The organism is Achromobacter sp. NPDC008082 (assembly GCF_042957345.1).
Taxonomy (GTDB): Bacteria; Pseudomonadota; Gammaproteobacteria; order Burkholderiales; family Burkholderiaceae_B; genus Achromobacter; species Achromobacter kerstersii_A.
The window spans coordinates 112,741-574,113 of record NZ_JBIBIB010000004.1 but is presented as its reverse complement, the minus strand read 5'-3'; the positions used below and the strand labels follow the sequence as shown (position 1 = coordinate 574,113).

The 461,373-nt window shown below is 64.7% G+C and carries 394 protein-coding genes, 4 tRNA genes and 1 riboswitch (2 of these 399 cut by a window edge); of the genes, 191 read left to right on the top strand and 207 right to left on the bottom strand.

Annotated elements, in window-relative coordinates; translation table 11 throughout:
* The 4 genes from ACFZAI_RS18725 to serA all read left to right on the top strand — a co-directional run.
* Positions 1–1,039, top strand: partial view of a copper resistance system multicopper oxidase gene (locus tag ACFZAI_RS18725; protein ID WP_391568364.1) — the 3' portion only. The gene continues 761 nt to the left of window position 1, outside the view; 1,039 of the gene's 1,800 nt are visible here — the last part of the coding sequence; its start codon lies beyond the left edge, outside the window; it ends in the stop codon at positions 1,037–1,039.
* Between the two features lie 3 nt (positions 1,040–1,042).
* Entirely contained in the window at positions 1,043–1,918 is an 876-nt protein-coding gene (locus ACFZAI_RS18720) for a copper resistance protein B (RefSeq protein WP_391568363.1), read from the top strand.
* 37 nt (positions 1,919–1,955) lie between these two features.
* The gene (locus ACFZAI_RS18715; RefSeq protein ID WP_391568362.1) at positions 1,956–2,426 is read left to right on the top strand and encodes a DUF411 domain-containing protein; all 471 of its coding nucleotides are present in this window, start codon (positions 1,956–1,958) and stop codon (positions 2,424–2,426) included.
* Between the two features lie 125 nt (positions 2,427–2,551).
* Entirely contained in the window at positions 2,552–3,748 is a 1,197-nt protein-coding gene (gene serA, locus ACFZAI_RS18710) for a phosphoglycerate dehydrogenase (RefSeq protein WP_391568361.1), read from the top strand.
* A gap of 68 nt (positions 3,749–3,816) precedes the next feature.
* On the opposite strand, the gene ACFZAI_RS18705 is transcribed toward serA, so the two are convergent.
* Complete coding sequence (locus ACFZAI_RS18705) at positions 3,817–4,689, bottom strand: LysR substrate-binding domain-containing protein (protein ID WP_391568360.1); 873 nt, start codon at positions 4,687–4,689, stop codon at positions 3,817–3,819.
* Between the two features lie 146 nt (positions 4,690–4,835).
* Here ACFZAI_RS18705 and ACFZAI_RS18700 point away from each other — a divergent pair, with 146 nt between their 5' ends.
* The 4 genes from ACFZAI_RS18700 to ACFZAI_RS18685 are packed head-to-tail and all read left to right on the top strand — an operon-like array spanning position 4,836 to position 7,800.
* Positions 4,836–5,267, top strand: a complete 432-nt coding sequence (locus ACFZAI_RS18700) for a VOC family protein (protein ID WP_054421277.1) — start codon at positions 4,836–4,838, stop codon at positions 5,265–5,267.
* Positions 5,268–5,291: 24 nt separating this feature from the next.
* Entirely contained in the window at positions 5,292–6,026 is a 735-nt protein-coding gene (gene pxpB, locus ACFZAI_RS18695; protein WP_391568359.1) for a 5-oxoprolinase subunit PxpB, read from the top strand.
* Positions 6,023–7,021 (top strand): biotin-dependent carboxyltransferase family protein, encoded by a 999-nt coding sequence (locus ACFZAI_RS18690; protein WP_391568358.1) that lies wholly within the window; start codon positions 6,023–6,025, stop codon positions 7,019–7,021. The genes pxpB and ACFZAI_RS18690 overlap by 4 nt, the downstream gene beginning before the upstream one ends.
* Positions 7,022–7,032: 11 nt before the next feature.
* Complete coding sequence (locus ACFZAI_RS18685) at positions 7,033–7,800, top strand: LamB/YcsF family protein (RefSeq protein WP_391568357.1); 768 nt, start codon at positions 7,033–7,035, stop codon at positions 7,798–7,800.
* A 70-nt stretch (positions 7,801–7,870) separates the two neighbouring features.
* Here the strand turns inward: ACFZAI_RS18685 and ACFZAI_RS18680 are convergent, their stop codons facing one another.
* Both ACFZAI_RS18680 and ACFZAI_RS18675 read right to left on the bottom strand, forming a co-directional pair.
* Positions 7,871–8,572: a GntR family transcriptional regulator gene (locus ACFZAI_RS18680; protein ID WP_054421273.1), complete on the bottom strand. Its 702-nt coding sequence runs from the start codon at positions 8,570–8,572 to the stop codon at positions 7,871–7,873.
* A gap of 165 nt (positions 8,573–8,737) precedes the next feature.
* Entirely contained in the window at positions 8,738–9,376 is a 639-nt protein-coding gene (locus tag ACFZAI_RS18675) for a trimeric intracellular cation channel family protein (RefSeq protein WP_054421272.1), read from the bottom strand.
* A gap of 253 nt (positions 9,377–9,629) precedes the next feature.
* Here ACFZAI_RS18675 and ACFZAI_RS18670 point away from each other — a divergent pair, with 253 nt between their 5' ends.
* The gene (locus tag ACFZAI_RS18670; protein ID WP_391568355.1) at positions 9,630–10,499 is read left to right on the top strand and encodes a universal stress protein; all 870 of its coding nucleotides are present in this window, start codon (positions 9,630–9,632) and stop codon (positions 10,497–10,499) included.
* A gap of 86 nt (positions 10,500–10,585) precedes the next feature.
* On the opposite strand, the gene ACFZAI_RS18665 is transcribed toward ACFZAI_RS18670, so the two are convergent.
* The 3 genes from ACFZAI_RS18665 to ACFZAI_RS18655 form a co-directional block, all read right to left on the bottom strand.
* Complete coding sequence (locus tag ACFZAI_RS18665; protein ID WP_391568354.1) at positions 10,586–11,869, bottom strand: muropeptide transporter; 1,284 nt, start codon at positions 11,867–11,869, stop codon at positions 10,586–10,588.
* Between the two features lie 76 nt (positions 11,870–11,945).
* A complete protein-coding gene (gene metW, locus ACFZAI_RS18660; RefSeq protein ID WP_054421270.1) occupies positions 11,946–12,560 on the bottom strand; it encodes a methionine biosynthesis protein MetW in 615 nt (204 codons plus the stop codon).
* Positions 12,557–13,819 carry a homoserine O-acetyltransferase gene (locus tag ACFZAI_RS18655; protein WP_391568353.1) on the bottom strand — a complete coding sequence of 421 codons (1,263 nt, stop codon included), beginning with the start codon at positions 13,817–13,819 and terminating at the stop codon, positions 12,557–12,559. The genes metW and ACFZAI_RS18655 overlap by 4 nt, the downstream gene beginning before the upstream one ends.
* Positions 13,809–13,890, bottom strand: a riboswitch (SAM riboswitch). Its footprint overlaps the gene before it by 11 nt.
* Before the next feature lie 149 nt (positions 13,891–14,039).
* Here ACFZAI_RS18655 and ACFZAI_RS18650 point away from each other — a divergent pair.
* Complete coding sequence (locus tag ACFZAI_RS18650; protein ID WP_391568352.1) at positions 14,040–15,047, top strand: Ldh family oxidoreductase; 1,008 nt, start codon at positions 14,040–14,042, stop codon at positions 15,045–15,047.
* Positions 15,048–15,051: 4 nt separating this feature from the next.
* On the opposite strand, the gene ACFZAI_RS18645 is transcribed toward ACFZAI_RS18650, so the two are convergent.
* On the bottom strand, positions 15,052–15,948 hold the full coding sequence (locus ACFZAI_RS18645) for an AEC family transporter (protein WP_391568351.1): 897 nt from the start codon (positions 15,946–15,948) through the stop codon (positions 15,052–15,054).
* A gap of 238 nt (positions 15,949–16,186) precedes the next feature.
* Here ACFZAI_RS18645 and ACFZAI_RS18640 point away from each other — a divergent pair, with 238 nt between their 5' ends.
* Positions 16,187–16,429, top strand: coding sequence for a LuxR C-terminal-related transcriptional regulator (locus ACFZAI_RS18640; protein ID WP_391568535.1), 243 nt, complete (start codon positions 16,187–16,189; stop codon positions 16,427–16,429).
* On the opposite strand, the gene ACFZAI_RS18635 is transcribed toward ACFZAI_RS18640, so the two are convergent.
* Complete coding sequence (locus ACFZAI_RS18635) at positions 16,419–16,976, bottom strand: hypothetical protein (protein WP_391568350.1); 558 nt, start codon at positions 16,974–16,976, stop codon at positions 16,419–16,421. The two genes, ACFZAI_RS18640 and ACFZAI_RS18635, sit on opposite strands and share 11 nt — an antisense overlap.
* Before the next feature lie 59 nt (positions 16,977–17,035).
* On the opposite strand from ACFZAI_RS18635, the gene ACFZAI_RS18630 reads away from it, so the two are divergent.
* From ACFZAI_RS18630 to ACFZAI_RS18620, 3 genes are all read left to right on the top strand, one after another.
* The gene (locus ACFZAI_RS18630; RefSeq protein WP_391568349.1) at positions 17,036–17,929 is read left to right on the top strand and encodes an alpha/beta hydrolase; all 894 of its coding nucleotides are present in this window, start codon (positions 17,036–17,038) and stop codon (positions 17,927–17,929) included.
* 32 nt (positions 17,930–17,961) lie between these two features.
* Positions 17,962–19,533 (top strand): glutamate--cysteine ligase, encoded by a 1,572-nt coding sequence (gene gshA, locus ACFZAI_RS18625; RefSeq protein WP_391568348.1) that lies wholly within the window; start codon positions 17,962–17,964, stop codon positions 19,531–19,533.
* Between the two features lie 80 nt (positions 19,534–19,613).
* Entirely contained in the window at positions 19,614–20,135 is a 522-nt protein-coding gene (locus ACFZAI_RS18620) for a lipocalin family protein (protein WP_391568347.1), read from the top strand.
* 65 nt (positions 20,136–20,200) lie between these two features.
* Here ACFZAI_RS18620 and ACFZAI_RS18615 read toward each other — a convergent pair whose 3' ends face one another.
* The 12 genes from ACFZAI_RS18615 to ACFZAI_RS18560 all read right to left on the bottom strand — a co-directional run bounded on the left by ACFZAI_RS18615 (position 20,201) and on the right by ACFZAI_RS18560 (position 31,763).
* On the bottom strand, positions 20,201–21,145 hold the full coding sequence (locus ACFZAI_RS18615; RefSeq protein ID WP_391568346.1) for a succinylglutamate desuccinylase/aspartoacylase family protein: 945 nt from the start codon (positions 21,143–21,145) through the stop codon (positions 20,201–20,203).
* 85 nt (positions 21,146–21,230) lie between these two features.
* The gene (locus tag ACFZAI_RS18610) at positions 21,231–22,223 is read right to left on the bottom strand and encodes a tripartite tricarboxylate transporter substrate binding protein (RefSeq protein WP_175170548.1); all 993 of its coding nucleotides are present in this window, start codon (positions 22,221–22,223) and stop codon (positions 21,231–21,233) included.
* Between the two features lie 182 nt (positions 22,224–22,405).
* Positions 22,406–23,320, bottom strand: a complete 915-nt coding sequence (locus ACFZAI_RS18605) for a LysR family transcriptional regulator (RefSeq protein ID WP_391568345.1) — start codon at positions 23,318–23,320, stop codon at positions 22,406–22,408.
* A gap of 43 nt (positions 23,321–23,363) precedes the next feature.
* Positions 23,364–24,248, bottom strand: a complete 885-nt coding sequence (locus tag ACFZAI_RS18600; protein ID WP_391568344.1) for an alpha/beta hydrolase — start codon at positions 24,246–24,248, stop codon at positions 23,364–23,366.
* Positions 24,241–25,002 carry a GntR family transcriptional regulator gene (locus tag ACFZAI_RS18595; protein WP_391568534.1) on the bottom strand — a complete coding sequence of 254 codons (762 nt, stop codon included), beginning with the start codon at positions 25,000–25,002 and terminating at the stop codon, positions 24,241–24,243. Before ACFZAI_RS18595 ends, ACFZAI_RS18600 begins: the two co-directional genes overlap by 8 nt.
* 75 nt (positions 25,003–25,077) lie before the next feature.
* Entirely contained in the window at positions 25,078–25,770 is a 693-nt protein-coding gene (locus tag ACFZAI_RS18590) for an ABC transporter ATP-binding protein (RefSeq protein ID WP_391568343.1), read from the bottom strand.
* Positions 25,757–26,527, bottom strand: a complete 771-nt coding sequence (locus tag ACFZAI_RS18585; RefSeq protein ID WP_391568342.1) for an ABC transporter ATP-binding protein — start codon at positions 26,525–26,527, stop codon at positions 25,757–25,759. Before ACFZAI_RS18585 ends, ACFZAI_RS18590 begins: the two co-directional genes overlap by 14 nt.
* Positions 26,517–27,503, bottom strand: coding sequence for a branched-chain amino acid ABC transporter permease (locus ACFZAI_RS18580; protein ID WP_391568341.1), 987 nt, complete (start codon positions 27,501–27,503; stop codon positions 26,517–26,519). The genes ACFZAI_RS18585 and ACFZAI_RS18580 overlap by 11 nt, the downstream gene beginning before the upstream one ends.
* Positions 27,500–28,414: a branched-chain amino acid ABC transporter permease gene (locus ACFZAI_RS18575; RefSeq protein ID WP_054421256.1), complete on the bottom strand. Its 915-nt coding sequence runs from the start codon at positions 28,412–28,414 to the stop codon at positions 27,500–27,502. Before ACFZAI_RS18575 ends, ACFZAI_RS18580 begins: the two co-directional genes overlap by 4 nt.
* Positions 28,411–29,592 (bottom strand): ABC transporter substrate-binding protein, encoded by a 1,182-nt coding sequence (locus ACFZAI_RS18570; protein ID WP_391568340.1) that lies wholly within the window; start codon positions 29,590–29,592, stop codon positions 28,411–28,413. Before ACFZAI_RS18570 ends, ACFZAI_RS18575 begins: the two co-directional genes overlap by 4 nt.
* Before the next feature lie 47 nt (positions 29,593–29,639).
* A complete protein-coding gene (locus ACFZAI_RS18565; RefSeq protein WP_391568339.1) occupies positions 29,640–30,551 on the bottom strand; it encodes a fumarylacetoacetate hydrolase family protein in 912 nt (303 codons plus the stop codon).
* Between the two features lie 87 nt (positions 30,552–30,638).
* Entirely contained in the window at positions 30,639–31,763 is a 1,125-nt protein-coding gene (locus ACFZAI_RS18560) for a cupin domain-containing protein (RefSeq protein WP_391568338.1), read from the bottom strand.
* 199 nt (positions 31,764–31,962) lie between these two features.
* Between ACFZAI_RS18560 and ACFZAI_RS18555 the strand changes: the two genes are divergently transcribed.
* A complete protein-coding gene (locus ACFZAI_RS18555) occupies positions 31,963–32,208 on the top strand; it encodes a hypothetical protein (protein WP_006217094.1) in 246 nt (81 codons plus the stop codon).
* 42 nt (positions 32,209–32,250) lie between these two features.
* Positions 32,251–32,439, top strand: coding sequence for a hypothetical protein (locus ACFZAI_RS18550; protein ID WP_391568337.1), 189 nt, complete (start codon positions 32,251–32,253; stop codon positions 32,437–32,439).
* A gap of 98 nt (positions 32,440–32,537) precedes the next feature.
* Here ACFZAI_RS18550 and ACFZAI_RS18545 read toward each other — a convergent pair.
* Positions 32,538–32,612: transfer RNA gene (locus tag ACFZAI_RS18545), tRNA-Arg, on the bottom strand.
* A 231-nt stretch (positions 32,613–32,843) separates the two neighbouring features.
* Here ACFZAI_RS18545 and ACFZAI_RS18540 point away from each other — a divergent pair.
* Complete coding sequence (locus tag ACFZAI_RS18540; RefSeq protein ID WP_391568336.1) at positions 32,844–33,788, top strand: c-type cytochrome; 945 nt, start codon at positions 32,844–32,846, stop codon at positions 33,786–33,788.
* A gap of 70 nt (positions 33,789–33,858) precedes the next feature.
* Here ACFZAI_RS18540 and ACFZAI_RS18535 read toward each other — a convergent pair whose 3' ends face one another.
* From ACFZAI_RS18535 to ACFZAI_RS18520, 4 genes are all read right to left on the bottom strand, one after another.
* On the bottom strand, positions 33,859–35,382 hold the full coding sequence (locus ACFZAI_RS18535) for a 3-hydroxyacyl-CoA dehydrogenase (protein WP_391568335.1): 1,524 nt from the start codon (positions 35,380–35,382) through the stop codon (positions 33,859–33,861).
* Between the two features lie 90 nt (positions 35,383–35,472).
* Positions 35,473–36,702, bottom strand: coding sequence for a CaiB/BaiF CoA transferase family protein (locus ACFZAI_RS18530; RefSeq protein WP_391568334.1), 1,230 nt, complete (start codon positions 36,700–36,702; stop codon positions 35,473–35,475).
* A gap of 135 nt (positions 36,703–36,837) precedes the next feature.
* Positions 36,838–37,986 (bottom strand): acyl-CoA dehydrogenase family protein, encoded by a 1,149-nt coding sequence (locus tag ACFZAI_RS18525; RefSeq protein WP_391568333.1) that lies wholly within the window; start codon positions 37,984–37,986, stop codon positions 36,838–36,840.
* Between the two features lie 44 nt (positions 37,987–38,030).
* Positions 38,031–38,654 carry a TetR/AcrR family transcriptional regulator gene (locus ACFZAI_RS18520; RefSeq protein WP_391568332.1) on the bottom strand — a complete coding sequence of 208 codons (624 nt, stop codon included), beginning with the start codon at positions 38,652–38,654 and terminating at the stop codon, positions 38,031–38,033.
* A gap of 205 nt (positions 38,655–38,859) precedes the next feature.
* Between ACFZAI_RS18520 and ACFZAI_RS18515 the strand changes: the two genes are divergently transcribed.
* Both ACFZAI_RS18515 and ACFZAI_RS18510 read left to right on the top strand, forming a co-directional pair.
* Entirely contained in the window at positions 38,860–39,831 is a 972-nt protein-coding gene (locus ACFZAI_RS18515; protein ID WP_391568331.1) for an NAD(P)H-dependent flavin oxidoreductase, read from the top strand.
* Entirely contained in the window at positions 39,828–40,565 is a 738-nt protein-coding gene (locus ACFZAI_RS18510; RefSeq protein WP_391568330.1) for an enoyl-CoA hydratase-related protein, read from the top strand. Before ACFZAI_RS18515 ends, ACFZAI_RS18510 begins: the two co-directional genes overlap by 4 nt.
* 119 nt (positions 40,566–40,684) lie before the next feature.
* Here the strand turns inward: ACFZAI_RS18510 and ACFZAI_RS18505 are convergent, their stop codons facing one another.
* Positions 40,685–41,518, bottom strand: a complete 834-nt coding sequence (locus ACFZAI_RS18505; RefSeq protein WP_391568329.1) for an enoyl-CoA hydratase/isomerase family protein — start codon at positions 41,516–41,518, stop codon at positions 40,685–40,687.
* A 116-nt stretch (positions 41,519–41,634) separates the two neighbouring features.
* Here ACFZAI_RS18505 and ACFZAI_RS18500 point away from each other — a divergent pair, with 116 nt between their 5' ends.
* From ACFZAI_RS18500 to ACFZAI_RS18490, 3 genes are all read left to right on the top strand, one after another.
* On the top strand, positions 41,635–42,480 hold the full coding sequence (locus tag ACFZAI_RS18500; protein ID WP_391568328.1) for an NAD(P)H-hydrate dehydratase: 846 nt from the start codon (positions 41,635–41,637) through the stop codon (positions 42,478–42,480).
* Between the two features lie 120 nt (positions 42,481–42,600).
* Positions 42,601–42,834, top strand: coding sequence for a hypothetical protein (locus ACFZAI_RS18495; protein ID WP_054421242.1), 234 nt, complete (start codon positions 42,601–42,603; stop codon positions 42,832–42,834).
* A 407-nt stretch (positions 42,835–43,241) separates the two neighbouring features.
* Positions 43,242–44,855: an ABC transporter substrate-binding protein gene (locus tag ACFZAI_RS18490; RefSeq protein WP_391568327.1), complete on the top strand. Its 1,614-nt coding sequence runs from the start codon at positions 43,242–43,244 to the stop codon at positions 44,853–44,855.
* 48 nt (positions 44,856–44,903) lie between these two features.
* Here the strand turns inward: ACFZAI_RS18490 and ACFZAI_RS18485 are convergent, their stop codons facing one another.
* Positions 44,904–45,827, bottom strand: a complete 924-nt coding sequence (locus ACFZAI_RS18485) for a LysR family transcriptional regulator (protein WP_054421408.1) — start codon at positions 45,825–45,827, stop codon at positions 44,904–44,906.
* Between the two features lie 194 nt (positions 45,828–46,021).
* On the opposite strand from ACFZAI_RS18485, the gene ACFZAI_RS18480 reads away from it, so the two are divergent.
* From ACFZAI_RS18480 to dapD, 9 genes are all read left to right on the top strand, one after another.
* Positions 46,022–46,993 (top strand): succinylglutamate desuccinylase/aspartoacylase family protein, encoded by a 972-nt coding sequence (locus ACFZAI_RS18480; protein WP_391568326.1) that lies wholly within the window; start codon positions 46,022–46,024, stop codon positions 46,991–46,993.
* Positions 46,994–47,061: 68 nt separating this feature from the next.
* Positions 47,062–48,693, top strand: coding sequence for an ABC transporter substrate-binding protein (locus ACFZAI_RS18475; protein WP_391568325.1), 1,632 nt, complete (start codon positions 47,062–47,064; stop codon positions 48,691–48,693).
* 45 nt (positions 48,694–48,738) lie between these two features.
* A complete protein-coding gene (locus ACFZAI_RS18470; protein WP_391568324.1) occupies positions 48,739–49,716 on the top strand; it encodes an ABC transporter permease in 978 nt (325 codons plus the stop codon).
* Positions 49,717–49,722: 6 nt separating this feature from the next.
* Positions 49,723–50,643 (top strand): ABC transporter permease, encoded by a 921-nt coding sequence (locus ACFZAI_RS18465; protein WP_391568323.1) that lies wholly within the window; start codon positions 49,723–49,725, stop codon positions 50,641–50,643.
* Positions 50,640–51,623: an ABC transporter ATP-binding protein gene (locus tag ACFZAI_RS18460; RefSeq protein WP_391568322.1), complete on the top strand. Its 984-nt coding sequence runs from the start codon at positions 50,640–50,642 to the stop codon at positions 51,621–51,623. Before ACFZAI_RS18465 ends, ACFZAI_RS18460 begins: the two co-directional genes overlap by 4 nt.
* Positions 51,620–52,630, top strand: a complete 1,011-nt coding sequence (locus ACFZAI_RS18455) for an ABC transporter ATP-binding protein (protein WP_391568321.1) — start codon at positions 51,620–51,622, stop codon at positions 52,628–52,630. Before ACFZAI_RS18460 ends, ACFZAI_RS18455 begins: the two co-directional genes overlap by 4 nt.
* Entirely contained in the window at positions 52,630–53,535 is a 906-nt protein-coding gene (locus tag ACFZAI_RS18450; RefSeq protein ID WP_127183265.1) for an alpha/beta hydrolase, read from the top strand. Before ACFZAI_RS18455 ends, ACFZAI_RS18450 begins: the two co-directional genes overlap by 1 nt.
* A 39-nt stretch (positions 53,536–53,574) precedes the next feature.
* Complete coding sequence (locus tag ACFZAI_RS18445; RefSeq protein ID WP_054421233.1) at positions 53,575–54,705, top strand: M20 family metallopeptidase; 1,131 nt, start codon at positions 53,575–53,577, stop codon at positions 54,703–54,705.
* Positions 54,706–55,674: 969 nt separating this feature from the next.
* On the top strand, positions 55,675–56,652 hold the full coding sequence (dapD, locus tag ACFZAI_RS18440) for a 2,3,4,5-tetrahydropyridine-2,6-dicarboxylate N-succinyltransferase (protein WP_391568320.1): 978 nt from the start codon (positions 55,675–55,677) through the stop codon (positions 56,650–56,652).
* Positions 56,653–56,752: 100 nt separating this feature from the next.
* Here the strand turns inward: dapD and ACFZAI_RS18435 are convergent, their stop codons facing one another.
* Both ACFZAI_RS18435 and ACFZAI_RS18430 read right to left on the bottom strand, forming a co-directional pair.
* Positions 56,753–57,373, bottom strand: a complete 621-nt coding sequence (locus tag ACFZAI_RS18435; RefSeq protein WP_391568319.1) for a hypothetical protein — start codon at positions 57,371–57,373, stop codon at positions 56,753–56,755.
* Between the two features lie 186 nt (positions 57,374–57,559).
* Positions 57,560–58,414, bottom strand: a complete 855-nt coding sequence (locus ACFZAI_RS18430) for a class II glutamine amidotransferase (RefSeq protein ID WP_391568318.1) — start codon at positions 58,412–58,414, stop codon at positions 57,560–57,562.
* Between the two features lie 116 nt (positions 58,415–58,530).
* On the opposite strand from ACFZAI_RS18430, the gene ACFZAI_RS18425 reads away from it, so the two are divergent.
* The gene (locus ACFZAI_RS18425) at positions 58,531–59,592 is read left to right on the top strand and encodes a threonine aldolase family protein (protein ID WP_391568317.1); all 1,062 of its coding nucleotides are present in this window, start codon (positions 58,531–58,533) and stop codon (positions 59,590–59,592) included.
* A gap of 51 nt (positions 59,593–59,643) precedes the next feature.
* Here ACFZAI_RS18425 and ACFZAI_RS18420 read toward each other — a convergent pair whose 3' ends face one another.
* The 16 genes from ACFZAI_RS18420 to ACFZAI_RS18345 form a co-directional block, all read right to left on the bottom strand.
* Positions 59,644–60,486: a helix-turn-helix domain-containing protein gene (locus ACFZAI_RS18420; protein WP_391568316.1), complete on the bottom strand. Its 843-nt coding sequence runs from the start codon at positions 60,484–60,486 to the stop codon at positions 59,644–59,646.
* A 9-nt stretch (positions 60,487–60,495) separates the two neighbouring features.
* Positions 60,496–62,559 carry a UvrD-helicase domain-containing protein gene (locus ACFZAI_RS18415; protein WP_391568315.1) on the bottom strand — a complete coding sequence of 688 codons (2,064 nt, stop codon included), beginning with the start codon at positions 62,557–62,559 and terminating at the stop codon, positions 60,496–60,498.
* 152 nt (positions 62,560–62,711) lie between these two features.
* Positions 62,712–64,784: a primosomal protein N' gene (locus tag ACFZAI_RS18410; protein WP_391568314.1), complete on the bottom strand. Its 2,073-nt coding sequence runs from the start codon at positions 64,782–64,784 to the stop codon at positions 62,712–62,714.
* Positions 64,785–65,153: 369 nt separating this feature from the next.
* On the bottom strand, positions 65,154–66,227 hold the full coding sequence (gene hemE, locus ACFZAI_RS18405) for a uroporphyrinogen decarboxylase (protein ID WP_054421225.1): 1,074 nt from the start codon (positions 66,225–66,227) through the stop codon (positions 65,154–65,156).
* 150 nt (positions 66,228–66,377) lie between these two features.
* A complete protein-coding gene (locus ACFZAI_RS18400) occupies positions 66,378–67,319 on the bottom strand; it encodes a hypothetical protein (RefSeq protein WP_391568313.1) in 942 nt (313 codons plus the stop codon).
* A gap of 205 nt (positions 67,320–67,524) precedes the next feature.
* Complete coding sequence (locus ACFZAI_RS18395) at positions 67,525–67,950, bottom strand: F0F1 ATP synthase subunit epsilon (protein ID WP_006217064.1); 426 nt, start codon at positions 67,948–67,950, stop codon at positions 67,525–67,527.
* Positions 67,951–67,959: 9 nt separating this feature from the next.
* Positions 67,960–69,363, bottom strand: a complete 1,404-nt coding sequence (gene atpD, locus ACFZAI_RS18390; protein ID WP_391568312.1) for a F0F1 ATP synthase subunit beta — start codon at positions 69,361–69,363, stop codon at positions 67,960–67,962.
* A gap of 42 nt (positions 69,364–69,405) precedes the next feature.
* Positions 69,406–70,311 carry a F0F1 ATP synthase subunit gamma gene (atpG, locus tag ACFZAI_RS18385; RefSeq protein WP_391568311.1) on the bottom strand — a complete coding sequence of 302 codons (906 nt, stop codon included), beginning with the start codon at positions 70,309–70,311 and terminating at the stop codon, positions 69,406–69,408.
* A 98-nt stretch (positions 70,312–70,409) separates the two neighbouring features.
* Entirely contained in the window at positions 70,410–71,951 is a 1,542-nt protein-coding gene (gene atpA / locus ACFZAI_RS18380; RefSeq protein ID WP_006217061.1) for a F0F1 ATP synthase subunit alpha, read from the bottom strand.
* A gap of 28 nt (positions 71,952–71,979) precedes the next feature.
* On the bottom strand, positions 71,980–72,519 hold the full coding sequence (locus ACFZAI_RS18375; RefSeq protein ID WP_391568310.1) for a F0F1 ATP synthase subunit delta: 540 nt from the start codon (positions 72,517–72,519) through the stop codon (positions 71,980–71,982).
* Positions 72,520–72,531: 12 nt separating this feature from the next.
* Entirely contained in the window at positions 72,532–73,002 is a 471-nt protein-coding gene (locus ACFZAI_RS18370) for a F0F1 ATP synthase subunit B (RefSeq protein WP_006227275.1), read from the bottom strand.
* Positions 73,003–73,146: 144 nt separating this feature from the next.
* The gene (gene atpE / locus ACFZAI_RS18365) at positions 73,147–73,389 is read right to left on the bottom strand and encodes a F0F1 ATP synthase subunit C (RefSeq protein WP_003815363.1); all 243 of its coding nucleotides are present in this window, start codon (positions 73,387–73,389) and stop codon (positions 73,147–73,149) included.
* Positions 73,390–73,507: 118 nt separating this feature from the next.
* Positions 73,508–74,389 carry a F0F1 ATP synthase subunit A gene (gene atpB, locus ACFZAI_RS18360; protein WP_006227276.1) on the bottom strand — a complete coding sequence of 294 codons (882 nt, stop codon included), beginning with the start codon at positions 74,387–74,389 and terminating at the stop codon, positions 73,508–73,510.
* Between the two features lie 86 nt (positions 74,390–74,475).
* Positions 74,476–74,940 carry an ATP synthase subunit I gene (locus ACFZAI_RS18355; RefSeq protein WP_391568309.1) on the bottom strand — a complete coding sequence of 155 codons (465 nt, stop codon included), beginning with the start codon at positions 74,938–74,940 and terminating at the stop codon, positions 74,476–74,478.
* A gap of 392 nt (positions 74,941–75,332) precedes the next feature.
* Positions 75,333–76,877: a DUF1254 domain-containing protein gene (locus ACFZAI_RS18350; protein WP_391568308.1), complete on the bottom strand. Its 1,545-nt coding sequence runs from the start codon at positions 76,875–76,877 to the stop codon at positions 75,333–75,335.
* A 254-nt stretch (positions 76,878–77,131) separates the two neighbouring features.
* Positions 77,132–77,908, bottom strand: coding sequence for an enoyl-CoA hydratase (locus ACFZAI_RS18345; protein ID WP_391568307.1), 777 nt, complete (start codon positions 77,906–77,908; stop codon positions 77,132–77,134).
* Between the two features lie 28 nt (positions 77,909–77,936).
* Between ACFZAI_RS18345 and ACFZAI_RS18340 the strand changes: the two genes are divergently transcribed.
* Entirely contained in the window at positions 77,937–79,712 is a 1,776-nt protein-coding gene (locus tag ACFZAI_RS18340) for a M61 family metallopeptidase (protein ID WP_391568306.1), read from the top strand.
* 79 nt (positions 79,713–79,791) lie between these two features.
* On the opposite strand, the gene ACFZAI_RS18335 is transcribed toward ACFZAI_RS18340, so the two are convergent.
* The 9 genes from ACFZAI_RS18335 to ACFZAI_RS18295 form a co-directional block, all read right to left on the bottom strand.
* Positions 79,792–80,799, bottom strand: coding sequence for a fimbrial protein (locus ACFZAI_RS18335; RefSeq protein ID WP_391568305.1), 1,008 nt, complete (start codon positions 80,797–80,799; stop codon positions 79,792–79,794).
* Entirely contained in the window at positions 80,742–83,393 is a 2,652-nt protein-coding gene (locus ACFZAI_RS18330) for a fimbria/pilus outer membrane usher protein (RefSeq protein WP_391568304.1), read from the bottom strand. Before ACFZAI_RS18330 ends, ACFZAI_RS18335 begins: the two co-directional genes overlap by 58 nt.
* A 55-nt stretch (positions 83,394–83,448) precedes the next feature.
* Entirely contained in the window at positions 83,449–84,186 is a 738-nt protein-coding gene (locus ACFZAI_RS18325) for a fimbria/pilus periplasmic chaperone (protein WP_391568303.1), read from the bottom strand.
* 56 nt (positions 84,187–84,242) lie between these two features.
* Positions 84,243–84,782, bottom strand: coding sequence for a fimbrial protein (locus ACFZAI_RS18320; protein ID WP_391568302.1), 540 nt, complete (start codon positions 84,780–84,782; stop codon positions 84,243–84,245).
* A 217-nt stretch (positions 84,783–84,999) separates the two neighbouring features.
* Positions 85,000–85,962, bottom strand: a complete 963-nt coding sequence (locus tag ACFZAI_RS18315) for a Bug family tripartite tricarboxylate transporter substrate binding protein (protein WP_391568301.1) — start codon at positions 85,960–85,962, stop codon at positions 85,000–85,002.
* Between the two features lie 86 nt (positions 85,963–86,048).
* Positions 86,049–86,756 (bottom strand): 3-oxoacid CoA-transferase subunit B, encoded by a 708-nt coding sequence (locus ACFZAI_RS18310; protein WP_391568300.1) that lies wholly within the window; start codon positions 86,754–86,756, stop codon positions 86,049–86,051.
* Position 86,757: 1 nt separating this feature from the next.
* Complete coding sequence (locus tag ACFZAI_RS18305; RefSeq protein WP_391568299.1) at positions 86,758–87,423, bottom strand: 3-oxoacid CoA-transferase subunit A; 666 nt, start codon at positions 87,421–87,423, stop codon at positions 86,758–86,760.
* On the bottom strand, positions 87,424–88,392 hold the full coding sequence (locus ACFZAI_RS18300; protein WP_391568298.1) for a Bug family tripartite tricarboxylate transporter substrate binding protein: 969 nt from the start codon (positions 88,390–88,392) through the stop codon (positions 87,424–87,426).
* Positions 88,393–88,545: 153 nt separating this feature from the next.
* Entirely contained in the window at positions 88,546–89,445 is a 900-nt protein-coding gene (locus ACFZAI_RS18295) for an NAD(P)/FAD-dependent oxidoreductase (RefSeq protein ID WP_391568297.1), read from the bottom strand.
* A 122-nt stretch (positions 89,446–89,567) separates the two neighbouring features.
* On the opposite strand from ACFZAI_RS18295, the gene folB reads away from it, so the two are divergent.
* Both folB and ttcA read left to right on the top strand, forming a co-directional pair.
* Positions 89,568–89,927, top strand: a complete 360-nt coding sequence (gene folB / locus ACFZAI_RS18290; protein WP_006217044.1) for a dihydroneopterin aldolase — start codon at positions 89,568–89,570, stop codon at positions 89,925–89,927.
* A 2-nt stretch (positions 89,928–89,929) separates the two neighbouring features.
* On the top strand, positions 89,930–90,898 hold the full coding sequence (gene ttcA, locus ACFZAI_RS18285) for a tRNA 2-thiocytidine(32) synthetase TtcA (protein WP_391568296.1): 969 nt from the start codon (positions 89,930–89,932) through the stop codon (positions 90,896–90,898).
* Positions 90,899–90,948: 50 nt separating this feature from the next.
* On the opposite strand, the gene ACFZAI_RS18280 is transcribed toward ttcA, so the two are convergent.
* Positions 90,949–91,746, bottom strand: a complete 798-nt coding sequence (locus tag ACFZAI_RS18280; protein ID WP_391568295.1) for an alpha/beta fold hydrolase — start codon at positions 91,744–91,746, stop codon at positions 90,949–90,951.
* 99 nt (positions 91,747–91,845) lie between these two features.
* Between ACFZAI_RS18280 and ACFZAI_RS18275 the strand changes: the two genes are divergently transcribed.
* Positions 91,846–92,760, top strand: a complete 915-nt coding sequence (locus ACFZAI_RS18275; protein WP_391568294.1) for a LysR family transcriptional regulator — start codon at positions 91,846–91,848, stop codon at positions 92,758–92,760.
* 109 nt (positions 92,761–92,869) lie between these two features.
* On the opposite strand, the gene ACFZAI_RS18270 is transcribed toward ACFZAI_RS18275, so the two are convergent.
* From ACFZAI_RS18270 to apaG, 5 genes are all read right to left on the bottom strand, one after another.
* Positions 92,870–93,826, bottom strand: coding sequence for a D-2-hydroxyacid dehydrogenase family protein (locus ACFZAI_RS18270; protein WP_391568293.1), 957 nt, complete (start codon positions 93,824–93,826; stop codon positions 92,870–92,872).
* 64 nt (positions 93,827–93,890) lie between these two features.
* The gene (locus ACFZAI_RS18265) at positions 93,891–94,691 is read right to left on the bottom strand and encodes a DsbC family protein (protein WP_391568292.1); all 801 of its coding nucleotides are present in this window, start codon (positions 94,689–94,691) and stop codon (positions 93,891–93,893) included.
* 165 nt (positions 94,692–94,856) lie between these two features.
* Positions 94,857–96,026 carry a UbiH/UbiF family hydroxylase gene (locus ACFZAI_RS18260; RefSeq protein ID WP_391568291.1) on the bottom strand — a complete coding sequence of 390 codons (1,170 nt, stop codon included), beginning with the start codon at positions 96,024–96,026 and terminating at the stop codon, positions 94,857–94,859.
* On the bottom strand, positions 96,023–97,324 hold the full coding sequence (locus ACFZAI_RS18255) for a murein transglycosylase A (protein WP_391568290.1): 1,302 nt from the start codon (positions 97,322–97,324) through the stop codon (positions 96,023–96,025). The genes ACFZAI_RS18260 and ACFZAI_RS18255 overlap by 4 nt, the downstream gene beginning before the upstream one ends.
* A gap of 35 nt (positions 97,325–97,359) precedes the next feature.
* Positions 97,360–97,734, bottom strand: coding sequence for a Co2+/Mg2+ efflux protein ApaG (gene apaG, locus ACFZAI_RS18250; protein ID WP_046805616.1), 375 nt, complete (start codon positions 97,732–97,734; stop codon positions 97,360–97,362).
* Between the two features lie 132 nt (positions 97,735–97,866).
* Here apaG and rpe point away from each other — a divergent pair, with 132 nt between their 5' ends.
* From rpe to trpC, 6 genes are all read left to right on the top strand, one after another.
* Positions 97,867–98,595: a ribulose-phosphate 3-epimerase gene (rpe, locus tag ACFZAI_RS18245; protein ID WP_391568289.1), complete on the top strand. Its 729-nt coding sequence runs from the start codon at positions 97,867–97,869 to the stop codon at positions 98,593–98,595.
* 12 nt (positions 98,596–98,607) lie between these two features.
* Positions 98,608–99,315, top strand: a complete 708-nt coding sequence (locus ACFZAI_RS18240; protein WP_391568288.1) for a phosphoglycolate phosphatase — start codon at positions 98,608–98,610, stop codon at positions 99,313–99,315.
* A gap of 264 nt (positions 99,316–99,579) precedes the next feature.
* Positions 99,580–101,100: an anthranilate synthase component I gene (trpE, locus tag ACFZAI_RS18235; RefSeq protein ID WP_391568287.1), complete on the top strand. Its 1,521-nt coding sequence runs from the start codon at positions 99,580–99,582 to the stop codon at positions 101,098–101,100.
* Between the two features lie 44 nt (positions 101,101–101,144).
* Positions 101,145–101,711 carry an aminodeoxychorismate/anthranilate synthase component II gene (locus tag ACFZAI_RS18230; protein WP_391568286.1) on the top strand — a complete coding sequence of 189 codons (567 nt, stop codon included), beginning with the start codon at positions 101,145–101,147 and terminating at the stop codon, positions 101,709–101,711.
* 17 nt (positions 101,712–101,728) lie between these two features.
* On the top strand, positions 101,729–102,760 hold the full coding sequence (gene trpD / locus ACFZAI_RS18225; RefSeq protein WP_391568284.1) for an anthranilate phosphoribosyltransferase: 1,032 nt from the start codon (positions 101,729–101,731) through the stop codon (positions 102,758–102,760).
* Positions 102,757–103,545: an indole-3-glycerol phosphate synthase TrpC gene (trpC, locus tag ACFZAI_RS18220; RefSeq protein WP_054421196.1), complete on the top strand. Its 789-nt coding sequence runs from the start codon at positions 102,757–102,759 to the stop codon at positions 103,543–103,545. Before trpD ends, trpC begins: the two co-directional genes overlap by 4 nt.
* Positions 103,546–103,560: 15 nt before the next feature.
* Here the strand turns inward: trpC and ACFZAI_RS18215 are convergent, their stop codons facing one another.
* Positions 103,561–105,447, bottom strand: coding sequence for a sigma-54-dependent Fis family transcriptional regulator (locus ACFZAI_RS18215; protein WP_391568282.1), 1,887 nt, complete (start codon positions 105,445–105,447; stop codon positions 103,561–103,563).
* 207 nt (positions 105,448–105,654) lie between these two features.
* On the opposite strand from ACFZAI_RS18215, the gene adh reads away from it, so the two are divergent.
* Together adh and ACFZAI_RS18205 are read left to right on the top strand one after the other, a co-directional pair.
* Positions 105,655–107,184, top strand: coding sequence for an aldehyde dehydrogenase (adh, locus tag ACFZAI_RS18210; RefSeq protein ID WP_391568280.1), 1,530 nt, complete (start codon positions 105,655–105,657; stop codon positions 107,182–107,184).
* A gap of 120 nt (positions 107,185–107,304) precedes the next feature.
* Positions 107,305–107,682 carry a DUF779 domain-containing protein gene (locus ACFZAI_RS18205; RefSeq protein ID WP_391568278.1) on the top strand — a complete coding sequence of 126 codons (378 nt, stop codon included), beginning with the start codon at positions 107,305–107,307 and terminating at the stop codon, positions 107,680–107,682.
* Between the two features lies 1 nt (position 107,683).
* Here ACFZAI_RS18205 and ACFZAI_RS18200 read toward each other — a convergent pair whose 3' ends face one another.
* Both ACFZAI_RS18200 and ACFZAI_RS18195 read right to left on the bottom strand, forming a co-directional pair.
* Entirely contained in the window at positions 107,684–107,869 is a 186-nt protein-coding gene (locus ACFZAI_RS18200) for a hypothetical protein (protein WP_391568276.1), read from the bottom strand.
* The gene (locus tag ACFZAI_RS18195; RefSeq protein ID WP_391568274.1) at positions 107,866–108,477 is read right to left on the bottom strand and encodes a 2-hydroxychromene-2-carboxylate isomerase; all 612 of its coding nucleotides are present in this window, start codon (positions 108,475–108,477) and stop codon (positions 107,866–107,868) included. The genes ACFZAI_RS18200 and ACFZAI_RS18195 overlap by 4 nt, the downstream gene beginning before the upstream one ends.
* Before the next feature lie 139 nt (positions 108,478–108,616).
* On the opposite strand from ACFZAI_RS18195, the gene ACFZAI_RS18190 reads away from it, so the two are divergent.
* Both ACFZAI_RS18190 and ACFZAI_RS18185 read left to right on the top strand, forming a co-directional pair.
* Positions 108,617–109,591, top strand: a complete 975-nt coding sequence (locus tag ACFZAI_RS18190; RefSeq protein WP_391568272.1) for a LysR substrate-binding domain-containing protein — start codon at positions 108,617–108,619, stop codon at positions 109,589–109,591.
* A gap of 302 nt (positions 109,592–109,893) precedes the next feature.
* Complete coding sequence (locus tag ACFZAI_RS18185; protein ID WP_391568270.1) at positions 109,894–111,945, top strand: LTA synthase family protein; 2,052 nt, start codon at positions 109,894–109,896, stop codon at positions 111,943–111,945.
* Positions 111,946–111,964: 19 nt separating this feature from the next.
* On the opposite strand, the gene selD is transcribed toward ACFZAI_RS18185, so the two are convergent.
* Complete coding sequence (selD, locus tag ACFZAI_RS18180; protein WP_391568268.1) at positions 111,965–113,026, bottom strand: selenide, water dikinase SelD; 1,062 nt, start codon at positions 113,024–113,026, stop codon at positions 111,965–111,967.
* Positions 113,027–113,178: 152 nt separating this feature from the next.
* On the opposite strand from selD, the gene ACFZAI_RS18175 reads away from it, so the two are divergent.
* Together ACFZAI_RS18175 and ACFZAI_RS18170 are read left to right on the top strand one after the other, a co-directional pair.
* A complete protein-coding gene (locus ACFZAI_RS18175; protein WP_391568267.1) occupies positions 113,179–114,279 on the top strand; it encodes a transglutaminase-like domain-containing protein in 1,101 nt (366 codons plus the stop codon).
* 20 nt (positions 114,280–114,299) lie between these two features.
* Positions 114,300–114,839 carry a TlpA disulfide reductase family protein gene (locus ACFZAI_RS18170; protein ID WP_391568265.1) on the top strand — a complete coding sequence of 180 codons (540 nt, stop codon included), beginning with the start codon at positions 114,300–114,302 and terminating at the stop codon, positions 114,837–114,839.
* A gap of 99 nt (positions 114,840–114,938) precedes the next feature.
* On the opposite strand, the gene ACFZAI_RS18165 is transcribed toward ACFZAI_RS18170, so the two are convergent.
* The 7 genes from ACFZAI_RS18165 to fdnG all read right to left on the bottom strand — a co-directional run bounded on the left by ACFZAI_RS18165 (position 114,939) and on the right by fdnG (position 124,108).
* Positions 114,939–115,034, bottom strand: a tRNA-Sec gene (locus ACFZAI_RS18165).
* 96 nt (positions 115,035–115,130) lie between these two features.
* On the bottom strand, positions 115,131–117,065 hold the full coding sequence (selB, locus tag ACFZAI_RS18160) for a selenocysteine-specific translation elongation factor (protein WP_391568263.1): 1,935 nt from the start codon (positions 117,063–117,065) through the stop codon (positions 115,131–115,133).
* Positions 117,062–118,492, bottom strand: a complete 1,431-nt coding sequence (gene selA, locus ACFZAI_RS18155; RefSeq protein ID WP_391568261.1) for an L-seryl-tRNA(Sec) selenium transferase — start codon at positions 118,490–118,492, stop codon at positions 117,062–117,064. Before selA ends, selB begins: the two co-directional genes overlap by 4 nt.
* A 1-nt stretch (position 118,493) precedes the next feature.
* Positions 118,494–119,426, bottom strand: a complete 933-nt coding sequence (fdhE, locus tag ACFZAI_RS18150; protein WP_391568259.1) for a formate dehydrogenase accessory protein FdhE — start codon at positions 119,424–119,426, stop codon at positions 118,494–118,496.
* 78 nt (positions 119,427–119,504) lie between these two features.
* The gene (locus tag ACFZAI_RS18145; RefSeq protein ID WP_391568257.1) at positions 119,505–120,137 is read right to left on the bottom strand and encodes a formate dehydrogenase subunit gamma; all 633 of its coding nucleotides are present in this window, start codon (positions 120,135–120,137) and stop codon (positions 119,505–119,507) included.
* Positions 120,130–121,029, bottom strand: coding sequence for a formate dehydrogenase subunit beta (gene fdxH / locus ACFZAI_RS18140; protein WP_006227317.1), 900 nt, complete (start codon positions 121,027–121,029; stop codon positions 120,130–120,132). Before fdxH ends, ACFZAI_RS18145 begins: the two co-directional genes overlap by 8 nt.
* Positions 121,030–121,039: 10 nt before the next feature.
* The gene (gene fdnG, locus ACFZAI_RS18135) at positions 121,040–124,108 is read right to left on the bottom strand and encodes a formate dehydrogenase-N subunit alpha (protein WP_391568255.1); all 3,069 of its coding nucleotides are present in this window, start codon (positions 124,106–124,108) and stop codon (positions 121,040–121,042) included.
* Positions 124,109–124,559: 451 nt separating this feature from the next.
* On the opposite strand from fdnG, the gene ACFZAI_RS18130 reads away from it, so the two are divergent.
* Together ACFZAI_RS18130 and ACFZAI_RS18125 are read left to right on the top strand one after the other, a co-directional pair.
* Positions 124,560–126,095, top strand: a complete 1,536-nt coding sequence (locus ACFZAI_RS18130) for a DUF1254 domain-containing protein (protein ID WP_391568253.1) — start codon at positions 124,560–124,562, stop codon at positions 126,093–126,095.
* Between the two features lie 79 nt (positions 126,096–126,174).
* Complete coding sequence (locus tag ACFZAI_RS18125; RefSeq protein WP_391568252.1) at positions 126,175–126,681, top strand: acyl-CoA thioesterase; 507 nt, start codon at positions 126,175–126,177, stop codon at positions 126,679–126,681.
* 63 nt (positions 126,682–126,744) lie between these two features.
* Here ACFZAI_RS18125 and ACFZAI_RS18120 read toward each other — a convergent pair whose 3' ends face one another.
* From ACFZAI_RS18120 to ACFZAI_RS18035, 18 genes are all read right to left on the bottom strand, one after another.
* On the bottom strand, positions 126,745–127,752 hold the full coding sequence (locus ACFZAI_RS18120) for a sterol desaturase family protein (protein WP_391568251.1): 1,008 nt from the start codon (positions 127,750–127,752) through the stop codon (positions 126,745–126,747).
* Positions 127,753–127,754: 2 nt separating this feature from the next.
* Positions 127,755–128,495, bottom strand: a complete 741-nt coding sequence (locus tag ACFZAI_RS18115; protein WP_391568249.1) for a polysaccharide deacetylase family protein — start codon at positions 128,493–128,495, stop codon at positions 127,755–127,757.
* 118 nt (positions 128,496–128,613) lie between these two features.
* Positions 128,614–129,594, bottom strand: a complete 981-nt coding sequence (locus ACFZAI_RS18110) for a YncE family protein (RefSeq protein WP_391568248.1) — start codon at positions 129,592–129,594, stop codon at positions 128,614–128,616.
* Positions 129,595–129,769: 175 nt separating this feature from the next.
* Positions 129,770–130,642, bottom strand: coding sequence for a DUF2950 family protein (locus tag ACFZAI_RS18105; RefSeq protein ID WP_391568246.1), 873 nt, complete (start codon positions 130,640–130,642; stop codon positions 129,770–129,772).
* A 5-nt stretch (positions 130,643–130,647) separates the two neighbouring features.
* Positions 130,648–132,141 carry a DUF3300 domain-containing protein gene (locus ACFZAI_RS18100; protein WP_391568245.1) on the bottom strand — a complete coding sequence of 498 codons (1,494 nt, stop codon included), beginning with the start codon at positions 132,139–132,141 and terminating at the stop codon, positions 130,648–130,650.
* Between the two features lie 120 nt (positions 132,142–132,261).
* Positions 132,262–132,477, bottom strand: coding sequence for a molybdopterin-binding protein (locus ACFZAI_RS18095; protein WP_006227327.1), 216 nt, complete (start codon positions 132,475–132,477; stop codon positions 132,262–132,264).
* A gap of 66 nt (positions 132,478–132,543) precedes the next feature.
* Positions 132,544–133,449 carry an ATP-binding cassette domain-containing protein gene (locus ACFZAI_RS18090; protein WP_391568244.1) on the bottom strand — a complete coding sequence of 302 codons (906 nt, stop codon included), beginning with the start codon at positions 133,447–133,449 and terminating at the stop codon, positions 132,544–132,546.
* 19 nt (positions 133,450–133,468) lie between these two features.
* On the bottom strand, positions 133,469–134,293 hold the full coding sequence (locus ACFZAI_RS18085) for a MetQ/NlpA family ABC transporter substrate-binding protein (RefSeq protein ID WP_391568243.1): 825 nt from the start codon (positions 134,291–134,293) through the stop codon (positions 133,469–133,471).
* Between the two features lie 16 nt (positions 134,294–134,309).
* Positions 134,310–134,972: a methionine ABC transporter permease gene (locus ACFZAI_RS18080; RefSeq protein WP_391568240.1), complete on the bottom strand. Its 663-nt coding sequence runs from the start codon at positions 134,970–134,972 to the stop codon at positions 134,310–134,312.
* Positions 134,972–135,772 (bottom strand): methionine ABC transporter ATP-binding protein, encoded by an 801-nt coding sequence (locus ACFZAI_RS18075; RefSeq protein WP_391568239.1) that lies wholly within the window; start codon positions 135,770–135,772, stop codon positions 134,972–134,974. The genes ACFZAI_RS18080 and ACFZAI_RS18075 overlap by 1 nt, the downstream gene beginning before the upstream one ends.
* Before the next feature lie 10 nt (positions 135,773–135,782).
* Positions 135,783–137,018 (bottom strand): acyl-CoA dehydrogenase family protein, encoded by a 1,236-nt coding sequence (locus ACFZAI_RS18070; RefSeq protein ID WP_391568237.1) that lies wholly within the window; start codon positions 137,016–137,018, stop codon positions 135,783–135,785.
* A gap of 10 nt (positions 137,019–137,028) precedes the next feature.
* Positions 137,029–137,721, bottom strand: a complete 693-nt coding sequence (locus ACFZAI_RS18065) for an ABC transporter permease subunit (RefSeq protein ID WP_391568236.1) — start codon at positions 137,719–137,721, stop codon at positions 137,029–137,031.
* Positions 137,721–138,893, bottom strand: coding sequence for an FMNH2-dependent alkanesulfonate monooxygenase (gene ssuD, locus ACFZAI_RS18060; RefSeq protein WP_391568235.1), 1,173 nt, complete (start codon positions 138,891–138,893; stop codon positions 137,721–137,723). Before ssuD ends, ACFZAI_RS18065 begins: the two co-directional genes overlap by 1 nt.
* A gap of 13 nt (positions 138,894–138,906) precedes the next feature.
* Positions 138,907–139,500, bottom strand: a complete 594-nt coding sequence (gene ssuE / locus ACFZAI_RS18055; RefSeq protein ID WP_391568233.1) for an NADPH-dependent FMN reductase — start codon at positions 139,498–139,500, stop codon at positions 138,907–138,909.
* A gap of 21 nt (positions 139,501–139,521) precedes the next feature.
* The gene (locus ACFZAI_RS18050) at positions 139,522–140,322 is read right to left on the bottom strand and encodes a MetQ/NlpA family ABC transporter substrate-binding protein (protein ID WP_391568232.1); all 801 of its coding nucleotides are present in this window, start codon (positions 140,320–140,322) and stop codon (positions 139,522–139,524) included.
* A 622-nt stretch (positions 140,323–140,944) separates the two neighbouring features.
* A complete protein-coding gene (locus ACFZAI_RS18045) occupies positions 140,945–142,312 on the bottom strand; it encodes an LLM class flavin-dependent oxidoreductase (protein WP_391568230.1) in 1,368 nt (455 codons plus the stop codon).
* A gap of 20 nt (positions 142,313–142,332) precedes the next feature.
* Complete coding sequence (locus tag ACFZAI_RS18040; protein ID WP_391568228.1) at positions 142,333–143,550, bottom strand: SfnB family sulfur acquisition oxidoreductase; 1,218 nt, start codon at positions 143,548–143,550, stop codon at positions 142,333–142,335.
* A 4-nt stretch (positions 143,551–143,554) separates the two neighbouring features.
* Complete coding sequence (locus ACFZAI_RS18035; RefSeq protein WP_391568227.1) at positions 143,555–144,811, bottom strand: SfnB family sulfur acquisition oxidoreductase; 1,257 nt, start codon at positions 144,809–144,811, stop codon at positions 143,555–143,557.
* A gap of 222 nt (positions 144,812–145,033) precedes the next feature.
* On the opposite strand from ACFZAI_RS18035, the gene ACFZAI_RS18030 reads away from it, so the two are divergent.
* The 6 genes from ACFZAI_RS18030 to ACFZAI_RS18005 all read left to right on the top strand — a co-directional run bounded on the left by ACFZAI_RS18030 (position 145,034) and on the right by ACFZAI_RS18005 (position 151,743).
* Positions 145,034–145,870 (top strand): hypothetical protein, encoded by an 837-nt coding sequence (locus ACFZAI_RS18030; protein WP_391568225.1) that lies wholly within the window; start codon positions 145,034–145,036, stop codon positions 145,868–145,870.
* Positions 145,871–145,906: 36 nt separating this feature from the next.
* A complete protein-coding gene (locus tag ACFZAI_RS18025) occupies positions 145,907–147,595 on the top strand; it encodes an ABC transporter substrate-binding protein (protein ID WP_391568224.1) in 1,689 nt (562 codons plus the stop codon).
* Positions 147,596–147,614: 19 nt separating this feature from the next.
* Positions 147,615–148,595: an ABC transporter permease gene (locus ACFZAI_RS18020; protein WP_391568223.1), complete on the top strand. Its 981-nt coding sequence runs from the start codon at positions 147,615–147,617 to the stop codon at positions 148,593–148,595.
* Positions 148,592–149,461 (top strand): ABC transporter permease, encoded by an 870-nt coding sequence (locus tag ACFZAI_RS18015; RefSeq protein ID WP_391568222.1) that lies wholly within the window; start codon positions 148,592–148,594, stop codon positions 149,459–149,461. Before ACFZAI_RS18020 ends, ACFZAI_RS18015 begins: the two co-directional genes overlap by 4 nt.
* Before the next feature lie 18 nt (positions 149,462–149,479).
* Positions 149,480–151,186: an ABC transporter ATP-binding protein gene (locus ACFZAI_RS18010; protein WP_391568220.1), complete on the top strand. Its 1,707-nt coding sequence runs from the start codon at positions 149,480–149,482 to the stop codon at positions 151,184–151,186.
* A 119-nt stretch (positions 151,187–151,305) separates the two neighbouring features.
* On the top strand, positions 151,306–151,743 hold the full coding sequence (locus ACFZAI_RS18005; protein ID WP_391568219.1) for a universal stress protein: 438 nt from the start codon (positions 151,306–151,308) through the stop codon (positions 151,741–151,743).
* Between the two features lie 18 nt (positions 151,744–151,761).
* On the opposite strand, the gene ACFZAI_RS18000 is transcribed toward ACFZAI_RS18005, so the two are convergent.
* The 4 genes from ACFZAI_RS18000 to ACFZAI_RS17985 form a co-directional block, all read right to left on the bottom strand.
* Positions 151,762–152,772, bottom strand: coding sequence for a 2Fe-2S iron-sulfur cluster-binding protein (locus tag ACFZAI_RS18000; protein ID WP_391568218.1), 1,011 nt, complete (start codon positions 152,770–152,772; stop codon positions 151,762–151,764).
* Between the two features lie 22 nt (positions 152,773–152,794).
* Complete coding sequence (locus ACFZAI_RS17995) at positions 152,795–153,274, bottom strand: heme-binding protein (protein ID WP_391568217.1); 480 nt, start codon at positions 153,272–153,274, stop codon at positions 152,795–152,797.
* Positions 153,275–153,300: 26 nt separating this feature from the next.
* A complete protein-coding gene (locus ACFZAI_RS17990; RefSeq protein WP_391568533.1) occupies positions 153,301–154,734 on the bottom strand; it encodes an aldehyde dehydrogenase family protein in 1,434 nt (477 codons plus the stop codon).
* A 220-nt stretch (positions 154,735–154,954) separates the two neighbouring features.
* On the bottom strand, positions 154,955–156,487 hold the full coding sequence (locus ACFZAI_RS17985) for a hypothetical protein (protein ID WP_391568216.1): 1,533 nt from the start codon (positions 156,485–156,487) through the stop codon (positions 154,955–154,957).
* A gap of 228 nt (positions 156,488–156,715) precedes the next feature.
* On the opposite strand from ACFZAI_RS17985, the gene ACFZAI_RS17980 reads away from it, so the two are divergent.
* Both ACFZAI_RS17980 and ACFZAI_RS17975 read left to right on the top strand, forming a co-directional pair.
* Positions 156,716–157,459: a sulfite exporter TauE/SafE family protein gene (locus tag ACFZAI_RS17980; RefSeq protein ID WP_391568215.1), complete on the top strand. Its 744-nt coding sequence runs from the start codon at positions 156,716–156,718 to the stop codon at positions 157,457–157,459.
* A gap of 81 nt (positions 157,460–157,540) precedes the next feature.
* On the top strand, positions 157,541–158,254 hold the full coding sequence (locus tag ACFZAI_RS17975; RefSeq protein WP_175170602.1) for a GntR family transcriptional regulator: 714 nt from the start codon (positions 157,541–157,543) through the stop codon (positions 158,252–158,254).
* An 87-nt stretch (positions 158,255–158,341) separates the two neighbouring features.
* Here the strand turns inward: ACFZAI_RS17975 and ACFZAI_RS17970 are convergent, their stop codons facing one another.
* From ACFZAI_RS17970 to ACFZAI_RS17955, 4 genes are all read right to left on the bottom strand, one after another.
* A complete protein-coding gene (locus ACFZAI_RS17970) occupies positions 158,342–158,692 on the bottom strand; it encodes a 2Fe-2S iron-sulfur cluster-binding protein (protein ID WP_391568213.1) in 351 nt (116 codons plus the stop codon).
* On the bottom strand, positions 158,689–159,015 hold the full coding sequence (locus tag ACFZAI_RS17965; RefSeq protein ID WP_391568212.1) for a ferredoxin: 327 nt from the start codon (positions 159,013–159,015) through the stop codon (positions 158,689–158,691). Before ACFZAI_RS17965 ends, ACFZAI_RS17970 begins: the two co-directional genes overlap by 4 nt.
* A 5-nt stretch (positions 159,016–159,020) precedes the next feature.
* The gene (locus tag ACFZAI_RS17960) at positions 159,021–159,320 is read right to left on the bottom strand and encodes a 2Fe-2S iron-sulfur cluster-binding protein (protein ID WP_054421154.1); all 300 of its coding nucleotides are present in this window, start codon (positions 159,318–159,320) and stop codon (positions 159,021–159,023) included.
* A gap of 77 nt (positions 159,321–159,397) precedes the next feature.
* Positions 159,398–160,129 (bottom strand): TenA family transcriptional regulator, encoded by a 732-nt coding sequence (locus ACFZAI_RS17955; protein WP_391568211.1) that lies wholly within the window; start codon positions 160,127–160,129, stop codon positions 159,398–159,400.
* 237 nt (positions 160,130–160,366) lie between these two features.
* Here ACFZAI_RS17955 and ACFZAI_RS17950 point away from each other — a divergent pair, with 237 nt between their 5' ends.
* Positions 160,367–160,579: a hypothetical protein gene (locus ACFZAI_RS17950; protein WP_391568209.1), complete on the top strand. Its 213-nt coding sequence runs from the start codon at positions 160,367–160,369 to the stop codon at positions 160,577–160,579.
* Between the two features lie 49 nt (positions 160,580–160,628).
* Here the strand turns inward: ACFZAI_RS17950 and ACFZAI_RS17945 are convergent, their stop codons facing one another.
* Positions 160,629–161,060, bottom strand: a complete 432-nt coding sequence (locus ACFZAI_RS17945) for a DUF2809 domain-containing protein (protein ID WP_391568532.1) — start codon at positions 161,058–161,060, stop codon at positions 160,629–160,631.
* Positions 161,061–161,738: 678 nt separating this feature from the next.
* Here ACFZAI_RS17945 and ACFZAI_RS17940 point away from each other — a divergent pair.
* Both ACFZAI_RS17940 and ACFZAI_RS17935 read left to right on the top strand, forming a co-directional pair.
* On the top strand, positions 161,739–163,430 hold the full coding sequence (locus ACFZAI_RS17940; RefSeq protein WP_391568207.1) for an MFS transporter: 1,692 nt from the start codon (positions 161,739–161,741) through the stop codon (positions 163,428–163,430).
* Between the two features lie 16 nt (positions 163,431–163,446).
* Positions 163,447–165,552 (top strand): site-specific recombinase, encoded by a 2,106-nt coding sequence (locus tag ACFZAI_RS17935; protein ID WP_391568205.1) that lies wholly within the window; start codon positions 163,447–163,449, stop codon positions 165,550–165,552.
* Positions 165,553–165,564: 12 nt separating this feature from the next.
* On the opposite strand, the gene ACFZAI_RS17930 is transcribed toward ACFZAI_RS17935, so the two are convergent.
* From ACFZAI_RS17930 to ACFZAI_RS17915, 4 genes are read right to left on the bottom strand one after another with little or no spacing between them, the layout of a single operon-like run.
* Positions 165,565–166,557 carry a spore coat protein U domain-containing protein gene (locus tag ACFZAI_RS17930; protein ID WP_391568204.1) on the bottom strand — a complete coding sequence of 331 codons (993 nt, stop codon included), beginning with the start codon at positions 166,555–166,557 and terminating at the stop codon, positions 165,565–165,567.
* Positions 166,554–168,902, bottom strand: a complete 2,349-nt coding sequence (locus ACFZAI_RS17925) for a fimbria/pilus outer membrane usher protein (protein WP_391568202.1) — start codon at positions 168,900–168,902, stop codon at positions 166,554–166,556. The genes ACFZAI_RS17930 and ACFZAI_RS17925 overlap by 4 nt, the downstream gene beginning before the upstream one ends.
* Positions 168,903–168,943: 41 nt before the next feature.
* On the bottom strand, positions 168,944–169,657 hold the full coding sequence (locus ACFZAI_RS17920; protein ID WP_391568201.1) for a molecular chaperone: 714 nt from the start codon (positions 169,655–169,657) through the stop codon (positions 168,944–168,946).
* 11 nt (positions 169,658–169,668) lie between these two features.
* Positions 169,669–170,175: a spore coat U domain-containing protein gene (locus ACFZAI_RS17915; RefSeq protein WP_391568199.1), complete on the bottom strand. Its 507-nt coding sequence runs from the start codon at positions 170,173–170,175 to the stop codon at positions 169,669–169,671.
* A 461-nt stretch (positions 170,176–170,636) separates the two neighbouring features.
* Here ACFZAI_RS17915 and ACFZAI_RS17910 point away from each other — a divergent pair, with 461 nt between their 5' ends.
* Together ACFZAI_RS17910 and ACFZAI_RS17905 are read left to right on the top strand one after the other, a co-directional pair.
* On the top strand, positions 170,637–172,046 hold the full coding sequence (locus ACFZAI_RS17910; RefSeq protein WP_391568198.1) for an MFS transporter: 1,410 nt from the start codon (positions 170,637–170,639) through the stop codon (positions 172,044–172,046).
* A gap of 178 nt (positions 172,047–172,224) precedes the next feature.
* Positions 172,225–173,823 carry a methyl-accepting chemotaxis protein gene (locus ACFZAI_RS17905; protein WP_391568196.1) on the top strand — a complete coding sequence of 533 codons (1,599 nt, stop codon included), beginning with the start codon at positions 172,225–172,227 and terminating at the stop codon, positions 173,821–173,823.
* 13 nt (positions 173,824–173,836) lie between these two features.
* Here the strand turns inward: ACFZAI_RS17905 and ACFZAI_RS17900 are convergent, their stop codons facing one another.
* The 8 genes from ACFZAI_RS17900 to hutC all read right to left on the bottom strand — a co-directional run bounded on the left by ACFZAI_RS17900 (position 173,837) and on the right by hutC (position 183,886).
* Positions 173,837–174,616: a carbon-nitrogen hydrolase family protein gene (locus ACFZAI_RS17900; RefSeq protein WP_391568195.1), complete on the bottom strand. Its 780-nt coding sequence runs from the start codon at positions 174,614–174,616 to the stop codon at positions 173,837–173,839.
* A 256-nt stretch (positions 174,617–174,872) separates the two neighbouring features.
* Positions 174,873–176,090 carry an imidazolonepropionase gene (gene hutI / locus ACFZAI_RS17895; protein WP_391568194.1) on the bottom strand — a complete coding sequence of 406 codons (1,218 nt, stop codon included), beginning with the start codon at positions 176,088–176,090 and terminating at the stop codon, positions 174,873–174,875.
* A 24-nt stretch (positions 176,091–176,114) separates the two neighbouring features.
* The gene (locus tag ACFZAI_RS17890) at positions 176,115–177,524 is read right to left on the bottom strand and encodes an amino acid permease (RefSeq protein WP_391568193.1); all 1,410 of its coding nucleotides are present in this window, start codon (positions 177,522–177,524) and stop codon (positions 176,115–176,117) included.
* 119 nt (positions 177,525–177,643) lie between these two features.
* Positions 177,644–179,173 carry a histidine ammonia-lyase gene (gene hutH, locus ACFZAI_RS17885; RefSeq protein ID WP_391568191.1) on the bottom strand — a complete coding sequence of 510 codons (1,530 nt, stop codon included), beginning with the start codon at positions 179,171–179,173 and terminating at the stop codon, positions 177,644–177,646.
* Positions 179,174–179,218: 45 nt separating this feature from the next.
* Positions 179,219–180,652 carry a purine-cytosine permease family protein gene (locus tag ACFZAI_RS17880; protein WP_391568190.1) on the bottom strand — a complete coding sequence of 478 codons (1,434 nt, stop codon included), beginning with the start codon at positions 180,650–180,652 and terminating at the stop codon, positions 179,219–179,221.
* Positions 180,636–182,333 (bottom strand): urocanate hydratase, encoded by a 1,698-nt coding sequence (hutU, locus tag ACFZAI_RS17875; RefSeq protein ID WP_391568189.1) that lies wholly within the window; start codon positions 182,331–182,333, stop codon positions 180,636–180,638. The genes ACFZAI_RS17880 and hutU overlap by 17 nt, the downstream gene beginning before the upstream one ends.
* Before the next feature lie 198 nt (positions 182,334–182,531).
* Complete coding sequence (locus ACFZAI_RS17870) at positions 182,532–183,146, bottom strand: HutD family protein (protein WP_391568188.1); 615 nt, start codon at positions 183,144–183,146, stop codon at positions 182,532–182,534.
* A complete protein-coding gene (gene hutC, locus ACFZAI_RS17865) occupies positions 183,143–183,886 on the bottom strand; it encodes a histidine utilization repressor (protein ID WP_391568187.1) in 744 nt (247 codons plus the stop codon). The genes ACFZAI_RS17870 and hutC overlap by 4 nt, the downstream gene beginning before the upstream one ends.
* Positions 183,887–184,005: 119 nt before the next feature.
* Between hutC and ACFZAI_RS17860 the strand changes: the two genes are divergently transcribed.
* The 3 genes from ACFZAI_RS17860 to ACFZAI_RS17850 all read left to right on the top strand — a co-directional run bounded on the left by ACFZAI_RS17860 (position 184,006) and on the right by ACFZAI_RS17850 (position 187,535).
* A complete protein-coding gene (locus ACFZAI_RS17860; RefSeq protein ID WP_054421139.1) occupies positions 184,006–184,296 on the top strand; it encodes a metal/formaldehyde-sensitive transcriptional repressor in 291 nt (96 codons plus the stop codon).
* Positions 184,297–184,325: 29 nt separating this feature from the next.
* A complete protein-coding gene (locus tag ACFZAI_RS17855; RefSeq protein ID WP_391568186.1) occupies positions 184,326–185,435 on the top strand; it encodes an S-(hydroxymethyl)glutathione dehydrogenase/class III alcohol dehydrogenase in 1,110 nt (369 codons plus the stop codon).
* 168 nt (positions 185,436–185,603) lie between these two features.
* Positions 185,604–187,535 carry a bifunctional metallophosphatase/5'-nucleotidase gene (locus ACFZAI_RS17850; RefSeq protein ID WP_391568185.1) on the top strand — a complete coding sequence of 644 codons (1,932 nt, stop codon included), beginning with the start codon at positions 185,604–185,606 and terminating at the stop codon, positions 187,533–187,535.
* 25 nt (positions 187,536–187,560) lie between these two features.
* Here the strand turns inward: ACFZAI_RS17850 and ACFZAI_RS17845 are convergent, their stop codons facing one another.
* From ACFZAI_RS17845 to ACFZAI_RS17830, 4 genes are all read right to left on the bottom strand, one after another.
* Positions 187,561–188,703, bottom strand: coding sequence for a glycosyltransferase (locus ACFZAI_RS17845; RefSeq protein WP_391568184.1), 1,143 nt, complete (start codon positions 188,701–188,703; stop codon positions 187,561–187,563).
* A complete protein-coding gene (locus ACFZAI_RS17840; protein ID WP_391568182.1) occupies positions 188,700–189,713 on the bottom strand; it encodes a hypothetical protein in 1,014 nt (337 codons plus the stop codon). Before ACFZAI_RS17840 ends, ACFZAI_RS17845 begins: the two co-directional genes overlap by 4 nt.
* A gap of 381 nt (positions 189,714–190,094) precedes the next feature.
* Positions 190,095–191,141: an agmatinase gene (gene speB, locus ACFZAI_RS17835; RefSeq protein ID WP_391568181.1), complete on the bottom strand. Its 1,047-nt coding sequence runs from the start codon at positions 191,139–191,141 to the stop codon at positions 190,095–190,097.
* 47 nt (positions 191,142–191,188) lie between these two features.
* Positions 191,189–192,625 (bottom strand): sodium:solute symporter, encoded by a 1,437-nt coding sequence (locus ACFZAI_RS17830; protein WP_391568180.1) that lies wholly within the window; start codon positions 192,623–192,625, stop codon positions 191,189–191,191.
* A 229-nt stretch (positions 192,626–192,854) separates the two neighbouring features.
* Here ACFZAI_RS17830 and ACFZAI_RS17825 point away from each other — a divergent pair, with 229 nt between their 5' ends.
* The 4 genes from ACFZAI_RS17825 to ACFZAI_RS17810 all read left to right on the top strand — a co-directional run bounded on the left by ACFZAI_RS17825 (position 192,855) and on the right by ACFZAI_RS17810 (position 197,714).
* The gene (locus ACFZAI_RS17825) at positions 192,855–193,760 is read left to right on the top strand and encodes a LysR family transcriptional regulator (RefSeq protein WP_391568179.1); all 906 of its coding nucleotides are present in this window, start codon (positions 192,855–192,857) and stop codon (positions 193,758–193,760) included.
* Positions 193,761–193,838: 78 nt separating this feature from the next.
* Positions 193,839–194,945, top strand: a complete 1,107-nt coding sequence (locus ACFZAI_RS17820; RefSeq protein WP_391568178.1) for a YcjF family protein — start codon at positions 193,839–193,841, stop codon at positions 194,943–194,945.
* 197 nt (positions 194,946–195,142) lie between these two features.
* Positions 195,143–197,311, top strand: a complete 2,169-nt coding sequence (locus tag ACFZAI_RS17815; protein ID WP_391568177.1) for a putative bifunctional diguanylate cyclase/phosphodiesterase — start codon at positions 195,143–195,145, stop codon at positions 197,309–197,311.
* 190 nt (positions 197,312–197,501) lie between these two features.
* A complete protein-coding gene (locus ACFZAI_RS17810) occupies positions 197,502–197,714 on the top strand; it encodes a DUF1059 domain-containing protein (protein ID WP_391568176.1) in 213 nt (70 codons plus the stop codon).
* A gap of 69 nt (positions 197,715–197,783) precedes the next feature.
* Here the strand turns inward: ACFZAI_RS17810 and ACFZAI_RS17805 are convergent, their stop codons facing one another.
* The 4 genes from ACFZAI_RS17805 to ACFZAI_RS17790 all read right to left on the bottom strand — a co-directional run bounded on the left by ACFZAI_RS17805 (position 197,784) and on the right by ACFZAI_RS17790 (position 204,162).
* Positions 197,784–199,796, bottom strand: a complete 2,013-nt coding sequence (locus ACFZAI_RS17805) for a hypothetical protein (protein WP_391568175.1) — start codon at positions 199,794–199,796, stop codon at positions 197,784–197,786.
* Position 199,797: 1 nt separating this feature from the next.
* Positions 199,798–201,348: a hypothetical protein gene (locus tag ACFZAI_RS17800; protein ID WP_391568174.1), complete on the bottom strand. Its 1,551-nt coding sequence runs from the start codon at positions 201,346–201,348 to the stop codon at positions 199,798–199,800.
* Between the two features lie 91 nt (positions 201,349–201,439).
* A complete protein-coding gene (locus tag ACFZAI_RS17795) occupies positions 201,440–202,930 on the bottom strand; it encodes an EAL domain-containing protein (protein WP_391568172.1) in 1,491 nt (496 codons plus the stop codon).
* 179 nt (positions 202,931–203,109) lie between these two features.
* Positions 203,110–204,162 carry an ornithine cyclodeaminase gene (locus ACFZAI_RS17790; protein ID WP_391568171.1) on the bottom strand — a complete coding sequence of 351 codons (1,053 nt, stop codon included), beginning with the start codon at positions 204,160–204,162 and terminating at the stop codon, positions 203,110–203,112.
* A gap of 124 nt (positions 204,163–204,286) precedes the next feature.
* Between ACFZAI_RS17790 and ACFZAI_RS17785 the strand changes: the two genes are divergently transcribed.
* A complete protein-coding gene (locus ACFZAI_RS17785; RefSeq protein ID WP_054421128.1) occupies positions 204,287–204,712 on the top strand; it encodes an Lrp/AsnC family transcriptional regulator in 426 nt (141 codons plus the stop codon).
* A gap of 51 nt (positions 204,713–204,763) precedes the next feature.
* On the opposite strand, the gene ACFZAI_RS17780 is transcribed toward ACFZAI_RS17785, so the two are convergent.
* The 8 genes from ACFZAI_RS17780 to ACFZAI_RS17745 form a co-directional block, all read right to left on the bottom strand.
* Positions 204,764–230,146: an Ig-like domain-containing protein gene (locus ACFZAI_RS17780; RefSeq protein ID WP_391568170.1), complete on the bottom strand. Its 25,383-nt coding sequence runs from the start codon at positions 230,144–230,146 to the stop codon at positions 204,764–204,766.
* Positions 230,147–230,291: 145 nt separating this feature from the next.
* Positions 230,292–232,460 (bottom strand): HlyD family efflux transporter periplasmic adaptor subunit, encoded by a 2,169-nt coding sequence (locus tag ACFZAI_RS17775; protein WP_391568169.1) that lies wholly within the window; start codon positions 232,458–232,460, stop codon positions 230,292–230,294.
* Positions 232,461–232,464: 4 nt separating this feature from the next.
* A complete protein-coding gene (locus tag ACFZAI_RS17770; RefSeq protein WP_391568168.1) occupies positions 232,465–233,919 on the bottom strand; it encodes an efflux RND transporter periplasmic adaptor subunit in 1,455 nt (484 codons plus the stop codon).
* Positions 233,920–233,931: 12 nt separating this feature from the next.
* Positions 233,932–234,924: an efflux RND transporter periplasmic adaptor subunit gene (locus ACFZAI_RS17765; RefSeq protein WP_391568166.1), complete on the bottom strand. Its 993-nt coding sequence runs from the start codon at positions 234,922–234,924 to the stop codon at positions 233,932–233,934.
* Positions 234,925–234,943: 19 nt separating this feature from the next.
* Positions 234,944–236,542 (bottom strand): TolC family protein, encoded by a 1,599-nt coding sequence (locus ACFZAI_RS17760; protein ID WP_391568165.1) that lies wholly within the window; start codon positions 236,540–236,542, stop codon positions 234,944–234,946.
* Positions 236,543–236,951: 409 nt separating this feature from the next.
* A complete protein-coding gene (locus ACFZAI_RS17755; RefSeq protein WP_391568164.1) occupies positions 236,952–238,466 on the bottom strand; it encodes a hypothetical protein in 1,515 nt (504 codons plus the stop codon).
* A gap of 257 nt (positions 238,467–238,723) precedes the next feature.
* Positions 238,724–239,356 (bottom strand): DUF1109 domain-containing protein, encoded by a 633-nt coding sequence (locus ACFZAI_RS17750; RefSeq protein WP_391568163.1) that lies wholly within the window; start codon positions 239,354–239,356, stop codon positions 238,724–238,726.
* Positions 239,353–239,937: a sigma-70 family RNA polymerase sigma factor gene (locus ACFZAI_RS17745; RefSeq protein WP_391568162.1), complete on the bottom strand. Its 585-nt coding sequence runs from the start codon at positions 239,935–239,937 to the stop codon at positions 239,353–239,355. Before ACFZAI_RS17745 ends, ACFZAI_RS17750 begins: the two co-directional genes overlap by 4 nt.
* Before the next feature lie 293 nt (positions 239,938–240,230).
* Between ACFZAI_RS17745 and ACFZAI_RS17740 the strand changes: the two genes are divergently transcribed.
* The gene (locus ACFZAI_RS17740; protein ID WP_391568160.1) at positions 240,231–241,283 is read left to right on the top strand and encodes an EAL domain-containing protein; all 1,053 of its coding nucleotides are present in this window, start codon (positions 240,231–240,233) and stop codon (positions 241,281–241,283) included.
* 321 nt (positions 241,284–241,604) lie between these two features.
* Positions 241,605–242,537: an N-carbamoyl-D-amino-acid hydrolase gene (locus tag ACFZAI_RS17735; RefSeq protein WP_391568531.1), complete on the top strand. Its 933-nt coding sequence runs from the start codon at positions 241,605–241,607 to the stop codon at positions 242,535–242,537.
* On the opposite strand, the gene ACFZAI_RS17730 is transcribed toward ACFZAI_RS17735, so the two are convergent.
* Positions 242,534–243,490: a LysR family transcriptional regulator gene (locus tag ACFZAI_RS17730; RefSeq protein WP_391568159.1), complete on the bottom strand. Its 957-nt coding sequence runs from the start codon at positions 243,488–243,490 to the stop codon at positions 242,534–242,536. The two genes, ACFZAI_RS17735 and ACFZAI_RS17730, sit on opposite strands and share 4 nt — an antisense overlap.
* A gap of 160 nt (positions 243,491–243,650) precedes the next feature.
* Here ACFZAI_RS17730 and ACFZAI_RS17725 point away from each other — a divergent pair, with 160 nt between their 5' ends.
* The gene (locus tag ACFZAI_RS17725; protein WP_391568158.1) at positions 243,651–244,592 is read left to right on the top strand and encodes an ornithine cyclodeaminase family protein; all 942 of its coding nucleotides are present in this window, start codon (positions 243,651–243,653) and stop codon (positions 244,590–244,592) included.
* Positions 244,593–244,662: 70 nt separating this feature from the next.
* Here ACFZAI_RS17725 and ACFZAI_RS17720 read toward each other — a convergent pair whose 3' ends face one another.
* A complete protein-coding gene (locus ACFZAI_RS17720; protein WP_391568157.1) occupies positions 244,663–245,613 on the bottom strand; it encodes a LysR family transcriptional regulator in 951 nt (316 codons plus the stop codon).
* Between the two features lie 98 nt (positions 245,614–245,711).
* Here ACFZAI_RS17720 and ACFZAI_RS17715 point away from each other — a divergent pair, with 98 nt between their 5' ends.
* Entirely contained in the window at positions 245,712–246,941 is a 1,230-nt protein-coding gene (locus tag ACFZAI_RS17715) for an MFS transporter (protein ID WP_391568156.1), read from the top strand.
* Here the strand turns inward: ACFZAI_RS17715 and ACFZAI_RS17710 are convergent.
* Both ACFZAI_RS17710 and ACFZAI_RS17705 read right to left on the bottom strand, forming a co-directional pair.
* A complete protein-coding gene (locus ACFZAI_RS17710) occupies positions 246,925–247,818 on the bottom strand; it encodes a DUF4261 domain-containing protein (RefSeq protein WP_391568155.1) in 894 nt (297 codons plus the stop codon). The genes ACFZAI_RS17715 and ACFZAI_RS17710 overlap by 17 nt on opposite strands.
* A gap of 102 nt (positions 247,819–247,920) precedes the next feature.
* Positions 247,921–248,823, bottom strand: a complete 903-nt coding sequence (locus ACFZAI_RS17705; RefSeq protein WP_391568154.1) for a LysR substrate-binding domain-containing protein — start codon at positions 248,821–248,823, stop codon at positions 247,921–247,923.
* 124 nt (positions 248,824–248,947) lie between these two features.
* Between ACFZAI_RS17705 and dkgB the strand changes: the two genes are divergently transcribed.
* Positions 248,948–249,751: a 2,5-didehydrogluconate reductase DkgB gene (gene dkgB / locus ACFZAI_RS17700; RefSeq protein ID WP_391568153.1), complete on the top strand. Its 804-nt coding sequence runs from the start codon at positions 248,948–248,950 to the stop codon at positions 249,749–249,751.
* A 55-nt stretch (positions 249,752–249,806) separates the two neighbouring features.
* Here dkgB and ACFZAI_RS17695 read toward each other — a convergent pair whose 3' ends face one another.
* The 10 genes from ACFZAI_RS17695 to ACFZAI_RS17650 form a co-directional block, all read right to left on the bottom strand.
* Positions 249,807–250,457 (bottom strand): DUF799 domain-containing protein, encoded by a 651-nt coding sequence (locus ACFZAI_RS17695; RefSeq protein ID WP_391568152.1) that lies wholly within the window; start codon positions 250,455–250,457, stop codon positions 249,807–249,809.
* Complete coding sequence (locus tag ACFZAI_RS17690; protein ID WP_391568151.1) at positions 250,457–250,921, bottom strand: DUF4810 domain-containing protein; 465 nt, start codon at positions 250,919–250,921, stop codon at positions 250,457–250,459. Before ACFZAI_RS17690 ends, ACFZAI_RS17695 begins: the two co-directional genes overlap by 1 nt.
* Before the next feature lie 27 nt (positions 250,922–250,948).
* On the bottom strand, positions 250,949–251,626 hold the full coding sequence (locus ACFZAI_RS17685; protein ID WP_391568149.1) for a CsgG/HfaB family protein: 678 nt from the start codon (positions 251,624–251,626) through the stop codon (positions 250,949–250,951).
* 377 nt (positions 251,627–252,003) lie between these two features.
* Entirely contained in the window at positions 252,004–253,419 is a 1,416-nt protein-coding gene (locus tag ACFZAI_RS17680; RefSeq protein ID WP_391568147.1) for an amidase, read from the bottom strand.
* A complete protein-coding gene (locus ACFZAI_RS17675; RefSeq protein ID WP_391568146.1) occupies positions 253,404–254,411 on the bottom strand; it encodes an ABC transporter ATP-binding protein in 1,008 nt (335 codons plus the stop codon). The genes ACFZAI_RS17680 and ACFZAI_RS17675 overlap by 16 nt, the downstream gene beginning before the upstream one ends.
* The gene (locus ACFZAI_RS17670) at positions 254,408–255,481 is read right to left on the bottom strand and encodes an ABC transporter ATP-binding protein (protein ID WP_391568145.1); all 1,074 of its coding nucleotides are present in this window, start codon (positions 255,479–255,481) and stop codon (positions 254,408–254,410) included. The genes ACFZAI_RS17675 and ACFZAI_RS17670 overlap by 4 nt, the downstream gene beginning before the upstream one ends.
* 9 nt (positions 255,482–255,490) lie before the next feature.
* Positions 255,491–256,402 (bottom strand): ABC transporter permease, encoded by a 912-nt coding sequence (locus ACFZAI_RS17665; RefSeq protein ID WP_391568144.1) that lies wholly within the window; start codon positions 256,400–256,402, stop codon positions 255,491–255,493.
* Between the two features lie 19 nt (positions 256,403–256,421).
* A complete protein-coding gene (locus tag ACFZAI_RS17660; protein WP_391568143.1) occupies positions 256,422–257,357 on the bottom strand; it encodes an ABC transporter permease in 936 nt (311 codons plus the stop codon).
* 36 nt (positions 257,358–257,393) lie between these two features.
* On the bottom strand, positions 257,394–258,986 hold the full coding sequence (locus tag ACFZAI_RS17655) for an ABC transporter substrate-binding protein (protein WP_391568142.1): 1,593 nt from the start codon (positions 258,984–258,986) through the stop codon (positions 257,394–257,396).
* Between the two features lie 57 nt (positions 258,987–259,043).
* A complete protein-coding gene (locus ACFZAI_RS17650; RefSeq protein WP_391568141.1) occupies positions 259,044–260,483 on the bottom strand; it encodes a M81 family metallopeptidase in 1,440 nt (479 codons plus the stop codon).
* A 337-nt stretch (positions 260,484–260,820) separates the two neighbouring features.
* On the opposite strand from ACFZAI_RS17650, the gene ACFZAI_RS17645 reads away from it, so the two are divergent.
* From ACFZAI_RS17645 to ACFZAI_RS17630, 4 genes are all read left to right on the top strand, one after another.
* A complete protein-coding gene (locus ACFZAI_RS17645) occupies positions 260,821–262,128 on the top strand; it encodes a D-amino acid dehydrogenase (RefSeq protein ID WP_391568530.1) in 1,308 nt (435 codons plus the stop codon).
* 31 nt (positions 262,129–262,159) lie between these two features.
* Positions 262,160–263,602, top strand: coding sequence for a M81 family metallopeptidase (locus ACFZAI_RS17640; RefSeq protein WP_391568140.1), 1,443 nt, complete (start codon positions 262,160–262,162; stop codon positions 263,600–263,602).
* Between the two features lie 161 nt (positions 263,603–263,763).
* Positions 263,764–265,074, top strand: a complete 1,311-nt coding sequence (locus tag ACFZAI_RS17635; RefSeq protein ID WP_391568139.1) for a chloride channel protein — start codon at positions 263,764–263,766, stop codon at positions 265,072–265,074.
* A 93-nt stretch (positions 265,075–265,167) separates the two neighbouring features.
* Positions 265,168–267,435 carry an FdhF/YdeP family oxidoreductase gene (locus ACFZAI_RS17630; RefSeq protein ID WP_391568138.1) on the top strand — a complete coding sequence of 756 codons (2,268 nt, stop codon included), beginning with the start codon at positions 265,168–265,170 and terminating at the stop codon, positions 267,433–267,435.
* Here the strand turns inward: ACFZAI_RS17630 and ACFZAI_RS17625 are convergent.
* Positions 267,428–268,204, bottom strand: coding sequence for a fused MFS/spermidine synthase (locus ACFZAI_RS17625; protein ID WP_391568137.1), 777 nt, complete (start codon positions 268,202–268,204; stop codon positions 267,428–267,430). The two genes, ACFZAI_RS17630 and ACFZAI_RS17625, sit on opposite strands and share 8 nt — an antisense overlap.
* Before the next feature lie 194 nt (positions 268,205–268,398).
* A complete protein-coding gene (locus ACFZAI_RS17620) occupies positions 268,399–268,827 on the bottom strand; it encodes a DUF2501 domain-containing protein (protein ID WP_391568135.1) in 429 nt (142 codons plus the stop codon).
* Positions 268,828–269,084: 257 nt separating this feature from the next.
* Between ACFZAI_RS17620 and ACFZAI_RS17615 the strand changes: the two genes are divergently transcribed.
* Positions 269,085–270,062 (top strand): hypothetical protein, encoded by a 978-nt coding sequence (locus tag ACFZAI_RS17615; RefSeq protein WP_391568133.1) that lies wholly within the window; start codon positions 269,085–269,087, stop codon positions 270,060–270,062.
* Between the two features lie 128 nt (positions 270,063–270,190).
* Entirely contained in the window at positions 270,191–276,376 is a 6,186-nt protein-coding gene (locus ACFZAI_RS17610) for an autotransporter outer membrane beta-barrel domain-containing protein (protein ID WP_391568132.1), read from the top strand.
* 23 nt (positions 276,377–276,399) lie between these two features.
* On the opposite strand, the gene ACFZAI_RS17605 is transcribed toward ACFZAI_RS17610, so the two are convergent.
* From ACFZAI_RS17605 to glmS, 14 genes are all read right to left on the bottom strand, one after another.
* A complete protein-coding gene (locus tag ACFZAI_RS17605) occupies positions 276,400–277,977 on the bottom strand; it encodes a serine hydrolase (protein ID WP_391568130.1) in 1,578 nt (525 codons plus the stop codon).
* Between the two features lie 7 nt (positions 277,978–277,984).
* Positions 277,985–279,187 (bottom strand): hypothetical protein, encoded by a 1,203-nt coding sequence (locus ACFZAI_RS17600; protein WP_391568128.1) that lies wholly within the window; start codon positions 279,185–279,187, stop codon positions 277,985–277,987.
* A gap of 35 nt (positions 279,188–279,222) precedes the next feature.
* Positions 279,223–280,368 (bottom strand): D-alanyl-D-alanine-carboxypeptidase/endopeptidase AmpH, encoded by a 1,146-nt coding sequence (ampH, locus tag ACFZAI_RS17595; protein WP_391568127.1) that lies wholly within the window; start codon positions 280,366–280,368, stop codon positions 279,223–279,225.
* A 162-nt stretch (positions 280,369–280,530) separates the two neighbouring features.
* On the bottom strand, positions 280,531–281,472 hold the full coding sequence (locus ACFZAI_RS17590) for a GAF domain-containing DNA-binding protein (RefSeq protein ID WP_391568126.1): 942 nt from the start codon (positions 281,470–281,472) through the stop codon (positions 280,531–280,533).
* Between the two features lie 126 nt (positions 281,473–281,598).
* Positions 281,599–282,819, bottom strand: coding sequence for a polysaccharide lyase family 1 protein (locus ACFZAI_RS17585; RefSeq protein ID WP_391568125.1), 1,221 nt, complete (start codon positions 282,817–282,819; stop codon positions 281,599–281,601).
* 25 nt (positions 282,820–282,844) lie between these two features.
* Positions 282,845–284,749 (bottom strand): Vi polysaccharide transport protein VexE, encoded by a 1,905-nt coding sequence (locus ACFZAI_RS17580; protein WP_391568124.1) that lies wholly within the window; start codon positions 284,747–284,749, stop codon positions 282,845–282,847.
* Positions 284,742–285,941 (bottom strand): sugar ABC transporter, encoded by a 1,200-nt coding sequence (locus ACFZAI_RS17575; RefSeq protein WP_391568123.1) that lies wholly within the window; start codon positions 285,939–285,941, stop codon positions 284,742–284,744. The genes ACFZAI_RS17580 and ACFZAI_RS17575 overlap by 8 nt, the downstream gene beginning before the upstream one ends.
* Positions 285,895–286,611 carry an ATPase gene (locus ACFZAI_RS17570; RefSeq protein ID WP_391568122.1) on the bottom strand — a complete coding sequence of 239 codons (717 nt, stop codon included), beginning with the start codon at positions 286,609–286,611 and terminating at the stop codon, positions 285,895–285,897. Before ACFZAI_RS17570 ends, ACFZAI_RS17575 begins: the two co-directional genes overlap by 47 nt.
* 9 nt (positions 286,612–286,620) lie before the next feature.
* Positions 286,621–287,961, bottom strand: coding sequence for an ABC transporter permease (locus tag ACFZAI_RS17565; protein ID WP_391568120.1), 1,341 nt, complete (start codon positions 287,959–287,961; stop codon positions 286,621–286,623).
* 7 nt (positions 287,962–287,968) lie between these two features.
* Entirely contained in the window at positions 287,969–289,123 is a 1,155-nt protein-coding gene (locus ACFZAI_RS17560; protein WP_391568119.1) for a polysaccharide biosynthesis/export family protein, read from the bottom strand.
* Positions 289,124–289,165: 42 nt separating this feature from the next.
* The gene (locus tag ACFZAI_RS17555) at positions 289,166–291,256 is read right to left on the bottom strand and encodes a glycosyltransferase (RefSeq protein WP_391568117.1); all 2,091 of its coding nucleotides are present in this window, start codon (positions 291,254–291,256) and stop codon (positions 289,166–289,168) included.
* Positions 291,253–293,733, bottom strand: coding sequence for a hypothetical protein (locus tag ACFZAI_RS17550; RefSeq protein ID WP_391568116.1), 2,481 nt, complete (start codon positions 293,731–293,733; stop codon positions 291,253–291,255). The genes ACFZAI_RS17555 and ACFZAI_RS17550 overlap by 4 nt, the downstream gene beginning before the upstream one ends.
* 39 nt (positions 293,734–293,772) lie before the next feature.
* Complete coding sequence (locus ACFZAI_RS17545; RefSeq protein ID WP_391568114.1) at positions 293,773–295,032, bottom strand: nucleotide sugar dehydrogenase; 1,260 nt, start codon at positions 295,030–295,032, stop codon at positions 293,773–293,775.
* 557 nt (positions 295,033–295,589) lie between these two features.
* Positions 295,590–297,422 carry a glutamine--fructose-6-phosphate transaminase (isomerizing) gene (gene glmS, locus ACFZAI_RS17540; protein WP_391568113.1) on the bottom strand — a complete coding sequence of 611 codons (1,833 nt, stop codon included), beginning with the start codon at positions 297,420–297,422 and terminating at the stop codon, positions 295,590–295,592.
* 150 nt (positions 297,423–297,572) lie between these two features.
* Between glmS and ACFZAI_RS17535 the strand changes: the two genes are divergently transcribed.
* The 3 genes from ACFZAI_RS17535 to ACFZAI_RS17525 all read left to right on the top strand — a co-directional run bounded on the left by ACFZAI_RS17535 (position 297,573) and on the right by ACFZAI_RS17525 (position 299,216).
* Positions 297,573–298,061: an Lrp/AsnC family transcriptional regulator gene (locus tag ACFZAI_RS17535; RefSeq protein ID WP_391568112.1), complete on the top strand. Its 489-nt coding sequence runs from the start codon at positions 297,573–297,575 to the stop codon at positions 298,059–298,061.
* A gap of 112 nt (positions 298,062–298,173) precedes the next feature.
* Positions 298,174–298,488 (top strand): hypothetical protein, encoded by a 315-nt coding sequence (locus tag ACFZAI_RS17530; protein WP_391568110.1) that lies wholly within the window; start codon positions 298,174–298,176, stop codon positions 298,486–298,488.
* Complete coding sequence (locus tag ACFZAI_RS17525) at positions 298,488–299,216, top strand: nucleotidyl transferase AbiEii/AbiGii toxin family protein (RefSeq protein ID WP_391568108.1); 729 nt, start codon at positions 298,488–298,490, stop codon at positions 299,214–299,216. Before ACFZAI_RS17530 ends, ACFZAI_RS17525 begins: the two co-directional genes overlap by 1 nt.
* Before the next feature lie 20 nt (positions 299,217–299,236).
* Here ACFZAI_RS17525 and ACFZAI_RS17520 read toward each other — a convergent pair whose 3' ends face one another.
* From ACFZAI_RS17520 to ACFZAI_RS17495, 6 genes are all read right to left on the bottom strand, one after another.
* Positions 299,237–300,295: a glycosyltransferase family 4 protein gene (locus tag ACFZAI_RS17520; RefSeq protein WP_391568107.1), complete on the bottom strand. Its 1,059-nt coding sequence runs from the start codon at positions 300,293–300,295 to the stop codon at positions 299,237–299,239.
* Complete coding sequence (locus ACFZAI_RS17515; RefSeq protein WP_175170662.1) at positions 300,292–301,614, bottom strand: UDP-glucose/GDP-mannose dehydrogenase family protein; 1,323 nt, start codon at positions 301,612–301,614, stop codon at positions 300,292–300,294. Before ACFZAI_RS17515 ends, ACFZAI_RS17520 begins: the two co-directional genes overlap by 4 nt.
* 102 nt (positions 301,615–301,716) lie before the next feature.
* Positions 301,717–303,114, bottom strand: coding sequence for an MFS transporter (locus tag ACFZAI_RS17510; protein ID WP_391568106.1), 1,398 nt, complete (start codon positions 303,112–303,114; stop codon positions 301,717–301,719).
* On the bottom strand, positions 303,114–304,487 hold the full coding sequence (gene glmU / locus ACFZAI_RS17505) for a bifunctional UDP-N-acetylglucosamine diphosphorylase/glucosamine-1-phosphate N-acetyltransferase GlmU (RefSeq protein ID WP_391568104.1): 1,374 nt from the start codon (positions 304,485–304,487) through the stop codon (positions 303,114–303,116). Before glmU ends, ACFZAI_RS17510 begins: the two co-directional genes overlap by 1 nt.
* Positions 304,488–304,556: 69 nt before the next feature.
* Positions 304,557–305,408 (bottom strand): PhaM family polyhydroxyalkanoate granule multifunctional regulatory protein, encoded by an 852-nt coding sequence (locus ACFZAI_RS17500; protein WP_391568103.1) that lies wholly within the window; start codon positions 305,406–305,408, stop codon positions 304,557–304,559.
* Between the two features lie 42 nt (positions 305,409–305,450).
* On the bottom strand, positions 305,451–306,119 hold the full coding sequence (locus ACFZAI_RS17495; RefSeq protein ID WP_391568101.1) for a glycine zipper 2TM domain-containing protein: 669 nt from the start codon (positions 306,117–306,119) through the stop codon (positions 305,451–305,453).
* A gap of 145 nt (positions 306,120–306,264) precedes the next feature.
* Here ACFZAI_RS17495 and ACFZAI_RS17490 point away from each other — a divergent pair, with 145 nt between their 5' ends.
* Complete coding sequence (locus ACFZAI_RS17490; RefSeq protein ID WP_391568100.1) at positions 306,265–306,492, top strand: DUF3717 domain-containing protein; 228 nt, start codon at positions 306,265–306,267, stop codon at positions 306,490–306,492.
* A 75-nt stretch (positions 306,493–306,567) separates the two neighbouring features.
* Here the strand turns inward: ACFZAI_RS17490 and ACFZAI_RS17485 are convergent, their stop codons facing one another.
* From ACFZAI_RS17485 to ACFZAI_RS17465, 5 genes are all read right to left on the bottom strand, one after another.
* Positions 306,568–307,176 carry an SCO family protein gene (locus ACFZAI_RS17485; RefSeq protein ID WP_391568099.1) on the bottom strand — a complete coding sequence of 203 codons (609 nt, stop codon included), beginning with the start codon at positions 307,174–307,176 and terminating at the stop codon, positions 306,568–306,570.
* A 17-nt stretch (positions 307,177–307,193) separates the two neighbouring features.
* A complete protein-coding gene (gene cyoE / locus ACFZAI_RS17480; RefSeq protein WP_391568098.1) occupies positions 307,194–308,087 on the bottom strand; it encodes a heme o synthase in 894 nt (297 codons plus the stop codon).
* Positions 308,088–308,100: 13 nt separating this feature from the next.
* Positions 308,101–309,135, bottom strand: a complete 1,035-nt coding sequence (locus tag ACFZAI_RS17475) for a heme A synthase (RefSeq protein WP_391568097.1) — start codon at positions 309,133–309,135, stop codon at positions 308,101–308,103.
* 51 nt (positions 309,136–309,186) lie between these two features.
* Entirely contained in the window at positions 309,187–309,768 is a 582-nt protein-coding gene (locus ACFZAI_RS17470; RefSeq protein WP_391568529.1) for an SCO family protein, read from the bottom strand.
* 85 nt (positions 309,769–309,853) lie between these two features.
* Positions 309,854–310,648: an SURF1 family protein gene (locus tag ACFZAI_RS17465; RefSeq protein ID WP_391568095.1), complete on the bottom strand. Its 795-nt coding sequence runs from the start codon at positions 310,646–310,648 to the stop codon at positions 309,854–309,856.
* Positions 310,649–310,687: 39 nt separating this feature from the next.
* On the opposite strand from ACFZAI_RS17465, the gene ACFZAI_RS17460 reads away from it, so the two are divergent.
* Positions 310,688–310,888 (top strand): twin transmembrane helix small protein, encoded by a 201-nt coding sequence (locus tag ACFZAI_RS17460; protein WP_006216871.1) that lies wholly within the window; start codon positions 310,688–310,690, stop codon positions 310,886–310,888.
* A gap of 105 nt (positions 310,889–310,993) precedes the next feature.
* Here the strand turns inward: ACFZAI_RS17460 and ACFZAI_RS17455 are convergent, their stop codons facing one another.
* The 5 genes from ACFZAI_RS17455 to coxB all read right to left on the bottom strand — a co-directional run bounded on the left by ACFZAI_RS17455 (position 310,994) and on the right by coxB (position 315,167).
* Positions 310,994–311,869 (bottom strand): cytochrome c oxidase subunit 3, encoded by an 876-nt coding sequence (locus ACFZAI_RS17455; RefSeq protein WP_219991545.1) that lies wholly within the window; start codon positions 311,867–311,869, stop codon positions 310,994–310,996.
* A gap of 37 nt (positions 311,870–311,906) precedes the next feature.
* The gene (locus tag ACFZAI_RS17450) at positions 311,907–312,131 is read right to left on the bottom strand and encodes a DUF2970 domain-containing protein (RefSeq protein WP_054421069.1); all 225 of its coding nucleotides are present in this window, start codon (positions 312,129–312,131) and stop codon (positions 311,907–311,909) included.
* A 9-nt stretch (positions 312,132–312,140) separates the two neighbouring features.
* The gene (locus tag ACFZAI_RS17445) at positions 312,141–312,266 is read right to left on the bottom strand and encodes a cytochrome oxidase small assembly protein (protein WP_217483375.1); all 126 of its coding nucleotides are present in this window, start codon (positions 312,264–312,266) and stop codon (positions 312,141–312,143) included.
* Positions 312,267–312,297: 31 nt separating this feature from the next.
* The gene (gene ctaD / locus ACFZAI_RS17440; protein WP_054421068.1) at positions 312,298–313,905 is read right to left on the bottom strand and encodes a cytochrome c oxidase subunit I; all 1,608 of its coding nucleotides are present in this window, start codon (positions 313,903–313,905) and stop codon (positions 312,298–312,300) included.
* Between the two features lie 104 nt (positions 313,906–314,009).
* The gene (coxB, locus tag ACFZAI_RS17435) at positions 314,010–315,167 is read right to left on the bottom strand and encodes a cytochrome c oxidase subunit II (RefSeq protein WP_315844821.1); all 1,158 of its coding nucleotides are present in this window, start codon (positions 315,165–315,167) and stop codon (positions 314,010–314,012) included.
* Between the two features lie 301 nt (positions 315,168–315,468).
* Between coxB and ACFZAI_RS17430 the strand changes: the two genes are divergently transcribed.
* Entirely contained in the window at positions 315,469–316,281 is an 813-nt protein-coding gene (locus tag ACFZAI_RS17430; RefSeq protein WP_391568094.1) for an NUDIX domain-containing protein, read from the top strand.
* Here the strand turns inward: ACFZAI_RS17430 and ACFZAI_RS17425 are convergent.
* Complete coding sequence (locus ACFZAI_RS17425) at positions 316,278–319,103, bottom strand: cation:proton antiporter (protein ID WP_391568093.1); 2,826 nt, start codon at positions 319,101–319,103, stop codon at positions 316,278–316,280. The two genes, ACFZAI_RS17430 and ACFZAI_RS17425, sit on opposite strands and share 4 nt — an antisense overlap.
* 187 nt (positions 319,104–319,290) lie before the next feature.
* Here ACFZAI_RS17425 and cpdA point away from each other — a divergent pair, with 187 nt between their 5' ends.
* Positions 319,291–320,127: a 3',5'-cyclic-AMP phosphodiesterase gene (gene cpdA, locus ACFZAI_RS17420; RefSeq protein ID WP_391568091.1), complete on the top strand. Its 837-nt coding sequence runs from the start codon at positions 319,291–319,293 to the stop codon at positions 320,125–320,127.
* Between the two features lie 328 nt (positions 320,128–320,455).
* Here the strand turns inward: cpdA and rpoH are convergent, their stop codons facing one another.
* The 3 genes from rpoH to fghA all read right to left on the bottom strand — a co-directional run bounded on the left by rpoH (position 320,456) and on the right by fghA (position 323,123).
* Positions 320,456–321,340 carry an RNA polymerase sigma factor RpoH gene (gene rpoH / locus ACFZAI_RS17415; RefSeq protein ID WP_054421064.1) on the bottom strand — a complete coding sequence of 295 codons (885 nt, stop codon included), beginning with the start codon at positions 321,338–321,340 and terminating at the stop codon, positions 320,456–320,458.
* A 128-nt stretch (positions 321,341–321,468) separates the two neighbouring features.
* Positions 321,469–322,158: a hypothetical protein gene (locus ACFZAI_RS17410; protein WP_391568090.1), complete on the bottom strand. Its 690-nt coding sequence runs from the start codon at positions 322,156–322,158 to the stop codon at positions 321,469–321,471.
* Between the two features lie 98 nt (positions 322,159–322,256).
* Positions 322,257–323,123, bottom strand: a complete 867-nt coding sequence (fghA, locus tag ACFZAI_RS17405) for an S-formylglutathione hydrolase (RefSeq protein WP_391568088.1) — start codon at positions 323,121–323,123, stop codon at positions 322,257–322,259.
* 231 nt (positions 323,124–323,354) lie between these two features.
* Between fghA and ACFZAI_RS17400 the strand changes: the two genes are divergently transcribed.
* The 6 genes from ACFZAI_RS17400 to ACFZAI_RS17375 all read left to right on the top strand — a co-directional run bounded on the left by ACFZAI_RS17400 (position 323,355) and on the right by ACFZAI_RS17375 (position 332,979).
* On the top strand, positions 323,355–324,119 hold the full coding sequence (locus tag ACFZAI_RS17400; RefSeq protein ID WP_391568087.1) for a hypothetical protein: 765 nt from the start codon (positions 323,355–323,357) through the stop codon (positions 324,117–324,119).
* A gap of 557 nt (positions 324,120–324,676) precedes the next feature.
* Entirely contained in the window at positions 324,677–329,416 is a 4,740-nt protein-coding gene (locus tag ACFZAI_RS17395; RefSeq protein ID WP_391568086.1) for a glutamate synthase-related protein, read from the top strand.
* An 8-nt stretch (positions 329,417–329,424) separates the two neighbouring features.
* Positions 329,425–330,891, top strand: a complete 1,467-nt coding sequence (locus tag ACFZAI_RS17390; RefSeq protein WP_391568085.1) for a glutamate synthase subunit beta — start codon at positions 329,425–329,427, stop codon at positions 330,889–330,891.
* A 217-nt stretch (positions 330,892–331,108) separates the two neighbouring features.
* Positions 331,109–331,681: a chromate transporter gene (locus tag ACFZAI_RS17385; RefSeq protein ID WP_391568083.1), complete on the top strand. Its 573-nt coding sequence runs from the start codon at positions 331,109–331,111 to the stop codon at positions 331,679–331,681.
* The gene (locus tag ACFZAI_RS17380; RefSeq protein ID WP_391568081.1) at positions 331,678–332,205 is read left to right on the top strand and encodes a chromate transporter; all 528 of its coding nucleotides are present in this window, start codon (positions 331,678–331,680) and stop codon (positions 332,203–332,205) included. The genes ACFZAI_RS17385 and ACFZAI_RS17380 overlap by 4 nt, the downstream gene beginning before the upstream one ends.
* A 135-nt stretch (positions 332,206–332,340) precedes the next feature.
* Positions 332,341–332,979 (top strand): OmpW family protein, encoded by a 639-nt coding sequence (locus tag ACFZAI_RS17375; RefSeq protein ID WP_391568080.1) that lies wholly within the window; start codon positions 332,341–332,343, stop codon positions 332,977–332,979.
* Between the two features lie 61 nt (positions 332,980–333,040).
* Here ACFZAI_RS17375 and ACFZAI_RS17370 read toward each other — a convergent pair whose 3' ends face one another.
* On the bottom strand, positions 333,041–333,910 hold the full coding sequence (locus ACFZAI_RS17370) for a LysR family transcriptional regulator (protein WP_391568079.1): 870 nt from the start codon (positions 333,908–333,910) through the stop codon (positions 333,041–333,043).
* A 64-nt stretch (positions 333,911–333,974) separates the two neighbouring features.
* On the opposite strand from ACFZAI_RS17370, the gene ACFZAI_RS17365 reads away from it, so the two are divergent.
* From ACFZAI_RS17365 to ACFZAI_RS17240, 26 genes are all read left to right on the top strand, one after another.
* Positions 333,975–335,315, top strand: coding sequence for a YbfB/YjiJ family MFS transporter (locus ACFZAI_RS17365; protein ID WP_391568078.1), 1,341 nt, complete (start codon positions 333,975–333,977; stop codon positions 335,313–335,315).
* Positions 335,316–335,338: 23 nt separating this feature from the next.
* The gene (locus ACFZAI_RS17360; protein ID WP_391568077.1) at positions 335,339–336,316 is read left to right on the top strand and encodes a Bug family tripartite tricarboxylate transporter substrate binding protein; all 978 of its coding nucleotides are present in this window, start codon (positions 335,339–335,341) and stop codon (positions 336,314–336,316) included.
* A gap of 17 nt (positions 336,317–336,333) precedes the next feature.
* Positions 336,334–337,395 carry an NAD(P)H-dependent flavin oxidoreductase gene (locus ACFZAI_RS17355; protein ID WP_391568075.1) on the top strand — a complete coding sequence of 354 codons (1,062 nt, stop codon included), beginning with the start codon at positions 336,334–336,336 and terminating at the stop codon, positions 337,393–337,395.
* A gap of 330 nt (positions 337,396–337,725) precedes the next feature.
* Positions 337,726–338,562, top strand: coding sequence for an ABC transporter ATP-binding protein (locus ACFZAI_RS17350; RefSeq protein ID WP_391568074.1), 837 nt, complete (start codon positions 337,726–337,728; stop codon positions 338,560–338,562).
* On the top strand, positions 338,559–339,347 hold the full coding sequence (mlaE, locus tag ACFZAI_RS17345) for a lipid asymmetry maintenance ABC transporter permease subunit MlaE (RefSeq protein ID WP_391568073.1): 789 nt from the start codon (positions 338,559–338,561) through the stop codon (positions 339,345–339,347). The genes ACFZAI_RS17350 and mlaE overlap by 4 nt, the downstream gene beginning before the upstream one ends.
* A 12-nt stretch (positions 339,348–339,359) precedes the next feature.
* Complete coding sequence (gene mlaD, locus ACFZAI_RS17340; protein WP_391568072.1) at positions 339,360–339,851, top strand: outer membrane lipid asymmetry maintenance protein MlaD; 492 nt, start codon at positions 339,360–339,362, stop codon at positions 339,849–339,851.
* Between the two features lie 80 nt (positions 339,852–339,931).
* Positions 339,932–340,732, top strand: a complete 801-nt coding sequence (locus ACFZAI_RS17335) for a VacJ family lipoprotein (RefSeq protein ID WP_391568071.1) — start codon at positions 339,932–339,934, stop codon at positions 340,730–340,732.
* A 38-nt stretch (positions 340,733–340,770) separates the two neighbouring features.
* Positions 340,771–341,400, top strand: coding sequence for a phospholipid-binding protein MlaC (locus ACFZAI_RS17330; RefSeq protein ID WP_391568070.1), 630 nt, complete (start codon positions 340,771–340,773; stop codon positions 341,398–341,400).
* Between the two features lie 188 nt (positions 341,401–341,588).
* The gene (locus ACFZAI_RS17325; protein WP_391568069.1) at positions 341,589–342,401 is read left to right on the top strand and encodes an ABC transporter ATP-binding protein; all 813 of its coding nucleotides are present in this window, start codon (positions 341,589–341,591) and stop codon (positions 342,399–342,401) included.
* A complete protein-coding gene (locus ACFZAI_RS17320) occupies positions 342,398–343,210 on the top strand; it encodes an ABC transporter permease (protein WP_391568068.1) in 813 nt (270 codons plus the stop codon). The genes ACFZAI_RS17325 and ACFZAI_RS17320 overlap by 4 nt, the downstream gene beginning before the upstream one ends.
* Before the next feature lie 5 nt (positions 343,211–343,215).
* The gene (locus ACFZAI_RS17315; RefSeq protein ID WP_006216842.1) at positions 343,216–343,461 is read left to right on the top strand and encodes a BolA family protein; all 246 of its coding nucleotides are present in this window, start codon (positions 343,216–343,218) and stop codon (positions 343,459–343,461) included.
* The gene (gene murA, locus ACFZAI_RS17310; protein ID WP_391568067.1) at positions 343,461–344,729 is read left to right on the top strand and encodes a UDP-N-acetylglucosamine 1-carboxyvinyltransferase; all 1,269 of its coding nucleotides are present in this window, start codon (positions 343,461–343,463) and stop codon (positions 344,727–344,729) included. Before ACFZAI_RS17315 ends, murA begins: the two co-directional genes overlap by 1 nt.
* Before the next feature lie 76 nt (positions 344,730–344,805).
* Positions 344,806–345,480, top strand: a complete 675-nt coding sequence (gene hisG / locus ACFZAI_RS17305) for an ATP phosphoribosyltransferase (RefSeq protein WP_006224539.1) — start codon at positions 344,806–344,808, stop codon at positions 345,478–345,480.
* Between the two features lie 54 nt (positions 345,481–345,534).
* Positions 345,535–346,839, top strand: a complete 1,305-nt coding sequence (hisD, locus tag ACFZAI_RS17300; protein WP_391568066.1) for a histidinol dehydrogenase — start codon at positions 345,535–345,537, stop codon at positions 346,837–346,839.
* Entirely contained in the window at positions 346,836–347,942 is a 1,107-nt protein-coding gene (hisC, locus tag ACFZAI_RS17295) for a histidinol-phosphate transaminase (RefSeq protein ID WP_391568065.1), read from the top strand. The genes hisD and hisC overlap by 4 nt, the downstream gene beginning before the upstream one ends.
* Before the next feature lies 1 nt (position 347,943).
* Complete coding sequence (gene hisB / locus ACFZAI_RS17290) at positions 347,944–348,531, top strand: imidazoleglycerol-phosphate dehydratase HisB (RefSeq protein WP_006216836.1); 588 nt, start codon at positions 347,944–347,946, stop codon at positions 348,529–348,531.
* Positions 348,532–348,579: 48 nt separating this feature from the next.
* Positions 348,580–349,278, top strand: a complete 699-nt coding sequence (gene hisH / locus ACFZAI_RS17285; protein WP_391568064.1) for an imidazole glycerol phosphate synthase subunit HisH — start codon at positions 348,580–348,582, stop codon at positions 349,276–349,278.
* Positions 349,279–349,335: 57 nt separating this feature from the next.
* Entirely contained in the window at positions 349,336–350,076 is a 741-nt protein-coding gene (hisA, locus tag ACFZAI_RS17280) for a 1-(5-phosphoribosyl)-5-[(5-phosphoribosylamino)methylideneamino]imidazole-4-carboxamide isomerase (RefSeq protein WP_006224535.1), read from the top strand.
* Entirely contained in the window at positions 350,073–350,897 is an 825-nt protein-coding gene (gene hisF / locus ACFZAI_RS17275; protein ID WP_391568063.1) for an imidazole glycerol phosphate synthase subunit HisF, read from the top strand. The genes hisA and hisF overlap by 4 nt, the downstream gene beginning before the upstream one ends.
* A gap of 2 nt (positions 350,898–350,899) precedes the next feature.
* Positions 350,900–351,304: a phosphoribosyl-AMP cyclohydrolase gene (gene hisI / locus ACFZAI_RS17270; RefSeq protein WP_391568062.1), complete on the top strand. Its 405-nt coding sequence runs from the start codon at positions 350,900–350,902 to the stop codon at positions 351,302–351,304.
* Positions 351,301–351,651: a phosphoribosyl-ATP diphosphatase gene (locus ACFZAI_RS17265; RefSeq protein ID WP_391568061.1), complete on the top strand. Its 351-nt coding sequence runs from the start codon at positions 351,301–351,303 to the stop codon at positions 351,649–351,651. The genes hisI and ACFZAI_RS17265 overlap by 4 nt, the downstream gene beginning before the upstream one ends.
* A 17-nt stretch (positions 351,652–351,668) precedes the next feature.
* Positions 351,669–352,037: a histidine triad nucleotide-binding protein gene (locus ACFZAI_RS17260; protein WP_006224531.1), complete on the top strand. Its 369-nt coding sequence runs from the start codon at positions 351,669–351,671 to the stop codon at positions 352,035–352,037.
* Positions 352,038–352,051: 14 nt separating this feature from the next.
* A complete protein-coding gene (tatA, locus tag ACFZAI_RS17255) occupies positions 352,052–352,279 on the top strand; it encodes a Sec-independent protein translocase subunit TatA (RefSeq protein ID WP_006216828.1) in 228 nt (75 codons plus the stop codon).
* 72 nt (positions 352,280–352,351) lie between these two features.
* Positions 352,352–353,035: a Sec-independent protein translocase protein TatB gene (tatB, locus tag ACFZAI_RS17250; RefSeq protein ID WP_391568060.1), complete on the top strand. Its 684-nt coding sequence runs from the start codon at positions 352,352–352,354 to the stop codon at positions 353,033–353,035.
* Positions 353,032–353,823: a twin-arginine translocase subunit TatC gene (gene tatC, locus ACFZAI_RS17245; RefSeq protein WP_391568058.1), complete on the top strand. Its 792-nt coding sequence runs from the start codon at positions 353,032–353,034 to the stop codon at positions 353,821–353,823. The genes tatB and tatC overlap by 4 nt, the downstream gene beginning before the upstream one ends.
* Positions 353,824–353,924: 101 nt before the next feature.
* Positions 353,925–354,473: a helix-turn-helix domain-containing protein gene (locus tag ACFZAI_RS17240; RefSeq protein ID WP_391568057.1), complete on the top strand. Its 549-nt coding sequence runs from the start codon at positions 353,925–353,927 to the stop codon at positions 354,471–354,473.
* On the opposite strand, the gene ACFZAI_RS17235 is transcribed toward ACFZAI_RS17240, so the two are convergent.
* Positions 354,470–355,630, bottom strand: a complete 1,161-nt coding sequence (locus tag ACFZAI_RS17235) for a trypsin-like peptidase domain-containing protein (RefSeq protein ID WP_391568056.1) — start codon at positions 355,628–355,630, stop codon at positions 354,470–354,472. The two genes, ACFZAI_RS17240 and ACFZAI_RS17235, sit on opposite strands and share 4 nt — an antisense overlap.
* Before the next feature lie 19 nt (positions 355,631–355,649).
* Between ACFZAI_RS17235 and ACFZAI_RS17230 the strand changes: the two genes are divergently transcribed.
* Positions 355,650–356,426 carry a Nif3-like dinuclear metal center hexameric protein gene (locus ACFZAI_RS17230; protein WP_054421034.1) on the top strand — a complete coding sequence of 259 codons (777 nt, stop codon included), beginning with the start codon at positions 355,650–355,652 and terminating at the stop codon, positions 356,424–356,426.
* Between the two features lie 28 nt (positions 356,427–356,454).
* Here the strand turns inward: ACFZAI_RS17230 and mscL are convergent, their stop codons facing one another.
* Entirely contained in the window at positions 356,455–356,904 is a 450-nt protein-coding gene (gene mscL, locus ACFZAI_RS17225) for a large conductance mechanosensitive channel protein MscL (protein ID WP_006224521.1), read from the bottom strand.
* A gap of 140 nt (positions 356,905–357,044) precedes the next feature.
* On the opposite strand from mscL, the gene petA reads away from it, so the two are divergent.
* From petA to ACFZAI_RS17195, 6 genes are all read left to right on the top strand, one after another.
* The gene (gene petA / locus ACFZAI_RS17220; protein ID WP_054421033.1) at positions 357,045–357,686 is read left to right on the top strand and encodes a ubiquinol-cytochrome c reductase iron-sulfur subunit; all 642 of its coding nucleotides are present in this window, start codon (positions 357,045–357,047) and stop codon (positions 357,684–357,686) included.
* A 75-nt stretch (positions 357,687–357,761) separates the two neighbouring features.
* Positions 357,762–359,150 (top strand): cytochrome bc complex cytochrome b subunit, encoded by a 1,389-nt coding sequence (locus tag ACFZAI_RS17215; RefSeq protein ID WP_006224519.1) that lies wholly within the window; start codon positions 357,762–357,764, stop codon positions 359,148–359,150.
* A 24-nt stretch (positions 359,151–359,174) separates the two neighbouring features.
* The gene (locus ACFZAI_RS17210; protein WP_391568054.1) at positions 359,175–360,038 is read left to right on the top strand and encodes a cytochrome c1; all 864 of its coding nucleotides are present in this window, start codon (positions 359,175–359,177) and stop codon (positions 360,036–360,038) included.
* A 153-nt stretch (positions 360,039–360,191) separates the two neighbouring features.
* Entirely contained in the window at positions 360,192–360,803 is a 612-nt protein-coding gene (locus tag ACFZAI_RS17205) for a glutathione S-transferase N-terminal domain-containing protein (RefSeq protein ID WP_006216817.1), read from the top strand.
* Between the two features lie 12 nt (positions 360,804–360,815).
* Positions 360,816–361,268 carry a ClpXP protease specificity-enhancing factor gene (locus ACFZAI_RS17200; protein ID WP_054421031.1) on the top strand — a complete coding sequence of 151 codons (453 nt, stop codon included), beginning with the start codon at positions 360,816–360,818 and terminating at the stop codon, positions 361,266–361,268.
* Between the two features lie 246 nt (positions 361,269–361,514).
* Positions 361,515–361,590: transfer RNA gene (locus ACFZAI_RS17195), tRNA-Thr, on the top strand.
* Between the two features lie 57 nt (positions 361,591–361,647).
* Here the strand turns inward: ACFZAI_RS17195 and ACFZAI_RS17190 are convergent.
* Entirely contained in the window at positions 361,648–362,541 is an 894-nt protein-coding gene (locus ACFZAI_RS17190) for a LysR substrate-binding domain-containing protein (RefSeq protein WP_391568053.1), read from the bottom strand.
* 166 nt (positions 362,542–362,707) lie between these two features.
* Here ACFZAI_RS17190 and ACFZAI_RS17185 point away from each other — a divergent pair, with 166 nt between their 5' ends.
* Positions 362,708–363,235, top strand: a complete 528-nt coding sequence (locus ACFZAI_RS17185; protein WP_391568052.1) for a sugar ABC transporter — start codon at positions 362,708–362,710, stop codon at positions 363,233–363,235.
* 36 nt (positions 363,236–363,271) lie between these two features.
* Positions 363,272–364,111, top strand: coding sequence for an MBL fold metallo-hydrolase (locus ACFZAI_RS17180; RefSeq protein WP_391568051.1), 840 nt, complete (start codon positions 363,272–363,274; stop codon positions 364,109–364,111).
* Between the two features lie 95 nt (positions 364,112–364,206).
* On the opposite strand, the gene ACFZAI_RS17175 is transcribed toward ACFZAI_RS17180, so the two are convergent.
* From ACFZAI_RS17175 to ACFZAI_RS17165, 3 genes are all read right to left on the bottom strand, one after another.
* Positions 364,207–365,595: a GntP family permease gene (locus ACFZAI_RS17175; RefSeq protein WP_391568049.1), complete on the bottom strand. Its 1,389-nt coding sequence runs from the start codon at positions 365,593–365,595 to the stop codon at positions 364,207–364,209.
* 135 nt (positions 365,596–365,730) lie between these two features.
* A complete protein-coding gene (locus tag ACFZAI_RS17170; RefSeq protein WP_391568048.1) occupies positions 365,731–366,696 on the bottom strand; it encodes a Bug family tripartite tricarboxylate transporter substrate binding protein in 966 nt (321 codons plus the stop codon).
* A gap of 30 nt (positions 366,697–366,726) precedes the next feature.
* The gene (locus ACFZAI_RS17165) at positions 366,727–368,148 is read right to left on the bottom strand and encodes an amidase (RefSeq protein ID WP_391568047.1); all 1,422 of its coding nucleotides are present in this window, start codon (positions 368,146–368,148) and stop codon (positions 366,727–366,729) included.
* A 159-nt stretch (positions 368,149–368,307) separates the two neighbouring features.
* Here ACFZAI_RS17165 and ACFZAI_RS17160 point away from each other — a divergent pair, with 159 nt between their 5' ends.
* The 5 genes from ACFZAI_RS17160 (at position 368,308) to ACFZAI_RS17140 (ending at position 372,165) form a co-directional block, all read left to right on the top strand.
* On the top strand, positions 368,308–369,108 hold the full coding sequence (locus ACFZAI_RS17160; RefSeq protein WP_391568046.1) for an IclR family transcriptional regulator: 801 nt from the start codon (positions 368,308–368,310) through the stop codon (positions 369,106–369,108).
* A gap of 66 nt (positions 369,109–369,174) precedes the next feature.
* A tRNA-Asn gene (locus tag ACFZAI_RS17155) sits at positions 369,175–369,250 on the top strand.
* A 171-nt stretch (positions 369,251–369,421) separates the two neighbouring features.
* Positions 369,422–370,342 (top strand): transcriptional regulator GcvA, encoded by a 921-nt coding sequence (gene gcvA, locus ACFZAI_RS17150; protein ID WP_391568045.1) that lies wholly within the window; start codon positions 369,422–369,424, stop codon positions 370,340–370,342.
* Positions 370,343–370,436: 94 nt separating this feature from the next.
* Positions 370,437–370,910: a RidA family protein gene (locus tag ACFZAI_RS17145; protein WP_391568044.1), complete on the top strand. Its 474-nt coding sequence runs from the start codon at positions 370,437–370,439 to the stop codon at positions 370,908–370,910.
* A gap of 58 nt (positions 370,911–370,968) precedes the next feature.
* Complete coding sequence (locus tag ACFZAI_RS17140; protein ID WP_391568043.1) at positions 370,969–372,165, top strand: aminotransferase class V-fold PLP-dependent enzyme; 1,197 nt, start codon at positions 370,969–370,971, stop codon at positions 372,163–372,165.
* A gap of 8 nt (positions 372,166–372,173) precedes the next feature.
* Here the strand turns inward: ACFZAI_RS17140 and ACFZAI_RS17135 are convergent, their stop codons facing one another.
* A complete protein-coding gene (locus ACFZAI_RS17135; protein ID WP_391568041.1) occupies positions 372,174–373,073 on the bottom strand; it encodes a DMT family transporter in 900 nt (299 codons plus the stop codon).
* Between the two features lie 162 nt (positions 373,074–373,235).
* Between ACFZAI_RS17135 and ACFZAI_RS17130 the strand changes: the two genes are divergently transcribed.
* The 8 genes from ACFZAI_RS17130 to ACFZAI_RS17095 all read left to right on the top strand — a co-directional run bounded on the left by ACFZAI_RS17130 (position 373,236) and on the right by ACFZAI_RS17095 (position 384,002).
* Positions 373,236–374,126, top strand: coding sequence for a helix-turn-helix domain-containing protein (locus ACFZAI_RS17130; protein WP_391568040.1), 891 nt, complete (start codon positions 373,236–373,238; stop codon positions 374,124–374,126).
* 79 nt (positions 374,127–374,205) lie between these two features.
* Complete coding sequence (locus tag ACFZAI_RS17125; protein ID WP_391568038.1) at positions 374,206–375,645, top strand: DUF2868 domain-containing protein; 1,440 nt, start codon at positions 374,206–374,208, stop codon at positions 375,643–375,645.
* Positions 375,638–377,026 carry a GTPase/DUF3482 domain-containing protein gene (locus ACFZAI_RS17120; protein ID WP_391568037.1) on the top strand — a complete coding sequence of 463 codons (1,389 nt, stop codon included), beginning with the start codon at positions 375,638–375,640 and terminating at the stop codon, positions 377,024–377,026. Before ACFZAI_RS17125 ends, ACFZAI_RS17120 begins: the two co-directional genes overlap by 8 nt.
* A 356-nt stretch (positions 377,027–377,382) precedes the next feature.
* The gene (locus ACFZAI_RS17115) at positions 377,383–378,990 is read left to right on the top strand and encodes an ABC transporter substrate-binding protein (RefSeq protein ID WP_391568036.1); all 1,608 of its coding nucleotides are present in this window, start codon (positions 377,383–377,385) and stop codon (positions 378,988–378,990) included.
* A 131-nt stretch (positions 378,991–379,121) separates the two neighbouring features.
* Complete coding sequence (locus tag ACFZAI_RS17110; protein WP_391568035.1) at positions 379,122–380,093, top strand: ABC transporter permease; 972 nt, start codon at positions 379,122–379,124, stop codon at positions 380,091–380,093.
* A gap of 10 nt (positions 380,094–380,103) precedes the next feature.
* Positions 380,104–381,030 (top strand): ABC transporter permease, encoded by a 927-nt coding sequence (locus tag ACFZAI_RS17105; protein WP_054421016.1) that lies wholly within the window; start codon positions 380,104–380,106, stop codon positions 381,028–381,030.
* A 7-nt stretch (positions 381,031–381,037) separates the two neighbouring features.
* Positions 381,038–382,768: an ABC transporter ATP-binding protein gene (locus ACFZAI_RS17100; RefSeq protein WP_391568034.1), complete on the top strand. Its 1,731-nt coding sequence runs from the start codon at positions 381,038–381,040 to the stop codon at positions 382,766–382,768.
* Between the two features lie 25 nt (positions 382,769–382,793).
* Positions 382,794–384,002: an amidohydrolase family protein gene (locus ACFZAI_RS17095; protein WP_391568033.1), complete on the top strand. Its 1,209-nt coding sequence runs from the start codon at positions 382,794–382,796 to the stop codon at positions 384,000–384,002.
* A 92-nt stretch (positions 384,003–384,094) separates the two neighbouring features.
* On the opposite strand, the gene ACFZAI_RS17090 is transcribed toward ACFZAI_RS17095, so the two are convergent.
* Positions 384,095–385,567, bottom strand: coding sequence for a YdgA family protein (locus ACFZAI_RS17090; RefSeq protein ID WP_391568032.1), 1,473 nt, complete (start codon positions 385,565–385,567; stop codon positions 384,095–384,097).
* Between the two features lie 303 nt (positions 385,568–385,870).
* Between ACFZAI_RS17090 and ACFZAI_RS17085 the strand changes: the two genes are divergently transcribed.
* From ACFZAI_RS17085 to ACFZAI_RS17070, 4 genes are all read left to right on the top strand, one after another.
* On the top strand, positions 385,871–387,415 hold the full coding sequence (locus ACFZAI_RS17085; protein WP_391568031.1) for a DEAD/DEAH box helicase: 1,545 nt from the start codon (positions 385,871–385,873) through the stop codon (positions 387,413–387,415).
* 56 nt (positions 387,416–387,471) lie between these two features.
* Positions 387,472–388,101, top strand: coding sequence for a LysE family translocator (locus ACFZAI_RS17080; protein ID WP_391568030.1), 630 nt, complete (start codon positions 387,472–387,474; stop codon positions 388,099–388,101).
* A gap of 110 nt (positions 388,102–388,211) precedes the next feature.
* The gene (locus tag ACFZAI_RS17075) at positions 388,212–389,819 is read left to right on the top strand and encodes a peptide chain release factor 3 (protein WP_391568029.1); all 1,608 of its coding nucleotides are present in this window, start codon (positions 388,212–388,214) and stop codon (positions 389,817–389,819) included.
* 24 nt (positions 389,820–389,843) lie between these two features.
* Complete coding sequence (locus ACFZAI_RS17070; protein ID WP_391568028.1) at positions 389,844–390,530, top strand: hypothetical protein; 687 nt, start codon at positions 389,844–389,846, stop codon at positions 390,528–390,530.
* Between the two features lie 84 nt (positions 390,531–390,614).
* Here ACFZAI_RS17070 and bfr read toward each other — a convergent pair whose 3' ends face one another.
* The 4 genes from bfr to rpoN all read right to left on the bottom strand — a co-directional run bounded on the left by bfr (position 390,615) and on the right by rpoN (position 394,458).
* Positions 390,615–391,091, bottom strand: coding sequence for a bacterioferritin (bfr, locus tag ACFZAI_RS17065; protein WP_006216785.1), 477 nt, complete (start codon positions 391,089–391,091; stop codon positions 390,615–390,617).
* Positions 391,092–391,478: 387 nt separating this feature from the next.
* On the bottom strand, positions 391,479–392,390 hold the full coding sequence (locus ACFZAI_RS17060; RefSeq protein ID WP_391568027.1) for a DMT family transporter: 912 nt from the start codon (positions 392,388–392,390) through the stop codon (positions 391,479–391,481).
* Between the two features lie 217 nt (positions 392,391–392,607).
* On the bottom strand, positions 392,608–392,889 hold the full coding sequence (locus tag ACFZAI_RS17055; protein ID WP_050448875.1) for a bacterioferritin-associated ferredoxin: 282 nt from the start codon (positions 392,887–392,889) through the stop codon (positions 392,608–392,610).
* Positions 392,890–393,012: 123 nt separating this feature from the next.
* The gene (gene rpoN / locus ACFZAI_RS17050) at positions 393,013–394,458 is read right to left on the bottom strand and encodes an RNA polymerase factor sigma-54 (protein ID WP_391568025.1); all 1,446 of its coding nucleotides are present in this window, start codon (positions 394,456–394,458) and stop codon (positions 393,013–393,015) included.
* On the opposite strand from rpoN, the gene ACFZAI_RS17045 reads away from it, so the two are divergent.
* The 3 genes from ACFZAI_RS17045 to leuA all read left to right on the top strand — a co-directional run bounded on the left by ACFZAI_RS17045 (position 394,457) and on the right by leuA (position 398,404).
* The gene (locus tag ACFZAI_RS17045; protein ID WP_391568024.1) at positions 394,457–395,125 is read left to right on the top strand and encodes a hypothetical protein; all 669 of its coding nucleotides are present in this window, start codon (positions 394,457–394,459) and stop codon (positions 395,123–395,125) included. The genes rpoN and ACFZAI_RS17045 overlap by 2 nt on opposite strands.
* 191 nt (positions 395,126–395,316) lie before the next feature.
* Positions 395,317–396,294 (top strand): tripartite tricarboxylate transporter substrate binding protein, encoded by a 978-nt coding sequence (locus ACFZAI_RS17040; RefSeq protein ID WP_391568022.1) that lies wholly within the window; start codon positions 395,317–395,319, stop codon positions 396,292–396,294.
* A gap of 397 nt (positions 396,295–396,691) precedes the next feature.
* Positions 396,692–398,404, top strand: a complete 1,713-nt coding sequence (leuA, locus tag ACFZAI_RS17035) for a 2-isopropylmalate synthase (RefSeq protein ID WP_391568021.1) — start codon at positions 396,692–396,694, stop codon at positions 398,402–398,404.
* A 146-nt stretch (positions 398,405–398,550) separates the two neighbouring features.
* Here the strand turns inward: leuA and ACFZAI_RS17030 are convergent, their stop codons facing one another.
* The gene (locus ACFZAI_RS17030; protein ID WP_391568020.1) at positions 398,551–399,879 is read right to left on the bottom strand and encodes an amidase; all 1,329 of its coding nucleotides are present in this window, start codon (positions 399,877–399,879) and stop codon (positions 398,551–398,553) included.
* Positions 399,880–400,198: 319 nt separating this feature from the next.
* On the opposite strand from ACFZAI_RS17030, the gene ACFZAI_RS17025 reads away from it, so the two are divergent.
* The 6 genes from ACFZAI_RS17025 to ACFZAI_RS17000 all read left to right on the top strand — a co-directional run bounded on the left by ACFZAI_RS17025 (position 400,199) and on the right by ACFZAI_RS17000 (position 406,297).
* Positions 400,199–401,212 carry a substrate-binding domain-containing protein gene (locus ACFZAI_RS17025; protein WP_054421003.1) on the top strand — a complete coding sequence of 338 codons (1,014 nt, stop codon included), beginning with the start codon at positions 400,199–400,201 and terminating at the stop codon, positions 401,210–401,212.
* A gap of 79 nt (positions 401,213–401,291) precedes the next feature.
* Positions 401,292–402,089: a phosphodiesterase gene (locus ACFZAI_RS17020; protein ID WP_391568018.1), complete on the top strand. Its 798-nt coding sequence runs from the start codon at positions 401,292–401,294 to the stop codon at positions 402,087–402,089.
* Positions 402,090–402,225: 136 nt separating this feature from the next.
* Positions 402,226–403,281: an ABC transporter ATP-binding protein gene (locus ACFZAI_RS17015; protein WP_391568017.1), complete on the top strand. Its 1,056-nt coding sequence runs from the start codon at positions 402,226–402,228 to the stop codon at positions 403,279–403,281.
* Between the two features lie 34 nt (positions 403,282–403,315).
* Positions 403,316–404,611, top strand: a complete 1,296-nt coding sequence (locus ACFZAI_RS17010) for an ABC transporter substrate-binding protein (protein ID WP_391568016.1) — start codon at positions 403,316–403,318, stop codon at positions 404,609–404,611.
* A gap of 13 nt (positions 404,612–404,624) precedes the next feature.
* Entirely contained in the window at positions 404,625–405,500 is an 876-nt protein-coding gene (locus ACFZAI_RS17005; RefSeq protein ID WP_054420999.1) for a carbohydrate ABC transporter permease, read from the top strand.
* On the top strand, positions 405,497–406,297 hold the full coding sequence (locus ACFZAI_RS17000) for a carbohydrate ABC transporter permease (RefSeq protein WP_006216766.1): 801 nt from the start codon (positions 405,497–405,499) through the stop codon (positions 406,295–406,297). Before ACFZAI_RS17005 ends, ACFZAI_RS17000 begins: the two co-directional genes overlap by 4 nt.
* A 13-nt stretch (positions 406,298–406,310) precedes the next feature.
* Here the strand turns inward: ACFZAI_RS17000 and ACFZAI_RS16995 are convergent, their stop codons facing one another.
* The gene (locus ACFZAI_RS16995; RefSeq protein ID WP_391568015.1) at positions 406,311–406,628 is read right to left on the bottom strand and encodes a hypothetical protein; all 318 of its coding nucleotides are present in this window, start codon (positions 406,626–406,628) and stop codon (positions 406,311–406,313) included.
* Between the two features lie 78 nt (positions 406,629–406,706).
* The gene (locus ACFZAI_RS16990; protein ID WP_391568014.1) at positions 406,707–407,045 is read right to left on the bottom strand and encodes a DUF1840 domain-containing protein; all 339 of its coding nucleotides are present in this window, start codon (positions 407,043–407,045) and stop codon (positions 406,707–406,709) included.
* Positions 407,046–407,349: 304 nt separating this feature from the next.
* Between ACFZAI_RS16990 and argS the strand changes: the two genes are divergently transcribed.
* The 5 genes from argS (at position 407,350) to ACFZAI_RS16965 (ending at position 412,847) form a co-directional block, all read left to right on the top strand.
* Complete coding sequence (gene argS, locus ACFZAI_RS16985; RefSeq protein ID WP_391568012.1) at positions 407,350–409,035, top strand: arginine--tRNA ligase; 1,686 nt, start codon at positions 407,350–407,352, stop codon at positions 409,033–409,035.
* Between the two features lie 9 nt (positions 409,036–409,044).
* The gene (locus ACFZAI_RS16980) at positions 409,045–409,782 is read left to right on the top strand and encodes an SPOR domain-containing protein (protein WP_391568011.1); all 738 of its coding nucleotides are present in this window, start codon (positions 409,045–409,047) and stop codon (positions 409,780–409,782) included.
* A gap of 81 nt (positions 409,783–409,863) precedes the next feature.
* Positions 409,864–410,496, top strand: coding sequence for a thiol:disulfide interchange protein DsbA/DsbL (locus tag ACFZAI_RS16975; protein ID WP_391568010.1), 633 nt, complete (start codon positions 409,864–409,866; stop codon positions 410,494–410,496).
* Positions 410,497–410,655: 159 nt separating this feature from the next.
* Complete coding sequence (locus ACFZAI_RS16970) at positions 410,656–411,879, top strand: ABC transporter substrate-binding protein (protein WP_391568009.1); 1,224 nt, start codon at positions 410,656–410,658, stop codon at positions 411,877–411,879.
* Positions 411,858–412,847: a hypothetical protein gene (locus ACFZAI_RS16965; RefSeq protein ID WP_391568008.1), complete on the top strand. Its 990-nt coding sequence runs from the start codon at positions 411,858–411,860 to the stop codon at positions 412,845–412,847. The genes ACFZAI_RS16970 and ACFZAI_RS16965 overlap by 22 nt, the downstream gene beginning before the upstream one ends.
* 74 nt (positions 412,848–412,921) lie before the next feature.
* Here ACFZAI_RS16965 and metC read toward each other — a convergent pair whose 3' ends face one another.
* Positions 412,922–414,115: a cystathionine beta-lyase gene (gene metC / locus ACFZAI_RS16960; RefSeq protein WP_391568007.1), complete on the bottom strand. Its 1,194-nt coding sequence runs from the start codon at positions 414,113–414,115 to the stop codon at positions 412,922–412,924.
* A gap of 120 nt (positions 414,116–414,235) precedes the next feature.
* The gene (locus ACFZAI_RS16955; protein ID WP_391568006.1) at positions 414,236–414,994 is read right to left on the bottom strand and encodes a nitroreductase; all 759 of its coding nucleotides are present in this window, start codon (positions 414,992–414,994) and stop codon (positions 414,236–414,238) included.
* A 113-nt stretch (positions 414,995–415,107) separates the two neighbouring features.
* Here ACFZAI_RS16955 and ACFZAI_RS16950 point away from each other — a divergent pair, with 113 nt between their 5' ends.
* Positions 415,108–415,734, top strand: a complete 627-nt coding sequence (locus ACFZAI_RS16950) for a LysE family translocator (protein WP_054420989.1) — start codon at positions 415,108–415,110, stop codon at positions 415,732–415,734.
* 27 nt (positions 415,735–415,761) lie between these two features.
* Here ACFZAI_RS16950 and ACFZAI_RS16945 read toward each other — a convergent pair whose 3' ends face one another.
* Positions 415,762–416,829, bottom strand: a complete 1,068-nt coding sequence (locus ACFZAI_RS16945; RefSeq protein ID WP_391568005.1) for an MBL fold metallo-hydrolase — start codon at positions 416,827–416,829, stop codon at positions 415,762–415,764.
* 73 nt (positions 416,830–416,902) lie between these two features.
* On the opposite strand from ACFZAI_RS16945, the gene ACFZAI_RS16940 reads away from it, so the two are divergent.
* The 3 genes from ACFZAI_RS16940 (at position 416,903) to ACFZAI_RS16930 (ending at position 418,879) form a co-directional block, all read left to right on the top strand.
* Positions 416,903–417,283: a MerR family DNA-binding transcriptional regulator gene (locus tag ACFZAI_RS16940; RefSeq protein WP_006216751.1), complete on the top strand. Its 381-nt coding sequence runs from the start codon at positions 416,903–416,905 to the stop codon at positions 417,281–417,283.
* Positions 417,284–417,293: 10 nt separating this feature from the next.
* Positions 417,294–417,626, top strand: a complete 333-nt coding sequence (locus ACFZAI_RS16935) for a YnfA family protein (protein WP_391568004.1) — start codon at positions 417,294–417,296, stop codon at positions 417,624–417,626.
* A gap of 161 nt (positions 417,627–417,787) precedes the next feature.
* Entirely contained in the window at positions 417,788–418,879 is a 1,092-nt protein-coding gene (locus ACFZAI_RS16930; RefSeq protein ID WP_391568003.1) for a hypothetical protein, read from the top strand.
* Between the two features lie 45 nt (positions 418,880–418,924).
* On the opposite strand, the gene ACFZAI_RS16925 is transcribed toward ACFZAI_RS16930, so the two are convergent.
* Positions 418,925–419,899 carry a Bug family tripartite tricarboxylate transporter substrate binding protein gene (locus ACFZAI_RS16925; protein ID WP_391568002.1) on the bottom strand — a complete coding sequence of 325 codons (975 nt, stop codon included), beginning with the start codon at positions 419,897–419,899 and terminating at the stop codon, positions 418,925–418,927.
* Between the two features lie 122 nt (positions 419,900–420,021).
* Complete coding sequence (locus tag ACFZAI_RS16920; RefSeq protein ID WP_391568000.1) at positions 420,022–421,200, bottom strand: M20 aminoacylase family protein; 1,179 nt, start codon at positions 421,198–421,200, stop codon at positions 420,022–420,024.
* 247 nt (positions 421,201–421,447) lie between these two features.
* Here ACFZAI_RS16920 and ACFZAI_RS16915 point away from each other — a divergent pair, with 247 nt between their 5' ends.
* The 7 genes from ACFZAI_RS16915 (at position 421,448) to ACFZAI_RS16885 (ending at position 431,511) form a co-directional block, all read left to right on the top strand.
* Complete coding sequence (locus tag ACFZAI_RS16915) at positions 421,448–422,626, top strand: isovaleryl-CoA dehydrogenase (protein WP_046803954.1); 1,179 nt, start codon at positions 421,448–421,450, stop codon at positions 422,624–422,626.
* A gap of 22 nt (positions 422,627–422,648) precedes the next feature.
* Complete coding sequence (gene aceK / locus ACFZAI_RS16910; protein WP_391567999.1) at positions 422,649–424,568, top strand: bifunctional isocitrate dehydrogenase kinase/phosphatase; 1,920 nt, start codon at positions 422,649–422,651, stop codon at positions 424,566–424,568.
* A gap of 2 nt (positions 424,569–424,570) precedes the next feature.
* A complete protein-coding gene (locus ACFZAI_RS16905; protein ID WP_391567998.1) occupies positions 424,571–425,752 on the top strand; it encodes an acetyl-CoA C-acetyltransferase in 1,182 nt (393 codons plus the stop codon).
* Positions 425,753–425,970: 218 nt separating this feature from the next.
* The gene (locus ACFZAI_RS16900) at positions 425,971–427,578 is read left to right on the top strand and encodes a carboxyl transferase domain-containing protein (protein ID WP_391567997.1); all 1,608 of its coding nucleotides are present in this window, start codon (positions 425,971–425,973) and stop codon (positions 427,576–427,578) included.
* 57 nt (positions 427,579–427,635) lie between these two features.
* On the top strand, positions 427,636–429,663 hold the full coding sequence (locus ACFZAI_RS16895) for an acetyl/propionyl/methylcrotonyl-CoA carboxylase subunit alpha (RefSeq protein WP_391567996.1): 2,028 nt from the start codon (positions 427,636–427,638) through the stop codon (positions 429,661–429,663).
* A gap of 152 nt (positions 429,664–429,815) precedes the next feature.
* Positions 429,816–431,057 carry an MFS transporter gene (locus tag ACFZAI_RS16890; RefSeq protein WP_391567994.1) on the top strand — a complete coding sequence of 414 codons (1,242 nt, stop codon included), beginning with the start codon at positions 429,816–429,818 and terminating at the stop codon, positions 431,055–431,057.
* A gap of 79 nt (positions 431,058–431,136) precedes the next feature.
* On the top strand, positions 431,137–431,511 hold the full coding sequence (locus tag ACFZAI_RS16885; protein ID WP_391567993.1) for a glutaredoxin family protein: 375 nt from the start codon (positions 431,137–431,139) through the stop codon (positions 431,509–431,511).
* A 41-nt stretch (positions 431,512–431,552) separates the two neighbouring features.
* Here ACFZAI_RS16885 and ACFZAI_RS16880 read toward each other — a convergent pair whose 3' ends face one another.
* Positions 431,553–432,623, bottom strand: a complete 1,071-nt coding sequence (locus ACFZAI_RS16880) for a hypothetical protein (RefSeq protein WP_391567992.1) — start codon at positions 432,621–432,623, stop codon at positions 431,553–431,555.
* Between the two features lie 216 nt (positions 432,624–432,839).
* Here ACFZAI_RS16880 and ACFZAI_RS16875 point away from each other — a divergent pair, with 216 nt between their 5' ends.
* Entirely contained in the window at positions 432,840–433,337 is a 498-nt protein-coding gene (locus ACFZAI_RS16875) for a hypothetical protein (protein ID WP_391567991.1), read from the top strand.
* Here ACFZAI_RS16875 and ACFZAI_RS16870 read toward each other — a convergent pair.
* Entirely contained in the window at positions 433,315–433,929 is a 615-nt protein-coding gene (locus ACFZAI_RS16870; protein ID WP_391567990.1) for an ATP-binding cassette domain-containing protein, read from the bottom strand. The two genes, ACFZAI_RS16875 and ACFZAI_RS16870, sit on opposite strands and share 23 nt — an antisense overlap.
* A gap of 76 nt (positions 433,930–434,005) precedes the next feature.
* On the opposite strand from ACFZAI_RS16870, the gene ACFZAI_RS16865 reads away from it, so the two are divergent.
* Positions 434,006–434,809, top strand: coding sequence for a hypothetical protein (locus tag ACFZAI_RS16865; RefSeq protein ID WP_391567989.1), 804 nt, complete (start codon positions 434,006–434,008; stop codon positions 434,807–434,809).
* Positions 434,810–434,871: 62 nt separating this feature from the next.
* Here ACFZAI_RS16865 and ACFZAI_RS16860 read toward each other — a convergent pair whose 3' ends face one another.
* Entirely contained in the window at positions 434,872–435,153 is a 282-nt protein-coding gene (locus ACFZAI_RS16860) for a BrnA antitoxin family protein (protein ID WP_391567987.1), read from the bottom strand.
* On the bottom strand, positions 435,146–435,457 hold the full coding sequence (locus tag ACFZAI_RS16855; protein ID WP_391567986.1) for a transcriptional regulator: 312 nt from the start codon (positions 435,455–435,457) through the stop codon (positions 435,146–435,148). Before ACFZAI_RS16855 ends, ACFZAI_RS16860 begins: the two co-directional genes overlap by 8 nt.
* A 410-nt stretch (positions 435,458–435,867) precedes the next feature.
* Between ACFZAI_RS16855 and ACFZAI_RS16850 the strand changes: the two genes are divergently transcribed.
* Together ACFZAI_RS16850 and ACFZAI_RS16845 are read left to right on the top strand one after the other, a co-directional pair.
* Complete coding sequence (locus ACFZAI_RS16850) at positions 435,868–436,686, top strand: glucose 1-dehydrogenase (protein WP_391567985.1); 819 nt, start codon at positions 435,868–435,870, stop codon at positions 436,684–436,686.
* Between the two features lie 6 nt (positions 436,687–436,692).
* Positions 436,693–438,612, top strand: coding sequence for a glycoside hydrolase family 15 protein (locus ACFZAI_RS16845; protein ID WP_391567983.1), 1,920 nt, complete (start codon positions 436,693–436,695; stop codon positions 438,610–438,612).
* Here ACFZAI_RS16845 and ACFZAI_RS16840 read toward each other — a convergent pair.
* Both ACFZAI_RS16840 and ACFZAI_RS16835 read right to left on the bottom strand, forming a co-directional pair.
* The gene (locus ACFZAI_RS16840; protein WP_391567982.1) at positions 438,609–439,223 is read right to left on the bottom strand and encodes a class I SAM-dependent DNA methyltransferase; all 615 of its coding nucleotides are present in this window, start codon (positions 439,221–439,223) and stop codon (positions 438,609–438,611) included. The genes ACFZAI_RS16845 and ACFZAI_RS16840 overlap by 4 nt on opposite strands.
* A 22-nt stretch (positions 439,224–439,245) precedes the next feature.
* The gene (locus tag ACFZAI_RS16835; protein WP_391567981.1) at positions 439,246–439,749 is read right to left on the bottom strand and encodes a hypothetical protein; all 504 of its coding nucleotides are present in this window, start codon (positions 439,747–439,749) and stop codon (positions 439,246–439,248) included.
* 249 nt (positions 439,750–439,998) lie between these two features.
* Between ACFZAI_RS16835 and ACFZAI_RS16830 the strand changes: the two genes are divergently transcribed.
* Positions 439,999–440,520 (top strand): GNAT family N-acetyltransferase, encoded by a 522-nt coding sequence (locus ACFZAI_RS16830; protein WP_391567980.1) that lies wholly within the window; start codon positions 439,999–440,001, stop codon positions 440,518–440,520.
* A gap of 40 nt (positions 440,521–440,560) precedes the next feature.
* Positions 440,561–441,154 (top strand): HD family hydrolase, encoded by a 594-nt coding sequence (locus ACFZAI_RS16825; RefSeq protein WP_391567979.1) that lies wholly within the window; start codon positions 440,561–440,563, stop codon positions 441,152–441,154.
* Between the two features lie 110 nt (positions 441,155–441,264).
* On the opposite strand, the gene ACFZAI_RS16820 is transcribed toward ACFZAI_RS16825, so the two are convergent.
* Positions 441,265–441,585, bottom strand: coding sequence for a hypothetical protein (locus ACFZAI_RS16820; protein WP_391567978.1), 321 nt, complete (start codon positions 441,583–441,585; stop codon positions 441,265–441,267).
* Between the two features lie 194 nt (positions 441,586–441,779).
* Positions 441,780–442,973, bottom strand: coding sequence for an acetylornithine transaminase (locus tag ACFZAI_RS16815; RefSeq protein ID WP_391567977.1), 1,194 nt, complete (start codon positions 442,971–442,973; stop codon positions 441,780–441,782).
* A 215-nt stretch (positions 442,974–443,188) separates the two neighbouring features.
* Between ACFZAI_RS16815 and ACFZAI_RS16810 the strand changes: the two genes are divergently transcribed.
* From ACFZAI_RS16810 to ACFZAI_RS16780, 7 genes are all read left to right on the top strand, one after another.
* Positions 443,189–444,154: a tripartite tricarboxylate transporter substrate binding protein gene (locus ACFZAI_RS16810; protein WP_054420963.1), complete on the top strand. Its 966-nt coding sequence runs from the start codon at positions 443,189–443,191 to the stop codon at positions 444,152–444,154.
* A 184-nt stretch (positions 444,155–444,338) separates the two neighbouring features.
* Complete coding sequence (locus ACFZAI_RS16805; protein WP_391567975.1) at positions 444,339–445,112, top strand: SDR family oxidoreductase; 774 nt, start codon at positions 444,339–444,341, stop codon at positions 445,110–445,112.
* Between the two features lie 18 nt (positions 445,113–445,130).
* On the top strand, positions 445,131–446,039 hold the full coding sequence (locus tag ACFZAI_RS16800) for a LysR substrate-binding domain-containing protein (RefSeq protein ID WP_391567974.1): 909 nt from the start codon (positions 445,131–445,133) through the stop codon (positions 446,037–446,039).
* 230 nt (positions 446,040–446,269) lie between these two features.
* Positions 446,270–447,052, top strand: a complete 783-nt coding sequence (locus ACFZAI_RS16795; protein WP_054420960.1) for a transporter substrate-binding domain-containing protein — start codon at positions 446,270–446,272, stop codon at positions 447,050–447,052.
* An 18-nt stretch (positions 447,053–447,070) separates the two neighbouring features.
* A complete protein-coding gene (locus tag ACFZAI_RS16790; RefSeq protein ID WP_054420959.1) occupies positions 447,071–447,739 on the top strand; it encodes an amino acid ABC transporter permease in 669 nt (222 codons plus the stop codon).
* Positions 447,736–448,392, top strand: a complete 657-nt coding sequence (locus ACFZAI_RS16785; protein ID WP_391567973.1) for an amino acid ABC transporter permease — start codon at positions 447,736–447,738, stop codon at positions 448,390–448,392. The genes ACFZAI_RS16790 and ACFZAI_RS16785 overlap by 4 nt, the downstream gene beginning before the upstream one ends.
* The gene (locus tag ACFZAI_RS16780; protein ID WP_175170478.1) at positions 448,373–449,110 is read left to right on the top strand and encodes an amino acid ABC transporter ATP-binding protein; all 738 of its coding nucleotides are present in this window, start codon (positions 448,373–448,375) and stop codon (positions 449,108–449,110) included. Before ACFZAI_RS16785 ends, ACFZAI_RS16780 begins: the two co-directional genes overlap by 20 nt.
* Positions 449,111–449,183: 73 nt before the next feature.
* Here ACFZAI_RS16780 and ACFZAI_RS16775 read toward each other — a convergent pair whose 3' ends face one another.
* Positions 449,184–450,323 carry a DSD1 family PLP-dependent enzyme gene (locus ACFZAI_RS16775; RefSeq protein ID WP_391567972.1) on the bottom strand — a complete coding sequence of 380 codons (1,140 nt, stop codon included), beginning with the start codon at positions 450,321–450,323 and terminating at the stop codon, positions 449,184–449,186.
* A 284-nt stretch (positions 450,324–450,607) separates the two neighbouring features.
* On the opposite strand from ACFZAI_RS16775, the gene ACFZAI_RS16770 reads away from it, so the two are divergent.
* The 4 genes from ACFZAI_RS16770 to gluQRS all read left to right on the top strand — a co-directional run bounded on the left by ACFZAI_RS16770 (position 450,608) and on the right by gluQRS (position 455,404).
* Complete coding sequence (locus ACFZAI_RS16770; protein ID WP_391567971.1) at positions 450,608–451,567, top strand: TAXI family TRAP transporter solute-binding subunit; 960 nt, start codon at positions 450,608–450,610, stop codon at positions 451,565–451,567.
* A 104-nt stretch (positions 451,568–451,671) separates the two neighbouring features.
* On the top strand, positions 451,672–453,705 hold the full coding sequence (locus ACFZAI_RS16765) for a TRAP transporter permease (RefSeq protein WP_391567970.1): 2,034 nt from the start codon (positions 451,672–451,674) through the stop codon (positions 453,703–453,705).
* Between the two features lie 303 nt (positions 453,706–454,008).
* Positions 454,009–454,467 (top strand): DUF494 family protein, encoded by a 459-nt coding sequence (locus ACFZAI_RS16760; protein WP_050447430.1) that lies wholly within the window; start codon positions 454,009–454,011, stop codon positions 454,465–454,467.
* Between the two features lie 49 nt (positions 454,468–454,516).
* Entirely contained in the window at positions 454,517–455,404 is an 888-nt protein-coding gene (gluQRS, locus tag ACFZAI_RS16755; RefSeq protein WP_391567969.1) for a tRNA glutamyl-Q(34) synthetase GluQRS, read from the top strand.
* Between the two features lie 8 nt (positions 455,405–455,412).
* Here gluQRS and ACFZAI_RS16750 read toward each other — a convergent pair whose 3' ends face one another.
* Positions 455,413–458,040: a GDYXXLXY domain-containing protein gene (locus ACFZAI_RS16750; RefSeq protein ID WP_391567968.1), complete on the bottom strand. Its 2,628-nt coding sequence runs from the start codon at positions 458,038–458,040 to the stop codon at positions 455,413–455,415.
* 62 nt (positions 458,041–458,102) lie between these two features.
* On the opposite strand from ACFZAI_RS16750, the gene ACFZAI_RS16745 reads away from it, so the two are divergent.
* Both ACFZAI_RS16745 and ACFZAI_RS16740 read left to right on the top strand, forming a co-directional pair.
* Positions 458,103–460,751, top strand: a complete 2,649-nt coding sequence (locus ACFZAI_RS16745; RefSeq protein ID WP_391567967.1) for a DNA topoisomerase III — start codon at positions 458,103–458,105, stop codon at positions 460,749–460,751.
* 171 nt (positions 460,752–460,922) lie between these two features.
* A protein-coding gene (locus ACFZAI_RS16740) for an ABC transporter substrate-binding protein (RefSeq protein WP_391567966.1) crosses the window boundary here: on the top strand, positions 460,923–461,373 show its 5' portion. It continues 608 nt past the right edge of the window; 451 of the gene's 1,059 nt are visible here — the first part of the coding sequence; the start codon lies at positions 460,923–460,925; its stop codon lies off the right edge, out of view.

Genomic DNA, 461,373 nt, shown 5'->3' with positions numbered 1-461,373 from the left:
GACGCCCGCGGGCAATTGGACCGGGCTGTTCACGCCGGGCGAACGCATCCGGCTGCGCTTCATCAACGGCTCGGCGATGACTTACTTCGACGTGCGTATTCCAGGATTGAAGATGACGGTGGTGGCGGCGGACGGGCAGGACGTGCGCCCGGTGGACGTGGAAGAGTTCCGCATCGGCGTGGCGGAAACGTATGACGTGATCGTCGAACCGCAAGACGACCGCGCCTACACGATCTTCTCGCAGGCCATGGACCGTTCCGGCTACGCCCGCGCCACGCTGGCCCCGCGCGCCGGCATGCAGGCGGAGGTGCCGGCTCTCGACCGCGTACAGTTGCTGGGCATGATGGACATGGGCATGGCGCACGACATGGGCGGTGGAGACCATGCCGGTGCAGGGACGGGCGCGGGCGCCAATGCAGGGGCAGGAGCAGGGGCAGCCGCGATGGACCACAGCGCCATGCCCGGCATGGATCATGGCATGCAGCACGGTTCCGGCGCAGGCCAGGGCGGCATGGTCGAAGTGACGCATCCCTACCCCGCCGAGCGCGGCGTGGGCAACTCGATGCTGCCCGATGTGGTGTCAACGCGTCTGGACGATCCGGGCGTGGGCTTACGCGACAACGGCCGCCGCGTGCTGACCTACGCCGACCTGCATTCCATTCGCGAACCCGCCGACAACCGCGCGCCCTCGCGCGAGATCGAGCTGCATCTGACGGGCAACATGGAACGCTACATGTGGTCGTTCAACGGCGTGAAGTTCTCGGACGCGAAACCCATCGTGCTGCGCTACGGCGAGCGCGTGCGCTTCGTGCTGGTCAACGACACGATGATGACGCACCCCATCCATCTGCATGGCCTGTGGAGCGACCTGGAATCGCCCGACGGCGCGTTCCAGGTGCGCAAGCACACCATCACGCTCAACCCGGCGCAGCGCCTGAGTTACCGCGTCAGCGCCGACGCGCGCGGGCATTGGGCCTACCACTGCCACCTGCTGTATCACATGGAGGCCGGCATGTTCAGAGCGGTCGTGGTGGAGTAAGCGATGACGTCCAAGACAAAACGATTAGGCGCCTGCGCCTTGGCGATGACGCTGCTTGCCGCGGGCGCGCACGCGCAATCCGCAGCAACCGACCACGGCGCGATGGACCATGCCAGCATGGGTCACGGCGCCCCCGCAGCGCCCGATGCGGCGCCCGATGCGCCCCCCATCGGCAGCCTGCCATCCAGCGATGGCGCGGGCGAGCGTGGCTACGGCAGCTACGGCATCCATCCGCACATGATGGACAACGACCCCACGTGGCAAGTGCTGTTCGACAAGTTCGGCATGTCGCGCAACCGCGATGGGCAGAATGCGCTGAATTGGGACGGCCGCTTCTGGTTCGGCACGGCCACCGACCGGCTCGTCGTCAAGAGCGAAGGCGAACGCGAAAACGGTGGCGGCTCGGACGCAAAGGTTGAAGCGTTCTGGAGCCACGCGGTCTCGCCCTTCTGGGACCTGCAACTGGGTGCGCGCCGCGACATCGGCACGGGCGCGAAGCGCAACTGGGCCGCCATTGGCATTGAAGGCGTCCTGCCGTACAACATCGAACTGGAGACGACCGGCTATGTGGGTTCATCGGGCCGCACGGCGCTGGCGCTGAAGGCCGAGTACGACCTGCTGCTGACGCAACGGCTGATCTTCACGCCGGAACTCGAAGCCAGCCTGTACGGCAAATCCGACCCTGAACGCGGGATCGGGTCGGGGCTGTCGACGGGCTCACTGTCGTTGCGGCTGCGTTATGAAGTCACGCGGGAATTCGCGCCGTATATCGGCGTATCCTTTGAGCGAAAGTTTGGCCAGACGGCAAGCTATGCCTCGGACGCGGGGGCCAGCCGCTCGCAGACGGCCGTGATGGCCGGCGTGCGGTTCTGGTTTTGACACCCGCGCCTTTTCGACATTACCCCTACGGAGCATCATGAACGCATCCCGCATTACGCGCCGCCTGGTTATTGCCGCGGCGCTGTTCACCCCGCTATTCGCGCCCGCGATCACAGCCGCGCAAACGCCCGTCAAGGTGGAAGTCTGGAAGACGCCCACCTGCGGCTGTTGCGAAGACTGGGTCAAGCACATGCGTGATAACGGCTTCACCGTGACCACGCACGATGTGCAAGACACTGGCCCAATCCGCCGCAACGCCGGCATGGCGGACTACGGTTCCTGCCACACCGCCATGGTTGACGGCTACGCGGTCGAAGGCCATGTGCCGGCCAGCGATGTGCGCCGTCTGCTGCTTGAAAAACCCGACGCAGCGGGCCTGGCCGCCCCCGGCATGCCGCTGGGTTCGCCCGGCATGGACGGCCCGGAATACGGGGGCCGCAAGACGCCGCACGATGTGGTGCTGGTCGACAAGCAGGGCGGCGCCAAGGTGTTCCAGGCCTATCGGTAAGGCGCGGGGGGTGGGAAGGCCGTTGAAACAATTCATCCACACCGTCTCAATGGCTACTCCTTGCACTGCAGCAAAAATGCGCCACAATAAATAACACGCATTCCTCACCCACCCCTGGCAGTCTCATGGCAAAAATCGTCCTGTTCGAGAACATCCACCCGAGCGCCCGCGCGGTCTTCGAAGCCGCTGGCTACACCGATATCGTCACGCACGCCGCGGCCCTGCCGCCGGCGCAAATGCACGACGCCCTGCGTGGCGTGCACGTGGCGGGGATTCGTTCTCGCACGCACCTGGATGCCGCTTTGCTTTCCAGCCCCGACCTGCGCGTCGTGGGCTGCTTCTGCATCGGCACCAACCAGGTCGACCTGGATTCGGCCATGCAGCGCGGCATTCCCGTGTTCAACGCGCCCTTCTCCAACACCCGTTCCGTGGCTGAACTGGTGCTGGGCGAAGCCATCCTGCTGCTGCGCCGCATCCCGGAAAAGAATGCCCGCGTGCATCTGGGCCACTGGGACAAGAGCGCGTCCGGCGCGTTTGAAACGCGCGGCAAGACGCTGGGCATCGTGGGCTACGGCAACATCGGCTCGCAGATCAGCACGCTGGCCGAAGGCCTGGGCATGCGCGTCATCTATCACGACGTGGAAGCCAAGCTGCCGCTGGGCAACGCGCGTCCGGCCGCAACGCTGAACGACCTGCTTGAGCAGGCCGATGTGGTGACGCTGCACGTGCCGGGCGGCAAGTCCACCGAAAACATCATGAACGCGGAGACCATCGCGCGCATGCGGCGCGGGGCCATCCTGATCAACGCGTCGCGCGGCACGGTGGTCGACATCGACGCGCTGCACGCCGCGCTGAAGTCCGGCCACCTGGCGGGCGCGGCACTGGACGTGTTCCCCACTGAACCCAAGGGCGCGGACGAACCGCTGGCAAGCCCGCTGATCGGCCTGCCCAACGTCATCCTGACCCCGCACATCGGCGGCAGCACGCAGGAATCGCAAGAGAACATCGGCCGCGAAGTGGCCGAGAAGCTGGTGCGCTTCATGCAGGCCGGCACCACCAAGGGCGCGGTCAACTTCCCCGAACTGCCGTATCTGGAACCGGCCGGCGCCACCCGTATCCTGCACGTGCACCGCAACGCGCCGGGCGCGCTTGGCACGCTGGACAACCTGATGGCGCAACACGGTTTGAACATCGTCAGCCAGACGCTGCAAACCAAGGGCCAGATCGGTTATGTGATTACGGACGTGGAAGGCCAGGTGGATGACGTGGTGATGTCCACGCTGCGCAGCCACCCGATCACGGTACGTTGCGACCGGCTGTAAACCGGACGCGGTTGATCGCTTGATTGCGGATGGCGTCATGGCTGAATTTGCTATGACGCCATTCTTGTTTATGGCACGCCTGCACTAGCTGCCGCCACCAGGCATTCCGCCATCTTTTCCCGCACGCTGCCCGCATCAAAAGGCAGCCGCCCGATGATGCCGATGTCGCGGTGAAACGCCTGGTCGCCCAACGGCACCAGCCGCAAACCCGTCATGTCCAGCCCGCGCAGGCGCGGCAACAGCGCCACCCCCAGCCCGTGACGCACCAGGTTGGCGATGGCTTCGATTTCATCGAGCTCCACCGCCTCATGCACATTCAAGCGGTGCTTCTTCAAGAAAATATCCACCACCCGCCCGCCGAATGACGCCCGGTCATAACGAATGAAGGGCTGCGTGGCGAGCACGTCGCGCCAGGGCGCGGCGGGCAGTGATTCCGGCATGGCCAGCACCACGGGTTCGCTTAACAGCGGCTGCCAGCCCAGCTCCGGCGGCAGCGTGAACGGCGGGCGGATCAGCACGGCCATGTCCACTTCGCCCGCATCCACCTGACCCAGCAGCGACAACGACACCCCCGGCACAATCCGCACCCGCACATCGGGATACACCGCGCGAAACCGGCCCAGCGCATCCACCAGTAAGCCTTGCTGCACCGAGGCGATCGCGCCTATGCGCAACGAGCCGCTGACATGGCCCGCCCCGGCCGTGGTGACCATGCGTTCGGCCATAGCCACCAATTCTTCGGCCTGCGGCAGCATCTCTCGGCCGTGCGCGTTCAACACCGCGGCGCGCGCGCTGCGGTCGAACAATTCCACGCCCAGGTATTCCTCCAGGCGCTTGATTTGCGCGCTGACCGCCGACTGCGTCAGCCCTAGATGCGTGCCCGCCCCGGTAAAGGTGCCGTCACGCGCCACGGCGATGAAGGTTTTGAACTCTTTGATCACGATCAATATTTTTGATGCTAAGACACAAAAAATATCGTTTTTCAATCAAAAAAACAATACCTAAACTGGAGCCTGGTGCTAGCGCTATTTGCACTCGCGGCAGCCCGCATGCCGATCACCCTCTTTTGAATGACCCGGAAATTCTCATGACCGCTCAAACCAACCTGCCGCCGTTCCACCTGGCCTTCCCGGTTCGCGACCTGGCCGAAGCCCGCGCCTTCTACGGCGAAAAGCTGGGCTGTCCGGAAGGCCGTAGCTCGTCCGAATGGATCGACTTCAACTTCTACGGCCACCAGATCGTCGCCCACCTGGCGCCCAGCGAATGCGGCCACAAGGCCACCAGCGCCGTGGACTCGCACAACGTGCCCGTGCGCCATTTCGGCGCCGTTCTTTCCATGGAACAATGGGAAGCCATGTCCAAGCGCCTGATCGACGCCGGCACCGAATTCGTCATCGAACCCTACATCCGCTTCAAGGGCGAAGTCGGCGAACAGGCCACGATGTTCTTCCTGGACCCGTCGGGCAACGCGCTGGAATTCAAAGCCTTCAAGAACATGGATTCCTTGTTCGCCAAGTAATCCGCCGCCAGAGGTTTCGCGCCGTTGAACGCTTCTTCCGAACCCCCTTCTCCGGCCGAAACCTTGTGGCGCATCCAGCCCCAGGGTGATCGCTGCCTGATCATCACCTTTGGCGACCGGATCGACGCGTCGGTCGGCCGAACCTGTCTGGCCGCGGCGCGCAAACTGCGCGACGCGCAATTGGCCGGCGTAACCGACGTGGTGCCGTCATTCGTCGCCGTGGCCGTGCATTACCGGCCCGATGGCGTCGGCGGCGGCCCCACCTGTTCCACGCTGACCGCCCGCGTCAACGCGCTGCTAGCTGACGGCATCCCTGTCGACGCCTCGGCCGAACGTGACATTGATATCCCGGTTTGTTACGGCGGCGAACATGGCCCCGACCTGGCCGACGTCGCGCGCGCCGCTGGCGTAACGCCCGACGAGGTCATCGCCTTGCACAGCGGACCGCGCAGCATGGTGTTCATGCTGGGGTTTGCGCCGGGCCACCCCTACCTGGGCCTGCACGACGAAAAACTCAACATCCCGCGCCGGCCGTCGCCGCGCACCGTGGTGCCCATCGGCTCCGTTGCCGTCGCCAACCGGCAGACGGTGATCTACCCGAACCGGCTGCCCGGCGGCTGGAACATCATCGGCGCCACGCCGCTGACGCTGTTCGACCCGGCCCGCGAACCGGCCTCGCTGCTGCAACCGGGCGATTCGGTGCGCTTCGTGCCCATCAGCGCCGACGAGTTCAACCGCATCAGGAAGGCACAGCCATGAGCCTGGCCGTCATCAAGCCCGGCATGCTGTCCAGCTTCCAGGACGCCGGCCGCAACGGGTACCAGCATCAAGGCATACCCGCGGCGGGCGCCATGGACGAACGCGCGCACCGGCTGGCCAATGCGCTGGCGGGCAACGCCGGCGACCCCGCCACGTTGGAAATAACGCTGACCGGGCCGACCTTGCGCTTCGATGCGCCGGCCTGCTTTGCGCTGGCCGGCGCGGATCTTGGCGCCACCTTGAACGGACAAGACATTGCCCCGCACCGCCCGTTAGTGGCCTGTGCGGGCGACACGCTGGCCTTCGGCGCGCGCCCGGCCAACGGCGTGCGCGCCTATCTGGCGGTGCATGGCGGCTTTGCCTTGCCCGCGGTGATGGGCAGCGAATCCACGTATTTGCGCAGCGGCTTTGGCGGCTTCCAAGGACGCGCGCTGGCCAAGGGTGACCACATTGCACTGCGGACCCCGCTTGCCGCACACCAGGACCTGAAGGCGCTGCGCGACGCATTGTGGACCCTGCGCATCTATCTGCCCGGCACGCTGGGCAACCCGCGCCGCGCCGCCATCCGCTTTCTGCCCGGCCTGCACTGGCACGAATTCTCGGAGGCCACGCGCGACGCGTTCACCCGCTCGGAATTCCGCGTCAGCCCGCAGTCCGATCGCATGGGCTATCGGTTGACAGGCCCGGCGCTGGCGCTGGAACAGCCGCGCCAGATGCTGTCGGAAGCCGCCTGTTTCGGCACCGTGCAGGTGCCGTCGGGCGGCGAGGCCATCATCCTCATGGCCGACCGCCAAACCACGGGCGGCTACCCCAAGATTGCGCAGATCGCCACGGTGGACCTGCCCGCGCTGGCGCAGACCGCCCCGGGCGACACGCTGCGTTTCGCCCTGATCAGCCTGGACGACGCGCAGCGGCTGGATGGCGAACGCGAACGCGCGTTCACGCAATTGCACGACGCGCTGGCGCCGCTGCGCGCCTTGCTGACCCCCGCATAAAGGAACCTGCAATGACGACCCGCATCGATTTGAACTGCGACATGGGCGAAAGCTATGGCGCGTGGACCATGGGCAACGACGCGGCGGTGCTGCAATACGTCAGCTCCGCCAACATCGCCTGCGGATTTCATGGCGGCGACCCGGCCACCATGCGCAAGACGGTGGCGGCCGCGCTCAAGCAGGGCGTGGCGCTGGGCGCCCACCCCAGCTTGCAGGACCTGGCGGGCTTTGGCCGCCGCAGCATCCCGACCACGCCCGATGAAGCCTATGACATCGTGGTCTATCAGATCGGCGCGCTGGCCGGCGTAGCCGCCTCGCAAGGGGCGCGGCTGCACCACGTGAAGGCGCATGGCGCGTTGTACAACATGGCCGCAAAAGACGAAGGCCTGTCGCGCGCCATCTGCCAGGCGGTCAAGGATGTGGACGCGTCGCTGATTCTGTATGGGCTGGCCGGCAGCAAGCTGATCGACGCGGCGCGCGACATTGGGCTTGCGGCCGCCAGCGAAGTATTCGCCGACCGCTCTTACCAGGACGACGGCTCGCTCACGCCGCGCACCCGCGCGGGCGCCATGATCGAAGACCTGGACCAGGCGGTGGCGCAAGTCATCCGCATGGTGCGCGAAGGCAAGGTGCGTTCGGTTGATGGCCGCGATGTGCCGGTGCAAGCCGACACGCTCTGTATCCATGGCGACCAGCCCAACGCCCTGTTGTTCGCCAACGGCATCCGGCAGGCGCTGGACCAGGCGGGCATTGAAGTGCGTACGCCAGCGCGCGGCTGAACGCGCGGCGACTGAACGCGCGGTGGCTGAACGCGCGGTGACTGAACATGCGGCGGCTGAACGCCAGCGCTCAGGCCCGGCCGTAGCGCGGAGCCGCCTCTTGCCTTACGGGTTCAATGGCGTCGCGATACACCTGCACAATGCTCGGCAGCACTTCCAGCACGTAGGTGCGCGTCAACCCTGCTGCGCGCTCAAAGTCGCGCACGGCCACGGCCTGCGTGATGCCGTGCGTGTAGGTCTGGATGGTGTTGGTTTCAATCGATCGCCGGGCCAGCAGGAAGCGCAGCGGCTCCACCTGTTCGTAGAGCTTGCTCAGCATGCTGGTCAGCGGCGTATTGCCGGTGTAGCGGGCGCTGGCCAGATAGAACTCGCGGCACGCCGCGATGCTGGCGCGCACGTCCCGCTTGGCCATCGACGACGCAATCGCTTCGTCGTAGCTGCGCAACTCGGCCACCAGAGGCGACAAATCCGTCACGTCGGCCAGCTGGCGCAGGCAATACGCCTCCAGCTCCGCGCGCAACATGTACAGGTGGCGGATTTGCGTTTCGGTATAGAGGGTGACCCGAAAGCCTTTGCGTTGGATATGCGTGACCAGGCCGCTCAACTCCAGCAGACGCAGTGCTTCCCGGATCGGGCTGCGGCTGGTGCCGAAACGCTGCTCTAGTTCTTGCTCCCGCAAGGGCTGCCCGGGCCGGATAGTGCCATCCACTATCAACTCACGAATCTGTTCCTGAAGAAAATACGGAATCGTGGCGGGCGCTTTGACGTCCAATCGGCTCCCCTTTTACTGCGCGAGGCATGGTATGAGACACCGAGAAGATACTAGAAATCTCTTGAAACACAAATAAGAAAATTGTTGCAGAGGACAAAGCGGGTTTGTCTCAGTCCCCGTCTATCGATACCAGTGTTTCGATCCCCGCCTTTCAGTCCCAGTCTTTCAGTCCCAGTCATCCCGATAGACGAACTTTGGCATCTGCCAGTTAAAGCGCAGCGCCAAGAGACGCATGGCCAGCCCCACCGCCAACGCCAGCGGCACGGCGGCATTGGCCGACAAGCCCAGCGACTGGCCGCCCAGGTACAAGGCCCCGGTCAACACCGACACGCTGGCGTACAGCTCTTTGCGAAACAGCAGCGGCACTTCGTTGCAGAGCACATCGCGCAGCACCCCGCCTGCGCAACCGGTGATCATGCCGCTGATCAAGACCACGGTGACCGGCAGCTGCATCATCTGCGCCACCTGGCAGCCGATGACGGTGAAGGCGACCAGGCCCAGCGCGTCAGCCAGCAGGAACACGCTGCGCAAGCGCCGCATCACGGGCGCGATCAAGGCCGTGAGAATGGCGGCCCCGCCCGTCATCCACAGGTACTCGGGGTGAATGACCCAGGTCAGCGGGTAATGGCCCAGCAGCACATCGCGCAGCGAACCGCCGCCCAGCGCGGTGACGCAGGCGATGATGCAGACGCCCATCCAGTCCATGTCGCGCCGGCCGGCCGACAGCGCCGCGGTCATGGCTTCGGCCACGATGGCGACTAAGTACAGCGTGTGCAGCAAGGCGGGGGAAATGTCGGAGAACATGGATGTCACGGCTAAAGGAAAAAAGGGGCCAGGGAAACCGGCGCGGCCAACCCCACATTGTATTGACGCTGATATTGCGCAAGCCGCCATTGCCTGGTTGCCGCGCGTCCCTTACGCTGGACCGTGCGTTGACATCGATCAATCCCCCGTCCGCATCGCGGCGAGACAATGGGATAACGCCCTGACAGGGCGAGACAAGCCAGGCTGCGCGGACGCGGGAGTCGCCACTCTGGCTACAACCGGGAGATAACGTATGACACAGCAAACAGGCCCCATCCTTCTGGCGACCGACCTGAGCGCGCGCGGCGATCGCGCCCTGGACCGCGCGCTACAGCTCACGAAGGAACTCAATACCAAGCTGATCGTCCTGCATGTCATGGAAAGCCATGCCACGACTGCGCGCCTGACCACGCCGGTCTGGCGGCGCCTGTCGTCCGACCACAAGTCGCTGGCCGAACGCGAGCTGGCGGAAGACCTGTCCGCGGCTGACGTGCCTTCCGAAGTGGTGGTGGTGTCGGGCGATCCGCTCACGCACATCATGGAAACGGCCGATAGCTACGGTTGCTCGCTGATCGTCACCGGCACCGCCCGCGACGAAACACTGGGCCGGCTGCTGCTGGGCACCACCGTTGAGAAGCTGGCCCGGCAAGCGCGCCAGCCGGTGCTGGTCGTCAAGAACCGCCCGCGCAAACCGTATCGCGACGTGCTGGTCGCCACCGACTTCTCGCCGGGCTCGCGCCAGGCCCTGCGCGCCGCGCTGCAACTGGTGCCCAACGCCAACCTGACGCTGTTCCATGCGTACGACGTGCCGTTCCAAGGCAAGTCCGTGCCAGACGACGCCATCACGCGCAGCTTCTACAAAGGCGCGGAACAAAGCGCGCGGGAATTCACGGCGCAAACGCCGGAACTGGCCGGGCTGACCCCGCCCAAGGTGGTGCTGGAACCCGGCCAGCCCGAAACCGTGCTGTCGGAATATTCGTTCCACCATCGCTCCGACCTGGTCGTGACCGGCACGCACGGCCGCACCGGCATCCTGCGCACCGCCATCGGCAGCGTGGCTGAGCGCCTGTTGGAATCGCTGCCAAGCGACGTGCTGATCGTCCGGCTGATCGACGACGAATAGGGAGGCCCGCAGGCTCGGCCCGGCCCCATGAAAAAGCGGCGCTTCTGGCGCCGCTTTTTGCTGTGCAGTGGTCTGCCCCGAAACCGCTAGGCCTCGTCGCCCTGCTTTTCCATGGTTTCAATCGTGCCGCGCAGCATTTTCAGCAGCACCAGCCCCGGCACGGCAATCACCACCGTCAGCAGGAAAAACCCCGGCCAGTCCAGATACGCCACCAGCGGCGGCGTCAGCGGCCCCGCCAGATACGTGCGCCCCACGGCCGACAGCGCCGACAGCAGCGCAAACTGCGTGGCCGAAAACCGCTGGCGGCACAACGCCATCAACAGGCCCACGAACGAGGCCGTGCCCAAGCCGCCGCATAGGTTTTCGATTCCCACGCCCGTGGCCATCAGCCAGATATTTTTCGGGCTGACCGCAATCAGCCAGTACGCCAGGTTCGACACCGCTTGCAGCAGCCCGAACGCCATCAGCGACCGGTACAAGCCCCAACGCGACATCAGCGTGCCGCCGGCCAGCGCGCCCACAATGGTGGCGGCCAGCCCCAGCACCTTGTTCACGGTGCCGACTTCGGTGGGCGTGAAGCCCGCGCCGCGAATGAGAAAAGTGGTGGACAAGGCGCCCGCAAACGCATCGCCCAGCTTGTACATCACGATCAGCATCAAAATCGCGATGGCGCCCGGCCGCGTAAAGAACTCCACCAAGGGCTCGCCCACCGCCTGGCCCAGATTGCGCGGGGCGCGGGCGACGTGTTCCGGCTCGGGCGCCCACAGCGTGGCCAGCACGCATAGCAGCATCAGCCCGCCCATCAGCACATAGGTGTTGCCCCAGCCAATCCACTGGTCCGCCAGGATCAGCGCCAATCCGCCTGACGCAATCATGGCCAGCCGGTACCCCATCACCTTCATGGCAACGCCGGCGCCGCGTTCCTCCTTGCGCAACACGTCCGTGCAATACGCGTCGAACGCGATGTCCTGGGTGGCGGACAGAAACGCCACCCCCACGGCCAGCAGCGCCAGCGGCATCAGCGCGGTGGACGGCGACATCAGCCCCATCAGCATGATGGCCAGGCCCAGCAGCACTTGCGTGACCAGCATCCAGCCGCGGCGGCGGCCAAGCAGCGGCGGCACGTAGCGGTCGATGAGCGGGGCCCACAGGAATTTGATAGTGTAGGCCGTGCCTACGAGCGTCAGGAAACCGATTTCCTGAAGCGGAACGCCTTCCACGGTGGCCCAGGCTTGCAAGGTGCCGCCAGTCAAGGCCAACGGCAATCCGCTGGCAAAGCCCAGGACCAGCAAGGGGGCCACGCGGGGGCTGGTGTAGACGTTGGATACAGCGGTAATGACGGTCTCCTGAAACGCGCCCGCACGGCGCAACAGGCGTTGCGCCGCGAGGCTTGCGGCATTTTAGGGCCTGTTCGGCCGCGCCGTCAGGGCGATCGGTGTCGGAATGTCAGGGCGTCGCGAAGCGATACACCGCCAGCGTGCTGCGCCAGCTGGGGAACAGCTTGACCTCGTGGCCTTCGTTGAACGTGGCGCGTTCAAGAATGCGCAGCTTCAGCTCGCCAGCCAGCTGTTCGAAGTCGCGCAGCGTGCACAGGTGAATGTTCGGCGTGTTGTACCACTGGTACGGCATCTGGCCCGTCACCGGCATGCGGCCGCGCAAGATGGCCCAGCCGTGCGGCCAGTAACCGAAGTTGGGAAACGACACGATGCCGTGGCGCGCCACCCGCGCCATTTCGCGCAGGATGTGTTCGGTGCGGTGCATGGACTGAAGCGTCTGCGACAGCACCACCGTGTCGAACTGCTTGTCGTCAAACAGCGCCAGGCCGTCTTCCAGGTTTTGCTGGATGACTTCCACCCCGCGCCGCACGCAGGCGATCACGCAGGTGTCGTCCAGCTCGACGCCCGCGCCGCGCACCTGGCGGTTGTCGCGCAAGTGCGCCAGCAGCGCGCCATCGCCACAGCCCAAGTCCAGCACGCGGCTGCCGGGTTCGATCCAGCCCGCGATGCGGGCCAGGTCGGGCCGCAACGCATTGTGGGCATAGCGGGGGGTGACAGGGGTCATGCGGAAGGTCCTTCGGTCAGAACGGCGCCGCCCGCCAGCCCAAGCTCGCGCGCGATGCGTTCGTAGTAGCCACGAACCACGGCATGGTAGCGCGCGTCTTCCAGCAGGAAGGCGTCGTGCCCGTGCGGCGCGTCGATTTCGGCATAGGTGACGGGGCTGGCGTTCTTCAGCAGCGCGCGCACGATTTCGCGCGAGCGCTCGGGCGGGAAGCGCCAATCGGTTGAAAACGACACCAGCAGGAAGTCTGCCTTGGCGGGCGCCAGCGCGCGCGCCAGGTCGCCGCCCGTGGTGCGGGCCGGATCAAAGTAATCCAGCGCGCGCGTGATCAGCAGATAAGTGTTGGCGTCGAAATAGCGGGTGAACTTTTCGCCCTGATAGCGCAGGTACGACTCCACTTCGAACTCGACGTCGTAGCCGTAGTGGTAGGCGCCATTTTCGGCGGGCGCGCGTTGCGCACGCCCGAATTTTTCGGCCATGTCGTCATCGGACAAGTACGTGATGTGGCCGATCATGCGCGCCACCGACAGGCCGCGGCGCGGCACGGTGTCTTGCGCGTAGTAGTCGCCGCCGTGGAAATCCGGGTCGGTGATGATGGCGCGGCGCGCCACTTCGTTAAAGCCGATGTTCTGCGCTGACAGGCGCGGCGTGCTGGCAATCACCACGCAATTGGCCACGCGGTCGGGCAAGGTGATGGCCCAGCTGAGCGCTTGCATGCCGCCCAGCGATCCGCCCATCACCGCCGCAAAGCGATCGATGCCAAAGTGATCGGCCACGCGAGCCTGCGCGCGCACCCAGTCTTCCACGGTCAGCACCGGGAACGCAGCGCCCCAGGGCTTGCCGGTTTCAGGGTTGATGCTGGCCGGGCCCGTCGAACCGAAGCAAGAGCCCAGGTTGTTCACGCCGATCACAAAGAAAATGTTGGTGTCCACCGGCTTGCCGGGGCCGACCATGTTGTCCCACCAGCCGACATCGCTGGGGTTGTCTGCCGCCTGGCCCGCCACGTGGTGGGACGCGTTGAGCGCATGGCAGATCAAGACCGCGTTGGTGCGCTCGGCGTTGAGCGTGCCGTAGGTTTCCACGGCAAGTTCGTACGCAGCCAGCGACTGGCCGCTAAGCAAGGGCAGCGGCTCATCGAAGCGGATGAAGGTGGGTGCGACAAGACCGACGGAACCGGGATCAGCGGAGTCGGACGTCGTGACGGTAGCGGGGACGAACCCGCTGGCCGAATCACCGGCCAAATGTTGGGCAGGAGTGGTCATACGGACCTCTTTAGCTGGATTTATTGGAAGGCGCCCGCAAGCGGATCAGGCAAATCGGCGCCGAAATATGGGTACTGCACTCAGGTACAGCGGAAAGAATTCTAGCACTGCTTGGCGGGGCTGCTGAAGCGGGCCGCCGGTGTGACAATAGCGCTTACCGGCAGCGCGCTTCGCCAGCCCCCACCCATTTCGCGCGGCGCGCCCCCCTGACAGGAAGGATATGGCTCACATCTATCTGGACGAACTTCAACTGCTGGCGGCCGCCGCCCTGGCCGCCGCCGGCGCCAATCCGGCCATGGCCGACAGCACCGCCCGCGCGCTGGTCTTTGCCGAAAGCCAGGGCATCAGTTCCCACGGCCTGTCGCGCGTGCCGTTCTACGCCGGCCATCTGCGCGCCGGCCGCGCCATCGGCTCCGCCGTACCGCGCATCGTGCACGAGCGCGGCGGCGCAGCGCTGATCGACGCCGGTTCCGGCCTGGCGTATCCCGCCTGCGCCATGGCGGTCGAGCAAGCCGCCCTGCGCGCCCGCGAACACGGCATCGCATTCATCGGCGTGGCCAACAGCCACCATTTCGGCGAAGCCGCCTACCACCTGGAAGCGCTGGCCGATGCCGGGCTGGTGGCGCTGGCGCTGAGCAACTCGCCGGCCGCCATGCCCGCCTGGGGCGGCAAGCGTCCGCTGTTTGGCACCAACCCCATCGCCGCCGTCTTTCCGCGCCGCAATGGCGCGCGGCTGGTGATTGATTTGTCTCTGTCGCAAGTGGCGCGCGGCAAGCTGATGATCGCCGCGCGCGACCACCAGCCCATTCCGCTGGGCTGGGCATTGGACGCCGACGGCCAGCCCACCACCGACCCCAAGGCCGGGCTCGCTGGCAGCATGCTGCCCGCAGGCGGCGTCAAGGGCGCGATGCTGGCGCTGATTGTCGAACTGCTGGTCTGCGCACTGACCGGCGCGCACTTCGGTTTCGAAACGGAATCGTTCTTCGTCGACGCTGGCGGCCCCGCGCAACTGGGCCAGGCCTTCATGGCGATCGACCCGGGCGCGCTGGCGGGCAACAACACGTACCTGGAACGCGTCGAAACCCTGGTTGACGCCATGCTGGAAGACGACGGCGTGCGCCTGCCCGGCGACCGCCGCCGCAAGCTGCGCGACGAAGCCGTGAAGCACGGGGTCGACATCCCCGACCCGCTCATGGCGCAACTGCGCGAGATGGCGGGCGTGGCCTAGCGTGCTAGGCGCCCTGGGTGAACCACAGCATCAAGGGCGCCAGCAGCAGGAACACCACGGTCGACACCAGCACCGCGCCTGCGGCGGTGTCGCCCAGCGTCGTATAACGCTTGGCGTACATGTAGCTGACCACGGCGCAAGGCATGGCCATTTGCAGGCTCAGCGCGCCGGCCAGCACGGGTTCCAGGTCCAGCGCCCACACCACGGCCAGGCCTGCCGCCAGGCCCACCACCAGCCGGATCGCCGCGACTTTCGCGCCATCGCGCAGGCCGTTGGACGGAATCAGCGCCAGCGCGTGACCCAGGCTCAGCAGCATCAGCGGCACCGTCACCGCGCCCAGCATGCGGGCCGTTTCAATCATCCATTCCGGGACGGGGATATGCAGCATGCGCAACGCCACCGCCACCACCGACGCCAGCAGAATGGGGCTTTTCCAGCTGCCCTTGGTGTTCACGCCCGGCAGCAGCCGCACGGCGATCGTGTGCATGACAAAGGAATTCACCGCAAAAAATGCCACGGCTACCGACAGGCCCGCGTCCCCAAACGCCAGTTGCGAAATGGGCAGGCCCAGGTTGCCGGCGTTGGGCAGGAAGGCCGTGGGCAGCAGCGTGCGCACCGGCAACTTCCACAGTTTCAGCAGCAGCGCGCCAACCCCTGCGCACAGTAGCAGCGCCAGCAACGTGGCCGCCGCCACATCGGCCAACGCACGGTCGTCCAGGTGGGTCGTGACAAAGGTGTGGAACACCAGGGCCGGCGTGGTCACGGAGGTGACGAGCGTGGTGATGAACGCCCCGCCAAAGGGAATATCGCGCTTGCCCCACAACACCCCGATGCCGACGCACGACAACAAAGGCAGCATCAGCACAATGGCTGACAGGTAAAAATGGGCAATGGCAAACATACAGCTATTCCGTCAGAGATAAAGAGATTGATGCGCCAAGGCATCAATGCTTGCCCAGGGGCGATGTGGGCCGCAGCATGAGGCACCTTGTCAATTACAGGGCGCACCGCCCATTGCCGCCATGTCAGTCAATCGTCCGCTGTCCGTCAATCGTCCGCTGTCCGCATATTGCCCCGACCTGTTGCCCAGCAATCCGCCCTTGTCCCGCTTGCACCCGCCTATTTCGCCGCTGACTTCACTGTCGGCGCCGTTGGCCAGGGCCAAGTCAGCCGCGCATCCGCTGTCAGATCGCCAGGCCATCTGCCTGTTCTGGTCCGCCGCCGGTAAAACCAGCTGGGAAACCGCCCGCATCCTGGACGTCAGCGAAAGCACCGTGAATTTCCACTTGCGCAACGCCTGCGCAAAGCTGGGCGTGCGGGGCCGGCGCGCCGCCGTGGTGGCGGCAATACGCCAGGGGCTGCTGGACGCCGTCATGGTTTGACGGGTCTGGCCGGGTTCACCACCACCGACCTCAGAAATTCCCGTGCGCGTTCGGCGGGCAGGCTTTCCGTTGTGCCGGCCGCCACCGCTTCGATCAGCATGGTGTCGGTCACCCAGACTTTCGCCTGCAACCATCCCGGCTTGCCCATGGCTTTGCCGTGCACCTCGATTTCCTGGCCATAGGGCGGCAACGCCGTGGGCGGGGGAGCCTGCATATTGGTGTACAGCGAATGCATCAACGCCACGCCCAACGCCTGCTTGGCCACCGGGTCCGCCGCAATGTCGGGCGGCAGCGGCGCGCTGCCCACGGCAAACACGGCTTCACCCACCGTGGCCGTGGCCAGGGTAAAACGCAAGGTATGGGTATCCAGGCGCAAGTCGCGGGTTTCCGTCGACACGCGGTCGGGGAACGCGGCGCGTACATGCCCGTCGGCCACGTCCACTTCACGCCAGTTGTAACGGGGCGAGCAGGCGGCTACCAGCAGCGCCAACCCCACAATCACGCCGGCTTTCTTGAACATGAAACGAAACAGCGATGAAATCGTCATTACCCGAGGCCCGTGACGCCTAATCATTTCGAGGAATCTGGAAATTGTCGCCGATTTCGATGACCCCTGCGCCTGACGGCACGCCATTGGCCAATTATGTTTGGCCCGCCGCCCCCAATGTGCCTCCGCCCGTTACCGGTGCAGGGGCCCCCAGCATCTACCTGCTGCACGGGCTGAGCGAACACGCCGGGCGCTATGACCGTCTGGCCCGCTGGCTGACCGCACGCGGCTGGACCGTGGGCGCGCACGACCACCGCGGCCATGGCCGCTCGGGCGGCCCGCCCGCCACGCTCGCCCACCAGGAAGACCTGGTCACCGACGCCGTCGAACGGCTGACCGCCTGGACGCAGGCCCAGGGCCGGCCGCCCATCGTGCTGGCCCACAGCCTGGGCGCGCTGGTGGCGGTGCGCATTGCGCTGCGCCGCCTGGCCGACCTGGATGCGCTGGTGCTTAGCTCACCGCCCTTTGTGGTCAACGTCCCGCTCTGGGTGCGCCGCACGCTGACCTGGATGTCCCTGCATGCGCCCGACCTGCGCGTGCCTCACGGGCTGGCGCCCGCCCGTATCTCGCATGACCGGGCGGTCGTCAAAGCCTACCGGTCCGACCCGCTGGTGCGGCGCCGCATGACGGGCCGGCTTGCGCGCTTCGTGGACGAAGGCGGCCAGGACGCCCTGCGCGAGGCCGGGCAACTGCCCTGTCGCACCCTGCTGATGGTGGCCGGCGACGACTCCATCGTCGCCGCCGAAGGCAGCCGCCAATTCGCACAGCGGGCGCCCGCCGAATTGCTGACTTTGCGCTGGTACGACACTGCCTGGCACGAGATTTTCAATGAAACGGCCCCTATTTCCGATCCGGTTTATGCTGACCTGGACGAGTGGCTGGCGCGTACGGCTCAGGCATTGTCCCTGCGCCCAGTATTGGCTCCCTCGGCACAGGAAGCCGGCACCCCGTAAAATCCGGCGACAGACCCATACGAGAAGAATCCGTGACTGATACCGCCGCCAACCGCCTCTCCCGCCTAGAGGCCAACCGCTCGCTGCTGACCCAGACGCTGCGAGGCATTGAAAAAGAAGGCCTGCGCGTGGACGAACAGGGCATCCTGTCGCGCACCCCGCACCCCGCTGGCCTGGGTTCGGCACTGACCAACGAACACGTCACCACCGATTATTCCGAGTCGCTGCTCGAACTGATCACGGGCACCCACACGGATGTGGACGCGCTGCTGGCCGAGCTCACCAACACCCACCGCCACGTCTACAGCGTGCTGGACCACGAGCTGATCTGGAATCAGTCGATGCCGGCCACGCTGCCCGCGGAAGCCGACATCCCCATCGCCTGGTACGGCAAGTCAAACACCGGCATGCTCAAGCATGTGTACCGCCGGGGTCTGGCCGAACGCTATGGCAAGACGATGCAATGCATCGCCGGTGTGCATTACAACTTCTCGCTGGCCGAAGACTTGTGGTCGGTGCTGGATACGCAGCCCGGCTCCGTGCAAGACCGCCGTTCGCGCGGCTACATCGGGCTGATCCGAAACTTCACGCGCTATTCCTGGCTGCTGATGTATCTGTTCGGCGCGGCGCCCGCGCTGGCCAGCGATTTCCTGCGCGGCCGCGAGCATCCCTTGAACCGCCTGGGCGACCACACGCTGTACCTGCCGCACGCCACCAGCCTGCGCATGAGCGACCTGGGTTACCAGAACAAAGCGCAGTCGCAGTTGAAGCTTTGCTACAACGACCTGGACACGTTCCTGGGCCGCTTGTACGACGCCGTGACGCAGCCCTGGCCCGACTACCAAAAGCTGGGCACGCATCGCAACGGCGAATGGATTCAGCTGAACACCAACGTGCTCCAGATCGAAAACGAGTACTACTCCAGCATCCGCCCCAAGCGCGCCACCGGCCGCTGCGAACGCCCCATCACGGCCTTGGCGGAACGCGGCGTGCAGTACGTGGAAGTGCGCTGCCTGGATATCGACCCCAGCTCGCCCGTGGGCATCGACGCCAGCACCAGCCGCTTCGTTGACGCCTTCCTGCTGTTCTGCACGACGTCCGACAGCCCGTTCTTCCCCGCCAGCGGCTACTGCCAGCGCAGCGCCGACAACTTCTCGACCGTCGTCAAGGAAGGCCGCAAGCCCGGCCTGATGCTCGACCGCGAAGGCCAGGCCGTGTCGCTCACGCAATGGGGCCACGAACTGCTGGACCAGATCGCGCCTTACGCCGCGTTGTTCGATTCCGCGCTGGGCGGCAACGCCTATGCCGAAGCCTTGTCCGCGCAGCGCGCCAAGCTTGATCACCCCGACACCACGCCGTCGGCGCGCTTGCTGGAAGCGCTGACGCAAAGCGGCTTGTCGTTCCATGATTATTCGCTTGAGCAAAGCCGCCAACACGCCGACACGCTGCGCGCGCAAGCGCTGCCGTCGGATCTGGCGGCCGCGTATGAGCAAGCCGCCGCGCAGTCCACGGTGGAGCAACAACGCCTGGAGCAATCCGACACGGTGGATTTCGATACCTATGTCGCCCGCTACCACCAGGCGCTGAAAGCGCCGCGCAAATAAGGCGTATCGTTAGGGTTTGGTTTTGCGGCGCTCGTCCCTGGGCGCCGCGAATCCCATCAGTCACTGAGGAGGTTTTTTCCATGCGCCGCACTGCAACACTCTTGCTGGCCTTGGCAGCCAGCATGGCGGGAATCGCCCATGCCGCGCCGCCGCCCATGCAGACCGTGGAATCGGTAGACCTGAAACGCTACGCAGGCATGTGGTACGAGATCGCGAATTTTCCGATGTTCTTCCAGCGCAACTGCGTCGGCGACACCACCGCGGAATACACCGCGCATCCCGATGGCACGATCGGCGTGAACAATCGCTGCCGCACCAAGGATGGCGACATCGATTCCGCGTCCGGCACCGCCACCGTCGTGGAAGGCAGCAACAACGCCAAGCTTGAAGTCACGTTCGTGAAGCCCTTCAAGGGCGATTACTGGGTCATCGGCCTGGACCCGGAATACCGCTGGGCCGTGGTGGGCACGCCCGACCGCAAGTACCTGTGGATTCTGTCGCGTTCGCCGCAACTGCCCAAGGAAGAATTAGACAAAGCCCTGGCCGCGGCCACGGCTCAGGGCTATCAATTGGATGAACTGCGCTACACGCCGCAGAAGTGATGCAGTAGCCGCTCAGCAATGACACAACCGGCGCATGACTGCGCCGGTCATCATTTGGCCGCGTATCAGCCCGCGTAGTCCCGCGCCAGCCGCACCACCGTCACGCCAGGCTTCAACTGCCGCAGCGACGGCATGATCAGCGTGCAGTTATCGTATGGCGTCACAATCGGCTGGCCATCTGCCCAGCCGATCACCGAACCTGCTTTCTCCAGCGTTTCCAGCCCCGTCCAGCCCTGCGCAAACTGCACGTTCATTGACGGCGCAACGACGGCGTTCGTCACTTCCAGCACACGTTGCTGGGAAGGATCGGGCATCAGCCAGCCCGCCGGCAGGTCCGCCGCATCCAGCACGCCCGACTCCACCAGCATGCGCGCCACCATGTCGCGCGCCACATCGCGCGCGGCCAGCTCGCCGTGGAAACCGCATTCGATCAACAAGGCGCAGGCGTCTTCGCGCGCCGGGTCGCCGAACTGCGCAAAGTCACGCATGCGCACGCCATCCTTGTGGCCCGCATCCACGATCACGTGTTGCGGCGCCTTCAAGCGGCGCGCCAACGCGATGTTGCGCGGCAGAACGCCCGTCAACAACAAGGGCGCGCCCGGCTCATGCATGGAATGCAAATCCAGCAGCCAGTCCGCGCGTTCCACAAACGGGCGCAGCGCCGCGCCGCGCTGGCGGTCGGGCGTAGTCGGGTTGTCCAGGCGCTCGGCGCTCCAGACGCGGTTCATGTCTTCGGCCACAAAGCGCGAGGCATCGTGGTTGGCATGGTCGAAGCGGTCGAACGCGTCCAGGTTGCAAAACGCCAGTGTCAGGCTGCCGCGGCGCGGCTTCACGCCGGCGGCCAGCAAGTCCTTCAACGCCCACGCGCCGCACAGCTCGTTGCCGTGCACCAGCGCGGACACCATGAGCGTGCGTCCCGGCACGCCCGAATCAAAATGCCACACGCCCGGCGTGCCAGTGTTGCCGGCGCGCTCGGCGCTCAGGTCGGGAACGGGAAGCTTGAATTCCATGGTGTGATCCGCTGTGTTGCCTGGTAATGCGATGGGGTTGATGACTGCGCTTTTCGTACACGCCTACTGCACGTGCACTGCGCTTTTATTGCGCTTCGATCTTGGCGGCCTTGACCAGCGCGCCGTACTTCTTCGTCTCTTCGGCCTGATAGGCCACCATGTCGACGCCCGGCTTGGCCACTTCGCCGCCTGCGTCCTGCATCTTGTTGCGGAACGGTTCGGACTTCAGCGTTTCGTCCAGCACGGTGCGCAGCTTGGTGACCACCGGCTCCGGCAAGCCGGCCGGGCCATAGAGCGCGAACCACAAGTTGATGTCGACGGATTCAAAGCCCGGGGTGGCCGCCAGCGGCGCGATCTCAGGCGCGGCCGGCGAACGCTTGTTCTCGGTCAAGCCCAGCGCGACGATGTTGCCGCTGCGCACTTGCGGCAGGCCCGAAGACAGCACCAGCATGCCGTAGTCCAGCTGGCCGCTCATCAGGTCCGTCACCAGCGGCGACACGCCGCGGTACGGCACGTGTTCGGCGCGCGTGCCGGTGGCCTGGTTGATCATTTCGCCCGCCAGATGCAGCGTGGTGCCCACGCCCGACGAGCCGTAGTTGAACGTTCCTGCGTCAGCGCCGCGCAGCTTCTTCAGATAGTCAGCGGCGGTTTTCACGCCGGAATTCTTGCTGGCGGCCAGCAGCATCGGCTGCGAGGCCACGAGGCCCAGCGCCGTGAAATCCTTGGCGCTGTCGTACTTGACCGCCGTGTTGATCATGCGGGCAATCACCATTTCATTGGTCGAGCCCAGAAAGATCGTGTAGCCGTCGGGAGCCGCACGCGCCACGCGTTGCGCGCCGATCGTGCCACCGGCGCCGCCCACGTTTTCGACCACCACGGTCTGGCCCAGGCGCTTGCCCAGCTCTTCGCCCAACAGGCGCGCGGTCAGGTCCAGGCTGCCGCCGGCGGGGTAGCCGACGATCAGCGAAATGGTGCGGGCGGGGTAATCCGCGGCAGACGCGGCCGGCGCGGCAGCCAGGGCCGAGGCGGCACACAACGCAACAAGCGCTGCACGCAGCGGATGCAGAATGGACTTCATGGTTTTCTTCCTTGGGGTGCTGGGGGGTGGACGGCGTGGCCGTCTCATTTGAGGTTTAGGCTCACATTTTCGCGGGACGCGCGCATGCTATCCGTGCCAAAACAGCACATCTTCGTGCTTATCTTGTTTTGAACGTGTTTTGAACGTGTTTTGAACGATGGCGGGCCGCTACGCAACGGCGGTCAGGCTTTGCGATTGGCGGTGGCTTCCCAGGCGGCTTCCGCCAAATCCGTCAAGCGCGCGCGCGGCCGGTACAAGCGCACTTCGAAGGCGATTTCCTCGCTGCGGCCCCCCAACGCGGCCAACACGCCCCGCCGGCAATCCGCCGCCACCATCGACCACGGCAGCCACGCCACCCCTACCCCCTTGGCGACCGCACCGTGCGCGGCGTCCAGCGAATCGCTGCGCACGAACGGCGTCAGCGCATAAGGCGTGGTTTCCAGGCGGTCGCCGACGATGCGTTCCATCGCCAGCCCGCCCGTGTAGGTAATCAGCGGCACCGGCGGCCCGCCATCTTGCAGCGTGTAGCGGGCGCGGCCACGCGTATCCACCTGGCTGACCGGCACCAGCTTGTCGGTAGCCAGCGTCATGTAGCGATAGCGCGCCGGGCTCAGCGGCACGGACAGCGCCGGATGCTCGTAGCAGCACAGCAAATCCACCTTGCCCTGCTCCAGCCGCACCACCAGATCCTGCGCCTTGCCGGTGGACAGCTCCACTTGCGTGCCTTCGGTCAGCACCTTGGGCGTGCGATGCCGCAGCCGGGCAATCCAGTCCGCGACCAGCGTGCGCGCCAAGCTGCGGCCGGTGGCAATGCGCAACACCGCTTCGCCGCCCGCCCCTGAACTGCGGATGCGATGGCGCACCAGCCCCATCTGCTCAACCACCTGCGTGGCCGTCTTCAGCAGCGCTTCGCCTTCGGGCGTGAGCGTGACAGGCAAGTGCTGGCGTTCGACCAGCGGGGCGCCGGCCCAGGCTTCCAGCGCGCGTATGCGCCGCCCGAACGCGGGATGCGTGACGTGGCGCAGCTCGGCCGCACGCACAAAGCTGCCGGTGCGCGCCAGCGCAATCAGGTCTTCAAGGAGTTTCAGGTCGGCCATAAGGCGAAAGCTTAAGCGATTGACCGGCCCATGACGCAACCCTTCAGCGCGCAGCCAGCCCCATCATCGCCAAGGTCGCGCGTGTGAGCTCGCTGTCCGCGTCTTCAAGCTCGTTGACCAGATCGAAGTGATTGCAATGCGGCGTGGGAATGCGCGTGGACGCCAGCCCCGCGGCGTTCCAGGCCGCTTCGAACGCGGAAGTCTGATTCTTGAACCCTTGCGTTTCCAGGCCGCCCACCGCCAACAGCATCGGGCCTGCGTGTTCGGGCAGATTGAAGATCGGGCTTTGATGCGCGGCTTGCTCAGGCGTCAAGCGCAGCCACGTGTTCGGCAGGATGTCGCACAGCGGACGCAAGTCGAACAGCCCGCTTAGCGCCAGCGTGCCTTTGATGACATCGTCCGGCACGCCATAGCGCGCGGGCCAGCCGGGCGCGACCAGCATGCCCGCCAAGTGGCCGCCAGCCGAGCTGCCGCCCACATAGATGCGGTCAGGGTCCACGCCGTAGGCCGCCACGTTCTGGTACAGCCACGCCACGGCGGAACGCACTTCGCGCACCACTTCGCCCAGCGTGGCTTCCGGCACCAGCGTGTATTCCAGCGTGGCCACGGCGGCGCCCGCGGCGTTAAACGCTTCGGCCATGACGGGCGCGTCTTCCTTGCGCTGCGCACGCCAGTAACCGCCGTGGATAAACACGAACAGCGGCGCGGGCGCGCGCGATGCGGCAGGCAGGAACAAGTCCAGCCGTTCGTCCTGGCCCATGCCGTAGCGCAAATCCAGCACGCCGGGGCGGCGCGTGCGCACCCGCGCGGACGATTCCGCGTAGCGCCGCACGCAGGCGTCAAAATCCGCCACCGATTCACGGGCGTTGTATTGCACTTCGCGCTCGGCGATGGTGGGAAAGAAAAGGTCGATGTCGGCGTTATGCATGTCGTGCCTGCGAGTCGGGCTGTGAAATGATCCGTTCGATGAATTGCGCGGTCTTGCGGTAGTGCGCGGCCAGCATGGCGACGGAACGATCCGCGTCGCGCGAGATCGCCGCGTCAAGCAATTGGCGATGCTCGTCATCCACGTTGCGTTCCGGCCCATAGGCCGTGGCGCCCGCGCGCGCAGGGCGGCGGTAACGCTCGGTTTGCGCATACAGCTGCGTGGACAGGTCCAGCAGCCAATGCGACCGGCACGCGCCAATCAGCGCATGGTGAAAATCCAGATGGCGCGCTTCAAGCAATTCTTCCAGTTCTTCCGACGGCGGCGAGGCCTCGCCTGCGCGCTGCGCCGCCAGCGTCAGCGCGTGATACGCGCCCACCAGCCGCGTTTCCCAGGCATCGTCGGCGTTCGCCAGCGACCGGCGCAGGGCGTCGCAATCAATCAGGATGCGCGTTTCACAGGCGTCCCACATTTCCTCGACCGACAAGGGCGCAATGCTGAAGCCGCGTGAGGTGGTGTTCACCACCATACGTTCGCTGCGCAAGCGGTTGAGCGCCTCACGGATCGGCGAAAAACTGCTGCCGTAGCGCTGCTTCAATAATTCCAGCCGCAGCGACTGGCCCGGCGCGAAGGCACCGCTCATGATGTCGCGCCGAAGCAGGCGATACACCTGCTCCGACAGCGTAATTTCTTCCACGTCAGCATTCCCGTCCGATCCGGGATCGTCCTGGCGGGAAGCTTTGATTCTTGGCTTCAACATGCTCTCCAGATGTCAGCGGCTTGTCCGCCGATCCGCGCACAGGCGGCCCATTCTACCCGTGCGGCCTCGCCGTCAGATGCCCAGATACCGATGCGCCAGCTCAGGCTGCGCAGACAGCTCGGCAGGCCTGCCCGACCAGGCCACGCGCCCCTTGTCGACGATGTAATGGCGGTCGACCAGCGTCGCCATCTCGGGCAGGTTCTTGTCGATGACCAGAATGGTCTGCCCCTCGGCCTTCAGCGCGCGCAGGCAGCGCCAGATTTCCTGACGGATCAGCGGCGCCAGCCCTTCGGTGGCCTCGTCCAGAATCAGCAGCTTGGGGTTGGTCATCAGCGCGCGGCCCACCACCAGCATCTGCTGCTCGCCGCCCGACAAGGTGCGCGACGACTGCCCACGGCGTTCCTTCAAACGCGGGAACAAGGTGTAGACCCGTTCCAGGTCCCACCCGCCCGGCGCCACGCGCGCCGTCGCCACCAGATTTTCCTGCACCGTCAGCGACCCGAACACGCGCCGCCCTTCCGGCACCAGCCCCACGCCCAGGCGCGCGACCGTGCTGGGCGCAGAGCGGCCCAATGTCTGGCCCCGAAACTGCACCGCGCCACCCGTTGCCGGCAACATGCCCATCACGGTTTTCACCGTGGTGGTCTTGCCCATGCCGTTGCGGCCGATCAGCGAAATCACCTCGCCTTCGCTGGCCTCGAACGACATGCCGAACAGCACCTTGCTTGACCCGTAGCCGCCCGTCAGCCCGTCAACCTTCAACATGCTCTTCTCCCAGGTAGGCCGCGCGCACGTCCGGATGGCGGCGCACCTCGTCGGGCGGCCCGCTGAACACCACGCGCCCGTACACCAGCACGCTGATGCGGTCGGCCAGCGCAAACACGGCGTCCATGTCGTGCTCGACCAGCAAGATGCCGTACTCGCCCTTCATGCCTTGCAGCAGCCGCGTCATGCGCGCCGATTCTTCTGGGCCCATGCCGGCCATGGGTTCGTCCAGCAGCAACAGCCGCGGCGAACGCGCCAGCGCCACCGCCAGTTCCAGCTGCCGCTTTTCGCCATGCGCCAAGTCTGCCGACCGCACGTGGCGGCGGTCAGCCAGCCCGACATGCGTCAGCCATTGCATGGCTTCAGCCTTCAGGCCGGCATCGCGGCGCGGATCAGACCACGCGCCAAACGCGCGGCCGCCTTTCAACATGCGCGACAAGATCACGTTTTCCAGCGCGGTGTATTCGTGGCAGAGCTCGGTGATCTGAAACGAGCGGCCCAGGCCCAGCCGCGCGCGTTCAAAGGCGCGCAGCGCCGTCACGTCGCGCCCGTCCAGATGAATCGTGCCCGAGTCCGGCCGGATCTCGCCGCAAATCTGCGCAATCAACGTCGACTTGCCCGCGCCGTTAGGGCCGATGATGGCGTGGATTTCGCCCGCTTGTACGTCCAGGTCGACGCCGTTGGTGGCCACCACCGCGTCAAACGCCTTGCGCAGCTGCGTCAGTTGCAACAGGCTTGTGGAGGTGTCAGTCGGCATGGCGCGTCTCCAGCAGTTTTCCGAACAGGCCCTTCTGCCCCCACAACACCACCAGCACCAGAATCGGCCCCATGTACAGCAGCCAATGCTCGGTCAGTGACGACAACATCTGCTCCAGCCCCAGGAACACCGCCGCGCCCGCAATCGGCCCCAGCAAGGTGCCCACGCCGCCCAGAATCACGATAGCCATGAGCTCGCCCGACTTGGTCCACGCGGCCATGTCCGGCGTGACAAGCCCGGCGTAGTTGGCCCACAGCACGCCCGCCAGGCCTGTGCCCACCGCCGACAGCACAAACGCGCTAAGCCGGTACGGCGTTGGCGCTACGCCCAGGTTCAGCGCGCGCCGCTCGCTCTGGCGCAATGCTTGCAGCACCATGCCAAAGCGCGAGTTGGTCACGCGGATGCACAGCAGCGTCCACGCCGTCAGCAACGCCAGACACACGTAGTAGAAAACCATCGGGCTTTCCAGGTTGACGCCCGGCAGCACGTTGCGTTGCGGAATCATCAAGCCGTCGTCACCGCCGTAAAACTGCAACGACACCAGAATGAAATACACCATTTGCCCGAACGCCAACGTGATCATGATGAACTGCACGCCGCGCGTACGCAGGGCCAGATAACCGAAGACCCAGCCAGCCAGCGCGCACACCGCCAGCGCAATCGGCCACACCACCAGCGCCGCGTTGCTGCCCGCCCAGCCGAAGATCGGGCCGGCCTCGGCCGTATGAAACGCGATGATGCCCACGGCGTAACCACCCAGCCCGAAGAACATGGCGTGGCCGAAGCTGACCATGGCGCCGTAGCCAATGACAAGATCCAGGCTGACCGCGGCCAGCCCGTAGATCAGAAAGCGCGTCACCACGCCGATCAGAAACGGCGAGCCCGACGCCACGGCGGCCGCGGGCAGCAGAACCAATACCGCCAGGCCGCCCAAGCCCCAGCGGGCGCGATTTGAAAGAGTGTTTGCCATCATCATCCTCGCGCCGGAAACAAGCCGCCGGGCTTGGCGATCAGCACGATCGCCATCAACACATAGATACTGGCCGAGGCCATGCCGGCCGCCAGCGGGTCCGCCGTGGCGGGCGAGAACATTGTGGACAGCAGTTGCGGCAGGAAGGCCCGCCCCAGGCTGTCGACCATACCCACCAGCAAGGCGCCCGCCAGCGCGCCGCGCACCGAACCCACCCCGCCAATCACGATGACCACGAAGGTAGTGATCAGGATGCGTTCGCCCATGCCGATTTCAACGGCCAACAGCGGCGCGGCCATCACGCCCGCCAGCCCGCATAGCAATGCGCCCAGCCCGAACACCAGCGTGTAGAGCTTGCGGATGTCGACGCCCAGCGCGTCCACCATCTCGCGATCATCAGCGCCTGCGCGGATCAACATGCCGATACGCGTGCGGTTGACGAGCCACCACAAGCCCACCGCCACCAACGCGCCAATGGCGATGAACGACAGGCGGATCAGCGGATACTGAAAGCCCGGCGCCAGCGTCACCGCGCCTTCCAGGAAAGACGGAATGCCCACCAGCGGCGGACGGCGGCCAAAGATCAGGCTGACGGCTTCGTTCGAAAACAACAGCAGCCCGAAAGTCGCCAGCACCTGGTACAGGTGATCACGCTTGTACAGCTTGCGTATCACCAGCACTTCGACCGAGATGCCGTACAGGCCCGCGCCCAGCAGCGCGGCCAGCACGCCCGCCAGAAATGAACCGGTGGTGCCGATGGCGTAGGCCGCGCAGTACGCGCCCACCATGTAGAAGGAACCGTGCGTCAGGTTCACGACGCCCATGATCCCGAAGATCAGCGTCAGCCCGGCCGCCAGCATGAAAAGCATGGCGCCGAACTGCAAGCCGTTGAGCAGCTGTTCAAACAGAAGCGTCATGATGGCATCTTGCAAAATTGGGCATAGGCGTCCTTGTCGTCAGACACCAGCTTGCGCACCAGATGCGGCGACAAGCCGCCCGCGCTGTCTTTTTCGATACGCATCAGGTACAGGTCCTGAATGGGATGCTGATTGGTGTTCATGCTGAACTTGCCGCGCAGCGACGTGAACTCGGGCTTGCGCAACGCCGCGCGAAACTCCGCCGCCTTGGACAAGTCGCCGCCCGTCGCTTTCAGGCCCACGCCGATCAGTTGCGCGGTGTCGTAGGCTTGCATCGCGTAGTCGGTGGGCACGCGTCCGTAAGCCTCCTTGAACGCCTTCACGAAGGCTTGCGATTGCGGGTTGTTGAAGTCTTGCGACCAGATGCCGGTGGTGTAAGACCCGGCCGAGGCGTCGCCCGTTGCCTGGATCATCCGCGCATCCATCGAGAAGCTGGGCATCAGCATCGGGATGGTTTTGTTCAGCCCCGCCGCCGCGTATTGCTTGACGAAGTTGATGCCGGTGCCGCCCGGATGGAACTGGTAGATGGCTTCCGGCGCCAGCGAGCGCAGGCGCGCAAGCTCCACGGAAAAATCAGACTGGTCGAGCTTGGTGTAGATCTCGGCCACGACCTCGCCCTTATAGGTGCGTTTGAACCCTTCGATGGCGTCGCGCCCGGCCTGATAGTTCGGGGCCAGCAGCACAACGCGCTTGTAGCCCAGCTCATTGGCGGCTACGCCGCCCGCCGTGTGGAAGGCATCGTTCTGATACGACGCCACAAAATAGTTCGGGTCGCACTTTTCGCCCGCGAAGTTCGACGGGCCTGGGTTCAAGCTTACGTAGAACGCGCCCGACTTCACGACGCTGGGCACCACTGCCGCCAGCACGTTGGAAAAGTTCACGCCGGTAAAGAGCTTCACGCCTGATTGCAGCAGGCGGTCGGCAGCCTGCTTGGCGTTGGCGGGCTTCAAGCCGTCGTCTTCAATCACCAGCTGCACCGGCACGCCGCCCAGCTTGCCGTCGCCCTGCTTGATGGCCAGGTTGAACGCATCGCGCTCGTCTTCGCCGATGTAGCCTGCCGGCGTGGACAAGGTGGCGATGAAGCCGATCTTGACGGGTTCGGCGGCAACCGCCGCGCCCATGGCGACGGCGGCGGACAACACAGCGGCCAGGCCGCCCAGTTTTTGTTTCTTGATCATGTTTTCCCCTTGAAGACTGCGTTGCCCGCCTTGCGGCCGGGCGTTGCCTACACCGCCACCACCGGATGACGCAGCGTGCCGATGCCTTCTACGCACGCCACCACCACATCGCCCGGCCACAACCATTCCTGCGGCTTGCGGCCCGCGCCCACGCCTTCGGGCGTGCCGGTGGCGATGATGTCGCCCGGCTCCAGCGTGATGCCGGCGCTGATGTCCGAAATCAGGAACGGCACCTTGAACAGCATGTGGCGCGTGTTGGAGCCCTGCTTCTTCTCACCGTTGACGGTGAGCCACAAGTCCAGCACCTGCGGGTCCGGGATTTCGTCGGCGGTGACAATGCACGGGCCGAACGGCGCGTACGTGTCCTGGCCCTTGGAATAGATCCACTGGCCCGCGCGGCGGCAATCGCGCGCGCTCATGTCCAGCATGACGCTGTAGCCGAACACATAGGACAAGGCGTCGGCCTCGGCCACGCGCGTGGCGCGCCGGCCCATGATCACGGCCAGTTCCACTTCCCAGTCCAGCTGTTGGGTGATCTTGGCGTTGTGTTCGATGGCGTCGCCCGGGCCGATGACGGTGGTGGGCGGCTTGGAAAAAATCACCGGCTGCTTGGGCAAGTCGGCGGACGTGTCCAGCGTGCGGCTGGATTCCGCGACGTGCTCCACATAGTTCAGGCCGATGCCGAAGATGCTCTTGCGCGGGCGCGGAATGGGCGCAAGCAGCTTCACGTTTTCCTGCGGCAGCGCCGTGCCAACAGGCCATTCGCCGCGATAGGCGTCCATCAGGCGCGTGGCTTGCGCAACGGCAACGGGGCCCAGGTCAATGAACGCCAGCATGTCGGCGGGCAGGTCCACGCCGCCCGCTTGCCCCAGCAACGCCAGGTCAATTACATAGCCTTCGGCCAGCGCGCCAAGCCTTGCGGCGGCCGTGGGATGAGCGCGAAAAGTCACCAAGCGCATAGGAACTCCATTGATTCAGAACGAGTTGAGCCAACGCGCGAGCCCAGCCCGCGCGGCGAATAAAAATGAAAGAGGGATCAGGCGGCGCTAGATCAGCACTTGATGGCCGTCGTTTTCCTTGACCGCTTCTTCGCGGTACAGCGCCAGCGAACGCATCACGGGCAGGTCGTTAAAGCAGAACAGGCAGGCGTCGTCGTTGGACGACAGGTTGACGTGTTCGTGGATGGCCCACGACGGCACGCAGAAAATGTCGCGTTCGGTCCAGTCGTAGCGCTTGCCATCGATGATGGAAAATCCGCTGCCCTTGGCCACTTGATAGAGGAAGCTGCCGGTGTGCCGATGCGCCTTGGTGTGTTCGCCGGGGCGCAACAGTTGCATGCTGGCGCCGATAGTCGGCATGACCGAACCGCCTGTCGCCGGGTTCACGTATTCCAGCAGGATGCCGTCAAAGGGGCTGCCCGCGGTGGTGCGCGCATAACGGCGCAACGCTTCGTAGGTGGGCTCCCATTCGTACTTGAATAGCGGCGAGTACGGCTTCGTCCAGCCCGACACCTGCGGACGCAATGCCGCGTTGCCCCACGCCGCGCTAGTGTCGTCCACGGGATAGGTCACCGGCTGGTTCAGGTCGGGATGCACGGCGTAGAAACCCGCTTCCAGCGCGTTGACCAGCGGAATGTCCAGCCCGTCTTGCCAGATGCAGGTGGTGCCATCTTCGGCCACGCCGTGCTCGTGCCAGGTGCCGTTGGGCGTCAGCACGAAGTCGTTCGCGCCCAGCGTCATCTTGTGGCCGTCGACCACGGTGTACGCGCCCTGGCCTTCCATGATGAAGCGCAGCGCCGAATGCGAATGCTTGTGGGCGGACGCCAGCTCGCCGGGCTGCATCACCTGCAAACCTGAATACAGCCAGCCCACGGCGGCGGCCACATCACGCCGGCCGGGGTTATTCAGATAGATGACGCGCCGGCCGGCCTCTTCGGGCGACACCAGCTCGGCCGACCGCAGCACATGGCCCCGCAACTCCTGATAGCGCCACACCACCGGCACCGACGCCGAACGCGGCGCCCAAGGCTCGATCTTGTTCGCCACCGTCCACAACGCGCCCGTTTCCAGGCGCGCAAGCTCTTCGTAATAGGCGATGCGCTCGGGCGAGTCGGCCACATTGGCGCGGCCTGCGGTGTCCTCGCGATAGGCGTCGTACCGGTTCGCTTCCATCCCTTGCCTCGTTTTTTATAAAACTTCGTGGATTTTCGAAAATATTAGAGGCGAGGCGGATTTTGATCAATGATTGCCCGCTAGGGGTTTTCCCGTGCGAAGAATATTGTTGGCGCCAGGCGAATAAATACTGTACAAAAACACAGTGCGACGTGATACATTTCGCTCGCCCGAAAAACTGTCGTCCAGGGAGAATCCTGTGTCCGAAGCCGCTCATCTTGTTCAGTACATCGTCGTTCCCTATCGCGCCGCCGCCAACGGCGTGGCGCCCGGGGAAATCCGTCCGGCCAGCAGCGAATTCGGAGCCATCCGAATCGCCAACTCCATGGCCTCCAAATTCGCAGGCGTCGCCGCTTACGAAGTCTGGATCGACAAAGAAACCGGCGACATGGAGTCGCCGCGCATCCTCACGCAAATCGGCACGGTGCCGTCGCTGGATGATTGAAGTGGGGTTGCGCTGATGGCCAGTTTTGCGTTGACCGCGTGATTGGCAATCTTTGCGCTGATGGTGTTGGTTGCGATGTTGCTTGCGCTGTTTGCGTTGCTTGCACTGTTTGCGCTGTTGCTTGGATTACGCCCGCTGCCGTTCAAACCGGAAGCGGGCGTTGTCATTTTCGCGCACGGTCACGCGCGGCTACTGCACGGCGGAAAGCGCAGGGCGGAAAACGCACGGTGAAAAATGCAGCGCGTGATTTTTTCTTTTTGAATATCGGGGAATATTGCCAAGAGGCTGGCTGGCCGTTGCGCGTAAAACCATCAGAGCGTGGTTTCAAGTGGCGCGCCCGACAGGAATCGAACCTGTATCAAGAGCTTCGGAAACTCTCATTCTATCCATTGAACTACGGGCGCAGCGCAAGGAGGCGACATTGTACCTAGTTTTCGCTAGCGTGCATGAAGTGGATCAAAACCTCCTGCAATCTCATCGAAAACCCCGGCAGAGGCATTGGACGCTCGTCCCTGACACCGTTATATAATCCAGCGTTTGCTTGCAGGCGGATGCGTCAATAGTCCGCCGATTTGTGCAGTTACTGATTTTCTGTTGCCGCCGCCAGGCGCCCCACCCGTTAGCAGGATTTGGTCATGAGCAACGAGCAGGAACACATAGAAGAGCACTCCTCCCCCATCAAGACCCCCAAGCAACTGGTCGTCACGATCGTTCTATCTTTCGTGATCCCAATCGCCATCATCATCCTCCTGGTGAACATGGTGGTCTCCGGCAACAAGGTCGGCGCCGGCTCTGACACGCTGACGCAAGAAGCCATCACCAAACGTATTGCACCCGTCGCGGGTTTTGAACTGGTTGACGCCAACGCGCCCAAGGTCTTCAAGACGGGCGAGCAGGTGTTTGCCGCCGTCTGTACGGCCTGTCACACCGCCGGTGTGGCCGGCGCACCCAAGATGGGCGACAACGCGGCCTGGGCGCCCTTCATCAAGTCCGGGTACGACACGATGTTGAACGTGGCGTTGCACGGCAAGGGCGGCATGCCGGCCAAGGGCGGCAACCCCACGCTGTCCGACTACGAAGTCGCGCGCGCCGTGGTCTATATGGCCAACAAGTCCGGCGCCTCGCTGCCTGAACCCGCCGCCCCCGCGGAAGAAGGCGCGAAGAAGGAAGCGGATGCCGCGCCTGCTGCTGCTCCTGCTGCTACTCCCGCCGCTGGTGCTGCGGCTGCCGCAGCACCGGCTGCCGCAGCATCGGCTGCCGCAGCTCCCACGGCTGCTGCTCCTGCCGCTGCCGCTCCTGCTGCTCCCGCCGCCGCCCCGCAACAGGCCGCCGCCGTGAACCCGGCAGGTGAGAAGCTCTACAAGAGCGTCTGCTTCGCCTGTCACGCCACAGGGGTCGCCAACGCGCCCAAGTTCGGCGACAAGGCCGCGTGGGACCCGTACATCAAGACCGGCATGGACGCGATGGTGAAGGTCGCCATGCAAGGCAAGCCGCCGATGCCCCCGAAGGGCGGCGCCGCCAACGCCTCGGAAGACGACATCCGCGCCGCCGTGCAATACATGGTGGACGCCGCGAAATAAATCCGGCGCGCAAACAAAAAGCCCCTTGATTGCTCAAGGGGCTTTTTTTATCGCCGTGCAATGTCAGCGCTTATTCCGCCGACGACTTCAGCAGCGACATGCCCAGCTGCACGCGGCGTTGCAGCCACAGGCTGGGGCGATAACGGGGGTCGCCCGTCACGCGCTGCATGCTCTTCAAGATTTCCAGGATGCGCTCGGCGCCCAGCTTGTCGCCTAAGGCCAGCGGGCCTACCGGATAGCCCAGGCCCAGCGTCACGGCCTGGTCGATGTCTTCCGGGGTAGCAATCTGCTGCTGCGCGATGTCGCTGGCGATGTTGACGATCATGGCCACGATGCGCTGTGCGATGAAGCCCGGCGAATCCTCGATCACCGTCACCGGCACGCCGTCGGCGGCCAGCAGCGCGTGGGCGGCGTCGCGCCACTTGGCGTCGGTAGCGGGCGACACCATGACAGTGCGGCGCTTGGCGCTATCGAATGCGTACAGCGTGTCCAGGCCCACCGTGCGGCTCGCGTTCAAGCCTTGTGCGGACACCGACGTCGACACGTCATCGCCAAACGGCGTCACGATGATCAGCGCATCGGCATCAGGCGAAGAACCGGTGACAAGCGTCGCGCCCAGCTTTTCGACCAGCGCCGACGCACGCGCATAGCCTTCCGCGTGCTTGGGGCTGACCCAGACCTTCAAGCCTCCCGGCAGCGCCGGCACGGGCGGTTCGGCCGGCACCTGCTTCTGGCCATCGGCGTAAACGTAGAAACCTTCACCCGCCTTGCGGCCGATCAGGCCGCCCGCCAAACGCACGGTGGTGATGGGCGATGGACGGAAACGCGGCTCGTCGAAAAACTGGCGGTAGATGGATTCCATCACCGGGTGCGACACGTCAAGCGCCGTCAGGTCCAGCAGCTCGAACGGGCCCATGCGAAAGCCGGCCTGCTCGCGCATGACGGCATCCACTTGCGCAAAGGTCGCGACCGATTCCTGCGCCACGCGCAAGCCTTCGGTATTCATGCCACGGCCTGCGTGGTTGACGATGAAGCCCGGCATGTCTTTTGCGCGCACAGGCGTGTGGCCCATGCGGCGGGCCAGCGCGGCCAACGCGTCGCCGACTTCGGGCGCGCTGCGCAGGCCGTCGATCACCTCAACCACCTTCATCAACGCCACGGGGTTGAAGAAGTGATAGCCCGCCACGCGGCGCGGATGCTTGCAGGCAGCGGCAATGGCGGTGATGGACAGCGACGACGTATTCGACGCCAGGATGCAGTCTTCCGACACCACGCCTTCCAGCGCGGCGAACAAGTCACGCTTGACGTCCAGGCGTTCGACAATGGCTTCCACCACCAGCTGGCACGCCGACATGTCGGTCAGCGCCGTGGCGGTTTCCACGCGCTCCAGCGCGGCTTGCGCGTCGGCGGCGGTCAGCTTGCCCTTTTGAGCCAGCTTGTCCCAGGTCTGGCGCAACGACTCGCGCGCGGCGGCAACCGCATCGGCGCTGGTGTCGTACAAGCGCACGCGCAGGCCGGCTTGCGCCGCGATCTGCGCAATGCCGCGCCCCATGGCCCCGGCGCCTACGACGCCGATGGTTTGAATCTCCGTCATCAACTCTCTCCTGCCTGTATTGGAATGGATCGTGCGCGCCGTGGCGGGGCGCAAGGAAAACGGGGCGGCGCTTGGCCGCCCCGTTTCCGGTCAGGACTGGGTCTGCGCCAGCGCCTGGATTTCTTCGGCCGACAGGCCCAGCTTTTCGGCCAAGACCTGTGCGGTGTGCTCGCCCAGCATGGGCGGCGGACGGCGGTATTCGACCGGACTGTCCGAGAACTTCAGCGGGCTAGACGCCATCGGCACGCGGCCGGCGGCCGGATGCGGCAGCTCGCGCTTCATGCCGCGCGCCAGCACGTGCGGGTCTTCATAGACCTGGTCCAGCGTATTGATGGGGCCGGCCGGCACGCCGACGCCTTCCAGCGCAGCCAGCCAGTGGTCGCGCGCGCCTGTGGCCATGCGCTCGGCCAACAGCGGCACGAGCTCGGCGCGGTTCTTCACGCGTTGCGGGTTGGTGGAAAAGCGCGGGTCCGCCGACAACTCGGGCAGGCCGATCGCACCGCAGTAATTGCGGAATTGGCTGTCGTTGCCGACCGCCACAATCAGGTGGCCATCGGCCGCCGCAAACACCTGATACGGCACCAGGTTCTGATGCGCGTTGCCCGCGCGCTTGGGCGCGACGCCCGAGGTCATGAAGTTCAGATTCTGGTTGGCCAGCATGGTGACCTGGCAGTCCAGCAAAGCCATGTCGATGTGTTGACCCTGGCCGCTGTTGGCGCGCTCAAGCAGCGCAGCCAGAATGCCCACGGTGGAATACATGCCGGTCATCAGATCGGCCACGGCAACGCCCGCCTTTTGCGGACCGCCGCCCGGCAGATCATCGCGTTCGCCGGTGATGCTCATCAGCCCGCCCATGCCCTGGATCATGAAGTCATAGCCGGGGCGGCTGGCGTAGGGGCCGGTCTGGCCAAAGCCGGTGATCGAGCAGTAGATCAGGCGCGGGTTGATGGCCTTCAGGCTTTCGTAGTCCAGGCCGTATTTTTTCAGGCCGCCGACTTTGAAGTTCTCAACGAGGATGTCGCTTTGCAGCGCCAGTTCGCGCACCAGCTCGGCGCCGCGCGGCGATGCGATGTCCAGCGCCACCGACATCTTGTTGCGGTTGGCCGACAGGTAGTACGCCGCTTCGGTGGTGTCGTTGCCCGCTTCGTCCTTCAGGTACGGAGGACCCCAGGCGCGCGTGTCGTCACCCGAGCCGGGGCGTTCGATCTTGATCACCTCGGCGCCAAGATCGGCCAGGTTCTGAGTGCACCAGGGGCCCGCCAGCACGCGGGTCAGGTCCAGCACGCGTATGCCGGTAAGGGGAGCGGGACGTTGCGACATCTGTGTTCTTTTCGCTAGATGAGAAATGAAAACGGCGGACCGCTAGGGTCGCGCCCGGAGCACCAATTCGTCAATCCGGATATTAGCCGGTTGGACACTTTGGACACCAAACCCGGGTTTGCGCGCGCTGCGGCCTCAGGAATGCGCTTTGATCGTCTCGCGGGCGATCACCAGCTGCTGAATTTGCGAGGTGCCTTCAAAGATGCGGAACAGGCGCACATCACGGTAGAAGCGTTCAACAGCGTACTCGGACATATAGCCCGCGCCGCCGTGGATCTGCACGGCGCGGTCGGCCACACGGCCCACCATTTCGGTCGAGAACAGCTTGCAGCATGCGGCCTGCATCGTGGTGTTCTCGCCGCGGTCGCGCATGCGGGCGGCGTCCAGCACCATGCAACGTGCGGCATAGAGTTCGGCCTGGCTGTCAGCGATCATCGCCTGGATCAGCTGGAATTCGGCAATGGGCTGCCCAAATTGCTTGCGGTCCATGGCGTATTTGACGGCGTCCGACAGCAGGCGGTCGGCAATGCCCACGCACAGCGCCGAGATATGCAGACGGCCCTTGTCCAGCACGCGCATCGACGTCTTGAAGCCGTTGCCTTCTTCGCCCCCCAACAAGGCGCTGGCGGGCACGCGGCAGTTGTCGAACACCACGTCACTGGTCAAGGCGCCCGCCTGGCCCATCTTCTTGTCGGGTTTGCCGATGATGAGGCCGGGCATGCCGGCTTCGACCAGGAAGCACGAAATCGAATTGGCGCGGCGCTCGGGCGCGGTGCGCGCCATGACCGAGAACAGGCCGGCGATGGGCGCGTTGGTGATGTAGCGTTTGGTGCCGTTCAGCACGTAGCTGTCGCCGTCGCGTTCAGCGGACAGGCGCAGCGCCATCGCGTCGGAACCGGCGTCCGGCTCGGTCAGCGCAAACGAGCCAATCAGTTCACCGCTGGCCAGCTTGGGCAGGTAGCGCGCGCGTTGCTCGTCGGTGCCCGCCAGCACGATGGCTTGCGAGCCGATGCCGATGTTGGTGCCCGCCAGCGAACGGAACGCGGGCGAGGTCTGGCCCAGTTCGAACACCACGCGCACTTCCTCTTCCATCGTCAGGCCCAGGCCGCCGAAGTCAGGCGAGATCGACAGGCCGAACAACCCCAATTCGCGCATTTCGTTGACGATGGCCGGCGGCACCTGGCCGCTCTCGGCCAGCTCGTCTTCGGCGGGGATCAGGCGTTCGTGCACAAAGCGGCGCACGGCGTCCAGCAACAGGTTCAGGGTTTCGGTGTCGAGGGCCATGATGGAAGTCTCAGAAAGGGATGCGAAACGTGGGCGGCGGCGCGTCAGGCGCGCATGCCGCCAACCAATAAATCGAAATATCCAGCGGCGATGGTTTCAGCGCTGTCGCCCTGGCCGGGCTTGTACCAGCGCACCATCCAATTCAGCATGGACAGCACGGCGCGGCCCGTGGCGGCCACATCCAGCGGGCGGAATACGCCGTCGGCCACACCTTGCGCGATCAGTTCACGCAGGCGCTTTTCGTAGCCGTCACGCAGCCGCGCCGCGTCTTCGCGTTCGGGCAGGGCCATGCCGGAATAACCAATCAGCATCGTGACGAATTCAGCATGGTGCTGTTCGAAGTAGCGGGCGTGGCCCACCATGAAGGCGCGCAGGCGGGCGGCGGCGCCGTCGGCGTCGGCCACATCCTGGCCCACGTTCTGCGTCAGCCCGCTCAGTACGCCCAGGATGATGGCGTCGTAAATGTCCTGCTTGGTGGTGTAGTAGTGATAGATGGCGGCCTTGGACACCCCGATGGCGGCGGCCAGGTCCGACACGGAACTGCCGTCGTAACCGCTTTGGGCGAACAGCTTGGCGGCTTCTTCCAGAATGCGTTCGCGCGGCGCGGCCAGCGTGGGGGGCCGGCCGGCGCGGGCGCGCTTCTGGGCGGGAGGGGCGGAGGTCGCCATGACAGCCTTTGCAGGGGCTGCGCGGGGCGGCGCCAACGGGGCCACGCGGGCCTCCATTGACAGCGGTTCAGCGCATGCCGTTAAATAAAGATTAATTAATTACCGGACGGTCGGTAGGTAATTATAGGCACATCCGCCTTGGGTGCTCAAGCCTGAATGCAGGCCCGCCTTTTCTGGACTGACCTGGACACAACGCGACGACGCTATGCCCCACTCTCTTGTGACAGATTTGTATGGCCAGATGTCCCTGCCGGTCATCAGCGCCCCCATGTTCATCGTCTCCAACCCGAAGCTGGTCATCGCCCAGTGCACGAGCGGCATCGTCGGGTCATTTCCCGCGCTGAACGCGCGTCCGCAAAGCCTGCTGACCGATTGGCTGGATGAAGTCCAGGCTGGCCTGGCCTCGCACCGCGAAGCCAACCCCGGCGCCGTTGTGGCGCCTTTTGCCGTCAACCAGATCATTCACCAGTCCAACGACCGCCTGGAGCAAGACCTGGCCGTGTGCGCCAGCCACCGCGTGCCGCTGATCATCACCAGCCTGCGCGCACCCGGCGACCTGGTCAAAGGCGTGCACGATTGGGGCGGCAAGGTCTTCCACGACGTCACCACCCTGCGCCACGCCGAAAAGGCGCTGGAAGCAGGCGTCGACGGATTGATTCTGGTGTGCGCGGGCGCCGGCGGCCACGCAGGCACGCTGAGCCCGTTCGCGCTGGTGTCCGAAGTGCGCCGCTTCTACGACGGCCCACTGATTCTGTCGGGCGCCATCACCACCGGCGAGCACGTGCTGGCCGCGCTGGCCATGGGCGCGGACTTCGCCTATATGGGCACGCGCTTCATCGCCAGCGAGGAAGCCAACGCCAGCGAAGGCTATAAGTCAGCCATCGTCGAGGCCAGCGCGTCAGACATTCTGTACACGCCCTTCTTCACCGGCATCCCGGGCAACTACCTGAAGGCCAGCATCACGGCGTCGGGGCTGGACCCGGCCAACTTGCCGCAGCCGGACAGCGGCGCGTCCAACTTCGGCTCGTCCCGGGTCAAACCGTGGAAAGACATCTGGGGCGCGGGCCAGGGCGTGGGCGGCATCGCCAGCGTGGAACCCACCCGCAAGATCGTCGACACGCTGCGCCGTGAGTACGACGACGCAAAGGCCCGGCTGGCCAGCCGGACGTACGCATGAGCGCGGGCCTGAAAGTTGCCCGCGACGGGGCCGTCCTGACTCTCACCATCGACCGCCAGGACCGCCGTAACGCACTGGACACGGCGACCTACGCCGCGCTGACGGAACAGATCGTGCAGGCATCGGCGGATCAGTCCGTATCCGCCGTGATCCTGACGGGCGCGGGCGAACACTTCACGGCCGGCAACGACCTGCGCGACTTCCAGGCGGAGCGCGGCGCGGGCGACAGCGCCGGCCTGACGTTCCTGCGCGCGCTGACCACGGCCGAGGTGCCGGTCATCGCCGCAGTCGAGGGCTACGCCATCGGCATCGGCGTGACCTTATTGCAGCACTGCGATTTTGTTCACGTGGGCGACGGCGCCACCTTGCGCATGCCGTTCGTGGCGCTGGGGTTGTGCCCGGAGGGCGCATCCAGCCTGCTGATGCCGCGCCTGGTGGGCCGCCGCGCCGCCGAATGGCTGTTGCAGGGCAAGGCGTTTACCGCGCAAGACGCGTACGAGGCCGGGCTGGCTACGTCGGTGACGGAAAAAGGCCAGGCGCTGGCCGCGGCTCAGGCCACTGCTGCCGACCTGGCCCGCCAACCGCCCGCCGCGCTGCGCCTGACCAAGGCCATGATGAAACGGGCGGATCGTCAGGCCGTTCAGGAAACGCTGGACTACGAAGCCCAGCAGTTCCGCGCCCGCTTGCAAACAGACGAAGCGCAAGCGGCGTTTGCGAAGTTCTTTAAGAAGTGATGATGGGTTGCGCGCGCGGTCTAACGCGCGCAACCCATCGCCTTAAAACGGCGAATCCTTAAAGGGGCGATCCGTAAAACGGTGAATCCTTAAAGCGGCGATCCTTAAAACGGCCATCCTTAAAACGGCGAATCCGGCCGGAAATTCGGCGCCCGCCGTTCGCGCAAGGACTTCACGCCTTCCTTCACGTCCGGTCCGCCAAAGCCCATGAATTCCAGCGCCAACGACGTATCAAACGTCGGCCCGGCCATGCGCAACCAGTTATTCAGCGAATACTTCGTCCAGCGGATCGCGGTCTGCGAACCCGCGGCCAGCTTGTTCGCCACCTCGAACGCGCGGGAGATAAGTTCGGCCTCGTCCACGCACAAGGACACCAGGCCGATGCGCTCGGCCTCTTCGCCCGTGACGGTTTCGCACAGCATCAGGTAGTACTTGGCTTTGGCCATGCCGCACAGCAGCGGCCAGACGATGGCGGCGTGGTCGCCTGCCGTGACGCCCAGGCGGGTGTGGCCGTCGATGATGCGGGCGTCGCGTGCGGCAATTGAAATGTCGGCCAGCAACCCTGCCACCAAGCCGGCTCCCACGGCCGCGCCATGCATGGCGGACACGATGGGCTTGTTGCAGTTGATGATGTTGTAGACCAGGTCGCGGGCTTCTCGCCAAACGCGGGTGCGCACGTCGAAGTCGTCGGCCATCTGCTGAACCAAGTCCAGGTCGCCGCCGCCCGAGAAGCCCTTGCCTTCGCCGCGGATCACCACCACGCGGGTGTCCGGGTCGGTATCGATGTCGCGCCAGATGTCGGCCAGTTCGCGGTGCATGCGGTCATCGGCCGTAGACAATTTGCCCGGCTGGCCGCCCTTGGCGCCCATGATCAGCTCCAGAACACCCCCGGGATGCCGGCGCAACTTCAGGGATTCATAGGCCGAATAGTGTTGCAGCGTGATATCTGTCATTGTCTTCTCCGCATTGTCTTTCGCAGTGGGGCGGGCCTGAAGGCCGGCGTGTTTTTGCGCACTATAGTGGATAGATCGGCCCCCACCTTGCCGTTGTCCCTTCGGAGCCTCAGCCAATGAACACCCCCGCCCCCATCGACCGCGCCGCGCTTTCCGCCCTGTTCTCCCCCCGGGATGCGGACACGCATAAGGGCAGTTTTGGCACGGTAGGCGTGGTGGGCGGCGGGCCGGGCATGACGGGCGCGCCGCTGCTGGCGGCACGCGCCGCTTTGAAGATCGGCGCGGGCAAGGTGCTCGTCGGCTTTGCGCAAGAAACGTCCCCGCTGCCCTGCGACCCGCAACAGCCCGAACTGATGCTGCGCGATGCCCGCGCATTGCTGGATGAAGACCTGGGCGTGACCGCTTGGGTCGCCGGCTGCGGCATCGGCACGGGCGCGCTGGCGGCCAACACGCTGTCCGAACTGTTCGTGCTGCGCCGGGAAGCGCCGCTGGTGCTGGACGCCGACGGGCTAAACCTGCTGGCCTGGGGGGATGTCCAGCCCAACTGGGGCGATGGCCCGGTCGTGCTCACCCCGCACCCTGCCGAAGCCGGCCGTCTATTAGGTATCAGCACCGCTGACGTCCAGGCCGACCGGCCGGGCGCGGCGTGGAAGCTGGCTCAGCGCTATCAGTGCTGGGTGGTGCTGAAGGGCGCGGGCACGATCGTCTGCGCGCCGGATGGCTCCTCGCGCATCAATACCAGCGGCAACCCGGGCTTGGCTACCGCCGGAACCGGGGACGTATTGGCCGGCATGCTGGGTTCGTTGATTGCGCAAAAGCTCCCGTGGGACCAGGCGGTGGCCGGCGCCGTCTGGCTGCATGGCGCCGCCGCCGACGCCCTGGTCGCACAAGGCATCGGCCCCATCGGCTTGACCGCCGGCGAGCTCGCCGATGCCGCTCGCGCCCTGCGGAACTCGCGCTAAGTCCCTGCCAAATAAACATTTTTACAACATACTAGGGTTTTCCCTGAAATGGTCGTTGCTTTCTATTTAGGGTTATCCCTATAATGGATTACCCCAAGACGAAACGGACTGGAGAAGACCATGAGCGAACTGACCTTGAACCACACTGCCCGCCTGACCGACGCCCTCGAGCGTGACCTGCTTCGCGGCGCCCTCGAAAACCAACCGAATTCCCACCCGCTGACCAACCTGAAGAAGGCTGGCCAAGCCGTGATCGCCGCTGTTGCTGGCGTCTTTGCTTTCATCGACGAAGTGAACGAATCGATGAACAAAGCCCGCGCCGCCAGCTCGCGCTTCTCCGGCTCTCAGTGGTAAGCACAGCTGCGCTGGGCTGAATCGCGAACGATCTCCCGCGATTTCGCCCGGCGCGCTGCCGTTGCAACGCCCGCTTGCTGGCCCAAGCGCCCCTTGCAACGGACCTTCGGCGCCCGACCCTCACCGGGCGCCTTCGCGCCGCGCCGGCCTCGCTTTGAAGCATTGCGAGGCCCCCGCGGCGCCCTCACTTCCCCCGCCATCCCCGCATTCTCTCGGCGTTTTCCCTAGCGCCCGGATTGCCATTCTTCATTGACAGCGCGCGAAGCCCCTACCGATAATCGGCCCCTTGCCGTCGTGCCTGGCGCCAACACACCCTGAGCCCTTTGGCCGACACCTGCTGTGTCCGCCCGGCCGCGGTGGTTTCCCGCAAGCACGATCCGGTTCGTTATCCATCCGGAGTTGTCACCATGAAGTTGCGCACCACCCTGGCCCTTGTGGCCGCCGCCATCCCCTTGGCTGCCGCCCAAGCCCAGACGCTGAAGATCGGCCTGTCGGCCGAACCCACTTCGGCAGACCCCCACTATCACAAGATGACGCAGAACGACGCGTTCTCCGCGCACGTCTACAGTTCTCTGGTGGGCCGTAGCGCCGACATGAAACTGACGCCCCAACTGGCCAAGTCCTGGAAGAACCTGGACGACCTGACCTGGGAATTCAAGCTGCGTGATGACGTCAAATTCTCGAACGGCAAGCCGTTCACGTCCGAAGACGTGCTGTTCACGATCTGCCGCACGCTGAACAACGAAACCAACGTGTCGCAGTCCTATATGGACATGACCAAGCGCATCACCGACGTGCAAACGCCGGACGCGCACACCGTCATCATCAAGACCGGCGAACCCTTCCCGCTGATGCCCGCCGAGCTGGCCCGCTCGCTGCCCATCGTGTGGAACGGCATCGTCGAACACGGCAAGCTGACGTTCGACCCGAAGAAGGGTTGCGGCGTGACGGGCGCCTGGCCCACCGTGGCTGACTTCAACAACGGCAAGGATGCCATCGGCACCGGCCCGTACACCCTGAAGTCCTACGTGAAGGGCACCGGCATCGAGCTGGTCCGCAATGAACAATACTGGGGCGAGAAGCCGTACTGGAAGGAAGTGAAGTTCGTGCCGGTGCCGTCCGCCGGCCCGCGCCTGACCGGCCTTTTGTCGGGTGACTTCGACATGATCGAAAACCCGGCCGCCCGCGACCTGCCGCGCCTGAAGGACAACCCGAAGTTCGGTTTCGTGGCCACGCCGTCCACCCGCCTGGTGTTCTTCCAGCCGGACGTGGGCCGCAACCCGAGCCCCTTCGTCAAGAGCGCCGACGGCAAGAACCCGCTGCAGGACCTGCGTGTGCGCAAGGCCATTTCGATGGCCATCGACCGCAAGACCATCACCGCCCGCATCATGGACGGCATGGCCACCCCGGCCTACCAGTTCATGCCCGACGGCATGTTCGGCGCGCTGCCCAAGGCTCCGGAAATCAAGTACGACCCCGAAGGCGCCAAGAAGCTGCTGGCCGAAGCCGGCTACCCGAATGGCTTTGAACTGACGCTGTCGTCCACCAACGACCGCTATGTCAACGACGGCCAAGTCGCCCAAGCCGTGGCCCAGTACCTGGCCCGCGTCGGCATCAAGACCAACGTGGACGCCATGACGGCTTCCATCTATTTCCCCAAGCGCGCCAAGCGCGAGTTCAGCTTCTCGATGGGCGGCTGGCCGGCGGAAACGGGTGAAGCGTCGGCGCTGTTCCAGCTGTGGGTCGCGTCGCTCGACTCGCCCGCCAGCCTGGGCACCAGCAACTACGGCGGCTTCTCCAACGCCGATTTCGACAAGGTCTACAAGGAAGCCATCGTGACCGTGGACGCGCCCAAGCGCGAGAAGCTGTTGCAGCAATCCACGCAGATCGCCCTGGACAACGTGCCGCTGATCCCGCTGCACTTCGAAAGCAGCATCTGGGCTTTCCGCAAGGGCATCACGTACGAAGGCCGCCGCGACCAGTACACGCTGGCCACCTCGGTGACGCCTGAAAAGAAGTGATCAGGTCCGCCTGAACGACAAAACGGCTGCCTTCGGGCAGCCGTTTTTTTACGCCTTCGCCGCCACCGGGCCGGCCGCCAGGGCCTGGTCCAGCTCACGCGACAGCAGATCAATAAACGCCTCCGCCTTCGGGGGCAGCACGCGGCCCGGCATGACCTGGATCTGCAAGGTGCGGGATTGCAATTCCGCATTGGAAATGGGCACCGCCACGAGCTCGTCGCGCCGCAAGCTCCACGCCACCGAGATATAGCCGCTCAACATGATGGCGTCCGATCCGAACACGAAGCCGTGCAAAGGCGAGGAATCGTTGCACGTCAGCACGGGCTCCATCTGTACGGATTCCAGCGCGCAGCCCATGTCGAACAGCTGCCGCGTGGTGGTGCCTGGCCCGGTCAGCGCCAACGGAAACTGGCTGAGATCTTGCAGGCTGACGCTGCGCCGGCCTGCAAGCGGGTGGTCGGCCGCCATCACCGCGTGCACCGGCGCGCGGCGCGAATAGCGGACGCTGACCCCTTCCGTGCGTTCGGCGATGAAGGTCATGCCCAGCTCGACACTGCCTTCGGCCACCTTGCGGCTGACCTCGGCGGGCGACCCCACGAACAGGTCGAAGCGGATGTTGGGCCGCTCCTGGCGAAAACGCGCCATCACCGATGGCACAAAAATGCGCGCCACGCCTTCAACCGCCGCCACCCGGATCTCGTTGCGGGCCACGCCCTTGGTCGCGGCGATTTCCTGCAACACCGTCTCGGCCTCAAGCATCGTGCGCCGCGCATGCACCAGCAGCAGCTGGCCGGCTTCGCTTAACACCATTCCCCGCGCGGCGCGCTCGAACAGCGGCGCGCCGGCCTCTTCCTCAAGCTTGGCGATCTGCCGGCTGATGGCCGACACCGCCACATGCAGGCGTTCAGACGCCCCGCTCAGGCTGCCCGCCTGGGCCACCTCCAGAAAATACTTCAAGGCAATGCCGTGCACGTTCCGTCCTCGGTTGCGACGCGGGCCATCCAACGCTCAAGCTTTGCCTTTTATGCAAAGCCGCCGATAAATATTCTAATTGTAGAGAAAGCTCCCAAGCTCCTAGAATTCGCCGGGACCGCGTCTTACTGGCGCGCGATTGAAGCCCTAGACGTCTATCCCCTATACAATCCCCTCGCTTCATCGGAGTTCCCATGCCCACGTCGACACCCGCGGCTCATCCGCGCCCTTTTCTTCTTGCCTGTCCGGATCTGTCGGCAGAACGCTTGGGCAATACGGATACCCCCGGTGTCTGGCATTTCGACTCCGGCGTGCCGGGCAAGCGCGTCATGTTGAGCGCGCTGATCCACGGCAATGAACTGTGCGGCGCCTGGGCGCTGAAAGAAGCGCTGGCCGCCGGGCTGCGTCCGCGCCGCGGTTCGCTGACCCTGGCGTTCTGCAACCTGGCGGCGTTCGACCGCTTTGACGCCACCAATTACGCCCCCGCGCGCTTCGTCGACGAAGACATGAACCGCGTCTGGAGCGACGACAAGCTCAGCCTGCCGATCAGCCAGGAACGCCGCCGCGCCGCCGACATTCGCCCCTGGGTGGAACAGGCCGACTGGCTGCTGGACTTTCATTCGATGAGCAATTCCGATGTGCCGCTGCAACTGACGGGCATGGAACAACGCAACATCGACCTGGCCCTGGCGCTGGGTAACCCCGCCACCATCATTGCTGACGCCGGCCACGCCGCGGGCGTGCGCATGCGCGACTACGGCCGCTTTGGCGAAGCCGGCGACAACGGCACACGTTCGCTGCTGATCGAATGCGGATTCCACGGCGCGCCCGAAGCGCGCGGCGTGGCGGTCGACCAGATGGCGCGCTTTCTGGTGCAAGCCGGCACGGTGGACCAGGCAGACATTCCCGCCAGCTGGTTCGCGCCTGCCGCATCGGCCCAGCGCGCCCTGCGCGTCACGCATGCCATCGCCGCCAAAAGCGCCGACTTCCGTTTCGCCGAGCCCTGGAAGGGCCTGGAAACGCTGGCCACCGCCGGCACCGTCATCGGCTGGTCCGAAGGCGAGCCCGTCGTCACGCCCTATGACAACTGCGTCCTCATCATGCCGTCCACCGCGAACCTGCGGCCCGGCGTGACCGTCGTCCGGCTGGCGCAGCCCATCGTCTGATTCAAGCAAACGAGCGGCGCCCACCAACGAGGCGCCGCCGGAAATATCCATAACAACAAGGGAAGAGCATGTCCGCCAAGGTTTACCTACGCAGCGCATTACTGGCCTGTACGCTGGCCGCCTCCGCCGCCCAGGCGCAGGCGCCCGCCGCCGGCTCCACGCTAAAGATCGGCTTGTCGTCCGAGCCGACCTCGATGGACCCGCACTATCACCAGGCGACGCCCAACGATGCGATGACCTCGCATATGTTCGAAACGCTGGTGGGCCAGAACGCCAAGATGGACCTGATTCCGCGCCTGGCGACCGCCTGGAAAGCCGTGGACGACACCACGTGGGAATTCACGCTGCGCGACGGCGCCAAATTCTCCAATGGCCAGCCCTTCACCGCCCAGGACGTGATCTTCACGTTCTGCCGCGTGATGAACAACGAGCAATCGATTGGCGGCTCGTACCCGGCCATCGTGCAGAAATTTGCCAATGTTGAGGCGCGCGACGGCAACAAGCTCGTCATCAAGACGCTCAAGCCCTACCCGCTGCTGCCCAACGACCTGACCCGCACGGGCATACTGTGGAGCGGCATTGTCGAGCACGGCCCCATCACCTTCGACCTGAAAAACAAGTGCGGCGTGACGGGCCCCTGGCCCACGGTGGCCGACTTCAACAATGGCCGCGACGTCATCGGCACCGGCCCCTACACACTGAAGTCCTACGTGAAAGGCACCGGCATCGAGCTCACGCGCAACGACGCTTATTGGGGCGACAAGCCGGCCTGGCAGGCCGTCAAGCTGATCCCGGTGCCGGCCGCTGGCCCGCGCCTGACGGGTCTGCTGGCCGGTGATTTCGACCTGATCGAAAACCCCGCCGCGCGCGACGTGAAGCGTATTTCGGAAACGCCGGGCTTCGGCCATGTGATCACGCCGTCGGTGCGCGTGGTGTATTTCCAGTTTGATGTGGCCCGCAGCCCCAGCCCCACGGTCAAGGCCGCCGACGGCAAAAACCCCTTGCAGGACGTGCGCGTACGCCGCGCCATTTCCATGGCGATCGACCGCAAGACCATCGCCGCCCGCATCATGGACGGCGCGGCCACTCCCGCCAACCAGTTCCTGCCCGACGGCATGTTCGGCACGCTGCCGCACCCGCCAGAGCTGAAGTACGACCCTGAAGGCGCAAAGCAGCTGCTGGCGGAGGCCGGCTACCCCAACGGCTTTGAACTGGCCATCTCGTCTACCAACGACCGCTACATCAACGACGCACAGATTTCGCAAGCCGTGGCGCAGTACCTGTCGCGCGTAGGCATCAAGACCACCGTCGACGCCATGACGCGCTCGGTGTATTTCCCCAAGCGCGCCAAGCGCGAATTCAGCTTCGCGATGGGCGGCTGGTCGTCTGAAACCGGCGAGGCCTCGTCTTTCCTACAATACTGGGTTTCCCGGTTCGACAAAGAGCATGGCCTGGGCACGAGCAACTACGGCGGTTACGACAACCCCGAGTTCGATGCCGTGTTCAAGCGCGCCCTGGTCACCGTGGACCCCGCCGAACGGGAAAAGCTGCTGCAACAGTCGCTGACGCTTGCACTGGCTGACCTGCCCAGCATTCCCCTGCATTTCGAAAGCAGCATCTGGGCGTTCAAGAAGGGGCTGGTCTACGAAGGCCGGGCCGATCAGTACACCCTGGCCATGTCGGCCAAACCCGCCAAGTAAGCACTCGGCGCCAAGCAACCCTGAGCCCACCAAGGAAATCATCACGTGGCCTTGTTCATCCTACGCAGACTGATCCAGAGTCTGTTCGTACTGCTGGCCGTTTCGGTCGTGGTCTTCTTCGCGGTGTATGCCGTGGGCGACCCGATTGAACTGCTGGTCAGCCCCGAAGCCAGTCAGGCCGCGCGCGAGGCGATGATCGCCCGTCTGGGCCTGGATCTGCCCGTGTGGCAGCAATACACCGGGTTCCTGTGGCGCGCGCTGCACGGTGACCTGGGCACGTCTTTCGTGCACGGCATTCCCGCCGTTGAACTGATCGTGCAACGCATTCCCGCCACGTTCGAGCTCGTGTTCGTGGCCATCATGCTGACCTGTTTGATCGGGATTCCGCTGGGCCTGGTCGCCGGCCTGTACCGCGATGATTACCTGGGCCGCGGCATCATGTCGACGTCGGTGCTGGGCTTTTCGCTGCCGAACTTCTGGCAGGGCATGATGCTGATCCTGCTGTTCGCCGTCTGGCTGGGCTGGCTGCCCGCCACGGGCCGCGGCGACACCGTCACCGTGCTGGGCGTGCGCCTGTCCATCCTGACCGCCAACGGCTGGTCGCACCTGATCATGCCCGCCATCAACCTGGCGCTGGCGAACATTGCGCTGGTGCTGCGGCTGACGGCCTCGGGCGTGGTCGAAGCGCGCAGCCAGGACTACGTGAAATTCGCGCGCGCCAAGGGCGTGAAGCCCGGACGCATCGTGCGCCGCCACATCCTGCGCAACATCCTGATCCCGGTCGTCACCGTGATCGGCATGGAATTCGGCAGCCTGATCGCCTACTCCACCATCACCGAAACCGTGTTCGCATGGCCCGGCATGGGCAAGCTGCTGATCGATAGCGTCTACCAGCTGGACCGCCCCGTAGTGGTCGCGTACGTGATGCTGGTCACCCTGATCTTCGTGGTCATCAACCTGGTTGTGGACATTCTGTATGCCGCGCTCGACCCGCGCGTGCAGCTCGTGACCCCCGCTCAATAATCCGCCATGGCTAACTCTCCCAATCCCGGCCGCACCCGCACCGTCCAGCCCCTGGCTGAGACGCCGCAGCGCGCCTCTATTCTGAAAAAACTGCGTGCGCGCCCCACGGTGCGCGGCTCCGCCATCGCGCTGGCCATTCTGGTGGTGCTGGTGGTGTTCGCACCCTTTTTCGCGCCGCAAAATCCGTATGACCTGGCCAACCTGTCGCTGATGGACGGCCGCCTGGCGCCGCGCCAGGCGCTGATGGACGGCAGCATCGCCTGGCTCGGCACGGACGACCAGGGCCGCGACATGCTCAGCGCCATTCTGTATGGCCTGCGCATCAGCCTGATGGTGGGTCTGTCCGCCGTCGTGCTGGCCACCGCCATCGGCGGCGCAATCGGCCTGATCGCCGCCTATGTCGGCGGCCTGGTCGACACCGTGCTGATGCGCATCGTCGACTTCATCCTGGGTTTCCCGACCATTCTTGTGGCGCTGGTGCTGCTGGTGGTGTTGGGGCGGGGCGTGGACAAGGTGATTCTGGCGCTGGTGCTGGTGCAATGGGGCCACTACGCTCGCATCATGCGCAGCCGCGCGCTGCAAGAGCGCCGCAAGGAATACGTGGAAGCCGCCGCCAACCTGGGCTTTCCGGCCTGGCGCATCATGGTCTTTCACCTGTTGCCCAACTGTCTGGGCCCCGTCATGGTGTTCGCCACCATTCAGATCGCCACCGCCATCGCGCTGGAAGCCACGCTGTCGTTCCTGGGCGTCGGCGTGCCGATCACCGAGCCGTCGCTGGGCCTGCTGATCTCGAACGGTTTCCAATACCTGCTGTCGGGCGACTACTGGATCAGCCTGTTCCCGGGCATTGCCCTGCTGCTGCTGATCCTTTCCATCAACATCGTGGGCGACCGCCTGCGTGAAAGCCTGGACCCGCGACGAGCATGAGCGACATTCTTCTTGATGTGCGCGGCCTGCGCACTGCATTCCATACCGAAGCCGGCGCGTGGCTGGCGGTCGACGGTGTCGACCTTACTGTGCGCCGCGGCGAAATCGTGGGCCTGGTCGGCGAATCGGGTTCCGGCAAATCCGTCACGGGCTTCTCGCTGCTGGGTCTGATCGACCCGCCCGGGGAAGTCGTGGACGGCGAAGTGAAGTTCAAGGGCACCGACCTGCGCAAGCTCACGGAAGAGCAGATGCGCCAGTTGCGCGGCAACCGCATCGCCATGATCTTCCAAGACCCGCTGATGACGCTGAACCCGGTGCTGCGCATCGGCGAGCAGATGATGGAAGCCATCCTCACGCACGAAAACGTGTCGCGCGCCCAGGCCGAGGAACGCTGCCGCGAAGCGCTGGCGATGGTGGGTATTCCGTCGCCCGAAAAGCGTTTGAAAAGCTACCCCCACGAGTTCTCGGGCGGCATGCGTCAGCGCGTGGCAATCGCCATCGCAATGCTGAACAAGCCCGATCTCATCATCTGCGATGAACCCACGACCGCGCTGGACGTCACCATCCAAGGCCAGATTCTCTACCGCATGCAAGAGATCTGCCGGGAACACAACACCGCACTGATCTGGATTACGCACGATCTGGGCGTGGTGGCCGAACTGGCCGACCGCGTGGCCGTGATGTATGCCGGCCGCATTGTTGAAAGCGGCCCGGTTGAACAGGTGCTGGCATCGCCGCGCCACCCCTATACCAAGGGCCTGCTGGATTCGATGCCCGGCGCCACGCAACCCGGCGCGCGCCTGCATCAGATCAACGGCATGGCGCCCAGCCTGGCGGGCCGCCCGTCGGGCTGTGCGTTCCGTCCGCGCTGCACCCGGGTGATCCCGCGGTGCACCGAACAAGCCCCCTCCGTTACCACCGAAGGTCCGCGCAGCTACCGCTGTTACGTGCCGATAGCCCGCGAGGCACAGCAAGCATGAGCCAAGCCGATACTCCCGTCATCGAGCTCAAGAACGTCCACAAGCGCTTCGAGCAGCGACCCGACCTGGCCCAACGCATCCTGGCCCTGACCGGCCGCCCCATCGATCGCCGCACGGTGTATGCCGTCAATGGCGTGGACTTGTCCATCAAGCGCGGCGAAGTGGTTGGCCTGGTGGGTGAATCCGGCTGCGGCAAATCCACGCTGGGCCGCGTGGTGGCGGGCCTGCACCGCCAGACCGAAGGCGAATTGCTGTATCAAGGCCAGGACGCCGTGCGCCTGCGCGGCGCTGAAAAGCTGGCGTATACGCTGGGCGTGCAGATGATTTTCCAGGACCCGCAGGCATCCTTGAATCCGCGTCAGCGCCTGCGCCAGATCCTGGGCGAATCGCTGAAGGTCCACAAGCTGGCGCCGCCTGCCGAGATCCCCGCGCGCATTGACCAGGCGCTAAAGGAAGTGGGCCTGGACGCCGAATACCGCGACCGTTTCCCGCACCAGATTTCCGGCGGCCAACGCCAGCGCATTGGCATCGCCCGCGCGCTGATGGTGGCGCCGAAATTCCTGGTGTGCGATGAGCCCGTTGCCGCGCTGGACGTGTCCATTCAGGCGCAGGTGATCAACCTGTTCATGGACTTGCGCGAACAGCACGGCTTTACGTACCTGTTCATCAGCCATGACCTGGGCGTGGTCAAACACATCTCGGACCGCGTCGCGATCATGTACCTGGGCAAGATCGTGGAGATTTCCACGTCGGCCGAAATCTTCGCACGCGCCAATCACCCCTACACGCAGGCCTTGATGGCCGAAGTGCCGGACGTGGCCCGCCGCGGCCGCAAGTTCACGCCGATCAAGGGAGAAATCCCGTCGCCGCTGAACCCGCCCCCGGGCTGCACGTTCAACCCCCGTTGCCCCCACGCCATGCCGCGCTGCCGCGAGCAGGCGCCGGTCCTGAAAGAAATCTCGGCGGGCCACTGGTCGGCCTGTCACCTGAACGAAGCGAGCGCCTGATGAAACCCTCCGACATGTCCAATGTGGACCGCATCGCCATCGAAATGGGCCATGCGGGCCGCAACACCATTCAGTACATCGACGAAGACCGCAATTCGGATCGTCCCTTCAAACTGCAAACGTACCGCCCGTACGGCTACACGCCGGACCGCCCGGTCGTCATCGTGCAGCACGGCGTGCTGCGCAATGGCGATGAATACCGCGACTTCTGGGTCGAAGCCGCCGACAAGCACAAGCTGCTGATCGTGGCGCTGACGTTCTCCAACGAAATCTGGCCCGGCGTTGAAAGCTACAACAACGGCCGCGTGTTCTCGGCGGGCGGCAATCCGCGCCACATCGATGGCTGGACGTATGCGCTGGTGGGCAACGTCATCAAAGACATGATCGACGGTGAAATCACCGACGGGCAGAACGTCTACCTGTTCGGCCATTCGGCTGGCGGCCAGTTCGTGCACCGCTTGATGAGCAGCCAGTCGCACGCGCCGTTCAAGGCCGTCACGGCCGGCAACCCCGGCTGGTACACGTTGCCCACGTTCGACTATCCGTTCCCCGAAGGCATGGACGGCGTCGGCCTGACCGAAGAGCATCTGGTGAAGCTGCTGGCTTATCCGATGACGATTCTGGCGGGCGACCAGGACATCGCTACCGACGACCCCAACCTGCCGTCCGAACCCGCCGCCATGCGCCAAGGCCCGCACCGCTTCGCGCGCGCCAAGAACTACTACGAGTTCGGCAAGCAGGAAGCCGAGCGCCGCGGCGTGCCGTTTGGCTGGACGCTGCAAGTGGTGCCCGGCATCGGCCACGACGGCCGCGCCATGTCGGCCGTGTGCGCCAGCCTGTGGTTCGACGGCAAGATGCCCGACGACGCCGAACTGGCCCGCCTGGCCGGCCAGCAGGTCGCCTGATCGCCCTTTCTTTTTTCATTGCTGAAACCCGATACCGCCATGTCCAACACTCAGAGCACTGAACAGATCGTCGCTGGCATTCAAAGCTGGCTGCAATGCGAGTCGCCGTCGAACTTCCCCGACGGCATCGCCGCGATGGCGCGCATCATCGCCGACTACGCAGCCGCCGCCGGCCTGACCGTGGAGTTGTCGTCGCTGGGCCCCACCACGGGCCCGCTGCTGTACGCAACGAACCGCGCGCCTGGCGACACCCGCCCCGGCATCCTGATCCTGGCGCACATGGACACGGTGCATCCGGTGGGCACGCTGCTTGAGAACCCCGTGCGCATCGACGGCGACCGCCTCTACGGCCCGGGCAGCTACGACATGAAGGCCGGCATCTACCTGGCGCTGACGGCGCTGGCCGGCGTGGCGCGCCCCGGCGCGACGCAACTGCCGGTGGACTTCCTGGTGGTGCCCGACGAAGAAACCGGCAGCCACGCTTCGCGCGTACACATCGAACGCTTTGCCGCCAACGCCAAGTACGCGCTGGTCTGCGAACCGGCCCGCCCGAACGGCGGCAAGTGCGTGACGGCGCGCAAGGGCACCGGGATGCTGAACCTGAACGTGAAGGGCCGCCCGGCGCACGCCGGCATGCAGCACGAGAAGGGCCGCAGCGCGATCCGCGAAATGGCGCACCAGGTGCTGGCGCTGGAAGCGATGACCGACTACGACCGCGGCATCACGGTCAGCGTGGGCACGATCGCAGGCGGCACCGTGACCAACACCGTGCCGGCCCTGTGCCGCTGCGTGGTGGACTTCCGCGTGCCGGACATGGGGGCCGCGGAAGACGTGCTGCGCCGCATGCGTGAGTTGTGCGCAGTGGGTCCGGACGTTGAACTGGACATCAACGTGGAACTGAATCGTCCGCCGATGGTGAAGACGGAAGCGGCTTCGGCACTGTTGGCGCTGGTGCAGGGTTATGCGGATCGGGCCGGTTTCCTGCTGGAAGACGCGCCGATGACGGGGGGTGGCAGCGATGCCAACTTTACGTCGGCAATGGGGATTCCGACGCTGGATGGATTGGGCGCTGATGGCGACGGGGCGCATACGTTGAATGAGTATGTGCTGGTGTCTACGTTGGAGCAGCGGTTGAAGTTCTGGGAATTGTTGTTGAAGGAACTGGCTTAAGTTTTTTTGTTTTGGCGGGTGTTGGTTCTTTAGACGCCTGTGAGGCCGGTGCCCTGGGATGCGCGGGGCAACGATTGCGGTCCGGAGCCTTCGCTCCGGACGCTCCCTTCGTCATCTTCGTCACCCGCCGTTGGCGGGTTCCTTCAGATTCCCTCGGGCTTATCGACGCCCCGCGCATCCCAGGGCACCGGCCTCACAGGCTCTGGAAGTTGCAATCTGACGTCAGCTGGGGCGAATGGTTTGCTTAGGGTTCTCACCACGGGATTTGGGTGGTGGAAGATTTTGCGGGGCCCGCCCCCGGCCGGCCGCGCGGGCGGCCTTTGGGGGCTTACGCGTGGTGAGACGTCGTCGCGGTGTTCGCTTCGCGTATGGCTGCACTTTGGGTTTTCTTGATGGCTTGCCGCGCTTCATCCATGCATGCGCCATCCCCCGAGGCACGGCCACCCATTGAACTCCGGTGCGGTGGCGCGCGACGGGTCTACACGCGCAAGTCAGTGGCGTACGCGCGCCACCCCTCTACCCCCCAAAAAAAGTGCGGGGGACCATTAGCAAACAACTCGCTCACATTCGCGAAAGCGACCACCGCGCAAACGCCCACAGATGCGTAAGCCGAGTAAGGCCGCCCGCGCGGCCGCCACTCGGCGGGCCCCGCAGCACTCGTGGCTTAGGCACACCCTAGCAGCGCATCGAACCAAGACGGCAGCAGTCCGTCGTCGGGGTGGGCGTGACGGCGCGCAACCTCGATGCGCCCGAGGGAATCCGAAGGGAGCCGAGGGCGGACGAGGATGACGAAGGGGCAGTCCGGAGCGAAGGCTCCGGACCGCAATCGTGGGCGCGCGCCGTCACGCCCACCCCGACGACGGGCGGCCTACGAAGACCTACCGCCATCCCCAAGAAAACCAAATGCAGTCTGACACCAGGAATTCACATCGCCTAGAATTCCCCATCCGTCTCTTATCTCGAAAAATCATGTCCGCCGCCCCCCTCAGCGCCATCGCCTACGGCCTTGCCACGTTAGCCTCCGATGGCTCCGTTCTTGATACCTGGTATCCGCGCCCGTCGCTGGCCGATCACACGCCCGCTGCCGGCACGCGCCATCTCACGCCTGAAGAAGCGCGTGCTGCGCTTGGCGAGCATGTGCCGACGGCGCTCATTCGTGACACCCGCCGCAAAGTCGATATCGTTGGTGTCCGCACCGCCATCGCCTCGCTGGATGAACCGCCCGCCGACGCACATGACGCCTACCTCCGGCTGCATCTGCTCAGCCATCGCCTGATCCGCCCGCACGACGCCAACCTTGATGGCTTGTTCAGCGTGTTGTCCAACGTCGCATGGACGTCTGTTGGCCCTTGCGCCGTTGATCAAGTGGATGCGCTGCGCTGGCAATTGCGCGCCACCGGGCAGACGCTGGAAATCCGCGGCGTGGACAAGATTCCCCGCATGACGGACTACGTCGTGCCTGCCGGCGTGCGTATTGCCGACACCGCGCGCGTGCGGCTGGGTGCGCACTTGTCGCCCGGCACCACCGTGCTGCATGAAGGGTTCTGCAACTTCAATGCAGGCACGCTGGGCGCCTCCATGGTTGAAGGCCGCATCAGCGCAGGCGTCATCGTCGATGACGGCAGCGATATTGGCGGCGGCGCGTCCATCATGGGCACCATGTCGGGCGGCGGCAAACAAGTCGTATCCATCGGCAAGCGCTGCCTGTTGGGCGCGAATTCCGGCATTGGCATTTCGCTGGGTGACGATTGCGTCGTCGAAGCCGGCTGCTACATCACCGCCGGCACGCGCGTGCTAACGCCCGAAGGCGCCGTCGTGAAGGCCGCCGCACTCGCCGGCCAGCATGGCCTGCTGTTTCGCCGCAACTCGCAAACGGGCGCGGTCGAAGCGCTGGTGCGCACGGCGGCGTGGGGCACGTTGAACCCGGCGCTGCATTCCGGGCATTGAAGGCAACGTCCAAATGGAAAAGGGCCGCGACGTTCAGCGGCCCTTTCTTATTTCCCGAACATCAAGCGCGCCCGTTACGCCGCTTGTGGGGAGGTACCGCTCAGGCGTATTCCGCCGTCTGTCCCAACTGGTCATACACCAGGTTCACCAGCAGATCGGAGCTGAGAATCCGCGTGCCCAGGCACGAAAACACGGTCTTGCCGTTGTCGTCTTGCAGCGTGATCGTCTCGGTCCAATCGTTCAGGTCAATGCGTTGCAGCGACTCGAAGGACCAGGTCATGCCATCCATGTGCAGGCCTTCGGCCGACAGGGCCAATTCCTGCGTTTGCAGGCTGGGAAACTCACCGGCCTCGATATAACGGAACGTCACGCGCTCGCCTTCCGCGATTGCAGCTTCCAGCACCGGCAGGCGTTGCGCGACGTAGCGCGAGCGGAACGCATCCAGGAACTGGGCAAACTCGCTGACGTCGCCAGACACAATGGTCCAGTCCTGCGCCGCGTGCGTGCGGTAGGCAAATTGGTTGATGGGACCTGCCGTGGCGTTCGGCCCGGAGGCGAACAGGCAAAGATCCAGAACATCCGCGAACGCGGTGTATTGACGTGCGTCGCCTTGCTGGCGAACCACACCTTTGTCATGCAATTCAAAGCGAACCGGGGCGCTCCCCGTGTGCGTAAACACCGCCAATGCGTCTGAGACCTGCGGGGTTTTGCTATCAGTCATGCAACTTCCTTATTGAGTTGGGGTGCTTTCGCGGCCCAGGACGTCGCAAAGTCATGCGACACGCATTCTCCCCTATATGGGCGAGGCGTGCTTGATGACCCCAATATATCGCTCGCTTTCGGCCGTTTTTGACCCAATTACCTTGCCCAACGGGCAAATGCGTCAACAAACGCGCGGGCAAATGCGTCATTCACCCGGCGGAATCGGCGTGAACGGATAGTGCGTCACATCGCCCTTGCCCGCGATGATCGCGGTGGCCTCTGGCACTTCTTCCCATACACCGGGCATCTCGCTCAGCGGTTCAGACAGCAGCAGGAAAGCGTTGTCGTCCAGCGTCGCGAGTTGTGCATTATCGGGATAGAGCTCGCGCAGATGCCGCACGCAGGTGTTGTGAAACAGCGTGCGCGAATCGCCTTCGCTGGAATAGCGCACCGCAATCAGCCGCTCGCCGTCCAGCGCGCACACGGTCATGTTGATGGGATGCGCCACGCCGTGTCTGCGGCCCGTCTCTTCCACCGCGCCAACCATGCGGGCCAGCGCAGGGATGGGGTCTTCCTCCAGGCCAAAGGTCAGCGCCAGCAGGAACATCACTTCAGAATCGGTGGACCCCTCCAGCGACCCGAAGTACGCCGGCGCAATCATCAGCATCAGGTCACGGCGCAGCAGCGGATAGTCGCGGATCAGGCCGTTATGCACGAACAGCCACTGGCCATGCCGGAACGGATGGCAGTTGGTTTCTTGCGCGGGCGTGTCGGTGGCCGCGCGGATGTGCGCCACAAACAAGGATGCGTGAATCGCCCGCGCGGCTTCGCGCAGATTGCGATCGTTCCATGCGGGGTGCACGCTGCGGTAGCGAAAGGGCGCATCCGGCGGCACATCCGCCTGCGGCCGCCCATACCAGCCCAGCCCGAAGCCGTCCCCATTCGTTGTGGTGGCGCCCAGCCGAGAATGCAGGCTCTGGTCGATCAGCGAGTGCTTGGCCTTGAACAGCACACTCTCCATCTGCAAGGGACTACCGGTGTAAGCCAGCCAACGACACATGATGCGCTCCTTCAGGACAGACTGCCCAGTGTAGGAGCCACCTGCAATTTTCTACAAGCTTGCGTGACCAGGCCCCGGCATAGTGTCCCCTTTCCCGATCACTGTGGAACCGCAACTTGAACACGCCCTCATCCGTCCCCGCCCTGCAACAGGGCTTTTCCAGCGACAACATCGCGGGCGCAAGCCCTGAAGTCATGGAGGCATTGCTGCGCGCCAATGCCGGTCAGGCTCCGGCCTACGGCGCCGATGACGGCTCGCTGCGCGTGCAACGCAAGCTGGCCGAGATCTTCGAACATGACGTCGAGGTGCTGCTGGTGCCCACCGGCACCGCCGCCAACTCGCTCAGCCTGGCCGCCATGACGCCGCCGTGGGGCGCGGTGCTGTGCCACACGCAAAGCCATATCGCCAACGATGAATGCGGCGCGCCGGAATTCTTTACCAATGGCGCGCGGCTGATGCTGCTGGGCGGCGAGGCCGCGAAGATCGACCCGGTGCAGTTGGCGGCGGAAGCCCGCCGCAAAGTGGGCGACGTGCATTCCGTGCAACCGTCGTGCGTCAGCATTACTCAGGCGACCGAAACCGGCAGCGTCTATACGCTGGACGAGATCCAGGCCATTGGCGGCATCTGCCGCGACGCGGGCCTGCCGCTGCATATGGACGGCGCGCGCTTTGCCAATGCGCTGGTCAGCCTGGGCTGCACGCCGGCCGAGATGACGTGGAAGGCGGGCGTGGAAGCGTTGTCGTTTGGCGCAACGAAAAATGGCGTGCTGGGCGCCGAGGCCATCGTGCTGTTCAACCCGGCGCGCGCACGCGAACTGGCGTTTCGCCGCAAGCGCGGCGGCCATCTGTTCTCGAAGATGCGTCTGCTGTCCGCGCAGATGGAAGCGTATCTGAACGACGATTTGTGGCTGAAGAATGCGCGACAGGCCAACGCCATGGCCACGCGGCTTGCCGCGGGCATGCAAGGGCTGCCGGGCGTCACGCTGCAAGGCCCGGCCGATGCCAACATCCTGTTCTGCCAATTGCCCGCCCGCGCTATCGAGGGCCTGCTGGAACAAGGCTTCCGTTTCTATCACGACCGTTGGGGCCCGGGCGTGGTGCGTCTGGTCACGTCGTTCGCCACGCAGGAACAAGAGGTGGATTACTTCCTGTCGGCGTTGCGCGCGCAGGTGGCCTGAGCCACTACGCGGCCAAACTGCGCGCTGCGGTGCAGTGCGCTGCGCCGCTCGCTACACCGCAGGCGAAGGTGCGGAAGGCTGATACGCCGACGGCGGTGCGCCATAGGCCATTCGAAAGGCGCGGTTGAAATGGCTCTGGTCATAAAAGCCCACGTCCGCCGCCACCTGGGCCACCGACACGCGCGCGGTGGCCAGCGCCGCGCAGGCGTGCTCCAGCCGCAGCCGCACCAGCCATGCGTGCGGCGTCAGGCCTACGGCCTGCGTGAAGCGCCGAAGAAACTGAAAGCGGCTCAAGCCGCACAGCGACGCCAGGTCGTCCAAGCCGATCTTCTCGCACAGATGCGCGTGGCAATAGTCGCGCACCGCGCGCCGATGCACGGGCGCCAAGCCGCCCTTGACCTCTTGTGGCCGGACTTCGCCGGTGCGCGCGAACAAGGCCCCCATCAGCGCCAGCGATTGCGACTGCTGCGCCAAGGGTTCGTCCTGCGCGCCTGACATCCATGCGCTGTGCAAAGCCATGAAGCGGTACGCCAGCGCGGCGTCTTCGATCAGCGTGCCAAGAAAGCGCTCATCAGCGGCCGCCCCCGACACATCTTCGATGAAGCCTCGCATCAGTGCTGGCGACAAGCGAAAGGTCTTCAAGGTATAGGCCGCGCCATAGTCGCTGACGCCTGCGCCGTCGTGGATTTCACCGGGCGGCATCAAGGCAAGGCTGCCTGGCCCCAACAAGATGCTCTTACCGCGCACGTGCTGCCGTTGCACGCCCTGAGTCACCAGGCCGATGTGATAGTCCTCGTGATAGTGGCGGTCGAATTGGAATTCGCTAAGCCGGGCCTGGCCCAACACCAGACCAGGGGTGCCGGGCACGGGGCGGTAGCGGACGTCGTCTTTCATGACGCGGGGCTACTTCTTCAACAAGGCCTTCAGCATGGCCATGCGTTCTTTGGGATTCATGGCGGCTGTGGCCTCGTCTTCCTGGATGCGCACGTCGCCCAGGCCCATTTCTTCGATGAAGCGCGACGGTTCGCGCACCAGGTCTTCGCGCGCACGGCGGCGGCGTTTGCACCAGCTCAGGTTCAGGCTGCGCTGCGCGCGGGTGATGCCCACGTACATCAGCCGGCGCTCTTCCTGAATGCGCGACGCCAGATTCTCGGCCGCGCGCGCCGGGTCGCCCACTTCGTCGTCTTTGCCCAGGTGGGGCAGCAGCCCCTCTTCGACGCCGGCCAAATACACGTGCGGATACTCCAGCCCTTTGGACGCATGCAAGGTCGACATCTTGACGGCGTCGGGCTCGTCTTCTTCGCCGCGTTCCAGCATCGTCACCAGCGCCACGTGCTGGACCAGATCGAAGAGCGACATGTTGTCTTCTTCGGCCTTGCGCTTGAGCCAGCCGGTGAGCTCCAGCACGTTCTGCCAGCGCGTCTGCGCGGGGCGTTCTTCGAACAGCTCGAACAGATGGCGCTCGTACTGGATGGCTTCAAGCAAGTCGTCCAGGATGACACCCGCCGGTTCCGCCGGCGCGGCGTCCTTGCCCGATGCCGCGCCACGGCCGGCGCGCCACTGCATGCGCCGGATGAATTCCGCGAACGTGCGTAGCGGTTCCAGCTGGCGCGGGGCCAGCAGGCTTTCAATACCGGTTTCGGCCACGGCCGACAACAAGGACTGCTCGCGCGTGGCCGCGTATTGGCCCAGCACCTGCAAGGTTGCCTGACCGATGCCGCGCTTGGGCGTGGTGGCCGCACGGATGAAGGCGGGGTCGTCGTCGTCGTTGGCCAAGAGCCGCAGGTACGCCAGCACATCGCGCACTTCGGCCTTGTCGAAAAAGCTCTGCCCGCCCGAGATCGTGTACGGAATCTTCAGGTTGCGCAGCGCCTGCTCCAGAATGCGCGACTGATGATTACTGCGATACAGAATGGCGAAATCTTTCCACTGCGCCTGACGCTCGAAACGCGCGGCCGAGACCTTCATGGCGATGGATTCCGCTTCCTGCTCTTCGCCGTCCATGGCCGACACCAGAATCGGTTCGCCCACGCCCAGCTCGGACCACAGCTTCTTTTCGAACAGCTTGGGATTCTTTTCAATGACCTGGTTAGCGGCCGCCAGAATGCGTTGCACCGAACGGTAATTCTGCTCAAGCTTGATGAGCTTGATGTTGGGGTAATCGGTGGTGAGTTTCGCCAGGTTTTCAATCGTGGCGCCGCGCCAGGCATAAATGGCCTGGTCGTCGTCGCCCACCGCCGTGAACATGGCGCGTGAACCCGTCAGCAATTGCACCAGCCGGTATTGGCACACGTTGGTGTCTTGATATTCATCTACCAGCAGGTAACGCACGCGGTTCTGCCAGCGCGTGCGCACTTCTTCGTTGCTGGCCAGCAGCAAGGCGGGAATGCGGATCAGGTCATCGAAATCCACCGCCTGATACGCCGCCAGCGTGGCGGCATAGCTGCGGTAGACATTGGCGGCTTCGACATCGCCGGGCGTCACGGCTTCGCGCGCGGCGTCGTCCGGTTCCAGCAACGCGTTTTTCCACAACGAGATAATGCCCTGCACGTGGCGCAGGCGCGCCTTGTCGGTGGTGGCCAGCAGTTCCTGGATGATGGACATGGCGTCATCGGCATCCAGGATGGAAAACGTGGGCTTAAGCCCTGCGTTGCGCGCTTCTTCACGCAGCATCTTTACGCCCAGCGAGTGGAACGTGCTGATGATCAGGCCCTTGGACAGCTTGCGGTCGACCAGCGTCTTCACGCGTTCGTCCATCTCGCGCGCGGCCTTGTTGGTGAAGGTCAGCGCCACCACGTTGCGGCCCATGTAGCCGCATTCGCGCAGCAGATAGGCGATCTTCTGCGTGATGACGCGCGTCTTGCCGCTGCCCGCGCCAGCCAGCACCAGACAGGGGCCGTCAAGGTACAACACCGCCTCTTTCTGGGCGGGGTTCATACCTTGCGCAATGGTTTCGCTAGCGGACATTTTTGAGTGGAAGGGTGATGCGAGGCGGGCCGCCAGCTTGCGCTGACGCCCGCGTGAGCGGGGTCGTCATGCGGCGGCGGCCACGCCCGCGCGATAGAGGATAAAGATCATAGATCAATCAGTTGGAGCACGCATCGGTACAGACCGAGGCGTCAGATCTCCAGCGGATCGACCTCCAGTTGCCAACGCACGCGCGCCTCGTTGGCGATGTACGGCAGGTGGTGCGACCACGACGCCAGGAAGGCCTGCAAGGCCGGCCGGCTGCTGCTTTCCACCAGCAACTGCGCGCGCTCGATGTTCGCCACGCGCACCACGCGTAGCGGCACGGGGTCATACAGCATGATGGCGTCCAGGCCCGGAAAGTCCGCCGACCATTCGCCCTCTGGCAACACGCGGGCGCGCTCCAGGAATGCCTGCGCCACCTTCAGCTCGCGCGCTTCGGCCGTCAGCAGCGCCTGATACACAAAGGGGGGCAGGCCCGTGCTTTCGCGTTCATGCAGCGCATGGCGTGCAAAGCCCGCGTAGTCGTGACGCAGCAGCGCCTGGTAGACGGGCTGCTCGGGGTAGCCCGTCTGGATCAGCACCTCGCCGTTGCCTTGATGGCGGCCGGCACGGCCCGCCACTTGCATCAGCTGCGCGAACAGGCGTTCGGGCGCACGGAAGTCGTGTGCGAACAGCATCGAATCGGAATTCAACACGCCCACCAAGCCCAGCCGCGCGAAGTCATGGCCCTTGGCCACCATTTGCGTGCCAACCAGGATATCCACATCGCCCGCATGCACCGACGCGAAGAGCGCCTCGGCGCTGCCCTTCTTGCGCGTGCTGTCGGCGTCGATACGCAGAATGCGCGCTTCGGGGAACAGCTCGGCCAGATGCTCTTCGATGCGCTGCGTGCCACGGCCCATCGGGGCCAGATCCTGGTCACCGCATTCGGGGCAGGCGCGCGGCACCGGCGCCTGGTAACCACAGTGGTGGCATTGCAGGCGATGGCCGCGGCCGTCCGTGCGGTGCAACACGGTAAACGCGGTGCAGCGCGGGCAATTGCTGACCCACGCGCACGACTGGCAATGCAGCACGGGCGAATAGCCGCGCCGGTTCAGAAAGATCAGCGACTGCTCTTTGCGCTCCAGGCGCAGCCCGATGGCTTCCAGCAGTTGCGGCGACATCCCGTGCTTCATCTGTAGCCGGCGCGTGTCCACCAGCCGCATGGACGGCAGCGTGCTGGACCGGGCACGGCCCGGCAGCGTCAGGCGCAGGTACCGGCCGCGTTCCGCGTGCTGCCAGGTTTCCAAAGACGGCGTAGCCGAACCCAGCACCACGGGTATGTTCAGATCATGTGCGCGCCACACAGCCAGGTCGCGCGCCGAATAGCGCAATCCGTCTTGCTGCTTGTAAGACGCGTCGTGCTCTTCGTCCACCACGATCAAGCCCAGCTTGCCAAGCGGCGCGAAGATCGACATGCGCGTGCCCAGCAGCATGCGGGCGTCGCCGCGCTGGGCGCGGGCCCAGGCTTGCAGGCGTTCGCCGTCCGACAGCCCGCTATGCATGACGGCTAGTCCATCCGGCCCCACCAACGCTTCCAGACGCGCCCGCAACGCGCCTTCCAGCTGTGGGGTCAAATTGATTTCCGGCACCATCAGCAGCACCTGCCGCCCTTGGGCCAGCACTTTTTCGGCCGCCCGCAGATAGACCTCGGTCTTGCCGCTGCCCGTCACGCCATGCAGCAACACGGGTTTGAACCCCGTCAGCGCGCCGATGGTATCCACGGCCGTGCGTTGCGCGTCGTTCAATTCCGGCGGCTGATCGGCTTTGGCGGGCGCGCGTGCCGCCTTGCGCTTGCGGTTGTCCAGGCGCGCCACCGGGCCGCCTGCCGACCGCTTGCCCTGATACGCCGTCGGCTTGCGCAACGGCGGCGGCAGCGTCGGCAACATCACTTCGCCCAGGGGCCGCTGGTAGTACTCGGCCGCAAAGCGCGCCAGTCGCAGCCAGTCTTCGTCAAAGGGCGGCAAGTCGTCCAGCACCTGCTCGATGGGCCGGATCTGTTTCGGGTCGAACGACGGTTCGGCCGGGTTCTCCACCACCACCCCGACCATCTTGCGCCGCCCGAACGGGACGATGACCCGCAAGCCCACCGGGACCGGCGCATCGCTGCGGTAGTCGAAGGGGCCGGGCAACGGCACGTCCAGCGCCACGCGCACCCAGCAAACAGCGGCGGGAGTCGGCATAGACGGCAATTCAGACATGGATGCTCGGAAGGATCATGGGGCGGGCGTGGCCTGCAAGACGGAAAAGGACGGGAGAATGGCGCGGCCGGGCAATTGTCGCCCGGCGGACGCAGCTTGCTCCAGCCCCGCCTGTGGATAACTTTGGGGAAAAGGCTGGAGCAACATCAAATTTTGGAATAAGCCTAGATTGCGCAGCACGATGCAATCCGGTGGAAAACTCAACTTTTAGCTTTAAAAACAACAGCTTAAAGCGGCTTCCAAGATTGTAAACCAGGTTATAAAGGGTTTTCCCCGAGCGAAATCTTGCTGTGCACAAGTGCTCGCCGGGGCCCTCAAACTTCGGCCCTTCGGACCGAAGCGTCCACTCACTTACCCCCGCAGCGAGCGGCTGTGTTGGTGGACTTCGTCGACCAATTCGGCTACCGCTTCTGGCGGCGTGAAACGCGAAATGCCGTGTCCCAGGTTGAACACGTGGCCGCCCTTGCCCACCGGGCCGAAGGCATCCAGCACGCGGCGGGCTTCCGTGCGAATAGCTGGGCCGCCGCCAAACAGCGCCATGGGGTCCAGGTTGCCCTGGAAGGCCACGGAGTCGCCCGTGCGGCGGCGCGCAGCCGCCAGGTCAACGGTCCAGTCCAGGCCCACGGCGTCGCAACCGCAAGCGGCGATCTGCTCAAGCCATTGGCCGCCGCCCTTGGTGAATACGATGACCGGCACGCGGCGGCCTTCGTGTTCGCGGGTAAGGCCGGCCACGACCTTCTTCGTGTAGGCCAGCGAGAATTGCTGGAACAGGCCATCCGCCAGCACGCCGCCCCAACTGTCGAACAGCATGACGGCCTGCGCGCCCGCGGCGATCTGAGCGTTCAGATATTGCAGGGTGGCTTCGGCGTTGATTTCCAGGATGCGATGCAGCAGGTCAGGACGCGAATACAGCATCGTCTTGATCAGGCGGTAGTCGTCGCTGCCCTTGCCTTCGACCATGTAGCACGCAATGGTGAACGGGCTGCCGGCAAAGCCGATCAGCGGCACCTTGCCGTCCAGCTCGCGCCGGATGACGCTGACGGCGTCAAACACATAGCGCAGCTTGTCCATGTCAGGCACGGCCAGACGGGCCACGTCTTCTTCGGTGCGCACCGGGTGCGCGAACCGCGGGCCTTCGCCTTCCGCAAAGTCCAGGCCCAGCCCCATCGCGTGCGGCACGGTCAGGATGTCCGAGAACAGGATGGCGGCGTCCAGGTCAAAGCGCGCCAGCGGCTGCAATGTGACCTCCATGGCGTAGTCCGGATTTTGAGCCAGGCCCATGAAGGAACCTGCGCGCGCGCGCGTGGCGCGGTACTCGGGCAGGTAGCGACCCGCCTGGCGCATCAGCCAGATCGGGGTGTAGGGCACGGGCTCGCGCAAGAGCGAGCGCAAGAACACATCGTTCTTCAAGCTGGAAGCAGACACGACTATCCTCGATGATCGGAAGCCGTGATTTTACTTCCCCTAGCTGACAAGGCGCGGCAAGCCGGAAAGCACGGTTTGCCGCGCCTCAAGACCGGTGCGCAAGTCGCGGTTCACCGCGCAATGTTCACCAAGCAATGTGAGCCGCAGCACTCATCCCAAGATCCGCCGCACGTGCGCGGCATGCCGGTACGGCGCGGCTTCGATGCCGTGCTTTTGCATCAGCGCCCAGAATGCGCGCCGATGCTTGGCGCAAGCCCGGGCCGCCTGCGCCACGTTGCCGCCATGCCGGGACAACGCGCGGCAAATGTAATCGCGCTCGAACCCGTCCACCACACGCGCCTTGGCCAGACGAAACGATTCCTGGGCGGGGAGTTGGCGGGGGTCTCGCCGCAGATCGCCATACGGGTCTGGCGGCGGGCCCCATTGTGGGTCCAGACGCAAATTTCGCCGGTGATCGAGACGGGGGGCTTGCCGCGGGCTGCGTCTGGAATAGCCATCCCACTCCCGCACTCCCGCCAAGGCATCTTCCAACACATCCGCAGAGACTCGCGGCCTTGCGGCGTCCCTCAGGGCTGCAATGCCGCTGCCCGCGGCGTGATAATCGGCCGACGGTTCTTGCACGCCCGCCCGCAACGCCTGCCGCCAGAGCAGTGGCCGGCCCAGGCGCCCCAGACGCACACGCATGCTTTCCAAACACGCGGGCTGCGCAATGAAGTCCGCCGCGCCCAAGCCAAGCAGGTCTTCGATGGCGGGCGCTTTCATGCCGTTCATCAACAGCAGAATGGGGGTGGTCAGCAACGCCCCGGCTTGCGACAGCGCCATGCGCGCCCAGGCTACCGAAGACGGCGCAACGGGAAGGATGCAGCTGTCGTATCGCCGCAGCGAGACCGCGAGCCGCGCCAAGGCCTGCACGTCTGGCGAGGTGTCTGCCGCAGCCGGGGGAGTATCTGGCGCAGCCGCCGCCACGCAGGCCAACGGCACCACGTGCAGCCGGATGCGTGGCAGCTCACCCCGATGCAGGGCCACCCACTCGCGCATGTCATCTTCGTGGCCGGGCGCCAGCAGCACGCCGCAATCCAGGACTTTTCGCACGCTTTCCCCTTTGGCTCAATTGGCAAAGTTGAAGGCTACTGGTGCGGAACCGGGCCAGCTATTCGTATCGAACGCATTGCGGTCGCCCCGCCGGGCGATGCAGATAAAAACGTCATGGGCGTGCTGCAAATGCGCGCGCATGAAAAAAGCGGCCCATGGCCGCTTTTTCCAAACCGGGGCGAACCCCGGCGTACTGCTTTGCCGCTTAGTGCGAGCGACCGCCTTGGCGCAGCTTACGCGCCGCGATGGCTTGCGCAGCCAGCATGGCGAGTTCGGCTTCGACAACCGCGATGTCAGCCTTGTCCTTGGCGTTCGCAAGGGCCTCTTCGGCCTTCTTGCGCGCTTCCACGGCGCGGGCTTCGTCCAGGTCGGAAGCACGGATAGCGGTGTCGGCCAAAACCGTCACGCTGCCCGGCTGCACTTCCAGAATGCCCCCGGCGACGAAGATGTTTTCCTCGCCTTGGTCGGCACGAACGATCTTGACCGTCCCGGGGCGTATGCGCGAAATCAGCGGGGTGTGGCCGGGCAGAATGCCCAGTTCACCCGCTTCGCCAGGCAGCACCACGAACTTCGCCTCACCGGAGAAGATCGCTTCCTCTGCGCTGACGACATCCACATGCAGGGTAGCCATATCGGTTCCTTATTGCAGTTTCTTGGCCTTCTCGAAGGCCTCGTCGATCGAACCGACCATGTAGAAGGCCTGTTCCGGCAGGGAATCGCACTCGCCGTTCACGATCATCTTGAAACCACGGATGGTTTCAGCCAGCGGAACGTACTTGCCCGGCGAGCCGGTGAACACTTCAGCAACGTGGAACGGCTGCGACAGGAAGCGCTGGATCTTACGCGCGCGGGCCACGGCCTGCTTGTCTTCCGGCGACAGTTCGTCCATACCCAGAATCGCGATAATGTCGCGCAGTTCCTTGTAGCGTTGCAGCGTTTGCTGCACGCCACGAGCAACCGAGTAGTGCTCTTCGCCAACGACTTGCGGGTCGAGCTGGCGGCTGGACGAATCCAGCGGGTCCACGGCCGGGTAGATACCCAGCGAAGCGATGTCACGCGACAGCACGACGGTGGAGTCCAAATGCTGGAAGGTCGTGGCAGGCGACGGATCGGTCAAGTCATCCGCAGGGACGTACACGGCCTGGATGGACGTGATCGAGCCCGTCTTGGTCGACGTGATGCGCTCTTGCAGCTTGCCCATTTCTTCAGCCAGCGTGGGCTGGTAGCCCACGGCCGACGGCATACGGCCCAGCAGTGCGGACACTTCGGTACCGGCCAGGGTGTAGCGGTAGATGTTGTCCACGAAGAACAGGATGTCACGGCCTTCGTCACGGAACTTCTCGGCCATCGTCAGCCCGGTCAGCGCCACGCGCAGACGGTTGCCCGGGGGTTCGTTCATCTGACCGAACACCATCGCGACCTTGTCCAGAACGTTCGACTCTTCCATTTCGTGGTAGAAGTCGTTGCCTTCACGGGTACGCTCACCCACGCCGGCAAACACCGACAAACCGCTGTGCTGCTTGGCGATGTTGTTGATGAGTTCCATCATGTTCACGGTCTTGCCCACGCCGGCGCCGCCGAACAGGCCGACCTTGCCGCCCTTTGCGAACGGGCAGACCAAGTCAATAACCTTGATGCCGGTTTCCAGCAGTTCCACCGACGGCGACAGTTCGTCGAAACGGGGAGCCGATTGGTGAATGCCACGCTTTTCTTCGTGTTGGATCGGGCCGGCTTCGTCGATGGGACGACCCAGCACGTCCATGATGCGGCCCAGCGTGCCGGTGCCGACCGGCACCGAGATCGGGGCGCCCGTGCCGGTGACCTTCATGCCGCGGCGCAGGCCGTCGCTGGAGCCCAGCGCAATGGTACGCACCACGCCGTCGCCCAACTGTTGCTGCACTTCCAGCGTCAGACCCTTTTCGGCGAACGACGAAGACTCGTCCTCAGCCAGAGTAAGCGCTTCATAGATTTTGGGCATGTGATCGCGGGGGAACTGAATATCCACCACGGCGCCGATGCACTGAACGATGGTTCCGTTGCTCATGTCGATTCCTTGCTTGATAGCTTTAGACGGGAGCTGCCTGCCTTAAACGGCGGCAGCGCCCCCTACGATTTCCGAAATTTCTTTGGTGATCGCGGCCTGACGGGTCTTGTTGTAGACCAGTTGCAGCTCTCCGATGACCTTCTTGGCGTTGTCCGACGCCGCCTTCATGGCGACCATCCGGGCCGACTGCTCCGAAGCCATGTTCTCGGCCACGGCTTGATACAGCAGGCCTTCAACGTAACGCTGCAGCAGGTCGTCGATCACGCTACGGGCGTCGGGTTCGTAGATGTAATCCCAGCTGTAGTCCGACTTCACTTCCGACGTCTTGGCCAGGCTCTCGGCACCCGTTTGGTACGGATCTTCCAAACCACTGGCCAACGGCAGCAGGCGCAAGAACAACGGCTCCTGCTTCATCGTGTTGACGAAGCGGGTCGAGGCCACGTACAGCGCGTCGATACGGCCATCCAGGTAGGCGTCCAGCTGCACCTTGATCGCGCCCAAGAGGCGGTCCAGTTGCGGCTTGTCGCCCAGTTGCACTTCCTGGGAAACCAGTTTGGCGCCGATACGGGTCAGCACACCCACGCCCTTGTTGCCGAAAGCGGTCGCTTGCACGGCAACGCCGTTTTTCTCGAACTCTTTCAGCTTGCCCAGCGTCACGCGAGTGATGTTGGTGTTCAAGCCGCCGCACAAACCCTTGTCCGTCGTCACCATGACCACGCCGACCGCTTTGATTTCGCGTTCGACCAGGTACGGGTGGCTGTACTCGGGGTTGGCCTGCATCAGGTGCGCAGCAATCTCGCGCACCTTGGTGGCGTACGGACGACCAGCACGCATCCGTTCCTGCGCCTTGCGCATTTTGGATGCGGCGACCATTTCCATCGCCTTGGTGATCTTGCGCGTGTTTTGCACGCTCTTGATCTTGGTTCGGATTTCCTTAATTCCGGGCATTGCGCTTTCCTGTGAAGACTGGCCGATGGGTTCCGCTCACGCCTCAACCATCCGGTAAGGACGGGTGAGGCGTTGCAGACGCCTAACCCATCACTTTCTTAAAAAGCACCGTGCTTCTTGAATTCCTGAACGGCGGTAGCCAATTCGGCTTCGTCGTCCTTGGACAGTTCCTTGGTGTCTTCGATGCGCTGGATCATGGCCGCATGCTTGGCCTTCAGTTGATCCTTCAGCGACTTCTCGAACGACAGCACTTGGGCCACGTCCACGTCATCCAGGTAGCCGTTGTTGACCGTGTACAGCGTGACGGCCAGTTCCCACACTTGCAGCGGCTGGTATTGCGGCTGCTTGAGCAGTTCGACCACGCGCTTGCCGCGTTCCAGCTGGCGACGGGTGGCGTCGTCCAGGTCGGAAGCGAATTGCGCGAAGGCGGCCAATTCACGGTACTGCGCCAAGTCGGTACGGATACCGCCCGACAGCTTCTTCACGACCTTGGTCTGAGCAGCGCCACCCACACGCGACACCGAGATACCGGCGTTGATTGCGGGGCGGACACCGGCGTTGAACAGGTCGGTTTCCAGGAAGATCTGGCCGTCGGTGATCGAGATCACGTTGGTCGGAACGAAGGCGGACACGTCACCGGCTTGCGTTTCGATGATCGGCAGTGCGGTCAACGAACCGGTCTTGCCCTTGACGGCGCCATTGGTGAACTTTTCGACGTAGTCTTCGTTCACGCGGGCAGCACGTTCCAGCAGACGCGAGTGCAGGTAGAACACGTCGCCCGGGTAGGCTTCGCGGCCCGGCGGACGGCGCAGCAGCAGCGACACTTGGCGATAGGCCCAGGCTTGCTTGGTCAGATCGTCATAAACGATCAGGGCGTCTTCGCCACGATCGCGGAAGTATTCGCCCATCGTGCAACCGGCGTAAGCGGCCAGGTATTGCATGGCGGCGGAGTCGGAAGCCGAAGCGGCCACGACGATGGTGTATTCCATCGCGCCGTGCTCTTCCAGCTTGCGGACCACGTTGTTGATCGTGGAAGCCTTCTGGCCGATAGCGACGTACACGCAGGTGACGCCCTTGCCCTTCTGGCTGATGATCGTGTCGACAGCGACAGCGGTCTTGCCGGTCTGGCGGTCGCCAATGATCAGTTCGCGTTGACCGCGGCCGATCGGCACCATCGAGTCAATAGCCTTGACGCCGGTTTGCAGCGGCTGCGACACCGAGCGGCGGGCGATAACGCCAGGCGCCACTTTTTCGATGATGTCGGTTTCTTTGGCATTGACCGGGCCCTTGCCGTCGATCGGCTCGCCCAGCGTGTTGACCACGCGGCCTTTCAGCTCGGGGCCAACCGGAACTTCCAGAATGCGGCCGGTCGTCTTGACCTGGTCGCCTTCGGAGATGCCGGTGTAGTCACCGAGAATAACGGCGCCCACGGAATCGCGCTCGAGGTTGAGCGCCAGACCGAAAACGTTGTTGGGAAATTCGAGCATTTCGCCCTGCATCACGTCGGACAAGCCGTGGATGCGGGTAATACCGTCGGTCACGGACACGACGGTGCCCTGAGTACGGACATCAGCCGAAGCGCCCAGGCCCTCGATGCGGCTCTTGAGCAGTTCGCTGATCTCGGAGGGATTGAGTTGCATATTGACTCCTGGAATCCTGTTAGTTGCCTTAAGCGGCGAGCTGATCGCGCATGCGGACCAATTGGGCTTGTACGGAAGTATCGAGCACTTGGTCACCGACAGCCACGCGCACGCCGCCGATCAACGACTGGTCGACGGTGACGCTGGGCTTGAGCTTGAGGCCGAATTTGTGTTCGAGAGCGGTGACCAGTTCTTTGATCTGGTCGTCGCTCAGTTCGAACGCGCTGGTGATTTCCGCCTGCGCCGTGCCCTCGTGACGATTCCGCAGCACCACGAATTGCGTGGCGATATCGGGCAGCAGCAGCAGCCGGTCATTTTCGACCAGCAGCTCGATGAAATTACGGGCGGCCTGGGGCAGTTCGGCCTTGATCAGGCCAGAAAACAGCTCGACGCGCTGCTTGTCACCCAGACGCGGGTCGGCCATGGCCTCGCGCACGTCGGGGTTGGAGGCGACCTGCGACATTTCGCTGACCAGGTCGGCCCAAGCCGGCAAGCCGGCCTTGTCGTCGCGCGCTGCGCTGAAGAGCGCTTCAGCGTAGGGCCGGGCAACAGTGGAAAGTTCAGCCATGACGGTCCCGGATTAAAGCTGCGCGCGAAGCTGGTTGAGCAGCTCGGCGTGGGCGCGGGCGTCAACCTCGCGCTTGAGGATCTGTTCAGCACCCTTGACAGCCAACGCGGCAACATCGTCGCGCAGCGAGTCACGAGCGCGCTGGACTTCCTGCGCGGCATCTTGAGCTGCCTGAGCCACGATACGGGCGCGTTCAGCTTCCGCTTCACGGCGGGCTTGCTCGATCAGGGAGGCGGCTTGCTTCTCGGCCTCGATGATGCGGGCGTGGTTTTCGGACTTGGCAGAAGCCTCGATCAGACTGACGCGCGCCTGGGCTTGAGCCAAGTCGGCTTTGCCCTTCTCGGCGGCGGCAAGGCCGTCGGCGATTTTTTGGCGGCGCTCGTCCATCGCCTTCGTCAGAGGAGGCCACACGAATTTCATCGTGAACCAGCCCAGAACGAAGAACACGAGCATCTGGAAAATGATCGTCGCGTTCAGATTCACGGTCGTTCCTTTAACACCTTGCGGCTCCGACCGCACCCGGAAAGGGGCGTCACGGAGCACTCGATACTTTGCTGGCCGGCGACGGGGCTTGTGCCCACATCGCCGCCAACGTCATGACCCGCCTATTCGCCGGCGGGCGCTGCCTTAGCCGACGAACGGGTTGGCGAAGGCGAACAGCATGGCAATACCCACGCCGATCAGGAATGCCGCGTCGATCAGGCCAGCCAGCAGGAACATCTTCGTTTGCAGAGCGTTCATCAGCTCAGGCTGACGAGCCGAAGCTTCCAGATACTTGCCGCCCATCAGTGCGATGCCGATGCAAGCGCCGATAGCACCCAAACCGATGATGAGACCGCAAGCGAGGGCAACGAAAGCGACGTTGGTCATGACAACTCCTTGGTTAGAAATCTGAAGTCAAAAATTGAAAAATAAGGGGTACAGCTCAATGCAAGATAATCTTGCTATCCCACGCTGGCCGGGTGGCCAGCGCGAGAAATTCGGGGGATCAGTGGCCTTCGTGTGCCTGGCCGAGGTACACCAGCGTCAGCATCATGAAGATGAAGGCCTGCAGAAGAACGATCAGGATGTGGAAGATCGCCCAGATGGAGCCGGCCAGGATGTGGCCGATTCCCAAGCCGATGCTGGCGCCGTTAAAGCCGGTCCAGGCGCCGCCCAAGAGGGCGATCAGCATAAAAATCAGTTCGCCGGCGAACATGTTGCCGAACAACCGCATGCCCAGCGACACGGACTTGGCGGCGTATTCGATCAGGTTCAGCAGCAGGTTGAACGGGGCCAGTACAACGGCGCCCAGGCCATGCGCATGGAACGGCGCGGTGAACAGTTCTTTGACGAAGCCGCCCGGGTGCTTGATCTTGATGCCGTAATAGAACATCAACAGCAGCACGCCCAGCGACATGCCCATCGGCACGTTCAGGTCGGCCGTCGGCAGAATGCGGTGGTAGTACAGGGGATCGCCGTGCTCGGCACCCAGGCCGGTCAGGCGCCAGATGGAGGGCAACAGGTCAACCGGCAGCAAGTCGAGCGCGTTCATCAGGATGATCCAGAGGAACACGGTCAGCGCCAGCGGGGCGATGAAAAGACGGCTTTTGGCGTTGTGGACGATGCCCTTGGCCTGGTCGTCGACCATGTCGACGATCATTTCCACGAATGCCTGGAAGCGGGTCGGCACGCCACTGGTGGCGCGGCGAGCTGCGCGCCACAGGAAGAAAATGACGATCAGGCCCATCAGGCCGGACCAGAACAACGAGTCGTAATTGATGATGTCGAACTGAGCAATTGCGCTCTGTTTCTCACCGGTATTGTTCAGGTGCACCAAGTGATGCTGAATATACGCGGACTGAGGCGACACGTCGCTGGCAGCAGCCATTTGAATCCTACCCTATTTGCTGTATGCCCGGCCCTTGCGAGCCGGACGATTCCACGATCACGTTTGCCGCTACTTACTGCTCGGCGCTAAGACAACTTGCGGAACATCAAGAGCAGGAGGTAGCCCTTCAATGTGAGTATCAAACCGATCAATGCAGCAGGCCAAACCAGACTGTCCTGCGCCACACGCGAAAGCAGCCACAACAGCAACGCCGTTGCGAACAACTTGATCAACTCACCAGAGAGAAAGGTAAAGGGATTGGCTCGACCAGCCCGAACGCTGACAACCAGGCGCAATGCAAACAATGCATTGGGTATGAAATACGCTCCCGCCCCCGCCAGCGCCGACCAACCTGCCGCCGCCCCTCCGACAACCCCCGCAATTACTGCTGCTGCGAGCCCCATGGCGCCTTGCGCCGCCAATGCCAACAGGAGCCCGCGGCTTGCTTGAGCATTCAGCGCTGCGCGATCCGCATCGCTAAGAACCAGAACTTTGATCTCATCATCCTGGTCCAACAAACCCTGCTGCACATTTTGCATCGAGTTCTGCATCAAACATCCCCGCTTTACTTCTTGCTCCCATCAGAACCGGCGTGCCCGCACTTGAAACCGGATGCTTTGGCCCTACATAGAGCAAAGACACCGTACTTCAGTGCGCGCTAGTGTCTCGGTTCGGCTTGCCTGCGCTGTGCTTTCGCACCAGCTTTCGCTGCATTCGCGCGCAATCCGTTCCCATTCACCGCTTACCAGCCGCCACGTGTTCTTATCCCGCAAGCGTCAAACCCGCAGAGTATAGCTTGATTCTTTTTCACCAAGCAAATGAACTTTCGGGGGTTTGTAAGGTGCAAACAACGGGCGAATCGTACCAAAAATAGGGACGAAAAAGCGGCCCCCGCGCAGGGGGCCGCTTTGTTCTGCCTGGCGGTGCTATCAGGCGTGCAGCATCAATCTTCCTTGACCGGCGGCGGCGCCCACAGGCCGTCCAGCGCCGTGTCTTGCGGCCAGTACAAGCGCATGCTCAACAGGAACGGGCCATCGGCCGCAGGCGTGCTCAGCCAGTTCGAACGCTTCTTCTCGCCCGGGTCGCGGCGCTGAATATAGATGTCCAGCGAGCCATCCGAGTTGTACTTCAGCTGGTCGGTGCTGCGCAGCGCATAGCGGTTGGCGGGGTTATCCGCAAAGCCGTGCTTGTCGTTGTAGACCTGCAACGACCAGAACGCGTTTGCCGGCGGCAGCTGGCCCTTGTCGAAATGCAGCACGTAGTCTTCATTGGAATTCAGGGCGCGGCCCTTGGAATCCGACACGGTGACCGGGTAGAGCACATCTTCCGGCGTTGGCGCGCCCAGCCCCGCATACGCGATGGACGCACGGCGCACATAGTCGGTGCCATAAGTGCCAATACCCGACAACACCGTGTTCCAGCCATTGATCGGCGTACCCAGACGCGACACGCCATCGGCAATGCGGCGGCCGGCCAGCGGCTGCGCGTCGGCCAGCGCCTGCTGCACGGCCGGGCTCAGGCGCCCATACGAGAACGGTTGACGGCTGTCCAGGCCGATGCGGCGCATGCGGTCGATAATCGGCGTGTCATTGGCGTGCGGCGGGTTGTTGCGCAGCACGTCGAAGAACACCGTGAAGAACGACGCCGCGTCCATGCTGGCCGCTTGTTCAGCCGGCGTGCCCTCGGGCAGATTCACCGGCGTGGGCATCGGCAAGCCGCTGCCAATGGGCGCCGAGCCCACGCCCGAACCCGTCTGCGGATAAGCATCGGCCGGGGCGCGGCCACGCAGCGGCGGCGTGGCGGCCGTTTGCGTGATCAGCGGAGACGCCGTCATGCCCGCCTGAATCTGATTGACCGCGGCATAGTCTTGCGGGCTGCCCGTCTGCGTCCAGCCGATCAGCCAGCCGGTGGAGGTCGGGCTGCGGATGACGTCCATGCCGGAAGGCACGGTGCCCTGCCAGTTCGGGCCGACGATGACGAAGGATTGCGCGCCCGGGCCATTGGTGCGGGTGCCGCGCGAGGCGAACACATCGCTCCACATGTCCAGCGCCGACAGCACGAAGTAGCGGTTGCCCGTGTCGGGCAGGTTCACGACCAGCGGCGCGCGCGTGACGTCAAACCACAGGCTGGAATACAGGGCATCGGCGCTGGGCCACGGCGTATCCGCCGCGCGCGGGTCAGGGAAAGCGGCCTTGTGGCCAAACTGGTTCACCGGCGCGCGGCCCTCCAGCGGGCTTTGCACGGCGGTAGCCTTGCGGCGCGCCAGTTCCATCAACACCATGGGGTACGCGTAGACGTAGGCGTCGATGGCGGTGTCGCGCAGTTCCTGCTCGCTCATCTGCGGCGCGGGCGCCGAGTAAGGCGTTTCGGACACCAGGCGCAGCGTAGGCTGCGGCGATTGAGCCTGAGTGGCGGTCATGAAGCAGGCGCTCAACGCGCCGGCGAGTACCGCGGTCGACCACCGGCGGTTAGCGATAAAAGTACGCATGCAAGGCTCCTTCTTGATTTTGTTTGCGAGCGAGCCGCCGCGCGGAACTTGCCAGGTGGGGCAAGCCGCTCTGGCGCGGCACCTCTAGATGACGCTCATTCAGGATAGGGAAGAAGCCTGCAACAAGGTGCTGCCTAGACGTTTCAAAGCGCAACGCCGAAATCCGGCCTGCCGCACAAGAAAAAGCGCGCCCACGTGGGGCGCGCCATCACTCTTCTATCGGGTCCGGACCAAAATCACGGACGTAACAAGGCTTAACGGTGTTTAAAGTCCGGTTTACGCTTTTCCGTGAACGCGGCCATGCCTTCCTTCTGGTCTTCGGTGGCGAACAGCGAATGGAACACGCGGCGTTCGAACAGCAGGCCTTCGTTCAGCGAACCTTCAAAGGCGCGGTTCACGCATTCCTTGGCCATCATGACGGACGGCAAGGACATCGATGCGATGACGGTGGCGGCGTCCAGCGCTTCTTCCATCAGCTTGTCGGCGGCGACCACACGCGACACCAGACCCGCGCGTTCGGCTTCTTCGGCGCCCATCATGCGGGCGGTCAGCGCCAGGTCCATGGCCTTGGCCTTGCCCACCGCGCGCGGCAGACGCTGCGTGCCGCCTGCGCCCGGAATCACGCCCAGCTTGATTTCCGGCTGGCCGAACTTGGCGGTGTCAGCGGCGATGATGATGTCGCACATCATCGCGAGTTCGCAGCCGCCGCCCAGAGCGTAGCCGGCGACGGCCGCAATCACGGGCTTCTTGATGCGCTTGAGGGTTTCCCAGTTGCGGGTGATGTATTCGCTGCCGTACACATCCATGTACGACCAGTCTTTCATGGCGCCGATGTCGGCGCCGGCGGCAAACGCCTTTTCGCTGCCGGTGATGACCACGCAGCCGATGTCGGCATTGGCTTCGAACGCCAGCAGCGCCGCCCCGAGCTCATCCATCAGTTGATCGTTCAGCGCGTTGAGCGCCTTGGGGCGGTTCAGCGTCAACAGCCCAACGCGGCCCCGGGTTTCGACCAGTACAAACGACTCGCTCATTGAATGTCTCCAGTAATAAGATAGAAGCATGAAAAAATCAGATGCCGCTTTTCCGATACTTTACCGCCTTGAGCCTCATGATCCCGCCGGACACCGCTACCGGATAACCCTAACGATCGACACGCCCTCGCCCGACGGCCAGCGCCTGTCGTTGCCGGCCTGGATTCCGGGCAGCTACCTGATCCGCGACTTTTCCCGCCAGATTGAATCCGTCTCGGCCCGTGCCGGATCAAAGCGCGTGAATGTCGACAAAATCGACAACCACACCTGGCAGGCCGCGCCATGCGACGGCCCGCTGCAAGTCGATTACGTCGTCTACGCCTGGGACTTGTCCGTGCGCGGCGCGCATCTGGATGACAGCCACGGCTTCTTCAACGGCACCAGCGTGTTTCTTCGTGTGCATGGCCAGGACCATCTGCCCTGCCTGGTTGACCTGGCGCCCCCGCGTGGCCTGGACGGCTGGAAGGTCTACACCAGCTTGCCGGAAGCGCGCGGCCATCAGGGCGCGGCGCGCCGCCACGGCTTCGGTCTGTACCTGGCGCCAGACTACGACGCGCTGATCGACCACCCCGTCGAAATGGGCACGCCGCAAGTCGCCCGCTTCACCGCCCATGGCGCCGAGCATGAACTGGTGTTCACCGGGGTCGCCGCAAATCTGGATCTGGCTCGCATCACGGCAGACGTGAAAAACATCTGCGAAACCCAGATTGCATTCTTCGAACCGCGCACCAAACGCGCGCCGTTCCTGGACAGCGCTGATCGCTACGTGTTCATGACGATGGTTACCGGCGACGGCTATGGCGGCCTGGAGCATCGCGCCAGCACCGCGCTGATGACCTCGCGCAAGGACTTGCCCGTGCTGGGCCAGCAAGGCCAGGGCGAAGGCTATCGCGGCTTTCTGGGCTTGGTCAGCCACGAATACTTCCACACCTGGAACGTCAAGCGGATCAAGCCGCAGGCGTTTGCGCCCTACCATCTTGAACAGCCCGACCTGACGCGCCTGTTGTGGGTGTTTGAAGGGTTCACGTCTTATTACGACGACCTGCTGCTGTTGCGCTCGGGCGTCATCACCCAGTCCGATTACCTGCGTCTCTTGGCCAAGACCATCACCAGCGTGCATCGCACTCCGGGCCGGGCCAAGCAATCGGTGGCGGAAAGTTCATTCGACGCATGGACGCGCTATTACAAGCAGGACGAAAACTCGCCCAACGCGCTGGTCAGCTATTACACCAAGGGCGCGCTGGTTGCGCTGGGCCTGGACTTGCTGATTCGCCGCGACAGCGCGGGCGCCTGCTCGCTTGATGACGTGATGCGCCTGCTATGGGACCGTTATGGCCGCGACTTCTATCAGGGCAAGCCGCAAGGCCTGCCGGAAGACGGCCTGCCTGCGCTGATCCAGGAAGCCACGGGCGTTGATACCCGCCGCTTCATCGCGCGCCACGCCTATGGCACGGCGGATGTCCCGCTGGCGGAACTGCTGGCGCCCCACGGCATTTCGGTGCATTGGAAAGCGACAACCAACATTCCGTCGATGGATGTGCGCACGCGCAAGCAGGGCGACACGCTGACGCTGGCGACGGTGCTGGAAGGCGGCGCGGGCCATCAAGCGGGCTTGTCGGCGGGCGACGTGCTGGTCGCGGTGGGTGGCTTGCGGGTCGATGCGCCGGCCGGTTTGGATCTGCTGCTGGCGCAGTACCGGCCCGGCGACCGCGTGACCGTGCATGTGTTCCGCCGCGATGAGCTGCGTGCGTACCGCGTAAGGCTGCGCGCGCCGGAAGCGCTGGACTGTGTGCTGAGCCAGTAGGGGCCGGCAAGAACGGGCCTACAGGAACGGGCTTATAAGGACGGGCCGGCAAGAACGGGCCGGCGCATGCCCGCCCGCCTTAGTAGTAGAGCAGCGTCACCGTGGCCGTGGCGCTGACCTTGCCCGCTTCCAGCGCATCGTCCGTCTGGTAATAACGGGCCGCAAGCGGGATGGAAATTCGTTCAGCGTCCACCGTGGTGGCCGACTGCGTAAAGCCGACTGGAATTCCCAGCGGCTGCACGCGGTTGCTGCCGGCATCGCCTTGCACTAGTTGCACCCCCACGCCTCGCGCCATGCCCTCGCCCGTGGCGTTCTTGATGATGTGATCCGGCGTGGCATCGGCATCAATCTGATACCCCACCCTGACGCCTTTATCGCATTCAAGATCAATAGTGAAACCCTTCGCACCCGCCGTGGCGCCACGATGACCCAGGTGGCGGTTGTTGATCAAGAGCAGGGGAATCTGCGCATTTTTCTCGCTGATGACCTTGCAACCTATGCTGTTCGCCTCGTAGGCCACGTTGCTGAATTCGATCAGGTTGGTGAGCAGCTTTCCGTACCAGACTTCGACGCGATGCACCGAGGTGACGCCAGACTGGATCGGGCCAATCTTGATCAGTTCAAATAAGAATCTCTGCGGCGGCGAGTACTGCCAGTTTCTGATCTGCCGCCTGGGCCCCGGCGACTTCATGAACACCCCGCCTTCGTTCGTCCAGTACACGCGCATGCCGATGCCCGGAATGCCCGTCTCAAACACATTTGGATAACCTGGCACCGGTTTCTCACCGGCAAGAAAGCCGTACACGAACCACTCTCCGTTCGTGCTGCAAGACACTCTTGCGGCGCCTTCGTCAATGAATTTGACAAGGATCGGGCTGCCCAGCGTCGCATCACGCGGCGGCTTCATGTTCTTCAAGTCCTGCGCGGTAATGATCGTGGCGATCGACGTGCCGGTGCAGGCCGACCACGCCGGACGCGACAATGCCATCAGTAATGCGACCGCGATGGCCGCAAGATGCAACGTTATTTTCATAAGGCAGCTTCCGGTGGTGCAGGGAGTGGCGCCCCATGTGAGGCGGGCTTGCACGGCAATTCCAGCTGCGGGTAGTAGTGCAGAGCTTCCGAGGCCGCCGGTTCATCAACGTGATAAGCCGCCTGGCATTGCTGATCGGCCGCGTCGCCCCATTTGACGGTCAACTGGCCTTGGCCCTGCAAGCCGCGTACGAAGGCGCGCCCACCCTGGCCCACCAGCGTGACGGCGTCCATGCCCACGATGATGACTTCCGCGCCCATGGGAATGGTTGCGCCGTTGTCGCGCACGAGTTTCAAGAGGGTAGGCCGGCCCGCCACAGTGGGATAGCGCAACAGCACAATCGCGCCCGCGCGCGGTGAGACTTGCTGCGACGTCATTGCCAATTCGACATCCGGCGACGTGCCTTTGGGATCAAGCGCAACTTCGTTGCGGCGGTAGGGCATCAGCCCCGCCATCACGCCATATCCGTTACTGGCGATGCGGCCGCGCGAACTCGAGACGATGCCGGCGCCATAGGCGTCGGGCGCTTCCAGCACCGCCATGGTTTCGCCCTGGGCCTGCGTGGCGTTGATGCCGCCTGCATGGGCGATCAGGGTGCCGCGCATGCCTGCGCCGAATTGGCGGTAACTGCTACCACCGCCGCCGCCCGTGCCGCCGCTGCCAGACAGCGTGTAGTTGGCGTGCGCGGTGTCGTAGCGCAGGCTGCCGCCCTGGTTGCCGCTGCTCTTGCCGTCGGTGCGGTCATAGGCGCCGTAAACGCTGTAGCCCAACTGCCCCATATCGCCTGCGGACCCGCTGATGGACGCGTTGGCGCTGCGCTTGCCGTTGCCTTCAAGGTTCATCGATGTACTGAGATACGCGGCATTTGCGCCGCGCCCCAAGGGCAGGCTCAGGCTTAGCAAATACTGATTACCGAATCGGCCGCGTTCGTCACGCGTGCGCGACAGGCTGATATTGACACTGCCCCATGCGTAGCCGTTGGAGTAGCTGGCGTAAAAGCTGGTATCGCGGCGGGTGTGGTTCCAATAGTTCTGCGCAATGCCTGACAGCGTCACGTACCCCCAGCCATCGCTTAAAGGCTGGCTGATGTTGAACTGAAACCGGCTGCGCTCCTTGCCGCCGTAAGCCCAAACGCCGCGCGATTCCCGCGCGCGTGCGAATTCCCCAAAACCCAGATAGCCCTCGCTTGAAAACCGATAGGCCATCACGCTGAAGTTGGTGGAAGTGGGTTCAAGAAGCTTGCTATAAGTTAGCCGCACGCTGCGCCCGCTCGAAGAACTGCCGGCAAGCTTGCCTGCCGGGAGGGGTGCCGCGTCACTTTCCGCGCCATTTTCCACGTCATGTTCCGCGCCATTTTCCGAGTCAAGCGACAGGTCATTCGACTTCCCCCACCGCCCGCCCAGACCCGACGCATGCGACTGCGTCAGGTCCGCCGCCAACGCCCCCAGCGGCGTACTGACCGCCACGCCGGCCTGTATTGCCCGATACTGCTGCGCCGCGATGACGCCGCCATAGCCGGTCACGGTATCGGACAGGCCGCGCTGATACGTGCCCTGCACAAACGCGGGTGGCGTACTGAGGGAATCGTCGCGATACCGACCGCCCGTCACGCTGAAGCGCGAACTGCCGGGGCGCAGCAACTGCGCCACCGACGCATAAGGCACCACGAAGTGCTTGGTGCGCCCATCCGCTTCGGTGATCGTGACATCAAGGTCCCCCGCATAGCCGGTGTTGTACAGATCGTCGAGGGCAAATGGCCCGGGCGACACCGTCGTTTCATATAGCAGGTTTGTGCCCTGGCGCACGCTGACTTTGGCCGTGGTGTCGGCTACGCCGCGCACCACCGGCGCAAAGCCACGCATGGAGTCCGGCAGCATGCGCTCGTCGCTGCTGAGTTGGACGCCGGTGTACGGCACGCTGTCAAAGAGATTGCCCGGCGTGTAGAACTGGCCCAGCGTCAATTGCGCACTGGCCGCCGTCACATCGCGCTGCGCGTAGGTGCTCAAAGCCTGATAGCGGCTGCGCTCGGAAGCGCCGGGGTCGTCGGTATAACTGAACGAACCGTTGTGCCGAAAGCGCCACTCGCCCAAATTGAGGCCCGCATTCGCGCTGCTGTAAAAGCGGCGTTGCGTGAGATTGCCTACGCGGTTGGACGACACGTTGAGCCCGTATCCCAGAAAGGCGGCATTCACGCCCGAGTCCCATTCTTCCGGCGGCACGTAACCACGCGCCGCCGACTTCAGGTAGAGCTGAGCAATGGAGAGATCGGCGCGCAGCTCGCCCATATCGACATCAAATTGGCTCGCGGGCGGCAGGCCGTCGACGCCCAGGCAGTCGGTCTCTTCCACCGCGCCCGAGGGGGTGCCCAACATTGCCAGGTTGACACCCAGCCGCTCATACGCCTTGGCCGGCAGGCAGGGCTGCACCACCAACTGGCCCGAGGACGTGGACAACGGCATGGCCTCGACATAGATCTGCTCGCGGCCCACCCGGCTTCCGTTCAGGTACAAATCCAGTTGATACGTACCCGGCTCCAGGGTATTGCCGCGTTGGAAGCGCGACAGGTCGACCGTCTGGCCTTGGCGGTTGCCAAAGAATGCAGGATTGAATTCAACAGGTTCGCTGGCGTGGACCACAGCGCTGGCCAAACCGGACCCAAGCAGAAGCCAATGGCTAATCCTAAGACGCCGGAACATGGCGCCACTATGGGTCAAGACGACTTTCACGCCGGACCGTGGCGCCATAGTCGTTGACCCATTCGAACACCACACCGCCCTTGACGCCCGCCGCGTTCGACAGTTTTCCGTCGCCCAGTTCCGTCACGGACCTTGGGGCCAACATGCGGCTTGGCACCGACAGGGCGCGCCCGTTTTGCAGCGTCAATTCGACGGTGGTCAATGACACATGGAAAGCGCTGTCGTTGTGCACTTGCAGCGTGGGGCCGTTGCTTGCTTGCACGACACGCCAGCGCAACTGCGCAGCCGCCTCTCCCACGGAGCCAGGCAAGCCCGCCGGGCGGAAGAACAGTTTGATGCGGCTGCGAAAGGCCAGCTGCATGTGGTTCGCAACCTGTGCCGACGGTAGCGGCGGGACGTCGAGCACATTCATCCAGAACACGGATTCGCGGTCGGACGGAACACCAGAGGACGGCGCATACGCAATACGCAGCGTCTGCCCCTTGCCCGGATTGATGCGCGCAAGCGGCGGCATGATCATGAACGGCACGTTCACTTCATCCGGGGTGGAGTTCATATCGCCGTCGTCGATCCAGGCTTGCACCAACGCCGGCTGGCCGCCGTCATTGGTCAGGCGCAGCGTGACTTCGCGTTCTTGGGCGGGGTAGATGATGCGCGTGCCGCCGATCACCACGTTGGACTGGGCGGAAGGGGGCAGCAGGGCCGCACAAGCCAGACTTAGCGCCGCGCAGAGATGGCGGAGCATGGCCCGGCTGGCGGAGTCTGAAAGCCCCCTGAGCGTGCGCTCAAGGGGAGCCGGCTTCATTCGTAGATCAAGTCCAGCAGCACTTCAGTTTGGACCAAACCGGGCGTGGTGCCAGCGGTTGCGGCCAGGTACTGGGCATAGAACTCAAGCTTTGCCGTACCCCCATCAATGCTGACCGTTTCAGCGCCATCACCGGTGAACAGGTTGATGGGCTGATATTTGCTGTTCAGCAACTGGACTTGTGCGCTGGATGCGTCCTGGCCGCCTTGCGCGGGCGCCTGGTTGATCAGGGCGCCTGTGGACGGATCAACGTTCGAATCGCGGTTAAAGCGCGTGTGCACTTTGCCGCCCGTGCAGCCCGTCAGATTCAGCGCGACGAGCTTGCGGCCTGCCACGTCATTCTGATTGGCCAGCGCGCCGACGCTGACGGGGGTGAGATCCACCTGCATGACGCCATCTGTACCCAGATCGGCGATTTTGCACGTGGACGGAGACACCTCGCCCTTGAACACCAACTTCACATCAGCAGCCAACGCGCTGCCGCACAGTACCAATGACGACAACGCCAGGCCTGCCGCAACAATCTTCTTATTCACCGCACTCTCCGACTGACTTATCCCCAAGGCGGGCGACCTGCCGCGTCTTGGTCCGCCGCACCGAGTCAGGCCTGAGCCGTCACTGCATCAATGCAGGGGACAAGCAACATTGTTTCTAATCCGTCGGTCGTGAAATACGAGAAATTTCTCAAAGAAAATTGGCGGCCTTGCGGTGACGCCCGTGCACAACATATCCACGCAGAGCATTACAGCAATGTCAGTTCAGCTTGGCTCCCGAGACGTCCACAGCCTCTTTCCATGCCCCTAATTCATGGTCGATATGGCGCGCAAATTCAGCGGGCGTGGAGCCGACCGTTTCATATCCGTAGCCTGCCAATTGCTGCTTCAAGGCAGGCAGCGCCACCGCGTCCGCGATACCCCGGCTCAGGGCGTTGACGACGTCAGCTGGCGTACCCGCGGGCGCCAGCACGCCGTACCAGCCGTTGACCACAAAGCCCGGCACGCTTTCGGCCACCGTCGGCACATCGGGCAGCATTGGAGAGCGCCGCTCGCCCGTTACGGCAATGGCCTTCAACTTGCCGGCCTGCACCTGGGGCAGCGATGTGGAAATGCTGTCGAACATCAACGACACTTCGCCGCCCAGCAAGGCGACAACCGCCGGGCCGCTGCCTTTGTACGGCACATGCATCATGTCGGTGCCCGTCTGGTGCTTGAACATTTCGGCAGCCAGATGGCTCGTATTGCCGTTGCCTGCCGACGCGAAACTGAGCTTGCCAGGATGGCTCTTGGCGTAGGCGATCAGTTCGGGAACCGTGTTGGCGGGCGTGTTCAATGGCGCGGCCACCAGCATCGGCAAGGTCGCCACCAGCGAGACCGGCGCAAAATCCTTGCGCGTGTCGTAGGGCAAAGACGGATACAGGCTGGGGTTGATGGCGTGCGCCGCCAGCACCATCAGCAAGGTGTAGCCATCGGGCTTGGCGCGCGCCAGCTGAGCTGACGCAATCGCCCCGCCCGCGCCCGGCTTGTATTCCAGCACCACTGGCTGGCCCCACTTCTTTTGCAGCTCCGCCCCCAAGGGACGCGCCAGCATGTCGGCGCTGCCGCCGGGCGGATATGGAATCAACAAGGTGATGGGCTTGTCGGGGTAGACCGGGGCGGCCTGCGCGGCGCCGAAGGACAACACGCACAGTGACGCTGCGGCCAGCAGGGAACGGATCATCAGCAGTCTCCTTGGCCCGAGGGCCGGGATCGAAGGGGCGGGATCGAAAGGGTGGGATCAGAGCGCAGGCGCCTGCCTACCCGCGGTCAGGCGTAACGCGGCGCGCCGGCGGCATCCAGCACGATCACGCGCGGGGTATCGGGGAAGTTCAGCGGCGCATCCGTTACCGAACGCAGATATGCCGCGCTGACGCCCGCCGTCATGGCGTGAACCTTCAGCCCCTCTGGCGTCACATCGAACACGGCCAGATCGGTATAGATGCGCGTGACCACGCCCTTGCCCGTCAGCGGATACGTGCATTGGCGCAGCACCTTGGGCGTGCCGTCGCGGCCGCGATGCTCCATCGTGACCAGCACCTGCTTGGCGCCCACCGCCAGGTCCATGGCGCCGCCCACGGCGGGAATGGCGTCGGCGGCGTCGGTTTTCCAGTTGGCCAGGTCGCCCGTTTCCGACACCTGGAACGCGCCCAGCACGGCGTAATCCAGATGACCGCCGCGCATCATCGCGAACGAGATGGTGTGCTCGGTGATGGATGCGCCGTCCAGCAAGGTGATGGGCTGGCGGCTGGCGTTGATGAGATCCGGGTCCACGCGCTCGCCGCTGGCGGCGGGGCCCATGCCCAGGATGCCGTTTTCGCTGTGCAGCAGGATGTCTTTGTCGGGCGGAAGGTAGTCGCCCACCAGCGTGGGCATGCCGATACCCAGATTGACGATGGCGCCGTCGGGAATATCACTGGCGAGCAGTTGCGCGATCTGTTGCCGGGTCAGGCCCGTGATGGATGTCGTGTCTTGCATGTCAGGCCTCCACCCGCACCACGGATTTCACGAAGATGCCTTGCGTCATGACCTGCTCAGGCACGAAGGTGCCCAACGGCACCACTTCGTCCACCTGCGCGATCGCGTGGCCTGCGGCCATGCACATCACCGGATTGAAGTTGCGCGCGGCGTGCCGGTACATCAGGTTGCCCCAGCGGTCGCCCAAGTGCGCACGGATCAGCGCGTAGTCGGCGCGCAGGGGCTGTTCCAGTACGTAGCCCACACCGTCGATCACTTCCTGGCGGCGGCCTTCGGCCAGCTCGGTGCCGTAGCCCGTGGGCGTGTAGAACGGGCCCAGGCCCGCGCCGGCCGCGCGCAGGCGTTCAGCCAGGGTGCCTTGCGGCACGCATTCCAGTTCGACTTCGCCCGCGCGGTAGGCGCGCGCAAACGCGTCGGAATTGGGCGGACGCGGATGCGAGCAGATGATCTTTCTGACCTGCTTGCGGATCAGCAGCGCGGCGATGCCACGTTCGAAGGTGCCCGCATTGTTCGAGATGATGGTGAGATCGCGCCGGCCCGAATCCGCCAGGCAATGCAGCAGCTCATAAGGCACGCCCGCTTCGCCAAACCCGCCCACCAGCACGGACGCGTCATCGGGGATGACGGCGATGGCGTCGGCCATGGATGCTTGAATCTTGTCGATCACTTATTGCTCCTGCGCCAATCCGGCCGCGTCCACGATCTGTTTCCAGCGAGTGCGTTCCTGGTTGATAAAGGCCGTGAACTCGGCCGGCGTGTTGCCGCCCGCCTGCCCGCCCATGGCTTTGAAGCGGTCAGAGATATCGGGGCTGCGCACCACATCGCGCGTGGCGGCGTAAAGCTTGGCGACCACGTCTTCCGGCGTGCCGGCCGGCGCAATGAGCCCGAACCAGGCGGTGACCACCATGTCTTTCACGCCGGCTTCAGCCATGGTCGGCACGTCGGGCAATTCCGCCAGCCGCCGCTCGCTGGTGACGGCCAGCGCACGCAACTTGCCCGACTGGATGTACGGCATCGAGCTGGGCAGGTTGTCGATCATGAAGGTGAACTGCTGGCCCAGCAGCGCGGCCACGGCGGGGCCGGCGCCCTTGTACGGGATATGCGTGCCGGCCACTCCCGCGCGTTGCTTGAAGAGTTCGCCCGACAGATGCGGCGATTGGCCGGCGCCGGAGCTTCCGAACGACACCTTGGACGGGTCCTGCCTGGACTGCGCCTGAAGGTCAGCCACCGAGCGCACGGGCGACGCTTCGTTGACGACCAGCACGTTAGGCACCGAGATCACCAGCGTGACGGGTGCGAAATCCGCGGGCTTGTAGGGCAACGTCTTGTACAGCGCGTAGTTGATGGCGTTGGGGCCGATGTTGCCCATCAGCAGCGTGTAGCCGTCGGGCTTGGCGCGGGCAAGCGTTTGCGCGCCGATGATGCCGGCGGCCCCCGCGCGGTTTTCCACGATGACTTGCTGGCCAAGCCTGGCGCCCAGCTTGTCGGCAATCAGCCGCGCAGCGATGTCGGTGGTGCCGCCCGGCGCGGCGGGAATGATGAGGGTGATGGGCCGTTCAGGCCAGGCCGCGTGCGCAGGGCCCGCCAAGGCGAAGGCCATCGCGCCGGCAGCCAGCCAGCGATGCGAGTGCAACATGCTTGTCTCCCGACGTGATCATTGATTGATCAACTTGTGGGAGCAGTGTGTGCGCCGCGCTGGCAAATGCCTATTCTGCAATGTGGAGGTCAGGCTTCGCCTGCGCTTAACGCGCGTCGCCCCGCCCTTGCAACCGCCGCCTTTGCCGTCGCCCTACTCTGCGGGCCGTTCCCACCGGCGCTGGATGGCCTTGGCCGCCACCACGCCATCCGCCATCGACGTCACCACGCAAGGATGCATGCGGTGCGCCACTTCGCCCACGGCATAGATGTCGGGCACGCTGGTTTCGGCGGTGGCGAAGTCGGTGCGAATGTAGCCGCGTTCGTCGCGCGCCAGTTGCAGGCTGTCGGCAAAGGCGGCTTGCGGTTCCCAGCCGTAGAAGACCAGGATCAGGTCGTACTGGCGGCCGTCCACGCTGCGGGTTGCGGGGTCGACGGTGTAGGGGCCGATGCGCACGCCTTCGCGGCCGGCGCGCGTCACCCATTGCTGCTGGGCTCGGACGCTGCGGGCATACAGGTGCACGGCGCGCGCGCCGCGGTTGCGCACGTAGACGAAATTCTCAAACGCGTTGTCGCCGCCGCCCAGCACGGCCACCGACAAACCGGAATAGTCCTGCGCCACGATGGGCGAACCCGGGCCGATCAGCACGCCGGGCCAGTTGGCGCCCGGCGGGTGATCCGGCAGGCCCTTGGCGCGCACACCCGAAGCGATCACCAAGGTGCGGCCGCGCACAGACGTTTCGCCATCCGGGCCAGTCAGCGTGGCCTGGATGCCGCCCTTGCAGGGCAACACGCGGGTCACGCGGGTTTCCAGCCGCAGCGGCACGTTGGCCGCGCGCACACTGGTGTCGATATTGGCCGCCACCTGCTGGCCGGTCACGCCGGGCAGCACGGCAATCCAGTCATCCGCAAAGGGGTTGTCACGGCTTAAACCGCCCAGGCGGGCGCTGGCTTCCACCAATAATGGGGACAAACCAAGTCTGGCCAGCCAGAGCGCGCAGGAAGCGCCCGCCGGCCCGCCGCCTACAATGACCGCATCGTGCATTTGTTGCATTTCAACCCTAATTGACTGCGCCGGCGTCTCTCGGGCGCCCGGACTTGGCTGAATTGTAGCCAGCGCGCCGCCCCTGATCCGCTGTCCCTTTACAATTCCGGCTGTCCCACCAGGTTTCCATCATGCCCACACGCCGCATCATCCTTTCCGGGCTTGCGCTCGACGCCCGCATTGGCATCCTCGAGCACGAGCGCCGCGCCACCCAGCCCCTGCATGTCGACGCCGAATTCGACGTGGACATCCAGCGCTCGGTCGACGACCACGATATCCACAGCGTGCTGGACTACCGCCGTCTGCGCGAAGCCATTGTTGAAGAATGCACGCAGGCGCATGTGAACCTGATCGAAACCCTGTCCGAACAAGTTGCCGCGCGCCTGCTGGCCGACTTCCAGGAAATCCGCTCGCTGCGCCTGCGCATCAGCAAGCCCATGGCCTTTTCCGACTGTGCGGCGGTGGGCGTGGAAATTCAGATCACGCGTTGACCATGAACGATATCGCTCCCCCTGGCATCCGCTTCCGCACGGAAGCGGAAGAGAAAGCCCGCCACGAAGGCAACAAGCTGACCAAGCGTCTGGCGCGCGAAACCACGCGCGCCCTGTCCGACTACAACATGATCGAAGAAGGCGACCGCGTCATGGTCTGCCTGTCGGGCGGCAAGGATTCCTATGCGATGCTGGACATTCTGCTTCAGCTGCAAAAGCGCGCGCCGTTCAAGTTTGAGCTGATCGCGGTCAACCTTGACCAGAAGCAGCCCGGCTTTCCCGACCACATCCTGCCCCAGTACCTGAAAGACCTGGGCGTGCCCTTCCACATCGAAACGCAGGACACGTATTCCATCGTGACCCGTGTGCTGGAAGAGGGCAAGACGATGTGCTCGCTCTGTTCGCGCCTGCGCCGCGGCATTCTGTACCGCGTCGCGTCTGAACTGGGCGCCACCAAGATTGCGCTGGGCCACCACCGCGACGACATCCTGGCCACCTTCTTCCTGAACCTGTTCTACGGCGGCAAGGCCAAGGGCATGCCGCCCAAGCTCGTGTCCGACGACGGCCGCCACACGGTGATCCGCCCGCTGGCTTATGTGGCCGAAACGGACTTGATTGCCTACGCCGAGCTGAAGCAATTCCCGATCATTCCGTGCAACCTCTGCGGCTCTCAGGAAAACCTGAAGCGCAAGGAAGTGGGCCGGATGATCAAGGATTGGGACAAGCAGCATCCGGGCCGTTCGTGGAACGTGTTCAATGCCTTGTCGCGCGTGGTGCCGTCGCACTTGATGGACCGCGACCTGTTCGACTTCGTGGGATTGAAGCCCACCGGCGTGCCGGACGCCAATGGCGACACGGCGTTTGACGCCGTGGACCCGGATGACAGTGCGGACGACGCCTGCGGCGACACACCCGAAGCGTTGGAGCCGGGTGCGATTGTTGAAAAGAAAGTGATGTTCACGCGTCAGTAAAACAAGGGCCGCCTACCGCGGCCCTTCTCTTTTTCGTGGCCTGAATTGATTCAACGCCGCGGCAAGAACGACAGCACCGCATCCACGAATTCTGCGGGCCGTTCAATATTCGATAAATGCACGGTGGGCATTTCCACGAGTGTTGCGCCCGGCACCGTGGCCGCGATCAATGCGCCATGGCTGGCGGCGGTGACGGTATCGTCGCGGCCGGCAATCACCAGCGTCGGACGATGGATCAGCGCGATTGTGCGCCGAAAGTCGGCATCCCTGACCGCGGCGAATGCGCCCGCCAGGCCTTGGGGGTGCGTGGCCAGCAGCATGGCGCGGAACTGATCAATGACCGGGCCGCCAGCCTGCAACAGGCTGGCCGGAAACCAGTTGCCGAGAAACATCGCGGCGGTTTCCGTCATGTCTGGCGCTTGCAGGGTGGCGGCGATGCGCGCGTCCCATTGCGGGGCCGGCCCCAGATACGACGACGTATTGGCCAGAATCAGATGGCCGATGCGTTCGGGTGCATGCACGCCCAGCCATTGGCCGATGAAGCCGCCCAGCGACAGCCCCAGAAAATGCGCACGGGCAACGCCCAGCGCGTCCAGCAGTTCGATCACGTCGCGGCCCAGGCGGTCCATCGAGTACGCGCCCGCCGGCACGCCGGACTCGCCATGCCCGCGCGTGTCGTAACGCAGCACCCGGAAATGTCGGGACAGCGCCTGGATCTGGCCGTCCCACATGTGGAGCGTGGTGCCGATGGAATTCGACAGCACCAGCACAGGCAGCGGGCCGTCGCCGTCAAACCGGTAGGCGATCCGGACGCCATCGCCCGTCGTGAAAGTGGAGAGTGCTTGCATGCTGAATCCGCCGAGAAGAATGAGGTGAGGCTCAGCGTAGTTGCGGCGGCTTGAAGAAAAAATTACAAAGTTTGCACAGTCTTTGTCGGAAAAACAGACATGAGCGACTTCACGCTGCATGACCTCCAGTGCTTTGACGCCGTGGTGCGCCTGGGCGGGTTCCAGGCGGCGGCCACGGCGCTGCACCGCTCGCATCCCGCCGTGTTCGCCGCGGTAGCCAAACTGGAACGCCAGCTGGACCTGACGCTGCTTGATCGCGGCGGCTACCGCGTGCGGCCCACGCCGGCAGGCGAGTCTTTTCACCGGCACGCGCAGGGCTTGCTGCGCGAACTGGACGCCCTGCGCACGCACGCCGCGCAATTGGCGATGGGTGAAGAAAGCGAGCTGCATGTGGTGATTGGCGATCTGTGCCCCCGGCCACAGATGCTGGGCTTGCTGAGCCGCTTCTTTGCGCAATGTCCCGCCACGCGCCTGCACCTGCACTTCGAGGCGGTAGGCGGGCCGGTGGAACGCTTGCTGGACGGGGATGCCGACCTGATCCTGCATCGGGTGGATCGCGGCGAGCCCCGCATCGAAAGCCTGGATTTGCTGCACGTGCCGTTCATTCCCGTGGTGGCGCCGGGCTTTTTGCCAGCGTCGGCCCGCCAGCCCATCACGCCGCGATTGCTGCGCGACTACACGCAGTGCGTCATGCGAGACACCGCGCGCCACACGCCCGCGCGCAACTATTTCATGATCGAAGGCGCGCATCAGTGCACGGTGGCGGATCAGCAGATGAAGAAAGAAGTCATCCTGCAAGGCATGGGCTGGGGCCACCTGCCGCGCTTTTTGATCGAAGAGGAATTGCGCGATGGGCGGCTGCTGGATATCACCAGCCGCCATCTGCCGGGCAGCATCGAAGCGCTGGTGGCGGCGCGGCGCAGCGACCGGCCGCAGGGGCCGGTGCTGAATCGCCTATGGAAATTTCTGGAGGACGCCGTCGCCAGCGGTGGCGGATTTGGTGCGAGGGAATGATGGGCCGGGTAATGCCCGAGGATAAGGCTCGCGGGGATGCGGATGCGGCTGCGGTGCGGCTGCGGTGCGGCGGGGGGTCCGGGATTCCACCCGGTCCCTCGCGCTCCCGCTACGCGTTCAGCACCCGAATCGGTTTCCCCGCCTGAAACGCCTTCACGGCGTCCAGCGCGTTCTGGTAGAACGCTTCGAAATTCTCGCGGCTCACATAGCCCAGGTGCGGCGTCAGGATCACGTTGTCCAGATCGCGCACGCTGTCCGTGGGCGATAGCGGCTCTTCGGGATACACGTCCAGGCCGGCGCCCGCGATGCGGAATTTGACCAGCGCGTCCATCAGCGCTTCGTTGTCCACCAGGCCGGCGCGCGATGTGTTCACCAGATAGGCCGTCGGCTTCATCGCGGCCAGCGCCGCGGCGTCCACCACATGGCGGCTGCGGTCGGACAGAATCAGGTGCAGGCTGACCACGTCGGACGTGGCGAAGAGTTCATGCTTGTCCACCCGCTTCACGCCCGCCGCTTCCGCGCGTTCGTCGGTCAGGTTGGGGCTCCAGGCCACCACATCCATGCCAAACGCCTGCCCCACCTTGGCGACGGCGGCGCCCAGCTTGCCCAAGCCCAACACACCCAGCCGCTTGCCGGCCAGCGGCTCGGGCATGGCGGTTTGCCACATGCCGCGGCGCATCGCCGCGTCTTCGGTGGTCAGATGCTTGAACAGGCCCAGGATGTGCGCCCACGCCAGTTCGGCGGTGGCGGTGTTGGCGTCGGCGCTGCCGGGTGCGCCGCACACGACGATGCCCTGCTCGGTGCAGGCGGCCATGTCGATGGCGTTGTTGCGCATGCCAGTCGTGATCAACAGGCGCAGCTTGGGCAGCGCGCGGATGCGTTCGGCGGGGAACGGCGTGCGTTCACGCATCGCCACAATCACGTCGAAAGATTCGAGCGTGACATCGACCTGCTCGTCCGGAATGAAGTTGTTGAAGATCTGCACCTCGGCGTCACCGCCCAGCGAGGTCCAATCCGCATAGCGCCGGGCTACGTCGTGGTAATCGTCGAGTATTGCGATTTTCAAGTCATGTCTCCGGGTGGCGAGGCGCCTGCCGCGCCAGCCACCCGGCCGGCGCGCGGGGCGCCGGTCAGTTCAAACGGGCTTTGAGTTGGTCCAGCGGAATGGCGCCGCTGACGCGCGAACCATCGGCAAAGAACAGGGTGGGCGTGCCGCGCACCATCAGTTGCTGGCCCAGGGCCAGCAGCTTGTCTTCAGGCACGTCGCAGCTGGCGGTGGCCGGCTTCTTGCCGCGCACCATCCAGTCGTCCCAGGCCTGGCCCTGGTCCTTGGCGCACCAGACGTCACGCACCTTCGTCTTGGAATCCGGCGACAGAATCGGGTACATGAAGGTGTACACGGTGACGTTGTCCAGCTCTTCCATCGTGTGGCGCAATTGCTTGCAGTAGCCGCAGTTCGGGTCTTCGAAGATCGCAACCTTCTTCTCGCCATTGCCCTTGACCTGCTTGATGGCAAGTTCCAGCGGCAACTGGTCGAACGTGACGGCGCTGAGTTTTTCTTGCGATTCACGGGTGACGTCGCGGCGGGTCATCGCGTCGATCAACGGACCTTCCATGACCCAAGTGACCTTTTCATCCGTGTAGATCAGGTCCATGCCCAACTGGACTTCGAACAAGCCATAGGGCGTGCGGCGCACGGTGGTGACATCCATGCCGGTGAAGCGTTGCTGGAAACGTTCCTTCACGGCCTCCGCCACCGGGTCGATCTGCGTGGTGGACACGCTTTTTTCGCCCTTGCCCGGCTGTCCGACGGACTGCGTGGAGACGGCCTTATCGCCCTTGGCGGGCGCTTGCGCGTGGGCGGTGGCGGTCAGTCCCAGGCCGCCGGCCAGGAAACATGCCGCCAGCGTGGCGGAGATGCGGAAGTTCATTTGTACTCCTGTACTTATCGTGTTCTTTGGTGGGAAGCGTAACGCATCCGGGCGGGAGGGCCGAGCCGGGATGGTTTTGAGAGAGAGGGGTGCAGTGTCTGTCAGACGCCGGCTCGCCCTCAAGGTTCCAAAAGGATTTCTCAAACCATCCGGCATCCGTCCCCGTCAGTTGGCCGACGCCCCCGCGATCAGGCGGCGCTTGATCAGCGGCGCCTTTTCCACCCAGTGCATGCCAGCGTTACGCAGCCACACCAGCGGGGTCGCGTGCGAGGCGAACAGCTTGTGCAGGCCGTCGGTGGCCAGGCGCATGGCCAGCACCGGTTCAGCGCGCGCGCGCTGGTAACGATGCAGCACGCGCAAGTCGCCCGCCGTGCGGTAGGGCTCGCGGCCCGCCACCGTGCGGGCCAGCGCTTCGACGTCGCCCAGCCCCAGGTTCAAGCCCTGGCCGGCCAGCGGATGAAGCCGGTGCGCGGCGTCGCCCGCCAGCGCGATGCCGGGCGCCACCATCTGGGCGCGCTCAAGCGTCAAGGGAAAGCCATGCAACTTGCTGCGCACCTTCAGGCGGCCCAACCTGCCCTCGGCGGCTTGGGCCAACAAGGTTTCCAGCCGGGCGGCCTGTTCTTCCGGCGGCAACGCCAGCAGCGCTTGGGCGGGTTCATTGCGCATGGACCACACCATCGACACCTGCGGGCCGTCTGCCGTGTCGGGCAGCGGCAGCAAGGCCAGCACCCCGTCGTCGCGGAACCATTGAATGGCCGTGCCATGGTGGGCGCGCTCGGCGTCCAGATGCACCACCAAGCCCGTGTCTTCATAGGACACGGCGTCATGTTTCATGCCGGCCGCCATGCGCAGCGGCGAGGCCGCGCCATCCGCGCCCACGAACAATTCGGCCTGGATGCGCGCACCGCTTTCGGTATCGATTGCGCCATCCCGATAGCCCGTGCAGCGGTCTTCCAGCCAGGGAATGCCGAACATCCGCACCGCCTGAATCAGCACGCGCTCGATCTCGCCGGACTCCACAATCCAGGCCAGTTGCGGCAGCGCCGCCTGCCAGGCGTTCAGGTTGACCTGCCCGTCGGCGTCGCCATGGATTTCCATGGCCTCGACCGGCATCAGCCGGCCCGAGGGCATGGCGTCCCAGACGCCCAGGTCAGCCAGAAAACGCTGGCTGGCGGGCGAAATGGCGTAGACGCGCGGGTGATAGCGGTTGGGGTCGGCGGCGGGCACCGTCGTGCGCGGCGCCAGGACGGCCACGCGCTGGCCGCGCCGGGCCAGCGCCAGGGCGGTAGACAGGCCGACGATGCCGGCACCGCAAACAACAATTTGATGGCTCATCTTGCCGAGGGCTCCCCAGCTTGCTTGGGCCACAGCACCCACATCTGGCCCCGCTGTTTCATGCGGCCCGCCTGCTGGCCGGCCTCTTCGCCGTAACCCCAGTAGAAGTCGGCGCGCGCCGCGCCCCGGATGGCGGTACCCGTGTCCTGCGCGAACACCAGGCGTTGCAGCGGCCGGTCAGACGCCGGGAACGTGGTGGCCAGATACACCGGCGTGCCCAGCGGCACGAAGGTTGCGTCGACCGCAATCGATCGCTTGGGCGCCAGCGGAATCGCATACGCGCCCTTGGGGCCTTGTTCGGGGTCAATCACCGGCTCTTCGCGGAAAAACACAACCGCCGGGTTGGCGTTCAGCATTTCCGGCACGCGCTTGGGATTGCGCTGCGCCCAGGCGCGGATGTTCTGCATGGATGCCTGGTCGGCGGTCAGTTCGCCGCGGTCGATCAGCCAGCGGCCGATCGACACATAAGGCTGGCCGTTGTGGTCGGCGTAGGCCACGCGGATGGTCTTACCGGTGTCGGGGCCGTCGGTCAGCTGGACGCGGCCCGACCCCTGCACTTGCAGGAAGAAGTTATCCACCGGGTCGTCCACCCACACCACCACGGGCGGACGGCGGCCAGACGATTCGATGGCCGCGCGGGTGTCGTAAGGCACCACGCGCTTGCCTTCCAGCTTGCCGCGCACGCGCTTGCCAGCCAGGTCGGGGTACACCGACCCCAGGTCGATCGTGAGCAGATCCGCCGGCACCGCATACAAAGGCCATTGATAGTTGCCGCCCTGGCGGCGCGATCCGCGCACCAGCGGCTCGTAGTAACCGGTGACCGTGTTGGTGGCGGGTTTGCCGTCGGCGGCGTTCAGGCGCCACGGTTGCAGATAGGTTTGCAGGAAGCGGCGCACGCCTTCGGCATCGCCTGCCGCCGGCGCCCGGGACGGGTCGATGGCGGCGGCGCACACCGGCTGCCACGCCCGCGGGGTGGCGCGGGCGGGTGCGGCCAGGTTGCCGCTGGTCGGCCGCATCAGCCCACGGCAATTGCGCAGGAACAGCGGCCAGAACTGGGTCAGGTCGTCGGTGCTCCAGCCGGGCATTTCAGACCAGGTGCCGGCCTTGAACTTGCCGGCCAACGCGCGCGGCGGGGTATCGGGCAAGGCCGACAGCGACGGCACCACCAAGGGGCCGTCAGCCGCCGGGGTACGCACGCCGGGGGTGCCGGGCGCGCCAGATTCAGGGGGAACTTCCGAGGGCGTGGAACATGCCGCCAGCAGAATCGGCAGCAGGGACAGGCTAAGAATGCGCTTCATGAGCAATTGGAAAAACGGGCGACGGGCCGGGCCATTCAATGCAGGGTGCGAGGCATGGCCAGGACGAATTCGGAGATCGGCACTTCGAACGGAATGCCGTTCTCGCCGACGCAGTGGTACGTGCCGCGCATCGTGCCCACCGGGGTGGGCAAGGGACAGCCGCTGGTGTATTCGAAGGTCTCGCCGGGCGCCAGCAGCGGTTGCTGGCCCACAATGCCCAGCCCGCGCACTTCCTGCACGCGCTGGTTGCCGTCGGTGATGACCCAGTGGCGGCTGATCACCTGGGCGGGGTGTTCCCCCGTATTGGTGATGCGCACGGTATAGGCAAACACGAATTGCTGTTCGCCGGGATCGGACTGTTCAGGCACGAAGCGCGGAGAGACAGAGACGCTAAGGTCGTAAGGTTTCACAGTCCTTCCCTGTGTGGCTGCTGGACGCGGGAGCCGAAGCGCGGCGCCTGAGCGTTTTGAAGACGCAGTTTTCGGACCCGCTGAACCGGGTCTTTCCCGAACCCGCGCCCCAAACTGCAATAATGGCACATTATGCCCTCCCCGATCCCGAACATCATGTCATCCTCCACGGCCTCCACTCGCATCACCCCCAGCATCCTGTCGGCTGACTTCGCCCGCCTGGGCGAGGAAGTCCGCAACGTCGTCGCCGCAGGCGCCGACTGGATTCACGTGGACGTGATGGACAACCACTATGTCCCCAATCTGACCATCGGCCCGATGGTGTGCGCGGCGATCCGCCCCCACGTCGAAGTGCCGATCGACGTGCACCTGATGGTCGAACCGGTGGACGACCTGGTCCCGATGTTCGCCAAGGCCGGCGCCGACTACATCAGCTTCCACCCGGACGCCAGCCGCCACGTGGACCGCACGCTGTCGCTCATCCGCGAAAACGGCTGTAAGGCCGGCCTGGTCTTCAACCCCGCCACGCCGCTGTCCTACCTGGACTACGTCATGGACAAGATCGACCTGATCCTGATCATGTCGGTGAACCCGGGCTTTGGCGGCCAGAGCTTCATCCCCGGCGCGTTGACCAAGCTGCGCGAAGCGCGCGCCCGCATCGACGCCTGGACGCAGGCCGGCGGCCAGGACATCGTGCTGCAAGTGGATGGCGGCGTCAAAATCGACAACATCGCTGAAATCCGCCGCGCGGGCGCCGACACCTTCGTGGCCGGCTCCGCCATTTTCGGCAAGCCCGACTACGCCGGCATCATCAAATCGATGCGCGAACAGATCGCCATTGGCGAAACCACCGCCGTTTAATCAGGAATCGACATGACCGCATTTCGCGCCGCGCTGCTGGACCTGGACGGCACCCTGCTCGACTCCATTCCCGACCTGGCGTTTGCCGCCAACGCCATGCGCGTGGAACTCGGCATGACCGCGCTGCGCGAAGACGTGGTGGCCACCTTCGTGGGCAAGGGCGTGGACAACCTGGTGCGCCGCAGTCTGGCGGGCAGCCTGGACGCCGCCGACCCGTCGGCGGAAGACTTCGCCCGCGCCCGCGAGTCCTTCTACCGCCACTACCACCTGGTCAACGGCGAACGCGCACAGGTCTACCCCGGCGTGCTTGAAGGCTTGAAGCACATGCGCGACCAGGGTCTGAAGCTGGCCGTCGTTACCAACAAGCCCACCGAATTCACGCTGCCGCTGCTGCAACGCACCGGCCTGGCGGGCTTTTTCGACGCGGTCGTCTGCGGCGACACCTGCGCGCGCCGCAAGCCTGACCCCGACCAGGTGCTGCACGCCTGCGAGCTGCTGGGCGTGGCCGTGACCGAAGCCGTCACCATTGGCGACTCGATCAACGACGCCCAGGCCGGACGCACGGCCGGCACACAGGTGCTGGTGGTGCCTTACGGCTACAACGAAGGCCGTGACGTGCGCGAGCTGGATGTCGATGGTATAGTGGACACGCTTGTGAACGCCGCTCAGTGGGTAGCGCTCTGGAACCAAAACCAGAACGCCGCGAAAATCGCCTCCTGATGTGGTGTCGGCAACCCGAACACCTGAATACACACACCCCGGATCAATGAACGCTTACCCCCAGAACCAAATGCTCGGCGCCTCGTGGCGCTGGTGGCGTTTGTCTTCCGGGTGGCGATGATCCCTCCCGGCCCTGGACGCGTATGCCGCCTAGTGCCGTAGCTGTGTAAACACAGAGCCAAGCCCGGAACCAGTTACCTGGACCGGGCTTTTTTGTTGTGCGCCCGGTCTGAAGCAAATCAAAAATCGCTTACGAGACCCGCCATGACCGAAATCGAATTCAAAGCCCTCGCCGCCCAAGGCTATAACCGCATCCCGCTGGTGGCCGAAACCTATGCCGACCTGGACACGCCGCTGGGCATCTACCTGAAGCTGGCGCATGCAGGCCCCTTGGCCGGCCGCATGACCTGCCTGATGGAATCGGTGGTGGGCGGCGAACGCTTCGGCCGCTACTCCTTCATCGGCCTGCCCGCCCGCACGGTCATCCGCGCCAGCGGCACGCTGACGGAAGTGCTGCACGACGGCCAGGTCGTGGAAACGCATGAAGGCGACCCGCTGGCCTTCATCGAGCAGTACCAAAGCCGCTTCAAGGTGGCGCTGCGCCCCGGCATGCCGCGCTTTTGCGGCGGGCTGGCCGGCTACTTCGGCTACGACACCGTGCGCCACATCGAGCCCTGCCTGGGTCCGGCCATCAAGCCCTTCCCGGCCGGCATGGACGGCGGCACGCCCGACCTGATGCTGATGCACGTGGACGAGCTGGTCATCGTCGACAACCTGGCCGGCCGCATCTACCTGATGGTCTATGCCGACCCCAGCCAGCCCGAGTCCTACAGCCGCTCGCAGCAGCGCCTGCATGATCTGCGCGCCCGCCTGCGACGCCCCGTGGAAATTCCGTACAGCCACGCCAGCATGCAGACCGAAGAGCGGCGCGATTTCAAGAAAGAGGACTATCTGGCGGCGGTGCTCCGCGCCAAGGAACACATCGCCGCCGGCGACCTGATGCAAGTCCAGATCGGCCAGGTCATCGCCAAGCCCTTCCGCGATTCCCCGCTGTCCCTCTACCGCGCCCTGCGGTCGCTGAACCCCTCCCCCTATATGTACTTCTGGAACTTCGGTGACTTCCAGGTAGTGGGCGCGTCGCCCGAGATCCTGGTGCGCCAGGAACGCGTGGTGGACAACGGCGTGCCGAAGTCGCAGATCACCATCCGCCCGCTGGCCGGCACCCGCAAGCGTGGCGCCACGCCCGAGGAAGATGCGGCGCTTGCCGCCGAACTGAAGGCCGACCCCAAGGAAGTGGCCGAACACGTGATGCTGATCGACCTGGCGCGCAACGACGTGGGCCGGGTAGCCGAAGTGGGCTCGGTGAAGGTCAGCGACACCATGGTCATCGAACGCTATTCGCACGTGATGCACCTGGTGTCCAACGTAACCGGCAACCTGAACCCGGGCATGAGCAGCATGGACGTGCTGCGCGCGTCGTTCCCGGCGGGCACGCTGACGGGCGCGCCCAAGGTTGAAGCCATGAAGATCATCGACGAACTCGAACCCGTGCGCCGCGGCATCTACGGCGGTGCGGCCGGCTACCTGAGCTACGGCGGCGAAATGGACGTGGCTATCGCCATCCGCACCGGCGTCATCAAGGACGGCACGCTGTATGTGCAAGCCGCCGCCGGCATCGTGGCCGATTCGAACCCCGAAGCCGAATACGCCGAAACCGAAGCCAAGGCCCGCGCCGTGCTGCGCGCCGCCGAGCAGGTCCAGCACGGCCTGGACGAACCCATCTGATTCCGGCCACGGCCAAAACGAACCCCGCCCGCACGGAGAAAAAAATGCTGTTGATGATCGATAACTACGACTCTTTTACCTACAACCTGGTCCAGTACTTTGGCGAACTGGGCGAAGACGTGCGCGTGGCGCGCAACGACCAGATCACGCTGGAAGAGATTGCCGCCCTGAACCCGGACCGCATTTGCGTGTCGCCCGGCCCGTGCTCACCGGCCGAGGCCGGCATCTCGGTGGCCGCCATCCAGGCCTTTGCCGGCAAGAAGCCCATTCTGGGCGTGTGCCTGGGCCATCAGGCCATCGGCGCGGCCTACGGCGGCGACATCGTGCGCGCCCAGCAGATCATGCACGGCAAGACCGTGCGCATCTCGCACACCGGCACCGATATCTTCACGGGCCTGCCCACGCCGTACACGGTGATCCGTTACAACTCGCTGACCATCGACCCCGCCACGCTGCCCGACTGCCTGGCCGTGACGGCCACGGCGCCCGACGGCGACATCATGGGCGTGCGTCACAAGACGCTGCCCTTGTACGGAGTACAGTTTCATCCGGAGTCGGTGCTCAGCGAGCACGGCCACGCCCTGCTGCGCAATTTTCTGAACCTCGCCTAAGACAAGAAGGACGCATCGTGACCATTTCCCCCACCGAAGCCCTGACGCGCTGCATTGAACACCGCGAAATTTTCCACGACGAAATGCTGCATCTGATGCGCATGCTGATGCGCGGCGAGATGTCGCCGCAGATCGCCAGCGCGCTGCTGATGGGCCTGCGCGTCAAGAAGGAAACCATCGGCGAAATCACCGCGGCCGCGCAGGTCATGCGCGAATTCGCCACGCCGGTCATCACCCCCAACCCCGAAAACCTGCTGGACATGTGCGGCACGGGCGGCGACGGCAGCCACACGTTCAACATTTCCACCACCGCCATGTTCGTGGCGGCGGCGGCCGGCGTGCCGATCGCCAAGCACGGCAACCGCAGCGCGTCATCCTCCAGCGGCAGCGCCGACGTGCTGGAAGCGCTGGGTGCCAACCTGGTGCTGACACCGGAAGAAGTGGCCGAATGCATTCAGACCACCGGCATCGGCTTCATGTTCGCCCCCGCCCACCACGGCGCGATGAAGAACGTCGCCGCCGTGCGCAAGGAACTGGCCGTGCGCACCATCTTCAACATCCTGGGGCCGCTCACCAACCCGGCCGGCGCCGGCAACCAGCTGATGGGCGTGTTCCACCCCGACCTCGTCGGCATCCAGGTGCGCGTGCTGGAACGGCTGGGTTCGCGCCACGTGCTGGTCGTGCACGGCAAGGACGGCATGGACGAAGCGTCGCTGGGCGGGGCCACGCTGGTCGGTGAATTGAAAGATGGTCAAATACGGGAATATGAAATCCACCCCGAGGACTACGGGCTATCCATGATGTCCAACCGGTCCATCAAGGTGTCCAATCGCGAGCAGTCACGCGAACTTGTCATCGAGGCGCTGGAAAATGTCGAGGGTACCGCCCGCGACATCGTCGCCCTGAACGCAGGTCTCGCCATCTACGCCGGCAATAAAGCCGATTCCATTCCCGAAGCCTTAGCGCTAGCATTTGAAATGATTGCCACCGGAGCGGCGCGAGCCAAACTGGAAGAATTCTGCGCAACCACCCGGAAATTCCTGAAATGAACGATATTCTCGCGAAGATCCTCGCCGTCAAGGTTGAGGAAGTCGCCGCCGCTCGCCAGATGCGCAGCGAAGCCGAAGTCTTGCGCGAAGCGCAGGCGCGGCAAGACGTGCGTGGCTTCGCTCAAGCCATCGAAGACAAGATCTCGCAGGGCAAAGCCGGCGTCATCGCCGAAATCAAGAAAGCATCGCCGTCCAAAGGCGTGCTGCGCGAGACCTTCGCCCCCGCCGACATCGCATCCACGTACGCGGTGCACGGCGCGGCCTGCCTGTCGGTACTGACCGACGTGCAATTCTTCCAGGGTTCACACGACCACCTGCGCCAGGCGCGCGCCGCCTGCTCGTTGCCGGTGCTGCGCAAGGACTTCGTCATTGATCAATACCAGATCATCGCCGCCCGCGCGATGGGCGCCGACTGCGTGCTGCTGATCGTGGCCGCCCTTACGCCCGCACAACTGCGCGACTACGAAACGCTGGCGATGGAACTGGGCATGGACGTGCTGGTGGAAGTTCACGACGCCCGCGAACTCGACGTGGCGCTGACCATGAAGACGCCGCTGTTGGGCATCAACAACCGCAACCTGCGCACCTTCGAGACCAGCCTGAAGAACACGCTGGACCTCTTGCCCAACATCCCGGCAGGCAAGCGTGTCGTGACGGAAAGCGGCATTCTCAAGCCGGAAGACGTCAAGCTCATGCGCGACCACAAGGTCAACGCATTCCTGGTAGGCGAAGCGTTCATGCGCGCCAAAGACCCGGGCGCCGAACTCGCACGCCTGGTCGGCTAAAGCCGCCTACCCCGGCTATCGCGCGCGCGGCAAACCCAACGCCGCCGCGCGCCGGTACACGGTGCTGCGGTGCACACCCAGCGCCCGCGCCGCTTTGCTGACATTGCCGCCATGCGCGGCCAGTGCGCCGCGAACGGCGGCATCCGTCATCGATTGCAGATCTGCCGTACCGCCTTCGGGCGGCGCGGCGGCGGCCTCATGCGCGTTATCCGCCACGGGCCGCAGTTCGGCGGGCAGCATGTCTGCATCGACCACACCTGACGGCCCCGCCAACACATGCAAGGTGCGCAGCACGGCCACCAGCTGCCGGTAATTGCCCGGCCACGGGTAAGCCGCCAGCAGCGCTTCGATGGACGGGGGCAACACCGGCCCCGCGCCTTGCGCCGCCCAGAGCGCCCGCAGCAATTCAAGCCGGTCGACGCGCGTGCGCAACGGCTCCAGCGTGACGGTGTATTCGGCGATACGGAAATACAGATCGGGGCGCACCGGCGCATCGGCGCCTTCGTGGGCCAGCGGACGGTGCGTGGCGCACACCAGCGCAAAATCCACCGGCACCGGCCGCGCCGCGCCCAGGGGCGATACCTCGCGCGTCTGCAACACGCGTAGCAGCCGCGATTGCAGCATCAGCGGCATGTCGCCGATTTCATCCAGGAACAGCACGCCGCCATGCGCCTGCCGCAGCAAACCCTTGCTGCCTTGACGCCGCGCCCCCGTGAACGCGCCCTCTTCATAGCCGAACAATTCGGATTCGATCAGGCTTTCGGGCAAGGCGGCGCAGTTCACCGCCACGAACGGGCCGGACGCCCGCTTGCCGCGCGCATGCAGTTGGCGCGCGAAGACCTCTTTGCCCACGCCCGTTTCGCCTTGCAGCAAAATGGACACGCCCGCATCTGACAAGTGCACGGCGCGCGCCAGTGCGCCGAGTGTGGCGGCGTCGAAACTGGGTGCGGCCGGGCGCGTGGCGTTGGCGCTAGGCAAGGCCGGCGCCACCGGCTGCGGCGGACGCGAACGTGGCAAGCGCAGCCGCGCGTGATAGCTCGCTCCCGTGCGCGTATGCACGCGGCCCGCAGCATCGGGGCAACGTTCCAGCACACCATCGAAAACATCGCTATAGCGGTACACCCCCAGCGCCGTTGCAGCCAGCCCCAACGCCTGCAAGGCGCGGCGGTTGGCGCCGATCAGCACATCGCCCTGAAACGCCAGCAGGCCTTCGCCCGGTGCGCCCAGGCCGGAATGGTGGTCGTGCAGCCGCAGCACGGCATGGTGTTCATAGGCTTGTTCGAACAAGCGATGTTCGATCAGATCAACCGCGGCGCGCACCAGCGCCAGGACGTCGGGACGAATGTCGCGCGCCTGGCTGGATAAATCCAGCACGCCGAGCGTGCGGCCTTCGTTATCGGTAATAGGCACCGCGGCGCAGGTCAGGATGCGATTGGGTTCGAAGTAGTGTTCCGCGCCATGCACGGTGATGGGCCGGCCTTCGACCAGCGCGGTGCCGATGGCGTTGGTGCCGGCGGCGGCTTCGTCCCACGGCGCGCCGGGCATCAGCGCCACGCGCGACGCGCGGCTGGCGAACCCCGCATCGCCGTCGCTATCCAGCACCAGCCCTTGGGCGTCAGACAGAATCACCAGATTGCCGCTGCCGCCCGCCTCGCGGCGCAGATACGACATGGCGGGTTCGGACAGCCGGCGCAGCGCTTCGTTGCGCTGCTGGGCTTCGCGCAGTTCGCCTTGCGTCATGAGTTCGGCGCGGCGCACGCCACGCATATCGAAGCCCAGGTCCGCGCAGCGGCGCCAGGATCGCAATATCGGTTCGGCAACGATGCCGCCCGGCACCGCTCCCTGCTGGTTGAACAGCAGGCGCGCTTGCGTCAGCGCGTGCTGACGGGAATGAGTGGCCATGCGTGTCTCCTAGGACAGGCGTTCTGCGACACCTGTTCCGCGACAATGTCGCAAAAAACGGCAGCTGCCCGGGGTTGCGCGGGCTGATCAACTTTCGCACGCGAGAGCGCGCGCTGTCCAGCGGGGAAGCCCGCAGGTTGGCATGTTCCTTGCTTGATACCGGGTAGGCAGCCGACTGCCGCTATCCCAACAATATCGGAGACAAGTATGGACATCGCGACCCGCATCACCCCGGACTCGTATGGCACCCGTCTGGACCTGAAAACGCAGTACGACAATTTCATTGATGGAAAGTGGCAGAAGCCGGCAGACGGTGAGTACTTCGATAACGTCACCCCGGTCACGGGCCAGGTGCTGAGCCGCAACGCGCGCTCGAAGGAACGCGACATCGACCTGGCGCTGGACGCCGCGCATCGCGCCGCGCCGAAATGGGGTGCGACCCCGGCCGCCGAACGCGCGCGCATGCTGATGCAGATTGCCGACGTGATGGAAGCCAACCTGGAACGCCTGGCCACCGCCGAAACCTGGGACAACGGCAAACCCATCCGCGAAGCCCGCGCCGCCGACATCCCGCTGGCCATCGACCACTTCCGCTATTTCGCCTCGTGCATCCGCAGCCAGGAAGGCGGCCTGTCGGAAATCGACAGCGACACCGTGGCCTATCACTTCAACGAACCGCTGGGCGTGGTCGGCCAGATCATTCCGTGGAACTTCCCCATCCTGATGGCCGCGTGGAAGCTCGCGCCGGCATTGGCCGCGGGCAATTGCGTGGTGCTCAAACCCGCCGAGCAAACCCCGCTAGGCATCCTGCTGCTGATGGAGCTGATTGGCGACATCCTGCCCCCGGGCGTCGTGAACGTGGTGACGGGCTTTGGCCTGGAAGCCGGCAAGCCGCTGGCCTCAAGCAAGCGCATCGCCAAGATCGCGTTTACCGGTGAAACCACCACGGGCCGGCTGATCATGCAGTACGCCTCGCAGAACATCATCCCCGTCACGCTGGAGCTGGGCGGCAAGTCGCCCAACATCTTCTTCGCCGACGTGGCCGCGCAAGACGACGACTTCCTGGACAAGGCCGTTGAAGGTTTCGTGATGTTCGCGCTGAACCAGGGCGAGGTGTGCACATGCCCCAGCCGCGCACTGATCCAGGAATCGCTCTACGACAAGTTCATGGAACGCGCGCTCAAGCGTGTGGCTGAAATCAAGCAGGGCAACCCGCTGGACGGCGACACCATGCTGGGCGCGCAGGCGTCGACCGAGCAGCTGGAGAAAATTCTGTCGTACCTGGACATCGGCAAGCAGGAAGGCGCCGACGTGCTGGCCGGCGGCTCGCGCGCGCAGATGCAAGGCGCGCTGGAAGGCGGCTATTACGTGCAGCCCACCGTCTTCAAAGGCCACAACAAGATGCGCGTGTTCCAGGAGGAAATCTTCGGGCCGGTGGTGGCGGTGACGACGTTCAAGGACGCCGATGACGCGCTGGCGCTGGCCAACGACACGCTCTATGGACTGGGCGCCGGCGTATGGTCGCGCGACGCCAACACGTGCTACCGGATGGGTCGCGCCATCAAGGCCGGACGCGTGTGGACCAACTGCTATCACGCCTACCCCGCGCATGCGGCGTTTGGCGGCTACAAGCAATCGGGCATCGGACGCGAGAATCACAAGATGATGCTCAACCACTATCAGCAGACGAAGAACCTGCTGGTGAGCTATTCGCCGAAGAAGCTGGGTTTCTTCTGATCGCGGCTCGCGGATCGCGCATCCTGCACCTGCCGCCATCCGCGCGCCGGGCCTTCGGGCCTGGCGCGCGGGGCACGGCGGCCACGCGCATCGGAACACACACCAGACAGGAGCCACGCCATGGCAGAACCCACGCCACGCGTCGTCGCCACCGACGACGCGCGCCAACTGATCGACACGCTGCGTACGAAGCACGGCCCGCTGATGTTTCACCAATCGGGCGGATGCTGCGACGGCAGTTCGCCCATGTGCTATGCGCTGGGCGAATTCATGGTGGGCGGATCGGACGTGCTGCTGGGCGAATTGGAGGGCTGCCCGTTCTACATGGGCGAAGACCAGTTCGCGTATTGGGAGCACACCCAGCTCATCATCGACGCCGTGCCGGGACGCGGCGGCGCATTCTCATTGGATAGCGCGGAGGGCAAGCGCTTCCTGCTGCGGTCGCGGCTGTATTCGGACGAGGAATGGGCGCAGGTGGCGCCCGTCACGAAGGGGTGAATCAACCGCCTTTGCCGCGATTAGCGGCGGCGCGCCCCTCCGGCTGCGGCATCGTGGGATGCGGATCGGCCTGGCCTGTCTGCGTCCACTGAAACGCCACGCGCCGGATGCGGGCGGCGCGAAACTGCGTGAACGACCGGCCACCCGGCATGGGTGCGCCGCGATAGGCATTGCTTGCGTTTTTCATTTCCGAGCACACTCCAACGCGTCTTCCAGACGGTCATTACCCCAAAACATTTCATCGCCCACAAAGAACGTGGGCGCGCCGAACAAACCCAGGTTGCGCGCCCGGTCCACCTGGCGCCGCAGCGCTTCCTTGGCCGCTTCGGTCTTGGCGCGCGCGATCAGCGCATCGGCGTCCAGCGACAAGTCCTTCAGCACCTGATGCACGACATCTTCGGCCTGGATGTCCAGGTCGTGCTGAAAATTGGCGCGAAACACCGCCACGCAAAAGTCGCGGCCCCACGGTTCGTCCTGGCCCAGCAGCGCAATGCGGGCGGGCAGCACGCTCATGCGCGGGAATAGGCGCGGCCGGTTGTACGTCACGCCGTACTTGTCGGCCAGCCGGGCGATGTCGCGCATCATGTACGCGCCCTTGCCCGGGAACAGGCGAAACGGCGAATCATTCCACCCCTGCGCCTGGAAGATCGGGCCTAGAAGAAAGGGGCGCAGATCGACGACGACGCCCGCGGCTTGCGCCAAGGTATCCACACGCTCAATGGCCAGATAGCTGTAAGGGCTGGCGAAATCGAACCACATCTGCATGCGGGGCGAGTCAGGCAAAGGCGCGGTCATCGGGAAGGCTCCGGCGGGAATGGGGCGCAAGCGACAGGGCAAGCGGCAAGGGCAAGCGCCCGTCGCAGCCTTCTATTGAACGCCGTCGGCGTACTATTGCTCAAGCGACATTTCCGCCCGATACGCATGAGTTTTACGAATGTCATATCCGCTGGCCAAACTCCCGCCCCTTGATCTGGTCCGAGGCTTCGTGGCCGTGGGCCGCCGCATGAGCATCACGCTTGCCGCGCAAGATCTGCATGTGACGCAGTCTGCCGTCAGCCGCCAGATCCGGGCGCTGGAAGCGCATCTGGGCGTGCCGCTGCTGGTGCGCGGGTTCCGCAGCGTGTCGTTTACGTCCGAAGGCGCGCAGCTGTTCCGCATGGCGGACGTCTGGCTAAGCCAGCTGGGCGACCTCACCGAACAACTGCGCGCGCCCGAACGCCGCACGCCCGTTACCGTCACCACAACCATCGGCGTGGCCTCGCTGTGGCTGCTGCCCCGGCTGGGCGCGTTTCAGGCGGCGCATCCGCATATCGATGTGCGCGTGGCGGCCGACAACCGACTGATCGATATCGACCGCGAAAGCGTGGATATCGCCATCCGTTACAGCCTGCGTGACCAGGTGCCGGATACCGCGGCCTGGATGTTCGGGGAATCGGTGGTGCCGGTGGCGCATCCGTCGCTGAACGCCCGCGAGCTGGACGCGCGCGAATTGCAACGCCATGTCTTGCTGGAATTCGACGACCCGACGCGGCCCTGGCTGCAATGGTCGGAATGGCTGAACACGCGCGGGCTGAACCGGGCGCGCGCCAAAGGCACGCTACGCTTTAACCAATACGACCAGATCGTGCTGGCCGCGTTGGCCGGCCACGGCATCGCCCTGGGCCGGGTTGCGCTGATTGCGCCCATGCTGGCCGATGGCCGCTTGCAAGCCGTGGGCGGGCAGGCGGCCCGGGCCACCGAACACGCGTACTGGCTGGTGCGCAATGCGCGGCGCAGCACGCCCGACGCCGATGTGGTGGCGCAGTGGCTGATGGAGCAGGCCGCGGCCACCGCGCGGGATTTGCCCGGTGAATCGTCATCGGATAACGGGGCCTCGGACGCAGCCGCCCCGGCGCCTTTGGGCTTCTGATTCTGCCGTTCCCCTGAATCAGGCCTACCGGTACACGGCACTCACAAAGCTATACAAACCTTTGTACATTTCGGGTGCGCCTCAAGTACAGTTCGCGCTGCATGGCGAACAGCGGCCATAACCCGAACCACGAAAGCCGCTGATTGCTCCAGCCATTCCGGCGCCTCTTCCCGGTGCTGTCCCTGATATCAGGGCCGGAGTTTCTTGCATGCATTCCCTTCCCTTGATGGCCCCTGACACCCGGGCCCAGGGCGTTGTGTCGCCGCGATCGGCGTTTTGCTTAGCCCACCCCATTGATGCAGATGAAGCGTTTACGTCTCACCGACGCGTGGCAAGACTGGTTTCTGAATGTTCAGCGCGCCTTCCTGCTGATCCTGGCGCCCTGGCTGGTCAGCGTGCTGGCGCAGTTCATCGGCCGCAGCTATCTGCTGGTGAAGTACGCCCCTTCGGCCACCTATGCGGCGCTGCCGCAAGACGTGGGCCGCACGCTGGGAATCGGGCTGCTGTTTGACATCAAAGTGGCCAGCATCGTGTTCTCGGCCTTGCTGGCGATGGCGATGCTGGCGGCGGGCAGCCGCCCGCTCTATGCGCGCTGGCTGCGGCTGGCCCCGGGGGTTGGCGCGGGCCTGGCCGCCCTGTTTGCGGCATCCACCGTGGTAAGCGTGTGCTACTTCGCCACGTTCTCGCGGTCCATCGACATCTTCGTCTTCGGCATGATCGACGACGACACCCGCGCCATTCTGATGACGCTGTGGCACGGTTACCCCGTGGTGCAGGCGGGCCTGCTGCTATCAGCGCTGCTGGCTTGCACCTGGTGGCTGGGGTCGCGCTGGCGGCGCAACGTGATGCGCATGCCCTTGCGCCGCCGGGCGCTGCTTCCGACGGCGCTGCGGCTGCTGCTTATTCTGGCCATCACCGTGCTGGCCTGCCGCGGCTCGCTGGGGCGGTTTCCGCTGAACCGCGATGACACCAGCATTTCAAACATGCGCTTGTTGAACGCCATTGCGCCCAACGGCATCTCCGCGTTCTTCTGGGCGCTGGGCGAACGCGGCAACGACAAGCGCTTCCTGCCGGTCACGGCGGCCGAAGGCCAAGCGCTGTATTCGCGCTTTCTTGGCACGCCGGCCACCCCCGACCTGCAACCCTTCCTGGCGGTGACGGGCGCCCATCCGGCCGCCCAGGCAAGGCCCCCGCATGTCGTGCTGCAAGTCATGGAAAGCATGGGCCATCATCTGAACACCTACGATCAGCCGGGGCGTGATCTGCTGGGCGCGCTGCGCCCGCACTGGGAACAGGATTGGCGCTTTGACCGGTTCCTGTCGGAAGGCAATGGCACGATCGATTCGGTGGCCCGGCTGCTGGTGCGCAGCCCGGTGCCGGCCATCGGCCAATCGTCAGCCGCCGACGACACCTTCGCCAGCAACGCCTTCACGCCGTATCTGGCGCGCGGCTACCGCGTGCTGTTCGTGACGTCGGGCGCCGCCACCTGGCGCAACCTGGGCACGTTCGCCACGCATCTGGGCGCACACGAATTCATTGATCAACAGGGCTTGCGCGCCCGCTATCCCGAGGCCGAAGCCGGCACCTGGGGCGTGCCTGACGAATACATGTTCCGCTACATCGAAAGCCGCCTGGCCGACGCCGACCGGGACGGGACGCCGCTGTTCATCATCGCGCTTTCCACCACCCACCATCCGCCGTTTATCGCGCCCGCGGGTGCGCAGCGCGGCGGCCTGGCGCTAAACGAGGTCAAGCGCGAACCGTACTTCAAAGCCTGGAGTTCGCTGGAAAACGCCTTCGACACGCTGCGTTACGCCAACGATCAACTGGGCCGCTTCCTGACTCGCGTGAAGGCGTCGGCCAGCGGCGCGCGCACCATCGTCGCCGTCACGGGCGACCACAACCTGCTGGGCCTCGCTTACCACGACGAGCGCGACGCAGCACTCGCACGCGCCGTGCCGTTCTACCTGTATGTGCCGCCCGCGTACCGGAGCCGCGCCGTGTTTGACCCGGCCCGCGTGGGCAGCCACAAAGACATCATGCCGACGCTGTATCAGCTGAGCCTGCCCGGCACGCCCTACTTTCGCAGCGGGTGCGATTTGCTGGCGGTGCAGCCGGACCCGGTCTGGTGTTTCGGCATCAATGACCCGAACGTGACAATCACGCAAGACGGCGCGTATCGGCGCAACCAGCCGGGCAAGATTCTGCCTTGGGCTGACGCAACCGGCTTGGCGCTACGCCGCGAACAAGCCGCCACGCCGGCGCAGCGCGAAGAACAGGCGCGGCTGGCCGCTTACCCCAAGCTGATGCTCTGGCAGATCAACCACCAGGTGCAATCGCAAGCGCAGCACTGACACGGCCCCCTGACGCGGGTCAGCCGACTTGCACCTGCCCGTCGCCCGCGACCATCTCGCCCACCACCGCGGCCTGATCAAACCCCTGGCTGCGGAACAGCGCCAGCACTGCCTCCGCGGCCTCGGGCGCGCATGACACCAGCAAACCGCCCGACGTTTGCGGATCAGTCAGCAAGGCGCGCTGCGTGTCGGTGACGCTGGCGCCCAAGCGCACGGCGTCGCCATACGACGCCCAGTTGCGGCCGGATGCGCCCGTGATGATGCCTTCGGCCGCAAAGGCTTCAACGCCCGGCAACCAGGGCAAGGCGTCCAGATGCAGCCGCGCCGTCAGTTTTGCGCCGCGCGCCATTTCCAGCGCGTGGCCCAGCAAACCGAACCCCGTCACGTCGGTCACCGCGTGCACGCCATCCAGCGTGGCCAGCGCCGCGCCGGGGCGGTTCAAGCGGGTGGTGGTGTCGATCATGACGCGGTAGCCGGCCTCGTCCAGCCGATTCTTTTTCAGCGCGGCGGACAAGATGCCCACCCCAAGCGCCTTGCCCAGAATCAACACGTCGCCCGCGCGCGCATCCGCATTGCGCTTGACGCGATCCGGGTGCACCAGCCCCATCACCGCCAGGCCGTAAATGGGTTCGACGGAATCAATGCTGTGGCCGCCCGCCACCGGAATGCCGGCTTGCGCACACACCGATTCGCCGCCACGCAGGATGTCGGCGATGACACTGTGCGGCAGCACGTTGATCGGCATGCCGACAATCGCCAGCGCCATGATGGGCGTGCCGCCCATGGCGTACACATCCGACAGCGCGTTGGTGGCCGCGATGCGGCCGAAGTCGTGCGGGTCGTCAACGATGGGCATGAAGAAATCTGTGGTGGCGATCAGCGCCTGCTCGTCGTTCAGCCGATACACCGCCGCGTCGTCGGCGGTCTCGGTGCCCACCATCAAGTTCGGATAGCTGGCGGCCGGCCCGAAACGCTTGAGCAATTCCGACAGCACGCCGGGCGCAATCTTGCAGCCGCAGCCGCCTCCGTGCGAAAGCGAAGTCAAACGCGGCGTGGCCGCGGACGCGACGTCCTGGGTCATTTCAGTCTCCGTGGATCAATCGAAAAAGGATAGCATCGGCCCCGCTGTTGGCCCTATGATGTTTTGGCAGATCGCATCGCATTCAGCAGCAACGGACGGCCGCCCGGCTCCGGGCGCACCGACAGCCAATCTTCACCGTGCGTGGGGGCTTCATGGATCGCCGACACTTTCTCCGTTTCTCAGGCGCGTTGTGCGCCGCCACAACCGCCTTGCCGCAAGCGCTGCGCGCGCAGCAGGCGCCCGTCAGCGCCGGTTGGCGCAGCTTCGAACTCACCACCGATATTCGAGTCACCGACCCCGGCGCGCACACGCGCATCTGGATTCCGGTGCCTTACGCCACCGACACCGCTTACCAGCGCGGCGCGCAAACGACGTGGCAAGTCAGTGGCGGCGGCACCGCACAGTTGATGCGCGCGCCGGGCTACGACGTGCAGATGCTGGCCGTGCAATGGCCCGATGCGCAGGCCCCGCGCGCGGTCACCATGACCAGCCGCTTCCAGACGCGCAACCGCCGCGTGGACCTGACCGCGCCGCCTTCGGCCGACGCCGCATTGGAAACGCCCGCCGCGCTGCGCGAATACTTGAAGCCCACCGCACTGCTGCCCACCGACGGCATCGTCAAAACCACCGCCGACCAGATCACGCGCGGCCATCAGGGCGATGTGGCGCGTGCGCGCGCCATCTACGAATGGGTCGTTGAAAACACTTGCCGCACGGCATCCACGCGCGGCTGTGGCGTGGGCGACGTGCGCTACATGCTCACGGCCAATGATCTGAACGGCAAGTGCGCCGACATCAATGCGCTGTTCGTAGCCCTGGCGCGCGCGGCCGGCATTCCCGCACGCGACGCCTACGGTCTGCGCGTGGCGAATTCCGAGCTGGGCTACAAGAGCCTGGGCAAAGCGGGCGACGTCACCAAGGCGCAGCACTGCCGCGCCGAGTTTTATGCGTCGGGCTATGGCTGGGTGCCGGTTGACCCGGCGGATGTGCGCAAGGTCATGCTGGAAGAGCCGCCCGGCGAATTGCCCTTGACCGACGCCAAGGTGCGCGCCGCGCGCGTCATGTTGTTTGGCGCCTGGGAAATGAACTGGGTCGCCTATAACCACGGCCACGATGTCGTCCTGCCCGGTTCCGCGCATGACCCCGTGCCGTTCCTGATGTACCCCAACGGCGAGACGGCCGCCGGGCGTCTGGACAGCCTGGACCCCGACAGCTTCCGCTACACGCTCACGGCAAAACCCGTATCCATCTGACCCCTGCGGAGGAAGCCGCCTTGATCAGCCGTCGCCGTCTGCTTCAATCCGGCCTGTCGTTGGCGGCCGTGCCTGCCTGGTTGCGGGCCGCCACCGACTCCGCGCTGAAAACCGCCACCGGCCCCGACTGGGCGCCCTGGACCGCGCCCACACCACCGCTCGTCCTGCCTGACCTGTCCGGCCGTGAACAGAAGCTGTCGGCGTGGCGCGGCAACGTCGTCATCGTCAGCTTTTGGGCGACGTGGTGCGACCCCTGCCGCGATGAAATTCCGTTGATGTCCGCCATGGCCAAACGCCATCGCGAAGAAGGCCTGCGGCTGGTTGCGGTGAACGTGGGCGAAGCGCTGGGCAAGGTGTCGACCTTTCTGGCGAAATGGCCCGTGGCCGGCACCGTTTTGCATGACCGCAACAGCGCGGCGTCGAAGAAGTGGGAAGCGATTGGGCTACCCGCCAACTACTTGGTGGACCGCGGCGGATCAATCCGTTATTGGCACTTGGGGGAATTGGATTGGACGTCGGCGCGCGTGACAAGCGTGGTGACGCGGATGTTGCGCAGCTGAAAGTGCGCGGATGACTTGCGTGGTTGACGTTGGCCGCTGACGTGGGCCGCTGACGTGGGCCGCTGACGTGGGCCGCTGACGTGCGCGCCTGAAACAACGTGGCGGAAGGCAGCAGGAGTCGAACCTACCTGGGAGCGTCTGACGCCCCCAACTGGGTTTGAAGCCCAGCCGTGCCGCCGGGCACGAATGCCTTCCGCAGCGGACCGCCTATGATACCGGCTGCTATATTTTTTGCAGCCCCTCTGGCTGCCGCTCTGGCTGCCCCTCTTACTGCCCTTCTTACTGCCCTTCTTACTGCCCTTCTTGCCCAAGGGCATACGCGCTTTCGGCGCGCAGCACATGCGTGTCGCGCACCCGCCGCGTATAGCCCACGCGGTCAAAGAACTCCAGAATCTGAATCGCGCGCTTGCGGCCCAGCCCCGTGGCGTCACGGAACACGGCTGCGTTCAAACCGCCCGGCTGCGCCGCCAGCTCCGCCGCCAAGTCCGCCAGCACCCGCACCTGATCGCGGTGATAGAACAGGTCTTTGACCACCTGCGCCACCTCGCCGCGCCGCAGCAGCTTGCGCAGCAATTGCCGCACGCGCTCTTCGGATTCTTCCTGCGTGCGCGCCAGATCCCGCACCCAGGGGGGATCAAACGCGCCCGCCTCCAGCAGCGGCAGCAGCCGCGCCGCCAGGGCGATTTCGGTATCCGCCAACGTGGACGTATGCGCCGGCAGATGCAGCCACGGCCCGTTGCGCACGATGCGGCCATCGCGTTGCAGCGCATCCAGCACCGCCGTCCACAACGCGTCGGGACCCACCGGCATCGCCATCCGGCGCAGGCGCGCGCCATCCGGGCCGGGCTCATCCGGCGCGCTTTGGTGAAAGGCCGCCAGGGCTTGTTCCACGCGCGCGCGCAGCGCATCCCAATGGGCGGACAAGATCAACGTGCGCGGGGCTTGCGCATTGCGCGTCTCGACCCACAAGGCGCCGTGCGGCGCTTCGATGTCGCGTACCGGCTTGCCGGTCAGGCGTTGCAAGGTGGCTTCATCCAGGCCCAACGGCGCATGCGCCAGCACCGGCGCCAGGCCGCCGCCATCCAGCATGTCGGACAGCGCCAGCAAGCCTTGCAGGCGCGAGGCGGCGCGGCGCTTGCGGTCAGGCGCGTTCGGGTCCAGCACCCGGCCGCCCCCGACGGTGCGCGTGGCCTGCGCATTGCGCACGATGTAGCGGTCGCCCGGCATCGCGCAGACGGGTTCATCGAACACCAGCTGCACCCAGCCTGACTGCCCGGGCGCCAAGGTTTCGGCGCTAAGCGGCACCACGTGCGCCACATGGCGCGCCGCGCCGATGTGCACATGCAGCGGCGCCCACGCGCGCACGGACGCATCGGCGGACGGCAGCAGGGTCAACGCCACATCGACATGGCGTGACGGCAAAAAGCAGCGCGCATCCGCAACCCAGTCGCCGCGGGCGATGGCCTGCTTGTCGATGCCGGCCAGATTCAAGGCGCAGCGCTGGCCTGCCACGCCGGTTTCGCTAGGCTGATTCTGCGCATGGATGCTGCGCACCCGCACGCGTGTGCCAGCGGGCATCAGGCGCAGATCGGCAGCGTCGTCGCCCGCGCGCACCTGCCCCGCGTGCGCCGTGCCGGTCACCACCGTGCCGTGGCCGGCCAGCGTGAACACGCGGTCCACCGCCAGCCGGAACAGGCCCGCCGCATCGCGTTGACGCAACGCTTCGGCTTGCGCGTGCAAATAGGTGTTGAGTTCGGCCGTGGCGGCGTCGCCGGGTTGTGACGCGCACACGGCGAACACCGGTGCGCCATCCAGAAACGTGTCCGCCGTCAGCTCGGCAATCTGCGCGTGCACGGCCGCTTGTTGCGCGGCGTCGGCGCGGTCGGCTTTAGTCAGTGCGACGGCGCCTTGCGCCACGCCCAGCAACGACAGAATGGCCAGATGCTCACGCGTTTGCGGCATCACGCCGTCGTCCGCCGCCACCACCAGCAAGCCGAAGTCGATGCCGCTGGCGCCCGCCGCCATCGTATGCACCAGCTTTTCATGGCCAGGCACGTCGATGAAGCCCAGCACATCGCCGTTGGCCAGCGGCGTGTAGGCGTAGCCGAGTTCAATGGAAATGCCGCGCGCCTTCTCTTCCTTCAGGCGGTCGGTGTCCACGCCCGTCAGCGCGCGTACCAGCGTGGTCTTGCCGTGGTCGATATGCCCCGCGGTGCCGATGATCATGCCAGCGGCTCCGCCAGTTGCGCGGCAAACGCGGCTTCGTCACGCGCTTCCAGGCAGCGCAAATCCAGCCATAGCGCGTCGTCGGCAATGCGGCCGATAACGGGCGTGGGCAAGCGGCGCAGTTGCGCTTCCAGCTTGTCCAGATGGCGTCCCGGACGGCCGCTGCCCGTGTAGCGCACGGCCAGGCCGTAGCTGGGCAACTGGTCCACCGGTAACGCGCCGCTGCCGATCTGGCTGAACATCGGCACCGCTTGAACCGCGTAGTTCGGCCCCACGGCATGCGCCAGCGTGGCGCGCAGGGCTTCGGCCTGCGGCTGAATCTGGCGTTGCGGACGCGTCAGCAGGCGCAGCGTGGTCAGGCGTTGCGCCAGGAATTCCGGCGCGCGGTACAGGCCCAGCACGGGTTCCAGCGCGGCGAGTGTCAGCTTGCTGACGCGTAGCGCGCGCTTGAGCGGGTTCTTCTTGATCTTGCGGATCAGGTCGGCGCGGCCAACCAGCAGGCCCGCCTGCGGGCCGCCCAGCAGCTTGTCGCCGCTGAAGGTAACGAGGTCGGCGCCGGCCGCAATGGTCTCTCGCACGGTGTCTTCCTTGGGCAGGCCGAATTGCGTCAGGTCCACCAGCGTGCCGCTGCCCAAGTCCACCGTGGCCGGCAGCCCCTTGGCGTGCGCCAGCGCCGCTACCTCGGCCACGCTGACGCTTTTGGTAAAGCCGGTGACCGCGTAGTTGCTGCAATGCACCTTCATCAGCATCGCCGTGCGCGGGCCGATGGCGGTGTCGTAGTCGGTGGCGTGCGTGCGGTTGGTGGTGCCCACTTCAACCAGCTTGGCGCCCGCGCGCTTCATGATGTCGGGGATACGAAACGCGCCGCCGATTTCGACAAGCTCGCCGCGTGACACAACCACTTCGCGTTTGTCGGCCAGCGCGTTCAGCATCAGCAGCACGGCGGCCGCGTTGTTGTTGACGACGGTGGCCGCTTCCGCGCCCGTCAGTTCGCACAGCAGCTCGTCGATGAGATCATCGCGGTCGCCCCGGCCGCCGGTGTCCAGGTCGAACTCCAGGTTGGCGGGCGTGGTCAGCGCGCGCAGCACGGACGCCACGGCTTCATCGGGCAGCAGCGCGCGGCCCAGGTTGGTGTGCAGCACCGTGCCGGTCAGGTTGTACACGGCGCGCAAGCGCGGCTGGGCCGCTTTATCCAGCGCCGCCGACACCCGGGTGGCCACGACGGGCGCGTCAAGCTCCTGGCGCATCAAGCCGCCCGCCAGCGCCCGCTGGCGCAGGGCGTCCAGATCGCGCCGCAACGCCGCCACCACCTGGGTGCGGCCATGCTTATCCAGCGCGGCGCGCAAGGCGTCGGCGTTCAGCAAACGGTCTAGCGGGGGAATGTCGGAAACGGCGGCCACACTGCCTTCTGCCGGGTGCTGGGCCATGCTATTCCTCGTTGCCGTGCCATAAGAGGGGGTTGCCGCTTGCGCGTGAATAGCCCGCCTCGCCCACCAGCACGTCCAGCATCAGGCTGGCCAGGTCGTCGGCAACGGGCTCCACGTAAAGATCTTTGTCTTGGTAGAAGATCTTGCGATAGGTATGGCAGTGGTCGCAGGTTTCCGCCTTGATGGCGGGCGAGCGGCCGTCGATGGCTTGATACGCAACCGATTCCACGTCTTCGCAATGCGAGCATTTCACGCGCACCATGTGCCATTGCGTGGCGCACAGGCTGCAACACAGGTAGCGGTAGCCTTCGTACTGGCCGCCGACGCGCACCACGCTGGCCACCGGCAGGCTGGCGCACACGGGGCAGACGCCAAACGGGCTGACCACGGGCAATTGCTTGTCGTCAAAGCGGCTGGCCAGGTCCGTCCAGTAGACCTGCAAGGCCGCCATCACGAACGGGGCGGCCGCGCCATCCACGCCCTGGTCCTGTTCGGCCAGCAAGGCTTCGGCCAGGTCTTCGAGCGATTCGGGGTCTTCGTCCACGGCGCGGCGCAGCGCGCGGCAGACCTCAACGGCTTCGGCGGGCACGTTCTGCCCACGCGCAACGTCGTCCACCAATTGCGCCAGAATGCCGCGCCACATCGGGTCGCGCGGCCAGCCCACGGCTTGCAACGGCGGCATGCCATGCGCCTGCGCCAGCGCAAGCCGGTCTTCTGATGCGCCCGGCGCCGCGCAGTCTTTCAGCGCGCGCTGCTGGGCGTCGACCAGTTGCGCCATCAGCAAAAGATAGTCAGCCACGGGGCTGTCGGCCGCCAATTGCCGCAAGCGCGCGGCACGCGTCGCAAACACCGACGCGCGGTCGGGCAGGCTGACGCGGGGGATGACATTATGGTCTAGCGCTTCGATCTCGCCGCGCGGAAGAATTCGCTGCAATTGCGTCTCCAAGAAAACAAACACGGCTGCCAGCCTTCGAAGAAGGATAGCAGCCGTGCGGTCAGGATAAAACTGGCGCTACTTTCGGATCTGTTCGCGGAACCACGCGCGGTGGTGTTTCCACGCCCAGCCGGCGGTGACGTAACCGCGCAGCATCGCGGTGAGCGATCCCTTGACCCAGATGGCCGCGTAGATGTGCACGATGATCGAGCAGATCAGCACCAGCGCCGTCACGGCATGCACGACGGACGCCACCCGCACCACCCAGATGGGGAAGTAGAACGCGAAGAACTCGCGCCAGATCACGATGCCGCTGGCAAACAGCCCCAGCATGCACAGCACCAGCACGTAGAACAGCAGCTTCTGGCCGGCGTTGTACTTGCCGACTTCGGGCAGCTTTTCTTCGCGGTTCTCGACCACATCGTTCAGTTGCTTCAGCCACTGGCGGTCGGCTTTCGTCATCACGTTGTGCCGCCACATGTGGCCGGCAAACACGACGAAGCAGGCGAACATCACCACCCCGATGAAGGGGTGCAGGATGCGCGTCCAGGGGCCGCCGCCAAACAGGTTGGACAACCAGAACATCGACGGGTGGAACAGCGCCAGCCCGGACAACGCCAACAGGATGAACGTCAGGGCAATGATCCAGTGGTTGGTGCGCTCGCCCGGCGTATAGCGCTTGATGCGGCGGTGACGGTGGTCTTCACTCATGGCGCACCTCCTCTTCGGCACGGCGTTCGTCTTCTTCCGAGACCTCGTTGCGGCCCACGCGGGCGTAGTGGAAGAAGCCCGCCAAGGCGGTCAGGGCCATCATGGCCACGCCCAGCGGTTTGGCCAGCCCCTTCCACAACGACACCATGGGGCTGATATGCGGGTCTTTGGGCAGCCCGTGATACAGCCCGGGCTGGTCGGCGTGATGCAGCACATACATGACGTGGGTGCCGCCCACGCCTTGCGGGTCATACAGGCCGGCCTGATCGAAACCGCGGGACTTCAAGTCCACGATCCGTTCTTCGGCATGCTGCTTCATGTCTTCCTTGGTGCCGAACACAATGGCGCCGGTAGGACAGGCCTTGACGCACGCCGGCTCCTGGCCAACGGCCACGCGGTCGGAACACAAGGTGCACTTGTAAGCCTTGTGGTCTTTCTTGGAAATGCGCGGCACGTTGAACGGGCAGCCGGTGATGCAGTAGCCGCAGCCAATACAGTTTTCTTCGTGGAAATCCACGATGCCGTTGGTGTATTGGATGATGGCGCCCGGCGAGGGGCAGGCTTTCAGACAGCCCGGGTCCTCGCAGTGCATGCAGCCGTCTTTGCGGATCAGCCATTCCAGGTCGCCAGCGGGGTTCTCGTATTCCGAGAAGCGCATGACGGTCCAGGAATGCTCGGTCAGGTCGGCCGGGTTGTCGTAGACGCCCACGTTGGTGCCGATCTCGTCGCGCAGATCGTTCCATTCCATACAGGCGCTTTGGCAAGCCTTGCACCCGATGCACTTGGAAACGTCGATCAGCTTGGCGACCGAACCCGTAATGGGTTCACGGATGCCCGGCGGCGGGGTCGTGGTGGCGGAGCGCCGCTTGATGTCTAGGGATTGCATGGACATGTCGGTTCTCCTAAGCCTTCTCGACCTTGACCAGGAACGACTTGAATTCCGGTGTTTGGGAATTGCCGTCGCCCACGACCGGCGTCAACGTGTTGGTCAGGAAGCCGGGTTTGGCCAGGCCCACGAAACCCCAGTGGATGGGAATGCCCACGTGGTGCACGGTCTTGCCCTCGATGGTCAGCGCGCGCAGGCGCTTGGTGACCAGCGCCACCGCCTTGATGTAGCCGCGGTTGGACGAGACCTTCACGCGCGACCCGTTGGCGATGCCCAGTTCCTTGGCCAGCGCGTCGCCGATCTCAACGAATTGCTCCGGCTGGAGAATCGCGTTGATGCGGACGTTCTTGGTCCAGTAGTGGAAGTGCTCCGTCAGGCGGTACGTAGTGGCCACATAGGGGAACTTGTCCACCGTGCCCATCGCGGCCAGGTCGTCCTTGAAGACGCGCGCGGCCGGATTGCTGGTGACCCCCTTGGCCTTCGGATACAGCGGGTTGTAGCCCAGCGGCGTCTCGAAGGGTTCGTAGTGCTCGGGGAACGGCCCTTCGGCCATGCCCGCCTTCGCGAAGAAGCGCGCCACCCCTTCCGGGTTCATGATGAACGGGCCCATGCCGCCGTCGGGGTTCTCATCGCCCTTGAAGTCGGGGATGTCAGCGCCCGCCCAGATCTTGCCGTTCCACGAGATCAGGCTGCGGCGCGGGTTGAAGGGCTTGCCCGACACGTCGCACGATGCGCGGTTGTACAGGATGCGGCGGTTGGCCGGCCACGCCCAGGCCCAGTTCAGGGTCTGGCCGATGCCGGTCGGGTCGCTGTTGTCGCGGCGCGCCATCAGGTTGCCGCCGGGGCCCCAGGCGCCGGCGAAGATCCAACAGCCGCTGGCCGTTGAGCCGTCGTCGCGCAATTCCGCAAAGCCCGCCAATTGCTCGCCGCCCTTGCGGGTGACCTTGGTGGCGTCTTTGGGGTCGACCAGATCCACCAGCGCCTTGCCCGAATATTCCTTGGCCAGCTCTTCCGCGGTGGGGCTTTGCGGGTTGGAGTATGGCCAGGACAGGTTGACGATGGGGTCGGGATACTTGCCGCCTTCCTCCTGGTACATCTTGCGCAGGCGCGTGAAGATGAGCGACATGATTTCGATGTCGCTCTTGGCTTCGCCCGGAGGCTCGGCGCCCTTCCAGTGCCATTGCAGCCAGCGCCCGGAGTTCACCAGCGCGCCGTCTTCTTCGGCGAAACAGGTGGTGGGCAAACGGAAGACTTCGGTCTGGATCTTGGACGAATCCACATCGTTGTGTTCGCCCGCGTTGCGCCAGAACTCCGAGGTCTCGGTGACCAGTGGGTCCATGATGACCAGGTACTTCAGCTTGGCGAAGCCGTCGTTCAGCTTGCTCTTGTTCGGCGCCGCCGCCAGCGGGTTGAAACCCTGCGCGATGTAGCCGTTCATCTTGCCCTGAACCATGAGCTCGTAGACCTGCAGCATGTCGTACATCTTGTCGAGCTTGGGCAGGTAGTCGAACGCCCAATTGTTCTCGGCAGTGGCCGCCTTGCCCCACCAGGCCTTCATCAGGCTCACGTGGAACTTACTGTAGTTCTGCCAGTAGCTCAGCTGATTCGGCCGCAACGGCTTTAACGCCCGCGTCTCGATGTACTTGGCGTAATCCTGCTCGGGCTCGTTGGGCAGCGTCATGTAGCCGGGCAGCAGGTTCGACATCAGGCCCAGGTCAGTCAGGCCTTGAATGTTCGAGTGCCCGCGCAGCGCGTTCATGCCGCCGCCGGCGATACCGATATTGCCCAGCAGCAGCTGCACCATTGCGCCGGTGCGGATGATCTGCGACCCGATGGAATGCTGCGTCCAGCCCAGCGCGTACAGGATGGTGGCGGCGCGGTCCGTGGTGGCCGTGGAGGCCAGCATGTCGCACACCTTCAGGAACTTGTCGCGGGGCGTGCCGCACACGCGCTCGACCATGTCTTCGGTGTAGCGCGAGTAGTGCTTCTTCATCAGCTGGTAGACGGTGCGCGGATGCGTCAGCGTCGGGTCCGTCTTGACGAAGCCGTCATCGCCGCGCTCGTAGTCCCAGCTTGCCTTGTCATACGTGCGCTTCTCGGCGTTGTAGCCCGAGTACAGGCCCGCGTCGAACGTGAAGTCCTCGCGCACGATGTAGGAAAAGTCGGTGTAGTTGCGCACGTACTCGTGCTGGATCTTGTCGTGATCCAACAGGTACTTGATGACGCCACCCAGGAAGATGATGTCGGTGCCGGTGCGTATGGGCGCGTAGAAGTCCGCCACGGAAGCCGAGCGCGTAAAGCGCGGGTCCACGACGATCAGCTTCGCCTTGTTATGGGCTTTGGCTTCCGTGACCCATTTGAACCCGCACGGGTGGGCCTCGGCGGCGTTGCCACCCATGATCAGTACTACGTCCGCGTTCTTGATGTCGACCCAATGGTTCGTCATCGCTCCACGGCCAAACGTCGGGGCAAGACCTGCCACCGTCGGGCCATGTCAGACACGGGCTTGGTTATCGAATGCCAACATCCCCATGCTGCGCACGGTTTTGTGCGTGATGTAGCCCACCTCGTTGCTACTTGCCGAGGCGGCCAGCATGCCGGTGGTCAGCCACCGGTTAACGGTTTTGCCATCCGCGGTCTTCTCGACGAAGTTCGCATCGCGGTCGGCTTTCATGAGTTTGGTGATGCGCGTCAGGGCGTCGTCCCACGACATCCGCACCCATTTGTCCGACCCGGGCGCCCGGTATTCCGGGAACTTGAGACGGTTGGGGCTGTGGATGAAGTCGATCAGGGCTGCGCCCTTCGGACAGAGCGTGCCGCGGTTGACGGGGTGATCGGGGTCGCCCTCGATGTGCATGATGCTGGCGCGCGCGTTCTTGGCGCCGTCGCCCAGACCGTACATCAGCAAACCGCAGGCGACCGAACAGTAGGGACAGGTGTTGCGCGTTTCAGTCATGCGCGCAAGTTTGTACTGGCGAACTTCGGCCATGGCTGTGCCGGGAGCAACCCCGAGCAATGCCAGGCTGGAGCCTGCCAGGGTTGCACCTGTCACCTTGAAGAACTGGCGGCGATTCATGTTGACCATGAAGCACTCCTCTCCTGGTGAATGAAGAAAGCCGGAGGCCTGCCCGAAGGAAGAAGCCCTACAACTTCCAAGGATATTTCAATGAGTATATTCCGAAGCCGACCCAGCATGCCATGGGTCTATCCCCCTTTTCTGCGCGGATTTACAGGCGAAATGGGAGTTGTTCGCAGATTTTGGACGGTCAGACGGCTGCTACCATTGCCGGCTGTCATAACGTAAAGCGGCGAGGTCTTGCTTGCCCCGCGCTTGCACCCCTGATTGCCTTGGCTTGACCCTGCTTGTCCCTGCTTGTCCCTGCTTGTCCCTGCTTGTCCCTGCTTGTCCCTGCTTGTCCCTTGCTTGCCCTGCTTGTCCCTTGCTTGCCCTGCTTGCCCTGCTTGTCCCGTGCTCGTCCCTGTCTGTCCCTGCTTGTTCCCTGTTGCCCTCTTATTGCCTGATCGCTGGAGCGCCGATGCGCCGCTTTGCCCCGTTGGCCCTGACCCTTGCCGCCCTGGCATGGACCCACGCCCCCGCCGCCCTGGCCGCCCCCGCCCGGCCCGCACTGAGCCCCGCCGCAGCCGCCACCGAAGCCGCGCACCAGGCGGCGATGGCGGGCTATCTGTACTTCTACCCGCTGGTCACCATGGACCTGACGCGGCGCCAGTTCACGCACCCGTCGCAAGGGGCTCAGGGCGCACCCGCCAACACCTTTCTGCATGGCCGCACCCTGCCCCAGCCCGGCACGGCGGCGCCTTGGGCCAACCCGGACATGCTGCGCAGCACGGGCTGGCTGGATCTGACCGCCGGCCCCGTGGTGCTGTCGGCGCCCGATACGCAAGGCCGCCTGTACACGCTAAGCCTGCTGGACATGTGGACGGACGTCTTCGCCACGCTGGGCAAGCGCACGACCGGCACGGCCAAAGGCAACACCGTGATCGTGCCGCCCGGCTGGACGGGCACCCTGCCCTCGGGCATGGCGCGCCTTGACGCCCCCACGGCGCACGTGTTGGCAAAGATCCTGATTCAGGCTGACGGGCCGGCGGACCTTTCTGCCGTCAACGCCTTGCAAGACGGCTTCACGCTGACGCCGCTGTCGCAATGGAACCTGCCCGCGCAATCGCAGCGTGTGAAGTCGGACCCGAACCTGGACTTGAAGATTGCCGTGCGCGAACAGGTGGAGTCCATGCCGACGGACGCCTTCTTCACGTACGCCGCCGAGCTCATGCGCAAACACCCCCCGCATGGCACCGACCAGCCCGTGCTGGCGCAGTTGCGCCGGGTGGGCCTGATCCCCGGCCGAACCTTCGATTTCGACAAGCTTGAGCACCCCGCCAAGCAGGGCATGCGCCGCGGCATGCGCGCGGCGCGCGAACGCATGGAAGCCGCCGCCGGCCAATCGTTGCGCAGCCTGAACGGCTGGCAGCAGGAAACGGGCAGCGTCGGCGTCTACGGCAATGGTTACTTGCGCCGCGCGCTGGCGGCCCAGGCGCAGCCCGGCGCAGGCTTGCCCGAAGACCTGAGCGTGCTGCTGCTGGCGGCCGACAGCCACGGTGCGCCGATCGACGGCGCGCACCGCTACACACTGCATTTTGAAAGCGGCCAGTTGCCGCCCGCGGGCGCGCTGTGGTCGATGGCCGTCTACGACGGCCAGGGCATGCCGGTGGCCAATATGTTGAACCGCTATGCGCTGGGAGACCGCGCGCCCTTGGCCTATAACGCCGACGGATCGCTGGACGTGACCGTCAGCGCATCCCCGCCCGCGCCCGAGCGCCAGGCCAATTGGTTGCCCGTGCCGCCTGCGGGACCCGTGACCCTACTGTTGCGCGTCTACGAGCCAGGTCCCACCCTGCTGGACGGCTTGTGGATGCCGCCCGCGCTGGTTCGCGATGAACCGGAGCCCGCCCCCGTTCCGGTAGCAGAAGCGCCGCCTACTCCCGTGGCCGAGCCTGCGGAAACCGCAGCCGCAGCCCCCGCCAAACCCGTGGCGGCCGCGCCAAAGAAACCTTAAAAGCCATACGAATGACGGCGCGATGACAGGCGCCTGCCGCTACCATAGGCGTTTTATTCACGAATGATGAGCGCCCGCCATGGACGACGCCTTTAGCCACCAATTGTCGATGACCATCCTGATGACGCCAGACATGGCGAATTTTTCAGGAAACGTACACGGCGGAACCATCCTCAAGTATCTGGACCAGGTCGCTTACGCCTGTGCGAGCCGGTACGCCGGCCAATACGTGGTGACGCTGTCCGTGGATCAGGTCGTGTTCCGCGAACCCATCCATGTGGGCGAACTGGTCACCTTCCTGGCGGCGGTGAACTACACCGGCCGCACGTCGATGGAGATCGGCATCAAGGTCGTCACCGAAGACATCCGCAAGAAGCTCGTGCGCCACACCAACAGCTGCTACTTCACGATGGTGGCGGTAGACGACAAGGGCGCGCCCACCGCCGTGCCGCCGCTTGCGCCCCGCAACCTGGAAGAAAAGCAACGCTTCGAAGCCGCCGGCCTGCGCCGCGAACTGCGCCAGGAAATGGAGCGCCGCCACAATCAGATCAAGCGCGAAACCACGCACGACACGCCGCCGGCCTGATTCCGCACCGCGGACACCATAAAAAAACCGAGCCACGCAGGCTCGGTTTTTTCATGGGCGCAATCACGCGCGTTCCGCCGCTCCCGGAGGCGCGGGCGGCGCGGCTGCGGGTTCGCGGTCACGGCCCACCATGCGCTTCAACCCCAGCCATTGCTGCGACCAGAAGCTGCGGCCGTAGTCGCGCCCGCCCAGCTCCGCCTGCTGGTCGTGGATGCCCGTGGGGCCGTAGCCCACGCCGAAGCGGGCGGTGCGGAACAGCACGTCCCAGATCGGGAACAGCGCGGCGAAGTTGTAGCCGCCCACCGGGCCGGGCGACGACGCGTCGTAGGCGATGGAATGGTGATGGCGGTGAAAGCGCGGGCTGACCAGCAAACGCTCGCCAATTGCGCCGAAGTGCATGCGCAGGTTGGCGTGCGAAAAGCTCTGCGCCAGCTGGGTAATGGCCACCACCATCACGAACTGCGCGGGCGGCACGCCCACCAGCTGCGACACGAACACGACCAGCACGTCGCGCAGCATGTCGTCCAGCAAGTGGTTGCGGTCGTCGCTCCAGATGGTCATCTGGCGTTGGCTGTGATGCACGGCGTGCAGCGCCCAGAGCCAGCCGAAACGATGCTGCGCGCGATGGTAGAAATAATCGACCGCGTCAAACAGCAGCAGGTAGATGATCAGGCTGACCCAGGCCTTGTCGGTAACGCCGGGCCAGTACTGGTCCAGCTGAAATGGCGCGAAGCCCCAGACGTGCAACTGGCCAAACACGCTGTCCCAGAAGGGATCGATCGTGAAAAACAGCGCCAGACGGAACAGGCCCAGGCGGTGGATCAGCGTGTAGAGCACGTCGATGCCGATCTGGCGGCGGTCAGTCACCGCTTCAACGGGGCGCAGGCGTTGCAACGGGCCGAACACCAGCACCAGGACGGCAATCTGCACCAGGCCGACCAGCAGCCACATGGTGGCGTCGTAGCCGTCTTCGATGAAGTTGCTCAGCCCCAAGTGAAACAGAGCGGGCTGGATCAGCGTCTCGAAGAGCCATTGCTGGCAAGCTCCGAAGAATTGACTAAGCGTATCCATGATCAGTGATGCGTAGCGATCCAGTCGCGATAAGCGGGATGCGTGTTCAAGGTAGCGAAACAATAGCCCTTCTGCTGCAAGCCCACAATCAAGGGCTCCAGCACGGCGGGCGCCCAGGGGTCCTGGCGCGACCAGATGCCCAGGTGCGCCAGCAGGATGTCGCCGGGCTTGATGGTGCGCAGCGCCTGGTCCAGCAGTTTGGCATTGGGGAATTTGTCGCTGGGCAACTCATCGCCCAGGAAGCCGGCAGGCGCCCAGCCCACGTGTTCGTAACCGCAAGCCTTGGCCGCCGCCAGCAAGGCGGGCGAGGTCTTGCCGCCCGGCGCGCGATAGATCGGCAGCATGTTCTGGCCCGTCATCTGGTGAAAACGGGTGGCGGAACGCTTGATCTCGGCGCAGTACTGCTCGGCTGTCCACTGCGCCGTCTTGCCCGTGTCGGGGCCGGCGCTGGGCTTCACGCGGAACTTGCCGCCGGGCAGGTCGCCCTGCCAGTAGACGTGGTCATAGGTGTGCGAGCCAAAGGCATGGCCTTCGGCCGCGCGCGCCTTCCACCACGGCGCCCACACGTCGTCCAGGCTCGATCCGTCGGTCTTCGTGCGTTCGTTGGCCAGGAAGAACGTGACCTTCACATGATGGCGGTTGAGCACGTCGGCGATCAGCGGCGCAACACCCATGTGGCCGGTGTCGAACGTCAGGTAGACGGGTTTGTCGCAGGTGGCCTGCGCCGGGGCGGCGTTCGCCATCGGGACGGCAATAGCCAGACAGACGGCCAGAACGCTTTTCGCGGCCGGGCCGCCCCAAGGCGAAACAGCTCCCTTGGGGGGCAGCAAGCTCGCGATAGCGCGCGCGGCGTGGGGGCCTTTAACGCGTAGCCGCATGGTTCAGCGTCCAGACGCCGTGGGGCGACTTGCCCACCGTCACCTGGTTCACAACCTTCTTCTGCTCCAGGTCCACCACCGTCAGCTTGCGCGCCCAGCGCGACGTCACCAGCAGCGTCTTGCCGTCGGCCAGCACGTCCATGCAGTCCGGGCCGCCCGGCACGGGGAACGTGTCGGCAACGGTCAGCGTCTGCATGTCGATGCGGCTGATGGAGTTGGCGGTGCGGTTGCTGACGAACAGGTGGCGCTTGTCGCCCTGCGCGCGGAACGCGTGTGCGCCGGCCGCGGTCGGGATGCGTTTGACCAGCTTGGCCGGGCCGTTGCTGACGTCATAGGCTTCGACGAAGGAATCGCCCGTCAGCGCCACCAGCAGCGTCTTCTGGTCGGGCGTCAGGAACACGTCGGCCGGCGTCTTGCCTACCGACACCGTCCACTTGGGCGTCTGCGTGGCCAGATCGATGGCGATCAGCTGGTCGCTGTCTTGCAGCGTCACGTAGGCCGTGGTGCTTTTCTTGTCGATCATGATGTGGCTGGGCGTCTTGCCCGCCGGCACGCGCTTGACGAGCTTCAGCTCGGCGCCCTTTTCCTGCGGCTGCCAGGCGTAGATGTCGATGTGATCCAGGCGGTTGGCCGCCGTGACGAACCACTTCATGTCCGGCGAGAACTGCAATTGGTAGGGGTCGACGATACCGGTCAGCGTGCGCTGCACTTCACCCGTCTTGGGGTCCATCATCGTGATGGTGTTGCCGGTGGCGTTGGCCACCATCAGCGACTTCTCATCCGGCGTCAGATACAAGTGATGCGGCTCTTTGCCGGTAGGCACGCGCCGCACTTCCTTGTAGGTGACCGGGTCGATGATGCTGACGTTGGCGTCCAGGGAATTCAGGACGAAGATCGGGGCCGATGCCGCCGCTGCGCTAAGCGCCATCCCCACGCCTGCCAGGGCGTAGCGGACAAAATGCATGAGATTCAATTTCAAGGTCCGGCAAGTAAGGATCGGGCACCGATCCCAATGGTCGCCATTTTAGGCACAGCGGCCTTTCAAAAGGGCAACAAGCAGGGGTTTGGCGACAAACGCATGCGCCTGTTGCCGTCCAGCAACAACCCCTGCCCGAGGCGTCCCCCGAATCGCCAAAAAATCATTTGCTTCCAACGGGTTGCGCGTCGGCGTCGACCCACGCGCCCCCGGTGATATCGCGTTCGCGCAAGGCCGCTGCGCGCGACGCGGATGACGGCCCCAGGTCCGCCTCCAGCACCCCGCCTTGCGGGCCGATGACGAAGGTGCCGATGCCGGTGCGTCCGTACTGCGCGGGCCACGCGACGATGCGGTAAGCCGTGTCCTGGCTGCCCGGCAACACCTTGAAGCGATAACCGGAATAGGCATCCGCCACCGGCGTTTCCGGCCCCATGACGAGCGCGTCCGGTCCGAACGCCTGCTCGGGCGCGCCGGGCACTTCGGGCCAGTACAGGCCGTCCATGCTGCCGGGCCGGCTGACAAGGCGGTTCGCGTAGCGGCCCTGGCCCACGCCCTGCATGTACCGGGTCTGCGCCGCCTGCAATTGCTTCAAGGCTTCGATCGCGCTCAGTTCATTACGGCCGATTGCGCGGCGCTGGATTTCCGCTTTGCCCGCCGCCGGGTCGAACCGCCAGCCCTTGCCCGATTGCACGAGCGGCACGGGCATGGTCCAGCCGGAATCTCCCACCGCCAGCCAGGAACGGCCGCCGTCGGCGATGATCTCGTGCTTCTTTGCCCAGGCCGACAGGAATCGGTAGATGTCGTCCTGCGCCACGCCGCCCGGCACGATCTGTTTATGGTTCGGCCCCAGCACCTTGGCCATGGCGGCGGAATCGCTGGTGGCCAGTGCGTCGGCAAAAGCGTCGGCCGCGGCCTGCGAGGTCGGATACACGCTTTGCGCCGCCAGCGGCGCGGCCAAGCCCAGCGCCAACAGTGTCGCGGCGCTCAGCGTACGGGCACGAACCCAGGCATTCGTCATGAAAGCTCCCTTGTTCATGGTGCTTACCTCCGGCCGCCGAAATGACCGCCGCCGCCACCGCCCGCACGTCCGCCACCGCCGCCCCGCTGGACGCCACCGCCGCCGCCCCGATTCATCTCGCTGCGTTGGCTCTGCTGGCGCATCCGGTCGCCGTTGCCGGCGTCGTGCAGCGCGCTGCTGCTGTTGGAGGCCCGGGCCCGATCGCGCGCGGCGGATTCGTCCGCGCGCTGGCGTTGGGCCGCTGCCTGGCGGTCCTGCGTGGAAATGCTTGAAGAAGAACGCGGGGCCTGTGCGCCGCCGCTTTGGGCCCGGTCGCGAGCCCCTTGGCCCGCGCCTGCGTTGCCGCCTTGCGCCCGGCCCGCAGCGCCTTCGCCGCCCCGGCTCGCAGCGCCTTGGCCACCGCGGCCTGCCGCGCCCTCACCGCCCCGGCCTGCCGCGCCCTCGCCACCCCGGCCCGCCGCGCCTTGCCCGCGGCCGGCGCCGCCTTCGTTATGGCCGGCAATGGGCTGGCCCGTGCGTCCCTGGAAGGATTGGGCCGCGCGGTCACGTGCGGCGTCGCGGGAATTCGCCGCGGGTGGGGCGCCCGCGGCCCGGCCGCCTTGGCCTTGTCCCAGCCCCTGGCCCTGCCCTGCCTGACGGTTCTGCAAACCCGCCTGGCGTTGGCTGTCGAAACGCTGGCGGTTGCCCGCATCCGCATAGGGCGTACTGCCGCGGTTGGCCGGGTTGTGCTGCCATGACACGTTGTTGTTTTTCGCGTTGTCGATCCGGTTATTGACGTTGATGTTGTTGTAGCGATTCACGTCGATATCAACGTCGTTGTGTCCCCAGTTGACCCCGCCCCACATCGAATTCACGGCGGCCACCCCCAAGCCAAAACCAATGCCGGATACGAGCGCGGTTGCAAATACCGAGCCCGGAGGCGGGGGATAGTAGTAAGGCGGGTACGACGGATACGCCCAGGCCCCGTACACCACCGTCGGGTTGTAGCTGGGCACGTAGACGACTTGCGGATCGGCCGGCTCAATCACCACCACCGTCTTGTTGGTGTCGGTGGTCGTGGACTTCACCGTCTGCTGCGGCGTGCTCTTTAGATTGCCGGCCTTTTGCGCTTGCGTGCGCAGCCGCTGAACCGAATCCATCACCCCATCCGGCTGCGCCAGGAAGGCGTCGCCCACGGATTTCACCCAGTCGGGCTGACGGCCCATCATGTCCATGACAGACGGAAACGCCACCAGGGATTTGACGCTGGGGTCCCAGCTTTCCCCTTCCACCGCCTTGACCGCCGCATCGCCCGACTCGGACGTATGCGCCGCCGACCATTTGGCCGCCGCGGCGACGTCGTCGGGGTACGTGGAACCCATCAGAATTTGTGACAGCAGCGAATCCGGATACAGCGCCACGGGCGCCATCAGCTGATCCAACTGCCCATTGTCCAGCTTGGTCTGCGCCACGGCGGGCAGGCAGACTGCAAGCCCCAGGCACAACCAGCCGATGAACCACCTTTGCAGTCGACGCATGAACCGTTCTCCGTGTAGCAACGCATGAAGCTGAACACCAGGAAGAAACCGCCGGATAACGCGCTGACAATATATGCCTAACGCCGGCACAGGGGAAGCGCCGGCCCTGGATATCGCCTATTACAGTTTGGCGACGGACACCTCGGTGGCTTTGACGAAGGCCAGCACCTCGGTGCCAACCTGCAAGTCCAGCTCCTTCACGGAACGCGTGGTGATCACGGACGTGACGATGCCCGCGGGCGTGTCCACGTCCACCTCGGACACCACGGGTCCCAGGATGATTTCCTTGATCTTGCCGCGAAACTGGTTACGGGCGTTGATGGATTGAATGCTCATGTCTTGCTCCTGATGAAGGGGACGGCGCCATCGGGGCGCCAGGTAAAAGGGAAATGGCTGACGGCGCTACACCGCCAGCCGCAAATGCCGAATCTGAATCACGGGCGCAAGCGGCCGCTCGGCCAACGGTGGCTCGGCTTCTTTCAAGATGGCGCGCAAAACCCGCGCGGCCAGCGCGGCGAAAGCGGCGGAACCGCGTGCGCGCGGGCGCGCCAATTCCACGCGCTCGTTAAAAATCACCGCACCCTCGTCGATCACCACAATGCGATCGGCCAGCGCCACGGCCTCGTGCACGTCACGCGTGGCCAGCACCGACGTAAAGCCGCCGCGCCGCCACGCCTGTTCGATCAGCGCCTGCGCGTCGATGCGCGACAGCGCGTCCAGCCCGCTTAACGGGTCATCCAGCAACAACAGGCCAGGCTGACGCAACAGCGCGCGCGCCAACGCCACGCGCTGGCGTTGCGCGCGGTTCAACTGCGCCGGCCAGTCGCCGCCGTGTTCCGCCAGGCCCACCTGCCGCAGCGCATCAAGCGCCCGCGCCCGCGCATCGCCCGGCACACCCAGCGCCACGTTCTGCCACACGCGCTTCCACGGCAGCAGCCGGTCTTCCGGAAACACCAGCCGCACCCGCTCATCCGACGCCCATTGCGGAAAGTTGTCGAACAGCACGGGCGAACGCGCAGGAGGCCCTCCCTGCGCGCCGCTCGCCCGCTCAAGCCCCGCCAGAATGCGCAGCAACGTGCTTTTGCCCGCACCGCCGCGCCCGATGATCACCACGAACTCGCCCGCGGCAATTTCCAGATCCAGCCCATTGAGCACGACGCGCGCGCCATCTCGCTTGGCCAGCTTGCGCACGCTGACGCGCAGCGGCCGGCCGGGCTCGTCCACGGGTGCGGCCTCGTCATCGCGCCGCGCGCGGTCTGGCACCTCCAGATGCTGCAACAGCTCGAACTCCTGCGGCGGGATGAACATCAGCGCACCGGCCGCTACCCTAGCGGGCCGCCTCCAGCTTTTGCTGATAATCGGTCTTCACGAAACCCGCGAATGACTTATCGGTCACCGCCAGGAACTCGCGCGATGCATAAGCCGCCGCGATGTCCTTCACATACGGCTTGCCGATATCAGCGGTGCGCACGGCGACCAGATTCTGGTAGGTGGGCGTAGTCTTCTCCAGCGCCAGCGCCGAGGTCAGCTTCAGGCCCGAGGCCAACGCAAAGTTGCCATTCACAAACGAGTAATCGGTGTCGTCCAGCGAACGCGGCAACTGCGCGGCCTCAAGCGGAATCAGCTTGATCTTCTTCACGTTCACAGCTACGTCCTTTTCCGACGCCTGCAAGGGGTCGTAGCCATCACGCAGCTTCACCCAGCCCAGCTCCTGCAACACCACCAGCGCGCGCGCCTGATTGGTGGGGTCGTTCGGCACGGCAACGGTGACGCCGTCAGGCGCCGCGTCCACGCTCTTGTATTTCTTGCTGTAGATGGCGATGGGCGCGGTGGGCACCTTCACAAGCTCGGACAGTTCCAGCTTGTTCTTGGCCGCGAAGTTCTTCAGATATACCTCGTGCTGAAACGCGTTGGCGTCCAACGCGCCCTGCGCCAGCGCGAAGTTGGGCTGGATGTAGTCGTTGAATTCCACGATCCTGACCGTGTAGCCCTGCTTTTCCAGAATGGGCTTGATGCCAAGTTTGATCTGGTCGCTGTACGGCCCCGCCGTGGCGCCGAACACGATTTCTTTCTTCGCGGGGTCGGCAGCATGCGCCGCACCGAGGGTCAGCGCAGCCAGCGCTGCGAACAGGGCAAGTCGGGGGAATGACATGGAAGTCCTTATGGGTTCAACGCTTGTCGATATGGCGCGCGACGGTATTGCCGGCAACCTGGATGATTTGCACCAGCACGACGAGCAGCGCCACGGTCAGCACCATCACGTCGGTCTGGAAGCGGTAGTAGCCATAGCGGATGGCCAGGTCGCCAATGCCGCCGCCGCCCACCACGCCGGCCACCGCCGAATAAGACAGAAAGCTCACCGCCAGCACCGTCAGCGCCAGCACGAGGCCCGAGCGCGCCTCAACGAGCAGCACGCGCCGCACAATCTGAAGCTCCGATGCGCCGGCCGCATGGGCGGCCTCGATCACGCCGCGCGGCACTTCCCGCAGACATTGCTCAACCAGGCGTGCAAAGTAAGGAATGGCCGCGAAAGACAGCGGCACGGCGGCGGCCACCGGGCCGATCGACGTGCCTGCAATCACACGCGTAAACGGCACCAGCGCCACCAGCAGGATGATGAACGGAAACGAACGCACGGTATTCACCGTCCAGCTCAGCAGCCGATGCAGCACCGGGCGGTCCAGCGACTGGCCAGGCCCCGTCAGAAACACCAGCACGCCCAGCGGCCCGCCAAACAAAATGGACGCGGCCAACGCAATGGCCAGCATCAGAAACGTCTGGCCGACCGCCACGCCCAGTTCAGGCAGCAACTGCACAAAGGTATCGAGCATTACGCAACCTCTTCATACGGGTGGGTGGCCTCGCGGATGAGCTCGCGGCCCAGCGCGGACGACAGGTGCACATTGGCGCCCGAGATTTCTGCCTGCTCCAGCACGCGGCCGTCTTCCATCACCGCCACATGGCGGCATAGCGCGCGCACAACGGCGAGTTCGTGTGTGACGATCACAATCGTCACACCCAGCCGTTTGTTGATGTCGCGCAGCACGGCGAGCACGGAACGCGTGGTTTCAGGGTCCAGCGCGGAAGTGGGTTCATCGCACAACAGCACCGCGGGTTCGCTGGCCAAGGCGCGTGCAATCGCCACGCGCTGCTTTTGGCCGCCCGACAATTGCGCGGGATAGCTGGCGATCTTGTCGGTCAGGCCCACGATGTCCAGGCAGTCGCGCACGCGCGCCGCAATCTGTTCGCGGCTGCGTCCGCCATGCACGCGCAGCGCAAAGGCCACGTTCTCGAACACGGTCTCGTTTTGCAGCAGATTGAACTGCTGGAAGATCATGCCGATGTTCTGGCGGGCGCCACGCAATGCGCGCTTGGACAGCGCCGTCAATTCCGTGCCGGCCACATGCACCGCGCCTTCGTCTGGCCGTTCCAGCAGATTGATCAGGCGCAGCAGCGTGGACTTGCCCGCGCCGCTTTTGCCGATGATGCCGAAGGTGTCGCCCGCGCGAATCGACAAAGACACCTCGCGCACGGCATCGAAGCGGCCCGCGCGCGTGGCGTAGGCCTTGCTGACGGCGTCCAGCCGGATCACCGCCTGCGGCGCACTGGGAAGAGAAGCAATCTGGGTCATCGGGCGGGTATCAGGAATAAGCAGTCGGTTCAGGAATCTGGTCCAGCAGCGCGTAGCGGCCCAGGTCGCGAATCTTGTAGGCCACCGGGTCATGCAGCGTGTGTACGCGTGCATTGCGCCAGAAGCGGTCATAGCCAAAACGCGCGGCGGTGGAACTGGCGCCGGTGACGTCGAACAATTCCGACCCCACTTCCAACGCGGCGCGATGCGCCAGCACCTTGGCTTGCGCGCCCGCCACCGCCACCCGGCCACGTTCGTCGGCCGTGACGGATGGGCCGCGTTCCAAGGCGGCGTCCAGCGCCAGACCCGCTTGGTTCGCCAGCGCTTCGGCGGCTTGCAGGCGCAACCAGAACTCGCCGAAGCGTTCTTGCACATACGGGTCGTCGGCATGGCGCTGCACGCCTGCGGCAAACCACGGCCGCGCATCCTCGCGCACATAGCGGCGCGCTTCCTGGAATGCGCCGCGCGCAAGCCCAAGATAGAGGTTGGTCATGATCAGTTGGGCGACTTGCGAACGCAGCGTGGCGCGTGGCGTGGCCGTCACGCCCGGCGCTTGCAGCACCTGAATGGCTTCAAGGCGAACGTGGTCAAAGCGCACCGTGCCGCTATCGGTCTGGCGTTGTCCGAAGGCATCCCAATCCGGGTTGACGGTGATGCCCTCGGCGCGCGTCGGCACCGCCGCAATCAAGGCGGTGTCAGAAGCCTTGTGCCACGCGGAGAACGTCAGCACATCCGAACCCACCGAGCCCGAGCTGAAACTTTTCACGCCGTCGATGCGGTAGCCGTCCAGTTCGGCGCGCGCAACCACGCGGCGGTCCAGCGGGTTCAGCGCATTGCCCCAGAACAGATTGCGTTCAACGGTGGGCTTTAAGAAATACGCGTGCTGGGCGGGCGTGCCATACAGCAGGACGCCGGCGATTTGCAAATGATGAAAACCAAAGACGTGCGCCAAGGCGCTGTCGGCTTCGGCCAGGCGGCGCACCGCCGCCAACACCGTGGACCAGCTTGCGCCCGCACCGCCAAACTCCGTTGGCACGGACAGCCGCAGCAAGCCGCTCGCGCGGATCAGTTCACGTTCGTGCGCGGCGTGTCCGCCCTGCCGGTCGCGCTCGACAGCGGTCGCGGCCAACTGCGACGCCAGCGTTTCCAGCGCGTGCGCCGGGTCTGCCGGAAACGCCGCAGTGACATCATCGGCTTCAGCGGCCTGCGCCACGGGTGTTGTTCGTATGGCTTGAATCTTGGCCATGGTTGAAATCCTAATAAGCGCCCGCGGCGGGCCGCGCGCGGTTCCAGCGCGACACATGACGCGACCAGGCAGACAGCAAGCCATCGGCCGCCTTGGCCAGCACGGCGTAAATCAAAAAGGTCAGCACGATGCGGTCAACGGCCGCGCTGCCATCGGGATGGGCCGCCAGGGTGCGAATGGCTTCGACGCCTAGCAGCAAGCCCCATAGCAGCACCAGCGCCCCGCGCAGCCCGGACAGTAACAACGGCAAGGCGCCTGGCAAGATCACGTCGCGCAACAACGGCCAACGGGCAAGCCCGGCCGCGCGGCCCAGCTCGATCAGCGTTGCGTCCACCCCGCGCACCCCTTGAAACACGGCGGCGTACACCGGAAAGAACACACCCGCCGCCAACAGGCCCAGCGTTGCGCCTTCTTTTGTTTCCCCGATTGCGCCCGCGCTCAGCAGCAGCAAGGGAATGCACGCCAACACCGCCACGCCGCGCAACAGACGCACCGCTGCATCCAACACGTTGCCGGCCGTGCGCGACAACCCGTTCAGCGCACCCAATGCCACACCCACGGCGCCGCCCAACAGCAGCGCCACCGACACACGCCACACGCTGACGCGCAGCAGCGCCCATGCGTCGCCCGACCCCCAAGCCTCTGCGGCAGCCGAGACCAGCGAAGACGGCGTGGACAGCATCGGCAACCAGTGCGCAGACATCAGCTTGCCGATTCCTTTGGCACCAGCTCGGTCGCCATGACTTCGCCAAACGGCCCCGTCAGCACCGTGTTGCCCGCGTGGCGCTGGCCCTTGCCGGGCAGCAGCGGAAACACCAGCTCCGCAAAGCGATACGACTCTTCCAGATGCGGATAGCCCGAGAAGATGAAGGTGTCGATGCCCAGATCGGCATATTCCTGGATGCGGGCGGCAACCGTCTGCGGATCGCCCACCAGCGCCGTTCCAGCCCCGCCACGCACCAGCCCCACACCCGCCCACAGGTTTGGAGAAATTTCCAGATGCGAACGGCCGCCCTGCCCGTCGCTCAACTTGCCCCCATGCAAGGCGGCCATGCGCCGCTGCCCTTCTGAATCCATCTTGGCAAACGCCGCTTGCGCCGCGCTCACCGCGTCTTCGCTCAAGTGGCTGATGAGCTCGTCGGCAGCCGCCCATGCCGCTTCTTCCGTTTCGCGCACGATGACGTGCAAGCGGATACCGAAGCGCAAGGTGCGCCCATGCTTCGCCGCCCGTGCACGGATGTCCGCGATTTTCTTGGCCACGGCATCGGGCGGCTCGCCCCACGTCAGGTAAACGTCCAGCTGCTCGGCGGCCAGCGCATGCGCGGCCTCGGACGAGCCGCCGAAGTACAACGGCGGGTACGGCTTTTGCACGGGCGGATAAATCACCTTGCCACCCTTGGCCACCAGCTGTTCGCCTTGGAAGCTGTAGCCTTCGGCCTGGTGGCTGTTTTCCAGAATGCCGCGCCAGATGTGCAGATAATCGGCCGTGATGGCGTAGCGCTCGTCATGGCTGACAAAAACGCCGTCGCCTTCGAGTTCGCCCGGGTCGCCGCCCGTCACCACGTTGACCAGCAAACGCCCTTCGGACAGGCGGTCAAAGGTGGCGGCCATGCGCGCCGACACCTGCGGGGAGCTGACGCCAGGGCGTATCGCCACCAGAAACTTCAACCGGCGCGTGGCGCCGATGAGGCTGGACGCCACCACCCATGCGTCCTCGCAAGACCGGCCCGTGGGCAGCAGCACGCCGTCATAACCCAGCGTGTCGGCCGCTACCGCGACCTGACGAAAGTAGTCATAGCTCGCCGCGCGCGCGCCCCGGCTGGTGCCTAGGTAGCGCGAGTCGCCATGCGTGGGAATGAACCAGAAAACATCCATATGCAGCTCCGGATCAGACGCTGAACCCGCCCGCAAGCGCGAGGCGGCCCAGGTCATAGGCTTCGTTGACAACGATGCTGCGCGGCAACACCTGCTCGCTCAAACGGTCAACGGCGTCGTCCAGGCGCGCGCGCACGTCATCGTCGATATGTATGGCGCCGTCATCATCGACGCGCACCTGCTTGTCGGTGGCGTACACGCCTGCCAGGATGTGGCGGGCGCCCAGCGCCGACAACACCGGCTTCAGCCCGTATTCCAGCGCCAGCAAATGCGCAGGGCTTCCGCCCGTGGCGATGGGCAGCACCACCTTGCCCGCCAACGCCTTCTCATCCAATAGATCCAGCACGGCCTTCAACCCGCCGGCGAACGAGGCCTTGTAGACCGGCGTCGAAATCAACACCGCATCAGCCGCGCCAACCCGCGCCCGCAACGCGCCGGCGGCCGCGCCCGAGTAATGGCCTTCAATCAATTCTTCGGCCGGAATATCGCGCAAGCCCAGTTCACTGACACCCAGCCCCAATGCGCGCAACCGTTGCGCGGCATGACGAAGCAAAGCAGAAGACCGGGAACGCTGAGACGGGCTGCCCGTCAAGGTAAGAATGCTCATTGGGGGTTCGCCAAAGTCGCGTCAAAACGCAGGAATGAGGGAACCCTTGAATTCCTTCTCGATGTAGGCGCGCACTTCGGGAGACTGGTAGGCAGACACCAGCTTCTTCACCCAAGGCGCATCGCGGTCTTTGGTGCGCACGGCAATCAAGTTCGCATAGGGGCCGTCAGCCGCCTCACGCCCAATGGCGTCACGCGCGGGCACCAGCCCGGCTTGTTCGGCGTAGTCATTGTTGATGGACGCCGCCGTCAGGTCATCCAGCGAACGCGGCAATTGCGCAGCATCCAACGCCACCAGCTTGATCTTGCGCGGGTTGGATACGACATCCAGCGGCGTGGCGGTGTTCTTCTGTTCGGCGTCCGGCTTTAGCGTGATGAGCTTGTAGGCAGCCAGCAAGCGAAGCGCGCGGTTGCCATTGGACGGGTCATTCTGAATTCCCACAGAAGCGCCTTCAGGCAGGTCATTCAGCGATTTGATTTTGCGTGAATAAAACCCCAGCGGCGCCGTGATCGTCAGCCCAACCGGAACAATATCGAAGCCGCGCGCTTTGATCTGGTTATCAAGAAACGGCTTGTGTTGAAAGGCGTTGGCGTCGAGGTCACCGGCGTTGAGGGCCGCGTTAGGAAGCTGATAGTCGTTGAATTTGACGAGCTTGATAGTGAGGCCATCCCGGGCGGCGACTTTCTGCACCACGTCGAAGATTTTTTCCGCGGTGCCGACAGAGATGCCAACGGTGATGGTGGATTTATCGGCGGCGTTTGCAGCGGTGATAAGCGGAATCGCGAGAAGGGATGCGGCTAACAGGTGACGAAGCGAGGGCATGATTCTTGGCTCGGAACGAGGAATGATTTGACGATTCTGGCACCGGGACGAGACGGAGAAAAATACTTAGTCGGTATGAGGTTATGTTTTTGTTGAGCGTGTTTGGTGCGTGTGCGCGTTGCCGTTCAGTGATTCTTTTGCAGGGTCTTCCGCTTCGTAGGTCGGCCATCGCGGCGATTGCTCTGCTGCGCGCGCGATAGCCAGTCCAGTTCAATCGCACAGCTTGCCGCGCGTAACCATTAGCAAACCGCCCTCCACATTCGCGCAAGCGCACACCGCGCAAACGACCACCAACGCGTATGCCGATCGTGGCCGCCCGCGCGGCCGCGATTCGGCGGGCCCCGCAGCACTCGTGGTTAAGGCACACCCTAGCAGCGCATCAGGCCAAGACGGCAGCAGCCCGTCGTCGGGGTGGGCCTGACTGCGTGCAACCTCGATGCGCCCGAGGGAATCCGAAGGGAGCCGAAGGCGTACGAGGATGACAAGGGGGCAGTCCGGAGCGAAGGCTCCGGACCGCAATCGTGGGCGCACGCAGCCAGGCCCACCCCGACGACGGGCGGCCTACGAACACGAAGCGCCATCCACGAACACAACCCTCACCGCAACAACACCCCCCGGCAGTTCAATAAACCCGCACCCCCCGCTTACCCACATGCTCCAACGGCAGTTCCCCCCTCCCCGCCCCAAACAACTTCTCCCTTAACCCGCCTTCCGAGTAAGCCGTCTTATAAGCCCCCCGCTCCTGCAACTCCGGAATCACCAGATTCACAAAATCCTCATAGCACTCCGGCGTCACCGTCCGAGCCACATTGAACCCATCGATATCCGTCTCAGCCACCCAAGACTCCAGCTCATCCGCCACTTGCGACGCGCTACCTACCAGCGCCGGATACCTGCCCCCCAACGCCATATCGGCCAGCAAATCCGTCACCGTCCGATCCGTTCTCGACACCGTCAGATTCTTCACCGCCGACTCGATTGCATTGTTCTTCACATACCGGATCGGCTCGTCCGCCGCATAACGCGAAAAATCAATGCCCGTAGAGCTTGCGTAATGAGCCAGCCCCGCTTCCGGGTTCGCATACCGCACATACTCCGCATGCTTCTCGCGGGCCTCGGCTTCCGTCTTACCCACCACCGCCGTCACGCCCATGAAGAACTTGATATCACGCGGATCACGCCCCTCGCGCGCCACCGACTCGCGCACGCTTGCCACCAGCTTGCGCAAGCCCTCCTTCGTCTGGCTCGACACAAACACGCACTCCGCATGACGTGCCGCAAACGCCTGGCCCCGGCCCGAAGAACCTGCCTGATACAGCACCGGCGTGCGTTGCCGCGACGGTTCCGACAAGTGATAGCCCTGCACCTTGTAGTACTTGCCCTCGTGATCAATGCGCCGCACCGCATCGGGGTCCGCATACACCCGCGCGCGCTTGTCGGCCTTCACCGCATCGCGGTCCCAGCTCTCTTCCCACAGCTTGTAGGCCACCTCCAGAAACTCGTCCGCACGGTCATAACGTTCATCGTGCGCAATCTGTTCCGACAGGCCCATCGCACGCGCGGCGCTTTCCAGATAGCCCGTCACAATGTTCCAGCCGATGCGGCCATTGCTCAGGTGGTCCAGCGTGGAGAACCGGCGCGCCAGCAGGTATGGCGCTTCGTAAGTCAGATTCACCGTCACGCCAAAACCCAGGTGCTGCGTCACCGCGGCCATCGCCGACACCGTCAGCAGCGGGTCATTCACCGGCAGCTGAATCGACTCGCGCAACGTCAGGTCCGCCGAGTCCTGGTACACGTCGTACACGCCCACGATGTCAGCCAGGAACAGCCCGTCGAACAGACCGCGTTCCAGCAACTTCGCAAGGCTCGTCCAGTATTCCAGCGTCTTGTACTGCGTGGACGTGTCTCGCGGATGCGTCCACAAACCGTGGTTGATATGGCCGACGCAATTCATGTTGAACGCGTTGAGCAGGATTTTCTTTTTCGCCATGAGAGTTGGCTCCGTCAGAATCAGGTGGTGCCCACGCGGCCGGGCGCAATGTCGTTCAGGTAGTAATTGCCAACGGCGTGCCGCTTCCAGCGCACCGGGTCGTGCAACGTGTGCGTGCGGGCATTGCGCCAGTGGCGGTCAAGATTCAGGTGGTCCAGTGTGGATTGCGTACCTGCCAGCTCGAACAGCTTGGTGCCTGCCGCCAGCGACGCTTCTGTGGTCAACACGCGGGCCTCGGCCACGGCGATCGCGGCGGCGGCCACGTTGGCGGCGGTGCCGTCGGCCGTGGCCAAGTCCAGAATGCGGCCGGAGCGGGCGACCAGCGCGCGCGCCGCCTCCAGCCGGATGGACAGGCGGCCAAACTCGCTGATCGTCAGCGGATCATCGGCGGCGCGCTCGACGTTGGCGTCGATCCACGGACGCGAACGTTCACGCACAAAGCTCAGCGCGTCTTGCAGCGCGGCCTGGCCGATGCCCAGGTCGATGGCGGCGTGGATGATCTGCGCCAACGGCTTGATGGTGTTCGGCGGCGCTGCGGGATCAGCCAGCAGCAACACATCTTCGGCAGGCACCGCCACGTCGGTGAAATGCACCGTGCCGCTGCCCGTAACGCGCTGGCCAAAGCCTGACCAGTCGTCGATGACTTCCACCCCCGGGCTATCGCGGCGCACGATGGCCAGGCGCTGAATGCCGTCGGCGTCCACCGTTGCCGTCGGTATCCATTGCGCGTACAGCGCGCCAGTGCAATAGAACTTGCTGCCATTGATGCGCCATCCGCCTGCGCCATCGGGGTCCAGACGGGTGCGGCGTTCAGCGGCGGTGCGCGTGCCGGTTTCGGCCAGCGCGTTACCGAAGCGTTCGCCCGCCAACGCGCGTGCGTAGAAGCGGCGCTGCTGGTCGGCGCTGCCGTTCACGCGCAGCACTTCCAGCGCGTAGTAATGATTCTGCGGAATCTGCCCCAACGACCCATCGGCCGCCGAGATGAGGGCGGTGACTTCGGCCAGCGTCACGCGTGACACCCCCGCCCCGCCATGCTCGCGCGGCACGGTGATGCCCCATAGGCCCGACAACGAATACCGCTCCAGCTCCGCCAGCGGCAGACGCCGTTCGCGGTCACGTTGCGAGGCATCCCGGGCAAATTCATCCGCCAGCGCCCGCGCCACCGCCAACGCTTGCGCGTCGGACTCGATGACCGCGGCGCGGCGCGGGGTCAATGTGGATATTTTCTCGTGCGTCATTGCGTCAGATCCAGGCATGGCGGTTGGGGCGCTGGCCGTTCAACACATAGTGGCCCACCGCGTGATACTTCCACCGCACGGGGTCGTGCAGCGTGTGCGTGCGCGCGTTGCGCCAATGGCGGTCCAGGTTGAACTCGGCCAGAGACGCGCGCGCGCCGCTCAGCTCGAACAACTTCTCACTGGCCGCCAGCGCGATCTCGGTCGACAACGCCTTGGCGCGCGCCACCGAGATCGACGCGGCGGCAACGTCGTCTCCGTTCAGCGCGCGCCCACGGGCATCGTCCAAGTGCTGCGCAGCTTCCGTCAGCAAGGCCTGGGCGGCATGCAGTTCGATGTACAACTGGCCCACATCCGCAATCACATACGGGTCTTGCGTGGCGCGTTCCACGTTGGCCTCTACCCACGGGCGCGAGCGCTCGCGCAGAAACGCCACGGCGTCTTGCAACGCGCCTTCGGCGATGCCCACGTCGATGGCGGCCTGCATCAATTGCGCGAACGGCCCTTGCAGCACGGAGGCCTGCTGCGCTTGCCATGCAGGCAGGATGGCGTCGGCCTCGACCCGCACGTTATCCAGCAGCACCGTGCCGCTGGCCGTGGTGCGCTGGCCGAAGCTGGACCAATCGTCAACGACGGACAAGCCCGGCGCGCCGCGCTCCAGAATCACCGTCACCAGCCGGCCCTCGGTGTCCAACACCTTGGCGGGTATCCAGTGCGCAAACAACGCGCCCGTTGAATAAAACTTGCGTCCGCTGACGCGGTAGCCGTCACCATCGGGCGTGAGCCGCGCTTCGATATCGCGGGTGTGTTTCGTATGCCGCTCGGGGCCGGCATTGCCCAGCCGGTAGCCATCCAGCACGCCGCCGTAGTAGTGGCGCTGCTGCGCGGGCGTGCCGGTCAGGCGCAGCAGATTCAGGAAGCCAAAATGGTTTTGCGGAATCTGGCCCAACGACGGGTCCGCGGCGCTGATGATGCGAAACACATCGGCCAGCGTCACATGCGACACCTCGGCGCCGCCATACTCGCGCGGCACGGTAATGCCGCCCAATCCGCTTGCCGTATAGCGTTCGATCTCGCGCCACGGCAGCCCGCGGTTGCGGTCGCGTTCGGCCGCGCCTAACGCGAAGTCGGCGGCCAGCTCGTGCGCGACGGCAATGGCCTGAGCATCGTCATGGATGCGCGCCGGGCGTATCCGCCGAGGCTGCTGATCCGGTTCATGGTGGGGGGAAAGGCTTGAAGCCGTATTGCTGGACCCGTGCGGCATGGTGCGCCCCGGCATTGAGGAAACATGCAGCCTATCGGCGCGTCATCGCACGCGGAAGGACGGATTTCTCATGCGGTTATTTGAAATCGGTATATGCGCGCAACGCGCCCCTTGCCTACTGTTAGCAGCGCGCAAAGGCACATATCGACATGACCAAAGAATGTTTGCGAGCGGCATGAGCGCTTGCTTAGAGTCGAGACTTTTCCGCGTCCGACACCTGCCATGCCTGAACTGGACCTGCCCCGCTTGCCTCTGACGTTGGACTATGACGGCGCCTTGGAGGCCCGTTTGTTCGACGATATCCGGCCGGTTGTCGCGCCCAACATTCCTGCTGTGCGTCTGGAGCCTCCGCGTGATCTGGCGACAGCCGAAGAGCGCCACGCGGCCGCGGAATACGCCATCTGGAACACGGTGCACGACCTGTTCATCACGCAAGTCGCAGCCCACGCCATCGCGGGCTTGTTCAAGGACGACACCAATTTTCAATTCGCCCTGGCGCGCCAGCTGGGCGACGACGCGGCGCATGCCGAATTTTCGCTGGGCCGCGCGACGGTGCTGCTAGGCGCCTCGCCGCTGGCTGCGGTTGAGCAAGGCGTGCAGGAAGCCTGGGATCTGGTTGGCGGCTTCGCGCTGCGCAATTGGCAGAACTTCCTGGCCTGGCAATTCCACTACGAGCACTACATCCTGGCGCGGCTGTTCGTGAACCGGCGCACCGCGCGCGTGCTGGACGCGGGCCATCGGGAATTCGGCGAGAACCGCATCCTGCCCGATGAGGAAGCGCACCGCATCCGCATCACTCAATGGTGGCTGGAAAAACTGGCGCGCGCCCACCCCGCACAGCGCGAAGACTGGGTCGCAGGATTGATCCAGGCTGACGAGGACGTGCAGCGCCTGCTAGGCCCCTATTTGCGCGATTCCTGGCAGTTGAACCAGCGCGCCACCGGCCTGGACACCCGCAACCATGTTGCGCTGTATGACGCCTGGCGCCGCGAGCTGCTGGCCACGCTGCTGCGCCTGGACCCCGACGAACTTCCCGCCTTGACCAGCCTGGCCGCCTGACACCGCCGGCACTCTTTTCCAAAGAAGGAAACCTTCATGACGCAGCAACTGCCTCCGGGCGGCCATCTCGACCCGCAAGACGAACCGTCCAACCCGCTACGCCGCTGGCTGCTGAGCGCCGGCGCGCTGATGGGCGCGGGCGCGTTGTTTCCCAACGTGATCTTCGCGCCCGCTTATGCCGATACCCAAAGCCTGCCCAACACCGTGGACGGCGCGGCGCGCGGCGGCGTACTCAACGCCGTGGTCCACCCCGAGCCGCCGACGCTGGCCTTCTACCTGAATTCGTCCACGCCCACGGGTGCGGTCGTGAGCAAGATCTTCGACGGGCTGGTGGAGTACGGCCCGGACTTGAAGCCGCGCCCGCAGCTGGCGGAAAGCTGGAGCGTGTCGGACGACGGCAAGACCATCACGTTCAAGCTGCGCCAGGGCGTCTTGTGGCATGACGGCAAGCCGTTCACGGCGGCCGATGTGAAGTGGTCGGCGGAAGCGGTGTGGTTAAAGCATGCGCCCAGCGCGCGCCGCGTGTTCCAGTACTTGCAGAAGGTGGATACGCCCGACGACCACACCGTGGTGCTGCACCTGTCGCAACCCACGCCTGTGGCGTTGAACGCGATCGACTCGTTGGGCGCGCCGATTCTGCCGCGCCACCTGTTCGAAGGCACCGACATCCAGAACAACCCCTACAACAACAAGCCGATTGGCACCGGCCCCTTTGTGTTCAAGGAATGGAACCGGGGCAACTACATCGTGCTGGAAAAGAACGACAAGTACTGGCAACCGGAACGCCCGTACCTGGACCGCATTGTGTGGAAGATCATTCCCGATGTGTCGGGCCGCGCCACGGCGCTGGAGACGGGCGGCGTGGCTTACGGCGAACGCAACCCTGTCGCCTTCACCGATGCCACGCGCCTGTCCAAATTGCCCAAGCTGGCAGTGGATACGTCCGGCTACAACGGCTTTGCCGCCTGGTTGTGGCTGGAAGCGAATCTGCGCGACCCGATTCTGTCGCAGCTGAAAGTGCGCCAGGCCATCGCGCACGCGGTCAACAAGCAGGTGCTGGTGAAAACCGTATGGAACGGCTATGCCGAACCCTTTGTGAGCCCGGTGCCGTCGCTGGTGAAGCCCTATCACAACCCCAACGTGCAGCAGTATCCGTATGACCCGGCGCTGGCGGAAAAGCTGCTGGATGAAGCGGGCTTTCCGCGCAAAGCCGACGGCTGGCGCTTTGCGTTGACGCATGACTACATCCCCTTTGGCGATGACTACCGCCGCACGGGCGAATTCGTGCGCCAGGCGCTGCGCAAGATCGGCATCGACGTCACCTTGCGCGGGCTGGATCTGGCGACGTGGACGCGCAATGTTTTCACCGACTACAACTTCCAGCTGATCAGTTCGTGGGGCACGGTGCTGATCGATCCGCAGCTGGGCGTGGAAACACGGTACTGGAGCAAGGCGGAAGCCAAAGGCACGCCCTGGTACAACGTGTCGGGCTACAACAACCCCGACATGGACCGCGCGATTGAAGCGGCCCAGGTCGAGACCGATCCGAAAAAACGCATCGAGCAATACAACGAGGTGCAGCGCCTGGCGCAACGCGATCTGCCGCTGATCGGCCTGTTCGAATTCCGCTGGTTTGGCGTGTGGGACAAGCAGGTGCGCAACGTGACGGACGCGTCCTCGCATTCGCGCAACAACTTTGCCAACGTCTGGCTGGGCAAGGCCTGACGGCAGCGGGACCTTCACCATGCGCCTGCCCCGCCCTTTGCGTCCGTTGCGCTACCTGCTTCAGATTCTTTTTGTCGTCGGCGCCACCGCCGTCGCCAACTTCTTCCTGCTTAAGCTGGTGCCGGGGGATCTGGTGGACGTCATCGCCTCTGAAAACAGCGGCATCACGCCGGAACACGTGGCGCAGTTGCGCGCGGCCTATGGGCTGGACCAAAGCGTGTTGGCGCAGCTGGGCTATTACCTGAAGAGCCTGGCGTCACTGGACCTGGGCTATTCGTTTCGCTATGGCGAGCCGGTGGCCGATCTGATCGCCGGCCGCCTGCCCGCGACGCTGGCGCTGATTGGCGTGGGCCTGGCGCTGTCGGTCGTCCTGGGCGTGCTGTTGGGGGTGCTGGCCGCCAGACGCCCGCACGGCGCGCTGGACACGTTGCTGTCGGCCCTGGCCACGGCCGGCTATTCCGCACCCATGTTCTGGACCGCGCTGATGCTCATCGTGGGCTTTGGCGTGCACCTGAATTGGCTGCCCGTGGGCGGCATCCGCGATGTGGGCGCGGCCTACACCGGCTGGGCGAAGTGGCTGGACTACGCGCGCCATCTGGCGCTGCCGGTGACGACAGTGGCGATCTACTACGTGGCCATCTATGCCCGGCTGTCGCGCGCATCGATGATTGAAACGCTGCAAGAGGACTACATCCGCACCGCCCGCGCACGCGGCAACGGCGAAGCGCGGGTGATCTGGCGGCATGCGTTGAAGAACGCCATCCTGCCCGTCATCACCATGCTGGGCTTGCAAAGCAGCGCATTGCTGGGCGGCAGCATCGTGGTCGAAACCGTGTTCGCGTGGCCGGGGCTGGGCCAGCTGTCGTTCGAAGCCATCGCCAGCCGCGACGTCAATCTGCTGCTGGGCATCCTGCTGATGAGCGCGGCGTTGGTGGCCTTGATGAACATTGCCGTGGATGCCACTTACGGCCTGCTGGACCCTCGGGTAAGAAAGTCATGAAGCAGAATCTGCTGGCCGTGCTGCGGCTTTTGCGCGCCCCTTCCGCCGCCGTGGGCGCGGGCATCTTGTTGATCGTGCTGGGGGCCGCCGCGACGGCGTCGTGGCTGTTCCCGGGTGATCCGCTGGAAATGGTGGGCGCCCCCTTTACCTGGCCGGGCGACGACGCGGAGTTTCCGGCAGGCACCGACCTGATGGGCCGCGACATCCTGGCCGGCCTGTTTCACGGCGCGCGCGTGTCGTTGCTGGTGGGCGGCGCGTCGGCCGCCATCGCGCTGGCCATCGGGCTGCTGGTGGGCGCGTTTGCCGGCTATGCGGGGCCGCGCAGCGATGCGGTGCTGATGCGCATCACCGAACTGTTCCAGACGGTGCCGTCCTTCCTGCTGGCGATTGTGCTGGTGGCGATTCTGGGGCCGTCGTTATCCACCATCATCTTCGCGCTGGGCGTGACGTCGTGGACGGGCATCGCGCGCCTGACGCGCGGCGAATTCATCGCGCTGCGTGAACGCGAATTCGTGCGGGCGGCGCAGACCTTGGGCGCGGGCCATGCGCGCATCATCTTTATTGAAATTCTGCCCAACGCATTGCCGCCCATCATCGTGACCACCGCCGTGCTGGTGGCGCACGCCATTTTGTCGGAGGCCGGCCTGGCGTTCCTGGGCCTGGGCGACCCCAACGTGGTCAGCTGGGGCAGCATGGTGGGCGCCGGACGCGAGGCCTTGCGCACCGCCTGGTACATGACGGCGCTGCCGGGCCTGACCATCATGGCCACCGTGCTGGCGCTGAACCTGTTGAGCGATGCGGTGAACGACGCGCTCAATCCCAAACTGCGCCGCCATCGGGCCGTTGCGCCCGCCGCCGCGCGCTAGCCCGCATTGCGAGCCATCATGACCACGCTGATCGACATCCAAGGCTTGAACGTGTCCTTTCCCGGGCACGAGGCCGTACGCGGGCTGGACCTGCGCATTCACGCCGGCGAGACGCTGGCGCTTGTGGGCGAATCGGGCTGCGGCAAATCCACCACCGCGCTTGCGTTGCTGGGCTTGCTGCCGCGCCATGCGCGCGTGGCTGGCCGCATCGCGTTCAACGGCCAAGACCTGTTGACGCTGACCGAACGCCAGCGCTGCGCGTTGCGCGGCGACCGCATCGCCATGATTTTCCAGGAGCCCATGACGAGCCTGAACCCGGTGCTGACGCTGGGTGAGCAGATCGGTGAGGCGCTGCGCCTGCACCGGGGCGCGAGCGCACGCGCGGCCCGCGCCCGCGCCATTGAACTGCTGGACCTGGTGCGCGTGCCGGAACCGCAGCGCCGCGTGGACGACTATCCGCATCGGCTGTCAGGCGGGCAACGCCAGCGCGCCATGATCGCCGCCGCCATCGCCTGCCAGCCTGCCCTGCTGGTGGCCGATGAACCCACCACGGCGCTGGACGTCACGGTGCAGGCGCAGATTCTGCAATTGCTGGACGACCTGCGCGCCGAGCTCGGCATGGGGCTGCTGCTGATCACCCACGATCTGGCCGTGGTTGGCGAATGGGCGGACCGCGTCGCCGTGATGGTGGGCGGCGAGAAGGTCGAAGAAGGTCCGGCGGCCACGCTGCTGAGCCAGCCGCGCCATCCCTACACGCAAGGCTTGCTGGGCGCATCGTTGCAGCTGGACGACGCCACCCACTACCGCATGCGCCGCCTGCCGGAAATCCGCACCCGGCTGGACCCGGCGTCCGGGCGCCCGGTGTTTGGCCTGGTCACGCCGCCGCGCGTGCCTGCGGCGGCCAATGACCCCGCCCCGCCCGGCACGCCGCCCCTGCTGCAAGTCGAAGACCTGCGCGTGCAATACGCCACGCGCGAAGGCGCGGCGACGGCGGTGGACGGCGTGTCTTTTCAGCTGGCGCCCGGGGAAACCCTGGGGCTGGTCGGCGAATCCGGTTGCGGCAAATCGACCTTGTCGCGCACGCTGGTGCGGCTGCTGACGCCCGCGTCCGGCCGCATTCTGCTGCGCGGCGAAGACACCGCGCATCTGGACCGCCGCCGCCTGGCCGCGTACCGGCAGAGCGTGCAGATGATTTTCCAGGACCCGTATGCGTCGCTGAACCCCCGGCATACGGTGAACGACATTCTGGAAGCCGGGCTGCGCATCCACCGCGTGTCGGACCGGCACGAGCGGCGGCGGCGCATTGACCACATCCTGGATGCGGTGGGTTTGCCCCGGGCGGCGCTGGCGCGCTATCCCAGCGAGTTCTCGGGCGGACAACGGCAACGCATCGGCATCGCCCGGGCGCTGGTGCTGCGCCCGGCGGTGGTCATCTGCGACGAGCCGGTCTCCGCGCTGGACGTGTCCGTGCAGGCGCAGATTCTGAATCTGCTGGTGGACCTGAAAGCCGAGTTCCGCTTGTCGTACCTGTTCATTTCGCACGACCTGTCAGTGGTGCACTATCTGGCGGACCGGGTGCTGGTGATGAATGCGGGCCGGATCGTGGAAGAAGGCCCGAACGCCACGCTATGGCGGCACCCCCGCCACCCCTACACGCGCAGCCTGATCGACGCGCTCCCCCGGGGCCTGGCGACCCGCGATGAGGCGCTGCGCCGCCGCGCATGAAAGCAAGCGCTGCCTCGTCCTTATGCGGGACTGGATTGCCGATAACGGCGAGCCTATACTGATTTCGCCGTTGCTCGACCTTCGTTGCTCGACATTCCTTTTTCTAAAGGAGAAGCGACATGTATCGGCACTTGCTCATCGCCGTGGATGGCTCCCTGCTGTCCGAATCGGCTTTCAAGCGCGCGCTCGTTTTCGCCAAGGAAATGGGCGCGACCATCACCGTTATCCGCGCCATACCGGAGGACCATCTGCTGGTCTACCAGGCCGAGATGCTGGGCACGACCCAAGCGCACCATACTGACCAGGCGCGGAAAAACGCGCAGAGCTATCTGGAAGGCCTGGAGATGGAAGCCCGTCATGCGTTGGTGCCTTGCAGCACCGTTGTCATGGTCAACGATCACCCGCACGAGGCCATCGTCGAGACGGCGAAAAGCGAAGGCTGCGACCTGATCGTCATGGGCTCGCACGGGCGGCACGGCATGACCGGCTTTCTGTTGGGCAGCGAAACGCAGCGCGTGCTGAACAAGACGCGGCTGCCCGTGCTGGTGTTCCGGTAGCGCAGAGCGAGCCGCGCGTCAGGCGACAGGCGCCAGCGCGTGCTGGAAGGTGAAGCTGTCGGCGTACAGATGGTCCAGGCTGGCTCCGCGCGCGGCCAGCTGGTGTTTGGCGTCCTGGATCATCGCGGGCGCGCCGCACAGGTAGAAGGCGTGTTCGGACAGGTCGGCGTGGTCTTGCAGGACCGCGTCCTGCACGTGGCCGCGCCGGCCTTGCCAGCCTTCGCTTGCGCGCGACAGCACCGGCACGTAGTTGAACTCGTACAAGCGCCCTGCCCAGCTTGCGATTTCGTCTTGCAGATACAAATCGGCTTCGGTGCGCATGCCCCAATACAGGCTGACCGGCGGGCAGTCTTCCTTGTCCAGCAACGATTCCAGAATGGCCTTGATCGGCGCAATGCCGGTGCCAGTGGCCATCATGATGATCGGCCGCCAGTCTTCCTCGTGATAGCTGAACACGCCCAGCGGCGCTTCGATATTCAATGCCGCGCCAGCCTGCGCCTGACCCAGCCAGTGGTCGGTATATCGGCCGCCGGGAATGCGGCGCACATGGAAATCCAGCAAGCCGCTGGCAGGCGCCGACGCCATCGAAAAGCTGCGCGTCTCGCCATCCGGCAGCAGCACATTCATGTACTGGCCCGGCACGTAATCCAGCGCGTCATCAGGCAGCGCCAACGTCAGATGCATGATGTCGTCGGTGTACGCCTCAATGCGGTGCACGGTGGCCGGCAGTTGGCGCGGTTCGGGAAACTGCTGCCGGCTGCTGGCCACGCTGATGCACAGATCACTTTCCGGGCGAGCCTGGCACGCCAGCGCGTAGCCTTCGGCGGCTTCCTCGGGCGTGAGCGCCATGGGGAATTCGTCGTAACGCACCGCACCCGATTCCAGCTTGATGCGGCACGTGCCGCAACCGCCGAACGTGCATTCGTGCGGCAGCTTCACCGCCGCGCGCACGGCGGCGTCCAGCACGGATTCGTCCGGCTGCACAACGAACGCTTCGTCCGTTTCCAGGATATGCACGCGGTATGCCATCGCGGCCTCGCTCGTTGTGTCGTTATTTTTTGATGTCGGCCTGCACCAGCACTTTCATGCCGCGCGGGTCCAGCAGTTCGGCCAATGCCGCCAAGGCGGCCAGGCCGGCTTGCGTGTCCTGTTCGCCGTTGCCGCCGCTCAAGCCCACGCCGCCGATCACCTCGTCATTCACCACAATCGGAAAGCCGCCGACGAACACCGCGAACTTGCCGTCGAAACTCCATTGAATGCCGAAGGCTTCGTTGCCGGGCAGCGCGGGGCCGTTGGGCGGCGTGTTGAACAGATGAGTCGAACGCTTGTGGCCGGCGGCGGTGAACGCCTTGTTCCACGCGATCTGCGGGCCGGTGATGCGCGCGCCGTCCATGCGTTCCAGCGCGATGGGATAGCCGCCGTCATCCACGATGCAAATGGATTCCAGCACGCCGATAGCTTCAGACTTGGCGATGGCCGCGCGCACCATCAGGCGCGCTTCTTCCAGTTCCAGGCGATAGATCTGCTTCATTTCGTAGCCTCTTTGTTTGCGCGGGTTTAGCCGGCGCGGTAAATGGTTTTGATCTGCGTGTAGAACTCCAGGCCCACGCGTCCCGATTCGCGGAACGTGGAGGTGCTGGAATGCTTCAGTCCGCCAAACGGCGCGTTGATCAGGTTGCCGGTGGTGGTGCGGTTGATCTTCACCGTGCCCGCCTGAATGTCGCGGGCGAAACGGTGCGCGTAGCGCGCGTCGGTGGTGGCGATGGCGGCCGACAAGCCGTATTCGGTGTCATTGGCTTTCGTGATGGCGTCGTCATAGCCGTCAACTTCGATCAGGGCGATCACCGGGCCGAAGATTTCTTCGCGCGCGATGCGCATCTGCTGCGTCACGTCGGTGAACAGCGCGGGCGTCACGTAATAGCCGCGTTCAAAACCGGGGCCGGTGAGCACGTCGCCGCCGCACAGGTGCGTGGCTTCCTGCTTGCCGATGGCGATGTAGCTCAGCACGTTGTCCAGCTGCTTGCGCGTGGCCAACGGACCCAGGTCGAAGTTGCCGTCCAGCCCGTTGCCGATGGTCAGCGTCTTGACGCGCGCGACAAGCTTGTCGGTGAACGCCTGCCGCACCTTGGCGTCGACCAGCACGCGGCTGGTGCCGGTGCAGGCCTGCCCGCTCAACGAGAATCCGCCCTTGACCGCCAGGTCCACGGCACGATCTAGATCGGCGTCGGCCAGCACGATCAGCGGGTTCTTGCCGCCCAGCTCCATCTGCGTGCGGGTAGTCAGGCCCGCGCTGCGGTGAATCTGTTCGCCTGCGGCGGTCGAGCCGGTAAACGAAATGGCGCGCACGGCGCGCGCGCTGGTGATGGCGGGGCCAACGGCCGACGCCGGGCCGATCACCAGGTTCAGCACGCCCGCGGGCAGGCCCGCCTGCACGAAGGCCTCGGTCAGCCGGTAGCCGGACAACGGCGCATCCGACGACGGCTTGAACACCACGGTGTTGCCGGCGATGAGCGCGGGCGCGATCTTGCGGGCGGGAATCGAGATGGGGAAGTTCCACGGCGAGATCACGGTGACCACGCCCAGCGGCTCGCGCTGGCTGTAGACCACCATGTCGGGGTCGTCGTTGACAAAGGTTTCACCGGTGAAAGACTGCCCTTCCACCGCGTAGAACCGAATCGTCTGCGCCGAGCGCATCACTTCGTCCTTGGCCAGATTCAGGCTTTTGCCTTCTTCGCGGGTCAGCTCGCGGGCGAAGGCGTCGGCGTGGTCTTCCAGATATTGGGCCGCGCGAAACAGGATGGCGGCGCGCTTGGAGATGGGCAGGTCGCGCCACGCCGCGAACGCGGCATCGGCGGCGGCGACTGCGCGGCCGGCGTCTTCGGCGTCTGACACAGGGAACAGGCCCACGACGTCGGACGTGTCCGCGGGGTTGATATTGGGGGCCGTGCGGCCGGTGGCGCTGGGCACCCAGGCCCCGCCGATGTGATTCATGAAGGCCTGCTGCGAAAGATCGTCCACGGGTGCGCTTCCTTTATTGATACGGAGTGGCCGGATTGGTCGTCTGAGATAGCTTATGAACATTGTATACTTTAATCAGTTGTCGACGATCCGTGGAAACCCTGGCTGGATCGGCCAGCGGCTACCGCCCCATCGGTAAGAAAAGAGATAAGCAAAAGGGCCCCGCAGGGCCCTTTCCACGTTCCGGCCGGGGTCAACTCCAGATCAGCACCGCGCAGATCGTCGAGACGAACAGCGCCAGCAACACCGGCAGCAGTAACGCCCGCACCAGCGACAGCACGTTCACCCGCGCAAACCCCGCCACTGCTATCAACGACGACCAGGCGATCAGCGTGCCGCCGCCCGTCCACACCGCGCCCATCTGCCCCACCGCCGCCAGCGTGGCCGGGTCCACGCCGACCACCGGACCCAGCGCGCCAGACAGCGTGCCGGTCAGCGGCAGGCCGGCGAAACCCGAGCCGTCGATGCCGGTGATCATGCCTACCAGCAACACGCCAAAAGCGACCAGGAAGTGGTTCTCGGGGATCATGTGCTGGCCGGCCGAGATCACTTCGAACAGCAGGCCCGGGGCTTGCGCCTGCGGCACGCCCAGGATCTGCGCGGCGGTTTCATTGGCGCCCACGAAGAAGAAGCCCGCAATCGGCAGCACCGAGCCCATCGCCTTGAACGCGAAGACGAAGCCGTCCGTGACATGTTCGGGGCAGACGTCCAGCATCTTGCGCGGGCCTTCGGCGGCCAGCGTCACGAACATCATCACCACGAAGGCCACGCCGCCCACCAGCGCCGCCGCGTCGCCGCCACGCAGGGCGGGCAGCGACGGAAACATGCGCGGCAACACCATCACCGCGATCACCGCCAGGAACGCCAAGGGCGTCACCACGGCGAAGGTCTTCGACCAGCGCACCCGGCGGCGTTCTTCGTCGCTCAGTACGGGGCCTTGGGGCAACGCCGGGTCGGCGCCCATGGTGCCGCGCGCGAGCTCGGCCTTGTCGAACGACCCCGATTGCTCGATGCGCGCCAGGCTGCCGTCTTGCGCGCGGGCCTGCCAGGCGTCCAGCAGCGCGGCGTTGGCGGGCACGATGTGCTTGCGGATCAGCAGGTAGGCCGTCACCAGCGCCACCGCGCCGGTGATCAGCGACAGCACCAGCGCGCGGTCGGCCACCACGGCCGCGCTGACCGCCGCGCCCGCCGCCTTGGCGCTGATGCTGGGCGCCACCCCGATCACATAGTCGGACGACAGCGCCATGCCCTGGCCGGCAATGGCAATTGCCATGGCGCCGGCCAACGGCGGCAGCCCCGCGGCGATGGCGGCGGGCAGCAAAATCGCCGACACCAGCGGCACGGCGGGCGTGGGCCAGAAGAACAGCGAAATCACATAGGTACAGAGGGCGATGATCACGAACGACGAGTGGCCGCCGCGCATCACTTTCCTGAACGGCTGCACCATGCGCACGTCCGCCTGCAAGGTCTTCAAGGCGTTGAGCAGGGCGGTCATGAAGGTGATGACCAGGAAGATATTGAAAAGCTCTTTGGCGGCCACGAAGCTGGCCGAGAAGATGCCGATCAGCGCGCTGATCGGGTTACCGGTGATGGCGAGCACCACCAGAAACGTGCCAATTACCGATGGCACGACCACATTGGCCCGCAAAATCATCGTCAGGATGATGGCGGCCACGCTGATCAGGTACATCCAATGAGCAGCGTTGAGCACGACGTCCGCTTGCATGCGCGATTCCCCTTGTGACGTGGCTGTTAGGTCGCCACAATCGGTATACTATATTTCGTTATGAGCCATACCAACTGAAATATGCACCGCCTAGGGAAACCGATAATTCTGAAAAACCCATGAATAAGCGTCAAAAATCAAGGGATTACCCTAGGATTTATGACGCATTCGGGTATCGGGCGCCTACGCCTCTTTGACTATCGTATACATAAAGGAACATAGCCCTAGATGCTATCCACCCTGACGTTCCCCGATGCCTGGCACTACGCCGCCATGGCGGTAGTGGTGTTCGGCGCCGCCGTGGCGCAAGGCGTGGGCGGCATTGGCTTTGCGATGTTTGCCGCGCCCGTGGCGGCGATGTTCTTTCCGCAGTTGGCGCCCGGCCCGCTGCTGACGCTTGGCGGCTTTATCTCGTTATTGACCGCGCTGCGCGAACGCGCCTTCATCGACTGGTCCGCCGTGTCGTATGCACTGGCGGGCCGCGCCGTTGGCACGCTGATCGCCATCTACGCCATGGCGCGCTTCGCCCCGCAAACGCTGGGCGTATTGTTCGCCTGCATGATCCTGGCCGCAGTGGGATTAAGCGTGGCGGGCTTGCGCTTTACGGCCACGCCAGGCCGCGTGTCGGGCGCGGGAGTGGCCTCGGGCATCATGGGCACGATGACCTCTGTCGGCGCGCCGCCCATCGCCATCGTGCTGCAACACACCGCGCCCCCGAAGCTGCGCGCCACCTTGGGCGTGGTGCTGTTCCTGGGGTCGATTTTCTCGCTGGCCATGCTGGCGCTGGCCAATCGCTATACCGGTTACCACGCGGGGCTGGCGCTGAGTCTTGCACCCTTTCTGCTGGCCGGTTTTGCGGTCTCTAACCGGCTGCGCAACCTGTTGCCGCCGCATGCCGTGCGCAGCGTGTTGCTCGCCGCTTGCGCGCTGGGCGCGGTGGGCGTTCTGGTCAAATCCTTCTGGGGCGCCTGATTTGCGTCGCTTCCGAACCTGCATTCGGCTACACCCGGTAATACAATGGAGAATGTATCCATTAATCCAACCATGCTCGCCATGACCACTTCGCCTGTCAGCACCCAAGCCGTAGAGACGCAGTCTTCCGCACCGCTGAAGATCGGCGAGCAGCACCCGCAGTTGTTCGCCGTCATTCGCGACAAGCTGCGCGAACGCATTCTTAGCGGGGAATTCACCCCCGGTGACCGCCTGGTGGAAGGCCGCTTATCCGAAGAAATGGGCGTGTCGCGCATTCCCGTGCGCGAGGCGCTGCGCGCGCTGGCCGCTGAAGGGCTCGTCACCATCGAACCGCGGCGCGGCGCATCGGTGTCGGTGCTGTCCGATGCCATTGCCTACGACATGGTCGAAGTGCGCGCCACGCTGGAAGGCCTGAACGCGAAACTCGCGGCGCAGCGGCGCGACGCCAAAACCGTTGAACGCCTGCAAGCGTTCCTGCGCGAAGGCACCGAAGCCGCCCGCAGCGAACAGCTGGACAAGTTCCTGGCGCTGAATTCGCAGTTTCACGAAATGCTGGCGACCATTGGCGGCAACGTGGTGCTGACCGACCTGATGCGTTCGCTGCGTGACCGCACGGCGCTGCTGTTTGCCCCCAGCAACATGCATCGCGCCAAGGCGAACTGGGACGAGCACTCGCAGATTCTGAACGCCGTTATCGCCGGCAACGGCGACCTGGCCGCGCTGCTGGCCAGCCAGCATGTGCACAACGCCGCCAAGGCGTATACCGACGCGCAGCAACACGGCTCGGCGGACTAGCCGCAGCGCAAAGAGAAGCGGGGGCCGAGCGGCCCCCGTATTTTCCTGTACGTGTCATCCTCTGGCGTTTGATGACGCCGCGTCGTATCAGCTCGCCGCTTCCACCGGGTCGGACGATGCGCCCACCACCACGCCCTTGCCGTTCTGCACGACCCACGACACTTTCACGTCGCCGTTCACGAACGTCTGACACGCCATGCGGTAGCCTGCTTCGAAGTCTTCCGGCCGCAAATGCTTGCGCTCTTTCGGCTTGATGGCGTCGGTGTGCTCCAGCCCTTCTTCGATGCGGCATTTGCACGTGCCGCACAGGCCGCCCCCGCATTTGAACGGGATGCCGCCCTTCTCTTTCAGCGACACGCGCAGCAGATTGCTGTTCTCGGGCGCCGTCGCAACTTTGCCGCCATTCGAAATAAAAGTGATCTGAACCATGATGCTCAATGCTCCGCGACGGCGGCGGCGGGCCGCCGCGTCAAGGTCGATTCCATACTGCCAAAGCGCGTCAGATGCGCGAGCTCCTTGCGGGCCGCCTCCACCGACGAGAACTTCTCCAGGAACTTGGACGGCACGCGGTTCACCACATAAGGCGGCGTCTCTTCGGTGACGATCAGCCGGGTATCGCCATGCAGCCGCGCAATGCGAAAGACCGCCAGCGCGCGCCCGTAGAACACGTAGTCATAGGTTTCGATAATGTCCACGTCGTCGCCGACTTCAGTGCGGAACACGCCGGGCTTGGTCGTCAGGATCACGTATGCGGAATCCATGCGCGTCATGCCTCCACGTCCTGAAGCAATTCCACATCGCTGCTCAGCCACAGCTGGCACGCCAGCCGATAACCCTGATCAATACGATCACCCAGCTGCTTCTTTTCTTTCCAGTTCACCGGCGGCAAATGCTCCGCCCCCGCCAGCACGCGGCACGCGCACTTGGCGCACTTGCCCATGCCGCATTCGTAGCGCAGATGCGGATACGGAAACTGCTTGATGCCGGCCCGCACCACCAGGTTGGTGTTGTCCTTCACCTCGTCGGTGTAGGTCTGGCCGCCTTTATGAAATACAACGGTAGGCATGAGTCTGTCATCCAGGAACTGCGGGCCGGTTGCCCGGCATACACCGTGCAACCGGCGGGTATCAGCCAGCCAGGCAATCAGGCGGCCAGGCCCAGCTCGGGCAGCTTGATCTCGCTCTGCACGTAATCCGTGTAAAGCGCGGTCGTGTACAGCAGCCGCATCTGCGCGCCGATTTCGCAGATCTTCAGGCAGCGCTGCTGAAGCTCCACCGTATTGGCATGCTCCAGCACGATCTGATAGCCGCGTTCGCCGTGGATCTCGTCCGACACGATGTGCAGATCAAAGAACTCCACCTCTTCGTCCGTGAAGCCGTACTTCTCGCGCAGCGTCGGCGTCTGCTTGCGGTAGATCGACGGCACCTGCGATTCCAGGCCCACAACCAAACCCGCCACCGCCACGATGGGGTCCTCGCGCATGGCCACGGCGTAACACCAGCTTTGCAGGGCGCGCGTGGTGGGCGACATGTTGTCCGGGTTCGTCACCCGTTCGCGGGTGGTGCCGCAGGCTTCGGCAAAACGGATCAAGAGATCGGTATGGCGGTCGCCGCCGATTTCCTCTTCATACATATTGGCCAGCAGGAAGTCCTTGGCCTCGGTATAGGTGTCGGGCGTGCGGGCGTAGAGGTAGCCCAGGTAGTCCGCGAACGGGCCGACGTAGTGATAGTGGTTTTCCGCCCAGCGCGACAAATGCTCGCGGCTCAGCTTGCCTTCCGCCCAGGCGATGGAAAAGGGCGACGCGTTCGCGCTCTTGCCCTTGATCGCGTTTTCCAACGCGGTGCGGAATTCATCTCGGTTCATCAGTTCTGCCATGACACGCTCCAGTCCAGTGGGAGAGATTCCAGGCTGGCTCAGCCCGGCCGTGAAGAACATTGTATACCGTCTACCGTTTGATACTGCTAGGGCAATCCCGGAGACGCACGGCGTAAACAGGGCCAGATCGTTGCATATCAATGACTTGAGTCCGCACCGGCACGCAAAAACTCAGGGTTTACGAGTAGGGTAGGGATGAGTACAATGAATACATTATCAATGCAATACGGAAATACCATGACCACCCGCCATCCCCTTGGAGACGATCCGATCGGCCAGCAACTGTTGAGCCACTACGCCCGCCGCGACGCGGTGCGCCACGCCACGCCCCTGTTCCCGTCGTCCTGGGCCGAACTCTTCGCCCCGTTCCGCACCGCCCGCCTGCAACCGCTGCGCGCAGCCGCCCCCGCAGTGCGCCGCAACGACGACGAACCGATCTGCCAAGCGTGATCAATCAGAACAAGCCGGGGCGAGCGCCCCGGCCGCATCGCCCCGCCGCCTAACGGCGGGCGCGCAAGCTGGCCCGCATCCGGGCATTCAGCAAATCCGCCTTCTGCTGGCGCCGCTCTTTACCCAGCGACAGCATCAACACCACCACAAACCCCACCGTGTAAGCCAGCACGTCCCACCAGTCGGGCACGCTGCCCAACACCACGCGCAACACCGGCTGCTCAAGCTGCCACCCGTACACGCGCGCCAGATACTGGCCAAACTCCACCGCATACCCTGTCAGCAACGCCGCCACCGCCAGCGTCATCACACGCGCACGGATAAAGGTGCGATACACCAGATACGCCCACCCCACGGCAATCACATCCCCCAGAAACCCGCGCACGAATGGGTAGGGCGCGCCATACAGGGCAATCAGCGCCAGCAGCGCGGTTACGGCAAGCAGGGCGGCAAATGCGCGCCCATTGAACGTCAGGGTCATGGCAAACAGTGCATCCAAACAGAGTCCAGCCCGGCAAGCGCCGGGCCACCGCGCAGCGTACTAGAAATCAAGGGAAAACCCGGCTCCCGCCGCCACCAATTGCGTCACCAAAAGTTATCCCACCTTATCCACTGCCTATCCACCGGCTATCCACCCAAAATCCACCGTCTTACCCACACCTTTATCCACAGCCCGCGCCAACCAACCTCCCGACACGCGCAGCACCCCCCCAAGCGCCAGGCAACCCTCATATGCCAAAAAAGGCCGCCTGCGCGGCCGACTTTGGCGTCCCTGCAAACGCTTCCCACCCCAGCGAGTGCTGCTCAAAAACGCCAAGCACACCACTCGCCCCAGATCCCGCAAAGTTTCCAGCAACGCAGCCTGGGGCGTGGGGGGCAGGGGGTGCGCGGGGAGTCGATGCGCCCGAGGGAATCTGAAGGAAGCGCCGCAGGCGCTGACGAAGATGACGACGGGGCAGTCCGGAGCGAAGGCTCCGGACCGCAATCGTTGACCCGCGCGCCCCCTGCCCCCCACGCCCCAGGCGGATCAAGAACCAGCACCCGCCCCCGAAAGCGCCATCCCAGCCCCAATTCAGGCGTACCATACCCATTCGCCAATCGCAAAACCCGCTCCAAAACACCCCCCACAAAGACGCCAAAGACGCGCCCCAGAGCCCCCATGCTCCAACCCGTCTCTCCCTCCGCGGACCTTCCCGCCGCCCCTCCTGCCGCCCCGGCAGAACCCCTGACCGTCAGCACCCTCTCCCCCTTATCCTTCCCCGCGTTCCGCATCATCTGGATCGCCAACCTGTTCGCCAATCTAGGCACCTGGGCGCAATCCGTCGCTGCCGCCTGGATCATCACCACCGAACAGAGCAGCCCCCTGATGGTCGCCATGATCCAGGTCGCCGCGGCCTTTCCGCTGGTCGCGCTATCCATCCTGACCGGCGTGCTCGCCGACAACTACGACCGCCGCAAAGTCATGCTGACCGGCATGCTGCTGGAACTGTCCGGCGGCGTCTTCATCACCATCCTGGCGTTCGCCGGCCTGCTGCACCCCATCACCCTCATCGCCTCCGTCTTCTGCATCGCCATTGGCAGCGCCATCGTCACCCCCGCCTGGCAAGCCGCCGTTGGCGAACAGGTGCCGCGCGCCCATGTCGGCAGCGCCGTCCTGCTCAACAGCGTCAACTACAACGTCGCGCGCGCCGTCGGCCCCGCCATTGGCGGCCTGCTGCTGGGCGCCATGGGCGCGCCCTGGGTCTTCCTGCTGAACTGCTTCTGCTACGGCGGCTTGATCTGGGCCATCTGGCGCTGGAAGCGAGACCTGCCTGAACGCCGCCTGCCGCCCGAAGGCCTGTTCGAAGGCGTCGTCGCCGCTCTGCGCTACACCCAGCACTCCACCGTCACCCGCGTTGTCATGCTGCGCTCGTTCGCCTTCGGCCTGTCTGCCAGCGCCCTGTGGGCGCTGCTGCCCCTACTGGCGCACGACCAGGAAGACGGCAGCGCCTTGCTCTACGGCTACATGCTGGGCGCGCTGGGCCTGGGCGCGATCCTGGGCAGCGCCTTCGTGCGCCGCGTCCAAGCCGCGTGGGGCGCGGGCGGACTCGTCAGCGTCGCCGCCGGGCTGCTGGCCGCCTGCTTGCTGGCGCTGGGCCTGACCGGCAGCTTGTGGATCGCCTTTCCCGCGCTGCTGGTGTCGGGCAGTTGCTGGATCGGCGTGCTGGCCACCTACAACACCACCGTCCAGATGCTCGTGCCTGACTGGGTCAAGGCCCGCGCGCTGGCGCTTTACCAGACGGCCATCTTCGGCGGCCTGGCCGCGGGCTCATTCATGTGGGGCCACTTTGCGGGCACCATGGGCGTATCCGGCGCGCTGGTCACCGCCGGCATCATGCTGGGCATTACCGTAGCCCTGCTGTACCGCTCCCGCCTGCCCGAACACGTGGACACCCAATCGCTCGCCCGGGTCGACAGCACCGAACCGGCGCTGGCAGCCGCCGGCTTCAACACGCAGCATGGCTCCGTGCTGGTCGCCGTGGAATACCTGATCGAACGCGACAAACTGCCGGCGCTGCTTAGCGCCGCGCATCCGCTGCGGCTACTGCGCCTGCGCAACGGCGCGCAGCAATGGCAGCTGTTCCGCGACCTGGAACGCGAGGGCGTCTGGCGCGAAGTCTTCCTGGTGGAAAGCTGGATGCAATACCTGCGCATGCTCGACCGGCTGACGCTGGCCGACAAGATGGTGCTGGACGAAGTCCGCGCGCTGCACAGCGGCGACAAGCCGCCCGTGGTATCGCGCAATGTCAGTTATCTGGCCATGAACGAAGCGCAAGGCTTCTCCCTGCGCCGAGACCCCGAATCCCTATGACCCGCGAGGCCCGTCGATGCTTACCTCTCTTTGGCGCACATGGCGGGCCGCGCGGCACGGCGGACCTCAGCTGGACGTCATCCTGGCCAACGCCAACCCCGACGCCCCCTTAGCCGAACGCAACCTGTGGATGGTGGACCTGTGCCGCTGGCTCGACCGCCCGGGGCGTGCGTCCAACGCTGAAGCCACCGCTGTCGCCGCGCCGGGCGCGTCCCCCGGCGCCCCCGTCCGCCACCCCCAGCACGCGCGCCTGCGCTACGTGCTGCAAGTGCTGGAAAACAATCCCGAGCGCGCCGCGCCCGTGGCCGCCACGCTGCGCTCGCTGGTGGCCGACAACGATCCCACCTCGTTGCTCTGTGACACCGGCGTGGCTTCGCACCCCGGTTTCTGGGGCGAATTCTGGGAACGCGCGCAGGCGCGCCTGTTGCCGCCGCCGCCCAACCGCAGCGACATGTTCGGCCTGTTCTCGCTGATCTTCCGCCGCGCCGGCGACGCGCAATGGATCGAGACGCTGGACGACGACACGCTCGCCCGCATGCGCGCGCTGATTCGTATCAGCGATGGCGTGGCGCGGCCTGACCCCATCGCGCCCGAACCGCCCACCCCACGCCTCACGCAAGCGCTGACCAGCAGCATCCAGGTGCTGGTCAGCCAGGTGCGCGCAACGGGGCTAAGTCAGGACATCCGCTCGCGCCTGCCCGGCCGCGTGCAGGATACGCCCTTCTTCGCGCTGGCCGCTGCCGCCGCCGAATTGTGCGACAGCGCACCCGACACGCCCCGCGACGTGTTCGGCCGACGCCTGAACATGTTCCGCGCCTTGCTCGATGGCTGCCGCGCCGCGTCGCAAGGTGTCTACGACGAGCTGGAAAAAAACGGCGTATCCGTCGAAGTCGTGTTCCAGATCGAACGCATGAAACTGCGCCTGGACCGCATCGAACTGCTGCTAAGCGTGTGGGTGGACCCCACGCAACGCCACAAGTACGTACACCTGACCGCCGAGCTGATCCGCTCAACCCAAGCGCGCAGCAGCATCCGCCATCTGGCCGCATCCTCGTTTGCGCAGCTGGCGCGACGCGTCATGGAGCGCACCGCCCAAACCGGCGAACACTACATCGCGCGCGACGCCGCCGAATACCTGACGATGCTCAAAGCGTCGCTGGGCGGCGGCTTCATCATGGTGTTCACCGTCTACCTGAAGTTCTTCATCGTCTCGCTGCACCTGGACAAGTTCATCGAAGGGCTGCTTGCGTCCCTGAACTACGCGGGCGGCTTTTTGGTGATCCACTTCGCCCACTACACGCTGGCCACCAAGCAGCCCGCCATGACCGGGCCCGCACTGGCTCACCGGCTGGACGACGCCTATACGCCGGAAGGGCGCGACGCCTTTCTGGACGACACCCTCGCCATGATCCGGTCCAACGCAGCCGCCATCCTGGGCAACCTGGCCGTGGTGTTTCCGCTGGCGTGGGCCGTGCAGTGGGTGGCCGTGAACGCGCTGGACCATCCCTTGATCAGCGCAGACAAAGCGCAGGAAACGCTGGCCTCGCTTTCCATCTGGGGCGCAACCCCGATCTACGCCGCCGCCACCGGCGTGCTGCTATGGCTGTCCAGCCTGATCGCGGGATGGGCCGACAACTGGTTCGCGCTGCATCGCGTGCACGACGTGATGGCCTATGACCGCCGCGTGCGGCATCTGTTTGGCGAACGCGGCGCGGCGCGCTGGGCGGGGTTCTGGCAACGCAACGTGTCGGGCATCGCGGGCAATGTGTCGCTGGGGCTGATGCTGGGCCTGGGGCCAGCCATCGTGAGCTTCTTCGGCCCGCACGTGGAAGTGCGCCATGTGACGCTTAGCGCCGGGCAGATCGGCACCGCCATCGGCACCTTGGGCTGGGACGTTGTGCGCACCCAAGCATTCTGGATGGCCGTGGCGGGCACCGCCATGACGGGGCTGTTGAACGTGGGCGTCAGTTTCGCACTCGCGTTCAACGTGGCGCTGCGCTCGCGCAACCTGCGCCGGGGCGATCGCGACTCGCTGTCGGCCGGCGTGCGCCAGCGCATCTGGCAGCGGCCCGCCACGCTGTTCTGGCCCGTCAAGCCCCGGCCCGCGCCCGCGCGGTCTTGACGGTGGCGCGGCTTAGAACGTGATGGTGGCGGTGACGACGTCCTTGTAGTCACCTGGCCGGGGCGTCGCTTGCACCGGCACGCGGCCATACACCGTGTACGTTTGATTGGACCCCGTGCCGGTTCCCGCCAGCGGCGCGCCGCCGCTGGCGTTGCCCCAGATCGTGGCGTAAGCCGCGTCCTGGTAGAGCTGATAGCTGACCGTGTCCGCTTGCGTCGCGTGCTTCATTTTGCGCGCCAGCACGTTGTTGGCGACGGAGCCGCCGTCCAACGCCACCGAGTACGCGTTGTTGTTGGTGCACTTCACGGTGATCTGGCTGGTGGCGGTGGCGGGCGAGCTCAGCACCCCCTTGGGCGGAAACGCCATGTTGGTGGCGTTGATGGTGCAGTTCTTCTGCACCAGCGCGGTCACGGTCAGCGGAATGGAGATGCGCGTGGGCGAGGTCAGCGGGCAATTCGTCAGGCCGCTCAACAGGCCGATCGACACATCCACCGTGGCGGTGGTCGAGTACGTTTCGGAATATCGCGTGTCGGCATTGTTCACGGTCTTGACCAGCGGCTGGTTGCCCGGCACCTTGCCGTAGAACCTGAAGGTGGTGGACGCCGTGCCGCCCAGCACCGGGCCGATCAGCGTTACCGATGTGGGGGCCGACGTCAGCGCGGCGCCCCACACCTGGCTCGTCGCCGCGTCGGTGTACAGGTTGTAGTTCATGCGGTTCACGCCCGCGCCCAAGGTGCGCGGGTTGTTCGTCGTACTGGTGTTGCCCAGGCCCAGGTTGAAGCAGATACGCGCCGCCAACGACAAGGCGGTGAAGTCGCAGGTGACCACGACTTGCCCGCCGGAATTCACCGTGTCCGCGGGCAGCAAGGGGTTGATCGTGCCGAAATCCATTGTGCTGGTCGTGCCAGCGCCCAATGTGCAGGAGCTCGCCTCTGCGGTTGCGGCAGATCCCATGCACAGCGCCGCCAGCAGCCACGGCGCGTATCGGCCCCACGCCGCCGTCATTGCCGCCCCCGCGCCAATGGTTCGCACACAAATGGCCCCAAGGTGGGCAGCGGCCGTTTCGGATCATATTCGTAGTCGAACGCCACGGTGCACGACACGCCCGCGCCTTTGACGCGCAGGTGGTTGCGCGCCACCAGGTCTTCAACAAAGGTCAGGCCTTCGTACCCCAGCACCGAATGCTTGCCGCTTTCCACGTGCGCCACTTCGGCGCCCACCGGCACGAACGCGCCATCCGGCAATGTCAGAATGACCGACGCCGCCGCGTACTTCTCGATCTGGAATTTCGCCAGCACACCGGAACCGCCTTGCGGCACAACGACCGTCTTGGTGGTGTCTAGCTTCACGTCCACCGGCAAGTCTTCAGGGTCGATGGCGATGCGGTTGGTCTGATAGGAATTCAAGTCAGGCACCAGCAGGTAGCCGCTGCGGTTGGTTCTGCCCAGCTTGCGGTTTTCATGCAGCACGGCGACATCCGGCTCGCCGTCGGTCGACACCAGCGCAAAGCTGTCGTTGATGCGGCGCGTGGGCAGCACCGTGCCGTCCATCAACACCAATGAGCCCGACGCCTGCAACGCGCCCTGCGTGCGGCCGCCGTAGTCCTGCACGATGCCGGCCACCTGGCCGTAGCGCCCCAGGTATTGCGCCTGGCCCTGGTTGTAGCCCATGCCGCCCACGCGGCCGTTCTGCACGCCCCAGCCCCAGCCGCCCTCGTAAGGCACGCTGCTCTGCGCCCCCACGCTGTAGGTCGATTCGCCGCCTTGCCGGCCGACCGACGCGTTGAGCTGTGAGCGGTCGCCCAGCATCATCGTCAACCCCAGGTACACGCCGCGCGTGTTGGACTGCGTGAAGTCGTTATAGGCGCTCAGGGTCATGACGACGCGGCTGTGCAGATTGACCATGTATGACGCCGAGCCCAGCTTGGCGGCGGGCAGTTGCGGCATGCGGTAGCCGATGTAGCTTACGGCCACGCTTTGCGACGTGGTCAGGGGCAGCGACACCGTCACCCGTTCCGTCTGGGTAGGCACCGGCGCATCTTCGCGCGAGCCCAGGTCGCCGTAGTCGCCCACCACCCGCGTCACTTGGGAATCGATACTGAATTCCGGGCGGATGTACTGATACCCCAGGCTGATCTGGCCGCCGTCGTACTGGCCCGCGCTGCCCGACAGCGAGCCGCTCAGCACGCCCGCCTGGCCCAGCTTGACCATCGCGCCCGCGCCCACGTTGTACAGGCCCGCGCTGGCTTCGCCGTGCGCTTCCAGCGTCAGGTCATCGCTGTAGCCATAGCGCCCGGACGCCGTCGCCACCGGCTGGTTGTCGTAATCGAATGAACGAATGCTGAACTGGCGCCGCACGAACCCAGCTTCAAGCGAATAGCTGGACAGGCCGCCTGCCAGCATGCGGGTATCGATATACAGCGGCACCGACGTGCTGACCGTGCGGCCCAGCGCATCGCGGGTAATCAGCGTGGCCTGGCCCGCGCCCGTGATGCCGGGGATCTGGTTCACCACGAATGGCCCGGGCGGCACATTGCCCGAATACTGCTGCACGCCGTTGATGTAAAGCGCCACCGATGATGGCACCACGGACGAAGCGCTTAACGATGACACGGGGAAGGTAACCAAGTCAGGGCGCAGCGCAAAATTCCGGCCCCACTGCAGGCCCGCCATCCGCACCGAGCGCGACCAATTCAACGACGATGAAATCGTGTCGCCCAGCCGCAGCGTGCGCAGCGTTTCCTGATCAGAGCGCGTCCAGTAAGTGTCATAGCGCACGTAGCGGTCGCCTCTGTCCCCCTCGCCGCCGAAGTAGGCGGTGCCGGTGTTGCTGAACACGCCATGGGCGTCGAAGTAGCGCTGCTCGGTAAACAGCGACAGCTTGTACATGGCGTCCGTTTGCGTATACGCGTCGTAGTTCAGCACCAGCCCGCGGCCCGCCGTGGCAAGCGGGGTTGCCGCCAGATTGCGCCCCACCTGATAGGGCGTGCGCAGGTCGTCGGGCAGCACGATGTCCACCGTCTGCGCGGCCGCGTTGTAGGAATAGCGCAGGCCGGCCACCCGGTCCAGCGCAACTTCCCGCGTGTCGGGCAGGCCCAGCTTGGACACGTCCACGCCCACCGAACGCAACGCGTCGCCGCTGGCCGACAAGCGGCCTTGCGCATCGCGAAAGCGCAGCAGTTGCGAAGTGTTCACGCCGTTGATGCTGACCTCCAGAAACACGTCCCGCTCGGCGATATTGCCGAACGACAATAGATCGGGCGATTCCGCCGCCAGCGCCGGCGCCCCCAGCAAACAGAGGGCAAGGCACCAGGCGCGTCGCCCGCAGACACGGGGAGCGCGTACTGCCATGTGCTGCCTTCCTCGTTGGTGCCGGGCGTGCCGGCGCGCGATCAATCAACGCGGGGCGTTACGGTGACGACGTCACCGTTGATCAAGGCTTTGATCCGCACCGGTCCCGATGCGTTTTGTTTTGCGGGGATGCGCCATTTGCGCTCGCGCTGCGCCAGGGCGTATCCCACCAATCCTTCAATACCCGCCACCGGCTTGCCGGCGCTGTTGAGCACCTGCAACGCCGCCACCTGCGCATACCGCGTGCCGGTGTTGGCCAGCCGCAGCACCCAGTCGCCGCCCGCGCGCGTGGCTTGCCAGGCCAGCTCGGGCTCAGGCCGAGGGGTGGCGCCCGCCACGAACACGGGCACGGAATACCGCAGGCGCAACACCACGCCATTGATGCCGGGCGTAGCCGGGTCGGGAATTTCGTCGATGACCAGCCGGTAGCCGCGTTCCAGCGGGGCAAGTTCTTTGGACGCGCGCACGAGCCGCACCAATTGCTCGCCGCCCGGCGGCACCTGAATGATGGGGGGGCTGGCCTGGACTTCTTCGGTGGGCGTCAGAACGTCGTCACCATCAGCCTGCTCCCAGCGGTAGATCCGAACCTGTCCATAGACAGGCGTCGTGCCGGGGTTGCGCAGCATGATGCCGCTTGCCGCCTGCTGCGGCGCGATATCCACCAACACCGGCGATATCTGCAACGCCGCTGCGCAGGCAAGCCCCGCCCAGCCCGCCATGCACAACGCCAATACCGCCCGCCACAGCCTCTGCATGGGCGCGCCCACTAGAAATAGACCGTGGCGGTGACCGTGGACGAATAGTTATCAGGGGCGGGCGTGGTCTGCGCTGGCACGATGCCATTGACCACCAGCGGCTGCGCCGTACCGTTGCCCACGCCACTGACGCGGTCGGCAACTTGGGCGTCGCCCCACACCACGGTCTGGCTGCCCGGCTTGTACAGCTGATAGGAAACGGTGGCGTTGTTGCCGCCGGTGGCGCTCATGAAGCGCGTGGTCGCCGTGGAGCCGGTGCCGGTGCCTGCGCTCAAGCCCACCGCGTAGGGGGTGGTGTTGCTGCACGTGACGTTCAGCGTGGTGGTGCCGGGAACGGCGGCATTCAAGACGCCGTGTGCGCCAAACGCCAGATCATTCGCGGCAATCGCGCAGTTGGCGTTAATGGTCAGGGTGACGTTGAAGGTGGCGGTGGCGGTCGACTGCGCCCAAACCATACCGGGCGCGGCGCCAGCGCCGATTAAAGACAACGTTGCTGCATACCAGGACAAGCGTTTCATAAGGAAACCCTCCACCAAATAGTTGCACCATCCGACGTACGAAAAAATAATCGTACGTCGAATAAATCAATCCGGCACCAGTTCGTTTCAATTTACCCGCGTCATTATTACTTTTTTTAACTAAATCATGGCACTGCGGTTAATCGCAAGGCGTGCTGCTGTCTATGAAAATCCGCTAAAAATGATGACGTACATTTAGTTGTATTTATGCACTGAAAGCCGTGTTTCTTCGTCACAATCTTCAAAAGAAACCGCCAAGTGTTCGTAAATATCTGATTCATTAATGCCATTAATCCATGTGACCATGTGGTCGCATTATTAATGCCTGACCGCGCTAACCAAACTCAATGCGTACCGCCACGGCCATTGGCTGACGAAGCGTTGAATCCCGATGCCGCATTAGAATCAGTGCTCTTGATTCCGGACGCCCCGCCCGGAACCGCTCGCATTTGCCCCCGCCCATGCTCTCGTTCTCCCGCAACACCGTTTATCCGGCTGGCGCCGGCCTGCCCGCATCGGAGCGCCTGGGCGCGCTGTTGGCTGTCATGCTGGCGGTTTGCATGGCCAGCCTGGACACGGCCATCGCCAACACCGCACTGCCCACCATCGCGCGCGACCTGCAAGCCAGCGACGCGGGTTCCATCTGGGTCATCAGCGGTTATCAGCTGGCGATGGTGGCGGGGCTGCTGCCTGCCGCGGCGCTGGGTGAAATCCTGGGCCATCGGCGCGTGTACATCGTGGGGCTGGTGGTGTTCACGCTGTCGTCGCTGGCTTGCGGGCTGGCGCCGTCGCTGCCCACGCTGGTGGTGGCGCGCATCTTGCAGGGCTTGGGCGCGGCCGGCGTAATGAGCGTGAACGGCGCGCTGCTGCGCTTTATCTACCCGTCGCACATGCTGGGCCGCGGGCTGGGGCTGAACGCGATGGTGGTGGGCTTGTCGTTCGCCGCCGGCCCTACGGCCGCATCGGCCATTCTGCTGCTGGGGTCGTGGCACTGGCTGTTCCTGATCAATGTGCCGATCGGCATTCTGGCTGCGGTGCTGGGCCTGCGCGGCCTGCCCGAAACCGCCCGCGCGCCGCACGGGTTTGATGGCGTCGCCGCCCTGTTGTGCGCGCTGACGCTGGGCCTGTTCGTGCTGGGTTCCAACGAACTGGCGCATGCCGCGCCGTGGCCGCGCGTGGTGCTGGAGTGGGGCGGCGCCATCGCCAGCCTGTGGCTGCTGATGCGCCGGCAAGCGGGGCATCCCGCACCGATCCTGGCCGTAGACCTGCTGCGCCGGCCCTTGTTCGCCTTGTCCGCCGCCACTGCGGTGTGCGCCTTCGCCGCGCAAGCGCTGGCGTTCGTCTCGCTGCCGTTTTTGTTCCAGACGGTGCTGGGCTACAGCCAGGTGCATACCGGCTTTCTGATTACCCCGTGGCCGGTCGTCGTGGCCATCATGGCGCCGATTGCCGGCCGCCTGTCTGATAAGTATCCCGCCGGCATCTTGGGCGGCGTGGGACTCGCGCTGTTAGCGCTGGGCATGGTGCTGCTGGCGCTGATGCCCGCCACGCCGTCGGTGTGGGACATCTCTTGGCGCATGGCGATCTGCGGCGCGGGCTTTGGTTTTTTCCAGTCGCCCAACCTGCGCGCCATCATGACCTCGGCCCCGGCGTCGCGGGCGGGTGGCGCAAGCGGCATGATCGGCACCGTGCGCTTGTTGGGTCAAGCGACGGGCGCGGCGCTGGTGGCCGCCTGCTTCCATGTGTCCACCACGCACGGTGCGATTGCCGCCTTGTGGCTGGGCGGCTTGTGCGCGGCGCTGGCCTGCATCGCCAGCTTTTCGCGGCTGCGTTTTGACGCGTCGGAACCCACGCAGGCGTCCGCGGCGCGTTGAGGCGATTCGCGCCGCGATAGCGCGCCGACACCGCCAACGCGCAACAATGTTGCGCTATCTTTCAATATATTCTGGTAACACGCCGATATATACGTAAGTAATGAAACAGCTGCTAAATTTCCCGGCGGCAAGGTCGTAGTTGTCGTTGCAGCACTCGCTGTATCTGGGAACGACACGCATGACACAGTTTTTGAAAGACATCACGATCCGCCGCATGATTCTGTGCACCTTGCTCATGATCAGCGTCCTGCTCACCGGCCTGTCGGCCATCAGCGTCAACGGATTGCACAGCGCCGGCCAGGCGCTCTCCGCCAGCAACGAACTCCTGCACGAAGTTTCAGCCCTGTCCCGGGTCAATGATCAGATCATGCGGGCGCGGCTGCGCCTGTCGCGCCAGCTGGAATACGCCAGCGACGGCCAGGCGGCGCAGGCCGCCGAAGAAGGGCGCAGCATCGACGCCGCGCTGAACGAAGCGCGCAAGCAGCAAGCGGTCTTTATCGAACTGGCCAAACAGGACGCGCCCGCCGCCATCCTGGAGCCCATGCAGGCGGGCTTTGACGCGCTGGTCAATGGCGGCATCGCCGTGCAGCGCCAGCATCTGGACGCCGGCGACATCGCACGCGCCCGGGCGCACGCGGCAAACGCCGTCGTCGCCGCGAGCCGCGCGTTTGGCAAGAGCATCGAGAACTACGAGGCCTACGCCAAGGAACGCGAAACCCAGTTGTGGGCCGATGCGGCCGACAAGCGCCAGCACGCGTACATCGGCATGGGCATCGTGCTGGGCATCTGCCTGTTGCTGCTGGTGCTGGGCGACCGCTACGTGGTGGTGTTTGTGCGGCAGCCTCTGGAATCCATCAAAGGCCATTTCCGGCGCATCGCCAGCGGCGACCTTACCGCGCCCATTCCGCTTTATGGCGGCAACTGCGTGGGCCAGATGATTCCGTATCTGCAAGAGATGCAGGCGAGCCTGGTGCGCACCGTGCACGCCGTGCGCGAAGGCGTCATCGAGATCAACACGGGGTCCAGCGAGATCGCGGCCGGCAACCAGGATTTGTCCAGCCGCACCGAACAGCAGGCGGCCTCGCTTGAGGAAACCGCGGCCAGCATGGAGCAGCTGCTGTCCACCGTGACCAGCAACGCCGAAAACGCGCGCCAGGCCAACCAGATGGCGGCCACCGCCAGCGAAGTGGTTCAGCGCGGCGGCCAGGCGGTAAAGCAAGCCGTCAGCACCATGCGCGAAATTGCGCAGGACTCGGGCCGCATCGAAGACATCGTCAGCGTGATCGACGGCATCGCTTTCCAGACGAATATCCTGGCCTTGAACGCCGCCGTGGAAGCGGCGCGTGCGGGCGAGGAGGGCAAGGGCTTTGCGGTGGTGGCGGCCGAAGTGCGGTCGCTGGCCCAACGCAGCGCGGGCGCCGCGAAAGAAATCAAGCAACTGCTCAACACGTCCGGCGCCACGGTGCAGGCGGGCTCGATGCAGGTGGAAGCGGCAGGACGCACGATGGAAGAGATTCTGTCGACCATCGAACGCCTGACCTTGCTGGTCAACGACATCGCATCCGCGTCGCAAGAACAGGTGACAGGTATCGACCAGGTGAACACCGCGGTGAACCAGATGGATCAGGTCACGCAGCAAAACGCGGCGCTGGTCGAAGAAGCGGCCGCCGCCGCGTCGTCGCTTGAAACGCAGGCGCAGCGCTTGCAGAGCGCGGTCAGCGCGTTCCGTTTGCCGCCGTTGATCCAGGACCACCGCGCTATCGCCATCGCGGCATGAGGGTGGGGGCCGGCTAGGCGCCCCCCAACTCTTCCTTCACGTAGCAGGGGTACTGCGACTGCTGTGCGCGTGAACGAGCCGGGTCCACGTCGACCACCACGATGGACTCCGTGTCGGTGGACTGCGCCAACGGTTCGCCGTTGGGTTGAAAGGCGAACGCGCGGCCGCCGAACACCTGGCCGTCGGCGGTGCGTCCAGCCCGGTTGGAACTGATCACGTAGCAACCGGACGTGAGCGCCGCCATCGCGCCCGCGGTCAGCCAGCGCCCGATGGATGCGCCGCTTGCGCGCGGCGCGACGATCAGCTCTGCCCCGTCGCGTCCGTAACGGCGCGACCGTTCGTTGAACATCAGCTCGGTGCACAGCTGCACGCCCAGACGAATGCCGCCCACATCGACGACTTCAAACCCCTCCATCGCCGGACGAAACCACGTCGCTTCAAAGAACCCCGGCTCTTCCGGGAAGTACTGCTTGTGGTGCAAGCGCGTGTAGCGCCCGCCCTCCAAGGCGAAGGCTTCATTGGCCAGCCGGTCGCCTGCGGGGATGGGGCGGGACGAGACGATGGCAGGCACCGGCAATGCGGCCAGCGCCGTCAGGCCCACTTCGTGAATGCGCACGGACTCCGCTGCACGCGCCGGATCGTAAACGGGCGAGGCCGCCAGCCACTGGCCAAACGGCATCTCGTTCGTGACGAGCAGATCGGGTTCCAATTCGGCAATGCGCTCGGCCATGCCTGCCCACGTGGGGCTATCGGGAGCCAGATCCACCGGCCCTTCCATCATGCAGATCCGCATACGTTCTCCTGGATGCGCGGCGCGCCCGGCATCGGGCGCGGTCAGGCCACATCGTAGAACGCCGCGTGCAGGGATGGGGCGGTGGCGGCGCACGTGGTCCGTATCGGGCACGTAGTGGTCCGTTTTCCGCCACGGCAGCACTGGGGCTTAGGGCGTTCACGTATGACGTCCAGGGATGGCATCCACGCATGACGTCCAGAGATGCCGTCCCCTGGACGTCCCCTCCCATGCGATGCCGCAGTTTTCCCGCTGACCCTCAGGCCAACGCCGTCATGTCGAGCAACGCGCCGTGGCGGATCACGCGCTTGGGCAGGTCGCCGCCAATCCAGTACGCCAACTCCGACGGATGCGCGATGTCCCACGCGACAAAGTCCGCCAGCTTGTCGGCCTGCAACGTGCCGTGCGTCGCCTGCAAACCCAACGCGCGCGCCGCATGCACGGTAGCGCCCGCCAGCGCTTCTTCCGGCGTCATCTTGAACAAGGTACACGCCATGCTCATCATCAGCCGCAGCGACAACACGGGCGACGTCCCCGGGTTCAGGTCGGTGGAAATCGCAATGGGCACGCCGTGGCGGCGCAGCAGTTCCAGCGGCGGCAGCTGCGTTTCACGCAAGGCGTAGAACGCGCCGGGCAACAACACCGCCACGGTGCCAGCCTGGGCCATGACCAGCACATCGCTTTCGGTCAGATATTCAAGATGGTCCGCCGACAAGGCGCCATACCGTGCCGCCAAACTTGCGCCATGCAGCGACGACAATTGTTCGGCATGCAGCTTCACGGGCAAATCCAAATGCTTCGCGGCCTGGAACACGCGTTCGACCTGTTCAGGCGAAAACGCCAGGTGCTCACAGAACGCATCCACCGCATCGACCAGCCCTTCGGCGGCCAGCACCGGCAACATGCGGCGCGCCACTTCATCGATGTAATCGTCGGGCCGCCCGCGAAATTCAGGCGGCAGCGCATGCGCGGCCAGGCAGGTCGCCTGCACCGTCAGCGGCAGCGTCTGGCCCAGGCGGCGAGCCACGCGCAGCATCTTGCGCTCGTTGGGCAAATCCAGCCCGTAGCCCGACTTGACCTCAAGCGTGGTGACACCGTCGCCAAGCAGATGCAGCGCACGCTTGCGCGCGCTGACATAGAGCTCGTCTTCCGACGCTTCGCGGGTGGCGCGCACGGTGCTGGCAATGCCGCCGCCTTGCGCGGCGATCGTTGCGTAGTCCACGCCTTGCAGGCGTTGTTCGAACTCGGTGCTGCGGTTGCCGCCAAACACCAGATGGGTATGACAGTCAATCAGGCCGGGCGTGACCCACGCCCCGCCCAGATCGTGCACATGCGCCGCATCCACGCCTGGCAACTCGGCCTCTGGCCCGATCCATTCGATACGATCGGCCCGCGTCACAATGGCCGCGCGCTCAATCACCGCATAGGCGCCACCCGCCATCGTGGCGGCGTGGCAGTGTCGCCAGATCTGTCTCATGCACCTCTCCTGAAAGCCACTACATCAGTCCGAACCTTGCGCCAGCGGCACAGCGATGCCGCCGTCACCCGGACGATTGGGATATACCCAGAAACGGTACGCCACGCAAAGCAGCGCAATCCACACCACGCCCACCACCAGCGCCGCCTGCGTGCGCGGGAAGTAACCCAGCACGGCAATCACGAATACCATGAACGCAATGGCCAGCAGCGGGCCCACCGGCCAGAACGGCACCGGGAATTTCAATTCCGCGACCTCTGCCGCGCTCATCTTGCGCCGCATCGCCACTTGCGACAACAGGATCATCAGCCAGACCCACACCGTGGCAAAGGTCGCGATAGAGGCGATCAGCAGGAACACGCCCTCGGGGATCAGGTAGTTCAGCAGCACGCCCAGCAGCAGCGCAACCGACATCACCACCACGGTCATCCACGGCACGCCGTTCTGGGACACGGCAGCGAACCCGCGCGGCGCCTGGCCCTGCTGCGCCATGCCGTACAGCATGCGGCCTGCGCCAAAGATGTCGCTGTTGATGGCCGACACCGCCGCCGAGATCACCACAATATTGAGAATGGTGGCCGCCGACCCGATGCCCAGGCTATCGAAGATCTGCACGAACGGGCTGCCCTTGCTGCCGATCTGGGTCCACGGAAAGATCGACATCAGCACGAACAGCGTCAGCACATAGAACAGCAGAATGCGCATCGGCACCGCGTTGATGGCGCGCGGAATGGTGCGGCCCGGGTCCTTGGCTTCGCCCGCCGTGATGCCGATGATTTCGATGCCGCCGAACGCAAACACCACCACCGCCAGCGACGCAATCAGCCCGCCCACGCCATTAGGCATGAAGCCGCCGTGTTCCCACAGGTTATGCACACCGGTTGCCGCGGTATCGGCGCTCAGGCCGAAACCAAACAGCATGATGCCCAGGCCGCCCGCGATCATCGCAATAATGGCGCCCACCTTCAGCAGCGACAGCCAGAATTCCAGTTCGCCAAACACCTTCACCGACAGCAGGTTGATGGCGCCAATGAAGAACACGATCGACAGCACCCAGATCCAGCGCGGCACATCGGGGTACCAGAAGCCCATGTAAAGCCCGAACGCGGTGATATCGGCCAGGCAGACGATGATCATCTCAAACGCATAGGTCCAGCCCGTGAGAAAGCCCGCAATCGGGCCGAGATAGCTGGTGGCGTAATGCCCGAACGAACCCGACACCGGATTGCGCACCGCCATTTCTCCCAACGCGCGCATCACCATGTACACGGCGGCGCCCGCCACGATGTAGGCCAGCAGCACCGACGGGCCAGCCTCTTGAATGGCCTTGGCCGATCCGTAGAACAGCCCCGTGCCAATGGCCGAACCCAATGCCATGAACCGGATATGTCTGGCGTTGAGTCCCCGTTTGAGATCCTGCGGTTGTGCTTGCATGTCTGTCTCCGTACTTGTTTTATAGGCGTACAGCATCAAACGCCGCGCGAGCGCCTTCTATGGGCGCGTGCGCACGGCGCAGCAATGGCGGCCGTCAAACGACGGCCGCAACATCGAAATCAAAGGCTGGGCAGCAGGCCGGCGGGCATCAGGCCATTCATGACATGCGCGCTGAGCAGGCCGCTGGCCGCGGCGATGTCAGGCGCGAAGAAGCGGTCTTCTTCGTAATGCGGCACCTGCTCGCGCAGCGCGCGGCGCGCTTGCTCAAGCTTGGGCGACGTCTTCAAGCCTTCGCGGAAGTCCAGGCCCTGGCAGGCGCCCAGCCATTCGATGGCCAGGATGTCGCGCACGTTCTCGGCCATGGCCCACAGGCGCTTGCCTGCGTTGGGCGCCATGGAAACGTGGTCTTCCTGGTTGGCGGAGGTGGGCATGCTGTCGATGCTGGCGGGGTGCGCCAGCGCCTTGTTGTCGCTGGCCAGCGCGGCGGCCGTGACCTGGGCGATCATGAAGCCCGAGTTGACGCCGCCCTTGGCCACCAGGAACGGCGGCAGCTGCGACATATGCTTGTCCATCATCAGCGCGATGCGCCGTTCAGACAGTGCGCCGATTTCCGCCAACGCCAGCGCCAGGTTGTCGGCCACCAGCGCCACCGGCTCCGCATGGAAGTTGCCGCCAGAAATCACGTCGCCCTGGGCGGTGAACACCAGCGGGTTGTCGGACACGGCGTTCGCTTCAATTTGCAGCACCTGCGCCGCATGGCGGATCTGCGTCAGGCAGGCGCCCATCACTTGCGGCTGGCAGCGCAGGGAGTAGGGGTCTTGCACCTTTTCGCAGTCGGCATGCGAATGGCCGACTTCACTGTCCTCGCCCAACAGTTCGCGGTACACGGCCGCCACGGCGATCTGGCCGGGCTGGCCGCGTGCGGCATGGATGCGGGCGTCAAACGGCACGCGCGAGCCCAGCATGGCTTCCACGCTCAGGCTGCCGCAAACCAGAGCCGCCGCCATCATGTCTTCGGCTTCGAACAGGCCGCGCAACGCGTAGGCCGTGGATACCTGCGTGCCGTTCAGCAACGCCAGCCCTTCCTTGGCGGCAAGGGTCAACGGCACAAGTCCCGCGCGCGCCAGCGCCTCTTGCGCAGGCAGCCATTCGCCTTGGAAGCGCGCGCGGCTTTCGCCGAGCAGCACCAGCGACATGTGCGCAAGCGGGGCCAAGTCACCCGATGCGCCAACCGAGCCTTTCAGCGGGATGTGCGGGTAGACGCCCGCGTTCACCAGCGCAATCAGGCTGTCGATGACGTGGCGGCGAATACCGGAATAACCGCGCGCCAGGCTGTTGATCTTCAACACCATGATCAGGCGGACCATCGCGTCATCCAGCGCCTCGCCCACGCCCGCCGCGTGCGAGCGCACCAGCGACGTCTGCAAGGCTTGCAGGTCTTCGCGCGCGATCTTGGTAGAGGCCAGCAAGCCAAACCCGGTGTTGATGCCGTACACGGTACGGCCTTCCGCGATGATGCGTTCCACCGTCGCCACGCTGGCGTCGATGGGGTCCGCCGCACTGGCGTCCAGCGTCAGGCGCACGGGCTCGTGATACACGCGGCGCAGCTCCGACAAGGTCAGGTGGCCGGGCTTGATATGCAAATCCATTCTTGATCTCCTACGCCGGTCAGCCGGCTTCATGCAATGTCGTGATTACGCGGGTTCTTGCGTGCGCCGCCGCGCCGATGCGTCAGGCGTATCGGCCTTGTGCTGCGGCCCGCGCCGCGCGAATAGGTAATACAGGATGCTGGGCACGATCAGCCCGATGATCCACGAGATATCCACACCGCCCAGCCGCTCAACCATCGGGCCGGTGTAAAGCTTGGTCGAGATAAAGGGCATCTGCACCAGCACGCCAAACGCGTAGACCAGAATGCCGGGCAGGTTCCAACGCCCGTAACGCCCATTCGGGTCGGACAGCGCCGGCACGTCGTAGCGCTCGCGGTTGACGAAGTAGTAGTCCACCAGATTCACCGCGCTCCACGGCACGAAAAACGCCAGCAGGAACAGAATGAAGGACTTGAACGCGTTCAGGAAAGAATGCTGGCCGATCAGCGCCACCGCCGTTGCCGCGCCCACGATCAGCACCACCGCCACCGCACGCTGGCGCCGCGTGACCTCGACGTGGCCGCGAAAGCCGCTGACGATGGTCGCAATGCACATGAAGCTGCCGTACGAGTTCAGCGTGGAAATCGTGACCTTGCCAAACGCGATGCTGAAGTACAGCAGCGCCGCCATCGTGCCGGTTCCGCCCAGCCCGACGATGTACGCCACTTCGCGCCCCGCGAACTGGCCCGCCGCCATGGCGGCGGCCAGCACACCCAGCACCATCGCAATCTGCGCGCCCAAGACCGACCCCAGCCCCACCGCCAGAAACGTCTTTACCGGAGACGTGCGGCTGGGCAGGTAACGCGAATAGTCCGCGACATAAGGGCCATACGCGATCTGCCACGACGCCGCGAGCGACACCGCCAGCAGGAACTTGTCCCAACTGAAATGCCGGATCTGCAGCAGCTGGCCCACGTCGCCCACCGCGATGACGCGGCTGAACAGATACACGAAAGCGATCAGCCCGAACACGGTGGCGATGCGGCCAATGATGTGGATCACGCGGTAGCCGAACAGCGTGGCCGCGATGATCACGGTGGCGAAGATCAGGATGCCGGTGGTGTCGCTGACGCCGAACAACTGGCCCAGCGCCTGCCCCGACAACACCGTACCCGTGGCGGTGAAGCCCAGGTACATCAGACAGACCAGCACGATCGGTATCGCCGCCCCGTACACGCCGAATTGCACGCGGCTGGAGATCATCTGCGGCAGGCCCAGCTTCGGGCCTTGCGCCGCATGCAGCGCCATCACGCCGCCGCCCAGCACCTGCCCGATGAACAGGCCGATCAGCGACCAGAAGACGTCGCCGCCCAACACCACGGCAAGCGCCCCGGTGACGATCGCGGTGATTTGCAGGTTGGCGCCCATCCACAGCGTGAACTGGCTGTAGAGCTTGCCGTGCCGCTCGGACTCCGGGATGTAGTCAATGGAGCGCCGCTCGATCAGCGGCGCGGCGCCGGGCTCACCGTGCTGCGCCATCGCGTTGCCCCGAGGTCACCATGGGCAGGTTCAAGCCCTGTTCCTTCGCGCATTCAATCGCGATGTCGTAGCCGGCATCCGCGTGGCGCATCACGCCCGTGGCCGGGTCATTGGTGAGTACGCGGGCGATGCGTTCGGCGGCGGCGTCGGTGCCGTCGCACACGATGACCATGCCCGAATGCTGCGAGAAGCCCATGCCCACGCCGCCGCCATGATGCAGCGACACCCACGTCGCGCCGCTGGCGGTGTTCAGCAAGGCGTTCAGCAGCGGCCAGTCAGACACGGCGTCCGAGCCGTCGCGCATGGCTTCGGTTTCGCGGTTGGGGCTGGCGACCGAACCGGAGTCCAGGTGGTCGCGGCCGATGACGATGGGCGCCGACAATTCGCCCGACCGCACCATTTCGTTAAACGCCAGACCCAGCTTGGCGCGTGCGCCCAGGCCCACCCAGCAGATGCGCGCCGGCAAGCCCTGGAAGCTGATGCGTTCGCGCGCCATGCTCAGCCAGTGGTGCAGATGCGCGTCGTCGGGTATCAGTTCCTTGACCTTGGCGTCCGTCTTGTAGATGTCTTGCGGGTCACCTGACAGCGCGGCCCAGCGGAACGGGCCCACGCCACGGCAGAACAGCGGCCGGATGTAGGCGGGCACAAAGCCGGGAAAGTCGAACGCATCGGCCACGCCTTCTTCCTTGGCCATCTGCCGGATGTTGTTGCCGTAGTCGAACGTGGGAATGCCCTGGTGTTTGAACGCCAGCATGGCTTGCACGTGCACCGCCATGGATTGCTTGGCGGCTTTGATGACGGCGGCGGGTTCGCGCTTGGCGCGTTCGCGGTAATCGTCCCACGTCCAGCCGGCAGGCAGATAGCCGTTCAAGGGATCGTGCGCGCTGGTCTGGTCGGTGACCAAGTCAGGTTTGACGCCACGGCGCACCAGCTCGGGCAACACCTCAGCGGCGTTGCCGCACAGTGCGATGGACACCGCGCGGCCTTCCTGGGTGTAGCGGGCGATGCGCGCCAGCGCGTCATCCAGATCGGTGGCTTGTTCATCGACATAGCGTGTGCGCAGACGGAAGTCGATGCGGCTTTGCTGGCATTCGATGTTCAGCGAGCACGCGCCGGCAAGGGTCGCCGCCAGCGGCTGCGCGCCGCCCATGCCGCCCAGGCCCGCCGTCAGCACCCAGCGGCCCGTCAGGCTGCCGCCATAGTGCTGGCGGCCGGCTTCGACAAAGGTTTCGTACGTGCCTTGGACGATGCCCTGGCTGCCGATGTAGATCCAGCTGCCGGCCGTCATCTGGCCGTACATCGCCAGACCCTTGGCGTCGAGCTCGTTGAAGTGTTCCCACGTAGCCCAATGCGGCACCAGATTCGAATTGGCGATCAGCACGCGCGGCGCGTTGGCATGCGTCTTGAACACGCCGACGGGCTTGCCAGATTGCACCAGCAGCGTCTCGTCGTCGTTCAGGTCTTTAAGCGATTCAACGATCTTGTCGTAGCAGTCCCAATCGCGCGCGGCGCGGCCAATGCCGCCATACACCACCAGTTCCTTGGGGTTCTCGGCCACGTCGGGGTCGAGGTTGTTCATCAGCATGCGCAAGGGCGCTTCGGTAAGCCAGCTCTTGGCGGTCAGTTGATTGCCGCGCGGGGCGCGGATGACGACGTCGCGGTATCGGGTCGGTTGGTCCAAGAGGCTCTCCTTGATCGGTTCGGCCGCGCGAACGACGCGGCGCGGCGGTTGCCCGAATCATAGGATGCCTATGCTTGTATATACAAGATGAGAAGACCATTATTTGGCTCAGGGATTTCCCCAATGAAAATGCCGGACCTTGATCGGGTCCGGCACGTTCGATAACCAATCGGATCACCCCAGCACGGGGTCAGGCGTTCAGCAAGCGCGGGGCTGCAATTCAATGACGCAGGCATCCACCGCGCCCGCGGCCTCCAGCTGGTAGTGCGCCAGCCCGCTCTGGCCTTCCCGATGCAGGCAGTCATAGCGCGACGGCAACGCGTGCGCCGCGCCGTTGATGCGCACCGTCAGCTCCTGACCCGCGTTCAGCACCAGCACGCTGTGCGCGTCGCTATGAAAGGTGCAGGCGGCCGACACCCATTGCAGCCGCGCGTGATAGCGCGCCGGCGCATAGAACAGATTGAAATCGCGGATCGCGCCGTCAAGCAGCCGGCAATCCACCTTGGCGTCGCCCGAGAACGCGTAGGCCTCGCGTGGCACAAGTGGCGCAGGTGGGGCAAGGGGCGCTTGTTCGTGGCCATCCACCGTCAGCTGGATGCCCTGGCCTTCCAGCACCGAGATGATGCGTTGATACCCCGTGAACGCCGAGAAACCGCCGTCCTGCGCCACATCGGCAATGGACAGCCGCCAGTCGAACGCCGCCGTGCTGCCGCCCGGGTTGCACGCCACCTCTTGCGTCGTGCCGCCGCCATTGCGCCAGGGCATGCGCGGATACTCGGCCGCGCGGTACAGATGAATAGCAGGGGAATTCATGTCGTGAACTTGCCTTCCAGGCGGTGGCGTGAGCCGGGGTGGATCAGGCGCGCCAGGGTGACGGCGCGGTCGCCCGACCACGTGCGGCGGCTGATCAGCAGGCAGGGTTCATCGCGTTCAATCTGTAGCAACTGGCATTCGCGCGGCTTGGCCAGAATGGCTTCGACCACGTGTTCGCCTTCGCTCAACGGCGCAACCCGCGTCAGGTATTCGTACGGGGTGCTCTGCGTGAAATCCTGCTTCAGATAATCCGGCGCAAGCCGCACATTGACGTAACGGTCTTCCAGCTGAATCGGCACGTCGTCTTCATAATGGACGATGACGGAATGGAACACCGGCTGGCCCGCACGGATCTCCAGCGCCTGCGCCTGCTCCGCACCGGCGGCTTCTTCGGCCAAACGCACCACGCGGCTGTGATGCCGGTGATTGCGCGCCGCAATCTCGTCGGCAATGTTGTTGACGGCAAACAACGCCGACCGCGCCTTGGGCTGCGCGACGAACGTGCCCACCCCCTGCATGCGCACCAGCAGACCCTCGGACGTCAGCTCGCGCAGCGCGCGGTTGATCGTCATACGGCTGAAACCCAATTCATCCACCAGTTCGCTTTCGGACGGCACGCGGTAGTGCGCGGGCCAGGCGCCGCTGCGTATCTGCTGCGCAATCATCTGCTTGACCTGGGCGTAAAGCGGGGCGGGCAGGGCGTTGGTCTGGGCGGGCAATCGAGGGGGGGAAGAAGCCACGGGGGGAGTCCTGGTGTGCAACGGAAAAAATCGGGTCTAGTATAGACAGGTACACATGTCTTGCGAACGGGAACCGAATTTCCGTATACTCCCCCCCTGTATCTTTTTCGGAGCCTGCCGTGCCGCATTCGCCGGAAGAAAAAAAGCGTGTCGTCACCCGCCTGCGCCGTATTCAGGGGCAGGCGTTAGCATTGGAACGCGCGGTCAATGAAGGCACGGAGTGCGGCGCGCTGTTGCAGCAACTGGCCGCCTTGCGCGGCGCCGCCACCGGCCTGATGGCCGAAGTGCTGGAAAGCCATCTCCGGGAAACCTTCCTGCAATCCGCCCAGGGCGGGCCGCCAGACGCGAAGATCGACCCCGCCGCCGAGGTCGATCAACTGATGCGCATCGTCCGTTCCTATTTGAAGTAAGCCCACCCGACATTCGTGGAGTAACCGCTATGAAATCACGCGCAGCAGTCGCATTCGGACCCGGCAAGCCGCTGGAAATTGTTGAAATCGACGTCGCACCGCCGCAACGCGGCGAGGTGCTGGTGCAGATCACCCACACCGGCGTCTGCCACACCGACGCCTTCACCCTCAGCGGCGACGACCCTGAAGGCCTGTTCCCCGCCGTGCTGGGCCACGAAGGCGCGGGCATCGTCGTGGAAGTGGGCGAAGGCGTCACGTCGCTGAAACCCGGCGACCACGTCATTCCGCTCTACACGGCCGAATGCCGCGAGTGCAAGTTCTGCCTGTCCGGCAAGACCAACCTGTGCCAGAAGGTGCGCGCCACCCAGGGCAAGGGCTTGATGCCCGATGGCACCACGCGCTTTAGCTACGAAGGCAAGCCAATCTACCACTATATGGGCTGCTCGACGTTCAGCGAATACTCGGTCGTCAACGAGATCTCGCTGGCGAAGATCAACCCCGCCGCCCCGCATGAAAAAGTCTGCCTGCTGGGCTGCGGCGTCACCACCGGCATTGGCGCCGTGCACAACACCGCGAAGGTCAAGGAAGGCGACACCGTCGCCGTGTTCGGCCTGGGCGGCATTGGCCTGGCCGTGATCCAGGGCGCGGTGCAAGCCAAGGCCGGCCGCATCATCGCGGTGGATACCAACCCGAACAAGTTCGTGCTGGCCAGCGCCATGGGCGCCACCGATTGCATCAACCCCAAGGACTACGACAAGCCCATCCAGGACGTCATCGTCGAACTGACCGACGGCGGCGTGGACTTCTCGTTCGAGTGCATCGGCAACGTGCACGTGATGCGCGCGGCGCTGGAATGCTGCCACAAGGGCTGGGGCGAAAGCATCATCATCGGCGTGGCCGGCGCGGGCCAGGAAATCAGCACGCGTCCGTTCCAGCTGGTGACGGGCCGCGTGTGGCGCGGTTCCGCCTTCGGTGGCGTGAAGGGCCGCACGCAGCTGCCGGGCATGGTCGAAGACGCCATGAGCGGCAAGATCGACCTGGACCCGTTCGTGACGCACACCTTGCCGCTGGAACGCATCAACGAAGCCTTCGACCTGATGCATGAAGGCAAGTCGATCCGCACCGTGATTCACTTCTAAGCGTCGCGTTCGCGGCAGCTTGCAGCAGGCCCGGCGCACCATGCGCCGGGCCTGTTTTTTATGACGCGCACAAGACAGCGCCGCGCACGTTCATGACACCGCTGTCATTCATCTTCACGTCATCTTCGGCCGCAACCATTCGCCCTTCATTAACGAGGGATCACACGAATGATTACGTGGAAGAGGAATGCGGGCGCGGCCATGCTGAGCGCCCTGCTGCTGGCGGGCTGCGGCGGCAATGACGATGATGACGACACGTCCGCCAGCCCGGCGCCAGAACAGCCCGCGCCCGAGCAACCCGCCGCCAGCCGGCCGATGGAACTGACGATCCTGCACATCAACGATCATCACTCCAATCTGGACAGCAAGAAAAAAGACCTGAAGCTGAAGAACGCGGCGGGCGCCGCGGTCACCGCCAATGTGGATGTGGGCGGCTTCCCGCGCGTCACGGGCGCCATCAACGCGCTGTCGGCGCAGTCGGCCAACGTGCTGAAGCTGCACGCGGGCGACGCCAACACTGGCACGCTGTACTTCAACCGCGCGGGCGAAGCCGGCGAGGCGGATGCCGCCATGATGAACACGGTGTGCTTTGACGCGATGACGCTCGGCAACCACGAGTTCGATAAGGGCGACAGCGGCTTAAAGCGCTTTATCGACCTGCTGCACGCCGGCACGTGCCAGACGCCGGTGCTCAGCGCCAACGTCACGTTCGCCGACGCCTCCGCGCTGAATCCGTCGCGCGCGCCCGGCATGGTCAAGCCGTCGATCGTGTTGCAGCGTGACGGCCAGGCGATCGGCCTGGTCGGGCTGACCATCGCCAACAAGACGCAGCAATCGTCCAGCCCCGACGCGGGCACCTTGTTCTCGGATGAAGCCGCCGCCGCGCAAACGCAGATCGACGCGTTGCGCGCGCAAGGCGTGAACAAGATCGTGGTGATGAGCCATATCGGCTACGACTACGACAAGCAGATCATCCCCAAGCTGAGCGGCGTGGACGTCGTGGTGGGCGGGGATTCGCACACGCTGCTGGGCCCGGATTCGATGGTGGCCTACGGCGTAGGCACACCGTCGGGCGCTTACCCGACCGTGCTGCAAAACAAAGACGGCAAGCGCGTCTGCCTGGTGCAGGCCTGGGAATATTCGCAAGTGGTGGGCGAACTGAAAGTCAGCTTCGACGCCAACGGCGACGTCACCGAATGCGCCGGCACGCCGCACGTGCTGATGGGCGACACGCTGACGGTGGGTGGGGCCGCCCCGGCCGCCGCCGACAACACCGCGATGCTTGCCGATGTGGCGGCCAGCGGCTTCCTGCGCATCCAGCAGCCGGACGCTCAGGCCGCGGCCGTGTTGCAACCGTTCAAGGCAAAGGTGGATACCTTCAGCGCGAGCCTCGTGGCCTCGGTTCCGCAAGAGCTGTGCTCGCGCCGCGTGCCGGGCTTAACGCGTGACCGCAGCCGTTCAAGCGCCGACTGCAACACGCTGGGCAGCGTGGACCTGCGCGGCGGCGACATGCAGCAGCTGGTGGCGCAAGCCTATCTGGAGGTGGCCAACGCCAACTACGGCGGCGCGGACATCACGCTGCAAAGCGGCGGCGGTGTACGCACGGCGCTCAAGGGCAACGTGACGGCGGCCAACGTGATCGAGGTGGTGCCGTTTGGCAACATGCTGTGGCGTCTGGATGTGACGGGCGCCGAGGTCAAAGGCATGTTGGAAGATGGCATGCAGGCGGTGTTCGGTGCGGGCGGCTCTACAGGGCCGTACCCGTACACGGGCGGCTTGCGCTGGGATGTGAACGGCGCGCAAGCGCAGGGCAGCCGCGTCACCAACATCGAAGTGCTCGATGCGGCCACCAGCACGTGGCAGCCGCTGAACGCCGCACGCACCTACAAGCTGTTTGTGTTGAGCTTTAACGCCACCGGCGGCGACGGCTACAAGACGCTGGCGAACGTGCCCGCTGAACGCCGGCAAGACATTGGCGTGCTGGACGCCGACGTGCTGCAAAGCTATATCGACAAGCAGGCCAAGGACCCCGTGTCCGGCCTGCCCGTGCTGAACCTGCTGCCGGTCAGCCTGTACAGCACCAAGTCGTATAGCGAATAAAAAAGAAGGCCGCAGCGGAAACGGTTCAGGAGGTCAGGCCGAATTGCCGGCCTGGCGTCCTGCCTTCCAGGTACACCTTTTCGGTCTGGCCGACAAAGCGCGCCAGCGAAAATTCCCGCAGCGCCGTGTTGCGGGCTTCTTGCCCCATCTTCACGGCGATGCTGCGGTCATTCAGAATCGACGATACCGTCGTCAGCACGCTGCTGACCGAACCCGGCGGCACCACCCAGCCGTTGCGGCCGTCGGTCACGTTCTCGGTCAATCCGCCCACCTTGCTGACGATGACGGGCTTACCGGCCGCCATCATTTCGCGGCACGCAAATGAAATCGTCTCAAGCCGCGACGACAACACGAAGCCCACATCCAGGGCCGCCAGGAACGGGCGCACGTCTTCCAGCAGGCCCGTGAACACCACCTGGTGCGTCATGGCCAGATCCGCCACGCGCTGGCGCTGCTCATCATCGGGTTCCTTGCCCGCGATCAGAATCACAACCTGATCCCGCTGATGGTCGGGCAAGAGCGACACGGCGGTCACCATGTCCAGCCAGTTCTTGTAGATGGCGGTGCCGGCATTGCTGCCGATCACCAGCCGGCGCTGCATGCCCGCAGGCAGCAGGGCGGCACGCGCCGCCGCGGCTTGTTCGGCGCTGGCCGGTTGATATTGCTGCGTGCAAACGCCGTTGTGCACCACGCGCAGGTCTTCGTCACGGAACACCGAATCCTTCATGCGGCGAAAGGTATGGCCGCACACGCAGATGACGCGGTTCGTGCCCCACTTGGCGCGCATGCGCACGCCCAGGCTGTTGGACGCGCGATCGGTGTGTTGCGTGTAGACGATGAACGGACGCTTGGCGCCCATGCCCACGGTCGCCAGCATGCACAGGCGATGGTCGGCCGACCCATTCACATGGATGACGTCGAATTGCTCTTTGCGCAACAAGGCGCGCAAGCGGCGCAACGCGCTTAGCTGCTGAAACGGGCGCCCCTTGAACGCCAGGTCGATGGAATGCACGCCGGGCAAGGCGTCGGCCTCGGCCAGCAGGCGGCTGCCGCGCGGCGCGGCAACGGTAATGTGCGCGCGCTGGCGCAGCATGCGCGCCAGCGACATCACATACGTGGTGTGTCCGCCGCCATCGCCCTGATGGAAGTTGGTGTAGAGAATCTTCATGATGTGAGGCCCGAGAGCAGTTGCAGGGAAGGCGGAGACTCCCCTTGATTGAGCAAACAGCTCCAATGCCGCTTTTCAAATACGTCATCGCCCAGGCGGCTGCCCGGCGACAAGTTGTAGACCTTGACGCCACGCGCGGCGAGCAAACGGCTGGCCGCGCGGAAAGCGGGTTCGATGTGGCCGGTGAATTGGCGGTCGAGCGCGGTGGCCAGTTGCGCGCCGGGTTGCTCGTAAAAACGCGGCCCGGCGGCCGAGCTCAGGTCCAGGCCATGCAGGTACAGGGTGCGCGCGCCCATCCAGGCCAGTAGCTGCAACGCCGTATACGCCACGGTGCCGCCGCCAAAGAGGCCGCGCGCGGGGTTCAGGCTGAAGCCGTGCGCGTGCTCGGGGTTGTGCGCGTCGAACAGCACCAGCTCGGGGTCGCCGGCCAGTTGCGCGTCGAGCTCGTCAGGTTGGGCCCGCGGTTGCAGCGCGCGCTGATGCACTTCTTCGAACAGCGCGATGCGGCAACGGATGGTGTCGGCATCAAACAGAAAGGCAATCCAGCGATAGACCTCGGGCGTGACGAACAGCAGCAGGTCTTGCGACAACACCTCGGCCACCAGATCGCGACGGCGCTTGACGAAACCGGCGTCCAGCATCGCGTAATAATCAAAGCGCAACGCAGGATGCTGGCGGCAAAGTGCGATGGACCCATTCACGCCCATGACGGAACGTAGCGCGCATTGCGCGTAGTCGATCTGCGCAACCGACGGGCCGCTAAGAATCAGGTGTGCGTCGCCGTGAATGGCGCGCGGCACTTGCGCCATCGGCAGCGTGGCCGGCCCGCGCACGCCCAGCAGATCGCACGCCACCAGTTGCTCGCTGCCTTCGCGCCGCACCTTCACCAATGGCCAAAGCGTCTCATTGTGCCGATAGGCTCCGCCACGCGTGTAGCGGTAAAAATAACGAAAGCCTTTGGTCAACGGACGCGAGCGAAGCAGGCGAGGGACAAGCGCAAAACGGGTCATGAATGGGTGCCACTGAAAGCGCGGCGAAACCTTACGAGTGGCGGATTCTACGCAGGCGCGCGCCCGCCCGACGGGTTCGAAACATTTGAGATGTAACAGCGTTGGAGCGTGTGATTTGCCCCTTAATTTGCGCGCTTCGTGCAGCTGATACGCGCCTTCCCACATAGCGGAACAGGGGCAGTCGAATACATCGAAACCGCACCAGAACCGTGCAGGCGTACTGCGTTTTCAGCACTAGTCCGCCGAAATCCGGCTGACAACGCCGGCGTACTTTCCATTACCTTTTGCGCCAAAACGAAAGGCGGCTGCAAGGAAATTCCTGACTGCCGCCGACGCGGGAATTTATCTCCGGCGTTTATCCCCGCGGTTCGTCCCTTCCGTTCATCTCCCGTGGCGCACGCTCATCAGGCTCAGGATCTCGAACATGATCTGCGCGCCGGCATGCGCGGTGTTCGCCGTGGCGTCATAGGCCGGCGCCACTTCAACCAGATCCCCGCCCACGATGTTGATGCCCGCCAGCCCGCGCAGCATGGCCTGCGCTTCGCGCACCGTCACGCCGCCCACCTCTGGCGTGCCGGTGCCGGGCGCGAACGCGGGGTCCAGGCAATCGATATCGAACGAGACGTACACGGGCGTGTCGCCCACCACCTCGCGGGCGCGGGCGATGATGGCCGGAACGCCCATCGTGGCGATGTCTTCGGCGTGAATCACCGTCATGCCGGACGCGTACGAGAATTCCCACAAGTATTCCGCCGCGCCGCGGATGCCGATCTGAATGGTGCGGGTGGGGTCCAGCACACCGTCCAGCACGGCCTGGCGGAACGGGCCGCCGTGATGGAAGCGGCTGCCATCGAACGGGCCTCCGGTGTCACAGTGCGCATCGAAGTGGATCAGCGCCAACGGCTGTTCGCGCCCCAGCGCCCGCAGGATCGGCAGCGTGACGGAATGGTCGCCGCCTGCGGACAGCGGCATGACGCCCGCCGCGTGAATCCTGGCGTACGCGTCTTCGATGTCCTGGTGCGACTGGTCCAGGCTGAAGCGGCTGCGCATGGGCACGTCGCCAATGTCGGCCACGCGCAAGTCGCGCGTGGGCGTACAGCGCAGCACGTGGTGGTACGGGCCGACGCGTTCAATGGCGCGCAGCGCGCGCGGCCCGAAACGGCAGCCGCTGCGGTTGCTGGCGCCCAGATCCATCGGCACGCCGGTCAGCGCCACTTGCAGGTCGCCGAAGTCGGGCGCGCTCCAATCGATCTGGCGTGCGGGCGCGTCCATCAGCGTGGGCATGCCCGCATAAGGCGCGCTGCGCGTGCCGCTTGCATCGATGATGTTGGCGGCCACGGCGCTGAAATGCGGATCGTGAATCTGCGCTTCGTTGTCGCCGCCAAAGCGGGCGCGCAAGGCCGCGAGCTTGTCGGGGGAAAAGGTCATGCAGGGCTCCTGTCAGGAATGGATGGGGGATGGCGATGCCAGATGATTCATTGCCCGCGGGCCTCGCGAGCGGGCGCTTCCGGGCGCCGCTGCGGGGTGTGCGCGTCGCGGTATCCCAGCGCGGCGGGTGCGCGGCCCAGCAGGCTGATCGCCATGAAACTGATGGCGCTGGCGGCCAGCGCGGCATACACCGGCGTGTTGGCGGCCAGCCCGTCTTTCACCATGAAGCCAATCGCAGTGAAGCAGCCCAGCAGCATGCTGGCGATGGCGCCCGCAGTGGTGGCGCGGCGCCAGTAGATAGCGCCCAGCAACGGCACCAGCATGCCGCCCACCAGCAGGTTGTAGGCGCAGGTGAGCGCGCTGAGCACGTCGTCCACCACCAGCGCAATGCCCAGCGCCGACACGCCCGCCAGCAACGTGATCAGCCGGTTCAGGCGCACATCCGTGAACGCGCGGCCGCCGCGCAGCGCGGGCAGCAGGTCTTCGGTCAGGACGGTGGACGTCGCCAGCATCGCCGCGCTGGCGGTGGACATCATGGCCGCCAGCGCCGCCGCAATCACCAGCCCGCGGATGCCGTCCGGCAAGCTGGCCTGCACGATGGCGGCAAACGCGTTGTTCACGTTGTCCAGATCGGGCAGCAGCACTTTGGCGGTCATGCCGATCAGCGCGCCCACCAGGCCGTAGACGATGCAGTACAGCCCGGCCACGGTGCCTGCCACCTGCGCCACGCGGGTCGTGCGGGCGGTGAAGACGCGCTGCCAGATTTCCTGCCCGATCAGGATGCCCAGGAAGTAGATGACGAAGTACGTGATGATCGTGCTCCAGCCGATGGCCGCCATGTCGAAGCTGGCGGCGGGCAAGCGCGCCACAAGCTCGTCCCAGCCGCCCACCCGCATCAAACAGATGGGCAGCAGAATGAACATCAGCCCCACCGTCTTGATCACGAACTGCACGATGTCGGTCAGTGTCAGCGACCACATGCCGCCCACGGCGGAATACAGCGCGACGACGCCGCCGCCCACCACCACCGACACCCAGAACGGCAGGCCGAACAGCACCTGCATGACGGTGCCGATGGCGATGACGGAAGTGGCCGCCAGCATCAACGCATACGCCATCATCACCAGCGCGCTGACACGCTTGGTGTTGGCGGTAAAGCGCCGCTCAAGCACCTGCGTCACTGTGTAGATGCGCAGCTTCAGCAAGGGCTTGGCCAGCGCCAGGTTCAGCACCATGATGCCCAGCCCCAGCGCCGCGCATAGCCAGAAGCCCGAGATGCCGTACACATAGCCGAGCCGCACCGTGCCGACGGTGCTGGCGCCGCCCAGCACGGTGGCGGCCATGGTGCCCATGTACAGGCCCGGCCCCAGATTGCGCCCGGCCACCAGAAAGTCTTCCTGCGTCTTCGCGCGCCGCATGCCGTACCAGCCCAGCAGCAGCATGCCCGCCAGATAAATCAAGACGACGCCTATGTCCAGAATCATGTCCCACCTCTCCCCTCACGCCTATCGCCGGAATAACACCGAGCCGGATAGAAGTTATTAATCGCCGTTTCACCGTATTGCAGCGCTCGGCCGTTTTGATGTGCGGTCGGCCGCCTTCTTCGGCCGGCCCGACAGCCTTGTGGATAATAGGAATGACGCCCGCGCTGATCCATATCTTGTTCGACTTACAAGCATCGATAACCATCGATGTTTTATAGGTGCTAACCCTATGCTTTCCCAAGTTTCCGATCTTGATCTCCGCTTGATCCGGGTGTTTATCGCCATCGTGGATGCGGGCGGCGTGTCGGCCGCCCAAGACGTGCTGGGCGTAGGGCAGTCCACCATCAGCAGCCAGCTGGCCACGCTGGAGACCCGGCTGGATTTCAAGCTGTGCGAACGCGGACGTGGCGGCTTCAGGCTGACGGCGAAAGGCCAGCGATTTGAAAAACTGGCGCGCGGCGCGCTGGCGTCGTTGAACACCTTCAGCGCCGAAGCGCGCAACATGCACCGGCAGTTGGTGGGCGACCTGACGCTGGGCCTGATCGGCAACGCCACGATGGCGCACAACGTGCGTATCGGCCACGCCATTGAACGCTTTCGCCAACGCGACGAAGCCGTGCGCTTGTCGGTACTGATTCGCGGGCCGCGCGAATTGGAAGAGCTGCTGCTGAAAGACGAGGTGCAAGTGGCCGTGGGCTACTTCCTGCACCGCGTGCCGATGCTGGACTACACGCCGCTGTTCCAGGAGCGCCAGGTGGCGTACTGCGGCGCCACGCATCCGCTGGCGCCGCGTGCCGGCCGCGTCACCGTGGAAGATGTGGCCAACGCCGACTGGACCTGGCGCACGTATCCGCTGCCAGAAGCCTCGTTCACCGGCCGGCCCCGCCGCATTACGTCTCAGGCCGACAACATGGAGGCCGCCGCCATGCTGATCCTATCGGGCGCGCATCTGGGCTATCTGCCTGAACACTACGCCGCGCCTTATGTGGCGGCGGGCCTCTTGCACGCGCTGGACGCCAACACGTTCCGCTATGACGTCGACATCAGCATGGTGGCCAAGAAGCGCCCGTATTTGAACGACATCACGGTGGCGTTCCTGGAGGACATCCGGGCGGCGCTGGGGGTGGCGGCCTGAGCCGCGCCGTTCGCCGCACGAAACGCAGCGGCATCTGATATCGTTCCCGAACGCCCTTTCGCCTTTTACCCACGCCCGATGCCGCTACGCCCCGACTCCCCCGCCTTGCAAGACGCCATCGCCGACGCCATCAGCACGGCCACGCGCGGCGCAGGCCGCGTGAACATCCTGATCGCCGGCAAAACAGGCGTGGGCAAAAGCACCTTGATCAACGCCGTCTTTCGCGGCGACCTGGCCAAGACCGGCGCGGGCAAACCCGTCACGCAAAGCACGCAGGAATACACCAAGCCCGGCCACCCGCTCACCATCATCGACACGCGCGGCCTGGAAGTGGGCGACTACGCGCGCTCGCGCCAACAGCTGACGGACCTGATTCAGGAACGTTCCGCCTCGGATGACCACGACAAGCATCTGCACGTGGCCTGGCTGTGCATCCAGGACAGCAGCCACCGCGTGGAAGACGCCGAGATCGAACTGTGCGACATGCTGGCCAACGCCGGCATTCCCGTTGTGGCCGTGCTGACGAAAGCACGCAAGAACAGCCCCTTTCTGGACGAAGCGCGCAAGCTCCTGCCGCGCGCAAAGCAGGTGGTGGCGGTGCGCGCGCTGCCGGAATGGATCGACGAGCTGGACGCCGAGCTACCGCCGATGGGCCTGGACAACCTGATCGAAGCCACGGCGCAGTACATCCCCGAAGCGCAGCAGCGCGCCTACGCCAACGCGCTGTCCACCCGCAACAAGAAGGCCCTGGAAGTAAAAAAAAAGCGGGCTGAGATAGAGGTGAACGTGGCCGCAGGGCTGGCCGCATCGGCCGCCGCCGCGCCCATTCCGTTCTCGGACGCCTTTGCGCTGGTGCCCATTCAAGTGGGCATGATCGCCAAGATTGGCATCACCTTCGGCATGGAGCTGGACACCACCGCCATCACCACGCTCGTCACGTCCACGCTGGGCGCGTCGGCCGCCACGCTGATCGGGCGTTCGGTGGTGTCGGGCATGCTGAAGTTCATACCCGGCGCGGGCAGCGCCATCGGCGGCACCATCGCCGCCACCACGGCGGGCGCCATCACCAAGCTGCTGGGCAACGCCTACGTGGCGGTGCTGTACGACTTCTGCCAGAAGAACCCCGGCAAGGACATCGATATCAGCATGATTGCGCAGGCGTTGAAGCAGCGCGTGAAGCTGTAGCCACCGCGGGCCGCCGATGCAATCAAATGTGTTTCGGCGACACGATTCGCAAGATTCGCGTTTTTCTTTCTGACGCGTTAAATATTGCGCTTCCCACGACGTAAAGCCGTATATCCCTCAGTTTTTTTTGCGGGACAGCCCACGTGTGCGCCGACTAGGCGCGCAAGACGCGGCCGCTCCAACCCGCCCCCCATCCAATGATCATCGACAACTCCGACGTCATGTACCGGCACCTTGTGCAGGGCGTGGTCGACTACGCCATTTACATGCTGCATCCGGACGGCACCGTCGCCAACTGGAACGCCGGCGCCCAGCGCGCCAAGGGCTACACCCAAGAAGAAATCGTCGGCAAGAATTTCGCCTGCTTCTATAGCGCTGAAGACCAGGCAGCCGGACTGCCGCAATTCGGCCTGGCGACCGCGCGCGAACAAGGCCGCTTCGAGGCCGAGGGATGGCGCGTGCGCAAGGACGGCACGCTGTTCTGGGCCAACGTCGTCATCGACGCGATCTACGACGAGCAGGGCGCGCTGATGGGCTTTGCAAAGATCACGCGCGACGCCACCGAACGGCGCGAACGCGAGCAACAGCTCTTGAAAGCCAAGGAACTGGCCGAACACTTCAATAGCGAACTGACGTCGCTATCGAGCTTCCTGGAAGCCGTGGTGTCGCACATTCCGTCGTGCGTGCTGGTGCTGGATGCGGTGTCGCGCAACATCCTGCTGGCCAACCGCCAGGCGGAGACGACCTTCGGCGCCTCGCGCCGCGACATGATGGGCAAGCCGGCGCAGCGCAGCCTGCCGCCCGCCGCGTGCGCCCTGTTCGACCGGCTGACCAACGAGGCGTTGCGCTCGGATGGCGGCTTGCGTGAAGCCGAAGAAGAACTCACCACCGCGAGCGGCGTGCGCACCTTGCGCACGAAGACGCTGGTTTTCCACAGCAACGACCCGCGCTCGCGCTACGTGCTGCTGATTTCCGATGACGTCACCGACGAGAACGCCGCGCATGCGCAAGTGCGCTACATGGCGCACCACGACACGCTGACCGGCATGCCGAACCGGCGTCTGTTCCGCGAACAATTGCTCAAGGCTTTGAGCAGCCGCACGGGCGGCCGCAGCACGGCGGTGCTGTGCCTGGACCTGGACAACTTTAAGAGCGTGAACGACACGCTGGGCCACCCCTGCGGTGACGAGCTCTTGCGGCTGCTGGCCAAGCGCCTGCCCAAGAGCTTGCGCGAGCACGACACGCTGGCCCGCCTGGGTGGCGACGAGTTCGCCGTGGTGCTGCCCAACATCGGCGAAAAGGACGACGTGCGCAAGATGGCCGAACGGCTCATCGACGTGGTGCGTCAACCGTTTGAAGTGGACGGCCACACCGTGCCCATCAGCGTCAGCATCGGCATCGCGCTGGCTGAAACGGCCGACTGCACCGCTGACCATCTGCTGCGCTACGCCGACATGGCGCTGTACGAAGCCAAGCGCAACGGCCGCAACTGCCTGGCCTTCTTCAAACCCGAGATGGAGACGGCGGCGCTCAAGCGGCATGAAGTCGAAATGGATTTGCGCCAGGCCATCATGTGGCAGCAGCTGCAACTGCATTACCAGCCCATCATGGACGTGAGCCATGTGCGCATCGTGGGCCGCGAGGCGCTGATGCGCTGGCAGCATCCGGTCAAGGGCCTGATCATGCCCAGTGACTTCATCCCCATCGCCGAAGAGACCGGGCTGATCCACGAGCTGGGGGCCTTTACCTTGCACGAGGCCTGCGCCGAAGCGATGCGCTGGGACGACCATGAAACCGTGGCCGTGAACCTGTCGGCCAGCCAGTTCACCAACAGCGCGCTGGTGTCGCTGGTGGAGTCGGCGCTGTCGAAGTCGGGGCTGCCGGCGCGCCGGCTGGAGCTGGAGATTACCGAATCCGTGCTGCTGGCCAATTCGGCCGCCAACCTGAACACGCTGAACCGCTTGAAGGAACTGGGCGTGAAGGTGGCGCTGGACGACTTCGGCACGGGCTATTCGTCGCTGGGCTATCTGCGTTCGTTCGAGTTCGACAAGATCAAGATCGACAAGTCGTTCACGCAGGACGTGGAATCGAGCAAAGAAGCGCTGGCCATCATCCGCGCCATCAACGGCATCGGGCGCAGCCTGGATATTCCCACCACGGCGGAAGGCGTGGAAACCGCCGAACAGCTGGACCGGCTGACGCAGGAAGGCTGCTCGCACTTCCAGGGGTATCTGCTGGGCCGTCCGGTGTCGCACGACGCCACGCCCGGCAACACACCCGGCGCCGCACCCAACGCCCAATCCGGGGCGCAACCCGGAGCCCAACCCGGAGCACAACCCGGAACCCCACCCGGCGGCGCGGACTAGTGCGGCCGGACGGCCCCCGCAAACAGGGGCCGTCCCCCCAATTCGCAGCCCCGGGCGCACCCGGCCAGACCTATACTTTTCGAATCATCGGGTGCGCTGCGACGCGCCAACCTGCCCGATGCCTGCCGCGCTGCGCGTCGGAAGTGCCATCACGCAAGCCGCCCCCGGGCCGCTGCGCAAGGAGAATTCCATGACCCGCAAATACATCGACTGCCGCGAATACCCCAGCGACATCAATTGCTCTGTGGCCTTGGCCGCGGATTCCGATGAAGAACTGCTGGAAGCCGCCGTGCAGCACGCGACCACCGTCCACAAGCATGCCGACTCGCCCGAACTGCGCACGCAGCTCAAAGGCATGTTCCATGACGGCACGCCGCCTGCGAATGCGCCGCAACACGCCTGATCGCGATTCGGTCTTTGCTAGCCCGCGTTATCGAACCCGCTTCACCGAACCCGCATGGCGGGACCACGCTTACCAGGCCAGCGCCTGCGCAAACTGCGCGGCGCTGGTCTGGATACCCGCAGCCGGCAGGGGCGCGCGCAGAATGCTGCGCGTGTTGCCCCGGTCCACCACCCAGAACACCATCTGCGCAGGCGGCGCACCCGGCGAGCCGCCCAGGTTGATCGTGCGGCCATCGTCGGGCCTGGCTTCCACCTGGAACGTATATTGGCGGCCGTGTAGCGCCCCCTTCATGCCTTCCTGCGCGCGCGGCGCGAAGGCCTCGGTTTTCAGATCCCGAATGTGCAGGCCCAGGTTGTCTGCGATGAAAGACCGCATGGACGCTTCCAGCTTGTCGTCTGGCACCGCGGCGTTCTGGTTCAGCGCCAGGCCCAACTGTTCGCCCGTCTTCAGATTGCGATAGTAAAAACGGTTCGCGTCGATGGGCTCCAGCCGGAATTCGCCGATGCGCAGCGGCAGCGACATGCCCGTTTCGTCGTACATCACCACGGGGCTTGCTTCCGCCAGCGACCAGCCGTCACCCAGGCTGCCCACCCACTGGATGAACTGACGATTCAACGCCACTGCGTCCTGCGTGCGGCCTTGCCGGTACGCGACGTCAGCCGCGATATCCAGCGCGGTCTGATAGAGCGATTCGTCGTGATAGGCCTTACCCGCATGCGCCCACGCCGGCACCGCCAGCGCCAGGCTGCGGCGGGCTTCGGGCAGATCGTCGCGGTCATAGGCGGCGCGGCCGATCACGGTATTCAAGCGCGCAATCTCCAGCGGAAACACCGCATCGGGCAGGGCGGCTTCGGCCAGTTCGGCGGCCTTGTCCCAGTCGTGCGCCATCAACCAATACGAATCGATGTCGCGGGCCTGCTCCTGCATGGTCTTGTCGCGGAAGAGGCGCACATCTCCCGTCCACGTCATGGCGTCAAACAGCTCACGCAGTTGGGCGATGGCGGCGTCCTGCTTGCCTTGCGGGAACGAGGCGCGCGCCTCGACATACCACTCGCCGCGCGCCGCGATCCATTGCGCTTCAATGCCTTTGCCGCCGGGGTAATCGGCCTGCAACGCGCGCTTGGCGGCCACGGCGTCCTTGAATGGCAGGCCGGGCAACGCCGATTCCGTGTCCGGCGCAGGTGTCTGGTCGCCTTCAGGTTCGCCCATCCGCCGGGCCAATGCCTGGCGCCGCGCTTGCGCGTCTTTGGCGCGCAGGTCTTCGCGATACGAAACCCAGATGCGGGCCGACAGCGCGCTGCCGTCGTCCAGGGTTTGCATGTAGTCCAACTGCGCGCGATCCGTGCGGCTGTCGGCCGGCTTGAAGCTGACCAAGGCCCAGCGGCCCGTGGCAAGCGGCAGGCTCATGCCGGCCAGCGTGTAGTTCAAGCGGCGAGCGGCGGCATCACGCGTCCAGAGCCCCGGGTAGGCGTTGCCCTGCGCGTAGATGCGCGCCTGCAAGCGCGCCACATCGGCGGCTTCGTTGGCGGCGGCGGCTTCGCGCACGGCCATCACCAGCAGTTGTTCGATGGCGTCTTCGCTGGCGTTGCGCTTGTCGAAAATCGCCACCTGCGCTTCGGCCTCGCGGCGCCCGTCACTGTAGCGCTGTTGCTTGTGCAGCAGGCGGACAAGCATGGCGACGGCGTCGAATTCTTCGTAGCTGTTTTCGCCCTGGCGCGCGGCTTGCACCGCCTTGCGCGCCGCATCGGTGGCGCCAGGCCAATCCTTTTCAGCGATCAGGCGATGGACCTCCTGCATGTGCTGCTCGAAGGGGGAACGCGGCGGCGCGATGGTGGCGGCGGCGGTCGCAGCGCTGGTGGCGGCGTCCTGATCTGCTACCGATGCCGAAGCGCTTGTAGCGGCGTCCTGATCTGCCGCCGATGCCGAAACGCTCGTGGAGGCGTCTTGATCTGCCGCCCATGCCGCAGCGGGCCAGAGGCTTGCGCTGGCGGACAAGAGCGCGGCGGCAAGCAGCGTGCGAGCCATAGGGCTGGGGGTGGGCGCGGGCGCGGGCGTGGGGGTGAGCATGAGCACTGGCGTCATCTTAAAACTCCCGCACTTCATCCATCGCCTCTGCCACCCGCGTGCGGTCCAGCGCGTCGATGCCATCGCCAGCCACCTCGCGCCGCTTGGCCTCCACCGCGTCGATGATGCCCATCAGCGCCATGTAGATCTGCTCGCGCTCCACCGTTTCAATGAAGCTGGAACGGCGGTCCATCGCGTTGAAGCCTTCGGTGTACGCCAGCACAACGGGCCGCAACGCGTCAGCCAGCGAACCGGGTTCCGTAGCCATGTCGGCCGCCAGCTTCAGCGCTTCGGTGCGCGCCTTGCGGTACAGCGTGGCGGCCTTCTTGGCTTGCGCCGGTGTCACGAATTCGCTGCCATCCCATTCACGAAACGGGTTGTCCAGATTCGCGGCCAGCCACTCGGGCTTGCGCGGCTGGCGCACGCTTAGGTTCAGGCCGCGCGCCGTCTCGGCCTTGTAGGCTTTCTTGGCGGCAGCCGCCAGATCAGCCGGCACGCTGGTCAGCCACAGCATCGCCAGCTCTGGCCATGCCGATGGGCCGGGCAAGGCGGCGCCCGCAGGCGGGAACAGGTCGTTAAGCATCAACGTGGATAACGACTTCAACGCCGCCAAGCCCTCCAGGCCCTGCAAGATTCCCGGGGCGCCCCAGATGCGCAGGTCCTGCAAACGCGGGAAGGCCTGCACGATGTCGTTGGCGTCCAACGACTTCACGCCATGCAGGTTCAGCGAAGCCACCTCAGGCAAGCCCGACCACACGGGCGCCACGGCTTTCAGGTTCACGGTCAGCCACCGGCCGTTGTCTTCGCCATGCACCACGAGATCGGCGCTGGCCGTGCCGTTCAGCGTCAACGTATCCAGGCCGTCGTTCAGATGGATTTCGCGCACGCCCGTCATGTCGATGGCCGCACGCGTCAGGTTCGTGCCGCGCAGATCAATGACGGGCGTGTCCTGGCCCGACAGAATCAATTCGTTGATGGTGGGGCGCGTGCGCAGCCATGGCATCAGCCCGGGGATCGGCGCATCGGCTTCCACCGTGGTCAGCAAGGGCAGGGCATCCAGTTCCGCCAGCGAGGCCAGCGCGCTCAGCACCTTGCCGTTCACGCGGCCCGCGGACCGCGTCAAGGTCAGGCCGCCCGCCTCCAGCACCACGGTCTTGTCGTGGCGATATTCCCGGGCCGCCGTCTTGAAACGCGCGCGCACGTCGGCATCGATGGCGTCCCAGCGGCGTTGCATGAAGTGCGTATCGCCGTCCGGCCAGCCGCCGCCAAAGCTCTGGGTATCCGCCGTAACCAGCGGCTCGCGCCGGCCCATATACTGAAAGCGCGAGGGCACAGGCGCTTGCAGCCACAGGTGTTGGCGGTGCGCGTTCCAGAACATGAAGTCGAAGCTGCCCGGCCGCATGGCGTCCAGCGCCGCGTCATCAGGCAGACCCTTGCCCAGCCAATCCAGCGTCAACACCGCCAATAGCCCCGCGCGATTTTCGCCCCCCACATGGGTCACTTGCACGGCCGTATAGGCATCGAGTCGGCTGTTGTGAACGACGTAGATATCTCCGGGCGCAGGCGTCATCGTGGCGGGTCCTTTTGGCGATTTAAAGGGGGCCAGTATAAAGGGGCAAGGTGTCACGGCTGACAGGGGTCACCCCCTGCCAGCCGCCACGCTACTCCTGCGGAATATCCTCCGCCCGCACCGCCCGCCCCAGCAGCCAGCCCTGGCCAATGGTGGCCGGTTGGCGCGACGACAGGTATTGCGCCTGCTCTTCGGTTTCGATGCCTTCGACGATCAGCCCCAGGCCCAGCTCGCGCGAGATATCGATGACATGGTCAATGATCAGCGTGCCCGCCTGCTCCGCGCCGATGGCCTGCGTGAAGCGGCGGTCCAGCTTGATGGCGTCGGCCTGAATCTCGGCCAGGTAATTGAGATTGGAATTGCCGGTGCCAAAGTCGTCGATCAGTATCCGAAAACCCTGGCGGCGCAAGGTGCGGATGGTGCCCAGCACATGGCTGTCAGCCAGCGGCGTGCCTTCGGTGATTTCCAGCGCCACGCGTTGCGGCGCAATGCCGTGTTCGTTCACCCGGCGCAGCAGGAAGTCGGGATACGCGTCGTTCTGCAAATCTTCCGCCGACACATTGATGCTGACGTAGAACGCCGGGTCAGTGCGCAGCCGGCCCGCCAGCTCGTGCAGCGCGCGCTCCGTCACCAGCCGCGACAGCTCACGCCCCAGGCCGATCTCTTCCGCCAGCGGCACAAACAACGCAGGCGGCACGGCCGAGCCATCGCGCGCGCGCCAACGCGCCAGGGCCTCCACGCCCACGAGCCGGCGCGTCGCCAGTTCACGCAGAGGCTGATAGCGGACCTGCACATCGCCGCGCCGGATCGCTTTGCGTAAGGTTGCGCGATCGCTCTTGGATTGCTGGCGCCACAACACGCACAAGCCGGCCAGCAGCCCGCCCACCAGCGCGCCGGTGCAGGCCAGGATCAACGCGGGCAACGGGAACCACGACGGCACATAAGCGCGCGACACGGCGCAGATATCCACATTGCCGGGCGCCGCGCATTCTGAGATCACGCGTTCGGCCCGCCAGCTGGTTTCCGAAGCGGTGTCGCCTTGGTTGAGCGCCAGCCCGTCGGTGCGGCCAAAGCGGCGGAACACATGGGCGCCATCGCGCGTCTCGACCTTGGCGTCGATGCCGGAGCCCGGTTCGGGAAATCCGTCAAAGGCGCCCGGCGCGGTAAACACCACCACGTTGTTGCGCGCGGCCATGTCGCCGATGATGCGGCGGTCGATGATATTGGCGGCGCCCACCCATAGCGTCACGCCGTTGCGTGTATGGAAGGCTGCGGGCGGCAGCGGCTGCGGTTCCGGCAACAAGCCCCAGGCCGCGGAACACACCAGCCGGCCGTCACGCAGGCGGCCGATGTCGCGCAGAAAGGTGGCGTTGAACAACAGCACACGCAGCGTTGCGATATCAGACGCCGAGCAAAGCTGCGTCGCGTGCGTCGCGGCGTCGATCAAGCGATGGCTTTCCTGCGCAACACGCAGGGCGTGGGCAAGCAGGCGGGAATTATGGCCCGCCAGCCGGTCATCGACCTGGTGCAATTCAATCAGCCGTCCGCCCAACAAGCCCGCCAGGAAACCCAGCGTCGACATCAACAGGACTACGGCCGTAATTCGGATACGTGACATCGGGAGTAGGGGGACACTGGCGGCGCTTCTCAAGGGGAGCACCTGCGCGTAAGGCAATGTAACCGCAAGCGTCCCGTCCCCCAAAAAGAAAAACGCCCATCTCGTGAATGGGCGTCCTTTTTTTGGCAAAACCTGCTGCCCGCTTATCCCCGCACCAGGGCGGACTGGCCGTTGCGGGCCGTGCGCACCACGTTGAACAGGTTCTTGGGGTCTTGCAATTGCGGCGCCACTTCAATCTGGGCGCCAATGCCATGCCGGGCGGCGCTATCGCGCAGCCAGCGCAAGGCCGAGAAGTCTTCCAGCGCGAAACCCACGGAATCAAAGATGGTCACGGCATCGGCGCTTGCGCGGCCGCCATGCTGGCCGGTCAGCACGCGCCACAATTCCGTCACGGCAAAGTCGGCCGGCATCTGTTGCAGGTCGCCTTCGATGCGTGTTTGCGGTTCGTATTCCACGAACACCGGACCCATGCGCAGCACGTCCGCGTGCAGCTCGGTCTTGCCCGGGCAATCGCCGCCCAGCGCGTTGATGTGCATGCCGGGTTCGACCATCTCGGCGGTCAGGATGGTGGCGTAGGCCTTGTCGGCCGTGACGGTGGTAACGATGTCCACGCCTTTGACGGCCTGGGCGGTGCTGTCGAACCGCACGATGCGCAACGACGGCGCAACGGTGGCCAGATTGCTTTCCAGCTTGCGGGTGGCCTCGGGGTCCACGTCATACACATGCAGCGTGTCGATACCCAGCACGTAGTGGAACGCCAGCGCCTGGAATTCGGCTTGCGCGCCGTTGCCAATCAGGGCCATCGAACGCGAATCGGGGCGGGCCAGCGCGCGCGCGGCCAGGGCCGACGTCACGGCGGTGCGCAAGGCGGTGGTCAATGTCAGTTCGCTGATCAGCAGCGGTTCACCCGTGCTGACGTGCGCCAGCGCGCCAAAGGCCATCACGGTGGACAGGCCGGCTTGCGGGTTGTCGGGGTGGCCGTTCACGAACTTGAAGCTGTAGAGCTCGTGGTCGGCAGTGGGCATCAGTTCGATGACGCCGGTGGCGGAATGGCTGGCTACGCGTGCGCATTTATCGAATTCCTGCCATCGCAGAAAGTCGGCCAACACATAGTCCAGCAAGTCGGTGAAAACCTTGCGCGGGCCTTGCAAGGCCACGATGTTGGCAACGTCGGAAGTCGTCAGCAGTGTCGTCATATTTTTCTCCCCAAGTTATGGAACAGAAATTCTGGCTGACGGCCAAATCAATTCATAGTGACAACATTCCACACGAAACGCTAAGATTCTGGCAATTCGACAGCCACAATTAGCACTTTTCACAATGGATACGCTGGATCAAAGCCTGCTGGGCCTGTTGCGCGCCAATGCCCGCCTGTCGGTGGCGACGCTGGCAAAGAAGCTGGACGTGTCGCGCGGCACCATCGACAACCGCATCCGCAAACTCGAAGAGCGCGGCATCATCGTGGGCTATACCGTGCGGCTGCGCCCGGAAGCGGAAACCGACGACATCGTGGCCTGGATGAGCATCGCCGTCGAAGGCCATGAGACCCGCAAGATCGTGAACCTGCTGATGGGCGAACCCAGCGTGGCGGGCCTGCACGACACCAATGGCCGCTGGGACTTGCTGGCGGAATTGCGCGTGCCCACCATCGACCAGCTATCCGAAGTGCTGGACCGCCTGCGCACGCTCAAGGGCATCTCGGCCACCGAGACCAGCATTCATCTGAAGACGTTCAAGGCGTTCTGAAACAACAAAGCGGGCAGGGGTTGCCCCCCGCCCGCCTTGCTGTCACGCCCGTCAGTTCAGCAGATCCATCAAGGCGACGTCCTCCCCATCATGCTGGTGCGCGGCCTGCGCCAGCTGCGCCGCGAACGGCGCCCCCGCCAGGCGGCCCGCTGCGGCGGCCCCGGACTTGGCTTCGGGCGTGGTTTCGGGCCGTAGCGCGGCGCCTGCCGGGGCGCGTTGCTCACGCATCGTGCCAGACAGGAAGTCGATCGTGATCACCCGGCCAACGCCTGCATCCGGCCCCGACCTTGGGGTCAGCCGCAGGCTCAGCGCTTCCATGCCGGCCGGGCGATTGATCACCAGCACACCGCGTCCATCCGCCTGCACCCACGCCGGCAATGCCGCACCGTTGGCAAGCGTGATGCGCATGCCCGCGGTGGCGTCGCCCGCGTTGATGATGACGAACAACTGATCGCCATGCCCCACCAGATCCAGGTGCAAGCCCCCGCCCAGCGGCAAGGTCGACAACACCGAGTGACCGTCTCCCTGCCAGCCTCCCAGCGCCGACCCCAGCAGTTGATGCAAGCCGCCCCGCGCACCCATATCGTTGTGGCCATTGAGCGGCGCGATTTCGTTGACGCCTTGCAGCACCGCGCCAAGCCCGCCGACCGTACCCACGGCATCCAGGCTGTTGACGCCGTTGACCGCCCGCAACACGGCCCCCCCGCCGGCAGCCAGCAAGTCCGGCGTGCCGTTCAGTGAACCCAGGCCGTTCACGGCTTGGATCAGCACCGATTGCGCCTCGCCGCCTGCCAGCCCTGCGTTGCCCCCCGATCCGAAAGCGTTGGACCCCGGCGCCGGAACGAAGCGGAACGCGTCCGGCTCCAAGAACAACGGCGTCGTGTTGTGCAGCCGGATCGTCGCTTCCGTCACGCCGCCGTTGCCATCGCCCACCGTGTAATGCACCACGAGATCGCCGATGAAGCCGCCAGACGGGGTGAAGACATAGCTGCCGTCGGCGTTCACCAACAACGTGCCACGGCCCGGAATCACGATCGGCGTACCGGCGGGCGTGCTTCCCGGCACCCCATCCACGCTGATCGCAATCACCCGCAAGGGGTCGCCCTCGGCGTCCGACGCGCCGGCCAGCAAACCCCGGTCAGCCGGCACATCCACCGCGCCAGCGCCCAGCGGCAAGTCCACCGAGCCTCCCGGCACCACCGGACTATCGTTCACCGCCGTCACGTTCACCGTCACCGTCGCCGTCTCGCTGACGCCGCCAGACGATACGGTGTAGGTGAAGCTCGTCGTGCCGTTGTAGTTGGCCGCCGGCGCGAAGTCCAAGCTGCCATCCGCCCGCAACGTCACCAAGCCGTTCGCAACCGCCACGGGCGTTCCCACCGACACGGACGATCCGTCTATGGCCGTGATGACATGCCCGCCGTTTTCGAACGAGTCGTTGGCGGCCACCGCGATAGTGACGGCCGTGTCCTCGGCGGTCGTCACCGTGTCGTTGGCGATATCCGCCACCGCCGTCACGGTCACGTTCACCACCGCCTGCACCGAGCCTCCGCTGCCATCGGCAATCGTCACCACAAAACGGTCACTGCCGTGATAGTCGCCCGTGGGCGTGTAGACGTAGGCCCCCGTCGCGGCATTCATCGTCACCACGCCGTGCGCGGGCAAGGTGCTTACCGCGTACTGCAACGGCTCGCCGTCGGTATCCAGCGCCCCCGTTCTGCCCGAGACCGGCGTGTCTTCCGATGTCACGACGTTGAACTCGCCCGTCGCCGGGTCAAAGACCTGCCCCCCGACACGGTTGTCCAGCAAGACAGGAATGTCGTTGACTGCCGTGACGTTGATCGTCGCCGTCGCTGTCTCGGTCACGCCGCCCGAGGTCACGGTGTAGGTAAAGCTTGTGGTTCCGTTGAAGTTTGAGGACGGCGTGAAGTCCAGGGTGCCGTTGGCCTGCAAGATTACCGAGCCGTTGGCAACCGCAACCGGCGTGCCCACCGTCAGGGCGTTGCCGTTGATGGCCGTGACGGTATGGCCGGCGTTCTCGAAGGTGTCATTGCCGTTGACGGCAATAGTGACCGTCGTGTCCTCCAGCGTGGTGACGCTGTCGTTGGCGATGTCGGCCACCGCCGCCACCGTCACGCTCACCGTCGACATGGTCACGCTGCCCGTGCCATCGCTGATGCTGATGACGAAGCTGTCGGCGCCGTTGTAGTCGGCCGTGGGCGTGTAGGTGTATGCCCCCGTCGAAGCGTTGACCGTCAACGTGCCATGCGCCGGCGCGGTGCTGACGCTGTACGCCAGCGGATCGCCGTCGCCATCCACGGCCAGCACCCGGCCATTGAAGGCCGTGTCTTCGTTCGTGCTGACCGTGTAGTTGCCCGTCGCCGGATCGAAGGTTTGCCCTGACACTGCCGGGTCCACCGTCATCGGCGCATCGGGCGTCCCCGTCACCGTGACCGAGACGGTGGCGGTTTCGGTCGCCCCGCCCGACGTCACGGTATACGTGAACGACGCCGTGCCGTTGTAGTTGGCGGCGGGCGCGAAGTCCAGGGTGCCGTCGGCCTTCAGCGTGACCGAACCATTCGTCACCGCGACCGGCGTGCCGACAACGATGGCATTGCCGTCGATGGCGGTAATAACGTGACCGCCGCTCTCGAAGGAGTCGTTGGCATTGACTGCGATGTTGACCGGGGTGTCCTCATTGGTCGTGATCGCGTCGTTGGCAATATCCGCCACCGCCGCGACGGTGACATTCACGGTCGACAAGCTCACATTGCCCGTGCCGTCGCTGATGCTGACGACGAAACTGTCGCTGCCGTAGTAGTCGCCAACCGGCGTGTAGGTGTACGCGCCGGTTGCCGCGTTGACCGACACCGTGCCATGCGACGGCGTCGACGCTACGCTGTAGGCCAGCGGGTCGCCGTCGCCGTCCATTGCCAAGACCTGGCCGGTGACTGCCGTGTCTTCGTTGGTGCTGACGGCGTAGTTACCGGTGGCCGGGTCGAACGTTTGACCGGGGATGGCCGGGTCCACCGTCATCGGCGTATCCGCTACCGCCGTGACCGTCACCGTGACGGTGGCCGTCTCATCCACGCCGCCCGAGCTCACCGTGTACGTGAAGCTGGCCGTGCCGTTGTAATTGGCGGCGGGCGCGAAGTCCAGGGTGCCGTCGGCCTTCAACGTGACCGAACCGTTCGTCACCGCGACCGGCGTGCCGACAACGATGGCGTTGCCGTCGATGGCGGTGATGACATGGCCGGCGTTCTCGAACGTGTCGTTGCCGTTGACCGCGATGTTGACCGTCGTATCCTCATTGGTCGTGATCGTGTCGTTGGCGATATCCACCACCGCCGCCACCGTGACGCTCACCGTCGACAGGCTCACATTGCCCGTGCCATCGCTGATGCTGATGACGAAGCTGTCGGCGCCGTAGTAGTCCGCGGTTGGCGTGTAGGTGTACGCGCCGGTTGCGGCGTTGACCGTGACCGTGCCGTGAGCCGGGGCCGTTGACACGCTGTAAGCCAGCGGGTCGCCATCGCCATCCACCGCCGAGACTTGGCCGGTAACAGCCGTGTCTTCGTTGGTGCTGACCGCGTAGTTGCCCGTGGCCGGGTCGAAGGTTTGACCCGGAACTGCGGGGTCCACGGTCATCGGCGTATCCGCTACCGCCGTGACCGTCACCGTGACGGTGGCTGTCTCATCCACGCCGCCCGAGGTCACCGTGTACGTGAAGCTGGCCGTGCCGTTGTAGTTTGCAGCCGGGGCAAAGTCCAACGTGCCATCGGCCTTCAACGTGACCGAACCGTTCGTCACGGCAACCGGCGTCCCCACCACAATCGCGTTGCCGTCGATGGCCGTGATGACGTGGCCGGCATTCTCGAAGGTGTCGTTGCCGTTGACGGCGATATTGACCGTTGTGTCTTCATTGGTCGTGATCGTGTCGTTGGCAATATCCGCCACCGCCGCCACCGTGACGTTCACCGTCGACATGGTCACACTGCCCGTTCCATCGCTGATGCTGATGACGAAGCTGTCGGCGCCGTAGTAGTCGGCCGTCGGCGTGTAGGTGTAAGCGCCGGTTGTGGCGTTGACCGTGACTTTGCCGTGAGCCGGCGTCGTCGATACGCTGTAGGCCAGCGGGTCGCCGTCACCATCCACCGCCGAGACCTGGCCCGTAACGGCCGTGTCTTCATTGGTGCTCACCGCGTAGTTACCGGTGGCGGGGTCAAACGTCTGACCCGGGACCGCGGGGTCCACCGTCATCGGCGCATCCGCCACCGCGGTGACGGTGACCGTAACGGTTGCCGTCTCGCTTGCCCCGCCTGACGTCACCGTGTACGTGAAGCTGGCCGTGCCGTTGAAGTTAGCCGTGGGAGCAAAGTCCAAGGTGCCATCGGCCTTCAGCGTGACGGAGCCGTTCGTCACCGCAACGGGAGTTCCGACAACAATCGCGTTGCCGTCGATGGCCGTAATGGTGTGGCCCGGGTTTTCGAAGGTGTCGTTGCCGTTGACCGCGATATTGACCGTCGTGTCCTCATTGGTCGTGATCGTGTCGTTGGCGATATCCACCACCGCCGCCACCGTGACATTCACCGTCGACAGACTCACATTGCCCGTGCCATCGCTGATGCTGATGACGAAGCTGTCGGCGCCATAGTAGTCGGCGGTTGGCGTGTAGGTGTAAGCGCCGGTTGTGGCGTTGACGGTGACCGTGCCGTGAGCCGGGGCCGTTGACACGCTGTAAGCCAGCGGGTCGCCATCGCCATCCACTGCGGAGACTTGGCCAGTAACAGCCGTGTCTTCGTTGGTGCTGACCGCGTAGTTACCGGTGGCCGGGTCGAAGGTTTGACCCGGGACCGCGGGGTCGACCGTCATCGGCGTATCCGCTACCGCCGTGACCGTCACCGTGACGGTGGCTGTCTCATCCACGCCGCCCGAGGTCACCGTGTAAGTGAAGCTGGCCGTGCCGTTGTAGTTGGCGGCCGGGGCAAAGTCCAACGTGCCGTCGGCCTTCAACGTGACCGAACCGTTCGTTACGGCAACGGGCGTACCCACCACAATCGCGTTGCCGTCGATGGCCGTGATGACATGTCCCGCGTTCTCGAAGGTGTCGTTGCCGTTCACCGCAATATTGACCGTCGTGTCTTCATTGGTCGTGATCGCGTCGTTGGCAATATCCACCACCGCCGCCACCGTCACGCTCACCGTCGACAAGCTCACGTTGCCCGTGCCATCGCTGATGCTGACGACGAAGCTGTCCGCACCGTAGTAGTCCGCGGTTGGCGTGTACGTGTACGCGCCCGTTGCAGCGTTGACGGTGACTGTGCCATGAGCCGGCGTCGTTGACACGCTGTAGGCCAGCGGGTCGCCATCGCCATCCACCGCCAGAACCCGGCCGGTGAAAGCCGTGTCTTCGTTCGTGCTGACGGCGTAATTGCCCGTTGCCGGATCGAAGGTTTGACCGGGGATTGCCGGGTCCGCCGTCATCGGCGCATCGGCTACCGCCGTCACGGTGATGGTGACGGTTGCCGTCTCGGTTGCCCCGCCCGACGTCACCGTGTACGTGAAGCTGGCCGTGCCGTTGTAGTTGGCGGCTGGCGCGAAGTCCAGCGTGCCGTCTGCCTTCAGCGTGACCGAACCGTTGGTCACCGCAACCGGCGTGCCCACCACAATCGCATTGCCGTCGATGGCCGTAATGGTGTGGCCCGCGCTCTCGAAGGTGTCGTTGGCGTTGACGGCGATATTGACTGGCGTGTCTTCATTGGTCGTGATCGTGTCGTTGGCGATATCTACCACTGCCGCGACTGTCACGCTCACCGTCGACAAGCTCACATTGCCCGTGCCATCCGAGATCGCAATAACGAAGGTGTCGGCGCCGTAGTAATCCGCCACCGGCGTGTACGTGTACGCGCCCGTCGTGGCGTTGACCGACACGGTGCCATGTGACGGCGTCGACGACACGCTGTAGGCCAGCGGATCGCCATCGCCATCCACCGCCGAGACCTGGCCAGCAACTGCCGTGTCTTCGTTGGTGCTGACGGCGTAGTTGCCGGTGGCCGGGTCGAAGGTTTGACCGGGGATGGCCGGGTCTACCGTCATCGGCGCATCCGGCACCGCTGTCACCGTCACCGTGACGGTGGCAGTCTCCGTAACGCCGCCAGAGCTCACCGTGTAGGTGAAGCTCGCCGTGCCGTTGTAGTTGGCGGCCGGCGTGAAGTCCAACGAGCCGTCGGCTTTCAACGTGACCGAACCATTCGTCACCGCAACCGGTGTACCCACCACGATGGCGTTGCCGTCAATCGCGGTGATGGTCTGGCCGGCATTCTCGAAGGTGTCGTTGCCGTTGACGAAGATATTGACCGTTGTGTCTTCATTCGTCGTGATCGAGTCGTTGGCAATATCCGCCACCGCCGCCACCGTCACGCTCACCGTTGACACGCTCACATTGCCCGTGCCGTCGCTGATGCTGATGGCGAAGCTGTCGGCGCCGTGGTAGTCAGCGGCCGGCGTGTACGTGTACGCACCTGTCGCGGCGTTGACCGTCACCGTGCCGTGCGCGGGTGTTGTCGACACGCTGTAGGCCAGCGGGTCGCCATCACCGTCAAGCGCCGAGACCTGGCCATTGAAGGCCGCGTCCTCATTGGTGTTCACCGCGTAGTTGCCCGTGGCCGGATCGAAGGTTTGACCGGGGATGGCCGGGTCCACCGTCATCGGCGCATCCGGCACCGGCGTCACTGTCACCGTGACGGTGGCCGTTTCCTGCGCGCCGCCAGAGGTCACCGTGTACGTGAAGCTCGCGATGCCGTTGAAGTTGGCGGCCGGGGCAAAGTCCAACGTGCCATCGGCCTTCAAGGTGACAGACCCATTCGTCACCGCAACCGGCGTCCCGACAACGATGGCATTGCCGTCGACGGCGGTAATGGTGTGGCCGGCGCTTTCGAAGGTGTCGTTGGCGTTGACGGCGATGTTGACCGTCGTGTCCTCATTGGTCGTAATCGTGTCGTTGGCGATATCCACCACCGCCGCCACCGTCACGTTCACCGTCGACAAGGTCACGTTGCCCGTACCGTCGCTGATGCGAATGACAAAGCTGTCCGCGCCGTAGTAATCACCAATCGGCGTGTACGTGTAGGCCCCCGTGGCGGCATTGACGCTCAACGTGCCATGCGAAGGCATTGCCGATACGCTGTACGCCAGCGGGTCGCCGTCGCCATCCACCGCCAAGACCTGGCCACTGAACGCCGTGTCTTCATTGGTGCTGACCGCGTAGTTGCCTGTCGCCGGGTCGAAGGTTTGACCCGGAACGGCGGGGTCCACCGTCATGGGCGCATCCGGCACGGCGGTGACCGTCACCGTGACGGTTGCCGTCTCGGTTGCTCCGCCCGAGGTCACCGTGTACGTGAAGCTGGTGGTGCCGTTGTAGTTGGCGTTCGGCGCGAAGTCCAGCGTGCCGTCTGCCTTCAGCGTGACGGAACCATTCATCACTGCAACCGGTGTCCCCACCACGATGGCGTTGCCGTCGATGGCCGTGATGGTGTGTCCTGCGTTTTCGAACGTGTCGTTGGCGTTGACGGCGATGTTGACCGTCGTGTCTTCATTGGTCGTAATCGTGTCGTTGGCGATGTCGACGACTGCCGCCACCGTCACGTTCACCGTCGACAGGGTCACGTTGCCCGTGCCGTCGTTAATGCTGATAACGAAACTGTCTGTGCCGTAGTAGTCGGCCGTCGGCGTGTAGGTATATGCGCCGGTCGTGGCGTTGACCGTGACCGTGCCGTGAGCTGGGGTGGTCGACACGCTGTACGCCAGCGGGTCCCCATCGCCATCCACTGCCGAGACCTGGCCATTGACTGCTGTGTCTTCGTTGGTGCTGACGGCGTAGCTGCCCGTGGCTGGGTCGAAGGTTTGACCGGGGACGGCTGGGTCCGTCGTCATCGGCGCATCCGGCACCGCTGTCACCGTCACCGTTACGGTTGCGGTCTCATCCACGCCGCCCGACGTCACGGTATATGTGAAGCTCGCCGTGCCGTTGTAGTTGGCGGTGGGTGTGAAGTCCAACGTGCCATCGGCCTTAAGCGTCACGGAACCGTTCGTCACCGCAACCGGTGTCCCGACGACGACGGCGTTGCCATCGATGGCCGTGATGACGTGGCCTGCGTTCTCGAAGGTGTCGTTGCTGTTGACCGCAATATTGACCGTCGTGTCCTCATTGGTCGTGATCGTGTCGTTGGCGATATCTACGACTGCCGCCACCGTCACGTTCACCGTCGACAAGCTCACATTGCCCGTGCCGTCGCTGATGCTGATGACGAAGCTGTCGCTGCCGTAGTAGTCCGCCGTCGGCGTGTAGGTGTACGCGCCTGTCGCGGCGTTGACCGTGACCGTGCCGTGAGCCGGGGTCGTCGATACGCTGTAGGCCAGCGGGTCGCCATCACCGTCCACTGCCGAGACCTGGCCCATTACCGCCGTGTCTTCATTGGTGCTGATGGCATAGTTGCCGGTGGCCGGGTCGAAGGTTTGACCCGGGACGGCTGGGTCTACTGTCGTCGGCGCATCCGGCACTGCGGTCACGCTGACCGTGACCGTTGCTGTCTCGGTTGCCCCGCCCGAGGTCACGGTGTACGTGAAGCTCGCCGTGCCGTTGTAGTTGGCGGCTGGAGCAAAGTCCAACGTGCCATCGGCCTTCACCGTCACCGAACCATTCGTCACCGCGACGGGCGTGCCCACCACGATTGCGTTGCCGTCTATCGCCGTAATGACGTGGCCCGCGCTCTCGAAGGTGTCGTTGGCGTTGACCGCGATATTGACCGGGGTGTCCTCGCTGGTCGTGATCGCGTCGTTGGCGATATCCACCACCGCCGCCACCGTCACGTTCACCGTCGACAAACTCACATTGCCGGTTCCATCGGAAATCGCAACGACGAAGGTGTCCGCGCCGTAGTAATCCGCCACCGGCGTGTACGTGTACGCGCCCGTCGCGGCGTTGACCGACACCGTGCCATGCGACGGCGTCGACGACACGCTGTAGGCCAGCGGGTCGCCATCGCCGTCCACCGCCGAGACCTGGCCGGTAACGGCCGTGTCCTCATTGGTGCTCACCGCGTAATTGCCGGTGGCGGGGTCGAAGGTTTGACCCGGAACGGCCGGGTCCACCGTCATGGGCGCATCCGGCACCGCCGTCACCGTCACCGTTACGGTTGCGGTCTCATCCACGCCGCCCGACGTCACGGTATATGTGAAGCTCGCCGTGCCGTTGTAGTTGGCGTTCGGCGCAAAGTCCAAGGTGCCGTCTGCCTTCAGCGTGACCGAACCATTCGTCACCGCAACCGGTGTCCCCACCACGATGGCGTTGCCGTCAATCGAGGTGATGGTATGGCCGGCGTTCTCGAAAGTGTCGTTGGTGTTGACGGCGATATTGACCGTCGTGTCTTCGTTCGTCGTGATCGTGTCGTTGGCGATGTCGACGACTGCCGCCACCGTGACGTTCACCGTTGACAAGGTCACGTTGCCCGTTCCGTCGCTGATGCTGATGACGAAGCTGTCCGCGCCGTAATAGTCCGCCGTTGGCGTGTAGGTGTACGCGCCCGTCGTGGCGTTAACCGTCACCGTGCCGTGAGCAGGGGTTGTCGACACGCTGTAGGCCAGCGGGTCTCCATCACCGTCCACCGCCGAGACCTGGCCAGTCACCGCCGAATCTTCATTGGTGCTGACGGCGTAGTTGCCTGTCGCCGGATCGAAGGTCTGACCTGGAACGGCGGGGTCCACCATCATCGGTGCGTCCGGCACTGCGGTAACGCTGACCGTGACGGTCGCCGTCTCTGTCGCCCCGCCTGAAGTGACGGTGTACGTGAAGCTGGCAGTGCCGTTGAAGTTGGCCGCCGGCGCGAAGTCCAGGGTGCCGTCTGCCTTCAGGGTGACAGAGCCGTTCGTCACCGCAACCGGCGTCCCCACGACGATGGCGTTGCCGTCGATGGCCGTGATGACATGACCCGCGTTCTCGAAGGTGTCATTACCATTGACCGCGATATTGACCGTCGTGTCTTCATTGGTCGTGATCGTGTCGTTGGCGATGTCTACGACTGCCGCCACCGTCACGCTCACCGTCGACATGGTCACGTTGCCAGCGCCATCGTTGATGCTGATGACGAAGCTGTCGGCGCCGTAATAGTCGGCCGTTGGCGTGTACGTGTACGCGCCGGTTGCGGCGTTGACGGTGACCGTGCCGTGAGCAGGTGTCGTCGACACGCTGTAAGCCAGCGGGTCTCCATCACCGTCTACCGCCGAGACTTGGCCAGTCACCGCCGAATCTTCATTGGTGCTGACGGCGTAGTTGCCTGTCGCCGGGTCGAAGGTTTGACCCGGAACGGCGGGGTCTACCGTCATCGGTGCGTCGGGCACTGCGGTGACGGTCACCGTGACGGTTGCGGTTTCATCCACGCCGCCCGACGTCACGGTGTACGTGAAGCTCGCCGTGCCATTGAAGTTGGCGGCTGGCGCGAAGTCCAAGGTTCCGTCCGCCTTCAGCGTGACCGAACCGTTCGTCACCGCAACGGGCGTACCCACCACGATGGCGTTGCCGTCGACGGCCGTGATGGTGTGTCCTGCGTTCTCGAAGGTATCGTTGGCATTGACCGCGATATTGACCGTCGTGTCTTCATTGGTCGTGACCGTGTCGTTGGCGATATCTACCACTGCCGCCACCGTCACACTGACCGTCGACAGGCTCACGTTGCCCGTGCCGTCGTTAATGCTGATCACGAAGCTGTCGCTGCCGTAGTAGTCGGCGGTCGGCGTGTACGTATAAGCGCCCGTGGTGGCGTTGACCGTCACCGTGCCGTGCGCGGGTGCCGTTGACACGCTGTAGGCCAGCGGGTCGCCGTCACCGTCCACTGCCGAGACCTGGCCGTTGACTGCCGTGTCTTCATTGGTGCTGACCGCGTAGTTGCCGGTGGCGGGATCGAAGGTTTGACCCGGGACAGCGGGGTCTACCGTCATCGGCGCATCCGGCACCGCAGTTACCGTTACCGTCACGGACGCCGTTTCATTCACGCCGCCCGACGTCACGGTATACGTGAAGCTCGCCGTGCCGTTGTAGTTGGCCGTGGGCGCGAAGTCCAAGGTTCCGTCCGCCTTCAGCGTCACCGAACCATTGGTCACCAGAATCGGCGTGCCCACGACGACTGCGTTGCCGTCGATAGCCGTGATGACGTGGCCCGCGTTCTCGAAGGTGTCGTTGGCATTGACGGCAATATTGACCGCCGTGTCTTCATTGGTCGTAATCGTGTCGTTGGTGATGTCGACGACTGCCGCCACCGTCACACTCACCGTCGACAAGCTCACATTGCCCGTGCCGTCGGAGATCGCAACGACGAAGCTGTCGGCGCCGTAGTAGTCAGCCGTCGGGGTGTAGGTGTACGCGCCCGTCGAGGCGTTGACCGTCACCGTGCCGTGTGCCGGTGCCGTCGATACGCTATAAGCCAGCGGGTCGCCGTCACCATCTACTGCCGAGACCTGGCCCGTCACCGCCGAATCTTCATTGGTGCTGACGGCGTAGTTGCCCGTGGCCGGGTCGAAGGTTTGACCCGGAACCGCCGGGTCAACCGTCATCGGCGCATCCGGCACAGCGGTGACCGTCACCGTGACGGTTGCCGTCTCGGTGACGCCCCCCGATTTGACCGTGTACGTGAAACTGGCCGTGCCGTTGTAATTGGCAGCCGGCGAAAAGTCCAAGGTGCCGTCGGCCTTCAATGTGACTGAACCGTTCGTCACCGCAACCGGCGTACCCACCACGACGGCGTTGCCATCGATGGCCGCAATGACGTGGCCGGCGTTCTCGAAGGTATCGTTGGCATTGACCGCAATGTTGACCGTCGTGTCTTCATTGGTCGTGACCGTGTCGTTGGCGATATCTACCACTGTCGCCACCGTGACACTGACTGTCGACAGGCTTACGTTGCCCGTGCCGTCGTTAATGCTGATCACGAAGCTGTCGCTGCCGTAGTAGTCGGCGGTCGGCGTGTACGTATAAGCGCCCGTGGTGGCGTTGACCGTCACCGTGCCGTGCGCGGGTGCCGTTGACACGCTGTAGGCCAGCGGGTCGCCGTCACCGTCCACTGCCGAGACCTGGCCCATTACCGCCGTGTCTTCATTGGTGCTGACCGCATAGTTGCCGGTGGCCGGGTCGAAGGTTTGACCCGGAACCGCGGGGTCCACGGTCATCGGCGCATCTGGCACCGCAGTCACAGTGACCGTGACAGTCGCCGTTTCATTCACGCCGCCCGACGTTACCGTGTACGTGAAGCTGGCCGCGCCGTTGTAGTTGGCCGTGGGCGCAAAGTCCAGCGTGCCGTCCGCCTTCAGCGTGACGGAACCATTCGTCACCGCGACAGGCGTCCCGACAACAATCGCGTTGCCGTCGATGGCCGTAATGACGTGGCCCGGGTTCTCGAAGCTGTCGTTCGCATTGACCGCGATATTGACCGTCGTGTCCTCATTGGTCGTGATGGCGTCGTTGGCAATATCCACCACGGCCGCCACGGTCACGCTTACCGTCGACAGACTTACATTGCCGGTTCCATCAGCAATCGCAACGACGAAGCTGTCGGCGCCGTAGTAGTCGGCGGTCGGCGTGTAGGTGTACGCACCGGTCGTGGCGTTGACGGTGACGGTGCCGTGTGTGGGGATCGTTGACACGCTGTAGGCCAGCGGATCGCCATCGCCATCCACCGCCGACACCTGGCCGGTGACGGCGGTGTCTTCATTAGTGCTGACGGCGTAGTTGCCAGTCGCCGGATCGAAGGTTTGACCCGGAACCGCCGGGTCCACCGTCATCGGCGCGTCCGGCACCGCTGTCACGGTGACCGTGACGGATGCGGTCTCATCCACGCCACCCGAGCTCACCGTATACGTGAAGCTCGCCGTGCCGTTGTAATTGGCGGTGGGCGCGAAGTCCAGGGTGCCGTCAGCCTTCAGCGTCACCGAACCATGGGTGACCAGAATCGGCGTGCCTACAACGACGGCGTTGCCGTCGATGGCGGTAATGACGTGGCCCGCGTTCTCGAAGGTGTCATTGCTATTGACCGCGATGTTGACAGTGGTGTCTTCATTGGTCGTGATGGAATCGTTGGCGATATCCACCACCGCCGCGACCGTAAGGCGTACCGTCGACAAGCTCACGTTACCCGTGCCGTCAGAGATCGCAACAACGAAGCTGTCGGCGCCGTAGTAGTCCGCCGTGGGGGTGTACGTGTAAGTGCCGGTCGTGGCGTTGACCGTGACCGTGCCATGCGCGGGTGTTGTCGACACGCTGTAGGCGAGCGGGTCGCCGTCACCATCCACCGCCGAGACCTGGCCAGTGACTGCCATGTCCTCGTTGGTGCTGACGGCGTAGTTACCGGTGGCAGGATCAAAGGTTTGACCGGGAACTGCCGGGTCCACCGTCATCGGCGCATCCGGCACGGCGGTGATTGTCACCGTGACAGTCGCCGTTTCCGTAGCGCCGCCCGACATCACCGTGTACGTGAAGCTGGCGGTGCCGTTGTAGTTCGCGGCCGGCGTGAAATCCAGCGTGCCATCGGCTTTCAAACTGACCGACCCATTCGTCACCGCGACCGGTGTTCCCACCACAATCGCATTGCCGTCAATCGCCGTGATGACGTGGCCCGGATTCTCGAAGGTATCGTTGCTATTGACCGCGATGTTGACGGCCGTGTCTTCATTGGTCGTAACCGTGTCGTTGGCAATATCCACCACTGCCGACACCGTCACACTCACCGTCGACATGGTGACGTTGCCCGTGCCGTCGTTGATGCTGATCACGAAGCTGTCTGCCCCGTAGTAGTCGGCTGTCGGCGTGTAGGTGTACGCGCCTGTCGTGGCGTTGACCGTGACCGTGCCGTGAGCTGGGGTGGTCGACACGCTGTAGGCCAGCGGGTCGCCATCGCCATCCACCGCCGAAACCTGGCCAGTGACGGCGGCGTCTTCGTTGGTGCTGACGGCGTAGTTACCCGTCGCCGGGTCGAAGGTTTGACCTGGAACCGCTGGGTCCACCGTCATCGGAGCATCCGGCACCGCCGTCACACTGACCGTGACCGTCGCCGTCTCGGTTGCTCCGCCAGACGTGACCGTATAGGTGAAGCTCGCCGTGCCGTTGTAGTTGGCCGTGGGCGCGAAGTCCAACGTGCCGTCGGCCTTCAACGTGACCGAACCGTGCGTCACCGCAACCGGGGTCCCCACCACGATCGCATTGCCGTCGATGGCGGTGATGACATGACCGGCATTCTCAAACGTATCGTTGGCATTAACCGCGATATTGACCGTCGTATCTTCATTGGTCGTGATCGTGTCGTTGGCGATATCCACCACCGCGGCCACCGTGACGTTCACCGTCGACAAGCTCACGTTGCCCGTGCCGTCAGCAATCGCCACGACGAAGCTGTCGCTGCCGTAGTAGTCGGCCGTCGGCGTATAGGTGTACGCGCCGGTCGCGGCGTTGACCGTGACCGTGCCGTGAGCCGGTGTCGTCGATACGCTGTAGGCCAGCGGGTCACCGTCGCCATCCACCGCCGAGACCTGGCCGGTGACGGCCGTGTCTTCATTGGTGCTGACCGCATAGTTGCCGGTGGCCGGGTCGAAGGTTTGACCGGGGATTGCCGGGTCCACCGTCATCGGGGCGTCCGGCACCGCCGTCACGGAGACCGTGACCGTCGCCGTCTCGGTTGCACCGCCAGACGTGACCGTATACGTGAAGCTGGCCGTGCCGTTGTAGTTGGCTGTCGGCGCAAAGTCCAACGTGCCATCGGCCTTCAGGGTGACCGAACCGTGCGTCACCGCGACCGGCGTCCCCACAATAATCGCGTTGCCATCAATCGCCGTAATGACGTGCCCCGCGTTCTCGAAGGTGTCGTTGGCATTGACCGCGATATTGACCGTCGTGTCTTCATTGGTCGTAATCGTGTCGTTGGTGATGTCTACGACCGCCGCGACGGTAACGCTCACCGTCGACAAGCTCACGTTGCCCGTGCCGTCAGCAATCGCAACAACGAAGCTGTCGCTGCCGTAGTAATCCGCCGTCGGCGTGTAGGTGTACGCGCCGGTTGCGGCGTTGACGGTCACCGTGCCGTGAGCCGGTGTCGTAGACACGCTGTACGCCAGCGGGTCGCCATCGCCATCCACCGCCGAGACTTGGCCGGTGACGGCGGCGTCTTCGTTGGTGCTGACGGCGTAGTTACCCGTCGCCGGGTCGAAGGTTTGACCGGGAACCGCCGGGTCCACCGTCATCGGAGCATCCGGCACCGCCGTCACGGTGACCGTGACCGTCGCCGTCTCGGTTGCTCCGCCAGACGTGACCGTATACGTGAAGCTCGCCGTGCCGTTGTAGTTGGCCGTAGGCGCAAAATCCAAGGTGCCGTCGGCCTTCAGCGTGACCGAACCGTGCGTCACCGCGACCGGCGTCCCCACCACAATCGCGTTGCCGTCGATGGCCGTGATGACATGCCCTGCGTTCTCAAACGTATCGTTGGCATTAACCGCGATATTGACCGTCGTATCTTCATTCGTCGTGATGGAGTCGTTGGCGATATCCACCACCGCCGCGACCGTAACGCTTACCGTCGACAAGCTCACGTTGCCCGTGCCGTCAGCAATCGCCACGACGAAGCTGTCGCTGCCGTAGTAATCCGCCGTCGGCGTGTACGTGTACGCGCCCGTCGTGGCGTTGACCGTGACCGTGCCATGAGCCGGTGTTGTCGATACGCTGTACGCCAGCGGATCGCCATCGCCGTCCACTGCCGAGACCTGGCCGGTGACGGCTGCGTCTTCGGTGGTGCTGACGGCGTAGTTGCCGGTGGCAGGATCAAAGGTTTGACCCGGAACCGCCGGGTCCACCATCATCGACGCGTCCGGCACCGCCGTGATCGTCACCGTGACAGTCGCCGTTTCAACCGCGCCGCCCGACGTCACCGTGTACGTGAAGCTGGCCGTGCCGTTGTAGTTGGCCGCGGGCGCAAAGTCCAAGGTGCCGTCGGCCTTCAACGTGACCGAACCGTTCGTCACCGCGACCGGCGTTCCCACCACAATCGCGTTGCCGTCAATCGCCGTGATGACGTGGCCCGGGTTCTCGAACGTGTCGTTGGCATTGACCGCGATATTGACGGGGGTGTCTTCATTCGTCGTGATCGTATCGTTGGCGATGTCCACCACCGCCGACACCGTCATCGTCACGGTGGTCTGCAAAGTGCCGCCAAAGCCGTCAGAGACTGTCACGACAAAGCTGTCGCCGCCGTAATAGTCGGCAGTTGGCGTGTAGGTGTAGGCGCCCGTCGTGGCGTTAAGCGCCACCGTACCGTGGGCCGGGCCGGAGCTCAGCGTATAGGTGAGCGTGTTGCCGTCCGTATCCAGCGCGGAAATCTGGCCGATGACAGGCGTGTCTTCCTGAGTCGAGTTCTGGTAGTTGCCCGTCAAGGGGTCGAACCCTTGTCCGCCCACGCGCGGGTCAAGCAGCACCGGCGGGTCGTTGACCGGAGTGACGTTGACGGTCACCGTGGCGGTCTCCGTCACGCCGCCCGAGCTCACCGTGTAGGTGAAGCTGGCCGTGCCGTTGTAGTTGGCCGCGGGCGCAAAGTCCAAGGTGCCGTTGGCCAGCAACGTCACCGATCCATTCACGACGGCGATCGGGGAGCCGACCACGGCGGCCGTGCCGTCAATGGCGGTAATCGTGGCGGAGGAACCTTCGAACGAATCGTTGGCCAGCACCGGGATGTTGACGCTGGTGTCCTCGTTCGTGGTGACGGTGTCGCTTGCGATGTCGGCCACCGCCGCCACCGTCACATTCACCGTGCACGGCACGACGCCGCCGTGGCCGTCACTGGCGGTCACGACAAAGCTGTCGCTGCCGTTGTAATCCGCGGCGGGCGTGTAGGTGTAGGCGCCCGTTGCCGCGTTGATCGTTACCGCGCCATGGGCCGGCTGCGCGGACACGGTGTAGGCCAAGGTGTCGCCATCCGCATCGGACAACAGGACGCGGCCGCTGACGGCGGTGTCTTCCGAGGTGCTGACCGCGTAACTGCCGGTGGCCGGGTCGAATACCTGGCCGGGAACGGCCGGGTCGACCGGCACCGGCACGTCATTGACGGCGGTGACATTGACCGTCACCGTCGCCGTTTCCGTCACGCCGCCTGATGTGACGGTGTACGTGAAGCTGGCGGCGCCGTTGTAATTGGCCGCAGGCGCAAAGTCCAGCGTGCCATCGGCCTTTAACGTCACCGATCCATTCGTGACCGAGACCGGGACGCCAACGCTGGCTGCCAGGCCGTTGATGGCGGTGATGGCGTGCGCCGCGTCTTCGAACGTGTCGTTGGCGTTCACCGCAATATTGACAAGGGTGTCCTCATTGGTCGTGATCGTGTCGTTGGCAATGTCCGCCACCGCCGCCAACGTCACGCTAACGGTGGACTGCACCGTGCCGCCGTGGCCGTCCGATATCGTCACCACGAAACTATCGGCGCCGTTGTAGTCCGCGGCGGGCGTGTAGGTATACGCGCCCGTCGCGGCGTTAATGGTGACCGCGGCGTGGCCCGGTTGTGTCGACACGGCATAGCTGAGCGTGTCGCCGTCGGCATCGGTGGCGAACACCTGGCCGCTGAAGGCCACGTCTTCCTGCGTGCTGACGGCATAGTTGCCGGTGGCGGCATTGAAGGTCTGGCCGGCGATTGCCGGGTCCGCCGGCACCGGCGGGCGGTTACCCGGGGTGACCTGAATGGCCGATACCGCCGCGGCCGACGCGTACCCCGTGCTGTCCGTCGCCACAAAGCTCAGCTGACGCGTGCCAGCCGTGGCCGACAACAAAGTATTGCGATACGTCGCGCCCCGCACCAGCGTGTCCAACACCGTGTTGGCGATCACGCCGCCACCGCTGCGCGTGATGACAAAGCCGCCCGCCACCGTGTAATTGATCAGCAGGTTCACGCCGTCAACGGTCACGGTGTTCGAGGCCGTGGCGTTCAGCGCGAAGCTTGTGCCGCCCAGCGTCACGACTTCGCTGGCGCCGTTCTGCACGCCCGAGACCGAAATGGCCAGCTGCTGGAGATCGTTGTCGCCAAAGTCCGTGACGTCGGCGGTGGCCGCCGCCACGTTGACCGCGGCGCTGTTGCCGACCTGGCTGGTGCTGTAGTTGATCGTTCCATCTACCGCGCCAACCGTGGAATTCAGGTCGATAACGGGCGCGTTGACGTTGTCGCGCCAATCAAAGTTGCGGGTCAGCGGTACGGCGTTGCTGCCGTTGATGGCCGTGTCCAGGTCGGTGTCGGCCAGATTGAATTGCACGACGGTGGTCGTCAGCCCCGATCCGCTGGTGGTGACACCGCCATCATGAACGTAAAAGCCGTCATTGGGCGTGCCGTGCTCGAAGATATCGAGCAGGCCGTCTTGGTCCGTGTCGGTAGTGCTGGTGACGGACGTGGGTTGGCCGTCGCCGCGTTCAGCGACATCCGCCTTGCCGTCGTTGTCGCTATCGGTATCGTAGACATCGCGGGTGCCGTCGCCATCCGTATCCACTGGCGTCAAGCCCAGGCTGGCCGCCGCCGTGGTTTTGTTGGCGCTGGTGGTGTCAGCGTCGTAACGGTCGTCCAGGCCGTCATGGTCCACATCGACCATGGCCACGCCCTGGCCGCTGGGCGGCTTGTAGCCGGCCGTGGTCTGCGCTTCGATGTTGTCGGCGATGCCGTCGTTGTCGCTGTCCAGATCCAGCCGGTCGATGATGCCATCGCCATCGTGATCGTTTGCGGCGTTCAAGGCGCTGACCTTGTAGACCTTTACCGCGTCCAGGCCCAGATACGCGCCATCACCGCCTGCCGGCCGCACGATCGAGAACACGACCACCGGCGCGGTCGACGTGGCCGTGAACGTGATTTCGCCCGTGCTCCACGTCTTGAAGTTATTGCCGTTATAGGTGAGCGTGTCAGCGTTGTACGAGACGCCGTCCACGGTCACGACAAAGTACGCCTGCATGCCTGTGGCGGTAATGCCGTTGACGCCGCCAAAGATCTCTTGAAAAGAGATACGCACCACGTCGCCCACCTGAATGCCGGCCGACGCCGGGATGATCACTTGCGAGGCCTCTTCCACAAAGCCGCTATAGATGCCCATGAACACCTGGCCATCTGCCCCGCCCGGCACGCCGTTCATGGCGCCGGCCCACTGCCCAGAGCCCGCCAGCGAGAAACTGCCTTTCCAGGTGTCGGGCGTGTTCAGGGCCGAGGTAAAGCCCGTACCAGCCACGGTGAAGTTCAGGCTGTCGTTCTCGGTGCCAGCCACTCCCAACGCGCCTTCCATGGAACCGTCGATGAGCGATGGCGGCGTAACCTGCGACTCCACGCTGTCCAGAATGCCGTCGTTGTCGTCGTCCAGATCGGCCACGTTGGCCACGCCATCGCCATCGGTATCAATCAACGTGATGGTGGTGACCGCCACGTTCGACGCCGTCGGTGCAGTGGCCGATGTGGCCTGGACTGAAATGGTGCGCGCCGCTGTTGAACCCGACGTGGTGGTGAAGTAGACCTGGCCAAGCGCCGTCTGATACGTCGCCAGCGTGGCGTTGCCCGTCAGCGTCAGCACACCGGTGCCGCTGTTGTAGCTGGCCGTGATGCCGTTGACCGTGCCGCCCAGCGACAGGCTGTCGGCTGCCGTGGCGCTCGACAGGGTGATCGTCATGGAGACCAGATTGTTGCCTTCGGGGTCGCTGACGGATACCTGGCGGCCGATGGGCACAGTGATCTGGTCATACGTGGTGCTGTAGTTCGCGCCCGCGCTGGTGCCGTCCAGATCGATGCGTGGCGCATCCTGCACCTGCGTCACGGTGACAGTGACGTTGGCCGTCTCCGTCACGCCGCCCGAGGTGGCGGTATAGGTGAAGACGGTGTTGGCCGACGCCGCCGCGCCGGGATAGTCCAGCGAGGGGGTAAAGGTGATGGTGCCGTCGGCGTTCAAGACCACCGATCCATTGCTGACGCTGACCGCCGGCCCGCCCACGGTGATGGCCGTGCCATTGATGGCGGTGACCGCGCGGCCGCTGTTCTCGAAGGTATCGTTGCCCAGCACGTTGATGACGACGGGCGTTTCTTCGGCGGTGGTGGCGGTATCCGCCACGATGTCGGCAACCGCGTTCACGGTGATGGTGACCACGCCCGTGGCGCTGGAGAAAGCAGTGATGCCGCCGTTCACGCTGGCGTTGGCCGTGGAGCCATTGGTACCGCTGGTCTGGTCCCAGGCGCGGATCGTGAGCGTGGCCGTGCCGTTGAAATCGGCAGTGGGGCGGAAGTACACGCGCGAATTGCCGCTGTTGATCAGCAGCACCGCGTTGCTGTCGGACACCGCCGTCATCTGCGTCCAACTCATGCCATTGTTGGCCGAGTACCACCAGGTTCCGTTGGTGGTGTCAGCGCCCATGATGGCGACGCCCGTCAACGCGCCGCTGTCCACATCGTTGATCGAACCGATGAAGCTATTCACCGACGTGCCAACCGCGCCCGTTGGCGCGGGCGCTGGCACGCTGGCGTTCAAGTCTTCATTGATCGTTGACAGGTTGCGGGTGCCGGCAACCAGCACGGGCGCATCATTGACCGCCGTGACCGAGACCGCCACGGTGTCGTTAGCGGAGGAGAATGCGGTGGACGAGCCGGGGTTCACTTTGGTGCCGGCCGTGCCGGAGCTTTGATCCCACGCGAGCAGCGTCAGCGCGTTGCCCGCGCTGCCATTGAAGTTAGTCGTAGGCTGGAAGTAGATGCGAGAATTCGGGGTATCGGACAACAGCAGCGCGTTGCTGCCGCTGACGGCGCCCACCAAGCTCCACGTAGCGCCGCCATCCAGCGTATACCACCAGATACCGTTGCTGGCGTTCGCCGCCGTCAACGCGATGCCCGAGAGCGCACCCGGGTCCAGATCCACGACGCCTACCGTATAGGCCGATACCAGTTGCCCCACCGCGCCCACCGGCGCGGCATCGTCTTCGCTACCCGTATAGGTCAGCACCGGTACTGTGTTGAGTACCGGGGCGGTGTTTGCCCGCATCAGCACGGTGTCTGTTGCATCCGAGAACGCCGTAGCGCCCCCGTGGACCGAGGCGTCTGCGGTTGCGCCATTGGCGCCGGTGGTGCGGTCCCAGGCGCGGATGGTCAGCGCGTTGCTGACATTGCCCAGTACCGCAACGTTGGGCCGGAAGTACAGGCGGGTAACGCCGTCTGCCGCCAGCAGCCGCGCGGTCGCTTCGGTCAAGGTGCTGACCTGGGTCCAGTTGGCGCCGTTATCGACCGAGTAGTACAGCGTGCCTGAGCTGCTGATGCCCGTGACCGCCACGCCCTTGACCGCGCCGGTGTCAACGTCCGTGACGCCGCCCACCAGGTCCGACACCAGCATGCCTACCTGACCAACCGGCGCGCCGTTGGTGGGCATGACCGCCGCCACGGTCAGGGTCGTGTCCGCCAGCACTGGCGCATCATTGACCGGCGTGATCGACAGCGTCAGGTCCGCGCTGGAACTGCCGCCCGGCGTGGTGATGGTGTAGCGCACCAAGGGCACCTGAGCATCGTAATTGGATGCCGGCGTGAAGGTATAGGACCCGTCCGCGTTCAGCGTCAGGCTGCCGGTGGTGACGCCATTGCGCACCAGCGCCGTGGCCACGCCCACTGTGATCGCCGTGTCGGGCGTGCCGTCGGCGTTGCTGTCATAGCTGGCGGCCGTGACGCTGCCGTTGCGATTAAAGGTGTCGTTGGCCAGCAGGCCGGCCGCCGCCGATACCGTCAGCGGCGTGTCCTCCACAGCGGTCATGGAATCCGCTTGGGCCACCGGCGGGGCGATGCCCACGAAGTTGTCACGCCAATCCAGGTCCGCGCTCAGTCCCTGGGCGTTACTGCCATTGGCCAGGATGTCGCCATCGCTATCGCGCAGGTTGAAGCCCGTGACGGTGGCGGTCAGGCCGCTGCCGCTGGTGATGACGGCGCCATCCTGTACGGCAAAGCCGTCATTGGGCGTGCCGTGTTCGAAGATGTCGAGCAAGCCGTCTTGGTCCGTATCGGTGGTGCTGGTGACGGACGTGGGCTGGCTATCGCCGCGCTCGGCAACATCCGCCGTGCCGTCGTTGTCGCTATCGGTGTCGTAGACATCGCGGATGCCGTCGCCATCCGTATCCACAGGCGTCAGACCCAGGCTGGCTGCCGCCGTGGTTTTGTTGGCGCTGGTGGTGTCGGCGTCGTAACGGTCGTCCAGGCCGTCATGGTCCACATCGACCATGGCCACGCCCTGGCCGCTGGGCGGCTTGTAGCCGGCCGTGGTCTGCGCTTCGATGTTGTCGGCGATGCCGTCGTTGTCGCTGTCCAGATCCAGCCGGTCGATGATGCCATCGCCATCGTGATCGTTTGCGGCATTCAAGGCGCTGACCTTGTAGACCTTTACCGCGTCCAGGCCCAGGTACGCGCCATCGCCGCCTGCCGGCCGCACGATCGAGAACACGACCACCGGCGCGGTCGACGTGGCCGTGAACGTGATTTCGCCCGTGCTCCACGTCTTGAAGTTATTGCCGTTATAGGTGAGCGTGTCGGCGTTATACGACACGCCGTCCACGGTGACGACAAAGTACGCCTGCATGCCTGTGGCGGTAATGCCGTTGACGCCGCCAAATATCTCTTGAAACGAGATGCGCACGACGTCGCCCACCTGAATGCCGGCCGACGCCGGGATGATCACTTGCGAGGCCTCTTCCACAAAGCCGCTGTAGATGCCCATGAACACCTGGCCATCTGCCCCGCCCGGCACGCCGTTCATGGCGCCTGCCCACTGCCCAGAGCCCGCCAGCGAGAAACTGCCTTTCCAGGTGTCGGGCGTGTTCAGGGCCGAGGTAAAGCCAGTGCCGGCCACGGTGAAGTTCAGGCTGTCGTTCTCGGTGCCAGCCACCCCCAACGCGCCTTCCATGGAACCATCGATCAGCGATGGCGGCGTAACCTGCGACTCCACGCTGTCCAGAATGCCGTCGTTGTCGTCGTCCAGATCGGCCACGTTGGCCACGCCGTCGCCGTCGGTGTCGATGGGCGTGATGGTCGCGACCGCTACGTTCGACGCCGTGGGCGCAGTGGCCGATGTGGCCTGGACCGAGATGGTGCGCGCCGCTGTTGAGCCGGACGTGGTGGTGAAGTAGACCTGGCCAAGCGCCAACTGATACGTCGCCAGCGTGGCATTGCCCGTCAGCGTCAGCACACCCGTGCCGCTGTTGTAGCTGGCCGTGATGCCGTTGACGGTGCCGCCCAGCGACAGGCTATCGGCCGCCGTGGCGCCCGCCAAGGTAATCGTCATCGACGCCAGGTTATCTCCTTCCGGGTCTGTCACGGACACCTGGCGGCCGATGCCGACCGTGATCTGGTCGTACGTGGTGCTGTAGTTCGCGCCCGCGGTGGTGCCGTCCAGATCGATGCGTGGCGCATCCTGCACTTGCGTCACGGTGACGGTGACGTTGGCCGTCTCCGTCACGCCGCCCGAGGTGGCGGTATAGGTGAACACGGTGTTGGCCGACGCCGCCGCGCCGGGATAGTCCAGCGAAGGGGTAAAGGTGATGGTGCCGTCGGCGTTCAAGACCACCGATCCATTGCTGACGCTGACCGCAGGCCCGCCCACGGTGATGGCCGCGCCATTGATGGCGGTGACCACGCGGCCGCTGTTCTCGAAGGTATCGTTGCCCAGCACGTTGATGACGACCGGCGTTTCTTCGGCGGTGGTGGCGGTATCCGCCACGATGTCGGCAACCGCGTTCACGGTAATGGTGACCACGCCCGTGGCGCTGGAGAAAGCCGTGATGCCGCCGTTCACGCTGGCGTTGGCCGTGGAGCCATTGGTACCGCTGGTCTGGTCCCAGGCGCGGATCGTGAGCGTGGCCGTGCCGTTGAAATCGGCAGTGGGGCGGAAGTACACGCGCGAGTTGCCGCTGTTGATCAGCAGCACCGCGTTGCTGTCGGACACCGCCGTCATCTGCGTCCAACTCGTGCCATTGTTGGCCGAGTACCACCAGGTTCCGTTGGTGGTGTCAGCGCCCACGATGGCGACGCCCGTCAACGCGCCGCTGTCCACATCGGTGATCGAACCGATGAAGTTATTCACCGACGTGCCGACCGCGCCCGTTGGCGCGGGCGCTGGCACGCTGGCGTTCAAGTCTTCACTGATCGTTGACAGGTTGCGGGTGCCGGCAACCAGCACGGGCGCATCATTGACTGCCGTGACCGTGACCGCCACGGTGTCCGAGGCGGTCGACACCGCGCCCGAAATCGTCGTGGGGTTTACTTTGGTGCCCACTGTGCCAGCGCTTTGGTCCCAGCCGCGCAGCGTGAGCGCGTTGCCGGCGCTGCCGTTGAAGTCGGCGTTCGGCTGGAAGTAGATGCGCGAGTTTGGCGTGTCAGACAGCAGCAGCGCACTGCTCGTGCTGACGGTGCCCACCGCGTTCCAGTTCGCGCCGCCGTCCAGCGTGTACCACCACGAGCCGTTCGAGGCCGTGGCGGCGGTCAGCGCAATCCCTTTGACCGCGCCGGGGTCGGTATCGGTCAAGCCGGCCGTATACGTCGAGATCGTGACGCCCACCGCGCCAACCGGCGCGCCGGAATCTTCAGTGCCGGTGTACGTCAGGTTCAGGGACGTGTCCAGCACTGGCGGCGCGAGCAGATGGCTCCACCCTTCGGCCGCGACGGCGGTCGCCTCAATTGCGCCGCTTTGGCGCTCCAGCGTCCAGTCCCCGCCCAGCGCCACGGCGCCGGTGTAGTCGGTGGACGCGGCCACATCGGCCCCGGTGATCATGCCCAAGGTCTGCACCGCGGCTGCGCCGTCTGCACCCTTGCCGAAATCGCAGCCATACAACAGCACATCGCCGTTGGCGCTCAGGGCGGACCCGATCTGTACGAGCTCCGCGCGGTATTCGCCCTGCATGGATTCCAGCGTCAGCGTGGCGGTACCCAGTTGCAGCGCGCCTTCTTCGCCATGGCTCAGGATATGGATGGCGTCCACGTCATGGCGGCCGTTAAGCGTGTCGGCAATGAAGCGCAAGCCGTCCACGCCCGGCTCGATGAAGTGCACCTCGGCGCCCGGGGGCAGCGCCTTGGCCAGCACATCGGCCTGCTCCACCGTTCGATCAATGAAATAGACATCGGTATGCTCGGCCGCAGGCGCGGCAGGCGCTGCCTTGTGCTGCTCCACCGCACCCAGCGCGGCGATCAGGTCGGCATGCGCCTGGGTATCCGTTGCGGGCGGCGCATCGGGGACGGCATGCGCCGCCTCTTGCGCCGTCTTGGCGGCGGCGGCGTCCAGCAGGACGCGAGGTTCAAGGGCCTGGAGAAAGAGGCGCGACGTCAGCGTGCGAGCGCCGAGGGCTTGCGAGGTCTTCTTGCCGAAACGCGAAGCGGACGATTTTTTCAAAATACACCTCTCACAGAGATCGCTGAAGCGGGGCGCGTCGATGCGCGCGCCGGAATTCTTGCTACAAGCCGAGCTGACGTTGCCGGCGGCAACGCCTTACATTCCTGCCACGCGCCATCGGCGCGCCTTTCGTCTATCTGAGCGCTCATGCGCCGGCCTCCCGCAACAGCACGCTGACCACGCGGCGCACCACACGGCCGGCGAGGCTGATGGGTTCGCCCCGGATCTGCATTTCGCCGCGCACTTCGGTCAAGGGCTGGGTGTGACGCGAGGTATCGGTCACGTCGGCCGCCACTTCGAACACCGCTTGTTCCGCACGCAGCCTGCCTTCGAACTGGCGCGCCGCAACGTCGCCGCCATGCGCGGACGTCAAGAGCCAGTTCTCCAAGGTGTCGTTGGCCGCCGCGCCAATGCGCGATACCTGAATGGCGCGCGCGGGCATCAGGCGCAGCTCATCCACGAATTCACCCGTATCCCCTTCGCGGATGCGGCGCAGGTCGTCGGCATTGACGTAGCCGCGCGCCTCCAGGCTGTCGGGCGTGGCAATCAGCGCCAGACGCGTTTTCTCATCCACCCAACGCCCCGGCGACAACTCCAGCGCCAACTCCACCACCACGCCATCGACGGGCGCGCGCACCGCCAAGCGCGAGCGCTCGCGGTCAAAGCCTGCGATGCGATCCCGTTCCAGCTGCACTTCGCGCGCCAGCGTCAGCGACTCAGACAAGTCCTTGCGATCCGCGCTGCGGCGGTCCAGCCGTTCGTTCAACAAGCGTTCGCGTTCACGCGCCGCCGTCAACTGCTGCTCGATTTCCGACGCGCTCAACGCCATCAGGATCTGCCCGGCGCGCACGAACTCGCCCTGGTGCACGCGCACGGCCTCCAGGCGTGCAGGACGAGGCGCAAAGGCGGGCGCCTGTTGTGTGGCCGTCAGCACGGCCGGGATGCGCACCGTGTAGGGCAAAGGCGTCAACAGCCCGGCGGCCAGCAGCGCAAGCACGCCCAAGGTGATGAACGCCTGGCGGCCCACTTCGCGGCGACGCTTGACCCACACTTTCAGCTCGCGCCAGATCGGCAGCACGATGAACCAGCCGATTTCCACCGCAAACAGAAAGATGCCCAGCAGCTTGAAGAAGTAGTGATAGACCAGCAGGGCAATGCCCAGGAACAGGAAGAAGCGGTAGATCCAGGTGGCGTAGGCAAAGCCGATCAGCAGCAGGCGCGTGTGTCCGTAGGTGGGCTCGGGCTGCTCATCGCCGTAGCCGAACAGCCGTTCGCGCATCCACCAGCGCGCCATGGCGAACGAGCGGTCTTGCAAACCGGGGATGCCGATCAGGTCGCTAAAGAGGTAGTAGCCGTCAAAGCGCATCAGCGGGTTCAGGTTGACGGCCAGGCTCAGCACCCAGCCCGTCGTCGCCAGCGCGAACGCCACGTTGCGCCAGGGGCCGTCGGGCACGAATACCCACGCCAGCGTGGCGCACACCGCCACCAGCAGCTCCACCGCCATGCCCGCGCCGTCGATCAGAACGCGCTGGCGCCGCGGAAGGCGCCACGCGTCGGTGGTGTCGGTGTACAGAATGGGCGTCATCACGACGAACGCCACGCCCATCGTCGTCACGCGCGAACCAAGCCGCACGGCGGTGTAGCCATGACCCAGTTCATGCAAGGTCTTCACCAGCGCCAGGCTCAACCCGAACGCGATCACGCCGGTGGCCGAAATCATGTCGGGAAAGGTATGCAGGAAGGCGTCCCATTGGCGGGACACCAGGTACAGGCTGAACGCGCCCAGCAGCGCCGCCAGGCACCAGAAGACCGGTGAGAAGCACAGCGTTACCCAAGGCAGCGTGCGGCGCAGGAAGGCATCGGGGCGCGCCAGCGGCACTTTGAAAAACAGATAGCTATGCAGCAGCTGGGTCGCCAGCGAGCGCTTTTTCGCGGCGTTCTGCTGGCGCACGCGCGCATAGGTTTCGCCCGCTGCCGGCGCCAGCAGCTCGTGGCGTTGCATAAAGTCGATCAAGCCCAGGATTTTTTGATCGTCGGGCGTGCGGCCCGTTGTGCGCGTCACCGCCGCGCGCAATGCCCCCACCGTGCCTTGATGCCATTGCGCCAACATGCCGACAGTGTCTTGGTCGATGGCGAAGAAGCGATGCGCGGCCGGGTCATGGATGCGCCAATTGCCGCCCCATTCACCGGCACGCGCGCCACCCTGATCGGGAATCAGGCGCAGGTCCTGACGTAGCGGCGGCAGCACGCGCGCGCCGGGGTCGGCTTCGGGTTCGGGTTCGGGTTCGTTGACAGGCAAGGCGATGGCGTCCATGGCGTCAGACTCCTGTCCACTGACGCAACGCCGTGATCGGCCGCCGCAGCAGGTAATAGACCAACGACACCGGCTCGCCGTACACCCGCGCCGTGCCGCGCAACCCCAGGCGTTCGGGCGTGGCGGTTGGATCATTGACGCGCGCCAGCACGTTGTAGCTGGACACGCCCGCCGCGTCGGCTTCCGCGCGGTATGCCACCCGCACGATATCGGCGTCCAGCGGGTCCAGCGGGGCGGCATCGAGGAACACGCGTACCGAGGCGCCCTCGTGCAGGTTGACGGCGTCGGACACCGGCACCTTCAGCTGATACTGCACCCGGTTGGGGTCGGCCACGCGCATGATGGCCTCGCCCACCGCCACCGGGCGGCCCAGCCAGTCACGCGGGTCGCCATACAGCGCCACGCCATCCTGCGGCGCGCGCAATATCGCCTTGGCAAGCATGGCGCGCGCGTAATCGCGTTCCGCGGTGGCGACGGATTCCTCGCTCTGGGCAACGGCCAGCTCGCGCTTGGCGGTGGGGTCGGACACGGCCGCCTGTTGCAGCCGAAGCACCTTGGCGCGCGCCACTTCCACCTTCTGCATGGCGACTTCAAAGTCGCTGCGCAACTGCGTGTCCACCAACTGCACAAGCGGCGTGCCGGCCGCAACCTGCGCGCCCGGCGCCACCAGAATGCGTTCCACCACGGCGGGCAGCGCCGCCGTCACAACAAAAGGATCTTGCGGCGTGACTTCCACCGGCGCCAGCGTCGTCAGCGGCACGCGCACAAACGCCAGCACCGCCGCCAACGCCCCCAGCGACAGCACCAGCTTGGAACGATGGCGGCGCAATCCCGAGACCGGCTTCGCCCGGCCCGCAATGGCGTTCAAGCCATGGGCATATGCGCCGCCCAGCCTTGCGGCCAAGCGCAGATGCGCCTCTTCCCAAGGCTCGTCACGCGCCAGCAGCCAGCCCGCATGAGGCGTCCGGTCCACATCCGCCAACGGCACCCACATCAAAAAGGTCAGCACCGCGTCTGCCGAGCAGGGGTCGGCCGGATCGGCATACGCGTGCGCGTCGAACGTGCGCACCGCGCGCACGTCCGGCGCGTCCGGGGCGGGCCGGCACAATGCGGACACCATGTTCTCGTACCAACGCACCAGCGGCGCGTCGCGGTTCACGCTTGCCAGGCCTGATACCGCCGCCACGCGCCAGCGCCCGCCCGGCGCGCCTTCAAATACCAGCGCCTGGCCAAACGGCAATAGGGCGATCGGCTCGTTGGCCAGGTGCCGCCACAACTCATCGCGCGACACACACCGGCGCAGCTCGCCTTCCAGCCGGATCAGTTGCGCGCCCGTGCTGTTCTGCGGATCGGGCTGCGACACCGACGGCGCATTGGCGGCGGGACGGGGCCGAGCCGCCTCGCCCGCCGCCGCGGATTCAGCCGCCGCACTACGGGAACTCGCCACATGAAGGGCCATGGAAGCCGCTCCTTAGAAGACGCTGCAATCGAACGGAGGAGACGTTGGCCCGCCGACCCGCACGGCCGGCCGCGATGCGCCGTCGCTGGGCGCGGGCGGTATGGCCGTGACAGCGGGCGGCTGCCCTTCGCGGCCGGCTGGCACGCGATAGACCGCCTGCACAGGCAACTTGCCGGTCAGGACAGGCTCGGTGGTCAACGCAAGCGGGCTAGCCGGCGCGGCCATGCCGCCTTCCAGCGTGGCGCGTCCGCTCATACCCGGCCGCACACTGGCAGGCGCCTTGTCCACCCGCGCCACCACCTTGATGGTCTGGCTCACCGCATCCACCGCCGCCGACACCCGCGTCACCTTCGCCGGCAGCACATCGCCGGTTTCATCGACCACAAAGTCCAGGCCGGAACCTTCCTTCAGCCACGCCAGCCACTTGGACGGCACCACCATGTGCAGCTCCATCGGGCCATCGCTCACAATCGAGATCAGCTTCTCGTTGGGCGGCGGCGTTTCATCCAGCCGCGCCAGCGTCTCCACCACGCTGCCCGCATAGGGCGCCACCACCTTGCAGTCCACCATCCGCTCCTGGATGGCGTCCGCCTGCGCCTGGCGCTCTTGTTGCTTGAAGCGCGCGATGTCGGCATCGGCGCGGCCGGTTGCCGCCATGCGCAGCAGTTCCGACTGCACCTTTGCGTTACGCGCTTCAACCGCAGCGCCCGCCCGCGCGGCGCGCAGTTCAGCTTCCAGGCGGCGGCAATCAAAACTGACCAGCACGTCGCCCTGCTTGAACCGTTCGCCTTCGCGCAGCGGCATGCTGAGGATTTTTTCCGAGATCGACGAGGACAGCGTCGCCTCGGCCGTGGCGCGCAGCACACCGCGCGCAGCGCCTCCGTCCGCCGGCGGCTCCGCGCTCCAGGCCGGGCTGCACGCGGCGGCGCAAGCCACCCATAACGGCGTCAGCCAGACACGGCGGCCCCAGCCCGCCACAAGGGGGACACGAGTTTGATTCTTCATGATGACTCCCGCGTAGGGATTAGCGAGTGGGCGCGGCCGCGACGCGGGCGTCCTGCTTGCTGTCGGCGAAGGTGGTGCGCGCCGCCCACATGCCGCGCAGCTTGTCCGCCAGGGCTGGCACCGCATCGGCTGTGCTCATCGTGGTGTCCACCGGATCAATCCCGAGCGATGCGAAGACGTTGGCGTAAGCGTTTTGCAGATCCGCCAGCGCCAGGTCATAACGCACCCGTGCGACCAGCGTGTTCATCTGCTCCCGGATCAAGCTTTGCCGGCTGAGTTTCTCGGCCTTGAAGCCCGAATCAATCTGGCCTTCGATGCGTTCTTGCACATCGTAGAAACGCCGCGCCGTATCCAGCTCATCCTGACGCAGCGCGTAGCGCGCGCGGCTGACTTCCACTTGCGTGGCCACCGCAGTGGTCAGTGCCAGCTGCCGTTGATCCAGCAGATCGCCTTCCGCCTTGATCTGCGCCTTCTCGGCAGGCAGACGGAACACGTTCAACAGGTTCCAGCTGGCGACAGCGCCCCAGCCGATCCAGTTGCTGTTGTAGAGCAAGTCGTTCGTGCTGGCGTTCAGGCCGCCAAAGAGCTTCAGGCTGGGCAACGCGCGCAGCAACGCGGCGGTGTTTTCCTGATCGTTCGCCCGCAGCTGGTACGCCACTTCGCGCAGCTCCGGCCGGTTCTCGATGGCCACTTGCAGCCACGCCGCCGGGTCATCCGCAATGCCGGGCAGCGTGAGCGGCTGTTTGCCTTCCGTGGGCGGCGGCATCGCAATGGTGTATTGCGTATTCGGCGGCAGATTCATCAGCGCGGCCAATTGCTGCTTGGCCACGCCGAGCTCGCGCCCCAAGGCCTGCACGTCGCGGCGGATGCCCAGCATTTCACGCTGGTAGCTCAACGGCGCAAGCGGCGCAGTCAACCCCTGCCGATCTTGCTGCGCAGCGAGATCCAGCGCGGTTTGCGTGGCCGTTTCCAACTCGCGGATCTTGCCCAGCAAGCGCTCTGCGCTGACAGCGCGCCAATAGGCGGTGCGCACGTCTTCGATAAGCCGGTTCATGACCTTGCGCTTGCGCTCTTCGGCCATGTTGACCCGGTCAGCCGCTTGTTTGGCGCGCACGTACGACAAGCCAAAATCCAGCACGTCCCAACTAAGCTGCAAATTGCTTTGCAACACATTCTTTTCGGACGACGTGGACGGTTCCAATGAGGTCTGGCCCGTCAGCAACGACTGGCTCGTGCCGCCGGAATAATTGTTGCGGCCGGAGTAATCCAGCGATGCCACAAACTTCGGCAGCATGTCGTAGTGCTTGACGTCCAGCTCGCGCTGCGCCAACGCGACGCCCATCATTTCCACCCGTACATCCAGGTTGTATTTGATGGCGCGCGCCATGGCTTCATACAGGTCGACCGGGCCCGTGATGGGTTCCTGGTCGGCCGTTGACCGCGCGATCAGGTCGCTTGCGCGGTCGCGGTTTTCAGCCGCCTCGAATTGCTTGGGCTGGATGGAGCAGCCGGCAAGCAATACCGCCGCAATGGACGCGGCGACGGCGCGCATCCTGACCTGCTGTTGTGTCTTGGGCCGGCGTGCGCCGACGATGCTGTGGCTTCCGATGGTGCTCATGTCCTTACCCTTCTCGCGCACGAACGCGTGCGTCTCTAAGACTGAATCCGCCTGTACCGCAGCTTCACAACCGCCGCGTCCATTCGCCTGGTTGAACTTCCCGAACCGTAAAAAGCACTTGTATGGAATCGGCCCGGAAGACAACGAGCGGCCCATGCTTGTAAATACGAATGGCCGCAGCATCCGGTTACGGCCTGAATAGTTAAGTTCGGTAAATTAAGCAGGCAACTTTGAGCAATATCGACAAAGGATTTCGCTTTCTCGATACGGTCTGCAATTTGCGAGGGGTATGCAGACGGCCAGGCGGAGTCGCACCGCAGGCATCGGCGCAATATTCTTGCGATAGTTGGCAAAGGCATCGAAGAATGGGCAGACGGCGCGCGGCGTTTTCGCGCCGCCTGCGTGGCGCTTACGCGCCGACTATCAACGCGTCGTGACGCGCGTCTTCAGCAATCGCGTCATTGAAGTCTTGATCGTGCAGGCGCAAGATCACCGAACGGCGGGGCCGTCCTTGAGACGTGGACAGGCCCGACGCGAAAGAAAAGGGCGCCTTCGCGCGCGTCCAGCGCACCACCTGTGAACGCGAGTCCAGCCGGGCATTACACCGGTCGACAGCGGCCTGTATTTCGCCATCGGACACGTTCTGGCCAATCATCCACAACACCGCGCAGCATCCCACCCGCGGCTTGAAGAAAACGACCGCCTGCATGAATAGCGAGGTGTCCAGTAACGCGCGCTCGGCGCTGGCCTGCGTGGGGCCGATGCGGGCGGTGGCGACAACGACGGCGTCCACGCGATCCAACAGCGATACGTATCCGTCGGCGTCGATCTCGCCATATCTGCCGGTGCCCAGCCATTCTCCGAAGTAGGGCGGGTGGTCGACATAGCCCAGGAATTGCGTGCCCTTGATTTCGAGTTCGCCCCTTGCCGAGGCGCGCATTTGCAAGTGAGGCAGGGTCTTGCCTGCGGCGCCGGCGTGATGGACGGCGTCCGTGTTGATCGCCACGGCGGAGCCGGCCTGCGCCAAAGAAAACGTCGGCACGACGGGCAGGCCGGCGGCCTCAAAAAGACGGCGCACGCCCAGCTCGTTCGCCGGGCCGTCGATCAGCGCACAGCGCAAGGTCACGGGCGCTCGCGCGCGGCGGTCTTGCAGAAAGGTGGCGTAGTCGACCATCGCCTGCGGTGTACTCAGAAAGCTTTGTGCGCCGTGGTGTTCCAGCTCGTCATGCAAGACGAATGGGTCCACGCCCCCGGCCTCCAGGCCAAGATGGCTGCTGGGCAAGGCGACACACGTTGCGCCCGCAATCAAGCTTGCGTAGGCGCCCATCACGCACTCTTGCAGCGTGGCCAAGGGGCGCGTCATCAAGTGCCGTTTGATGCCGCGCTCGGCCAACGCGTTGGCTACGGACGCCGCGGATAACAGCAACGCGTGGGCGCTCAGGCAGATGCCCTTTCCCATGTCTTCGGCATCGATGTCGAACACAATCTTCGCGGTGCCTGGCGGCAGCGTGCGCGCGGGCGGCGGGGCAACCGGCACATACATCGCTTCGCCTCCGGGCAACCCCATCGCCAGCTGCAATCCCAAGCGCACGAGCCTGGCCTCCATCGTGGCGGGTGCGATCACCGTATCGGCCCCGCTGCGATCCAGCACGCGCGCCAGCATGCGGTCCGACAGCAGCGGCGGCAATGACACATGGGCAACATTTGCCATCAATGCCGCCACATCATCGACGACGGCCCAAGGCGCATTGTCCTGGACGGTCAGCAACACCTTGACCGGCATTTTCTCGTACAGCGCCACGCGCTCCTGCACATAGGCGCAGAACGCGCCGTAGGACAGTGACATACGAGATCCCAGCAACGCGGGCCGATACGTGCTTGCCGCATGCTGATGCAACACTTTGAAGAATTCTTGGGCGTTCATGGAATGCTCGGCGGCGCCGACGCGGCGCGACGGCTAGGGCGCCCGCGCTTCCCGCTTTCCCAAGACCGTGGATCTTGGACCGAAGATCGATGCAGCCAGCGCCGGCATGTCTTCTTATTCGGCGCTACGCGCCATTTCGTTACCGCAATTGCAAAATGCAGTGCACGAAATGATGCGGCGCATGCAATTGCCTGCGCCATGAACAACAACGGACCCGACTGGGTCCGTAATCGCATCGACAAGCCGGGCCAACCCGCCTACCAGCGCAGCACTTTCGGCCCTAACAGCATTCCAATAAAACCGGTTAATAACATTCCCAGCGTGTACCAGACAGCCACGAACAGATAAGCGTCGTCAGTGCCGACCAAGACATACCCTAAAGCCCCTTGCGCACCCGCGAAGATGCCGGCCGCAAAGCCGGCAAGGCGCAAGCGCGTGGGCGCCAACGTGCGCAACGCCCATAGCGCCGCCGCCAATCCGGGCAGGGAATAAAGCACGATCAGGGAGGGGCACACCATCCAGGACTCGCCCCAGAACAGCAGGTCCGTCTGGCCCGAGGGCGCGGCCATCCACGCCGCAACGCCGAATCCGGCCATCACCAGCACCATCAACATCAAGGCCCCCGCCACCCATTTCACATGCAGCAGCGGACGGGACAATTGCTGGACCATCACCCAGCCGACGGCAAGTATCGACAGCGCATAAGCCAGCCTGAGCCAGCGGGCGGGCAGCGTAAAGGCGGGAAGCGTGATGCCATTGACGACAAAGCCGATTCCCAGACTGGCGGCTACGCCGGCAATGAGCGCGGCGCACAATTTCAAGGTTGCGTTGAATTTCGGCGCAGGACCCGCGCCTGTGGCGAGAAAATCGATGAAGTTTTTAGTCTTCACTTCATAACTACCTTTACGAGTTGGCTCATTCTTTTTAAACCGCGATGTACCAGAACGCGGATAGCTCCTTCTGTCATGCCGATTTGTGCGGCCGCTTCCGCGCCGCTGAGCCCCTCCAGTTTTGTCAGCTCAATGGCTCGCCGCTGCACGTCGGGTAATTCCCCCAACAAGCGCGCGAGATCCATGTTCGATGTGGCATCGCCGGTTTCTCCGACCAGGAGAAGTTCGTCCACATCATCGATGGGGTCATTCTGCGCCCCATAACGCCGGTTGCGCCGCCAGAAATCAATTAGCTTGTGACGAGAGATTGCATAGATCCAGGCAGAAAGTGGCTGCGCAGGGTCATAACTTGCGCGCTGCAAGTGCAGGGCCAGCAGACATTCCTGAACCAGATCTTCGACCTCGTCTGGCGAGCCTGCCATGCGTCGGCGCAAGTAGGCCCGCAATAGCCGCGCGATGCGGCACAGAACCTCGCGATAGATGGCTTCATCCCCGGCCTGGGCTTGTAGCCACAGTGCTCTTAGTTCTGATTCCGCGTTCCCCAAACTAGCGGAGAATTCTCGTGGCATGTCGTCCGCCATATTGGTCAGCAGCCTCGCCACAACGCAGCGTCTGGGGCTGAACCATGATGCGCAGTATACGCGCGACAAAACACACGGATACATAATTTTTGAGCCACACATTACGGTTCGTAGCTTGCCTTCGGATATTCGCAAACATGCTGTCAAAACCAAATGAAAATTAACGTCAAGGCTGCAACAACCGGACGCGGCGGCGCGAATTAGACAAAGCGTGCCGAGCGTTTCGGCATGACTTTGCAACGTGTCCGAATGGTCACCCCATGACAATTTCACATCGGTTTATGCGCCCCTGTTTGCCGTACTTTTTATTGCTCATCCTGGCGGGCGCAGTGCTGGGCGTGGCGTACGGCGCGATGATCCCGGCGCCTGTCGTGCCCAGCGTTGACGTGGCCGTGCAGACCCACGGCAACGTGCTGTTTCCTGCGCTGTTTGGCGCTGCAAGCGCCGTACTGCTTTGCCTGCTGATCTACCGCTGGTCCAGCGGCGCAGCCGGCGTGCGTCGGCGGCTGAATCGCGCCATGCGCCGCGGCCACATCCACGTCGTCTACCAGCCGCTGGTGGAGATGTCGTCGGGCCGCACGGTAGGCGTCGAAGCGCTGGCGCGCTGGACGCACGAAACGCTGGGCGCGATCCCGCCCGAAACGTTTTTCCAGTGGGCCGAATCAACGGGCCTGGGCCGCAAGCTGACACGGCACATCGTGCGCGCCGCGTTAAGCGACCTGCAAATCCCGCTGCGCGAACCGGGTGGTTTCTACGGAAGCATCAACGTCACGCCGCGCGACATCGAAGACTTGTCGTTCGTGGACTTCATGCTGAAGGCAACACGCGAGTTCGGCATTGCACCCGACCGTATCGTGCTGGAAATCACAGAGTCGCTGGCCTTTGTCGTGGAAGATCCGCGTGCATTGATCTCGCAATATCTGCGGGCGGGGTTCCGCGTGGTTATCGATGACTTCGGCACGGGCTATGCCAACCTGAGCAATCTGCTGACGTGGGGCGTCAGCGGCCTGAAGCTGGATCGCGCGCTGATCCGTTGGGTCAGCGCCAATGATTGGGCGGCTCCCGTGCTGGACTCGGTGTTCGAGATGACGCGCCGCCTGAATATCTACGTGCTGGTGGAAGGCATCGAGACCGAAGATCAGGCCCGCTATGTTCTGGAACGCGCCCCCGAGGCGACGGGCCAGGGCTGGCTGTATGGCCGCCCGTGCCGGGCCGAACTGCTGGGCGCAAGCGTCGCGCCGCAAGCGGTGGCGAAACCGGCCGCGCTGATGGCCGTATCGTTCTGTCCGGCCGCCCGCGCCGCTGCGGCCGACCGGGCTGCGCCCAGCGGCCACGCCATCGGATAAGGCCGGCCGCGTGGGGCTAAGCGCGGGGAAACCCGATATAAAACTTTGCATAGCGTCCATGCTCCAGCGTTATGCGTGGGGTGCGCGGCCTCTGCCGCCTGGGGATAAAACGTCAATCCAATCAGTGCCTTAGCGGAATCGCCCGCGTGCGCCGCCGCCAGCTGCGCAGCGCTGCCCTGCGGTATCGAAATTCTGCGCACGCATGCATGCTTGCATCTTCCGCCGCGCCCGGCGCTGCGCAACGCCCGACGCCTGCCCCCCCCATTCGATACGAACACCCTGGAGATTGATATCGTGAGCAACGCAACCCCCTCCCGCAAAATGGGCCTGGCGGTCGCCCAGATGGGCGCCGTGAACCTGGCCGACACCCGCGCGGTGGTCGTGCGCCGCCTGGTCGACATGATGCGCGAGGCCGCCGCCCGCAAGGCGGAATTCGTCGTGTTCCCGGAACTGGCGCTGACGACGTTCTTCCCGCGCTACTGGATGGAAGACGCGGAAGCGGTCGAACGCTATTTCGAAAAGACCATGCCCAACGCCGACGTGCAGCCGCTGTTCGACACGGCGCGCGAGCTGGGCATCGGCTTTTATCTGGGCTATGCCGAGCTGACGCCGGAAGGCCGCCAGTTCAACACCGCCATTCTGGTTGACCGCAGCGCCAAGATCATCGGCAAGTACCGCAAGATCCACTTGCCCGGCCACTCGGACCACAAGGTCGACGCGCCGTTCCAGCATCTGGAGAAGAAGTTCTTTGAAGTGGGCGACCTGGGCTTTGGCGTGTGGGAAACCAACGGCGTCAAGATCGGCATGTGCCTGTGCAATGACCGCCGCTGGCCCGAGACGTATCGCGTGATGTCGCTGCAAAGCGCCGAGCTGATCGTGCTGGGCTACAACACGCCGTCGTTGAACATACACTGGAACGAGCCCGCGCACTGGCGCACCACCACGCACGAGATCGTGCTGCAAGCCAGCGCGTATCAGAACGCGGTGTGGGTCGGCGCCGCCGCCAAGTGCGGCCATGAAGACGGCCACCACATGATCGGCAGCTCGATGATCGTGGCGCCGTCGGGCGAAATCGTGGCGCGTTCCAGCGGCGAAGAAGACGAAGTCATCACCGCAAAGATCGATCTGGGCATGGGCCAGATGTTCCGCGACCATGTGTTCAACTTCGCCAAGCACCGCAGCCCGCACCACTACAAGCTGATCACCGAACGCACCGGCGCGGGCGACCCGCTGCCCGTGCCAGACGTGGTCTAAGCCCGATTGATAATTGCCTGCGTCATTGCAGGCAGTTCTTTTTTGATGATCTGGGAAAACTGCGTCAGAAACGCCTTGGCGATGGATGGCGGCGGATCGATCCGGGAATGGGACACGTGGACGGACAACGAAATCGCTGGCTCGATACGACGCACCACGATGCCGTGCATCAACGTATCCGTGAGGCCATACGAATCCACCAGGGCCACGCCGACGCCCTGGCGCACGAAAGAACACGCCGTCTGGGACGAACGCACCTCGATGGCGGGCGTAACCGCCTGGCCCAAGGGTTCCAGGTAGTTGAACAAGGTGTCGCCAAGCGGCGTATCGCGGCCGTAGCCCACCAGCATCTCGCCCGCCAGCATCGCCGGATGGATGACGCTTTCACGGGCGAGCCGATGGCCCGCGGGCAGCACGCAGACGATCTCGCCCTGCGCGAGCTCGCTGGTGATCAGGTTGGGATGCTCCGGCTTGATCGTGGAGATGGCGATGTCCGCATGCCCCAGCAGCAGCTGGGGCAGCAACGCATCCATGCCCAAAGGGCGATAGCGGATGCGCACGCCCGGGTTGCGCGCGCAGAACTTCGCCGTCGCCGCCGGGATCAGCCATTCGCCGAAGCTGGGGCTGGACACCACGCTGACCAGGCCGCCGCCGTGGCCCGCCAACCCGGCGGCCATGTCGTTCAGCCGGTTGACGCCCGCCTGAATGGATTCCACTTCCTGGAAAAGTTTGCGCGCTTCCTTGGTGGGATGCAGGCGGCCTTTGAACCGCTCAAACAGCGCGTAGCCCAAGCGCAGTTCTATCGACGCCAACACCCGGCTGATGGCCGGCTGCGTCACATGCAGCAGCCGCCCTGCGGCGCTGAGCGAGCCCGTGATCATGATGGCGTGAAACACTTCAATCTGCCGCAGGTTCAGCGGGCCAGACCGGACCTTCCCGGGTAATTCAGACATGCTGCGTTCTTTCCTCTTGACCTGAGCGGCAGGCGCAGCGCGCGCTTGCGCTGCTTTGGAAGGGATTCTACTGAATGATGCGCGGGGTGCGCCCGGCGGGGCGCGCTGCTAGACTGCCTGCGGCCCTTTGATTGATTGACCCCTTTCAGGCAGTGACCCCATGCGCTTTATCGACACTGAACAGACCCGCAACGCGCTGTCCTTTGACGCCGTCATTCCCGCCTTGCGCGACGCATTTCGAGACGGCGCCACCGTGCCGCCCCGCCACGTCCACGCCATCCAGTCCGGCGCGGCGCATGGCACAACGCTGATCATGCCCGCATGGAGCGACCGCGGTTATTTCGGCGTGAAGATCATCAACATCTTTCCCGAGAACACGCATCAGGGCTTGCCCGGCCTGCACGCCACCTACAACCTGTACAGCGTCACCACCGGCGTGCCGATTGCCCAAGTCGACGGCGACATCGTCACCGTGTACCGCACGGCGGGCGCAGCCGCCTTGGGCGCGGACTATCTGGCAAGACGGGACGCCCGCACGTTGTTGATCGTGGGGTCTGGCCGCATCGCGGGGCTGGTCGCGCAAGCCATGCGCACCGTGCGCCCGATTGAACGTGTGCTGGTGTGGAACGTGCGCGCAGCCGGCGCCGACGCGCTGGCGGCAAGCCTGCGCGAACAGGGCTTTGACGCCGAAGCCACTACCGATCTGGAAGCCGCCGCGCGCCAGGCGGACATCATCAGCTGCGCCACGCTATCCACCGTGCCGCTGATCCAGGGCGCGTGGCTGCGCCCCGGCGTGCACCTGGATTTGATCGGCAGCTTCAAACCCGAAATGCGCGAAACCGACCCCGCCTGCTTTGACGGCACGACGGTGTACGTGGACACGGACGAAGCGCCCACCAAATCCGGCGACCTGCTGTCCGCGTTTGAGGCGGGCGTGCTGACGCTAGCGGCGATTCAAGGCGATCTGCATCAGTTGACGACGGGACAGCGTCCGGGCCGGCAGCGTGATGACGAGATTACGGTGTTCAAGGCGGTGGGCAGCGCGCTGGAGGATTTGACGCTGGCGACACTGGTGTACGAGGCGGTGAGCGACGCTGCGTGAGGGGGGATGCGCGGTTGTGGCGTGGGCGATGCGCCGGTGATGCATGGTTGATGCGTGGGTGCGGCATTGCTTAAACGCGATCCCTGTCCGGCTCGGCCAATTCCACCGGCAGGTGCTCGCGCATGATCTCGATAAAGCGGCGCAGCCGCGCTGGCTGAAAGCGCGACGGCGCATACACCAGGAACACCGGCAAGGGGTCCGCGCGCCACTCGGGCGCCAGATGCACCAAGCGGCCGGACGCCAGATCGTCTTGCATGGCCCACGCTGATCCCAACGCCACGCCCAGCCCCAGCACGGCCGACTTGCGCAACGCATGCAGCCCGTCGGTCGATAGACGCGGCTGAATGCCGAAGCGTTCCGACGCACCCGTCGCGCAGTGCGTCAGACTGACCTCGGTGCGATAAAACGTGCGCAGCGCCAGCCACGGCAAGCGCGACAGCTCGGCGGGTTCTTGCGGCACGGGCGCGCCCTGCAACAGATCAGGCGACGCGATCACGATGCGCGGCACTTCACCCAGCTTCACGGCAACCACCGACGGGTCCGTCACCGCGCCCACACGAATCGCGCAATCCACGTTCTCGGCAATCAGGTCGGGCATGCGGTCATGAAGCAGCCATTCCACGCGCATGTTCGGATACTGCTTCAGATACCGCGCCAGCGGCTCCACGAATTGGTCCTGGCCGAACGCGTGCGGGGCCACCACGCGCAACGTGCCGATGGGTTCATCGCCCGCGCCGCGCACTTCGCTTTCAAAGGATTGCCACGTCGCGATCAATTCCTTGGCGCGTTCGTAGCAGCGCTGCCCGTCTTCGGTCAGGCGGATGGCGTGCGTGGACCGTTGCAACAAGCGCACCCCAAAGGTGCGCTCCAACAATTGCAAACGGCGGCTGACGGTCGGCTGCGTGCCGCCCATCTGCGCGGCGGCGGCTGACAGGCTGCCGGCCTCGACGATACGCACGAAAGTTTCGATCAGCAGCATGCGGTCGGTGCCGGCCGCGGCGGTCAGGGCAGGGGTGGTCATACGCCTATCGTATAACGGATGTACCCCTAGGTTGGCTACCAAAACGCGGGCGGGAAGCCCAGAATTTGCCCCGTACTCGATCCCTCGGATAGCCCATCATGTCTTCCCAAACCTCTCCCTCCCACCCGGCCAGCACGCTATCAAGCGGCCTGGTCTTCCTGCTTGCCATCGGCGCGGGCCTGTCGGTTGCGTCCCTGTATTACAGCCAGCCCATGCTGGGCGTGCTGGGCGTGGACATCCACGCCAGCGCTGAAACGCTGGGCTGGATTCCCACGCTGACGCAGCTGGGTTATGCCTTCGGCATCCTGATGTTGGCGCCGCTTGGCGACCGCCACGACCGCAAGCACATCATCCTGATCAAGGCCGCCGTGCTGAGCCTGGCGCTGCTGGCCGCCGCCGTGTCGCCATCCATCGGCGTACTGCTGGCGGCAAGCTTCGTCGTCGGCCTGTCGGCCACCTTGGCGCAAGACATCGTGCCCGCCGCCGCCCATCTGGCGCCCGTTGAACAACGCGGCAAGATCGTCGGCACCGTCATGACCGGCCTGCTGCTGGGCATTCTGCTGTCACGCGTGGTCAGTGGTTTTGTCGCCGAGCAATTTGGCTGGCGCGCCATGTTCGTGGCCGCCGCCGTCACCATCGTGGCGTTGGGCGCAGCGCTGTGGCGTGGCCTGCCGCGCTTTGTGCCGACCGCACAGTTGTCTTACGCTGCCTTGCTCGGTTCGCTTGCCACCCTGTGGCGTCAACACCCCGGCCTGCGCCGCGCCGCCACGGCGCAGGGCCTGCTGTCGCTGGGCTTCAGCGCGTTCTGGTCGACGTTGGCGGTGATGCTGCATGGCGCGCCGTTTCACCTGGGCGCCGGCGCGGCGGGCGCGTTCGGTCTGGCGGGGGCTGCGGGCGCATTGGCCGCGCCGCTGGCGGGGCGCGTGGCCGACACCCGCGGCCCGCTGGCCGTGGCCAGCCTGGGCGCGGGGCTGACGATGGTGTCGTTCGCCGCCATGATCTTCCTGCCGTTCCTGTCGCCCCATGCCGCGCTGTGGCTGATCGCGGGCAGCGCCATCGGCTTTGACCTGGGCATCCAGACCTCGCTGATCGCGCATCAAAGCATCGTCTACGGCATCGACCCGGCCGCACGCAGCCGTCTTAACGCCATCCTGATGACGGGCGTGTTCATCGGCATGGCGGCCGGTGGCGCGCTGGGCAGCCTGGCGCTTGCGCACTGGGGCTGGACGGGCGTCACCGTGGTGGCGGCGGGCGCGGCGGCCTTGGCGCTGGGCATGCGCGTGTGGCCGGGCGCGCGCCGCGGCGCGGCGCTTACTCCGGCGCGTTGATCTCGTCGGCCGTGATGATCTCGGCCACCAGCACCATGCCGGGCCCGTCCAGGTAATACTCTTCCTGGGCGGGCGCGCGCAACTTCATGTAGGCGTTCTCGCCGATCTGCATGGTGTGTCCCGCGGCCAGTTCGGCGCCGCTGTCGCGCATGTAGCCCAGGATGTTGTTGAAGATGTCCGAGTAGTACTCGCCTTCGTGGTGGCCCTGGGCCAACGCGGCGAAATCGGGCAGGCCGAATTGGTCGGCGCCATAGGTGCGCATCCACACGCCTTCCACGCCTTCCACTTCGTACTTCACGAAGCCGCAATACAGCATCGTCAACGGCAGCGTGCGCAAGAGGTCCAGGCTTTCTTCACCCAGCGATTCGCCATCGAACACGCCCGCCGGCAGCGACGTATGCGCGTGTTCGTTCATCACCGCCATCGCCTTGAAGCCCGTCAACGCGCCTGCCACCGCAGCCAGCGCCACGTATTGCTCCAGCACGTCTTCTTCAAAGCCCGCGTAGTACAGGATGAGATGGCTGGCGTGCGCGCGGATTTCTTCCTTCACCGTGGCCGGGTAATGCGCCGGCGCCACGCACATTTCCAGCGCGTCCTTCGGATAGGGCGCATTGAAACCCACCAGCCGCACCACATGCTTGCCCCAGCCGACCAGGCCCAGGAACTCCGGCATGTCCGGCGCAATTTCTGCGCGCGCGTCGCTCATCGACGGGTGATAGCCGCGCAGGGCAGCCGCCAGCGTGTCTTCGGTCACGGCCAAGGGCGCAGCGAACAACACTTGCAGGCTCAACGGGTTCTCGATGGCGGGGTTGGCCGCCAGCGCACGTGCGTCGGCGGATTCTTCCTTGCGGCCAAAGAAACGGGAAAAGATGCTCATGGGGTGTCTGGGGCGGTAAGAATAAAAACGGGGGCAGTATACGTTTGCCCTTTTCGCCCGAGACGCCCTTGTCTCCATTGGACACATCTCTCACCGTGGGGACTATTCGGCGAATCCTTCCGGCCCGACGGCCTGCACCACGTAATCGATGAACGACTTGATGCGCGACGATATCGCCGTGTTGCGGTAGTACACCGCGTTGATCGGTTGCCTGACATCCTGCGTCTGCTTGACCAGCAGCTGCTGCAACGTGCCCGCCTTGCGGTCGCCGCGCGTCATGAAATCCGACAGGCACACGATGCCGCCATCGTTTAACGCCAGCTGCCGCAACGTTTCGCCGCTGAAGGCGCGCACGGCGGGTTTCACATGCAGGGCTTGCCCATCGGCCTCCAGCAGCGGCCATTCATTCAACGATTCCAGCTGCGAAAAACCCAGCAGCGTGTGCGACGCCAGATCGGCCACGCGCTTCGGCGTGCCATGCGCCGCCAGATAGCCGGGGCTGGCCAGCACGCGCACGCGGCTGTGGCCCAACAGCACCGCATGCAGCGAAGAATCCTTCAGCCGTCCGATGCGTATCGCCAGATCCGTGCGGCGCTCAAGCAGGTCGATGTTGCCCTCGTTGCTGTTGAGCTCCAGCTCCACTTGCGGATAGCGCTTGCGGTAACCGGGCACCAGCGGCGCAATCACATGCAGCATGAACGGCGACGCCGCATCCACGCGCAGCAGGCCCGCCGGCTGATTGCGGCGCGCGTTCATCAGTTCTTCGGTTTCTTCCACCGACGCGATGATGCGGCGCACCTGCTCCAGATAGGTCTTGCCTTCTTCGGTGAGTTCAAGCCGGCGCGTCGTGCGGCGCATCAGCGTCGTTTGCAGCTTCTCTTCCAACCGGCTCATGGTGCGGCTGGTGGCGGAAATGGTCTGCCCCAGCACGTCGGCGGCAGCGGTGATGGACCCGCTGTCCACAACCGCAATAAAGACCTGCATTTCGTCGAGAGTGGTTTTCATACTTGACGTTATATCAAAAGTCTTTCGCCGATACCGGGCTTTTTCATCAAGTATCGCGCAGGCACACTAGCGTCATTCCCGGGCCAAAAGCGCCTGGCTTCCCGAATACTTTCCGGAGTTTTACATGAGCATTCCCGCATTTGGCGTCGGCACGTTCCGCTTGCAAGGCCAGGTCGTCATCGACTCGGTGCGCAACGCGCTGGACGTTGGCTACCGCGCGATCGACACCGCGCAAATCTACGAAAACGAGGCCGAGGTCGGCCAGGCCATCGCCGAATCCGGCGTGGCGCGCGAAGACCTGTTCATCACCACAAAGATCTGGGTGCCGAACTACTCAAAGGCCAAGCTGGCCGCGAGCCTGCGCGACAGCCTGGCGAAGCTGCGCGCGGGCTACGTCGACCTGACCTTGATCCATTGGCCCGCGCCCGGCAACGGCGTATCGGTCGACGAATTCATGACCGCGCTGGCCGACGCGAAGTCGCAAGGCCTGACGCGCCAGATCGGTATCTCGAACTTCCCCATCGCCGAAACCCGCGCCGCCATCGCCGCCGTGGGCCGCGACGAGATCGCCACAAACCAGATCGAACTCAGCCCCTATCTGCAAAACGCGGCGCTCACCGCCTTCCTGAAGGAACAAGGCATCCACGTAACGTCATACATGACGCTCGCCTACGGCAAGGTGCTGAAAGACCCCGTCATCCAGCAGATCGCCAGCCGCCACAACGCCACGCCCGCGCAAGTGGCGCTGGCCTGGGCCTTGCAATTGGGGTATTCGGTGATCCCGTCGTCGACCAAACGCGACAACCTGGCGAGCAATCTGCTCGCCCAGCAACTGCGCCTGACGAGCGACGACATGGAGCAGATCGCTGCGCTGGAACGCAATGGGCGCGAAGTCAGCCCGGACGGGCTGGCGGCGGCTTGGGATTAAGCGGCGCAGGTCATGGCGAGCGGCCCGCCAACAAGGGGGCCGCTGCCTTGCAGAATTACTGCGTGTCGTAATGCGGCGAACGCGGACCGTACAGGATGCCGCCCGGTTGACCTGCGCTGAGCAGCATGTGGTTCGTCGTGTTGGCCACGCCGTAGCTGCGGTCAGACAAGGTGTTGACGATCTGGTCCACCATGGCTTGCACCAGCATGCCGATAAGACCGCCGCTGCTGTTGCTGGCCTGCACCACTTGCTTGGAGCCCGACCACAGCTTGGCGCCGTTACGCAGGTCAAGCAGCTCAGCTTCGATGGAAACCGTGACGTTGCTGGACAACACGGCATAGCTTGATCCGTATTGCTTGACCGTCATGTACAACGCCGCGTCGGCCCCGAAGATCTCGCGCAGCTTGACGGCGGGCAGTTCGTGGATTTCGTCCGCGCTGCTCAGGCCGTTCTGCTTGAAGGTCTCGTCCATGACGCCCACGGGTATCACGTAGTAGCCGGACTCAGCCAACGGGCGCGTCGCCAGCGACAGCACGGCAGCCGAGGCCGCCACATCCACCGACGTGTTCAGCGGCGGCAACACCAGAATCGACGCCGGCTTGCTTTCACGGAACGCCGTGTAGTCCACATGCTGTTGCGGAGCCACGCAACCTGCCAGCAGCGTCACCGCCGCCAACAGACCGGCTCGGAAAAAACGGGTCATCATCACGATCCCTTCTTCGATGCTTGGGCGTCCACGGGCGCCTTGGAATTGGAAGCGGCAGCGTCAGCCGCCGGTGCGGCCGCCGTTTGCGGCGACGCTTTGCCGACGTTGCGCATCAGGAAGTCCATGAAAGGCGCGGACTCGGGAAAAGCCACCTTCTCGCTCTGGATTTGCTCGACGCCCTTGTCACCGTCGCCCATCTTCAGATACAGCATGCCCAGATGCGCACGGAAGCCCGGCGGCAGCTCGACGTTGGCCGCGCGTGCGGTTTCGATGTTCTTTTCCAGGGCCTGAGCCTGCACCGCGCTGTCCGCGCCATCGTCTTTCAGGTAGGCGTAGACCGACGGCTGGTAAGCCTGCCAGCTGTACATGGGCTTGGGCTGTTGCACGCATGCGCTCAGCAGGCCCGCCACGGCGGCAATCGCCAGGCCGCGGCCAGCGCGCGCCACGGCAGCCGGACGATTCATAGTCTGAATGCTCGACATGGTGGCCCCTTAGTTGGCGGAAGGCTGCCAGGCGCCTTGCTCGATGCCGTCAACCAAACGATCAACCGCTTCACGAATCGCCAGGTCCAGCACCTTGCCATTCAACGTCGAGTCATAGCTGGCGGTGCCGCCAAAGCCGATGACTTCGCGGTTCGACAAGCTGTACTCACCCGCGCCCGACGCCGAATACACCACTTCGGACGTGGACACGTCCACCACGTTCAGGTCGACCTTTGCGTAGGCAACTTGCTCTTTGCCCCGGCCAAGAATGCCGAACAGTTGCTGGTCGCCCGTGACCTTGCGGCCGAATGCCGTTACGTCGCCGGTCACCACGTAGCGCGCGCCCTTGATCTGGCTGGCCTTCTTGTTGAAGCCCGCTTCCTGCGCGATCTCGGACAGGTTCTCGCGGTCCATCACCTGGAAGCGCCCGCTGCGCTGCAAATGGCTGATCACGATGGTCTTTGCCTGGCCGCCCAAACGGTCAACGCCGTCAGAGAAAACGCCGCGCAAATAATTGGTGCGGTTGTCGAACTTGCCTACCGAGATCGGGCTGCGCACGCCTTGGTAAGGCTTGCTTGCCGCTTGCACCGCCGGCACGGCCAGGGCTTGCGAACGCTCGGTAGCGCAGCCCGAAATAATCGTCGACAACACTGCCAACGCCCCAATCTTTACGACCTTGCTGAACATCGTTTTCTCCAGCCGGCCCCTGGCGAAAGGCGGGGCAGGCATCCGTCGCCATTAAATTGAGGGGGGATTATAAACAAATGAATACTGTTGAAACTGATTGAAATACTGGTGTTACATGTCCTTTATTTATGTTTTAGGACGCCGCTGGAATACATCGCGCATCAGCGCCAAGCCCTGCCGCCCCAATAATCATTCAGTGATGCCGCATCATCGCCACAAACGCGTCGATCATCGGATTCGGATTATCGGGATGACGGGCGGCGGCCAGTTCCGCGCGAAACGCGCCCGGCCCAGGATCACGCGTTCCTGGCCTGGGCGGCCTGGGCGGCCTGGGCGGCATGCGCGGCAGACAGGCCAGCATCTCCGGCGCCAGCACCCTAAACCAAGACACGCGCGGCTTGGATCAGCATTGCTTCGCTGCCCGCCGCGCCTAGCAGCTCCAAGCCGACCGGAATGCCGCTAGGCGTAAACCCGATCGGCACACTCAACGCCGGCAAGCCGGTTACGGCGGCCAGCAAACCGTTGCCGCCGCGTTGTGGCTCGCCCAACCGCACGGGCGCGCCGCGTACGCTGGGGTAGGCCAACATGTCCAGCGGCCCCGATGCCAGCGCCGCCAAGACGTCCGCGCGAATCGTGTGCGCGCAGTCCAGCGCGGCGTGACGTGCGCGGCCGTCCGGATCGCGCACGGCATTGCGCTCTTGCAAGATCGCCATCACTTCCGGGTGCGGATACGCGCCGTCCAGGATGTCGTCCAGGCTGCGCACCGGCAACCCGGCATCGCGCAGACATTCGGCAAGCGCATCGCGGAACTCGTAGCCGGTGACATTCGCGGCCACCAGCCGCGCATCGTCCAACGCCATCGACACCGGTTGAACAAGTGCATCGCTCGCCTGCATGCGCATCAAGGCGGCACGAACCTGATCGGACACCTCGCCCTCTTGCCCGGCCTCGCCAAACAGCGCATCCAGCGTTCCAATGCGCCACGGCCCGCTGGGCCTGTCGGCGCGCGACGGCCTCACTGGAGATCCCGCATCCGGCCCCGCCATCACTGACCACAGCGCCGCCAGATCGTCCACGCAGCGCGCCATTGGCCCCACCGTATCCAGCGTGGGCGACAACGGCACCACGCCTGCGGTGCTGCAACGGCCCGCCGTGGGTCGCAAGCCCCACACTTGATTGAAGGCGGCCGGAATGCGGATGGAGCCGCTGGTGTCGCTGCCCACCGCCACCGCCGCAAAGCTTGACGCCACCGCCACCGCGCTGCCGCCGCTGGACCCGCCCGGCACGCGCGCGGCGTCATACGCGTTGCGCGTGCGGCCAGACAAGGACGACACAGTGGTGATGCCGCAAGCCAGCTCGTGCAGCGTGGTCTTGCCCAGCACGATCGCGCCTGCGTGACGCAGGCGCTGCACGACGTCCGCATCGTGCTCAGGCCGCCGTTGCGCCAAGGCCCGCGAACCTGCGGTGGCGGGCATGCCCACGACATCGATGTTGTCTTTGATCAGAACAGGAATGCCGTGCAGCGGGCCACGCAGCTGCCCCGCGCGCCGCTCTGCATCGCGCAATGCGGCTTCGTCCGCGGCGTGCGGATTGATCGTCAGCACGGCGTTGAGCACTGGCCCGTGCTGGTCATAGGCGGCGATGCGCGCAAGATAGGCGCGCACCAGATCGGCCGCGTTCAAGCTGCCGGCCGCCATCGCCGCCTGCAACGCGGCGATCGGCTGCCCGAACACCGCGTCGCCATCGGGCAATGGCCCCGCCAGCAAGCCTGGCCGGCTCATCGGAAATGGCACGCGACCCATTGCTGACCCGTGGCCGATGCAACGGGCCGTTCGGTCAGCGGGGGCTGCGTCTCGCGGCAGATGGGCTGCGCCAGCGGGCAGCGCGTATGAAAGCGGCAACCGCTGGGCGGGTTCGCGGGGCTGGGGGGATCGCCTTGCAGCAGCTTGCGCTGCGCGGGCTTGTGCGGGTTGGGCACCGGCACCGCCGACAGCAGGATTTCGGTGTAAGGATGCCGCGGTTGCGAGAACAGCGTATCGCGGTCAGCCACCTCAACGATGCGGCCCAGGTACATCACGGCCACGCGGTGGCTGATGTGGCGCACCACGGCCAGGTCGTGCGCCACGAACAGATACGCGATGCCCATCTCTTGCTGAAGGTCCATCAGCAGGTTGATCACCTGCGCCTGCACCGACACATCCAGCGCGGATACCGGTTCATCGCACACGATCAGCTTGGGCCGCAGCGCCAGCGCCCGCGCAATGCCCAGGCGCTGCCGTTGCCCGCCCGAAAATTCGTGCGGAAACTTTTTCATGGCTTCCGGACGCAGCCCGACCTTGCCAAACAGCCAGGCTAGCTCGTCCACGCGCGCACGCCCGCCAGACATCGGGTAGTTGCGCAGCGGCTCGCCCACGATGTCGCCCGCGGTCATGCGCGGGTTCAACGACGCGTAGGGGTCCTGGAAAATGATCTGCATGTCGCGCCGCCGGTTGCGCATCTGCTCCGGCGTCAGCGCCAGGATTTCTTCGCCTTCCAGCTTGACCGAGCCGGAAGTCGGCTGGATCAGCCGCAGCACGGATTTGCCGGTGGTCGTCTTGCCGCAGCCGGATTCACCGACCAGCGCCAGCGTTTCGCCGCGCGCCACATTGAACGACACGCCATCCACCGCCTGGATGACCTTGCGGCGCGGCTTGAGCCAGCCGCCCGCGCCGGGGTAGTGCATTTTCAGATCGCGGACTTCGAGCAAAGGCGAGGCCGGCGCCGGTTGTTGCGTCAGGGCGCTCATGCTTGCACTCCATTCAAGGCGGCAGGGTGGGCAGGGGATGACAGGGCTTGCAGGGCGGGCTGCGCCGCCACGCGGGCGACCTCATGGCAAGCCACCACATGATCCGCACCCTGGGAAGACAGCGCGGGGGCTTCGACCCGGCAGCGCTCGGTGGCATACGTGCAGCGCGGCGCGAAGCTACAGCCTTTGCCCAACTCGCTGGGCGCGGGCACCATGCCGGGAATCTCCGCCAGACGCTGCGTGGACGCGTTCATGGATGGCATCGACCCCATCAGCGCGCGCGTGTACGGGTGCAAAGGATTATCAAACAGTTCCGTCACGGACGCTTCTTCCACCTTGCGCCCCGCGTACATCACCGCCACCCGGTCGCAGCATTCCGCCACCACGCCCAGGTCGTGCGTGATCAGTACGATGCCCATGCCCAACGTCTTCTGCAAGTTACGCAACAGGTCGATGATCTGCGCCTGGATGGTGACATCCAGCGCGGTCGTGGGTTCATCCGCAATCAGCACTTCGGGGTTGCAGGCCAGCGCCAGCGCAATCATCACGCGCTGCCGCATGCCGCCCGACAACTGATACGGGTACTCGTGCACGCGGCGTTCCGGCTCGGCGATCTGCACCAGGCGCAGCATCTCTTCGGCGCGCCGGTACGCGTCGCGGCGGCCCAGCTTCTGGTGCACCATCACCGTTTCGGCAATCTGCCGCCCCACGGTCAGCACCGGGTTCAGCGACGTCATCGGTTCCTGGAAGATCATCGAGATGCGGTTGCCGCGAATCTGCCGCATCTGCTTTTCCGTGAGGCTGAGCAGGTCGGTGCCGCGATAGCGGATTTGTCCGCCGGCGAACCGCCCTGGCGGCGTCGGCACCAGACGCAGAATCGACAGCGCCGTCACGCTCTTGCCGCAGCCGGACTCGCCGACCACGCCCAGCGTGCGGCCGGCCTGCACTTGATACGACACGCCATCAACCGAGCGGACGGTGCCGGAGACGGTATCGAAGTACGTGCGCAGGTTATCAACTTCAAGCAGCACGTCGCCAGGGGCGACGGCGGTGGCGGGGGATAGGGCCATGGCGTCCTCCTAGCGTTGGTTGGTCAGGCGCGGGTCCAGCGCATCGCGCAGGCCGTCGCCCATCAGGTTGATCGCCAGCACGGTAATGGCCAGCAGAATGCCCGGGTACAGAATGGTGTAGAACGCCACGGCCACATAGTTGCGCGCGTCGGCCATCATGTTGCCCCAGCTGGGCACCTGCGCCGGCACGCCGACGCCCAGGAACGACAAGACCGCTTCGGTCAGCACGGCGGTGGCCGCGATGAACGTAGCCTGCACCACCAGCGGCGTCACCATGTTGGGCAACACGTGCCGGCGCAGGATCACCGGCAAGCGCGTGCCAATGGCGTGCGCCGCTTCCACATACAGCTGTTCGCGCAGCGTCAGCGCCAGCGAACGCACCAGCCGCACCACGCGCGGCACCTGCGGAATCGCAATAGCGATGATCACCGTTGTGAGGCTGGCGCGTATCACCGCCATCAACGCAATGGCCAGCAGGATGTCGGGAATGGCCATCATGCCGTCCATGATGCGCATGATGATGGCGTCCGCCCAGCGCACAAAGCCGGCCAGCAGCCCCAGCACCACGCCCAGCAGCGTGGCCACCAGCGCAACCACAATCGCCACGACGAGCGACACGCGCCCGCCCCACACGACGCGGCTGAATACATCGCGGCCCATCGCGTCAGTGCCGAAATAGTGCTGCGCGGACGGCGGCTTCAGGCGTTGCAAGGGGTTGATCGTGATGGGGTTATGCGTGGCGATCCATGGCGCGGCAATCGACAGGCCGGCCACGATCAGCAACAGCAATAAGCCAATGATCAGCGTGGGATGCTTGCGCACCCAGCGCCAGCGCCGGCCGCCCGCCGTCAAGGCTTCGTGCAGCAGGATGGGCGCGGCGGGCGCGGGGGCCGCCGCGTTGGAAAGGGATGGGTCTGACATGGAGAGCTCCCGCGACGGGTCAATAGCGAATACGCGGATCGAACAGCCGGTAGCTGAGGTCGATCAACAGATTGATCAGCACGTACGCGCCGGCCGAGATCAGCAACACGCTCTGGATCACGGGGTAGTCATGATGCTGAACGGCGTCGATCACCAGCCGGCCTATACCGGGAATGGCGAATACCGTTTCGGTGACGACCACGCCGCCGATCAACAACGCGATGCCCACCCCCACCGTCGTCGCGATGGGAATGGCGGCATTGCGCAGCGCGTGCTCCAGCACCGGCAGCACCGCCAGGCCCTTGGCACGCGCCGTGCGGATGTAGTCTTCGTGCAGCACTTCGACAACCGTTGCCCGCGTCATGCGCGTGATGAGCGCGATGTAGACCAGCGCCAGATTGATGCAGGGCAAGGTCAGGTTGCGCAGCCACGGCCCGAGGCCTTGAGACAGGCTGACATAGCCCTGCACCGGCAGCCATTGCAGCTTGACGGCAAAGCCGTAGATCAGCAGATAGCCCACCAGAAACACCGGCAATGAAAACGCCAGCACGGCAAACAGCATGACCAGGCGATCGATCCAGGTGCCGGCGCGGTACGCCGCCAGCACGCCCAGCGGCACCGCCACCAGAATCGACACCAGCATCGTGATCGCGGCAATCGACAACGTGGGTTCCACCCGCTGCGACAACAGCTGCGTCACCGGCACCTGCGTGAAGATGGAGGTGCCAAGATCGCCCTGCATCAGCTTGGCGGCCCACAGGCCAAACTGGCGCCACAGCGGCTCGTCCAGGCCCAGCGCCGTATGCAGCTTGGCGATGTCCTCGGCCGTGGCGAAGTCGCCGGCAATCAACGCCGCCGGGTCGCCGGGCGACAGGTGGATGAGCAGGAACACGATCACTGCCACCACCGCCATGACTGGCACGATGGCCAGCACGCGCCGAATGATGTAACCCATAGTTGTCTCGCGTATCGATAACAGGCGGAATTCGGACTACTTGTCCAGCACCCAAAGGTTCGGCAAGCTCCAGATCTTGTCCGCGTTTTTCAGGCTGTTATGCGCGGCGAAAGCGCGCGAATACTGGCCGATTGAAATAGCGGGAAAGACTTCGTAGGCGCGCTCCTGGAACTGATCCAGCACGCGTTTGCGCTCGTCCGAACTGGTGGCGGCAATCCACTGTTCGCGCAGCTCATCCAGCTTCTTGTCGCACGGCCAGCCCGGCAGGCTGTTGCCGCACACGGCGCCCAGATAGGTGTTGCTGATGGGCGAGTCCACGTTGAACTCGGAGGCCGCCGACAGGAAGATGTTCCAGCCGCCCTTGTCCAGCGTTTCCTTGCGTGCGCGGCGCGCGGTCAGCGTGGCCCAGTCCATCGATTGGATGTCCAGGTTGACGCCGATATCCTGCAAGGCCTGAATGGCGACCAGCGTGGCGGAGTTCAGATAGGCCAGATCGGTCGGCAGCAGAATCGCCAGCTTCTCGCCCTTGTAGCCCGCTTCGGCCAGCAGCTTCTTGGCCAGCGCCGGGTCGGGCTTGGCGTAAGGCGCCGAGCCGGCCGTGGTGTCGTTGGGGCCGCCGCAGATGAAGACCGTGGCGCAGTACTTCATGCGCAGGTCGTCCGGGTAGCCCATGGCGGCGGTGAACTTGTCTTGATCCACCAGATGCGCAATGGCCTGGCGCGCCTTCGGGTTGTCAAAGGGCGGCATGGATTGGTTCAGGATGATGTAGCCCTGCGCGCGTTCCAGCACGCCAATCTTGACGTTCTTGTTGGCGCGCAACGCGTCGATGTAGTCGGCGGGCGCCTGCTCGATCATGTCGACTTCGCCATTGGTCAGTGCGGCCGTGGCGCTGTTGGAGTCGGGCAGCACGCGCCATTCCACGCGGCCAATGTGCGGGGTCTTGTCGCCCGAAAGTCCGTCTGCGGGCGCTTTGGGGCCGATGTAGTGCGGGTTCTTTTCGAACACGATCTTGCTGCCCGGCACCCATTCATCGCGCTTGAACACGTAAGGACCAGAGCCCACCACTTCGGTCAACGGGCGGGTCGCCGGCTGCGACGCCAGGCGCTTGGGCAGGATGAACGCGGGGTAGCTCGACACCTTCGCCAAGCCGTCCAGCACCATATCGAAGGGCTGCGTAAGCGTCAGCTTGAAACGCGTGTCGTCCAGCGCTTCCCATTTGCCGCCGGCGCGCGTGATGGCCTGCCCGATGTTGTCGCGGGCCGACCAGCGTTCCAGCGACGCGATGACATCCGCCGTCGTCAGCGGCTGGCCGTCGCTGAATTTCAAGCCGGGCAGAAGCGTGAACGTCCACGTCTTCTTGTCGTCGCTGGCCTCGTACTTCTCAACCATCTGCGGCTGCGGCTTGCTGTGCGTATCCATCGCGAACAGCGTGTCGTAGACCATGTAGCCGAAGTTGCGCGTGATGTAGGCGGTGGTGAAGGTCGGGTCCAGCACCTTCAGGTCGGCGTGCGGCACGATACGCAACGTCTTGGGCGGCGTGCTGGCTTGCGCGTGCGCAGTCGCGGCGCCCAGGGTGCAGGCCAGCGCCAGCGTCGTCGTCGAAAACAGGCAAAGCAGGCGGTTTTTCATCGCACTAGGCTCCCATCAAATTGGTGGATACGCCGGCGGCTTCGCGCCGGCCAGATCTTAAAGCGGCCACTTCGGCAGCCGGATGTTGCGATACGTCAGCGTCTTCCAATCCGGCGTCGCCACGCCTTTGCCGCCCACATAAATGATGTGGCGCGCCACGTGCGAAAACGACGCGTGAAAGTGCTGCGCGGACTTGACCACGATGATCTTCTTGGCCGCCAGATCGCATCCCAGCTGCGTGAACAGATCAATATTGATGGCCTGGTTACGCACGGAGGTCAGCACGATCTGGATGCCCTGCGCTTGAACGAGCACGCAGTCGCCCATCGGCGCGGGCGCGCCAGACAGGCCCGTCATCACCATTTCGGCCTGCACGGCCAGCACCGTGCAACGCAGGTCGACGGGGTCGCCCGATAGCGGGCCGACCTTGCCGCCGATACGCAGATCCAGTTCAGCCCCCACGCCCGCATCAAACGCGATGCGCGCGGCGACCGGGTCCCACATGGGCCCCAACGCCGCATTCGTGATGCCGCGCTCAAGCAGGCGGCGTAACACGAAGGTGGCGTCGCCCGGCGCGCCGCTGCCCGGGTTATCGGGCCGGTCGGCCAACACCACCGGGCCGCCATCAAACGCCAGCGCTTCGTCCAGCGCTTCATCCACGCTGCGGTACGGCACCATCAGTTGTTCACGCATGCCGATCAGTTCGTCGGCGAGCGTGCGCGCAAGCGCCTGCGCCGCGGCCGAGTCGCCGTCCGCATAGACCAGCACTTTCGTGCCCATCTCTGGCACGTCACCGGTGGCAAAGCCTTGCGCGGCCGAGATCGACAGAATGCCGTCGCGGCCTTCCAGCGCCTTGATGCGGCTGACAAAACCACGCGCCGGTTCGCGCGTGGTGTGCATGGGCACGATCATCTGGCAGTCGACCAGCGCCGCCACAGGCCGCGTGCGGCGGGCGTGCGCGTCCAGGCACAAGGCCAGCAGGTCTTCCGCGCGTTCGCGGATGTCGGTGTGCGGATATTCCTTGAACAGCACCAGCACCGTCGCCTGTTCCACCATCAGCGGCGTCAGGTGCGCGTGCGGGTCCAGCTCGGCGCCCACGACGACGTCCGGGCCCACCAGCTCGCGCACACGGCGCAGGATGTCGCCTTCGCAGTCGTCGTAGCCATCGGCCACCATCGCGCCGTGCAGGCCCAGCAGCACCATGTCCACGGGCAGTGCGACGCGCAGGTCCGACAAGATTTGGTCGCGCAAGGTTTCGTAGGCGGCGCGCGTCGTGTTGCCGCCCGGCTGCGCCGACGCGACCAGTCCTTCCACCAGCGTCCAGCCGGCCTCGCGGCCCTGCAAACGCGCCACATAGAGCGGCGCGCCCGCGAAGGTGACGGAATCGGGATGCGTGCCTGCCGGGTAGTAGTCGCGCTCTTGAAAGGCGGCAAGACTGGTGGGCATGGGCGCGAAGGTGTTGGTCTCGGTGCCAAGACCGGCGCTGAAGACCTTCATGGCTGCGCTCCCGGACAGGCTGGCGCAAGCGCCGCGGCACGCGCGGCGATCCGGTAAGACGTCATCATTTCCCCTTGTATAGGCCGGTTATCCGTCATCGCCTGCCTGTTCAACAAGGTGGCGCTGCGTTCCGTATGCGGATCATCGGCGGGCCGGCACCCGCGGCACAAATAGCTAACGTGCGGCTATGGATAACCCAAGGTTATGGTGTGCGCGTTTTTCGGGAAAAAAGCGGGGGAAATGGCTCCAAGACGTGCAGGCGCTAGGGAAAACGATAGGGCGGCAACGCGTCGCCACATACATATCGCAAGGTTATGGATAGCGCGTGTTTTGGAATTTGCTCAGCCACACACAGGCGGATCAGAATCGTGCCCTACCTGAACCTACGAGGCGAGTCATGCGGGTATGCGTAATTGGGGCGGGCGTGGTCGGCGTTACGACGGCGCACCTGTTATCGCGGGCGGGTCACGAGGTCACGCTGGTGGACGAACGCGCGGAGCCCGCGCTGGGCAGCAGCTTCGCCAACGGCGGGCAGCTCAGCTATAGCTATGTGGCGCCGCTTGCCGGCCCGGGCGCGTTGGCGGACATGCCCGGCTGGTTGTTCCGGCGCGATTCGCCGCTGCGATTGCGCTATCGCTTCGACCCGTCGCAATGGTTCTGGCTGGCGGGATTTCTGCGGGCGTGCCGCGCGTCGGTGTCGCGCGCGTCCACGGCGGAATTGCTGTCGCTGTCTTATCTCAGCCGCGACACGCTGCACGCCTTGCTGGCGGATGAGCCCATGGATTTCGGCTTGTCCCGAACCGGCAAGCTCATCGTGTACCGCGATGCGGCGCAGCTGGAAAAGGCCGCGGCACTCGTGCGCTACCAGGCCGAACACGGCACGGACCAGCGCGTGCTCTCGCGTGACGAGACGCTGGCGGCGGAGCCCGCGCTTGCCGGCATGGGCGCGCGTATTGCGGGCGCCGTCTACACCCCCAGCGAAGAGACGGCCGACTGCCATCGCTTTACCGCTGCGTTGTTCCAGCGCTTGCACAGCGCGGGGAACGTCAGCGTCCACATGAACACCCGCGTGCAAGGCTTGCGGCGCGAGCGCGGCCAGATCGTCGCCGCGCAGACTCAGGCGGGCGACGTGCAGGCGGATGCGTTCGTTGTGGCCTCCGGCATCGGCAGCCGGCCGCTGCTGGCGGCGTTGGGTCAACGCGTGCCGCTCTACCCGCTCAAGGGCTACAGCCTGAGCGTGCCAATCACCGCCGACACCGCCGATATCCCCGCCATCAGCGTCACCGACTACGAACGGCGCATCGTTTACGCGCGCCTGGGCAACGTGCTGCGCATCGCAGCCATGGTCGACATCGGCGCCAAGCACGCGGACGTTGACGCGTCGCGGCTGGCGACGTTGCGGCGGCAGGTCGGTGAAGCGTTTCCCCGGCTGGACCTGACGCGCGCGCTGGCGTGGGCGGGCGTGCGCCCCGCCACGCCCACCAGCAAGCCGCTTATCGGCAAGAGCCGCGCCGCCAGCAACCTGTGGCTGAACATCGGCCAAGGCGCGTTGGGCTTTACGCTGGCCTGCGGCAGCGCGGCCTTGCTGACCGCGCAAATGAGCGGCGGCGCCTTGCCTATCGACGCTGCGCCGTTTCAACCCTGAACGGGCGCCGCGCGCGCCTTGGAGCCGTCTCATGCGTATCTTCACCGGCGCACTCGCCACTGAAACCAACACCTTTTCGCCATTGCCAACAGGCTTGGCCGCCTTTACGTCGCGCGAGTATCTGCCTGCCGGCACGCACCCCGATCACATGACGTTCTACGGCGGCCCCCTGTGGGTTGCGCGCGAACGTGCGCAGGCGTGCGGCTGGACGGTTGTCGAAGGGTTGGTCGCGTCTGCGCAGCCCGGTGGCACCACCACACGCGCCGCCTATGAAACGCTGCGCGACGAGCTGCTTGCCGACTTGCGCGCCGCGCTGCCCGTAGACATGGTGCTGCTGGGCCTGCATGGCGCGATGGTGGCCGATGGTTATGACGACTGCGAAGGCGACATCCTGCAACGCGTGCGTGCGATGGTTGGGCCAGACGTTATCGTGGGCGCCGAGCTCGACCCGCACGCGCACCTGACGCCGCTGATGGTGGAGCAGGCGACGGTGCTGGTCCTGTTCAAGGAGTATCCGCATATCGACGTTTACGAACGCGCCGGTGAACTGGTGGACTTGTGCCACGCGGCGTATCTGCGCCAGCAGCAGCCGGTTGCTGCGCTGGTCGATTGCGACATGGTCGTGCCCATGCACACCACGCGCGATCCGGCGCGCAGTTTCGTCAGCCGCATCAAGGCGCTGGAAGGCCGCGACGGCATCCTGTCCATCTCGGTGGCGCAGGGTTTCGCCACGGGCGACGTGCCAGAGATGGGTACGAAGGTGCTGGTCTATGCGGACGGTGATGCGGCCTCGGCGCAAGCGCTTGCCCGCACGCTCGCCGATGCGCTGATCGGCATGCGTGAACAACTGATGGTGCCGTACCGCAGCGTGGATGAAGCGCTGGACGAAGCGCTGGCGTTCGATAGCGGGCCGATTGTGCTGGCCGACCGTTCCGATAACCCCGGCAGCGGCGCCGCCGGCGACTCCACCTATCTGCTGGCGCGCATGCGAGAACGCGGCATCCGCAACGCGGCGTTGGGGCCGATGTGGGACCCGGTTGCCGCGCGCATCGCGTTCGATGCCGGCGTGGGGGCTGAACTGGATCTACGCATTGGCGGCAAGGTCGGCCCGCTGTCAGGCGCGCCCGTCGATGCGCGCTGCCGCGTGGTGGCCACGCACGCCAACATGATGATGACTGGCAACTCCAATACGCAGATCGCGTTGGGTGATTGCGCGCTGGTCGACGCGGACGGCATCCTGATTGCACTGGTGTCGTTGCGCACGCAGGCCTATCACACAGACCTTTTCACCCAGCTGGGATGCGACCTTGCCGCGCAACGGATCATCGTCGTGAAATCGGCGCATCACTTCTACGCCCGCTATGCGCCCCTGGCGCGCGCCGTGGTGTATGTGGCCGCGCCGGGTTCCGCCAGCCCGGACTGGCGCAGCCTGCCGTACCGCAAGATCCGCCTGCCGAAGTGGCCCATCGCCTAGGGCGCGCCTGGCGGTGCGCGTTTGTTTTGGCATAAGCGCGTCATCCATTGGTATTAACAGCGTCACGTGTTCACAATTCGTTGACGCCAGTTGGCATACAGTGCTTCATCATGAACCGTTCCCGGGCGAATTCGCCCGCCCCGGACAGGAGCCATCCTGAAATGACTGAAGCCCCAGCCACCGATCCGCCCCGGTTCCACTCCCGTCTTATCGCCGCGGCGCTGCTGACCGGGCTGCTTGCCGGCCTGGGCGGCATGCTGCTCGGCATGCTGTTGCACGCGGTGCAGCACGTGGCCTATGGCTACAGCCTGAGCCACATCATCAGCCGCGAAACCTTTCTGGAAGGCGTCGAGGCCGCGAGCAGCGAGCGGCGCTTGGGGGTCTTGATGTTGTGCGGTGTAGTTGCGGGCGGCGGATGGTGGCTGATCTACCGCTACGGACGGCCGCTGGTGAGCGTGACGCAGGCCGTGCAAGACTCCGCCTTGCGCATGCCGGCCATGACGACCCTGGCGCACGCCACGCTGCAAATCATCACCGTGGCGCTGGGTTCACCGTTGGGCCGCGAAGTCGCTCCGCGAGAAGTGGGCGCGCTGGCCGCCAGCCGGCTGGCCGCGTGGCTGCGGCTGCCGCCCGAACAACACCGGATGATCGTCGCCTGTGGCGCGGGCGCGGGGCTGGCTGCGGTCTACAACGTGCCGCTGGGCGCAGCGCTTTTCGTGCTGGAAGTGTTGTTGGGCACCTTCGCATGGCCCGCCGCCATGTTGGCGTTAGTGACCTGCTGCATCGGCGCCGTGGTGGCGTGGGCGGGCTTGGGCAACGACATCCAGTACCTTGTTCCCGACATGCCGGTCAGCGCCAGCCTGATCGTCTGGTCGATCGTGACCGGGCCGCTGTTTGGCTGCGCCGCCTATGGCTTTGTGCGGCTGACCACCGCCGCCCGCCGCCACGCCGCACGCGGATGGCGGTTGCCCGTGACGGCCTTGTTGAATTTCACGATGATCGGCGGGCTGGCGATGGTTCTGCCTGCATTGCTGGGCAACGGCAAAGGGCCGGCGCAACTGGGCTTCAGCAGCGAACTGACGATCGGCATGGCGGCGATTTTGCTGGGGTTCAAGGTGGCCATCACCGCGAGCTCGCTGCGCGCAGGGGCGTCCGGCGGGCTGCTGACGCCAGGCATCGCCATCGGCGCCTTGATGGCCGTCGTGCTGGGCGGGCTGTGGAGCCTGGCCTGGCCTGACGGGCCGCCTGGCGCCTACGCCATCGTTGGGGCGGCGGCGTTTCTGGCGTCGTCCATGAGCATGCCACTGACGGCCATTGTGCTGATTCTTGAATTCACGCGCGTGGATCAGGGTTTTTTGGTGCCGATGATCCTGGCTGTGGCAGGCTCTGCGGTGACCCATCGTTTTTTCGCGGCCCGAGCCGCCCGTGGCGCCGCTGCCACCACCCCCGCTGCGCGGCCGGAATCCACTTGAATCCGCCTGAATCCACTTGAGCCCGCTTGAACCCGATTAAATGGGCGTTATCCCGCTGACGCGGCACGCCACCCATCCCGACCAGAGATTTTCATGAAGTCACGCAACCTTACCGGCATCCAACGCTACGACGCCCCCGCAGGCGGTTGGGGCGCGCTGAAAGCCACCGCCCAAGCCGTGGCGGACCAGATGCGCATTGCCGAAGCGCCTGTTTTGCTTCTACGCACCAACAAGCCCGACGGCTTCGATTGCCCCGGCTGCGCCTGGCCCGACAAGGCGCACACGTCCACCTTCCAGTTCTGTGAAAACGGCGCCAAGGCGGTGACGTGGGAGGCCACCAAGAAGCGCGTCACGCCCGACTTCTTCGCCGCGCACACCGTCACCGAACTGCTGACCTGGAGCGACCACGATCTGGAAGACGCCGGCCGCCTGACGCATCCCATGGTCTACGACGCCGCCAGCGACACGTATCAAGCCATCGAATGGGACGCCGCCTTTGCCCGCATCGGCCGCACGCTGGCCAGCCTGCCTGACCCCGATTCGGTTGAGTTCTATACCTCGGGCCGCGCCTCGAACGAAGCCGCGTTTCTGTTCAGCGCCTTCGCACGCGAACTCGGCACCAACAACTTTCCCGATTGCTCGAACATGTGCCACGAGGCCACCAGCGTCGGCCTGCCGCAAGCCATCGGCATCGGCAAAGGCACGGTGTCGCTGGACGACTTCGACACCTGCGACCTGATCATCTCGATGGGCCACAACCCTGGCACCAACCACCCGCGCATGATGGGCACCTTGCATGAATGCGCCCGCCGCGGCGTGCCCATCATCGTGTTCAACCCCTTGCGCGAACGTGCGCTGGAACGTTTCGCCGATCCCCAAAACCCCATTGAAATGGGCACCATGGGCTCAACGCGCATCGCCTCCACGTACTACCAGGTGAAGGTCGGCGGCGACGCCGCCGCGCTCAAGGGCATCATGAAAGCGCTGGTGGACGCAGACCGCGCCACGCCCGGCGTCCTGGACCACGCCTTCATCGCCGAACACACCAACGGCTTTGACGACTATGTAGAAGACCTGGACGACACCGCCTGGTCCGACATCGAACAAGCCAGCGGCCTGACGCGCGCCGAGCTGGAACTCGTCGCCGCCGCCTACGCCAAGTCCAACGCCACCATCGTCACCTACGGCATGGGCATCACCCAGCACGCGCGCGGCACGCAGAACGTGCAGCAGATTGCCGCGCTGCTGCTGATGCGCGGCAACTTCGGCAAGCCCGGCGCCGGCATCTGCCCGTTGCGCGGGCATTCAAATGTGCAAGGCAACCGCACCGTCGGCATCACCGAAAAGATCGACCCCGTGATGTTCGACAACTTCGAGAAGACCTTTGGCTTTCGCCCGCCCGAGCGCCACGGGCATGATGCCGTGGACGCCATGAAGGCGATGGTCGACGGTTCCGCGAAGGCGCTGATCTGCCTGGGCGGCAACCTGGCCATGGCGCTGTCCGACACCAGCCAATGCGCAGCCGGCATGCGCCGCCTGGAACTGGCGGTGCACATGAACACGAAGCTGAACCGCTCGCACCTGCTGATTGGCCGCGACTCGATCATCCTGCCCGTGCTGGGGCGCACGGAAAGCGATGTGCAGGCCAGTGGCGCGCAGTCCATCACCGTCGAAGATTCGATGTCGATGGTGCATGCCTCGCGCGGCAAGCTGGCGCCGGCGTCCGCACACTTGCGCTCGGAACCCGCCATCATCGCCGGCATCGCGGCCGCCACACTGCCCAACAGCCGTATCGCCTGGCATTACCTGGTTGAAGACTACAACCGCATCCGCGACCTGATCGCCAAGGTCTACCCGGACTTTCACGGCTACAACGAACGCATCCTGAAGCCCGGCGGCTTCCGCTTGTCATTGCCGCCCACCGAACGCATCTGGAAGACCGCATCCGGGCGCGCCGAATTCCTGCCATTCAAAGGCTTGCAGGAAGACGTCGCCGCCACCGCCCCCGGCAGCCTGAAGCTGACCACGCTGCGCAGCCACGACCAATACAACACCACCATCTACGGCCTGGACGACCGCTACCGCGGCGTATTCGGCCGCCGCGACGTGCTGTTCATGAATGCGTCCGACCTGAAGCAACACGGCCTGGAACCGGGCGACGAAGTCGACATCCACACCAGCCTGCCCGGCGAATCCCACCGCCACCTGCGCCTGACCGCCATCGAGTACGACATCGCCGCAGGGTCCGTCGGCGCGTACTACCCGGAAGCCAATGATCTATGCCCGCTGGATTACCAGGACAAACAAAGCGGCACGCCCAGCTATAAGTCGATTCCGGTGGTGATTCGGAAAGCTACTTAAGCTCCAACGTCGCCCCAATCACCCGCATCGTCGGCATCAACTGGCGCCAGGCGTCTTTCGGGATGGATGCCGGGCGTTTCAGTTCTGCGGCGGCGGGGTTGTTCAGCAGGTCGCCCTTGCAGGCGAAGACGATGCTGTTGGTCATGTCGTCGTCGACCACTTCGAACATCGCGGAGCCGAACGATTCGCGCACGCGGTCCAGGTACTCGTGGTGCATGGGGTGGTTGACGTGGAAGTTGATCACCAGGATGCCGTCGTCGCGCAGCGCGCGGTGGCAGTCGGCGTAGAACGCTTCGGAGCACAGCGCGTCGGGGATGCCGCCCACGCCGTAGCCGTCCAGGAAGATCACGTCGGCGTGGTCCGACACGTTGCGCATGTGATCGGCCGCGTCGGCCTGGATCACTTGAAAGCGCTCGCTGTCGCGCGGCACCATGAAGGTGTCGCGCAGGGCGATGACGGCGGGGTCGATCTCGACCACTTCAATCTGCGTGCTGGCCAGATACCGATGGCAGAACTTGGGCAATGAGCCGCCGCCCAGGCCCACCATCAGAATGCGGGCGGGTTCGGGCTTGAACAGCACGAAGCCCATCATCATCCGCGTGTATTCGATTTCCAGCGCGTCCGGATTCAGCACAGACATGCTGCTCTGGATTTCCTTCTGCGTGAAATGCAGCGTGCGGCGCGTGCCGGCATTCTGAACAAAGGGCCGATGAATGGCCGCCGGCTCGTCAGATTGCGGAGCGTCGGCGGGAAGCGAAGAGTCGGACATGGGCAAGGCGATGGGTGAAAACAGGCACAAGATACCATCCGTCTTGCAGGCGTCACCCGCTGCGCATACGTTCGCAGCCCGTTCGCATCCCGATCACAGCCCACTCACAGCCGGTACGCAGCTCACTCGCAGCCCGCTTATAGCCGACACGCAGCCAGTACGCCACCCGCACGCCACCCCCGCCCGCGGGCCGCCTACAGGAACGATTTGCCCTGCTTCAGCACCTGGTCGCAGGCTTGGCGAGTGATCTCTTTCTTCAGGCCGCTGCCGCTCAGATCAAGCGATTTTCCATCGCTGCCTTTCAGGATGCCTTGCACGCCAGAGGTGTACCCCGTGTCGGATTCGGCCTTGCTGGCGCCGCCGGGCAGCTTGTCCATCAACTTGTCTTTCACGGCCTGCGCGTCGCCGCCGCTCAGGTAGTTGTTCTTGATGCAGTACTGCAACACGCCCGCCGCGTTGCCGGCGCTGCCCGCGCTAAGCGACGACAGAGACGAGGTGCTGCCGCCCAGGCCCTCCATCTGTCCCTTTACGGAATCGAGCAGTTGCGCATGGGCGCCTGCCGTGACGCATTGCGCTGCAACCAGTGCGGCTGCACTGATGAAATGCCTGACTTGGATGCGCATGATGTGCTCCCGGAGTGGCCCGCGCTGCGGACCTGTCCGGGAAACTATAGGAGATCCGCCGCACGAATCCCCGCTGCGGTAGCAATTGAATTCGCAACGTCACGCCTTGGCAATATCCGGCGAACCCATACACACGTTAAGTATTTTTTGCGACTGCCGTTAACCAGGCATACCCCTGCACGTCACGTGCCCCACACGCCCGTGACTCGACGAAAACCATAATTATTCGCGCCTCTGGCGCGTTGAAGGCGGGCGATATGAATTCCTATCTAAGGACTGGCGATTCCATCTGGGGCGCGGCTGCCCTGGCCAATGACACACGTGCGGCCAATAAAGAAAAAGCAAAGAAAGAAGACGCCATCGCGGCGCAGGCAAAGGACGACACGGCCAAGACAGACATCCCGTCCGTTCGCGTATCGATCAGCGGCGACGCGCTTGAACGCGCTGCACAAGGCAGACAAGCCCGACAAGCCAGACAAACCCAACAGGCCGACGCTGGCCAATCAGCGGCCACAGGCCCCTCGGGCAGTGACATGGCGCGCGGGCGCATCGCCGAAATCAAGCAGCGCATCAAGATGCTGAAAATATTGCTCGCGATGATGGGGCCGGAAGCGGCCAAGGGCATCATCCAGGAACTGCGCCAACTGGCCGGACAGCTGGCCCAAGCGGCGGCAACCCTATCGCAAGGGTCGGGAGGCGGCGCATCCGTGGGTCCGATGACCGCACCCGTGGTGCATACGGCGGCCGCGGCGCCAAGCGCGGCCATGCCCGCGGCGGCCACGGCGGGCATCACCAGCGCCGCGGCCGCAACGAATGCCCCGGTATCCCAACCCGCAGCGTCCCGCGCCTTGACGGCTTACGCAGGCAGCGCGCCCACCGCCGACGGCACCGCCGCCGATGCCGCCGAAACTGCCTCCCCGTCCGGCGATAACAACGAACGCATCGACGCCAGCCCGCCCGCAGGCGAACGCCAACGCAACGCCCGGCAGCGTCAAGCCGATGCGCGCCTGGCCGATGAAGCGATGCAAGCGTTGAAAGCCTTGCTGGCGACCGCCGAAAAAGCGTTGCGTGAAGATAAGAACGCCGACGGCAATCGCGTCGCGGACCTGAAAGCCAAACTGGCGCAAGCCGAGCAATCGGCACGATCACGCGATGCGGACGGCATTGGACCGCCGGCGAATGAGGACAAGCCGCTTAGCAACTCGCCAAACAGGAAGGCAACGAAAGGGGCATAGAACGGACGCCTGCACGCGCCGCAGGCGACTCATCACACCGGATGGTTGATTCGTCATCTTGATCTTGTCCGGCGCGCGGCGAACGGCGATTTTCTTAATCTGTTCCGATTCCACACGCCCGCGCCGCCATGTCCGTCCAGCAAGCCCCCTCGCGCCAACGCCTTCGGCTGTCTCGACTTGCCTTGCTGGTGCTGCAAGCCGGCATGTCGACGGCGTATATTTTCGGGCGCCCGGCCCATGCCCAAACGCAGGTCCAAACACAGACCCAGCCCCCGCTTGTGTATGTCTTTCGCGGCGCGGACGGCGGCTGCTGCACCAGCGGCGATTACCCGAACAACGGCTTTGACGGCCAATGGGGCCTGCGCGACTTTCTGCAGCAGGACCGTAACGTCAACATCACCGCAAACGCCGCTGGGCAGACCGGCATTCTGATCGACGTGAGCGGCGGCAAGGGCGGCGATGGGCGCGATGCGCCGTCCAACGACAACCACTGGGGCGGCAATGGCGGCGGCGGGCGCATCATCGACTACGCGCTGTCGGCCAGCACCGTGTCGGCTGCGGGCCGTGGCATCAGCCTGACCTCGGCCGGCGGCAACGGCGGGCTGTACGCCAATGCCGACGGGCGCGCCGGCCACTTCGGCAACGGCGGCGATGGGCATCTGGCGCGCATCACGCTCAACAACGCCACTATCACCGGCACGGGCTTCGGCGTGGCGGTGCAATCATGGGGCGGATCAGGTTCTGACAGCGCCATCGTTGGCGGCTTTGGCGGCGCGAATGATTCGGGCCGAGGCGGCAACGCCGCAGACGCCACCGCCATCTTGCAAGGCACGACATCGGTCACGGCGCGCGGACCCGGCCCCGACGACGTCAGCGCAGGCGTGGGGCTGATCTCGCAGGGCGGCAACGCGGGCGCGGCGGAACACTCCGGTGACTTCGGCGGCCACAGCAACGCCGGACGCAGCGGCGATGCGGGGGCCGTGACGTTCACGTCATCGGCAAACAGTTCAGTGACGGCGCTGGGCGACGGCATGTATGGAGTGATAGCGCGATCCATCGGCGGCAATGCGTCGCAGCGCAACGACACCGACACCAAGGCTGCGGCAGGCGGCACCGCGGGCCTGGTCACCATCACCAACGGCGGCAAGATCACCACCACCGGCAACCGCGCGATAGGTATCTATGCGCTGAGCCAAGGCGGCAATGGCGGCAACGGCGGCGACGGTTCCTGGGCCGACGGACACAACGGGGCTGCGGGCGGCAGCCCCGGCGCCATCACGATCACCAACACCGGCGCCATCACCACCGGCGCCGCCAACACCGTCGGCGCAAAGGGCATCGTCGCCAGCGTCCTGGGCGGTGAAGGCGGGCCGGGCGGGTCCAGCGGTGCCTTCGGTGCAGGCGGCAATGGCGGCGCGGGTGCAATCGCCGGCCAGGCCATCACGCTGAGCAACACGGGCGTCATCAGCACCTTGGGCAACGATGCCGCGGGCGTGCTGGTCAACAGCGCGGGCGGCGGCGGCGGACTGGCGCAGGCCAGCAATGGCTTTATCGCGGTGGGCGGCGGGCATGGCGGCATGGGCGGCGCGGGTGGCGGCGTCGCCATGATGCACACCGGCAGCATCGATACCTCGGGCGACAACAGCGCCGCCGTGACGCTGCAAAGCATCGGCGGCGGGGGTGGCGCAGGCGGTGACGCCAACGCCACCGGCGTCATCGCCACCGTCGCCATCGGCGGCACGGGCGGCGCAGCGGGCAACGGCGGGCTGGTGCAGTTTTCATCACAAGGCAATATCTTGACGCGGGCAGGCAATTCGCCGGGCGTCGTCTTGCAAAGCATTGGCGGCGGTGGCGGCACGGCCGGGTCGGCCAACGCGGTGGGGGTGGGCGTGGGGCTGAACGTCACGGTGGCCACAGGCGGCAAGGGCGGCAGCGGCGGCTCGGGCAGCACCGTGTCGTTCACGCAGGCCAGCACCGGCATGATCTCTACCCTGGGTCCGCACAGCAATGGCGTGCTGGCCCAAAGCATTGGCGGCGGCGGCGGCAACGGCGGGCTGGCCAATTCGCGCACGGTCACCATCGCACCGCCAACGGGCGACAAGCCCAGCGGCACGGTCACGCTCGCCATCACCAATGGCGGGGCGGGACAGGGCGCGGGCAACGGCGGCAACGTCATACTCACCAACGACGGCGGCATCCGCACGGCCTCGGCGCAAAGCCATGGCATCGTCGCGCAAAGCGTGGGCGGCGGCGGCGGCAATGGCGGCGGCGTGCTGGCCCCGGTCAAGACGCCGACGATCGGCAACTCGCTGGTCTCGTTGGACCTGAGCATCCGGCACGGCGCGCAAGGCGGCCAAGGCGGCGATGGCGCAAGCGTGCAGGCCGCCAATTCCAGCAGCGGCGTCATCGCCACGGTGGGCGCCGGCTCAGCGGGCATCGTGGCGCAGAGCATTGGCGGCGGTGGCGGCAACGGCGGCATCGTTCAAGCGCTGGACGCCAATGCCTTCAACGCCATCGTCGGCGCTCCGGCGGCGCTGCCCGGCTTGCTGCAACAGGCCGTGAAGTGGCTGGAAGCCGCCCCGCAGATGCAGATCAGCAAAGCCATCAGCCTGTCCACCAGCGTCACAACGGGTGGCCAAGGCGGCGGAGGCGGCAGCGCCAGCGCCTTCAATGTGCGCAATGACGGCGCCATCACTACACAAGGCGACCAGGCTCCTGGCATCCTCGCGCAAAGCATCGGCGGCGGTGGCGGCAACGCCGGATTGATCGATTCCACCGGCGCGTCGAGCCTGCTGTCGAGCATCGACGCGCTGATCAAGGCCGCGGAATCCGGCGCGCAGAATCTGTTCACCGTCGCCCTGCCGCAAACCAGCATCACCCATCAAACGGGCGGCAGCGGCGGCACGGGCGGCGCGGGCGGGGGATCTGCAAGCGATCCAGCCATCGTGATCAATACCGGCACCCTTACCACGCAAGGCGAGGGATCAGCCGGCATCGTGGCGCAGAGCATCGGTGGCGGCGGCGGCCGCAGCACGGCAAGCGGGCAGGACTTGCAAGACGTCGTCACCGCAGCGGCCGGCAATCAAAGCGCCGCGATCATCGACAAGATCACGCAAGTCATCAACCTCCTTGGCACCAAGGGCGGGTCGGTTCTGGGTTCATTGATTCATGTGCAAAACGGCGGCGTCGATGGCGCAAGCGGCTCGGGCGGCGTCGTCACCGTGGACGCCAGCGCATCGTCCAGCCGCATCAACACGCAAGGCTTGCACGCGCCCGGCATCCTGGCCCAAAGCATCGGCGGCGGCGGCGGGGTGTCGATGCTGGACCAGCCGATGTATCTCTGGAGCGCCTTCACCACCACCACGACGCTGGGCGCAACCGGCGCGCAACGCAACGCAGAATTCACCTTGGGCGGCCAGGCCTCCGTCACCCATGGCGGTGTGCTCACCACGCAGGCGGGCAGCGCAGCCGGCATCATGGCGCAGAGCGTGGGCGGCGGCGGCGGGTTGACCACGTTAAGCCTGCGCAACACCAGCCTGGCCAACATCTCGCAAACCGCCTCCGTGGGCGTCACCTTGGGCGGTAACTACACGTTCAACAACCCCGTCGCATTCAATAGCGCCGTGCTGTCGGGCGGCGCGGTTAGCGTGGCGAACAACATGGGCCTTATCACGACGCAGGGCGGGATGTCGCCGGGCATCTTCGCGCAAAGTGTGGGCGGTGGCGGGGGTGCGGCCATCGTGTCGGCCAGCGCGTCACTGACAAGCGTCGATATGCAGCTGGGCAGCCTCCAGACCGCCGCCACGCCCTTTTCCACGTTGACGGGCAGCGGGGGCAACGTCACCGTCTCGAACTCGGGCGGCAGCATCGTCACCAACGGCGCGCTGTCGTTCGGCGTGCTGGCGCAAAGCGTGGGCGGCGGCGGCGGGTATGCCTCGCTGGAGAACACCGCGCGGCCAGCGGCCAACCCCATGACCATCACGTTCGGATCGAATGGAAGCATGCGCGGCGCGGGCGGCGTTGTGACCGTCACGCAGGACGTGGGCGGCCGCATTGTCACCACTGGCACTAACGCGCATGCCATCGTCGCGCAAAGCATCGGCGGTGGCGGCGGCATCGCCGGCCTGGCGCTCCAGCCCAACCTGACCACCTTGAAAGCCGTAAGCAGCCCCACGGAAGACGGCGACGGCAACGCCGTCAACCTGTCTTTGTCGGGCGTGATCTCGACATCGGGCAATGGCGCGGCGGGCGTGCTTGCGCAAAGCATCGGCGGCGGTGGCGGCCTGACGGGCGACCAGTCGTCCGCCAGCTACTCCACCCGCATCATCCAAAGCGCCGGCTTGACGGGCGGCACGGGCAACTCCGCAGGCGTCAACGTGGCCATCGGGGCGGGCGGCACCGTGCAGACGTCAGGCGCGAACGCGCCCGCCATTCTTGCAATGAGCGTGGGCGGCGGCGGCGTCTTCAAGGACGGCACGCTGTATCAATACGGCACGCCCAACAACGCGCTGGCCTACGGCGGCCCCGTCACGATCAGCCTGGGCGTAGCGGCCCAGGCGGTCGCCACGGGCGCAGGCTCGCCGGCGATTGTCGCCTTGAGCAACGGCGCCAATGGCGGCGGGCGGGCCGTGTCGATCAGCCTGGACACGCGTGCACTCGTCAGCGCGAACGCCACGTCAGGCACCGGTATTCTTGCCGTCGCGCCCTTGGCCACCACCACCCTTACCAACGCCGGCACCATTCAAGCCAAAACGGCGATTGATGTGTCGGGCCAGGCGCTCGTCAACAACACCGGCACCGTGGCCGGCGATGTACAACTGGGCAGCGGCAGCACGTTCAACAACAACGCGGGCGGCAACCTGTACACCGGTGCGCAGTTCGTGGGCGATCTGAACAACGCCGGCATTCTCAACCCGGCTGGCCCCGGCGCGTACGCCGCCACCCGCTTGACGGGCGTGCTGAACAACACAGGCACGTATCGGCCCGACCTGGATTTCGGCAACCATCACAGCGACTTCATCTCGGTGTCTGGCGCGTCCACGTTTGCGGGCATCATCCAACCCATGCTGCATAACCCCGTGAAGAACGTGTGGATGGGCATCGCGCATTTCGACGCCGAGCAATCGCAGATACCCGCCACCGCCAGCGACAGCCCCTTGTTCAGCTATGCGCTGAAGAACAACGGCGCAGGCGGCTGGCGCGATCCGCTGATTTCGGTGGACGCCAACTTCACGCCCTCGGCGTTGCCCATCAGCGCAGACCACAAAAGCATCGCGAATTCCTTGCAAAGCCTGTGGAACCAGGGTGACACACGCAGCGCAGCGCTATTCGACAAGTTCACGGGCGTGCAAACCGCCGGCCAGTATCGCGATGTGCTCAATGGCGTCGCCCACGATGGGCAATTCGCGCGCGCGGCAAACCAGATACACGCGTCCTATGCATCCATGAGCCGCATGATGAGCTGCCCGGGCTTTGTCGGCGAAAGCACGATACTGCGTGAAGGCAATTGCGTCTGGTCGCGGCTGGACACCAATTGGACGCAAAGGAAAAGCACGTCGGACGACCAGGGCTATCGCATCCGCCAGACCGCACTGACCCTCGGCGCGCAGCGCGAAATCGTCAACAACTGGTTCCTGGGCGGCTCGCTGGCCTATGCGGCCGGCAAGACGACGTCTTCGAATGACTTGACCGGCAACAGCGACACCTTCTCGGGCGGGCTGGCGCTGAAGTACAACCGCGCGCCGTGGCAGATTGCCGTGGCCGTTCATGGCGGTGTCGAGAAAAGCAGAATGTCGCGCGGCACGCTGGACGGGGTGGCCAAAAGCAAACCCGACGCCTCCTTCCTGGCGGCCCGCCTGCGCACCGCCTACGAATTCAGCCAGCCCACTTGGTATCTGCGGCCCTATGTGGATCTGGACGTGAACCACATCCGCCAGGACGGCTATCAGGAAAGCGGGGCGGGCCTCTTCAACCTGAAGGTGCGCGGCAATGACACCACGTCGTTCATGGTGTCGCCCATGCTTGAACTGGGCGGCCGGAAAGACCTGGCTAACGGCTCGACGCTGCGTTCGTATGTGGCGGGCGGCATGAGCTTTCTGAACGGAGGCGATGTCGTCACGACGATGCAGCTAAGCAGCTTCAACGCCACGCCGTTCTCGCTGAAGTCAGGCATGCCGCGCACCTACGGCAATCTGACAGCGGGCCTGGAAGTTGTCACACCCAAGGGCATGGAGTTGAAGACGGAATACGCGTTGCGCGGCAACGGACAGTACCGCGACCAATCGCTGACGCTGCGCGCCGCCTACCGCTTTTGAAGGGGCGGTGGCGGCGCGCAGGATTACTTGCGCGTCCAGCGGCCCATGCCGGCATCGTCATAGAACTTGATGTCGAAGCCGCTGGCCTTGCCCTGATCCCTCTTGAACACGATGGACGCCAGCGAATCCACCAGCTCGGCCTCACCCACCGGTGCGAACGCGAAGGTATCGCCGTCCCAGTGCTTGATGGGAAAGCGCATGCCTTTGGGTCCCAACACCAGGATCAAACCGCCATCGGCTTCCTGGATCTCGGCGGGGCCGTAATAGGGGTTGTCGAAATGGCCGGTGTATTGCGACAGCGCGCCGGCGGGCTTGCCGTTCGCGGGTTTGGCCTGCGCGGAAAGATCGGCTTGTGGCGCAAAGAAGGCCTGCATCGCGCCGTTGTACGCGGCGAACCAATCGCGCGTGGGCTTGCCGTAGAGCGCCGTGTCGATAAAGGTTGCCGCCACCGATTCCGCCGCGCCCACCGGCGCGCCATTGGTCAGCACCACGATGCCGATGCCGGCCGACGGCACGATCCTAAACGTCGTGCCCGTGCCCATGAGGAACGCGCCGGAATGCCCCATCGATGGGCGTCCGCCCAGTTCAGTATTCACATTGAAGCCATAACCGTAAAAGCCCGAACGCGCGTCCAGGCTGTGCGCGCGCGCGCTGAAAGACTGCGGCGACAACGCCGGCAGCAGCGCACCCGGCGCGATCATCCGCTTGCCCTGGAATTCGCCATCGGCCAGCAAGAGCTGCAACCATTGCGCCATGTCGCCCACGGTGGACGACACGCCGCCCGCTGGCGCCTGCTGATCCGCATTGCGCTGGCCTAGCGGCACGAAGGCTCCCTTCTGATACCCATGCAGAACGGCGCGATTCGTGCGCGCCATGAAGTCGTCGTAGCGATAGCTGGTGGATGTCATGCCCAGCGGCTTGAACAGCACGTCTTGCGCCAGGCTTTCCCAAGGGCGGCCCACGGCGTTGGCCACCGCTTCCGCGCCGATCGTCGTACTGAAATTGGCGTAGTGATACGACGTGCGAAACGCGTCCAGCGGCAGCAGCCGCAAGCGGGCGAGCACGTCGCCGCGCGTATAGCCCAGGTCTTCCAGATCGTCGCCCGCCGTGCCAGGCAAGCCCGACCGGTGCGCGAAGAAGTCGCCGATGGTGCCGTGCTCTGACACATAGGCGTTGCTGAGCTTGAAGCCGGGCAGATAGCGGGCCACGGGGTCGTCCCACGCCACCGCGCCTGATGACACTTCCAGGGCCGCCACCGTGGCCGACAGCGACTTCGAAATCGACGCAATCTGGAACACCGTGCTGGCATCCACCGGCGCGTGCTTGCCGGCTTCACGCGTGCCAAAACCCTGGGTCAGCACCGTCTTGCCGTCCATCACCACAGCCACCGCCATCCCCGGCACGCGGCTGCGTTTCATGATGTCTTCCACCACGCGCGGCAAATCCTTCACGGCTTGTTCGCGGCTGCCCTTGGGGATGGCGACGACGTCGGCGGGCGGGCTGGCATGCGAATCAATGGGAATCGGCTGCGCCCACGCGCACGCGAAGCCGCCCAGGGCCAGCACGCACAGGCCTGCGATGAACTTGGTTTTGCTTGTCATGGTGACCTCAGAATCCCGCTTGATAAGCGATGCGAAAAACACCCTGGTTGATGCGGATGGCCTGATCGCGCTGATGGGTCAGGCCGGCCTGCACGATGAGCCCGACTGGCGTGACGTAGGTGATGGCGCCGGACAACGCCCAGTCCCAATCGTTCTGCAAGCCGTACGGCGCCAGCCTGCCGTCGCTGCCCGATAACTTGCGCGCGGCGGCGGTGGCGGTCAGTTGCCAGCGGTCGCGCGACAGCGATACCGACGTCACGCCATTGCCGTTGCGCACAGGCGCACCGCGAAAGGCGCTGGAGAATGTGGCTTCGTTGAACCAGCTGAGCGCCCACGCATTGGCAAGCGGCGCGTCGTATCGAAGCCGTGCGGACACGGTGTTGGCGCTTTCGCCCATGCCCGGGTCCGCATGCAAGCGGCCGGCATCCACGCCGCCCGACCAGCGTTCCAGCCCCGGCAGATCACGAAAGTCATAAGACAGGATGAACGATTTGAGTTGGTCGCTGAACGCCGGCGGCGCGTCCTGGCGAATGAAACCATCGTCCAGACTCAAGCGTTGGTTCAACGCGGTGTCATCACGCTTGAACAACACCGCCGCCACCGAATGCGTGCCGTCGCCGCCGGTGGCCAAGGTGTAGCGGCCGCCCAATCCGATGGAGCCGCGAAACTCCGAGTTCTCGTTAAAGCCGCTGTACAGGCCATCGATGACATGCCACGCGTCGCCAAAGCCCAAGTCCATCTTGCCGCCGTACAAGGCGTAGCGGTCGGCGGTGTAGGCGGCGAAAAGGTTGTCCAGGTTCACGCCCAGGTCCGAGAACGCATTGTCCTTCGTCTCGTTGTTCGACGAATTCAGCGTTGCCTTGGTGCGGATCGAAAACCGTTGTGTCAGCTGCATCACCAGCGCCGCTTCCGCCGTGGGCTGCACGCTGCTCCAGTGCGACCGCGGGATCTGTCCGTTGTCATCCTTGATGCCGAAAAACCCGGTGTAGCCCGTCATCAACAGAAAGCGGCCGTTCAGCTGCGGATACGTGCCTGCGTCTTCGCCCAGCTGGCTGTACGGGGTCAGGAAGATCTCGGTCTTGAAGATGTCGGGCGCGTCTTGCGCGCACGCGCCATGCGCCATCACTGCCGCCACGAGCCCCTGGCATAGCGGCAATCCCTTGCGATTGCCAATGCGCTTGCCCATGCGTTTGCCGATGCGTTTGCCCATGCACTCGCCCATCGCCATGCACCCGCCAAACCCGATCACCGCGCCAGCTCAGCCGCCAGTTCGCGCACCTGGGAATGGATGTTCTCGAACATCGCGAAGTTCACGCGGCTGGCCACCACGAACACGCCCAGGTCGCGGTTCGGCGACAACACCGCATAGCTCATGAAGCCGCCCAGGCCGCCGCTCTTGCCCAACAGCAAGGGCGTGCCGTTGCGCGGCAACGAGACCACCCAGCCCAAGCCCATGCCATCGGCGCTGGTCACTTCGGTTCCCACCACGGACTTCAACCCGTCATACGGCAGCCACATCACATGGTCCAACACGAAGGCTTCCTTGGCCTGGCGCGCGCCGTCCAGGTGCCAGCGCATCCAGCGCGCCATGTCGGCCGCCGTGGAATAGATGCCCGCACTGGCGTACATCACGTCCGGCACCGGCGCGTTCGGGTCCGGTTTGCCAAACGGGTCCAGCCCCGTCATCAGGCGTTTTTTCTGTGCATCGTTCAACACATTGGTGGTGTCGGTCAGGCCCGCGGGTTGCGTGACTTCATTGGCCAGCACCGTTGAGTAATCCGCGCCGCCCGCTTTCGCCAGCGCATCGCCCAGCAGGCCGAAGCCCAGGTTCGAATAAAGCGTGGTGGTGCCTGGCGCATAGGCCGGCTTGTTCGTGCCGATCCATTTCCAGTAATACGCACGGTCAAACGCGGCGAAAGGGTTGTCGGACGGCTTGGCGTTCGGGTCCGGCAACTCGCGCGGCAAGCCTGCGGAATGCGTGGCCAGGTCCAGCAACGTGATGGGACGCCCCGTAGTCTCGACGCGGGCATTGTCTGGCGCGTACTTTGCCAGCGGGTCGGTCAGCTTGACCTTGCCCTTGGCGGCCAGCGACGCCAGCACGTCGGCGGCGAACACCTTTGATACCGACGCGATCCTGAAAATGGAATTCGCGTCCGGCTCGACGCCACTGCCCGGCGCGGTCTCGCCATAGCCTTGAATCACGACCTCATCGCCGCGCACCACCGCGATGATGACGGCCGGCGCGCCCGAGTTCAAAAACAGCTGCATGCCAGCCATGGACACGGCATCTTGCAACGCCAGGTCAGTGGCGCGCGCCGGGGCCACGCCCAACGCGCATGCCGCCATCAAAGCCAGGGAAGTCAAACGGGTGAAAGCGCGAGTCGCCAGCATGCCAATTCTCTCAAGGTCGCCCGGGGGATGGGTGTTGCGGGAAGATTCACCGCAAGCGAGATCATCCCAAAACCTTGGAAATTGACCACCTTGCCAGGACGAAACAACATTCCCGCATGACGAATGACATAGGCGCGGGGCGCGGCGGCCCCGGCGGGCGGGTCAGATCCCCATGCGTTCGCGCAGCGGCTTGCGGTACGAGCGCGACACGGGCCAGACGTTCTCGACCGCGCGCATCCGGATCAGCCACTTGTCGACGCTGCGGCGGTCGACGTCCATGACATGCAACGCATTGGCAATGGCGGTGCGGTGGACGCGGAAGAAGATTTTTTCGGGCAGCAAGGTCGACCACATCCCCAGCGCGCGGGAGTCCAGCACCATCGACCCGTCTTCCAGCCAGATCTCGCTGTAATTGCCTGCCGAGCGCACGCCGACGATGGTCTCCGGCTGCACGCCCCGCACCACGCCGCGCATGTTCAGATAGACCACCGACATCGAGCTCTCGTGCATCGCTGTCCGGTTGTGATCCAGGCTGTTGGAATACTTGGCCTGCCCGATCAGGTTGGCGCATTGATACAGCGCGTTGACCTCGGCGGCCGACCAGCTGCGATGCCGGACGGTGGTGTCGAAACCGATGATGCCGTATAGCTTCTTGTCATGAAACACCGGCACGCTCAGTACGCTCTTGTTGCCCTGGCGCACGAACTCGGCCTGGATGATCCGCGCCGTGCGCGGCAGGTCGTGCACATCATGAATGGCCACGGCATAGCCTTTCACCATGAAGCGGTGCAGCCACGCAATCAGCGTGGTCGGCACATCCTGAAGCTCGGCGACAAACGGCTGCGTCTGGCCGCGGCACCATTCATGGGTATTGCGGAACCGGAGCATGTCAGGCCGGTACTCGATCAGCCACGAGCGGTCTACATCGGACGTCTCGCCCATGAAGGCCAGTTGCTCGGATATTGCGTCATCGGCCGGACGCTTGAGCAGGCTCATCGCGCAACGGTAGACCCACTCCGATGAACGGTCTGACGGGCGATCGGGTTCAATGCGGGTGACGCCATCGCAAGCGGCGTGAGTCTGATACTGGACAGCATCCTTCACTGCGTTTCCCCTGGCGGCCGAATCGTGTGTCGTCCCTGTGTTGCTGTGCAACACGCCAAGCGGCGATTTTCACTCTGGGAAGCGCAAATGACAAGCGCGGGAAAGGCGCGGCTAGCCCTCCGGACATTACTTCCCGCAGCCCGACCCTACGCGCGACGCCGGCAACGGCGTATCGCCACCCGTATTCCCCGCGAATTGGCGGATCTTTTCCGCCAATTCCGGCGTGGGCCGCTCATAGCCGTAGCAGTACGGCGGCGTGGGCGCCGATTCGGGGCGGTAGTCTTCCAGCACGGGCTTCGCGTCGCCCAGATAAAGATTGTCTTTCAGACGCAGGAACGCTTTGTAGTCGCGCGTATAGCCGTGCTGCGCCTTCAGTTTTTCGTAAGCGCCACGATCGGACTCGCCGTTATCCAGCGCACTGCGCTTGGCGGCGATGGGGATGTAGTGGCAGTAATTGACGTTGACGCCTTCCACCGTGGGAAAGAACGCCGGCTCCACGCACTTGCGCTGGGCGGTGTTGTTGAAGATGTTTCCTTCCACAAAGGCCTTGGCCTCCAGGCTGAAGCTCATGCCGTAGAAGTCCCAGTTCTCCAACAGGTTGTTGAACAGGTGGAACGTGCCGAATTGCCCACGGGGGTTGCGCTGCACGGTGTTGAAGAAATAGTTGTGGTGCAGCGTCACGCGCGCAATCGAATCACGGTCGTAGTTTTCGAAAAGGTTCTTCGACGTGATGTTGTTCAGCAGCATGACCTTGTTCGAGTTATGGAACTTGGTCCAGGAAATCGTCACATCGGTCGAGCCGTTCTTCACGTTGAGCAGGCGGTCAGACATGCGCGACAGATCCATGTGGTCGACCCACACGTCGCGGCTGCCGTTGGCCACGTTCACGGCTTGCGTCAGCCGGTTCAGGCGGCCATCGATGGTCAGATGCGTCAGGATGACGTTCTGGCTGCCGTACACGCCCAGCCCGTCGTCAATCAACGTGACCTGCTTGCCGCGCCCGTCGATCGTTACGTTGGACGGCACGCGCAGCTGCTTGTCCAGCACGATGGTCATGTCGGACGCAAAGCGTATCCACGTCGGCCCCTTCTTCGCCTGGGCCAGCGCAGCGCGCAGCGTGCCCGGGCCGGAATCCTGGTCGGAGGTGACCTCGATGAATGTTCCGCCCAGGCCGCCCGTAGCCTTGGCGCCATAGCCTTCGCGTTGGGACAGCAGCGACGAAACAAGCGGGCAGTGTTCATCCGGGCTGGCGCACGATGCACTTGCCGCCGCCACGCCGCCTTGCAACAGGGCCACGGCAAGCAGCCACTGGATGGGCCGGCGCACTGCCCACCGGCTTGTTTTCATTGCTGTCTTCATCAAGGCTGAATTCCTATTGCTGCGCGGAGCGATCCGCAGACTGCACATGGCGCCAGATGCCCCCGCTCAGGCGCAGATTTTCGGGTGGGCCAGCCACGTGTTCGCGCAGCCGTTCGAAGTACGCTTTTTGCCAGCGCTCGGCGTAGGCGTCGGCGTCCTCACCCGGGTTGGCGGCGGGCAGCATCTCTAGCGTGTAAGCCACGTGGCCGTTCTCCCATCGCGGCGCGTAGAACACCGACGGCACGCCAAGACGATGCGCCAGGTGCGACGCAAAACTGGAGTACGTGACTTCCTGCCCTTCGAAGGTTGTGCGCGGTGCGGCGGGATTCGCCGCGCCATCAATGGCCAGACACAGCACATAACCCGAATTGATGGCGCGCATGCAGGCCTTGGCGACTTGCGCTTCGGTCTGGTCGGCGGTGGAGATCAGCGCCGTGGAATAGCTGCTCTGGGCGATACTGGGCGCGGTGGCGAGCCAGCGCGACGGAATGCCCAGCAGTTCCAACGCCATCAGGCCCGCGTACATGGGGCCGACGTGCGCGGTGGCCACCACCACGCCTTTGCCGGCCGCCAGCAGCGGCGCAAAAAAGCGTTCGCCCGTATCGAGTTCGCCCAGCAGCTGCATGGCTTCTTCGACGTCATCCTCGCGGCATTCCAGCCAATCGAACAACAGGTGGTCGATCATGTGGCCCCAGCGCGCGCGGCGTTCCCACTGCGCGCGATCGATAGTCGTGTCACCCCGCATCGACCACGCCCAATCCAGACGCGCCTGCGGAATCGGGGCGGTATCCAGCCGCGCTTCCATCTGGGCCATGGCGTCCTGAAAGGTCTTCGGCAGATTCGCGCTGCGTGTGGCGACGTATTTTTCGTAGAGTGCTTCGGCATCGCCTTTACGGCCGGCCTGCGATAGCGCGCCGATGGCGGCGCGCTGCCACATCAGCTTGTCGGGCGACTTTTCCACAAGCTTCAACATCTGGTCGGCCGCTTCGTCGTACTGCAAGGTATAGCGCAGCGCGCGTGCATACAGCGCGCGCGTCTGTTCCAGATCCGGCGCCAACTCCATGGCCTGCGCAAGCGGCGCCACGGCTTCTTTGTAGCGGCCAGCGCGCAATAGCGTTTCGCCATACAGCGTCAAAAGCCTGACGTCCGCGGGGGCAGCGCTCAGGCCCGCTTCGAAATGCGTCAGCGCGTGCACCTTGCGATCCGCTTCAGTGGCGCGCCGCAGATGCGCCAAGCCGAGCGAGGCGCGCAACGCCGCGCAGTCGTGGTTTGCGCTCAAGGCCGCGTTGCCCAGCTGGATGGCCGCCTCGGCGCGGTCGTCTTCCAGCAAGGCGCGCACGGCCATCGTCGCCACGCGTTCGTTGGGCAGCTGGTTCGAATCCAGGCTGGCTGCAATGCCCGCCGCCTCGGCTGCGTCGCCGTTACGCACGAAGGCCATCAGCCAGGCATACGCTTCAGCGGGATCGTCTTTCGCCATGCCGACCGTGGCGCGCGCGACCTGGGCGGCATCCGCCACGCGTCCGGCCTGCACGCGCAATTGAATGCGCGCCGCATGCAGCGCGGCGTTGGCGGGCTCGATGGCGGCGGCGGCGTCGGCCTGGGCAATCGCGCGGTCCCATTGCTTGGTGCGGCCCAACAGGCTGGCCAGCAGGCGGCGGTCATCGGCGCGTGACGGGTAGGCCGTGGCCAGCTTTTCCAGCGCGGCAATCGCAGGTTCGAAGCGCGCTTCGCGCATCCACGGCGCCACCATCAATCGGCGCACATCGCGCCAGCCGTCCTGGGTCTCGGCCAAGGCCGGGTCCAAGCGGGCCATTTCGCGGGCGGGATCGCCCGCCGCGGTGATGTCCTTGATGACCGCGCGCAGCCGCGCGGTGGCATCCGCCGCAGCGCGACGGGTTTCAATTGCCGTATCAACCATGACGCAGCCCCCTCAACAATGCCATCGCCACGCGCGAGATGAACATCAACACAAAGCCCAGCGCCAGCGCTTGCAGCAGCAGAACCATCGTGCGTGGGCTGCTCGGACGGTCGGTGGGAACCGGCTGCGCAATGATGGACAGATAACGTTGCAGGCGCAGCGCGTCCGTCATGGCCTGCTGGTACGACTGCTGCGCCAGCGTCAGGTTCGAATCCGCGAACGCCTGCGTGTTGCGCAGCGCCTCGTACGATTTCAGCTGCTTGGCTTCGGCATTGCCGTCGCCGCTTAAGCGGCGGCGCACCGATGAAATGCGCTTTTGCAGCGCCAGCACCTGCATTTCAGCGGGCTTGAGCATGAAGTGGTCTTTGTTGCCCAGCGCGCGAATCTTGTCCAGATTGATCTGCGCGCTGCTCAATTCGGCTTCCAGCGTGCTGGACAGATTCAACAGCATCGCCACCGTCGCCGTGGGGTCGATGTTGCCGTGCGTCGTCCGCCACGCCATCAGGGCGTCGCGCGCGGCAAGCGCCTTTTGTTCCGCAAGCTTCACCGCCTCTTCGCTGACCTTCAGCTTGTCGGCCACGCCTTTCTCGTTCATCGAGCTGACAAACTCTTCGGCCAGGCTGATCAGCGCCTTGGACAGCGTGGCGGCATCTTCCGGCGAAAACGCGCTGACGCGCAGCACGTCGATCTGCTCCAACGCATTGAACGACACATGCACCGACGACTGATACGCGCGGTACAGATCGTCTTCGCTGGAGTCTTCGGAAAGATGGTTGAACGGGTCCACGCCCGCATGGATCAGGTATTGGCGCAGGCCGACTTTCTTGTCCAGCTGCTGCATGGCGTCGCGGGACTTCAGGAAGTCGCTGACGGCCCAGCCGTCGACAAAGCCGCCCAGCATGCCGCCCATGTTGCCGGTGGTGAGCAGGCTGGCCGCGCCGCCGCCACCGCCTTGCTGGCCGGAGCCCGATTGCACGAAGAACCGCGATTCCGCTTCATAGCGCGGCGTGGCGATGGCAAGCACATACACCAGCGCCAGCGCCACCGGCACGATGACGATGAACGCGTTGATCCAACGGTGGCGGCGGCGCTCGCGCAGCGCCGCCTGCCGTTCGCGGCGGCGGCGTTCGATCTCGGAGCCGCCCTCAGATCCCGAGCTGGCTGTCTTCGAAGCCGCCTCCGAAGACGTCATCGCCGGTGCCGGATTCGCTTCGTGATCGTCGCGGGGGGTATTTGCTGAGGCATTGGTCGAGGTCGTCTTCGATGCTGAGAGCGCTTCGTTCATAAATCAAGCCTTTAAGGCAATAGTCCGCCATCTGGTTCTGGCGGTAGCTAGAGAGAATTAGGGTTCGGCCGATCAGCCGCTCTTCGAACAGCGCCAGCCATAGCCGGGTGAAACGGCAGGGTTCGAAAGGAATGGCCCCTTCGATCACGTAGACATCGAACGCCGGCGCCAGCGCCAGGGCGAACGAAAATTCCTGCCGTGCGTAGAGCGGCCAATGCTCCATGGGCTTGGCCAGGCATTTGGGATCGCTGATCAGGTCGGCGACCAGTTCGAACGTGGCATCCACATTGATCTCGTACATCTCGCAGACGAAATCGATAACGGCCAGGCCGCTGGCCTTGCCACGGATAAAGCCTTGCCGGCCGATCGCCCACGAGACGTTGCCGTCATGTTTGACAAAGCCCTGGCGCGGCGGACGCAGGCAGCACAGCACGTCGACAATCTGCCGGTGCATTTCCGGCGAATGCGACAGCAGCGCGTAGCGCCCCACCGGAATGTCGATGGTGGCGTTGGCCAGCAGCGGCTGCCGGCTGCCAAAGGCATAAGGTTCGTCAGTGACGCCGTTCAGATGGATCATCTGCTTGCCTCACATCGGTTGGACATTGGGGCGCGCAAGACGCTCGGCCGCCAAGGCAACCACCATCATGAACACCAATGCCGTCAGGAAATAGCCCAGGCTGGCGTCGTGCGACTCGTACGCGGCGAAGTACGCCGAACGCAGCAGCTGCATGCCGTGGGCAAAGGGCGACCACAGAATCCAAGGCCGCAAGTGTTCGGGCAATTGCTCCGACACAAAGAAGACGCTGGAGAAGATCTGTAGCCCCCGCTCGATCACGGGCGCCAGGCGCAGGAAGAAATGCCAGAACGTGGCGATCGAGCCGAACAGCACGCCCATGGCGGAGCCGCAGCACCCCATCAGCACCACGAACAGAATGAACCCCGCCCAGCTTTCGGGCAGCGTGATGAGCCCCAACGCGTGGCCGGCGCTGATCAATACCGCGAACACCACGAGGTATACCGAGACATAGATCAGCGCCTGCACCATCGCGCACATGAGCGGCGTGACGCCCTGAAAGTTCAACAAGCCGCGGGCCGACACGTACGCGGTGCTGCTGCGGAAAACGATCTGCCGGAACATGATCCATGTGGTGGCCCCCAACAGCGAAAACGTTTGCACGTCCATGCCAAGAATGAAGTGCGTTCCCATCAGGATGTACAGCGACGAGATCAGCGTCAGCAGCACCACCGGGCCAACCAAGGCCCACAGCAGCGCGATCCGGCTTTCGCCATGGATCACGCGCAGCTGATACACGAACAACGCCATCAGCGTGCGCCCCACAGGCCGCCCACGGGCGGCGTTGCCCGGGTGATGCCCTTCATGCAGGGATTGCAGGCGTTCACGCAGAATCGCAAGATCACCGGCTTCGCCTGGCGGCAGCTCGATTTCCAGCGCGATGTCGTTGCGCGACGCATGACGGCGCGCATCGCGCGCTTCTTCCTGCTTGCGCCGCTCCACGCGCCGCGCGTGCGCCGCCGCCAGCCGCTCGTCTTCAGCGATCAGCTTCGGCGGCACGTAGCCCGGCGCGAACACGTCGACGCCCGCGCGGATGTCCTGCTCCAGCAGGCGCACGATCAGGCGCAGCCGCCGCCGTGAAAAATCGGCAAGCGTCTCATCGACCTTGCTGCGCGCGATCTCCGCATCCAGCTCGGCCTGCACGGCTTCGTACACCGCGCGGCGGGCGGCCACGGAATCGTGCGGCTCGCCTTGCAGGCGCGCCAGCAACGGCTTGAGCAGCACGTTCGGCTTGGCTTGTGCTTCAAAGAGCGCGGCCGGGTCCAGGCGCCAGGCATCGACGCCCGAACCCACTGCGTAGTTACTGTCCTTGCGGCGGTTACGCCACCCCTTGATCCGGTCCTCGTTACTCATCGACACGCTACTGCACGCCGGACGAGCTCGAACCCGAATCGCTATCGATGGCTCGCGTGGCGCTGAAGCCTGCGCTCATCGTGACGCGGAAGGCCGACAAGACCTTCTGCACCTGCGTGAACGGCGCGTCCGAGATATAGATGGCCTGGCCTTCATGGACCGTGAATTCGCGGGCCAGCGCCACTTGCTCGGGACGCGTCAGGTCAAACTGATACACCACCGGCAGCAGGTCGGGCTTGCCTTGCACCCCGGCCTTCGCGGGCGTGAACAGGAACACGGAACGCGGGTCGGCCAGCTTGTCGTCCAGGCCACGGGAATCGGCCAAGGCGTCCAGCACCGAGTAGTTGCGCTTGCTGATCGCCACGCGGCCTTGGTTGCCCGCAGCGCCCAGCACCGTCAGGTATTCACGCGAGTCATAGGCGGTGATGACATCGCCCGGCCGCAGCATGATGTCGTTGTTCTGGTTGCGGTAGATATCCGACAAACGCACCGACGCCACCTGGTTGTCGCGGCGCAGGCTGATCACGAGCTGCTCGGGATTCGTCTGCACGGGCGCGGCTTGCGCCAGCGCGCTGCTCAGGCGCTGCGCGGTTTGCGTGATGGGATACATGCCGGGTTTGGTCAGGTTGCCCTGCACCGTCACCATCTGCCCGCGCGCATCGGCTGCGCGCGTAACGCTGACATCCGCGCCCACGACCAGCTTGGACAGGCGCTGCACGATGGCGTCATGCAATTGCCCCAGCGTGGAATCCGCGGCGCGGAATTTCCCCAGGATCGGGAACGAGACATACCCCGTCCGGTCGATTTCCTGATTGCCCAGGTCGCTTACGCCAGACGGGTCCGCCGCAAATACGCCCAAGCCGCCGCGCTCCCACACTTTGACGTTGATGCCGTCGCCCGGCACCAGGCGGTCGAAACCCGCCTGCGTCAGATCCCGGTACGTCACCGGAAAGTCAGACACCTCTGGCACCTGGCTCGCGCGCGCAAGCTCGCGCGAGGCGGGCATCACGACGACATCCTTGTCATCGTGAGCCCCCGTCATTTCGCTCAGCATCGGACCGGAACGGGGCAGCTGGCATCCCGTAAGCGTCAGCGCGGACAGCAGCACCAAGACCAGGGCCGCTTTACGATGCGGGCCCGCAGCCGGGACGTTCATTTGCATAAATTCCTTAATGTTTTTGACTTCGGCAAACGCAGCCGGCCATCAGGCCGTCATGCGGCACAGCGGCATATCCATGCACTCATCGTTTTCGGACACGGGCATCACCGGCACGCACAGCGACAGGAACTTGCTCAGCATGGCGTCAAGCGAGAACAAGGTCTGCGCCCGATGCCGGCTGTGCTCGCGCAGTTCAGCGTCATTGCGTACCCGGTCCACCATGGACTCGACTTTGTCGCAGGCCTCGTGCAGATCCGGATGCTCAACGTCTCCGAGCAAATGGCCGGTCACGTTCTCGACAAAGCATTCGCCAGCGCCGCCCGCAGGCGTGGAGACGACGGGAACCCCCAGCAACTGCGCTTCGATCAGCACGTTGGGCAAGCCCTCGTAGCGCGACAGCAGCACGCTGGCGTCCATTTGCGAATACCAGTAGCCCACATGGTTGGACAGGCCGACCAGCAGCAGCCGGTCGGCCACGCGCAGCTCGTTGGCCAAGGCCACGATGTTGTCGTGCAGGCGGCCGTCGCCCACGATGACAAAGCGCGCTTGCGGCCGCCGCTTCAAGTACTGCGCGGCAAGCTTGATCCACAGTTGCGGCCGCTTGTCCGGCTCCAGACGAAACACGCCGCCAATCGTTTCCGTGGCGTCGGTCGTGCTTTCCTGGAAGGCCTTCCACTTTTCTTTGTCGGCGTCCGCGGCATCGGTGGCAAGGTCCGGCACGCCGTTGTACAGAACGTGGAAACGCACGATGGGAATGCCCAGCCATTCGGCATAGGCTTCTGCGGCGGTGCGGCTATTGCTGACGAAGTAGACGCCAGGCACTTGCGCCAGGGCCTGATACAGCTCGGGATATTCCTCGCGGAACCGATCCTTGCGGATGTTGGGCGGCAGCCCGCGAAACACCAGATGGATGGTCGGCGCACCGGCCAGCAGCGCCGCCAGCGCGCCGAACAGGCACGTGCCGTCCTGCCACAGGCTCACGACGTCAAACGGGTTGGCGCGCAGGACGGGCGCCAGACGCGTCACGCCGTAGTGCACGGGCGGGGGCAACTGCTCAAGCAAGCGGCCCAGGTTGCCATCCGGCACGGACTGATGCGCCACGGATACCGCGGGCAGCTTGTTGATTTCCGTGACCGGAATCTGCGCCTTCACAAGCACGGGCAGAAAGAAATCCAGCCCCTGCTTTTTGCTGGAGCCGGTAGGTTCGGTGTGCTGCTTGACCAGCACTTCGACTTTCTCCGGGCGCATAACCACTGACGGGGCCGACGAGGCCGACAGGCGATCCGGGTTCTCCGCCATGCGCGTCAGTTCGCCGGCCAGCCGCGTCAGTTGGCGCTCGGCGCCGCCCGGCCCCAGGCTGCCCGTCACCAGCGCTACAGACACCGGCTTTTCCGGCGGCTGCTCGGCAATCTGCCGGTTGCGGAAGTGCAGAATCGCGTGCTTCATCGACACGATCCGCACGTCCTTGCCCGCCAGTTCTTCCTCGCCCTCAAAGCTTTGGTAGAAGGCGTAGTCGCTGGCCAGCCCGCTGGCCAGTTCCGCCGCCTTGCTGCCCGGCGCAAGCTGATCGGCAACGGGTGCGATCGCCTCATACGCCTCGGCCAGCAGCCCGCGCTTGCGCAGACGTTTGGCGAACTCGACGCGCATGTTGCGATCGGGGTGTTGCGCGATCAACCGGCGAAACAGCTCGTCCGACTGATCATGCGCACGGATGTCGCTTAGCAGCTTGGCGCGGGCGAACAGGCGGGCAGGGTTTTGCGTCGACTCGGGCAGATGGCGTTCAACCAGCGCCAGCGCTTCGTCAACGTGCCGTTCCTTCACCAGACGCGTCGCGCAATAGCGCACGATCTGAAGATCATCCGGGCACTCTTTCAAGAGCGTCGCCCACTGCTCGGACATGCCCTCGTTAAGCCCCGCCGATTCTTTCAAGCGGAGGAGCAGAAAGCGGACTTTCGAATCCTCCATGTGATTGCGCGCCAGCGATTGCGCACGTGCAAGATTGTCTTGCGCGACCTGAACACGCGCCGATGCCGCGACGATCTCTTCCAGCTGGGTGTGCACCCAGGGGAGATCGGACGTATCGTCCAGCCTTACGGCCGTCAGGTCCATCCGTTCGGTGATCAGTGGGGGATTCATGCGGCCTTCCTGCGGTTGATCTTCTCGATCCACACCAGGCAACGGTCGATGTAGCTATCGAACTGAGCCGGGTTATCCGAAAGCTCCTGAAGCTTGCGCCAGTACGGCAGCGCCTGTTCAAAGCGATGCAGACGCATGGCGCCCACGGCCGCCAGACGCAGGCCGATGACATCGTCTGGCACGAGCTTCACGATGCGTTCGCCAAGCGCCAGGCGCTCGGTGGTGCTGGACGGTTCCAGCGCACGCGCCTCGGCGTACAGGACGGTCAGGATGCGGCGCTTTTCGTGGTCGACTTCCTGCATGCCGGGCCAAGACTGCGCCACGCGATCCAGCAGCTTCCACGCGGCTTGGGGGTCGCCAGCGGACAGGATCTGGCGGGCGCCACGGATGGCGCGGGGGCCTAGGCGGCCCAGCTGGCGTTCGGCTTCATCCTTGGCGTTTTGATCTGCCGACGGATGCGCCTGCACCATCTTGTAGGCGTCGATCGCTTCGCCAAACCACCCGCCGTTAAACGCGGCGCGGGCAAAGTACAGCTGCGCGCTCAACGGGGCGGATTCGCCCGAGGCGGCCTGCTCCAGGTGATGCATGGCGGTTTGCTTGTCGCCCAGCGCATCGGCCGCGCGGCCGCGCATGGCGTCCAGCTCGGGGAAATCCACTTGCGTGTCCAGCGCCAGATCGGTCAGGTCAATCACTTCCTTGTGGTTGCCGGCCAAGAGCGCGGCGCGCACACCCAGACGCATCGCACGTTCGAACGCACGTTGCGCGCGGGCGCCGGTCAAGGCGTTGGGGTTCAACAGGCGGTGCGCGCAGATGCGTTCGGCGGCATCACGCAGGCGGCCTTCTTCCAGCGCGCGGTTGCCTTCTTCGGCCCATGCCGACGACTGCGATTGCAGCCAGGCGCCGATGTCTTCCTGTTCGCTGTTGGCCAGGTCGCAAGATACGGCCAAGGCCGCGGCGGCCATGATGCAGCCGCGCCACGAGGCTTCCTTCACGAGCTCCAGCGCATCAACGTCTTCCAGCGCAGGCTTCTCGGAGGCCAGCGCGCGCAGGCCGGTGCGGTCGCCTGCCAGCAGACGGTCGCGCCACAGCATGGCGAAGCCTCGTGCATACGACGGGATAGCCGCGCGCACTTCGTGCACCCAGCGAATGGCGGCTTCCATGTCGCCGCTGGTTTGCAGCAGCGAGAGCACCGTGTCGGCCGCTTCCACCGCCCCGGCGTCGTCAGGCGACGAGATGCGGAACAGCTGCTTCCAGTTGCCCAACGCTTCATCCACATAGCCCAGCTGGCCGGCGGACACGGCGGCGATACGAACGATCTCGGGCGTTTCGATCTCGTCACCCAACAGGCCGGCGGCCAGCGAGTACGCCACGTCATGGCGGCCCAGCTTGAACTGGTTGCGCATCAGAATCTGCTCGGCCTTGCTGCCGGAAGCCAGTGCGCCGTCGGCCGTGCCCAGCAGGGCCAGCGAGCCTTCGTAATCGCCCAGCTCTTCCTGAATGCGGGCAAACAGCAGCATGTGATCCGGCAGGCCCGGGTAGCGGCGCAGCACATCGCGCACACGGCGCGAGGCTTCGCGCAAATCGCCAGAATCCCAGAGCTTTTCGAGGCGCTCGGCGCTTTCGTCGGCGGCCAGCTTCGGCACGGACGGTTGCGGCGTGGATGCGCTCATGCGCGGACGCATGAAGTTCTTGTACCAGTCGGTGTACAGGCGCTCGGCAAAGACCGGCGTGTAGTGCGTCAGGTCCAGCCCGCTGTCTTCCATGGCGTCGGCTTGGCCGATCTTGTTCATCAGCGGCGTCGGGTCGTAGCACGGCACGCCGATACGCTGGGCGGCGGCCACAACAGCGGCGATCAGCTGTTCGCGCTGTTCGATCGGCACGTTGTCCGGCGTCATCGCGTTCACATGCGTGACGAACACGACTTTGTCGCGGCCCAGCAGCTCAACGAGCTGACGCATTTCCGCTTCGATCTCGTCGTCGGTCAGATCGCGCTTGACGATGCGGGCAAGCAGCGCGCGGTCATCGGCCGACAGGCTCTTGTAGACCGGGTCTTGATCCAGCAACGCGCGGCGTTCCTCCAGGCGGTCGGCGTGCGCCAGCGACCAGAACATCCGGGTGCGCGTGCGGTCAGCGAAGAACTCGCTGAAGTAGCGGCCCAGATAGTTGGACTGGATGGGATAGCCGTCAATCGTCAGCAGCTTGCGCGAAGACAGTTCGACCATGTACAGGTCGGCCGGCTTGTGCGTGCCGCGGCGCGCGGCTTCGCCGTTCGAGGGGCGGAAGATCAGGCGCTGCACGTCGGCGGGGATATCACCCTGGCCGAACATGAATCGTGCTTGTTGAAGCGCCTCGGCGCTGGTGTGCACGAAGCCGTAGTTGCGGCCAAGTTGCAGCTTGACGGGGTAGCGTCCCACGGCATCACGCAACGGCGTGTGGATGCGGCAGGTGCCAATCGGAGCGATGGTAAAAGCAGTCATTCAGGGGCTCTCCTGTAGTGGTGGATAGCGAAGCCGGACTTAAAGCGTCCAGTACAGGACGTCGGGTTGCAGCCGGTTGCTATCGAGCACAGATTTCAAGTCGCACACCATGCCGCCGCTCTTGACGAGCGCCGGCATGTCTTCCCAGATCGTTTCCATGGTTTCGCGGTGGGGCACCGCCAGAATCAGCACGTCCATGTCGCGGAAGTCGTCGCGGTGGACGAGCTTGATGCCGTATTCGTGTTCCATCTGCTCCGAGTCGACCATCGGGTCGCAGGCCACCGGCGTGATGCCGTAGCTGCCCAGCGCGTTGTACAGATCGACCACCTTGGAGTTGCGGATGTCGGGCACGTTTTCCTTGAACGTCATGCCCAGAATGCCGACGCGGGTCGACGCATTCAGGCGGCCGTTGCGGGCCATGGTCTGCACCACGCGCGAGGCGACGTGCGTGGCCATGCCGTCGTTGATACGGCGGCCGGACAGAATCACTTCGGGGTGATAGCCGAGCTCTTGCGCCTTGGAGGTCAGGTAGTACGGGTCAACGCCGATGCAGTGGCCGCCCACGAGGCCCGGCGTGAACTTCAGGAAGTTCCACTTGGTGCCGGCAGCTTCCAGCACTTCTGACGTGCGAATGCCGACCAGATCGCAGATCTTCGACATCTCGTTCATCAGCGCGATGTTGATGTCGCGCTGCGTGTTCTCAAGCACCTTGGCGGCTTCAGCCACCTTGATGGACGACGCGCGATGCACGCCGGCGTCGATGATTTTTTCGTACACGCCCGCGATGACTTCCAGCGATTCCTTGTCCTGGCCGGACACGATCTTCACGATCTTTTCCAGCGGATGCTCGCGGTCGCCCGGGTTGATGCGTTCGGGGCTGTAGCCCAGCTTGAAATCGACGCCGCAGCGCAGGCCCGAAACTTTCTCGAGCTCGGGGCCGCAGATTTCCTCGGTGGCGCCGGGGTGCACGGTCGATTCGAAAACCACGATGCAGCCCGGGCGCAGCACGGGGCCGATCGAGCGGCAGGCGCGGACCAGCAGGGAAAAGTCGGGATTGTTCTTTTCATCGACGGGGGTCGGGACGGCAACCACGAAAAAGTCGCATCCTTCCAGCTCCGACACCTGATCGGTAAACGTCATCGGGGACGCAAGCAATACGTCGCGTTCGATCTCGCCGGTCCAGTCATCACCCTCTTTCAGCCGTGCGATTCGCCGCTTATCTACGTCAAAACCAATGACATCAAAGCGCTTGGAAAATGCCACGGCCACGGGCAGGCCGACATATCCAAGGCCACACACTGCGATTCTCTTTACCACGGGGGACCTCACTGTTTTCGTCGTGTCGCAGACACTAGAAATCGACGCCCAACGACACGTAATCGATATGAAATCGACATACGAATGCCATATAAGGGCGGACAGATTGCTTTAGATTGATTACAACTAGATACCCGCTTATACGTGTCGGGCAACGAGCCAACGAATCGTAAAGGGGCTACACAGCAAACTTTTTTCTAAAAATTTTTATTGCTGTGGAAATAAATCAGGGTGGCCCCGTAATAAACCTGGGGAATCCCTCAAATAATTACATTCATTACACAAACGGAAACACAATCAAACGGCGACTTTGTTAACAAATATTAAAAAGCGTTTTTCTTATATTTGTTTAACCAAACTGCAAGAAGATAATCTGCGATTCGCGCGTATTTATTAATAGCCAGAAAATATCATCATTTCAATTTGAAGTCATGAGATACGGGCGGATCGGGCAAACTTTTATCTGCGCTGAAAATGCACTTGGCCCACCGCATGCGGTGGGCCAAGTATTTGATACGGCTAAAGAAACACTGCGGGGATCACTCCACCGTCACGCTCTTGGCCAGGTTGCGCGGCTTGTCCACGTCCGTGCCACGGGCGCAGGCCGTGTGATACGACAGCAGTTGCAGCGGAATGGTGTGCAGGATCGGTGACAACTTGCCGTAGTTCTCGGGCATGCGGATCACGTGCATGCCTTCGGCGCTTTGGATCTTGCTGTCGGCATCCGCAAACACGTAGAGCTCGCCGCCGCGCGCGCGCACTTCCTGCATGTTGGACTTCAGCTTTTCCAGCAGCTCGTCCTTGGGCGCGATGGTCACAACCGGCATGTGCTCGGTCACCAGCGCCAGCGGGCCGTGCTTGAGCTCACCAGCCGGGTAGGCTTCAGCGTGGATGTAGCTGATTTCCTTCAGCTTCAGCGCGCCTTCCAGTGCGATCGGGTAGTGCATGCCGCGGCCCAGGAACAAGGCGTTTTCCTTGGACGCGAAGCGATCGGCCCACGCCATGATCTGCGGCTCAAGCGCCAGCACCGAACCGATGGCCACCGGCAGGTGACGCAGCGCCTTCAGATGGCCGGCTTCCTGCTCGTCCGTCAACTGGCCGCGCACTTGCGCCAGCGTCAGGGTCAACAGGAACAGCGCGGTCAGCTGGGTGGTGAACGCCTTGGTCGAGGCCACGCCGATTTCAACACCAGCGCGCGTGATGTACGACAGCTTGCACTCGCGCACCATGGCGCTGGTGGACACGTTGCAGACGGTCAGCGTGTGCTCCATGCCCAGCGAACGCGCGTGCTTCAACGCGGCCAGCGTGTCGGCGGTTTCGCCCGACTGCGAGATCGTGACCACCAGCGAACGCGGGTTCGGCACGCTGTCGCGGTAGCGATATTCGCTGGCGATTTCGACGGCCACCGGGATCTTGGCGATGGATTCGATCCAGTACTTGGCGGTAAGGCCGGCGTAGTAGCTGGTGCCGCAAGCCAGGATCAACAGCGAATCGATCTCTTTGAAGACCTTGTACGCCTGATCGCCGAACAGCTCGGGCGTGATGGCTTCGATGTCTTGCAGCGTGTCGCCCACGGCGCGCGGCTGCTCGAAGATTTCCTTCTGCATGTAGTGGCGGTACGGGCCCAATTCAGCCGCGCCCGTGTGCACGTGCACGGTGTGCACTTCACGATCCACGTTCTTGCCGTTGGCGTCCACGATCCACACGCGCGACAGTTGCAGGTCAACGACGTCGCCGTCTTCCAGATAGATGATCTGGTCGGTCGTGCCGGCCAGCGCCAGCGCGTCGGAAGCCAGGAAGTTTTCGTTCTGGCCCACGCCCACCACCAGCGGCGAGCCTTGGCGAGCGCCCACGACGCGATGCGGTTCGTCGCGGCAGAACACGGCGATGGCGTAGGCGCCATGCAGGCGGCGCACGGCGTTCTGCACGGCTTCGAACAGGTCGCCGGCGTACAGGTGGTTCACCAGATGCGCGATCACTTCGGTGTCGGTCTGGCTTTCGAACACGTAGCCCACGGCCTGCAACTCAGCGCGCAGCTCGTCGTGGTTTTCGATGATGCCGTTGTGCACGAGCGCGACGCGCGGCTCGTCGTTGCCCAGATGCGAGAAGTGGGGATGCGCGTTGTGCGTGGCCGGCACGCCGTGCGTGGCCCAACGCGTGTGGGCGATGCCCGTGAAACCCTGCACCTTGTCTTGAGCAACCTGGTCGGCCAGCTCAGCGACACGCTGCGTGCTGCGCGTACGGCGCAGATGGCCGTCGGCATACACGGCGACGCCGCAAGAGTCGTAGCCGCGGTATTCCAGCCGCTTCAGACCTTCAACAAGAATCGGGGTGATGTCGCGCTGGGCGACGGCGCCAACAATGCCGCACATAGGAGAGACTCCGCTAAGTTCGTGTACCGACGCATTGTGCGCGACCCGCAAAGAAATTTGATTTCTTAATACGTCTATATTTGGAAGTTAATTCCCTTACATATTTGTGATTAAATAATCTTTCTTCAAAACGAAGTTTTTGAATTAATCATGCAAAACATGTCAAATTCGCTGCCGGAACTGGATGATCTGGACCTGCGCATTCTTGAACAGTTACAAGAAGACAGCTCGCTGACCAACCAGGATCTGGCCGCACGCGTGCACGCCTCGCCCCCCACCTGCCTGCGGCGGGTGCGGCGTCTGGTCGATGACGGCGTGATCGACCGCCAAGTCGCCATCCTGGCCGCCGAAAAGCTGGGCAGCACGTTGACGGCAATCGTCGAAATCACGCTGGATGTGCAGGCGGCCGAAAGCCTGGACGCGTTCGAACAAAGCATGCTGACCGAGCCCGCCGTGCTTCAGTGCTACCGCGTGTCGCCCGGCCCGGACTTCGTGGTGATCGCCCAGGTAAAGGACATGCCCGCCTACCACGCACTGGTGCACCGCGCCTTCACGGCGCAAGCCAACGTGCGCAACGTGCGCACGTTCTTCTCGGTGCACCGTGCAAAGTTTGAAACGAGGATCGATGTGCGGGGGTGAGCTGAGATGCGGCCAGGATATCGTCCGATTGTGGCGCGCGTCGGGCCGGGCCGGTGGATAATGCGGCATGTACCGGCGCAAGACGCCAGAGAGTTCCGTACAGGAGCATGCCTTGCTGAAGCACGCCACCCAATACCTCGAGATGATTGCGACTCACCTCAATGCGCCATATGGGCCAGTGGTGAATCCGGCTGACGTCGCCGCCGCGTTGCGCGGCGGCGATCTTTTGTCTTTATCCAGCGACGCATTGGCAAAGGAATTGCTGGCCAGCATGTTCATCGAGCTGGAGCCCGAGTTTATCGGCCGAGCCAGCTATGAAGCAGGCGTCCGCTTGGAAGAAGCCGACGCGCTGTACCAGCAGGCACGCAAACAATTTGGGCTACCCAGAGCGCCTCGTTGGGAGGAAGCGCTAGAGGGGGTCCTGTAATGGGAATCTCGCTCAAAGATATACAGCAACATCGCGCGTCTGGACCATGGAAAATCCTGGAGACGCGTGCCCAGCTGCTGGTTGAGGATGCCCGCCGCCATGGCGGCGATTCTTTTCGTCCTGTGCTCGGCGGCGGCACGCGGCTCATGCTTGCGCTGAATCATCGGATCAGCGACGACGTCGACCTCTTCGTCGATTCCCCCGCTTGGCTTGCCTACATTTCGCCGCGGCTCAATGATATGTTTGAGAACGAGCTTGCGGGCTACAACGAAGACAACGCGCACGTAAAGCTGCGTTTCGCGGAAGGCGAAATTGACTTTGTCGTCGCAGCGCCCCTGCTTCCCGAATCTGCGAACGTCTGGAACCCCCCCGCATCGGAAACGCGCTTTCCGATGGAATCCCCCGCCGAAGTTCTCGCTAAGAAATTATTCTTCCGCGGTTGGGCGCTAACCGCCCGAGACCTGTTTGACTGGGTCATTCTTCAGACAGAGGCGCCTGCCGATGCCATTCCCGAAAAGGCGCTAGCGTCGTTGCTCAGCGCAAAGCTAGACGGCATAGAGGCCGCACTATCGCATATGGTGCTACGGCAATCCCAGCAACTGGCCTGGGACCGGATTCGAACCCATCATCTTCCCGATCTGAATTGGGCGGCGCAATGGGCGAAGGAACGGCTGGCAGCATGGTCGGCGCTGGCGGCATCAAGCCGCGAAGCGCCACCGTCGCACTGACAGGCGTCTGTCGCCGCTGGTCAGCGCCCGCCCAGCAGCCGCTCGAACTGCGCCAGATACCGGTTGCCCATTTTCTGCACGTCGTGTTCGTTCTTGACGTACTCGTATGCGCGTTCCGTCACGTCGTGGCGGAATGCGGCGTCGTCCAGGCAGCGCGCCATGCCGGCGGCCATGGCCTGGTGGTCGCCTACCGCCACCAGCACGCCGCGCCCGTCGGCCAGGCTTTCTTTCAAGCCGCCCGCGTCGGTGGACACCACCGGCACGCGCTGCAGGAAGGCGTCCAGGACGCTGCTGCCTAGCGCTTCTTCCTCGGAGCTCATGACGAACACGTCGAGGATGCTGTAGAAATCTTCAACGCCTTTGCGAAAGCCCGCGAAGCGGTAGACGTCTTCGATACCGAGCTTCTTGGCTTCGTCCTTGGCCTGCTGTTCGCGGTCGCCGCCTGCGCCGAAGTGCAGGAAGACGAAGTCGCGGCGCGTCTTGGCCAGTTCGCCCACGGCGCGCACCAAAGTGACGGGGTCTTTGTCGCGGATCAGCGCGGCGGAGGTCGCCATGACCTTCTTGCCGGTCAGCTCGAATTCGCGCACCAGGTTGGCGACGTTCTCGGCGTTGATGGCGAGGGGTTCGACCGCGCTGCGGATGATGACGGGTTCGATGCCCAGCCGGCGCGGCTCGCTGGCGGCCATCTCGCTGATCGCCACGAACAGATTGGCGTGGCGCCACTTGTAGCCGGTCTTCCATTCGTCGCCCGGCTTCACCACAAACGACGTGCGGCGCGAGAACACCACGGGACGGCGATGCAGCCACTTGGTCAGCACGGCCCAGGTGATGGTGTTGGCGGTTTGCGCGTGGATGATGTCGTAGCGGCTGGCGCCCGCCAGAAACGCCAGCTGTCCCGGCACATTGCGGCAGGTGTGGGCGACAAAGCCTTCCTGGCGCGCGCGCTCGGCCAGCGGCGCGCCTTCGCGGCACATCACTTCGACGTCATGGCCCGCCTTGCGGAAGGCGCGCATGCAATACAGCGTCTGCCGTTCGCCGCCACGCCAGCCTTTTTCGAAGTTCAGTTGCAGGATCTTCATGCGCGGCCGATGCCCGAATACTCAAAGCCCAGGCCGCGCACGTCAGCCGGCGTGTACAGGTTGCGGCCGTCGATGATCAGCGGCGTCTTCAGCAGCGCCTTCACGCGGTCGAAGTCGGGTGCGCGGAAGACCTTCCATTCGGTTGCGATCAGCAGCGCGTCAGCGCCGTCCAGCGCGTCGTACATGTCGGTGGCGAAGCTGATGCCCGGCTGGCCGACCAGCACGCGGGCGGCCTCGTGCATGGCGACGGGGTCATAGGCGCGCACGTCCGCGCCACGGCGCGTCAGTTCGGCGATGACCGTCAGGCTGGGCGCTTCACGCATGTCGTCGGTGTTCGGCTTGAACGACAAGCCCCACAAGGCGATCTTGCGGCCGCGCAGGTCTTCGCCATAGCGTTCCACCAGCTTTTCCGACAAGCGGAATTTCTGCGCGTGGTTGGCGGCTTCGGCGGCCTCGATGACGCGCATAGGCAGGGAATTTTCGGCAGCAGTGTTGACCAGCGCCTGCACGTCTTTGGGAAAGCACGAGCCGCCGTAGCCCGCGCCGGGATACAGGAAGTGATAGCCAATGCGCGGGTCGGCGCCAATGCCGCGGCGCACTTGTTCGATGTCGGCGCCCAAGGCTTCGGCCAGGTTCGCCATCTCGTTCATGAACGAGATGCGCGTGGCCAGCATGGCGTTGGCCGCGTACTTGGTCAGTTCCGCCGAACGCACGTCCATCACCATCAGGCGGTCGTGCGTGCGCTGGAAGGGTTCGTAGATGCGGCGCATCACGCCGATGGTGTAGTCGTCATCAGCGCCCACGACCACGCGGTCCGGACTCATGAAGTCGTTGATGGCGGCCCCTTCCTTCAGGAATTCGGGGTTGGAGGCCACGCTGAAGGGGATGTCGACGCCGCGCGCCGCCAGTTCCTTGGCCACCACCGCGCGCACCTTGTCGGCGGTGCCGACCGGCACGGTGGACTTGTCGACGATGAGTTTGCGCGTGGTCATGTGGCGCGCGATGTTCTGCGCGGCGGCCAGCACGTACTTCAGATCGGCGGAACCGTCTTCGCCCGGCGGCGTGCCCACGGCGATGAACTGCACGTCGCCAAAGGCCACGCTTTGCGCCACGTCGTCCGTGAAATGCAGGCGGCCCGCCTGCACGTTGCGGCGGACCAGGTCTTCCAGGCCGGGCTCATAGATGGGGATGCCGCCTTGGCGCAACAGGGCGATCTTCGCCGCGTCGACATCCAGACACATGACGTCGTTGCCCATGTCGGCCAGGCACGCTCCCGACACCAACCCCACGTAACCGGTACCCACGACCGTGATCTTCATGCCTGCCCGCCTTCAAAATAGGGAATCTTGCGCGCCTGGCTGTAAGAACCAGGCGCCGGCCGCCATTATAGAAGCGGCCGGGAACCAGGGGCTGAATGGCCCCTAGACCCGCAATTTGCTGAACCGGACGGTGTTGACGACCACGGCGAGCGCCGCGCAGATCGTGCCCAGCACCAGCGCCAGCCCGGGGCCGTGCGCCACGCTGACGCTAAAGGCAATGGCCACCAGCGCCGTGCCAAAGCTCTGGCCGAACACGCGGGTCGTGGCCTGCAAGCCGCCCGCAGCCCCGCTGCGCGAGCGGGGTGCGGCCGACAACATGGCGCGGTTGTTCGGCGTCTGGAAGAAACCAAAGCCCACGCCCGCTACAAACATGCCCGCCACGATGGGCCAGTTCGACACCGACGACGGCAGCAGCGCCAGCGACAGCATGCCCGCCACCATGGTCGCCGCCCCCACGCCACTGAGGGTGGCGGCGGAATAGCGGTCAGACAGCCGGCCCGCCAGCGGGGCGATGATGGCGGTGCCGACGGGCCAGGCGCCCATCAGCATGCCAACCTCCAGGTATGGCCGGCCCAACACCTGCTGGAAATAGAACGGCAGCGACACATACGAGGCCATCTGCGCCGCAAACGTGCACGCCGACGCGCCCACGGCGAACGCCAGCGGACGGATACGCAGCAGGTCCACCGGCACCAGCGGCGCAGGCTGGCGGCTGGCGCGGCGCACCAGCACCAGGCCCACCACCGCCGCAATCGCCACCAGGCCAATACCGCGCAGCAGATCCTGCCCCATCATGTCGACGCCGGAAATGAAGACGCCAAGCGTCACCATGCAGAGCAGCGCGCTGACCCAGTCCAGCTTGACGTCGTTACGCGGCACTTCGGGCAGATGGCGCAGGCCGAACATGGCCAGCACGCAGATCGGCAGATTGACCGCGAAGATCCATGGCCACGGCGCCACGGACAGGATGGCCGACCCGATGGTCGGCCCCAGCACCGACATCACGGCCACCGTGGTGGCGTTGATGCTGATGCCGCGTCCCAGCAATTTCAGCGGATAGATGTTGCGCACCAGGCCGCCAAACATGCACATCAAGGTGGCTGCGCCCACGCCCTGGAACACGCGCGCCGCCGTCAGCTGCCACAACGTGCCGGCCAGCGCGCAGCCCAGCGACGCCAGCGTGAACAGCATCAGGCCGAAGGTGAACATGCGGCGAAAGCCGATGCGCTCGGCCAGCGCCGACAAGGGCAGCAGCATCATCACCACCGCCAGGTTGTAGGCGTTGACGATCCAGACCGCTTGCGCGGGCGATGCATCCAGGTCGACGGCGATGGTGGGCAGCGCCACGTTGGCAATCGTGGTGTCCAGCACCGACAGGCTGATGCCTGTCATCACCGTGGCGGCCGCCCAATACCGGCGTGGCGTGGGCAGGCCGTCAGGCGGGGCCGGCTTGGCGCCGCCGCTTGGGGCGGCGCCTTGGGCGGGGTCGTTCTCCGCCATCACGACTTCTTGACGGGACGCTGCCAACCCTCGACGGTGAGCTGTTTGGCACGCGACACCGTCAGCTTCTCAGCCGGCGCGTCGCGCGTCAGGGTGGTGCCTGCGCCCAAGGTGGCGCCACGGCCCACACGCACCGGCGCGACCAGCTGCGTGTTGGAACCGATGAAGGCGTCGTCTTCAATAACAGTGCGGTGCTTGTTCACGCCGTCGTAATTGCAGGTGATGGTGCCCGCGCCCACGTTCACGCGTGCGCCGATGTCGGCGTCGCCGATGTAGGCCAGGTGATTGGCCTTGCTGTCAGCGCCCAGCACGCTCTTTTTGATTTCGACAAAGTTGCCGACGTGGCTGCGGTCGCCCAATTCGGCGCCCGGACGCAGGCGGGCATACGGACCCACGCGCGCATCACGGCCCACTTCGGCCTGTTGCAGATGGCTGAACGCTTCGATCTGTGTGCCCGCGCCCACGGCGACATCGCGCAGCACGCAATGCGGGCCGACGCGCACGCCATCGGCCAGCGTCACATTGCCTTCGAACACGCAGCCCACGTCGATGAACACATCGCGGCCGCACGTGAGCGAACCGCGCACGTCAAAGCGTGCGGGGTCGGCCAGCGTGACGCCGGCTTCCAGCTGGCGGCGGGCCTGCTCGCCTTGCCAGCGGCGTTCCAGTTCGGCTTGCTGCACGCGGCTGTTCACGCCCAGCGTTTCCCAGCCGGCGGCCGGTTGCGCCGCGCCCACCGGCACGCTGTCAACGACAGCCAGCCCGACGACGTCGGTCAGGTAGTACTCGCCCTGTGCGTTCTTGTTGTCGATGCGGGTCAGCCAGTCTTTCAGCTTGGCGGTGGGCGCAGTCAGGATGCCGGTGTTCACTTCCTTGATGGCGCGTTCGGCGTCGGACGCGTCCTTGTGCTCGACGATGCGGCACACATTGCCTTGGGCGTCGCGCACGATGCGGCCATAGCCGGTGGAGTCATCCAGCACTTCGGTCAGCACCGCCGCGCCCGCGCCGCGCGCGTCCAGCAGGCGTTGCAGGGTATCGGGCTGCACCAGCGGCACGTCACCGTACAACACCAGCGTCACGTCATCCTTGCCTTCGCCTTCCAACAGCAGCGGCACTGCTTGCTGCACGGCGTGGCCGGTGCCTTGCTGCGGTTGCTGCAACACAAAGTGCAGATCCGGCTGGCCTTCGAACGCCTGTTTGACGCGGTCGGCGCCATGGCCCACCACGACGATGATGCGCGCCGGCTTCAGTTGGCGCGCGCTGTCCAGCACATGGGCCAGCATCGGTTTGCCGGCCAGCGTGTGCAGCACTTTGGGAAGGTCGGACTGCATGCGTTTGCCCAGTCCGGCGGCGAGGATCACTACATTAAGCATAAGTTCTAAAAGGTTGAGAGACAGCGGAGCAGCCTTGCGGCCGCTCGCCCGTCGAGATTGAAAAAAGGATCAGGGCGCGCCGTCGGCAGGCCCGGTTTTCTTTGCGCGCGGCGCGGATTTGGCGGCGCTCTTGGCGCCGGTCTTCGCTGCGCCCTTGGCGGCCGTTTTGCGCGCGGCAGGCGTCGACGCCTTGGCCTCGCTGCGAGCGGCAGCCTTGGATTCGCCCGGCTTGGACTCGCCGGATGTAGACGCACCCGATTTCGATTCGCCCGATTTCGGGGCGGACGCCGCGCCCGGTGCTGCGGGGTTGGACGGCATCGACGCCGCGGTGGCCGCCGCGATCTGGTTGAACTGCTGTTGCAGCAGATCCCACCAAGCCTTGGATGCCGATTGCGCCGCAGCGCCCATCTGTTCGCTCATGCCGGCCATGCCGGATTCCGGCTCCGCGGCCTTGTCTGCGTTGGGCTCCTTGGCTGCCTCGGCATCCTTTGACGCGGACGCGGACGCAGCCTTGGGTGCGGCCTTGGGCGCGGGCTTCAAGCCCAGCACCACTTCCAGCGGGGACGCCGCGCCGCTTTCGCGCACCGTGTTCAAGTCCATATTGGCCGCGCTGTCCACAAACGCACGCAGGGTGCTGATGGTGGAGCGCTGCACTTCCATGCCCTGGATGGTGGACGACAGCATCGACAAGTTCATGCGCAGCCAGTTTTCCACCGAACGCAGCTCGGCGATGCGGCGGTCCAGGTCTTCCAGGTTCATCGGGGGAGCCATGGGCAGGCTGCTGGCCAGGCCGCCCGGCCCGGTCAAACCCGCCCAGGCCTGGCGCATCATTTCCATGCTGGCCAGCAGAGGGTTGCCCGACAGATCCGAGTTCTGCCCCATGCCAGGTAGGACGAACGGATTGGTGAATGAGTCGCTCATGCCAGATCTCCCCGCGTACGGATGGTTGCCGCTGGCTGCCGGTCAACCCGGCAGCAGCTGATTATTTTCAACGCGCACGTGATCGCCGGATGCAAAGGCGAAGGGCTGCGCGCTGCGGAACTGGCGCGCACTACCGTCACTCATGCGGACCGTAAGCTCATAGTGCGTCACCGTTTGTTGCTGTCTGATATTACGCTCAACTTCACGGCCTGCCAAAGCACCACCCACCGCGCCCAGCACGGTCAGCGCCGTCTTGCCGCTGCCTCCGCCAAATTGATTACCCACCACGCCGCCCACCACGCCGCCCCCAATGGTGCCGACGAGGTGATCGCTGTTGTCTTTCACAGGCACCTGCACCTGGCGGATGGTTTCCACCACGCCGCAGCTCTGGCAAGCCTGTTGCGCGGGTGCGGGCGCGGCGGGCCGCGGCGCGGAAGCCGATGCCGGACGGCCTTGCTGGGTTTGTTGCGCCTGGGCCTGCTGGGCCTGGGCCTGCTGTGCAGCGGGTTGCGGCGCCGGCGCCAGGTTGGCGCCTTCCGGGCCAGCCTCGGCCACCGGCGTGTCCGCGTGCGGATTGGCCGACGGCGAAGGCAGCCAGCCCATCACGGCGGCAACGCCCACGGCGCACATGACAATGACAGCGATCGACGCGGCGGCAACCAGCGGATGCAGGCCGCGGCGCGCGTGCTCAATTCGGGTAGATGTATTCATGACGATGCTCCATCGTAACTAACCGGCATCGGTATAGCACCCGGGCGCGGTTTCGGCATGTTGCGATGGTGACGCTTCTTTGCAGGGGGGAATCAGCCGAAGGGCGGGCGATGGACACCCGCGCGCATTCGTGGACAATAGCCGGATGGATTCTATTTCTCTGCCCCAGCTCGAACAGGCAATCAACTATTGGCGCAACGTGTCGCCCTCGGTGGGTGAAGAATCGCGCCTGTGTCCCGAAGCCGCGGCGCTGGCCACGCCCTATGCGCTGATGATCATGGCGCACCGCCACGACATCGCCGTTTCTGAACTCAATGAAAAAGCCCAGGCGGCGCTGGCCGGCTGGGCTTCGGCGGGCGGCGGCGCCCGCTGATCACTTCTGGCTGAATCGCCCGATTACGAATTAGCCCGCGCGGACTAGCCCGATGTCGAACCCGCCCTGTCAGGCCTAGCCTTTCAGCAGCGCCTTGATGTCGTGCGTCAGCGCGTCCACACCCAGGTTGTTGTTGGCCAGCACGCGCGATTCGCCCTTGCCATCCAGCAAATAGAACGCGGCCGTGTGGTCCATCGTGTAGTTGCTGCCATCCTTGGTGGGCGCCTTGGCGTAGTACGCCTTGAACGAGGCCGCCGCCTTCTTGATTTGCTCCGGCGTGCCGGTCAGGCCCAGAAAGCGCGGGTCGAACGCCGACACGTATTGCTTGAGCACTTCCTGCGTATCGCGTTCCGGGTCCACGGTAATCAGCAGCACCTGCACGCGGTCAGCGTCCGGACCCAGCTTCTTCATGACTTCGGTCAGCTCGGCCAGCGAGGTCGGGCAGACGTCGGGGCATTGCGTGAAGCCGAAGAACACCACCACAACCTTGCCGGCGAAATCGGACAGCTGACGGGTCTTGCCGTTGGTTTCGGTCAGTTCCATGCCGCGCCCCAACTGGGTGCCGCTGATGTCGCTGCCTTTGAACGTGGGCGCACTTTCGCCGCAGGCGGCCAGCGCAGCCGTGAATGCGGCGGCGACGGTCAATCGCAGAGCCAGCCGGCGGCCGGCGGAAAACATGGACATCAACAATCTCCAGGGGGTCAGCGCAGCAGCGCGACCCAGTGGTCCACCAGCAGGGCGCCAAACAACAGCGCCAGGTAGAGAATGGAAAAACGGAACATGCTGCGCGCGAGCTCGTCGCTGTAGACGCGGTACAGGCGCCACGCATACGACAGGAACATGCCGCCCAGCACCAAGGCCGACAACACATACAGCAAGCCGCTCATGCGGATGGCGTAGGGCAACAGCGTCGTGGCCACCAGCGCCACGCTGTACAGCAGGATGTGCAGGCGCGTGAACTGGTTGCCGTGCGTGACGGGCAACATGGGCAGGCCGGCCTTGGCGTAATCGTGGTTGCGATACAGCGCCAGCGCCCAGAAATGCGGCGGCGTCCAGATGAAGATGATCAGCACCAGCACCCAGGCTTCCGCCGGCACGGAGTCCGCCACGGCAGCCCAGCCCAGCGCAGGCGGCATCGCGCCCGACAAGCCGCCGATCACGATGTTCTGCGGCGTGCGCGGCTTGAGGATGACGGTGTAGATGACGGCGTAGCCCACAAAGGTGGCGAAGGTCAGCCACATCGTCAGCGGGTTCACCAGCGTGTACAGCACGAACATGCCCGCGCCGCCCAACAGGCCCGACAGGCTCAGCACCTGGAACGCCGAGATCGTGCCGCGCGCCGTGGCGCGCCGCGCCGTGCGCAGCATGCGGGCGTCGACTTCCTGTTCGATCAGGCAGTTGATGGCGAAGGCGGCTGCGGCAAGCAGCCAGATGCCGATGGTGCCAAACAGCACACGGCGCATATCGGGAATGCCCGGAACGGCGAGAAACATGCCGATGACCGCGCAAAACACCGCCAGCTGCGTCACGCGCGGCTTGGTGAGTACGAGGTATTGGCGGAACAATCCGGGTTGAGGAGCGGCAAGACTGGTCATAGTGGACCCTATTTTAAACGCGCACCGAATTGGGGCCATAGCCCCCCGCCGGCGTGCGTCCCGCCGTGGACAAACGCACCATCAGCACGACTGCGGCCAAGGTCAGGCCGGCGGCGCCCCCATTGTGCAGCACCGCGATCAAGAGCGGCCACTGGAAGAAGATGGTCGTCAGGCCGGTGAACAACTGCGCGGCCAGCAGCGCCAGCATCAACGTGGCGGGGCCGCGCAAGCCCGGTTCGGCCCGCAAGCGCCAGGCCAGCGTGCCCAGGTACAGGAACACGACGAAGGCGAAATTGCGATGCACCCAGTGGATGGCGGTCAGCGCCGGCTGGGAAATCATCTCGCCGGATGGCAGTTCGCCCAGGCCGCGGATCACCGAATACCCACCATGGAAATCCATGTCGGGCACCCATTTTCCGTGGCACATGGGAAAGTCCATGCAGGCCAGCGCGGCGTAGTTGGTGCTGACCCATCCACCTAACGTGACCTGCACCAGCAGCAAGCCAAAGCCCACCGCCACCCAGGGCTTCCAGCGCGCCGCCGCCGCGGCAATGGCCAGGTGCGGGCGTTCACGCGCGGACAGCCAGGTCATCAGCGCCAGCACCGACAGCCCAAACACCAGGTGCGACGTCACCACGGCCGGCATCAGCTTATGCGTGACGGTCCAGGCGCCAAACGCGCCCTGCACGCACACAGCGACAAGCGTCGTGATGGCCAGCGCCGGCGAGCGGCCCAGTTCGCGGCGGTAGCGCCACGCCATGTAGACGATGCCGATGATCAGCATGCCCAGAATCGTTCCGACGTAGCGATGGATCATTTCGATCCAGGCCTTGGACAAGGTCACCGGGCCAAACGGCATGGCCTGGGACGCTTCGTGGATGTCGCCCATGGCGCCCAGCGGCGTCACGCTGCCGTAGCAGCCGGGCCAGTCGGGGCAGCCCAGGCCGGAGTCCGTCAGGCGCACGAAGGCGCCGAACATGATCAGGTCCAGCGTCAGGAACCAGGTGAAAAATACGAGCTTGCGATAACGCGCTTTGATGCGTTCCATGTCAACCAAATAAAAATGCACACACGTGCGCACTCGCCGGGAAAAACTCCCTTAACCAATGCGCGAGTTATAGACCAGCTTGCTGATGTCTTTGCGGACTTTCACGCCGTCAGCGTCGGCAGGGTACTGCATCATCAAGTTGCCCAGCGGGTCGATCACCCAGATCGGGTCTTGCAGGGCGGGCTGCCCGGCGGCCGAATCGCGCGCCAGCAGGTAGTGCGCCAGCTGATCCGGATTCACGCGCAGCATGACCGTGCCTTGATACGCTTCCAGCACTTTTTCCGGCACCGGCGCATCGTCGGTAATGAACCAGACCCGCGCCAGGCGGTCCACGTTCTTGCCCTGGCTGGCGTGCGTGTTACGCGTAATGTAGAGCTTGCGGGCGCAGCTTTCCGGGCACGCCGCGCCGTCGGCCGCCACCAGCAGCCATTTGCCTTTCAGGCTTTGCAGGTCGAACGGCTTACCGTCCAGCGTGGTCAGCTTCAATTCGCTGGCGGCCGGCATCGGCCGTTGCGGGGACACCAGCGTGCCGTAATTGGTGGAGTCCGACGGCCACCATTGCGGGTTCATGTACACCACGAAGGCGCCCACGATCGGCGCCAGCGAACACAGAAACACCAGCACCATCGGCATCAGCGAACGCTTGCGCGCGGGCGGGTGGGATGAAATGTCGCGAGCCACTTTATATCCTGGAAGAGTCGTTCATTGATGCGCGCGATCAGGCCCGGGGGCCTGGTTCCGCGCGCTGGCGCATGCGCTTGATGGCGCCCCCCAGCACCACCAGCCATGCGATGGCGGCAATCGAAGCAAACGCAAACCACTGCACGGCGTAAGACGTGTTCTTCTGAAAATCCACGGGCGGTTGCGGCCAGTCGCGTATGAGGCCGTCGGCGCCTGCCTGGCCCGTTTGGCTCAACACGACAGGTAAAAGGTTCAGGCCCGTGGCGCGCGCATAGGTGTCCAGCGGCAGGTTCTGCACTTGCGGCGTTTTGCCGTCCGCCGCCGGTAACGCCGGCAGGGCGGATTGGTCCTGCCCGCCCAACGACCAGAGTTCGAACATGCGCGGCACGCGTTCCGATAATTCACCGGTGACGGTTTGCGGCCCTTCGGGCGTGGCGGGCAACACGGGTTCGCCCTGACCCTGAATCACGCGCGGCAGCCAGCCGCGCAGCACCAGCACCGCTTGCCGCGAGGCCGAATCCAGCAGCAGCGGCGTGGCCAGCCAGTAGCCCGGGCGGCCATCGTGATTGCGGTTATCGAGCAGTACACTGAATTGCGGCAGCCACGTGCCAGCCGCCTGCGCCACGCGCCAAGGCACCAGCGAATCAGAGGGGGTGGCGGGGGTGAGCTGCACCGGCGCTTGCTTGCGGCCGGCTTCGATAGCGGCCAGAATGGCGCGTCGCTCATCGCTGCGACGCAACTGCCATTGCCCGAGCGACGCCAGAATCACCACGGCGATGCCAAGCAGAAGTAGGGCAGCTACCGTGTAGCGGGTGGAGTGCGGTCGGGCCATGTATCGTTGCTAATCACTCTATTTTGTCCGGAGACCACCATGCGCGTTTTCGTCGTACTGGCCTTCATCGGAATTCTGGCCAGTCTGGCATCCGCCCTGGTCTATCTGATGCGGGACAAAGGGTCCACCAGCCGCACCGTCAATGCGCTGACCGTGCGCATCGGACTATCGGTCGCGCTGTTCCTGTTCGTGCTGTTCGCCCATCACATGGGCTGGATCGAAAGCACGGGGCTGCGCTGATCGGCCCCAGGCAAGATGGGTAGCGCGGGTTAATCGACAGCGTTGCTGCCGAGGAGTTCCCGCGCGATACCCGTCATACGCGCCCGCAAGCGGGTGCGCAAGGCGTCAGAACCAGTACACGAACAGGTACAGGCCCAGCCACACCACGTCCACAAAGTGCCAGTACCACGCCGCGCCTTCAAAGCCGAAGTGGTGGTCGGCGGTGAAGTGTCCCCGCATCAGGCGCACCAGAATCACCGTCAGCATGGTGGCGCCCAAAATCACGTGGAAGCCGTGGAAACCCGTCAGCATGTAGAACAGCGACCCATACGCGCCCGAATTGAATTTCAGGTTCAGTTCGGTATAGGCGTGATGGTATTCGGCGGCCTGACAGGCCACGAAGACAAAGCCCAGGATGACGGTTGCGGCCAGCCAGAACATCGTCTTGCCACGATGGTTTTCGCGCAGCGCATGGTGGGCGATGGTCAGCGTCACGCCGGACGACAGCAGCAGCGCCGTGTTGATCGTGGGCAGCCAGAACGGGCCAACCGTCTGGAATTCCTCAACCACGCCGGCCGGGCCGAAGTTGGGCCAGGCGGCCTTGAAGTCGGGCCACAGCATCAGGCGGTGGTCGATGTCGCCCAGCCACGGCGTGGTGATGGTGCGCGTATACCAGAGCGCGCCGAAGAACGCGGCGAAGAACATCACTTCCGAGAAGATGAACCAGCTCATGCCCCAACGGTACGAGCCGTCGATGCGCTTGCTGTTCAAGCCGGCTTCGGATTCCTGGATGGCGTCGCCGAACCAGTAGTACAGCACCACGATCAAGCCGATGAACCCGGCCAGCACCGACCACTTGGCCCAGCTGACGCCGTTGATCCAGCCCGCGGCGCCCAGCCCCATGAAAAGCAGCGCCACCGCCGTACGCACGGGGTGACCCGAGTCGGCGGGCACAAAGTAGTACGGTGCCTCTTTACCTTGAACCGAGTGGCTTGCACTCATGGCTTTCTCCCTGGTACAGATTTATAGATTAAGTGATTCAAGTCAGGCTTGAAACCGCCCAACGCACAATTAATACCAGCACAGTCACGAAGATTGCCGCTGCCAGCAGCCCAGCCAGAATCACGTGCACCGGGTTCAGCTTGGCGCTGTCTTCCCGGTAGCCCGCGCCCTTGCGCACGCCGAAGAACCCCCACGCCACCGCCTTCATCGTCTGAAGGAAACTCAGCTTGCGCCGGGTGGTTTCGTGCAGGTCGTCGCTCATGGTTGGGGCCTAATTGACCGCGTTTCCTGTCAGCAACGCTGAACCGCGCAACACGGTCCAGGCAAACACAGCGATGACAAAGGCCACGAGGACCAGTCCTGCAATCTTGTTACGGCGGCGCTGCTCGGGTGTCATTGCTGTGCTACCTGGAACATGAAAGACGGGTTCACTTCACTTCGGGCGGGGTTTCGAAGGTGTGGAACGGCGCGGGCGACGGCACCGTCCATTCCAGCCCTTCGGCGCCTTCCCACGGCTTGGCGGCCGCAGGTTCGCCCTTGCCCATGTAGCAGCGCAGAATCGCGTACAGGAAAATCAGCTGCGACAAGCCGAACCAGAACGCGCCAATGGTGGCCATCTGGTGGAACGTCGTGAACTGCGCGGCGTAGTCGGCGTACCGGCGCGGCATGCCGGCCAGGCCCAGGAAGTGCATCGGGAAGAAGGTCACGTTGAACGAGATCAGCGTCGACCAGAAATGCAGCTTGCCCAGCTTTTCGCTGTACATGCGGCCCGTCCACTTCGGCACCCAGTAGTAGGCGCCAGCGAACAGCGCGAACAGCGAACCCGCCACCAGCACGTAGTGGAAGTGCGCCACCACGTAATAGGTGTCGTGCACCTGGATGTCGATCGGGGCCACCGACAGGATCAGGCCGGTAAAGCCGCCCATCGTGAACACGAAGATGAAGCCGATGGAGAACAGCATCGGGGTTTCGAACGTCATGGAGCCGCGCCACATCGTGGCGACCCAGTTGAACACCTTCACCCCGGTCGGGATGGAGATGAGCATGGTGGCGTACATGAAGTAAAGCTGCCCGGTCACCGGCATGCCCGTCGTGAACATGTGGTGCGCCCACACGATGAAGGACAGCACGGCAATCGACGCGGTGGCGTACACCATCGAGGCGTAGCCGAACAGCTTCTTGCGGGCAAAGGCCGGCACAATCGCCGACACGATACCGAACGCCGGCAAGATCATGATGTAGACCTCGGGGTGCCCGAAGAACCAGAACACGTGCTGGTACAAGACCGGGTCACCGCCTGCGGCGGCGTTGAAGAAGCCCGTGCCGAAGTGGCGGTCGGTCAGCACCATGGTGATGGCGGCGGCCAGCACCGGCATCACGGCCAGCAGCAGGAAGGCGGTGATCAGCCAGGTCCAGCAGAACAGCGGCATCTTCATCAGCGTGAGGCCGGGCGCGCGCATGTTCAGGATGGTCACGATGATGTTGATCGCGCCCATGATCGAGGACGCGCCCATCAAGTGCATCGCGAAGATGCCCAGGTCCATGCCCGGACCCATCTGCAAGGACAGCGGCGCATACAGCGTCCAGCCCGCGGCGGTGGCGCCGCCCGGCACGAAGAACGATGCCGTCAGCATGATCGCGGCCACCGGCAGCAGCCAGAAGCTGAAGTTGTTCATGCGCGCGAACGCCATGTCGGATGCGCCGATCTGCATCGGGATCATCCAGTTCGCAAAGCCCACAAAGGCCGGCATGATGGCGCCGAACACCATGATGATGCCGTGCATGGTCGTGAACTGGTTGAACAGTTCGGGGCGGAAGAACTGCAAGCCCGGCTCGAACAATTCGGTGCGCAGCAGCAAGGCGAGCGTGCCGCCTTCCAGCAACATGGCAAACGAGAAGATGAGATACATCGTCCCGATGTCTTTATGGTTCGTGGCGAATAGCCAGCGGCGCCAGCCCGTGGGCATGGCGTGATGGTGGTCATCGTGACCGTGGCCGTGGCCCGGCGACACGTGGTCTACAGTGACGCTGCTCATGATGGACTCCTTCCTGCTGAGTGCCGGCCCCGATCCACGGGACCGGCAGGGTATCTCTAACTAAACGGAACCGGTTCTATCGGTGGAGAAACGTGGGTGCGCAATCAACGCGCAGCCGCGACGTCCTTCGGTAGAACCGTCGGGTCCTGCCCCTTGCCTGCATTGCTCCAGGCATGGCGCGTATAGCTGATGACCGCTGCGATCTCGACATCATTGAGCTGCCCGCCGAATGCCGCCATCGCGGTGCCGGGCTTGCCCTTCAGCACGGTGTTGATCTGTTCGGCCTTGGGGCCCAGAACAACCTTGTCTCCGTCAAGCGGTGGGAAGCTGCCCGGAATGCCCTTGCCGTTGGCCTGGTGACAGGCGACGCAATTGGCGGCGAAGACCTTCTCGCCACGGGCAACCAGTTCGGCTTCCGTCCACTCTTTATTAGGATCGTCGGCGTTCGCCGCCATCTTCTTCTTTTGGTCTTCTACCCACTTGTCGTAGTCGGCTTGCGCCAGCACTTCAACAACGATGGGCATGAAGGCGTGGTCTTTGCCACAGAGTTCCGCGCACTGGCCGCGATAGATGCCGGGTTTTTCGGCACGGAACCAGGTGTCGCGCAGGAAGCCGGGGATGGCATCCTGCTTGACGCCGAAGTCGGGAATCATCCACGAGTGGATCACGTCGGCCGCGGTCAGAACGACCCGGACCTTTTTGTCCACCGGGACCACCATGTGGTTGTCCACTTCCATCAGATAGAACTCGCCCTTGGGCTCGCGGTTTTCGATCTGCGCGCGGGGCGTGGACAACGTGGACAGGAACTTGACGCCGGCAGCGGAGCCGTCGAGGTACTCGTACCCCCACTTCCATTGATAGCCGGTGACCTTGATGGTGAGGTCGGCGCTTGATGTGTCTTTCATGGCCACGACCGTCTTGGTGGCCGGCAGCGCCATGGCGATGACGATGATGAAGGGGATGACCGTCCAGGCGACTTCCACGCCCAGATGCTCATGGAAGGTTGCAGCCTTGTGCCCCCGTGACTTCCGGTGCGCCCAGATGGAGTAGAACATCACCCCGAACACACCGATGAAGATCACGATACAGATCGTGAGCAACAGCCAGTGCAGCCACATGATGTCGCGTGATATTGCTGTCACGCCTTCATGCAGGTTCAGCTGATTGACCTTCGGGCCGCCGGGCATGTCTTGCACCTGAGCACTGGCCACGCTGCCAATCAGCATCGCACAAGCCCCCAGTATCCCTCTCCACTTCTTCATGCTTACCTCGAAACACGGCGCGAGGGCCCTTGTCGCCTAGTGGCACGAGTGTCACTTCAACAGGACTACGCGCAATTATTAGATGGCAGGGTTAAGCAGGGAAGATAGAGCGGCCCCCGCGTTCCCACTCGAAATCACAAAGAAACTGGCGGATTATAGCGGACACGCAAACAGATGTAAGACAAGCCTCTTGAATTCATGGCGCCCGCCCCCATCTGCACGCGCCCCCTGTCCGCCCCTTGACGCCCGCCGTAAACCGTGTGGCATAAAATCAGCGGCAACCTCTTCACGACGCTCACCCATGCCCAAGCAGTTGTCCGATTTGTATGCCGAGCTGTGCGCGCGCGCGCAGGAACCCGCCCCCGATGGCGCGCACGCTTTATATATAGCGGGCCGCCGCTGCGGCTGGGCGACGCATGCCGCGTGCGATGCGCTGCGCGGCGCCCCCGGCATCGACTGCGACGACACCGCTTTGCATATCGGTGCGGCGCTTGCGCCCGGCGCGGCGCTCAATGCCGTGCTGGAACAGGCGGCCGAACTGTTGCGCCAAGCCAACTGCTTGCGCGGATGGCGCGACGAATTACTGGACGTGATGGATGGCGGCGAGCCGCTAGGCGTGATCGAACGCGCCGCGGTCCGTCCCTTGGGGCTGTTGACCAAGGCCGTGCACTTGAACGCCTGGACCCCCGACGGCCGCATCTGGGTCGCACGGCGCGCGCTCAGCAAGTCGACCGATCCCGGTATGTGGGACACGCTTGTCGGCGGCTTGGCCGGTAGCGGCGAAGACCTGGAGCTTGCGCTGGTGCGCGAATGCGGCGAAGAAGCGGGCCTGGACGCGCCGGATCTCGCGCAGCGCACGCCCTTGCGTACGATTCTGCGCATTCATCGCCGGCTGCCCGAGGGTTATCAGGTGGAAGACGTGCTGACCAGCACCTGCGTGCTGGCGGCGGACGCCCGGCCGGCCAACCGCGACGGCGAAGTCATGGAAATCGCGGTCGCGGACGTTTCGACGGTGGTGCGCCAGATCACCGATGGCGAGTTCACGCTCGAGGCGGCGCTGGTGCTGGTCGAAGACATCATGCAACGCCAGGCCGCCGGCCAGATCCGAACTTAGCGCGGGGCAACCCCCGGCTCGCCCAGCATGGCGGGCGCGTCGTCATCGCGCGGCGCGCGGGCGTCGGAGAGATCGTCGTGTGAAACCGGGGCTGCCGAAGCAGTGGGCGCCAAGGAAGCCGTTGGGGCAGCCGTGGCTGGCGAGGCAGTCGAAGCTGCCGTTGCTGCCGTTGCTGCCGAAGCAGTCGATGCAACGGGTGCAGGTGCCGGAACGCCGGACGACGCATGCGGCGCTGGCGTTTCCGCCCCCGCGGCCTCCGCCGCTTCCGCTGCCTGCGCGGGGCTCAGCGCCGAGGCGGGTGCGGGCGCTGGCGTGGCCGGTGTGGCCGACGCTTGCGAGAACTGCTTCCACACTTCAATGGCGCGCAGGCGCTGCTTGGCCACGACCTGAATCCGTTCGCGTAGGTGTTCGTCACGCGCCAGCAGGGCGTGGAAATCGCGTGAAGACAGCATCAGCAGCTTGCTGTAGCCCAGCGAGGTCACGTCGGGCGTCAGTTGCTGTTCGCCCAACAGTCCAAGTTCACCAAAGAACTCGCCACTGCCCAACTCAATCATCGTGTTGTCCGGCAGGTGCACGGCCACGGCGCCCGAGGCCACAAAGCACATCTCTTCGCCATGACGTCCCTGCGTCAACACGCGCTGGTCGGGCAGCGACAACCGCGGCTTGAGCAGCTTGCTGATCGCGCGCAACGAATCGGGCGACAGCCCTTCGAACAGCGGCACACGCTTGATCAGTTCGGCGGCGCTCATTTCAATGTCCAGCGGCGGGTGCTTGTCGATATGCGCCCAGCGGCTCTTTAACTGCGCCATCAGGTCGGCGTAGACCTCGCCGCTGATCAGGAATTGCTCAAGCATGTCGCGATAGCGAATGCGCTCCAGCTCGCGCGCCACGCGGCCCAGATAGCTTTCCTGCAACCACTGCGCGTAAGACGGATATTGCAGGTTCAGCGCCTGCATGGCGCTTTCGATCAGGTCCAGGCGGCGCTGATGCAACGCCACGATGCGCTGGGTGGCTTCTTCGCCCAGCAAGGGGGTGATCTGTTCGCGCGCAAAAACAATCAGCCGCTGCGCGACAGAGCGCTTGCTCATCAAATTGGCGAAGCGCTGGCCGAGCTCGCGCGCGAGCCACCCCTGAAACCCAAACAGATAATGCATGCGCAGCGCCAGACGGAAGGCCGTGGAATACCGCACGTCGGCCACAATGGCGCGCTCAAAGCCCGGCACGCCGCCCAGCCGGATGGCGTCCTCCAGCCGTTCGGCCCGCGCCAGCAAGGCTTCGGCCATGCGCCAGTCGACGATCTGCGCTTTCAAGATGTCGAAGAACATTTCCTCTTCGCGCTGCGCCACGATGGCAAGACCCACGGCCACACGCTGCTCGTCGGTCATCTGGCTAACCTGGCCGTCGTGCACGCTAGTCAGGCTGGCGTCGAACACGGCGCGGATACGGTCGCGGACCTCGGTGCCGATGTGTTCGGTCTTGGCCACTTCATCCGTCTTGCCTTGCAGGTCTTCCAACGCCACGGCCAGCGCCTGATTGCGTATCGTGCGCTCCACGGACGACAACTGATTCAAACCCAGCATGCGGATCAAGGGCCGCAGGCTGATGCCGTTGATGAACAGCGTCAGCAGCACATAACTGGTGGTGGCCACGGCGATGAACTGGCGCGCCTCTTCGGCCACGCCGGTCTGCTCGGTAACCGCCAGCGCCAGCGCCAGCGACACAGCGCCCCGCAGGCCTCCCCACAACATCACCACCTTGTAGGGGTTGCTGACCTTGGTGCCCAGCCGCGTCAAACCCAGCAACGGCAACAGGCCGAAGACCACGATGGCGCGTGCGACCAGCGTCGCGACGAACACCACGGCCACCAGCACCAGTTCCTGCCAATCGGCTGCGGCCATCAGCTTGGGGATCAGCATGGCCGCGAACAGGAAAATCAGCGAATTGGCCCAGAAGCCAAACTGCTCCCACGCGCTGGACAGGTATTCGAAGGTGGTGGGCGACATGCGCGTGCGGCCGGTGGACCCCACGACCAAACCGGCGATCACCGTGGCGACCACGCCCGACACGTTCAGATAATGCTCCGAGATGAAGAACGACAGATACGCCAGCGTCAGCGTCAGCGTGATCTCGGCCGTGGGAAAGCCGCGCAGCCACGCGAACAGAAAGCAGGCCAGACGCCCCATCGCAAAACCGGCGATGCCGCCCCCGATGAAGTGCACGATGAAGTCGTTGAAGATGCCGCTGACGGTCAGTTCGCCATGGCCGCTCAGCACGGCCAGCAGCACCGAATACAAGGCGATGGAGGCCGCGTCGTTGAACAGGCTTTCGCCTTCGACCAGCGTCGTCAGCCGTTTGGGCGCGCCCACCTCGCGGAAGATGCCTACCACCGCCACCGGGTCGGTCGTGGCGACGATGGCGCCCAAAAGCAGGCAGACCACCAGCCCATAGGGCGAGATCGCGTCCAGCGTCACGCCCACCACCACCGTGCACACCACCACCGCCACAATGGCCATCATCAGAATCGGGCCGATGTCATCCATCAGGCGGCGCACGTTCATCGACAGCGCGGTCTCGAACAGCAGCACCGGCAAGAACACCATCAAGAACGTTTCGGACGAAATCTCGAAGCGTTCCAGGGAATCCAGGAAGTCACCAATCCAGCTAGGGGCCCAGCCGTGCACGTGAACAATGATGCCCAGCAGACAGCCGACGATAGCCAGCAGCACCGAGTACGGCAGCTTGAGGCGGCCGGCCAGCGGAGGCATGAAGCAGACCAGTGTGAGCAGTCCGGCCAGGCCGAATACGAGAAAACCTACATCCATGGGTAGCGCCGCGTCCCGATCATTTGAGCAGTTAAGAATTTTCCCAAGAATAGCGGCTTTTTTCCTAGGCTCCGGCATGGATGCGTTAGAGAATGCACGTTTCGTTACCCCAAGCCGGGCGCAAGATACGCGCCGTGCGATGTTTTTTGGGTAATGTGCAATCGTGCAAACTTTGCAGGAGCGGCACTTGCCCCGCGTCCATTCCCTGGCCCGGCGTCACGACGCCCCCGCCATGCTCGTCCAGTTGACTGACAGCCATTTGTTCGGCGAACCCGACGTCGCGATGCTGGGCGTCAATACCGATGCGAGCCTGCGCGCGGTGCTGCGCCAGATCGAGGCCGACGGCAAGCATCCCGACCTGCTGCTGGCCACCGGCGACTTGTCCCAAGATGGCGAAGCCGCGGCGTATCGCCGCTTTGCCGCCATTCTTGGCGAGGCCGGTTCGTTGGCCGGCGCGCAGATCCGCTGCCTGCCGGGCAACCACGACATGCCGGCGGTGATGCGCCAGGAATTGCCGCAGTGGTCAACGCCCGTGACTGACGTAGGCGCATGGCGCGTGGTCACGTTGGACACCACCGTGCCCGGCTCCAACGCGGGCCATTTGCCCGACAGCCAGCTCGATATGCTGGAAGCGGCGCTGCAAGACGCGCCCGGCCGCCACACCCTGGTGGCGATGCACCACAACCCCATGCAGATCGACAGCCATTGGCATGACTCGATGATGATCGACAACCCGCAGGCGCTCTTCAAACGCCTGACGCGCTGGCCGCAGGTGCGGGTGCTGTTGTGGGGGCATGTGCATCACGAATTCGACCGCCGCCGCCATAACCTGCGGATGCTGGCCACGCCTTCCACCTGCTTTCAGTTCAGCATTCGCGACGGCAAACACGTGGTCGACAACATGGCGCCCGGCTATCGCTGGATCAAGCTCTATCAGGATGGGTCGATGGCCACGGGCGTGCGTCGCGTGCAGGACGCGCTGTGGCATACGGCGCTGGCGCCAGACAACGCGCAAGCCGCATAAAAAACGGGGCACCAGATATATGACATATATGTGGTGCCCCGCAAGCATCCGTCTCATAGGGGAGGGGAAAGAGGAGAAGCCGAGACGGATGACAAGACTGCTAACCGAAGTTCGCGGTCTACAGGAAGTTAGTCGGGCCGATCCCCATTAAGTTTCTGCAATCCGCAGAAATTTGAGCCTGAATTTGTATCAATTTATTGTTGATCCATCGGGGCTGCAAATCGATGCACAACGCCGCAACCCCGGTGCGCAGCCAACACGACAAAAGAAAAGGGCCGCTTGCGAGCGGCCCTTCTTGCGTACCTCGTGCAGGTTCTACCCCGGCGGATTACGCCGCCAGATTGCCGCGCATTTTCTTCAGCGCGGCGGCTTCGATCTGGCGGATGCGTTCAGCAGACACGCCGAACTCTTGCGCCAATTCGTGCAGCGTGGCGCCGCCATCGTCTTGCAGCCAGCGCGCTTCAACGATGCGGCGCGAACGGGCGTCCAGCGCATCCAGCGCGCCGGTCAAGCCCGTGCTTTGCAACTGATCGCGCGCGGCGCGTTCCAGCACGCGGGTCGGTTCCTGGCGGCCGTCGTCGGACAGGTAGGCGATGGGCGCATAGCTGTCGTCATCGTCGTCCTGATTTTCCAGCGACATGTCGCGGCCGGACAGGCGCACTTCCATTTCGCTGACATCTTCGCGGCGCACGTTCAGTTCGCGCGCGATGTGATCGACCTGTTCAGGGTCCAGCGTCTGGCCGTCGGGGCGCATGCTGCGCAGATTGAAGAACAGCTTGCGCTGGGCCTTGGTGGTGGCCACCTTGACCAAACGCCAGTTGCGGATGATGTATTCGTGGATTTCAGCCTTGATCCAGTGCACGGCGAACGACACCAGGCGCACGCCGCGCTCGGGGTCGAAACGCTTCACGGCCTTCATCAGGCCGACGTTGCCTTCTTGGATCAGGTCAGCGTGGGGCAAACCGTAGCCCAGGTACTGGCGGGCAACGGACACCACCAGACGCAGGTGGGACAGAATCAGTTCACGCGCAGCGCCCAGGTCTTCCTGGTCACGCAGGCGGCGGCCCAGCTCGGTTTCGCGTTCGGCGGACAGCACCGGCAGCCGGTTGACCGAAGAGATATACGCGTCGATCGTGCCAAGTGCGCCCGGATTGGCAATGGCCAACGCCAGAGCGTTGCCGGAAGCGGCCAACGAGGTACTGGGTTGTTTCATAGCGGGGGTCTCCGGAAAGCAAGGGGATAACGACATGGATTCGATGTTAGCACTCTAGTAAAGGGAGTGCTAATACGACTATTGCGGTGCGTCAAAGTTTCCATTCCATGACGCGTCCCCATATATTTTTACCAGCCCAGACGCTTTAACCCTTCTGCCGTAGCGTCGCCGTCCGGACGGATGAACAAGGCGCCGCGGGGGTCCATAAACACCTGGTACTTGGCGCCATCAAACATGGGCATGTAGGCGCCGCTGCCAAATTGGACATCGACAAAGGGGAACCAGTTCGGAAAACTTTTCTTCAGCGACCCCAAGTCGGGCGCGGGCCAGTCGTCCAAGGCGTGGACCGAGCGCGTGGCCGAGGCTTCGCGCGCCGCATCGCTGTAGCGGCCCGACAAGCGCTCCAGCCGATACAAGGGCGGCACGCCCGCCATCAGCGCGGGCAGCTTCCAACGCACAACACGCGCGTCGATCTGCCATTGGTCGCCGTACAGCACATATTGTTTAGGGCCGATGCCGGGGGCCGTGGTCGTAAGCTGGAACTGGCCTTCCGCCTGCTGGGCGATTTCAACGCGAGCCACGGACTCATCGGTGGTCAGGCGGTAAAACTGCACCAGCGACAACGCCAGCAAGCCGGACACGCAGCCCAGCAGCACCAGCATCAAGCCGAACAGGCGGCGCATCGGCCGGAACTGGAACATCTTGCGGCCACGCTCGTCGCGCGGGCCGCCGCGGCCCAGCAGCATGACGATGCCCGGCAGGAAGACGACGACGGCGCCCAGAAGAATCCAGACAAAGGGAGCGATACCGTTGATCAAATCAGGCGTTCCTATTCAGAGCGCCGCGGGTTTCAGCCCGTCGCGCCCAGGGCGCCGCGAGCCTGCCGCGGCAGGCTACCCAGTATAGAAGGGTGTCTTCAGCCCGCCGGTTTTCCAAGCCGTTCGACGTGAAACCGGATGTGATCCTCGATGAACGTCGAGATGAAGTAATAGCCATGGTCGTAGCCGGGCTGGCGGCGCAGCGTCAAGGGCTGATCGGCGGCGGCGCAGGCGGCTTCGAATACCTCGGGATACAACTGTTCAGCCAGGAATTGGTCGGATTCGCCCTGGTCGATGAGGATGCCGCCTGGGAAAGGGCGCTTCAGGCTACGCATCAACGCCGACGCGTCGTAAGCCGCCCACTCGGCGGGGTTGTCGCCCAGGTAGGCGCCGAAAGCCTTCTTGCCCCACGGGCACTGGCTGGGCGCGGCGATGGGCGCAAACGCGGAAACCGAACGGAACTTCGCGGGGTTGCGCAGCGCCAGCACCAATGCGCCGTGACCGCCCATGGAGTGCCCGAAGATGCCGGTGCGGGACGCGTCGCCGGGCAGGGTGCCGCCCGTGACGATGCCGTGCAGTTCATCGGTGACGTAGCTGTACATGCGGTAGTGGTCGCGCCAGGCCGGCGTGGTGGCGTCCACATAGAAGCCGGCGCCCGTGCCGAGATCCCAGCTTTCTTCTTCGCCCGGCACATTCGCGCCACGCGGGCTGGTGTCAGGCGCGACCAGCATCACGCCAAGTTCAGCAGCCAGGCGCTGGGCGCCCGCCTTGATCATGAAGGTTTCTTCGGTGCAGGTCAGGCCCGCCAGATAGAACAGCACAGGCACGGGGCCGTTGTCGGCCTGCGGCGGCACGTAAACCGAAAATCGCATGGGCAGGCCGATCTGGGCGGACTCATGGCGGTAGTAGCGCTGCGTACCGCCAAAGCAGCGATGCTGGGAAATGAGCTCCAAGGCCGTGGGCATGGATTTTCTCCGGTCAGGGGGGTGAAAAAAACGTCGACGGGTTAGGGTATATCCACGGTACGACGTTCCGTCGCCGAATGTTAACCTGCACTCGAAAGCGGCCGAATGACAAAAAAAATGGATTCCGTGCCCAATTTGTGATCACGGGACTTGACCAGCGCCTACCGTGGCACTATTTATATACCGTGAGCGAAGACAACCCGTTCTTCCAGATACGCAAGCCCTGACACTATGGCCCGACTGCCCCGTCTGTACGCCCCCGGGCTGCCCCAACTGGTGCAGGCCAACTTCATTTCGCCGCTGGCCGCGCCGTCGCAACCAGCGCCCGCCGACATCCTGAACCAACTGGCCACGTGGCTGGGCGAATCCGCTCAACGCCATCGCGTGTCGGTTCACGGCTGGCTGCTTGCCAATGACCGCATCTTGCTGCTGGCGACGCCCGCTGACGAAGAAGGCCTGCCCCGGCTGATGCAAACGTTGGGCCGCAACCTGGCGGCGCGCTTGCGTGGCGGCCGGGTGTTCGCGGGGCGTTACCGCTCTGCGCTGCTGGAGCCGGGCGCTTGGGTATTGCCGGCGCTGGTCTGGCTGGAAACGTACCCGGTACGCAGCGGCGCTTCACAAGACCCTGATTCCTGGCCCTGGTCGTCCGCGGCCAGCCACACCGGCAACACGACGGCAGCGCCCGCCCAGTGGCAATCCGATCACGCGGATTACTGGGCTTGCGGCAACACGCCATTCGACCGCCAAGCCAATTACCGCAAACGCCTGCACGACGGCCTGTCGCGCGAAGAATCGCAGCGCATTGACCAAGCCGTGTCGGGTCAATGGGCATTGGGCGGCGCGAGCTTCATCGCCAGCCTGGCCCATACCGCCAGCCGGCGCGTGGCCCCCGGCCAGCGCGGCCGTCCCCGCAAGAAACCGGCCGCCCCTGCGTCCACTGACGCGGAAGCCTCCCCGGCTGCGCCGACGAGCTCAACGCCCACGACGTCATCCTGATACCCGAACCCGCCTTCCCGGCGGGTTTTTCGCAGCATTTGCCGGCAGGCTTGATCCGCCGGCGGTGAGACCCTTCATTTGGAAGCGGTCCGAGCATTGCGCCTGAGGACATGAGCACCTGCGCGCCTGAGCACATGGGCACCTGCGCGCCTATGCGCCTGTGCACCTGTGCGGCTGTGTGCCTCTGCACCTGAGCACATGAGCGCCTGGGCGCCTGGGCGCCTGGGCGCCTGAGCGCCCCAGATTCCAGCGAAGCTGTGCAGTTTTCGCCACAGGCGAGGTTGATATTCCGCAGCAAATTACCGCTTTATTTTGGGGACAGATGAAGCCATAAATAGGGATTTCACTACACTTTGGCGGTAACGGCTCAAAGCTCCTCGTTGCCAAGCCAATAATGGCGCGGCCATTGTTATGTCCCTATATTTATGCCCTATGATGGAGCATTAATATAAATAGGGTCACACCCCTATTATTTCAGTTGCACCCTACTTGCGGCGGGGGTATTGTCCGTCTCCTGCACTGCAACATTACGACGCAGGCTCACTGCGGAGCGCGCCATGCCCCAAATTACCCCGATCGAATCCTGTCCCACCCCCAAGGCGACCCCTATCGATGCCAGCCGCATCGGTCTGCCTGCGGCTCAAGGGCTCTACCACCCCAAGAACGAACATGACGCCTGCGGCGTTGGTTTTGTTGCGCATATCAAGGGCAAGAAAAGCCACGCGATCATCCAGCAGGGTCTGAAGATCCTGGAAAATCTGGACCACCGCGGTGCCGTGGGTGCGGACAAGCTGATGGGCGACGGCGCGGGCATCCTGATTCAGATTCCGGACACGCTCTACCGCGACGAGCTCAGCCAGCAAGGCATCATCCTGCCGCCCCCGGGCGAGTACGGCGTGGCCATGGTGTTCCTGCCCAAGGAAACCGCCTCGCGCCTGGCCTGTGAGCAAGAGCTGGAACGCTCGGTGCGCGCGGAAGGCCAAGTGGTGCTGGGCTGGCGCAATGTGCCGGTGGACGTCGACATGCCCATGTCGCCCACCGTGCGCGACTGCGAGCCCGTCATCCGCCAGCTGTTCATCGGCCGCGGCGCTGACGTGATGGTGCCGGACGCGCTGGAACGCAAGCTGTACGTGATCCGCAAGACCGCCAGCCACGCCATCCAGAACATGCATCTGGCCCACGGCAAGGAATACTTCGTGCCCTCGGCATCGGTGCGCACCGTGGTCTATAAGGGCCTGCTGCTGGCCGACCAGGTTGGCCGCTACTACCGCGACCTGGCCGACACCCGCACGGTGTCCGCCCTGGCGCTGGTGCACCAGCGCTTCTCGACCAACACGTTCCCCGCCTGGCCGCTGGCCCACCCGTACCGCATGATTGCCCACAACGGCGAAATCAATACGGTCAAGGGCAACTTCAACTGGCTGCGCGCCCGCGAAGGCATGATGCAGTCGGCCGTGCTGGGCGACGACCTGAAGAAGCTGTACCCCATCGTCTATGAAGGCCAGTCGGACACCGCCACGTTCGACAACTGCCTGGAACTGCTGGTGAATTCGGGCTACTCGCTGGCCCACGCCATGATGATGATGATCCCGGAAGCCTGGGAACAGCACACGCAGATGGACGAGTCCCGCCGCGCGTTCTACGAATACCACGCCGCCATGATGGAGCCGTGGGACGGCCCCGCCGCGGTCGCCTTCACCGATGGCCGCCAGATCGGCGCCACGCTGGACCGTAACGGCCTGCGCCCCGCCCGCTACCTGGTCACCGATGACGATATGGTCATCCTGGCGTCCGAAGCTGGCACGCTGTCGATTCCCGAAAACCGCATCGTCAAGAAGTGGCGCTTGCAGCCGGGCAAGATGTTCCTGATCGACCTGGAACAAGGCCGCATCATCGACGACGCCGAGATCAAGCTGCAACTGGCCAACAGCCGCCCGTACCGCCAGTGGATCGAACGCCTGCAGATCAAGCTGGAATCGCTGCCCGCGCCGCGCCAGGTGGCCGTCGCCACGCAATCGGCCGTGTCGCTGCTGGACCGCCAGCAAGCCTTCGGCTGGACCCAGGAAGACTACAAGTTCATCCTGGAACCCATGGCGTCCACCGGCGAAGAAGTGATCGGCTCGATGGGCAACGACGCCCCGCTGGCCGTGCTGTCTGACCGCGCCAAGCCGTTCTACAACTACTTCCGCCAACTGTTTGCGCAGGTCACGAACCCGCCCATCGACCCCATCCGCGAACAGCTGGTGATGTCGCTGGTGTCGTTCATCGGCCCCAAGCCCAACCTGCTGGACATCAATAACGTCAACCCGCCGCTGCGTCTGGAAGTGTCCCAGCCGGTGCTGGACTTCGCCGCCATGGCGCAGATCCGCGACATCGAGCAAGTCACGGGCAAGAAATTCCGCAGCTTCGAACTCGACATCACGTACCCCGCCGCCTGGGGCCCCGAGGGCATTGAAGCCCGCGTGGCCGCGCTGTGCGCGCGCGCCGTCGATGCCGTGCAAAGCGGCTACAACATCCTGATCGTGTCGGACCGCCTGGTCGACAGCGAGCGCGTGGCCATCCCCGCGCTGCTGGCCACCTCGGCCGTGCACCAGCACTTGATCCGCGCCGGCCTGCGCACCAACACCGGCCTGGTCGTTGAAACCGGTTCGGCCCGTGAAGTGCACCACTTCGCGCTGCTGGGCGGCTACGGCGCCGAAGCCATTCACCCCTACCTGGCGCTGGAATCGCTGGGCAAGATGAATGACCCCGAAAAGGCCGTGAAGAACTTCATCAAGGCGATCGGCAAGGGCTTGAACAAGGTCATGTCCAAGATGGGCATTTCGACCTACATGTCCTACACCGGCGCGCAGATCTTCGAAGCCGTGGGCCTGCAAAGCAGCCTGGTGAACAAGTACTTCACGGGCACCTCGTCCAACATCGAAGGCATCGGCATTTTCCAAGTGGCCGAAGAAGCGCTGCGCCAGCATCGCGCCGCCTTCAGCACCGACCCGGTGCTGGCCAACGACCTGGACGCAGGCGGCGAATACGCCTACCGCGTGCGCGGCGAAGAGCACATGTGGACGCCGGATTCCATCGCCAAGTTGCAGCACGCCTCGCGCGCCAACAACTACCGCACGTACAAGGAATACGCGCAGATCATCAACGACCAAAGCCGTCGCCACATGACCCTGCGCGGCCTGTTCGAATTCCGCTTCGAGCCGTCGCGCGCCATCCCGCTGGATGACGTGGAGCCGGCCAAGGACATCGTCAAGCGCTTCGCCACGGGCGCCATGTCGCTGGGTTCGATTTCGACCGAAGCGCACTCGGTGCTGGCCGTTGCCATGAACCGCATCGGCGGCAAGTCGAACACGGGCGAAGGCGGCGAAGACGAACTGCGCTACCGCGCCGAAATGCGCGAAGGCAAGAGCACCATCAAGGACGGCGACACGCTGGCCTCGCTGCTGGGTTCGGACCGCATTGAAGCCGACGTCGTGCTGAAGAAGGGCGATTCGCTGCGCTCGAAGATCAAGCAGGTGGCGTCGGGCCGGTTTGGCGTGACGGCCGAATACCTGTCGTCGGCCGACCAGATCCAGATCAAGATGGCGCAGGGCGCCAAGCCCGGCGAAGGCGGCCAGCTGCCCGGCCACAAGGTGTCGGAATACATCGCCAAGCTGCGTTACTCGGTGCCGGGCGTGGGCCTGATTTCGCCCCCGCCGCACCACGACATCTATTCCATCGAAGACCTGGCTCAGCTGATCCACGATCTGAAGAACGTGAATTCCAAGGCCTCGGTGTCGGTCAAGCTCGTGTCCGAAGTGGGCGTGGGCACGGTGGCGGCCGGTGTGGCCAAAGCCAAGGCCGACCACGTCGTGATCGCCGGCCATGACGGCGGCACGGGCGCATCCCCGGTGTCGTCCATCAAGCACGTGGGCACGCCTTGGGAACTGGGCCTGGCCGAAACGCAACAGACGCTGGTCTTGAACCGCCTGCGCAGCCGCATCCGCGTGCAGGCCGACGGCCAGATGAAGACCGGCCGCGACGTCGTCATCGGCGCGCTGCTGGGCGCGGATGAATTCGGTTTCGCGACGGCGCCGCTCGTCGTTGAAGGCTGCATCATGATGCGCAAGTGCCACCTGAACACCTGCCCGGTGGGCGTGGCCACGCAAGACCCGGTCCTGCGCAAGAAATTCCAGGGCAAGCCGGAACACGTCGTGAACTTCTTCTTCTTCATTGCCGAAGAAGTCCGCGAAATCATGGCGCAGCTGGGCATCCGCAAGTTTGACGACCTGATCGGCCGCGCCGATCTGCTGGACATGCGTTCGGGCGTTGAGCACTGGAAGGCGCAAGGGCTGGACTTCGCCCGCGTGTTCCATCAAACGCAATCGGACGCCGACGTGCGTCAGACCGAAGAGCAGGATCACGGCCTGGCCGGCGCGCTGGATCACCAGTTGATCGACCGCAGCCGCCCCGCGCTGGAACGTGGCGAAAAGGTGTCGTTCATTGTGCCGGTGCGCAACCGCAACCGCACGATCGGCGCCATGCTGTCGGGCGCCGTGGCCTCGCGCTACGGCCATGACGGCTTGCCGGACGACACCATCCACATCCAATGCAACGGCACCGCCGGCCAAAGCTTCGGCGCGTTCCTGGCGCATGGCATCACGATGGACCTGGTGGGCGAAGGCAACGACTACGTCGGCAAGGGTTTGTCCGGCGGCCGCATCATCGTGCGCTCGCCCAACGACTTCCGCGGCTTCGGCCCCGACCACATCATTGCCGGCAACACCGTGCTGTATGGCGCGCTCGCAGGCGAAGCGTTCTTCAACGGCGTGGCCGGCGAACGTTTCGCGGTGCGTAACTCGGGCGCGGCGACGGTCGTCGAAGGCACGGGCGACCACGGCTGCGAATACATGACGGGCGGCACGGTCGTGGTGCTGGGCGCCACGGGCCGCAACTTTGCAGCCGGCATGTCGGGCGGCGTGGCCTATGTGTGGGACCCGGAGCGCACGCTCAAGCACCGCGTCAACCTGTCGATGGTTGAACTGGAAGGCGTGGCGCCGCATGCAGAGCAGCAAGCGCTGAACAATATCGACATCTGGCACAGCGCGCAGCGCGGTGGCGAACGCGAGACGGATGAAACCATCCTGCGCCGCCTGGTGGAAGACCACTTCCGCTACACCGGCAGCTACCGCGCCCGCGAGATCCTGGGCGACTGGGAAGCCTCGCGCGGCAAATTCGTAAAGGTCATGCCGACGGACTACCGTCGCGCATTGGGTGAAATGTGGCGTGCAGCCAACCAGCAACAACTGGCTGCGTGAGGGATACCATGGGAAAGATTACCGGCTTTATGGAATTTCAGCGTCTGCAGGAGGCCTCCGAGGCCCCGCAGAAGCGGCTGAAGAACTGGCGCGAATTCGTGCTGCACCTGACAGATGACCAGGCCAAGCAGCAAGCTGCGCGCTGCATGGACTGCGGCATCCCGTTCTGCAATAACGGCTGCCCGGTCAACAACATCATCCCCGACTGGAATGACCTGGTTTACAAGCAGGACTGGCGCCGCGCGCTGGACGTGCTGCACTCCACGAACAACTTCCCGGAGTTCACGGGCCGCATCTGCCCGGCGCCGTGTGAAGCCGCCTGTACCTTGAACATCAACAGCGACGCCGTGGGCATCAAGTCCATTGAGCACGCCATCATCGACAAGGGTTGGGCCGAAGGCTGGGTCGCCCCGCTGGTGCCGGCGCGCAAGACGGGCAAGAAGGTGGCGGTGGTGGGCTCCGGCCCCGCCGGCATGGCGTGCGCGCAGCAGCTGGCGCGCGCGGGCCACTCCGTGACGCTGTTCGAAAAGAGCGACCGCATCGGTGGCCTGCTGCGTTATGGCATCCCCGACTTCAAGCTGGAAAAGCACCAGATCGACCGCCGCATCTCGCAGATGGAAGCCGAAGGCGTGGAGTTTGCGCCGTCTACGTACATCGGCAACCCGAAAGACCCCGTGGCCGATGGCCTGACGGTGCGCACGCCGGAATCGCTGAAGGCGGAATTCGACGCGGTCGTCATGACCGGCGGTTCGGAAACCCCGCGCGACCTGCCGGTGCCGGGCCGTGAATTGTCGGGCGTGTACTTCGCCATGGACTTCCTGCGCCAGCAGAACAAGGCCGTCGCAGGCGACCGCCTGACCAACCAGACGCTGGCCAAGGGCAAGCACGTGGTCGTGATCGGCGGCGGCGATACGGGTTCCGACTGCGTGGGCACGAGCAACCGCCACGGCGCGGCCTCGGTCACGCAATTCGAACTGATGCCGCAGCCGCCCGAGTCCGAAAACAAGACCATGACGTGGCCGTACTGGCCGCTGAAGATGCGCACGTCGTCTTCGCACGAAGAGGGCTGCGACCGCGACTGGTCCGTGACCACCAAGCTGCTCAAGGGCAGCAATGGCAAGGTCGAAAAGCTGGTCGGCGCGCGCGTCGAGTGGTTCAAGGACGAAGCCACCGGCCAGATGAAGATGCGCGAAGTCGAAGGCTCGGAGTTCGAGATCAAGGCCGACCTGGTGCTGCTGGCCATGGGCTTTGTGTCGCCGGTGCAGACCGTGCTGGAAGCCTTTGGCGTGGATCGCGACGCGCGCGGCAACGTGCGCGCCAACACCGACGACTACCGCACCAACGTCGAGAAGGTGTTCGCCGCGGGCGACATGCGCCGTGGCCAGTCGCTGGTGGTCTGGGCCATCCGCGAAGGCCGCCAATGCGCGCGTTCGGTGGACGCTTACCTGATGGGCAGCAGCGAATTGCCGCGCTGATCTTCAGTTCTGACGCACCCCATTCGCCGCCTTCGCGCCCCCTGCGCCAAGGCGGCGAATGCTTTTCAGGCAGCCGACATTTTCGTTTCCGTAAGATGTGGGGCCGTACAACGCCCCCGCGGAAACTCCTGCGGAATCCCCTGCGGAAACCCCTGCGGAATTCCCCTGCGTGCACGCACGTGGGAACCCTGCGCCATCGCGCGCTTTCCTGGCCCACATGTCCCACGACACACTCGCTGCTCCGCCCACGCTGCCGCAGATTTTTCTGGCGTTCACCAAAGTCGGCCTGACCAGTTTTGGCGGCGGCCTGAGCGGCTGGATGATGCGTGAGTTCGTGCAGCAGCGGCGGTGGATGTCGGAGTCCGATTTCCTGTCGGGGCTGGCGCTGGCGCAATCCTTTCCCGGCGTGAATGTGGTGAACCTGGCGATCTGGATCGGGTTCCGCTTGCGCGGCGGGCCGGGCGCATTGCTGGGCGGGCTGGGCATCACGGTGCCGCCGATGCTGGTGGCGATTGCGCTGGCGGCGCTATTTGCCAGCATGGCGCAGTCGCACGGGCTGCATGTGGCGATGGCCGGCGTGGCGGCGGCGGCGGTGGGCGTGTCGCTGCAAACAGGTCTGCGCGCGGCGCGCCGTGCGCTGATCGGCTGGGTGCCCGCGGCGATCATGGGCGCGACTTTCACCGCCATCTTTCTGCTGCGCCTGCCGCTGCTGTGGGTGGTGGGTGCGATGGCGCCGTTGTCGATCTTCATCGCCTACACGCGCATCCGCCGCCAGGAGCCGCGCGAATGAATCTGGCGACGCTGCATGATCTGTTTTCGGTGTTCACGCCGCTGTCGTTTTTGACGGTGGGCGGCGGCCAAAGCATCCTGCCCGACATCCATCGCCAGGCGGTCGACAGCTATGGTTGGATCAACGACGCGCAGTTCCTGGATTACTTCGCGCTGTCGCGCATCACGCCCGGCCCGGCATCATTGCTGGTGACGCTGATCGGCTGGCATGTGGGCGGCTGGGCGGGCGCGGTTGCCGCGTCGATCGCCATCTTCTTGCCGTGTTCGCTGTTGATCTATGCGCTGGCGCGCGTGTGGGCGCGCTACCGGCGCACGACGTGCATTCGCGCAATTGAAGCGGGCTTGGTGCCGGTGGCGGCGGGCATGATCCTGGCGTCGTCTTGCACGATCTTGCGCGCGGCAGAAGGCGGCGCGTGGGCCTGGGCCGTGGCGGCGTTATCGACCGCAGCGCTTGTGTACACGCGGGTCAGTCCGTTCATCATGTTGGGGCTGGGCGCGGGGATATTTTTTGTGGCGCTGGGGTAGGACTGGTCTGATTCCTGTTGCCGAGCCGCCACGGCGCGTTCCGCATCTTTTCACGGTTTGACACATATCAATCGGGCCCAGCGCCCGCTCTGAGAACCTGTCGTCTCACCCTCATGGAAAGATCGGAGAAGAAAAATGTTTTCGCTGAATGGGCGTATCCGCGCCACCGCCATCGCCGGCCTGATCGCAGCTGGCGCACTCGCCGCTCCCGCGCATGCCCATGAGGCCGGCGACGTGTTGTTCCGAGTCGGCGCGACGCAGGTTCGCCCCGCCTCCAACAACGGCACCGTGCTCGACGGCAGCGTCAAGCTGGATGCCAACAACAACGTGCGCCCGAGCTTCACGCTGGGCTACATGGTGACGCGCAACATCGGTATCGAACTGCTGGGCGCATGGCCGTTCCAGCACGACGTCAGCGGCAGCGGCCTGGGCAAGATCGGCTCCAGCAAGCAATTGCCGCCCACGCTCAGCCTGCAATGGCACATCCTGCCCGACAGCATGATCCAGCCGTACATCGGCGTCGGCATCAACTACACGCACTTCTTCGACACCAAGGCCGAAGGCGCGCTGAAGGGTTCCGACCTGAAGATGGGCGACTCGTGGGGCGTAGCCGCGCAACTCGGCGCGGACTTCAAGATCAATGAACGCTGGTTCATGAACGCCGACATCCGCTACATCGACATCAAGTCGAAGGTGAAGCTGAACGGCGAGCACATCGGCACCGCGCGCATCGACCCGTGGGTGGCGACGCTGGGCGTCGGCTATCGCTTCTAACGTCGGCTATCGCTTCTATCGATTACGGTTGCGCGTTGATGCCGCTTGCCACTGCATGGCGTCAACGCCGCGCCTGCAACTGCTGGCGCAAGGCTTGCAGGGCGGGCGAGTCGTCATCCGCGCGCCAGACCAGCTGGGTCAGTGCGGTGGCATACGTGCCGGTCAGTGCGGTGACGCAAACGGAATGCTCCGCCCCCAACACGGCCAGCACCGAACGCGGCACGATGGCCACGCCTGAACCCGCCGCCACACACGCCACGATGGCGTGATACGACGCAAACTCCATCACCCTGCCCGGCGCCACGCCTTCGTGGTTCAGCCACGATTCCAGAATCCGCCGATAGGAACAGCCTGCGGCAAACGCAATGACGCTGCGCTCGCCCAGATCGCGCGGGCTGGCAATGGCGCCCCAGGCCAAGGGGGAAATCAACGTCAGGTCTTCCTGGAAGGCGTCCAGGGTGGCCAGCCCTTCGGCTGGAAAGGGCTGGGCCACGAACGCCGCCTCGATCTCAAAGTTGCGCACCTTGGCCGCCAGCGCGCCCGATGTGCCCGTGACCAGTTCTATGCCCACTTGCGGCCAGGCCGCGTGATAGGCCGCCAGAATGGGCGGCAGGCGCGCGGCCGCCGTGCTTTCCATGGTGCCGATGCGCAGCACGCCCTGGGGCGCGCCATCCCGCACGGCGGCCTGCGCTTCGTCTGACAAACGCAAGAGGCGGTCGGCGTAGGACAGCAGCACGCGGCCCTGGTCCGACAGCACCAACCGACGGTTCTGACGCCGAAAGAGCGGGGCGTTCAGCGAGGCCTCCAGCTGTTTCAAACGCGTCGACACGTTGGACTGCACCCGGTTCAGGTGCAGGGCGGCGCGCGCCACGCCGCCCTGATCGGCCACCGCCTTGAAAATCTGCAACGCGTCGAGATCCAAGTTTCTCATTTCAAGAACCTATGTTCTGAATAATTCATTATTCAAGATATAAGTACAGCCGTAGAGTGGGCGTATGTCAACGCCTGCTTACCCTTCTGTTTCCGACTCCGTTGCTGACCTGCGCGGCCCCGCCCGTCTGGCATGGCCCGCCGCGCTGGCGCTTGCCGCCGCAATGGGCATCGGCCGATTCGCCTTCACGCCGGTGTGGCCGCTGATGGCGCAGGAAGGCGGCTTGTCGTTGGCGCAGGGCGGCTGGATCGCGTCGGCCAACTACGCCGGGTATCTGCTGGGCGCGCTGGCGGCCGTGGCCTGGCCGGTGCGCCGGTTGCGCGGCCAATTGGCGGTCAGCCTGCTGGCGGTGGCCTTGTTGACGCTGGCGATGCCGTTGTTTCACAACGTGGCCGTCTGGTGTGCGCTGCGTCTGGCCGCGGGCTACGCCAGCGCCAGCGCTTTCATCTGCGTCGCGGCATGGCGGCCCGTGCCGGCGGGAGACCCGCGCGAAGCCGGCGCGTCGGCAGTGACTTACGCCGGCGTGGGCGCGGGCATCGCGCTGACCGGCCTGGTTTGTCTGGCGTTGATGGCGGGGCAGGTGCGCGCCGACGGCATGTGGCTGACGCTGGGCGGGTTGACGCTGGCTCTGTCCCTGATGGCGTGGCCAGGGATGCGCCAGCCGGTTGCGCCCGTGCGGTCAGCAGCTTGCCCGCCAAGCGCTCCCGACGGGGCCATCCAGCCTGCGTCTGCCGCCACGCCTGCCCCCACGCTTGCCGCCGCGCCTGCCCCCACGCTTGCCGCCGCGCCTGCCCCCACGCCTGGCGCCACCCGCCTGCCGCCCGCCATCGGCCAACTGGCCCTGCACTATGGCGTGTTCGGTGTCGGCTACATCATCCCGGCTACCTTCCTGCCGGCGATGGCCAAGGAAATTTTCCCGGACCCCGCCATCTTTGGCTGGGCGTGGCCGCTGTTCGGCTTGGCGGCGGCGGTGTCCTGCCTACTGGTTCCCCGGCTGGCGCGGGCGCGCGACGAAAAGCGTGTCTGGCAGGCGGCCCAGGCGCTGATGGCGCTGGGCATGCTGACCGTCGCGCTGTGGCACCACATCGCCGCCATCATCGTGGCCGCGCTGCTGGTGGGAGGCACCTTCATGGTGATCACCCAGGCCGGCATTCTGACCGCGCGGCGCACGGCTGGCCCCGCCGCTGCGCGCGCCGCGGCCGTCATGACAGCCGCCTTTGCCGCCGGCCAGATTCTGGGCCCATTGTTGGCGTCGTGGGCCGCGCGCTGGGGCGCGGGGCTGCCGCAGGTGCTGGGCGCGGGCGCGGCGCTGCTGGCGCTATCGGCCTGGGGCTTGGGAAAAGTCACGACAGCGGGCAGCGGTGCTGGGCATAATGCGATCGGCCCCCAGGGCCGTACACATTAGAGAAGAAAGAGGAGTCACCCAGCATGAAATCACTGCGCCCCCTGATCGCCGCGTTGGCGGCCGTTGCCGCCTTCAGCGGCGCCGCGCAAGCCCAAACCGCCGACTGGCCCGCCAAACCCATCACGATGATCGTGCCCTACGCGCCGGGCGGCTTTGCCGACACACGCGTGCGGCTGCTGGCGCGCAAGCTGGGCGAATCGCTGGGCCAGCCCATCGTGGTCGAGAACAAGGCGGGCGCGGGCGGCGTGGTTGGCACCAACCTGATCGCGAAGGCGGCGCCCGACGGCTACACCATCGGCACGGGCAACCTGGCCCCCATGGCGGTGAACCCGTCGCTGATGAAGGAAATGCCGTACAACCCCCAAAAGGATCTGGCCCCGGTCATCCTGATCGAGAACAGCCCGCTGGTGCTGAGCGTGAACAACGAGCTGCCGGTCAAGACACTGGCTGACCTGATCGCGCTGGCCAAGAAGGAACCGAGCAAGCTGTCGTTTGGCTCGTCGGGCGTGGGCGGCGCGCATCACCTGTCGGGCGAAATGTTCCGCGAGCAGGCCAAGATCGACATCGTCCACGTGCCGTACAAGGGCGGCAGCCTGGCCGCAACCGACCTGATGGGCGGCCACATCTCAATGATGTTCGAAATGGGCTATTCGGCCTTGCCGGCCATCCAGGGCGCCAAGATCCACCCCATTGCCGTCACGTCCGCCAAACGCCTGGCGGTGTTGCCCGACGTGCCGACGATGGCCGAATCCGGCTTGCCCGGCTTTGAGTCTTACAACTGGCAGGGCATCGTCGCCCCGGCCGGTACGCCCGCGCCGATCATTGCCCGCCTGAACAGCGAGTTCAACCGGATTCTGAAAGAGCCGGATGTGCAGAAAGCCATTGCCGACACCGGCAGCCAGGCTGGCGGCGGCACGCCCGAGGAGTTCGCGGCTTTCATCAAGAGCGAAACCGATAAGTGGGCCCACGTCATCAAGGCTGGAAACATCCAGCTTCAATAACCACCAGGAGTCTTCCCATGGCCACCCGATTGCTTGATCTTCTGAAGCTGGACCACCCCATCATCCAGGCGCCCATGGCGGGCGGCGCCACGACGGTGGAGCTGGTGTCCGAAGCATCGAAAGCGGGGGCCTTGGGGTCGCTTGGGGCGGCCTACCTGACCGCCGAGCAGATCGAAGCCGCCGTGGACGGCATCCGCGCCCGCACCGCGCGGCCATTCGCCATCAACCTGTTCGCTTCCGTACCAGACGTGCCGGTGCAGGGCGACGCCAGCCGGATGCTGGCGCTGGTGGCCCGCTACCACGAACAGCTGGGGCTGCCTGCCCCGGCCATGCCCGGCCCGCAGGCCGACCCGCTGCCCGGCCAGATCGACGCCATCCTGCGGCTGCGCCCGGCGGTGTTCAGCTTCACCTTTGGCCGCATCGCCCCGGACGTGCTGGCGCGTTGCAAGGAGCTGGGCATCTTGACCATTGGCACCGCCACGACCGTGCGCGAAGCGGTGGCGCTGGAACAGGACGGCGTGGACGCCGTCGTGGCCCAGGGCGCGGAAGCCGGCGGGCACCGCGGGACCTTCCTGGATGAATTCGAACAATCGCTGATCGGCACCATGGCGCTGGCGCCGCAAGTGGCGGACGCCGTGTCGATACCGGTGATTGCCTCCGGAGGCATCATGGACGGCCGCGGCATCGCCGCCGCGCTGGCCCTGGGCGCCCAGGCCGCGCAAATGGGGACGGCCTTTCTGACGACAGACGAATCCGGCATCATCGACGCTTACAAGGCAGTGCTGCCGGCGTCCCGGTCCGAGCAATCCCGCCTGACCCGGGCGTTTTCCGGCCGCCCGGCCCGGGGGATAGGCAACGCCTTCATGCGCGACGCCGACGCCATCGGCGGCGATATCCTGCCGTATCCGCTACAGAACGCCCTGACGCGCCCCATGCGCACGGCGGGCGGCAAGGCGGGCGACATCAACGTGCTGTCCCTGTGGGCGGGCCAGGGCGCGCCGCTCGCCCGGCGCGAATCCACGGCCGGCTTGATCCAGCGTCTGGCCCGGGAAACCCTGGCCGCGCAAACGCGCCGCTAGGGGCTCGAACCGGCCGCAGCCGGCGCCCTGTGGCGCCCGCGGCGCTGATCAGGGCGGGATCAGGGCGGATCAGGGTGAATCCACAGCGGGCCGGATTGTCCCTGATGCCGAAAACACTGTTCCACCGGCGGCCTATCGCGTTGTGATTACAAAGCGTCGGGCTACAATGGCGCCTCGCCGCTGGGAGCCCGAGTCCGCCTTGGCCCCGGCACCTGAGTAACCGGGCGCTTCCCGCTGCCGCCTGTCTTGCCCCGCCGCTTCGGTTATCCGTTTCGCGAGCCTGCAAGGCAACAGGGCAAGCTCCGCCACCGAAACACCCTTTCGTTGCCCATGCCCGCTCAATCAAGCAGCACCCCGGAATTTGCCCTGCGCCTGGACGGTGTGGCGCTCGGCTACGGTGATTTCACCGTGTTGCGCGACATATCCATGGACGTGCGCGCGGGCCAGGTGGTCGCCATCATGGGCGGCTCTGGCTCGGGCAAGACCACGCTGTTGCGCGCGGCCACCGGCCAGCTCGTCGCCCAGCAGGGGCAGGTAATTGCGTTTGGCCAGGACATCGCCCGCGCCACGCCCGACGAACTGCAATCCCTGCGCAAGCGCATGGGCGTGCTATTCCAGCAGGGCGCGCTGTTCACCGACCTGAATGTCTTTGAAAACGTGGCGTTTCCGCTGCGTGAGCACACCAAGCTGTCCGAAGCCGACGTCACCGACCGCGTGCTGGACAAACTTGACGCGGTTGGCCTGCGCGCCGCCGCGCACCTGAAAGTGTCTGAAATTTCCGGCGGCATGGCCCGCCGCGTGGCGCTGGCCCGCGCCGTCGTGCTGGAACCCGAACTCATTCTGTACGACGAGCCGTTCGCCGGGCTGGACCCGATTTCCCTGGGCATCACCGCCAATCTGATCCGCAACCTGGCCGATCGCCTGGGCTGCGCGTCGGTGCTGATCACCCACGATGTGCAGGAATCCTTCGCTATTGCCGACCAGGTGTATCTGGTGGGGCAAGGCAAGCTGGCCGCCTCGGGCACGCCGGAAACGCTGTCGGCGTCGCAAGACCCGTACGTCCAGCAATTCCTGAAAGGTGAACCCGACGGCCCGGTCGCGTTCCAATACCCCGAAACGCCCGCGTTTCAAAAGTGGCTGTCCGTACAGAAAGGGCGCAAAGCATGAGCGGTTCCAACAACGCCATCGGCGCACTGGGCGGCTGGGTGCGCAAGCAAATCGGCGGCATCGGCTACTTCACCCGCTTCTTTGGCGGCATGCTGGCGCGCAGCGGCATCGTGTTCTCGCGGCCGCGCCTGGTGTCGCAACAAGTTCACTTCATCGGCAACTACTCGCTGCTCATCATTGCCGTGTCCGGCATGTTCGTGGGCTTCGTGCTGGGGCTGCAAGGCTATTACACGCTGAACCGCTACGGCTCCGAAGAAGCGCTGGGCCTGCTGGTTGCGCTGTCCTTGGTGCGCGAGCTGGGCCCTGTCGTGACGGCGCTGCTGTTTGCGGGCCGCGCCGGCACGTCGCTCACCGCCGAAATCGGGTTGATGAAAGCGGGCGAACAGCTGTCGGCCATGGAAGTCATGGCCGTCGACCCCATCCGCCGCGTGCTGGTGCCGCGCCTGTGGGGCGGCATCATCGCCATGCCCATTCTGGCGGCCGTGTTCTCGATGGTGGGCATTCTGGGCGGCTGGGTCGTCGGCGTCGTGATGATCGGCGTGGACGCGGGCGCCTTCTGGTCGCAGATGCAAAGCGGCGTGGATGTCTGGAACGACGTGGCCAACGGCGTCATCAAGAGCGTGGTGTTCGGCATCACCGTCACGCTGGTCGCGCTTTACGAAGGCTGGCAAGCCAAGCCCACGCCCGAAGGCGTGGCGCGCGCCACCACGCGCACCGTGGTGGTGGGTTCCCTGGCGGTACTTGGGCTGGACTTCCTGCTCACCGCCTTGATGTTTGGAAATTGAAACGGATCGATCATGTCACGCGAAAAAACCGACTTCTGGGTAGGCCTGTTTGTACTGCTGGGCGCGGTCGCGCTGGTGTTCCTGGCGTTGCGGGCTGGCAACCTCAGCACCTTTTCCTTCGCCCCGACCTATACCTTATCGGCCAACTTCGATAATGTAGGCGGCCTCAAGCCGCGCGCCGCGGTGAAAAGCGCCGGCGTCGTGGTGGGCCGCGTGTCCAGCATCACGTTCGACGACAAGACCTTCCAGGCCGTCGTCTCGGTGAATCTGGATAAAGCCTATCAATTCCCCAAGGACACGTCGGCGTCGATCCTCACGTCGGGTCTGCTGGGCGAGCAGTACCTGGGCCTGACGGCGGGCAGCGAAGAAGAGAACTTTACCGACGGCGGAAAAATCCGCTATACACAGAGCGCGGTTGTGCTGGAACAGCTGATCAGCCAGTTCCTGTATGGCTCCGCCGAGAAGCAAGGGGCGTCGTCCGAGCCCGCCAAAGCACCAAATTAAAGACGATGCGAAAGACGCCGTAACAGGCCTCGCTTCGCCTTCGCAATATCATAAGAATCGTTGATAGGGATGTCCTGATCATGAACAAGAACGCACTTTCCCGAATTGCCACCATCGCGGCGGCGGGTGCCCTGATGGCCGGTTGCGCCGCGCCGCAGAACCCCGATCCGCGCGACCCGTGGGAAGGCTTCAACCGGGGCGTCTACAAGTTCAACGACACGGTCGACCGTGCAGTGTTCAAGCCGGTGGCTCAGGCCTACACCTTCGTCACGCCGCAGCCCGTGCGCAGCTGCGTGCACAACATCTTCAGCAACATGACCGACCTCTGGTCGGGCACGAACAGCTTCCTGCAAGGCCGCGGCCACGACTTCGTGAACACGCTGGGCCGCTTCCTGTTCAACACCACCATGGGCGTGGGCGGCTGCTTTGACGTCGCTTCGGCCAACGGCGCGCGCAAGATCCCGAACGATTTCGGCACGACCCTGGGCGTGTGGGGCTTCAGCCAAGGCCCGTACCTGGTGCTGCCGTTCTTCGGCGCGTCCACGGTGCGTGACGGCGCGGGCCTGGTCGGCGACTTCGCCGGCACCACCTACGGCTACATGGGCATCGACGCCATCGACAACGTGCGCCTGCGCAACTCGTTGTGGGGCCTGCGTCTGGTCGACACCCGCGCCAGCCTGCTGAACGCCACCGACACCATCGACCGCGTGGCGCTCGACCCCTACAGCTTCATCCGCGACGCGTATCTGCAACGCCGTAACGCCATGGTTCTGGGCCACCGCGTGAACGACGAAGACGCGCTGCCCAACTACGAAGACGACGAGGGCGATGCCCCTGCCGCCGGCAAGGCCGCCCCCGTGCCTGCGCCCGCCACCAAGTAAGCTGTGGCTTGCGTTCATCGGTACAGTAAGGAGTTTTAATGCGATTTGCTTTTGTTTCCCTGTTGCAGCGCCTGACTTTCGCAGGCCTCGTCGGCCTTGCCGCCGCCAGCGCCGCACAGGCCAAACCCGACCCTAACGGCCCGCCTGACCAATTCGTCGTCGCCACCGCCAACGAAGCGCTGGATGTGCTGAAAGCCGACGGCGCCGTCAAAGCCGGCAACACCGCGCGCATCAACGAAGTCGTCAACCAGCACATCCTGCCGTACGTCAACTTCCAGAAGACGACGCGCCTGGCCGCTGGTCGCTACTGGCGCCAGGCGTCCGATCCGCAAAAGACGGCGCTGGCCGACGCGTTTCGCGGCACGCTGGTGCGTACCTATAGCGGCGCGCTGACCCGCGTCACGTCCAGCACCACGGTCAAGGCCCTGCCGTTCCGTGGCGACCCCAAGGCCGACGACGTCGTCGTGCGCACGCTGATCAGCCAGGGCAACGGCCAGCCGACGGGCGTGGACTACCGCCTGGAAAAAACGCCGCAAGGCTGGAAGATCTACGACATGAACGTCGAAGGCATCTGGCTGATCGAGAACTACCGCAACCAGTTCGCGCAGCAGATCAACCAGAACGGCATCGACGGCCTGATCAAGGCGCTGAACCAGCGTAATCAGTAATTCCGCGGTTCCGGCTGCCCCCGGCCCGGCGCGCCCCTCAAGGCCCGCCGGGCTGATTATTTCAGGGACGGATAACACCCGACTCCCACACGGCTCCCGGGGCCATAGGCGCTTGCCGTCACGGCGCGCTTATATAATGATCAATTCGCTCTTTTCCGGGCGCTTGTCCGGGCACCCCCTCCGCCGCCATGTCAGCCGTCAGTCTCGAAAACGTCTCCAAGATCTACTCGCCGCGCACCCGCGGCTGGCAAAAGCTGCTCGGGCGCACGCCCGCCCCCGGCTTCCAGGCGCTGGACAATGTCAGCCTGAACATCGAGCACGGCGAGTTCTTCGGCCTGCTCGGGCCCAATGGCGCGGGCAAAACCACACTGATCTCGATTCTTGCCGGCCTGGCCCACGCCACATCCGGCCGTGCCAGCGTCTGTGGATACGACGTCGTGTCCGACTACAAGTCGGCGCGGCGCGCGCTGGGCGTCGTGCCGCAAGAGCTGGTTTACGACCCGTTCTTCACCGTGCGCGAAACGCTGCGCATCCAGTCCGGCTACTTCGGCCTGCGCAACAACGATGACTGGATCGACGAGATCCTGTTCAACCTGGGCCTGTCCGACAAGGCCAACAACAACATGCGCGCGCTGTCTGGCGGCATGAAGCGCCGCGTGCTGGTGGCGCAGGCGCTGGTGCACCGCCCGCCGGTCATCGTGCTGGACGAGCCCACCGCGGGCGTGGACGTCGACCTGCGCCGCACGCTGTGGGAATTCATTTCGCGCCTGAACAAGGCCGGCCACACCATCATGCTGACCACGCACTACCTGGAAGAAGCGGAAGCCCTGTGCGGCCGCATCGCCATGCTCAAGCGCGGCCGCGTCGTGGCGCTGGACACCACGCAGGCGCTGATGGCCCGCGTAGGCGGCGTCGACCTCGAAGACGCGTTCGTGCGCATCATGCACCAAGGCGACGAGCCCGCCGAACCCGCCCTGCAACCTGAAGAGATTTCGTCATGACCCCGCCCATTGCGACCGCCAGCCAACCGCTGGTGCAGCCCCGCCTGGACGCGGGCTCCGGCTTTCCGACCCTGCTGCGCAAGGAATTGCTGCGCTTCTGGAAGGTCGGTTTTCAGACCATTGCCGCGCCCGTCATCACGGCGCTGCTGTACCTGCTGGTCTTTGCGCATGTGCTGGAAGGGCGCTTGATGGTTTATGGCACCGTGCCGTACACCGCGTTCCTGATCCCCGGCCTCATGATGATGAGCATGCTGCAGAACGCGTTCGCCAACCCGTCTTCATCACTGATCCAAAGCCGCATCACGGGCAATCTTGTCTTCATGCTGCTGCCGCCGCTGTCGCATCGCGACATCTTCGGCGCCTTCGTGCTGGCGGCCGTTGTGCGCGGCCTGACCGTCGGCGTGTTCGTGTGGTTCGTGGCGCTGTGCTTTGTGTCGCTGGTGCCTGCAAACCCGCTGTGGCTGCTGGTCTTCGCGGTGCTGTCCTGCGGCATCATGGCCGTGCTGGGCGTGGTTGCGGGCCTGTGGTCCGAAAAATTCGACCAGCTGGCCGCCTTCCAGAATTTCCTGATCATGCCCGCGACCTTCCTGTCCGGCGTGTTCTATTCCATTCACACCTTGCCGCCTTTCTGGCAAAGCGTGTCCCACTGGAACCCCATCTTCTACGCCATCGACGGCTTCCGCTACGGATTCTTCTCGGTGTCGGACGTCTCGCCCTGGCGCAGCCTGGCAGTCGTGACGGGGGTGTTCCTGGCGCTATCGCTTTATGCGCTGCGGCTTCTGGCCAGCGGCTACAAACTCAGGAATTGACGTCCATGCTCCCCACTCCCGCGCAAGTCCGCCAATACATCGCGGACGGCCTGTCCTGTGAACATCTTGACGTGCAGGGCGACGGTTCGCACTTCGATGCCGTCATCGTCAGCGCCGCCTTCGAGGGCAAGCGCCTGATCCAGCGCCATCAGCTGGTGTACGCCGCCTTGGGCGACCGCATGAAGGCCGAAATCCATGCCTTGTCGATGCGCACGCTAACGCCGGACGAATACCAGCAAGCAGGCAAGTGATGGATAAACTCCGCATCACCGGCGGCGCGCAGCTGCACGGCGAGATCTCGATTTCCGGCGCCAAGAATTCGGCCTTGCCGATCCTGTGCGCCGGCTTGCTGACCGCCGATGTGCTGACGCTGGCCAACGTGCCGCATCTGAACGACACGGCCACCATGCTGCGCCTGTTGGGCCGCATGGGCGTACGCGCCGAACGCGGCTCGGATGGCGTCGTCATGTTGCAGGCCGACCGCGTCGACAATCTGGAAGCGCCGTACGACCTCGTCAAGACGATGCGCGCATCGATCCTGGTGCTGGGCCCGCTCCTGGCCCGCTTCGGCGAAGCGCGCGTCAGCCTGCCGGGCGGCTGCACCATCGGGCAGCGCCCCGTCGACCAGCACATCAAGGGCCTGGCCGCGCTGGGCGCCGAGATCAGCATCGAACACGGCTTCGTCGTGGCGCGCGCCAAGCGCCTGAAGGGCGCCTCCATCCGCACCGACATGGTTACCGTCACCGGCACGGAAAATCTGCTGATGGCCGCCGTGCTGGCCGACGGCCAGACCGTGCTGGAAAACGCCGCGCGCGAACCCGAAGTCGTGGACCTGGCCGAACTGCTCATCAAGATGGGCGCGCGCATCCATGGCCACGGCACCGACCGCATCGTGATCGACGGCGTTGAACGCCTGCACGGCGCGGAACACCGCGTCATTTCCGACCGCATCGAAGCCGGCACGTTCCTGTGCGCGGTGGGCGCGGCGGGCGGCGACATCCTGCTGAAAAACACCGACCCCGTCATCCTGGGCGCCACGCTGGACAAGCTGGTTGAAGCCGGCCTCAGCATCGAAACCGGCCCCGACTGGATACGCGGCGCCATGTCCACGCGCCCCAAGGCCGTGGGTTTGCGCACGCATGAATACCCGGGTTTCGCCACCGACATGCAAGCCCAGGTCATGGCGCTGAACGCGGTGGCCGATGGCACGTCGGTGATTGTTGAGACCATCTTCGAAAACCGCTACATGCACGTGCAGGAACTGCGCCGCATGGGCGCCGATATCGACATCGACGGCCACACCGCCATCGTGCGCGGCGTGAAGCGCCTGTCAGGCGCCACCGTCATGGCCACCGATCTGCGCGCGTCCGCCAGCCTCGTCATCGCCGGCCTGGCGGCCGACGGCGATACGCTGGTCGACCGCATCTACCATCTGGATCGGGGTTACGACCAGATGGAAGTCAAACTGCGCGCCCTGGGCGCGAACATCCAACGCGTTACCGGCAAGGAACAGGCATGAAATGTAATCGCCCCCACGCTGCGCCTTCGGCTTGCTGCCCCCCGAGTGGGTCCGTTTATTTTGAGGCGGCTCGGCAATGAACAATGCCACGACGAAACCCCTGACCCTGGCACTGTCCAAGGGCCGGATTTTTGAAGAAACCATGCCGTTGCTGGCTGAAGCCGGCATCGAAGTGACCGAGAGCCCGGAAAGCTCGCGCAAACTGATCCTGCCGACCAGCGACCCTGGCCTGCGCCTGATCATCGTGCGCGCCTCCGACGTGCCGACCTACGTGCAGTACGGCGCGGCCGACCTCGGCATCGCGGGTAAAGACGTGCTGATCGAGCACGCCAAGGAACAGCCCGGCGGCCTGTACCAGCCCATCGACCTGAACATCGCCAAGTGCCGCCTGGCCGTGGCCGTGCGTAACGGCTTCGACTACGAAGGCGCCGTGCACCAGGGCGCGCGCCTGCGCGTCGCCACCAAGTACGTGCACTCAGCCCGTGAACACTTCGCGGCCAAGGGTGTGTACGTGGACATCATCAAGCTGTATGGTTCGATGGAACTGGCGCCGCTTGTGGGCCTGGCCGACTGCATCGTGGACTTGGTGTCCACCGGCGGCACGCTGCGCGCCAACGACCTGGTCGCGGTGGAAGACGTCATGCCGATCTCATCGCGCCTGATCGTCAACCAGGCCGCCCTGAAGACCCGCGGCGCCCGCCTGCAACCCTTGCTGGACGCCTTCGAAAGAGCCGCCTCCCGCAACGCCTGACCCCCGCCCGCCGCGATGCCGCGGCGGCCGCTTTCCGCTTTGCTCCATGACGCCATGGCCCTGATCAATCGTCTCGACTCCCGCGATCCCGGATTCAAATCCGCCCTGTCCAAGCTGCTGGCTTTCGAAGCCACCGAGGACGAGTCCATCGACCGCGCCGCCGCCGGCATTCTGGCCGACGTGCGCACCCGCGGCGACGCCGCGCTGGTGGAATACACGCAGCGCTTTGACCGCATGCCCGCCGCATCGGCCGACACGCTGGAAATTCCCAAGGCCGACTGGCATGCCGCGCTGGCCGCGCTGCCCGCCGCCACGCGCAACGCGCTGGAAGCCGCCGCCGACCGCGTGCGCAGCTACCACGAACGCCAGCGCGCCGAGACCTGGACGTACACCGACGCCGAAGGCACCTTGCTGGGCCAGCAGGTCACGCCGCTTGACCGCGTGGGCCTGTACGTGCCGGGCGGCAAGGCCGCGTACCCGTCGTCCGTGCTGATGAACGCCATTCCGGCCAAGGTCGCGGGCGTGCCTGAATTGATCATGGTCACGCCCACGCCCGACGGCGTGCGCAACCCCATCGTGCTGGCCGCGGCCGCCATCGGCGGCGTGGACCGCGTGTTCGCCATCGGCGGTGCGCAAGCCGTGGGCGCGCTGGCCTATGGCACGGACACGGTTCCCGCCGTGGACAAGATCGTCGGCCCGGGCAACGCCTACGTCGCCGCCGCCAAGCGCCGCGTGTTCGGCGTGGTGGGCATCGACATGATCGCCGGCCCCAGCGAAATCCTGGTCATCTGCGACGGCAAGACGCCGGCCGACTGGATCGCCATGGACTTGTTCTCGCAAGCCGAGCACGACGAACTGGCGCAATCCATCCTGCTGTGCCCGGACGCCGCTTTCATTGAAGAAGTCGAAGCCGCCATCGCCCGCCTGTTGCCCACGATGCCGCGCGCCGACATCCTGCGCGTCAGCCTGGCCAACCGCGGCGCGCTGATCCAGGTCCAAAGCCTGGAAGAAGCCTGCGAGATCGCCAACGACATCGCGCCCGAGCACTTGGAAATTTCCACCGAACAACCCGAAATCTGGACGGCCAAGATCCGCCACGCCGGCGCGATTTTCATGGGCCGCTTCAGCTCGGAATCGCTGGGCGATTACTGCGCGGGTCCCAACCACGTGCTGCCCACGTCGCGCACGGCCCGCTTTTCGTCGCCGCTGGGCGTGTACGACTTCCAGAAGCGTTCGAGCCTGATCCAGGTGTCGCACCAAGGCGCGCAAACGCTGGGCCGCATCGCCGCCGAACTGGCGCTGGGCGAGGGCCTGCAAGCCCACGCCGCCAGCGCCCAATACCGGATCGACAAGCCATGAGCGCGGCCCCGGCGGCAGACGTCGCTGGCCGCATTCAGGGCACGGTCCGCGCAGACATCCGCGAACTGGCCGCGTACCCCGTCGCCCACGCCGAAGGCTGTATCAAGCTGGACGCGATGGAATGCCCCTACGAGCTGCCGGAAGCGGTGCGCGAGGACATCGCGCGCACCGTGCGCGACACGCCGCTGAACCGCTATCCCGCCGCCGACCTCACCGCCTTGCAACAGGCCGTGAAGGCCGGCTTTGGCGTGCCGGATGCCGCCGACGTGCTGTTTGGCAACGGCTCGGACGAGCTCATCCACATCATCGTGCAGGCGTGCTGCGAACCCGGCGACGTGGTGATGTCGCCGTGGCCGTCGTTCGTCTATTTCGATATGGCGGCGCGCTTCGATCACGCCCGTTTCGTGGGCGTGCCGCTGACCGCCGACCTGACGCTGGATCTGCCCGCCATGCTGGCCGCCATCCGCGAACACCAGCCCAAGGTGGTGTTCCTGGCGGTGCCCAATAACCCCACCGGCGGGCTCTGGTCCGACGCCGATGTGCAGGCGATCCTCAACGCCGCGCCCGGTCTGGTGGTGCTGGACGAGGCCTATCAGCCGTTTGCCGACCGCAGCTGGATGCCCGACGTGCTGGACGCGTCCAACGTCGTCGTCATGCGCACGGTGTCCAAGATTGGCCTGGCGGGCTTGCGGTTCGGCTATCTGGCGGGCCACCCCGCCTGGATCGCCGAACTGAACAAGGTGCGCCCGCCCTACAACCTGGACGTGCTGACGCAAGCCACGCTGATGACCGTGCTGCGCCACAAGGATGTGCTGGACGAGCAGGCCGCGCGCCTGCGCGCCGACCGCGCGCCGCTGGCCGCCGCGCTGGCCGCCTTGCCCGGCGTCAGGGTATTCCCTTCCGCCGGCAACTTCGTACTCGCCCGCTTTTCCGGCAAGCTGGACGGCAACGCCGTGCATCTTGCGCTGAAAGCGCGCAAAATATTGATTCGTAACTTCTCCAACGCCCATCCGCTCCTGGCGAACTGCCTGCGCATCTCGGTGGGCGCCCCGGCCGAGAACGCCGCCTTGCTGGCTGCCTTGCAAGAGATTTTGAGTGCTTAACATGCGTACCGCAGAAATCACCCGCAACACCAACGAAACCCGCATCCGCGTGGCCATCAACATTGATGGCACCGGCAAGCAGACGATCGACACGGGCGTGCCCTTCCTGGACCACATGCTGGACCAGATCGCGCGCCACGGCCTGATCGACCTGGACATCAAAGCCGAGGGCGACCTGCACATCGATGCGCATCACACGGTGGAAGATGTGGGCATCACGCTGGGCATGGCCATCGCCAAGGCCGTGGGCACCAAGGCCGGCCTGCGCCGCTACGGCCACGCCTACGTGCCGCTGGACGAAGCGCTGTCGCGCGTCGTGGTGGACTTCTCGGGCCGCCCCGGCCTGGAATATCACATCCCGTTCACCCGCGCCCACATCGGCAATTTCGATGTCGACCTGACGCGTGAATTCTTCCAGGGCCTGGTCAACCACGCGCTGATCACGCTGCACATCGACAACCTGCGCGGTTTCAACGCCCACCACCAGGCCGAAACCGTGTTCAAGGCCTGTGGCCGCGCGCTGCGCATGGCCATGGAAGTCGACCCGCGCATGGGCGATGTCGTGCCCTCGACCAAAGGCGTGCTGTGAGTTTGCGCTCACGCCCGTCCGCGTAATCCTCGCACCAGGCAGAAAGAAGTGACCACTATCGCCATCGTCGACTATGGAATGGGCAATTTCCACTCCGTCGCACGCGCCTTGACGTTCGCCGCCCCCGATGCGGACATCCGCATCTGCAACCAGCCCCAAGACATCGACGCCGCTGACCGCGTGGTGTTTCCCGGGCAGGGCGCCATGGCGGACTGCATGCGCACCCTGAATGAATCCGGCCTGCGCGAAGCCGTCGTCCGCGCCGCCCGCAACAAGCCCCTGCTGGGCGTGTGCGTAGGCGAGCAGATGCTGTTCGACTCGTCTGAAGAAGGCGGCACGTCGTGCCTGGGCCTGTTCCCCGGCGTCGTGCGCCGATTTTCAGGCCCGCGTTTTGCTGACCTGATTCCCGCCGACGACGAAGCCTGCCTGGCCGACACCGGCGCCGCAGGCCTGGCCGACACCCGCCCCGAACGCTTGAAAGTCCCGCACATGGGATGGAACAAAGTGCGCCAGACGCGCTCTCATCCCATCTGGGACGGCATTCCGGACGACACGCATTTCTATTTCGTCCATAGTTATTACGCCGATCCGGATGATTCCGGCCTGACAGTTGGTGAAACCGATTACGGCATCGCCTTTACCTGCGCAGTGGCGGCAGCTAACATTTTCGCGGTGCAGTTCCACCCCGAAAAGAGCGCCGAACACGGTTTGCGCCTGTATCGCAATTTTGTAGACTGGCAGCCGTAGGCCTCGCGCCCGCGTGCTCCAGCCCATTCAACCCCTCTTTCTTTTTTGCTGCCCACCATGCTGCTGATCCCCGCCATCGATCTCAAAGACGGGCGCTGCGTGCGCCTGCGCCAGGGTGACCTGGACGATGCAACGGTGTTCTCCGAAGACCCCGCCGCCATGGCCACCCGTTGGCTCGACCAGGGCGCGCGCCGCCTGCATCTGGTCGACTTGAACGGCGCCGTTGCCGGCAAACCGAAGAACGAAGCGCCCATCAAGGCCATTCTGGACGCTGTCGGCGACGACATCCCCGTTCAGATCGGCGGCGGCATTCGCGACCTCGACACCATCGAACGCTACCTAGACGCCGGCATTTCCTACGTGATCATCGGCACCGCCGCGGTCAAGAACCCGGGCTTCCTGCAAGACGCCTGCGGCGCTTTCCCCGGCCAGATCATCGTTGGCCTGGACGCCCGCGACGGCAAGATCGCCACCGACGGCTGGAGCAAGCTGACCCGCCACGACGTGCTGGATCTGGCCAAGAAGTTCGAAGACTACGGCTGCGAAGCCATCATCTACACCGACATCGGCCGTGACGGCATGCTGTCGGGCGTCAACGTCGAAGCCACGGTGCGCCTGGCCCAACACGTGCGCATCCCCGTGTACGCCTCGGGCGGCATCGCCGGCATCCAGGACATCGAAGCCCTGTGCGCCGTCGAAGAAGAGGGCGTCGAAGGCGCCATTCTGGGCCGCAGCATCTACGAAGGCACGCTCGACTTCCAGGCAGCCCAGGCTCGCGCCGACGAATTGGCAAAATGACCACCTCCAGCAGCACCCCCGGGGCCGGCGCGCCCGTTCCAAGCGCGCTGACCCGCCGCATCATTCCCTGCCTTGACGTGACCGCCGGCCGCGTCGTCAAGGGCGTGAACTTCGTCAACCTGCTCGACGCGGGCGACCCCGTCGAGATCGCCCGCCGCTACAACGAGCAGGGCGCAGACGAGCTCACGTTCCTGGACATCACCGCGACCAGCGACGGCCGCGATCTGATCCTGCCCATCATCGAGCAGGTGGCGTCGCAGGTCTTCATCCCGCTGACGGTGGGTGGCGGCGTGCGCCAGGTGTCGGACATCCAGCGTTTGCTGAATGCCGGCGCCGACAAGATCAGCATCAACAGCGCCGCCGTGGCCAATCCGGAGCTGGTTCGCGCCGCTTCCGATTACCACGGCTCGCAATGCGTGGTGGTCGCCATCGACGCGCGCCGCGTGTCGGCAGCGGGCGAACCCGCGCGCTGGGAAGTCTTCACGCACGGCGGCCGCAAGGCCACCGGGCTGGACGCCGTGGCGTGGGCGCGCCGCATGGCCGCCTACGGCGCGGGTGAAATCCTGCTGACCAGCATGGACCGCGACGGCACCAAGTCGGGCTTCGACCTGGAACTGACGCGCGCCGTATCGGACGCCGTGCCCGTGCCCGTCATCGCCTCGGGCGGCGTGGGCAATCTGCAGCACCTGGCCGATGGCGTCACCACCGGCCGCGCCAGCGCCGTGCTGGCCGCCAGCATCTTCCACTTCGGCCAACACACCGTTGGCGAATGCAAGCGCTTCATGGCCGAGCAAGGCATTGCCGTAAGACTGGATATCTGAACATGAGCACTGAACCCGCCTGGATGGCCGACGTCGTCTTCGACGACAACGGCCTGATCCCCGCCATCGCCCAAGACGCCGAAAACGGCCAGATCATGATGGTGGCCTGGATGAACCGCGAAGCGCTCGCCGAAACCGCCGCCACTGGTCGCGCCGTGTATTTCTCGCGGTCGCGCAAACGCTTGTGGCGCAAGGGCGAGGAATCCGGCCACGTCCAGGAAGTGCATGAACTGCGCCTGGACTGTGACGGCGACGTCATCCTGCTGAAAATCCACCAGGAAGGCGGCATTGCCTGCCACACCGGCCGCGCCAGCTGCTTCTACCGCCGTCTTGAAGGCCAGACCGACCAGGCGTCGTGGGTAACGGTGGACCCGGTGCTCAAAGACCCGGAAATGATCTACAAATGACCGATCAAACCCTTAGCGCCGCCGACATCCTGGCGCGCATCGCCGACACGCTGGAAACCCGCCGCCCGGAAAATGGCGGCGACCCTACGGCCTCTTATTCCGCCAAGCTGCTGGCCAAAGGCCCCGATTCCTTCCTGAAGAAGATCGGCGAAGAAGCCACGGAACTGGTCATGGCCGCGAAAGACGGCGTGCCGGAGCGCATCGTCAGCGAAACCGCCGACCTGTGGTTCCACTGCCTGGTTGCGCTGACGCACTTCAACCTGCGGCCGGAAGACGTGCTGGCCGAACTGGCCCGCCGCGAAGGCCTGTCGGGCCTGGCGGAAAAGGCCAGCCGCCCCAAAGACTGACCACGGAGCCCGGAAAAATGAGCGACAACTGTCTTTTCTGCAAGATCGCCGCTGGCGACATCCCGTCCAAGAAGGTCTACGAGGACGAGGACTTTGTTGCATTCCACGATATCAATCCGGCAGCACCGGTACATTTGCTGCTGATCCCTCGACGTCATGTCACATCCATGCAGGATATTACGGGCGAGGACGCAGGTTGGTTGGGTAGAATGATGTCGTTGGCGCCGCGGCTAGCAGCCGAAAACGGTTGCCGTCCGGGCCCTGATGGCGGATTTCGCATCATGATCAACTCTGGCGTCGAAGGCGGCCAGGAAGTCCCGCATCTGCATTTCCACATCATCGGCGGCTCGCGACCCTGGAAAGGACGCGTGGCCCCCACCGCGTAATTCGGAGAAACATCATGGGTAGTTTCAGCATTTGGCATTGGTTGGTCGTTCTGGTCATCGTGGCGCTCATTTTCGGCACCAAGAAACTGCGCAACATCGGCTCGGACCTGGGCGGCGCAGTGAAGGGTTTCAAGGAAGGCATGAAGGACGCCAACGGCGAAAAGCCGGCTGACCCGATCGCGCAGCAGCGCGTGTCCGGCGAAACCATCGACGTGCAGGCCAAGGAAAAGACCAACTCCTGAGCTCCCGCTCGTCTCCCGGGCCAGCCCTGAACGGGCCGGCCCTTATTGCTTCAATTCCCGAGCGGCCGTCGAATGTTTGATGTCAGCCTCACTGAACTGATGGTGATCGGCGTCGTCGCCTTGATCGTCATTGGCCCCGAACGCCTGCCCAAAGTAGCCCGCACCGTCGGCCACCTGCTTGGGCGCGCGCAGCGTTACGTCAACGACGTGAAGTCCGATATCCAGCGCGAAATCGAACTCGACGAACTGCGCAAGTTCAAAACCGAAATGGAAGACGCCGCGCAAGGGGTGCAGCAATCGCTGAACGACACGCATGCGTCCCTGCAAGAGCCCGTGCAGCAATTCCGCGCCGAACTCGACGAAGTGGCCCGCGAAGCCAGCGGCAAGGCCGCGCCGGTGATCGTGGGAGACGCGTCAGCCGGGGGTGCCTCGGCCGAAGCCGCCTCTGCCGGGAATGCCTCCACCGCGAACGCCCCCGCCGAAGCCGCACGCACCATCGCGCCGCCGGGGCAGAATCACAGCCTGGATCTGGACCTGCCTGCCGTGTCCGAAGCCCGCCCCGCAGCCGCCCCCGCTGCCGTCTCGGCTTCTGTTTCCGCGCCGGCTACCGTCCCGGCCCCCGCGCGGGGCCCCGTTACCGGGCCGGTTATCGCGCCGGCCGCATCCCAACAACCCGCCCAGGCGCCTCGCGCGCCCCAGGCTGACGACGCCGCGCTCGCCGCCAAGCCCGTCCCGCCCTCCGGAACACCGACGTGACCCAGGACGCATCCCAAGAAGAAGGCCAGCAAGAGACCTTCATCTCTCACCTGGTCGAATTGCGCACCCGTCTGCTGCGCGCCGTGGGCGCCGTGGTGGCGGTGTTCATTGTGCTGTTCATCTACCCTGGCGCCTCGGCCATCTATGACGTGCTGGCGGCGCCCATGCTGGCCTCGCTGCCCGAAGGCACGCGCATGATCGCCACCGGCGTCATCACGCCATTCATGGTGCCCGTCAAGGTCACAATGATGGCCGCGTTCATCGTGGCATTGCCCGTCGTGCTGTACCAAGCCTGGGCCTTTGTTGCGCCCGGCCTGTATCGCCACGAAAAGCGTTTGGCGCTGCCGCTGATCATCTCCAGCACCTTTCTGTTCATCGCGGGCATGGCGTTCTGCTATTTCGTGGTGTTCCGCACGGTGTTCCACTTCATCGCCACCTTCGCGCCGCAATCCATCACGCCGGCGCCGGACATCGAGGCCTACCTGAGCTTCGTGATGACGATGTTCATGGCGTTTGGCATCACCTTCGAAGTGCCGGTGGCGGTAGTTTTGCTGGTGAAGATGGGCATTGTTGAGCTGTCCAAGCTGAGGTCGGCGCGTGGCTATGTCGTGGTCGGCGCCTTCATCATCGCCGCGGTGGTCACGCCGCCCGACGTGGTCAGCCAATTCATGCTGGCCGTGCCGCTGTGCCTGCTGTACGAAGTGGGGCTGATCTGCGCCCGCATGGTGCAGCCCAAGGCGGGCGCGGCTGACGAGGCCGGTTCCGATTCGCTGACCGAGCGTCACTGAGGCCGTCCGGGCCGTCCAGGCCGTCCAGGCCGTCACCGCGACGGCCAATATAGGACTGTTTCACTCTTGCTGGGACATGGCTGCAACCCTACATTGCAGACATGTCCCTCGCCAACAGACTGCGCGCCCTGATGCGGTGGCGCGGTATCCATAGCCAGAACCAGCTCGCACGCATTTCCAGCGTGCCGCAGTCCTGCATTCACCGCATCCTTACCCGTGCCGATGGCTATTCGCCGTCTCGCGCCACGCTGATACGCCTGGCCACCGCGCTGGATACCAGCGTGCCGTGGCTGTCAGACGGCGTCATCAGCGCGGTCGAGCCACACGCGAAGGCCCACGGCGCGCACTATGGAGCGCCAAATCCTGCGGCACATAGTGCGCCACACGCAGGGCCGCAGCGTACGCCACATGCTGCGGCGAGCACGGATGCCGCCATGCAAGCCGGCACGCGCGCGGCGGCCCATGCGTTCATGCACGCAGCCTTACCCGCGTCCGCCCCAGAGGTTGACGGCTATTGCGCCGAAATATGCGTGTTGCTGCGCCAGCAACCCGACAGCACGAAAAAGACCGTGCTGTCGATGGTGCGCCTGATGGTCGAAAGCCAGACGCCGGGCGCAGGGCCGCAAGCCACGAAGTCGCTCGCGTCTTAGCGCGGCTTGCCTGGCCGCGTGCCCACCACCACCGTCATGTCCTGCGGCTTGCCGGAACGCAGAATTCCCAGCGTGGCGCGCTGGCCCGGGGGCAACTGCGCAATCTCGGCCAACAACTGCGCGGTGTCGGCCATGCGTTTGCCGTTGACGCTTTGCACGATATCGCCCACCCGCAAGCCACTGCGCGCGGCAGGGCCGTCGCGCATCACGCCCGCGATGATCGCGCCCCTGGCGTCACCGCCCAGCCCGAATGCGCGCGCCAGTTCCGGCGTGACGTCTTGCGGCTCCACACCCAGCCAGCCCCGCTTGACCCCGCCCGTCTTGACGATTTCGTCCATGACCTTGCGCGCAATCTCTACCGGTGTCGCAAAGCCTATGCCCATCGACCCGCCCGATTCCGAGTAGATCGCCGTGTTGATGCCGACGAGGTTGCCTTCCGCATCCACCAGCGCGCCGCCCGAGTTGCCCGGGTTGATGGCCGCATCCGTTTGAATGAAGTTCTCGTACGTGTTCAAGCCCAGCCCGTTGCGGCCCAGCGCGGACACAATGCCTTGCGTGGTGGTTTGCCCCACGCCAAACGGGTTGCCAATGGCCAGCACCACATCGCCCACGCGCAAGCCGCGGTCAGCAGCCAGCGCCGCGGCGGGCAGGGTACGCAACGAGGCCAGCTTCAGCACGGCTAGGTCAGTGTCAGGGTCTGCGCCCACCACCTTGGCGGTGTCGCGGCGGCCATCGCTCAAGGCCACTTCAATGGCGTCGGCCGCTTGCACCACGTGATAGTTCGTCAGCACATGGCCGTCCTGGCTCACGATGACGCCAGAACCCAGGCTGGTCGTGGCCTCGCGCCGGCTCACGCCCGGCAGCTGGCCAAACAGCTGACGCAGCACCGGATCATCCGGCAGCGGGATCAGTGGCACATTGACGTGCTTGGTGGTGTAGACGTTCACGACAGACGGCGCGGCGCGCGCCACCCCATCCGCATAAGACACGGGGCCCGTTCCCGTGCCTGCGGCGGGCCGTGTGGCCGCAGCCACCGCGGCGGGCGCGGCGCCCGGCGCAGCCAGGCGCAGCAGGTCGGGCCGCAACGTCGTGACGACGAATAGAATACCCAGGCAGACCGTGACGGCCTGAGCGAAGATCAGCCAATATCGGCGCATGATTCTGATAGGACAAACAATGAAAAAAGTGGACTCTCACGTGCTGGCCAGCTGGCTGGACAACACCCTGCAAGCGGCGCGCTTCAAGGACTATTGCCCCAACGGCATGCAGGTCGAGGGCCGATCCGAAGTCGGACACATTATCACCGGTGTCACCGCCAGCGAAGCGTTGTTGCGCACGGCCGTCGAACGCGGCGCCGACGCGGTGCTGGTGCATCACGGCTGGATGTGGCGCAACGAAGACCGCCGCGTCATCGGCACGCGACGCACGCGCATGGCGTTGGCGTTGAAAAACGACCTGAACCTGTACGCCTACCACTTGCCGCTGGACGCCCACCCCACACTGGGCAACAACGCGCAATTGGCCCGCGTGCTGGGCCTGACGCCCGCGCGCCGCGATGACGGCTCGCCGCAAACCTGTGGCCAGGACAATCTGGTTTGGCTGGGCGACGCTACCGGCGTGCAAACGCTTGGCGAACTTGGCGCGCGCGTGGCCGAACGGCTGGGCCGCCAGCCGCTGGTTGTGGGCGACCCCGATCAACCCGTGTCGCGCGTAGCGTGGTGCACGGGCGGCGCGCAAGGCATGCTGGCTGACGCCGTGGACGCCGGCGTCAGCGCCTACATCACGGGCGAAGTCTCGGAATCCACCGTGCATCTGGCGCGCGAAACCGGCGTAGGGTTCATCGCCGCCGGCCATCACGCCACCGAGCGCTATGGCGCACAAGCGCTGGGCCAGGCGGTTGCTGAGCACTTCGGCATCAAGGTCGAATTTGTCGACCTTGATAATCCAGCCTAATAAAAAAGCGCCCCACGGGGCGCTTTCTTCATGGCTTTTTCAGCAGGTCGCGGATCTCGCGCAGCAGCGCCACGTCTTCGGGCGTTGCGGCCGGTGCGGCCGGTGCTTCCTCGGCCTTGGTGCGGGCCTTGTAGATAGCTTTCACCATCCAGAAAATCACGAACGCCAACAACACGAAGTTGATGATGATCGTGACGAAATTCCCCCACGCGAACACGTTCGCGCCGGCTTTCGTGAGGTCGGCATACGTCATCGGGCCGTTGTAGCCAGCAGGCATCGACAGCACCAAGAATTTGTTCGAAAAATCAACCGAACCACCCAGGATGAAGTTGACCAGAGGCATGACGATATCTTTGACTAGCGAATCAACAATTCTGCCGAACGCCGCGCCGATAATGACACCCACCGCCAAGTCAACCGCATTGCCTTTAACAGCGAAATCTCGGAATTCTTTGACGAAACCAGTTGCTTTGCTCATAAAAGCACTCCCTTCGTGATACGCCCGTCAGTGGGCTGGCGCTATAATACGCGGTTGCTATGTTGTTACATATTCCCGCGAACCCGATGCCGCAGAAGTGATGCTACTCGTAGAGCGGGCGCATCAACAAGGATAGGAAGATGAGTCAGGATACGCTGGTGCACGATGATGACGGTGCGGTTGATCCCAACCTGCCACCTGATCCTTCGCGACGTTTCTGGGTTACCACCGCCTGTGCTGTGGGTGGCGTAGCAGGTGTCGCAACGGCAGTGCCGCTTGTGAGCACATTTTCTCCCTCTGAAAAGGCCCGCGCGGCCGGGGCCCCTGTAGAAGTGGATATCGGCGATATACCCGTCGGCACCATGAAGACAGTGGAATGGCGCGGGAAGCCGGTATGGATCATTCACCGGTCTCCCGAACAACTCGCCGGTCTCAAAGCGCTTGACCCTTTACTGGCCGATCCCGAATCCAAACGGCCTGGCTTCACTCCCAAATACGCAGAAAACGAAGCTCGTTCGCGCAAGCCCGAGATCTTCGTCTGTGTCGGCATTTGTACTCATCTGGGCTGCTCGCCCACCTCGCACTTCGAGACAGGCGGCGGTGGCGGCATGGGCGCCAATTGGCAAGGCGGATTCCTCTGTCCGTGCCACGGCTCCACGTTCGACCTGGCCGGCCGGGTCTACAAGAACAAGCCTGCTCCCGATAATCTCGAAGTACCGCCCTACCAGTATCTGAGCGATACCCGCATCATTGTGGGCGTCGATGAAGACAACAAGGCCTGACGCTCGCGTCGCGCTTTTTTCCCGAATTACGTAAGTAAAACAAATACGCACACGTATTAGAGAAGGAGCCGTTACATGGCTGGCGAGAAAACCGTCGAGACGACAGGCCTGCTGGGCTGGTTGGACCGGCGCTTTCCGGTGACCTCCACCTGGAAAGCCCATCTGTCCGAGTACTACGCACCGAAGAATTTCAACTTCTGGTATTTCTTTGGCTCTCTGGCCTTATTGGTCCTGGTGCTGCAGATCGTGACCGGTATTTTCCTGGTCATGCACTACAAGCCGGACGCCGAACGCGCGTTCCAGTCCGTCGAATACATCATGCGCGAAGTCCCGTGGGGCTGGCTGGTGCGCTATATGCACTCCACCGGCGCGTCGATGTTCTTTGTCGTCGTCTACCTGCACATGTTGCGCGGGCTGCTTTACGGTTCCTACCGCAAGCCGCGCGAACTCGTGTGGATTTTCGGCGTGGCGATTTTCCTCTGTCTGATGGCCGAAGCCTTCTTCGGCTACCTGCTGCCCTGGGGCCAGATGTCGTATTGGGGCGCCCAGGTGATCGTCAACCTGTTCGCGGCCATTCCGTTCATCGGCCCTGAACTGTCGATCTGGATTCGCGGCGACTACGTCGTGTCGGATGCCACGCTGAACCGCTTCTTCGCCTTCCACGTCATCGCGATTCCGCTGGTGCTCGTGGGCCTGGTCGCGGCTCACCTGGTGGCGCTGCACGAAGTGGGCTCGAACAACCCGGACGGCATCGAGATCAAGCAGGGTCCGAAAGACAAGTACGGCCGGCCGAAGGATGGCATTCCGTTCCACCCGTTCTACTCGGTGCATGACCTGATGGGCGTGGCGGGCTTCCTGCTCGTGTTTGCGTTCATCGTGTTCTTCGCCCCTGAAATGGGCGGCTACTTCCTCGAGTTCAACAACTTCATTCCTGCTGACTCGCTGAAGACGCCTCCGCACATCGCGCCGGTCTGGTACTTCACGCCGTTCTACTCGATGCTGCGCGCCACCACCGACGAATTCACGTGGGTATTGGCGGGCGCCTCGGTGCTGGGCGCCATCGCGTTGCTCGTCAAGAGCAACCTGAAGGGCATCCTGCGCGTTGCCATCCCCGGCATCCTGATCGTCGTGGCCGTGCTGCTGCGCGTGATCGACGCCAAGTTCTGGGGCGTGGTGGCCATGGGCGGCACGGTTGTCATCCTGTTCTTCCTGCCCTGGCTGGACCATTCCCCGGTCAAGTCGATCCGCTACCGGCCCACGTGGCACAAGTGGATCTACGGCATCTTCATGGTCAACTTCCTGGTGCTCGGCTACATCGGTACGCAGCCGCCCAGTCCGCCGTTGAACATCACGTCGCAAATTGGCACGCTGCTGTACCTGGCATTCTTTTTCCTGATGCCGGTCTGGAGCCGCCTTGGCACCTTCAAGCAAGTGCCTGAGCGCGTTACGTTCCACGCCCACTGAGCCCCACCAGATAACGGATTAACCATGATCAAGAAGCTGATTGGTGCCGTAGCCTTGATGCTCACGTGCACCACCGCCGCATTCGCCGCCGAGGGCGGGTTCCCGCTGGACAAGGCGCCGTACCGCGTCAACGACATGTCGTCGCTGCAAAACGGCGCCAAGCTGTTCGTCAACTACTGCCTGAACTGTCATAGCGCATCGTCGATGCGCTACAACAAGCTGAAGGACATCGGGCTGACCGACCAGCAAATCAAGGAAAGCCTGCTGTTCACCGGCGAAAAGGTGGGCGACATGATGAATATCGCCATGTCACCCAAGGACGCCAAGAAGTGGTTTGGCACGACGCCCCCGGACTTGTCCGTGATCGCCCGCGCCAAATCGGTCAACGCCGGCCCGTCCGGCGCTGACTACATCTACACCTACCTGCGCACCTTCTACCGCGACACGTCGCGCGCCACCGGCTGGAACAACCTGGTTTTCCCGGCCGTCGGCATGCCTCATGCGCTCTGGGAACGCCAGGGTCCGCGCGAACTGACGACCACCGCGATGCATGAAGTGGAAGCCAAGGATGCCAAGGAAGGCGCACCCAAAACCTGGGAACGCGTCACGACGGTGTACGATGCTCAAGGTTTTTCCACGGTCAAGGCCGAACCGGTAGCTGATTACCACGGCCATGCCACCTTTGATGCCAAATTTAAGGCCGCCAACCCGGCCCAAGTCGCAACATACGACAACGACGTCGCTGATCTGACCGCATTCATGTCCTGGATGGCCGAGCCCGTCCAGACATTGCGCGTCCGCATCGGCGTCGGCGTCATGTTGTTCCTGCTGTTGTTCTTCCTCGTCACGTGGCGCTTGAACGCCTCGTACTGGAAACACGTGCGCTAACCGCAACGCCCCGCCAGGCAATATGACCGTCCCCCGATAAAAAGGGGACGGTAGCGGAGGATAGGGCTGTACGCCTATCCCGTCTGGCAATCGGGGCCAGCGCCTGCTAGATTTAGGCGCTGGCCTTTCGTTTTTCAATAAAGGACTTACACCATGATGGTGCTCTATTCCGGAACCACGTGTCCGTTTTCGCAACGCTGCCGCTTCGTGTTGTTCGAAAAGGGTATGGATTTCGAGATCCGCGACATCGACCTGTACAACAAGCCCGAAGACATCGCGGTGATGAACCCGTACGGTCAAGTGCCCATTCTGGTCGAACGCGACCTGGTTCTGTACGAGTCGAACATCATCAACGAGTACATCGACGAGCGCTTCCCGCACCCGCAGCTGATGCCCGCTGATCCGGTGATGCGCGCCCGTACCCGCCTGTTCCTCTACAACTTCGAGAAAGAACTGTTCGTTCACGTCTCGACGCTGGAAGACCGCAGCGCCAAGCCCGACGAGAAGAAACTGGCCAACGCGCGCCAGAACATTCGCGACCGCCTGGCTCAGCTGGCTCCGATGCTGCTGAAGAACAAGTACATGCTGGGCGAAGAATTCTCGATGCTCGACGTGGCCGTGGCTCCGCTGTTGTGGCGCCTGGATCACTACGGCATTGAACTGCCCAAGAATGCGGCCCCGCTGCAAAAGTACGCCGAACGCATCTTCTCGCGTCCGGCCTACATCGAAGCGCTGACGCCTTCGGAAAAAGTGATGCGTCGTTAAGGCTGTTGCGTGATGGGTGAAACTTCGACCAAACCGTATCTGATCCGCGCGCTGCATGAATGGTGCACTGATAACGGCTACACGCCGTACATCACCGTGCAGGTCGACGAGCACACCATGGTGCCCGTCGCGCATGTGCGTGACGGTCAGATCACTCTGAACGTCGGCACGCTGGCCACCAACCGTCTGGTGCTGGGCAATGAATTCATTGAATTCCAAGCCCGCTTCAGCGGCGTGACCGAGAACGTCTACGTTCCCGTCGGCGCGGTCAGCGCCATCTACGCGCGCGAAACCGGCGCAGGCATGGGCTTCGAAGTGCAGCCCTATGAACCGCCGGCAGCCGGTGCTCAAGGCGTGGCGGATACCGCTGCCGCGCCCGAAGGCTCCGACGCCGACGCCGCGCCTGGCGACGACGGCGGTGATGACGACGAACCCAAGCGTCCGCGTCTGACCATCGTCAAATAGCGTGTTCGACACAAAGACGGCGTGCCTGGCGCGCCGTCTTTGCCATCGCTGTCTTCTGCCGCCTCCTGCCGGCGCAGCGCGTTGTGCTGCCAGATTCCAGCATCGGAATCGTCCGACATTTCACGGCGGTTTCTTACCGGGATGGCAGTAAGCAGCGGGCCAGGAACACACGCATCCGCGGCGCCACGCAGCCCCGCCGATTTTTCATTACAATGCAGTCCCTGCGCGTGCCCCTGGGCACGCCGTGCCGGTGTAGCTCAGTTGGTAGAGCAGCTCACTTGTAATGAGAAGGTCGAGGGTTCGATTCCTTTCACCGGCACCACTACCCCTATTGCAATAGCGTCATAGGCGGTAGTACGCGAAGCCCGCTGGCGATACGTCACGACGCCTGGCTCCGCGCTTCATGAAGCATCCATTTCGCAAATGCCTGTAGCGGCGCCGCACTCAACTCGAGCGGCTCAGGAAGAACCAGGCAGAAGGTCTTGGTAATTGCTTTGCCGTCCGCCCAAGGTGCGAACAGACGGCCTTGTTCCAGCTCAGCCCCGATGTAAAGACGCGGCACCAACGCGACCCCCAGGCCGGCTACCGCCGCCGCTATCAGCATGGAATGCAGATCGTAGCGCGCACCTACCGCCGAATTGGTCAGTACGATGCCGGCCTCTTTTGCATAAAGCTGCCACGCGTCCGGGTTCTGCCGCCGGTGAAGGCGTGGCAGGTGGTCGAGCGACACGTTCGCACCGGCCTCCGCCAGGAGCGCCGGGCTACAGACGGGCACAAGCACCTCTTCCAGCAGGGGATGCAAATGCATACCCGCCCATGCCGGATGCTCAAAATGAATGGCTGCGTCGAATCCGCTGCCAGCAAGAATGAAGGGCTCCATACGCTCGGCGATATGCACGGTAATGTTCGGATGCGCATTCTGAAAGCGCTTCAGCCGGGGAATCAGCCAACGGGTGGCGAAGGTCGGAATGGCGGCAATATCAATGCTGCCCCCCTCAATGGGCTGCCCCATCAGATAGAGGCTATCCCGTTCCAGCCGATCCAGAATCTCACGCACCTGCACCGCGTATCGCTTGCCGTTGGGCGCAAGCCTTACCCGATTTCCCACGCGCTCGAACAGCGCGACATTCAAAAATGCCTCAAGGCGTCCGATCTGACGGCTGACCGCGCCCTCCGTCAGCGCCAATTCGTTGGCCGCGCGCGCAAAGCTGCCATGTCGAGCCGCTGCCTCAAAAGCAAGGAGCGCGGAATTGCTCGGGATCTTACGTCGCATGAATGTTTCACCAACGGGGATGGGTTCGATATCAGCTTGATTAAATATCACTGAAGGCTGACTTTATATCGCTATATAGGCCGGAATTGTCCACTTAGCATTACGTTACCGCAATGAAAACGGGATGGCTGCCGCAAGCGCCTCGCCCGTCTCGAAGGACAATCTGATGATCTACATCGTGGAATGCAGCTTCGCCGATCCCAGCAGCGAAGCCGAATGGAACGCCTTCTATAGCCTTGAAAAGCTGCCCGCCCTTATCTCGGTTACCGGCTTTCATACCTCGCAGCGCTTCAAGGCGTTAAGCGACGGTTGCCCGCGCTACCTGGCCGTCCACACCATCGACGGTCTCGATGTGCTGACGGGCGAGGAATATCGCCAGAATGGCGGCGGCAATTTCGCAAGGTGGCAGCAATACATCACCGACTGGCACCGAAATCTGTACAGCGATATCGGCCTTGCGCCGGCGGTCAGCGCATCCGAGCTTCTCGTGCTTTGTGCAAGCGGCCCCGACCCTCTGATCCAGATGGGCCTCACGCCCGTAGCGATGCAAGCTGCAGCGCTGGACCAGTCCCCGGAACGCCGTTGGCTTGCAAAACTGCCTCGACAAACAGCTCAGCTTGCCGAGAGGCTGCCCGACGGCGTCCACCTCTATTCGCCGATGACAGAGCAACTGACAAGCGCCCGCAGCGCTTGAAACGCTTGAAGCGAACAAAGTCTTCCGGAGATAGCGATGTCCGCCACTACCTTTCCAACTCAGCAAGCTGGAGATTTCACGATCACCGCCATTAGCGACGGCTACCTCACCGCCAGCCTGGACTTTCTCTCGAATATCGACCCATCCCTCGCCGCCAGAATGCAAAGCGAAGCCGGGCAGCAGGAGCCTGCCGCCGTGCATATCAACTGCTACGTGGTACGCGGAGCGGGCCGTACCATTCTTATCGATGCAGGAGCCGGAGGGATCAAGCAATGGGGCGGCCGCCTGATAAGGAATTTATCGCTCGCTGGCGTCGAACCCGGCGACATCGACACCATTCTGCTCACCCATGCCCATCCCGACCATGTCGGCGGGCTGGTGGACGCCGCCGGGCACATCGTCTTTCCGAATGCAGAACTGGTTGTTCATCAGCGGGAGCTTGCATTCTGGCAGGACGACGGCAACTTAAGCCGTGCCAGCGAGCGCGCCCGGGGCAACTTCCTGACCGCACGCCAGGTCTTCAGCGGCTACCGCAACACGCTTCGCACGTTCGCTGAAGGGGAGGTGCTTCCCGGTATCAAAGCGATGCCATTGCCGGGACACACGGATGGACACTCCGGCTATCTTTTCGAATCCGCCGAGCAGAGCGTGCTTGTCTGGGGAGACATTGTGCATTTCCCTCATATCCAGATTCAACGGCCGGACGTCTCGATTGCATTTGACCAAGACGCGTCCCAGGCAGCCGCCACGCGATCACGGCTTCTAGATATGGTCAGCTCGGAAGGACTATTGATCGCCGGCATGCATCTGGGCGAACTCGGCTTCGCGCGAATCAAGCGAACGGGCAGCGGCTACGGTCTGCTTTACGAGGCCTGAGCTTGGGGCGCCGAGGCGAGGCAGCCTTGTCGGATACCCCGCTGGAAGGCCTGTGCGCGCTGTTCAGGCAGCCCGTCGATGCGTCAGGCCCACAATCACCCCAGCGCCGGCAGCATGTTGAACAACAGCACCATCACCAAGCCCACCACCGACACGATCGATTGCACAACCGATATCGTTTTCGTGGCTTCGCCCATCGTCATGCCGAAGGACTCTTTCACCATCCAGAAGCCGGCGTGATTCGCGTAGTTGAAGAACAGCGATCCGCAGCCGATCGACAGCGCGAGCAGCGGCAGGTTCAGGCTGGGGTCGGCACCTGCCAGCGGCGCGAGCAGGCCCGCTGCGCCAACGATGCCGACGGTGGCCGAGCCGGTGGACACCGACAGCAGCATGGCGATCAGCCAGCCCAGGATCAGCGGCGGGAAGGCGAATTGGTGCGTCAGGTGCACGATGGCGTCGCCGACCTTGGCGCTGGTCAGCACCTGCTGGAACGCGCCTCCGCCAGCAATGATCAGCATGATGCCGGCGATAGGCTTCAGGCTTTGGCCCAGCGCCTCGCGCAGCTTTTCGGCATCGCCTTGGCGCATGAAGACGAGCGTCACGGCCGCGAACAGCACGCCCAGCAGCATGGCGACGATCGGGTTGCCCAGGAACGCGGCCACGTGCAGCGTGCTGGACCCCTTGGGCAGCAGCATCTCGGCCACCGCATGCACCAGCATCAATAAGGCCGGCAGCAACGCCGCCAGCACGCCCAGGCCGACGCTGGGCGCGGCGTGGCCGCCTGCGGCTTCCTTGGTGGCGGTGAACTGATCGAGTAGCGCCGCGTCGGGGCGAGTCGTCATGCGCGGCGCGATGAAGGCGCCATACAGCGGCCCGCCGAAAATCATGGCGGGCAGGGCGGCGATGAAGCCGTAGATCATCGTCGGGCCGACCGTTGTCTTCAAGGTGGCAATGGCGGTCAGCGGGCCCGGATGCGGCGGCACCATGCCGTGCATGGCCGCCAGCGCCGAAATCACGGGCACGCCCACATACACATAGGCCGACCCCTTGAAGCGCTGCTGGCTTTCCAGCTTGCGCGCCACGCTGAAGATCAGCGGCAGCATCACCACCAGTCCCACTTCAAAGAACATCGGGATGCCGATGACGAAAGCCACCAGCGTCATGGCCCACGGAATCATGCGGGTAGAGGTGCGCTGCAGGATGGCGTTGGCCAGGCGTTCGGTGGTGCCGGAATCCGCCAGGATCTTGCCCAGCATCGCGCCCAGCGCAATGACTACCCCTACCGCGCCCAGGGTTTTACCCGCGCCATCGGTCAGGTTCTTGACGATGGCCACAGGCTCCATGCCTGTGGCGAAACCGACGCCGATCGAAACGATCAACAGCGCCAGCAGCGGGTGCATGCGGATGCGCGAGACGATAAGTGCGACCAGCACCAGGACGCTCACCAAGGCGGTGAGCAGCAATTGAATGTCGAACGAAGACATGGATGAACCCAGAAAAGACGAAAGAGGCCGCGAACCTTCTGGGTGCCATGATAAGGGATGCAGCCTGTCGCCAACCTGCATCCCGCTCGTGGGGCGCTGCCGCCGTTGGCGACGGCTATCGTCCCAAAATCCGTATCAATCCGGCTTGATCCCCGCCGCCTTGATGATCGCCACATTGCGTTCCAGCTCCGTTTCCACCTTGCGGCGGAACGCGGCCGGCTCCTGATAGGTGGCGTCAAAGCCCAGATCTTGCAGCTTGGCGCGGGTATCCGGTTCGGCCATGACCGCCTGGATCTCCTTGGACAAGCGGCTCACGATGGGGGCCGGCGTGCCATGCGGCAGGACGACGCCGAACCAGGTTTCGAAGTCGTAGCCGGTGACGCCGCTTTCGGCGACGGTGGGCACGTCAGGCACCAGCGGCGAACGGGCGTTGCCCGTCAGTGCGACGGCGCGGGCCTTGCCCGCCTTGATTTGCGGCAGGCCTGCCACCAGCGTGTCGATAGATAGCGGAATCTGATTGCCGATCAGGTCCGTCATGGCCGGCGCGCTGCCGCGATAGGGCACGTGCAGCAGCTTGGCGCCCGTGCGCTGCGCCAGCGACTCGCCCGCGATGTGCGGCGTGGAGCCATTGCCGAACGAGCCAAAGCTAAGCGGCTGCGCGGCTGACTTGCTGGTGATGTCGGCCACGGTGCCGATGCCGGTCTGCGGATTCGTCAGGATCACGAACGGCGTGCTGCCCGCGATGGCGACGTATTCGTAGCTCTTGATCGGGTCGTAGTTCAGGTTCGAATACAGCAGCGGATTCAACGTGAACGTGGGCGCGCCGGTGATCATGAACGTGTAGCCGTCAGGCGCGGCGCGCGCCACGGCAACCGCACCGATGCTGGTGTTGGCGCCGGGCTTGTTCTCGACCACGACGGTCTGGCCCAGCCGCGCGCCCAGCTTGGCGGCAAAGAGGCGGCCGATGACGTCGGTGGAGCCTCCCGGCGGGAACGGCACGACCATGGTGATCGGTTTTGCCGGATAGTTCTGCGCCGACGCCATCAGCGGCGCGGCGGCCAGGACGCACAGCGCAAGCGTGCGTAGGACTTTCTGGTTCATGGATTTCCCCTTGTGTTGTAGGTGTGAAGGTCAGTTGGGCAATGCGGGCGCACGGCGCCAGTGTTGCGTGGCTTGTTCGAACGCGTGCGCCAGTTGCAGCAGGGCATGCTCCTGCCGATACCGGCCAACGATCTGGATGCCCACGGGCAACCCCTCGTCGGTAAAGCCACAGGGCACGGAGATGGCCGGATGCCCCGTCAACGACAGGTAGTAGCCCGAGCGCATCCAATCGATGTAGTTGTGCATCGGCGTGTCTTCGATGCGGCTCACGCTTTCGTGTTCGACCGGAAACGGCAGCACCTGGCTGACCGGACCGATCAGGAATTCGTGCGTCTGCATGAAGGCGTGCATGCGCGCAAACAGCGCGGCGCGGTCGCGCTCGGCCTGGATGATGGCTGCGGGCGATTGCTGCAAGCCCAATTCGATATTCCAGATGACCGTGTCTTTCAACAGATGCCGGTGCTCGCGCAGCACGGCTTCGTAGCCCACCGCGAAGGTCTGGCCGCGCAAGGCCTGAAACGAAGCGTCCGCGCCAGTGAAGTCGGGGCAGGCGGGCTCCACGTGCGCGCCTAACCCGGCGAAGACGGGCAACTGGCGGTCCAGCACCTGCGTCACCGCGCGTTCGACCGGCAGGCCGCCCCACGTCGGCGCGTAGGCAATGCGCACGCCCTTGAAATCACGGGCCAGGCTGTCCAGAAAGCGCGCGGGATCTTGGTCGATGGCCAGCGGGTCGCGCGCGTCGTTGCCTGCGGTGGCGGCCAGCAGCAGCGCCACATCGGCCACCGTGCGCGCCATCGGGCCAGCCACCGTCAGCGCGTTGTACGGGCTGGCCGTGGGCCATTGCGGCACGCGGCCGGGCGATGGGCGCAGGCCCACCACGTTGCAGAATGACGCGGGGTTGCGCAGCGAGCCGCCCATGTCCGTGCCGTCGGCTAGCGGCGTCATGCGTGCGGCCAGCGCGGCGGCCGCGCCGCCACTGCTTCCGCCCGCGGTCAGGCGCAAGTCGTAGGGGTTGCGGGTGGCGCCGAAGACCGTATTGAAGGTCTGCGAGCCCGCGCCGAACTCGGGCAGGTTGGTCTTGCCCAGCGTGATGGCGCCGGCCGCGCGTTCGCGGCTGACGATGAGGCTGTCGCGCTCAGGCACGAAATCGCGATACAGCGGCGAGCCATAAGTCGTGCGCATGCCGGCCGTCAGGAACGAATCCTTGTGCACGATGGGCAAGCCATGCAGCAAGCCCAGCGGGTGGCCGGCGGCCTGACGTTCGTCGGCTTGCGCGGCGCGGGCCAGCGCGCCTTCGGCGTCCAGCGTCACAATCGCGTTCACACTGGGGTTGCAGGCGTCGATGCGCGCCAGATGGGCGGCGGTGACGTCGCGGGCGCTGACGTGGCCGGCGGCGATCTCGGCGCGCAGCGCCACGGCGGTCATCTCGCAAAGGGAAGAGGTAGCAGTCATGTGCAGCTTGGTTGTATTGCTATGCGATACAAAGTATTGAATAATCAACTTTATAGTGCGGTTTCGGCGCGCGAACAATTCGGGGAAACTAGCCCCGCGCCTTGCTACCACCCGCGCCACCCCGCCATTTCCCATGTGCAAGACATCGGCCAAACGCTCATGACCCCTCGCCAAAATCCGGTTGCCGACACCCCCACGCCCGATGCCGACGACCCGCTGTTCGTCGCGTCTCTGGAAAAAGGCATGCGCGTGCTGGACGCTTTTCGTGACGCTTCGGACTCATTGGGGCTAACCGACATCGCCACCCTGACCGGCCTGGGCAAAAGCGCGGCGCAGCGCTTTGCGCATACGTGGGAACGCTTGGGCTACCTGGTCAAGGACGCGGCCACGCGCCGCTACCGCCTGGGGCCGCGCGTGGTGGAGCTGGGCTATTACTTCCTGCGCAGCGACCGCCTGGTGTCCATGGCCGCCCCGCATCTGGTGGCGCTGCGTGATCGCTGCGGCCTGGCTGTGCACATGAGCGTGCTGGCGGGCGATGACATGATCTATCTGCTGCGCCTGCCCAGCCGGCAGCTGACGCTGGCCGAAATGCTGCCGGGCCGCCGCATGCCGGCCTGGTGCAACAGCGGCGGGCGCATGCTGCTGACGCAGTGTGACGACAGCGCCATCAGCAAGGCGCTACAGCGCTCGCCCCCGCGCGCGTTCACACCGCGCACCGTGGTCGAGCCCGGCGCCTTGCTGGCGCTGATCCGGCAAGCGCGCGACGACGGCTATGCATTGACCGAAGATCAAGTGCTGCAAAACCAGGTCGGCGCGGCCGTGTTGCTACGCGATGCGCGCGACGCGCCGCTGGCGGCAATCAGTGTCAGCGCGCCCCGCCACGACTATCCCCACGACCGTTTGCTGCGCGATATCGTGCCGCAACTGTTCCGCACGGCCCAGGCGATTCAGCACGCCTGACAAAAAATTTTCGGCCCGCTTTGCATTCTTTCGATTTTTTGTGCATAATTCGGCCCCTCTACCTGTTCCCCGATAGCTCAGTCGGTAGAGCGACGGACTGTTAATCCGCAGGTCGCTGGTTCGAGCCCAGCTCGGGGAGCCAAGAATTCAGCAATGCAAGCTGCATCCGCATTGCTCGCAGTACCCCTAAAAAAGCCCGCAACTTTGGTTGCGGGCTTTTTGCATTGGGCTTTTCGCATTGGACTTTGACCCCACGCCTTTCGATCAGCGTAGGATGACGCGCATCCCGTCCTGATGCTGCACTGCTGACTCCATGCGTTCCACGCGATCCCTGCCTGCCCTGGTTTCCCTGCGCGCGTTCGAAGCGGCCGCGCGCCGCTTGAGCTTTTCGCTGGCCGCGCAGGAACTCTTCGTCACGCAAAGCGCCATCAGCCATCACATCCAGCGGCTGGAACGGGAATTGGGACTGGCGCTTTTTGAACGGCGCACGCGCGCCGTCGCGTTGACCCCCGTCGGACAGAAGTACTACGACCACGTGCATGCCGCGTTCGAATTACTGCGGCAAGGCACCGACGCGATCCGCGCACCCGCTGTGGCGCGCACGACGCTCACGGTAGGGCTGCTGGCCTCGTTCGCCACCCGCTGGCTTGCGCCGCGCTTGCCGGCCTTCGCCGCCGCGCATCCCGATATCGACCTGCAACTGCAACCCGACATCAGCCTGGCCGACGTGGCGGGCGGCGATGTGGACGTCGCTATCCGTTATGGGCGCGGCGTGTGGCCTGGCGTGAAATCGCGGCTGTTGATGACCGAGCGGCTGTCTGTGGTCTGCGCACCCAGCCTGGTCGCCGGCCGCAAGCGCCCGCGCACGCCGGACGATCTGCTGCGCCATGCGCTCCTCACCTCGCACGCCAAGCAGCCGTTTGAATGGGACGCGTGGGCGCGGCGCTATGGCATGGACCTGGGCCGCGCGCAGACCGTGCGCCTGCACGACTACAACATCGTCGTCGAAGCCGCGCTGGCGGGCCAGGGCCTGGCGATGGGCCGGCACCGGCTGATCGCCCCGCACCTGGCCAGCGGCGCGCTGGTGCAGGCGCTGCCTGACGCCGTGCTGGAAGACGCCCGCATCGGCTGGTGGTTCGTTGCGCCGCGCGGCGCGCTCACCCCCGCAGCGCAAATGCTGCATGACTGGCTGAAGCAGGCCGCAGCCGAATCCACTGCCGCCGACACGCATTAGTTTTACTCATACGTAAAGTGCAAGAATTGATTGGTCAGACGCGGCCTGCGCCGATAGCATCAACGCTATCTCCAACCATTCAAGGTGCACCGACATGACCCGCTCGATCTCTGGCCGCGTGGCCGAACTGGGCTACGCCCTGGAAGCCGCCTCCGCGCCCGCCGCCAATTACGTTCCGTTTGTTCTGGAAGGCAACCTGCTCTATATCTCGGGACAAATTTCACGCAAAGGCGGCAAGCCCCAGTACCTGGGCCAATTGGGCAACCAGATTTCCGATGCCGATGGCATCGAAGCCGCCAAGCTGTCCGGCCTGGGCATCCTGTCGCAAATTGCCGCCGCTACCGGCGACCGCCTGGACCGCGTGGCGCGCGTGGTGCGCTTGGGCGTGTTCGTGGCCAGCACGCCGGATTTCAACCGTCAAAGCGCCGTCGCCAATGGCGCGTCCGACTTGATGGTGGACGTGTTCGGCGACGCCGGCCGCCACTCGCGCAGCGCGGTGGGTGTGGCCTCGTTGCCGCAAGGCGTGGCGGTGGAAGTTGAAGCCGTGATCGCGCTCACGCCTGCCTGATTGGTCGACAACATCCCTCGCGGGCGCATCTGCGCCCGCAACACGCTCCGAGACCACCATGTCTGCCCCTCTGACTTCCAACGCCCGGCTGGCCCTGCGCGCACGCACGCCCGGTGCGCAACACTGCGTCCACTTCAACCACGCCGGTTCGTCGCTGCCGTCTGCCGCTACCGTGGACGCCATTCACGCCCACCTGCTGCGCGAAGCCACAGAAGGGCCGATGGAGGCCGGAGTGCGTTCACGCGCGCTGACCGAAAACGCGCGCACGCTGGGCGCGCGCTTGCTCAACGCGCAGCCTGAAGAGATTGCGCTGACCACCGGCAATTCCCATGGCTGGGGCGCGGCCTTCGCGGCGTTGCCGCGCTGGCAGCCCGGTGACCGCATTCTGGTCGGCCGCCACGAATGGGGCGGCAATCTGGCCACGATGCGGCTTCACGCCGAGCGCGCCGGCGCGGTGCTGGAGACGATACCGTCGGATGCGAGCGGCTGCGTGGACGCCGATGCGCTTGCCGCCATGGTGGACGAGCGCGTGCGCCTCATTGTGCTGACGTGGCTGCCTGCCAATGGCGGCCTGATCAACCCGGCCGCCGCCATCGGAAGCGTGGCGCGCCAACATGGCATTCCGTACTTCGTCGACGCCGCCCAAGCGATTGGCCAACTGCCCATCGATGTGGAACACATTGGTTGCGACGTGTTGACCGGCCCCGGGCGCAAAGCCTTGCGCGGCCCGCGCGGCACTGGCCTCTTGTATGTGCGCCGCGCGTTCCTGGACCCGCTCACGCCCGCCTTCGTCGACACTCACTCCGCCCCCTTGAACGCAGACGGCCAACCCGTGCTGCGCGCCGATGCCGCGCGCCTGGAAGGCGCCGAGAGCGCACTAGCCTTGCGTTGCGGCCTGGCCAACGCCTTGCAGGAAGCGCTGGACCTGGGCTTGGACACCATCCGCGCCACCATCGACGCCACCGCCCGCACGCTGCGCGCAGAGCTGGCCGCCATCGCCGGCATCACCGTGCTGGATCAGGGCCGCGAGCAATCGGGGCTGGTGGCCTTCAACCTGGCGGGCCAGAACGCGGCCGACGTGCAGCGCGCGTTGGCCGCGCAAGGCATCACCATCGGCAGCAATGGCGTGCCCTACACGCCGCTGGACATGCAGGCGCGCGGCCTGACGCAGATTGCGCGAGCGTCCGTCAGCTACCTGACCAGCGACGACGAAATCAGCCAGCTGCTGGATGGCTTGCGCAAGCTGGCGCGATAAGCCTGACGTCACCGCGCGACGCACGGCCGGCGCAAAAACGGCGACCACTTCGTGAAGACGAGCAGGTTGCCCACCATCACCAGCGCCAACCCCGCGAGCGCCGCCGGTGTCCATTGATAGCCTTCGGCCACCGTCGACACGCTTAGCGCCACCACCGGAAACAGCACCGTGCAATAGGCGGCGCGTGCCGGACCCATCCTGCCGACCAGGGTCAGATACGCCGTAAAGCCAATCACCGACCCCGGAATCGCCAGGTAAAGCAGGGCGCCGACATACTGCGAGGACCGGTCAAACTGAAACGGCAGGCCCGCCACCAGGCAGCCCGCCAACAGGATCGCCGCGCCATACAGCATGCTGTACGCGTTGCCCGTCAGCGGGCGTATGCCCGCCCGTTGCTGCAAGGACGACAGCATGTTGCCCGTGGAAAAGCAGAACGTGCCTAGCAGCGCAAACCCCAGGCCCAGCAGCGTTTCGTGGCTGGCCACCTGGCTGGACAGCTCCGGCCAGAACAGCAGCACCAGGCCCGAAAAGCCGAACGCGCCCGCCAGCATCACGCGCGGCGCAATCCGGGTGCCAAACCAGAGCCGGGCGTTCAGCGCGTTCCACAGCGTCGCCGCCGAAAACACCACAGACACCAGCCCGCTGGGAATCCATTGCGTGGCGGTGTAGAAGCACAGGAAGTTCAAACAGAACAGGCACAGCCCCTGGCCCACACAGAGCCAGTGTCCGCGCCGGTCCAGCTTCTGCAATTTGCGGGTCAGCAGCAAGGCGGCGAACAGCACCAGGCCCGCCAGCGCGAAGCGATAGAAAATGGACACCGGAATGGCCACCACGCCAAGCTGCAACTTGATGGCGATCCAGGTGGTGCCCCAGATGACGACGGTCAGGAAATACAGAAAGAGATTCACGATGCAATGGCCAAGAAAAAGGGGACGCCAGGCCGACCCGTCAAACCCGAATCGCCTGGCCGCGAGTGTGCGCCCGAGCACTCATCCGCGATTGCCGATTCTTGCGGTTATTGCGTCCGCGCCCGCGCGGCCCGCGCCAGATCGCAGTAGCATTTGATCCCTATGGGTTCCGCTGCCTCGGCCCCGGCCGATTTCTCCGTTTTCCGCACGCTTTCGCGCTCCACCGCCACGCTGGAGCGCGCCGCGCCTTTGGGCGAAGGAATGGCCATCTCGCAATGGGCGCGCAGCGCACACGAGACGCTGGGCTATGACTCGCCCGGCCACCACACGCTGTCGCTCTACCTGCATGGCGGCGACAAATCCTTCCGCGTCGGCCGCGACACGCTGCATGGCGGCGCCGGCAAGTTCTGCGTGCTGCCGGCGGAACATTATTCGCGCTGGTGCATGAACGACACCGTGCATTTTCTGCACCTGTACATCTCGCCCGAACGGCTGGCGCGCGAAGCCGTGATGCGGCTGGACTGCGAACCCCGCACGCTGGAACTGCGCGACCGCACCTATATCCAGGACGACTCGCTGATCGACGTGTGCCGGCAGTTGCTGGGCACCCACTGGGCGCAACCGGCAGACCGGCTGGCCGCCAGCAGCGCCGCCGAAACCGTGCTGCACCACCTGCTGATCCAGGGCGTGACCCGCAAGACCGCGCAGCCCGCGCGCGGCGGCCTGGCGCCGGCCGTGCGCCGCCGCATCATGGACTATGTGGACGCGCACCTGCACGAGGCCCTGACGCTGGACGAGCTGGCCGGGGTGGCCGCCTTATCCACCTATCACTTCGCCCGCATGTTCCACACCTCGTTCGGTGAACCGCCGCACGCGTGGGTGCGCGCACGCCGGCTGGCGCACGCGCGGCGTTTGCTGGCGGCCGGCAAGGGCGACCTGGCCGGCATCGCGCAGGCCAGCGGTTTCGGCAACGCCAGCCACCTGTCGCGCGTGTTCCGCGACGCAGTCGGCGTCACGCCCGGCCAATACCGCAGCGCCCGCCGCCAGCACTGAACCCGGCAGGCGCGGTCTACAATGGCCCACCGCCTCAACGGCCTGACGCCGCGGCCCGACCGCGCTTGCTCCCGACGCGATGCCGTCTTCGATCTCTCGCGATTTTGATCCTCTGGCCGGCCCCGCCGCGCCGCGTCCGTTGCGCGCGCATTGGCTGGCTGAACTCATCCGCCTGCGCGAAACCCATTGGGGTCCGCTGGATGACGCCGACGCCGTACGCCGCGTGCGGCAGCTGGATACCGATCTGCCTTCCCGCATCCTCGCCCGCGCCGGCTTGCTGGCGCAACGCGAACACCTGACCACACTCGTCGACACCTGGAGCCGCAGCGCCAAAGCGATGCTGGCGGCGTTGTTCATGCTTGCGCTGCTGTCGGGCATTGGCGTGGCGCTGGGCGCGCTGGGCGACGGCGCCCGGCCCGTCAATGTGTTGTGGGCGCTGGGCGCGTTGCTCGGCCTGCACGCGCTGACCTTCTTGTTGTGGCTGGCCAGCTTCCTCGTCCGGGCCTCCGCCATGACAGGTCTGGGCCGTCTGTGGCTCTGGGCCACCCGCAAGCTCGCGCGCGGCCCAGACAGCGCGCTGGTGCCGCAAGCCTTCCTGAACCTGCTGGCGCGCGCAGGCGCGTTGCGCTGGCTGTTCGGCGCCATCAGCCATGTGCTGTGGCTGACCGCGCTGTGCGCCGCGCTGGCCGCCTTGCTGGTGGTGCTGTCCACCGCCAGCTACCGCTTCGTCTGGGCCACCACGCTGCTGGCGCCCGACACCTTCGTCTGGCTGACGCAAGCCATCGGCTGGCTGCCCGCGCATCTGGGCTTTCCGATGCCCGACGCCGCCATCATCCTCGCCAGCGACGGCACGCAAACGCTCGCCGCCGATGCGCAGGTGCAATGGTCGCTGTGGCTGATCGGCGTGGTGGTTGTCTACGGCATCCTGCCCCGCCTGCTGGCTGGCGCGCTGTGCGCCGTCGCCACGCTGCGCGCGCTGCGGGCCTTGCGCATCGATCCCTCTTTGGCCGGTTTCGCGCCGCTGCGCGATCGGCTTGAACCGCCCGTGCAGTCCACCGGCATCGACCGCCCTGTGGACCCGCTGCACGAGCCCCGCGTGCAATCGGCGCCGCTGTCGGGCCTGGCGGGCCAGCCTGTGCTGTTGGGGCTGGAACTGCCCCCCGACTTGCCCTGGCCGCCTGCCAACGTGCCTGCGGGCATCCAGGCCGCCGGCAATCTGGACACGCGCGAAGAGCGCAACCGCGTGCTGGATGCGTTGGCCGAGGCCGCGGCCTCGCGCCTGGTCATCGCCTGCGACGCGCGCCAGACGCCTGACCGCGGCACCTTGTCGCTGATCGCCGAACTGTCCGCGCACGCGCAGCACACCCGCGTCTGGCTCATCGCGCCGTCCGGCGCCGCGGCGCAGGCCACACGCGCCGCGTTGTGGCGCGAGCGGCTGCTGGCCCTGGGCCTGGGCGCCGACGCCATCCTGCAAACGCCTGCCGCGCCGCTCGCGTGGCTGGAGTCCGGCCATGGCTGACGAGCTGATCAAGATCGCGCTGGTAGGCCACACCAACACCGGCAAGACCTCGCTCTTGCGCACGTTGACACGCGACACCACGTTTGGCGAAGTGGCCGACAGCCCCGGCACCACGCGCCATGTCGAAGGCGCGCGTTTGCGGCTGGACGGACGCGCCGTGCTCGAATGGTTCGACACGCCGGGCATGGAAGACAGCATCGCGTTGCTGGAATACCTGGAACGGCTTGGCAGCCCCGACGAACGCCTGGACGGCCCCGCGCGCATCCGCCGCTTTCTGGACACGCCTGAGGCGCACGGACGCTTCGAGCAAGAAGCCCGCGTGCTGACCAAGATGCTGGACTGCGACGCCGCGCTGTACGTCATCGATGCGCGCGACCCGGTGCTGGGCAAGCATCGCGACGAGCTCTCGATTCTGGCTGCTTGCGGCCGGCCTTTGCTGCCCGTTCTGAACTTCGTCAACGCGCCCGCGCACCGCGCCGATGAATGGCGTGGCGCAATGGCGCGCTTGGGCCTGCATGCGGTGGTGGAGTTCGACACCGTCGCGCCGCCGCTGGACGGCGAGCAACAGCTGTACGCCAAGCTGGGCGTCTTGCTCGACCGCCATGCCGCCGCGCTGGCAAAGCTGTCCGACAGCCTGTCCGCGCAACGCCGCCAACGCCACGACGCCGCCTACGAACTGCTGGCCGATCTGCTCATCGATGTGGCCGCGCTGCATCTGTCTAGCCCCAGCGACGACGACGCGCTGGCCGCCACGTCGAACCAATTGCGCGACCAGGTGCGCCAGCGCGAACAAGCCTGCGTGAACGCCTTGCTTGCGCTCTACAACTTCCGCCCCGCCGATGTCACCGACGACGCGCTGCCGCTGCAAGGCGAGCGCTGGGGCATGGACCTTTTTCATCCGCAGGCCTTGAAAGACATGGGCGTGCAGGTGGGCATGGGCGCGGCGGCAGGCGCAATGGCGGGCGCGGCCGTGGACCTGTTCAGCGCGGGCTTGAGCCTGGGCACCGGCATGCTGATCGGCGCCGCGGCAGGCGGCTTGTGGCAGGGCGTTGAAAAACTGGGCAAGCGCGTGGCGGGCAAGCTGCGCGGCTGGCGCGAGATCAGTGTGGACGACGCCGTGCTGCGCTTGCTGGCGCTACGCCAGCGGCAACTGATCGGCGCCCTGGAACGCCGCGGCCACGCCGCGCGCGAGCCATTGACACTACGCCTTCCGGATGATGACGCGTGGCGCAAAGGCCCGTTGCCCGACGCACTGAAAGAGGCACGCAGCCGGCCCGAATGGTCAGCGCTGGGCAAGCACTACGAAGATAGCGATCGCCGCAAGCGCATGGTGCGCGACTTGGCGAAAACCCTTGCCAGCGCGCCGCCATCCGCCCCCTGATCCGCCCCGCCGCAAGCCGCGCCAAACGCACCATTCAACGCTGACGGCAAGCGCGGACTAACCCCAATCCAAACCGATTGACGCTTAAACGAATCGCTCTATAAGATTCGATCTGCATCGGCGTGGGTCCGTCCCCGTCATGACAATCACAAGGGGTTGGGTCCATCGTGAAGTCGAAGTCCTCGGCAGTGATTCCCGGCATCGCCCTGAACGGCCCGTGCGCAGTTCGCGCCGCGCGCCGCCCCGTCCAACACCGTCTTTCGTCGTAAGCAGCAACGCCATGCCCCGAGTCCCACAGGGGCCGGGGCCCTATCACTTCTGTCGCGCGACACGCGCACCAACGGAGCACGAGGGCTATGCGTACTTTTCCCCACCTAAAGCAAGCTGCGCTGGCGGCCGCCATTGCCGCATCGCTGGCGTTCAGCGCCGGCGCGGCCGCCAAGACCTTCCACTGGTCCTATCAGGGCGACGCCACATCGATGGACCCGATGGCGCTGAACGAGACCTTCACGCTGGGCTTCCAGGGCAACATCTACGAAACGCTGGCGGGCTACGACGGCAACCTGAAACTGACGCCGCTGCTGGCCGAAAGCTGGGAAAACCCCGAGCCCACCAAATGGGTGTTCAAGCTGCGCAAAGACGTGAAGTTCCATGACGGTTCGCCCTTCACCGCGGACGACGTCATCTTCTCGTGGAAGCGCAGCCTGACCCCGGGCTCCGACATGAAGGGCTACGGCGCCAAGGCCTCCGACATCAAGAAGGTGGACGACTACACCATCGAAGTCACCACCCCCACGCCCAACCCGATCCTGCCGCGCGAATGGGTGTTCCTGTACATCATGAGCAAGACGTGGGCCGAGAAGAACAAGACGACTGAAGCCACCAACGTCAAAGGCGACAACCAGGGCAACTACGCCAACCTGAACGCCAACGGCACCGGCCCCTTCATGCTGGTCTCGCGCCAGCCCGATGTGAAGACGGTGCTCAAGCGTTATGACGGCTACTGGAACAAGAACATCAAGACCAATGTGGACGAGGTCATCTTCCAGCCGATCACGCAGGAAGCCACGCGCGTGGCCGCGCTGATCTCTGGCGAAATGGACCTGGTGCAGCCGGTGCCTGTGCAAGACTGGAAGCGCCTGGAAGACGCCAAGGGCGTGAAGCCGCTGACGGCGCCCGAAGCGCGCGCCATCTTCATCGGCATGGACCAGGACCGCGACGAACTGCTGTTCTCGGACGTGAAGGGCAAGAACCCCTTCAAGGACCCGAAGGTGCGCGAAGCCGTCGTGCTGGCAGTCGACACCAAGGCCATCAACGAGAAAATCATGCGCGGTGCGGCCAAGCCCTTGGGCTCGCTGGTGGCCACCGCCATCAACGGCTACGCCGATTCCTACGGCGCCCCGTACAAGCCTGATCCCGAACGCGCCAAGAAGCTGCTGGCCGAAGCGGGCTACCCGAAGGGCTTCACCGTCACCATGGACTGCCCGAACGACCGCTACGTCAACGACGAAAAGGTCTGCCAGGCGGTAGCCGGCATGCTGGCGCGCGTGGGCATCAAGATCAACCTGCTGGCGCAGACCAAGTCCAAGTACTTCGGCAAGATCCTGCTGCAAGCCGGTAACCAGACCAGCATGTACATGCTGGGCTGGACGCCCAGCTCCACCGATGCGCACAACGCGCTGCTGAACCTGGCGGCGTGCCGGGATGCGAAGACGGCGGCTGGCCAGTTCAACCTGGGCGGCTACTGCAACAAGAAGGTCGACGACCTGACGAATAAGATCGGCGTCGAAACCGACCAGACCAAGCGCAACGCCATGATCAAGGAAGCCTTTGAAATTGTGCGCAGCGACTTCGGTTACCTGCCGCTGCACCAGCAGCCCATGTCGTGGGGCGTGAAAGACAACATCAAGGTCATCCAACGCGCCGACGACGTGCTCGACCTGCGCGATGTGGTGTTGCCGTAAACCTGCCGTAAACCTTTGACGTTGTATGCCCCGGATGGCGCAAGCCGTCCGGGCGCACCTGGCCCAGCTTCGCTTTCAAGCGTTCTACGCAAACGCGGCCCGGCGTTATCTGCAAACGAGGGCACCCGATAATGCTTTCCTTTATTGCGCAACGGCTTATCCAGTCGGTGCTGGTGATGTTGACGGTGGCGCTGATCGCGTTCTCCATGTTCCGCTATGTGGGCGACCCAATCGCCAGCATGGTCGGCCAGGACACCACGCCTGAACAACGCGCGCAGCTGCGCGAACAACTCGGCCTGGACGACCCCTTCGTGGTGCAGTTCGCGCGCTTTGTCGGCAACGCCGCGAAAGGCGATTTCGGTATCTCTTACCGTCAGCGCCGGCCCGTGAGCGAATTGCTTGAAGAACGCATGCCCGCCACGCTGGAATTGTCTTTCGTGTCCGCCGTGATGGCGCTGGCGCTGGGCATTCCCATGGGCATCTACACCGCGCTCAAACGCCACGGCATTCTGTCCAAGACCTTCATGGCGGTGTCGCTTGCCGGCATCTCGCTGCCCACGTTCCTGATCGGCATCCTGCTCATTCTTGTGTTCGGCGTGCAGCTGCGATGGCTGCCCAGCTTCGGACGCGGCGATGTTGTCAGCCTGGGCTGGTGGACCACCGGCTTTCTGACCAAATCAGGATGGCTGGCGCTGATCATGCCGGCCATCACGCTGGCGTTGTTTCAGATGACCTTGATCATGCGGCTGGTGCGCGCCGAGATGCTGGAAGTGCTGCGCGCCGACTTCATCAAGTTCGCACGCGCGCGCGGCCTGCCGGAACGGCTCATCAATTTCCGCCACGCGTTAAAGAACACAATGGTGCCCGTCATTACCATCACGGGCTTGCAACTGGGTTCGATCATCGCGTTCGCCATCATCACCGAAACGGTGTTCCAGTGGCCGGGCATGGGCTTGTTGTTCATCCAGGCCATCAGCATGGTCGACATCCCGGTGATGGCGGCTTATCTGGTGCTGATCGCCTTCATGTTCGTGGTCATCAACCTGGTCGTCGATCTGCTGTACTTCGCCGTGGACCCGCGTCTGCGCGTGCAGAGCAAATAAGGGAATCAACATGATTGCTCGCATCGCTCCAATGTTTGCCCGCGCCGCCGACAGCGACCTGTGGCACAGCTTCAAGCGTTCGCCCGGCGCCATCATCGCCGCCATCGTCACGCTGATCATTTTGCTGGGCGCGCTGTTCGCGCCCGTCGTCGCGCCGCATAACCCGTTTGATCTGGCCTCGCTCAGCATCATGGACGCCAACACGCCGCCGGCCTGGGAAGAGGGCGGCAGCCCCGACTTCCTGCTGGGCACCGACGACCAGGGCCGCGACATCCTGTCGGCCGTGATGTATGGCTCGCGCGTGTCGCTGCTGGTGGGGTTCGCGTCGGTGCTGTTCTCGATGGTGCTGGGCGTTACGCTCGGCCTTATCAGCGGCTACGCCGGCGGCCGTATCGACAGCTTCATCATGCGTATCGCAGACGTGCAGCTGTCGTTTCCGGCCATCCTGGTGGCGCTCTTGATCGACGGCGTGGCGCGCGGCCTGTTGCCGCGCGACATGCACGACCAGCTGGCGCTGTATGTGCTGATCTTCGCCATCGGCATCTCGGGCTGGGTGCAGTACGCGCGCACCGTGCGCGGCTCCACGCTGGTCGAGCGCAACAAGGAATACGTGCAGGCGGCGCGCCTGATCGGCATCGGCCCCTTCACCATCCTGCGCCGCCACATCCTGCCCAACGTGATGGGCCCGGTGCTGGTCATCGCCACCATTCACCTGGCGATCGCCATCATCACCGAGGCCACGCTGTCGTTCCTGGGCGTCGGTGTGCCGCCCACAGCGCCGTCGCTGGGCACGCTGATCCGCATCGGCAACAGCTATCTGTTCTCGGGCATGTGGTGGATTTCGATCTTCCCTGGCATTGCGCTGGTAGCGCTGGTGCTATCGGTCAACCTGCTGGGCGACTGGCTGCGCGACGCGCTCAACCCCAAGCTGCGCTGAGGACGTCATGGCCCTGTTGAACATTGAAGATATCCGCATCGAATTCCCCAGCCGCCGCGGCACGCTGGTGGCGGTGGACGGCGTATCGCTGTCCCTGGAAAAGGGCGAGATCCTGGGCGTGGTGGGCGAGTCCGGCGCGGGCAAGTCCACCATCGGCAACGCGGTCATCGGCCTGCTGGAAGCGCCCGGGCGCTTGGCCGGCGGTTCTGTGCTGCTGAACGGCGAACGCATCGATACGTTGACCCCCGCGCAAAAGCGCAAGGTGCGCGGGCGCCGCATCGGCATGATTTTTCAAGACCCACTGACGTCGCTGGACCCGCTTCAGACGGTGGAAAGCCAGCTGGTGGAAACCATGCAGGTGCACCTGAACCTGTCGCACGCCGAAGCGAAGAAACGCGCGGTGCAGCTGCTGGTGCAAGTGGGCATCGATCAGCCGGAACTGCGCGTCAAGCAATATCCGCATCAGTTCTCGGGCGGCATGCGGCAGCGCGTAGTGATTGCGCTGGCGCTGTGCTGCGAGCCCGAAGTCATCATTGCGGATGAACCCACCACGGCGCTGGATGTGTCCATTCAGGCGCAGATTCTTGAGCTCTTGAAGAAGCTGTGCCGCGAAGAACAGGTGGGCATGATCATCATCACGCACGACATGGGCGTGATTGCGGATGTGACCGATCGCGTGGCGGTGCTGTATCACGGCAAGCTCGTCGAGCAAGGCCCCACGGCCAAGATTCTGGGCGACCCCGATCATCCGTACACGCGCAGCCTGATTTCGGCCGTGCCGCGCCCTGACATCAAGCTCAAGCGCTTTCCGTTGGTCACCTATATCGAAGACGTGAAGACGCCGTCGCAACCGCTGGATCTGGCCACGCATTGGCTGGGCCAGCGGCGCGACTTCGGCGTGCAGACGAGCGGCCCGCTGGTGCAGGTGCGCGACCTGTCCATGCGCTTCGTGCTGAAAAGCGCGCTATTCAAGCGCAACCAGCGCACGCTGGATGCCGTCAAGCGCGTGAACTTCTCCATTGGCGAAGGCGAGGTCTTCGGGCTGGTGGGCGAATCCGGCTCGGGAAAATCCACGGTAGCGCGGCTGATCTCCGGCTTGTACACGCCATCCGAAGGCTCGGTCACGTTTGGCGGCACTGACCTCACGGCGCTCAAGGGCGAGAAGCAGCTGAACCCCTTCCGCCGCCAGATTCAGATGATCTTTCAGGACCCGTTCTCATCCCTTAACCCGCGCATGCGCGTGCTGGACATCATTGCCGAGCCCATCCGCTTCCATAAGCTGGCGGCCAACGAAGCTGAAACGCGACGCATCGTCGCCAACCTGCTTGATGTGGTGGGCCTGGGCGACCGCGCCGCCGAACGCTTCCCGCACGAGTTCTCGGGCGGCCAGCGCCAACGCATCTGTATTGCCCGCGCGCTCGCCACGCGTCCGCGCTTTTTGATTTGCGATGAACCCACGTCGGCGCTGGACGTTTCCATTCAGGCGCAGATTCTGAATCTGCTGAAAGACCTGCAAGAAGAGCTGGGCCTGACGATGCTGTTCATCAGCCACGACTTGCCCGTGATTCGCCAGATGTGCGACCGCGTGGGCGTGATGCGCTACGGCGAATTGCTGGAAGTGGCCGAAACGGAAAGCCTGTTCGATCACCCGCAGCACCCTTACAGCCAACACCTGCTTGGGCTGATGCCGCGCCTGCAAACCATGTCCCGCCAGGGGCTGGATGTTGTCGCAGGCTGACGCCCAGGCGCAATCGGAGCAAGACATGACGGCGACACGACAGACCCTCTTCATCGGCGGCCAGGTTTTCGATGGCGAGGGCAAGGTATTGCGCGATCACGGCGTGCTGGTCGAAGACAAGCGGGTAGCGCGCGTGGCGCCCGCCAGCGCCTTCGAAGGCTATGCGGGTTTGCAGGTCAACACCACCGGCATGACGCTGATGCCCAGCCTGGCGGACTGCCACGTGCATCTGGTCTACACAGGCGGCGCCGATCCCAATGCGCAATTAAGCAAGCAGGGGCCGGCGCAGATCACACTGACCGCGCTGGAAAACGCACAGGCCAGCCTGCGCGGCGGCGTCACCGCCTTGCGCGACTGTGGCGGCAAGGACTATCTGGAATTCGGCGTGCGCGACGCAATTGCGCGCGGCGTGTTTCCCGGCCCCACCATCAAAGCGTCCGGCCGCATCATCTGCATGACAGGCGGACACGGCAACCGAATCGGCCGCGTCGCCGACGGCTGTGAAGACGTGATCAAGGCCGTGCGCGAACAAGTGCATGCCGGCTGCGATCTCGTGAAGATCATGGCCACGGGCGGCGTCATGACGCCGGGCGTGAGCCCGATGGATGCGCACTACAGCTTCGATGAAATGAAGGCGGGCGTGCACGAAGCCAAACGCTTTCGGAAAAGCACGGCCAGCCATGCGCAAGGCACGCAGGGCATTCTGAATGCCGTGCGCGCGGGCATTGATTCCATCGAACACGGCATCTTTATGGACGACGACTGCCTGCGCGAAATGCTGGAAGCCGAAACCTATCTGGTGCCCACCATCGCGGCAGTGCGCAACATCATCGCCAACGCCGACAACGGCATCCCGGCCTACGCGGTGGAAAAGGCGCGCGCCGTTGAACAGCGCCATCGTGAATCGTTCCAGATGTACTACAAGGCAGGCGGCCGCATCGCGATGGGCACGGACGCAGGCACGCCCTTCAACCTGCATGGCGAAAACGCCATGGAGCTGGCCTACATGGTGGAGTTCGGCATGACGCCCATCGACGCGCTGATCGCCGGCACCTCCCGCGGCCACGACCTGATGGGCCTGACGGAACACGGCGTCATCGCCGACGGCAAGGTGGCTGATCTGCTGCTGGTGCAGGGCGACCCCACGGAAGACATTCTGAAGGCGGCCGACAAGCGCTTTCATGTGGCGGTGCTGCGCAATGGCGAGGTCGCCGCGGGCGCGCTGCCGTTCTGAACCGCGCCGGGTTCAATCAACCATAAAAAAAGCCGCCGCGCCCATCGGACGCGGCGGCTTTTTAATTGGCTTGGCCGGTGACTGCCTGCGCCTTAGCGCGCACCACCCATCGCGCCGCTCATGACCATCATCAGGAACTGCTCAACCGGCATCTTCTTGCCGTTGAAGTCCACTTGGCCATCCGCGTAGTTCAGGTAGGTGACGATGTTGTTGTTCTCGACCTTGGCCATGCCCATTGCGGTGGCCATGGTGCCGACCATTTCGGCCTGGCCCTTGGCGGTTTGCACGGCTTGTTCGGCCGGCACGCCGCGCATTTGCGGTTCGATGGCCATCAGGTCGCTCAGGTTGCCCTTGGACAGCACCAGCTTGGCGTCCAGCTTGCGCACGGCCTGCGTCAGCGTGTCAGACAGGTCACCTTCCATGGACGCCGGCTTGGCCAGGTCCAGGTTCAGGTTGAACGTCGACGTGCCATTGGCGGTGCGCACTTCCAGCGGCGCCACGGCCAGCGTCGGGTTGCCAGCCAGCAGCAGCTCAACGTTGGTCTTCAGCACCTGTTGCTCTTCGGGCGTGAACTCAGGCGATTGCTGCTCGCCCTTGCTTTGCATCATGCGGCGCGAGGCGGCTTCATAGACGTCGTTCAGCGCCTTGAACGCCTTGGCGTCCAGCTTCTGCAAGTCCAGGGCCAGCTTCATGCCGGCCACGTCCTTGGCCTGCACGTTGATCATGCCGAAGTCCAGCGCCATCTTGGCGCCGACGGCCGAACCGTTCTCCGTCACGTCAACGGCAATCGACGTGTCCTTGAACTGAACCGGCGGCTTTTCCTTCGAGGTGATCGTCCAGTCCTTGAACGTCAGCTTCTGGCTGCCCACGTACAGGTCATTGGCCGACGGCGTCATGTCGCTGGTCAGCGTGATGCCTTGCAGGGTCATGCCGACGATGTCGCTGTTTTCGGTCTGGCCGGCCAGCACCAGCTTGTCGGTCTTCAGGTCGAAGACGCCGTGCTTGGTGCCGGTGGCGTAATCCACGTTGCCCGTCATGCCCGAGAACGTCAGGCTGGTGTCGCCCTTGGCGACTTCGGCGGGCGCAATGTTGAACTTGCCGCTGATGTTCTTGCCATAGCTGACGCTGTAGTGGCCGGTCACGGGCGTTGCGCCCTTGGACGCCGCGAACCATTCCTTGACGGTCGGGGTCTCTTCCAGCGCGAAGTCGCTGGCGACCATGGCGGGCATGAAGGCGCCCGACTTCAGGTTCGACAGGGGCAGGGGGCCGTGCGACAGGTGCTCGACGAACACCAGATCGCGGTCTTCGGCAGGCTTGCCTTCAGCGGCGGGCGTCGTGAACTTCACGCGGTAACGCGCGGTGGACGAAAACACGCCGCGTTCAAACGACACCAGCTCAACGGCCGATGCGATACCCCACTGGTCGCTGAGCTTCTTCAGTTCGACGTTGGCGTTGTCGATCGACTGCTTGACGAAGTCCTCGGCCTTTTGGCCCGTGAACCAGGCAGTGCCCGTCCATACCGCGCCCAGAACGACGACCACGCCCACTAGTGCCGATTTCTTCATAGCGATCCTTTATTCTTCAAATGGATATAAGCGCACGGATTATAGGGAGTGCAGCCTAGGGAAAACACTTATTTGGTTCAGAGGCACTGCAATTTGTTACTTGGTGATACTGCGGTGCGTAATCCATTCGGTGCTGCACCGCCACATCAGCTACAATCCCGCCGTGTGCTTTGCCAATCTGCACACGTCCGCTAGGCCCTTCGCTGCCAAGCTTCGCCCATCAGGGCGCTTCCCTTTTCTCCTTATTCGTCCGCCTGGATTGGAGTCTCTCAACTTGAGCGACGGGCTGCCGCTGGAGTTGTTTTGACTACCTCTTCCCCTTTTGCCGACCTCGGGCTGGCTGATTCCCTGTTGCGCGCCATTGCCGAAACCGGCTACACCGCGCCCACCCCCATTCAAGCCCAAGCCATTCCTCAAGTGCTGAAAGGCGGCGACCTGCTGGCCGCTGCGCAAACCGGCACCGGCAAAACCGCCGGCTTCACGCTGCCCATTCTGCATCTGCTGTCGCAGCAGAAGCCGGAAGGCCGCAAGCCTGGCCGCCCCCGTTGCCTGATCCTGACCCCGACGCGTGAGTTGACCGCGCAGGTGGCGGAATCGGTGCAAACCTACGGCAAGTACACCTCGCTGTCGTCCATGGTGATGTTCGGCGGCGTCAACATCAACCCCCAGATCTCCGCGCTGCGAAAGCCGCTGGACATCCTGGTGGCCACCCCCGGCCGTCTGCTGGACCACTGCGGCCAGAAGACGGTTGACCTGTCGGGCGTGGAAATCCTGGTGCTGGACGAAGCCGACCGCATGCTGGACATGGGCTTCATCCGCGACATCCGCAAGATTCTCGCGCTGCTGCCCAAGCAACGCCAGAACCTGCTGTTCTCGGCCACGTTCTCGGACGAAATCCGCACGCTGGCGCGCGGCGTCCTGAACAACCCGGGCGAAGTCTCGGTCACCCCGCGCAACACCGCCACGGAACTCGTCACGCAGACGGTTCACCTGGTCGAACAGCACCACAAGCGCGACCTGATCAGCCACATCATCCGTGAAAGCGGCTGGCATCAGGTGCTGGTGTTCACGCGCACCAAGCACGGCGCGAACCGCCTGGCTGAAAAGCTGGTCAAGGACGGCCTGACCGCCGCCGCGATCCACGGCAACAAGAGCCAATCCGCCCGTACCCGTGCGCTGGCCGGCTTCAAGGACAGCACCGTGACGGTGCTGGTCGCAACCGACATCGCCGCCCGTGGCCTGGATATCGACCAGCTGCCGCAAGTGGTGAACTTCGAACTGCCCAACGTGCCGGAAGACTACGTGCACCGCATCGGCCGCACGGGCCGCGCAGGCGCCACCGGCGCCGCGGTCTCGCTGGTCGACAACAGCGAAATCAAGCTGTTGAAGGACATCGAACGCCTGATCAAGAAGACGATCGAGCGCAAGCCCGTGGAAGGCTGGACTCCGCCTGCCACCAGCGCAGCCGCCTTTGACCGCCAGGAACGCGATGAAGACGCGCGCAGCCCGCGCGGCGGCAATCGCAATGGCGGCGGCGGCCGCGGCGGTAACGCCGGCCGCGGCAATGGTGGCGGCGGCGCCGGCGCCGGCCGTTCGCGCCCCGCACAAGGCCAAGCCCGCGCCGCTGCGGGCGGACGCGCCCCGGCGCCTGCCCGTGCTGGCGGCGAAGGCCGTGGCAATGGCGTCGCGCGCGATGGCAAGCCTGCTGACCGTCCGGCGCACGCCGGCCGCGGCGAAAGCCGTCCGCAGCAAAGCCAACGCCGTCCGGAGGGCTCTGGCCGTCCGGCTGGCAACGGCGGTTCGGGCCGCCCGTCCGGCGGTCCGCGCGCAGCGCTGCTCGGCAAGTAATTCCAAGCAGGTAATATCCCGGCACCCACATCCTGCGATCCAAGGACCCGCGCATCATGCCTTTATCCACCTGGTTGACGTTCTTCCTGGCCTCCTGGGCCATTTCGTTCTCACCTGGGGCGGGCGCGATTTCCGCGATGTCTTCCGGATTGAAGTACGGCTTTGCACGCGGCTACTGGAACACGGCCGGCCTGATCATGGGCATCCTGTTCCAATTCGTCGTCGTGGCCGTCGGGTTGGGCGCGGTGCTGGCCACGTCTGAAATGGCCTTCAATGTGGTCAAGTACCTGGGCGTGGCTTACCTGATTTATCTTGGCGTGCGCCAGATCCGCACCGACGCCGCGCCCGTCGCGGTGGATGCGGGTGACCCCAAGCAGGCCTCGATCCGTGAACTCGTCATGCGCGGGTTCCTGATCAACACCATGAACCCGAAGGGCACGGTGTTCCTCTTGGCCGTGGTGCCGCAATTCGTGGACCCGGCGCTGGCGCTGACCCCTCAGTACGCCGCGCTGGCCGCCACGCTGGCTTTTACCGACCTCGTGGCCATGGGCGTGTACACGCTGCTGGCCGCACGCGTGCTGCGCATGCTGCGAGACGCCAAGCACATCCGCTGGATGAACCGGACCTTCGGTTCGCTGTTCATCCTGGCGGGCGTGTTCCTGGCGTCATTCCGCCGTCATTCCTGACGCTGACCCCGTGGGGCACGCACCGGCAACGGTGCGTGCCCCATGCGTTTCATGCACGTCGCCGGACCGCACCGGCTGGAAGATGCGGCGTTAAGTAGAATCCCCCGATCATGAATATCCCTCAAGAAGTCGCGCGGCGCAGAACGTTCGCCATCATTTCCCACCCTGACGCGGGTAAGACCACGCTGACCGAAAAGCTGTTGCTGTTCGCAGGCGCGATTCAGATTGCCGGCAGCGTGAAGGCGCGCAAAGCGTCGCGCCACGCCTCGTCCGACTGGATGGAAATTGAAAAGCAACGCGGCATTTCCGTGGCGTCCTCGGTGATGCAGATGGAATACCGCGACTGCGTCATCAACCTGCTCGACACCCCGGGCCACCAGGACTTCTCTGAAGATACCTACCGGGTGCTGACGGCGGTGGACGCCGCGCTGATGGTGATCGACGCCGCCAACGGCGTGGAACCCCAGACGATCCGCCTGCTGCAGGTTTGCCGCGCGCGCAACACGCCCATCATCACGTTCATCAACAAGATGGACCGCGAAGTGCGCGAGCCGCTGGAACTGCTGTCTGAAATCGAAGGCCACCTGGGCATGGACGCCGTGCCGTTCTCGTGGCCGGTGGGCATGGGCAAGTCGTTTGGCGGCGTGTTCGACATCCGCCGCGACCGCATGCGCGTGTTCCGCCCCGGCCAAGAACGCCGTTCCGACAACGACGACGTCATCGAAGGCCTGAGCAACCCCGAAATCGCCCGCCGTTACGGCTCGGCATTCGACCAGGCCAGCGGTGAGATCGAACTCATCAACGAAGCCGCGCCCGCGTTCGACCGCGAGCAGTTCCTGGCCGGCAAGCAGACCCCGGTGTTCTTCGGTTCGGCCATCAACAACTTCGGTGTCCAGGAAGTGCTGGATGCGCTGGTCGACCACGCGCCGCCCCCGGGCCCGCGCATGGCGCTGCAACGCGAAGTGCTGCCCGAAGAGCCCAAGTTCACCGGCGTGGTGTTCAAGGTGCAAGCCAACATGGACCCCGCCCACCGCGACCGCGTCGCCTTCGTGCGCGTCAGCTCCGGGCGCTTTGAACGCGGCATGCGTTTGAAGGTGGCTCGCACCAACAAGGAAATGCGCCCGAACAACGTGGTGTCGTTCCTGTCGCAGCGGCGCGAGTTGCTGGACGAAGCCTATGCCGGCGACGTGATCGGTATTCCGAACCACGGTGTGCTGCAACTGGGCGACGTACTGACCGAAGGCGAAACGCTGCAATTCACCGGCCTGCCGTTCTTCGCGCCGGAACTGTTCCAGGCGGTGGAAGTGAAGGACCCCCTGCGCACCAAGCAACTGCGTACCGGCCTGACCCAGTTGGGTGAAGAGGGCGCCATTCAGGTGTTCCGCCCCGAGGCGGCAGGCGGCTCCTTGCTGCTGGGCGCCATCGGCCAACTGCAGTTCGAAGTGGTCGCCCACCGGCTCAAAACGGAGTACGGCGCGGACGCCAGAATGCTGCCTTCCCGCTACACAATGGCACGTTGGATTACGTCTGAAAACCCGAAGGCGCTGCGCAAGTTCATGGATGCCAATGCGGCTCATATCGCCTATGATGTCGTCGATGCGGCGGCGTTTTTGATCAGTTCCCCTGCGCAGTTGCGCGTAGCCGAGGATCTGTATCCCGAAGTGAAATTCCATGCCATGCGCGAACACGGCGGCAAGGTTTTCGGGGACAAGGCGTAAACCCGTTCGGGTTCCGCATGGCAGATGAGGGTAGCAATGTCTTGGCGTTTATTATTCGCAACGCTCCTGATCGCGCTTGGCGCGTCGGCCTGGGGCGGGATTCAATTGGGTGACTGGCTGGTGGCGCATGCGCCGCCCGCCGCACCGGCTCCTGGTCAGGACGCGGCCGCTTCACAGCAGCCCGTTCTGGATGCCAACGGGCGTCCGTATGTGGCGCAGCCGCCGCAGCCGCGCATTGACGGCACGCTGGGTGTGCCGGACAAACCGGCCGACCGGCAATGGCAGGTCAATACCGTGTCGTTGTTCGACACCGTCAGCGACCCGGCCGTCAAACTTTCCCGAGAACGCATCACGCCGGAACAGGCCCGCGAAATCGCGGCCGCTTCTGAAGTGCCGCTGCCTTCTGGCACGTCGGACGTGACCACCATGGATCTGCAAGTTCCGGGCACCTCTACCGCCATCAATGGCGGTCAGGTGCAAGCGGGAGGCTACGGCACCCCCCAAATGGTGCAAGCGCCTCCGCCCCCGCCCAACACGTCGCCGGCGCCCGGCGCCCCCGGCTGGCAAGACGCGCTCAAGCGCGAACTGGCCCAGTGCGCAACCCAAGGCTTCTTCGAACGCCCGTCGTGCTCGTGGAACGCGCGCAATAAATACTGTGCGCCGAACCGCGCCTGGGGCACGATGGCCGAATGCCCGGCCCGCCCGCAGTAAGCGCAATCCGCAACTGACTCCGCAAAAAATAATGGCGCCCCGTGGGGCGCCATTATTTTTGCCTTGGCAGATAACGCGTGCGCGTTATTCAGGCACGGACATCTGGCTTTGCAGGTAGTTCTGGATGCCGACCTTGTCGATCAGATCGATCTGCGTTTCCAGATAGTCGATGTGCTCTTCGGTGTCGTCCAGGATGTCCTGGAACAGATCGCGCGACACGTAGTCACGCACCGATTCACAGTAGGCAATCGCTTCCACGACGGTGGCATGCGCGGCTTGTTCCAGCTTCAGATCGCAAGCCAAGAGCTCGGGCACATCTTCACCGATCAGCAGCTTGTGCAGGTCTTGCAGGTTGGGCAGGCCATCCAGCATGAAGATGCGGGCGATCAGGCGATCCGCGTGCTTCATTTCACCGATGGATTCTTCGTACTCGTGCTTGCCCAGCTTGTCGAAGCCCCAATGATTCAGCATGCGGGCATGCAGGAAATATTGGTTGATGGCCGTCAGTTCGTTGGTCAGTTGCTTGTTCAGAAACTGGATGACGGTTTTGTCGCCTTTCATAATGGACTCCTTGCAGTCAGGCGCGACGCGAGTGCATCGCGACAGAGGAGCGCACGATGCCGCGCGTACGCAACCCCGGCAGACTACCATCAGCCGGCAGGCCGCGCCTAGCCTTGCGCTGCATTTGGTAAACCGCTTTAGAACCGCTACAAGAAAGCGATACGCCAATGAGAATGAGTATGCGTGCGTGATGCCTTGCACAGACCAGGCAAGGGTTATGCGGCCTGTGCGGCATTGAGGCGCGGGAATCGGTCCCTATATTGTGCGGGCAATGTTCAATATCGCGCATCCAAGCGAACAATATCGGCCTGAAGATGGCGTTATGTGCGTCGTTGCATATCGGCAACCCAAACGCGCCAAAACATCACATTTTGTCCGGCGAGCCGATCAGGCCGCTTTGCGCGTGGTCAACCAGATGCCGAATGCGATCGGCACAATGCCCAGCAAATCCAGCCACGACACCGGTTCGCGCAGCACCAGCCAACCAAACAACAGGCCCAGCGGCGGCATCAGAAAATGCAGCGCACTGGCCGATGTGGCGCTGGCGCGCGTCAGGATCATGAACCATAGGTAGTAGCCGCCCATCGACACCGCCACGATCATGTAGGCCATGCTCCACGCCAGGCTCGCGGTCAGGCGCGCATCGCCCAGGCTTTCGTTCATCAGCGCAAAAGGCAGCAAGGCCACGGCCGCCGCCAACGATTGAATGCCAGTCGCCGTCCACAGGCCCGCCTGGGGCTTCAAGCGCTTGTAGAGCAGCGTACCGGCCACGAGCGCAATCAGGCCACCCGTGACAAGCAGCGTGCCATGCAGGTCCTCCTGCATGCCGCTCAAGCGCGACCGCAGCACCAGCGCCACGCCCGCCAATCCCAGACACAAGCCCAGCAGCTTGCGCCAGCTCAGCTGTTCACCCAGCACTGGCCCCGCCAACACGCCAATCAACAAGGGGTTGGTGCTGATCAGCACGGCGGTGAAGGCGGATGACACGGTGGTCATCCCGGACCAGCTCAGGCCCAGGTACAGCGCGTTATTCAGCACGCCCAACAGAATCAGCGCGACGAGGTCACGCGCGCTGGGCCGCTTGCCTTGGCGGCTGGCCGCCGCGATGCCCAGCATCAGGGCGCCTGCGATCAGGAAACGAATGGTCAGAAGCGTCAGGGGCGGGCAGTCCCGCACCGCGATCTTGGCCGCGGCAAAGGCGGAACTCCACAAGAAGCAGAATGCGGCGATCGGCACCCAACTGATCCCCGGCGCGCCGTTGGCGGTCGAGGCGGTTGAAACGGCAGGCGTGGCCTTCATCGGAGATCCAGGTGGACAGGGCGCCACGCATGCCGCGTGGAGCAGGCATTCTGCGCGCCTGCCCAGGCGCGCGCAAGCCATCAGCGGGCGGATCGCAACTGCCGGGAGGTTTTAAGAAAGCGGGGGGATCTTGCGGGAGGAAATGCGGTGGGAATGCGGGTACAAAAACAGCGCGGCCCGCTGCGTCAGGCAGCGAGCCGGTAAGGGCGGGTCACGCTCAGCCTGCGGCGACCAGCGGAATGGGGAAGCTGCTGTTGTTGGCAGCTGCACCCGATTCCACGAGCGTGGCAGGAGCGTTGACCGGAACGGCAATGGAGCGGACGTCACATACGCTGGAGCAGCGGCCGCCTGGCAGGTATTCGGCGGCGGTTGCCGCGCAGCAGCCGCAGCACGTGGCTACGCCCAGCTCGAATTGCAGGTCGGACAGGGTCGTCGCGCCTCCGTCCACGCTGGCGCGGACTTGGCGTTCGGTGATGGCATTACATACGCAAATGTACATGCGAATGATTATCGAAAATTATTCGAGCAAAGACAAGTCCCCTGCGCGAAAAAAATTTGCAACGGATTTGTCACGCAAGCCCTTGAAACATTGGACGAATCTCAAAAAGATTCGTCCCCTATTTCAACGCGCCGAGGCCTGCGCCTTGCGCACCGTTGCGGGGGCAATCCGCAACGCTTCGCGGTACTTTGCCACCGTCCGGCGGGCAATCACTATCCCCTGATCGGCCAGTTTTTGCATGATCTGGCTGTCGGACAAAGGCTTGGCGCGGTTCTCATCGGCCACCATTTGGCGGATGAAGGTTTGCACCGCAGTGGCCGAGGTGGCGTCGCCGCCGTCCGTGGAAACGCCCGCGCCGAAGAAGCGCTTGAGCTCCAGCGTGCCAAACGGAGTGAGCATGTACTTCTGCGTTGTGGCGCGTGAAATGGTCGATTCGTGCAGCCCGAGCTCGCCCGCGATGTCTTTCAAAATCAACGGACGCATCGCTGACGGCCCCTGGCTGAAGAACGCGGTCTGGCGTTCGACGATGGCCTGGGCGACGCGCAGAATCGTGTCAAAGCGCTGTTCGACGTTGCGGATCATCCATCTGGCCTGCTGCAACTGGGATTGCAGGCCGGCGTGCGCCGACTCCTTCTGATTGCTCAGCATCTGCGCGTACAGCCCGTTGATCTGTAAACGCGGCACGGCGGCGCTATTCAGCGTCACCTGCCACCCGCGCCGGGTTTTGCGCACGATGACGTCCGGCACGGCGTAGTCGGCGGCCGGCACGGTCCAGGCGCGGCCCGGGCGCGGCTCCAGCCGCAAGATTAGCGAATGCGCAGCGCGGAAGGTGGGGTCGTCGCAGCCCACGGCTGCGCACAGGCGGGCGGCGTTGCCGGTCGCCAACAGCGGCAGGTGCTGCGCGCAGATCTGCCGCGCACACGCCAGCACGGCGGGGTCGGCGGCTTCGGGCAAGCGGGTCAGGTCGGGGTTGCGCAGCTGCAACAGCAGGCAGTCGGCCATGTCGCGAGCCCCGATGCCCGCCGGGTCGAACGATTGCAACAGCGACAGCGCCGCGCGCAGCTCGTCCAGGTCGGGCTCCATTTCGGCGGGCAGCCAGCTGAGGATTTCTTCCAGGGGAGACCCCAGGTAGCCGTTCTCATCCAGCTCGTCGATCAGCAGCCCCGCCAGCGCGGCGTCTCGCGGCGCCGCGCGCGTCAGCATCAGCTGGCCCAGCAGGTGCTCGCGCAGCGTATCCGGGCGCGCTGCCTCGGGCGGGCCGGAATCTTCATCGGAATAGACCCCGCCCGAACCCGGCATTTCGTCCACCGGCGTGTCGCGTTCGGCCGCGGGCTCGTCGTCCTGCACGGAAGATTCGCGCTCGGATTCGGCTTGCGCCTCGGCAGCCGGCGTGTCGTCTTCACGTTCCAGCAGCGGGTTGTCCGCGAGCACTTGCGAGATCTCGGCCTCGAGGTCGAGCGTAGACAACTGCAACAATCGTATCGATTGTTGTAGCTGAGGGGTCAGCGTCAAATGCTGGCCAGGTCGCAGTTCTAAAATTGGACGGGTCATAGGTACAATATTTTGCATGATGAATCTGACTTCGCCCGCAAGCGTTCGCCAGGACAGCCGACTTATCGGCCAGACCCTGCTCAAATTGGCGCTTCCCCGACTCGTTGTGCGCGCGATAGTCATCGCTGTCGCCGTCGTCCTTTGGTATCTCGTCGCCTCGTGGATACTGGATTTCGGCAAACGCATGAACTACGACTTCCTGCATAGCCTGGGCCAGCCCACCCTGGACATGGCGCAGAAGGTGAATCCGTATATCTGGTGGGTCGTCGCCGGTATCTGGACGCTGATCGTCTTCTTCTCGGTGCGCGCCTGGTTTTCGGCCAGCCTGGCCTCGGGCGCGGCAACGCCGGTGGGTACCGATGTGCTGGCAGAACTGGCGCCGAACCTGTCGGAAGAATCGCTTGGCGTGCTGCGCTGGACGTGGGGCGACCGCCAAGAGCCCTTCACTGTAGGCGACTTGCGCCGCTCACTGTCTGAAATTCGCCACAATCGCATCGGCAAGATCGCGATGGTGGCCGAACAGGCGCAAATTCTGGAAGGCCCCGCGACCCGCCCCACGCGCGATCCGCGCGACGATGGGCGCCGCGAGCCGCGCAGCGAAGTGCGTGGTGAGGTCCGTGGCGAAGTCCGTGGCGAACCCCGCGGCGACCGCTACGTCGAACCGCGCATCGGCCCGGCCCGCTAAGCGCCAGAAGCATCACACGCAGACGACAGGCCGCCGACAAGGCGGCCTGATTGTTTCAGTCCTCTGCCAGCCGGCTTTTTCTATACTGGCCCCTCCAGGCTCGCGCAACCGCGGGCCGCGCACACACCAAAGAACATCTACCGGCACCGAGACAGGCCGGATGCGCGGCCGGCCCCCTGGAGTGAAGCACCATGTTCCGTACCCCCGTCCGGTATGCCGCCGGCCTGTTGGTGGCCTGTTCGGCCGCGTTCGCCGCCTCGCCGGCCCTGGCCGCCTGGCCTGACAAGCCCATCACTTTCGTCGCCCCGTTCAGCGCGGGCGGCGCCAATGACCTTGTCGCCCGCATCATCGCGAAAGCCGTTGGCTCGACCTTGAATCAGGCCGTTATTGTGGAAAACCGCCCCGGCGCAGGCGGCGTCGTGGGCGCTGCGCACGTGGCGCGCAGCGGCGCCGATGGCTACACGTATCTGGTCGGCAGCAATGGCACCGTCACCAACAGCCTGATCCGGTCGGACCAGCCCTACAAAGACGAAGAACTGACGCCCGTGGCGCTGCTGTCCATCACGCCGTCCGTCATCGTGGCCAATCCGTCCAACCCGGCCAAAGACCTGAAGGACTTCGTCGCGCGCGCCAAGCAGGCAAAGACCGACCGCATCACGTTTTCCACCGCCGGCAACGGCAGCACGCCGCATTTCGTGGCGGAGATGGTCAAGGAAGCGACGGGACTGCCGGTGGAACCCATCGCCTACAAGAGCGGCTCGGAAGGCGTGACGGCGGTGATCGGCAATCAGGTCGACGCCACCTCGGAAGCCAGCATCGTGACGCTGCCGCTGATCCAGAGCGGCAAGCTCAAGGCGCTGGCCACGACCTGGGACAAACGCATGGCCAGCGCGCCCGATATTCCGACGACTGCCGAACAAGGCTTTCCCGCGATCCGCATCGGCCACTGGGCAGGTCTGTTCGCACCCGCGGGGACGCCAGCCGATGTGTTGGACAAGATGAACGCCGCCGTCGAAAAATCTTTGCAGACGAAAGAAGTGCAGGACGCCTTGCGCCAAAGCAGCATCGAACCCGGTGGCGGCTCGCGCGCAAGCTTCGTCGAATTCGCAGCAAGTGAACGCGAACGTCTGGGTAAAGTCGTGAAAAACGGGCATATGCAGACGCAGTAACTTCGTCTGATTTTTGCCTAAACCCGCGCGGGGATGCGATGCGTCCCCCGCTTTTTCTGTTTGCGCTGGCTGGCAAAGTGTGTTTGACTAGCAACCTATGGCCGCTTACCGCACCTCCCTCGCGATTGCCACCGGACGCTCCGCCGCTCCGGTCGCCGGCCTGCGCGCTCGTTCCTTCAACGCCGCCGCGCTATCGCTATACCTACCGATCGGTTGCCGGGCCTAGTGTCCCCGTGGTAGCTCGGCAGCCACGTTTGCCACACGCGATTTCCCCTTTTTAGTTGTGAATCCTGCCGGTCAATCACGGCAAATCCAGGCGCAAGACCGTCATCCGGTCATACGCGCCGCCGAGACTTAGTGCTCCCGGGATTCAAAAGAAACCGATCGAGGTGTAGTAATGATGCTTGCCAACCCCGCCACCAAATACGTCCCCTTCGCGCCCTTTACCCGCGACTTCTCCGAACGCACCTGGCCCAGCCGCCGCATCACCAAAGCGCCGATCTGGATGAGCACGGACTTGCGCGACGGCAACCAGGCCCTGATCGAACCCATGAGCGTCGAGCGCAAGCTCCGCTTCTTCGAACAGCTGGTGAAGATCGGCTTCAAGGAAATCGAAGTGGGTTTCCCGTCGGCATCCCAGACCGACTTCGATTTCGTGCGCAAGCTCATTGATGAAAAGCGCATTCCGGACGACGTGACCATCATCGTGCTGACCCAGTCGCGCGAAGACCTGATCAGCCGCACCGTGGAAGCCGCCGCGGGCGCCAAGCAAGCCATCGTCCACATGTACAACGCGTGCGCACCGGCCTTCCGCAAGGTCGTGTTCAACATGACGAAGGAAGAGATCAAAGGCATCGCCACCACCGGTACGCGCCTGATCAAGCAATACACGTCGCAGCGCCCGGAAACCAAATGGAGCTACGAGTACTCGCCCGAAGTGTTCAGCACGACTGAACCCGAATTCGCGCTGGAAGTCTCGGATGCCGTGGCCGACGTCTGGCAGCCCACGCCTGATCACAAAATGGTGTTGAACCTGCCCGCCACGATCGAGGCCACCAGCCCCAACTTGTACGCCGACCAGATCGAGTGGATGCACAAGAACCTGGCTCGCCGCGACAGCATCGTGTTGAGCGTGCACCCGCATAACGACCGTGGCACGGCCGTGGCCGCCGCCGAATTCGCCGTGATGGCCGGCGCCGACCGCATCGAAGGCTGCCTGTTCGGCAGCGGCGAACGCACGGGTAACGTGGACCTGGTCACGCTCGCCTTGAACCTCTACACGCAAGGCGTGCACCCCGGCCTGGACTTTTCCGACATCGACGAAGTTCGCCGCTGCGCCGAGTACTGCAACCAGCTGCCGGTGCACCCGCGCCACCCGTACGCGGGCGACCTCGTCTTCACGGCGTTCTCCGGTTCGCACCAGGACGCCATCAAGAAGGGCTTCGCGCTGCAACAGGCCGACGCCGTCTGGGAAGTGCCTTACCTCCCGATCGACCCCGCCGACCTCGGCCGCAGCTACGACGCCGTCATCCGCGTGAACAGCCAATCGGGCAAGGGCGGCGTGTCGTACCTGCTTGAACAGGAACACGGCCTGGTCTTGCCGCGCCGCTTGCAAATCGAATTCAGCCGCGCCATTCAGCGCGTCACCGACGAGACAGGCCGCGAAGTCACTGCCGACGACGTCCACACGATTTTCAACCGCGAATACCTCGAGCAGAAGTCGCCGTGGAAGCTGATCCGCCACCGCATCGACGGCAATCCGTCGGCCGGCGAAGGCCAGCACTTCAGCATTGAAGCCGAACTCGAATACAACGGCGAACGCCGCATCGTGACGGGTAAGGGCGACGGCGCCATCTCGGCCTTCGTGGCCGCGCTGGACGTGCCCGTGCGCATCATGGACTACCACGAGCACGCCATCGGCACCGGCACCGACACGCGCGCCGCCTCCTACGTGGAACTGCGCGTGGGCGAATCCAGCACGGGCTTCGGCGTGGGCATCGACCGCGACATCGTCACCGCGTCGTTCCAGGCTGTACTGAGCGCCGTCAACCGCCACATCAATTCGGGCGCCGTCACGGCGGCCGAAACGGAAACCGCCGAGACCGCGTAATCCGCATCTTCGGCTACCAGTAAGCGCCTGACGCAAGCCCGAAACATGGGCTTGCGGCCCCCAAGAACACACCGCTTCTTGGCGCGGCATGGCAACAAAAAAAGCCCGCCTTATCTGGCGGGCTTTCTGCTTTCAACGCCTCGTGTTCAGCCGCGCGGCCACATATCGGATGCGCCGATGTCGGGCGTGTTTGCGGCCAGCAATTGCTCGTGCACCCACGCGCCGATGACCAGCGTGCGGTAGTCGTCATAGCGCTGACCGATCAGCTGCAAGCCCACCGGCAAGCCTTGCGGGCCGGTTGCAAAAGGCAGGTTCAGGCAAGGCAGGCCAAACAACGTCCACGCGCGCGAGAATTGCGGATCGCCCGTACCCAGGTCGGCGAAAGGCGCTTCGCCCGCAGCGCTGGGCGCCAGCACCACATCAAAGTTCTCGAACCAGCTGTTCACCCGCGCACGGGATTCCTCGGCGCGCGCCAGATTTCGGATGTGTTCTTCCGCCGTGATCTGCGCACCCGCTTCCAGCACCGCCTGAATCTTGGGGCTGAGCTGGCTGGCGTGTTCCAAGCGTTCGTAAGCCAACGATTGCGAGGCCTCGAACGCCATGATGTCGGCATGCAGCTGCACCAGCATGCAGTCCTGCGGCGGCAGCGGCACTTCTTGCACGAAGGCGCCTGCCCGCGACAAGGTGGCGGCGGCCTGCGCGAAGGCTTCTTTCGTTTCAGCTTGCGCATGCCGCCATTGCAGCGTGCGGCACATGCCAATGCGCGGCTTGCCCTCGTAAGCCAGATTCATCATGCGCGGGTCACGCATCATGACCGACGCGAACAGCGCCACGTCAGGCACCGACCGCGCGAAGCCGCCCACCGTGTCCAACGATTCGGCCAGACTCTTCACGCCGGCGCGCGGCACCGCACCAAAGGTCGGCTTGAAGCCCACGATGCCGCAGTACGACGCGGGACGGATGATGGAGCCCGCGGTTTGCGAACCCAGCGCAAACGGCACCATGTCGTCAGCCACCGCAGCGGCCGACCCGCTGGACGACCCGCCCGGCGTGTAGGCCTCGTTGCGCGGGTTGCGGGTGGGGCCGGCTTGATAAGTTGCGAATTCGGTGGTGACCGTCTTGCCGACCACCACGGCGCCCGCGCCGCGGCACAACGCCACGGCGGCGGCATCCAGGCCGGGGCGGTGGCGTTCATAGATGGGGGAGCCATAGCGGGTGGGCAGATCGACCGTGTCGAACAGGTCTTTGACGCCGATCGGCAGGCCATGCAAGGGGCCGCGCAACGCGCCGCTATCAAGCACTTGCGCGTGGTCCAGCGCCGCCTGCTTTTGCAGCGCCGTCCAGGCATGGATGGTGTTTTCGCGCTGCTCGATGCGGGCAAAGCAGGCCCGCACCAATTGCACCGCGGTTAACTCGCGCCGTTGCAGCTTGTGCGCCGCTTCCAGCGCGCCAAGTCTGTTTAAGGCAGTAGACATGATCCTTTCCTCTTTACCGGCGCCGCGCATCACGCGTGGCAGCTGAACTCCGCATCCGGTCCCCTTGACCGAGGGTCTGTCCATACTTGCCCGTGCGATTGGCGACGAGGTTGAAGCGGACCGATCCCAGCCATTGTTCGCATCGCGTCAATTAGGAAAAACACCGAAAACACCTTGTTTTACGGGGTCAACCGGCTGCGCTGCGCCATGGCTTTCTGTTGTTGCGGTTTCACCAGCATAGCGCAAACCCGTGCAATACAAAGGTCATATTTGTCTTGTAAGATGAAATCGTTTTCAGTAATCCGACAGCAATATAGATATGGCTACGCGCCCGTCGCCCCGCTTTTCCATCATTGAAGTGGCTCGCAAGGCGGGGGTTTCTCCGGCGACGGTGTCGCGCGCGTTCAATCAGCCCGAGATCGTGCACCCTGACACGCTGGCGCACATCCGCAATGTGGCCAAGCGCGCCGGCTTCCGTCCGAACCGGGTCGGCCGCAGCCTGCGTTCGGGCAGCACGCGCACCATCGGATTGATTCTCCCCACGTTGTCGAACCCCGTCTTCGCTGAATGCTTTGAAGGCGCGGAACGGCGTGCGCGGGAATCGGGCTACAGCGTCATGCTGACCGCTACCGGCTACGACCCCGCCGTGGAGTCGGCAGCAGTGCAAGGGCTGATGGACCATCAGGTGGATGGGCTGATCCTGACCGTGGCGGACGTCAACAAGAGCGCCACGCTGGACGATCTGGACAGCGCCGGCATGCCATACGTGCTGGTCTACAACGAATCCAACACGCACCCGTTTGCGTCCGTCGACAACCGCGCGGCAGCCAGCGACATGGTCGCGCATCTGGCCGCGTTGGGCCATCGCCGCATTGCACTGGTGACGGGGCCGTTGACCGCGTCCGACCGTGCGCGCCGCCGCCTGACCGGTGCGCGCGCCTGCGCCAAGAAGCTGGGCCTGGACACCGTGCAGCACATCGCCATGAGTTCACACACGGGCAGCGACGCCGACGTGCTGAAAGCCGCGCTGCGCGGCAAGCAGGCGCCCACGGCGCTGTTCTGCTCCAACGATCTGCTGGCCACGGCCGTCATCGCCGACCTGGTGGCGCTAGGCTTGCGCGTGCCCGCCGATATTTCCGTCAGCGGTTTTGACGGCATGCGCTTTGGCGCCTTGCTGACGCCGCCGTTGACGACCGTGGCGCAGCCCAGCGACGGCATCGGACAAACCGCGTGCTCGAATCTGCTGGCACAGATTCACGGCCAGCCGCCCCAATCGAATCGCCTGCCGCACTGCATCGTGGTGGGCGGCACCGCAGCCGCCGTTCGCCGTTGATCCCTATTCCTGCTGATCCCTACTACCGCCGATCCCTACTACCGCTGATCCCAATACTTCCCGACATTCCGCACGCATCATGCTCATCGCACAAATCACCGACCTGCACATGCGCACCCCGGGCGACAAGGCCTACGGCATCATCGACCCGGCCGCGTTTCTGGCGCCGGCCGTGCGCGCGCTCAATGCCCTGACGCCGCGCCCCGACTGCGTGCTGATCACGGGCGACCTGACCGACCTTGGCCGCCCGCACGAATACGCGGTGCTGCGCGAACACCTGCAAGCGCTGGAGATTCCGTACTTTCTGCTGCCCGGCAATCATGACGACCGCGCACAACTGCGCGCCGCCTTCCCCGACCATGCTTACCTGCAAACGGGCGGCGACTTCATCCAGTACGCCATCGAAAACTATCCGCTGCGCATGCTGGCGCTGGACACAGTCGTGCCGATGAAGAGCCACGGCGAACTATGCCAGGACCGCCTGGACTGGCTCGCCGCGCGCCTGGCGGAGCAACCCGGCCGGCCGACGCTGGTGCTGATGCACCATCCGCCATTCCTGACAGGCATCGAGCACATGGACGCCATTGGCCTGCTGGCCGGCGCGCCGGAGCTGGAACGCATCATCGCGCGCTTTCCGAACGTTGAACGCGTGCTGTGCGGGCACTTGCACCGCACCATCTTCCAGCGCTTTGGCGGCACCATTGCGTCGACCTGTCCCGGCACCGCGCATCAGTTGGCGCTGGAGCTGGGGCCGCGCCCCACGCTGCAATACATCATGGAACCGCCGGGCTACCAGCTGCATTGGTGGCAAGGCAAGAACCTTGTCACTCACCACGCCGTTATCGGGGATTACCCCGGGCCTTATCCGTTTGCCTGAGCCGTTTGCCTGAGCCGTAGACCGGGGGCTATAACCCCCGGGCATTGCCACGAATCCGTCATGTTTGCGCTGCACAATGAAAAGGTTTTCATAACAGGCAACAATGCGGATCTAACAATTAGATCGTCGAGACAGCATGTCATCCATCGTTCTGGATAACCTCACCAAACAGTATGGCGGCGCCGCCGCGATTCACGGCGTGAGCTTCACCGTGCCAGCGGGCAGCTTCACGGTGCTGCTGGGCCCGTCGGGCTGCGGCAAGTCGACCACGCTGCGCATGATTGCCGGGTTGGACACGCCTACCTCGGGCACCATCCACATCGGCGACCGCGACGTCACCCAACTGCCGCCGGCCAAACGCCGCATATCGATGGTGTTCCAGTCGTATGCGCTGTTTCCGCATCTGTCAGTGCGCGAGAACATTCTGTTTGGCCTCAAGGTGCGCAAGGAACCGGCGCGTGACTTCGACCGCCGCCTGCAACGCGTGGCCGGGCTGTTGGGCCTGGGCCATCTGCTGGACCGCAAGCCGTCGCAATTGTCGGGCGGGCAGCAGCAGCGCGTGGCGCTGGGCCGCGCGGTGATTTCGGAAGCGCCGGTGTGCCTGATGGATGAGCCGCTGTCGAACCTGGATGCGCAGCTGCGCCACGAGATGCGGCGCGAAATCCGCGCCTTGCAGCAAGACCTGGGCATCACGATGGTGTACGTGACGCACGACCAGACCGAAGCCATGAGCATGGCGGATCAGGTGGTGCTGCTGCGCGGCGGCCAGATCGAACAGCACGATACGCCCGACGCCTTGTACGCGCGTCCGGCCAGCGAATTCGCGGCGCGCTTCATCGGCACGCCCCCCATGAATCTGATCGGCCTGGCAAGCCTGCAAGGCGCAACCGTCATCGCCGGCACGCAAGGCCCCGTCATCGCGAATGCGCCGGCGGGTGCGGTCAAGCTTGGCGTGCGCCCCGAACACATCCGCATTGATGGCGACGGCATTCCCGCCACGGTGGAAAGCGTCGAGTATTTCGGCGCGGACTCCATCGTGGTCTGCCGCGTCGGCGACACCAGCGGCGTGGCCGTGCGCGTGGGCGGCCATTTACGCGCCCGTGCAGGCGAGGCCTTGCGCCTGTCCTGGCAGGACGCCCAGCAGCATTTCTTTGCCGCCGATTCGGCGGTCATCAACACCGTCGGGCGCTAGAAGACGCCCACATCCACAGGAAGGAAACGCCACCATGCGACGCATCGTACTGAAGACCCTGGCCGCCAGCCTGGCCGCCGCCTGCCTGTCCCTGCCTGTGCAGGCGCAGAACAAGCCCGTAGAAGTCGAGTTCTATTACCCGGTTGCCGTCGGCGGCCCGATCACCAAGATCGTTGACGACATGGTGGCGGACTTCCAGAAGGAAAATCCCGACATCAAGATCAAGCCGATCTACGCCGGCTCGTATCAGGATTCCATCGCCAAGGCGCTGACGGCGCTCAAGGGCGGCACGCCGCCGCAGCTGGCCGTGCTGCTGTCCACCGACATGTTCACGCTGATCGACGAAGACGCCATCGTGCCGATTGATTCGCTGGCCAAAAGCGACGCTGACAAGAAGTGGCTGGGCGGCTTCTATGACGCCTTCATGCAGAACAGCCGCACGGGCGGACACACCTGGGGCGTGCCGTTCCAGCGTTCGACCATCGTCATGTACTACAACAAAGACCTGTTCAAGGCCGCGGGGCTGGACCCCGAGCGCGCGCCCGCCACGTGGGCAGAGCTGGTCGACTACGGCAAGAAGCTGACCAAGCAGGATGCGTCGGGCAACACCACGCAATGGGGCATCGAGATCCCGTCGGGCGGCGCGTTCGCGTACTGGCTGTTCCAGGCGCTGACGACGCCCAACGGCGCCATCCTGATGAACGAAGCGGGCAACGAGGTCTACCTGGACAAGCCGGCGGTGGTGGAAGCCGCGCAGTTCTGGCGCGACCTGTCGGCCAAGCACAAGATCATGCCGACCGGCACCATCGACTGGGGCACCACGCCGAAGGACTTCCTGGAGAAGAAGGCGGCCATGGTCTGGACCACCACTGGCAACCTGACCAACATCCGCAAGAACGCCGACTTCCCGTTTGGCGTGGCCATGATGCCGCAGCAAAAACGCGGCGGGAGCCCCACGGGCGGCGGCAACTTCTACATCTTCAAGAGCGGCACGCCGGCGCAACAGCAGGCCGCGCTGAAGTTTGCGCAATGGGTCACGACGCCGGAACGCGCCGCCGACTGGAGCATCGCCACGGGCTACGTCGCCGTGACGCCGGCCGCCTGGCAAACCGAGAAGATGAAGAAGTATGCGCAGGAAGTACCGGCAGCGGCGGTCGCGCGCGACCAGTTGGAAGTCAGCGTGGCGGAATTCTCCACGCATGAAAACCAGCGCGTCACCAAGACCCTGAACGACGCGCTGCAAGCGGCGCTGACGGGCTCGAAGACGCCGCAGCAAGCGCTGACCGACGCCCAGCGCGAGGCCGATCGCATCCTGCGCCCCTACAAGTAAACCGACAAGCACGATGAGCCGCTCTTTGAATGCGCTTTATGGCTGGCTGCTGTTGCTGCCAGCCATCGTGCTGCTCGCTGCCTTCACGCATTACCCGGCGGTGGCGACGCTCTGGCACAGCTTTTTCTCCACGCCCAAAGGCGCGCGGCCGGCGCGCTTTGTGGGCCTGGATAACTATGCCGTCATGCGTGACGACCCGGTGTTCTGGCAGTCGCTGTGGAACAACCTGTGGTTTGCGCTGGGCACGATCCCCACGTCCATCGGCATTGCGCTGATCATGGCGCTGTGGGTAAACCGCAATCTGCGCGGGCGCGGCTTTTTGCGCATGGCGTACTTCACGCCGACGGTGCTGCCGATGGTGGCGGTGGCCAACATCTGGCTGTTCTTCTACACGCCGCAGTACGGGCTGATCGCGCAGGTGATGGGCTGGTTCGGTTCGCCCGGCCCCAATTGGCTGGGCAACCGCGACACGGCGCTGCCGGCGCTGATGCTCGTGACGGTGTGGAAGGAGTCGGGCTTCTTCATGATCTTCTACCTGGCCGCCTTGCAGACGGTGTCGCCGTCGCTGCGCGAGGCCGCCATGCTGGAAGGCGCATCGCGCTGGCAGTATTTCCGCCGCATCTTATGGCCGCTGCTGATGCCCACCACGCTTTTCGTGCTGATCAATGCGCTGATCAACGCGTTCCGTCTGGTGGACCACGTGGTCGTCATGACGCGCGGCGGGCCGGACAACGCCAGCACCTTGCTGCTGTATTACATCTACCAGGTGGGTTTCAGTTTCTGGGACACGGCTTACGCCGCCACGCTGACCGTCGTGTTGCTGGTGGTGCTGGCGCTGACCGCGCTGATCAAGTTCCGCTGGCTGGATCGCAGGACGCACTATCAATGAAAGACAAGCTCGATACCCTGGGCGCGTGGGCGCTGGGCCTGTTGTGGATTCTGCCGCTGGCCTACGCCATGTGGGCGGCGTTTCACCCGCCGGCCTACGCGACCCGCTTTGAACTGTTCGCCCCGCTGACGCTCGATAACTTCGCCCGTGCCTGGCAGGCCGCGCCGTTTCCGCGCTACTTCCTGAACACCTTCCTGCTCGTCACGATGGTGCTGGCGGCGCAGCTGGTGCTGTCCACGCTGGCCGGCTACGCGTTCGCGCGCTTCGAGTTTCGCGGCCGCGATTTCGTCTTCATGCTGGTGCTGTTGCAGCTGATGATCATGCCCGACGTGCTGCTGGTGGAGAACTACCGGTCAATGAGCCAGCTGGGCATTCGCGACACGGTGTTCGCAATCGGCCTGCCGTACTTTGCGTCGGCCTTTGGCATCTTCCTTTTGCGCCAGACCTTCAAGACGGTGCCGCGCGAGCTTGAAGAAGCCGCGCGCATGGAAGGCGCGAGCGCCATGCAGATTCTGTGGAAGGTGTACGTGCCGCTGGCCAAGCCGATCTACGTGGCCTATGGGCTGGTGTCGGTCAGCCACCACTGGAACAACTTCCTGTGGCCGCTGATCATCACAAACTCCGTGGAGTCCCGGCCGCTGACGGTGGGGTTGCAGGTGTTCTCGTCGACCGATCAGGGTATCGATTGGTCGGTGATTACCGCCGCGACGCTGATGTCGGCCGCCCCCTTGCTGATCGCCTTCCTGCTGTTCCAGCGGCAATTCGTGCAGTCGTTCATGCGGGCGGGGATCAGGTAGAAAAAGCTGGCGATCAATAGCCGACCGTCAGCCCCGGTAAGTCCACCGTGATGCGCGGGCGCTCCAGCGCCAGCGCCAGGTTCTCCGCGAATTCACGGGCTTCTTTTTCGTCGGTGGACAGGGTGTCGTAGCCCAGGGCGTCGGCTACGCCCAGCACCTTGTCCAGCAGCAGCACCTTGCCGCTGGGCCGCAGCGGTTCGCAGCCCAGGGTTTCCCAGGCGCCGTCAAACCAATCACGCGCCTGACTCTGGCGTTGCGGGGAGGTTTCCACGGTGGCGGTCAGGTCCAGCGAACGCCGGGGGTCAAAAACAATGGTGATGTCGCTGCGCATAGGGAATTCCTTGAAAGGGCGTCAGGCCGAAAGGGTAGGCAAAAAAAGCCGGTCAGATTGTCTGCCCGGCGACATTGCCTACCAGCCGCGTGACGCTTCCCACGTGACCTCGACATTGGCGGCTTGGGATTGCCGCATCATGTCCAGCAACGGGAAGGCGCGTTCCTTCATGCCGACTGCGCGGGCCATAGGGGAGCGGGGCGCTTTGTCCTCGTCGTCTTCGTCGACGGGGTGTTCGGCGATTTCGATGGCGTGTTCGATGCCCGCAATGGCGGGGCCCAACTGGTCGACGGTGAAAACGCCGCGTTCGGGGACCTTGTCACCGATGGGCTTGCCCGCCGCCTGCAAAATGGGACCGGCGTGGTCGGAAAGCATCAGCACCTCGGCCACGGCCTTGGAGTGAAAGGTAATCAGCATATTGCGGTCTCCCTCATTAAATACGTTACATACACTACCGCAACGCCCGGGGGATGCCAACTGGCTGCGGCGCGCCAGCCGCCCTGGCGCCGCCACCCCGGGCTAGAGGTTTGATTTTATTGACAGTTCCGGCGGCCCGGCGAACGCTTGCCGGACGGTTTGACGCCCTTCGCCCGCCGATTGGCCCGCCAAATCAACTATCATTCAGCATGATTCCCGTGACATTGCCGGCCCGGACCGCGTCCGCTTGATCCCCGCCTGATCTTCCGCATCGGTCACTCACCCAGAACTTCTCCAGACGCCCATGCTCCCCGAGCAACAAAAACAGCTTATCTCCCTGATCCAGGCCGCCGTTGCGCAGAGCCTTCCCGACGCCCAGCCCAACGTGCTGCTGGAGCGCCCCAAGGTCGCCGCCCACGGCGACGTCGCCACCAACGTGGCCATGCAGCTGGCCAAGCCCGCAGGACGCAACCCGCGCGAATTGGCCCAGGCCATCGTTGACGCGCTGATGGCCGCCCCCGGCGCCCGTGATCTGGTCGACAGCGCTGAAATCGCCGGCCCCGGCTTCATCAACCTGCGTATCACCGCCGCCGCCCGTCAGGCCGTCATTGCCACGGTGGCCGAACAGGGCGCAAGCTTTGGCCGCGCTGCGCGCAGCGGCGAGAAGATCCTGGTCGAATTCGTGTCGGCCAACCCCACCGGCCCGCTGCACGTGGGCCATGCCCGCCAAGCTGCACTGGGCGACGCGCTGTGCCGCTTGTACGACGCCAGCGGCTGGGACGTGACCCGCGAGTTCTATTACAACGACGCGGGCAACCAGATCGAAAACCTGGCCATCAGCGTGCAAGCGCGCGCCCGCGGCCTGACGACCGACTCCCCCGAATGGCCGGCCGACGGCTACAAGGGCGACTACATCGTCGACATCGCCCGCGACTTCCAGGCCGGCAAGACCTTGCAGGCGTCCGACGGCCAGCCCGTCACCGCCACCGGCAACATCGACAGCCTGGACGACATCCGCGCCTTCGCGGTGGCCTATCTGCGCCGCGAACAAGACCTGGACTTGCAGGCGTTCGGCCTGAAGTTCGACAACTACTACCTGGAAAGCTCGCTGTACACGTCGGGCCGCGTCGAAGCCACGGTCAATGCGCTGATTGCCGGCGGCCATACCTATGAAGAGGGCGGCGCGCTGTGGCTGCGCACGACCGAACTGGGCACGGGCGACGACAAAGACCGCGTGATGCGCAAGAGCGAAGGCGGCTACACCTACTTCGTGCCGGACGTGGCCTACCACAAGGCCAAGTGGGAACGCGGCTTCCACCGCGCCGTCAACATCCAGGGCAGCGACCACCACGGCACCGTGGCCCGCGTGCGCGCCGGCCTGCAAGCGCTGAACGAAGGCATCCCGAAAGACTACCCGTCTTACGTGCTGCACAAGATGGTCAAGGTGATGCGCGGCGGCGAAGAGGTCAAGATCTCCAAGCGCGCCGGCAGCTACGTCACCATGCGCGACCTGATCGACTGGGTGGGCCGCGACGCCGTGCGCTACTTCCTGATCCAGCGCCGCGCCGACACCGAATTCGTGTTCGACGTGGACCTGGCCCTGTCCAAGAGCGACGAAAACCCGGTCTATTACATCCAGTACGCGCACGCACGCATCTGCACGATGATCAACAACGCCGGCATGCCCGCCCCCGATGTGGCCGCCGCCGACGTGTCCGTGCTGACCGCGCCGTCCGAATTCGCGCTGATGCAGCGTCTGGCCGAATTCCCGCACGTGGTGGCGCTGGCCGCCCAGGACCTGTCGCCGCACCACATTGCCTTCTGGCTGCGTGACTGCGCGTCGGACTTCCACGCCTGGTACAGCGCCGAACGCGTGCTGGTCGACGACGTCGCCCTGAAGCTGGCCCGCCTGCGCCTGGCCGCCACGACGCGCCAGGTGCTGGCCAACGGCCTGGAGCTGCTGGGCGTGTCCGCCCCCGAGCGGATGTAACATCGGTACATGGCAACCAAGCGCAAACCCACCCGCCGTTCCTCAGGCGAAAGCGGCAGCACCCTGTACGGGGCGCTCGCCGGCCTGCTCATCGGTCTGATCGTGGCCGCCGTCGTGGCCTTTTATGTCACCAAGGCCCCGGTGCCGTTCGTGGACCGCGCCAGCCGTCAGGGCGACACGGGCAAGCTGCCCGACCCCCGGCAGGCGCCGGACCCCAACGCGGGCCTGTATGGCCGCGATGGGGCGGCGGGTGCGCCGCCCACCGGCCCCACCGCCACGGCGCCCGCGCCATTACCGGGCACTGGAGCTGGCGCGGCCAAGCCCGACGAAACCCCGGCCCGTCTGGACGACCTGGGCGCGCTGATCGCCACCTTGCCGTCAACCGCCAAGCCGCAGGCCACCGCGCCCGCGGCGGTCGCCATGGCGCCCAGCCAGGCGCCCACCCCCATCTCCAAGCCCGCGGCAACGCCCGCACCGAAGGCCGCAGCGCCCGCCACGGCCACGGCGTCCGCCGCCACCGGCACTTACTTCCTGCAAGCCGGCGCCTTCCGGGGCGAAAACGACGCGGAATCGCTCCGCGCCCGCATCCTGCTGCTGGGCCTGCCCGTGAATGTGCAAAAGGCGGAAGTGAACGGCAAGCCGATCAACCGGGTCCGCGTCGGGCCGTTTGCGCGGCTGGACGACATGAATCGCGCCCGCGGCCGGTTGGGCGAAAACAAGATTGAAACCGCCGTCGTGCGCCAGTAACGCACTCTGGCGCCATTTTTTCGATTGAACTTATCCGCGTTTGACCCTGTCTGTAACTTTTTACTCAGGAACCTCTTATCCATGCTGTCCCCCAAGATTGTTCGTATCCTGGCCGCGGCCGCACTGACGGCCACCGCGTTCTTCAGCCCGGTCAGCCACGCGCAAGGCACGCAAGCCTATGTGGCGATCAACCCGCCGCTGCCCTCGGATACCCCGGGCAAAGTGGAAGTGCTGGAATTCTTCGCCTACACCTGCCCGCATTGCGCCGCCATGGAACCCATGGTTGAAGACTGGGCCAAGACCGCCCCGTCTGACGTCGTGCTCAAGCAAGTGCCCATCGCCTTCAACGCCGGCATGAAGCCGCTGCAACAGGTCTACTACACGTTCCTGGCTCTGGACCGCCCCGACCTGCACGCCAAGTTCTTCACCGCCATCCACGGTGAACACAAGCGCCTGTTCGACAAGAAGTCCATGGGCGACTGGGCCGCCTCGCAAGGCGTGGACCGCGCCAAGTTCGATTCGATCTTCGATTCGTTCAGCGTGCAAACCCAAGTGCAGCGCGCCACCCAGCTGGCCGACGCCTACCGCATCGACGGCACGCCGTCGTTTGCCGTCGGCGGCAAGTTCATGACCTCCCCGGTCATGGCGGGCAACAGCTACGAAGGCGCCCTGAAGGAAGTGAACCAACTGATCCCGATGGCGCGCAACAAGTAATCCGCGCACACCGCTCACCGCAGACGCCCCGGCTGATTTGGCCGGGGCGTTTTCTTTTGTGAAATCGTTGAGAAATCGCTGCGATTCCGCGCAGGCGCAGCGCTACACTTTCACCACAAAAATTCGCCGCAACGACGGCATAAAACGGGTGGAAGACAAATGACATCGCAATCTCTGCGCGCACGTGCGGCATTGAGCCTTGGGCTGGGCCTGAGCTTGGCGCTCGGCGCCTTCACCACGCACGCCAGCACAGCCGACGGCGTGAAGATCGGCGTCCTGACGGACATGGCGGGCGTCACCGCCGACGCCACGGGCAAGGGCTCGGTGGAAGCCGCCCGGCTGGCCATCGAGGAAATGGGCGGCACCGTGTTGGGCAAGCCGATCTCGCTGGTCTCGGGCGACCATCAACACCGCCCCGACATCGGCAGCAGCATGGTCCGCAAGTGGTACGACACCGATGGCGTGGACGTCGTGGTGGACGTGCCCAACTCGTCCGTCGCGCTGGCCGTGCAGGGCATTGCGCGCGAAAAGAAAAAGCTGGTGCTGTTCTCCAGCCCCGGCACCACCGCGCTGTCGCAAGCGCAGTGCTCGCCCTACGGCGTGCAATGGACGTACACGACCTACGCCTTGTCGCGCGGCACGGCCACCGCCGTCGTCAATGAAGGCAACAAGCGCTGGTTCATCCTGGCGTCCGACTACGCCTTCGGCAAGCAGTTGGCGGCGGACACCGAAGCCGTCGTAAAGGCCAACGGCGGCGAAGTCGTGGGCACCGTTTTCCACCCGTTGAACGCGTCGGACTTTGCGTCCTTCCTGCTTCAGGCCCAAGGCTCCAAGGCGCAGATCATCGCCATCGCCAACGCGGGCGGCGATACGATCTCGGCCATCAAGCAGGCGGCGGAATTCGGCATTGGCGGCACGCAGCAGCTCGCGGCCATGCTGCTGCTGATCACGGATGTGCACAGCCTGGGTCTGCAAGCAGCGCAGAAAACGTACCTGACTGTGCCGTCGTACTGGGACATGAATGACGGCACGCGCGCCTTCACCAAGAAGTTCGAAGCGCGCGTCGGCCGTCCGCCCACCTTCTTGCAGGCGGGTGTGTACAGCTCGGTGCGCCACTACCTGCAAGCCGTGAAAGCGGCCGGCACTGCGGATGCCGACGCGGTGATGGCGAAGATGAAATCGCTGCCCATCGACGACCCGTTCAGCTTGAATGCGCACATCCGCGAAGACGGCCTGGTGGTGCGCGACATGATACTGGCGCAGGTGAAGACGCCCGCGCAATCCAAAGCGCCCTGGGACTACTACAACATCGTGCGCAACATCCCCGGAGACACGCTGGCGTGGCCGCTTGCGGAAAGCCAATGCCCGCTGGTCAAGAAATGACCAAGCCTGAGCAACAGCCACGGCAGCAACCCCTCTCGCTTGCTGACTTCGGCAGCTTCTACGCGGGCGGCAGACCGGTGCGCATCGCCGGGCTGCCGCAGCGCGAGATCGCGTTCACGAAAAGCGCGTCGCTGGCCTATGACCCGAACGGGCACTATCACTTCGAACAGGCGTACGTGCAGTACTTCATTCCGTCTCGCCTGGCGCATCCCTTGCCCATCGTGCTGCTGCATGGCGGCGGCATGACAGGCGCGATGTGGGAACAGACGCCAGACGGGCGCCCCGGCTGGATGCAGCATTTTCTGCGCCAGGGCCATGCGGTGTATGTCGTGGACAACGTTGAGCGCGGCCGCGCCGGCTGGGCGCCGTTCGAGCAGGTGTGGCCCGAGGCGCCCATCATCCGCACCGCTGAGGAAAGCTGGTCGTTGTTTCGCTTTGGCCGCGCCGAAGACTACGCGTTGCGCCGCGCGTTCGCAGGGCAACGCTTTCCCGTTGATGCGTTCGATGACTTCATCCGGCACGCCGTGCCGCGCTGGCTGGGCAACAACGATGCGGCCCTGCACGGCTTCTGCGCTGTGCTGGACCGTATCGGCCCATGCCTGGTGCTGGCGCACAGCCACGGCGGCGAAGTGGCGTACCGGGCGCTGCATGCGCGGCCCGATCTGGTGCGGGGTGTGATCGGCATCGAGCCGTCGGGGTTCTCGGGCGACGTCACGGCCGCCGCCGTGGCGGGCAAGCCGTTCCTGTTTGTCTATGGCGACTATCTGGACGCCACGCCGCTATGGCAGCGCTTGTGCGCAAGCGGGCAGGACTACGCCGCGTCGCTGGCCCGGCATGGTGCGCGGGTGGATACGTGGCGGCTGGCCGAGCAAGGCATTGCGGGCAATTCCCACATGCCGATGATGGACGACAACAGCGACGACATCGCCGCGCGCATCGGCGCGTGGATACGCAGCGCGGCGGTCTGAACGCGCCGCGCCGCATGGCTGCAGGATCGACGGGCTGCGGGGCTGCGAGGTTACCGCGTTGCGAGGTTGCGCGCTTACTCGCTGACCGCCGCCGCTTTTTCCAGCGCCTGGGTCAGATCCGCGATGATGTCTTCCGGCGATTCCAGCCCGATGTGCAAACGCACCAGCGCGTTGTCGCCTTCGCCCCAATAGCGGTGATGGGACAAATCCTTGGGCGATACCAGCTGCACCAGGCTTTCGTAGCCGCCCCAGGAAAAGCCGATGCCAAACAAAGTCAGCGCATCCACAAAGGCGCGCGCCGCCGCGGGCGACAGGCGCAGCTCAACCGACAGCATGCCGTTGGAGCCGGAACAATCACGCTGCCACAGCGCATGGCCGGGGTCGGCCGGCCAGGCGGGATGGAACAGGCGCACGGTCTCGGGGCGGCTCTTGAAGAATTCGCACACTTGCAGCGCATGGCGCGCATGCTGCGCCATACGGATCGGCATCGTGCGCACCCCGCGCAACGCCAGCCATGCGTCGTCCGCGCTGATGGAATAGCCCATCGCGTACTGCGTGCGGTTCAGCTTTCTGGCGATGGCCTCGTCGTTTGTCACCACCGCGCCCAGCATCAGGTCAGAGTGGCCGCCCACGTACTTCGTGCCGGCGATCACGGACACCTGCGCGCCCAACGTCAGCGGGCGATAGATGTAGCCGGAGCCCCAGGTGTTGTCAGTGGCCAGCACCAGGCCATGCGCGTTGGCAAACGCCGCCATCGCGCCCATGTCCAGCATTTCAAACAACAGCGAACCCGGCGACTCCACGTACAACAGCTTCGTGTTCGGCTGCACCAGCGATTCCAGGTCATCACTGGTGGAGAAGTACGTGATGTCGATGTTCATGCGCTTGAGCACGGCGTCGTCCAGCTCGCGCATCGGGCCGTAGACGCAATCGGAAATCAGCGCGTGATCGCCCGCCGAGCACAACGCCATCATCACCATCGTCATGGCCGACAGGCCCGACGACGCCAGATAGCAATGCGTGCCGCCTTCCAGCTGCGTGAACACTTCCTCCAGCGCGGCGTGGGTATCCATGCCCATGCGGCCATACGTGGTGGCGCGGCCGCCAGCGGCCTTGCTGCGCTGCGCCTGTTCCAGCGCGGCCAGATTCTCGAAGCGCACGGTGCTGGCGCGCATGGGCGGCAGCGGCACGGGCGCGGTGCCGGTCTCGGGGTTGAACGGGGCGGTGCCCGCGTGCTGCAAAACCGTGTCGATGTGTTTGGAAGTCATCTGCTGAGGGAATGCGATAGGGGTGAACAAGGCCGAATCGGGGCGAGCGGTGCGGCGAGAACGGTGGCGAACAGGGTGAACCTTATCAGGCGCGCGGGCGCCTGTCCCTAGCCCCTGTCCCTAACTCGTGACCCAGTTGACGGTTTCCGGCAGCTCGGCGCGCCGGGTGCGGTAGCTGTTGGCGGGATGCGCGGTATCGGCATAGCCAAAGGAAATGCCGCAGACCACGCGCCGGTCGGGCGCAATGCCCAGCACGTCGCGCAGCACCTCGGGGTACATCGCCAGCGACGCCTGCGCCACGGTGGCCACACCGTTGGCCTGGGCCGCCAGCAGAAAGTTGGCGACGTACCCGCCGCAGTCCATCGCGCCGTATTCGCCCAGCGCTTCGTCGGTTGTGATGATGGCCACATGCGGCGCGTCGAACAATTGGAAGTTGCGCATCTCTTGCTGGCGGTAGGCCTCGCGGTCGCCGCGCGCCACGCCCACCGCGCCGTACAGCTGAAAGCCCGACTCGCGGCGGCGGGCCAGGTATTCGTTGCGGTACTCGCGGGGAAAGGGGAAGTCGGGCGTGAAGCCGGCCTGTTCGGCGCGCGCGGTAAGCGCCGCCCGTAAACGATCCGTGCCTGCGCCTTCGGTAATGGCCACCTGCCAGGGCTGGCAGTTGCACCACGATGCCGTGCGCTGAGCCAGGGTCAGAATCCGTTCGATGACGCCACGCGGCACAGGCGCGGGCAGGAACGCGCGGCAGCTGTGGCGCGCCAAGAGCCAGGCTTCAAGCGCGGCGTCAGTACCCGCTGCGTGGTCGCCGCCGCTCAGGCTGGCCGGTGCATCGGGTTGCGCGTTGCGGGGTGCAGCATGGGTTGCGGCAGGGGTCGTCATGGCGTGTCTCTCTCTCCTGGTGTGTCCGGCGGCGCGGGGTGGACGGCGTGGATTTTGCCCTTATGATGCCATTCTCCGGCTGACCGGAGCCCACCCGCACCAGGCGAAATCCCATGCTGCCCCTTGATACCTTGATCGCTTTCTTCGGCATTGCCGTTCTACTGGCCCTGACGCCCGGGCCAGACAATCTGTTCGTGCTGATGCAATCGGCCATCTGGGGACGCAAGGCGGGCATGCTGGTGGTGCTGGGCCTGTGCACCGGCCTGTTGGGTCATACGGCTGCCGTGGCGCTGGGTTTGGCCGCTGTGTTCGCCGCGTCGCCCATGGCGTTCACGGCGCTGAAGCTGGCGGGCGCCGCGTATCTTGCGTATTTGGCGTGGCAAATTCTGCGCGCGCCCGTCGAAGCGGAAGATGGCAAGCGGCCCGAACCGCTCAAGCCCGGCGCGCTGTACCGGCGCGGCATCGTCATGAACCTGACGAACCCGAAGGTGCTGCTGTTCTTCTTCGCGTTTCTGCCGCAGTTCACCACCCCCGCGCTAGGCCCCGTCGGCGTGCAGGTGATGCAGCTGGGCGCGGTGTTCATGGTGTCGACCTTGCTGGTGTTTGGCGCCATCGCGTTCTTCTCGGGCGCGTTCGGCGAACTGCTACAACGCTCGGTGACGGCCAAGCGCTGGCTGAACCGCATCGCCGCGCTGGTGTTCGTGGGGCTGGCCGTCAGGCTGGCCACGGCCACGCGCTAGGGCGCGAGGCGGCGTGGCCGGCCGGGGTCAGGCCGCCGTGAACCGCACGATGCCGTCCGCCCCCGTTGCGCGTTTCAGCTTGCCTTCGAAATACAGCGCATGCAGGTGCGCCAGCGCCTCGCCCATGGCGAAGGTCAGCTGATGCAGATCCAGCTTGCGCTTGAATAGCACCGGCACGATGTCGGACGTGGACTGCGGCTGCACCTTGCACGCTTCCAGCACTTCGGCCAGCCGGTCCCGGTGATGTTCGTGCTGTTGCGCGATGCGCTCGTGCAAACCGGTGAACGGCCGGCCATGCGATGGCAGCACCAGCGTGTCATCCGGCAAGCCGTCATAGCCATCCAGCGACCGCAAATACAAGGGCAGGGGATTGGCGTCGGGTTCGTAGTCGAACACGCTGACGTTGGTCGAGATGCGCGGCAACACCATGTCGCCAGAGATCAGCACGTTCAGGCCCGGCGAGTGCAGCGACGCATGTTCCGGCGCGTGGCCGTAGCCGACAATCACGCGCCAATCGCGGCCGCCGATGCGGACCTGATCGCCGTGCATGATGCGCGTGTAGCGCGCAGGCACGGCGGGCACCAGATTCGGGTAGTAGTTGGCGCGCTGGCGGATCTGTTCCTGCGCGTCCGGGTCGGTCAGGCCGTGGCGGGCGAAATGCGCCACCGCCGATTGGCCGCCCGGGCCGCCGCCGGCGTCATTGCGGCGCGACGACCACAGCGACGCCACCATGAAGTCCGTCATCGTCATCCACAGCTGCGCGTCCCAGCGCTCGCACAGCCAATGGGCCAGGCCGATGTGGTCGGGATGCATGTGCGTGACCAGCACACGCAACACCGGCAGCCCTTCGAGTTCGTTCTTGAACACGTCTTCCCACAACGACTTGACCTCGTCGCGCGAGATGCCACAGTCAACAATCGTCCAGCCGTCGCGGCCGTCGATGTTGTCGCGCAGCAGCCAGAGGTTGATATGATCCAGCGCGAACGGCAGCGGCATCCGAATCCATTTGACGCCCTCCGTCACCACATGGGCATGGCCGGCTTCGGGCTGGAAGTCCGCCCAGGGATACTGCAATTTCTGTTCGTTGGGGTTCATTGCCTCTTGCTCCACGCTTGACGTTCACGTCAAGTCATCATAATTTACGTTTACGTAAACTGCCACACGTCGCATGCCCTCGTCAACATGGACCATCTCTGAACTCGCCCGCGAGTTCGACGTCACGCCCCGCACGATCCGCTTCTACGAAGACCAGGGGATCGTCAGCCCGGCACGCGAGGGCCGCAACCGCATCTTCGGTCCGCGCGACCGCACGCGCCTGAAGCTGGCGCTGCGCGGCAAGCGGCTGGGGCTGCAACTGTCCGAAATCCTGACCCTGATCGACATGTACGACGGGCCGGGCGATACCGAAGTGCAGCTGCGTCAGTACCTGAGCGTACTGGAACAGCATCGCGCCACGCTCGAACAACAACGCCGCGACATCGAAGACACCTTGCAAGAGATTGCACAGCAGGAACGCGAATGCCGCGTGTTGCTGGCGCAAAAGCCGTAAGGGCCGACGCATGGCCGCCCTGCAAACCGTTGCGCTGTTCGTCCTGACCGCGCTGGCCGAAATCATCGGCTGCTATCTGCCTTATCTGTGGCTGCGCAAGGGCCATTCCATCTGGCTGCTGGCGCCCGCCGCCGTCAGTCTGGCGCTGTTCGCGTGGCTGCTGACCTTGCATCCCACCGCGTCGGGCCGCGTGTATGCCGCGTATGGCGGCGTGTACATCGGCATGGCGTTGCTGTGGCTGTGGGCGGTCGACGGCGTGCGGCCGAGCCTCAGCGATTGGGTGGGCGTGGGCCTGTGCATCGCGGGCATGCTCGTCATCATGTTCGGGCCGCGCGGCACGTAACGCCTGACCCGCGCGTGGCACGTAACGCCTGACCCGGTATGCGCGATGGAACACGCGCTTGGCCTGTGGCGTGGCGTCACCGCGATCGGCGTTGATAGTTCCGCCCCAAAATCGGATTCATCCAATATCTTTGCGCACGGCGGGAAGGCAAGATCGGCTCCATGCACAAGAGCCGTCTTCACCCCATTCTTGACCGCCAGCCGCAGCTTCGCGCAACCGCCGACGCCGCAGGCTTTGAGTGCCTGGATAGCGACTGGCGCGGCCTGTCCGCGATGTACCGGTTTCAGTGCCGCGCAGGGCATCTCTTTGACCGCACCTTGCAAACGTTTGGCCGCGCGCGCGAAACCAAATGCCCGGTCTGTACGGCGGAAGCCAACTTCACCCGCCTGCGCGCCCTGTCGCAAGAGGCCGGCGTGCAATGCCTGGAATCGCACTGGCTCGGCTGGGACAGGCCGCATCGCTTCCAATGCCAGGCCGGGCACAGCTGGACCCGCAACGGCAACAAGGCGCTGGACCGCACCGGTTGCCCCGTCTGCGGACGCGATGCCGGCTACCGGCGCAGGCGCGACGATCTGCTGACGCGCATTCATCAAACGGCAGCGGCGCGCGGCGGCGTCTGCCTGGACACGGCAAGCCCGCGCGGGCAACGCGTGTTCCGCTTTCGCTGCGGTGCCGGCCATGAATGGAACGCCCCCGGCGCCGACGTCCTGCGGCGCACCTGGTGCCCGGAATGCGCGCGGCTGCGCAAGGTGGAAGGGTATCGGCACCCCGATGGCCTGCAACGCCTGCAACGCAAGGCCGCCGAACGGGGCGGCGCCTGCCTGTCGGACGCTTATCACGGGCTGGGCGTGCGCTACCGGTTCCGTTGCTCTGAAGGCCACGAATGGCTGACAACGGGCGGCAAGATATTGTTGGGAAGCTGGTGCGGCGTATGTGCGAACGTGAACAAGCGCCTGGGCATTGCCGCCGCGCATCAGGCGGCGCGCGAACGCGGCGGGCAATGCCTGTCATCCAGCTATGTGAATACCACCAAGAAGCTGCATTGGCTGTGTCATCGCGGGCACGATTGGTATGCGCCATTCGCATCGATCCGGGCAGGGCATTGGTGTGCGCAGTGTGCGCACATTGCGCGGATCACCAACGCGGATTCATTGGCCCGTATGCGGTATCGGGTGGCGCCGCTGCCCGTGGATGAGCGGGGCGCGCCGCAAAAACTGCGTAAGCGCCCCGCGCTGGCGGCAGCGAAGCCGTAGGCCCAACACGGGGACGCTTACGCAATCGGCACGATGCAACCAGGCTTACTCGGCCTTGATATTGCCTTCCTTGATGATGCGGGCGTTGTTCGTGAATTCCGCCTGCACTTGCTTGGCGAACGCGTCGCCCGAAGCCGTACCCGGTTGCAGGTACGACTTCGCCAGCAAGTCCTGGAATTCAGCGCTGGCGACAGCCTTGGCCAACGCCGCTTGCAGCGGCTGCGACACCGCTGGCGGCAGCTTGGCCGGCGCGAACACGCCAAAGTTCGAGTAGTACTGCGCTTGCGGCAGCTTCAATTCGGCCATGGTCGGCACGTCGGGCCAGGCGGCCAGACGTTGCGGCGCCATCACGGCCAACGGCTTCAATGCGCCATTGGCCACATGCGGCAACACCACATCGCTATTGACCACCAGCAGTTCAATCACGCCGCCCAAGCCATCGGTCAGCGCCTGGCTGTTGCCGCGATACGGCACGTGCAGCATCTTGGTGCCGGTCTGCGTAGTGACAGCGGCCATGCCGATGTGGGCCACGGTGCCCTGGCCCGGCGTGCCATAACGCACCCCTTCCGGATGCGATTTGGCGTACTCGACCAGGCCCGCAAAATCCTTCACCGGCAACGACTTGGTGGCAACGATCGCCACCGGCGCCACGGCCACGCTAGCCACCGGCGTCAAGTCTTTCATCGGGTCGTAGTTGGTCTTGGCCAGATGCGGGAAGATGGTCAGCGGGCTGGTGGACGCCAACAACAACGTGGTGCCGTCCGGCTGCGCGCGAGCCACGAAGTCCGTGCCGACGGATGCGCCTGCACCCGGCTTGTTTTCAACGATGACGGTCACGTTGGCTTCCTTGCGCAGCGCGTCGCCCAGGCGGCGGCCAATCGCATCGGCGCTGCCGCCCGCCGTGTAAGGCACGACCAGCGTCACCGGCTTGGCGGGCCAGCTCTGCTGGGCCATCGCGCCGCTTGCCATGATCGCCAGGGCCGCCCCCGCGGCCTTGATCAGCAATGTCTTCTTTTTCATATCGTCCTAGTGATGTTGCGTAGCACTGCGTTGGGTAAAGCGTCGAACGTAATCAGTGAAGCGGTGTAGCCCGTCAGCGGTGTTGCCCGTCAGCGGTGTAGCCCATCAAGCGGGCTCCGCGCTCAGGCCGCAAGGTAGCGTTGCGCCAGGCGAACCCAGTACGACGCGCCCGCCGGAATCAAAGAGTCATTGAAGTCATAGCTGGCGTTGTGCAGCATGCACGGGCCCAGGCCGTGGCCGGCCATGCGGTGCTCGCCATCGCCATTGCCCAGGAACACGTAGCAGCCGGGCTTTTCCTGCAACAGGAAGGCGAAGTCTTCCGAGGCCATGGCGGGTTCGATCGTCAGTGCGCGCTCATCCCCCGCCACCTCGCGCATGACGTCCATGCAGAACTCGGTTTCGGCCACCGTGTTGACCAGTGCCGGGTAGCGGCGCTCGAAGAACACATCGGCCTCGCAGCCGTGCGCGGCCGCGATGTTGCCGGCGATTTCGTTCATGCGGCGTTCGATCAGGTCCACCACATCGGTGCTGTAGGCGCGCACCGAGCCGCCCAGCCACGCCGTGTTGGGGATGACGTTGATGACGGTGCCGCCCGCCTGCACCTGCGTGATCGACAGCACGGCCGCGTCCAAGGGGCGCTTGCTGCGGGTCAGGATGGTTTGCAGCGACTGGCCGATGGCGAACAGCGCAGGCACCGGGTCGGCGCAGTCTTGGGGCGCTGCGGCGTGGCCGCCCTTGCCCGTGACGGTGATCTTGAAGCCATTGGCCGCCGCCATCATCGGGCCGGCGCACACGCCGAACGACCCGGCGGGCAAGCCCGGCCAGTTGTGCATGCCGAACACCGCTTCGCACGGGAAGCGCGTGAACAGCCCGTCCTGAATCATGGCGCGGCCGCCCGCGCCGCCTTCTTCGGCCGGCTGGAAGCACAGGTACACGGTGCCATCGAAGCCGCCTGCGGTTTGCAAGTGCTGGGCCGCGGCCAGCAGCATGGCCGTGTGGCCGTCGTGGCCACAGCCGTGCATCTTGCCGTCGTGGCGCGAACGATGTTCGAACTGGTTTTCTTCCTGCATGGGCAGCGCGTCCATGTCGGCGCGCAGCATGATGGCGCGGTCCGACGTGCCACGCTTGATCACCCCGACCACGCCGGTCTTGGCGATGCCGGTATGCGTTTCGATGCCCCAGCCGCGCAGCGTATCGGCCACCACCTTGGCCGTGCGGTGCTCTTCATAGCAAAGCTCGGGGTGCATATGAATATCGCGCCGCAGCGCCACAATTTCTTCCAGATTGGCTAGTTCGAGCACGGCAGACTCCGACTTGTCGAGGCAGATTTCAGGGACAGAGACGGATATTACTCACCGATACTCCCTGGGAAATACGCATTTGCCTAGGGATAACCCGACTCCAATTTACGTTTACGTAAACGTAATATTTGCGGTGCATCATTGCGTAGCGATGCGGTGTCGGCGCATGATGAGCCACGCGATGCAAACAAGGCGCAGACCACAGGCGCCCATAAGAATGTAAGTACCCACTATCACGGAGACATCGATGAATCTTCCCGGCCTGAACTTCGACTTGGGCGAAGACCTGGACATGCTGCGCGACGCGGTGCGCAATTTTGCGCAGGCCGAGATCGCGCCGCGCGCGGCGGAAGTGGATCGCAGCGACCAGTTCCCCATGGACCTCTGGCGCAAATTCGGCGAACTTGGCGTGCTGGGCATGACGGCCGATGAAGAATACGGTGGCGCCAACATGGGCTATCTGGCCCACATGGTGGTGATGGAAGAAATCTCGCGGGCCAGCGCCTCCGTGGGCTTGTCCTACGGCGCGCACTCCAACCTGTGCGTGAACCAGATCAACCGCAACGGCACGGCCGCGCAAAAAGCCAAGTACCTGCCCAAGCTGATCTCGGGCGAACACGTGGGCGCGCTGGCCATGAGCGAACCGGGCGCCGGGTCGGACGTCGTCAGCATGAAGCTGCGCGCCGACAAAAAGGGCGACCGCTACGTGCTGAACGGCACCAAGATGTGGATCACCAACGGCCCCGACGCCGACACGCTCGTCGTCTATGCCAAGACCGACCCCGAAGCCCACCAGCGCGGCATCACCGCATTCCTGGTCGAAAAGGGCTTCAAGGGTTTCTCGGTGGCGCAAAAGCTCGACAAACTGGGCATGCGCGGCAGCCACACCGGCGAGCTCGTGTTCCAGGACTGCGAGATTCCCGAAGAGAACGTGCTGGGCCAGGTCAACGGCGGCGTGAAGGTGCTGATGAGCGGGCTGGACTACGAACGCGCCGTGCTGTCTGGCGGCCCGCTGGGCATCATGCAAGCCGTGATGGACGTGGTGGTGCCGTACATCCATGACCGCAAGCAATTCGGCCAGGCCATCGGCGAATTCCAGCTGATCCAGGGCAAAGTCGCCGACCTGTACACCACGCTGCAAGCCAGCCGCGCCTTCTGCTACCAGGTGGGCAAGAACCTGGACAAGCTGGGCGCGGAACACGTGCGCCAGGTGCGCAAGGACTGCGCCGCGCTGATCCTGTACACCGCCGAAAAAGCCACGTGGATGGCGGGCGAGGGCGTGCAGATCCTGGGCGGCAACGGCTACATCAACGAATACCCGGTGGGCCGCCTGTGGCGCGACGCCAAGCTGTACGAGATTGGCGCGGGCACCAGCGAAATCCGCCGCATGCTGATCGGCCGCGAACTGTTCAACGAAACCGCCTGATCCGCCGGCCGAGCGCTCCGCCATGATCCGCCTGTCAGACGTCCAGCATATTGAGCCGGCCCCCGCCCCGGGGCCGTCGCCGCTGGACGTCGCGCGGCGGATTCTGGCGGGCTTTGACCGCCACTACGCGCTGTTTCGCTACAGCGCGCAGCGCGCCAAGGCGCTGTTCGAATCCGGCGACTGGCACGGCATTCAGCACCTGTCGCGCGAACGCATCGAGTACTACGACATGCGCGTGCGCGAATGCGCCACGCAGCTGGAAAGCGTGCTGCGCGGGCGCCCCGAGAGCGCGCTGGACGATATCCCCAGCCACAACGGCAGCAGCAACGGCAACGGCGCGGCCGTACCCGCGCTGACCGACGCCCAGACCGCCTACTGGCAACAGATCAAACAGGAATTCGTGGGCCTGCTGGGCGAACACAAGCAGCCCGAATGCGCCGAAACGTTTTTCAATTCGGTCACGTGCCGGCTGCTGCACCGCGACTATTTCCACAACGACTTCCTCTTCGTGCGCCCGGCCGTCGCCACGGACTATCTGGACAGCAGCATGCCGTCGTACCGGGTGTACTACCCGGCCACCGACGGCCTGGAAAAAAGCCTGATCCGCATGGTGGCCGACTTCGGCCTGGCGCTGCCGTTTGAAGACCTGCCGCGCGACACCCGCATGCTGGCGCGCGCCGCGGTCAAGCAATTGCGCATGCTGCTGCCGCGCCATGTGGGCCGGCGCATCGCCAGCGACTGCCAGATCCATGCGCTGGGTTCGCTGTTCTTTCGCAACAAGGGCGCCTACATCGTCGGCCGCTTGATCAACCAGACCACCGTCTACCCGTTTGCCGTGGCGCTCACGCGCAATCCGGCGGGGCAGGTGACGCTGGACGCGCTGCTGTTGGGCGCGGATGACCTGAGCACGCTGTTCAGCTTCACGCGCGCGTATTTCCTGGTGGACATGGAAACGCCCGCGGCGGTGGTGAACTTCCTGGCGAGCCTGTTGCCGCGCAAGCCCAAGGCCGAGCTCTACACCATGATCGGCCTGCAAAAGCAGGGCAAGACGCTGTTCTACCGCGACTTCCTGCATCACCTGGCCCACTCGCGCGACGCCTTCGACATCGCGCCCGGTATCAAGGGCATGGTGATGTGCGTGTTCACGCTGCCGTCTTACCCGTACGTGTTCAAGCTGATCAAGGACCGCATCGACAAAGACGGCATGGACCACGCCACCGTGCGGCGCAAGTACCAGATGGTGAAGCTGCACGACCGCGTCGGCCGCATGGCCGATACCTGGGAGTACTCGCAGGTGGCGCTGCCGCGCAGCCGTTTCGCGCCGGCGCTGCTGGAAGAATTGCGGCGGCTTGTGCCCAGCCTGATCGAAGAAACGGATGACACCGTCGTCATCCGCCACGTCTACATCGAACGGCGGATGACGCCGTTGAACATCTATCTGCGCCAGGCCTCCGACGCGCTGCTGGAGCCCGCCGTGCGGGAGTACGGCGATGCGATCCGTCAGCTGGCGGCGGCCAACATTTTCCCCGGCGACATGCTGTACAAGAATTTCGGCGTCACGCGGCTGGGCCGGGTCGTCTTTTATGACTACGACGAAATCCAGCGCATGACCGAGATGAATTTCCGGCGCATCCCGCCGGCCCCCAACGAAGAAGCGGAAATGGCGTCCGAACCCTGGTACGCCATCGGACCGAACGACGTATTCCCCGAAGAATTCGGCCGCTTCCTGCTGGGCGACGCGCGTGTGCGCGGCGCCTTCATGCGTCACCATGCCGACTTGCTGGACCCGGACTGGTGGCAGGCCTGCCGGACTCAGGTGGCGCAAGGCCGAATTGAAGAATTTTTCCCTTACGATACGGACAGACGGCTGCAACCGGCACGCCCTTCAGGCACCCGCGCAGTACCGGCAACCAGACGCTGTCCCGACCCTCACAGGAGCTAGTCATGTCAGATCCCATCGTTATCGTTTCCGTCGCCCGCACCCCCATGGGCGGCATGCTGGGCAGCTTGTCCGGCCTGGCCGCGCATGAGCTTGGCGCGGTGGCTATCAAAGCCGCCATCGAGCGCGCCGGCATCAAGCCCGAGCAAGTTGATGAAGTCATCATGGGCAACGTGCTGCAAGCCGGCCAAGGCCAGGCGCCCGCCCGTCAAGCCGCACTTGGCGCAGGCCTGCCGCTGGGCGTGGCGTGCACCACGATCCACAAGGTATGCGGCTCGGGCCTGAAGGCCGCGATGTTCGGCCACGACCTGCTGGCCGCCGGCAGCGCCGAAGTCGTCGTGGCGGGTGGTCAGGAAAGCATGAGCAACGCGCCGTACCTGCTGCTCAAGGCGCGCCAGGGCTACCGCTTTGGCCACAACACCGTGTATGACCACATGGCGCTGGACGGCCTGGAAGATGCCTACGACAAGGGCAAGGCCATGGGCGTCTTCGCCGAAGACTGCGCCTCCAAGTACGAATTCACGCGTGAACAGCAAGACGCGTTCTCGCTGGAATCGCTGCGCCGCGCCCGCGCCGCCACGGAAGACGGCAGCTTCAAGTGGGAAATCGCCCCCGTCACCGTCGCCGGCCGCAAGGGCGACACCGTGATCGACACCGACGAAGCCCCCACCAAGGCCATGCCGGAAAAGATCCCGACCTTGAAGCCCGCCTTCAAGAAGGACGGCACCATCACCGCCGCGAACTCGTCGTCGATTTCCGACGGCGCCGCCGCCATGGTGCTGATGCGCGCCTCCACCGCCGAGAAGCTCGGCGTGAAGCCGCTGGCCCGCATCGTGGCGCACAGCCAGCACTCGCAAGAGCCGGGCTGGTTCACCACCGCCCCGGTTGGCGCGCTGAAGAACCTGTTCGCCAAGACCGGCTGGAAGGCCGAAGACGTGGACCTGTACGAAATCAATGAAGCCTTCGCGGTGGTCACCATGGCCGCCATGACCGACTTCAAGCTGCCGCACGAGAAGGTCAACGTCAACGGCGGCGCCACCGCCCTCGGCCACCCGATCGGCGCATCGGGCGCGCGCCTGATGGCCACGCTGGTCGGCGCGCTGCGCAAGACTGGCGGCAAGCGCGGCGTCGCCACGCTGTGCATCGGCGGCGGTGAAGCCGTCGCAATGGCCATCGAAATGGTCTAAGGCAATGCCTGGGAGACGGACTCACCCTCCGTCTCCCGATTGGCTTTTCGCCGCGCCTTTCTTGTATGGCTTCCGGACGCGACAACGAGTCGCGGGCCATGCTTGGAAAGGCGCAACGAAAACCCAATCGACAAGAATGCCCGGCCCACCGGGCAGCGAGACAAACCGCTCGACCAGAGCGCCTTCAAATTCCAATCAAGCAGGACGGGTGGAACCCCATGCCCATCATCGAATCCCGCATCAATCCGCGGTCGCAAGACTACACCGACAATGCGCGCGCCATGCAGGCGCAGCTGGATGATCTGAATCAGAAACTGGCGCAGACCGCGCTGGGCGGCAGTGAAGCCGCGCGCGCCAAGCACGTGGCGCGCGGCAAGCTGTTGCCGCGCGACCGCGTCGAGAACCTGATTGACCCGGGCACCCCGTTCCTGGAACTGTCGCCCATGGCGGCGCACGGCATGTACGACGGCGACGCGCCGGGCGCGGGCGTCATCACCGGCATCGGCCGCGTGTCAGGCACCGAATGCGTCATCGTCTGCAACGACGCCACCGTCAAAGGCGGCACGTACTACCCGATGACGGTCAAGAAGCATTTGCGCGCGCAGGAAATCGCCGCGCAAAACCATCTGCCTTGCGTTTACCTGGTGGATTCGGGCGGCGCCAACCTGCCGCAACAAGACGAAGTCTTCCCCGACCGCGAACACTTCGGCCGCATCTTCTACAACCAGGCGCAGATGTCCGCGCAGGGCATCTCGCAGATCGCGGTCGTGATGGGTTCTTGCACGGCGGGCGGCGCCTACGTGCCCGCCATGAGCGATGAATCCATCATCGTGAAGAACCAGGGCACCATCTTCCTGGGCGGCCCGCCGCTGGTGAAGGCCGCCACGGGTGAGGAGGTCAGCGCTGAAGACCTGGGCGGCGGCGACGTGCACACGCGGCTGTCCGGCGTGGTCGACCATCTGGCCGCCAACGACATGCATGCGCTGCAACTGGCGCGCAACGCCGTGGCGCGCTTAAACCGCAAGAAGCCCGCGCCGCTGGCGACCATTCCCGTGCGCGAACCGCGCTACGACCCCAGCGAATTGAACGGCATCATCCCCGCCGACACGCGCAAGCCCTACGACGTGCGCGAAGTGATTGCGCGCATTGTGGACGGCTCCGAGTTCGACGAATTCAAAGCGCGCTTCGGCCCCACGCTGGTCACGGGCTTTGCGCACATCCAGGGCATGCCGGTGGGCATCGTCGCCAACAACGGCATCCTGTTTTCCGAATCCGCGCAGAAGGGCGCGCACTTCATCGAACTGTGCGCGCAGCGCAAGATTCCGCTGGTGTTCCTGCAGAACATCACCGGCTTCATGGTGGGCCGCAAGTACGAAAACGAAGGCATCGCGCGCCACGGCGCCAAGATGGTGACGGCGGTGGCAACCGCCGCCGTGCCGAAGTTCACCGTGCTGATCGGCGGCTCGTTTGGCGCCGGCAACTACGGCATGTGCGGCCGCGCCTATTCCCCGCGCATGCTGTTCATGTGGCCCAACGCCCGCATCTCGGTGATGGGCGGCGAGCAGGCCGCAAGCGTCCTGGCCACCGTCAAGCGCGATGGCATCGAGGCGCGCGGCGGCAAGTGGTCGGCCGACGAAGAAGCCGCCTTCAAGGCGCCCATCCGCGAACAGTACGAACACGAAGGCCATCCGTATTACGCCACCGCGCGCCTGTGGGACGACGGCATCATCGCCCCGGCGGACACGCGCCGCGTGCTGGGCCTGGCGTTGTCGGCCGCGCTGAATGCGCCGATTGAAGACACGCGCTTCGGCGTGTTCCGCATGTAGGGCAGGCGCAGCCGCCGCCCACGCAGTTCAAGAAGAACACCAGCCAGGATGACATTCATGTTCGACACTTTGCTGATTGCCAATCGCGGAGAGATCGCCTGCCGCGTCGCCGCCACCGCCCGACGCATGGGCATCCGCACCGTTGCCGTGTATTCGGATGCGGACGCCAATGCGCGCCACGTGGCAGCCTGCGATCAGGCCGTGTACATCGGCGGATCGGAACCGCGCGCAAGCTACCTGCGCGCCGACGCCATTCTGCAAGCCGCCATCGACACCGGCGCGGGCGCCATCCACCCGGGCTACGGCTTCCTGTCGGAAAACGAAGCCTTTGCCGAAGCCGCCGAAAAAGCGGGCATCTCGTTCGTGGGCCCGCCCGCCTCGGCCATTGCCGCCATGGGCAGCAAATCGGCGGCGAAGTCGTTGATGGAAAAGGCCGGCGTGCCGCTGGTGCCCGGTTATCACGGCGACAACCAAGACCCGCAATTTCTCAAGACCCAGGCCGATGGCATCGGCTACCCCGTGCTGATCAAGGCCAGCGCGGGCGGCGGCGGCAAGGGCATGCGCGTCGTGGAATCATCGGGCGCATTCCTGGATGCATTGGCCTCGTGCCAGCGTGAAGCCGCGTCCAGCTTTGGTGATGACCGCGTGCTGATCGAACGCTATCTGCAAAAGCCGCGCCACATTGAAATCCAGGTGTTCGCCGACACGCATGGCAACTGCGTCTATCTGTTCGAACGCGATTGCTCGGTGCAACGCCGCCACCAGAAGGTCATTGAAGAAGCCCCCGCGCCGGGCATGACGGAAGAACGCCGCCGCGCCATGGGCGAGGCCGCCGTGGCCGCCGCGCGCGCCGTGGGCTATGTGGGTGCAGGCACGGTCGAGTTCATCTCCGAACCCGACGGCCGCTTCTACTTCATGGAAATGAATACGCGCTTGCAGGTCGAGCACCCGGTCACCGAAATGATCACGGGCCACGATCTGGTCGAATGGCAATTGCGCGTGGCAGCCGGCCAGCCGCTGCCTGCGCGCCAGGAAGACCTGCGCATCAATGGCCACGCTATCGAAGCGCGCATCTACGCTGAGAACCCCGAGAAGGGCTTTCTGCCGTCGATCGGCACCTTGGCCTACCTGGGCCTGCCCCCGCACACCGCGTTCACCAACGGCGATATCCGCGTGGATGGCGGCGTGCGCACGGGCGACACGATCACGCCGTTCTATGACCCGATGATCGCCAAGCTGATCGTGCACGGCGCTGACCGCGACCAGGCGCGCGCCCGCATGCTGCAAGCGCTGGCGCAAACGCAGGCCGTGGGTGTGCAGACCAACGTCGCGTTCCTGTCGCGCCTGATGAGCGATACCGCCTTTGCCGCCGCCGACCTGGACACGGGCCTGATCGAACGCCAGCGCGCCACACTGCTGCCCGAACCGCAGGCCGCCACTGCTGCCACGCTGGCGCTGGCCTCGGCCGCCGTACTGGTGCGCCAGGGCCTGGCCCAACCCGGTCTGACATCCCCCGGCAAGGGTCCGGCAGACCCCTGGGATGCGCGCGACGGCTGGCGCCTGGGCAACCAATATCAACGTCATCTGCAATGGGTGGACAACGGCGAAACGCGGCGCGTCACCGTGGCCCGCCAGGGTGGCGCATGGACGCTGGACAGCGGCGCGGGCGCTCAACCGTTCCTGTGGCGCTCGCACGCCAGCGCCAACCCGAACCTGGCTTACGGCCTGCGCATCACGCTGGCGGGCCACGAGAACGCCGGCACGGTCGTGCTGCATGGCGATCGCGCCCACGTCTTCGGCGAAGGCGGCGTGCACGTGCTGGAGCTCTACGACCCCCTGACGCACGCGCAGGACACGCAAGGCGAGCACGGCGGCGGCCTGACGGCCCCGATGCCCGGCAAGATCATCTCGATCTTGGTCAAGGCGGGCGACACCGTCGAAAAGGGCCAGCCGCTGCTGGTGATGGAAGCCATGAAGATGGAACACACGATCTCCGCGCCCGCCGATGGCAAGGTCGAAGAAGTGTTCTATGGCGTGGGCGACCAGGTCACCGAAGGCGCCGAACTGGTGTCGATCGGGGCGTAAACGGTTGCCGTGACGCGCCGCTGCGGTTGTCGTCAGATTTCCCCATAGCCCGCACGCCACGCCCCGCCGGTTGGCGCTTTAGTTTCGCGTCAGCCGGCTGTCACTAGAATGTGCCTTCCGGCGCCGCCCGCGCGCCTGCCGCGCCCGCTCCCATGCCCGCCCCCGATTCCCCCAGTCCGCTTACCCGCCCCCCGTTTCTGCACTTTCTGTTCGCGCGCGTCAGCGCGTCGTTGGCCTTTCAGATCGTCTCGGTGGCGGTGGGCTGGCAGATCTACGCGCTGTCGGGCAGCGCGATCGACCTGGGGCTGATCGGCCTGGCGCAGTTCCTGCCCATGGCCGCGTTGACGCTGGTGGTGGGCCACGTCGCCGACCGCTACGACCGCCGCAAGATCGTCGCCCTCTGCATGGCGCTGGAAACGCTGGCCACGCTGGTGCTGGCCATTGCCGCCTTGCACGGCGTGGGCGGCAAGACGCTGATCTACGCCACCATCATCATCATGAGTTCGGCGCGCGCCTTCGAAGCGCCGACCTTGTCCACGCTGATCCCGGCAGTGGTGCCGCGCGAATGGCTGCCACGCGCAACCGCCTTGGCGTCATCAGGCGGCCAGATCGCGCAGATTGCCGGCCCCGCATTGGGCGGCATCGGCTACGGGTTTGGGGCAGGGTGGATCTATTGCGTGGCGGCCGCCTTGTACCTGTCGGCCTTCGCATCGATCGCCACGCTGGTGATTGAACGCGCCCCGCCGCGCAAGGAACCGACGACGTGGCGCACGCTGTTCGCCGGCATCACCTTCATCTTCCAGCGGCGCTTGTTGCTGGGCACCTTGTCGCTGGACCTGTTCGCGGTGCTGCTGGGCGGCGCCACCGCCTTGCTGCCGATCTTCGCCAAAGACATTCTCAACGCAGGCCCGTGGGCGCTGGGCGCCCTGCGCGCGGCGCCCGCTTGCGGCGCGGCGTTGATGTCGCTGACGCTGGCCCGCTTGAGCCTGGGCGAACACGTAGGGCGCTTGCTGTTTGGTTCGCTGATCGTGTTTGGGCTGGCGACCACGGTGTTCGGCTTGTCGACATCCATTCCGCTATCGGTCGGCGCGCTGGTGGTGCTGGGCGCGGCGGACGCGGTAAGCGTCGTGGTGCGCTCGTCGCTGGTGCAGCTGAACACGCCCGACCACATGCTGGGGCGCGTCAGCGCGGTGAACACCTTGTTCATTGGCGCGTCGAATCAGCTGGGCGAATTTGAATCCGGGCTGACGGCGGAACTGTTCGGCGCCGTGCCGGCGGTGGTGATTGGCGGCATGGGCACCATCGCGGTTGCGGGCTTATGGATGCGATGGTTCCCGGAATTGAGAAAGCTGAAGACCTTGCACGGGCAAGAAATGGCGCAAAAACAGGCTTGAACGCATGGGCTTAACGCCGCAGGCCTGATGTCACACAGAGTAGACTGGCGGCCTCTTTCTTCCTATCGAGTCCCCAACCATGTTTGTTAAAGCCCTACGTGTCGGCCTGGGTCAGTTGATTGTGCTGGGCGACGCGTTGACGCGCCCGCGTCCGCAAAAGCGCTCGCCGCAAGGCCAGGCGGCGGTCAATAAAGACGCCGCTGCGCTCGCGCTCTATCAATTCAATGCCTGCCCGTTCTGCGTGAAGACGCGTCGCGCGATGCACCGCCTGAATGTGCCGGTCGCGCTGCGCGACGCCAAGAATGATCCGCAGGCGCGTGAGCAATTGCTGGCGGGCGGCGGCAAGGTGAAGGTGCCTTGCCTGCGCATCGACGACGCCGACGGCACGCGCTGGATGTATGAGTCCAACGAGATCATTGCGTATCTGGACAAGCGGTTTGGCGGCGTGGCGTGATGATGGGATAGGGGCGTAACCGGTCCACCTCCACGCCCCGTTCACTCCATCTCTGCCTTGATCACATTCGGCGACGCCTTGTCGGCCGGCTCCACCAGCATCGTGGGCGCCCGATACACCAGGTCGCGCAGCGCCGCATCCAGCTTAGGCAGCTTGAAGCTCGCCGCAGTGGGCGCCTGACGGAAGCTCTCGATACTGGCGGGCAGGCGCTTTACCGTCACCGACTGCATTGCGCAGGTAATGGTGCCGCCCGAGCCACCGCACATGCGCTTGTCCAGCTCGGGCTGGCCCTCCAGCACGAACCCGTCGGTCAGCACGACGTCTCCGGCTTTGACGCTGATGGACGCGATCGGCGCGAAGGTCAGTACTGCGTCATAACTTGGAACCGCTGACGGCTCGGCCGCACCCGCCGTGACGGCGCGATCGGCAATGACCTGCCAGCGGAACTCGCGGGCGGCCTCATCACAACCGCCGCCCAAGCGCAGCACCACCTCGCAGCCTTGCCCCAAGCCATCATCGGTTTCCTTTTCATGCTTGGGCCACGGGCCGGTCTTCTCGTAATCGACATCCATGGTTTCGGTCATTCTGGCGACGCCGACCTTCTTCAGTATCGCCTCCTTTTCCAGACGCCCCGTCGCCTCGGGCACCACGGCGCGCGGCTGAAAATAGGTAATGCGGCCGAGCCGGTATTCGCCCGGCCACACCGGAATCACCTGATACGTCAGCGCGCCGCTCGGGGTTTGAAACAGCGGCCCGATATCGAAAGGGTCGAACTTGCGGGTGTCCTGACCCACCGTGAGGCCATATTCGCGCTTGCCCACATTCATCCACTGCATGAACATGCTGCGCTGGCGCGCAAACGCGTCGCGCGTGTCCCGGTCATCGAAATCGCGCTTGGGATGGGCGTCCAGGTTGACGGTGGGAATCACCAGCAACGCCATGCCGTCCTCGCCCGCGTGGCCCAGCACGTCGTCCACGTTTGCCCGCTGCCGCTCTGCGAAAGCCGCCGCCTTGGCAATCATTGCGGGATCAGCGGGGGGCAGGGCAAGGGCGGCCGCCGGGGCGAGCAATGCCATCAGGCAAATACGGGCAAGCACGGGAGAATGCGACATCGGTCTTTGTTCCTTCTTCTATGTCTGGGAGAGACGGCGAGGCAAGCGGGCTCGGGCTGACTGAACCATAACGGGCCATGATATCGCGGCCGCGAAACGCAGCTGCAACACAAGCCGTTGGACCATTCTGGTTTCGTTGCACTTGTCATGTTTTGCCACGCGGTGCCTCGCGGTTCGGTGTTGAATGTGGCCCATCCAAAAAATTCAGACGCCGACATGCCTATCGACTTCGAGCCCATCGAAAATGGCTTCATGGAAACGCTGCGGCCGCATCCCGCCTTTGCCGGCTGGCGCAAGAAGCGCAAGCGTTGCCTGTGGCGCAAGGTGGGCGACGTCGAGCAAGGCGTGGAGCTGATCCGCTACAAGGACTCGTTCGAGAACCGGCAGCGGGTGTCGCTGGGTCTGTACGTGTCCGTGCCTGATGAACGGGAATGGCCGGGGTATGTGCCCACCGAAATCTGGCACAAAGGCCGCTTGTATCGGCGTGCCTACCTGGTGCCGAATCAAGGCCTGGCGGACGACAACAGCTTCGCCAGTGGCGCGCTGATTGCGCTGAGTTCAGAAGAAGACCTGGCGGCGTGGCTGGCCACGTTGGCGGCCGATATCGGCCCGCACGTCGCTCCGTGGTTCAAGCAATACGAAACGCGGGAAGCGGCGTCCTATGAATATGAGATTCCACGCTGGCGTAACGTCAGCGCAAGTCAGCCACGTTGACCGTGCTGGCGCCGCAGGCCTCGACAAGTTCGGCATCGTGGCTCGCGAACAGCACGACGCGGTCCTGCGCCCAGGTTTTGAATACGTCGGCCAGTACGGCGCGAGCCTGCGCATCCAGGCCGCTGCTGGGGCCATCCGCGATGACCACAGCGGGATTGCCCAGCGCCGCAGCCGTCAGATACACCTTGCGGCGCGTACCGGTCGACATCTGTTCGAAGCGCTTATCCAGATGCGGTTCCAGGCCCAGCCGGTAGGCAAGGTCAAGCGCAGCAGCATCAAGCAGCACGTGCTTTTCATCGGCCACTTGCCGCAGCAGCGCACGCCCGGTCAGCGTCGGAAACGCCAGGCAATTGTCGGGCACATAGGCCAGACGGGCGCGGGCTTGTTGCGGCGCGTGAGTGAGCGAATGTCCGTCGATCCAGACGTCGCCATCATCCGGCGCGACCGCGCCCGCGATGATGCCAAGCAAGCTGGATTTGCCGGTGCTGTCTTCTTCGCATAGCGCCACGCATCCCGGCGTGAACGTATGCGTCAGGCCTTGGAAGACGAGATAGTCGCCGTAGCGTTTGCTGAGATTGTCGATGCGTAGCATGCCGGAAGTTTACGCAGGAAAGCGGGTGCTGCGGTATAAACAACCCGCCATTTTTTTCCAGGAAAAAAGGAAACTTGTGTCGATCAAACTTGGGGCAGGCCGTCTTGTGGCGGCAACGGCCAGCGTCCTTAGACGCCAGGGCCGCGCCATGCTGGCCGCCGCACCGTGGTCGTTGGCCGCGTTCACATTAACGCTGCCGTTTGCGTTGACGGTTTTTCGCTTGAATCAGCCATCGGATTTGCTGTGGGCCGCGTTGGCTCTGGTCAACCTGATCGCGCTGGCCCGCATGACGTATGCCTGGCACCGGATTGCCGCTGTGGGTGAGGCCAGCCGCTTGCCCATTGCACGCAGCGGCTCGGGCGAGGCCAGCCGCTTGCCCATTGCGCGCGGCGGCTCGGGCGAGGCGCGGCATCTGGTTCTGCTGAGCGCAATCGCCATCGTCATCACGGCCCTGGCGCGCGCAACGGGAGACCTGCCGTATGCGGTCTACATGTTGCTGGACGCACCGTCCGACGGACGCTTCTATGCCGCATTGCTTGCCGCGCTAGCGGTGATCTGGCTGCCGGTGTTGTACGCGCTTGCCGTCTACGGCGTAAGCCTGCCGCGCACGGCGGTAACGGGGCAGTATGGGTTGGGCGGGGCACGTGCTCCGAGGCACTACCCGCGTTGGCCATTGATGGTGTGCCTGCTCGCGCTGATCGCGATGGCCAGCTTTGCCGCCATCAGCCTTGAACCGTTGACCTACGGCGGCTTCGAAACCGATCACTGGCCGATGGCTACGCTAAGCGTGTTGCTCTGCGTCCCGATCACGTTCTGGGTGACGGCGATGTACGCGGTGGCTTACCGAGATTCTGTGGGCATGGCGCACGAAGGAACATGATGACGGCTGACCTAAACGCGCTGGATTTTGTTTAAGGACGACTCGCCTGGGAGTGGCGGCTGTTAAATCAGCTGATGCGTCTTCAACCAGTCCTTCAGTGCATTGTTCATGCGTGTCTGCCAACCGCGTCCGGTCGCCTTGAAAGCCGCTAAAACCTCTTCATCCAGACGAATGGTCGTGGCTGATTTTCGGGTGGACGCTAAGCTTCCGACGGGACGGCCACGCCGCCGCACGATCTCTTCAGGCGTGTGCACGCGCGCATAATTACCCTCAACAGCCTGCTTGGCGCTGCGCAGCAACGCATCTTGAAACTCGGCTATTTCGGCATCGGTTTTTTTAGGCATCAAAGCACTCCTTGAGTTTTCCGAAAAACGAGGCAGGCAGATTATCGAATTTGGCCTTGGCATAAACGATTAGCAGCACCACCTCGCCACTGGCCAGGCGCAGGTAGTAGACCACGCGCGCGCCGCCGCGCTTACCGACGCCCCCGCGCGACCACCTGACTTTTCTACACCCGCCTGAACCCGGCACAACATCTCCCGCTTCTGGGTTTTCCGAGATCCAGTCTACGAATGCTTCCCGCTCGGAATCGCTCCAGACTTTCGCTGCATAAACGCTAAATTCAGCAGTTTCAATAACAGTCAGCATGATTTAATTGTACTAACAATTTAATTGTGAACGCAAAGTGCTCTGAAGATGGACGGCGACCCGTCGGGTAACGGACACGTCCGCAGGACACGCCCGCGCAACTTGTTGCGACGGTGTGCATTTCCACCGCTCCGTGCTCGTATCTATTGTGGTCAAGCTAGCGCCTTGCGCCATACATACGCCCGTGAAATCAGACCAAGGGAAAGGCCGGTCATTACTTCAATCATTACTTCTTGATTCAACGCGTCTCGGCATGGTCTCGCTTGCGACACAACGTTTAATTGCCGATGCACGCCCTAAGTTGAAGCCATGCCCGTTCAGGACTAAGCTGAACTTTCGCTATCGAACGCGGCGCCACACGATCCGCACGGCCCTCGCCCCGGACCGGCTCGCCGCAAGGAGAGAGCAGCATGCGGCATGCAGTGGACTTATCCGGGCGTGTGGCCATCGTCACCGGCGCCAACTCAGGCATCGGGCGCGGTGTGGCGTTGGAACTTGCGCGGGCTGGCGCGAAAGTGGTCGTCAACCATCGCCCCAACCAAGACTCTGAAGAACGCGGCAAAGCCGTCGTCCAGGACATCACCAAGGCAGGCGGACAAGCCGTTGCAGTGGCCGCCGACATCAGCCGCGAAGACGATGTCGAGCAATTGTTCCGCGCGGCGAGCCATCACTTTCAAGACATCGACATCCTGGTCAACAACGCGGGCATCGAACAGCCCGCTCCCATCCAGGACATGACGCTGGCCCAGTGGCAAAAGGTGATCGACACCAATCTGACCGGCCAGTTTCTGTGTGCCCGTGCGGCGGCAAGGGCGTTTTTGAATCGCACGCCGAAGCCGCCGGCCGATGCCGCCGCCGGAAAAATCATCTTCATCAGCTCGGTTCACGAAGTGATTCCGTGGGCATTCCAATCGAACTATGCGGCGTCCAAAGGCGGGGTATCCCTGCTGATGCAGTCTCTTGCGCAAGAGCTTGCGCCGATGAAGATACGCGTGAACTCCGTTGCGCCCGGCGCTATCCGCACGCCTATCAATGCCCCCGCCTGGAACACGCCAGAAGCCCTGGCGTCGCTGCTCAAGCTGATTCCGTATGGGCGCATCGGCGAACCGGAAGACGTGGCGCGCGCCGTGGCCTGGCTGGCCAGCGACGATTCGGATTACGTCACAGGGTCGACCTTGTTCGTCGATGGCGGCATGACGCTGTACCCCGAATTTCGCGGCGCGGGTTAAACGCCTATGTCCAAACCCCTTGAAGACTATGGCTTGATCGGCAATATGCTGTCCGCGGCGCTGGTGGCACGCGACGGCTCCATGGATTGGCTCTGCCTGCCGCATTTCGATTCCCCCGCCTGCTTCGCCGCGCTGCTGGGCGACGACAGCCATGGACGCTGGCTGCTCGCACCGCGCGATGCGGCGGGCGGCATGGGCAACAGCGTAGTGGGCAACAACGTGGCCAGCAGCCCAAACCAAACCGCGGCCAGCAGCATGGGCCAGAGCGCAGGCCAGAGCGCCAGCTGCACCACCACCCGCCGCTACCTGCCTGAAACCGCCGTGCTGGAAACCCGCCATGAAACGCCTACCGGCGCCGTGCGGGTCTACGACTTCATGCCGCTTAGCGATGACGAAGAGCGCGTGGACGTCGTGCGTATCGTGCAAGGCGAGTGGGGCCACGTCGACATGCATATGGAGCTGACGCTGCGCTTCAACTACGGGCAAGCGGTGCCTTGGGTGCGGCGGCGCGATTATGGCCTGAGCGCCATCGCCGGACCCGACGCCGTCGAGCTGCACACCGCGGTGCCGCTGGTGGGCCGCGACATGAAGAGCGTGGCGGCATTCACCGTGCGGCAAAACGAGACCGTGCCGTTCACCTTGTCGTATCACCGCTCGCACAAGACGCCGCATTTCGTGCCTGACCGCATGGAAAGCATGGACCGCACGATTGCGTGGTGGCATGAATGGGCCAAGCGCTGCCATTGGGAAAACGGCCCGGGCGAGCGCCACGACGCGGTGGTGCGTTCGCTGATCACGCTCAAGATGCTGACGTTTCAACCCACGGGCGGCATCGTCGCGGCGCCCACGACGTCGCTGCCCGAGCAACTGGGCGGCAGCCGCAACTGGGACTATCGCCACTGCTGGCTGCGCGATTCGGCGCTGACCTTGTACGCGCTGCTGAACGCCGGCTATCGCGAGGAAGCCGAAGCCTGGCGGCAATGGCTGTTGCGCGCGGCGGCAGGCCACCCCAATCAATTGCAGATCATGTACGGCATTGCCGGCGAGCGCTGGCTGCCCGAACACGACATTCCCTGGCTGCCTGGTTATGAAGGCAGCGCGCCCGTGCGCATCGGCAACGGCGCGGCCGGGCAAATGCAGCTGGACGTGTATGGCGAGTTGATCGAAACGTTGCACGCCGGCCGTGTGGCTGATCTGGCGCCGCTGGCGGAAGCGTGGCGCATGCAAAAAGTGTTGCTCACGCCGCTTGAGGACTTATGGCGCGAGCCGGATCACGGCATCTGGGAAGTGCGCGGCCCCCCTCGCGCGTTCACGCATTCGCGGCTGATGTGCTGGGTGGCGTTGGATCGCACCGTGAAATCCTGCGAGCGATTTGGCCTGGAAGGGCCTGTGGACCGCTGGCGCGCGCTGGCTGACGAGATCCGCCAGGACATCTGCGCGCACGGCTTTGATGCGCAGCGCAATACCTTCGTGCAGTACTACGGCGGCACGGCGCTGGATGCGAGCCTGTTGCTGATTCCTCAGGTGGGCTTTCTGCCGCCGGATGATCCCCGAGTGACCGGCACGGTGAACGCCATCGAACGCGAATTGCTGCGCGATGGCCTGCTGCTTCGGTATTCCACCCAGCACAGCGACGACGGACTGCCCGGCGACGAAGGCGCATTCCTGGCGTGCAGCTTCTGGCTGGCGGATGCCTACATCATGCAAGGCCGGCTGGACGATGCGCACCGCTTGTTCGCGCACCTGCTGTCGCTACGCAATGATCTGGGCTTGCTGTCCGAAGAATACGACGTGGTGCGCAAGCGCCTGGTGGGCAATTTCCCGCAAGGGTTCTCGCATATCGGCCTGGTGAATACGGCCTACAACCTGAGTGCGGCCGGCGGCACGGCGCATCAGCGATCGACCCGCAATGCGCCGCACGATTAACGGGCCAACTCCCGCTGCGCGAGCCACACCGTCGCGCCCCCGCAAGCCGGATCATTCTCCACATGCTGCTTCACGGTAAACCCATTGGCGTTCAACAGCTGCCGATATTCATCGCGATCCAAACTGCCGTGATAAAGCGGCCTGCCTTCGAGCTGGCCAATGGCTTCCCCCCGCGAAGCGCCGCTGGTGAACATCAGCACCGCCCCGGGCGCCGCCAGACGCCGAAAGGTGCTGAACATGGGCCGCTGGTCTTCGGGCTTCAGATGGAAGAAGCTATGCCACGCAATCAAGCCATGAAAGGGCTCGGTAACCGGCAACCGCCGCATGTCTGCGGCGATCCATCGATGGTCGGGGAAGGTGGACTGCGCCCGCGACAACAAGGGCAACGAGGTATCGATGCCCGTGATCAAGCAACCGTTTTCAATCAGATGACGCGCAATCGGAACGCCGTTGCCGCAACCGATGTCGAGCACTTGCGGATGCGCGGCGGGCAGTAATGACAGAAACCGCGTCAGCCAAGCGCGTTCAATAAGCGCCGTCCCGCGCAGCGCCTCAAACGCGGCCGCGTGACCTTGATAGACGGCGATAACGTCGTCGGCGGGTGAGGGCATGTTCGTTGAACCAGCGTTGACTTCAAGCGGCGCAATGGGAGGTCCCCTGTGCAACTGGGGGCTGCAATCGTAGGGCAGACTTGGTGACGCCTCTTTTGTTCCAAGGCAGCTGTCCGATATAGCGAGAGTTTCGTAGCAGCAGCTCTTCTTCTATCGCCAACCGCAAAGATTCAGGCTGAACCAGAATGACGGTAACACCCATCTGAGCACCATTTCGGACGATAGTTCGAACCTCTTCAAGTTTGGAGGCGGTACCCTTACCCACCTTGAAAAGGTGTTCACGCAGGCGTTTCAAACCGGCTGCACTGTGGCGCTCGCCGATGTACATCAGTGTCCACTCGGACTGCGCGGTCTTGCGAGACCACAACGCGTACACATTGAAACTCCGGCCCGCGAATTCTTCGGGATGCGTGCCTGCAGCCAAGTCTTCCACGTCATGATGGCTCACGGGTACAGGGGGGGATTCGATCAGTGCGGCTTGCGCCTTCTCGATGAGTGAGTTGATATCTAGCTGAAGCGGCGACATGAATCAGGTTCTACTATTCTGGGCAGTGTGGGCGGAATGATAGGGAAGCGTTGCTTGGCGACCCGCAGAACTTTAAGGTGTCGGAAGGCGTTTTTTCAATTGAAATTCGGTCCTGAATGACTCAACGTCAAAATTTTCAGTCGGATACCGTGATTACTGCAACATTGGAGCCGGAGCTTACGTTCGGATTGCATCGAGCAGTGATGCCAACTCCAGTCCTATTCAACCACCGACAAGAGGATTCGCTTGATGAAAATGCTCGCCATAGAGCTGCCAGGTGCGCTCCAGGCGTCTCTGCGGCCGCTTCAGTTCGATGATGCGGCAGCTTGGTCTGCGTATTTGAATCGGCCAGGTGTCATTGAGCATACGAGTTGGGGGGACATCGGCCACACGGCTCTCGCGACCCTTATTCAGAGCTATGAGACCCAACAAGAGGCGCTGCGCTGGGCGATCGTTGACTCGAGTTCAAGCTTGATAGGAACGGTGGGCCTGAATGACATTTCGCGCCCCCATGGTCGAGCAGAACTCGCGTACGACCTCGACCCAGAGCACCGCGGCCGAGGACTGGCAACGCGGGCCGCACAGGCAGTTATTTATTGGGCTCGCAATGAACTGGACCTTCAGCGAATCCAAGCTACTGTTCTTGATACCAACGAGCCGTCAATTGCTGTTTTGGAACGGCTGGGCATGCGGCGAGAAGGCTTGCTGCGCCGCTATCGCAAGGTCCGTGGAGAGGCTCGTGACTTCTGGATATATGCGGCGGTATGTTGAAGTTAACTGAGCCTACCCCGACACCAAGACAGGCCCGAGCATGCAACCCACCACGCTAAAAAGCCAACTCCATTTCCTAAGAGAAATCGACCGCCTCAAATCCGTCGTCCGGCAGTCGCCGCTGCTGGACCGCAGCCGCAAGGAAAACTCCGCCGAACACTCATGGCACTTGGCGATGTACGCGTTGATCCTGAACGAGTACGCGAGTGGCGCGGTGAATACGAACCGGGTCATCCAGATGCTCTTGCTGCATGACCTCGTCGAGATAGACGTGGGCGATTTTCCGCTTCACGGCAGGTCGTCCGCCGCGTTGCAGGCCGAGTTGGAATACAAGGCGGCTGAGCGATTGTTTGGATTGTTGCCTTCGCCGCAGCGCGACGAGTATCTTGGCCTCTGGCTAGAGTTTGAACGGGCGGAAACGCAGGACGCGCAGTTTGCGAAAGCGCTTGATCGCTTTCAGCCGCTTCTCACGAATATCTACACCGGCGGGGGAACATGGACCGAGAACGGCGTGTCTCTGGAACAGGTTTTTTCGCGGTACGGCCCAGTCATCAAACGAGGCGCGCCCCGGCTGTGGGACGAGTGCGAGCAATGGGTGACGCGGCACTTTCAGCAAGGCAAGGATGCAGTCTGAAGTACGGTTCCTTTTTGATGAGGGTGCCGCCGACATGCATGTTCTTCTGCATCACAGGAAAACCTGAATAGTTTTAACGCTTCGTCTCAATAGCGGCTATTGAATGGCGCCTATTCTTCACCCCCGCCCTGCAAGCACGCCCAAGCCTCCTCCTCAATCCCTTCGATCACGTTTCCCTCTTCATCGGCAATCGTGAACGCCTGCTGATCGCCCCCGATGCTCGCTGCGCCGTCCAACCCTAGCAGCAACGTGTACATCGTGTCTCGAAGCACACCATCCAGCACATCCCGCATCTGTTCATGTTGCCCCGTTGACAGGCCCATCGCTCGCACCCGGGCGGCAACGTCACTCGCGCTGTCTGGCGCCAGATAAGACGCCAGTAATTCCGCTCTTAGCGCATTCCAATTCGCGACGAACTCCTTCGCGTCCATTTCGATTCCTTTGTTGGTTCATGCACCAGCGACGGCGGCAGGCCGTGATCGCTTCGCTTGAAAAAAACAAAAACGCGGTCTGACACCGGCGCCACTCGCGATAGGCGATGCGCCCCGACAAACCGTGGGTCGCGTTTCAAATAAACAAGGGCCGCATTGCTGCGGCCCTTGGCTTATTCCCTGCCAACCAACAGTCAGGCCTTACGCACTTGTGCGATCAGCGCGTCCAGTTGCGTCAGCATCAGGTCGATTTCTTCGGCCGTGACGTTCAGCGCCGGCATGAAGCGCAGCAGGTTGGGGCGCGGGGCGTTCAGCAGCAGGCCTTGCGGGTTCTGGTTGCGGGCGGCTTCGACGATGGCGGGGCCATCGTCGCGGTCCATGATCAAGGCGCGCAGCAGGCCCTGGCCGCGTTCGCCCTTCATGCCGTACTTGGCCGACAGGGCCAGCAGGCCTTCGGACAGTTGCTTGGCGCGCGCGTTGACGGCGTCCATGAAGCCCGGGGCGGCCAGCGCATCGAACACGGCGACGCCGACGGCGGTGGTCAGCGGATTGCCGTTGTACGTGCCGCCCTGGTCGCCATGCGAGAACACGCAAACGTCCTGACGCGCCAGCAGCGCGGCCAGCGGCACGCCGCCGCCGATGCCCTTGGCCAGCGTCATGATGTCGGGGGTGACGTCGGAATGCTGGTACGCGAACATCTTGCCCGTGCGGCCCATGCCGGTCTGGACTTCGTCAACGATCAGCAGCAGCTGGTTGTCGTCGGCCAGCTTGCGCAGGCCCTGCATGAATTCACGGGTGGCGGGGATGACGCCGCCTTCCCCTTGCACCGGCTCCAGCATGATGGCGACGGTCTTGTCGTCGATCAGCTTCTTCACGGATTCCAGGTCGTTCAGCTCAGCCTTGGGGAAGCCCTCGACTTGCGGGGCGAACATCTTGTCCCAGCCCGGCTTGCCCGATGCGGACATCGTGGCCAGCGTGCGGCCGTGAAAGCCGTGGTTCATCGTGATGATCTTGTAGGCGCCGTTCTTCTTGACCTGGCCCCACTTGCGCGCCAGCTTGATGGCGCCTTCATTGGCTTCGCCGCCGCTATTGGCGAAGAACACGCGGTCAAAGCACGAGGCGCCGGTCAGGCGTTGCGCCAGCTCGATCGACGGAATGTTGTAGAACGCCGGCGACGGGTTCATCAGCTTTTGCGACTGTTCGACCAGCGCGCGCTGCATTTCCGGGGCCGAATGGCCCAGCGTGTTCACGGCCCAGCCCTGCACGAAGTCCAGGTATCGCTTGCCCGCGTGATCCTCCAGCCAGGACCCCTTGCCGCTGACGAACACGAGGTCCGGGCGGGAGGTGATATCCATGAGGGTGTTGACGTTGAACTGGCTGAATTCCATGGCGGTTCCTGCGGGGTGAAAGGACAGGGGAAGAAGAAAACTTCGCGGGGGAAACGCGAAAGGGCAAATGTAGCACCGACAGAGGGATGCTATCGTGACGCACCCCCGCCGATTCGCCCCGGGCCGCCTCAAAAGGGCCACTGCTCGGGCGCTCTATTTTATGCAAGTGGCGCGCCCCCCGCGCGCAGCCCGTTGTCGCTTTTTACTGACCAATCATGAAACGTATTCTTTCCAGTCTTGCTGCCGGCCTGGCGCTGGCGGCGGCCGGCGCGCCGGTACATGCCGAATATCCCGAACGCCCCATCCGCCTGATCGTGCCGTTCCCGCCCGGACAGGCCACCGACATCTTCGCCCGCGCGCTGGCTGAAAAGCTGGGCGCCGCCGTGAAGCAGCCGATCGTGGTGGAAAACCGCGCCGGCGCCGGCAGCAACATCGGCATGGAACAGGCCATGCGCGCTCCGGCCGATGGCTACACGCTGGTCATCGCGGGCAGCGCCGCCGCGGTCAACCAGACGCTGTACAAGACCATCAACTACAGCCTGACCAAGGATTTCGCGCCGGTGTCGGGCGTGTTCTCGGTGCCGCTGATGTTCCTGGCCACACCGGCATCCGGCATCACGTCGCTCAAGCAGCTGGTGACGCAGGCGCGCGCCAATCCGGGTGAGCTGGCCTACGCCAGCGCCGGCATCGGCGGCACGCAGCATCTGTCGGCCGAGATGTTCAAGGCCGCAGCCGATATCGACATCCGCCACATTCCGTACAAGGGCAGTGGCCCGGCCCAGGCGGATTTCCTGGGTCACCAGGTGCCGTTGATGGTGGATTCCGTTACAGCCGGCCTGCCTCACGTGCAGAACAAGAAGGCCGTGGCGCTGGCCGTGACCACCGCCAAGCGCCTGCCGCAGCTGCCCGACGTGCCCACCGTGGCCGAATCCGGCTACCCCGGCTTTGAGGCGATTGGCTGGGCCGCCGTGCTGGCCCCGCGCGACACGCCGCCCGCGGTGACGAACTACCTGAGCAAGCAGATCGGCCAGGCGCTGTCGACGCCGGAAATGCAGAAGTTCCTGCGTGACCGGGGCGCCGAACCGATGCCGCTGACGCCCGAAGCCACCGGCGCTTTCATCGCGACGGAAGTGGACAAGTGGGGCCGCGCGGTCAAGCAGTCTGGCGCGCAGGTGGACTAAGCACGCCGTCCGCCCCGCCAAAAGCCGTCCCTGTTTTTCAGGGGCGGCTTTTTTATCGCCCTGATCCGGCGCGCGCCCTTCGATTGGGCGGTTTTTCTGGATGATCCATCTCGCCTTGACCGGTTTATCCACGGCAAGCCCTTGCCTAAGCTCGAAGCTCCACTGATTCAAGAAGGGGTTTCACATGGCAGACCATTCCATCAAAGGCAAAGTCGTATTGATTGCGGGCGGTGCAAAGAACCTGGGCGGGTTGATTGCGCGCGATCTGGCGGCGCACGGCGCCCGCGCCATCGCCATCCACTACAACAGCGCGGCGTCGAAAGCCGATGCCGACGCCACCGTGGCCGCCATTGAAACAGCGGGCGCGAAGGCCGTGGCTTTGCAAGCCGACCTGACGACGGCGGGCGCGGTCGAGAAGCTGTTTGCGGATGCGGTCGCAGCCGTTGGCAAACCCGATATCGCCATCAATACCGTGGGCAAGGTCTTGAAGAAACCGTTCACCGAGATCAGCGAAGCCGAGTACGACGAGATGACGGCGGTGAACTCCAAGACCGCGTTCTTCTTCCTGCGCGAAGCGGGCCGGCATGTGAACGACCATGGCAAGATCTGCACGCTGGTGACGTCATTGCTGGGCGCCTTCACGCCGTTCTATGCCGCCTATGCCGGCACCAAAGCGCCCGTCGAGCACTACACCCGCGCGGCGTCGAAAGAGTTTGGCGCGCGCGGCATTTCGGTGACCGCGGTCGGGCCCGGCCCTATGGACACGCCGTTCTTCTACCCGGCCGAAGGCGCCGATGCGGTCGCATATCACAAGACCGCAGCCGCGCTCTCGCCCTTCAGCAAGACGGGGCTGACCGACATCGAAGACGTCGTGCCGTTCATCCGCCACCTGGTCAGCGACGGCTGGTGGATCACCGGCCAGACCATTTTGATCAACGGCGGCTACACGACAAAGTAAGCGGCTACTCTGTCACGCATGGACAGATTCGACCAATACCGCGTCTTCGCCCACGTCGCCGACATGGGCAGCTTCATCAAAGCCGCCAACGCGCTGGACGCGCCGCGGGCGTCGGTGTCCGCGGCCATCCAGCAGCTGGAAACGCAGCTGGGCGTGCGCCTCTTGCACCGCACGACGCGGCGGGTTCGCCTGACGGCCGACGGCGAACAATTGCTGGCGCGCGTGCGTCCGCTGCTGGCGGAAGTGGAAGACATCGACCAGCTGTTTCACGCAAGCCAGCGCCAGGTGTCGGGCCGGCTAAGCATCGATGTGCCCAGCCGTATCGCCCGCCGCCTGATCGCGCCGGCGCTGCCTGGCTTGCTGCGCCGCCATCCCCGGCTGGAACTGGCTTTGTCATCCACTGACCGCGCGATCGATCTGGTGCAGGAAGGCGTGGATTGCGCCGTACGCATTGGCGCGCTTGCCGATAGCAGCCTGGTGGTGCGGCCGTTGGGCCGGATCGCCCTGATCAACTGCGCCAGCCCCGGCTACGTGCGCGAGCATGGCGAACCGCGGCTGCCCGCCGACTTGTCCAGCGGACATTCGGCCGTGGGATATGCATCGCCCAAGACGGGCCGCGAACTGCCGTGGGAATTGCCGCCCGGCGATGACGCCGGGCTTGCCGCGCCGCCGCCCAGCCGGGTGACCGTGGACAACGCCGAAAACTACATTGCCTGCTGTCTGGCCGGCCTGGGCCTCATCCAGATTCCGCGCTTCGATGTGCAGCATTTGCTGGATAGCGGCGAGCTGGTCGAAGTGATGCCGGCGTATCGCGCGGCGCCCATGCCGGTGTCGCTGATCTATCCGCACCGGCGCCAGCGCACGCGCCGGCTGACCGTTTTTCAAGAGTGGTTTGTCGCGCTGATGCAGCCTCATTTGGACGGCTGACCCGCAGAACCGGCCCCCGTTTTCACCCACCAAAGCGGTGCGGCGGATGCCCGTTTCCGGCGCATGCGCGGCACCAAAACAGGGCGGCGCGCGTGCGCCTCGCAAGGCCTGCGCTGGGGCCTGCCGTGTCACACGAAATGGCACGGAACTTGCTTTTCCAGCTTTGTATACCGAATTGGTGTGCAACGCATCGACCCGCCCCGGGTGATGTGCGCTCTGGAGAGTTCCTCATGAACCGTAGAACCCTGTTGTTGTCCCTTTGCACTGCCGCCAGCCTGCTGGCCGCGCCGCTGACGCACGCCGACACGCTGGACGATATCGTCAAAGCGGGCACCATCAAGATTGCCGTGCCGCAGGATTTCCCGCCGTTCGGTTCGGTGGGCGCCGACATGAAGCCGCTGGGCTATGACATCGATACCGCCGCGCTGATCGCCAAGCAGCTGGGCGTGAAGCTGGAACTGGTGCCGGTCACCAGCGCCAACCGTGTGCCGTACCTGCAAACCCGCAAGGTGGACCTGGTGATCTCCAGCCTGGGCAAGAATGCCGAGCGCGAAAAAGCCATCGACTTCTCCGACGCGTACGCGCCGTTCTTCAATGGCGTGTTCGGCCCGGCGGATCTGAAGGTGTCGTCGGCGGCCGACCTGGCGGGCAAGACGATTGGTGTGACACGCGGCGCGGTGGAAGATATCGAGCTGTCGAAGATCGCGCCGGAATCCGCCACGCTCAAGCGCTATGAAGATAACAACGGCACCATCACCGCCTTCCTGTCGGGCCAGGTGCCGATGATCGCCACGGGCAACGTGGTCGCCGCCGCCATCCTGGCGCGCAACCCGGCGAAAAAGCCCGAGACGAAATTCCTGATCAAGAACTCGCCCTGCTACATCGGCATGAACAAGGACGAGCCCAAGCTGCGCGCCAAGGTCAACGACATCCTGGCCGCCGCCAAGCGCGACGGCTCGCTGTCGGCGATCTCGCAGAAATGGCTGGGGGCCGAGCTGCCCAAGGATCTGTAAGCACCGAAGGCGGCCATCATGGCTTATCAATACGACTTCGCGTCGGTGTTCGATTACACGCCGGTGCTCGTGAAGGGCATCGGCGTCACGGTCGAGCTGATCGCGTTCGGCGCGGTGGCGGGCGTGGCGCTGGGCATCGCCTGCGCCTGGGTCCGCACGCAAGGCCCGGCGTGGTTGCGCGCGCCGGTCACGGCGTATGTTGAACTGATCCGCAACACGCCCTTTCTGATTCAGCTGTTCTTCGTGTTCTTCGGCTTGCCATCGCTGGGCGTGCAGCTGGGCGAGATGCAAGCGGCCTGCATGGCGATGGCGCTGAACCTGGGCGCCTATAGCGCCGAGATCATCCGCGCCGGTATCGACGCGACGCCGAAAGGGCAGTACGAGGCGGGCGCGAGCTTGGCGATGACGCGCTTTCAGGTGTTCCGGCACGTGGTGCTGAAACCCGCGTTGAAACGCATCTGGCCGGCGTTGTCATCGCAGATCGTGATTGTGATGCTTGGTTCGGCGGTGTGCTCGCAGATCGCGGCCGAAGACCTGACGTTTGCAGCCAACTTCATCCAGTCGCGCAACTTCCGCGCGTTCGAGGTTTACCTGGTCACCACCGGCATCTACCTGGCGCTGGCGATCCTCTTGCGCCAGTTGCTGCGCATGGTGGGCCAACGGTTGTTTCGCAAGGCGGCGCGATGATTGAATTTTCAACCTGGGACATCGTCCGCAACTTGCTGCTGGCCGCGCGCTGGACGGTGGTGCTGTCGCTGGTGGCGTTCGTCGGCGGCGCGCTGATGGGCGTGCTGGCATTGATGATGCGCACGTCGCGCGTGGCGCTGATGCGGCGCGAAAGCTGGGCCTATATCGAACTGTTCCAAGGCACGCCGCTGTTGATGCAGTTGTTTCTGGCGTTCTTCGGGCTGTCTTTGCTGGGCGTGGAAGTGCCGCCCTGGCTGGCTGCGGGCGCGGCGCTGACGCTGTGGTCGGGCGCGTTCCTGGCCGAGATCTGGCGCGGCTGCGTGGAAGCCATCCCCAAGGGTCAATGGGAAGCGTCCGCCAGCCTGGCGCTGGGTTATGTGCAGCAGATGCGCTACGTGGTGCTGCCGCAGGCGCTGCGCATCGCCATTGCGCCCACCGTCGGGTTTGCGGTGCAGATCGTCAAGAGCACTGCGCTGACCTCCATCATCGGGTTCACCGAGCTATCCAAAGCCAGCACGGTGATCACCAACGCCACGTTCAGTCCCTTCACCGTCTATGCCTGCGCGGCGCTGATTTACTTCGCGCTGTGCTGGCCCCTGTCGCGCCTCAGCCTCCGGCTGGAAAGGAAGTTGCATGCCCCTCATCGCCCTTGAAGACGTCCGCAAAAAATTCGGCGACAACGAAGTCCTGAAGGGGGTGACGTTACGCGTCGAACCCGGCGAGGTCATCGCCATTATCGGCAAGAGCGGCTCGGGCAAGAGCACGCTGCTGCGCTGCGTGAATGGGCTGGAGCAGATTGACGGCGGCGCGATCATGGTGGCCGACGCGCAGCTGGCCGACGACGAATTGCGGCTGCGGGCGCTGCGGCTCAAGGTGGGCATGATCTTCCAGCAGTTCAACCTGTTTCCGCACCTGACGGTGGGACGCAACGTGATGCTGTCGCCCATGGTCGCCAAGCGCATGCCGGAAGCGGAAGCGGCCGATATGGCGCGCGCCATGCTGACCCGCGTGGGGCTGGCGCACAAGTTCGATGCGTGGCCGGAAGAGTTGTCAGGCGGGCAGCAGCAACGCGTGGCGATTGCCCGCGCGCTGGCGATGCAGCCACTGGCCTTGCTGTGCGATGAGATCACGTCGGCGTTGGACCCGGAGCTGGTCAACGAAGTGCTGGCGGTGGTGCGCGAACTGGCCGCCGATGGCATGACGCTGCTGATGGTCACGCACGAAATGCGCTTTGCGCGCGAAGTGTGCGACCGCGTCGTCTTCATGCATCAGGGCCGCGTGCATGAGATCGGGCCGCCGGAAGAATTGTTCTCGGCGCCCGCCACCCCCGAGCTGCGGCAATTTCTGGGAATGACGAATCTGGCGCCGTGAATGTTGTGCGGTGAATGTTGTGCGGTGAGTGTTGCGCGGTGAATGCTGCGCCGTGAATGCCGATTAGCGGAGATCAGCGCGAAAAGCCCCGCGCCGCGATCTCCCATATGTCTTGCACCACGCCATCCCGCAGCACGACCAGCCCGTCGTGCAAGTTGAAGGTGGGGTCCACATGCGACGGCACCAGGCGCAGCACATCGCCCAACACGGGTGCGGTTGCGCCAGGCGCCACGCGCACGACGCCGTGCTCGTCATTGATGGCGGCATAGGTCAGCCCTTCGGCCTCGAAGACCGCGGGCGGGCCGCATTCGGCGGTGGTCGATTTCAGCCCTGCATCCAGGATGACGCGGTCGGCGGCGGGCACGCTCATCACGGTGGACAACACGAACAGGCTGTTCTGAAACGTGAGCGGGCCGTCCCATTCGTTGGCGCCGTAGTCGCCGTCCATGAACGCGTAGGAACCCGCCTGCAATTCGGTGTAGACGCCGCTTGCCGCGTCGAACTCCGCGCTGCCGGTGCCGCCCCCTGTGATGATGTCGCACGCAATGCCGTTCTCGCGCAGAAGCTGCGCGTGGGATGCCGCGATGCGCGCCGCTTGCTTGCAGACCTGTGCGCGTTCTTCACGCGTGCGGTAATGCTGCACCGAGCCGTGATAGGCCTGAAGCCCCACGAAGTTCACGCCGGGCAAGTCGCGCGCCTGTTGCGCCAGCGCCAGCACCAAGGCGTCGTCCGACACGCCGCAGCGGCCTTGTCCTACGTCGACTTCAACCAGCACGTCGATCTCGGCGCCGGCCTGCGCCATGGCATGCGAAATCTGCGCCAGGTTTTGCGCGTTGTCGACGCAGACACTCATCTTGGCCGTGCGCGCCAGCTGCGCCAACAGCGCCAGCTTGGCGGGGCCGACGACTTCATTGCTGATGTGGATATCGCGAATGCCCGCCGCCACAAAGGGCAGGGCTTCGCTGACCTTCTGGCAGCAGATGCCGCGCGCGCCCAGCGCTAATTGCCGCAGCGCGATCTCGGGGCATTTGTGCGCCTTGGCATGCGGGCGCAAGGCAACGTCGTGGCGGTCGGCCCAGGCTTGCATGGCGCGCAGGTTGGCCTCGAAGGGCGTCAGGTCCAGCACCAGGCTGGGCGTATCGACGCGGGCCAACGGGTCGCCGGGTTGCGCGGGTGGGGGCAGCGCAATGCCGCGTATGACTTCCTGGGACATCGGGGGTAACTCCGTGATTGGGAACCGCGTGGGATGTAACCGTGAGGCCAAATGCATAACCAAACGAAGACCATCCATAACCCAAAGGCCCATTCACCCCCAGGTAAACGATAGCTCCGTAACCATTGGCTACGCATGCCCCGCATGCCAGAATTTCAACATGAAAACGTCCCCCAAGGGGAGGCCCATTTTTGCGCCGCGGCAGCGCTGATTCGCCCGATGCAGGAATGACAAGACGATTTCCGTCACACGAATCCTACCCAACAAGACCCGGAGAAGCTCGCATGAAACTCAAGCACTGGATCACCGCCCTGACCGTCGCCGTTGCCGCAGTCGGCACCGCAGGTTCCGCGCAGGCTCAGCAGTTCTTCCGCATCGGCACGGGCGGCACGGCCGGCACGTACTACCCGATTGGCGGCATCATCGGCAACGCGGTGTCGCAACCCGGCAAGCTCATCGCCACGGCGGTGGCCTCGAACGGGTCGGTCGCCAACATCAACGGCATTCTGGGCGGCTCGTTCGAAGCGGGTTTCACGCAATCCGACGTGGCGTACTGGGCTTATAGCGGCACCGGCACGTTCGAAGGCAAGCCCAAAGCGCAAGACCTGCGCCTGATCGCAACGCTGTATCCGGAAAGCATCCACCTGGTGACGCGCAAGGGCGCGGGCATCAAGAGCGTGGCTGACCTGAAGGGCAAGCGCGTGTCCATGGACGAACCGGGTTCGGGCACCTTGGTCGACGTGCGCCTGATCCTGGGCGCCTACGGCATGACCGACAAAGACATCAAGGCCGAATACCTGAAGCCGAACCAGGCGGGCGACAAGCTCAAGGACGGCGGGCTGGATGCGTTCTTCTTTGTGGGCGGCGCGCCGGCAGGCGCCATTGCCGAGCTGGCCTCCACCGGCAACATCGAACTGGTGCCGCTGGTGGGCAAGGAAATCGACGAGCTGCGCGCCAAGCAGGAATTCTTCACGCCTGACGTCATTGCCGCCAACACCTACCAGAACCTGCCCGAAGTGAAGACCATCTCGGTCAACGCGCAGATGGTCACGTCGGCCAAGATTCCTGAGCAGACCGTCTACGACGTCACCAAGGCGCTGTACAGCGACGCCACGCGCAAGACGCTGGACGCCGGCCACGCCAAGGGCAAGCTCATCACCCGCGACAACGCCATCAAGGGTGCGGGCATTCCGTTCCATCCGGGCGCCGAGAAGTTCTACAAGGAAATCGGACTGCTGAAGTAAGCCGTCCCGCGTTATACGGAACGACCACGGCGCGCGTTGCGCCGTGACAGGGCAGGGCCGCCGCGCGCGGCCCTGTTCGCGGCATCACCCTGAGAAATTCGGCGATGGAAATAGACCACGAAAAAACCCAGAAGCTGGCGGAAAAGTACGACTCCGAAATCCGCTTCCGGCCGCTGGACAAAACGGCTACCTGGATCGTGTCGGGCTTGCTCGTCACCTTGTCCCTGTTCCACTACTACACCGCTGGCTTCGGCCTGCTGCGCGAAGCCACGCACCGCGGCGTGCACCTGGCCTTCGTGCTGAGCCTGATCTTTCTGGTGTTCGGCTTTTCAAAGTCGCACTATCAGCGCGAGCCCAAGTCCACGTGGTTCTCGCCCGGCGGCATCCCGCTGTATGACTGGATCATCGCCGTCGCGCTGGCCTTGTCGGTGCTGTACATCCCCTACATTTTTGAAGACCTGGCGTTCCGCGTCGGCAACCCCCTGCCGATGGACGTGTTCATGGGGTCCATCCTGCTGATCGGTTTGCTGGAAGCCACGCGCCGCGCGATGGGCTGGCCGCTGCCGATCATTGCGCTGGTCTTCATGGCCTATGCGATGTTCGGGCCGTACTTTCCCGGCCTGCTCAAACACGCAGGCAACACGTGGCCGCAGATCGTCAACCACATGTACCTGACGAGTCAGGGCGTGTATGGCGTGGCGGTGGGCGTGGTGGCGACTTACGTCTTCCACTTCGTGCTGTTCGGCGTGCTGGCCACGCGCATCGGGCTGGGGCAGCTGTTCCTGGATGTGGCCTCCACCGTGGCTGGCCGCTATGCCGGTGGCCCCGCCAAGGTCTCGGTGTTTGGTTCGGCCATGTTCGGCATGCTGTCGGGTTCGTCGGTGGCCAACGCCGTGACCGTGGGCTCGCTGACCATTCCGGCGATGATCCGCGTGGGCTATCCCCGCCACTTCGCCGCAGGCGTGGAAGCGGCCAGCAGCACGGGCGGGCAGATCACGCCGCCCATCATGGGCGCGGCCGCGTTCCTGATGATCGAATTCCTGGGCATCCCGTATCAGCAGATTGCCATTGCCGGCATCTTCCCGGCGTTGCTGTATTTCTTCGGCATGTTCATGCAGGTGCACTTCGAGGCCAAGCGCGAAGGCCTGCGCGGGCTGACGCCGGAAGAAATGCCGAAACTCAAGCAGTCGTTCAAGATGCGCTGGCCGACGCTGATTCCGCTGATCCTGCTGGTGGGCGTGCTGGCCAGCGGCCGCACGCCGTATCTGGCGGCGTTCGCCGGCATCACGGGCTGCATCGTGGTGGGCCTGTTGAATCCGTATCAGCGCCTGCGTTTGCGCGATCTATACGAAGCCTTTGAAACCGGCGCCAAGTACGCGCTGGCGGTGGGCGCGGCAGCCGGCGCGGTGGGCATCGTGATTGGCGTGGTGACGCTGACGGGTGTGGGCTTCAAGATCTCGTACATCGTGATCTCGGCCTCGCAGGCAATGGCGGGCGGTGTCGCCATGATCCTGCCGGATGCGCTGGCGAACATGCAATCGCTGACGCTGATGGCTGCGCTGATCATGACCGGCCTCGTTTGCATCCTGATGGGCTGCGGCGTGCCCACCACCGCCAACTACCTGATCATGGTGGCGGTGGCCGCCCCCACGCTGGTGCAGTTGGGCGTGCAACCGATTGCCGCGCACTTCTTCGTGTTCTATTTCGGCATTCTGGCGGACATCACGCCCCCCGTGGCGCTGGCGGCCTACGCGGCGGCGGGCATGGCGGGCAGTGATCCGTTCAAAACCGGCAACACGGCATTCCGGCTGGGCATCACCAAGCTCATCGTGCCCTTCGTGTTTGTGTTTTCGCCGTCGCTATTGATCTCGGTGCAGGGCTTCACCTGGTACGACTTCTTCGTGACGTTGGTGGGCTGCATGGTGGGGCTGGTGCTGCTGTCGGCGGCGTTCTCGCGCTACATGCTGGTGGGCATGAAAAGCTGGGAGCGCTGGCTGTGCACGATCGGCGCCTTGCTGACGATCATCCCCGGACTCACGAGCGGGCTGGTCGGGCTGGCCATCTGCATCCCGGTATTCATCCGGCAGCTGGCGGAACTGAAACTGGAAAACACGGCGAAGGCGGCAAAGGCGGCGTAGACGGGCCAGGGAAGCGCAAGGAGGTTTGGCGCGGCCACGGCCACGGCCAACTGAAGGCCAAACCCAGCTCCCGACAAAAAAAGGGGCGGACTGTTGTGTCCGCCCCTTTTTCTTTTAGGGGAATCACGCATTTTGTCAGCAAATACCGGCAGAATGGGGGCCTTCGAATACACGATGACGCCATACAACATTCCACCTTTTCGCTGGTTGCCCGGCTAAATAAATCAGCGTAAAGTAAAATTCATGTTTGCTGGTCTGCCGATATGCGGGCCGACTGTGCAAACAGGCACAAAACTGCGCCATATGTTCGATATCCTGGTTTATCTGTTCGAGAATTACTACACGCCGCAAGCCTGTCCTGCGGCCGATGTGCTCGCTAAGCGGCTCGCCGCCGCCGGTTTCGAGCACGAAGACATCGACGACGCCCTCGGCTGGCTGTATGGCTTGGCCGAGACCACCGAACGATGTGTCGACCTCGCTCAGGCGCCCAACACCGGAACCCGGATCTACACCGACAACGAATACAGCCAACTCGGCACCGAATCCATCGGCTTCATCGCCTTCCTGGAATCGGCGGGCGTGTTGCCTGCGCCCTTGCGCGAAATCGTCATCGACCGGGGCCTGGCTTCGCCGGAAACGCCCGTGCCGCTGTCCAAGATCAAGATCATTGCCTTGATGGTTCTCTGGAGCCAGGAAGCCGAGATCGACAACCTGGTCCTGGAAGAGCTGCTGGACGAAGAGGGCGTGCGGCTGCTGCATTGACCCCGCTGACTCCCGCGTGGCGCTTGCCGCGCGGGTTTTTCGTTTTGCCGTGACTTACGTAGGCCGATTCGCCCCCAGCCCCAGTGGCCCGCTGCACGCGGGTTCGCTCGTGGCCGCGCTGGCCAGTTGGCTGGATGCGCGCGCCCACGACGGGCGCTGGCTATTGCGCATGGAAGACGTCGACACCCCCCGCACCGTGGCGGGCGCGGCAGACGCCATCATGGCGCAGCTGAACGCGCTGGGTTTGCACTGGGACGGTGACATCCTCTGGCAGTCGCAACGCAACGCCGCCTACCAATCCGCTTTTGACTCGCTGGCCGCACGCGGCCTGATCTATGGCTGCGGCTGCACCCGCCGCGAAATTGCCGATTCCGCCTTGCGCGGCCAGACGATGCCGGGCGCCGATGGCGAACGCCCCTATCCCGGCACCTGCCGCCACGGTTTGCCCGCAGGCCGCCAGGCCCGCGCGTGGCGGCTGCGCGTGCCCGAAGGCATCGAACATTTTGAAGACCGCTGGCTGGGCCCGCAGGAACAGGACGTGGCGCAAGCGGTGGGCGACTTCGCGCTGCGGCGCGCGGACGGCCTGTGGGCGTATCAGCTGGCCGTGGTGGTGGATGACGGCGAACAAGGCGTGACGGATGTGGTGCGCGGCGCCGACCTGCTCAGTTCAACGGCGCGCCAGCGTGTGCTGGGCCGCATGCTGGGGCTGCCCCCGGTACGCTATCTACACGTGCCGCTGATTCTGGATGCCGCCAGCGGGCTGAAGCTGTCCAAGCAGAACGGCGCCCCCGCCATCGATACCTGCGCGCCGCTAGCCGCGCTACAGGGCGCGTGGCGCGCATTGGGGTTTGCGGCCGTCATCGCGCAGGATCGCGATGCGTTCCTGCGGGAAGCCACTGCGCACTGGGCGCAGCGCTTTCCGCGCCTTCCGGCTTAGCGCAGCCGTTACAGCGGCTGCAAGTCCTCGCCCAGCATTCTTACCAGCAAGGCCTCACCGTTTTCGCCCACGCGCAGCTCGCCGTAACGGGCCACCTCGTAGCGCTTGGCTTCGCCTTCCGGGAAGAAGTACGCATTCGTCACGATGCGCACGCCGCGATCGCGGACGCGATAACGCAGCGGCACTTCGCCATCGGTATGCGGATGCACGTCGGGCTGAATACGCAATGGCGTGGCGACGCCGCGCGCATCGGGTTGCAGCATCACATAGCCATCGGGCTCGAACCCCATGATGGAATCGTCATCCACCTGGCGGTCACCCCCCAAGCGCAGACGCGTGATGTCCCGGCTGGCGGCGAAGTTCAGCGCCATGTAGTCGCCTTGCATCAGCGAGCGGGGATCGACGGGCGCCAATTCCAGAATGACGACTTTACCCGTGGCCAGCAGCTTCTCGCGCTGCCAGATGCCGCCGTTGGCCACCACCAGCACCAGCGCCAGGCCGCCCAGAATGGCCAGCGTGCGCAAACGCAGCGAACCCGAGACGGGCGGCAACGGGGCGCGCCGGTCCGGCGTCTGCGTACGCATCAGCCGAGGCACAAGCCAGACCAGGCCGCGCAACACGAAGAGCAGCAACGCCGCGCCGCCCAGCCACAATGCCTTTTGCAGCAGCGGCACATCCAGCTGGTAGTAATAGATGCCCAGATAGGCCAGCAGGCTCAACACCCCGAAGATGACCAGCCGCAGCTGGTTCAGCCCAAAGCCCAGCAGCAGCCAGGCCAGCGCAAACCCCACGCCGGGGCTGGGCAGCCAGAACAGCGCCAGCACCAATAGGGCGATCGGCACGCCCCAGGTCACGCCTGCCGTCAGCACGTGGCGGCGCGGCCACAGCACCGCCAGCGCCGCGGCAGCCGGCAGCAGCGCGCCAGCCACGGCAAGCACCGCCCCTTGCGGGTTGAGTTGCCACATGGCCGGCAGGTGCAGGGCCGACACGCCGCCCGCCAGCCACACCATGCCTTGCACGGACAGCAGGAAAGCCCAGGCCAGCGGCTCCAGCGTGTGGGCACGCTTGCCCCCCTGGCGATGGCCCCAGGTCAGGATGACGGCCGTGGCCCACGCGCCGGTCACGGCAATGGGAAGCCAGACAAACCCGACGCGGCCCGCGTCAAAGTAGAGCCAGGCGTCCAGCAGATCGTCGCTCATCAGTTCGGGGGCCAGCACGCGCCACATCAAGGCGGCGCCCGCCGCCGCGATCAGCAGGCCGGACAGAAAGCGCAGGATCACGTCTGGCCCCAGCGCATAGACCGCCGCGCCCAGCAGCAATACAAAGAAGCAGGCGCTGGTGAAAGACGTGGAGCTGGACAGCCCGTAGATGATGAGAATCTGGCCCGTGAAGGCCATCGCGGTGCCGCATTGCCGCCAGAACGGCCCGGCGTCGCTGCGCAGCACCGCCACGCCCGCCCCGCACAGCACCAGCCCGGCCACGAGTGCGCCTTCTTCCGACGTGACGATGCCCGAGAACGCCACGAACACCAGCAGCAGCAGGGTGGCCAGCCAGGCGCTCAGACCCAGCAGGCATTGCACATACCAGGGCGGTTCGGCATGCGGTTTGGCGGCAGGGGCCAATTGCACGACAGGCGTGCCTGCGTCGCCGGACTCGACCGCATTGCCCGCCGAGGCGGCAGCGGGTTCGGCGTCAGCGGGCGCCACGGCGGCGCCGGGTTCGGCCGCCAGCTTGCGCAGCCAGCGCGCGGCCAGCACGGCTTCGGCCATGAGCAGGGCGGCCAAGGGCAGCGCGGCCCAGACGCCAGGCTCCAGCCGCAGCAGCCATTCGCCCACCACACGCAGCGACACGCAGATGACGCCCGCCGCCAGCATGGCCAGAATGACCAGATCGCGCCGGCCGCGCTGATAGAAAAAGCCCAGTCCCAGCGTGACGGCAACCCACGCCACGGCGTTCAGCGAACCCGTCCCGCGCAGAATGAAGAAGCCGAACATCAGGGACAGCACCAAGGCGCTGATGGCGATGGCGGCCAGGACGCGGGGGCCGATCAGCGTGCTGGCCTGCCAGCGGCGCGCGGCCAGCTCCCAGCCCAGCAACAAGGTGAGGTTAAGCGCCGCCATGATCAGGTTGGGCAGGCCGGTGCCGTCGTAGATGGCGTACCAGGTGAACACGCGTTCGCCCAGCCACAGGGCGGCCGCAACGTTGAGCACCAGCACCCACAATAACCACACCGCCTGACTGGATGCGGCCAGCGCCCAGGGCAGCAGCAACAGCGCCCACCAGGCGAACAATTCCCAGGTATCGGCGCCAGTCTGGTAAGTTTGGCCTAATAACGCGAGCAAGGCGCCCAGCAACATGCCGGCCAAAGCCAGGAGCGCGCCAGGGATGCTGCGCCGCACGCCGGGCGTTCCCCGAAGGCGCAATCCGGTCCAGGCGGCAGCCAGCGCAGAAAACGCCAGCAGGCCTTGTGTGCCGGCAAAGCGTTGCACTTTTGTCATGTCCTGCCAGTTGGCCGCGACCCAGCAAACCGCAGCGCTGCCAAGCAGCAAAACGCCTAGCCACAGGGTGCTTCGCGCCAAGAATTGACGCCAAGCGTGCAGTTCGGATCCCGCTTGTCTTTCAGTGCCGACTTGCATCTGGCGAATCTCCGATCTTATTATCCGCGCTACTAAGGCGGGACTACCGCCACTGGATACACATGAATAAAACGCTGATTATTGCCGAGAAGCCCTCGGTGGCCCTTGATATATCACGCGCCTTGGGAGGCTTTGCGCGCGAGGGCGACTATTTTGAAAGCGAACGTTACGTACTCGCGTCCAGCATCGGCCACTTGCTGAGCTTGGTCGCGCCCAATGATCCGGTCAAGGGAAAGTGGAGCTTCACGCACCTGCCCGTGATTCCGCCGGAATTCGAACTGGGCCCCACCGACAAGAAATCCGCCGAACGCCTGAAGCTGCTGGTCCGCTTGGCCAAGCGCAAGGATGTGGATTCGATCATCAACGCCTGTGACGCGGGACGCGAAGGCGAACTGATCTTCCGCTACATCATTCAGTACGCGGGCGTGAAAAAGCCCATCCAGCGCCTCTGGCTGCAATCGATGACGCAGGCCGCCATCCGCGAAGCCTTCGCCAACTTGCGCGACGACGCTCAGTTAAAGCCGCTGGAAGCGGCCGCCCGCTCGCGCGCCGAAGCCGACTGGCTGGTCGGCATCAACGGCACGCGCGCCATGACCGCCTTCAACAGCAAGGACGGCGGCTTCTTCAAGACGCCGGTGGGCCGGGTGCAAACTCCCACGCTCGCGATTGTGGCCGAGCGCGAAGAGCGCATCCGCCGCTTCGTGCCGCGCGACTACTGGGAAGTGCGCGCGCAGTTCGTCGCCGCCGCCGGCCTTTACGAAGGCCGCTGGATCGACCCCCAATTCAAGAAAGACGACCGTGACCCGGAAAAGCGCGAATCGCGCCTGTGGTCGGCCGCTGCCGCGCAAAGCGTGGTTGCCGCCTGCCGCGACCAGCCGGGCAACGTCACCGAAGAATCCAAGCCGTCGACCCAGATGTCGCCGGCCCTGTACGACCTGACGTCGTTGCAGCGTGAGGCCAACGGCCGTTTCGGCTTTTCGGCCAAGACCACGCTGGCGCTCGCCCAGACCCTGTACGAACGCCACAAGGCGCTGACCTATCCGCGTACCGACTCGCGCTATCTGCCCGAGGACTACATCACCACGGTGCAGGAAACGATGCGCGCGCTGGCCAAGGGCGGCTCGAACGCCGTGGGCGGCCTGGCCCGCCACGCGGACACCGTCGTCAGCCAGCAATGGGTGAAGCCGAACCGCCGCATCTTCGATAACAAGAAGGTGTCGGATCACTTTGCCATCATCCCCACGCTGCAAATCCCGCACGACCTGAGCGAAGCCGAAGCCAAGTTGTATGACCTGGTGCTCAAGCGCTTCCTGGCCGTGTTCTTCCCGGCCGCCGAATACCGCGTCACCACCCGCCTGACCGAAGTGCAGGGGCATCGCTTCCGCACCGACGGCAAGGTGCTGGTCACCCCGGGCTGGCTCGCCGTCTACGGCAAGGAAGCCCAAGGCGAAGACGCCAACCTGGTGCCCGTGGCCGACGGCGAAACCGTGCGCACGGAAGACGTCGAAGCCGTCGGCCTGTCGACCAAGCCGCCCGCCCGCTTCAACGAAGGCACCTTGCTGTCCGCCATGGAAGGCGCCGGCAAGCTGGTGGACGACGAAGAGCTGCGCGAAGCCATGTCCGAGCGCGGCCTTGGCACGCCGGCCACGCGCGCCGCCATCATCGAAGGCCTGCTCAACGAGGTATACCTGCGCCGCGAAGGCCGCGACCTGGTGCCCACCGCCAAGGCGCGCCAGTTGATGACGCTGCTGTCGGGCCTGGACGTTACCGAACTGACCTCGCCTGAACTCACTGGCGAGTGGGAACACAAGCTCAAGCAGATCGAGCAGGGCGGCCTGGGCCGCGAAGCTTTCATGCGCGAAATCGCGCAGATGACGCAAGTCATCGTCAAGCGCGCCAAGGAATACGAGCGCGACACGGTGCCGGGCGACTACGCCACGCTGCAAACGCCGTGCCCCAAGTGCGGCGCGGTGGTGAAGGAAAACTACCGCCGTTTCGCCTGCACGGCGTGCGACTTCTCGATTGGCAAGCACCCGGGCGGCCGCACGTTCGAGCTGCCGGAAGTCGAAGAACTGCTGGCCAAGCGCGAGATCGGTCCGCTGCAAGGCTTCATCAGCAAGATGGGCCGGCCGTTTGCCGCCATCCTGCGCATCAGCGATGAGTACAAGCTGGAATTCGACTTCGGCCAGAACGACGAAGACGACACCGAAGCTGTGGACTTCTCCGGCCACACGCCGGTCGGGCCATGCCCGAAGTGCCAGTCGCGCGTGTTCGAACACGGCATGAGCTACGTGTGCGAAAAGTCGGTCGGCCCCGAAAAGACCTGCGACTTCCGCTCGGGCAAGGTCATCCTGCAACAGGAGATCTCGGCCGAACAGATGGGCAAGCTTTTGGGCAACGGCCGCACCGACCTGCTTGAAGGCTTCGTGTCCAGCCGCACCAATCGCAAGTTCAAGGCGTTCCTGGTGCGTCAGCCCGACGGCAAGATCGGCTTCGAGTTCGAGCCGCGTCCTGAGAAGCCGGGCCGCGCGGGCGCGAAGACTGCGGCTAAGACTGCAACGAAGACAGCGGCCAAGAAGGCGCCGGCAAAGAAGGCAGCGGTGAAAAAGACCGCGACGAAGACAGCGACTAAGACGGCCACCAAGACAGCCACCAAGACCGCTGCCAAAAAAGCCGTCAAGAAAGCCGCCCCCAAGAAAACCGCCGCGTAGCAGGGGCGCAGCGTGATCGGCCCAGCGCAAGAACCCCGGCGCTGATCGCGCAAACCCATCGCTCCCAAACGTCCAACGCCCGGCGCTGCCGGGCGTTTTCCATTGTTGGACGGCATGCGCTGGGGTATTGTTTCGCCAAACAGCTGCAACCAAACTCACTTCGAGGATGACATGAATCACCGCCCCGACTTCACTACCCGCCGCCGCGTGCTGGCGGCCGCTGGCGCATTGGCCGGCGTCACCTTGCTGAACGGGCGCGTCGTGTTCGCCCAGCCCAAGCTGGGCCGCGTGGTCTACGGGCAAGGCAGCATCGACCCCTTTTTCGCAGCCGGCTATGTGGCGCTGAAGAAGGGTTATTTCGGTGAAGGCGGCCTGGACGTTGAATACCTGAACTCGCAAAGCGGCCCGCGCACCAACCAGTTGCTGGCGGCCGGCCAGATTGTGTTCGGCGCCACCGCGGCCACCGCCGCGCCTGCGCTGACGATTGCCGGCAAGCCCGCCGCGCTGGTGTTCGGCTTTGACCGCAAGCTTACCTACGCCAACGTCATCGTGCGCCGCGAAGACTTCGACAGCGGCAAGATCAAGTCGTTGAAAGACCTGGCCGGCAAGCGCGTGGGCGCGA

Bases quoted from the DNA above. Each gene is read 5' to 3' on its own strand.
- ACFZAI_RS18720 (WP_391568363.1), top strand. From the start codon at position 1,043: ATGACGTCCAAGACAAAACGATTAGGCGCCTGCGCCTTGGCGATGACG.
- ACFZAI_RS18715 (WP_391568362.1), top strand. From the start codon at position 1,956: ATGAACGCATCCCGCATTACGCGCCGCCTGGTTATTGCCGCGGCGCTG.
- serA (WP_391568361.1), top strand. From the start codon at position 2,552: ATGGCAAAAATCGTCCTGTTCGAGAACATCCACCCGAGCGCCCGCGCG.
- ACFZAI_RS18700 (WP_054421277.1), top strand. From the start codon at position 4,836: ATGACCGCTCAAACCAACCTGCCGCCGTTCCACCTGGCCTTCCCGGTT.
- ACFZAI_RS18690 (WP_391568358.1), top strand. From the start codon at position 6,023: ATGAGCCTGGCCGTCATCAAGCCCGGCATGCTGTCCAGCTTCCAGGAC.
- ACFZAI_RS18685 (WP_391568357.1), top strand. From the start codon at position 7,033: ATGACGACCCGCATCGATTTGAACTGCGACATGGGCGAAAGCTATGGC.
- ACFZAI_RS18675 (WP_054421272.1), bottom strand. From the start codon at position 9,376: ATGTTCTCCGACATTTCCCCCGCCTTGCTGCACACGCTGTACTTAGTC.
- ACFZAI_RS18670 (WP_391568355.1), top strand. From the start codon at position 9,630: ATGACACAGCAAACAGGCCCCATCCTTCTGGCGACCGACCTGAGCGCG.
- metW (WP_054421270.1), bottom strand. From the start codon at position 12,560: ATGACCCCTGTCACCCCCCGCTATGCCCACAATGCGTTGCGGCCCGAC.
- ACFZAI_RS18655 (WP_391568353.1), bottom strand. From the start codon at position 13,819: ATGACCACTCCTGCCCAACATTTGGCCGGTGATTCGGCCAGCGGGTTC.
- ACFZAI_RS18650 (WP_391568352.1), top strand. From the start codon at position 14,040: ATGGCTCACATCTATCTGGACGAACTTCAACTGCTGGCGGCCGCCGCC.
- ACFZAI_RS18645 (WP_391568351.1), bottom strand. From the start codon at position 15,948: ATGTTTGCCATTGCCCATTTTTACCTGTCAGCCATTGTGCTGATGCTG.
- ACFZAI_RS18635 (WP_391568350.1), bottom strand. From the start codon at position 16,976: ATGACGATTTCATCGCTGTTTCGTTTCATGTTCAAGAAAGCCGGCGTG.
- ACFZAI_RS18630 (WP_391568349.1), top strand. From the start codon at position 17,036: ATGACCCCTGCGCCTGACGGCACGCCATTGGCCAATTATGTTTGGCCC.
- ACFZAI_RS18620 (WP_391568347.1), top strand. From the start codon at position 19,614: ATGCGCCGCACTGCAACACTCTTGCTGGCCTTGGCAGCCAGCATGGCG.
- ACFZAI_RS18615 (WP_391568346.1), bottom strand. From the start codon at position 21,145: ATGGAATTCAAGCTTCCCGTTCCCGACCTGAGCGCCGAGCGCGCCGGC.
- ACFZAI_RS18610 (WP_175170548.1), bottom strand. From the start codon at position 22,223: ATGAAGTCCATTCTGCATCCGCTGCGTGCAGCGCTTGTTGCGTTGTGT.
- ACFZAI_RS18605 (WP_391568345.1), bottom strand. From the start codon at position 23,320: ATGGCCGACCTGAAACTCCTTGAAGACCTGATTGCGCTGGCGCGCACC.
- ACFZAI_RS18600 (WP_391568344.1), bottom strand. From the start codon at position 24,248: ATGCATAACGCCGACATCGACCTTTTCTTTCCCACCATCGCCGAGCGC.
- ACFZAI_RS18590 (WP_391568343.1), bottom strand. From the start codon at position 25,770: ATGTTGAAGGTTGACGGGCTGACGGGCGGCTACGGGTCAAGCAAGGTG.
- ACFZAI_RS18585 (WP_391568342.1), bottom strand. From the start codon at position 26,527: ATGCCGACTGACACCTCCACAAGCCTGTTGCAACTGACGCAGCTGCGC.
- ACFZAI_RS18580 (WP_391568341.1), bottom strand. From the start codon at position 27,503: ATGATGATGGCAAACACTCTTTCAAATCGCGCCCGCTGGGGCTTGGGC.
- ACFZAI_RS18575 (WP_054421256.1), bottom strand. From the start codon at position 28,414: ATGACGCTTCTGTTTGAACAGCTGCTCAACGGCTTGCAGTTCGGCGCC.
- ACFZAI_RS18570 (WP_391568340.1), bottom strand. From the start codon at position 29,592: ATGATCAAGAAACAAAAACTGGGCGGCCTGGCCGCTGTGTTGTCCGCC.
- ACFZAI_RS18565 (WP_391568339.1), bottom strand. From the start codon at position 30,551: ATGCGCTTGGTGACTTTTCGCGCTCATCCCACGGCCGCCGCAAGGCTT.
- ACFZAI_RS18560 (WP_391568338.1), bottom strand. From the start codon at position 31,763: ATGGAAGCGAACCGGTACGACGCCTATCGCGAGGACACCGCAGGCCGC.
- ACFZAI_RS18540 (WP_391568336.1), top strand. From the start codon at position 32,844: ATGAGCAACGAGCAGGAACACATAGAAGAGCACTCCTCCCCCATCAAG.
- ACFZAI_RS18535 (WP_391568335.1), bottom strand. From the start codon at position 35,382: ATGACGGAGATTCAAACCATCGGCGTCGTAGGCGCCGGGGCCATGGGG.
- ACFZAI_RS18530 (WP_391568334.1), bottom strand. From the start codon at position 36,702: ATGTCGCAACGTCCCGCTCCCCTTACCGGCATACGCGTGCTGGACCTG.
- ACFZAI_RS18525 (WP_391568333.1), bottom strand. From the start codon at position 37,986: ATGGCCCTCGACACCGAAACCCTGAACCTGTTGCTGGACGCCGTGCGC.
- ACFZAI_RS18520 (WP_391568332.1), bottom strand. From the start codon at position 38,654: ATGGCGACCTCCGCCCCTCCCGCCCAGAAGCGCGCCCGCGCCGGCCGG.
- ACFZAI_RS18515 (WP_391568331.1), top strand. From the start codon at position 38,860: ATGCCCCACTCTCTTGTGACAGATTTGTATGGCCAGATGTCCCTGCCG.
- ACFZAI_RS18510 (WP_391568330.1), top strand. From the start codon at position 39,828: ATGAGCGCGGGCCTGAAAGTTGCCCGCGACGGGGCCGTCCTGACTCTC.
- ACFZAI_RS18505 (WP_391568329.1), bottom strand. From the start codon at position 41,518: ATGACAGATATCACGCTGCAACACTATTCGGCCTATGAATCCCTGAAG.
- ACFZAI_RS18500 (WP_391568328.1), top strand. From the start codon at position 41,635: ATGAACACCCCCGCCCCCATCGACCGCGCCGCGCTTTCCGCCCTGTTC.
- ACFZAI_RS18495 (WP_054421242.1), top strand. From the start codon at position 42,601: ATGAGCGAACTGACCTTGAACCACACTGCCCGCCTGACCGACGCCCTC.
- ACFZAI_RS18490 (WP_391568327.1), top strand. From the start codon at position 43,242: ATGAAGTTGCGCACCACCCTGGCCCTTGTGGCCGCCGCCATCCCCTTG.
- ACFZAI_RS18480 (WP_391568326.1), top strand. From the start codon at position 46,022: ATGCCCACGTCGACACCCGCGGCTCATCCGCGCCCTTTTCTTCTTGCC.
- ACFZAI_RS18475 (WP_391568325.1), top strand. From the start codon at position 47,062: ATGTCCGCCAAGGTTTACCTACGCAGCGCATTACTGGCCTGTACGCTG.
- ACFZAI_RS18465 (WP_391568323.1), top strand. From the start codon at position 49,723: ATGGCTAACTCTCCCAATCCCGGCCGCACCCGCACCGTCCAGCCCCTG.
- ACFZAI_RS18460 (WP_391568322.1), top strand. From the start codon at position 50,640: ATGAGCGACATTCTTCTTGATGTGCGCGGCCTGCGCACTGCATTCCAT.
- ACFZAI_RS18455 (WP_391568321.1), top strand. From the start codon at position 51,620: ATGAGCCAAGCCGATACTCCCGTCATCGAGCTCAAGAACGTCCACAAG.
- ACFZAI_RS18450 (WP_127183265.1), top strand. From the start codon at position 52,630: ATGAAACCCTCCGACATGTCCAATGTGGACCGCATCGCCATCGAAATG.
- ACFZAI_RS18445 (WP_054421233.1), top strand. From the start codon at position 53,575: ATGTCCAACACTCAGAGCACTGAACAGATCGTCGCTGGCATTCAAAGC.
- dapD (WP_391568320.1), top strand. From the start codon at position 55,675: ATGTCCGCCGCCCCCCTCAGCGCCATCGCCTACGGCCTTGCCACGTTA.
- ACFZAI_RS18435 (WP_391568319.1), bottom strand. From the start codon at position 57,373: ATGACTGATAGCAAAACCCCGCAGGTCTCAGACGCATTGGCGGTGTTT.
- ACFZAI_RS18430 (WP_391568318.1), bottom strand. From the start codon at position 58,414: ATGTGTCGTTGGCTGGCTTACACCGGTAGTCCCTTGCAGATGGAGAGT.
- ACFZAI_RS18420 (WP_391568316.1), bottom strand. From the start codon at position 60,486: ATGAAAGACGACGTCCGCTACCGCCCCGTGCCCGGCACCCCTGGTCTG.
- ACFZAI_RS18415 (WP_391568315.1), bottom strand. From the start codon at position 62,559: ATGTCCGCTAGCGAAACCATTGCGCAAGGTATGAACCCCGCCCAGAAA.
- ACFZAI_RS18410 (WP_391568314.1), bottom strand. From the start codon at position 64,784: ATGCCGACTCCCGCCGCTGTTTGCTGGGTGCGCGTGGCGCTGGACGTG.
- ACFZAI_RS18395 (WP_006217064.1), bottom strand. From the start codon at position 67,950: ATGGCTACCCTGCATGTGGATGTCGTCAGCGCAGAGGAAGCGATCTTC.
- atpD (WP_391568312.1), bottom strand. From the start codon at position 69,363: ATGAGCAACGGAACCATCGTTCAGTGCATCGGCGCCGTGGTGGATATT.
- atpG (WP_391568311.1), bottom strand. From the start codon at position 70,311: ATGCCCGGAATTAAGGAAATCCGAACCAAGATCAAGAGCGTGCAAAAC.
- atpA (WP_006217061.1), bottom strand. From the start codon at position 71,951: ATGCAACTCAATCCCTCCGAGATCAGCGAACTGCTCAAGAGCCGCATC.
- ACFZAI_RS18375 (WP_391568310.1), bottom strand. From the start codon at position 72,519: ATGGCTGAACTTTCCACTGTTGCCCGGCCCTACGCTGAAGCGCTCTTC.
- atpE (WP_003815363.1), bottom strand. From the start codon at position 73,389: ATGACCAACGTCGCTTTCGTTGCCCTCGCTTGCGGTCTCATCATCGGT.
- atpB (WP_006227276.1), bottom strand. From the start codon at position 74,389: ATGGCTGCTGCCAGCGACGTGTCGCCTCAGTCCGCGTATATTCAGCAT.
- ACFZAI_RS18355 (WP_391568309.1), bottom strand. From the start codon at position 74,940: ATGCAGAACTCGATGCAAAATGTGCAGCAGGGTTTGTTGGACCAGGAT.
- ACFZAI_RS18350 (WP_391568308.1), bottom strand. From the start codon at position 76,877: ATGCGTACTTTTATCGCTAACCGCCGGTGGTCGACCGCGGTACTCGCC.
- ACFZAI_RS18345 (WP_391568307.1), bottom strand. From the start codon at position 77,908: ATGAGCGAGTCGTTTGTACTGGTCGAAACCCGGGGCCGCGTTGGGCTG.
- ACFZAI_RS18340 (WP_391568306.1), top strand. From the start codon at position 77,937: ATGAAAAAATCAGATGCCGCTTTTCCGATACTTTACCGCCTTGAGCCT.
- ACFZAI_RS18325 (WP_391568303.1), bottom strand. From the start codon at position 84,186: ATGCTCCGCCATCTCTGCGCGGCGCTAAGTCTGGCTTGTGCGGCCCTG.
- ACFZAI_RS18315 (WP_391568301.1), bottom strand. From the start codon at position 85,962: ATGATCCGTTCCCTGCTGGCCGCAGCGTCACTGTGCGTGTTGTCCTTC.
- ACFZAI_RS18310 (WP_391568300.1), bottom strand. From the start codon at position 86,756: ATGCAAGACACGACATCCATCACGGGCCTGACCCGGCAACAGATCGCG.
- ACFZAI_RS18300 (WP_391568298.1), bottom strand. From the start codon at position 88,392: ATGTTGCACTCGCATCGCTGGCTGGCTGCCGGCGCGATGGCCTTCGCC.
- ACFZAI_RS18295 (WP_391568297.1), bottom strand. From the start codon at position 89,445: ATGCAACAAATGCACGATGCGGTCATTGTAGGCGGCGGGCCGGCGGGC.
- folB (WP_006217044.1), top strand. From the start codon at position 89,568: ATGCCCACACGCCGCATCATCCTTTCCGGGCTTGCGCTCGACGCCCGC.
- ttcA (WP_391568296.1), top strand. From the start codon at position 89,930: ATGAACGATATCGCTCCCCCTGGCATCCGCTTCCGCACGGAAGCGGAA.
- ACFZAI_RS18280 (WP_391568295.1), bottom strand. From the start codon at position 91,746: ATGCAAGCACTCTCCACTTTCACGACGGGCGATGGCGTCCGGATCGCC.
- ACFZAI_RS18275 (WP_391568294.1), top strand. From the start codon at position 91,846: ATGAGCGACTTCACGCTGCATGACCTCCAGTGCTTTGACGCCGTGGTG.
- ACFZAI_RS18265 (WP_391568292.1), bottom strand. From the start codon at position 94,691: ATGAACTTCCGCATCTCCGCCACGCTGGCGGCATGTTTCCTGGCCGGC.
- ACFZAI_RS18260 (WP_391568291.1), bottom strand. From the start codon at position 96,026: ATGAGCCATCAAATTGTTGTTTGCGGTGCCGGCATCGTCGGCCTGTCT.
- ACFZAI_RS18255 (WP_391568290.1), bottom strand. From the start codon at position 97,324: ATGAAGCGCATTCTTAGCCTGTCCCTGCTGCCGATTCTGCTGGCGGCA.
- rpe (WP_391568289.1), top strand. From the start codon at position 97,867: ATGCCCTCCCCGATCCCGAACATCATGTCATCCTCCACGGCCTCCACT.
- ACFZAI_RS18240 (WP_391568288.1), top strand. From the start codon at position 98,608: ATGACCGCATTTCGCGCCGCGCTGCTGGACCTGGACGGCACCCTGCTC.
- trpE (WP_391568287.1), top strand. From the start codon at position 99,580: ATGACCGAAATCGAATTCAAAGCCCTCGCCGCCCAAGGCTATAACCGC.
- ACFZAI_RS18230 (WP_391568286.1), top strand. From the start codon at position 101,145: ATGCTGTTGATGATCGATAACTACGACTCTTTTACCTACAACCTGGTC.
- trpC (WP_054421196.1), top strand. From the start codon at position 102,757: ATGAACGATATTCTCGCGAAGATCCTCGCCGTCAAGGTTGAGGAAGTC.
- ACFZAI_RS18215 (WP_391568282.1), bottom strand. From the start codon at position 105,447: ATGGCCACTCATTCCCGTCAGCACGCGCTGACGCAAGCGCGCCTGCTG.
- adh (WP_391568280.1), top strand. From the start codon at position 105,655: ATGGACATCGCGACCCGCATCACCCCGGACTCGTATGGCACCCGTCTG.
- ACFZAI_RS18205 (WP_391568278.1), top strand. From the start codon at position 107,305: ATGGCAGAACCCACGCCACGCGTCGTCGCCACCGACGACGCGCGCCAA.
- ACFZAI_RS18200 (WP_391568276.1), bottom strand. From the start codon at position 107,869: ATGAAAAACGCAAGCAATGCCTATCGCGGCGCACCCATGCCGGGTGGC.
- ACFZAI_RS18195 (WP_391568274.1), bottom strand. From the start codon at position 108,477: ATGACCGCGCCTTTGCCTGACTCGCCCCGCATGCAGATGTGGTTCGAT.
- ACFZAI_RS18190 (WP_391568272.1), top strand. From the start codon at position 108,617: ATGTCATATCCGCTGGCCAAACTCCCGCCCCTTGATCTGGTCCGAGGC.
- ACFZAI_RS18185 (WP_391568270.1), top strand. From the start codon at position 109,894: ATGAAGCGTTTACGTCTCACCGACGCGTGGCAAGACTGGTTTCTGAAT.
- selD (WP_391568268.1), bottom strand. From the start codon at position 113,026: ATGACCCAGGACGTCGCGTCCGCGGCCACGCCGCGTTTGACTTCGCTT.
- ACFZAI_RS18175 (WP_391568267.1), top strand. From the start codon at position 113,179: ATGGATCGCCGACACTTTCTCCGTTTCTCAGGCGCGTTGTGCGCCGCC.
- selB (WP_391568263.1), bottom strand. From the start codon at position 117,065: ATGATCATCGGCACCGCGGGGCATATCGACCACGGCAAGACCACGCTG.
- selA (WP_391568261.1), bottom strand. From the start codon at position 118,492: ATGGCCCAGCACCCGGCAGAAGGCAGTGTGGCCGCCGTTTCCGACATT.
- ACFZAI_RS18145 (WP_391568257.1), bottom strand. From the start codon at position 120,137: ATGAGTGAAGACCACCGTCACCGCCGCATCAAGCGCTATACGCCGGGC.
- fdxH (WP_006227317.1), bottom strand. From the start codon at position 121,029: ATGTCCATGCAATCCCTAGACATCAAGCGGCGCTCCGCCACCACGACC.
- ACFZAI_RS18130 (WP_391568253.1), top strand. From the start codon at position 124,560: ATGCGCCGCTTTGCCCCGTTGGCCCTGACCCTTGCCGCCCTGGCATGG.
- ACFZAI_RS18125 (WP_391568252.1), top strand. From the start codon at position 126,175: ATGGACGACGCCTTTAGCCACCAATTGTCGATGACCATCCTGATGACG.
- ACFZAI_RS18120 (WP_391568251.1), bottom strand. From the start codon at position 127,752: ATGGATACGCTTAGTCAATTCTTCGGAGCTTGCCAGCAATGGCTCTTC.
- ACFZAI_RS18115 (WP_391568249.1), bottom strand. From the start codon at position 128,495: ATGGCGAACGCCGCCCCGGCGCAGGCCACCTGCGACAAACCCGTCTAC.
- ACFZAI_RS18110 (WP_391568248.1), bottom strand. From the start codon at position 129,594: ATGCATTTTGTCCGCTACGCCCTGGCAGGCGTGGGGATGGCGCTTAGC.
- ACFZAI_RS18105 (WP_391568246.1), bottom strand. From the start codon at position 130,642: ATGAACAAGGGAGCTTTCATGACGAATGCCTGGGTTCGTGCCCGTACG.
- ACFZAI_RS18100 (WP_391568245.1), bottom strand. From the start codon at position 132,141: ATGCGTCGACTGCAAAGGTGGTTCATCGGCTGGTTGTGCCTGGGGCTT.
- ACFZAI_RS18095 (WP_006227327.1), bottom strand. From the start codon at position 132,477: ATGAGCATTCAATCCATCAACGCCCGTAACCAGTTTCGCGGCAAGATC.
- ACFZAI_RS18090 (WP_391568244.1), bottom strand. From the start codon at position 133,449: ATGTTCATCCCGCCGCAGGAGTTCGAGCTGTTGCAGCATCTGGAGGTG.
- ACFZAI_RS18085 (WP_391568243.1), bottom strand. From the start codon at position 134,293: ATGTCATTCCCCCGACTTGCCCTGTTCGCAGCGCTGGCTGCGCTGACC.
- ACFZAI_RS18080 (WP_391568240.1), bottom strand. From the start codon at position 134,972: ATGCTCGATACCTTTGTGCAGTTGCTGCCTGAACTGGGCGTGGCGGTC.
- ACFZAI_RS18075 (WP_391568239.1), bottom strand. From the start codon at position 135,772: ATGACCCAGATTGCTTCTCTTCCCAGTGCGCCGCAGGCGGTGATCCGG.
- ACFZAI_RS18070 (WP_391568237.1), bottom strand. From the start codon at position 137,018: ATGGCCAAGATTCAAGCCATACGAACAACACCCGTGGCGCAGGCCGCT.
- ACFZAI_RS18065 (WP_391568236.1), bottom strand. From the start codon at position 137,721: ATGTCTGCGCACTGGTTGCCGATGCTGTCCACGCCGTCTTCGCTGGTC.
- ssuD (WP_391568235.1), bottom strand. From the start codon at position 138,893: ATGGATGTTTTCTGGTTCATTCCCACGCATGGCGACTCGCGCTACCTA.
- ssuE (WP_391568233.1), bottom strand. From the start codon at position 139,500: ATGAGCATTCTTACCTTGACGGGCAGCCCGTCTCAGCGTTCCCGGTCT.
- ACFZAI_RS18050 (WP_391568232.1), bottom strand. From the start codon at position 140,322: ATGCCCTCGCTTCGTCACCTGTTAGCCGCATCCCTTCTCGCGATTCCG.
- ACFZAI_RS18045 (WP_391568230.1), bottom strand. From the start codon at position 142,312: ATGGCGAAAAAGAAAATCCTGCTCAACGCGTTCAACATGAATTGCGTC.
- ACFZAI_RS18040 (WP_391568228.1), bottom strand. From the start codon at position 143,550: ATGACGCACGAGAAAATATCCACATTGACCCCGCGCCGCGCCGCGGTC.
- ACFZAI_RS18035 (WP_391568227.1), bottom strand. From the start codon at position 144,811: ATGCCGCACGGGTCCAGCAATACGGCTTCAAGCCTTTCCCCCCACCAT.
- ACFZAI_RS18030 (WP_391568225.1), top strand. From the start codon at position 145,034: ATGCCTGAACTGGACCTGCCCCGCTTGCCTCTGACGTTGGACTATGAC.
- ACFZAI_RS18025 (WP_391568224.1), top strand. From the start codon at position 145,907: ATGACGCAGCAACTGCCTCCGGGCGGCCATCTCGACCCGCAAGACGAA.
- ACFZAI_RS18020 (WP_391568223.1), top strand. From the start codon at position 147,615: ATGCGCCTGCCCCGCCCTTTGCGTCCGTTGCGCTACCTGCTTCAGATT.
- ACFZAI_RS18015 (WP_391568222.1), top strand. From the start codon at position 148,592: ATGAAGCAGAATCTGCTGGCCGTGCTGCGGCTTTTGCGCGCCCCTTCC.
- ACFZAI_RS18010 (WP_391568220.1), top strand. From the start codon at position 149,480: ATGACCACGCTGATCGACATCCAAGGCTTGAACGTGTCCTTTCCCGGG.
- ACFZAI_RS18005 (WP_391568219.1), top strand. From the start codon at position 151,306: ATGTATCGGCACTTGCTCATCGCCGTGGATGGCTCCCTGCTGTCCGAA.
- ACFZAI_RS18000 (WP_391568218.1), bottom strand. From the start codon at position 152,772: ATGGCATACCGCGTGCATATCCTGGAAACGGACGAAGCGTTCGTTGTG.
- ACFZAI_RS17995 (WP_391568217.1), bottom strand. From the start codon at position 153,274: ATGAAGCAGATCTATCGCCTGGAACTGGAAGAAGCGCGCCTGATGGTG.
- ACFZAI_RS17990 (WP_391568533.1), bottom strand. From the start codon at position 154,734: ATGAATCACATCGGCGGGGCCTGGGTGCCCAGCGCCACCGGCCGCACG.
- ACFZAI_RS17985 (WP_391568216.1), bottom strand. From the start codon at position 156,487: ATGCAAGCGGACGTCGTGCTCAACGCTGCTCATTGGATGTACCTGATC.
- ACFZAI_RS17980 (WP_391568215.1), top strand. From the start codon at position 156,716: ATGCTATCCACCCTGACGTTCCCCGATGCCTGGCACTACGCCGCCATG.
- ACFZAI_RS17975 (WP_175170602.1), top strand. From the start codon at position 157,541: ATGACCACTTCGCCTGTCAGCACCCAAGCCGTAGAGACGCAGTCTTCC.
- ACFZAI_RS17965 (WP_391568212.1), bottom strand. From the start codon at position 159,015: ATGGATTCCGCATACGTGATCCTGACGACCAAGCCCGGCGTGTTCCGC.
- ACFZAI_RS17960 (WP_054421154.1), bottom strand. From the start codon at position 159,320: ATGCCTACCGTTGTATTTCATAAAGGCGGCCAGACCTACACCGACGAG.
- ACFZAI_RS17955 (WP_391568211.1), bottom strand. From the start codon at position 160,129: ATGGCAGAACTGATGAACCGAGATGAATTCCGCACCGCGTTGGAAAAC.
- ACFZAI_RS17950 (WP_391568209.1), top strand. From the start codon at position 160,367: ATGACCACCCGCCATCCCCTTGGAGACGATCCGATCGGCCAGCAACTG.
- ACFZAI_RS17945 (WP_391568532.1), bottom strand. From the start codon at position 161,060: ATGACCCTGACGTTCAATGGGCGCGCATTTGCCGCCCTGCTTGCCGTA.
- ACFZAI_RS17940 (WP_391568207.1), top strand. From the start codon at position 161,739: ATGCTCCAACCCGTCTCTCCCTCCGCGGACCTTCCCGCCGCCCCTCCT.
- ACFZAI_RS17935 (WP_391568205.1), top strand. From the start codon at position 163,447: ATGCTTACCTCTCTTTGGCGCACATGGCGGGCCGCGCGGCACGGCGGA.
- ACFZAI_RS17930 (WP_391568204.1), bottom strand. From the start codon at position 166,557: ATGACGGCGGCGTGGGGCCGATACGCGCCGTGGCTGCTGGCGGCGCTG.
- ACFZAI_RS17925 (WP_391568202.1), bottom strand. From the start codon at position 168,902: ATGGCAGTACGCGCTCCCCGTGTCTGCGGGCGACGCGCCTGGTGCCTT.
- ACFZAI_RS17920 (WP_391568201.1), bottom strand. From the start codon at position 169,657: ATGCAGAGGCTGTGGCGGGCGGTATTGGCGTTGTGCATGGCGGGCTGG.
- ACFZAI_RS17915 (WP_391568199.1), bottom strand. From the start codon at position 170,175: ATGAAACGCTTGTCCTGGTATGCAGCAACGTTGTCTTTAATCGGCGCT.
- ACFZAI_RS17910 (WP_391568198.1), top strand. From the start codon at position 170,637: ATGCTCTCGTTCTCCCGCAACACCGTTTATCCGGCTGGCGCCGGCCTG.
- ACFZAI_RS17905 (WP_391568196.1), top strand. From the start codon at position 172,225: ATGACACAGTTTTTGAAAGACATCACGATCCGCCGCATGATTCTGTGC.
- ACFZAI_RS17900 (WP_391568195.1), bottom strand. From the start codon at position 174,616: ATGCGGATCTGCATGATGGAAGGGCCGGTGGATCTGGCTCCCGATAGC.
- hutI (WP_391568194.1), bottom strand. From the start codon at position 176,090: ATGAGACAGATCTGGCGACACTGCCACGCCGCCACGATGGCGGGTGGC.
- ACFZAI_RS17890 (WP_391568193.1), bottom strand. From the start codon at position 177,524: ATGCAAGCACAACCGCAGGATCTCAAACGGGGACTCAACGCCAGACAT.
- hutH (WP_391568191.1), bottom strand. From the start codon at position 179,173: ATGGATTTGCATATCAAGCCCGGCCACCTGACCTTGTCGGAGCTGCGC.
- ACFZAI_RS17880 (WP_391568190.1), bottom strand. From the start codon at position 180,652: ATGGCGCAGCACGGTGAGCCCGGCGCCGCGCCGCTGATCGAGCGGCGC.
- ACFZAI_RS17870 (WP_391568188.1), bottom strand. From the start codon at position 183,146: ATGAATTCCCCTGCTATTCATCTGTACCGCGCGGCCGAGTATCCGCGC.
- ACFZAI_RS17855 (WP_391568186.1), top strand. From the start codon at position 184,326: ATGAAATCACGCGCAGCAGTCGCATTCGGACCCGGCAAGCCGCTGGAA.
- ACFZAI_RS17850 (WP_391568185.1), top strand. From the start codon at position 185,604: ATGATTACGTGGAAGAGGAATGCGGGCGCGGCCATGCTGAGCGCCCTG.
- ACFZAI_RS17845 (WP_391568184.1), bottom strand. From the start codon at position 188,703: ATGAAGATTCTCTACACCAACTTCCATCAGGGCGATGGCGGCGGACAC.
- ACFZAI_RS17840 (WP_391568182.1), bottom strand. From the start codon at position 189,713: ATGACCCGTTTTGCGCTTGTCCCTCGCCTGCTTCGCTCGCGTCCGTTG.
- speB (WP_391568181.1), bottom strand. From the start codon at position 191,141: ATGACCTTTTCCCCCGACAAGCTCGCGGCCTTGCGCGCCCGCTTTGGC.
- ACFZAI_RS17830 (WP_391568180.1), bottom strand. From the start codon at position 192,625: ATGATTCTGGACATAGGCGTCGTCTTGATTTATCTGGCGGGCATGCTG.
- ACFZAI_RS17825 (WP_391568179.1), top strand. From the start codon at position 192,855: ATGCTTTCCCAAGTTTCCGATCTTGATCTCCGCTTGATCCGGGTGTTT.
- ACFZAI_RS17820 (WP_391568178.1), top strand. From the start codon at position 193,839: ATGCCGCTACGCCCCGACTCCCCCGCCTTGCAAGACGCCATCGCCGAC.
- ACFZAI_RS17815 (WP_391568177.1), top strand. From the start codon at position 195,143: ATGATCATCGACAACTCCGACGTCATGTACCGGCACCTTGTGCAGGGC.
- ACFZAI_RS17810 (WP_391568176.1), top strand. From the start codon at position 197,502: ATGACCCGCAAATACATCGACTGCCGCGAATACCCCAGCGACATCAAT.
- ACFZAI_RS17805 (WP_391568175.1), bottom strand. From the start codon at position 199,796: ATGACGCCAGTGCTCATGCTCACCCCCACGCCCGCGCCCGCGCCCACC.
- ACFZAI_RS17800 (WP_391568174.1), bottom strand. From the start codon at position 201,348: ATGACGCCTGCGCCCGGAGATATCTACGTCGTTCACAACAGCCGACTC.
- ACFZAI_RS17795 (WP_391568172.1), bottom strand. From the start codon at position 202,930: ATGTCGACGCTGGGTTTCCTGGCGGGCTTGTTGGGCGGACGGCTGATT.
- ACFZAI_RS17790 (WP_391568171.1), bottom strand. From the start codon at position 204,162: ATGACGACACTGCTGACGACTTCCGACGTTGCCAACATCGTGGCCTTG.
- ACFZAI_RS17785 (WP_054421128.1), top strand. From the start codon at position 204,287: ATGGATACGCTGGATCAAAGCCTGCTGGGCCTGTTGCGCGCCAATGCC.
- ACFZAI_RS17775 (WP_391568169.1), bottom strand. From the start codon at position 232,460: ATGGACGCCATCGCCTTGCCTGTCAACGAACCCGAACCCGAACCCGAA.
- ACFZAI_RS17770 (WP_391568168.1), bottom strand. From the start codon at position 233,919: ATGGCCCTTCATGTGGCGAGTTCCCGTAGTGCGGCGGCTGAATCCGCG.
- ACFZAI_RS17765 (WP_391568166.1), bottom strand. From the start codon at position 234,924: ATGAAGAATCAAACTCGTGTCCCCCTTGTGGCGGGCTGGGGCCGCCGT.
- ACFZAI_RS17760 (WP_391568165.1), bottom strand. From the start codon at position 236,542: ATGAGCACCATCGGAAGCCACAGCATCGTCGGCGCACGCCGGCCCAAG.
- ACFZAI_RS17755 (WP_391568164.1), bottom strand. From the start codon at position 238,466: ATGAACGCCCAAGAATTCTTCAAAGTGTTGCATCAGCATGCGGCAAGC.
- ACFZAI_RS17745 (WP_391568162.1), bottom strand. From the start codon at position 239,937: ATGGCGGACGACATGCCACGAGAATTCTCCGCTAGTTTGGGGAACGCG.
- ACFZAI_RS17735 (WP_391568531.1), top strand. From the start codon at position 241,605: ATGGGCCTGGCGGTCGCCCAGATGGGCGCCGTGAACCTGGCCGACACC.
- ACFZAI_RS17730 (WP_391568159.1), bottom strand. From the start codon at position 243,490: ATGTCTGAATTACCCGGGAAGGTCCGGTCTGGCCCGCTGAACCTGCGG.
- ACFZAI_RS17725 (WP_391568158.1), top strand. From the start codon at position 243,651: ATGCGCTTTATCGACACTGAACAGACCCGCAACGCGCTGTCCTTTGAC.
- ACFZAI_RS17720 (WP_391568157.1), bottom strand. From the start codon at position 245,613: ATGACCACCCCTGCCCTGACCGCCGCGGCCGGCACCGACCGCATGCTG.
- ACFZAI_RS17715 (WP_391568156.1), top strand. From the start codon at position 245,712: ATGTCTTCCCAAACCTCTCCCTCCCACCCGGCCAGCACGCTATCAAGC.
- ACFZAI_RS17710 (WP_391568155.1), bottom strand. From the start codon at position 247,818: ATGAGCATCTTTTCCCGTTTCTTTGGCCGCAAGGAAGAATCCGCCGAC.
- ACFZAI_RS17705 (WP_391568154.1), bottom strand. From the start codon at position 248,823: ATGAAAACCACTCTCGACGAAATGCAGGTCTTTATTGCGGTTGTGGAC.
- dkgB (WP_391568153.1), top strand. From the start codon at position 248,948: ATGAGCATTCCCGCATTTGGCGTCGGCACGTTCCGCTTGCAAGGCCAG.
- ACFZAI_RS17695 (WP_391568152.1), bottom strand. From the start codon at position 250,457: ATGATGACCCGTTTTTTCCGAGCCGGTCTGTTGGCGGCGGTGACGCTG.
- ACFZAI_RS17690 (WP_391568151.1), bottom strand. From the start codon at position 250,921: ATGAATCGTCCGGCTGCCGTGGCGCGCGCTGGCCGCGGCCTGGCGATT.
- ACFZAI_RS17685 (WP_391568149.1), bottom strand. From the start codon at position 251,626: ATGTTCAGCAAGGTCGTAAAGATTGGGGCGTTGGCAGTGTTGTCGACG.
- ACFZAI_RS17675 (WP_391568146.1), bottom strand. From the start codon at position 254,411: ATGAGCGCCCTGACGCAACAACCGGCGCCGGCCTCGCCTTTGCTCGAA.
- ACFZAI_RS17670 (WP_391568145.1), bottom strand. From the start codon at position 255,481: ATGGCCCTATCCCCCGCCACCGCCGTCGCCCCTGGCGACGTGCTGCTT.
- ACFZAI_RS17665 (WP_391568144.1), bottom strand. From the start codon at position 256,402: ATGTCAGACCCATCCCTTTCCAACGCGGCGGCCCCCGCGCCCGCCGCG.
- ACFZAI_RS17660 (WP_391568143.1), bottom strand. From the start codon at position 257,357: ATGGGTTACATCATTCGGCGCGTGCTGGCCATCGTGCCAGTCATGGCG.
- ACFZAI_RS17655 (WP_391568142.1), bottom strand. From the start codon at position 258,986: ATGAAAAACCGCCTGCTTTGCCTGTTTTCGACGACGACGCTGGCGCTG.
- ACFZAI_RS17650 (WP_391568141.1), bottom strand. From the start codon at position 260,483: ATGAAGGTCTTCAGCGCCGGTCTTGGCACCGAGACCAACACCTTCGCG.
- ACFZAI_RS17640 (WP_391568140.1), top strand. From the start codon at position 262,160: ATGCGTATCTTCACCGGCGCACTCGCCACTGAAACCAACACCTTTTCG.
- ACFZAI_RS17635 (WP_391568139.1), top strand. From the start codon at position 263,764: ATGACTGAAGCCCCAGCCACCGATCCGCCCCGGTTCCACTCCCGTCTT.
- ACFZAI_RS17630 (WP_391568138.1), top strand. From the start codon at position 265,168: ATGAAGTCACGCAACCTTACCGGCATCCAACGCTACGACGCCCCCGCA.
- ACFZAI_RS17625 (WP_391568137.1), bottom strand. From the start codon at position 268,204: ATGTCCGACTCTTCGCTTCCCGCCGACGCTCCGCAATCTGACGAGCCG.
- ACFZAI_RS17620 (WP_391568135.1), bottom strand. From the start codon at position 268,827: ATGCGCATCCAAGTCAGGCATTTCATCAGTGCAGCCGCACTGGTTGCA.
- ACFZAI_RS17615 (WP_391568133.1), top strand. From the start codon at position 269,085: ATGAATTCCTATCTAAGGACTGGCGATTCCATCTGGGGCGCGGCTGCC.
- ACFZAI_RS17610 (WP_391568132.1), top strand. From the start codon at position 270,191: ATGTCCGTCCAGCAAGCCCCCTCGCGCCAACGCCTTCGGCTGTCTCGA.
- ACFZAI_RS17605 (WP_391568130.1), bottom strand. From the start codon at position 277,977: ATGACAAGCAAAACCAAGTTCATCGCAGGCCTGTGCGTGCTGGCCCTG.
- ACFZAI_RS17600 (WP_391568128.1), bottom strand. From the start codon at position 279,187: ATGGGCAAACGCATCGGCAAACGCATGGGCAAGCGCATTGGCAATCGC.
- ampH (WP_391568127.1), bottom strand. From the start codon at position 280,368: ATGCTGGCGACTCGCGCTTTCACCCGTTTGACTTCCCTGGCTTTGATG.
- ACFZAI_RS17585 (WP_391568125.1), bottom strand. From the start codon at position 282,819: ATGAAAACAAGCCGGTGGGCAGTGCGCCGGCCCATCCAGTGGCTGCTT.
- ACFZAI_RS17580 (WP_391568124.1), bottom strand. From the start codon at position 284,749: ATGGTTGATACGGCAATTGAAACCCGTCGCGCTGCGGCGGATGCCACC.
- ACFZAI_RS17575 (WP_391568123.1), bottom strand. From the start codon at position 285,941: ATGACGTCTTCGGAGGCGGCTTCGAAGACAGCCAGCTCGGGATCTGAG.
- ACFZAI_RS17570 (WP_391568122.1), bottom strand. From the start codon at position 286,611: ATGATCCATCTGAACGGCGTCACTGACGAACCTTATGCCTTTGGCAGC.
- ACFZAI_RS17565 (WP_391568120.1), bottom strand. From the start codon at position 287,961: ATGAGTAACGAGGACCGGATCAAGGGGTGGCGTAACCGCCGCAAGGAC.
- ACFZAI_RS17560 (WP_391568119.1), bottom strand. From the start codon at position 289,123: ATGCAAATGAACGTCCCGGCTGCGGGCCCGCATCGTAAAGCGGCCCTG.
- ACFZAI_RS17555 (WP_391568117.1), bottom strand. From the start codon at position 291,256: ATGAATCCCCCACTGATCACCGAACGGATGGACCTGACGGCCGTAAGG.
- ACFZAI_RS17550 (WP_391568116.1), bottom strand. From the start codon at position 293,733: ATGACTGCTTTTACCATCGCTCCGATTGGCACCTGCCGCATCCACACG.
- glmS (WP_391568113.1), bottom strand. From the start codon at position 297,422: ATGTGCGGCATTGTTGGCGCCGTCGCCCAGCGCGACATCACCCCGATT.
- ACFZAI_RS17535 (WP_391568112.1), top strand. From the start codon at position 297,573: ATGCAAAACATGTCAAATTCGCTGCCGGAACTGGATGATCTGGACCTG.
- ACFZAI_RS17525 (WP_391568108.1), top strand. From the start codon at position 298,488: ATGGGAATCTCGCTCAAAGATATACAGCAACATCGCGCGTCTGGACCA.
- ACFZAI_RS17520 (WP_391568107.1), bottom strand. From the start codon at position 300,295: ATGAAGATCCTGCAACTGAACTTCGAAAAAGGCTGGCGTGGCGGCGAA.
- ACFZAI_RS17515 (WP_175170662.1), bottom strand. From the start codon at position 301,614: ATGAAGATCACGGTCGTGGGTACCGGTTACGTGGGGTTGGTGTCGGGA.
- ACFZAI_RS17510 (WP_391568106.1), bottom strand. From the start codon at position 303,114: ATGGCGGAGAACGACCCCGCCCAAGGCGCCGCCCCAAGCGGCGGCGCC.
- glmU (WP_391568104.1), bottom strand. From the start codon at position 304,487: ATGCTTAATGTAGTGATCCTCGCCGCCGGACTGGGCAAACGCATGCAG.
- ACFZAI_RS17500 (WP_391568103.1), bottom strand. From the start codon at position 305,408: ATGAGCGACTCATTCACCAATCCGTTCGTCCTACCTGGCATGGGGCAG.
- ACFZAI_RS17495 (WP_391568101.1), bottom strand. From the start codon at position 306,119: ATGAATACATCTACCCGAATTGAGCACGCGCGCCGCGGCCTGCATCCG.
- ACFZAI_RS17490 (WP_391568100.1), top strand. From the start codon at position 306,265: ATGGATTCTATTTCTCTGCCCCAGCTCGAACAGGCAATCAACTATTGG.
- ACFZAI_RS17485 (WP_391568099.1), bottom strand. From the start codon at position 307,176: ATGTCCATGTTTTCCGCCGGCCGCCGGCTGGCTCTGCGATTGACCGTC.
- cyoE (WP_391568098.1), bottom strand. From the start codon at position 308,087: ATGACCAGTCTTGCCGCTCCTCAACCCGGATTGTTCCGCCAATACCTC.
- ACFZAI_RS17475 (WP_391568097.1), bottom strand. From the start codon at position 309,135: ATGGAACGCATCAAAGCGCGTTATCGCAAGCTCGTATTTTTCACCTGG.
- ACFZAI_RS17470 (WP_391568529.1), bottom strand. From the start codon at position 309,768: ATGCCGATGGTGCTGGTGTTTCTGTGTTCGCTGGCGCCGATCGTGGGC.
- ACFZAI_RS17465 (WP_391568095.1), bottom strand. From the start codon at position 310,648: ATGGCCCGACCGCACTCCACCCGCTACACGGTAGCTGCCCTACTTCTG.
- ACFZAI_RS17460 (WP_006216871.1), top strand. From the start codon at position 310,688: ATGCGCGTTTTCGTCGTACTGGCCTTCATCGGAATTCTGGCCAGTCTG.
- ACFZAI_RS17455 (WP_219991545.1), bottom strand. From the start codon at position 311,869: ATGAGTGCAAGCCACTCGGTTCAAGGTAAAGAGGCACCGTACTACTTT.
- ACFZAI_RS17450 (WP_054421069.1), bottom strand. From the start codon at position 312,131: ATGAGCGACGACCTGCACGAAACCACCCGGCGCAAGCTGAGTTTCCTT.
- ACFZAI_RS17445 (WP_217483375.1), bottom strand. From the start codon at position 312,266: ATGACACCCGAGCAGCGCCGCCGTAACAAGATTGCAGGACTGGTCCTC.
- ctaD (WP_054421068.1), bottom strand. From the start codon at position 313,905: ATGAGCAGCGTCACTGTAGACCACGTGTCGCCGGGCCACGGCCACGGT.
- coxB (WP_315844821.1), bottom strand. From the start codon at position 315,167: ATGAAGAAGTGGAGAGGGATACTGGGGGCTTGTGCGATGCTGATTGGC.
- ACFZAI_RS17430 (WP_391568094.1), top strand. From the start codon at position 315,469: ATGCCCAAGCAGTTGTCCGATTTGTATGCCGAGCTGTGCGCGCGCGCG.
- ACFZAI_RS17425 (WP_391568093.1), bottom strand. From the start codon at position 319,103: ATGGATGTAGGTTTTCTCGTATTCGGCCTGGCCGGACTGCTCACACTG.
- rpoH (WP_054421064.1), bottom strand. From the start codon at position 321,340: ATGAAACAACCCAGTACCTCGTTGGCCGCTTCCGGCAACGCTCTGGCG.
- fghA (WP_391568088.1), bottom strand. From the start codon at position 323,123: ATGCCCACGGCCTTGGAGCTCATTTCCCAGCATCGCTGCTTTGGCGGT.
- ACFZAI_RS17400 (WP_391568087.1), top strand. From the start codon at position 323,355: ATGGCCCGACTGCCCCGTCTGTACGCCCCCGGGCTGCCCCAACTGGTG.
- ACFZAI_RS17395 (WP_391568086.1), top strand. From the start codon at position 324,677: ATGCCCCAAATTACCCCGATCGAATCCTGTCCCACCCCCAAGGCGACC.
- ACFZAI_RS17390 (WP_391568085.1), top strand. From the start codon at position 329,425: ATGGGAAAGATTACCGGCTTTATGGAATTTCAGCGTCTGCAGGAGGCC.
- ACFZAI_RS17385 (WP_391568083.1), top strand. From the start codon at position 331,109: ATGTCCCACGACACACTCGCTGCTCCGCCCACGCTGCCGCAGATTTTT.
- ACFZAI_RS17380 (WP_391568081.1), top strand. From the start codon at position 331,678: ATGAATCTGGCGACGCTGCATGATCTGTTTTCGGTGTTCACGCCGCTG.
- ACFZAI_RS17375 (WP_391568080.1), top strand. From the start codon at position 332,341: ATGTTTTCGCTGAATGGGCGTATCCGCGCCACCGCCATCGCCGGCCTG.
- ACFZAI_RS17370 (WP_391568079.1), bottom strand. From the start codon at position 333,910: ATGAGAAACTTGGATCTCGACGCGTTGCAGATTTTCAAGGCGGTGGCC.
- ACFZAI_RS17365 (WP_391568078.1), top strand. From the start codon at position 333,975: ATGTCAACGCCTGCTTACCCTTCTGTTTCCGACTCCGTTGCTGACCTG.
- ACFZAI_RS17360 (WP_391568077.1), top strand. From the start codon at position 335,339: ATGAAATCACTGCGCCCCCTGATCGCCGCGTTGGCGGCCGTTGCCGCC.
- ACFZAI_RS17355 (WP_391568075.1), top strand. From the start codon at position 336,334: ATGGCCACCCGATTGCTTGATCTTCTGAAGCTGGACCACCCCATCATC.
- ACFZAI_RS17350 (WP_391568074.1), top strand. From the start codon at position 337,726: ATGCCCGCTCAATCAAGCAGCACCCCGGAATTTGCCCTGCGCCTGGAC.
- mlaE (WP_391568073.1), top strand. From the start codon at position 338,559: ATGAGCGGTTCCAACAACGCCATCGGCGCACTGGGCGGCTGGGTGCGC.
- mlaD (WP_391568072.1), top strand. From the start codon at position 339,360: ATGTCACGCGAAAAAACCGACTTCTGGGTAGGCCTGTTTGTACTGCTG.
- ACFZAI_RS17335 (WP_391568071.1), top strand. From the start codon at position 339,932: ATGAACAAGAACGCACTTTCCCGAATTGCCACCATCGCGGCGGCGGGT.
- ACFZAI_RS17330 (WP_391568070.1), top strand. From the start codon at position 340,771: ATGCGATTTGCTTTTGTTTCCCTGTTGCAGCGCCTGACTTTCGCAGGC.
- ACFZAI_RS17325 (WP_391568069.1), top strand. From the start codon at position 341,589: ATGTCAGCCGTCAGTCTCGAAAACGTCTCCAAGATCTACTCGCCGCGC.
- ACFZAI_RS17320 (WP_391568068.1), top strand. From the start codon at position 342,398: ATGACCCCGCCCATTGCGACCGCCAGCCAACCGCTGGTGCAGCCCCGC.
- ACFZAI_RS17315 (WP_006216842.1), top strand. From the start codon at position 343,216: ATGCTCCCCACTCCCGCGCAAGTCCGCCAATACATCGCGGACGGCCTG.
- murA (WP_391568067.1), top strand. From the start codon at position 343,461: ATGGATAAACTCCGCATCACCGGCGGCGCGCAGCTGCACGGCGAGATC.
- hisG (WP_006224539.1), top strand. From the start codon at position 344,806: ATGAACAATGCCACGACGAAACCCCTGACCCTGGCACTGTCCAAGGGC.
- hisD (WP_391568066.1), top strand. From the start codon at position 345,535: ATGGCCCTGATCAATCGTCTCGACTCCCGCGATCCCGGATTCAAATCC.
- hisC (WP_391568065.1), top strand. From the start codon at position 346,836: ATGAGCGCGGCCCCGGCGGCAGACGTCGCTGGCCGCATTCAGGGCACG.
- hisB (WP_006216836.1), top strand. From the start codon at position 347,944: ATGCGTACCGCAGAAATCACCCGCAACACCAACGAAACCCGCATCCGC.
- hisA (WP_006224535.1), top strand. From the start codon at position 349,336: ATGCTGCTGATCCCCGCCATCGATCTCAAAGACGGGCGCTGCGTGCGC.
- hisF (WP_391568063.1), top strand. From the start codon at position 350,073: ATGACCACCTCCAGCAGCACCCCCGGGGCCGGCGCGCCCGTTCCAAGC.
- hisI (WP_391568062.1), top strand. From the start codon at position 350,900: ATGAGCACTGAACCCGCCTGGATGGCCGACGTCGTCTTCGACGACAAC.
- ACFZAI_RS17265 (WP_391568061.1), top strand. From the start codon at position 351,301: ATGACCGATCAAACCCTTAGCGCCGCCGACATCCTGGCGCGCATCGCC.
- ACFZAI_RS17260 (WP_006224531.1), top strand. From the start codon at position 351,669: ATGAGCGACAACTGTCTTTTCTGCAAGATCGCCGCTGGCGACATCCCG.
- tatA (WP_006216828.1), top strand. From the start codon at position 352,052: ATGGGTAGTTTCAGCATTTGGCATTGGTTGGTCGTTCTGGTCATCGTG.
- tatB (WP_391568060.1), top strand. From the start codon at position 352,352: ATGTTTGATGTCAGCCTCACTGAACTGATGGTGATCGGCGTCGTCGCC.
- ACFZAI_RS17240 (WP_391568057.1), top strand. From the start codon at position 353,925: ATGTCCCTCGCCAACAGACTGCGCGCCCTGATGCGGTGGCGCGGTATC.
- ACFZAI_RS17235 (WP_391568056.1), bottom strand. From the start codon at position 355,630: ATGCGCCGATATTGGCTGATCTTCGCTCAGGCCGTCACGGTCTGCCTG.
- ACFZAI_RS17230 (WP_054421034.1), top strand. From the start codon at position 355,650: ATGAAAAAAGTGGACTCTCACGTGCTGGCCAGCTGGCTGGACAACACC.
- mscL (WP_006224521.1), bottom strand. From the start codon at position 356,904: ATGAGCAAAGCAACTGGTTTCGTCAAAGAATTCCGAGATTTCGCTGTT.
- petA (WP_054421033.1), top strand. From the start codon at position 357,045: ATGAGTCAGGATACGCTGGTGCACGATGATGACGGTGCGGTTGATCCC.
- ACFZAI_RS17215 (WP_006224519.1), top strand. From the start codon at position 357,762: ATGGCTGGCGAGAAAACCGTCGAGACGACAGGCCTGCTGGGCTGGTTG.
- ACFZAI_RS17210 (WP_391568054.1), top strand. From the start codon at position 359,175: ATGATCAAGAAGCTGATTGGTGCCGTAGCCTTGATGCTCACGTGCACC.
- ACFZAI_RS17205 (WP_006216817.1), top strand. From the start codon at position 360,192: ATGATGGTGCTCTATTCCGGAACCACGTGTCCGTTTTCGCAACGCTGC.
- ACFZAI_RS17200 (WP_054421031.1), top strand. From the start codon at position 360,816: ATGGGTGAAACTTCGACCAAACCGTATCTGATCCGCGCGCTGCATGAA.
- ACFZAI_RS17190 (WP_391568053.1), bottom strand. From the start codon at position 362,541: ATGCGACGTAAGATCCCGAGCAATTCCGCGCTCCTTGCTTTTGAGGCA.
- ACFZAI_RS17185 (WP_391568052.1), top strand. From the start codon at position 362,708: ATGATCTACATCGTGGAATGCAGCTTCGCCGATCCCAGCAGCGAAGCC.
- ACFZAI_RS17180 (WP_391568051.1), top strand. From the start codon at position 363,272: ATGTCCGCCACTACCTTTCCAACTCAGCAAGCTGGAGATTTCACGATC.
- ACFZAI_RS17175 (WP_391568049.1), bottom strand. From the start codon at position 365,595: ATGTCTTCGTTCGACATTCAATTGCTGCTCACCGCCTTGGTGAGCGTC.
- ACFZAI_RS17170 (WP_391568048.1), bottom strand. From the start codon at position 366,696: ATGAACCAGAAAGTCCTACGCACGCTTGCGCTGTGCGTCCTGGCCGCC.
- ACFZAI_RS17165 (WP_391568047.1), bottom strand. From the start codon at position 368,148: ATGACTGCTACCTCTTCCCTTTGCGAGATGACCGCCGTGGCGCTGCGC.
- ACFZAI_RS17160 (WP_391568046.1), top strand. From the start codon at position 368,308: ATGACCCCTCGCCAAAATCCGGTTGCCGACACCCCCACGCCCGATGCC.
- gcvA (WP_391568045.1), top strand. From the start codon at position 369,422: ATGCGTTCCACGCGATCCCTGCCTGCCCTGGTTTCCCTGCGCGCGTTC.
- ACFZAI_RS17145 (WP_391568044.1), top strand. From the start codon at position 370,437: ATGACCCGCTCGATCTCTGGCCGCGTGGCCGAACTGGGCTACGCCCTG.
- ACFZAI_RS17140 (WP_391568043.1), top strand. From the start codon at position 370,969: ATGTCTGCCCCTCTGACTTCCAACGCCCGGCTGGCCCTGCGCGCACGC.
- ACFZAI_RS17130 (WP_391568040.1), top strand. From the start codon at position 373,236: ATGGGTTCCGCTGCCTCGGCCCCGGCCGATTTCTCCGTTTTCCGCACG.
- ACFZAI_RS17125 (WP_391568038.1), top strand. From the start codon at position 374,206: ATGCCGTCTTCGATCTCTCGCGATTTTGATCCTCTGGCCGGCCCCGCC.
- ACFZAI_RS17120 (WP_391568037.1), top strand. From the start codon at position 375,638: ATGGCTGACGAGCTGATCAAGATCGCGCTGGTAGGCCACACCAACACC.
- ACFZAI_RS17115 (WP_391568036.1), top strand. From the start codon at position 377,383: ATGCGTACTTTTCCCCACCTAAAGCAAGCTGCGCTGGCGGCCGCCATT.
- ACFZAI_RS17110 (WP_391568035.1), top strand. From the start codon at position 379,122: ATGCTTTCCTTTATTGCGCAACGGCTTATCCAGTCGGTGCTGGTGATG.
- ACFZAI_RS17105 (WP_054421016.1), top strand. From the start codon at position 380,104: ATGATTGCTCGCATCGCTCCAATGTTTGCCCGCGCCGCCGACAGCGAC.
- ACFZAI_RS17100 (WP_391568034.1), top strand. From the start codon at position 381,038: ATGGCCCTGTTGAACATTGAAGATATCCGCATCGAATTCCCCAGCCGC.
- ACFZAI_RS17095 (WP_391568033.1), top strand. From the start codon at position 382,794: ATGACGGCGACACGACAGACCCTCTTCATCGGCGGCCAGGTTTTCGAT.
- ACFZAI_RS17090 (WP_391568032.1), bottom strand. From the start codon at position 385,567: ATGAAGAAATCGGCACTAGTGGGCGTGGTCGTCGTTCTGGGCGCGGTA.
- ACFZAI_RS17080 (WP_391568030.1), top strand. From the start codon at position 387,472: ATGCCTTTATCCACCTGGTTGACGTTCTTCCTGGCCTCCTGGGCCATT.
- ACFZAI_RS17075 (WP_391568029.1), top strand. From the start codon at position 388,212: ATGAATATCCCTCAAGAAGTCGCGCGGCGCAGAACGTTCGCCATCATT.
- ACFZAI_RS17070 (WP_391568028.1), top strand. From the start codon at position 389,844: ATGAGGGTAGCAATGTCTTGGCGTTTATTATTCGCAACGCTCCTGATC.
- bfr (WP_006216785.1), bottom strand. From the start codon at position 391,091: ATGAAAGGCGACAAAACCGTCATCCAGTTTCTGAACAAGCAACTGACC.
- ACFZAI_RS17060 (WP_391568027.1), bottom strand. From the start codon at position 392,390: ATGAAGGCCACGCCTGCCGTTTCAACCGCCTCGACCGCCAACGGCGCG.
- ACFZAI_RS17055 (WP_050448875.1), bottom strand. From the start codon at position 392,889: ATGTACATTTGCGTATGTAATGCCATCACCGAACGCCAAGTCCGCGCC.
- ACFZAI_RS17045 (WP_391568024.1), top strand. From the start codon at position 394,457: ATGATGAATCTGACTTCGCCCGCAAGCGTTCGCCAGGACAGCCGACTT.
- rpoN (WP_391568025.1), bottom strand. From the start codon at position 394,458: ATGCAAAATATTGTACCTATGACCCGTCCAATTTTAGAACTGCGACCT.
- ACFZAI_RS17040 (WP_391568022.1), top strand. From the start codon at position 395,317: ATGTTCCGTACCCCCGTCCGGTATGCCGCCGGCCTGTTGGTGGCCTGT.
- leuA (WP_391568021.1), top strand. From the start codon at position 396,692: ATGATGCTTGCCAACCCCGCCACCAAATACGTCCCCTTCGCGCCCTTT.
- ACFZAI_RS17030 (WP_391568020.1), bottom strand. From the start codon at position 399,879: ATGTCTACTGCCTTAAACAGACTTGGCGCGCTGGAAGCGGCGCACAAG.
- ACFZAI_RS17025 (WP_054421003.1), top strand. From the start codon at position 400,199: ATGGCTACGCGCCCGTCGCCCCGCTTTTCCATCATTGAAGTGGCTCGC.
- ACFZAI_RS17020 (WP_391568018.1), top strand. From the start codon at position 401,292: ATGCTCATCGCACAAATCACCGACCTGCACATGCGCACCCCGGGCGAC.
- ACFZAI_RS17015 (WP_391568017.1), top strand. From the start codon at position 402,226: ATGTCATCCATCGTTCTGGATAACCTCACCAAACAGTATGGCGGCGCC.
- ACFZAI_RS17010 (WP_391568016.1), top strand. From the start codon at position 403,316: ATGCGACGCATCGTACTGAAGACCCTGGCCGCCAGCCTGGCCGCCGCC.
- ACFZAI_RS17005 (WP_054420999.1), top strand. From the start codon at position 404,625: ATGAGCCGCTCTTTGAATGCGCTTTATGGCTGGCTGCTGTTGCTGCCA.
- ACFZAI_RS17000 (WP_006216766.1), top strand. From the start codon at position 405,497: ATGAAAGACAAGCTCGATACCCTGGGCGCGTGGGCGCTGGGCCTGTTG.
- ACFZAI_RS16995 (WP_391568015.1), bottom strand. From the start codon at position 406,628: ATGCGCAGCGACATCACCATTGTTTTTGACCCCCGGCGTTCGCTGGAC.
- ACFZAI_RS16990 (WP_391568014.1), bottom strand. From the start codon at position 407,045: ATGCTGATTACCTTTCACTCCAAGGCCGTGGCCGAGGTGCTGATGCTT.
- argS (WP_391568012.1), top strand. From the start codon at position 407,350: ATGCTCCCCGAGCAACAAAAACAGCTTATCTCCCTGATCCAGGCCGCC.
- ACFZAI_RS16980 (WP_391568011.1), top strand. From the start codon at position 409,045: ATGGCAACCAAGCGCAAACCCACCCGCCGTTCCTCAGGCGAAAGCGGC.
- ACFZAI_RS16975 (WP_391568010.1), top strand. From the start codon at position 409,864: ATGCTGTCCCCCAAGATTGTTCGTATCCTGGCCGCGGCCGCACTGACG.
- ACFZAI_RS16970 (WP_391568009.1), top strand. From the start codon at position 410,656: ATGACATCGCAATCTCTGCGCGCACGTGCGGCATTGAGCCTTGGGCTG.
- ACFZAI_RS16965 (WP_391568008.1), top strand. From the start codon at position 411,858: ATGCCCGCTGGTCAAGAAATGACCAAGCCTGAGCAACAGCCACGGCAG.
- metC (WP_391568007.1), bottom strand. From the start codon at position 414,115: ATGACTTCCAAACACATCGACACGGTTTTGCAGCACGCGGGCACCGCC.
- ACFZAI_RS16955 (WP_391568006.1), bottom strand. From the start codon at position 414,994: ATGACGACCCCTGCCGCAACCCATGCTGCACCCCGCAACGCGCAACCC.
- ACFZAI_RS16950 (WP_054420989.1), top strand. From the start codon at position 415,108: ATGCTGCCCCTTGATACCTTGATCGCTTTCTTCGGCATTGCCGTTCTA.
- ACFZAI_RS16945 (WP_391568005.1), bottom strand. From the start codon at position 416,829: ATGAACCCCAACGAACAGAAATTGCAGTATCCCTGGGCGGACTTCCAG.
- ACFZAI_RS16940 (WP_006216751.1), top strand. From the start codon at position 416,903: ATGCCCTCGTCAACATGGACCATCTCTGAACTCGCCCGCGAGTTCGAC.
- ACFZAI_RS16935 (WP_391568004.1), top strand. From the start codon at position 417,294: ATGGCCGCCCTGCAAACCGTTGCGCTGTTCGTCCTGACCGCGCTGGCC.
- ACFZAI_RS16930 (WP_391568003.1), top strand. From the start codon at position 417,788: ATGCACAAGAGCCGTCTTCACCCCATTCTTGACCGCCAGCCGCAGCTT.
- ACFZAI_RS16925 (WP_391568002.1), bottom strand. From the start codon at position 419,899: ATGAAAAAGAAGACATTGCTGATCAAGGCCGCGGGGGCGGCCCTGGCG.
- ACFZAI_RS16915 (WP_046803954.1), top strand. From the start codon at position 421,448: ATGAATCTTCCCGGCCTGAACTTCGACTTGGGCGAAGACCTGGACATG.
- aceK (WP_391567999.1), top strand. From the start codon at position 422,649: ATGATCCGCCTGTCAGACGTCCAGCATATTGAGCCGGCCCCCGCCCCG.
- ACFZAI_RS16905 (WP_391567998.1), top strand. From the start codon at position 424,571: ATGTCAGATCCCATCGTTATCGTTTCCGTCGCCCGCACCCCCATGGGC.
- ACFZAI_RS16900 (WP_391567997.1), top strand. From the start codon at position 425,971: ATGCCCATCATCGAATCCCGCATCAATCCGCGGTCGCAAGACTACACC.
- ACFZAI_RS16895 (WP_391567996.1), top strand. From the start codon at position 427,636: ATGTTCGACACTTTGCTGATTGCCAATCGCGGAGAGATCGCCTGCCGC.
- ACFZAI_RS16890 (WP_391567994.1), top strand. From the start codon at position 429,816: ATGCCCGCCCCCGATTCCCCCAGTCCGCTTACCCGCCCCCCGTTTCTG.
- ACFZAI_RS16885 (WP_391567993.1), top strand. From the start codon at position 431,137: ATGTTTGTTAAAGCCCTACGTGTCGGCCTGGGTCAGTTGATTGTGCTG.
- ACFZAI_RS16880 (WP_391567992.1), bottom strand. From the start codon at position 432,623: ATGTCGCATTCTCCCGTGCTTGCCCGTATTTGCCTGATGGCATTGCTC.
- ACFZAI_RS16875 (WP_391567991.1), top strand. From the start codon at position 432,840: ATGCCTATCGACTTCGAGCCCATCGAAAATGGCTTCATGGAAACGCTG.
- ACFZAI_RS16870 (WP_391567990.1), bottom strand. From the start codon at position 433,929: ATGCTACGCATCGACAATCTCAGCAAACGCTACGGCGACTATCTCGTC.
- ACFZAI_RS16860 (WP_391567987.1), bottom strand. From the start codon at position 435,153: ATGCCTAAAAAAACCGATGCCGAAATAGCCGAGTTTCAAGATGCGTTG.
- ACFZAI_RS16855 (WP_391567986.1), bottom strand. From the start codon at position 435,457: ATGCTGACTGTTATTGAAACTGCTGAATTTAGCGTTTATGCAGCGAAA.
- ACFZAI_RS16850 (WP_391567985.1), top strand. From the start codon at position 435,868: ATGCGGCATGCAGTGGACTTATCCGGGCGTGTGGCCATCGTCACCGGC.
- ACFZAI_RS16845 (WP_391567983.1), top strand. From the start codon at position 436,693: ATGTCCAAACCCCTTGAAGACTATGGCTTGATCGGCAATATGCTGTCC.
- ACFZAI_RS16840 (WP_391567982.1), bottom strand. From the start codon at position 439,223: ATGCCCTCACCCGCCGACGACGTTATCGCCGTCTATCAAGGTCACGCG.
- ACFZAI_RS16835 (WP_391567981.1), bottom strand. From the start codon at position 439,749: ATGTCGCCGCTTCAGCTAGATATCAACTCACTCATCGAGAAGGCGCAA.
- ACFZAI_RS16830 (WP_391567980.1), top strand. From the start codon at position 439,999: ATGAAAATGCTCGCCATAGAGCTGCCAGGTGCGCTCCAGGCGTCTCTG.
- ACFZAI_RS16825 (WP_391567979.1), top strand. From the start codon at position 440,561: ATGCAACCCACCACGCTAAAAAGCCAACTCCATTTCCTAAGAGAAATC.
- ACFZAI_RS16820 (WP_391567978.1), bottom strand. From the start codon at position 441,585: ATGGACGCGAAGGAGTTCGTCGCGAATTGGAATGCGCTAAGAGCGGAA.
- ACFZAI_RS16815 (WP_391567977.1), bottom strand. From the start codon at position 442,973: ATGGAATTCAGCCAGTTCAACGTCAACACCCTCATGGATATCACCTCC.
- ACFZAI_RS16810 (WP_054420963.1), top strand. From the start codon at position 443,189: ATGAAACGTATTCTTTCCAGTCTTGCTGCCGGCCTGGCGCTGGCGGCG.
- ACFZAI_RS16805 (WP_391567975.1), top strand. From the start codon at position 444,339: ATGGCAGACCATTCCATCAAAGGCAAAGTCGTATTGATTGCGGGCGGT.
- ACFZAI_RS16800 (WP_391567974.1), top strand. From the start codon at position 445,131: ATGGACAGATTCGACCAATACCGCGTCTTCGCCCACGTCGCCGACATG.
- ACFZAI_RS16795 (WP_054420960.1), top strand. From the start codon at position 446,270: ATGAACCGTAGAACCCTGTTGTTGTCCCTTTGCACTGCCGCCAGCCTG.
- ACFZAI_RS16790 (WP_054420959.1), top strand. From the start codon at position 447,071: ATGGCTTATCAATACGACTTCGCGTCGGTGTTCGATTACACGCCGGTG.
- ACFZAI_RS16785 (WP_391567973.1), top strand. From the start codon at position 447,736: ATGATTGAATTTTCAACCTGGGACATCGTCCGCAACTTGCTGCTGGCC.
- ACFZAI_RS16780 (WP_175170478.1), top strand. From the start codon at position 448,373: ATGCCCCTCATCGCCCTTGAAGACGTCCGCAAAAAATTCGGCGACAAC.
- ACFZAI_RS16775 (WP_391567972.1), bottom strand. From the start codon at position 450,323: ATGTCCCAGGAAGTCATACGCGGCATTGCGCTGCCCCCACCCGCGCAA.
- ACFZAI_RS16770 (WP_391567971.1), top strand. From the start codon at position 450,608: ATGAAACTCAAGCACTGGATCACCGCCCTGACCGTCGCCGTTGCCGCA.
- ACFZAI_RS16765 (WP_391567970.1), top strand. From the start codon at position 451,672: ATGGAAATAGACCACGAAAAAACCCAGAAGCTGGCGGAAAAGTACGAC.
- ACFZAI_RS16760 (WP_050447430.1), top strand. From the start codon at position 454,009: ATGTTCGATATCCTGGTTTATCTGTTCGAGAATTACTACACGCCGCAA.
- ACFZAI_RS16750 (WP_391567968.1), bottom strand. From the start codon at position 458,040: ATGCAAGTCGGCACTGAAAGACAAGCGGGATCCGAACTGCACGCTTGG.
- ACFZAI_RS16745 (WP_391567967.1), top strand. From the start codon at position 458,103: ATGAATAAAACGCTGATTATTGCCGAGAAGCCCTCGGTGGCCCTTGAT.